373 protein-coding genes, 5 tRNA genes, 1 pseudogene and 1 riboswitch are annotated in these 430,877 nt (G+C 67.1%); of the genes and pseudogenes, 174 read left to right on the top strand and 205 right to left on the bottom strand.

Translation table 11 applies throughout. The annotated features are described in order from the left end of the window. Positions 1 to 404: 404 nt before the first annotated feature. The 4 genes from J7U46_RS14250 to J7U46_RS14235 are packed head-to-tail and all read right to left on the bottom strand — an operon-like array spanning position 405 to position 4,981. On the bottom strand, positions 405 to 2,237 hold the full coding sequence (locus J7U46_RS14250) for a GspE/PulE family protein (RefSeq protein WP_282826906.1): 1,833 nt from the start codon (positions 2,235 to 2,237) through the stop codon (positions 405 to 407). Between the two features lie 7 nt (positions 2,238 to 2,244). Then, positions 2,245 to 3,030, bottom strand: a complete 786-nt coding sequence (locus J7U46_RS14245) for a spermidine synthase (RefSeq protein WP_282826905.1) — start codon at positions 3,028 to 3,030, stop codon at positions 2,245 to 2,247. Then, the gene (locus J7U46_RS14240) at positions 3,027 to 4,469 is read right to left on the bottom strand and encodes an amidohydrolase family protein (protein ID WP_282826903.1); all 1,443 of its coding nucleotides are present in this window, start codon (positions 4,467 to 4,469) and stop codon (positions 3,027 to 3,029) included. Before J7U46_RS14240 ends, J7U46_RS14245 begins: the two co-directional genes overlap by 4 nt. Beyond that, a complete protein-coding gene (locus J7U46_RS14235) occupies positions 4,469 to 4,981 on the bottom strand; it encodes a DNA-deoxyinosine glycosylase (protein WP_282826921.1) in 513 nt (170 codons plus the stop codon). Before J7U46_RS14235 ends, J7U46_RS14240 begins: the two co-directional genes overlap by 1 nt. 70 nt (positions 4,982 to 5,051) lie before the next feature. On the opposite strand from J7U46_RS14235, the gene J7U46_RS14230 reads away from it, so the two are divergent. Then, positions 5,052 to 5,861, top strand: coding sequence for a mechanosensitive ion channel family protein (locus J7U46_RS14230; protein WP_282826920.1), 810 nt, complete (start codon positions 5,052 to 5,054; stop codon positions 5,859 to 5,861). A 14-nt stretch (positions 5,862 to 5,875) separates the two neighbouring features. On the opposite strand, the gene J7U46_RS14225 is transcribed toward J7U46_RS14230, so the two are convergent. The 6 genes from J7U46_RS14225 to polA form a co-directional block, all read right to left on the bottom strand. After that, entirely contained in the window at positions 5,876 to 6,685 is an 810-nt protein-coding gene (locus J7U46_RS14225) for a TatD family hydrolase (RefSeq protein WP_282826901.1), read from the bottom strand. Between the two features lie 20 nt (positions 6,686 to 6,705). Then, positions 6,706 to 7,572, bottom strand: coding sequence for a formyltetrahydrofolate deformylase (gene purU / locus J7U46_RS14220; RefSeq protein ID WP_282826899.1), 867 nt, complete (start codon positions 7,570 to 7,572; stop codon positions 6,706 to 6,708). An 18-nt stretch (positions 7,573 to 7,590) separates the two neighbouring features. Beyond that, positions 7,591 to 8,283 carry an ATP-binding cassette domain-containing protein gene (locus J7U46_RS14215; protein WP_282826897.1) on the bottom strand — a complete coding sequence of 231 codons (693 nt, stop codon included), beginning with the start codon at positions 8,281 to 8,283 and terminating at the stop codon, positions 7,591 to 7,593. Further along, positions 8,276 to 9,535 (bottom strand): lipoprotein-releasing ABC transporter permease subunit, encoded by a 1,260-nt coding sequence (locus J7U46_RS14210; protein WP_282826895.1) that lies wholly within the window; start codon positions 9,533 to 9,535, stop codon positions 8,276 to 8,278. Before J7U46_RS14210 ends, J7U46_RS14215 begins: the two co-directional genes overlap by 8 nt. A 40-nt stretch (positions 9,536 to 9,575) precedes the next feature. Then, positions 9,576 to 10,232 (bottom strand): FkbM family methyltransferase, encoded by a 657-nt coding sequence (locus tag J7U46_RS14205; protein ID WP_282826893.1) that lies wholly within the window; start codon positions 10,230 to 10,232, stop codon positions 9,576 to 9,578. Between the two features lie 114 nt (positions 10,233 to 10,346). Further along, entirely contained in the window at positions 10,347 to 13,112 is a 2,766-nt protein-coding gene (gene polA, locus J7U46_RS14200) for a DNA polymerase I (protein WP_282826890.1), read from the bottom strand. A gap of 54 nt (positions 13,113 to 13,166) precedes the next feature. On the opposite strand from polA, the gene J7U46_RS14195 reads away from it, so the two are divergent. From J7U46_RS14195 to J7U46_RS14175, 5 genes are all read left to right on the top strand, one after another. Then, positions 13,167 to 13,520: a DUF2782 domain-containing protein gene (locus tag J7U46_RS14195; protein WP_282826888.1), complete on the top strand. Its 354-nt coding sequence runs from the start codon at positions 13,167 to 13,169 to the stop codon at positions 13,518 to 13,520. A gap of 44 nt (positions 13,521 to 13,564) precedes the next feature. Then, positions 13,565 to 14,542 carry a homoserine kinase gene (locus J7U46_RS14190; protein ID WP_282826886.1) on the top strand — a complete coding sequence of 326 codons (978 nt, stop codon included), beginning with the start codon at positions 13,565 to 13,567 and terminating at the stop codon, positions 14,540 to 14,542. Then, on the top strand, positions 14,539 to 15,372 hold the full coding sequence (locus J7U46_RS14185; RefSeq protein ID WP_282826884.1) for a BPSS1780 family membrane protein: 834 nt from the start codon (positions 14,539 to 14,541) through the stop codon (positions 15,370 to 15,372). The genes J7U46_RS14190 and J7U46_RS14185 overlap by 4 nt, the downstream gene beginning before the upstream one ends. A 165-nt stretch (positions 15,373 to 15,537) precedes the next feature. Beyond that, a complete protein-coding gene (locus J7U46_RS14180; protein ID WP_282826881.1) occupies positions 15,538 to 17,493 on the top strand; it encodes an alkaline phosphatase PhoX in 1,956 nt (651 codons plus the stop codon). 20 nt (positions 17,494 to 17,513) lie between these two features. Further along, the gene (locus J7U46_RS14175; RefSeq protein WP_282826879.1) at positions 17,514 to 18,593 is read left to right on the top strand and encodes an alkaline phosphatase PhoX; all 1,080 of its coding nucleotides are present in this window, start codon (positions 17,514 to 17,516) and stop codon (positions 18,591 to 18,593) included. On the opposite strand, the gene J7U46_RS14170 is transcribed toward J7U46_RS14175, so the two are convergent. Both J7U46_RS14170 and J7U46_RS14165 read right to left on the bottom strand, forming a co-directional pair. Then, entirely contained in the window at positions 18,539 to 21,169 is a 2,631-nt protein-coding gene (locus J7U46_RS14170) for a M1 family metallopeptidase (RefSeq protein ID WP_282826877.1), read from the bottom strand. The two genes, J7U46_RS14175 and J7U46_RS14170, sit on opposite strands and share 55 nt — an antisense overlap. A 27-nt stretch (positions 21,170 to 21,196) precedes the next feature. Continuing rightward, positions 21,197 to 23,617 (bottom strand): UvrD-helicase domain-containing protein, encoded by a 2,421-nt coding sequence (locus tag J7U46_RS14165; RefSeq protein ID WP_282826875.1) that lies wholly within the window; start codon positions 23,615 to 23,617, stop codon positions 21,197 to 21,199. A 35-nt stretch (positions 23,618 to 23,652) separates the two neighbouring features. Between J7U46_RS14165 and J7U46_RS14160 the strand changes: the two genes are divergently transcribed. After that, entirely contained in the window at positions 23,653 to 24,048 is a 396-nt protein-coding gene (locus J7U46_RS14160) for a YchJ family metal-binding protein (RefSeq protein WP_282826873.1), read from the top strand. A 7-nt stretch (positions 24,049 to 24,055) separates the two neighbouring features. Here J7U46_RS14160 and J7U46_RS14155 read toward each other — a convergent pair whose 3' ends face one another. Then, the gene (locus J7U46_RS14155) at positions 24,056 to 24,178 is read right to left on the bottom strand and encodes a hypothetical protein (RefSeq protein ID WP_282826871.1); all 123 of its coding nucleotides are present in this window, start codon (positions 24,176 to 24,178) and stop codon (positions 24,056 to 24,058) included. Positions 24,179 to 24,292: 114 nt separating this feature from the next. Between J7U46_RS14155 and J7U46_RS14150 the strand changes: the two genes are divergently transcribed. Then, positions 24,293 to 24,997, top strand: coding sequence for a pseudouridine synthase (locus tag J7U46_RS14150; protein WP_282826870.1), 705 nt, complete (start codon positions 24,293 to 24,295; stop codon positions 24,995 to 24,997). Here the strand turns inward: J7U46_RS14150 and J7U46_RS14145 are convergent. The 4 genes from J7U46_RS14145 to J7U46_RS14130 form a co-directional block, all read right to left on the bottom strand. Beyond that, positions 24,994 to 26,451 carry a methyl-accepting chemotaxis protein gene (locus J7U46_RS14145; protein ID WP_282826869.1) on the bottom strand — a complete coding sequence of 486 codons (1,458 nt, stop codon included), beginning with the start codon at positions 26,449 to 26,451 and terminating at the stop codon, positions 24,994 to 24,996. The genes J7U46_RS14150 and J7U46_RS14145 overlap by 4 nt on opposite strands. An 85-nt stretch (positions 26,452 to 26,536) precedes the next feature. Beyond that, positions 26,537 to 28,480: a CocE/NonD family hydrolase gene (locus J7U46_RS14140; RefSeq protein WP_282826867.1), complete on the bottom strand. Its 1,944-nt coding sequence runs from the start codon at positions 28,478 to 28,480 to the stop codon at positions 26,537 to 26,539. A gap of 32 nt (positions 28,481 to 28,512) precedes the next feature. Next, the gene (locus J7U46_RS14135; protein WP_282826865.1) at positions 28,513 to 29,586 is read right to left on the bottom strand and encodes an exo-alpha-sialidase; all 1,074 of its coding nucleotides are present in this window, start codon (positions 29,584 to 29,586) and stop codon (positions 28,513 to 28,515) included. A 5-nt stretch (positions 29,587 to 29,591) separates the two neighbouring features. After that, complete coding sequence (locus J7U46_RS14130; RefSeq protein WP_282826863.1) at positions 29,592 to 29,861, bottom strand: MoaD/ThiS family protein; 270 nt, start codon at positions 29,859 to 29,861, stop codon at positions 29,592 to 29,594. A 91-nt stretch (positions 29,862 to 29,952) separates the two neighbouring features. Here J7U46_RS14130 and rarD point away from each other — a divergent pair, with 91 nt between their 5' ends. After that, a complete protein-coding gene (gene rarD / locus J7U46_RS14125) occupies positions 29,953 to 30,849 on the top strand; it encodes an EamA family transporter RarD (RefSeq protein ID WP_282826861.1) in 897 nt (298 codons plus the stop codon). Here rarD and ahpF read toward each other — a convergent pair whose 3' ends face one another. From ahpF to lysA, 3 genes are all read right to left on the bottom strand, one after another. After that, positions 30,850 to 32,403 (bottom strand): alkyl hydroperoxide reductase subunit F, encoded by a 1,554-nt coding sequence (gene ahpF, locus J7U46_RS14120; RefSeq protein WP_282826860.1) that lies wholly within the window; start codon positions 32,401 to 32,403, stop codon positions 30,850 to 30,852. 135 nt (positions 32,404 to 32,538) lie between these two features. After that, positions 32,539 to 33,102: an alkyl hydroperoxide reductase subunit C gene (ahpC, locus tag J7U46_RS14115; protein ID WP_282826858.1), complete on the bottom strand. Its 564-nt coding sequence runs from the start codon at positions 33,100 to 33,102 to the stop codon at positions 32,539 to 32,541. A gap of 111 nt (positions 33,103 to 33,213) precedes the next feature. Then, positions 33,214 to 34,449, bottom strand: a complete 1,236-nt coding sequence (lysA, locus tag J7U46_RS14110; RefSeq protein ID WP_282826857.1) for a diaminopimelate decarboxylase — start codon at positions 34,447 to 34,449, stop codon at positions 33,214 to 33,216. Positions 34,450 to 34,557: 108 nt separating this feature from the next. Between lysA and J7U46_RS14105 the strand changes: the two genes are divergently transcribed. Further along, on the top strand, positions 34,558 to 35,460 hold the full coding sequence (locus J7U46_RS14105; protein WP_282826855.1) for a LysR family transcriptional regulator: 903 nt from the start codon (positions 34,558 to 34,560) through the stop codon (positions 35,458 to 35,460). Positions 35,461 to 35,512: 52 nt separating this feature from the next. Here J7U46_RS14105 and folE2 read toward each other — a convergent pair whose 3' ends face one another. The 4 genes from folE2 to J7U46_RS14085 form a co-directional block, all read right to left on the bottom strand. Beyond that, entirely contained in the window at positions 35,513 to 36,313 is an 801-nt protein-coding gene (folE2, locus tag J7U46_RS14100; protein ID WP_282826853.1) for a GTP cyclohydrolase FolE2, read from the bottom strand. A 101-nt stretch (positions 36,314 to 36,414) separates the two neighbouring features. Next, a complete protein-coding gene (dxs, locus tag J7U46_RS14095) occupies positions 36,415 to 38,307 on the bottom strand; it encodes a 1-deoxy-D-xylulose-5-phosphate synthase (protein ID WP_282826851.1) in 1,893 nt (630 codons plus the stop codon). 36 nt (positions 38,308 to 38,343) lie between these two features. Next, the gene (locus J7U46_RS14090; protein WP_282826850.1) at positions 38,344 to 39,231 is read right to left on the bottom strand and encodes a polyprenyl synthetase family protein; all 888 of its coding nucleotides are present in this window, start codon (positions 39,229 to 39,231) and stop codon (positions 38,344 to 38,346) included. Between the two features lie 2 nt (positions 39,232 to 39,233). After that, positions 39,234 to 39,503 (bottom strand): exodeoxyribonuclease VII small subunit, encoded by a 270-nt coding sequence (locus J7U46_RS14085; protein WP_282826848.1) that lies wholly within the window; start codon positions 39,501 to 39,503, stop codon positions 39,234 to 39,236. A gap of 328 nt (positions 39,504 to 39,831) precedes the next feature. Here J7U46_RS14085 and J7U46_RS14080 point away from each other — a divergent pair, with 328 nt between their 5' ends. From J7U46_RS14080 to J7U46_RS14065, 4 genes are all read left to right on the top strand, one after another. Continuing rightward, complete coding sequence (locus J7U46_RS14080) at positions 39,832 to 40,944, top strand: aromatic ring-hydroxylating dioxygenase subunit alpha (protein WP_282826846.1); 1,113 nt, start codon at positions 39,832 to 39,834, stop codon at positions 40,942 to 40,944. Between the two features lie 90 nt (positions 40,945 to 41,034). Further along, positions 41,035 to 41,937 (top strand): DMT family transporter, encoded by a 903-nt coding sequence (locus J7U46_RS14075; protein WP_282826845.1) that lies wholly within the window; start codon positions 41,035 to 41,037, stop codon positions 41,935 to 41,937. Between the two features lie 5 nt (positions 41,938 to 41,942). Further along, positions 41,943 to 42,788, top strand: a complete 846-nt coding sequence (locus tag J7U46_RS14070; RefSeq protein ID WP_282826918.1) for a sulfurtransferase — start codon at positions 41,943 to 41,945, stop codon at positions 42,786 to 42,788. A 92-nt stretch (positions 42,789 to 42,880) separates the two neighbouring features. Then, positions 42,881 to 43,315, top strand: coding sequence for a universal stress protein (locus tag J7U46_RS14065; RefSeq protein ID WP_282826843.1), 435 nt, complete (start codon positions 42,881 to 42,883; stop codon positions 43,313 to 43,315). Positions 43,316 to 43,346: 31 nt separating this feature from the next. Here J7U46_RS14065 and J7U46_RS14060 read toward each other — a convergent pair whose 3' ends face one another. Both J7U46_RS14060 and J7U46_RS14055 read right to left on the bottom strand, forming a co-directional pair. Further along, positions 43,347 to 44,123: a ZIP family metal transporter gene (locus tag J7U46_RS14060; RefSeq protein ID WP_282826841.1), complete on the bottom strand. Its 777-nt coding sequence runs from the start codon at positions 44,121 to 44,123 to the stop codon at positions 43,347 to 43,349. Between the two features lie 102 nt (positions 44,124 to 44,225). Further along, the gene (locus tag J7U46_RS14055; protein ID WP_282826840.1) at positions 44,226 to 45,083 is read right to left on the bottom strand and encodes a dienelactone hydrolase family protein; all 858 of its coding nucleotides are present in this window, start codon (positions 45,081 to 45,083) and stop codon (positions 44,226 to 44,228) included. An 83-nt stretch (positions 45,084 to 45,166) separates the two neighbouring features. Between J7U46_RS14055 and J7U46_RS14050 the strand changes: the two genes are divergently transcribed. Continuing rightward, positions 45,167 to 46,702, top strand: a complete 1,536-nt coding sequence (locus J7U46_RS14050) for a Ppx/GppA phosphatase family protein (protein ID WP_282826838.1) — start codon at positions 45,167 to 45,169, stop codon at positions 46,700 to 46,702. On the opposite strand, the gene ppk1 is transcribed toward J7U46_RS14050, so the two are convergent. Beyond that, positions 46,689 to 48,770: a polyphosphate kinase 1 gene (ppk1, locus tag J7U46_RS14045; RefSeq protein WP_282826836.1), complete on the bottom strand. Its 2,082-nt coding sequence runs from the start codon at positions 48,768 to 48,770 to the stop codon at positions 46,689 to 46,691. The genes J7U46_RS14050 and ppk1 overlap by 14 nt on opposite strands. Positions 48,771 to 48,852: 82 nt before the next feature. On the opposite strand from ppk1, the gene J7U46_RS14040 reads away from it, so the two are divergent. From J7U46_RS14040 to J7U46_RS13990, 11 genes are all read left to right on the top strand, one after another. Further along, positions 48,853 to 49,773 carry a hypothetical protein gene (locus tag J7U46_RS14040; protein WP_282826834.1) on the top strand — a complete coding sequence of 307 codons (921 nt, stop codon included), beginning with the start codon at positions 48,853 to 48,855 and terminating at the stop codon, positions 49,771 to 49,773. Next, positions 49,770 to 51,500, top strand: coding sequence for a single-stranded-DNA-specific exonuclease RecJ (gene recJ, locus J7U46_RS14035; protein ID WP_282826832.1), 1,731 nt, complete (start codon positions 49,770 to 49,772; stop codon positions 51,498 to 51,500). The genes J7U46_RS14040 and recJ overlap by 4 nt, the downstream gene beginning before the upstream one ends. Positions 51,501 to 51,622: 122 nt before the next feature. Beyond that, complete coding sequence (locus J7U46_RS14030) at positions 51,623 to 53,455, top strand: bifunctional diguanylate cyclase/phosphodiesterase (RefSeq protein ID WP_282826830.1); 1,833 nt, start codon at positions 51,623 to 51,625, stop codon at positions 53,453 to 53,455. 10 nt (positions 53,456 to 53,465) lie between these two features. Continuing rightward, positions 53,466 to 55,349: a methyl-accepting chemotaxis protein gene (locus tag J7U46_RS14025; protein WP_282826828.1), complete on the top strand. Its 1,884-nt coding sequence runs from the start codon at positions 53,466 to 53,468 to the stop codon at positions 55,347 to 55,349. A 29-nt stretch (positions 55,350 to 55,378) separates the two neighbouring features. Next, on the top strand, positions 55,379 to 56,260 hold the full coding sequence (locus J7U46_RS14020; protein ID WP_282826826.1) for a 3',5'-nucleoside bisphosphate phosphatase: 882 nt from the start codon (positions 55,379 to 55,381) through the stop codon (positions 56,258 to 56,260). Next, on the top strand, positions 56,260 to 57,183 hold the full coding sequence (locus J7U46_RS14015) for a DMT family transporter (protein ID WP_282826824.1): 924 nt from the start codon (positions 56,260 to 56,262) through the stop codon (positions 57,181 to 57,183). Before J7U46_RS14020 ends, J7U46_RS14015 begins: the two co-directional genes overlap by 1 nt. Before the next feature lie 33 nt (positions 57,184 to 57,216). Then, on the top strand, positions 57,217 to 57,855 hold the full coding sequence (locus tag J7U46_RS14010; RefSeq protein WP_282826822.1) for an L-threonylcarbamoyladenylate synthase: 639 nt from the start codon (positions 57,217 to 57,219) through the stop codon (positions 57,853 to 57,855). Positions 57,856 to 58,041: 186 nt separating this feature from the next. Next, entirely contained in the window at positions 58,042 to 59,589 is a 1,548-nt protein-coding gene (locus J7U46_RS14005; protein WP_282826819.1) for a methyl-accepting chemotaxis protein, read from the top strand. A 68-nt stretch (positions 59,590 to 59,657) separates the two neighbouring features. Further along, positions 59,658 to 60,002 carry an energy transducer TonB gene (locus tag J7U46_RS14000; RefSeq protein ID WP_282826816.1) on the top strand — a complete coding sequence of 115 codons (345 nt, stop codon included), beginning with the start codon at positions 59,658 to 59,660 and terminating at the stop codon, positions 60,000 to 60,002. 134 nt (positions 60,003 to 60,136) lie between these two features. After that, a complete protein-coding gene (locus J7U46_RS13995) occupies positions 60,137 to 60,508 on the top strand; it encodes a BlaI/MecI/CopY family transcriptional regulator (protein ID WP_282826814.1) in 372 nt (123 codons plus the stop codon). Continuing rightward, the gene (locus J7U46_RS13990) at positions 60,505 to 61,791 is read left to right on the top strand and encodes a M56 family metallopeptidase (protein WP_282826812.1); all 1,287 of its coding nucleotides are present in this window, start codon (positions 60,505 to 60,507) and stop codon (positions 61,789 to 61,791) included. Before J7U46_RS13995 ends, J7U46_RS13990 begins: the two co-directional genes overlap by 4 nt. On the opposite strand, the gene J7U46_RS13985 is transcribed toward J7U46_RS13990, so the two are convergent. From J7U46_RS13985 to ybaK, 3 genes are read right to left on the bottom strand one after another with little or no spacing between them, the layout of a single operon-like run. After that, the gene (locus tag J7U46_RS13985; protein WP_282826810.1) at positions 61,788 to 62,138 is read right to left on the bottom strand and encodes a RidA family protein; all 351 of its coding nucleotides are present in this window, start codon (positions 62,136 to 62,138) and stop codon (positions 61,788 to 61,790) included. The genes J7U46_RS13990 and J7U46_RS13985 overlap by 4 nt on opposite strands. Then, complete coding sequence (plsY, locus tag J7U46_RS13980; protein ID WP_282826807.1) at positions 62,135 to 62,851, bottom strand: glycerol-3-phosphate 1-O-acyltransferase PlsY; 717 nt, start codon at positions 62,849 to 62,851, stop codon at positions 62,135 to 62,137. The genes J7U46_RS13985 and plsY overlap by 4 nt, the downstream gene beginning before the upstream one ends. A 6-nt stretch (positions 62,852 to 62,857) precedes the next feature. Next, positions 62,858 to 63,355, bottom strand: a complete 498-nt coding sequence (gene ybaK / locus J7U46_RS13975) for a Cys-tRNA(Pro) deacylase (RefSeq protein ID WP_282826804.1) — start codon at positions 63,353 to 63,355, stop codon at positions 62,858 to 62,860. A 76-nt stretch (positions 63,356 to 63,431) separates the two neighbouring features. Here ybaK and J7U46_RS13970 point away from each other — a divergent pair, with 76 nt between their 5' ends. Beyond that, complete coding sequence (locus tag J7U46_RS13970; protein ID WP_282826802.1) at positions 63,432 to 65,258, top strand: PAS domain-containing sensor histidine kinase; 1,827 nt, start codon at positions 63,432 to 63,434, stop codon at positions 65,256 to 65,258. Here the strand turns inward: J7U46_RS13970 and J7U46_RS13965 are convergent, their stop codons facing one another. Continuing rightward, positions 65,259 to 66,980, bottom strand: coding sequence for an AMP-binding protein (locus tag J7U46_RS13965; protein WP_282826801.1), 1,722 nt, complete (start codon positions 66,978 to 66,980; stop codon positions 65,259 to 65,261). A gap of 98 nt (positions 66,981 to 67,078) precedes the next feature. Here J7U46_RS13965 and arsC point away from each other — a divergent pair, with 98 nt between their 5' ends. Together arsC and J7U46_RS13955 are read left to right on the top strand one after the other, a co-directional pair. Next, positions 67,079 to 67,426, top strand: a complete 348-nt coding sequence (arsC, locus tag J7U46_RS13960) for an arsenate reductase (glutaredoxin) (RefSeq protein WP_282826799.1) — start codon at positions 67,079 to 67,081, stop codon at positions 67,424 to 67,426. Positions 67,427 to 67,451: 25 nt separating this feature from the next. Beyond that, the gene (locus tag J7U46_RS13955) at positions 67,452 to 69,488 is read left to right on the top strand and encodes a S9 family peptidase (RefSeq protein WP_282826797.1); all 2,037 of its coding nucleotides are present in this window, start codon (positions 67,452 to 67,454) and stop codon (positions 69,486 to 69,488) included. A gap of 4 nt (positions 69,489 to 69,492) precedes the next feature. On the opposite strand, the gene J7U46_RS13950 is transcribed toward J7U46_RS13955, so the two are convergent. After that, positions 69,493 to 69,975, bottom strand: a complete 483-nt coding sequence (locus tag J7U46_RS13950; protein ID WP_282826796.1) for a GNAT family N-acetyltransferase — start codon at positions 69,973 to 69,975, stop codon at positions 69,493 to 69,495. A gap of 57 nt (positions 69,976 to 70,032) precedes the next feature. On the opposite strand from J7U46_RS13950, the gene J7U46_RS13945 reads away from it, so the two are divergent. Next, on the top strand, positions 70,033 to 70,962 hold the full coding sequence (locus J7U46_RS13945) for an alpha/beta hydrolase (protein ID WP_282826794.1): 930 nt from the start codon (positions 70,033 to 70,035) through the stop codon (positions 70,960 to 70,962). On the opposite strand, the gene J7U46_RS13940 is transcribed toward J7U46_RS13945, so the two are convergent. Continuing rightward, entirely contained in the window at positions 70,948 to 71,214 is a 267-nt protein-coding gene (locus J7U46_RS13940; RefSeq protein WP_282826792.1) for a DUF4212 domain-containing protein, read from the bottom strand. The two genes, J7U46_RS13945 and J7U46_RS13940, sit on opposite strands and share 15 nt — an antisense overlap. Next, positions 71,205 to 71,459: a hypothetical protein gene (locus J7U46_RS13935; RefSeq protein WP_282826790.1), complete on the bottom strand. Its 255-nt coding sequence runs from the start codon at positions 71,457 to 71,459 to the stop codon at positions 71,205 to 71,207. The genes J7U46_RS13940 and J7U46_RS13935 overlap by 10 nt, the downstream gene beginning before the upstream one ends. Positions 71,460 to 71,584: 125 nt before the next feature. Here J7U46_RS13935 and prfB point away from each other — a divergent pair. From prfB to J7U46_RS13915, 4 genes are all read left to right on the top strand, one after another. Next, positions 71,585 to 72,689 (top strand): peptide chain release factor 2 gene (gene prfB, locus J7U46_RS13930; protein WP_282826788.1). Its coding sequence is split into 2 segments (ribosomal slippage): positions 71,585 to 71,665 and positions 71,667 to 72,689, totalling 1,104 coding nucleotides; the frame shifts between segments, so codons are not numbered across the junction. A gap of 63 nt (positions 72,690 to 72,752) precedes the next feature. Further along, positions 72,753 to 75,440 carry an aminopeptidase N gene (gene pepN / locus J7U46_RS13925; RefSeq protein WP_282826786.1) on the top strand — a complete coding sequence of 896 codons (2,688 nt, stop codon included), beginning with the start codon at positions 72,753 to 72,755 and terminating at the stop codon, positions 75,438 to 75,440. Continuing rightward, positions 75,437 to 76,447, top strand: a complete 1,011-nt coding sequence (locus J7U46_RS13920) for a class 1 fructose-bisphosphatase (protein WP_282826784.1) — start codon at positions 75,437 to 75,439, stop codon at positions 76,445 to 76,447. Before pepN ends, J7U46_RS13920 begins: the two co-directional genes overlap by 4 nt. A 51-nt stretch (positions 76,448 to 76,498) precedes the next feature. Beyond that, positions 76,499 to 76,574 (top strand) — tRNA-Thr (locus J7U46_RS13915). Positions 76,575 to 77,253: 679 nt separating this feature from the next. On the opposite strand, the gene J7U46_RS13910 is transcribed toward J7U46_RS13915, so the two are convergent. The 7 genes from J7U46_RS13910 to J7U46_RS13880 all read right to left on the bottom strand — a co-directional run bounded on the left by J7U46_RS13910 (position 77,254) and on the right by J7U46_RS13880 (position 83,292). Continuing rightward, positions 77,254 to 78,021 (bottom strand): hypothetical protein, encoded by a 768-nt coding sequence (locus J7U46_RS13910; RefSeq protein ID WP_282826782.1) that lies wholly within the window; start codon positions 78,019 to 78,021, stop codon positions 77,254 to 77,256. Next, positions 78,018 to 78,167 carry a hypothetical protein gene (locus tag J7U46_RS13905; protein ID WP_282826780.1) on the bottom strand — a complete coding sequence of 50 codons (150 nt, stop codon included), beginning with the start codon at positions 78,165 to 78,167 and terminating at the stop codon, positions 78,018 to 78,020. Before J7U46_RS13905 ends, J7U46_RS13910 begins: the two co-directional genes overlap by 4 nt. Beyond that, positions 78,164 to 78,508 carry a hypothetical protein gene (locus J7U46_RS13900; RefSeq protein ID WP_282826778.1) on the bottom strand — a complete coding sequence of 115 codons (345 nt, stop codon included), beginning with the start codon at positions 78,506 to 78,508 and terminating at the stop codon, positions 78,164 to 78,166. The genes J7U46_RS13905 and J7U46_RS13900 overlap by 4 nt, the downstream gene beginning before the upstream one ends. After that, positions 78,505 to 78,720, bottom strand: a complete 216-nt coding sequence (locus tag J7U46_RS13895) for a DNA-binding protein (protein ID WP_282826776.1) — start codon at positions 78,718 to 78,720, stop codon at positions 78,505 to 78,507. Before J7U46_RS13895 ends, J7U46_RS13900 begins: the two co-directional genes overlap by 4 nt. A 99-nt stretch (positions 78,721 to 78,819) precedes the next feature. Further along, positions 78,820 to 79,503, bottom strand: a complete 684-nt coding sequence (locus tag J7U46_RS13890) for a hypothetical protein (protein WP_282826774.1) — start codon at positions 79,501 to 79,503, stop codon at positions 78,820 to 78,822. 98 nt (positions 79,504 to 79,601) lie between these two features. Beyond that, complete coding sequence (locus J7U46_RS13885; protein WP_282826772.1) at positions 79,602 to 80,969, bottom strand: integrase family protein; 1,368 nt, start codon at positions 80,967 to 80,969, stop codon at positions 79,602 to 79,604. 352 nt (positions 80,970 to 81,321) lie between these two features. Then, complete coding sequence (locus J7U46_RS13880; RefSeq protein ID WP_282826770.1) at positions 81,322 to 83,292, bottom strand: TonB-dependent receptor; 1,971 nt, start codon at positions 83,290 to 83,292, stop codon at positions 81,322 to 81,324. 193 nt (positions 83,293 to 83,485) lie between these two features. Here J7U46_RS13880 and J7U46_RS13875 point away from each other — a divergent pair, with 193 nt between their 5' ends. The 3 genes from J7U46_RS13875 to J7U46_RS13865 are packed head-to-tail and all read left to right on the top strand — an operon-like array spanning position 83,486 to position 86,161. Next, positions 83,486 to 85,213, top strand: a complete 1,728-nt coding sequence (locus J7U46_RS13875) for a nitrite reductase (protein WP_282826767.1) — start codon at positions 83,486 to 83,488, stop codon at positions 85,211 to 85,213. Positions 85,214 to 85,229: 16 nt separating this feature from the next. Beyond that, positions 85,230 to 85,538: a c-type cytochrome gene (locus J7U46_RS13870; protein ID WP_282826765.1), complete on the top strand. Its 309-nt coding sequence runs from the start codon at positions 85,230 to 85,232 to the stop codon at positions 85,536 to 85,538. Next, positions 85,535 to 86,161, top strand: coding sequence for a hypothetical protein (locus tag J7U46_RS13865; RefSeq protein WP_282826763.1), 627 nt, complete (start codon positions 85,535 to 85,537; stop codon positions 86,159 to 86,161). The genes J7U46_RS13870 and J7U46_RS13865 overlap by 4 nt, the downstream gene beginning before the upstream one ends. A gap of 4 nt (positions 86,162 to 86,165) precedes the next feature. Here the strand turns inward: J7U46_RS13865 and J7U46_RS13860 are convergent, their stop codons facing one another. The 7 genes from J7U46_RS13860 to J7U46_RS13830 all read right to left on the bottom strand — a co-directional run bounded on the left by J7U46_RS13860 (position 86,166) and on the right by J7U46_RS13830 (position 93,224). Then, positions 86,166 to 86,876, bottom strand: coding sequence for a Crp/Fnr family transcriptional regulator (locus J7U46_RS13860; protein WP_282826761.1), 711 nt, complete (start codon positions 86,874 to 86,876; stop codon positions 86,166 to 86,168). Between the two features lie 129 nt (positions 86,877 to 87,005). Then, positions 87,006 to 87,710 (bottom strand): Crp/Fnr family transcriptional regulator, encoded by a 705-nt coding sequence (locus tag J7U46_RS13855; RefSeq protein WP_282826759.1) that lies wholly within the window; start codon positions 87,708 to 87,710, stop codon positions 87,006 to 87,008. Positions 87,711 to 87,788: 78 nt separating this feature from the next. After that, a complete protein-coding gene (locus J7U46_RS13850) occupies positions 87,789 to 89,606 on the bottom strand; it encodes a VWA domain-containing protein (protein WP_282826757.1) in 1,818 nt (605 codons plus the stop codon). Between the two features lie 3 nt (positions 89,607 to 89,609). Beyond that, entirely contained in the window at positions 89,610 to 90,551 is a 942-nt protein-coding gene (locus J7U46_RS13845) for a 4Fe-4S binding protein (protein ID WP_282826755.1), read from the bottom strand. A 1-nt stretch (position 90,552) separates the two neighbouring features. Beyond that, complete coding sequence (locus J7U46_RS13840) at positions 90,553 to 91,359, bottom strand: CbbQ/NirQ/NorQ/GpvN family protein (protein WP_282826753.1); 807 nt, start codon at positions 91,357 to 91,359, stop codon at positions 90,553 to 90,555. Positions 91,360 to 91,370: 11 nt separating this feature from the next. Beyond that, on the bottom strand, positions 91,371 to 92,792 hold the full coding sequence (locus J7U46_RS13835) for a cbb3-type cytochrome c oxidase subunit I (RefSeq protein ID WP_282826752.1): 1,422 nt from the start codon (positions 92,790 to 92,792) through the stop codon (positions 91,371 to 91,373). A gap of 6 nt (positions 92,793 to 92,798) precedes the next feature. Continuing rightward, complete coding sequence (locus tag J7U46_RS13830) at positions 92,799 to 93,224, bottom strand: cytochrome c (protein ID WP_282826750.1); 426 nt, start codon at positions 93,222 to 93,224, stop codon at positions 92,799 to 92,801. A gap of 256 nt (positions 93,225 to 93,480) precedes the next feature. Between J7U46_RS13830 and J7U46_RS13825 the strand changes: the two genes are divergently transcribed. Then, positions 93,481 to 94,665 carry a cyclopropane-fatty-acyl-phospholipid synthase family protein gene (locus J7U46_RS13825; RefSeq protein WP_282826748.1) on the top strand — a complete coding sequence of 395 codons (1,185 nt, stop codon included), beginning with the start codon at positions 93,481 to 93,483 and terminating at the stop codon, positions 94,663 to 94,665. Here J7U46_RS13825 and J7U46_RS13820 read toward each other — a convergent pair. Genes J7U46_RS13820 through J7U46_RS13810 form a run of 3 tightly spaced genes read right to left on the bottom strand, consistent with a single transcriptional unit; the run spans position 94,588 to position 97,637 of the window. Beyond that, positions 94,588 to 95,895, bottom strand: a complete 1,308-nt coding sequence (locus J7U46_RS13820) for a hypothetical protein (protein WP_282826746.1) — start codon at positions 95,893 to 95,895, stop codon at positions 94,588 to 94,590. The genes J7U46_RS13825 and J7U46_RS13820 overlap by 78 nt on opposite strands. Positions 95,896 to 95,901: 6 nt before the next feature. Further along, complete coding sequence (locus tag J7U46_RS13815) at positions 95,902 to 96,882, bottom strand: ATP-dependent Clp protease proteolytic subunit (protein ID WP_282826743.1); 981 nt, start codon at positions 96,880 to 96,882, stop codon at positions 95,902 to 95,904. A 5-nt stretch (positions 96,883 to 96,887) separates the two neighbouring features. Beyond that, entirely contained in the window at positions 96,888 to 97,637 is a 750-nt protein-coding gene (locus tag J7U46_RS13810) for a hypothetical protein (RefSeq protein WP_282826741.1), read from the bottom strand. A 202-nt stretch (positions 97,638 to 97,839) separates the two neighbouring features. On the opposite strand from J7U46_RS13810, the gene J7U46_RS13805 reads away from it, so the two are divergent. The 10 genes and pseudogenes from J7U46_RS13805 to J7U46_RS13760 all read left to right on the top strand — a co-directional run bounded on the left by J7U46_RS13805 (position 97,840) and on the right by J7U46_RS13760 (position 109,027). Next, positions 97,840 to 98,457: a helix-turn-helix transcriptional regulator gene (locus J7U46_RS13805; protein WP_282826739.1), complete on the top strand. Its 618-nt coding sequence runs from the start codon at positions 97,840 to 97,842 to the stop codon at positions 98,455 to 98,457. Between the two features lie 47 nt (positions 98,458 to 98,504). Next, positions 98,505 to 100,319 (top strand): DUF1720 domain-containing protein, encoded by a 1,815-nt coding sequence (locus tag J7U46_RS13800; protein WP_282826737.1) that lies wholly within the window; start codon positions 98,505 to 98,507, stop codon positions 100,317 to 100,319. A gap of 339 nt (positions 100,320 to 100,658) precedes the next feature. Next, positions 100,659 to 101,194, top strand: a pseudogene (locus J7U46_RS13795) (transposase); the annotation flags it as partial. Positions 101,195 to 101,350: 156 nt separating this feature from the next. Beyond that, positions 101,351 to 102,004 (top strand): RNA polymerase sigma factor, encoded by a 654-nt coding sequence (locus J7U46_RS13790; RefSeq protein WP_282826736.1) that lies wholly within the window; start codon positions 101,351 to 101,353, stop codon positions 102,002 to 102,004. Beyond that, positions 102,001 to 102,639 (top strand): hypothetical protein, encoded by a 639-nt coding sequence (locus tag J7U46_RS13785; RefSeq protein WP_282826735.1) that lies wholly within the window; start codon positions 102,001 to 102,003, stop codon positions 102,637 to 102,639. Before J7U46_RS13790 ends, J7U46_RS13785 begins: the two co-directional genes overlap by 4 nt. Next, the gene (locus J7U46_RS13780; protein WP_282826733.1) at positions 102,636 to 105,959 is read left to right on the top strand and encodes a CHAT domain-containing protein; all 3,324 of its coding nucleotides are present in this window, start codon (positions 102,636 to 102,638) and stop codon (positions 105,957 to 105,959) included. The genes J7U46_RS13785 and J7U46_RS13780 overlap by 4 nt, the downstream gene beginning before the upstream one ends. Before the next feature lie 189 nt (positions 105,960 to 106,148). Beyond that, positions 106,149 to 107,192, top strand: a complete 1,044-nt coding sequence (locus tag J7U46_RS13775; RefSeq protein WP_282826731.1) for a cyclopropane-fatty-acyl-phospholipid synthase family protein — start codon at positions 106,149 to 106,151, stop codon at positions 107,190 to 107,192. After that, positions 107,189 to 107,959, top strand: coding sequence for a DUF1295 domain-containing protein (locus J7U46_RS13770; RefSeq protein ID WP_282826730.1), 771 nt, complete (start codon positions 107,189 to 107,191; stop codon positions 107,957 to 107,959). Before J7U46_RS13775 ends, J7U46_RS13770 begins: the two co-directional genes overlap by 4 nt. After that, complete coding sequence (locus J7U46_RS13765) at positions 107,956 to 108,600, top strand: DUF6134 family protein (protein ID WP_282826728.1); 645 nt, start codon at positions 107,956 to 107,958, stop codon at positions 108,598 to 108,600. Before J7U46_RS13770 ends, J7U46_RS13765 begins: the two co-directional genes overlap by 4 nt. A 4-nt stretch (positions 108,601 to 108,604) precedes the next feature. Next, a complete protein-coding gene (locus J7U46_RS13760) occupies positions 108,605 to 109,027 on the top strand; it encodes a DUF2177 family protein (RefSeq protein WP_282826725.1) in 423 nt (140 codons plus the stop codon). On the opposite strand, the gene J7U46_RS13755 is transcribed toward J7U46_RS13760, so the two are convergent. Both J7U46_RS13755 and J7U46_RS13750 read right to left on the bottom strand, forming a co-directional pair. Continuing rightward, a complete protein-coding gene (locus J7U46_RS13755; protein WP_282826723.1) occupies positions 109,010 to 109,663 on the bottom strand; it encodes a ChrR family anti-sigma-E factor in 654 nt (217 codons plus the stop codon). The two genes, J7U46_RS13760 and J7U46_RS13755, sit on opposite strands and share 18 nt — an antisense overlap. After that, a complete protein-coding gene (locus J7U46_RS13750) occupies positions 109,660 to 110,295 on the bottom strand; it encodes a sigma-70 family RNA polymerase sigma factor (RefSeq protein WP_282826719.1) in 636 nt (211 codons plus the stop codon). Before J7U46_RS13750 ends, J7U46_RS13755 begins: the two co-directional genes overlap by 4 nt. A gap of 116 nt (positions 110,296 to 110,411) precedes the next feature. Between J7U46_RS13750 and J7U46_RS13745 the strand changes: the two genes are divergently transcribed. The 6 genes from J7U46_RS13745 to J7U46_RS13720 all read left to right on the top strand — a co-directional run bounded on the left by J7U46_RS13745 (position 110,412) and on the right by J7U46_RS13720 (position 116,796). Then, complete coding sequence (locus tag J7U46_RS13745; RefSeq protein ID WP_282826717.1) at positions 110,412 to 111,785, top strand: FAD-dependent oxidoreductase; 1,374 nt, start codon at positions 110,412 to 110,414, stop codon at positions 111,783 to 111,785. Next, complete coding sequence (locus J7U46_RS13740) at positions 111,782 to 112,573, top strand: DUF1365 family protein (protein ID WP_282826715.1); 792 nt, start codon at positions 111,782 to 111,784, stop codon at positions 112,571 to 112,573. The genes J7U46_RS13745 and J7U46_RS13740 overlap by 4 nt, the downstream gene beginning before the upstream one ends. Next, positions 112,570 to 113,835 carry a cyclopropane-fatty-acyl-phospholipid synthase family protein gene (locus J7U46_RS13735; RefSeq protein WP_282826713.1) on the top strand — a complete coding sequence of 422 codons (1,266 nt, stop codon included), beginning with the start codon at positions 112,570 to 112,572 and terminating at the stop codon, positions 113,833 to 113,835. Before J7U46_RS13740 ends, J7U46_RS13735 begins: the two co-directional genes overlap by 4 nt. 296 nt (positions 113,836 to 114,131) lie before the next feature. Next, the gene (locus J7U46_RS13730; protein ID WP_282826710.1) at positions 114,132 to 114,833 is read left to right on the top strand and encodes a choice-of-anchor J domain-containing protein; all 702 of its coding nucleotides are present in this window, start codon (positions 114,132 to 114,134) and stop codon (positions 114,831 to 114,833) included. Next, entirely contained in the window at positions 114,830 to 115,312 is a 483-nt protein-coding gene (locus tag J7U46_RS13725; RefSeq protein ID WP_282826708.1) for a hypothetical protein, read from the top strand. Before J7U46_RS13730 ends, J7U46_RS13725 begins: the two co-directional genes overlap by 4 nt. 14 nt (positions 115,313 to 115,326) lie before the next feature. Continuing rightward, positions 115,327 to 116,796: a PA domain-containing protein gene (locus J7U46_RS13720; protein WP_282826706.1), complete on the top strand. Its 1,470-nt coding sequence runs from the start codon at positions 115,327 to 115,329 to the stop codon at positions 116,794 to 116,796. A 72-nt stretch (positions 116,797 to 116,868) separates the two neighbouring features. On the opposite strand, the gene J7U46_RS13715 is transcribed toward J7U46_RS13720, so the two are convergent. From J7U46_RS13715 to kduD, 9 genes are all read right to left on the bottom strand, one after another. Further along, positions 116,869 to 117,618, bottom strand: coding sequence for a sulfite exporter TauE/SafE family protein (locus J7U46_RS13715; protein ID WP_282826704.1), 750 nt, complete (start codon positions 117,616 to 117,618; stop codon positions 116,869 to 116,871). After that, positions 117,605 to 118,417: a DNA-binding transcriptional regulator KdgR gene (kdgR, locus tag J7U46_RS13710; protein ID WP_282826702.1), complete on the bottom strand. Its 813-nt coding sequence runs from the start codon at positions 118,415 to 118,417 to the stop codon at positions 117,605 to 117,607. The genes J7U46_RS13715 and kdgR overlap by 14 nt, the downstream gene beginning before the upstream one ends. A gap of 77 nt (positions 118,418 to 118,494) precedes the next feature. Further along, the gene (locus J7U46_RS13705; RefSeq protein WP_282826700.1) at positions 118,495 to 120,816 is read right to left on the bottom strand and encodes a pectinesterase family protein; all 2,322 of its coding nucleotides are present in this window, start codon (positions 120,814 to 120,816) and stop codon (positions 118,495 to 118,497) included. Next, entirely contained in the window at positions 120,813 to 121,997 is a 1,185-nt protein-coding gene (locus tag J7U46_RS13700; protein WP_282826698.1) for an oligogalacturonate lyase family protein, read from the bottom strand. Before J7U46_RS13700 ends, J7U46_RS13705 begins: the two co-directional genes overlap by 4 nt. Before the next feature lie 11 nt (positions 121,998 to 122,008). After that, a complete protein-coding gene (locus tag J7U46_RS13695) occupies positions 122,009 to 123,307 on the bottom strand; it encodes an ABC transporter substrate-binding protein (RefSeq protein WP_282826696.1) in 1,299 nt (432 codons plus the stop codon). 3 nt (positions 123,308 to 123,310) lie between these two features. Beyond that, entirely contained in the window at positions 123,311 to 124,450 is a 1,140-nt protein-coding gene (ugpC, locus tag J7U46_RS13690; protein WP_282826694.1) for a sn-glycerol-3-phosphate ABC transporter ATP-binding protein UgpC, read from the bottom strand. Positions 124,451 to 124,471: 21 nt separating this feature from the next. After that, positions 124,472 to 125,329, bottom strand: coding sequence for a carbohydrate ABC transporter permease (locus tag J7U46_RS13685; protein ID WP_282826693.1), 858 nt, complete (start codon positions 125,327 to 125,329; stop codon positions 124,472 to 124,474). After that, positions 125,329 to 126,213 carry a sugar ABC transporter permease gene (locus J7U46_RS13680; RefSeq protein ID WP_282826691.1) on the bottom strand — a complete coding sequence of 295 codons (885 nt, stop codon included), beginning with the start codon at positions 126,211 to 126,213 and terminating at the stop codon, positions 125,329 to 125,331. Before J7U46_RS13680 ends, J7U46_RS13685 begins: the two co-directional genes overlap by 1 nt. A gap of 69 nt (positions 126,214 to 126,282) precedes the next feature. Further along, on the bottom strand, positions 126,283 to 127,044 hold the full coding sequence (kduD, locus tag J7U46_RS13675) for a 2-dehydro-3-deoxy-D-gluconate 5-dehydrogenase KduD (RefSeq protein ID WP_282826690.1): 762 nt from the start codon (positions 127,042 to 127,044) through the stop codon (positions 126,283 to 126,285). 229 nt (positions 127,045 to 127,273) lie between these two features. On the opposite strand from kduD, the gene J7U46_RS13670 reads away from it, so the two are divergent. The 5 genes from J7U46_RS13670 to J7U46_RS13650 all read left to right on the top strand — a co-directional run bounded on the left by J7U46_RS13670 (position 127,274) and on the right by J7U46_RS13650 (position 135,972). Continuing rightward, the gene (locus J7U46_RS13670) at positions 127,274 to 127,606 is read left to right on the top strand and encodes a cupin domain-containing protein (protein WP_282826688.1); all 333 of its coding nucleotides are present in this window, start codon (positions 127,274 to 127,276) and stop codon (positions 127,604 to 127,606) included. A 188-nt stretch (positions 127,607 to 127,794) separates the two neighbouring features. After that, positions 127,795 to 130,755: a TonB-dependent receptor gene (locus tag J7U46_RS13665; protein ID WP_282826686.1), complete on the top strand. Its 2,961-nt coding sequence runs from the start codon at positions 127,795 to 127,797 to the stop codon at positions 130,753 to 130,755. A 206-nt stretch (positions 130,756 to 130,961) separates the two neighbouring features. Beyond that, positions 130,962 to 133,850, top strand: coding sequence for a TonB-dependent receptor (locus J7U46_RS13660; RefSeq protein WP_282826685.1), 2,889 nt, complete (start codon positions 130,962 to 130,964; stop codon positions 133,848 to 133,850). Between the two features lie 14 nt (positions 133,851 to 133,864). Continuing rightward, positions 133,865 to 135,193 carry a hypothetical protein gene (locus tag J7U46_RS13655; RefSeq protein ID WP_282826683.1) on the top strand — a complete coding sequence of 443 codons (1,329 nt, stop codon included), beginning with the start codon at positions 133,865 to 133,867 and terminating at the stop codon, positions 135,191 to 135,193. Then, a complete protein-coding gene (locus tag J7U46_RS13650; RefSeq protein WP_282826682.1) occupies positions 135,190 to 135,972 on the top strand; it encodes a rhamnogalacturonan acetylesterase in 783 nt (260 codons plus the stop codon). The genes J7U46_RS13655 and J7U46_RS13650 overlap by 4 nt, the downstream gene beginning before the upstream one ends. Here the strand turns inward: J7U46_RS13650 and J7U46_RS13645 are convergent. From J7U46_RS13645 to J7U46_RS13605, 9 genes are all read right to left on the bottom strand, one after another. Next, on the bottom strand, positions 135,966 to 137,132 hold the full coding sequence (locus tag J7U46_RS13645; protein ID WP_282826679.1) for a dienelactone hydrolase family protein: 1,167 nt from the start codon (positions 137,130 to 137,132) through the stop codon (positions 135,966 to 135,968). The genes J7U46_RS13650 and J7U46_RS13645 overlap by 7 nt on opposite strands. A gap of 39 nt (positions 137,133 to 137,171) precedes the next feature. Continuing rightward, positions 137,172 to 137,879: a carbonic anhydrase gene (locus J7U46_RS13640; protein ID WP_282826677.1), complete on the bottom strand. Its 708-nt coding sequence runs from the start codon at positions 137,877 to 137,879 to the stop codon at positions 137,172 to 137,174. A gap of 9 nt (positions 137,880 to 137,888) precedes the next feature. Then, on the bottom strand, positions 137,889 to 138,755 hold the full coding sequence (locus J7U46_RS13635) for a peptidylprolyl isomerase (RefSeq protein ID WP_282826675.1): 867 nt from the start codon (positions 138,753 to 138,755) through the stop codon (positions 137,889 to 137,891). Positions 138,756 to 138,778: 23 nt separating this feature from the next. Then, complete coding sequence (gene narI, locus J7U46_RS13630; RefSeq protein WP_282826673.1) at positions 138,779 to 139,501, bottom strand: respiratory nitrate reductase subunit gamma; 723 nt, start codon at positions 139,499 to 139,501, stop codon at positions 138,779 to 138,781. Beyond that, a complete protein-coding gene (gene narJ / locus J7U46_RS13625) occupies positions 139,498 to 140,193 on the bottom strand; it encodes a nitrate reductase molybdenum cofactor assembly chaperone (protein ID WP_282826670.1) in 696 nt (231 codons plus the stop codon). Before narJ ends, narI begins: the two co-directional genes overlap by 4 nt. Before the next feature lie 13 nt (positions 140,194 to 140,206). Then, complete coding sequence (narH, locus tag J7U46_RS13620) at positions 140,207 to 141,730, bottom strand: nitrate reductase subunit beta (RefSeq protein ID WP_282826668.1); 1,524 nt, start codon at positions 141,728 to 141,730, stop codon at positions 140,207 to 140,209. Further along, complete coding sequence (locus J7U46_RS13615) at positions 141,727 to 145,524, bottom strand: nitrate reductase subunit alpha (protein ID WP_282826666.1); 3,798 nt, start codon at positions 145,522 to 145,524, stop codon at positions 141,727 to 141,729. Before J7U46_RS13615 ends, narH begins: the two co-directional genes overlap by 4 nt. 25 nt (positions 145,525 to 145,549) lie before the next feature. Next, complete coding sequence (locus J7U46_RS13610) at positions 145,550 to 147,211, bottom strand: MFS transporter (protein ID WP_282826664.1); 1,662 nt, start codon at positions 147,209 to 147,211, stop codon at positions 145,550 to 145,552. A 159-nt stretch (positions 147,212 to 147,370) separates the two neighbouring features. Next, positions 147,371 to 148,660: a nitrate/nitrite transporter gene (locus J7U46_RS13605; RefSeq protein ID WP_282826662.1), complete on the bottom strand. Its 1,290-nt coding sequence runs from the start codon at positions 148,658 to 148,660 to the stop codon at positions 147,371 to 147,373. A 239-nt stretch (positions 148,661 to 148,899) separates the two neighbouring features. Between J7U46_RS13605 and J7U46_RS13600 the strand changes: the two genes are divergently transcribed. Then, positions 148,900 to 149,676 carry a Crp/Fnr family transcriptional regulator gene (locus J7U46_RS13600; RefSeq protein WP_282826660.1) on the top strand — a complete coding sequence of 259 codons (777 nt, stop codon included), beginning with the start codon at positions 148,900 to 148,902 and terminating at the stop codon, positions 149,674 to 149,676. Between the two features lie 124 nt (positions 149,677 to 149,800). Then, on the top strand, positions 149,801 to 150,814 hold the full coding sequence (locus J7U46_RS13595) for a tRNA pseudouridine(13) synthase TruD (protein WP_282826659.1): 1,014 nt from the start codon (positions 149,801 to 149,803) through the stop codon (positions 150,812 to 150,814). Positions 150,815 to 151,025: 211 nt separating this feature from the next. Here the strand turns inward: J7U46_RS13595 and J7U46_RS13590 are convergent, their stop codons facing one another. Genes J7U46_RS13590 through J7U46_RS13575 form a run of 4 tightly spaced genes read right to left on the bottom strand, consistent with a single transcriptional unit; the run spans position 151,026 to position 155,226 of the window. Further along, on the bottom strand, positions 151,026 to 151,685 hold the full coding sequence (locus tag J7U46_RS13590) for an arginine N-succinyltransferase (protein WP_282826657.1): 660 nt from the start codon (positions 151,683 to 151,685) through the stop codon (positions 151,026 to 151,028). Further along, entirely contained in the window at positions 151,682 to 152,773 is a 1,092-nt protein-coding gene (locus J7U46_RS13585; RefSeq protein ID WP_282826655.1) for an arginine N-succinyltransferase, read from the bottom strand. The genes J7U46_RS13590 and J7U46_RS13585 overlap by 4 nt, the downstream gene beginning before the upstream one ends. Further along, entirely contained in the window at positions 152,766 to 153,779 is a 1,014-nt protein-coding gene (locus J7U46_RS13580; protein WP_282826653.1) for a GlxA family transcriptional regulator, read from the bottom strand. Before J7U46_RS13580 ends, J7U46_RS13585 begins: the two co-directional genes overlap by 8 nt. A 13-nt stretch (positions 153,780 to 153,792) precedes the next feature. After that, the gene (locus J7U46_RS13575) at positions 153,793 to 155,226 is read right to left on the bottom strand and encodes a cyanophycinase (protein WP_282826650.1); all 1,434 of its coding nucleotides are present in this window, start codon (positions 155,224 to 155,226) and stop codon (positions 153,793 to 153,795) included. Positions 155,227 to 155,583: 357 nt separating this feature from the next. On the opposite strand from J7U46_RS13575, the gene J7U46_RS13570 reads away from it, so the two are divergent. From J7U46_RS13570 to J7U46_RS13560, 3 genes are read left to right on the top strand one after another with little or no spacing between them, the layout of a single operon-like run. Continuing rightward, complete coding sequence (locus tag J7U46_RS13570; protein ID WP_282826648.1) at positions 155,584 to 158,352, top strand: TonB-dependent receptor; 2,769 nt, start codon at positions 155,584 to 155,586, stop codon at positions 158,350 to 158,352. Beyond that, a complete protein-coding gene (locus J7U46_RS13565) occupies positions 158,330 to 159,415 on the top strand; it encodes a serine hydrolase domain-containing protein (RefSeq protein ID WP_282826646.1) in 1,086 nt (361 codons plus the stop codon). The genes J7U46_RS13570 and J7U46_RS13565 overlap by 23 nt, the downstream gene beginning before the upstream one ends. Positions 159,416 to 159,457: 42 nt before the next feature. After that, complete coding sequence (locus J7U46_RS13560; RefSeq protein ID WP_282826644.1) at positions 159,458 to 161,515, top strand: prolyl oligopeptidase family serine peptidase; 2,058 nt, start codon at positions 159,458 to 159,460, stop codon at positions 161,513 to 161,515. A gap of 3 nt (positions 161,516 to 161,518) precedes the next feature. Here J7U46_RS13560 and J7U46_RS13555 read toward each other — a convergent pair whose 3' ends face one another. From J7U46_RS13555 to J7U46_RS13545, 3 genes are read right to left on the bottom strand one after another with little or no spacing between them, the layout of a single operon-like run. Beyond that, on the bottom strand, positions 161,519 to 161,983 hold the full coding sequence (locus J7U46_RS13555) for an Rrf2 family transcriptional regulator (protein WP_282826642.1): 465 nt from the start codon (positions 161,981 to 161,983) through the stop codon (positions 161,519 to 161,521). Positions 161,984 to 161,992: 9 nt separating this feature from the next. Continuing rightward, positions 161,993 to 163,186, bottom strand: coding sequence for an NnrS family protein (locus tag J7U46_RS13550; protein ID WP_282826640.1), 1,194 nt, complete (start codon positions 163,184 to 163,186; stop codon positions 161,993 to 161,995). A 17-nt stretch (positions 163,187 to 163,203) separates the two neighbouring features. Next, a complete protein-coding gene (locus J7U46_RS13545; RefSeq protein WP_282826638.1) occupies positions 163,204 to 163,494 on the bottom strand; it encodes a DUF2249 domain-containing protein in 291 nt (96 codons plus the stop codon). Positions 163,495 to 163,641: 147 nt separating this feature from the next. Between J7U46_RS13545 and J7U46_RS13540 the strand changes: the two genes are divergently transcribed. Continuing rightward, a complete protein-coding gene (locus J7U46_RS13540) occupies positions 163,642 to 164,520 on the top strand; it encodes an acyltransferase (RefSeq protein WP_282826636.1) in 879 nt (292 codons plus the stop codon). A gap of 16 nt (positions 164,521 to 164,536) precedes the next feature. After that, on the top strand, positions 164,537 to 165,649 hold the full coding sequence (locus J7U46_RS13535) for an HPP family protein (protein WP_282826634.1): 1,113 nt from the start codon (positions 164,537 to 164,539) through the stop codon (positions 165,647 to 165,649). Between the two features lie 8 nt (positions 165,650 to 165,657). On the opposite strand, the gene J7U46_RS13530 is transcribed toward J7U46_RS13535, so the two are convergent. Genes J7U46_RS13530 through J7U46_RS13520 form a run of 3 tightly spaced genes read right to left on the bottom strand, consistent with a single transcriptional unit; the run spans position 165,658 to position 169,236 of the window. After that, on the bottom strand, positions 165,658 to 166,335 hold the full coding sequence (locus J7U46_RS13530; protein WP_282826633.1) for a response regulator: 678 nt from the start codon (positions 166,333 to 166,335) through the stop codon (positions 165,658 to 165,660). After that, positions 166,335 to 168,275 carry a type IV pili methyl-accepting chemotaxis transducer N-terminal domain-containing protein gene (locus J7U46_RS13525; protein ID WP_282826632.1) on the bottom strand — a complete coding sequence of 647 codons (1,941 nt, stop codon included), beginning with the start codon at positions 168,273 to 168,275 and terminating at the stop codon, positions 166,335 to 166,337. Before J7U46_RS13525 ends, J7U46_RS13530 begins: the two co-directional genes overlap by 1 nt. A gap of 16 nt (positions 168,276 to 168,291) precedes the next feature. Continuing rightward, positions 168,292 to 169,236 (bottom strand): sugar kinase, encoded by a 945-nt coding sequence (locus J7U46_RS13520; RefSeq protein ID WP_282826631.1) that lies wholly within the window; start codon positions 169,234 to 169,236, stop codon positions 168,292 to 168,294. Positions 169,237 to 169,373: 137 nt separating this feature from the next. Here J7U46_RS13520 and J7U46_RS13515 point away from each other — a divergent pair, with 137 nt between their 5' ends. Genes J7U46_RS13515 through J7U46_RS13505 form a run of 3 tightly spaced genes read left to right on the top strand, consistent with a single transcriptional unit; the run spans position 169,374 to position 171,551 of the window. Next, the gene (locus tag J7U46_RS13515; protein WP_282826629.1) at positions 169,374 to 170,540 is read left to right on the top strand and encodes a GGDEF domain-containing protein; all 1,167 of its coding nucleotides are present in this window, start codon (positions 169,374 to 169,376) and stop codon (positions 170,538 to 170,540) included. Between the two features lie 10 nt (positions 170,541 to 170,550). Then, complete coding sequence (locus tag J7U46_RS13510; protein ID WP_282826626.1) at positions 170,551 to 171,213, top strand: trimeric intracellular cation channel family protein; 663 nt, start codon at positions 170,551 to 170,553, stop codon at positions 171,211 to 171,213. Further along, positions 171,210 to 171,551, top strand: a complete 342-nt coding sequence (locus tag J7U46_RS13505) for a VanZ family protein (RefSeq protein ID WP_282826624.1) — start codon at positions 171,210 to 171,212, stop codon at positions 171,549 to 171,551. The genes J7U46_RS13510 and J7U46_RS13505 overlap by 4 nt, the downstream gene beginning before the upstream one ends. Here J7U46_RS13505 and J7U46_RS13500 read toward each other — a convergent pair. The 3 genes from J7U46_RS13500 to J7U46_RS13490 are packed head-to-tail and all read right to left on the bottom strand — an operon-like array spanning position 171,538 to position 174,354. Continuing rightward, complete coding sequence (locus J7U46_RS13500; RefSeq protein WP_282826622.1) at positions 171,538 to 172,857, bottom strand: TRAP transporter large permease; 1,320 nt, start codon at positions 172,855 to 172,857, stop codon at positions 171,538 to 171,540. The two genes, J7U46_RS13505 and J7U46_RS13500, sit on opposite strands and share 14 nt — an antisense overlap. Beyond that, positions 172,854 to 173,318 carry a TRAP transporter small permease gene (locus tag J7U46_RS13495; protein WP_282826620.1) on the bottom strand — a complete coding sequence of 155 codons (465 nt, stop codon included), beginning with the start codon at positions 173,316 to 173,318 and terminating at the stop codon, positions 172,854 to 172,856. Before J7U46_RS13495 ends, J7U46_RS13500 begins: the two co-directional genes overlap by 4 nt. A 7-nt stretch (positions 173,319 to 173,325) precedes the next feature. Beyond that, a complete protein-coding gene (locus J7U46_RS13490) occupies positions 173,326 to 174,354 on the bottom strand; it encodes a TRAP transporter substrate-binding protein (RefSeq protein WP_282826617.1) in 1,029 nt (342 codons plus the stop codon). Between the two features lie 174 nt (positions 174,355 to 174,528). Between J7U46_RS13490 and J7U46_RS13485 the strand changes: the two genes are divergently transcribed. Beyond that, the gene (locus J7U46_RS13485; RefSeq protein WP_282826615.1) at positions 174,529 to 175,434 is read left to right on the top strand and encodes a hypothetical protein; all 906 of its coding nucleotides are present in this window, start codon (positions 174,529 to 174,531) and stop codon (positions 175,432 to 175,434) included. An 88-nt stretch (positions 175,435 to 175,522) separates the two neighbouring features. Continuing rightward, positions 175,523 to 176,401: a hypothetical protein gene (locus tag J7U46_RS13480; protein WP_282826613.1), complete on the top strand. Its 879-nt coding sequence runs from the start codon at positions 175,523 to 175,525 to the stop codon at positions 176,399 to 176,401. A 4-nt stretch (positions 176,402 to 176,405) separates the two neighbouring features. Here J7U46_RS13480 and fahA read toward each other — a convergent pair whose 3' ends face one another. Genes fahA through J7U46_RS13455 form a run of 5 tightly spaced genes read right to left on the bottom strand, consistent with a single transcriptional unit; the run spans position 176,406 to position 181,802 of the window. After that, complete coding sequence (gene fahA, locus J7U46_RS13475) at positions 176,406 to 177,722, bottom strand: fumarylacetoacetase (RefSeq protein ID WP_282826611.1); 1,317 nt, start codon at positions 177,720 to 177,722, stop codon at positions 176,406 to 176,408. Further along, positions 177,722 to 179,020 (bottom strand): homogentisate 1,2-dioxygenase, encoded by a 1,299-nt coding sequence (gene hmgA / locus J7U46_RS13470; protein ID WP_282826609.1) that lies wholly within the window; start codon positions 179,018 to 179,020, stop codon positions 177,722 to 177,724. Before hmgA ends, fahA begins: the two co-directional genes overlap by 1 nt. After that, a complete protein-coding gene (locus tag J7U46_RS13465; protein ID WP_282826607.1) occupies positions 179,017 to 179,223 on the bottom strand; it encodes a DUF2783 domain-containing protein in 207 nt (68 codons plus the stop codon). Before J7U46_RS13465 ends, hmgA begins: the two co-directional genes overlap by 4 nt. Beyond that, a complete protein-coding gene (locus J7U46_RS13460; RefSeq protein ID WP_282826605.1) occupies positions 179,220 to 180,821 on the bottom strand; it encodes an FAD-dependent oxidoreductase in 1,602 nt (533 codons plus the stop codon). The genes J7U46_RS13465 and J7U46_RS13460 overlap by 4 nt, the downstream gene beginning before the upstream one ends. An 18-nt stretch (positions 180,822 to 180,839) precedes the next feature. Then, positions 180,840 to 181,802, bottom strand: a complete 963-nt coding sequence (locus J7U46_RS13455) for an MBL fold metallo-hydrolase (RefSeq protein ID WP_282826603.1) — start codon at positions 181,800 to 181,802, stop codon at positions 180,840 to 180,842. Between the two features lie 128 nt (positions 181,803 to 181,930). Here J7U46_RS13455 and J7U46_RS13450 point away from each other — a divergent pair, with 128 nt between their 5' ends. Together J7U46_RS13450 and J7U46_RS13445 are read left to right on the top strand one after the other, a co-directional pair. Then, entirely contained in the window at positions 181,931 to 182,704 is a 774-nt protein-coding gene (locus tag J7U46_RS13450) for an IclR family transcriptional regulator (RefSeq protein ID WP_282826917.1), read from the top strand. Between the two features lie 58 nt (positions 182,705 to 182,762). After that, positions 182,763 to 183,362, top strand: coding sequence for a hypothetical protein (locus tag J7U46_RS13445; RefSeq protein ID WP_282826601.1), 600 nt, complete (start codon positions 182,763 to 182,765; stop codon positions 183,360 to 183,362). Between the two features lie 73 nt (positions 183,363 to 183,435). Here J7U46_RS13445 and J7U46_RS13440 read toward each other — a convergent pair whose 3' ends face one another. The 6 genes from J7U46_RS13440 to J7U46_RS13415 all read right to left on the bottom strand — a co-directional run bounded on the left by J7U46_RS13440 (position 183,436) and on the right by J7U46_RS13415 (position 190,706). After that, a complete protein-coding gene (locus tag J7U46_RS13440; protein WP_282826599.1) occupies positions 183,436 to 184,101 on the bottom strand; it encodes an N-acetyltransferase in 666 nt (221 codons plus the stop codon). A gap of 250 nt (positions 184,102 to 184,351) precedes the next feature. Beyond that, a complete protein-coding gene (locus J7U46_RS13435) occupies positions 184,352 to 185,905 on the bottom strand; it encodes an amidase (protein ID WP_282826597.1) in 1,554 nt (517 codons plus the stop codon). Between the two features lie 31 nt (positions 185,906 to 185,936). Then, positions 185,937 to 187,163, bottom strand: coding sequence for an alpha/beta fold hydrolase (locus tag J7U46_RS13430; protein WP_282826596.1), 1,227 nt, complete (start codon positions 187,161 to 187,163; stop codon positions 185,937 to 185,939). A gap of 6 nt (positions 187,164 to 187,169) precedes the next feature. Next, entirely contained in the window at positions 187,170 to 188,543 is a 1,374-nt protein-coding gene (locus J7U46_RS13425; protein WP_282826594.1) for a lyase family protein, read from the bottom strand. A gap of 109 nt (positions 188,544 to 188,652) precedes the next feature. After that, positions 188,653 to 189,405: a SapC family protein gene (locus tag J7U46_RS13420; RefSeq protein WP_282826592.1), complete on the bottom strand. Its 753-nt coding sequence runs from the start codon at positions 189,403 to 189,405 to the stop codon at positions 188,653 to 188,655. Beyond that, the gene (locus J7U46_RS13415; RefSeq protein ID WP_282826591.1) at positions 189,402 to 190,706 is read right to left on the bottom strand and encodes a hemolysin family protein; all 1,305 of its coding nucleotides are present in this window, start codon (positions 190,704 to 190,706) and stop codon (positions 189,402 to 189,404) included. The genes J7U46_RS13420 and J7U46_RS13415 overlap by 4 nt, the downstream gene beginning before the upstream one ends. 172 nt (positions 190,707 to 190,878) lie before the next feature. Between J7U46_RS13415 and J7U46_RS13410 the strand changes: the two genes are divergently transcribed. Together J7U46_RS13410 and J7U46_RS13405 are read left to right on the top strand one after the other, a co-directional pair. Then, a complete protein-coding gene (locus tag J7U46_RS13410) occupies positions 190,879 to 191,709 on the top strand; it encodes a symmetrical bis(5'-nucleosyl)-tetraphosphatase (RefSeq protein ID WP_282826589.1) in 831 nt (276 codons plus the stop codon). A 71-nt stretch (positions 191,710 to 191,780) separates the two neighbouring features. Further along, positions 191,781 to 191,870: transfer RNA gene (locus tag J7U46_RS13405), tRNA-Ser, on the top strand. 271 nt (positions 191,871 to 192,141) lie between these two features. Here J7U46_RS13405 and J7U46_RS13400 read toward each other — a convergent pair. Then, positions 192,142 to 192,558, bottom strand: coding sequence for a helix-turn-helix transcriptional regulator (locus tag J7U46_RS13400; RefSeq protein ID WP_282826587.1), 417 nt, complete (start codon positions 192,556 to 192,558; stop codon positions 192,142 to 192,144). Between the two features lie 17 nt (positions 192,559 to 192,575). Here J7U46_RS13400 and J7U46_RS13395 point away from each other — a divergent pair, with 17 nt between their 5' ends. Then, the gene (locus tag J7U46_RS13395; RefSeq protein WP_282826585.1) at positions 192,576 to 193,175 is read left to right on the top strand and encodes a hypothetical protein; all 600 of its coding nucleotides are present in this window, start codon (positions 192,576 to 192,578) and stop codon (positions 193,173 to 193,175) included. Positions 193,176 to 193,211: 36 nt separating this feature from the next. On the opposite strand, the gene J7U46_RS13390 is transcribed toward J7U46_RS13395, so the two are convergent. Together J7U46_RS13390 and J7U46_RS13385 are read right to left on the bottom strand one after the other, a co-directional pair. Continuing rightward, positions 193,212 to 193,685 carry a hypothetical protein gene (locus J7U46_RS13390; RefSeq protein ID WP_282826584.1) on the bottom strand — a complete coding sequence of 158 codons (474 nt, stop codon included), beginning with the start codon at positions 193,683 to 193,685 and terminating at the stop codon, positions 193,212 to 193,214. A gap of 238 nt (positions 193,686 to 193,923) precedes the next feature. Further along, positions 193,924 to 195,066, bottom strand: coding sequence for a hypothetical protein (locus J7U46_RS13385; protein WP_282826582.1), 1,143 nt, complete (start codon positions 195,064 to 195,066; stop codon positions 193,924 to 193,926). A 679-nt stretch (positions 195,067 to 195,745) separates the two neighbouring features. Here J7U46_RS13385 and J7U46_RS13380 point away from each other — a divergent pair. The 7 genes from J7U46_RS13380 to J7U46_RS13350 all read left to right on the top strand — a co-directional run bounded on the left by J7U46_RS13380 (position 195,746) and on the right by J7U46_RS13350 (position 202,140). Continuing rightward, positions 195,746 to 196,762 (top strand): hypothetical protein, encoded by a 1,017-nt coding sequence (locus J7U46_RS13380; protein ID WP_282826580.1) that lies wholly within the window; start codon positions 195,746 to 195,748, stop codon positions 196,760 to 196,762. Next, on the top strand, positions 196,759 to 197,829 hold the full coding sequence (locus J7U46_RS13375; RefSeq protein ID WP_282826578.1) for a hypothetical protein: 1,071 nt from the start codon (positions 196,759 to 196,761) through the stop codon (positions 197,827 to 197,829). Before J7U46_RS13380 ends, J7U46_RS13375 begins: the two co-directional genes overlap by 4 nt. Beyond that, positions 197,829 to 198,494, top strand: a complete 666-nt coding sequence (locus J7U46_RS13370; RefSeq protein WP_282826576.1) for a hypothetical protein — start codon at positions 197,829 to 197,831, stop codon at positions 198,492 to 198,494. The genes J7U46_RS13375 and J7U46_RS13370 overlap by 1 nt, the downstream gene beginning before the upstream one ends. 23 nt (positions 198,495 to 198,517) lie before the next feature. Beyond that, a complete protein-coding gene (locus tag J7U46_RS13365) occupies positions 198,518 to 199,216 on the top strand; it encodes a hypothetical protein (protein ID WP_282826574.1) in 699 nt (232 codons plus the stop codon). Positions 199,217 to 199,232: 16 nt separating this feature from the next. Then, positions 199,233 to 200,216, top strand: coding sequence for an HNH endonuclease signature motif containing protein (locus tag J7U46_RS13360; protein ID WP_282826573.1), 984 nt, complete (start codon positions 199,233 to 199,235; stop codon positions 200,214 to 200,216). Between the two features lie 29 nt (positions 200,217 to 200,245). Beyond that, positions 200,246 to 200,578 carry a hypothetical protein gene (locus tag J7U46_RS13355; protein ID WP_282826572.1) on the top strand — a complete coding sequence of 111 codons (333 nt, stop codon included), beginning with the start codon at positions 200,246 to 200,248 and terminating at the stop codon, positions 200,576 to 200,578. A 641-nt stretch (positions 200,579 to 201,219) separates the two neighbouring features. Continuing rightward, positions 201,220 to 202,140, top strand: a complete 921-nt coding sequence (locus tag J7U46_RS13350; RefSeq protein WP_282826570.1) for a hypothetical protein — start codon at positions 201,220 to 201,222, stop codon at positions 202,138 to 202,140. A 233-nt stretch (positions 202,141 to 202,373) separates the two neighbouring features. On the opposite strand, the gene J7U46_RS13345 is transcribed toward J7U46_RS13350, so the two are convergent. From J7U46_RS13345 to J7U46_RS13315, 7 genes are all read right to left on the bottom strand, one after another. Further along, positions 202,374 to 203,087 carry a hypothetical protein gene (locus tag J7U46_RS13345; RefSeq protein ID WP_282826569.1) on the bottom strand — a complete coding sequence of 238 codons (714 nt, stop codon included), beginning with the start codon at positions 203,085 to 203,087 and terminating at the stop codon, positions 202,374 to 202,376. A 144-nt stretch (positions 203,088 to 203,231) separates the two neighbouring features. Further along, on the bottom strand, positions 203,232 to 205,319 hold the full coding sequence (locus J7U46_RS13340) for an AAA family ATPase (RefSeq protein WP_282826567.1): 2,088 nt from the start codon (positions 205,317 to 205,319) through the stop codon (positions 203,232 to 203,234). Between the two features lie 355 nt (positions 205,320 to 205,674). Continuing rightward, on the bottom strand, positions 205,675 to 205,929 hold the full coding sequence (locus J7U46_RS13335) for a helix-turn-helix domain-containing protein (protein ID WP_282826565.1): 255 nt from the start codon (positions 205,927 to 205,929) through the stop codon (positions 205,675 to 205,677). Between the two features lie 250 nt (positions 205,930 to 206,179). After that, positions 206,180 to 207,424, bottom strand: coding sequence for a site-specific integrase (locus tag J7U46_RS13330; protein ID WP_282826563.1), 1,245 nt, complete (start codon positions 207,422 to 207,424; stop codon positions 206,180 to 206,182). A gap of 337 nt (positions 207,425 to 207,761) precedes the next feature. Further along, entirely contained in the window at positions 207,762 to 209,678 is a 1,917-nt protein-coding gene (locus tag J7U46_RS13325) for a hypothetical protein (RefSeq protein WP_282826562.1), read from the bottom strand. A 115-nt stretch (positions 209,679 to 209,793) separates the two neighbouring features. Further along, positions 209,794 to 210,990 (bottom strand): HD-GYP domain-containing protein, encoded by a 1,197-nt coding sequence (locus J7U46_RS13320; protein ID WP_282826560.1) that lies wholly within the window; start codon positions 210,988 to 210,990, stop codon positions 209,794 to 209,796. 162 nt (positions 210,991 to 211,152) lie between these two features. Then, complete coding sequence (locus J7U46_RS13315) at positions 211,153 to 211,809, bottom strand: c-type cytochrome (protein ID WP_282826558.1); 657 nt, start codon at positions 211,807 to 211,809, stop codon at positions 211,153 to 211,155. Positions 211,810 to 211,898: 89 nt separating this feature from the next. Here J7U46_RS13315 and J7U46_RS13310 point away from each other — a divergent pair, with 89 nt between their 5' ends. From J7U46_RS13310 to J7U46_RS13300, 3 genes are read left to right on the top strand one after another with little or no spacing between them, the layout of a single operon-like run. Next, positions 211,899 to 212,756, top strand: coding sequence for a MoxR family ATPase (locus tag J7U46_RS13310; protein WP_282826556.1), 858 nt, complete (start codon positions 211,899 to 211,901; stop codon positions 212,754 to 212,756). Beyond that, positions 212,756 to 213,355 carry a GNAT family protein gene (locus tag J7U46_RS13305; RefSeq protein ID WP_282826555.1) on the top strand — a complete coding sequence of 200 codons (600 nt, stop codon included), beginning with the start codon at positions 212,756 to 212,758 and terminating at the stop codon, positions 213,353 to 213,355. Before J7U46_RS13310 ends, J7U46_RS13305 begins: the two co-directional genes overlap by 1 nt. 2 nt (positions 213,356 to 213,357) lie before the next feature. After that, entirely contained in the window at positions 213,358 to 215,385 is a 2,028-nt protein-coding gene (locus J7U46_RS13300) for a S9 family peptidase (protein ID WP_282826553.1), read from the top strand. Between the two features lie 12 nt (positions 215,386 to 215,397). Here J7U46_RS13300 and J7U46_RS13295 read toward each other — a convergent pair whose 3' ends face one another. Next, the gene (locus J7U46_RS13295; RefSeq protein WP_282826551.1) at positions 215,398 to 217,818 is read right to left on the bottom strand and encodes an EAL domain-containing protein; all 2,421 of its coding nucleotides are present in this window, start codon (positions 217,816 to 217,818) and stop codon (positions 215,398 to 215,400) included. Between the two features lie 327 nt (positions 217,819 to 218,145). Between J7U46_RS13295 and J7U46_RS13290 the strand changes: the two genes are divergently transcribed. The 4 genes from J7U46_RS13290 to J7U46_RS13275 all read left to right on the top strand — a co-directional run bounded on the left by J7U46_RS13290 (position 218,146) and on the right by J7U46_RS13275 (position 226,022). Further along, the gene (locus J7U46_RS13290) at positions 218,146 to 219,330 is read left to right on the top strand and encodes a VWA domain-containing protein (RefSeq protein ID WP_282826549.1); all 1,185 of its coding nucleotides are present in this window, start codon (positions 218,146 to 218,148) and stop codon (positions 219,328 to 219,330) included. Beyond that, positions 219,327 to 221,147 (top strand): BamA/TamA family outer membrane protein, encoded by a 1,821-nt coding sequence (locus J7U46_RS13285; RefSeq protein WP_282826548.1) that lies wholly within the window; start codon positions 219,327 to 219,329, stop codon positions 221,145 to 221,147. Before J7U46_RS13290 ends, J7U46_RS13285 begins: the two co-directional genes overlap by 4 nt. Continuing rightward, complete coding sequence (locus J7U46_RS13280; RefSeq protein ID WP_282826547.1) at positions 221,147 to 225,136, top strand: translocation/assembly module TamB domain-containing protein; 3,990 nt, start codon at positions 221,147 to 221,149, stop codon at positions 225,134 to 225,136. The genes J7U46_RS13285 and J7U46_RS13280 overlap by 1 nt, the downstream gene beginning before the upstream one ends. Before the next feature lie 67 nt (positions 225,137 to 225,203). Further along, complete coding sequence (locus J7U46_RS13275) at positions 225,204 to 226,022, top strand: SOS response-associated peptidase family protein (RefSeq protein WP_282826546.1); 819 nt, start codon at positions 225,204 to 225,206, stop codon at positions 226,020 to 226,022. Between the two features lie 63 nt (positions 226,023 to 226,085). Here the strand turns inward: J7U46_RS13275 and J7U46_RS13270 are convergent. Beyond that, positions 226,086 to 226,160, bottom strand: a tRNA-Arg gene (locus tag J7U46_RS13270). Between the two features lie 364 nt (positions 226,161 to 226,524). Between J7U46_RS13270 and J7U46_RS13265 the strand changes: the two genes are divergently transcribed. Beyond that, positions 226,525 to 227,958, top strand: coding sequence for a S41 family peptidase (locus tag J7U46_RS13265; RefSeq protein WP_282826544.1), 1,434 nt, complete (start codon positions 226,525 to 226,527; stop codon positions 227,956 to 227,958). Positions 227,959 to 228,024: 66 nt separating this feature from the next. On the opposite strand, the gene J7U46_RS13260 is transcribed toward J7U46_RS13265, so the two are convergent. Continuing rightward, positions 228,025 to 229,215: an MFS transporter gene (locus J7U46_RS13260; RefSeq protein ID WP_282826542.1), complete on the bottom strand. Its 1,191-nt coding sequence runs from the start codon at positions 229,213 to 229,215 to the stop codon at positions 228,025 to 228,027. A gap of 102 nt (positions 229,216 to 229,317) precedes the next feature. On the opposite strand from J7U46_RS13260, the gene J7U46_RS13255 reads away from it, so the two are divergent. The 5 genes from J7U46_RS13255 to J7U46_RS13235 all read left to right on the top strand — a co-directional run bounded on the left by J7U46_RS13255 (position 229,318) and on the right by J7U46_RS13235 (position 234,177). Continuing rightward, positions 229,318 to 230,256 carry a LysR family transcriptional regulator gene (locus tag J7U46_RS13255; RefSeq protein ID WP_282826540.1) on the top strand — a complete coding sequence of 313 codons (939 nt, stop codon included), beginning with the start codon at positions 229,318 to 229,320 and terminating at the stop codon, positions 230,254 to 230,256. An 8-nt stretch (positions 230,257 to 230,264) separates the two neighbouring features. Next, positions 230,265 to 231,011, top strand: coding sequence for a HesA/MoeB/ThiF family protein (locus tag J7U46_RS13250; protein WP_282826538.1), 747 nt, complete (start codon positions 230,265 to 230,267; stop codon positions 231,009 to 231,011). Positions 231,012 to 231,121: 110 nt separating this feature from the next. After that, the gene (locus J7U46_RS13245; protein ID WP_282826536.1) at positions 231,122 to 232,009 is read left to right on the top strand and encodes a TIGR00730 family Rossman fold protein; all 888 of its coding nucleotides are present in this window, start codon (positions 231,122 to 231,124) and stop codon (positions 232,007 to 232,009) included. A gap of 10 nt (positions 232,010 to 232,019) precedes the next feature. Then, positions 232,020 to 232,940, top strand: a complete 921-nt coding sequence (gene rocF, locus J7U46_RS13240; protein ID WP_282826534.1) for an arginase — start codon at positions 232,020 to 232,022, stop codon at positions 232,938 to 232,940. A gap of 130 nt (positions 232,941 to 233,070) precedes the next feature. Beyond that, entirely contained in the window at positions 233,071 to 234,177 is a 1,107-nt protein-coding gene (locus J7U46_RS13235; protein ID WP_282826532.1) for an EAL domain-containing protein, read from the top strand. Positions 234,178 to 234,205: 28 nt separating this feature from the next. Here the strand turns inward: J7U46_RS13235 and J7U46_RS13230 are convergent, their stop codons facing one another. From J7U46_RS13230 to hutC, 7 genes are all read right to left on the bottom strand, one after another. Next, positions 234,206 to 235,045 (bottom strand): DUF429 domain-containing protein, encoded by an 840-nt coding sequence (locus J7U46_RS13230; protein ID WP_282826530.1) that lies wholly within the window; start codon positions 235,043 to 235,045, stop codon positions 234,206 to 234,208. 57 nt (positions 235,046 to 235,102) lie between these two features. Next, positions 235,103 to 236,659 carry a methyl-accepting chemotaxis protein gene (locus J7U46_RS13225; protein WP_282826528.1) on the bottom strand — a complete coding sequence of 519 codons (1,557 nt, stop codon included), beginning with the start codon at positions 236,657 to 236,659 and terminating at the stop codon, positions 235,103 to 235,105. 94 nt (positions 236,660 to 236,753) lie between these two features. Further along, the gene (locus J7U46_RS13220) at positions 236,754 to 238,142 is read right to left on the bottom strand and encodes a formimidoylglutamate deiminase (protein ID WP_282826526.1); all 1,389 of its coding nucleotides are present in this window, start codon (positions 238,140 to 238,142) and stop codon (positions 236,754 to 236,756) included. Positions 238,143 to 238,213: 71 nt separating this feature from the next. After that, positions 238,214 to 239,011 carry an N-formylglutamate deformylase gene (gene hutG, locus J7U46_RS13215; RefSeq protein ID WP_282826524.1) on the bottom strand — a complete coding sequence of 266 codons (798 nt, stop codon included), beginning with the start codon at positions 239,009 to 239,011 and terminating at the stop codon, positions 238,214 to 238,216. Continuing rightward, the gene (gene hutI / locus J7U46_RS13210; protein ID WP_282826522.1) at positions 239,008 to 240,216 is read right to left on the bottom strand and encodes an imidazolonepropionase; all 1,209 of its coding nucleotides are present in this window, start codon (positions 240,214 to 240,216) and stop codon (positions 239,008 to 239,010) included. Before hutI ends, hutG begins: the two co-directional genes overlap by 4 nt. After that, positions 240,213 to 240,761: a HutD family protein gene (locus tag J7U46_RS13205; protein ID WP_282826520.1), complete on the bottom strand. Its 549-nt coding sequence runs from the start codon at positions 240,759 to 240,761 to the stop codon at positions 240,213 to 240,215. Before J7U46_RS13205 ends, hutI begins: the two co-directional genes overlap by 4 nt. Next, positions 240,758 to 241,480, bottom strand: coding sequence for a histidine utilization repressor (gene hutC, locus J7U46_RS13200; protein ID WP_282826518.1), 723 nt, complete (start codon positions 241,478 to 241,480; stop codon positions 240,758 to 240,760). The genes J7U46_RS13205 and hutC overlap by 4 nt, the downstream gene beginning before the upstream one ends. 82 nt (positions 241,481 to 241,562) lie before the next feature. Between hutC and hutU the strand changes: the two genes are divergently transcribed. Then, the gene (gene hutU, locus J7U46_RS13195) at positions 241,563 to 243,254 is read left to right on the top strand and encodes a urocanate hydratase (RefSeq protein ID WP_282826516.1); all 1,692 of its coding nucleotides are present in this window, start codon (positions 241,563 to 241,565) and stop codon (positions 243,252 to 243,254) included. A 103-nt stretch (positions 243,255 to 243,357) separates the two neighbouring features. Continuing rightward, the gene (gene hutH / locus J7U46_RS13190; RefSeq protein WP_282826514.1) at positions 243,358 to 244,905 is read left to right on the top strand and encodes a histidine ammonia-lyase; all 1,548 of its coding nucleotides are present in this window, start codon (positions 243,358 to 243,360) and stop codon (positions 244,903 to 244,905) included. Between the two features lie 47 nt (positions 244,906 to 244,952). On the opposite strand, the gene J7U46_RS13185 is transcribed toward hutH, so the two are convergent. Further along, positions 244,953 to 246,869: a methyl-accepting chemotaxis protein gene (locus J7U46_RS13185; protein ID WP_282826512.1), complete on the bottom strand. Its 1,917-nt coding sequence runs from the start codon at positions 246,867 to 246,869 to the stop codon at positions 244,953 to 244,955. A gap of 153 nt (positions 246,870 to 247,022) precedes the next feature. Here J7U46_RS13185 and J7U46_RS13180 point away from each other — a divergent pair, with 153 nt between their 5' ends. From J7U46_RS13180 to J7U46_RS13170, 3 genes are read left to right on the top strand one after another with little or no spacing between them, the layout of a single operon-like run. After that, the gene (locus tag J7U46_RS13180; protein ID WP_282826510.1) at positions 247,023 to 247,757 is read left to right on the top strand and encodes a transporter substrate-binding domain-containing protein; all 735 of its coding nucleotides are present in this window, start codon (positions 247,023 to 247,025) and stop codon (positions 247,755 to 247,757) included. Further along, positions 247,754 to 248,845, top strand: a complete 1,092-nt coding sequence (locus J7U46_RS13175; protein WP_282826508.1) for an ABC transporter substrate-binding protein — start codon at positions 247,754 to 247,756, stop codon at positions 248,843 to 248,845. Before J7U46_RS13180 ends, J7U46_RS13175 begins: the two co-directional genes overlap by 4 nt. Before the next feature lie 56 nt (positions 248,846 to 248,901). Continuing rightward, positions 248,902 to 250,155 carry an alpha/beta hydrolase-fold protein gene (locus J7U46_RS13170; protein ID WP_282826506.1) on the top strand — a complete coding sequence of 418 codons (1,254 nt, stop codon included), beginning with the start codon at positions 248,902 to 248,904 and terminating at the stop codon, positions 250,153 to 250,155. Here the strand turns inward: J7U46_RS13170 and clsB are convergent. The 10 genes from clsB to J7U46_RS13120 form a co-directional block, all read right to left on the bottom strand. Continuing rightward, entirely contained in the window at positions 250,149 to 251,441 is a 1,293-nt protein-coding gene (clsB, locus tag J7U46_RS13165) for a cardiolipin synthase ClsB (protein WP_349239493.1), read from the bottom strand. The two genes, J7U46_RS13170 and clsB, sit on opposite strands and share 7 nt — an antisense overlap. After that, positions 251,438 to 252,253 (bottom strand): endonuclease/exonuclease/phosphatase family protein, encoded by an 816-nt coding sequence (locus J7U46_RS13160; protein WP_282826504.1) that lies wholly within the window; start codon positions 252,251 to 252,253, stop codon positions 251,438 to 251,440. Before J7U46_RS13160 ends, clsB begins: the two co-directional genes overlap by 4 nt. A 5-nt stretch (positions 252,254 to 252,258) precedes the next feature. Beyond that, positions 252,259 to 252,723, bottom strand: a complete 465-nt coding sequence (gene nudB, locus J7U46_RS13155; protein WP_282826502.1) for a dihydroneopterin triphosphate diphosphatase — start codon at positions 252,721 to 252,723, stop codon at positions 252,259 to 252,261. 37 nt (positions 252,724 to 252,760) lie between these two features. Then, positions 252,761 to 253,951 (bottom strand): hypothetical protein, encoded by a 1,191-nt coding sequence (locus tag J7U46_RS13150; protein WP_282826500.1) that lies wholly within the window; start codon positions 253,949 to 253,951, stop codon positions 252,761 to 252,763. Between the two features lie 125 nt (positions 253,952 to 254,076). Next, positions 254,077 to 255,870 carry an aspartate--tRNA ligase gene (aspS, locus tag J7U46_RS13145; RefSeq protein WP_282826499.1) on the bottom strand — a complete coding sequence of 598 codons (1,794 nt, stop codon included), beginning with the start codon at positions 255,868 to 255,870 and terminating at the stop codon, positions 254,077 to 254,079. Between the two features lie 131 nt (positions 255,871 to 256,001). Next, positions 256,002 to 256,673 (bottom strand): DUF502 domain-containing protein, encoded by a 672-nt coding sequence (locus J7U46_RS13140; protein WP_282826498.1) that lies wholly within the window; start codon positions 256,671 to 256,673, stop codon positions 256,002 to 256,004. Between the two features lie 31 nt (positions 256,674 to 256,704). Continuing rightward, positions 256,705 to 257,007: an FmdB family zinc ribbon protein gene (locus tag J7U46_RS13135; protein WP_282826497.1), complete on the bottom strand. Its 303-nt coding sequence runs from the start codon at positions 257,005 to 257,007 to the stop codon at positions 256,705 to 256,707. 71 nt (positions 257,008 to 257,078) lie between these two features. Next, on the bottom strand, positions 257,079 to 258,554 hold the full coding sequence (locus J7U46_RS13130) for a sodium:solute symporter family protein (protein WP_282826496.1): 1,476 nt from the start codon (positions 258,552 to 258,554) through the stop codon (positions 257,079 to 257,081). 127 nt (positions 258,555 to 258,681) lie between these two features. Then, a complete protein-coding gene (ubiB, locus tag J7U46_RS13125) occupies positions 258,682 to 260,229 on the bottom strand; it encodes a ubiquinone biosynthesis regulatory protein kinase UbiB (protein ID WP_282826495.1) in 1,548 nt (515 codons plus the stop codon). After that, the gene (locus J7U46_RS13120) at positions 260,226 to 260,756 is read right to left on the bottom strand and encodes a hypothetical protein (protein ID WP_282826494.1); all 531 of its coding nucleotides are present in this window, start codon (positions 260,754 to 260,756) and stop codon (positions 260,226 to 260,228) included. The genes ubiB and J7U46_RS13120 overlap by 4 nt, the downstream gene beginning before the upstream one ends. A 172-nt stretch (positions 260,757 to 260,928) precedes the next feature. Between J7U46_RS13120 and galE the strand changes: the two genes are divergently transcribed. The 6 genes from galE to rfbC are packed head-to-tail and all read left to right on the top strand — an operon-like array spanning position 260,929 to position 266,870. Then, complete coding sequence (galE, locus tag J7U46_RS13115) at positions 260,929 to 261,939, top strand: UDP-glucose 4-epimerase GalE (protein ID WP_282826492.1); 1,011 nt, start codon at positions 260,929 to 260,931, stop codon at positions 261,937 to 261,939. 56 nt (positions 261,940 to 261,995) lie between these two features. Continuing rightward, positions 261,996 to 263,435 (top strand): mannose-1-phosphate guanylyltransferase/mannose-6-phosphate isomerase, encoded by a 1,440-nt coding sequence (locus J7U46_RS13110; RefSeq protein ID WP_282826491.1) that lies wholly within the window; start codon positions 261,996 to 261,998, stop codon positions 263,433 to 263,435. A 12-nt stretch (positions 263,436 to 263,447) separates the two neighbouring features. Further along, positions 263,448 to 264,503 (top strand): dTDP-glucose 4,6-dehydratase, encoded by a 1,056-nt coding sequence (gene rfbB, locus J7U46_RS13105; protein WP_282826489.1) that lies wholly within the window; start codon positions 263,448 to 263,450, stop codon positions 264,501 to 264,503. 8 nt (positions 264,504 to 264,511) lie between these two features. Beyond that, positions 264,512 to 265,396, top strand: a complete 885-nt coding sequence (gene rfbD / locus J7U46_RS13100) for a dTDP-4-dehydrorhamnose reductase (protein ID WP_282826487.1) — start codon at positions 264,512 to 264,514, stop codon at positions 265,394 to 265,396. An 11-nt stretch (positions 265,397 to 265,407) separates the two neighbouring features. Continuing rightward, the gene (gene rfbA, locus J7U46_RS13095; protein WP_282826485.1) at positions 265,408 to 266,301 is read left to right on the top strand and encodes a glucose-1-phosphate thymidylyltransferase RfbA; all 894 of its coding nucleotides are present in this window, start codon (positions 265,408 to 265,410) and stop codon (positions 266,299 to 266,301) included. Between the two features lie 17 nt (positions 266,302 to 266,318). Further along, positions 266,319 to 266,870, top strand: coding sequence for a dTDP-4-dehydrorhamnose 3,5-epimerase (gene rfbC, locus J7U46_RS13090; protein WP_282826914.1), 552 nt, complete (start codon positions 266,319 to 266,321; stop codon positions 266,868 to 266,870). A gap of 84 nt (positions 266,871 to 266,954) precedes the next feature. Here rfbC and kdsA read toward each other — a convergent pair whose 3' ends face one another. From kdsA to J7U46_RS13065, 5 genes are all read right to left on the bottom strand, one after another. Continuing rightward, a complete protein-coding gene (kdsA, locus tag J7U46_RS13085; protein WP_282826484.1) occupies positions 266,955 to 267,794 on the bottom strand; it encodes a 3-deoxy-8-phosphooctulonate synthase in 840 nt (279 codons plus the stop codon). An 11-nt stretch (positions 267,795 to 267,805) separates the two neighbouring features. After that, on the bottom strand, positions 267,806 to 268,813 hold the full coding sequence (locus J7U46_RS13080; RefSeq protein ID WP_282826483.1) for an NAD-dependent epimerase: 1,008 nt from the start codon (positions 268,811 to 268,813) through the stop codon (positions 267,806 to 267,808). A 186-nt stretch (positions 268,814 to 268,999) separates the two neighbouring features. Continuing rightward, a complete protein-coding gene (locus J7U46_RS13075) occupies positions 269,000 to 269,929 on the bottom strand; it encodes an EpsD family peptidyl-prolyl cis-trans isomerase (RefSeq protein ID WP_282826482.1) in 930 nt (309 codons plus the stop codon). 117 nt (positions 269,930 to 270,046) lie between these two features. After that, the gene (gene ubiE, locus J7U46_RS13070) at positions 270,047 to 270,778 is read right to left on the bottom strand and encodes a bifunctional demethylmenaquinone methyltransferase/2-methoxy-6-polyprenyl-1,4-benzoquinol methylase UbiE (RefSeq protein ID WP_282826480.1); all 732 of its coding nucleotides are present in this window, start codon (positions 270,776 to 270,778) and stop codon (positions 270,047 to 270,049) included. 23 nt (positions 270,779 to 270,801) lie between these two features. Beyond that, a complete protein-coding gene (locus J7U46_RS13065; protein ID WP_282826478.1) occupies positions 270,802 to 271,230 on the bottom strand; it encodes a DUF971 domain-containing protein in 429 nt (142 codons plus the stop codon). A gap of 97 nt (positions 271,231 to 271,327) precedes the next feature. Here J7U46_RS13065 and J7U46_RS13060 point away from each other — a divergent pair, with 97 nt between their 5' ends. The 3 genes from J7U46_RS13060 to J7U46_RS13050 all read left to right on the top strand — a co-directional run bounded on the left by J7U46_RS13060 (position 271,328) and on the right by J7U46_RS13050 (position 274,857). Then, the gene (locus J7U46_RS13060) at positions 271,328 to 273,358 is read left to right on the top strand and encodes a M13 family metallopeptidase (protein ID WP_282826477.1); all 2,031 of its coding nucleotides are present in this window, start codon (positions 271,328 to 271,330) and stop codon (positions 273,356 to 273,358) included. A gap of 50 nt (positions 273,359 to 273,408) precedes the next feature. After that, entirely contained in the window at positions 273,409 to 274,191 is a 783-nt protein-coding gene (locus tag J7U46_RS13055) for a transporter substrate-binding domain-containing protein (protein WP_282826475.1), read from the top strand. A 231-nt stretch (positions 274,192 to 274,422) separates the two neighbouring features. Then, the gene (locus tag J7U46_RS13050) at positions 274,423 to 274,857 is read left to right on the top strand and encodes a hypothetical protein (protein ID WP_282826473.1); all 435 of its coding nucleotides are present in this window, start codon (positions 274,423 to 274,425) and stop codon (positions 274,855 to 274,857) included. Between the two features lie 13 nt (positions 274,858 to 274,870). Here J7U46_RS13050 and J7U46_RS13045 read toward each other — a convergent pair whose 3' ends face one another. The 14 genes from J7U46_RS13045 to J7U46_RS12980 all read right to left on the bottom strand — a co-directional run bounded on the left by J7U46_RS13045 (position 274,871) and on the right by J7U46_RS12980 (position 288,786). After that, complete coding sequence (locus tag J7U46_RS13045; protein ID WP_282826471.1) at positions 274,871 to 275,302, bottom strand: HIT family protein; 432 nt, start codon at positions 275,300 to 275,302, stop codon at positions 274,871 to 274,873. Beyond that, positions 275,299 to 276,552 carry a TIGR03862 family flavoprotein gene (locus J7U46_RS13040; protein ID WP_282826469.1) on the bottom strand — a complete coding sequence of 418 codons (1,254 nt, stop codon included), beginning with the start codon at positions 276,550 to 276,552 and terminating at the stop codon, positions 275,299 to 275,301. The genes J7U46_RS13045 and J7U46_RS13040 overlap by 4 nt, the downstream gene beginning before the upstream one ends. Before the next feature lie 62 nt (positions 276,553 to 276,614). Then, positions 276,615 to 278,273, bottom strand: coding sequence for a transporter substrate-binding domain-containing protein (locus J7U46_RS13035; protein WP_282826467.1), 1,659 nt, complete (start codon positions 278,271 to 278,273; stop codon positions 276,615 to 276,617). A 73-nt stretch (positions 278,274 to 278,346) separates the two neighbouring features. Further along, on the bottom strand, positions 278,347 to 279,246 hold the full coding sequence (locus tag J7U46_RS13030) for an SDR family oxidoreductase (protein WP_282826465.1): 900 nt from the start codon (positions 279,244 to 279,246) through the stop codon (positions 278,347 to 278,349). A gap of 3 nt (positions 279,247 to 279,249) precedes the next feature. Beyond that, complete coding sequence (locus J7U46_RS13025) at positions 279,250 to 280,176, bottom strand: glutathione S-transferase family protein (protein ID WP_282826463.1); 927 nt, start codon at positions 280,174 to 280,176, stop codon at positions 279,250 to 279,252. Beyond that, complete coding sequence (locus tag J7U46_RS13020; protein WP_282826461.1) at positions 280,176 to 280,607, bottom strand: GNAT family N-acetyltransferase; 432 nt, start codon at positions 280,605 to 280,607, stop codon at positions 280,176 to 280,178. Before J7U46_RS13020 ends, J7U46_RS13025 begins: the two co-directional genes overlap by 1 nt. Positions 280,608 to 280,612: 5 nt before the next feature. Next, entirely contained in the window at positions 280,613 to 281,635 is a 1,023-nt protein-coding gene (locus J7U46_RS13015; RefSeq protein WP_282826459.1) for an NADP-dependent oxidoreductase, read from the bottom strand. A 115-nt stretch (positions 281,636 to 281,750) separates the two neighbouring features. Next, positions 281,751 to 282,203, bottom strand: a complete 453-nt coding sequence (locus J7U46_RS13010) for a PaaI family thioesterase (RefSeq protein WP_282826457.1) — start codon at positions 282,201 to 282,203, stop codon at positions 281,751 to 281,753. A gap of 4 nt (positions 282,204 to 282,207) precedes the next feature. Next, positions 282,208 to 282,999, bottom strand: a complete 792-nt coding sequence (locus J7U46_RS13005) for an SDR family oxidoreductase (RefSeq protein WP_282826456.1) — start codon at positions 282,997 to 282,999, stop codon at positions 282,208 to 282,210. Positions 283,000 to 283,027: 28 nt separating this feature from the next. After that, positions 283,028 to 283,261, bottom strand: coding sequence for a hypothetical protein (locus tag J7U46_RS13000; protein ID WP_282826454.1), 234 nt, complete (start codon positions 283,259 to 283,261; stop codon positions 283,028 to 283,030). Continuing rightward, positions 283,248 to 285,050, bottom strand: coding sequence for an acyl-CoA dehydrogenase (locus J7U46_RS12995; protein ID WP_282826452.1), 1,803 nt, complete (start codon positions 285,048 to 285,050; stop codon positions 283,248 to 283,250). Before J7U46_RS12995 ends, J7U46_RS13000 begins: the two co-directional genes overlap by 14 nt. 20 nt (positions 285,051 to 285,070) lie before the next feature. After that, positions 285,071 to 285,493, bottom strand: a complete 423-nt coding sequence (locus tag J7U46_RS12990; protein WP_282826450.1) for a PaaI family thioesterase — start codon at positions 285,491 to 285,493, stop codon at positions 285,071 to 285,073. A gap of 2 nt (positions 285,494 to 285,495) precedes the next feature. Then, entirely contained in the window at positions 285,496 to 286,671 is a 1,176-nt protein-coding gene (locus J7U46_RS12985; protein WP_282826448.1) for an acetyl-CoA C-acyltransferase, read from the bottom strand. Positions 286,672 to 286,689: 18 nt separating this feature from the next. Further along, positions 286,690 to 288,786, bottom strand: a complete 2,097-nt coding sequence (locus tag J7U46_RS12980; RefSeq protein WP_282826446.1) for a 3-hydroxyacyl-CoA dehydrogenase NAD-binding domain-containing protein — start codon at positions 288,784 to 288,786, stop codon at positions 286,690 to 286,692. A 200-nt stretch (positions 288,787 to 288,986) separates the two neighbouring features. Between J7U46_RS12980 and J7U46_RS12975 the strand changes: the two genes are divergently transcribed. Genes J7U46_RS12975 through J7U46_RS12950 form a run of 6 tightly spaced genes read left to right on the top strand, consistent with a single transcriptional unit; the run spans position 288,987 to position 296,246 of the window. Continuing rightward, positions 288,987 to 290,657: an AMP-binding protein gene (locus J7U46_RS12975; protein ID WP_282826444.1), complete on the top strand. Its 1,671-nt coding sequence runs from the start codon at positions 288,987 to 288,989 to the stop codon at positions 290,655 to 290,657. A gap of 24 nt (positions 290,658 to 290,681) precedes the next feature. Then, on the top strand, positions 290,682 to 291,515 hold the full coding sequence (locus J7U46_RS12970) for a metal-dependent hydrolase (protein WP_282826442.1): 834 nt from the start codon (positions 290,682 to 290,684) through the stop codon (positions 291,513 to 291,515). Beyond that, positions 291,512 to 292,132, top strand: a complete 621-nt coding sequence (locus J7U46_RS12965; RefSeq protein WP_282826441.1) for a hypothetical protein — start codon at positions 291,512 to 291,514, stop codon at positions 292,130 to 292,132. Before J7U46_RS12970 ends, J7U46_RS12965 begins: the two co-directional genes overlap by 4 nt. Before the next feature lie 13 nt (positions 292,133 to 292,145). After that, entirely contained in the window at positions 292,146 to 293,807 is a 1,662-nt protein-coding gene (locus tag J7U46_RS12960; RefSeq protein ID WP_282826439.1) for a sulfatase-like hydrolase/transferase, read from the top strand. Positions 293,808 to 293,826: 19 nt separating this feature from the next. Beyond that, positions 293,827 to 294,858 carry an SUMF1/EgtB/PvdO family nonheme iron enzyme gene (locus J7U46_RS12955; RefSeq protein ID WP_282826437.1) on the top strand — a complete coding sequence of 344 codons (1,032 nt, stop codon included), beginning with the start codon at positions 293,827 to 293,829 and terminating at the stop codon, positions 294,856 to 294,858. Next, the gene (locus tag J7U46_RS12950; protein WP_282826435.1) at positions 294,855 to 296,246 is read left to right on the top strand and encodes a DUF1254 domain-containing protein; all 1,392 of its coding nucleotides are present in this window, start codon (positions 294,855 to 294,857) and stop codon (positions 296,244 to 296,246) included. Before J7U46_RS12955 ends, J7U46_RS12950 begins: the two co-directional genes overlap by 4 nt. A gap of 20 nt (positions 296,247 to 296,266) precedes the next feature. Here J7U46_RS12950 and J7U46_RS12945 read toward each other — a convergent pair whose 3' ends face one another. Beyond that, entirely contained in the window at positions 296,267 to 296,956 is a 690-nt protein-coding gene (locus J7U46_RS12945) for a TetR/AcrR family transcriptional regulator (protein WP_282826433.1), read from the bottom strand. A 163-nt stretch (positions 296,957 to 297,119) separates the two neighbouring features. Between J7U46_RS12945 and J7U46_RS12940 the strand changes: the two genes are divergently transcribed. The 8 genes from J7U46_RS12940 to J7U46_RS12905 all read left to right on the top strand — a co-directional run bounded on the left by J7U46_RS12940 (position 297,120) and on the right by J7U46_RS12905 (position 306,725). After that, on the top strand, positions 297,120 to 298,307 hold the full coding sequence (locus J7U46_RS12940) for a transporter (protein WP_282826431.1): 1,188 nt from the start codon (positions 297,120 to 297,122) through the stop codon (positions 298,305 to 298,307). A gap of 11 nt (positions 298,308 to 298,318) precedes the next feature. Continuing rightward, positions 298,319 to 299,608 (top strand): DsbA family protein, encoded by a 1,290-nt coding sequence (locus J7U46_RS12935; protein ID WP_282826430.1) that lies wholly within the window; start codon positions 298,319 to 298,321, stop codon positions 299,606 to 299,608. Beyond that, complete coding sequence (locus J7U46_RS12930) at positions 299,608 to 301,404, top strand: arylsulfatase (protein ID WP_282826427.1); 1,797 nt, start codon at positions 299,608 to 299,610, stop codon at positions 301,402 to 301,404. The genes J7U46_RS12935 and J7U46_RS12930 overlap by 1 nt, the downstream gene beginning before the upstream one ends. Next, positions 301,401 to 302,648, top strand: a complete 1,248-nt coding sequence (locus J7U46_RS12925; RefSeq protein ID WP_282826425.1) for a hypothetical protein — start codon at positions 301,401 to 301,403, stop codon at positions 302,646 to 302,648. Before J7U46_RS12930 ends, J7U46_RS12925 begins: the two co-directional genes overlap by 4 nt. Beyond that, on the top strand, positions 302,645 to 303,439 hold the full coding sequence (locus tag J7U46_RS12920) for an SDR family NAD(P)-dependent oxidoreductase (protein ID WP_282826424.1): 795 nt from the start codon (positions 302,645 to 302,647) through the stop codon (positions 303,437 to 303,439). Before J7U46_RS12925 ends, J7U46_RS12920 begins: the two co-directional genes overlap by 4 nt. Positions 303,440 to 303,463: 24 nt before the next feature. Further along, positions 303,464 to 304,540, top strand: coding sequence for an MBL fold metallo-hydrolase (locus tag J7U46_RS12915; RefSeq protein WP_282826422.1), 1,077 nt, complete (start codon positions 303,464 to 303,466; stop codon positions 304,538 to 304,540). A gap of 36 nt (positions 304,541 to 304,576) precedes the next feature. Next, positions 304,577 to 305,494: a haloalkane dehalogenase gene (locus J7U46_RS12910; protein ID WP_282826420.1), complete on the top strand. Its 918-nt coding sequence runs from the start codon at positions 304,577 to 304,579 to the stop codon at positions 305,492 to 305,494. A gap of 61 nt (positions 305,495 to 305,555) precedes the next feature. Continuing rightward, the gene (locus J7U46_RS12905; RefSeq protein WP_282826418.1) at positions 305,556 to 306,725 is read left to right on the top strand and encodes an alpha/beta hydrolase; all 1,170 of its coding nucleotides are present in this window, start codon (positions 305,556 to 305,558) and stop codon (positions 306,723 to 306,725) included. A 3-nt stretch (positions 306,726 to 306,728) separates the two neighbouring features. On the opposite strand, the gene J7U46_RS12900 is transcribed toward J7U46_RS12905, so the two are convergent. From J7U46_RS12900 to J7U46_RS12870, 7 genes are all read right to left on the bottom strand, one after another. Next, positions 306,729 to 307,112 (bottom strand): hypothetical protein, encoded by a 384-nt coding sequence (locus tag J7U46_RS12900; RefSeq protein ID WP_282826417.1) that lies wholly within the window; start codon positions 307,110 to 307,112, stop codon positions 306,729 to 306,731. Between the two features lie 165 nt (positions 307,113 to 307,277). Continuing rightward, positions 307,278 to 307,973 (bottom strand): ABC transporter ATP-binding protein, encoded by a 696-nt coding sequence (locus J7U46_RS12895; RefSeq protein WP_282826913.1) that lies wholly within the window; start codon positions 307,971 to 307,973, stop codon positions 307,278 to 307,280. Positions 307,974 to 307,990: 17 nt separating this feature from the next. Then, the gene (locus J7U46_RS12890) at positions 307,991 to 308,761 is read right to left on the bottom strand and encodes an ABC transporter ATP-binding protein (protein ID WP_282826415.1); all 771 of its coding nucleotides are present in this window, start codon (positions 308,759 to 308,761) and stop codon (positions 307,991 to 307,993) included. Further along, positions 308,758 to 310,065, bottom strand: coding sequence for a branched-chain amino acid ABC transporter permease (locus tag J7U46_RS12885; protein WP_282826414.1), 1,308 nt, complete (start codon positions 310,063 to 310,065; stop codon positions 308,758 to 308,760). Before J7U46_RS12885 ends, J7U46_RS12890 begins: the two co-directional genes overlap by 4 nt. A 2-nt stretch (positions 310,066 to 310,067) precedes the next feature. Next, positions 310,068 to 311,084, bottom strand: coding sequence for a branched-chain amino acid ABC transporter permease (locus J7U46_RS12880; protein ID WP_282826411.1), 1,017 nt, complete (start codon positions 311,082 to 311,084; stop codon positions 310,068 to 310,070). A gap of 83 nt (positions 311,085 to 311,167) precedes the next feature. Next, positions 311,168 to 312,409, bottom strand: a complete 1,242-nt coding sequence (locus tag J7U46_RS12875; RefSeq protein ID WP_282826409.1) for a branched-chain amino acid ABC transporter substrate-binding protein — start codon at positions 312,407 to 312,409, stop codon at positions 311,168 to 311,170. Positions 312,410 to 312,518: 109 nt separating this feature from the next. Then, positions 312,519 to 314,165 (bottom strand): 3-(methylthio)propionyl-CoA ligase, encoded by a 1,647-nt coding sequence (locus J7U46_RS12870; RefSeq protein ID WP_282826408.1) that lies wholly within the window; start codon positions 314,163 to 314,165, stop codon positions 312,519 to 312,521. Between the two features lie 122 nt (positions 314,166 to 314,287). Between J7U46_RS12870 and J7U46_RS12865 the strand changes: the two genes are divergently transcribed. The 5 genes from J7U46_RS12865 to J7U46_RS12845 all read left to right on the top strand — a co-directional run bounded on the left by J7U46_RS12865 (position 314,288) and on the right by J7U46_RS12845 (position 317,969). Continuing rightward, positions 314,288 to 315,763: a protein adenylyltransferase SelO gene (locus tag J7U46_RS12865; RefSeq protein ID WP_282826406.1), complete on the top strand. Its 1,476-nt coding sequence runs from the start codon at positions 314,288 to 314,290 to the stop codon at positions 315,761 to 315,763. Then, positions 315,760 to 316,188 (top strand): peptide-methionine (R)-S-oxide reductase MsrB, encoded by a 429-nt coding sequence (msrB, locus tag J7U46_RS12860; RefSeq protein WP_282826404.1) that lies wholly within the window; start codon positions 315,760 to 315,762, stop codon positions 316,186 to 316,188. Before J7U46_RS12865 ends, msrB begins: the two co-directional genes overlap by 4 nt. A 3-nt stretch (positions 316,189 to 316,191) precedes the next feature. Next, the gene (locus J7U46_RS12855) at positions 316,192 to 316,824 is read left to right on the top strand and encodes a septation protein A (RefSeq protein ID WP_282826403.1); all 633 of its coding nucleotides are present in this window, start codon (positions 316,192 to 316,194) and stop codon (positions 316,822 to 316,824) included. Continuing rightward, the gene (locus J7U46_RS12850; RefSeq protein WP_282826401.1) at positions 316,821 to 317,099 is read left to right on the top strand and encodes a BolA family protein; all 279 of its coding nucleotides are present in this window, start codon (positions 316,821 to 316,823) and stop codon (positions 317,097 to 317,099) included. The genes J7U46_RS12855 and J7U46_RS12850 overlap by 4 nt, the downstream gene beginning before the upstream one ends. A gap of 69 nt (positions 317,100 to 317,168) precedes the next feature. Beyond that, positions 317,169 to 317,969, top strand: coding sequence for a peptidylprolyl isomerase (locus tag J7U46_RS12845; RefSeq protein WP_282826400.1), 801 nt, complete (start codon positions 317,169 to 317,171; stop codon positions 317,967 to 317,969). A gap of 63 nt (positions 317,970 to 318,032) precedes the next feature. Here the strand turns inward: J7U46_RS12845 and J7U46_RS12840 are convergent, their stop codons facing one another. Further along, on the bottom strand, positions 318,033 to 318,734 hold the full coding sequence (locus J7U46_RS12840) for an ABC transporter ATP-binding protein (protein ID WP_282826398.1): 702 nt from the start codon (positions 318,732 to 318,734) through the stop codon (positions 318,033 to 318,035). A gap of 14 nt (positions 318,735 to 318,748) precedes the next feature. Here J7U46_RS12840 and J7U46_RS12835 point away from each other — a divergent pair, with 14 nt between their 5' ends. Next, on the top strand, positions 318,749 to 319,378 hold the full coding sequence (locus J7U46_RS12835) for an arylesterase (protein ID WP_282826911.1): 630 nt from the start codon (positions 318,749 to 318,751) through the stop codon (positions 319,376 to 319,378). A gap of 16 nt (positions 319,379 to 319,394) precedes the next feature. Here J7U46_RS12835 and J7U46_RS12830 read toward each other — a convergent pair whose 3' ends face one another. Both J7U46_RS12830 and def read right to left on the bottom strand, forming a co-directional pair. Next, positions 319,395 to 321,395, bottom strand: a complete 2,001-nt coding sequence (locus J7U46_RS12830) for a DUF6600 domain-containing protein (protein WP_282826397.1) — start codon at positions 321,393 to 321,395, stop codon at positions 319,395 to 319,397. Between the two features lie 75 nt (positions 321,396 to 321,470). After that, complete coding sequence (def, locus tag J7U46_RS12825; protein ID WP_282826396.1) at positions 321,471 to 322,010, bottom strand: peptide deformylase; 540 nt, start codon at positions 322,008 to 322,010, stop codon at positions 321,471 to 321,473. 28 nt (positions 322,011 to 322,038) lie between these two features. Here def and J7U46_RS12820 point away from each other — a divergent pair, with 28 nt between their 5' ends. Further along, on the top strand, positions 322,039 to 322,989 hold the full coding sequence (locus J7U46_RS12820; protein ID WP_282826395.1) for an MBL fold metallo-hydrolase: 951 nt from the start codon (positions 322,039 to 322,041) through the stop codon (positions 322,987 to 322,989). Between the two features lie 3 nt (positions 322,990 to 322,992). Here the strand turns inward: J7U46_RS12820 and ntrC are convergent, their stop codons facing one another. The 10 genes from ntrC to J7U46_RS12770 form a co-directional block, all read right to left on the bottom strand. Then, positions 322,993 to 324,453, bottom strand: coding sequence for a nitrogen regulation protein NR(I) (ntrC, locus tag J7U46_RS12815; protein ID WP_282826394.1), 1,461 nt, complete (start codon positions 324,451 to 324,453; stop codon positions 322,993 to 322,995). Positions 324,454 to 324,471: 18 nt separating this feature from the next. Beyond that, on the bottom strand, positions 324,472 to 325,575 hold the full coding sequence (gene glnL / locus J7U46_RS12810) for a nitrogen regulation protein NR(II) (protein WP_282826393.1): 1,104 nt from the start codon (positions 325,573 to 325,575) through the stop codon (positions 324,472 to 324,474). 46 nt (positions 325,576 to 325,621) lie between these two features. Beyond that, the gene (locus J7U46_RS12805; protein ID WP_282826392.1) at positions 325,622 to 326,131 is read right to left on the bottom strand and encodes a hypothetical protein; all 510 of its coding nucleotides are present in this window, start codon (positions 326,129 to 326,131) and stop codon (positions 325,622 to 325,624) included. 70 nt (positions 326,132 to 326,201) lie between these two features. Beyond that, on the bottom strand, positions 326,202 to 327,617 hold the full coding sequence (gene glnA, locus J7U46_RS12800; RefSeq protein WP_282826391.1) for a type I glutamate--ammonia ligase: 1,416 nt from the start codon (positions 327,615 to 327,617) through the stop codon (positions 326,202 to 326,204). Positions 327,618 to 327,831: 214 nt separating this feature from the next. Beyond that, the gene (locus J7U46_RS12795) at positions 327,832 to 328,626 is read right to left on the bottom strand and encodes a molybdopterin-binding protein (protein WP_282826390.1); all 795 of its coding nucleotides are present in this window, start codon (positions 328,624 to 328,626) and stop codon (positions 327,832 to 327,834) included. Next, on the bottom strand, positions 328,623 to 329,468 hold the full coding sequence (locus J7U46_RS12790) for an EI24 domain-containing protein (protein ID WP_282826909.1): 846 nt from the start codon (positions 329,466 to 329,468) through the stop codon (positions 328,623 to 328,625). The genes J7U46_RS12795 and J7U46_RS12790 overlap by 4 nt, the downstream gene beginning before the upstream one ends. 28 nt (positions 329,469 to 329,496) lie before the next feature. Continuing rightward, a complete protein-coding gene (locus J7U46_RS12785; RefSeq protein ID WP_282826389.1) occupies positions 329,497 to 330,462 on the bottom strand; it encodes a sterol desaturase family protein in 966 nt (321 codons plus the stop codon). After that, the gene (locus J7U46_RS12780) at positions 330,459 to 331,256 is read right to left on the bottom strand and encodes a polysaccharide deacetylase family protein (protein ID WP_282826388.1); all 798 of its coding nucleotides are present in this window, start codon (positions 331,254 to 331,256) and stop codon (positions 330,459 to 330,461) included. The genes J7U46_RS12785 and J7U46_RS12780 overlap by 4 nt, the downstream gene beginning before the upstream one ends. Continuing rightward, complete coding sequence (locus tag J7U46_RS12775) at positions 331,253 to 332,236, bottom strand: YncE family protein (protein ID WP_282826387.1); 984 nt, start codon at positions 332,234 to 332,236, stop codon at positions 331,253 to 331,255. Before J7U46_RS12775 ends, J7U46_RS12780 begins: the two co-directional genes overlap by 4 nt. Before the next feature lie 106 nt (positions 332,237 to 332,342). Further along, positions 332,343 to 333,155 carry a TIGR00266 family protein gene (locus J7U46_RS12770; RefSeq protein ID WP_282826386.1) on the bottom strand — a complete coding sequence of 271 codons (813 nt, stop codon included), beginning with the start codon at positions 333,153 to 333,155 and terminating at the stop codon, positions 332,343 to 332,345. Positions 333,156 to 333,231: 76 nt separating this feature from the next. On the opposite strand from J7U46_RS12770, the gene J7U46_RS12765 reads away from it, so the two are divergent. Next, complete coding sequence (locus J7U46_RS12765) at positions 333,232 to 334,023, top strand: IclR family transcriptional regulator C-terminal domain-containing protein (protein ID WP_282826384.1); 792 nt, start codon at positions 333,232 to 333,234, stop codon at positions 334,021 to 334,023. Between the two features lie 63 nt (positions 334,024 to 334,086). Here the strand turns inward: J7U46_RS12765 and J7U46_RS12760 are convergent, their stop codons facing one another. The 4 genes from J7U46_RS12760 to phaC form a co-directional block, all read right to left on the bottom strand. Next, positions 334,087 to 334,830 carry a hypothetical protein gene (locus J7U46_RS12760; RefSeq protein ID WP_282826382.1) on the bottom strand — a complete coding sequence of 248 codons (744 nt, stop codon included), beginning with the start codon at positions 334,828 to 334,830 and terminating at the stop codon, positions 334,087 to 334,089. Between the two features lie 92 nt (positions 334,831 to 334,922). After that, the gene (phbB, locus tag J7U46_RS12755) at positions 334,923 to 335,660 is read right to left on the bottom strand and encodes an acetoacetyl-CoA reductase (RefSeq protein WP_282826380.1); all 738 of its coding nucleotides are present in this window, start codon (positions 335,658 to 335,660) and stop codon (positions 334,923 to 334,925) included. 104 nt (positions 335,661 to 335,764) lie between these two features. Next, on the bottom strand, positions 335,765 to 336,946 hold the full coding sequence (locus tag J7U46_RS12750) for an acetyl-CoA C-acetyltransferase (protein WP_282826377.1): 1,182 nt from the start codon (positions 336,944 to 336,946) through the stop codon (positions 335,765 to 335,767). Positions 336,947 to 336,983: 37 nt separating this feature from the next. Next, a complete protein-coding gene (gene phaC / locus J7U46_RS12745) occupies positions 336,984 to 338,591 on the bottom strand; it encodes a class I poly(R)-hydroxyalkanoic acid synthase (RefSeq protein ID WP_282826907.1) in 1,608 nt (535 codons plus the stop codon). A 189-nt stretch (positions 338,592 to 338,780) separates the two neighbouring features. On the opposite strand from phaC, the gene J7U46_RS12740 reads away from it, so the two are divergent. After that, positions 338,781 to 339,041 (top strand): hypothetical protein, encoded by a 261-nt coding sequence (locus tag J7U46_RS12740; RefSeq protein WP_282826375.1) that lies wholly within the window; start codon positions 338,781 to 338,783, stop codon positions 339,039 to 339,041. Here J7U46_RS12740 and J7U46_RS12735 read toward each other — a convergent pair. Together J7U46_RS12735 and maiA are read right to left on the bottom strand one after the other, a co-directional pair. Beyond that, the gene (locus tag J7U46_RS12735; protein WP_282826373.1) at positions 338,973 to 339,743 is read right to left on the bottom strand and encodes a polyphenol oxidase family protein; all 771 of its coding nucleotides are present in this window, start codon (positions 339,741 to 339,743) and stop codon (positions 338,973 to 338,975) included. The two genes, J7U46_RS12740 and J7U46_RS12735, sit on opposite strands and share 69 nt — an antisense overlap. Further along, positions 339,744 to 340,382 carry a maleylacetoacetate isomerase gene (gene maiA, locus J7U46_RS12730; protein WP_282826371.1) on the bottom strand — a complete coding sequence of 213 codons (639 nt, stop codon included), beginning with the start codon at positions 340,380 to 340,382 and terminating at the stop codon, positions 339,744 to 339,746. 59 nt (positions 340,383 to 340,441) lie between these two features. Between maiA and J7U46_RS12725 the strand changes: the two genes are divergently transcribed. The 3 genes from J7U46_RS12725 to J7U46_RS12715 are packed head-to-tail and all read left to right on the top strand — an operon-like array spanning position 340,442 to position 344,177. Beyond that, on the top strand, positions 340,442 to 341,002 hold the full coding sequence (locus J7U46_RS12725; protein WP_282826370.1) for an NUDIX hydrolase: 561 nt from the start codon (positions 340,442 to 340,444) through the stop codon (positions 341,000 to 341,002). Positions 341,003 to 341,044: 42 nt separating this feature from the next. Beyond that, on the top strand, positions 341,045 to 342,112 hold the full coding sequence (locus J7U46_RS12720) for a proline iminopeptidase-family hydrolase (protein ID WP_282826368.1): 1,068 nt from the start codon (positions 341,045 to 341,047) through the stop codon (positions 342,110 to 342,112). Between the two features lie 19 nt (positions 342,113 to 342,131). Next, positions 342,132 to 344,177, top strand: coding sequence for an alpha/beta hydrolase domain-containing protein (locus J7U46_RS12715; protein WP_282826366.1), 2,046 nt, complete (start codon positions 342,132 to 342,134; stop codon positions 344,175 to 344,177). On the opposite strand, the gene J7U46_RS12710 is transcribed toward J7U46_RS12715, so the two are convergent. Both J7U46_RS12710 and J7U46_RS12705 read right to left on the bottom strand, forming a co-directional pair. Further along, positions 344,159 to 346,081 carry a LapD/MoxY N-terminal periplasmic domain-containing protein gene (locus tag J7U46_RS12710; protein ID WP_282826364.1) on the bottom strand — a complete coding sequence of 641 codons (1,923 nt, stop codon included), beginning with the start codon at positions 346,079 to 346,081 and terminating at the stop codon, positions 344,159 to 344,161. The two genes, J7U46_RS12715 and J7U46_RS12710, sit on opposite strands and share 19 nt — an antisense overlap. Positions 346,082 to 346,115: 34 nt before the next feature. Next, a complete protein-coding gene (locus tag J7U46_RS12705) occupies positions 346,116 to 346,781 on the bottom strand; it encodes a transglutaminase-like cysteine peptidase (RefSeq protein ID WP_282826362.1) in 666 nt (221 codons plus the stop codon). A 122-nt stretch (positions 346,782 to 346,903) separates the two neighbouring features. On the opposite strand from J7U46_RS12705, the gene J7U46_RS12700 reads away from it, so the two are divergent. Next, positions 346,904 to 347,767: an HDOD domain-containing protein gene (locus J7U46_RS12700; RefSeq protein ID WP_282826360.1), complete on the top strand. Its 864-nt coding sequence runs from the start codon at positions 346,904 to 346,906 to the stop codon at positions 347,765 to 347,767. Positions 347,768 to 347,782: 15 nt separating this feature from the next. On the opposite strand, the gene J7U46_RS12695 is transcribed toward J7U46_RS12700, so the two are convergent. After that, positions 347,783 to 348,943: a DUF3667 domain-containing protein gene (locus tag J7U46_RS12695; RefSeq protein WP_282826358.1), complete on the bottom strand. Its 1,161-nt coding sequence runs from the start codon at positions 348,941 to 348,943 to the stop codon at positions 347,783 to 347,785. A gap of 138 nt (positions 348,944 to 349,081) precedes the next feature. On the opposite strand from J7U46_RS12695, the gene J7U46_RS12690 reads away from it, so the two are divergent. Further along, the gene (locus J7U46_RS12690; protein WP_282826356.1) at positions 349,082 to 349,462 is read left to right on the top strand and encodes a hypothetical protein; all 381 of its coding nucleotides are present in this window, start codon (positions 349,082 to 349,084) and stop codon (positions 349,460 to 349,462) included. Positions 349,463 to 349,548: 86 nt separating this feature from the next. Then, positions 349,549 to 350,274 carry a hypothetical protein gene (locus tag J7U46_RS12685; RefSeq protein WP_282826354.1) on the top strand — a complete coding sequence of 242 codons (726 nt, stop codon included), beginning with the start codon at positions 349,549 to 349,551 and terminating at the stop codon, positions 350,272 to 350,274. 21 nt (positions 350,275 to 350,295) lie between these two features. Here the strand turns inward: J7U46_RS12685 and J7U46_RS12680 are convergent, their stop codons facing one another. Further along, entirely contained in the window at positions 350,296 to 351,174 is an 879-nt protein-coding gene (locus J7U46_RS12680; protein ID WP_282826352.1) for a hypothetical protein, read from the bottom strand. A 77-nt stretch (positions 351,175 to 351,251) separates the two neighbouring features. On the opposite strand from J7U46_RS12680, the gene J7U46_RS12675 reads away from it, so the two are divergent. Beyond that, the gene (locus J7U46_RS12675; RefSeq protein WP_282826350.1) at positions 351,252 to 351,836 is read left to right on the top strand and encodes a hypothetical protein; all 585 of its coding nucleotides are present in this window, start codon (positions 351,252 to 351,254) and stop codon (positions 351,834 to 351,836) included. A gap of 18 nt (positions 351,837 to 351,854) precedes the next feature. Here J7U46_RS12675 and J7U46_RS12670 read toward each other — a convergent pair whose 3' ends face one another. The 6 genes from J7U46_RS12670 to aceE all read right to left on the bottom strand — a co-directional run bounded on the left by J7U46_RS12670 (position 351,855) and on the right by aceE (position 362,606). Beyond that, complete coding sequence (locus J7U46_RS12670) at positions 351,855 to 353,720, bottom strand: hypothetical protein (RefSeq protein WP_282826348.1); 1,866 nt, start codon at positions 353,718 to 353,720, stop codon at positions 351,855 to 351,857. A gap of 53 nt (positions 353,721 to 353,773) precedes the next feature. Next, complete coding sequence (locus tag J7U46_RS12665) at positions 353,774 to 354,898, bottom strand: NAD-dependent epimerase/dehydratase family protein (protein WP_282826346.1); 1,125 nt, start codon at positions 354,896 to 354,898, stop codon at positions 353,774 to 353,776. After that, complete coding sequence (locus J7U46_RS12660; protein ID WP_282826344.1) at positions 354,895 to 356,217, bottom strand: MFS transporter; 1,323 nt, start codon at positions 356,215 to 356,217, stop codon at positions 354,895 to 354,897. The genes J7U46_RS12665 and J7U46_RS12660 overlap by 4 nt, the downstream gene beginning before the upstream one ends. Before the next feature lie 162 nt (positions 356,218 to 356,379). Beyond that, a complete protein-coding gene (gene lpdA / locus J7U46_RS12655; RefSeq protein WP_282826342.1) occupies positions 356,380 to 358,188 on the bottom strand; it encodes a dihydrolipoyl dehydrogenase in 1,809 nt (602 codons plus the stop codon). 13 nt (positions 358,189 to 358,201) lie between these two features. Next, a complete protein-coding gene (gene aceF / locus J7U46_RS12650) occupies positions 358,202 to 359,872 on the bottom strand; it encodes a dihydrolipoyllysine-residue acetyltransferase (protein ID WP_282826340.1) in 1,671 nt (556 codons plus the stop codon). 25 nt (positions 359,873 to 359,897) lie between these two features. Continuing rightward, on the bottom strand, positions 359,898 to 362,606 hold the full coding sequence (gene aceE, locus J7U46_RS12645) for a pyruvate dehydrogenase (acetyl-transferring), homodimeric type (RefSeq protein WP_282826338.1): 2,709 nt from the start codon (positions 362,604 to 362,606) through the stop codon (positions 359,898 to 359,900). A 170-nt stretch (positions 362,607 to 362,776) separates the two neighbouring features. On the opposite strand from aceE, the gene J7U46_RS12640 reads away from it, so the two are divergent. The 4 genes from J7U46_RS12640 (at position 362,777) to J7U46_RS12625 (ending at position 368,878) form a co-directional block, all read left to right on the top strand. After that, a complete protein-coding gene (locus J7U46_RS12640) occupies positions 362,777 to 365,314 on the top strand; it encodes a PAS domain S-box protein (protein WP_282826336.1) in 2,538 nt (845 codons plus the stop codon). Further along, positions 365,311 to 365,934, top strand: a complete 624-nt coding sequence (locus tag J7U46_RS12635; RefSeq protein ID WP_282826334.1) for a response regulator transcription factor — start codon at positions 365,311 to 365,313, stop codon at positions 365,932 to 365,934. The genes J7U46_RS12640 and J7U46_RS12635 overlap by 4 nt, the downstream gene beginning before the upstream one ends. A gap of 63 nt (positions 365,935 to 365,997) precedes the next feature. Further along, a complete protein-coding gene (folD, locus tag J7U46_RS12630) occupies positions 365,998 to 366,858 on the top strand; it encodes a bifunctional methylenetetrahydrofolate dehydrogenase/methenyltetrahydrofolate cyclohydrolase FolD (RefSeq protein WP_282826332.1) in 861 nt (286 codons plus the stop codon). A gap of 4 nt (positions 366,859 to 366,862) precedes the next feature. After that, positions 366,863 to 368,878 carry a M3 family metallopeptidase gene (locus J7U46_RS12625; RefSeq protein WP_282826330.1) on the top strand — a complete coding sequence of 672 codons (2,016 nt, stop codon included), beginning with the start codon at positions 366,863 to 366,865 and terminating at the stop codon, positions 368,876 to 368,878. A gap of 21 nt (positions 368,879 to 368,899) precedes the next feature. Here J7U46_RS12625 and J7U46_RS12620 read toward each other — a convergent pair whose 3' ends face one another. The 4 genes from J7U46_RS12620 to J7U46_RS12605 are packed head-to-tail and all read right to left on the bottom strand — an operon-like array spanning position 368,900 to position 375,879. Further along, positions 368,900 to 369,292, bottom strand: coding sequence for a GFA family protein (locus J7U46_RS12620; RefSeq protein ID WP_282826328.1), 393 nt, complete (start codon positions 369,290 to 369,292; stop codon positions 368,900 to 368,902). Between the two features lie 10 nt (positions 369,293 to 369,302). Continuing rightward, positions 369,303 to 372,212, bottom strand: coding sequence for an EAL domain-containing protein (locus J7U46_RS12615; RefSeq protein ID WP_282826326.1), 2,910 nt, complete (start codon positions 372,210 to 372,212; stop codon positions 369,303 to 369,305). A 13-nt stretch (positions 372,213 to 372,225) separates the two neighbouring features. Further along, positions 372,226 to 372,834: a FecR domain-containing protein gene (locus tag J7U46_RS12610; RefSeq protein WP_282826324.1), complete on the bottom strand. Its 609-nt coding sequence runs from the start codon at positions 372,832 to 372,834 to the stop codon at positions 372,226 to 372,228. Between the two features lie 33 nt (positions 372,835 to 372,867). Then, entirely contained in the window at positions 372,868 to 375,879 is a 3,012-nt protein-coding gene (locus J7U46_RS12605) for a CHAT domain-containing protein (RefSeq protein WP_282826322.1), read from the bottom strand. Between the two features lie 98 nt (positions 375,880 to 375,977). On the opposite strand from J7U46_RS12605, the gene J7U46_RS12600 reads away from it, so the two are divergent. Both J7U46_RS12600 and J7U46_RS12595 read left to right on the top strand, forming a co-directional pair. Then, entirely contained in the window at positions 375,978 to 377,669 is a 1,692-nt protein-coding gene (locus J7U46_RS12600) for an amidohydrolase (protein ID WP_282826320.1), read from the top strand. A gap of 74 nt (positions 377,670 to 377,743) precedes the next feature. Then, positions 377,744 to 378,196, top strand: coding sequence for a universal stress protein (locus J7U46_RS12595; RefSeq protein ID WP_282826318.1), 453 nt, complete (start codon positions 377,744 to 377,746; stop codon positions 378,194 to 378,196). Here the strand turns inward: J7U46_RS12595 and J7U46_RS12590 are convergent. After that, on the bottom strand, positions 378,151 to 379,650 hold the full coding sequence (locus J7U46_RS12590; RefSeq protein ID WP_282826317.1) for a sulfatase-like hydrolase/transferase: 1,500 nt from the start codon (positions 379,648 to 379,650) through the stop codon (positions 378,151 to 378,153). The two genes, J7U46_RS12595 and J7U46_RS12590, sit on opposite strands and share 46 nt — an antisense overlap. A 233-nt stretch (positions 379,651 to 379,883) precedes the next feature. On the opposite strand from J7U46_RS12590, the gene J7U46_RS12585 reads away from it, so the two are divergent. After that, entirely contained in the window at positions 379,884 to 380,423 is a 540-nt protein-coding gene (locus tag J7U46_RS12585; RefSeq protein WP_282826316.1) for a hypothetical protein, read from the top strand. Here J7U46_RS12585 and J7U46_RS12580 read toward each other — a convergent pair. The 5 genes from J7U46_RS12580 to rmuC all read right to left on the bottom strand — a co-directional run bounded on the left by J7U46_RS12580 (position 380,420) and on the right by rmuC (position 390,222). Beyond that, a complete protein-coding gene (locus J7U46_RS12580) occupies positions 380,420 to 382,477 on the bottom strand; it encodes a M66 family metalloprotease (RefSeq protein ID WP_282826314.1) in 2,058 nt (685 codons plus the stop codon). The genes J7U46_RS12585 and J7U46_RS12580 overlap by 4 nt on opposite strands. A 94-nt stretch (positions 382,478 to 382,571) precedes the next feature. Then, positions 382,572 to 384,686, bottom strand: coding sequence for a M66 family metalloprotease (locus tag J7U46_RS12575; protein WP_282826312.1), 2,115 nt, complete (start codon positions 384,684 to 384,686; stop codon positions 382,572 to 382,574). A 101-nt stretch (positions 384,687 to 384,787) separates the two neighbouring features. After that, positions 384,788 to 387,598, bottom strand: a complete 2,811-nt coding sequence (locus tag J7U46_RS12570; protein WP_282826311.1) for a pitrilysin family protein — start codon at positions 387,596 to 387,598, stop codon at positions 384,788 to 384,790. 58 nt (positions 387,599 to 387,656) lie between these two features. After that, positions 387,657 to 388,826 (bottom strand): MFS transporter, encoded by a 1,170-nt coding sequence (locus J7U46_RS12565; protein ID WP_282826309.1) that lies wholly within the window; start codon positions 388,824 to 388,826, stop codon positions 387,657 to 387,659. 7 nt (positions 388,827 to 388,833) lie between these two features. Further along, positions 388,834 to 390,222 carry a DNA recombination protein RmuC gene (rmuC, locus tag J7U46_RS12560; protein ID WP_282826308.1) on the bottom strand — a complete coding sequence of 463 codons (1,389 nt, stop codon included), beginning with the start codon at positions 390,220 to 390,222 and terminating at the stop codon, positions 388,834 to 388,836. A 100-nt stretch (positions 390,223 to 390,322) separates the two neighbouring features. Here rmuC and J7U46_RS12555 point away from each other — a divergent pair, with 100 nt between their 5' ends. The 5 genes from J7U46_RS12555 to pgaD all read left to right on the top strand — a co-directional run bounded on the left by J7U46_RS12555 (position 390,323) and on the right by pgaD (position 396,547). Beyond that, the gene (locus J7U46_RS12555) at positions 390,323 to 391,135 is read left to right on the top strand and encodes a hypothetical protein (RefSeq protein ID WP_282826306.1); all 813 of its coding nucleotides are present in this window, start codon (positions 390,323 to 390,325) and stop codon (positions 391,133 to 391,135) included. Positions 391,136 to 391,418: 283 nt separating this feature from the next. Then, positions 391,419 to 392,273: a PEP-CTERM sorting domain-containing protein gene (locus tag J7U46_RS12550; RefSeq protein ID WP_282826304.1), complete on the top strand. Its 855-nt coding sequence runs from the start codon at positions 391,419 to 391,421 to the stop codon at positions 392,271 to 392,273. Positions 392,274 to 392,286: 13 nt separating this feature from the next. Beyond that, positions 392,287 to 394,761, top strand: a complete 2,475-nt coding sequence (gene pgaA / locus J7U46_RS12545; RefSeq protein ID WP_282826300.1) for a poly-beta-1,6 N-acetyl-D-glucosamine export porin PgaA — start codon at positions 392,287 to 392,289, stop codon at positions 394,759 to 394,761. Then, the gene (gene pgaC / locus J7U46_RS12540; RefSeq protein ID WP_282826298.1) at positions 394,761 to 396,023 is read left to right on the top strand and encodes a poly-beta-1,6-N-acetyl-D-glucosamine synthase; all 1,263 of its coding nucleotides are present in this window, start codon (positions 394,761 to 394,763) and stop codon (positions 396,021 to 396,023) included. Before pgaA ends, pgaC begins: the two co-directional genes overlap by 1 nt. After that, entirely contained in the window at positions 396,020 to 396,547 is a 528-nt protein-coding gene (gene pgaD, locus J7U46_RS12535; RefSeq protein WP_282826296.1) for a poly-beta-1,6-N-acetyl-D-glucosamine biosynthesis protein PgaD, read from the top strand. Before pgaC ends, pgaD begins: the two co-directional genes overlap by 4 nt. A gap of 108 nt (positions 396,548 to 396,655) precedes the next feature. Here pgaD and J7U46_RS12530 read toward each other — a convergent pair whose 3' ends face one another. The 9 genes from J7U46_RS12530 to J7U46_RS12490 all read right to left on the bottom strand — a co-directional run bounded on the left by J7U46_RS12530 (position 396,656) and on the right by J7U46_RS12490 (position 405,780). Further along, positions 396,656 to 397,288 (bottom strand): hypothetical protein, encoded by a 633-nt coding sequence (locus tag J7U46_RS12530; RefSeq protein ID WP_282826294.1) that lies wholly within the window; start codon positions 397,286 to 397,288, stop codon positions 396,656 to 396,658. Further along, positions 397,285 to 398,052, bottom strand: a complete 768-nt coding sequence (locus J7U46_RS12525; RefSeq protein ID WP_282826292.1) for a response regulator — start codon at positions 398,050 to 398,052, stop codon at positions 397,285 to 397,287. Before J7U46_RS12525 ends, J7U46_RS12530 begins: the two co-directional genes overlap by 4 nt. After that, positions 398,049 to 399,356: a histidine kinase gene (locus J7U46_RS12520; RefSeq protein ID WP_282826291.1), complete on the bottom strand. Its 1,308-nt coding sequence runs from the start codon at positions 399,354 to 399,356 to the stop codon at positions 398,049 to 398,051. The genes J7U46_RS12525 and J7U46_RS12520 overlap by 4 nt, the downstream gene beginning before the upstream one ends. Positions 399,357 to 399,491: 135 nt before the next feature. Beyond that, positions 399,492 to 401,318: a diguanylate cyclase gene (locus tag J7U46_RS12515; protein ID WP_282826289.1), complete on the bottom strand. Its 1,827-nt coding sequence runs from the start codon at positions 401,316 to 401,318 to the stop codon at positions 399,492 to 399,494. A 3-nt stretch (positions 401,319 to 401,321) separates the two neighbouring features. Then, positions 401,322 to 402,305, bottom strand: a complete 984-nt coding sequence (locus J7U46_RS12510; RefSeq protein ID WP_282826287.1) for a D-glycerate dehydrogenase — start codon at positions 402,303 to 402,305, stop codon at positions 401,322 to 401,324. Beyond that, positions 402,302 to 403,651 (bottom strand): sodium:proton antiporter, encoded by a 1,350-nt coding sequence (locus tag J7U46_RS12505; RefSeq protein WP_282826285.1) that lies wholly within the window; start codon positions 403,649 to 403,651, stop codon positions 402,302 to 402,304. Before J7U46_RS12505 ends, J7U46_RS12510 begins: the two co-directional genes overlap by 4 nt. Before the next feature lie 4 nt (positions 403,652 to 403,655). Further along, positions 403,656 to 404,369 carry a nitroreductase gene (locus J7U46_RS12500; protein ID WP_282826284.1) on the bottom strand — a complete coding sequence of 238 codons (714 nt, stop codon included), beginning with the start codon at positions 404,367 to 404,369 and terminating at the stop codon, positions 403,656 to 403,658. Further along, positions 404,366 to 404,830: a thioesterase family protein gene (locus tag J7U46_RS12495; RefSeq protein ID WP_282826282.1), complete on the bottom strand. Its 465-nt coding sequence runs from the start codon at positions 404,828 to 404,830 to the stop codon at positions 404,366 to 404,368. Before J7U46_RS12495 ends, J7U46_RS12500 begins: the two co-directional genes overlap by 4 nt. Continuing rightward, entirely contained in the window at positions 404,827 to 405,780 is a 954-nt protein-coding gene (locus J7U46_RS12490; protein WP_282826280.1) for a histone deacetylase, read from the bottom strand. Before J7U46_RS12490 ends, J7U46_RS12495 begins: the two co-directional genes overlap by 4 nt. Before the next feature lie 244 nt (positions 405,781 to 406,024). On the opposite strand from J7U46_RS12490, the gene phaP reads away from it, so the two are divergent. Both phaP and J7U46_RS12480 read left to right on the top strand, forming a co-directional pair. Next, positions 406,025 to 406,582: a TIGR01841 family phasin gene (gene phaP, locus J7U46_RS12485; protein WP_282826278.1), complete on the top strand. Its 558-nt coding sequence runs from the start codon at positions 406,025 to 406,027 to the stop codon at positions 406,580 to 406,582. A 340-nt stretch (positions 406,583 to 406,922) separates the two neighbouring features. After that, positions 406,923 to 410,096: a TonB-dependent receptor gene (locus tag J7U46_RS12480; RefSeq protein ID WP_282826277.1), complete on the top strand. Its 3,174-nt coding sequence runs from the start codon at positions 406,923 to 406,925 to the stop codon at positions 410,094 to 410,096. A 96-nt stretch (positions 410,097 to 410,192) separates the two neighbouring features. Here the strand turns inward: J7U46_RS12480 and J7U46_RS12475 are convergent, their stop codons facing one another. Both J7U46_RS12475 and J7U46_RS12470 read right to left on the bottom strand, forming a co-directional pair. Then, entirely contained in the window at positions 410,193 to 410,819 is a 627-nt protein-coding gene (locus J7U46_RS12475; RefSeq protein ID WP_282826274.1) for an LON peptidase substrate-binding domain-containing protein, read from the bottom strand. Further along, a complete protein-coding gene (locus J7U46_RS12470) occupies positions 410,819 to 411,751 on the bottom strand; it encodes a patatin-like phospholipase family protein (protein WP_282826273.1) in 933 nt (310 codons plus the stop codon). The genes J7U46_RS12475 and J7U46_RS12470 overlap by 1 nt, the downstream gene beginning before the upstream one ends. A gap of 55 nt (positions 411,752 to 411,806) precedes the next feature. On the opposite strand from J7U46_RS12470, the gene J7U46_RS12465 reads away from it, so the two are divergent. Beyond that, complete coding sequence (locus tag J7U46_RS12465; RefSeq protein ID WP_282826271.1) at positions 411,807 to 412,136, top strand: AraC family ligand binding domain-containing protein; 330 nt, start codon at positions 411,807 to 411,809, stop codon at positions 412,134 to 412,136. Positions 412,137 to 412,219: 83 nt separating this feature from the next. Next, the gene (locus tag J7U46_RS12460) at positions 412,220 to 413,107 is read left to right on the top strand and encodes a DUF4399 domain-containing protein (RefSeq protein WP_282826270.1); all 888 of its coding nucleotides are present in this window, start codon (positions 412,220 to 412,222) and stop codon (positions 413,105 to 413,107) included. A gap of 16 nt (positions 413,108 to 413,123) precedes the next feature. Here the strand turns inward: J7U46_RS12460 and J7U46_RS12455 are convergent, their stop codons facing one another. Continuing rightward, the gene (locus J7U46_RS12455) at positions 413,124 to 413,270 is read right to left on the bottom strand and encodes a hypothetical protein (RefSeq protein ID WP_282826268.1); all 147 of its coding nucleotides are present in this window, start codon (positions 413,268 to 413,270) and stop codon (positions 413,124 to 413,126) included. An 87-nt stretch (positions 413,271 to 413,357) separates the two neighbouring features. Here J7U46_RS12455 and ybiB point away from each other — a divergent pair, with 87 nt between their 5' ends. The 13 genes from ybiB (at position 413,358) to J7U46_RS12390 (ending at position 425,424) form a co-directional block, all read left to right on the top strand. After that, entirely contained in the window at positions 413,358 to 414,278 is a 921-nt protein-coding gene (gene ybiB / locus J7U46_RS12450) for a DNA-binding protein YbiB (protein WP_282826266.1), read from the top strand. Between the two features lie 119 nt (positions 414,279 to 414,397). Beyond that, positions 414,398 to 415,165, top strand: coding sequence for a sulfite exporter TauE/SafE family protein (locus J7U46_RS12445; protein ID WP_282826264.1), 768 nt, complete (start codon positions 414,398 to 414,400; stop codon positions 415,163 to 415,165). Between the two features lie 8 nt (positions 415,166 to 415,173). Further along, entirely contained in the window at positions 415,174 to 416,874 is a 1,701-nt protein-coding gene (locus J7U46_RS12440; protein ID WP_282826262.1) for a nitrite/sulfite reductase, read from the top strand. A gap of 17 nt (positions 416,875 to 416,891) precedes the next feature. Beyond that, positions 416,892 to 417,380 (top strand): DUF934 domain-containing protein, encoded by a 489-nt coding sequence (locus tag J7U46_RS12435; protein ID WP_282826261.1) that lies wholly within the window; start codon positions 416,892 to 416,894, stop codon positions 417,378 to 417,380. Continuing rightward, positions 417,377 to 418,171: a phosphoadenylyl-sulfate reductase gene (locus tag J7U46_RS12430; RefSeq protein ID WP_282826260.1), complete on the top strand. Its 795-nt coding sequence runs from the start codon at positions 417,377 to 417,379 to the stop codon at positions 418,169 to 418,171. Before J7U46_RS12435 ends, J7U46_RS12430 begins: the two co-directional genes overlap by 4 nt. Next, positions 418,168 to 419,127 (top strand): sulfate adenylyltransferase subunit CysD, encoded by a 960-nt coding sequence (gene cysD / locus J7U46_RS12425; protein ID WP_282826258.1) that lies wholly within the window; start codon positions 418,168 to 418,170, stop codon positions 419,125 to 419,127. Before J7U46_RS12430 ends, cysD begins: the two co-directional genes overlap by 4 nt. Beyond that, positions 419,127 to 420,425 (top strand): GTP-binding protein, encoded by a 1,299-nt coding sequence (locus J7U46_RS12420; RefSeq protein ID WP_282826256.1) that lies wholly within the window; start codon positions 419,127 to 419,129, stop codon positions 420,423 to 420,425. The genes cysD and J7U46_RS12420 overlap by 1 nt, the downstream gene beginning before the upstream one ends. Positions 420,426 to 420,430: 5 nt before the next feature. Then, entirely contained in the window at positions 420,431 to 421,201 is a 771-nt protein-coding gene (gene cobA / locus J7U46_RS12415) for a uroporphyrinogen-III C-methyltransferase (protein ID WP_282826255.1), read from the top strand. Positions 421,202 to 421,266: 65 nt separating this feature from the next. Continuing rightward, a complete protein-coding gene (fdxA, locus tag J7U46_RS12410; protein ID WP_282826253.1) occupies positions 421,267 to 421,590 on the top strand; it encodes a ferredoxin FdxA in 324 nt (107 codons plus the stop codon). Between the two features lie 53 nt (positions 421,591 to 421,643). Then, a complete protein-coding gene (locus J7U46_RS12405; protein WP_282826251.1) occupies positions 421,644 to 422,756 on the top strand; it encodes an NAD(P)/FAD-dependent oxidoreductase in 1,113 nt (370 codons plus the stop codon). Positions 422,757 to 422,846: 90 nt separating this feature from the next. Continuing rightward, positions 422,847 to 422,945, top strand: a riboswitch (TPP riboswitch). 69 nt (positions 422,946 to 423,014) lie between these two features. Beyond that, complete coding sequence (locus tag J7U46_RS12400) at positions 423,015 to 425,141, top strand: TonB-dependent receptor (RefSeq protein ID WP_282826249.1); 2,127 nt, start codon at positions 423,015 to 423,017, stop codon at positions 425,139 to 425,141. A gap of 36 nt (positions 425,142 to 425,177) precedes the next feature. Continuing rightward, positions 425,178 to 425,253 (top strand) — tRNA-Asn (locus J7U46_RS12395). Positions 425,254 to 425,348: 95 nt separating this feature from the next. Continuing rightward, positions 425,349 to 425,424: transfer RNA gene (locus J7U46_RS12390), tRNA-Asn, on the top strand. A 156-nt stretch (positions 425,425 to 425,580) separates the two neighbouring features. Here the strand turns inward: J7U46_RS12390 and J7U46_RS12385 are convergent. Next, entirely contained in the window at positions 425,581 to 426,273 is a 693-nt protein-coding gene (locus tag J7U46_RS12385; RefSeq protein ID WP_282826247.1) for a serine protease, read from the bottom strand. A 220-nt stretch (positions 426,274 to 426,493) separates the two neighbouring features. Between J7U46_RS12385 and J7U46_RS12380 the strand changes: the two genes are divergently transcribed. The 5 genes from J7U46_RS12380 (at position 426,494) to J7U46_RS12360 (ending at position 430,856) form a co-directional block, all read left to right on the top strand. After that, positions 426,494 to 427,723: a hypothetical protein gene (locus J7U46_RS12380; RefSeq protein ID WP_282826245.1), complete on the top strand. Its 1,230-nt coding sequence runs from the start codon at positions 426,494 to 426,496 to the stop codon at positions 427,721 to 427,723. Between the two features lie 272 nt (positions 427,724 to 427,995). After that, positions 427,996 to 428,604 carry a hypothetical protein gene (locus J7U46_RS12375; RefSeq protein ID WP_282826243.1) on the top strand — a complete coding sequence of 203 codons (609 nt, stop codon included), beginning with the start codon at positions 427,996 to 427,998 and terminating at the stop codon, positions 428,602 to 428,604. Further along, positions 428,591 to 429,040 (top strand): hypothetical protein, encoded by a 450-nt coding sequence (locus J7U46_RS12370; RefSeq protein WP_282826241.1) that lies wholly within the window; start codon positions 428,591 to 428,593, stop codon positions 429,038 to 429,040. The genes J7U46_RS12375 and J7U46_RS12370 overlap by 14 nt, the downstream gene beginning before the upstream one ends. A gap of 132 nt (positions 429,041 to 429,172) precedes the next feature. Then, entirely contained in the window at positions 429,173 to 430,327 is a 1,155-nt protein-coding gene (locus tag J7U46_RS12365; RefSeq protein ID WP_282826237.1) for a DUF262 domain-containing protein, read from the top strand. Positions 430,328 to 430,331: 4 nt separating this feature from the next. Continuing rightward, positions 430,332 to 430,856 carry a hypothetical protein gene (locus tag J7U46_RS12360; protein WP_282826235.1) on the top strand — a complete coding sequence of 175 codons (525 nt, stop codon included), beginning with the start codon at positions 430,332 to 430,334 and terminating at the stop codon, positions 430,854 to 430,856. Positions 430,857 to 430,877: the final 21 nt, after the last annotated feature.

Below are 430,877 nucleotides of genomic sequence, written 5' to 3'. Positions count from 1 at the left end.
CTCCACCGCCCGAACTTGCGCTTCGTCTTGAAGCGCCGCTCTCAGCAGCGAAGCCCACGACTGTAGCACAAGATTTTTGGGTGCCAAAGAAGTTCTCAGTAAAAAGCTCTTCGGCCGAGCTGAACACGTGTCTGAGGGGTGCCTCTGCAGGCCCCCGTTGCCCCAAACGGATTTCGACCGTCGCTGGCCGACGGTCGGGAGCGCCCGGGCGCGACCACGCGCTTACAGACTTACAGACTTACAGACTTACAGACTTACAGACTTACAGACTTACAGACTTACAGACTTGCAGACTTGCAGCCCTACAACTACAGGCTCAAGGAGTGACGGATCCAAAATCTGTAGATCCACAGACGTGAAGATCCAAAAGCCTGCAGATTCATAGATCAACAGACTAGCGGCTCTCAGGCCTCCCACTGCGGCGTGCTTCTCAGCACCTCTTCCAGCGTGGTCTGTCCTTCCGCGATTTTCATGGCGCCGGCGAGGCGCAGCGGGCGCAGGCCTTCCTGCATGGCCTTGCGTCGCAGGGCACTGACGTCCGGGTTGGGGTGCAGCGTGGCCTTGACCGCTTCGCTGACCGTCAGCAGTTCATAGAGGCCGGCACGGCCGCGATAGCCGGTGTTGCGGCAGTCGAGGCAGCCCACCGGCTTGTAGGGCTTGACGCCACCATTCATGCGCCAATGCTTGAGCATCTCGTTCAGCGTGTCCCGCGTGACCGATGGATCTGGCTGCTTGCAACTCGGGCACAGCGTGCGGACCAGCCGCTGCGCCAGCACGCCAATGATGGTGGCGCTGATCAGATAGGGTGCCACGCCCAGGTCCGTCAGCCGTGTGATTGCGGCTGCGGCATCGTTGGTATGCAGGGTCGAGAAGACCAGATGCCCTGTCAGGGCCGCCTGGATGGCCATCTCCGCCGTGGCCAGGTCGCGGATTTCGCCGACCATGATGATGTCCGGATCCTGCCGCATCAGCGCGCGCAGCCCCTCGGCAAAGCCGAAGTCGAGTGCCGCCTGGGCCTGGGTCTGGTTGAAGGCCGGCTCGATCATCTCGATCGGGTCTTCGATGGTGCAGACATTGACCTCATCCGTCGCCAGGCGCTTCAGCGTCGAATAAAGCGTCGTGGTCTTGCCGCTGCCGGTAGGCCCGGTCACCAGGATGATGCCGTGGGCCTGGGTGACCAGCTTTTCCCAGCGCTCGGTGTCATGGCCTGAGAAACCCAGCATGCTCAGATCCTTGAGCGCCGTATCCGGATCGAAGATCCGCATCACCATTTTTTCGCCAAAGGCCGTGGGCAGCGTGGACAGGCGCATTTCGACCTCATCCCCGGCCGGGTTTCGCGTCTTGATGCGCCCGTCAAGCGGGCGCCGCCGCTCAACAACGTCCATGCGGCCCAGCAGCTTGATGCGCGAGGTCATCGCGCTCATCACAGCCGAGGGCAGTTGATAGACCGTGTGCAGCACGCCATCGATGCGGAAACGGATCACACCCATCTCGCGTCGCGGCTCCAGGTGGATGTCGCTGGCACGCTGATCAAAAGCGTATTGCCAGAGCCAGTCCACCACCTGCACGACGCCCTGGTCGTTCGCGTCCAGCGCCTTGTTGCTCTTGCCCAGTTCCACCAGCTGTTCGAAGCTGGCGACCTGGTTCGTCTCGCCGGCCTTGGCCGCAGCACGCACCGAGCGTGCCAGCGTGAAGAACTCGGTCGTGTAGCGCGCAATCTCCAGCGGATTGGCCACCACCAGCTTGATCTGCTTGCGGGTGTGCGATTCGATCTGCGCCATCCAGCTCGTGTCGAAAGGCTCGGCCGTTGCAACGGTCACATCGGTCAGACCCACTTGAACGGGCAGGCAGCGCCTGGCCTCGGCGTAGCTGACCGACATCACGTCAGCCACCCGGCCCACATCGACCTTCAGCGGATCGATGCGCAGGTAGGGCAGCTTGGCGCGCGCAGCCAGCCATTCAGTCAGCACCTCGACCTCCAGCGGCTTCCCAGGAGACTTGCGCACCAGGTTCGCATGGCCGAGCCGCACCAGCGGATGCAGGGAGCTGTCCCCGGCGGCAAAGCGCTGCTCGGTCTTCTGCGCCTGCTCAGCGTCGATGATCTCGTCCTCGACCAGCCAGCGCAGCAACTGGCGCCATTCGAGTCGGCCTTCGGGGCGCCCTTCTTGCCGGACATCCGGCTTGGCATCCGGGCGGGCTTCAGGCGCATGTGCGGCCGTCTTGGTCTTGGTGCTCATCGGCTAGTCAATCACGCAGCGGGTTGATGATGCTGAGGGGCAGCGGCCGCACGAGGCGCAACCACTTGCGCGCCGGCAGCTCGAACTGCGACTCGATATTAGCCGCACGCCGCTCCAATTCCTCCCGCTCCGGAACCCTCACCCCGCGAGCCGCCACCAGCACGGTATTGCCCTCCTTGGTCGGGGCCAGGCTCCAGACCTGGTCCGAGCCGAAGACCCGGGCAACCCGGCCGGCGCTCCGGGCAAAGCTGGCACTGCGGCCGAACAGGTTGACCGTCATCAGCCCGCCATCGGCCAGCACATTGCGGCAGCCGGTGTAGAAGTCCTCGTCGTCCAGCACCGGGCCTTCGGCTTCATGGTCGTAGAGGTCCACGTTCAGCACCTGGGCGCATTGGAGGTTCTCGTCCCGTTGCACCCAGTCGCCAGCATCCTCGTTCAGCACGGTCAGGCGCTTGTCGTCCTCGGGCAGGTGGAACCAGGCCCGGCAGGCCGCAATCACGCTGGGATTCAGCTCCACCGCCGTGGTCTGCATGCGCAGCACCTTGTGGCAGAAGCGAGTGATCGCCGCCGCCCCCAAGCCCAGTTGCACGGCATGGCCGCTGCGCACTTCGGCGCTATCGCGCCAGAGCATCCAGGCCATCATGCGCTGGATGTATTCCAGCTCCAGATGCTGGGGCTTGCGGATGCGCATCGCTCCCTGCACCCAGATCGAGTCGAGATGCAGAAAGCGCACACCATCAAATTCGCTGAGCGTCGCCGGCGCCCAGTCCTGCTGCTTTGTCTTTCGACTCATTGCTTGGCCACCCATTGCTGCACTTCGTTCAACATGCTGTCCAGCTGCGCCCGCTCGAGCAGGCGACCACGTGTCATCACGGCACGGATCTTCCGGGTAGCCGCGATGTCAGCCAGCGGGTCTGCATCCAGCACCACGATATCTGCGAGCTTGCCGGCCGCCAGTGCGCCGTAGTCGGCCTGCTTGTTGAGGAAGCGCGGGCCGCTGAGCACCGCCGTCCGCAAAGACTGCGCCGGTGTAAGTCCGTAACGCACATAGAGCCCCAGCTCGTCATGCAGGGCGATGCCGGGATAGTCGAACGAATTCAGGAAGCCAGCGTCGGTGCCGGCAATGATGGGCAGCCCCTCCTGCACCAGCATCGGCAGCAGGGCCGCCGCCTTCTCGAAATTCGCATGCCGATAGGCCACCGCCGCCGGCCCGTCCTGGGCCGCGCGCTGGACTCGCCAGTCATAGGTCTGGCGCAGCTTGGGGCCGATGTACTTCAGGTAGTCGTCCCGGCTGTGGTCTTCCTGGTCCAGGTAGGCGGTGATCCTGATCACTGACAAGGTCGGCACGACGGCCACTCCCTTGGCCGCCAGCGTTCGCACCGTGGCTCGCGCCCGGTCGGCGTCGTAGCTGGCCAGGCTGTGCTCGGCAGCGGCCCGGCCGGTGATCTGCCCGGCCGCCACCTGCACCGCCAGCTCGGCCTCGCGCGGCGAAGCACCGCGCAGCAAATAGGGCAGATGTTCGATCGTGCCCAGCCCGGCATCGGCCGCCTGCTCCAGCGTCACCGCCGCATGCAGATGCGCCGAGCTCGGCAGGCCGCGCGCCCTCGCCTGCTGCAAGGCTTCGAGATAGATAGGCGCAGTCATCGTGTTCTCGGTGATCTTCACGAAATCCACCTTGGCCGCCTGCAACCGGTCCAGCGCCGCGCCGACCTCGGCCGGCGTGCCCACCTCCAGCGTGCCTTTCCACAGCGGCTTGTAGCCCTCCAGCTTGGGGCCGGAGGCATAGAGCGTCGGGCCCAAAAGGCGGCGCGCGGCGATGTCGTCGCGCCACTGCAGCACGGTGTCACTCAGGTCGCCGGCGCAATCGCGCACCGTGGTGATGCCATGCGCCAGGTAGAGCGGCAGCAGGTGGCGGTTCTCCTCGATCAGCTCGGGCCCGCCGCCGAAGTGCACATGGCTGTCCCACAGCCCGGGGATCAGGTAGCGCCCTTTGAGGTGCAGCGTGCGCCGCGCCCGGTATTTGCCAAGCTGGCTGTCATCGACCACATCGACGATGCGCTCGCCCCGCACCAGCACGGCCTTGCCGCGCAGCAGACGGCCCTCGGCCACATCCACCACGGTCGCCGACCGCAGGACCAGATCGACCTCCACACGCGGCGCAGCAGCGCCAGCGCTCGCTGCCATCGCAGCCGCGAGCGCGGCCAGGACCCGCCCGAACCCATTCTTCTTCATCACAAGCCACCTTCTCCAGGCCTTCCCAGCGCCTGCCAGGAAGCAAGCTTGGCATCGTAGGCCATCGTGTAGGCCGGGCTGCTGGAAGGCAGGTTCACGATCCGCCAGGGCGCCTCACCCAAGGCCATCAATTGCCGCTGACCGATGCGCGCCGCCGTGCCGCCATTGAAGCCAATCGTCTGCAGCTGGGGCAGTTGCGAGAGCAGCCAGGCCAGATCGCTGGCGTGCGGGTCGCGGATGTTGCTGTCCAGGCTGCCCTCGCGCTCGGTTTCGCTGATCACGTCCCAGAGCGCAATGCCCTGCCGCCGCAGCGTGGCCAGGCGCTGCTCATAGGACAAGGTGACCAGGGGCAGGCCGAACACATCGCCCAGCAGGCGCCAGAACTGGTTGCGCGGATGGCCGTAGTACTGCTGAGCCTTCAGCGAGGCCAGGCCCGGAAAGCTGCCGAGCAAGAGCCAGCGCGCGCCCGCATCGAACTGCGGGGCCAGTCCTTGCCAACGTGGGAGCTGAATGGCGGCGGCGTCTTCGGCGATGATGGTTCTGTTTGATTTTTGATTCACGACCGCAGGGAGATTGATGATGATGAACACCGAAGCCATCTGGCAGTTCCTGAACACCCAGGGTGCCGCCTTCGGCCTCAAGGTCTTGACCGCCTTGGCCGCCTGGATTGTCGGCCGCTGGGTCATCAGCTTGACCGTGCGCCTGGTCGGCGCGGCGCTGGAACGCGGCCGCCGTGTCGATTCCACGCTGGCCACCTACCTGCGCTCCATTCTCACGGTGCTCTTGAACATCGTGCTGGTGATGGCGATCCTCGACATCTTCGGCATCCAGACCACCTCCTTCGCCGCCCTGCTCGCGGGTGCGGGCCTCGCCATCGGCACGGCCTGGGGCGGCCTGCTGACCCACTTCGCCGCGGGCGTCTTCATGCAGGTGCTGCGGCCGTTCAAGGTCGGGGACTTCGTGCAGGTGGGCGGTGTGGTCGGCACGGTCACCGAGATCGGCCTCTTCGGCACCACGGTCACCACGCCCGACAACGTGCAGACCATCGTCGGCAACAACAAGGTCTTCTCCGACACCATCCAGAACTTCTCGACCCTGCCGCACCGCCGCGTGGACTGCGTGGCCAAGGTCGCGAACAGCGTCGACCCGCTGGATGCCATCGCCCGCCTGCGCAGCGCCGTGGCAGCCATCGCGAATGTCAAGGCCACGCCGGCACCCGACATCGAGATCCTCAGCTTTACGCCCGAAGGCCCACTGCTGTGCGTGCGGCCCTATGCCCACACCGACCACTACTGGCAGGTCTATTTCGACACCCACAAGGCCGTGGTCGCCACCTTCGGCGCGGCCGGCTACCCGGTGCCGGAAACGCCGATCACGCCGCGCAATCGCTAAGACCAGGACTGAGGTTAGGGCTGAGGCAGCCGCGGCAGCGCCGCGCGCACATTGGCGCTCGTCACTGCCGCCGTCTGCGCCAGCGTCCAGCCCCGCAGCTCGGCCAGGCTCTGCGCAATGCGCGGCAGCTCGGCCGGCTCGTTGCGGGCCGTCTCGCCGGCGGCGCGCTGCTCGGCCGTCTTGTAGAGCCAGTGCGGCGGGATGTCGGGCGCATCGGTCTCCAGCACCAGCGCCTCTTCCGGCAACTCGGCCGCCAGCCGGCGGATCTGAAGCGAGCGGTCGAAGGTCAAGGTGCCGCCAAAACCCAGCTTGAAGCCAAGGTCGACAAAGGCCCTCGCCTGCTGATCGCTGCCATTGAACGCATGGGCAATGCCGCCCCGCACCGGGATGCGCCGCAGCCCGGCCAGCAGCTGATCGGCGCTGCGCCGCACATGCAGGATCACCGGCAGCTCGAAGCGGCGCGCCAGCTTCAGCTGCTCCAGATAGAAATGCTGCTGCAGCTCGGCATCAATACCCGGCACGAAGAAGTCCAGACCGATCTCGCCGACGGCGACCAGGCGCGGGTCGCCGTGGTGCTGCTCGAGTGTCTCGGCCAGCAGGCTCAGGTCTTGCTCGGCAGCGCGCATCACATACATGGGATGGATGCCCAGCGCATAGACGAAGTCCTGCTGCTGGGCCAGCACGCGCACCGCCTCGAAGTTCCCGGCCTCCACCGCCGGGATCACGATCTGCGTCACGCCCGCCGTGCGGGCCCGTGCGATCACGGCGGCACGGTCAGCGTCGAACTCGGCCGCATCGAGATGGCAGTGGCTGTCCGTCCACATGCCTTCACCCGCGCCTGGCTTCAGCGGAACACCACCGTGCGCCGGCCATTCATCAGCACGCGATGCTCCGCATGCCACTGGATGGCACGAGCCAGGGTCACGCACTCGGTGTCGCGGCCAATGGCCACCAGCTGATCGGGCGTCATGCTGTGGTCGATGCGGGCCACTTCCTGCTCGATGATCGGACCCTCGTCGAGGTCCGAGGTCACGTAGTGGGCGGTGGCGCCGATCAGCTTCACGCCACGTTCATGCGCCTGGTGGTACGGCCTGGCGCCCTTGAAGCTGGGCAGGAAGCTGTGGTGGATGTTGATGGCACGACCCGACAGGAACTCGCACATCTCGCCCGACAGGATCTGCATGTAGCGGGCCAGCACGACCAGGTCGATGCGGTTCTCCTCGATCACCTCGCGGATGCGGCGCTCCTGCGCAGCCTTCTGCTCGGGCGTGGCGCCGAGCAACGGGAAGTGATGGAAGGGAATGTTGTGCGAGGCCGCCAGTTGGTAGAACTCGCGGTGGTTCGACACAATGGCCGGGATCTCGATCGGCAGATGCCCGGTCTGCACCCGGAACAGCAGGTCGTTCAGGCAATGGCCCAGCTTGGAGACCAGCAGCAGCACGCGGGTCTTGGCCGCGCTGGCCACCAGGGTCCAGTCCATCTGCATCTGCGCGGCCAGCGGCGCGAAGGCCTGGCGCAGCGTCTCCAGCTCCAGCGGGGCGGCCGACTCGAACTCGATGCGCATGAAGAAGCGCTGGTGGTCGGCGTCGCCATGCTGGGCCGAGGTCAGGATGTTGCCGCCCTGGGCCAGCAGAAAGCCGGTGACCGCGTGGACGATGCCCGCGCGGTCCGGGCAGCTCAGCTTGAGGATGAATCGGGTACTGCTGCTCATGGTGGGTCCGAAGATTGGCTACTGCTGAACGCGCCCGCTGACCAGGCGCAGCTGCGCCTGGCATTGCGAAGCGAGGTGCTGATCATGCGTTACCAGCACGAAGGCTGTGCCCTGCTCACGCGCCGAGTCCAGCATCAGCTGGAACACGCCCTGGGCGGTCTCGCGGTCGAGGTTGCCGGTGGGCTCGTCGGCCAGCACACAGGCCGGCTTGGTCACGAGGGCGCGGGCAATCGCCACCCGCTGGCGCTCGCCGCCGGAGAGCTCGCCGGGCCTGTGCAGGGTACGGGCGCCCAGCCCCACGCGGGCCAGCATGGCAGCCGCCGCCTCGCGCGCCTCGGCCAGCGGTTGGCGGCGAATGCGCAGCGGCATGGCCACGTTGTCCAGCGCACTGAACTCCGGCAGCAGGTGATGGAACTGGTAGACGAAGCCCAGGTGCTGGTTGCGCCACTGGCCCAGCTCCGTCTCCTTCATCGGTGCCAGGTCTTGCCCCATCAGGTCGACGCGGCCGGCCGTCGGGCGGTCCAGGCCACCGAGCAGGTGCAGCAAGGTGGACTTGCCCGAGCCCGAGGCGCCGAGGATGGCCAGGGTCTGGCCCCGGCGCACGGCAATGTCCACGCCGCTGAGCACGGTCACGTCCAGCGTGCCGTCGTGGAAGCGGCGCTGCAGGCCGGTGCCCTGCAGGACGACGGTGTCGGCGATGGCTTCACTCATAGCGCAGGGCCTCGGCCGGTTGCACGCGGCTGGCGCGCCAGCTCGGATAAATCGTGGCCAGCAAGGCCAGCACCAGCGAGCCGACCGCGATGGGAATGATGTCGCCGCGCTGCGGATCGCTGGGCATGTAGCTGATGAAGTAAATGCTGCCCGGCAGGAAGCTGACGTTGAGCAGCCTTTCTATGGCCGGCACGATCACGTCGACGTTGTAGGCCACCAGCAGGCCCAGCAACACGCCGGCCAGCGTGCCGATGACCCCCGAGGCTGCGCCCTGCACCATGAAGATGCCCATGATGGAGCGCGGGCTGGCGCCCAGCGTGCGCAGGATGGCGATGTCGGCCTGCTTGTCGGTCACCGTCATCACCAGGGTCGAGACCAGATTGAAAGCGGCCACGGCCACGATCAGGGTAAGGATGATGCTCATCAGGCGCTTCTCGACCTGCACTGCATCGAACCAGGTGGCGTTGCTTCGGGTCCAATCGCGCACGATGACCTCAGGGCCGAGGCTCTGCATCAGCTCGCGAGCCACGCTGCGCGCCTCATGCACATCGCGCAGCTTCAGCTGTACGCCGGTGGCACCCTCGACGCGGAACAGCCGCGCCGCGTCGTCAATATGCGTCAGCACCAGGCCGTTGTCGTACTCGTAATGGCCGGAGCGGAAGGTGCCGACCAGGGTGAAGGTGCGAAAGCGCGGCATCACGCCGGCCGGCGTCACCTGGCCGCCGGGCGCCGCGATGGTGATCTTGTCCCCCTCGTAGACGCCCAGGCTGCGCGCCAGGTCGGCGCCGATGACGATGCCCCAGGCACCCGGCTGCAGTTTGGTCAGCACGCCGGTCTCGCGCAACTGGGCAGCCAGCGGCGTGACCGAAGGCTCATGCGCCGGATCGATGCCGCGCACCATCGCACCCTTCATCTCCTCGCCCCGCGCCACCAGGGCCTGACTGGCCACGAAGGGCGCCACGCCGACGACGGCCGGGTTCTCGCGCGCCTTGGCAGCCAGCGGCTGCCAATCGGCCATGCCGCCGCCGCGCGCGTCAACCAGCTCCACATGAGCGATCACCGACAGCATGCGGTCCCGCACATCGCGTTGGAAGCCGTTCATCACCGAGAGCACGATGATCAGGGCCGCCACGCCGAGGGCGATGCCCAGCACGGAGGCGGCTGAAATGAAGGAAATGAAGCGATTGCGGCGGCCGCCGCGACCGGCGCGGGTGTAGCGCCAGCCGATCTGCAACTCGTAGGGCCAATTCATGGGGCGCGATGCTAACCCAGGCCCCGGCCCGGGCCGGCTCTCACTCGCCTTCGGGCTTGACCCTGAATTCGAGATCGCGGTTGAACCAGCGGGTCGGGCTGCTGGGATCGTAGTTGCCCTGCTGCATGCCCACCAGGTCGTAGTTGTTGATCAAGGCATCGATGAACAGCGAACTCTTGTTGAGAGGCTGGCCTGTGCGCTGCTCGACGGCCACGTAGTCCGGCTCGCTCTCGAACTGCGCATGCTTGACCCGGCGCTCGTCGAACAACGGCTTGACCGTCTGCAGGATGGAGAAGTCGTAGCCCTCGGCATCCGAGATGTAGGTATCGATCTCGGTGATGCCATGCTGGCTCAGGAAATTTGCCAGATTGATGCCCTGCACCGTGATCACCTCCTTGGTGAACACCTGGTTCTTGGGCCCGTTGTTGCGGTAGCCGTCGGACACCTCGCACAGCGAGGACGACTGCATGTTGTCGTGGTCGCCCTCCATCTTGGAGACATAGAAGCTCACCGGCCCTTCATTGACGCACACCGCCGCATTGATGATGTGGACGCTGGGGAACGGCCGGTAGCGCTCCTGCAGGCGGCCGGCCAGCAGCGGGATGGGCTCGAAGCCGTAGCAGACGTCGAAGTCCTTGAAGATCTTGTCGAAGCTGCCGCCCTGATTGAGGCCTATATAGATCAACACCTTTGCCATCGCGTACCTTCCCGACAGAGTGATCACCACAAGGGCCTGACCTTAAGCCACCCACCGGGCCGCGATGGGCCGATATGGGCGGCCTTGGTTGCGCAAATCGTCAGCCAGGGCCGGTCAATGCGCCTCGTCCCAGTTCGAGCCCACGCCCACCTCGGCCAGCAGCGGCACCTTCAGGCTGGCCACGCCCGCCATCAGCTTGGGCACCTCGGTCTTGATCCAGTCCAGCTCGGCTTCGGGCACCTCGAACACCAATTCGTCATGCACCTGCATGATGATGCGGGTCGCCTTGCCTGCGTCGTCCAGTGCCTTCTGCACCGCCACCATGGCCAGCTTGATCAGGTCGGCCGCCGTGCCCTGCATGGGCGCATTGATGGCCTGCCGCTCGGCGCCGGCCTTGCGCGGGCCGTTGCCGCCCTTGATCTCTGGCAGCGTGATACGGCGGCCGAACAGCGTCTCCACATAGCCCAGTTCGGCGGCGCGGGTCTTGGTCTCGTCCATGTAGCGCTTCACCCCGGCAAAGCGGGCGAAGTAGCGGTCGATGTAGTCCTTGGCTGCCTTGGTCTCGATGCCGAGGCTGGAAGCAAGACCGAAGGCGCCCATGCCGTAGATCAGGCCGAAGTTGATGGTCTTGGCATAGCGGCGCTGCTCCGATGTGACCTCAGCCACCGGCGTGCCGAACACCTCGGAGGCCGTGGCCTTGTGCACGTCGATGCCTTCGCCGAAGGCTTTCAGCAGGCCCGGGTCTTCGCTGATGTGGGCCATCAGGCGCAGCTCGATTTGCGAATAGTCGGCGCTGACGATGTGGTGCCCGGCCGGCGCCACAAAGGCCTCGCGCACGCGGCGGCCCTCGGCCGTGCGGATGGGGATGTTCTGCAGATTGGGGTCGGTGCTGGCCAGGCGACCGGTCACGGCCACGGCCTGCGAGTAGTTGGTATGGACGCGGCCGGTCTCGGGGTTGACCTGCAGCGGCAGCTTGTCGGTGTAGGTGCTCTTCAGCTTGGCCAGGCCCCGGTACTCGAGGATCTTGGCTGGCAGCGGATAGTCCTCGGCCAGCTTGTCCAGCACTTCTTCGTCAGTGGACGGCGCGCCGGTCGCGGTCTTCTTGACCACCGGCAGGCCGAGCTTGTTGAAGAGGATCTCGCCGATCTGCTTGGGGCTGCCCATGTTGAAGGGCTGTCCAGCGATCTCGTAGGCCTCCTGCTCGATCTTCACCAGGCGCTGGGCCAGCTCATGGCTTTGCGCCTGCAGGCGGCTTGCGTCGATCAGCACACCGTTGCGCTCGATGCGCATCAGCAGCTTGGAGGCCGGCATCTCGATCTGCTCGTAGACGAACTTGAGGCCGGCATGGGTTTCGATCTCGGGATAGAGCTTGTCGTGAACGCCGAGACACATCTCGGAGTCTTCACAGCTGTACTCGCTGGCCTTGGCCACGTCGACCTGGGCAAACGGGATCTGGTGCACGCCCTTGCCGCAGAGGTCTTCGTAGCTGAGGCCGTGGCGGCCCAGGTGGCGGTCGGCCAGGGCCTCGAGGCCATGGGTCTTGTGGGCCTCCAGCACATAGCTCTCGAGCATGGTGTCGTGGCGGTAGCCCTGCACCGTGATGCCATGGTTGGCGAACACATGGGTGTCGTATTTGATGTTCTGGCCGAGCTTGGCCTTGCTCTCGTCTTCCAGCCAGGGCTTGAGCTTGGCCAGCACCTCGTCCAACGGCAGCTGGACTGGTGCGTCGGGGCCGGCGTGGCGCAAGGGGATGTAGGCGGCCTCGCCGACCTGGTCGCTGAAGCTGATGCCGACGATGCGGGCACGCATCGGATCGAGCGAGTCAGTCTCGGTGTCGAGGCCGGTCAGCGGCGCGGCATTGATGCGGGCGAGCCACTTGTCGAACATGGCCCAGTCCAGCACCGTGTCGTAGCGCTTGTTGACGTCTGCAGCCTGCGGCGCATCGGCAAACATGTCTGCCGTCTGCGGCGCAGCGGCCTTGGGCGCAGCAGCGGCGGGCGTCTCGCCCGTCAGCTCCTTCAGCCAGGTCTTGAAGCCATTGCGGCTGTAGAAGTCCTTGAGACCGGCCTCGTCCACCGGCTGCAGCGCCAGCTGCTCCAGCGCAGGCCAGCCCGGCACATGGGCGCTGAGATCGCAGTCGCAGACGATGGTCACCAGCTTGCGGCCCATGGGCAGCCAGTCCAGCGCCTTGCGCAGGTTCTCGCCGGCCACGCCCTTGATCTGGTCGGCATTGGCCACCACGCCGTCCAGCGAGCCGTGCTCGGCAATCCACTTGGCAGCGGTCTTGGGGCCGACCTTCTCGACGCCGGGCACGTTGTCCACGGTGTCGCCCATCAGGGTCAGGTAGTCGATGATGCGGTCCGGCGGCACGCCGAACTTCTCCAGCACGCCAGCCTCGTCCAGCCGCTCCGGAGGCCGGGCCATGGTGTTGATCAGGCTGACGTCGGGCGTCACCAGCTGGGCCATGTCCTTGTCGCCGGTGGCGACGACCACGCGGTGGCCGCTGGCCGCGCCCACGCGGGCCAGGGTGCCGATGGCGTCGTCGGCTTCGATGCCGGGCACGACCAGCACCGGCCAGCCCAGCAGCTTCACCACCTCGTGGATGGGCTCGATCTGCTCGCGCAGCGCATCGGGCATCGGTGCGCGCTGGGCCTTGTAGGCGGGGTACCACTCGTCGCGGAAGGTCGGGCCCTTGGCGTCGAAGACGCAGGCCGCGTGCTCGGCCCCGATGTCATCACGCAGCTTCTTCATCATCGCCACCATGCCGTGCACGGCGCCGGTGGCCTGGCCATCCGGCCCCCGCAGGTCGGGCAGGGCATGGAAGGCGCGGTAAAGGAAGCTGGAACCGTCGACCAGCAGCAGGATGGGTTTGTCGCTCATGGCCGCGATTGTCATGCACTGAAGTCGTGCCCGGGCCGCGCTTAGAATCAGTTCATGCCTCAGCACCACCACCGACTGCTCCGCTTGCTGTCCCTGCCCCTGCTGGCATTGGCAGCGCATGCCGCCCAGGCGGCTGACGCACCGAGCACGCCCGCTGCAGCGACGACGCAGCCAGCCCTGATCACGCCGCCCGAACCCAAGGTCGAGCGCATCGTGCTGGAGGACGACAGCACCCGCATCGAGGAGCTGAAGGTCCGCGGCCAGACCCAGACGGCCAAGGTCACGCCCAAGGACAGCAAGCTGCCGTCCTACGAAATCATTCTTCCCGACGGCAGCCGCGACATGTCCTCCGGCTCCACCACGCGCGGCGCCGCCGGCAAGCGCGTCTGGAAGTTGTTCAGCTTCTGAACCCTGGCGTGCGGCCCCGGGCCGCGAGCCCACCTCACGACCCCATGGCTGTTTTCACCGAAGTCACCCACGAGCAGGCGCAGGCCCTCGTGAGCCGCCTGAACCTGGGCCAGCTGCAGCAGTTGCGCGGCATCACGGCCGGCATCGAGAACAGCAATTTCTTCCTGACCACCGACCGCGGCGAGTACGTGCTGACGCTGTTCGAGCGCCTCGGCTTCGAGCAACTGCCCTTCTACCTGCGGCTGATGCAACACCTGGCGCGGCGCGGTATTCAAGTCCCTGATCCGCAGGCCGATGCCAGCGGCGAGATCCTGCATGCGCTCAACGGCAAGCCGGCCGCCGTGGTCAACCGCCTGCGTGGTGGCCATCAGCTGGCACCCGACGTCTTCCATTGCGAGCAGGTCGGCGCCGAACTGGCGCGCATGCACCTGGCCGCGCAGGACTTCGAGCTGCACCAGCCCAATCTGCGTGCCCTGCCCTGGTGGACCGAGACGGTGCCGGTGGTGCTGCCGCATCTGGACTCGGCGCAAGCGGCGCTGCTGTCCGAAGAACTCGCCTTCCAGCAGCAGCTGGCCGCCTCGGCCGGCTATGCCGAGCTGCCGCGCGGCCCCATCCACGCTGACCTGTTCCGCGACAACGTGATGTTCGAGGGCCTGCCCGGCCGCGAGAAGCTCAGCGGCTTCTTCGACTTCTATTTCGCCGGCGTCGACAGCTGGCTGTTCGACATCGCCGTCTGCCTGAACGACTGGTGCATCGACCTCGCCAGCGGCCGGCTCGACGAGCAACGCGCCCAGGCCTTCGTCGATGCCTACGAGGACGTGCGCCCCTTGAGCGGTACCGAGCACCGCCTGCTGCCGGCCCTGCTGCGCGCCGCTGCCCTGCGCTTCTGGATCTCGCGGCTGTGGGACTTCTATCTGCCCCGCGACGCCAGCCTGCTCAAGCCGCATGACCCGACGCATTTCGAGCGCGTGCTGCGCGAGCGCATCGCGGCGCCCTGGCATGCCGTGAAGGAAGCTGCATGAGCGCCAACATGATGCTGCACCTGCAGACGGTGCCGGCCCGCAACGGCCTCCTGTGGATACGTCACGCCTTCAAGGTCTGGCAGCGCAAGCCGCTGGCCTTGACCGGCCTGTATTCCTTCAGCTTTTTCATGGTGCTGCTGTGCTCGCAGCTGCCGCTGATCGGTGCGCCGCTGGCGGCGGCGGCCATGCCGCTGTTGTCTCTCGGCTTCATGCTGGCCACCCACCTGGTGCTGCAAAACCAGACGCCCACGGTGGCCGTGTTCGCCGCGCCGCTCAAGCTCACCCAGCAGCGGCGCCAGGCGCAGCTGGTCCTGTGCGCGGCCTATGCCGTTTGCCTGATGTTGATCTGGGGGCTGCTGACCTGGGCCTATGGCGACACCTTCCGCGCCACCAGCGAGGCGCTGAGCAAGGAGTTTGCACGCGAGACGCCGAACGCCGAGGTCATCAACAGCATCATGCTGGCGCCCGACAACCTGCGTGCCACCGGCTGGCAGCTGTTCAGCGTGGCCCTGCTGTCCGTGCCTTTCTGGCATGCGCCGGCGCTGGTGCACTGGGGAGGCCAGGGTGCCATGCAGGCGCTGTTCTCGAGCACGCTCGGCCTGTGGCGCAACCGCGGCGCCTTCCTGCTGAACGCGCTGGCCTGGCTCGGCCTGCTGCTGGCGCTGGGCATCGTGCTGTCGCTGCTCTCGCTGCTGCTGGGCCCGCTGATCCTGCTGGCCTTCGGCGCGCTGATGCTGATACTGCCGACGCTGTTCTATGCCTCGCTGTACTTCACCTTCATCGATTGCTTCATGTTCGGCGCGCCGCGCGACCTGCTGAGCAAGCCCTAGCGTCATCGCGTCCAAGCACAAAACGGCCCCGGCAATCCCGGGGCCGTTTTGCTTTGCACGCCACGTCTTCACGCTGTTGACACACCCGCTGCCTACATTGCGGCCGCAGCGCGACGGCTCCCTTGCCGCCGCTCCTGACAACGACAGCTGTGGAGTGAATCTCGAATGTCCCAAGCCCAACACCCGACCCGCCGCCAGGCCCTCAAGCTTTTCGGCACGCCCTTGATGCTGCCGATCAGCGGCCTGGGCGCCGGCCTCGGTCTGACCGCCTGCGGCGGCGGTGACGACGCCCCCGCCATCACCTTCACCTCGGCCAGCTTCGCCGCCATGGCCGCCCCGAGCCTCGCCGACCCGGCTGCCATGGCCAAGACGGCCGTGGCCTCCAGCCTGGACGTGGTGCTGAGCGACGGCAGCAAGCAGAGCTTCAAGCTGGCCTACCAGCCCTTCTTCATGACCGGCGACCTGGTGCCGGACGGCAAGGGCGGCACCATCCTGGCCGGCGGCTATGTGGACATCAACAACAAGCCCATCCTCGACACCACGGTGGCCGGCAAAGAGCGCCAGTTCTTCTCCGATTCGCCGGACGGCACTTCGCTGCTGTCGGTGGCCAACCCCACGGTCAGCGGCATCAAGGGCAAGGCCGTGTTCGCCGTCGTGCAGTTCGAATACACGACCTGGGCCCAGGACGGCAAGACCGACATGTACGGCAAGCTGCCCTCGCCCATCGCCGTGCTGACGCTGGACCAGGACCAGACGACCGGCAAGCTCTCGCTGGTCAAGTACCACAACGTCGACACCTCGGCCGCCCATGGCCTGTGGATCACCTGCGGCTCCAGCCTCTCGCCCTGGGGCACCCACCTCTCGAGCGAAGAGTACGAGCCGGACGCCTTCACCATCGCCAGCAACACGATGTTCAAGGCCTACAGCAAGAACACTTTCGGCGACGAGACCAAGGCCAACCCCTATCACTACGGCCACATGCCCGAGGTGACGGTCAACCCCGATGGCACGGGCACCTTGAAGAAGCACTACTGCCTGGGCCGCATCTCGCATGAGCTGATCCAGGTGATGCCGGACAATCGCACGGCGCTGATGGGCGACGACGCCACCAACGGCGGCCTGTTCATGTTCGTGGCCGACAAGGAGAAGGACCTGTCCTCGGGCAGCCTCTACATCGCCAAGTTCGGTGCCGGCTTCTCGATCGACCCGGCAGCCGCCGGCGCGCCGGTCACCTGGATCAAGATGGGCTCGGCCACCAGCGCCGAGATCGAGGCCCTGGCCAACACGCTGAAGCCGACCGACATCATGGACGTGCAGACCGTCGATCCCAAGGACGCGAGCTACACGAAGATCTACTTCGGCGGCAAGGTCCAGTGGATCAAGGTCAAGGCCGGCATGGAGAAGGCCGCGGCCTTCCTTGAGTCGCACCGCTACGCGGCCCTGGTCGGCGGCACCATGGCCTTCACCAAGATGGAAGGCACGACGGTCAACGCCAAGGACAAGATCGCCTACTCCGCCCTGCAGAACATGCAGAGCTCCATGGTGCGCGGCAATGCCGCCTGGAACGAGGCCTACGGCATCACGCTGGAGAAGGCGCTGAACGCCGGCGGCGTGCTGGCCCACACGCTGTCCAGCGGTCAGAAGGACACGGCAGGCGCCGCCATCAACAGCGAATGGGTGGTCACGCAGACCAAGACCCTGCTGGTCGGCGAGGACATCGCGGCTGACGCGCTCGGCAACCTGGCCAACCCCGACAAGATCGGCGCGCCCGACAACCTGAAGTTCTCGGAGAAGCTGCGCACCCTCTTCATCGGCGAGGACAGCAGCTACCACGTCAACAACTTCGTCTGGGCCTACAACGTCGACACCAAGGTGCTCTCACGCTTGGTCTCGATGCCCTCGGGTGCTGAAGCGACGGGCCTCGGCGTGGTCGACGACCTGAATGGCTGGACCTACATCACCAGCAACTTCCAGCATCCGGGCGACTGGAGCGCCAGCCTGCACAGCAAGGTGCAGGCCACGCTGGACCCGCTGGTGCGCGCCAACTACAAGGACCGCTTCGGTGCCGCCGTCGGCTACCTGACCAGCGAAGCCACCAGCGTGAAGCTGAACAAGCTCTGAGCGGGGACGGCCGCCGCACCATGAGCCTGCCCTGGTTGGGTTTGAGCAAGGACGGCGCCTTCCTCCCCGGAGCCGAGGCACGAGGTCTGCTCTGCACGGCGCAGGGCAGCCTCGTCGAGCGCAGGGCCGCCCCCCGGCCCTGCCCGCTCGAGGCCGAGCAGGAGATTTATGCGCTGGGCCTCGCGATCGCCGAGTTTCGGCGCGATGCCAGCGGCGCGCTGGATCCGGTGGCGGATTCGCGGCTCAGCCGCCGCCTCAGCGCTGCCACCGTGATCGACTTCAGCGGCCCGGCACGCGCCTCGGCCCTGCTGGCCACCAAGTTCTCGGGCCTGGGTTCGCGCACGCGCGGCACCTGGGTCGGCAGCGAACTGATCGTCACGCCCTGGGGCACCAGCCTGCACGGTGAGGGCGACTTCCTGCCCCTGCTCGCCCGCAACAGCGAGGGTCTGCTGCGCCACGGCAGCAAGGCCCTGGCCGGGCTGCAGCGCTACGGTCTGAATGCGGGCCAGCAGAGCGCCTGCCGGTGGGACGAGGCGGGCCCGCAGGACCTGTTCGCGCGCTGGAACGCGGCCGTCACCGGCCCCACGGCGGCGCACGACTACCGCAACATCGCCAACAGCTTCGGCTGGGTGGTCGAGGTCGACCCCTTCAACCCGGACTCGGTGCCGGCCAAGCGCACGGCCCTCGGCCGGCTCAAGCAGGCCGGACTCTGGATGGCACCGGCAGAGCCAGGCCAGCCCATCGTCCTCTTGATGCGAGACGCCGATGACGAGGAGACGCGCTACCGCTACGTCTCACGCGCGCTGTGGAACCCGCTTGACGCCGGCAAGGGCCTCGCGGCCGGCGCCAAGTACCTGGACGAGGGCCATCTGCAGCTGGCCCTTCGAGAAGGCGACGGCGACCTGCAATGGCACACGCTGCGCCACGGCCAGCGCGGGCTGGACATGGCCAACGCCGACTACGCCTTCACCAACCAGGCGGACGTGCTGATCAACGCCCGCCTGGCGGCCGACCAGTTGGTCCGCTTTGCCGCAAGCGGCAAGCCTCAGCGCGAGCCGCCCAGCAGGTCCGTCAGCGCATCGGTCTGGGCCTCGCGGTAGGCCGCGCACAGCTCGATGCGCGACACCGCCTTGGCCAGCACGGCCGGGCCGGCATCCAGCTGCGCGGCCGCCGGGCCGAACTGGCGCTGCAGGCGTTTCGCCTGCTCGGCGCTGCAACCACCACCCAACAGCTCGGGCAGATTGGCCTCGGCCACCTTGGTCATGCGCTTGCGCAAGGCCGTGTCATGCTCGGCGACGAAGTCCAGCGCGCTCTGCGCCAGCAGCGGATCGCGGACCTGGCGGCCGAGGATGGGCGCCATGGTTTCGCGGCTGTCCAGCTTGGCGTCGAGCAGGAGGCCGCGTGCCCGCGCTGCGAGGGCCGGCTCGCCGAAGGCGCCGAGCGCTCCGAGCAACTGGCCACGCAGGCGGCGGTCGGGCGTAGCGCGGGCCAGGCCCAGCATGGCATCGAACAGCGAGGCATCGCCGCCCAGCGCCGCCGAGCGCAGGATGGCAGCGCGCAGGCCCGGGTCCATCAGCTCGTCATGCGCCTGGCCATCTCGCTGGGCGGCGGCCAGCCAGGCCTGGGTGTAGAGCAAGGCCTGCTCGCGCAGCACCGGATCGCGGCCGCTGTCGGCCATGAAAGGCAGCAGGGCCTCGCGCAGGAGGCGGCGGTCTTCATCGTCCTTGGCGCCGACCTGCCAGCCCAGCTCGCGCGCCAGAGCGCCGAAATGGCGCTGCAGCAGGGCCGCATAGGCCTCGCGCTGCGCGACCGGGACCATGGGTTCCAGGCCGGCCAGGGTTTCCAGCGCGGCCTCGCGCAGCTCGCGGCGCGGGTCAGCGGCCAGTGCGGCCACCAGCGGCATCAGGCTGCCGAGCCTCTGCTCGCCGCTCTGCGTCAGCGCGCGCTGATCGTCCAGCAGCGACAGCAGTTCGCCCACGCTGTAGTGGCTGGGCTGAATCAGGGCCGCGTCCAGCTTCGAACGGTAGTAGCCGCTGCCGCCGGCATTGGGTTGAAGCCAGGCCGGGCAGCTGGCGTCGGGCAGGGTCAGCGTCTCGCTCTGCGCCTTCAAGAGATGCCGGCTCACGCCGGCCGGGCTGCGCAGCACCACCGGCACCAGCCAGCGGCTCTCGGGCAGTGCCGCCACGCCGAGCGGGCGGTAGCGAGATTGCGTGAGGCGCACGCGCGGTGCTGCGCCGGCCTCGCACTGCAGCTCGAAGCGCACGACCGGGATACCCGGCTGGTCGATGAAGCTGGAGAACGCGGCCTGCAGGTCCGGGTCGCCATCGGCCAAGGCCTCGACGAACTGGGTGCCGACGGCACTTCCGCCGGCATGGCGCTTGATATAGCGGCGCACCCCCGCCTGCATGCGGTCCTCACCCAGCCACGACTCGAACATCGAGAGCACGGCCTGGCCCTTGGAATAGGTGATTTCGTCGAAGGCCGTGCCCAGGTCTTCGTTGGTGTTCACTGGCTGGTGCACGCGGCGTGCCGTCGGCAGGCGGTCGCCGGCCATCGCCGCCTGGCGCGCGTTCAGGGCGTTGAGCTCCCAGCGCCATTCGGGATGCAGCTGGGCGGTGATCTTGTCGCCCATCCAGGAGGCAAAGCTCTCGTTCAGCCAGAGGTCGTCCCACCAGGCCATGGTCACGTGGTTGCCGAACCATTGGTGCGCAATCTCGTGGGCGGCTGTGGAGGTGTAGTCCCGCTGCAGGGCCAGCGTCTCGCGGCCGGCAGGCGCCAGGATGACCTTGGAGGCGTAGGTGATGAGGCCGGGGTTCTCCATCGCGCCGAAGTTCTCGGCCAGCGGGATCACCAGGCTGTCCAGCTTGCTGAACGGGTGCGGCATGCCGAACCAGCTCTCCAGCTTCTGCAGCACGGCGGGCGTCGCGGCAGCCGCATAGCTGGCCTCATCGGCACGGCCGCGCGGCGTCAGATAGCGCAGCGGCGTGTTGCCCGCCATGCCGCCGTCCTTGATGGCGAACGGCCCTACGGCAAAGGCCAGCAGATAGCTGGGCAGCGGCGGCGTGGTCTTGAACTCCAACCGCTTCCAGCCCTTGCCAGCGGCACTCTCGCGCTGCACCGGCTCGTTGGCCACGGCCACCTGCCTGGCGGGCACGGTGAGGCTCAGGGTCCAGGGCACCTTCCAGCCCGGCTCGTCGAACACCGGGAAGGCCATGCGCGCGCCCAGGTCCTCGAACTGCGTGACCGCATACCAGTCGCCGCCCTCGCGCTGGCGGAACAGGCCCAGCGTGTCCTGCTCGCTGATCACGCCCGTGAAGCGCAGGCGCAAGCTGCCGCGGCCGGCGGGCAGCGGCTTTGCGAAATTGAGGTGGACGCTGTCGGCATCGGCTGCCGTGGCCTTGCCCGTCAGCGCGGCGCGGCTGCCCTCGACCCGGTACTCGACCGCGCTGATGCGCAGGTCCTTGGCATGCAGACGCAATTGCTTGAGGCCGCCCTGCAGCTCCAGCGAGATCTCCACCGTGCCGCTGTGGCGCGGCTGTGCGGGGTCGACCTTCAGGTCCAGCTTGTAGGCCAGCGGCCGGGCCGCATCGCCGAGGCGCATCGGCAGCGCCGTCGTCGCCTGCGCCAGGCCCACCAGGGCGAGGCTCAGGGCCAGTGTTGTCAGAACTCTCCTCATCAATCCCTCGTCTCTCGCTCTTTGGAGTTATTCAATGGGCGTCAGCTTGGCGACCGACAGTGCCAGCCACTTCGTGCCATGCCGGCCGAAATTGACCTGGGCACGGGCATCGGCGCCGCTGCCTTCCAGCGTCAAGAGCACGCCTTCGCCGAACTTGTTGTGGAACACCGGCTTGCCCACGCGCAGGCCACCATGCTCCTCGTCCACCTTCTTGACCATGGCGGCCGGCACCGGCGCCGCCACATAGGCCGGCCGCTCGGCGTACTTGCCGGCGCCCACCATGGACTTGAGGCCGGAGCCGCGCTGCCAGGCGTCCTGGTAGTCGCGCGCAAAGCCGGAGCCGAAGCCCTGGTTGCGCGGCGTCAGCCACTTCAGGGCAGCCTCGGGCAGTTCGTCGAAGAAGCGGCTCTTGATGTTGTAGCGGGTCTGGCCGTGCAGCATGCGGGTCTGGCTGAAGCAGAGGTAGAGCCGCTGCCGGGCCCGCGTGATCGCCACGTACATCAGGCGGCGCTCTTCTTCGAGCCCGTCGCCGTCCGACAGCGAGTTCTCGTGCGGGAACAAGCCCTCTTCCAGGCCGGTGATGAAGACCGCATCGAACTCCAGGCCCTTGGCCGAGTGCACGGTCATCAGCTGCACGGCGTCCTGGCCGGCCTGCGCCTGGTTGTCGCCGGCCTCCAGCGAGGCGTGCGTGAGGAAGGCGGCCAGCGGCGACATGATCTCGCCGGTCTCGGCATCGGGCACGGCCGGCGCGGCATTGGCCACGGCCACCGGCAGGCCTTCGGTGATGGCGCCGGGGCCGAGCTCATCGACCGGCAAGGCCACGGCATCCTTGCCAAAGCCCTCTTGCGTGACAAAGGCCTCGGCCGCGTTGACCAGTTCGGCCAAGTTCTCCAGTCGCTCGGCGCCTTCCTTCTCCGTGCGATAGAAATCCGCGAGGCCCGAACTCTCGACCACCTGCTCGATGATCTCCCGCAGGTTGTGGCCCTGCGTCAGGTTGCGCATCGAGTCCACGAGGTTGACGAAGGCAGCCAGGTTGCCGCCGCCCTTGCCGGCCACGGCACCCACGCTCTGGTAGAGGCTGCGGCCACTGGCGCGCGCCGCGTCCTGCAGCAGCTCGATGGTGCGGGCGCCGATGCCGCGGGTCGGGAAGTTGACCACGCGCAGGAAGCTGGTGTCGTCGTTGGCGTTTTCAATCAGGCGCAGATAGGCCAGCGCATGCTTGACCTCGGCCCGCTCGAAGAAGCGCAGGCCGCCATAGACGCGGTAGGGAATGCCGGCATTGAAGAGGCCCGACTCGATCACCCGGGACTGGGCATTGCTGCGGTAAAGCACCGCGATCTCGCTGCGCGGCGTGCCTTGACGATGCAAGGCTTGCGCCTCCTCGATCAGCCACTGCGCCTCGGCGAAATCGCTGTTGGCCTCGTAGACACGCACCGGCTCGCCGGGCCCGGCCTCGGTGCGCAGGTTCTTGCCCAGGCGCCGGCTGTTGTGGCCGATCAGCGCGTTGGCGCTGTCGAGGATGTTGCCGAAGCTGCGGTAGTTCTGCTCCAGCTTGATGACCTGCTTGACGCGGTACTCGCGCTCGAAGTCCGACATATTGCCGACCCGCGCGCCCCGGAAGGCGTAGATGCTCTGGTCGTCGTCGCCCACAGCGAACACGGCCTGGCCCCGGCCGGCATTGCTGGGCGGCGCGAACATCTTGAGCCAGGCGTACTGCAGCTTGTTGGTGTCCTGGAACTCGTCGACCAAGAGGTGCTGGAAGCGGCGCTGGTAGTGCTCGCGCACCGCCTGGTTGTCGCGCATCAGCTCATAGGAGCGCAGCATCAGCTCGGCGAAGTCGACCACGCCTTCGCGCTGGCATTGGTCTTCATAAGCCTGGTAGATCTTGGCCAGGGTGCGGGTCTGTTCGTCGTGCTGTTCCACGTCGCCCGGCCGCAGGCCGTCTTCCTTGGCGCTGGCGATGAACCAGCCGACCTGCTTGGCCACGTAGCGCTCTTCATCGAGCTTCATCGCCTTGATGACGCGCTTGATGGCCGAGACGGTGTCGGTGGAGTCGAGGATCTGGAAGCCCTGCGGCAGGCCGGCCAGCTTCCAGTGCGCGCGCAGGAATCGGTTGCACAGGCCGTGGAAGGTGCCGATCCACATGCCCCGCACGTTCACCGGCAGCATGGTGGTGAGGCGGGTCACCATTTCCTTGGCGGCCTTGTTGGTGAAGGTCACGGCCATCAGGCCGCCCGGCGAAACCTGGCCGGTCTGCATCAACCAGGCGATGCGCGTGGTCAGCACCCGCGTCTTGCCCGAACCGGCACCGGCCAGTATCAGTGTGGCCTCGGCCGGCGCGGTGACGGCGGCGTATTGCTCGGGGTTCAGGTTCTTCAACAGTCCGCTGCTGGGAGGGGCGGCAAACAGGTCAGGCTCGGCGTGGTCGTCTTGGGAATGCGGACTCATCGACGGGATTGTAGGCAGTGGCATCATGCCGACCCGTGAAGTCACTCCCCTGCCCCTGCGGCCGCGCGCGCTCCTATGAGGACTGCTGCGGCACCCTGCATCGAAGCTTCGAGGAATCGGGCCGTCTCGCCGCGCCGGATGCCGAGGCGCTGATGCGCTCGCGCTACAGCGCCTTCGCGCTGGACAAGCTGGACTACCTGCTGGCCACCTGGCATGCGAGCCGCCGGCCGGCGGCCTTGGCGCCCAATGAGGCGGGGATGAAATGGCTGGGCCTGGAGGTGAAGCGTCACCTGCGACAGGACGAAAACCATGCGACGGTGGAGTTCGTCGCTCGCAGCAAGCAGGGCGGGCGCGCCCAGCGGCTGCATGAAACCAGCCGCTTCGTCCGCGAGGACGGCGCCTGGTTCTATGTGGATGGAGATATTGCTTGAACTAGGCTCAGCGGGCCAGGCGCTGGCGCGGCGGCCAGGCTTGCGGCTCGCGCAGGCCGAGCAGCTTGCGCGTCCAGGTCCAGGCCGAAGCGAGGGCCGAGCGGTGTCCGACGGTGTAGGTTTGAGGCATGGTTGTCTCCCGAGGTACCCAGATCATCTCTGCTGTGTGTGACAACATTTTTTCGGACGAGCCCCCTGTTTGCCGAGCCCCCTATCTGGGTGGAGCTGCAAGGAAATGCAACAAATGCTCAGAATCCTCCACCTTGATGATGTGCTGGTCGCGATCGACAAGCCGCCCGGCCTGCTGGTGCACCGAACCCAGCTCGATGCGCAGGAGGAATTGGCCGCCCTGCAGCTGCTGCGCGACCAGCTCGGCCGGCCCGTCTGGCCGGTGCACCGGCTCGACAAGGGCACCTCGGGCGTGCTGCTTTTCGCGCTGGATGCCGGGACTGCCTCGGCCATCGGCCAGGCCTTCGAGCGCGGCGAACCGACCAAGCGCTACCTCGCCCTGGTGCGCGGCTGGCCGGCCGAGGATGCGGGCCACATCGACCATCCGCTGGCCCGCGATCCTGAGAAGCCATCGGCGGGCCAGCCCCTGCTGGACGCCCTCACCCGCTGGCGCTGCCTGGCCCGGATGGAGTGGCCACTGCAGACCGACCCGCGCTTCGCCAGCAGCCGCTTCGCCCTGATGGAGCTGCGGCCCGAGAGCGGCCGCCGCCACCAGATCCGCCGCCACCTGAAGCACATCGCCCATCCCATCGTTGGCGATGCCACGCATGGCAAGGGGCCCTTGAACCGCGCCGTTGCCGCCCATCTGGGCCTGCAGCGGCTGTGGCTGCACGCCTTGGAACTGACGCTGATTCACCCGGCAACGGGCCGGCCGCTGACCCTGCATGCAGAGCCCGGCCCGGACTGGCAACCGCTGCTGGGCGACCTCGGCGTCGCCTAGGCCGCGCGGGTCTGGAAGACCGCTACTTCGTCAGAGAGGCGCTGGGCCTGCTCGCGCATGCTCTCGGCGGCGGCCGCCGATTGCTCGACCAGGGCGGCGTTCTGCTGCGTGACCTGGTCCAGTTGGGCGATCGCGCCATTGACCTGGGCGATGTCGTCGCTCTGCTGCGCTGCCGAGCCGGCGATGGCGCCGATCAGGCTGGCCACCTGCTGCACCGAGCTCTCGATCTCGCGCATGGCCGTGCCGGCGTTCTGCACCAGCTCGGCACCGGCCGCCACCTGCTCGGTGGACTGGGCAATCAGGCCCTTGATGTCCTTGGCCGCCTCGGCACTGCGCTGGGCCAGGCTGCGCACCTCGGAGGCCACGACGGCAAAGCCCTTGCCCTGCTCGCCGGCCCGTGCGGCCTCGACGGCGGCGTTCAGCGCGAGGATGTTGGTCTGAAAGGCAATGCTGTCGATCAGGCCGGTGATGTCGGCGATCTTGCGGGCGCTGGCGTCGATGGCCTGCATGGTGACGACCACCTGGTCCACCACCTGGGCGCCACGCGCGGCGGCGCCGGAAGCGGTGTCGGCCAGGGCATTGGCCTCGCGGGCCGAACCGGCGGTCTCGCGCACCGCGCCGGTCAGCGTGTCGACCGAGGAAGCGGTGGATTGCAGGCTGGAGGCGGTCTTCTCGGTGCGCTCCGACAGGTCCTGGTTGCCGGCCGCGATCTCGGCGCTGGCGCCGCCGATGTTCTGCGCCGCCTGCTGCACCTGGCGCACCACCGAATGGATGCGGTCGATGGCTGACTGCAGCAGGGCCACCGTGCCGTGCTGGCTGCGCAGGCCGCTGCTGTCCAGGTTGATGCGCTCATGCGCCGTCAGCCGCTTGACCAGGCTCTCCAGCTCGACCTGCTCGACCGCCCGGCGGTACATCAGCACGGCCATCAGCACCTCGAACCCGGCCTGCACCACCACATAGCCGGCATGAACCATCACCCGACTGAAGCCCGGCTCGGTCAGGCAGTAGACGCCGGCACCGCCCAGCTGCAGCCGGTCGAACAACACATGGTGGACGGCGATGGCCAGCGCGCCGGTGATGATGGGCGCCCAGTGGCGGTAGACCAGCAGGAAGGCCAGCGTGACGAAGACCCCGAAGTGGAATTCGATCATGCCCTGCGAGAGCTGGATCTGCAGGGCCACCATGCCCATGGACACCAGGGCCATGGTGTGGGCACTGAGGGCCGAGCCCCCCGCCATCAGGTAGGCCCCGCCGCCCACGGCGGCCAGCACCAGGCCCACCCCCAGGGCCAGACCGATGCTGTTCCAGTACCAGCCCAGCACCAGGGCCAGCAGCAGGTGCAGGCCCAGGGTCATCAGCATCAACCGGTCGGCCTCGCGCCAGGACTGCTGGCGGGCGCTGAGCTGCTCAGCCTCGGTCGCACGCGCCTGCGGCGCGAAATTCATGCTGCTCATTGGGTCTCCAACATCGCTTTAGTTGAAGACCCACTCTAGCAAGCGCCCGCCGCTCATGGGAAGCGGCGGGCTTGACAAGGCTCAGTCAGTCGATCACGCGCAGCACCAGACCCGAAGCCTGGGCGCCGCTGCGGAAGACCTTTTGCGTCGCGGCCTTGAAGTCCTCGGGCTTGGCGTCGCGGATGCGCACGAAGCTTTGCGGATTGCGGTCGATCAGCGGGAACCAGCTGCTCTGCACCTGGACCATGATGCGGTGGCCGCGGCGGAAGGTGTGGTTCACGTCCGGGAGGTCGAAGCTGATGGCCTCGACCTTGCCCGGCACCATGGCCTCGGGCTTCTCGAAGCTGTTGCGGAAGCGGCCGCGCAGCGGGTCGCCGCGCACCAGTTGCTGGAAGCCGCCGAAGTTGCTCTTGGGCGTTTCCGGATCGCTGGGCGCGCCGGTGCCACGGCCCATCGGCGCCTCACCGGCCTCGGGCGGATGCACGTCGATCAGCTTGACCACCCAGTCGGAGTCGGTGCCGCTGGTCGAGACGAAGAGCTTGGCGCCCACCGGGCCGGCCACCGTCACGTCTTCTTCCAACTCCTCGGTCTGATAGACCAGCACGTCGGGGCGGGTGGCGGCGAAGCGCTGGTCGCTGACCATGTATTCCTGCGGCATGGTCAAGGCCGTGTAGCCGACGAAGGGCACGGGCTTGTTGGGGTCGCTGATGTACTGGTCGAAGGCCGTGCTCGCAGCCGTGGGCGCCGTGAAGCTCAGCTTGCCTTCGGCCTGGAAGTACAGGGTCTTGGGCTTGGCCTGCTCGGGCGGCCAGGCGGCGTACTGGCGCCAGACATTGGTGCCGGTCTCGAACACATAGGCCTCGGGCAGCTTGGCATCGGCCGCGCCACGCAGATGCTGCTCGAAGAACGGGAACACGATGTTCTTCTGGAAGAACTCGGTGTTGTTCTGGGCGAAGTTGATCTGGCCCAGCGACTTGCCGACCGAACGCACCCAGCCGCCATGGACCCAGGGGCCCATCACCAACTGGTTGGTCGTGCCGGGGTTCTGCGCCTTGATGTGCTTGTAGACCGACAGCGGGCCGGCCAGGTCTTCGGCGTCGAACCAGCCGCCCACCGTCAGCACGGCGGCCTTGATGCCCTTCAGGTGCGGCGGGATGGCGCGGGCCTTCCAGTGCTCGTTGTAGGTGTCGTTGTTGACCAGCTCGTCGAAGTACGGATTGCGAGCGCCCTTCTTGCCATCGACCTCGAAGCTCTTCTGGATGTTGGCCAGGTTGCCGAGCTTCAGGAAGTAGTCGTAGCCGTCACGGCTGTTGTAGTCGAAGGGCACCGAGCCCTTGGGGCCGACGGTCGGGTTGTCCTGCAGCTTGTAGCCGGTGAAGAAGCTGTAGTTGTGCACCAGCATCAGGCCGCCGCCGTGGTAGCCGTCGTCGCGCATGAAGTAGTCGGCGATGGGCGCCTGCGGCGAGGCGGCCTTGATGGCCGGGTGCGAGTCGATGATGGAGGCCGCCGTGTAGAAGCCCGGGTAGGAGATGCCCCACAGGCCCAGCTTGCCGTTGTGGCCCTTCACGTGGTCCAGCAGCCACTGCACGCTGTCGTGCGTGTCGCTGCTTTCGTCCACATCGTTCTTGCTCTTCTTGTTGGCGATGTGCGGCGTCATCTCGACGAACTTGCCTTCGGACATGTAGCGTCCGCGCACGTCCTGGCAGACGAAGATGTAGCCGGCCTTCAGGAAGGCCTCGCTCGGCGCCAAGCGGCGCACACCGTCGCGGTCCACGCCATAGGGGCCGCAGCTGTAGGGCGTGCGCACCATCAGGAAGGGGTAGGTCTTGCTGGCGTCGCGTGCCGCATCCTTGGGCACGTAGACGACGGTGAACAGCTTCTTGCCGTCGCGCGCCGGGATCTTGTATTCGTACTTGGTGTAGTTCGCGGCCGTGTCGTAGGCCGGCGCCGATGCAGCGGGGGCGGCCGCTGGTTGGGCCTGCGCGGCAGCGCAGGTCAGCGCGGCGAGGGCTATGAGGGTGTGACGCATGCTTGCCTTCAGGTCAGGGGTTGGATGGATTGTTAGAAGCGGACGGCGTAGATCGGCGGCAGGTTCAGCGAGACGGCCTGCCAATGCTCACCACCATCCTCGCTGGCCCACAGGCCGCCGGTGGTGCTGCCCATCAGCAGACGCTGGCCCGTGCCATCGACCGCCAGGCCATGGCGGTACACGAGGTCGTAGCAATGTAATTGCGGCAGTCCCGCGCGCAGGGCCTCGAACGTCTTGCCGCCATCGCGGGTGCGCAGCACGCACAGCGCGGCATCGACCGGCAGGCGGCGCTCGTCCTTCACCGCCGGCACGAACCAGGCGGTCTGAGGATCAAACGGATGCGCGGCCACGGCAAAGCCGAAGCTCGAGGGTTCAGCCTTCAGCTCCTGCCAGCTGGCGCCGTTGTCGGCTGAGCGCCAGATGCCGCAGTGATGCTGGCACCACAGCACCTCGGGCGCGGCCGTGCAGCGCACGATGCGGTGCGGATCCTGGATGTTCGGGTCGTCCTGGCGTTCCGGCGGCATGAACAGCGCCTTCATGCCGGCCGAGCGCGTGGCCCAGGCCTGGCCGCCGTCGGTGCTGCGCCAGGCGCCGCCGCAGCTGATGCCGAGCAAGAGCTCGCTGCTGGCCGCCGGATGGGGGCAGATCGAATGGATGCCCGGCGCGTCGTAGCCGCCACCGAACCACTCGAGCCGCTCCTCGCGGTTCCACAAGGATTCGACCAGTTGCCAGCTCTCGCCCTCGTCGCGGCTCTGGAACAGGCCGCCGGGGATGGTGCCGGCCCACAGGCTGCCGTCGCCACCGCGCTCCAGCGACCAGATCTGCTGCAGCTTCCAGGCCGGGCCGGCCGCACCCTCGGGCTGCGTCGGGTAGGTGGGCACGGCCAGCTCGCGCCAGCTCTGGCCCCCATCGTCCGAGCCCTGCAGCTTCACACCGAAGTGGCCCAGGTTCAGCGCCGCCAGCATGCGCTGCCCCGGCGGGGCCGGCAGCAGCATGCTGACAGGCTCGGCGATGAAGCTGAGCTTGGCGATCTGCCAGCCCCGGCTGCCCTCGTGGCGCAGCTCGAACAGGCCCTTGCGGGTGGCCACCCAGGCGGAATCACTCATGGCATTCATCCTCCAGACAGGGCCTGCAGCACATGGACCACGCTGTGCGGCTGCAGGGCATCGCTCAAGGCCACGGCATCACGCTGGCGCCGGCCGTCGATGAAGATCACCACATTGGCGCGCAGGTGAGCCTGGTCGTCGAGCACGTAGCCGCGCAGGCGTGTGTGCGCTGCGAAGCAATCCTCCAGCGCGGCACGCAGCTGCAATGCGCCTGTCTCGAAATCAGGCGCATCCACAAAGCGGCGCAACTGCGGCGTGAAGACGATGCGGGGCATGGCTGCGCATTAGGCGCTTCTGGCGGCCGGCCTGCATCAGTGGAAGTCCCCCGGCCGGCAAGGTCTGGGCGGCGCCACCACAATGTCAGGCATGACGAATGAATCCTCCAAGGGCGTGCTGTACGCCGCCGCTGCCTATGCCGCCTGGGGCCTGTTCCCGCTGTTCTTCAAGCTGCTGAGCCAGGTCGGCGCGATGGAGGTGGTGGCGCACCGCACGGTCTGGTCCCTGCTGTTCGTCATGGCCCTGCTCTTGGTAAAGAAACATTTCCGCTGGATGCGCGCGTTGCTGGACCAACCCAAGGTGCTGGGCGCCTTCGCTCTTTCGGCCCTGCTGCTGGCGACCAACTGGCTGGTCTATGTCTGGGCCGTGCAGAACGACCATGTGCTGGACGCCAGCCTCGGCTACTTCATCAACCCGCTGGTCAATGTGGCGCTGGGCTTTCTGGTGCTGCACGAGCGGCCGCGCAAGCTGCAGTGGCTGGCCGTGGGCCTCGCGGCGGCCGGTGTGATCTGGCTGACCGTGCAGGGCGGCCGCCTGCCCTGGGTGGCGCTGAGCCTCGCGTTCAGCTTTGGCTTCTACGGCCTTTTGCGCAAGATCGCGCCGCTCGGTGCGCTGGAAGGCCTGACGGTCGAGACCCTGGTGCTGGCACCCATCGCCATCGCTGCCCTGGCCTGGTGGAGCTGGCAGGGGCACAGCGCCCTCGTCGCGGCAGACAGCTCGACGCTGCTGCTCCTGCTGCTCTCCGGCCCGCTGACGGCTGTCACCTTGCTGTTGTTTGCATCAGGCGCACGGCGCATCCCGATGACGACCCTGGGCCTGCTGCAGTACATCGCGCCCAGCACCCAATTCGTGCTCGGCGTGTGGCTGTACCGCGAGCCCTTCCAGCCGACCCGCCTGATCGGCTTTGCGCTGATCTGGCTGGCGCTGGCGGTCTACAGCCTGGAAAGCCTGTGGGCCAGCCGGCGGCCGGCCCTGCAGGCGGCCTGATCAGCTGCGCATCAGGTGGTCGAAGGCGCCGAGCGCCGCCTTCGCGCCATCGCCGGCCGCGATGATGATCTGCTTGAAGGGCACGGTGGTCGCATCACCAGCGGCAAACACGCCGGGCACCGAGGTCTGGCCCTTGGCGTCCACGATGATCTCGCCGTGCTTGGAAAGTTCGACCACGCCCTTCAGCCACTCGGTGTTGGGCACCAGGCCGATCTGCACGAACACGCCTTCCAGCTCGATGTGGTGGCTTTCGCCGCTCGCGCGGTCGGTGTAGGTCAGGCCGTTCAGCTTGTTGCCGTCGCCGGTCAGCTCGGTGGTCTGGGCCTGCGTGTGGATGGTGACGTTGGGCAGGCTCTTCAGCTTGTTGACCAGCACCGCATCAGCACGCAGGGCCTCACCGAATTCGATCAGGGTCACGTGGTTCACGATGCCGGCCAGGTCGATGGCCGCCTCGACGCCGGAGTTGCCGCCGCCGATCACCGCCACGCGCTTGCCCTTGAACAGCGGGCCATCGCAATGCGGGCAGTAGGCCACACCCTTGTTCTTGTATTCCTGCTCGCCGGGGACGTTGACGTTCCTCCAGCGCGCGCCGGTGGTGAGGATCACGGTCTTGCTCTTGAGCGATCCGCCATTGGCCAGTTGCACCTCGACCAGGCCGCCCGGCACCGAGGCCGGAATCAGCTTGTCGCCACGCTGCAGGTTCATCACGTCGACGCCGTAGGCCTTCACATGGGCTTCGAGGCTCATGGCGAACTTCGGGCCGTCGGTCTCCAGCACCGAGATGTAGTTCTCGATGGCCAGCGTGTCATTGACCTGGCCGCCGAAGCGCTCGGCCGCGATGCCGGTGCGGATGCCCTTGCGGGCGGCGTACACGGCTGCCGCCGCGCCAGCGGGGCCACCGCCGACCACCAGCACGTCGAAGGCTTCCTTGGCGGACAGCTTGGCGGCGTCCTTGTCGGCGGCACCGGTATCGAGCTTGGCAACGATCTCTTCCACCGTCATGCGGCCCGAGCCGAAGGGCTGACCGTTCAGGTAGACGCTGGGCACGGCCATGATCTCGCGCTCATTGACCTCGGCCTGGAACAGCGCGCCGTCGATCACCACCGTCTTGATCTTGGGGTTCAGCACCGACATCAGCGACAGCGCCTGCACCACATCCGGGCAGTTGTGGCAGCTCAAGGACATGTAGACCTCGAAGCTGAACTCGCCGTCGAGCGACTTGATCTGCTCGATCACCTCGGGCTCCACCTTGGGCGGGTGGCCGCCCGTCCACAGGAGGGCCAGTACCAGCGAGGTGAACTCATGGCCGAGGGGAATGGCGGCAAAGCGCAGGCTTTGCTCGGTGCCCGTGCGGCGCAGGCTGAAGGACGGCTTGCGCGCATCCTGGCCGGCGGTCGACAGCGTGATCTTGTCCGACATCGCGGCAATGTCCTGCAGCAGGGCCAGCAGTTCCTGCGAGCTCGCACCATCGTCCAGCGAGGCTTCGATCTCGAAAGGCAGGGTGACGCGCTCGAGGTAGGCCTTGAGCTGGGTCTTCAGGGTGTCGTCCAACATGGTGCTGCTCCTTGTTCAGGCGTGGCGAGATGAGCCACTCTGAAAGCGCCCCTGCTGGAGACGCTTTCAGAGTCGCTTGCGCAACTCTTGGGGGTTTGCTGCAAGCCCTCCCGGGCTCGCAGCAAAGGGGCTCATTTAGATCTTGCCGACCAGATCGAGGGACGGAGCGATGGTCTTGGCACCTTCGTTCCACTTGGCCGGGCAGACCTGGCCGGGGTTCTTGGCGGTGTACTGGGCAGCCTTCAGCTTGCGCAGGGTTTCCTTGACGTCGCGGGCGATCTCGTTCGAGTGGATCTCGGCCGTCTTGATCACGCCTTCCGGATTGATCACGAAGGTGCCGCGCAGGGCCAGGCCTTCTTCAGGGATGTGCACGCCGAAGGCGTTGGTCAGTTGGTGCGTCGGGTCGCCAACCAGGGGGAACTTGGCCTTGCTGACGGCCGGCGAGGTTTCGTGCCAGACCTTGTGCGCGAAATGCGTGTCGGTCGTGACGATGTAGACCTCGGTCTCGGCCTTCTGGAATTCGGCGTAGTGGTCGGCCGCGTCTTCGACTTCGGTCGGGCAGTTGAAGGTGAAGGCAGCCGGCATGAAGATCAGCACGGACCACTTGCCCTTCAGGCTTTGCTCGGTGACTTCGATGAACTTGCCGTTGTGGAAAGCTTCGGTCTTGAAGGGCTGGACTTGGGTGTTGATCAGGGACATCGGGGATTCCTCGTTGAGGGGGTTGACGGGATGGATCGAACTATATCGATACAAGCGTATCGTTAGTTTTGGTTAATCAAATCACCCCCATTGGGAATCCCTATCGAGGCCTCAGGCCTCCAGCGCCAGCAGCTCCTCGACGGTCTGGCGGCGACGGATCAGGCGCGGTTCGGCCGTGCCATCAACCAGCACCTCGGCGATCAGTGGCCGGCTGTTGTAGTTGCTGGACATGGAGGCGCCATAGGCCCCGGTGTCGTGGATCACCAGCAGGTCGCCGACCTCGGCCGCCATCAGCTCGCGCGGCACGACCACACCGCCGTCCTCCTGCGTGAACACGTCGCCCGATTCGCACAGCGGGCCGGCCACCACGGTGGGGCGGTTTGGGCGCTGGCTGCCGTCGCGCGGCAGCAGGGTCATGGCATGGAAGGCGCCGTACATGGCCGGGCGCATCAGCTCGTTGAAGCCGGCGTCGACCAGCACGAAGTGGTTGTTGCCGGCATTCTTGGTAGCGCGCACCTCGGTCAGCAGCAAGCCCGACTCGGCCACCAGGAAGCGGCCAGGTTCGATCTCCAGATGCAAGGCGTGGCCGACGATGGCTTCGGCCTCCTTGCGAGCGGCGTCCCAAAGACCGAAGTAGTGGGTGGTGTCGATGACCGCACCGCCCTCGCGGTAGGGAATCGACAGGCCGCCGCCGGCCGAGATGGCCTGCAGGTCGTGACCGGCCGCCTGAGCCTCGCGCACCAGGCCCACCATGGCGCCGCAGACCTGGCTCAGGTGGCCATAGTCCACGCCCGAGCCTATGTGCATGTGCAGGCCGACGAGCTGCAGCCCCTCTGCCTTGATGACGGCGAGCGCCTCGGCCAGCTCCGTGTGCCAGATGCCATGCTTGCTGTGCTCGCCGCCGGTGTTGGTCTTGTTGCTGTGGCCATGGCCGAAGCCGGGGTTGATGCGCAGCCAGACCTTGTGGCCCTTCGAGACAGCACCCAGCTGGCGCAGCATGTCGATCGAGCCGGCGTTGACTGGCACCTTGTGTTCGGCGACGGTGGCCAGCGTTTCGCGGTCCAGCAGATCAGCGGTGAAGACGATCTCGTCGCCACCGGTTTGATAGCCGGCGGCCAGCGCCCGCAGGATCTCGCCGCGCGAGACCGAATCGACCTTGACGCCCTGCTCCCGCATCAGCCTGAGGATGTGGATGTTGGAGCAGGCCTTCTGGGCGAAGCGCACGGTGTCGAAGGCCTTCAGCGCGGCGATGCGCTGGCGGATGACGGCGGCGTCGTAGACCCACAGCGGGCTGCCGAAGCGCTCGGCCAGGTTGTGCAGCAAGGGGGCGGAAATGGGCAGGGGCATGTCAGTCTCGGCGGGAATTCAGGCAATGCCGGCAGCATGCCCTGCCCATTCCATCCAATCAAATGCTTTCATGTCGATCATCAATCCATATCTGATATGGTCCGGGGCATGTCAGCGATCAGCCACCGCCATATCGAGGTCTTCCGCGCCGTGATGCTGGCCGGCGGCGTCAGCGAGGCGGCGCGGCAGTTGCACAGCTCGCAGCCCACCATCAGCCGGGAGCTGGCGCGGCTGGAATTCCTGCTCGGCTATGCCTTGTTCGAACGCCAGCGCGGCCGGCTCAAGGCTACGGCCCGGGCCCTGGCCTTGTTCGACGAGGTGCAGCGCTCCTTCGAAGGCCTGGAGCGCGTCACGCACCGAGCCCGCGCCCTGGCGCGGGACGAGCCCGGCGCCTTGCAATTGCTCAGCCTGCCCGCCCTCACCCATGCACTGCTGCCGGCCGCCTGCGCACGGCTTGGCGACCAGGGTGCCATCGACATCACACCGCAGGAGCCACCGCTGCTGGACGACTGGCTGAGCGCCCAGCGCTTCGACCTAGGCCTCACCGAGCAGGGCCAGGGTGCCGAGGGCGTGAGCTTCGAGCGCTTGCTGAGCCTGGACGAGGTCTGCGTGCTGCCGGCCGGCCATGCGCTGCTGGCCAAGCCGCTGCTGCACCCCGAAGACTTCGCCGGCCAGGCCTTTGTGAGCCTGGCCAGCAACGACCCCTACCGCCGCCTGATCGACGCCGTCTTCGAGGCCCATGGCGTGCAACGCCAGCTGCGGCTGCAGACGCACAGCGCGGTCGCGGTCTGCGCCATGGTCGAGCAGGGCCTCGGCCTCGCCATCGTCAATCCGCTGACGGCCCTGGCCTGCGCCGGGTCCCGCCTGCAATGGCGGCGCTTCAGCCTCTCGATTCCCTACGAGGTGTGGCTGGCCCGGCCCCTGCACCGGCCCAGCCATCCGCGCGTCGAGCTGCTCTGCAATGCCTTACGGATGGAGGCAGCAGCGCTGCAGCAGCGTTTGCAGCACTGAAAGCAGAAGAGGCCGCATCAAGCGGCCTCTTCTGCAGTCGTCTTCAGTGGCTTCAGGCGCGCTCGATGCGCGCGTAGGCCGAATGGTTGTGGATGGACTCGAAGTTCTCCACGTCGACCGTGTAGCGCCCGATACGCGCCTCGGCATTCAAGCGCAGCGCCACATCCCGCACCAGGTCCTCGACGAACTTGGGGTTCTCGTAGGCATGCTCGGTGATCCACTTCTCGTCGCTGCGCTTGAGCAACGGCCAGATTTCACTGGAGGCACTTTCTTCGGCGAAGCGCACCAGCTCCTGCCAGCTCAAGCTCGCGTCCTTGAGCTCGGCGCGTATGGTCACCAGCGAGCGCTGGTTGTGGGCGCCGTAGTCGGAGATTTCCTTGGAACAGGGGCAGAGGCTCTTCACCGCCACGCCCACCTCGGCCCACACCGTGGTGACGCCAGCGCGGGTTTCGGAGATCAGGGCGCCCTGGTAGTCCAGCATGCTTTCGATGCCGGACACCGGCGCGCGCTTGCGCAGGAAGAAGGTGAAGCGCACCTCGATGCGGCCCTCCACCGCCTCAAGCTTGCTCAGCATCTGCCCATGCAGCTCGCGCAGCGAGGCGCCATCCAGCGGTGCCTGCAGCGCATCGAGCCAGGCCACGAAGCGGGACATGTGCGTGCCCTTCTTCTCGGCCGGAAGCAGCACGTCCAGCGTCCAGTTGCCCACCGTGGGCTGGGCCTTGCCGGCCACCAGAACCTGCAGCGGATAGCGCACGTCCTTGACGCCCACGCGCTGGATCACCAGATGGCGCTCGTCGCGCTCGCTCTGGGTGTCGGGGATGTGGTGCAACAGGGCGCTGGTGACTTGGTTCATGCTGGAATCACGGACCGGCGCTCGTCCGGCGAGCGCCTAGGGTTAATACGGACCGCAAGCATGACAGCATGCCAGCAGCCTTGCCGGCGTAGGGCCAAGCCTCAGCCGTTGGCCGCCGCCCGCAGCGCCGGCCGGGCGCCGAAGCGCTCGACGATGGACTGCTCGATGCCGGCGGCATCCAGCCCGCACTGGGCCATCAGCTTGCCCGGGTCGCCATGCTCGACGAACACATCGGGCAGGCCCAGCTGCAGCACCGGCACGTTGATGCCGGCGGCTTGCAGGCTCTCCAGCACGGCACTGCCGGCGCCGCCCATGACGCAGCCTTCCTCGATGGTGACCAAGGCCTCGTGCGTGCGGGCCAGCTCGGCCACCAGTTCGTGGTCCAGCGGTTTCACGAAGCGCATGTTCGCCACCGAGGCATCGAGCTTCTCGCCCACAGCCAGGGCCGGATAGAGCACCGTGCCGAAGGCCAGGATCGCGATGCGCGATCCGCGACGGCGCACTTCGCCCTTGCCCCAGGGCAAGGCTTGCATGGCCGCTTGCGGCACAACGCCGGCGCCAGCGCCACGCGGGTAGCGCACCGTCACCGGGCCTTCATGCTGGAAGCCCGTGAACAAGGCCTGGCGGCATTCGTTCTCGTCGGCCGGCGTGAGCACGGCCATGTTCGGGATGCAACGCGTGTAGGCGATGTCGTAGTTGCCGGCGTGCGTGGCGCCATCAGCGCCCACGAGGCCGGCGCGATCCAGCGCGAACAGCACCGGCAGGTTCTGGATCGCCACGTCGTGGACCAGTTGGTCGTAGGCGCGCTGCAGGAAGGTCGAGTAGATCGCCACCACCGGCTTCAGGCCTTCGCAGGCCAGGCCGGCGGCATAGGTGACCGAATGCTGCTCGGCGATGCCCACGTCGAAATAGCGGCTGGGGAAGCGCTTGTGGAAGTCCACCATGCCCGAGCCTTCGCGCATGGCCGGGGTGATGCCGACGAGGCGCTTGTCCTGCTCGGCCATGTCGCAGAGCCAGTCGCCGAAGACCTGGGTGAAGGTCTGCTTGGGCGGCTGGGCTGGCTTGACGAATCCCACGGCCGGGTCGAACTTGCCCGAGGCGGCGTGGTACTTGACCGGGTCGGCTTCGGCGAGCTTGTAGCCGGCGCCCTTCTTGGTCACCACGTGCAGGAACTGCGGGCCCTTCTTGTCGCGCAGGTTCTCCAGCGTGGGAATGAGGGCGTCGAGGTCATGGCCGTCGATCGGGCCCACGTAGTTGAAGCCGAACTCCTCGAAGATCGTGCCGGGCACAACCATGCCCTTGGTGTGTTCCTCGAAGCGGCGGGCAAATTCGTACAGCGGCGTGTTCTTCAGCACCGTCTTGGCGCCTTCGCGTGCGGCGGCGTAGAACTTGCCACTCATCAGGCGGGCCAGGTACTTGTTCAGCGCCCCCACCGGCGGGCTGATCGACATGTCGTTGTCGTTCAGGATGACCAGCAGGTCGCCGAGCAGGCCGCCCTGCGGCACGCCGGCGTTGTTCAGCGCTTCAAAGGCCATGCCTGCCGTCATCGAGCCGTCGCCGATGATGGCCACGGCCTTGCGGTCCTCGCCCTTGAGCTTGGCCGCCATGGCCATGCCGTGGGCGGCCGAAATCGAAGTGGACGAGTGGCCGGTGCCGAAAGTGTCGTACTCGCTTTCGTCGCGCCGCGGGAAGCCGCTGATGCCCCCCAGCTGGCGCAGGCCCGTCATGCCCTCGCGGCGGCCGGTCAGCACCTTGTGCGGATAGGTCTGGTGGCCCACGTCCCACACCAGGCGATCATCCGGCGTGTTGAAGACATAGTGCAGCGCAATGGTCAGCTCGACCGTGCCCAGGTTCGAGCCCAGGTGCCCGCCGGTCTTGGACACCGACTCCAGCACGAAGCTGCGCAGTTCCTCAGCCAGCTGCGGCAAATCTGCGCGCGGCAGGCGTCGCAGGTCAGCCGGGCTGTTGACGGTCTTCAGCAGGGCGTAATTCATGGCGATCCTAGTTATGTCACGGCCAACCCCAAGGGGTCAGCTATCGCGCTCAACGACCTTGTCAGCGAGTTGCGCCAGCCGGCTCGTGTCGGCCAGGCCGCTGGCCGACAGGGCCGCTTGGGCCTGCTGGCGCAGCGCCTGCGCATAGCGGCGTGCCGGCTCCAGGCCCAGCACGCTCACATAGGTCGGCTTGTTCGCATCCTGATCCTTGCCTGCCGTCTTGCCCAGCACCTCGGAGGCCTGGGTGACGTCCAGAATATCGTCCACCACCTGGAAGGCGAGGCCGATGGCCGCGCCGTAGTCGGCCAAGGCATTCCAGCCTCGCTCGTCCACCTCGCCGCAAGCCGCACCCATCAGCACGCTGGCCTGCAAGAGTACGCCGGTCTTGCGCCTGTGCATATCGCAGAGCGCCGCTTCGTCAAGTTGCTGACCGACGCTGGCGAGGTCGATGGCTTGGCCGCCGGCCATGCCGGCATGGCCGGCCGAGCGGGCCAGCAAGGCGCACAGCCGCGCCTGCAGGGCCGGCTCCACGCCCTCTTCAGGCGTCAGCACCTCAAAGGCCAGGGCCTGCATCGCGTCGCCGGCCAGCATGGCCTGGGCTTCGCCGAAGGCCACATGCACCGTGGGCTTGCCGCGGCGCATCACGTCGTCATCCATGCAAGGCATGTCGTCGTGCACCAGCGAGTAGGCGTGGATCAGCTCCACCGAGCAGGCGGCACGCAGTGCAGCTTCATTGCAGCCGCCCGTGGCCTCGCAGGCCGCCAGCACCAGCAGCGGGCGCAAACGCTTGCCACCGCCCAGTACCGCATAGCGCATGGCTTCGCCCAGGCCGGCTGGCGAGTCCTCGGGCACCCAGCGCCCCAGCGCCGTCTCCACCCGGTCCAGGGCTCCCTCGGCCCAGGCATCAAATCTTGCGGCGTCCACTATCAAGAATCCTCCCAGAGCTTCAGCTCGCCTGCATCCAGCAGCTTGACCTGCTGCTCGACCGCCACCAGGCGCTCCCGGCAAAAGCCCAGCAACTCGGCGCCGCGCCTGTAGTTGTCCAGCAATTGATCCAGGGGCAGTTGCCCGCCTTCCATGGCCGCCACCAACTGCTCCAGCTCGGCCAGGGCCAGCTCGTAGCTGGCCGGGGCAGGCAGGGCTTGGCCGCGCACGGACGACGCGGATTTGGCGGAGGAATCGGCAGCTTTGCTCATTTCAATACGCGAAACGGCGCATTGTAGTCAGCGTCACACACCATTCCCTGGCCGCCCAATGGGGGATGGTTTCAGGAAGCAACAGTTGACATCGCCGCCCATGTCGGTGCAGCCGCGCCCCGCCCGGCGGCCCCTTGGGTACAATCCCGCCCTCGCGCAATCCCTGATGCTGGCCCACCGCAGTTCGGCCAAGCCAGGAAGCGTTCAGGCCCGGCATGTGTCGGGCTTTTTTGCCCTTCTTCTCTTCTTCACAAACCCGGTGCAGCGCGGCTTTCGCAGCGACCGTGCCGGGGGGTTGACATTGGTTTCTTGGAGACCCCTTTGGATCATGTCCGACCTGAGCACCCCTGTCTCGGCGCTTGAGCGCAGCAAAACCCAGCTGCCAGTCACCTCGTATTTCGATGAGGCCCTGTTCCGCAAGGAACAGGCTCTGCTGTTCCAACCTGGGCCACGCTACCTCGGGCACGCACTCGCCGTGCCCGAAGTTGGCGACTACTACGCCCTGCCTCAGGAGGGCGAGGGCCGCAGCCTGGTACGCACGCCGCAGGGTATCGAGCTGATCTCCAACGTCTGCCGCCACCGCCAGGCCGTGATGCTGAAGGGCCGGGGCAACACGCGCAGCAACATCGTCTGCCCGTTGCATCGCTGGACCTACGACCTGAAGGGCGAACTGGTCGGCGCGCCGCATTTCGAGCAAGACCCCTGCCTGAACCTGAACCGCTACAAGCTGCGCGAATGGAACGGCCTGCTGTTCGAGGACAACGGCCATGACGTGGCCGCCCACCTGGCCGGCATGGGACCGACCGCCGAACTCGACTTCACGGGCTATGTGCTGGACAAGGTCCAGGTGCACGAGTGCGACTACAACTGGAAGACCTTCATCGAGGTCTATCTGGAGGATTACCACGTCGGCCCCTTCCACCCCGGCCTCGGCAACTTCGTCACCTGCGAGGACCTCAGCTGGGAGTTCGGTCGCCACCACTCGGTACAGACCGTGGGCATCCACAAGGAACTGGAGCGGCCAGGCTCGGAGGTCTACAAGAAGTGGCACCAGCAGGTGCTGGCCTTCCGGGGCGGCGAGGCGCCCAAGCAGGGCGCGATCTGGCTGACCTACTACCCGCACATCATGGTGGAGTGGTATCCGCATGTGCTGGTGGTGTCCACGCTGTTCCCCAAGGGCCCGCAGAAGACCACCAACATCGTCGAGTTCTACTACCCCGAGGAAATCGCCGCCTTCGAGCGCGAGTTCGTCGAGGCCCACCAGGCGGCTTACATGGAAACCTGCGTGGAAGACGACGAGATCGCCCTGCGCATGGACGCCGGCCGCAAAGCCCTGATGGAGCGCGGCGACAACGAGGTCGGCCCCTACCAGAGCCCGATGGAAGACGGCATGCAGCACTTCCATGAGTGGTACCGCAATCTCATGCAGATCGCCCCTTGAACGGCAAGGCCGCCCGCGAGGCGGCCTTTTAGCGAAAGACCGCCGCGAGAGCGGCCTTTTCTTGCCTGCTCGCCGGGCAGAATGGCGGCCATGCCCGCCTCCGCCCTGATGATCGCCGCCACGTTTCTGTTCGCCACCATGGGCGTGTGCGTGAAGCTGGCGTCCAGCCAGTACGACGCCGGCGAGATCGTGATGTACCGCGGCCTGGTCGGCGTCGCGATGATCGGCCTGATGGCGCGTTTCCACGGCCTGTCCCTGCGAACCAGCGTGCCGGCCATGCATTTCTGGCGCAGCCTTTCGGGCGTCTGCGCACTGTCACTGTGGTTCTATTCGATCAGCCAGTTGCCGCTGGCAACGGCCATGACCTTGAACTACATGTCCTCGGTCTGGATGGCCCTGTTCCTGATCGGCGGTGCCGTGATGCTCGGGACGGCCAAGGTCGACTCCCGACTGGTCGCAGCGGTGCTGCTGGGCTTTGTCGGCGTGGCTCTGGTGCTGCGGCCGACCATCGATCAGCAGCAGGCCTGGCATGGCCTCGCGGGCCTGCTGTCGGGCATGCTGTCCGCCCTCGCCTACCTGCAGGTGACGGCGCTTGGGCGGGCCGGCGAGCCCGAGTACCGCATCGTCTTCTACTTCTCGCTGGGTGGAGCGGCCGCCGGAGCATTGACCACGGCCGTGCTGCACTTCAGCCGCCACACCGAATTCCACGGCCATGACACGCGCGGCATCGCCCTGCTGCTCGCCGTCGGCCTGCTCGCCACCATCGCCCAGCTGATGATGACCCGCGCTTATGGCCGGGGTCGCACCCTCGTGAATGCCAGCCTGCAGTACCTGGGCATCGTGTTCTCCAGCCTCTACGGTGCCTGGCTGTTCCAGGACAGGATGAGCTGGAGCGCCCTCGCCGGCATCGCCCTGATCATTGGCGCGGGCCTGGCCGCCACCTTGCTGCGCAGCCGCGTCGAACCCTCTCCCCATGCCGTGAGCGAATCCTGATGAGCATGACCTACCGCACCCTGATTTCCGCCACCGAGCTGCTAGCCCTGGAGAAGCAGCACCAGGCCCTGCTGCTGATCGACTGCAGCTTCGACCTGGCCGACACCACGGCCGGCGAACGCGCCTGGCGCGAGCAGCACCTGCCCGGCGCCCACTACCTGCACCTGGACCGCGACACCTGCGGCCCCATGACGGGCAGCAACGGCCGTCATCCGCTGCCCGAGCGCGATGCCTTTGCCGCCCGCATGCGCCTGCTTGGCCTGCGCCGCGAGACCCAGGTCGTCGCTTATGACCGCCAGGGCGGCCCCTACGCCGCCCACCTCTGGTGGATGCTGCGCTGGCTGGGCCACGAGGCCGTGGCCGTGCTTGATGGCGGCGTCGCCGCCTGGACGGCAGCCGGCGGCCCCTTGAGCAGCCACGAGCCGCCCACACCGCAGGCCGGCGACTTCATTCCGGGTGCCTCGCTCAGCCCGCTGATAGCCGCCGATGCGCTGCAGGCACGACTTGGCACCCTGCGCCTGATCGATGCTCGCGCGGCCGAGCGCTTCCGGGGCGAAGTGGAGCCCCTCGACAAGCAGGCCGGCCACATCCCCGGCGCCAGCAACCGCTTCTTCAAGGACAACCTGGGCGCTGATGGCCGCTTCAAGCCGGCCGCCGAACTGCGCGCCGCCTTCGCCGCCTTGCTGCCGCCGCACGCACCCGAGAACGTGGTCCACCAATGTGGCTCCGGCGTCACCGCCTGCCACAACCTGCTCGCCATGGAACATGCCGGCCTTGCCGGCTCTGCGCTGTATGCCGGCTCGTGGAGTGAGTGGTCTTCCGATCCGGCACGACCTATCGCGAAAGGTTAGCCAAGGGCTGGCAAGCCTGCTTGACATGGCGCAAGATGGACCCGGCGCGCGAGCGCCACACTGGGTCAAGCACACCAGCAAGGAGGTCCGCCATGTTCAAGCGCATCCTGGTTCCCACCGACGGGTCTGACATCACCAGCAAAGCCGTAGACACGGCCATCGCCATGGCCAAGACCCATGGCGCCATGCTGTACACGATCAGCGTCAAGGAGCCCTTCCCCTACAGCGCGGTGTCGGAGATGCAGCCCACGCCGCCGCAGGAATTTTTCGACGCGCAGGAGCGCATCGCCAGCGCGCGGGTGAAGGCGGTGATGGCCGCCGCCGAGGCGGCCAGCGTGCCCTGCGAGGGCCACACGGTCGAGGCCCTGCATCCTTGGGAAGCCATCATCGAGCATGCGGCCGACAGCAAGGTCGACCTGCTGGTGATGGCCTCGCACGGCCGGCGCGGTGTCCAGGCCCTGTTGCTCGGCAGCGAGACCCAGAAGGTGCTGACGCACTGCAAGACGCCGGTGCTGATCGTCCGCTAGCGCAGCGGCGCAGTGACGATTCAGCGGTGATTCAGTGGTGGCCGGAGAAGCTCACCACCACCGTCACCAAGGCCAGGCCGGCACCCAGCCAGCCCAGTTGGGCCAGCGTCTCGCGCCAGGGCAGGCGACGCTGCAGCTGCGGGATCAGGTCGGCCACGGCCACGTAGATGAAGCTGCTCGAGGCCGCCACCAGCAGGAAGGGGAAAAGCTCCTGCCAGGGCCCGACGACGAAGTAGCCGAGCAAGCCACCGGCCACGGCGGCAAGACCTGACACCGCGTTGTAGAGCAAGGCCTTGCTGCGCGAGAAGCCGGCGTTCAGGAGCACGATGTAGTCGCCCACCTCCTGCGGAATCTCGTGGGCAATGATGGCCACGGCCGTGGCCAGGCCCAGGTGGTGATCGGCCAGGAAGGCGGCCGCGATGATCACGCCGTCGCAGAAGTTGTGGATGCTGTCGCCCACCAGCACCGAGAACCCGCCGCGGCCGGCCTGCTCGGCATCGAAATGATGGTGGTGATGGTGGCCGTCGCCCTCGTGATGGTGGGTGTGGCGGTACAGCTCGGCCTTTTCCAGCAGGAAGAAGAACAGCAGGCCGCCGAGCAGCGTGATGAACAGCGCCTGCGGCCGTGCATCGCGCTCGAAGGCCTCGGGCAGCACCTGCAGGAGCGCCGTGCCGAGCAGCACGCCGGTGGACAGGCTGACCAGGTGCTTGACCACCCGGCCCAGCAGGCTCACGGTCAGGCTGGCCGCGATCAGGACCGACAGCAGGCCGCCGATCAGAGTCGCGAGCAGGATGTAGAGCAGGGTCATGGGCGATGAAGAATCAGGGCACGCCGGCGGGTATGCAGAAAATCAAAGCGCACCGGGAGGGGTGCGCTGGTTGAGCATTGTCTCAGAGCTGTCAAGGCCTCATCAGACGCCATGCGACTTGAACCAGGCCAGGCAGCGCGCCCAGCCATCACGCGCTTCCTTCTCTCGGTAGCTGGGCCGGTAGTCGGCATGGAAGGCATGGGGCGTGTCCGGGTAAAGCACGATCTCGCTGCCGCGTGCCGCCCCATTGCCGGCCTTCAGGGCCTCGCGCATGCGGGCCACGTCCTCGTTCGGAATGCCGGTGTCCGCGCCGCCGTAAAGGCCCAGCACCGGCACCTTCAGTTCGCCCGTGAGGTCCAGCGGATGGCGCGGATAGATGCTGTGGCGCTCGCCCTGCAGCTTGCCGTACCAGGCCACGGCCGCCTTCAGCTTGGCCTGATGCGCGGCATAGAGCCAGCTGATGCGACCGCCCCAGCAGAAGCCGGTGATGGCCAAACGGTCCAGGTCACCTCCGTTTGCACCGGCCCAGGCCAGGCAGGCATCGAGGTCGCCAAGCACCTGGGCGTCGGGCACCTTGGACACCACCTCGGCGATCAGCTTGGCGATCTCGCCGTAGTCGCCGGCATCGCCCTGCCGCACAAAGAGCTCGGGCGCGATGGCCAGATAGCCCTGCTTGGCAAAGCGCCGCGCCACATCGGCAATGTGCTCGTGCACGCCGAAGATCTCACTGACCACCAGCACCACCGGCAGCCTGCCCTGCGCCCTGGCCGGCGCCGCGCGGTAGGCCGGCATCTGGAAACTGCCGACCGGGATCATCACCTCGCCGACCAGCAGATCGCTGGCCTCGGTCTTGATGGTTTCGGCCGTCACCGGCAACACGGCGGCGGCGAAACCGCTGCCCACGGTGGCGCGGACAACGAAGTCGCGCCGGCTCGGGTTCTGCACATCGGATGCGGACACGTGAACTCCTGGCTACAAGGCCTGCGGATTCTAGGGACGCGGCCCGGATGCATCGTCATCGAATGCCGCGACAATCGCGCCCCATGAATCTTGCCGTCGCCCACCGCAACTCCCAGCGCACATCCCAGGTCCTGGCCGCCATCGACATGGGCTCCAACAGCTTCCGCCTGGAGATCGCCCGGCTGGAAGGCGGCCAGTACAAGCGCCAGCAATACCTGAAGGAAACCGTGCGCCTCGGCGGCGGCCTCGACGCCGAGGGCCAGTTGAGCGAAGAAGCGATGCAGCGCGGCCTGGCCTGCCTGGCTCGCTTCGCCGCCGCGCTGCAGGGCTTCGCGCCCGAATGCGTGCGTGCTGTGGCCACGCAGACGCTGCGCGAGGCGCGCAACCGCGACGCCTTCCTGGCACGTGCCGAGCAGGCGCTCGGGTTTCCCATCGAGGTGATCTCGGGCCGCGAGGAAGCGCGCCTGATCTTTGCCGGCGTGGCGCGCTTGCAGCCCTCTGAGGCAACGCGGCTGGTGATCGACATCGGCGGCCGCTCGACCGAGATGATCCTCGGCCGGGGCCGCAAGCCGCTGAAGGCCGAGAGCTTCCAGATCGGCAGCGTCAGCCTGTCGATGCGCTTCTTCCCCACCGGCGCCTTCACGGCCGAAGCCTTCCGCGCGGCGCAGATCGCCGCCGGTGCTGAGCTCGAAGAAGCCTTCAAGCAGTTCTCGCGGCAGCACAGCAAGCCGGCCTGGGCCGAGGCGCTGGGTTCCTCCGGCACGGTAGGCGCGGTGTCGCAGCTGCTGGCCGGCAGCGGCATCACCGATGGCACGGTCACGACCGAGGCGCTGCGCTGGTGCATAGAGCAATGCCTGGCCGCCGGCCACATGGACAAGCTGGCCCTGCCCGGCCTGAAGGAAGACCGCCGCGCCGTCGTGGCCGGTGGCCTGTGCATCCTCTACACCTTGCTCACGCAGTTCGGCATCGAGGCGCTGAAGCCGGCCAAGGGCGCGCTGCGGCAGGGCGTGGTCTTCGACCTGGCCGAGCGGCTCAACCCGGGTGCCCGCGCCACGCTGGACCTGCGCGAGCACTCGGTGCGCGCGCTGCAGCAGCGTTTCGGTGTGGACGGCAAGCAGGCCAAGCGCGTGCAGGCCCATGCGCTGGCCCTGTACGCTCAGTTGCAGCCCGAGGCCCAGCCCGAACTGCAGCGCGAGCTCGGGTGGGCGGCGGCCCTGCACGAGATCGGCATGATGGTCTCGCACCACGACCACCACCGCCACAGCGCCTACCTGCTCTCGCATGTGGATGCGGCCGGCTTCTCGCAGAACCAGCTGCACCGCCTCGGCGACTTGGCCCTCGGCCAACGCGGTGGCCTGCGCAAGCTGCAGGAGCAGTTGCAGGCCGACGAAAGCCTGCTGTGGCAGTTGCTCGCCCTGCGCCTGGCCGTGCTCCAGTGCCACGCACGCACACCAGTCGCGCTGGATGCCCTGAAGCTGCAGCGCCACGAGCGCCGCCTGCGCATCGAAGCCAAGCCCGGTTGGCTGGCCGCCAACCCGCGGGCCGACTACCTGCTGCGCGGCGAGGCCGAGGCCTGGTCGCGCAGCAAGCTGCTGGCGGTGGAGTTCAAGACGGAGTGAAGAGGCGCATGAGTGCTTGCTGAGCGCTGATGCCTGCGCCTCCGATTTTGGTCGAGTGCCCGTCCGGCCCCAACTGCCAGGCATCCAGACTGTCGTTCAGGTAGGGCACCAGGCCCTCATCGATGACACGCTGGCGCAGCCGGGCGTCCAGCACCGGCCAGGCCACCTCGATGCGGCGGAACATGTTGCGGCTCATCCAGTCGGCGCTGGAGAGGTACAGCGCTTCATCAACCTCGCTGACGCCCCAGCGGAAGTAGCAGATCCGCGAATGCTCCAGGAAGCGCCCCACCACCGAGCGCACCACGATGTTGTCGCTGATGCCGGGCAGGCCCGGCGGCAGCATGCAGGCACCGCGCACGATCAGGTCGATCTTGGCGCCCGCCTGGGCGGTCTTCAGCAGGGCTGCGATCAGCTCGGCATCGGTCAGCGCATTGATCTTCACCACCACCCGCGCCGGCTGGCCGGCGCGCGCTGCGGCCTCCACCTGGGCCAGGTGCTCCACCATGCGCTGGTGCATGTTGAACGGTGCTACCAACAGTTGGCGGGGCGTCTTGAACTTGCCCAGCGACGCCAGTTGACGGAACACCATATCGGCATCGGCCGTCAGGTCCGGGTCGGCAGTCAGCATGCCGATGTCGGTGTAGAGCCGCGCCGTCTTGGGGTTGTAGTTGCCGGTCGAAAGATGGGCGTAGCGCCGCAGATTGGTCTTGCCGCCAGGCCTGCCTTCGCGCCGCGTGATCAAAAGCAGCTTGGCATGGGTCTTGTAGCCGACGATGCCGTACACGACCTGGGCGCCCACCGCCTCCAGCCGCTCGGCCCAGTTGATGTTGGCCTCCTCGTCGAAGCGCGCCTTCAGCTCGACGACCACCATCACCTCCTTGCCGCGCCGCGCCGCCTCGATCAGGAGGTCCATCAGCTCTGACTTGCTGCCGGTGCGGTAGACCGTCTGCTTGATGGCCAGCACATCGGGGTCTTCGACCGCCTCGCGCAGCAGCTGAACCACCGGCTCGAAGCTCTCGAAGGGATGGTGCAAGAGCACGTCACTCTTGGCCAGGCGATGGAACATGGACTTGCCGCGCGGCAGCCGGCCCTGCGGCCAGACCGGCTCATGCGGCAGGAAGCGCAGGCCGTCGGCCTCGGTCTGGTCGATCAGCTCGTTGAGCCGCACCAGGTTGACCGGCCCGTTGACCCGGTACAAGGCCGCCGGCGGCAGGTCGAACTGCTCCAGCAAAAAGCGCGACAGCTCCTCCGGGCAGGTGTTGACCACCTCCAGCCGCACGGCACGGCCGAAGTGGCGTGTGGTCAGGCCCGAGCGCAGGGCATGGCGCAGGTTGGCCACTTCTTCCTCGTCCACCTCGAGGTCCGAGTCGCGCGTGACGCGGAACTGCGAGAAGGCCTCGACATGGCGGCCCGGGAACAGATCCTCCAGGTGGGCGCGGATCACGCTGGTCAGCAGCACGAAGGCCTGCTGGCCCTCGCTGATCACGGCCGGCAACTTGATGACGCGTGGCAGCACGCGCGGCACCTTGACGATGGCGATGCGGTTGTCGCGGCCGAAGGCATCCTTGCCCGACAAGCGCGCAATGAAGTGCAGCGACTTGTTGGCCACCTGCGGGAACGGGTGGGCCGGGTCCAGGCCCACCGGCACCAGCAGCGGCCGCACCTCGCGCTCGAAGAACTTGGCCACCCACTGACGCTGCGCCTCGTTGCGGTCTGCATGGTTGAGCACCACGATGCGCCGCTCGCGCAGATGGGGCATCACCTGCTCGTTGAAGATGCCGTACTGCTCGTCGATCAGCAAATGCGCCTCGCGGGCGACGCGCTCGATGTCGCGATTGCTGACCTGGGAATCGGGGTCGCGGGCCGCGTCCAGCATGTCTGCAAAGCGCACCTCGAAGAACTCGTCGAGGTTGCTGGAGACGATGCAGATGTAGCGCAGCCGCTCCAGGAGCGGCACGTCCTCGCGCTGCGCCTGGGCCAGCACGCGGCGGTTGAACTCGAGGATGGCCTGCTCGCGGTTGAGCAGCGGCGGCGTGGCAAGGACGGTGGGCAGGACGGGCGCGTTCATGCGGGCAAGCATATGAAGCAAATATGACAGGCGTATGAGGAGGCCGGCCGAGGGGCCGTGGGGCGGCCTCGATAATGCCGCCATGCACCTGATGATCCCCTATGCCAGCGCCGCCGGCGAGGCCGGCGAAGCCGCCCTGCAGACGCTGGCCCTGCCCCGGCTCTCCAGCCTGCTAAGCCTCTTGCAGCCCGATGGCCCAGCCCTCGGCGGCGACGAGCTGAGCCTGGCCACGCCCTTCGAGCTGGCCTTGCAGGCCGCCGGCCGGCCGGTCAATGCGGCGGCGGCCGCCCTGGCCGATGGCATCGAGGTCGGCGGCGACTGCTGGGCCCTACTGAGCCCCATGCACCTGTCGGTCAGCAGCGACCAGGTGCTGGCCCTGGATCCGCAGGCCCTGCAATTGAACGAGGCCGACTCGCGCCAGTTGCTCTCTGACCTGGCCGCCGAGTTGTTCCCTACCGCCGAGGGCTGGCGCCATGCCTTTGGCGCGCCGGAGCGCTGGTACATCGCCCACCCCGACCTGCAAGGCCTCGCGAGCGCCAGCCTGGAGCGCGTGATCAACCGCCCGGTCGACACCTGGATGCCCGAGGCCCGCAAGCTCCGCACGCTGCAGAACGAGTGCCAGATGCTGCTGCATCGTCACCCGCTGAACGGCCAGCGCGAGGCACGCGGCGAGTTGGTGGTGAACTCGGTCTGGATCAGCGGCTGCGGCCGCTTCGAGCCGGCGCATGAGGCCGCCGGGTTGCAGATCGAAAGTCGTTTGCGCGAGCCCTTGCTGGCCGGCGACTGGGCGGCCTGGTGCGATGCCTGGCGGGCCCTGGATGCCGGCCTGATCGCCGAGCTGCTGAGCCGCGCCAAGCAGGGCGAGCCCGACCTGCAGCTGACACTCTGCGGCGACCGCGAGGCGCGCCCCTACCGGCTGCAGCCGCGCTCGGCCTGGCAGCGGCTCTGGCAGTCGATCAGCGCGCCGCGCGTTGATGCCATGCAAATCCTCGGCGCTCTATGAGCCCGCAGATCATCACCCGCGAAGTGCCGCCCCGCGCCGCCTGGGCGCTGGAGCAGGCCGGCGTCTCGCCGCTGCTGGCTCGGCTGCTGGCCGCGCGTGGCGTCAAGAGCCCGGAAGAACTCGACGACGGCCTCGCCAGGCTGCTGCCACCCGAGGGCATGAAGGGCATGCAGGAAGCTGCGCGTCTGCTGGCCGACACCCTGGCAGCCGGCTCGCGCATCTGCATCGTGGCCGACTACGACTGCGACGGCGCCACCGCCTGCGCCGTGGCCCTGCGCGGCCTCGCGCTGCTGGGGGCAAGACCTGGCACGCTGGACTACGTGGTACCCGACCGCGCCATCCACGGCTATGGCCTCACACCCGCCATCGCCGAGCTAGCCCTGGCCAAGCGCCCGCAACTCTTGATGACCGTGGACAACGGCATCGCCAGCCTGGCCGGCGTGGCCCATGCCCGCGAGCTGGGCATGCAGGTGCTGGTGACCGACCACCACCTGCCGGCCCTGGTTGGCGAACAGATCGTCTTGCCCGCGGCAGATGGCCTGGTCAACCCCAACCAGCCGGGCTGCACCTTCGAGAGCAAGCACCTGGCCGGCGTTGGCGTGGTCTTCTACCTGTTGATGGCCTTGCGCGGTGAGCTGCGCAAGCGAGGTGCCTATGAATCGGCACCGCAGCCCAAGCTGGATGGCCTCTTGGACTTGGTGGCCCTGGGCACCGTGGCCGACGTGGTCAAGCTCGATGCCAACAACCGCCGCCTGGTGGCGCAGGGCCTGCGCCGCATGCGCGCCGGCCGCATGCAGCCGGGCCTCACGGCGCTGTTCACGGCCGCCGGGCGCGATGCCTCGCAAGCCAATGCCTTCGACCTCGGTTTTGCACTGGGCCCGCGCATCAATGCGGCCGGGCGCCTCTCCGACATGACGCTGGGCATCGAATGCTTGCTGACCGACGACGGCACGCGCGCCACCGAGCTGGCCAAGCAGCTCGATGCGATCAACCGCGAGCGCCGCGAGATCGAGGCCGGCATGCGCGAGCTGGCCGAGGAGAAGCTCGAGACGCTGATGCCGGCCGGAACGCCCCCTCCGGCCCTGTGCATCTACGAGCCAGAGTTCCACGAGGGCGTGGTCGGCATCGTCGCCTCGCGGCTGAAGGAGCGGGTGCACCGCCCGACCTTCGTGTTCGCGCTCGGCGCCGACGGCCAGCTGAAGGGCTCGGGCCGCTCCATTCCCGGCTTCCATCTGCGCGATGCACTGGACCTGGTCAGCAAGCGTGCGCCCGAGCTCCTGAAGAAGTTCGGCGGCCATGCGATGGCGGCCGGCTGCACCCTGATCGATCCGCAGGCCTTCCCGGCCTTCGATGCCGCGCTTCAGCAGGTGGCGCGCGAGTGGCTCGACGAGGCCGCCCTGACCCGCACCTTGCGCACCGACGGCGCCCTGCCCCCCGAGGCCTACACGGCGGCCACGGTGCGCGAGCTGGAGGCGCAGGTCTGGGGCCAGGCCTTCGAGGCGCCGCTGTTCTGCGATGCGGTCGAGATCGTGCAGCAGCGCATCGTTGGCGAAAAGCATCTGAAGCTCAGGCTGCGCCAGGGTCAGGTCTTGCGCGACGGCATCTGGTTCGGCCGCACCGAGGGCCTGCCCGAGCGTGTGCGATTGGCATACCGCTTGAGCCTGGACAGCTGGAACGGTCAGGAACGCGTGCAGATGATCGTGGAGGCGGCCGAACCCATTGTTTGAACTTCGGTCTGAGTTCAGTGTGAACGAATGCACGTGAGGGCCGCCATGCCTCCACGCTGTCAAATCTCTGCCATGGAGCTTCTCAAGAATCGGTCGCAATGCCCCTGCAACCGGTTCCCTCCATGCCCGACCAAGCCAACAAGCCCGTCTCTCCACGCCACGACCTGCTGGCGCTGCAGCTGTCCAACCTGATCAGCCAGCAGAGCTTTGACATCCATTTCCAGCCGCTGGTCGATGTGCACCGCGCCGGCATCCTCGGCTACGAGGCCCTCACCCGCGGCCCTGCCGACTCGCCGCTGCATTCGCCCCTGGTGCTGTTCGATGCCGCCGCCCGCCAGGGCCGGCTCGTCGAGCTGGAGCGCCTGGTGGTGCGCAAGGCGCTGCGGCGCTTTCGCGAGCTGGCACTGCCCGGCCAGATCTTCCTGAACCTGACGGCCGACACCTTGCTGGCCGCCGAGGGCCGCGTCGAGCAGATCGCGCAGGAATTCGCCGAGCTGGACATGCCGCCTTCGCGCATCGTCATCGAGCTGACCGAAACCCGCCCCATCCTCGAGCCCGAGCGCCTCAGCGCTTCGCTGGAAGGCTTGCGCGCACTCGGCTTCGTGGTGGCGCTGGACGATCTCGGAGAGGGCTTTGCCAGCCTCAAACGCTGGATGGACATCCGGCCCGACTTCGTCAAGATCGACCGCCATTTCATCGATGGCATCTCGCAGGAGCCGCTGAAGCAGCAGTTCGTGCGCTCCATCCTCGAGATGGCGGCTTCCAGCGGCTGCACCGTGATCGCCGAGGGCCTGGAGCAGAACGGCGACCTGAACGTGCTGCGCGAGCTGGGCGTGCCGGTTTGTCAGGGCTATCTGCTGGCGCGGCCGACCTCCACGCCACGTGCCACCTTGCGCGCCGAGATCACCACACTGCTGCGCGACGGCAGCGCCGCCCGCAGCCTGACCGGCCTGCCCGGCGCCATCACGCAGGCAGCCCAGCTCTCGCAGCGCGGCCACACGGTGTCGGCGCGCATCGACTGCCAGTCGGTCGTCGAGATGTTCACCAGCGACGAGCAGCTCTATGCCCTCCCCGTGCTGGATGCCGACAACCGGCCCATCGGCATCCTGCGCTCGCTGCAGGTGCTCAAGCGCAGCGCCGAGCGCTTCTTCATGGACATCCACCGCAAGCACAGCTGCAGCGTGCTGATGGACCCGCAGCCGCTGCTGTTCGACGTCTCGACCTCGCTGCGCGCGATGAGCGAGACCATCGCCAACCTCGATGACCGGCTGATGGTGGACGGCTTCATCGTCACCAAGAACGGCCAGTACTTCGGCAGCGGCCGCACCTCCGATCTCTTGAAGGCCGTCTCCGACCTGCAGGTGCACTCGGCGCGCTATGCCAACCCGCTGACCCTGCTGCCCGGCAATGTGCCCATCGACAACCAGCTCGACGGCCTGCTGGCCGAGGGCCGCCCCTTCGTGGTGGCCATGTGGGACATCGACAACTTCAAGCCCTTCAACGACAGCTACGGCTACCGCGCCGGCGACGAGATGATCAAGTTCACCGCCGCCGTGCTGACGCAGGCGGCCGATGCCGAGCTGGACTTCGTGGGCCACATCGGTGGCGACGACTTCCTGATGGTGCTGGGCTCGGCCAACTGGCAGGAGCGGCTGCAGCAGGTCTGCGAGGCCTTCGATGCCGGCGTGCGCCGCTTCTTCAGCGACGAGCACCAGCAACGCGGCGGCTACACGACGCTGAACCGCCAGAACCAGCCCAGCTTCAATCCGCTGCCCACGTTCAGTGCCGGCGTGGTGCTGGTGCGCGGTGGAGGCTGCTTCGAGAGCTCGCAGGCGCTCTCGGCGGCCCTGATCGAACCCAAGCGCGTGGCCAAGAGCCGCAGTGGCGGCAGCCGCTTCTTCATCGACCGGCGCGGCCCCGAGGCCGTGGACCAGCCGCTGCCCGCCGCCGCCTGAGGAGCCCGCCATGCAACGTCTCCTCTCGCCCGACCTGAAGACCCGTTTGCTGCTCGCCGCACTGATCGCCCTGGTGCTGGGCCTCGTGCCCACGGCCCTGCTGCTGCGCCAGGATGGCCTGCAGCTGCAGCGCCTGCAGGCCGAGCAGGCCGCCCTGCCAGCCAACCAGGCCTGGCAAGCGCTGCTGCGCCTGCAGCGGCAGCAGCGCGAGCTGGCCGCCGAAGCGCTGGGCACGCGGCCGGCCGCACGCGCCGAGTTGCCCGCCGTGCAGCAGGCCACGCAGCCCGCCCTCGCCCGCTTGCGCGAGGCCCTGCCCGAGGGCCGCCACCGCGAGGCCACGCAGCAACAGGCCGAGGCCTTGCAGCGCCTGCAGCGCGCACTGGCCGAGGGCCCGATGGACCTGCCCCATCTGCTGGCCGCCCAGCAAGACCTGGCCCTCAAGGCCTGGCGCGCCATCGACGATCTGAACGAGGAAGCCGGCCTGCCGCGCGACCCCGACCCGGCCAGCCAGCAGGCGCTGCTGGCCGGCTTGCAGGCGGCACCGCGCGTGGAGGAGGCGCTTTCGGAACTCGGCGCCATCGCCCGCGCCGCCGCCGTGGACGACCTGGCCCTGCTCACCGCCGCCATGACGCGCTACCGCGAGCATGCCGAGTCCATGCAGTCCGCACTGCAACGCGCCATCCGCAGCGGCGGCGCCTTGGCTGCAGCCCTTTCACCGGTGGCCGAGCAGGCGCGGCAACAGCGCGAGCAGCTGGAGCAGGTGGTGCAGGCCGCCGCGCTGGACCCCAGCTACCCGCTGGAGCAACTGGCCCAGGGCTTTGCCGCCGCCGCGCAGGTCCAGGCCCAGCTCTCCACCCAGGTGCTGAACACGCTGGACCAGGGCCTGCAGACCCGCGCCGCGCAGACCCAGCAGCGGCGCACCGCGCTGCTGCTCGCGCTGCCGCTGCTGCTCGCAGCCCTCGGCTGGCTGATGCTGCGCATGATGAGCCAGGTCCTGCGCCCCTTGCAGGCCATGGTGGCGGTGACCGAGCGCATCGCCGCCGGCGACCTGAGCCAGGCCGTGCCCGTGGGCCGGGCCGACGAGCTGGGCCGCGTGCTGCAGGCGCTCGCCCACATGCAAGAGGGCCTGCGCAAGCTGGTCGGGCAGATCAACGACGGCGCCGGCAGCATACGCAGCGCCGCCGACGAAATTGCGAGCGGCAATGCCGATCTGTCGCGCCGCACCGAGCAGGCCGCCGCTCAGCTGCAGCAGACCGCCGCCAGCGTGGCCCTGCTGGACCAGACCGTGGGCAGCAGCAGCACGGCCGCCCGCGAGGCCACGCAGCTGAGCGCCGAGGCGAGCACGATGGCGATGGACGGCGGCCAGGTGGTCGAGCAGGTGGTGGCCACCATGGGCCAGATCCAGCGCAGCTCGGGCCGCATCGCCGACATCACTGGCCTGATCGACGGCATCGCTTTTCAAACCAATCTGCTGGCGCTCAATGCCGCCGTGGAAGCCGCGCGTGCCGGCGAGCAGGGGCGCGGCTTTGCGGTTGTGGCCAACGAGGTGCGCCAGCTGTCGCAGCGCAGCGCCGAGGCCGCACGCGAGATCAAGGCCCTGCTGCGCCAATCGGTCGCCCAGGTCGAGGACGGCACCACCCTCGCCGCCGAGGCCGGCACGGCCATGCGTCAGATCGTGCAGCGCGTGGGCGAGGTCAGCGCCGTGGTGCAGCGCCTGGCCAGCCAGGCCGGCGACCAGGCGGCCCAGACCCGCGAACTGGGCCAGGCCATGCAGAGCATCGACGAGATGACCCAGCAGAACGCGGCACTGGTCGAGCAATCGGCAGCCTCGGCCGCCGCGCTACGAGGCCGCGCCACGGCCATGGACGACACGGTCCACAGCTTCAGCCTGTGAGGGTTTGAGCCGGCTCGTAAAATGCGCCGGTGAACCCAACCACCCTCCACGCGCTCAGCAACGCCGACCTGCACTGCCACTCCAAGGTGTCCGACGGCACGCTGGAGCCCGAGGAGCTGGCGGCCCGCGCCAAGGCGCAGGGCGTCGAGCTCTGGGCTCTGACCGACCACGACGAGGTCGGCGGCCAGCAGCGTGCGATGGAGGCCGCCCTGGCCCAGGGCCTGCCCTACCTGACCGGCACCGAGATCTCGGTGACCTTTGCGGGCAAGGTGGTCCACATCGTGGGCCTGGGCTTCGACCATACCGACCCGGCCTTGGTGGCCGGCCTGCGCGCTACTCGCGGCGGCCGTGAGCCGCGCGCCCGCGAGATGGGCGAGGGCCTGGCCCAGGTCGGTATCAAGGGCGCTTTCGAGGGCGCGCTGAAGTACGTGGGCAACCCTGAGCTGATCTCGCGCACCCACTTTGCCCGCTGGCTGGTTGATGCCGGCCATTGCAGCGACGTGCCCGAGGTGTTCCGCCGCTTCCTCACCGAGGGCAAGCCGGGCTTCGTGCCGCACCGCTGGGCCACGCTTCGTGATGCGCTGCGCTGGGTGCATGAGGCCGGTGGCCTGACCGTCATTGCCCATCCGGCCCGCTACGGTTTCACGCCGACCGAGGAATACGCGCTCTTCACCGAGTTCCAGGCCCATGGCGGCCGGGGCCTCGAGGTGGTGACCGGCAGCCACACGGCGGCCGAGGCCGTGAAGTACGGCGACATGGCCCTCGAGTTCGGCTTCCTGGCCTCGCGCGGCTCGGACTTCCACAGCCCCGATGAGAGCCATACCGATCTCGGCTCGCTGCCCAACCTGCCAGGCCAGCTGAGCCCGGTCTGGCTGGCGCTGCAGGACCGCATCCACTTCCCGCGCGGCTGATGGCGCCAGCGCAACGCCCGGCCCTGGGCATCGCCCTCGTGTTCCTGATGGCGGCCTGCTTCGCCAGCATGGACAGCCTGATCCGCCATCTCGGCTCGCTGGCCCTGCCGGTGCTGCTGATCCTCTGGGCGCGCTACAGCGTGCAGGCCGTGGCCATGGCGGTGTGGCTGGCCGCCAAGGGCAGCTTCCGAGCCGCCCATCCGCGCTTCCAACTGCTGCGTGGTCTGCTCTTGCTGGGCACCAGCGCGATGAGCTTTTTCGGCGTGCAGCTGATGCCGGTGGCCGAGTTCACCGCCATCACCATGTTGACGCCGGTGGTCGTCACCCTGCTGGCCGCGATGCTGCTGCATGAACCGGTGTCGCGGCTGCGCTGGGCCCTGGTGCTGGGCGGCTTCGGCGGCGCGCTGATCGTCATCCGGCCCGGCAGCGGCCTGTTCGGCTGGGCCGTGCTGTTCCCGCTGGCTGGCGCGCTCTGCTACGCGGCCTTCCAGGTGCTGACCAGCAAGCTGTCCTCGCTGGAACATCCGCTGACCACGCATTTCTATACCGGCCTGATCGGCATGGGGCTGCTGAGCCTCCTGCTGGCCCTCGGCCCCTGGCAGGTCTGGCCCGCGCTGGCCGCCGCACCGCCCCGGCAATGGGGCTTGCTGCTGGTTGTCGGCGTCCTTGGCACGACCGGCCATTTGCTGCTGATCCTGGCCCTCGGCCTGGCCTCCACGGCCACGCTGATGCCCTTCGTCTATGTGCAGATCGCCTTTGCCGCCGGCATCGGCTGGCTGGCCTTTGGCCATGTGCCGGATGCCTATGCCTGGCTGGGCATGGGCGTGCTCTCGGCCTGCGGCGCGGCTACCGCGTGGCTGAATGTGCGCGAGAAGCAACGCGCGTCACTCTCGGTGGTGACGGTGGACACCATCGCCGACTGAAACCGCCATGCGGCCGGCGCAGAATCGGCAGCCATGGCACAAAGCTTCGAAGTCCACCCGGACAACCCGCAGGCGCGCTTCCTCAAGCAGGCGGCGCAGATCCTCGACAAGGGCGGCATCGCCGCCATCCCGACCGACTCCAGCTACGCCCTCGTCTGCCACCTGGACGACAAGGCGGCGGCCGAGAGCCTGTGGCGGCTGCGCGGTTTCAGCGAGAAGACCAGCGACAAGCACCACCTCACGCTGCTGTGCCGCGACCTGAGCGAGCTGGCCAGCTATGCGCGGGTCGACAACAAGCAGTACCGGCTGCTGAAGGCCGCCACGCCGGGGCCCTTCACCTTCATCCTCGAGGCAACCAAGGAAGTGCCGCGCCGCCTGCACCACCCCTCGCGGCGCACCATAGGCCTGCGCGTGCCCGACCACCGCGTGACGCAGGAGCTGCTCGCCATCTTCGGCCAGCCGCTGCTGGCCACCACGCTGATACCGCCGGGCGAGAGCGAACCGCTCAACGACCCCGACGAGATCGCCGAGCGCTACGACCACCAGCTGCAGCTGATCATCCAGTCCGGCGCCTGCACGATGCAGCCCACGACGGTGATCGACATGAGCGGCGCCGAGCCCGTCGTCGTGCGGCTGGGGCGTGGCGATCCGGCTCAGCTCGGCCTGGCCTGAGACCGCACAAATTGCCCGCTGCCAGAGCGGATTTGCGGGTTCTTTTCCAGGCCCGGCCATGCTAGCGTAGGGCCGGATGTTCGCCGCCGTTCGCGACCTCGCGAAGGGAGCAGGTGTCGACCGGGCGAAGTTCCGGAGCTATCGAACAAGATGACGGGGCCCGACGGGCCCTGCAAAGGACCGACCATGGGACTGCTGACACAACTTCGAATCGGCCAGCGCCTCGGCCTGAGCTATGGCCTCCTGATCCTGCTGCTGGTGGTGATCGGCAGCTACGGCGGCTACAGCGCCAGCCGCCTGGCCAAGGACCTGGACCGCACGGCCAACCAGAGCCTGGTGAAGATCGCGGCGGCCAATGCGCTGTCCGACAACGTCAATGTGTTCGCCCGTGCCTCGCGCGACCTGCTGCTGCTGGACGAGGCACGCCAGATCAAGAAGCAGAAGGCGGCCATGGACGAGGCGCAGCAGGCCAGCATCGACCAGTTGGCCAAGCTCAAGACGGATGCCGAGGCCGGCAAGGAGACCGAACTGATCGCCCAGGCCAAGAGCACGCAGGACAAGTTCCTGGAAGCCATCGCCAAGTTCCGCAAGGTCCAGCAGGACGGCAGCCCCGACGAGGCCCGTGAAAGCCTGATCACCGTGGTACGCCCGGCCCAGCAGGACTACCAGGCGGCGCTGAAGGCCCTCGTAGATCTGCAGTTCGAAAGCGCGCATGACCTGGCCGTGGCCGGTGGCGAGCTGGCCCGCAATTCCACGGTCGTGACCATCGTGCTCGTCATCGCTGCGGCCCTGATCGGCATCGTCGGCGGCCTGGCCATCTCGCGTTCCATCGTGTTGCCGGCGCGCTCGGCCCAGGCGGCGGCCGAGGCCATCGCCCAGGGCGACCTGACCCGCGAGATCAGCAGCGCTGGCAAGGACGAGCTGGCCCAGATGCTGCAGGCCATGCGCGAGATGCAGGACGCCCTCGTGGGCGTGGTGCGCAGCGTGGGTTCAGCCGCCAGCGAGGTGGCCGACAGCTCCGGCGTGATCGCCAGCAGCAACAACGACCTGTCCGACCGCACGGCCCGCTCCGCCGCCAGCCTGCAGAACACTGCCGCCTCGGTCGAGCAGATCGCCGCCAATCTCAGCGGCGCCAGCGAACTCACGCGCAAGGCTGCCGCCATTGCCAGCACCGCGCGTCAGTCGGCCTCCACCGGTGGCCGCGTGGTCTCCGAGGTGGTGTCGACGATGGAAGACATCAGCGCCAGCTCCAAGAAGATCGGCGACATCATCGGCGTGATCGATGGCATCGCCTTCCAGACCAACATCCTCGCGCTGAATGCAGCCGTCGAGGCGGCCCGCGCCGGCGAGCATGGCAAGGGCTTTGCCGTGGTGGCCACCGAGGTGCGCGCCCTGGCATCACGCGCCGCCGCCGCCGCCAAGGAAATCAAGGTGCTGATCCAGGAAAGCACCGAGAAGGTCGACAGTGGCACCGGCCTCGTCAACAACGCCGGCAAGACCATCACCAGCGTGGTCGACGAGGTCAACCACATGGGCCAGCTGATCGAGGAGATCTCGCACTCGGCCCAGGAACAGGCCTCGGGCGTGGGCGTGGTCAACCAGGCCATGAACGAGCTCGACAAGAGCACGCAACAAAATGCCAGCCTGGTCAGCGAGCTGAACCGCTCGACCGAGGCCTTGACCAGCAGTTCTTCACGACTGCTGGAGGCTGTTGGCTTCTTCCGCGTCGCATGAGGCTGATTTCGGCCTCATGATGGCGCCCATTGTTTAAACATTGCTCAGGACCAGAAGGAGAACCGCACATGCAAGCCGTCGTCACCCAGCGCCCCACCCTGGCCAAGCGCTGCGCCATCGCGCTGATCGGCGCCCTGCTCGTCACCTCGGCCCTGGCCGCGCCCAAGGTCGTGAAGAAGGTGCCGCCGGAGTTCCCGCGCGAAGCTGCCCAGAAGGGCATCGCCAATGGCAGCGTCAAGGCCGAAGTCACCATCGGACCCGATGGCACGGTCACCGACGTCAAGGTCCTCGAAGCCGAACCCAAGCGTGTCTTCGACAAGGCCGTGATCGCCGCGCTGAAGGAATGGAAGTACGAAGGCACGGGCGAAAAGCAGACGGCCGAAGTGAAACTGGTGTTCCGGAACGAAGACTGATTCGCCCCCGAACCTAGGGAACAAGACCCCGCTTGCCGGGGTCTTTCTTTTTGTGGGTCCGGTTCGCACTACCGGTTGACAGAATCGATTACACACGTAAACTGATCGAATGTTTACGCCCGTAATCGATTCGCATGCCCACCCCAATCTCCGAGGCTGAGGCCCAGGTCATGGAAGTGCTGTGGGCCGCCGCCGGCCCGCTCTGCACCGAAGACGTCGCCGCCGCCCTGCAAGGCCGCCAGGACTGGCAGCTGGCAACGATCAAGACCCTCTTGAACCGCTTGCTGAACAAAGGCGCCGTGACCGCCGAGAAGGACGGCCGGCGCTACCTCTACACCCCGCTCTTGAAGCGCGAAGACTGGGTCGGCGAGCAGGCCACCGGCCTGCTGGACCGGCTGTTCGGCGGCAGCCTTGCGCCGCTGGTCGCGCAGTTCAGCAGCCAGCGCAAGCTGAAGCCCGAGGAACTCGCGGCGCTCAAGCAATTGCTGAAGGACCAGGAGCCATGATGGACACCACACCCATCCTGGCAGCGCTGGGCCGCCAGACCCTGGTCCTCAGCCTTGCCCTGCCCCTGCTGCTGGCCCTGCGCCAGCCCCTGTTGAGGCGCTTTGGCGCGACCGTGGCTTATGCGAGCTGGGGGCTGCTGCCGCTCCTGATGGGGGCCGCCTGGCTGCCAGCGAGCGCACCGGCCCAGGCGCTGAGAGCAAGCGTGGTGGCGCGGATCGAGCCGCTGCTGGGCGGCCCGGCGACGCCCCTGCCCGTGGTCTCGGATCCCTGGTGGCCGGCAGCGCTGGCAGCCCTCTGGTTGGTCGGCGCCCTGCTCTGCGCGGCCCGTCTCGTCTGGCTGCAGCGCCACTTCATGCAAGACCTGACACCAGCTGGCGAGCAATGGCAAGGCCCTGAGGGCAGCGGCCCGGCCCTGGTGGGCCTGGTGCGGCCGCGCCTGGCCTTGCCGGTGGATTTCAGCCAGCGTTTCAATGCCCAGCAGCAGCGCCTGGTGCTGGCCCATGAGGAGGTGCACCGCCTGCGGCGCGACAACCACTGGAACCTGCTGGCCGCCCTGCTGTGCCTGCTGCACTGGTTCAACCCGCTGGCCTGGCTGGCGCTGCGCCGCATGCGCGCCGACCAGGAACTGGCCTGCGATGCCCGCGTAATCGCCGAACACCCCGGCAGCGAGGCCGCCTATGGCCGCGCCCTGCTGCTGGCCCAAGGTTCTCAACTCGCCACCGGCCTGCCCTGGGCCAGCTGGCAATCCACCCACCCCCTGATCGAGAGGATAGAAATGCTCAAGCAACACAGCGGCCCGGCCGCACGCCGCAAGCTCGGATTGGCCTTGCTCGGCCTGCTGGCCGTGGCCAGCACGGGCACGGTCCATGCGCTGCGCGCTGACGGCGGGGCTGATGCCGCGCCACAAGCCGCCGGCATTGAACTGCGCATGGAGATCGCGATCACCGACAGCCAGGGCGGCAGCACGCGTACCCAGCGCAGCCAGCCGACGATCCGGGTCCACGCCGGACAACCTGCACAGGTGATCCTGAACGGCTCACCGAAGCAGCCGACGGCCGATCAGGTCGCTATCGAGGTGATCGCCGAAGAACTCGGCGACGACAAGATCAAGATCTCGGCCGAGATCAAGAAAGGCAATCCACTTGCCACCGTGTCCAAGCCCAAGATCATCACCAAGAACGGCACCAAGGCCCTGATCGAGATCGGCAACGAGGGCCCGACAGGCAAGGACATGCTGTCGATCGCCATCACGCCCACCGTGCTGGGCAAGACCAAGATTTAAACGGCGGCCTTCACCACGATCTCGACCTTCCATTCCGGCCGCGCCAGCTGGGCCACCACGGTGGCTCGCGGCGGCGCATTGCCGGCGGCCACCCAGGCGTCCCAGGCGGCATTCATGCCGGGGAACTCCTTCACGTCGGTGATGAAGATCTGGGCCATCAGGATCTTGCTCTTGTCGCTGCCGGCGCGGGCCAGCAGCTTGTCGATGGCGGCCAGCACCTGGGCCGTCTGGCCGGTGATGTCGGCCGTGGCGTCTTCGGGCACCTGGCCGGCCAGGTAGGCCACGCCGTTGTGCACGGCCATTTCCGACAGGCGTGCGCCGACGTCGAAGCGTTCAATGGAACTCATTTTTTCTTGCCCTTCTTGGCATGGTGATGCGAATGGCCGCGGGCCTCGTAGCCCTGGCCATGCGGATGTTTCTTGCTCGTGCCTTGCGGCGCGGCGGCGGTGGCCTTCTGGCCCAGCTTGCTCTCGGTGCCGTTCAGCAGCTTCTTGATGTTGGCCTCGTGGCGCCAGATCAGGAGCAGGGAGAGAACGAGCAGGGCCATCACGGTCGGCGAGGCACCCCAGATCAGCATTTGATAGAACGGCGCGAACACGGCGGCGACGATGGCCGCCAGCGAGGAGTAGCGCGAGAAGTAGGCAATGATCACCCAGGTGAGCAGCGTGGCCGCGCCCAGCAGCGGGTTGATCGCGAGGATCACACCAGCCGCCGTGGCCACGCCCTTGCCGCCCTGGAAGCGGAAAAACACCGGCCACAGGTGGCCGAGGAAGGCCGCCAGCCCAACCAGGGCCGCCGTGCCTTCACCGAGGCCGAGGGGCTCGCCCCACAGCAGCACGGCCAGCACCGGCAGGTAGCCCTTCAGCGCATCGAACAGCAGGGTGAGGATGGCAGCGGCCTTGTTGCCGGAGCGCAGCACATTGGTGGCGCCCGGGTTGCCCGAGCCATAGCTGCGCGGGTCCGACAGGCCCATGGCCTTGCTGATGATGACGGCGAAGGACAGCGAGCCGACGAAATAGGCGGCCAGGGCCGCCAGCAGCGGATAGAGGTTGTCTTGCATGGGGCGCTATTCTGCTGCACCGGCGCAATGCACCGGTTTGGCCGCCAGCAGATCGACCAGGATGGCCGGCGCCATGCCCACCAGGTAGCCGCGCCGGCCGCCGTTGATGCAGATCCTGGGCAGCTCGAGGATGCTGGCCTCCACATAGATCGGCATCACCTTGCGGATGCCGAACGGCGAGGTGCCGCCCACCTGGTAGCCGCTGTGGCGCTGCGCCACCTCGGGCTTGCAGGGCTCCACCTTCTTGCAGGGGATCTGGCGGGCCAGTTCCTTGAGGCTGACCTGGCGGTCGCCATGCATCAGCACGATCAGCGGCTGCGCCTTCTCGTCCTGCATCACCAGGGTCTTGACCACGGCGTGCTCGTCCACACCGAGCTGGCGCGAGCTTTCGGCCGTGCCGCCATGCTCCACGTAGTCGTAGACATGCTCCGTGAACTCGACTTTGTGCTGGCGCAGGAACTGGGTGGCGGGGGTTTCGCTGACGTGCTGGGACTTCTTGCTCATCGGACGCTGGCGCGAGGATCGGGAACGACCCGCAGTGTAGGCGCGCCTGCGTCCGTCCCATGCGACAGTTGGGTCCATGCCAAGCAGTACTGAACCGTCCAACCTGAGCTACGCCTACAACAGCCAGGAATTCCGCCGCTTCGTCGCCTGGATTCACGGTGCCGTGCTCGCCGTGGCGGGGCTCACGCTGCTGGGCGCCCTGCTGGGCGGCGTTCGCGAATGGCCACGCTATGTCCATATCGGCAGCATCCTGTTGCTGATCGGTGCGAGCCAGTGGCGGCTGCGCCAGCGTGGCCCCAAGGCCAGCACGGTACTGCTGGTGGTCGGCCTGTGGTTGCTGGCCAGCCTGAACATGTGGCAGTACGCGGGCATCTACAGCAGCAGCCTCATCGTCTATCCCTTCCTCATCGGCCTGGCCGGCTGGGTGCTGGGTTCGCGCTGGCTGGTCGCGGTGCTGCTGGCCAGCATCGCCAGCGTCGCCGTGATGGGCCTGGGCACGCTCAGCGGCTGGCATGTCCCTACCGACCGGGCATCGCCCCTGCTGGTCTGCATGCAGCTGGTGTCGGTGCTCTTGATCACCGGTGGCATGGTTTACGTCGTCAATCGAACCCTGCTCAGCAGCCGCAACCAGGCGGTGCGGCTCTCCACGGAGCTGGCACTGCGGCATGCCGAGCTGCTAGACCAGGAGCGCGAGCTGAGCAAGCTGGTCGATGCCGTGCCGGCCAGCGTGGCCTCGTTCGACAGCCAGTCGCGCGTGCGCCGCTGCAACCTGCGCTACGCCAAGCTATTCGGCCGACTGCCCGCACAGGTGCTGGGCTTGCATGTCGAGGACTTCGTGCCTGCCGAGGCGCTGGAGCAGATCCGGCCCCACTGGGAACAGGCCCTGCGCGGCCAGGCTGGCCACTACCGCCGCAGCAACCGCGACCCGGTCAGCGGCGCGGTCTCCTGGCTCGACGTGAGCCTGATTCCCGACGTGGAGGGCACGGACGTGCACGGCATCTTCGCCTTGCTGGTGGACGTCACTGCCCAGGTCGAGGCTGAGCGCGAGGTGCTCGCCCTGAACAAGAGGCTGGCAGAGCGCGTCGTGCGACGCAGTTCGGAGCTCGCCGAAGCCAATGAGCGGCTGGAACAGACGCAGCGTGAGTTGCAGGAGGCACAGTCGCGCGCCACGCTGTCGGTGCTGGTGGCCAAGATGTCCCACGAGCTTGCATCGCCAGTCGGCAACAGCCGACTGCTGGCCGACACCTTTCTCCATTGGATCCGTGACTTCGAGACCCAGTTGGAAGAGGGGCAGGTGCGCAAGTCCAGCCTGACGCGACTCCTCACCGATCTGCGCCAGGGGGCGGTGCAGTTGCAGCAGAACCTCGAAGGCGCGGATGCGCTGATGCGCGATTTCAAGCAGCTCTCGGCCGACCAGGCCAGCGGCCAGCGGCGGCGCTTTGAGCTCGACGAACTGGTGCGCGAGGTGCTTGCCTCGATGGGCCCGGTGTTGCGGCGCTCTGGCCATGAGGTGAAGCTGGAGCTGCCAGCGCAGCTCGACATGGACAGCCTGCCCGGCCCGCTCGGCCAGGTACTGATCAACCTGATCAACAACGCCTTGATCCACGGCCTCGAAGGCCGCAGCAACGGCGAGATCAGTATCACGGCCACGCCCAGCACCGATGGGCAAAGGGTCAGCCTCAGCGTGGCCGACAACGGTCGTGGCATCCCGGCCGAGGCCCTGCCCGAGCTGTTCAAGCCCTTCTACAGCACGCGCATCGGCCAAGGCGGCAGCGGGCTCGGGCTGCCCATCGTCGAGGACATCGTGTGCAAGCGTCTGGGTGGCAGCATCTCGGTCAGCAGCGAGCCCGGGCAAGGCAGCCGCTTCACGCTGGACCTGCCACTCCGGCTGGCCGCAGCCTGATCAGGCGGCGCGGGGGGTGCGAGCCCGAGCCTCTTCCTGCATGCGCAGCACGCGGCGCTGCACCTTGCCGGTGGTGGTCATCGGCAAGCTGGCGATGAACTCGATTTCCTTCGGGTACTCATAAGGAGCCAGGCGGCCCTTCACATGTGCCTGCAGCGCAGCCACCAGCTTGGCATTGCCGGCATGGCCGGGCGCCAGCACCACATAGGCCTTGACCAGGGCACCGCGCTCGGCGTCCGGCTTGGGCACAACGGCGGCATTGGCCACGGCCTCGTGCTTGACCAGGCAGTTCTCGATCTCGCTCGGGCCTATGCGGTAGCCGGCGGCCTTGAACATGTCGTCGCTGCGGCCCTGGTACCAGAGGTAGCCGTCGGCATCCATGCTCGCCATGTCGCCGGTGCGGCACCAGCTGTCTGCCGGGTCTCCGCTGTACTTGGCGGCCGTGGCCTCAGGCTTGTTCCAGTAGCCGAGGAAGAACACCGGGTCCGGGTCGCCATGCACATCGAGCCGGTGCACGGCCACATCACCAGGCACACCCGGGGGGCAGGTCTTGCCTGCTTCGTCGATCACCGCCACCCGGTGGCCCGGATAGGCCCGGCCCATGCTGCCGGCACGCGCAGGCCACAGGCGGCTGCAGTTGCCGACCACGTAGTTGATCTCGGTTTGGCCGAACATCTCGTTGACGGTGAGGCCGAGTTCCTGCTCGCACCAGTTGAACACCGCGTCGCCCACGGCCTCGCCGGCGCTCATGATGGCTTCCAGCTTCAGTGCATAGCTTTCGCGCGGATGCGGCACGGCCTTCATCATGGCCTTCAGCGCCGTGGGGAAGAGGAAGCTGTGCGTGACGCCGTAGTGCGCCATCAGCTCGAACGAGCGCTCCGCCGAGAAGCGGCCCTGGTAGGCCACGATGGGGCGGCCGAAGTACAGCGTGGGCAGCAGCGCGTCCATCAGCCCGCCAGTCCAGGCCCAGTCGGCGGGGCTCCAGAAAATCGCGTGCGAAGGCCTGCTCGGATCGAAGGGGTCAAAACCGAACCAGTTCTGGCTGGCAATGAAGCCGCTCAGATTGCCGATCAGGGCGCGCTGCGGAATCAGGGCACCCTTGGCCGGGCCGGTCGTGCCGCTGGTGTAGATCAGCACGGCCGGGTCGTCGGCCGACAACTCGACCGCCGCGAAGCGAGCGTCTTCGGCCTGCAGCGCCGCCATCCAGCCAATCTCGCCGGCCTGGTCACTGACGCAATCGCCAACGACGATCAGCTGGCGCAGCGCCGGGCATGCGGCACGCACCGAGCGCAGAGCCTCCAGCGCGGCGCATTCCACCAAGGCCACGACGGCGCCGCTGTCCTGCAGGCGGTACTCCAGCGCGTCGGGGCCGAACAGCATGGACAGCGGCATGGCCACCGCGCCGAGTTGGTTGATCGCGATATGGGCCACGGCCGTCTCGAAGCGCTGCGGCAGCACGATGGCCACGCGGTCGCCGCGCTGCACGCCCTGGCGCTGCAAGGCATTGGAGAGGCGATTGGCCGCGCGCTGCAGCTGGCCGTAGCTGTAATGGGCGCGGCAGCCGCTGTCGCTCTCGAACAGCACGGCCGGCGCATCTGGCGTCTCGTGGGCCCAGCGGGTGCAGCAGGCTTCGGCAATGCTGAAGCGCTCGGGCACGGCCCAACGGAACGCGCCATGGATGGCGGCGTAGGCATCCCCTTCGGCCGACCTGGCTTGACCCATCCCAACCCTCCTGCTGTTTGCGCAAGGATGCGAGGGGCAGAGCGTAGCGAGCCAAAGGTCATGGCGACCTATGGATTTCCCGCACATAAACTGCGCCGATGAGCCTTGCCCTTTTCCACAACCCCGCCTGCTCCAAATCCCGCGAGGCCCTGGCCCTGCTGCAAGCAAAAGACCTCACGCCCGAGGTGATCGACTACCTGCAGACGCCACCCAGCCTCGAGCAATTGCGCGAGTTGCAGCGGCGCCTGCGCCTGCCGGCGCGCGAGCTGCTGCGCAAGGGCGAAGAGGCCTATGCGCAGCTTGGGCTGGAGCAGCCGACGTTCAGCGAGGATGACTTGCTGGCGGCCATCGCCGCCCATCCGATACTGCTGCAGCGACCCATCGTCGTGAACGGCGAGCGCGCCCTGATCGCGCGGCCGCCCAGCCTGCTGCTGGAATTTCTCTGAAGCACTTTCTTGACCGAGGATGTCCATGAAGAACCAAGCGCTCCTGCTGGCCCTGTCTCTTGCCTTCGGGCCGGCACTGGCCGCCGAACCGGCTGCCCGCCACGTAGCCACGATCGATGAGCTGCTGCAGCTCAAGACCCTGGCCGGCGGCACGCAGATCTCGCCGGACGGCCGTTACGTGGCCTACCAGCTCAGCCGGGCCGACTTCAAGCAGGACGCCTTCATCACGACGATCTGGCTCGCTGACACCCAGACCGGCCGCCACATCGCGCTGACGCAAGCCGGCAAGTCGGCCAGCAATCCGCAGTGGTCGCCCGACGGCGCCTGGCTGGCCTTCACCAGCAGCCGCGTGGAAGACAAGGACCAGCTGTTCGCCATCCGCCCCGACGGCGGTGAGGCGGTGCAGCTGAGCAAGAGCGAGACCGGCGTGCGCGGCTATGCCTGGTCGCCCGACGGCCGGCAGATCGCCTTCACGGCCAACGAGGCCCAGAGCCAGGCCAGCAAGGACCGCAAGAGTCACTACGCCGACTACGAAGTGGTGCGCAAGGAAACCCAGTCGGCCCAGCTGTGGACCTTGAACGTGGCCGAGGCCCTGGCCACGCCACAGGCCGGCAAGCAGCGCACCAAGAACGCGAAGCTGCATGTGGAGGGCTTCAGCTGGTCGCCAGACGGCAACCAGATCGCCTTCAGCGGCAGCGCCTCGCCCGAGCCGCGCCACCTGGCCACCAGCGACATCTACAAGCTCACGCTGGCCGACGACAGCGTCAAGGCCCTGGTCGCGCAGAACGGGCCGGACTCGAGCCCGCAGTGGTCGCCAGATGGCAAGCAGATCGCGTTCGTGTCCAGCATGGGCCAGACGGCCTTCTTCGCCCGCAACCAGCGCGTGGCCGTGGTGTCGGCCGAAGGCGGCACGCCGCGCTCGGTCAGCGATGCCTTTGATGAGAACCCGTCGCTGATAGCCTGGAAGACTGACGGCATCTACTTCGCCGGCCTGCAGCGCACGGCCGGCCATTTGTTCCGGGCCGACCCGGCGAGCGGTCGCATCAGCCGCGTCTCGGCGCCCGACGATTTGATGGCGGGCGGCGTCTCGCTCAGCCGCGATGGCCGCAAGCTGGCCTTCACCGCCGCCACGCCGCGTGCGCTGGCCGAGGTCTTCGTGGCCGACAGCAGCGGCTTTGCGCCGAAGCAGCTGACCACGCTGACCGAGCAGACGCGCGACTTCGTCATGGCCAGCCGTGAAGTGATCCGCTGGAAGAGCAAGGACGGCGCCGAGATCGAGGGCGTGCTGATCAAGCCGGCCGACTTCGATGCCAAGAAGAAGTACCCGCTGCTCACCATCATCCACGGCGGCCCCACCGGCATCGACCGCCCGACGCTGCTGGACACCCGCTACTACCCGGCCGACATCTGGGCCGCGCGCGGCGCCCTGCTGCTCAAGGTCAACTACCGTGGCAGCGCCGGCTATGGCGAGAAGTTCCGCCGCCTGAACGAGCGCAACCTGGGCGTCGGCGATGCCTGGGACGTGGTCTCGGGCGTGGACCACCTGGTGGCGCAAGGCCTCGTCGACAAGGACCGCGTGGGCAGCATGGGCTGGAGCCAGGGCGGCTTCATCTCGGCCTTCCTCGGCACGGCGACGAACCGATTCGTCGCGGTCTCCATGGGCGCCGGCATCTCGGACTGGGCGACCTACTACTACAACACCGACATCCCGCAGTTCACGATCAACTACTTCGGCGCCAACCCGGTGGACGACCCCGAGATCTATCGCAAGACCTCACCGGCCGGCTACCTGAAGGAGGCGCGCACGCCGACGCTGATCCAGCATGGCGAACTCGACAAGCGCGTGCCCATCGCCAATGCCTACCAGCTGCGCCAGGCGCTGGAAGACCGCAGCGTGCCGGTGGAGATGATCGTCTACAAGGGCTTCGGCCACGGCATCACCAAGCCCAAGTCGGCGCGGGCGCAGATGCAGCACAACCTCGATTGGTTCAACCACTGGATCTTCAAGGACCCGCTGCCGGACTACGCGGCCCCTGAGGTGCCGAAGGCCAAAAAGGACTGAATCATCAGCGCCCGTACTGCGCCAGCGCATCGCCGGTGAGCCGGCAGATGCGCCAGTCGTCCATCATCACGGCGCCCATCTTCTTGTAGAACTCGATGGCGTTCACGTTCCAGTCCAGCACGCTCCACTCGAAGCGGCCATAGCCACGCTGCACCGCCAGCGCGGCCAGGCGGCTCAGCATCTCCTTGCCGAGACCAGTGCCGCGATGGGCGGGCTGCACGTACAGGTCTTCCAGGTAGAGGCCGGGCTTGGCGAGGAAGGTGGAGAAGTTGGTGAAGAAGAGCGCGAAGGCGATCAGCCCGCCCTGCTCACCTTCTGCCACCCAGCATTCGACGACCGGCTTGTCGCCGAACAGGTGCGGCATCAGGGTCTCGGGCGTGGCCTGGGCGAGATGGCCGAGCTGCTCGAAATCGGCCAGTTCCTTGATCAGGCCGACGATGGCGGGCACGTCGGCGGGAGTGGCGGTGCGGATCAGGTGTTTGCTCATGGCCCCATTGTCGCCAGAGCTACAGCATGGCTTTGAGCGCTGGCCTACATTGAGGCCATGAGCCCCACTCCCGCCTATGTCGAGCGCCGCACGGCGCGCAGCGAATTCATCAGCTTGCGTGGCCTGCGCCACCACATCCTGCGCTGGGGCGATGCCTCGCTGGTCACGCCGGAGAAGCCGCTGCTCGTGATGCTGCATGGCTGGATGGATGTTGGGGCCTCGTTCCAGTTCGTCGTCGATGCGCTCGATGCCCTGGAGGCGAAGGGGCAGCAGCGCGCCGTCGTGGCCATGGACTGGCGCGGCTTCGGCCTCTCCGACAACGGCGGCAGCGACGCCTACTGGTTCCCCGACTACCTGGGGGACCTCGACGCCCTGCTCGACACCATCAGCCCCGACGCTCCGGTCGATCTGCTGGGCCACAGCATGGGCGGCAACGTGGTGATGAGCTATGCCGGCGTGCGGCCGCAGCGCATCCGCCGGCTGATCAACCTCGAAGGTTTCGGCCTGCCCGAGACCCGGCCCGAGATGGCGCCGGGCCGCCTGGTCGCCTGGCTCGATGAGCTGAAGGAAGAACAGCGGCTCAAGCCTTATGCCAGCCTCGATGCCGTGGCCGAGCGATTGATCAAGACCAATCCACGCCTCAAGCCCGAGAAGGCCCGCTGGCTGGCCTCGCACTGGTCGCGCGAGGTCGGTGGCCAATGGCTGCTGCTCGGCGATCCGGCCCACAAGCGCACGAATCCCATCCTCTACCGCCGCGCCGAGATCGTCGCCACCTGGGCGCAGATCGAGGCACCCACCCTCTGGGTCGAGGGTGACAGCACCGACATCACCAAATGGTGGGGCGACCGCTACCCGCGCGAAGACTTCGAAGCGAGGCTGGCCGTGGTCAAGGACCTGAAACGGGCAACACTCACGGATGCCGGCCACATGCTGCACCACGACCAGCCCGAGGCGCTGGCCGCTCAGCTGGCCTCATTCCTCGGCTGAGGTCTCGGCTTCGGCCTGGTCGCGCCGGTTCATCCAGCGCGCATAGCTCCAGGCGATCACCAGGTAGGCGATCAGGGCGCCCTGCGAGGCCACCCAAAAGCTGAACGGCCAGCCGAAGAAGCTGAAGTTCAGATCGCGGGCAAAGAAGGGCACGACGAAGGTCACGACCATCCAGGCGGCCAGCAGCCACAGCGTGAGCCGGTGGTTGGCCTGGCCGTAGCGACGCTGGCGTTCTTGCGGATTCAACGGCATGCCGCGCCTCCAAGGCAGAGCTGGATCTTCCAGGCGGTGACGGCCAGCCAGAGTCCGGCGGCCAGCAGCAGCGCCCAGCGCCGGCCGGCGACGAGGTCGAAAGGCCTGGCCACCACGTCGAGCAGGCCATAGAAGAAATTGCCTTCACGCCGGGCTCCGATCAAGAGGCCCAGCAGCCCGCGACCGAGGCATGCCAGCAGCCCGATTTCGGCAATCAGCTTGAGGGCGAAGACGAGCAAAAGCATGGCCGCGACTTTAAAGCCAGGGCGGCGGCAAGCGCCCTGGCGCTTCCCCGGGGAGCCAGGCCGCTAAAATGCGCGGCTGATTGCGCTCTGTTCTGGGGCGCCCACCACAAAAAAGCACAGCCATCATGGACATCGAACGCATCAACGCGATCGGAACCACCCTCGCCGATCTGACAGCGCGTACCGACGCGCTAAGGGGGTATCTTTGACTACGACCGCAAAGTCCTGCGGCTGAACGAGGTCAACGCCGCCCTCGAAAACCCGAACGTCTGGAACGATCCCAAGCGCGCCCAGGAGCTGGGCAAGGAAAAGCGCACCTTGGAGACCGTGGTCCAGACCATCGACCACCTGAACAGCAACCTCGCCGACAACACCGAGCTCTTCGACATGAGCAAGGCCGACGAGGACTTCGACGGCCTGGCCGCCATCGAGAGCGATGCCGCGCAACTGCGCGCCAAGGTCGAGGAGCTGGAATTCCGCCGGATGTTCAACAACCCGGCCGACCCGCTGAACTGCTTCATCGACATCCAGGCCGGCGCCGGTGGCACCGAGGCCAATGACTGGGCCGGCATGTTGCTGCGCCAGTACCTCAAGTACTGCGAGCGCAAGGGCTTCAAGGCGACGCTCGAAGACCAGACCGACGGCGACGTGGCCGGCATCAAGAGCGCCACGATCAAGGTGGAAGGCGAGTACGCCTTCGGCCTGCTGCGCACCGAAACCGGCGTGCACCGCCTGGTGCGCAAATCGCCGTTCGACAGCTCGGGCGGCCGCCACACCAGCTTTGCCTCGCTGTTCGTCTACCCGGAAGTCGATGACTCGATCGAGATCGAGATCAACCCGGCCGACGTGCGCACCGACACCTTCCGCGCCTCTGGCGCTGGTGGCCAGCACATCAACAAGACCGACTCGGCGGTGCGCCTCACGCACATCCCGACCGGCATCGTCGTGCAATGCCAGGACGGCCGCAGCCAGCACAGCAACCGCGATGTGGCCTGGAAGCGCCTGCGCTCGCGCTTGTACGACCATGAGATGCGCAAGCGCATGGAAGAGCAGCAGAAGCTCGAGGACACCAAGACCGACGTGGGTTGGGGCCACCAGATCCGCAGCTATGTGCTCGACCAGAGCCGCATCAAGGACCTGCGCACCAACTACGAGACCTCGGCCACGCAGAAGGTGCTGGACGGCGATCTCGACCCCTTCATCACCGAGAGCCTGAAGCAAGGTGTCTGAACCCCAGCCCGGCGCGACGATCCGCCCGGGCTGTTTTTCTTGAATCCCTGAGGAGCCCCCCGCATGCGCGAAGGCAGCACCCTGATCCGCCGCCAGGACTACCTGGCCCCCGCGTTCTGGATCCGTGAGGTCGACATCAGCTTCGACCTGGACCCGGCCAAGACGCTCGTCATCAGCAAGATGAAGATAGAGCGCAACACGGCCGTGCCGCATGGCGCGCTGCGCCTGCATGGCGAAGAGCTGCAGCTGCTGCGCGTGCTGATCAATGGCGAGAGCGTGTCCTTCCGCCAGGAAGGCCATGAGCTGGTGATCGAGGCCGCGCCCGATGCCGACTTCACGCTCGAAGTGCGCAACACCTGCGCGCCCGAGAAGAACACCGCGCTGTCGGGCCTCTACACCTCGGGTGGCAGCTTCTTCACGCAGTGCGAGGCCGAGGGCTTCCGCCGCATCACCTACTTCCTGGACCGCCCCGATGTGATGGCGGTCTACACGGTGACGCTGCGTGCCGACAAGACCAAGTACCCGGTGCTGCTCTCCAACGGCAACCTGAAGGACAGCGGCGAGCTCGATGCGACCCGCCACTTCGCCGTCTGGCACGACCCCTTCCCGAAGCCGAGCTACCTGTTCGCCCTGGTGGCGGGCGACCTGGTGGCGCGCGAGCAGCGCATCACCACGCGCGCCGGCAAGGATCACCTGCTGCAAGTCTTCGTGCGCCGCGGCGACCTGGAGAAGACCGAGCATGCGATGAACTCGCTGATCGCCTCCATCGTCTGGGACGAGGCGCGCTTCAAGCTGCCGCTGGACCTGGAGCGCTTCATGATCGTCGGCGTGTCCGACTTCAACATGGGCGCGATGGAGAACAAGGGCCTCAACATCTTCAACACGAGTGCCCTGCTCGCCTCCCCGGCCACGGCAACCGATGCTGATTTCTCGCGCATCGAGTCCATCGTGGCGCACGAGTACTTCCACAACTGGACCGGCAACCGCGTGACCTGCCGCGACTGGTTCCAGCTCTCGCTGAAGGAAGGCCTCACCGTCTTCCGCGACCAGGAGTTCTCGATGGACATGGCGGCCGCGCCGAGCGCCCGCGCCGTCTGCCGCATCCAGGACGTGCGCCAACTGCGCGCCATGCAGTTCCCCGAGGACAGCGGCGCCATGGCCCACCCGGTGCGCCCGGACAGCTACGTCGAGATCAACAACTTCTACACCGCCACCGTCTACGACAAGGGCTCGGAAGTGGTGCGCATGTACCAGACCCTGGTCGGCCGTGCCGGCTTCGAGGCAGGCATGAAGCTCTACTTCGAGCGCCATGACGGCCAGGCCGTGACCTGCGACGACTTCGCGCAAGCCATCGCCGATGCCAACCCGGGCTCGGCCCTGAGCACCCGCCTGGAAGCCTTCAAGCGCTGGTACTCGCAGGCCGGCACGCCGCACCTGAAGGCACGCGGCGTGTACGACGCTGCCGCACAAACCTACACGCTCACGCTCTCGCAGACCAATCCGCCGAGCCCCGGCCAGGACTCGAAGCTGGCCCAGGTGATCCCGGTCGCCATGGGCCTGCTCTCGGATGAGGGTCAGGTCTTGCCGCTGCAACTGCAGGGCGAGGCCGAGGCCGTTGGCACCGAACGCGTGCTGGTGCTGGACCAATCGGCACAAAGCTTCGTCTTCATCAACGTGGCCACGGCGCCCGTGCCCTCGCTGCTGCGTGGCTTCTCCGCGCCGGTGCTGCTGGACGATGGCCTGACGGACGCCGAGCTGCTGGTACTCCTGAAGTCCGATCCGGACGCCTTCAATCGCTGGGAAGCCAGCCAGCGCCTCGCGCTGAACCGTATCCTGGCGGCCGTGCGCTCGGGCAAGCCGCTGGTGCTGGATGGCGCTTACATCGAAGCGATGCGCAGCCTGCTGCGCCATCCGACGCTCGACTCGGCCTTCAAGGAGCTGGCGCTGACGCTGCCGGGCGAGGCCTACATCGCCGAGCAGCTGGAAGTGATCGACCCGCAGGCCATCCACGCCGCCGTCGATGCCGCCCAGAACCAGCTGGCCCATGCGCTGCGCGAAGACTGGGTCGCGGCCTTCGAGGCCAACCAGATCAGCGCCGGCTACCAGCCCGATCCGGTGCAAAGCGGCAAGCGCTCGCTGGCCAACCTGGCCCTCGCCATGCTGGTGCTGGACGCCCAGCGCAGCGGCGACACCGTCTGGCCGGGCCGCGCCTACCAGCGCTTCAAGGACGCAGCCAACATGACGGACCGCCTGGGCGCTCTCTCCGCCCTCGTGAATGCCCATGCCGAACTGGCTGAGCCCGCGCTGGCCCGCTTCCATCAGCAGTTCAAGGACGAGGCCCTGGTGGTGGACAAGTGGTTCGCCCTGCAAGGCCGCGCCGCCGAGCGCGATGGCAAGACCTTTGCCCGCGTCCGCCAGTTGATGCAGCACCCGGACTTCACCTTGAAGAACCCGAACCGTGCGCGCAGCCTGATCTTCTCGCTGTGCCTGTTCAACCCGGCCGCCTTCCATCGCCTGGATGCTGCTGGCTATGTGTTCTGGGCCGAACAGGTGCTGGCACTCGATGCCATCAACCCGCAGATCGCCGGCCGCCTGGCCCGCGTGATGGACCGCTGGACCAAGCTGGCCGAGCCCTACCGCAGCGCCGCCCGCGAAGCCATCGCCCGCGTGGCCGCCAAGGCCGAGCTGTCCAGCGACGTGCGCGAGATCATCGAGCGCGCCCTCGCTTCTGAAGCCAAGGAACTCGCATGACCCGCCGTGTCAGCCTCACGCAGTACCTGATCGAGCAGCAGCGCCAGCATGGCCACATCCCGCAGGAGCTGCGGCTCCTGATCGAGATCGTGGCCCGCGCCTGCAAACGCATCTCCATCAGCGTCAACAAGGGTGCCCTTGGCGACGTGCTGGGCACGGCCCACAGCGAGAACGTGCAGGGCGAGATCCAGAAGAAGCTGGACATCATCGCCAACGAGGTGCTGATCGAAGCCAATGAATGGGGCGGCCACCTGGCGGCCATGGCCTCCGAGGAAATGGAAGGCATCTACGTGGTGCCCAACCGCTATCCGCAGGGCGAGTACCTCTTGCTGTTCGACCCGCTCGACGGCTCGTCCAACATCGACGTGAACGTCAGCATCGGCACCATCTTCTCGGTGCTGCGCAAGGTGACGAACCATCGCGGCGTCGGCGAGGAAGACTTCCTGCAGCCGGGCAAGCAGCAGGTGGCCGCCGGCTACTGCATCTACGGCCCGCAGACCACCCTGGTGCTGACGCTGGGCGACGGCGTGGCCATGTTCACGCTGGACCGTGAGCAGGGTTCCTTCGTGCTGACACAGGACGAGGTGAAGATCCCCGAGGACACCAAAGAGTTCGCGATCAATATGTCGAACATGCGCCACTGGGATGCCCCGGTGAAGCGCTACATCGACGAATGCCTGGCCGGCAGCACCGGACCGCGCGGCAAGGACTTCAACATGCGCTGGATCGCAGCCATGGTGGCCGACGTGCACCGCATCCTCACGCGCGGCGGCGTCTTCCTCTACCCCTGGGACCAGCGCGAGCCGAACAAGGCCGGCAAGCTGCGCCTGATGTACGAGGCCAACCCCATGGCCTTCCTCGTCGAACAGGCCGGCGGCGCTGCCACCAATGCCCGCGAGCGCATCCTCGACCTGCAACCCACCCTGCTTCACGAGCGCGTGGCCGTGGTGCTGGGTTCCAAGAACGAGGTCGAGCGCGTGACTCGCTACCACCTGGAAAACAGCTGAAAAAGTCTGCTATAGTCGCGGGCTCGCAAGCAAGCACCGCTTGATCGCGAAGCCGATGTAGCTCAGTTGGTAGAGCAGCGCATTCGTAATGCGAAGGTCGGGAGTTCGACTCTCTTCATCGGCACCAACAAAATCAAGGGGTTAGCACCGCAAGGGGCTGACCCCTTGTGCTTTTCCGAGCCTCATGTAGCCACCATGTAGCCAACTGCTACTGGTTTTCTGGCTGGCTTCTCAGTTTTGAGCCGAAGGCGCTCGTTGACCACGGCGACCACTCATCGGGCGATTCAGGCACGTCCCTAACTTCGCGCGTCCCCGGCACTGATTGCGCCATCGGGTCGCGTGCCTTGGCATCTGCTGCGGTCATCTTCCATCGGCTGCGAGCAACGCGCCCGGTAGTCTCACAGCGAAGAGTCCAGGTCCAGAGTTCGATTTGCTTCATGCAGCGATGATGCAGGCCGGCTAGCTCACCAGATGAGCCACGCGCGCGCACGACGCCGGCCAGGAACATTGCCCGTGAAAATTTGGGCTTAGCGTTGGACTGCACCTTGCCACTTGGTCATGGGGCAGAGGCAGGTGCAGATTCAGCCCCCCCGTGGGGGCATAGCCGCGACAGGAGCGTCTCGATTTGCTGATTGCCAGATGCGACGCGAGCAGCCCGTTTGAATTCGATTTCAAAGGGGGATTTGTTGTCCGCGTGGGAAGACCAGTGGTTAGCAAAAGGTCAACTTTTTCCACTTTGGGACGCCCCCTCCCCATCGCTCCAGCAGGTGCCCCAATGCCCCGCTGCAGCCGGTCCCTGCGAATGGTCAAGCAACCAAGGCGCTGAAGTTGGGCCCGCCCTTGGTCAGCCTCTGATACGGTCCGCAGGCTTCAAATGCCTCTAGGGGGTGGCATAGGTATAGAGGTGATACACGCGGTGTCCTATGGCTTGACCTTTCTCGTTTGCTGCTGAATCGGTCGCTATCCCGCGTGGCTATTGGGTTCTCGCAGGTTTCTGCCACTGTCACGCGGTGTCCTGGTCCTGAATCCCATGTGCCACCGGGTGTCCTGGTTTTTGGGCTGACTACGTCACGCGGTGTCCTGGTGCGCGTCACGCGGTGTCCTAGGCCTTTTTTTTCGTCGCCGCTCGCCTTCGCCTGTTGCTCTGCCTTTTCGATCAAAGCGCAGGCAGCTTCGACGCTCTGCACCTTGCGCCATTCATTGGTCGCTTGCCGTGCCTCCAGATGCTTGGCCGGAATGTCGTAGCACTCCCGGTCCGTTATCCGGTACAGAGTAGGCAGGCGCTGCCCGCCCTTCGTGCAGCCGCCCTTTCTGGTGATGGCCACCAGCCCGACGGCGCACACCGCTCTCAAGCTTCGGGCCAGCGTCAGGTGGTGCGAGATGCCGCACTTCTTGGCTCGGCTCAAGGGCAACGACAAGTCGCCGTTGTTGTAGCCCTTCAGTTCGCGCAGCAGCGCCATGTAGGCCATGCGGTCGTGAGGTGAAAGCGCACAGTAGGCCGGCGAGTCGAACACGTCTGCATAGATGCGCAGGCTGTGCCCGCGTGGGTCGCGCGGTGCCTTGGTCTTACTCATACCTGCCCCCTTTCCATCCAGGCCCGCAGGAACGTGTACACGCCCCACAGGTCGACTAGCGACATGGCGGCCAAATCTGGCCCGAGCCCATAGCCGAAGCGGACAGCCAGCGCCTGCAAGTCGTCAATCCAGGCGGGGCGGCTCATTGCAGCCCCCCTTGGCGCTTGCGCTTCCAGTCGTTCAGCTTTCGCCGGTCTGCGTTGGTCAGGGAATAGACGCCCGGCCAGCAGTCGAACAGGTCCCGGTCTTTCTTCTTGGTGCGAGTGCACGGGATTTCCAAGCCTCGTCGGCGCAGTTCTGCCACCAGCTCCGGGCCGTTGGCAGCGCCTGCAACTTGGTCAAGCTGCTCGCGCGGCGTCGGTCGAACAGTCAGAGCCTGGATGACGCGAAGGTGTCGCGGGTTGTCAGTGCCTGTGAAGTGACGCGGCTTAGAATCGGCGCTGTCCAGGGCGCTCGGCTTTCCTTTTGGGGGTCGGGCGTTTTTCATTTCGCCACCCCCAGCAGCTTTTTCAGCTCGGCAACCGGCCAGGCAAGGCGACCATTTATTCTCAGCGGCCGAATCGGGCCGGCGCCATCGTGCATCGCCCAGAGTCGCAGCGTCTGCTGCGCTCGATTTAGGTGAAATGCCGCCTCTGAGGTCGGCAATGCAGCGCGGGTTTCATATTCCAACGGTGCGGGTTGAACAATCTTTGCAGCCATGTCTGAATCACCTTGATTCGTTGAACATGGCCTCGCACGATTACTCCCCCTACACCGTACCCCGCAACCCTCCCCCACTACCCCAGTTGGGGGGAGTACTCAAAGCCCAGCACGTTCGCGGATAGCGCCACTTTGTCGCAGGCGCTCCCAAGCCTTATCAAAGACCTTCTCTGAACTGAACAGGCTGCAGACACCAATCGCAGCCCAGGCGCCAGCCTTTATCCAAGGTCTTCCAGCCACCCTCGGCGGCAAGCTCTCGGGTTGGTGCCCCATGTCTCGAATGACAGCTAGAACCTTTGCCTCTTGCGCTGGAAAACGCTGAAACGGCTGAAATTCGCTAGCGACAGCTGCTGCGGCCTGGTCGTCGTCACCAGCCTGCTCAACTCCTGCAGGCGACTCGGCCACCCGCTGGGGAGAACCTGACGACGCGACAATTTCAGCCACTCGCTCCACTTGCTCGCGCTTGAACCGCAGCTCTGACAGCGGCACACGGAAGGCGGGCTCAACTCTTATCGGGTTCCCATCGTGGGCGGCGAACATACTCACGAAGGCTTCAACCCTATCCGACTCTAAGCGGCGCAAGTCCCCCTGAAACATCATTCGGGTTTGATAGCCCTCGAATCGGTTGCCAAAGATTGCTGGGAATCCTGGTGTGTACTCAAGCCAGAAATGCGGCACCAAGTGACATTCCAGCAAGCGGGCCAGCACCCACGTTTGACCTGTCTTTGCGTGCAGCCAATTGCACGCCTCTTCAATGGTCGCGTCTTTAGGCAAGTAGTCCATTGCGCCCCTCTAGCGCCCTTCAACGGGAGCCCCAGCAGGCGGGTGAAGGTGTCCCGCTCTTGGGTTCGCGGGCCTAGCTGGGGCAAAACAGTCTAGCGTTAGGCAGCGGCCACCACGCGCAGGCCTGACGGGTGGACCTTGGCAGGGTCGAAGTCCACGCCAGCCAAGCCAAGAACGTGCGTCTCAATCTGCGCCAGGAATGGCCGCAGGGCGTCCACGCTGCGGGGCCGGTAGCCTTCTGCGGTCGCGCTCGGCTTGTGCCCCATCACTTGGGCAATCGCTCCGGCTGGCGCTCCAGCAGCCTCACCAAGCAGAGAAAAGGAGCGGCGCAGGCCGTGAATCGTCAGCCCGTCAATGGCCGCGCTCTGCAAGGCCTTGGCATGGCTTGCGCGCGGGTCAGCAATGCGCCCGGACTTGCTGGCGCTGGCGAACACAAAGGCGCTCGGGTTCCCGTCCGCGTCCTTGGCGCGGGGCAAGGTCGACAGCATCCAAGCCAAATAGGGTGTCAGCGGAATGGTGCGGCTTGCATCCACCTTGTCGGCAATCGTCAGCTTGCGCCACTGAAAGTCCACATCAGCCCAGCGCAGGCCCGCCATTTCCTCACGCCTTGCTCCCGTCAGCAGTAGAGCCCGCAGATAGGCAGATGCGGTCACGTTGGGCAACTGCTCCACGCCAGTCCACCAGCCAGCCACCTGCGCGGCCTCAAGCGCATCAGTTCGGCGCACAGTGCTGGGCATCGCTTCAACGATGGCCGCAGCCTTGCCGGCGTCCCGGTCAATCAGGCCCCGGTACTCAGGCCGGGCCGCACACCAGCGCAGGAAGCCCCGGAACATCATCAGCGCGCGGGCAGCTTGGTGCTTGCTGCGCCGGCTCTCTCTTTGAAACCAGTCTGTCAGGGTGTCCTCGTCTACGTCTGACAAGCGAAGGCCCATCAGCGGGAACAGATGGCCCGGCAGCGTCACGCCCTGCCCTCGCTTACGCTTCTCGCCACCGGCTGCGGTCATCTTCGCCATGTCGGCCAGATAGCGCGGCTTCCATGTCTCTTTGCGCTTGGGCCGGCCTTCAACGACGTAGCGACTCCAGGCCTGCGAGACAGTCACAGCATCGGCCAGGGCCTGGACTTGCTGGGCCGCCTTCAGCGCCTGCGCTTGGCGCTCCAGTTCGCGCGGGTCGTCTCCCTTGTCCAGCGTCACCCGCAGGCGGTTCGCCTCCTTGCGGGCGTCCTCGATGGTCCAGGCCCGCACGTCGCCAATGGTGCGCCGGATGGTCTGGCGGTTCAGCTTGGCCTCGAACACAAAGGACTTGGCCCCGGATTCAGTCACCCGCACCCGCAAGCCGGCAGAAACCGCGTCGCGCAGAAAGGCCTGCTGCTTGCCGGCTGGACACGTCAGCCGCTCAATTAGGCCCGCCGACAGGTCGTGAGTTTCGGCAAGGTCGGGGGCATCTGTTTTGCGTGGGCGGGCCATTGCTGAACCTTCGCAGTGCCCGCCGCATAGTCTCCATGTAGCCACCATGTAGCCAGATTCGCCCAATTTTGACGAATCCGGCTCAACACAGAGACTGGATGGATAGCCAGTTAAGCGCGCACAAGTTGTTGATTTGCAACGATTCTATCGACGCACATCAACACACGCAAATGTGCCTATTCGCGCATTCGTAATGCGAAGGTCGGGAGTTCGACTCTCTTCATCGGCACCAACAAAGGTTGAAAAACCAAGGCAAAGGGCCTGACGCAAGTCAGGCCCTTTTTCTTTGGCTCTCAGCCCCTCAGACTCTCAGCCTTCCCCCCTCAAAGCGCCGCCGGTCCGGCGGCGATGCTCACCACTGGCCGCGCAGGCTCAGGCGCCAGGTGCGCGGCGCTTCGGCCCAGGTGAACAGTGGGCTTTTCTCGGCCAGGCTGGTGTTGCCCACATTGCTGACGCCCAGACTCAACTCCAGTTGCCGGCTCAGCTTGCGAGACACCTGGGCGCTGATCTGGGTCAGGTCCGGCAGCGGCAGCGGCGCCTGGCCGACGACCGCGCTGGCGATGGTCTGGTCGATGGCCCGGTCGACGCGCAGGCCGGCGCGCCAGGGCCCGCTGGCCCAATCCAGCGCCGCGCCCACACTGTGGCGCGGCCGCTTCTCAAGGCGCAGGCCGTTGCCATCCCTGGCATCCAGGTACTGATAGCCGAGTTGCGCCGAGAAACCCCCGCCCAGCTCGCTGCGGCCGCTGAGCTCGGCGCCACGCAGGCGCGCACGGTCGATGTTCTCGAAGCGGTAGGTCTGCCGGCCCGCCACGACGCCGACAAGCTGCGGCACGATCAGGTCGCGGAGCCGGTTGTCGAACACCATCAGCTGCACCGACTGACCACCGCGCTCGAAGCCGAGGCCCAGCTCCTGCGCGTGGTTGGTTTCGGGCCGCAGGGCCGGCTGCGACACATAGGTGTAGGGGCCCTCATCCTCCTGGTAGCCCGGCGTGATCTGCTTGAGCGTCGGCGGCTTGAAGCCGGTCGAGTAGCCGCCCTTGAGCGTCCAGCCCTCGGCCGGATGCCAGACGGCATAGAGCCGCGGGCTCAGGTGGCCACCGAAGCGCTCATGGCGGTCGTGACGCAGGCCGGCGGTGACGGTCAGCGACCGCGCCAGCTCGATCTCGTCCTGCAGATGCAGCGAGCGGTGGCTGGCACTGCTCTGGCCACCGGGCAGGCCGACGTTGTCGAGCTGCTCGTCGCGCAGCTCCAGGCCGGCGCTCAGCAGTTGCGCGGCGTCCCAGCGTGTGGACACCTGCGCCTCCGCCACGCGGTCGACCAGGGTGTTGGGCCGCAGAGCCGTGACGCCGTTGCTGCGGCTGTTCTGCATCTCGAAGCGGCTCTGGTAGTAGCGCAGCAGGCTGCGCCATTCGCCCGCCCCACCCCAGTCGGCACTCCAGCCAAGGCTCGTGTGTTCGCGTCGGATGTCGGTATCTGACTCATAGACGCGCTTCTTGCCGCTCTTCTCGACGGCGAAGGCCTCGCGGTCCTCGCGGCCCACGCGGTGCTCGAGGTCGATCACCTGGTCACGCAGCGGCTCCCATTGCAAACGCAGGCTGGCCTCCTTCTTGTGCCGGCCCTCGATGTCGGAGACGCGGGCATCCAGCGGCGACACCACCGCATCTCGCCGGCTGTCGGAGGCGCTCAGCGTGCCGCGCAGCTGTTCGCTCAAGGGGCCAGACAGGCGCACCGCAGCGCGATGCCCGTCGCCGCCCCGCTCGCCTGCGGCCTGCGAGCCCTCCAACAGCGCCGTGCCCTCCCATTGGCGCGCCGGTGCCTTGCTGAAGAGCTGCACCACCCCACCCAGGGCCTCGGCGCCATAGAGCACCGAGAGCGGCCCGCGCAGCACCTCGATGCGGTCCACGTCGCCCATGTTCAGCCAGTCGATCTGGAAGTCGCTGTGGCCGATGACCCCATCGCTCGCGCCAATGCGCTTGCCATCCACCAGGATCAGCGTGTGCCGCGCATCCATGCCCCGCAGGCTGAGCGTCTTGCGGCCGCTGATGGTGCGGCCGAAGACGGACACGCCGGTCTCGCCGCGCACCGCTTCCAGCACGTTGTCGGCACCGCGAGCGGCGATCTGCTCGGCGTTGACCACGCTGATCGCCGCCGGCGCATCCACCAGCAGCATGGCGTGGCGGGTGGCCGAGACCACGACCAGCGGCAGTTGCTCAGGCGCCGGCGCCGGCACCGGTTCTGCCTCGGCCCAGGCACCGCCGCTAGCGGCCAGCGCCAGGCTCAGCAGGCTCGGTGGGAATCCGCGATGCATCTTGTTGTTCTTCACTTGCTTGCTCCATGGCTGTGTGATTGAGGTCAAGCATCCCGGAGTCGGGGCCGTGTCGCCTTGATCCAGTTCGTGTTCACCACACCACAGCCCTGCCAGTGCGCAAGTCCTTGAACCAGTTCAAGGACTTGACCCGGGGCAGGCGGGACCATGCAGCCAGCACCAAGAACAAACCACGAGCAAGGAGTTCGTCATGAAGAGCATCCCCACCACCCGCCGGCTGACCCGCCTGGCATTGCTGCTGGCCGCCCTGCCGCTGGCTGCGCTGGCCCAGGAGAAGAAGGACGTCAGCCCCGGCGACGTCAAGTACCACGCAGCGCCATCCGCCCTGACCGATGTGCCCATGGTGCAAAGCACCAACCCCAAGGCACCGCCGATGACGCAGGCCGAGTTCGATGCCGCCCGCAAGATCTATTTCGAACGCTGCGCCGGCTGCCATGGCGTGCTGCGCAAGGGCGCCACGGGCAAGCCGCTGACACCCGACATCACCGTCGGCAAGGGCACCGACTACCTGAAGGTCTTCATCGCCTACGGCTCGCCGGCCGGCATGCCCAACTGGCAGACCTCGGGCGAGATGAGCGAGCAGCAGGTCGACCTGATGGCACGCTACATCCAGCATGAGGCCCCCACGCCGCCCGAGTTCGGCATGGCCGACATGAAGGGCACCTGGAAGGTCATCGTGCCGCCCGAGAAGCGCCCGACCAAGAAGATGAACAGCTACAACATCGAGAACATCTTCTCGACCACGCTGCGCGACACCGGTGAAGTGGCCCTGATCGACGGCGACACCAAGCAGATCATCAACATCGTCAAGACCGGCTATGCGGTGCACATCTCGCGCACCTCGGCCTCGGGCCGTTACCTGTTCGTGATCGGCCGCGACGCCAAGGTCAACATGATCGACCTGTGGATGGAGAAGCCCGACAACGTGGCCGAGATCCGCGTCGGCCTGGAGGCCCGCTCGGTCGAGGCCAGCAAGTACAAGGGCTATGAAGACAAGCTGGTGATCGCCGGCTCCTACTGGCCGCCCCAGTACGTGATCATGAAGGGCGACACGCTGGAGCCGCTGAAGATCGTCTCCACCCGCGGCAACACCGTGGACAAGCAGGAGTACCACCCCGAGCCGCGCGTGGCTTCCATCGTGGCCAGCCATTTCCGGCCCGAGTTCATCGTCAACGTGAAGGAGACCGGCAAGACGCTGATGGTCGACTACACCGACCTGAATGCGCTCAAGACCACCGAGATCGGCACCGCCCGCTTCCTGCACGACGGCGGCTGGGACAGCAGCAAGCGCTACTTCATGGTGGCTGCCAACCAGAGCAACAAGATCGCCGTGGTGGACGCCAAGGAAGACAAGCTGGTGCAACTGGTTGAGGTCAGCAAGATCCCCCACCCGGGCCGCGGCGCCAACTTCATCCACCCGAAGTACGGCCCGGTCTGGAGCACCGGCCATCTGGGTGATGAAGCCATCTCCCTGGTCGCCACCGACCCGGTCAAGCACAAGCAGTACGCCTTCAAGGAAGTGGCGCAGATCAAGGGCCAGGGCGGCGGTGCGCTGTTCATCAAGACGCACCCGAAGTCCAAGCATCTCTACTCGGACACGCCGCTGAACCCCGATGCCGCCATCTCGCAGTCGGTGGCCGTGTTCGACATCAATGCGCTCGACAAGGGCTACAAGGTGCTGCCGATCGCCGAATGGGCGGGCCTGAAGGACGACGGCGCCAAGCGCGTGGTACAGCCCGAATACAACAAGGCGGGCGATGAAGTCTGGTTCTCGGTCTGGTCGGCCAAGGACAAGCAAAGCGCCATCGTGGTGGTGGACGACAAGACGCTCAAACTCAAGACCGTGATCAAGGACCCGCGTCTGATCACGCCAACGGGCAAGTTCAATGTCTACAACACCCAGCATGATGTGTATTGACCGGAAGGAGCCATCGATGAAAGCAATGCTGCTGCTGACGACCGCCCTTGGCCTGGCCCTGCCTGCTGCTGCGGCCACGCCCGAGGAGGCCCTGACCAAGGCCGGCTGCATGGCCTGCCATGCCAAGGACAAGAAGCTGGTCGGGCCGTCCTTCAAGGACATTGCCGCCAAGTACAAGGGCCAGGACGCGGTCGCCGCGCTGAGCCAGAAGGTGCGGGCCGGTGGCAAGGGCGTGTTCGGGCAGATTCCGATGCCGCCCAACGGCGCCGACAAGATCGCCGATGGCGACCTGAAAGACGCGCTCGTCTGGATACTCAAGCAGTGACGAGCCCTAGCCGGCGGCGGCTCTGCCAGCTGCTGGCCTGCGCTGCCCTGCCCTTGCAGGCGCAGCCTTCTCCCGGCCCGCCGAGCCTCGGCGTGGCCGGTTTTCTTTTTGCGGCCGGGCCCGGGCACCTGAGCCTCAGCGACAGCGAGGGCCGCCTGCTCAAGCGCTGGCCGGTGCTTGACGACCAGGGCCGCCCAGGCTCGGTGCGGGCCCTGCTGTCGCTGCCCTCTCGTCGCAGCGTCGCCGTGCTGCTGGAGGGCCTGGCCGAGCTCTGGGAAATCTCGCTGGACCCGGCTGCCGAGCCGCTGTACCGCGGCCTGGTGCATGACTACCGGATGGGCGAAGGCCTGGCCGAACCGGGCTACCTGGGCTTGCGCCGCACGCCGCTGGCAAGGCCGCTGAGCCAGCTGCGCCAGCTGGGCCGCGAGGACTGGCTGCTCGGCCAGCAAGGCCCCGACGCCGTGGTCGTGCACCTGAACGTGCGAAGGCCCATTGCCCTGCTGCGTGCGGTCGACATCTCGCAAGCACGGCTGATCGAGCGCGAGGGCCGCCTCGTGCTGGCACTCGACAGCGCCGAGCCGCCGCACCTCGTGGACATCCGCCGCTGGCAGCCCTTGCCTTGAAGGCTCAGGCCGCGGCCTGCGAGTAATGGGCCAGCTGGCGGGGGTCGAAGATGTGGATGTTGCGCTTGTCCACCGCGATCAGCCGCGCCTCCTCCAGCTCGCGCAACACCCGCGAGAAGTACTCGGGCGTCAGGGACAGGCGTGCCGCGATGGCCGCCTTGCTGACCGGCAGCGAAACGGTCAGCGGCTTGGCTGCTGTCGTGCAGGGCGCCGTGGCGCCCTGCCGGTCGAGCAGGTAGCTCACCACGCGGCGCAGGCCGCTGTCGAGGCAGTAGGACTCGACGTCCTGCTGCAGGCTCTGGATGCGCTGGGAAGCGCCGGCCAGCAGGCGCAGCGCGAAGGCCGGATGCTGCAGCACCAGCGCGGTGACTGCCGCCCGCGGCACGCGCACCAGCAGCGAAGGCACCAGCACCTGGGCATTCAGCCGATGGCAGCGCTCATTGAAGATCAGCATCTCGCCCAGCGTCTGCCCCGGACCGACCAGCTCCAGCACCTTCTCCGCGCCGCTGCGCGCCACCGAATAGACCTTCAGATGGCCGGTGACGACCACATGGAAGGCGTCGCAGGCATCGCCAGCCGAAAACAGCATGGCGCCGCGCTCCAGGCGCTCCAGGCTGCAACCTTCGCTCGCGATGCGATCGCGCTCGGCGTCCGGCAACTCGGTGAACAGCGGCAGCAGCGCCAGATAGCGAGGCAGGTCAAAGAAGGACTGCATTTGAAATTCTCCCTGGCGTGCATTGAGGCGCGATTCTTCTCACCGGGGAGGCCTCCGAGTTGAGCCTGATCAACTCCGGCAGCGACCTAGTTCTTTCGAACTAGGTGGTGCTAGGCAGGATGGCGTAGCTCAGGCCGGCGTCGACGGGTAGCGCTCCAGGCGCCGCACGTCGAGGATGCGGATGTCGCGCCGGTCCACCTCGATCAGGCCCGCCGCTTCGAGCTCATGCAGCACTCGCGAGAAGTACTCGGGCGTGAGGCTCAGGCGCGAGGCCACCGTGGCCTTGCTGACGGGCAGCGAGACGGTCAGCATGTCGCCGCTGACGCAGTCCTCCGCCTGCTGGTCGCGCAGCAGGTAGCCGATCACCCGCTGCATGCCGCTGTGCAGGGCATAGGCCTCGACGTCGTGCACCAGGCCATGCAGGCGGCGAGAGATGCCGGCCAGCATGCGCATGGCGAAACGCGGGTCCTGCTCGATCTCGGCCACCACGGCGGCCTTGCCCACACTCAGCACCAGGCTGTCGGTGAGCGCCTGCGCATTGATGATGTAGGGCTTGTCGGTGAACATCAGCGCCTCGGCGAAGCTGTGGCCGGGGCCGGCCAGCTCGATCACCTTCTCCTGTCCGGCCGGCGAGATCGCGAACAGCTTGATCTGGCCCAGCACCGTGACATGGAACTCCTCGCAAGGCTCGCCGACGCGGAACACCAGGTCGCCCCGGGCCAGCCGGCGCATGCTGCAGCCCTGTGCCAGTCGCCCCAGCTCGGCGGGGCTCAGGTCGCTGAACAGCGGCAGGACTGACAGGTAGCGCGGCACATCGAACGCTCGCATGTCCATGGGGGGCTCCTCGGCAAAGACGCCGCATTGTGGAGAGCCCGCCGCCCGGCGCGCTTGACCCGTGTCAATGGATCTGGATCAAGCCGCCCGCGTCAGCTGCGCATAGACCGCGGCCAGGCGCTGCGGCAGCTCGGTCGGGCGCTGCACCTGGCCGTAGCCCTGGCGCCCGAACAGGTGCGGCAGGTAGTCGTGTGCCTGCTCGTCGATGCTGAGGCAGAACGGCAGCAGGCCGGCCTCGCGCGCCTCCTGCACCGCCCGGCGGGTGTCCTCGATGCCCCAGCGGCCCTCGTACACATCGAGGTCGTTGGGCTTGCCGTCGGTCAGTATCAGCAGCAGGCGTTGCCGCTCGGGCCGCTCGGCGAGCCGCAGCGTGGCAGCGCGGATGGCCGCGCCCATGCGCGTGTAGTAGCCCGGCTTGACCGCACCGACACGCGCCTGGCTGCGCCCATCCCAGGGCTCGTCGAAGCCCTTGAGGTGCTGCAGGCGCACGTTCTTGCGCCGCACCGAGGAGAAGCCCAGCATCTCGAAGGCATCGCCACAGCCGTCCAGCGCCTCGCCGAACACATAGAGCGCCTCGCGGATCACGTCGATCACGCGGGCGTCGTTGTTGACATGCGCATCGGTGGAGAGCGAGAGATCGGCCAGCAGCAAGGTGGCCAGGCTGCGCTCGCCACGCTGGCGGCGCGCGAACACCGGCGGGTCGCCCGCGGTCTCGCTGTGGGCCGCCGTCGCATGGCGAACCCAGGCATCGAGGTCGATGCTCTCGCCGTCGGCACAGCCGCGCTGCCAGCGGGGCGCGGCGCGCAGCAGCTCGAGCTGGCGGCGCGTGCGCCGCGCGGTGGCACGCAGGGCCGCGCCTGGGCGATAGGCTGCGGTGCCAGGTCTTGCCACCAGGGTCTGCACCGCGCAATGGTCCGGCAGCAGGCAGCGGCGCTTCCAGTCCCATTCGGGCAGGCTGAAGGCGGCGCTGAGCGGCTGGTCGTCGACGCTGGCGCTGGGCAGGTCGAGGTCGAACTTGATGCGCGAGGCGCCAGCGCGGCCGTCGCGGCTGAGGGTCAGCGCCTCCATGTCGTCGGCCGCGGCCAGGGCATTGCCGTCGTCCTCGTCGTCCTCGCCCCGGTCCAGCGAGACATGCTCGCTCCAGCTCAGGATGGACTCGACCTTGCTGGCCAAGAGCAGCGGCGCGCGCTCTTGACCGCTCTTCTGCGCGTCTCGGGTGCGGCGCCGGGTGGCGCTTGCAGGCGCGCGGGCGCCGGCCGTGGCTCCCTCGCCGTCGGCACGTGACGCGCCGGGCACACGTGCCGGCAGCGCCTCCAGCCAGACCCACACCGGTGCCACCGCGTCGCAACGTGGCGTCGCACCCGCAGCCGCCTCGCCTTGCAGGGCCGCCTGCACCGCCGCTTCGTCCAGCGCTGCGACGCCATGCAGGCCCTGCGGCCGCAGGGCCAGTTGCGCCGCCAGCAGGCGTTGCCAGCGCGGCAGCAGGCCCGGGCATTGCGCCAGCAGGCGCTGCGTGGCCGCCTGGTTGTCAGCGAGCCAGCCCTCGGCCGGCTCGAACACGGCCGCCAGCGCGGCCAGCCACAGATAGAGGTCGCGGTTCAGCGCGCGCTCGTTGAACACGGCGATGCGCGGCGGCAGGGCCAGGGTGTCGGGGTCCAGCTGCGCCCGCTGCACGCGCTGACCCGCGCCGGCCAGGCGCTGCAGCCAGTCGCGTGGCCCTCCGCTGCGCGAGGCCGAGGCTGGCACCAGGCGCACGCCAGGCAGCCCGCCGGCCGCGCGGAACAGCAGGCCGGCGGCCCGTTCGACCTCAGCCAGCTCCACTGCCTCCTCCACATGGCTGCGGTCGGCCACGCGGGTGATGAATCGGTGCCAGCGCTCGCCCACCCACTCTTCCATGTGTCAGTCCTTGTGCGCCTTGTGGCGCAGCGTCTCGCGGACCGCGTCCAGGCCCACGGTCCATTGCAGATTGGGGGTATTGCCGGCGTGCGTGCTTTCGCATTCGGTCAGGCACTGGCCGCATTGCACGCAGGAAAACATCATCCGCTTGATGTTGCGCGGATGCAGGCGCATCGGGCAGGCCGTGTCGCAGGCGCTGCCGCCGGGCGCCTGCGCGGTGCTGCAGTCGCGGCACTCGCGCGCACGGTGCCGGTCGAAGGCCACGACCAGGGCCCGCGGGTTGGCCATCCAGGCCAGGCTCTGGAACAGGCCCACCGCGCAGCCGAAGCGGCAGAACAGGTGGCGGGCCAGCAGCAGTTCCAGCGTGAAGGCGCCACCGGCAATGAAGATGAATCGCGCCTCGCCCGCGCTCAGGCTGGCGCCGAGCAGGTGCGACCACACGCGCGCCGGCGGCAGCAGGTAGGTCAGCAGCGTGATGGACCAGAGGAAGCCGAAGAACAGGCAGCTCAGCAGGAACAGCGGCCACCAGCGGCGCTGCGCGGTCTGGCCGGCGCGCAGGCTGGTCTGGCGGTCCCACAGGCTGAAGCGGCCGCTGGCCCGGTGCAGCAGGCTGTTCAGGCCCTCGACCAGCGAGAAATGCGGGCACAGCCAGCCGCAATAGACGCGGCCATAGCGCCAGGCCACGGCCAGGAAGGCCGCTACGAACAGGAGCGCAGGCAGGATGCCGCGCAGGATCAGCGAGAGCGCCGCCTCCGTGGGGCTGACCTGGTGCTGCTGCAGCGCCGTGATGCCGAGGCTCCAGCGCATGCCCAGCATCCACAGCTGGGTTTCGCTCAGATCGAAGCGGAACAGGTTCAGCGCGGGCGCCAGCAGGAACAGCGCGAAGAAGCCGAGTTGAGTGGCGCGGCGCAGTTGCTGCCGGCGCGCCATCGGGAGCGGGCTCATCTCAGTTGCCGAGGACGGCCTCCAGCACCTCGTGCAGGGCCGCCACGGTCTCCGGGTCGTCGGTCAGCGCGTCGACGATGGCCGCCTGGGCGGCCCGCCGCAAAGGCATGCCGGCCACGGCCAGGCGTGCCGCCATCACCAGCAGCCGGGTGCTGGCGCTCTCTTCCAGATCCTGCTCGGTGAGCCGGCGCAGCGCCTCGGCCAGGCGCACCAGCCGCGCCGCAGTCTCGGCCGTGCAGCCGCTCTCGGCAGCGACGATGGCGCGCTCGACCTCGGGCGCCGGGTACGCGAGGCTCAGCGCCACGAACCGCTGACGCGTGCTCGGCTTCAGGCCCTTGAGCAGGTTCTGGTAGCCCGGGTTGTAGCTGATCACCAGCATGAAACCCGGTGCGGCCGGGATCAGCTCGCCGGTGCGCTCCAGCGGCAGCATGCGCCGGTCGTCGGCCAGCGGATGCAGCACCACGGTCGTGTCCTTGCGGGCCTCGACCACCTCGTCGAGGTAGCAGATCGCGCCCTCGCGCACCGCGCGGGTCAGCGGGCCGTCGCACCAGCGGGTGTCGCCGCCGGCGATCAGGTGGCGGCCGACCAGGTCGGCGGCGCTCAGGTCGTCATGGCAGCTGACCGTGATCAGCGGCCGGCCGAGGCGTGCCGCCATGTGCTCCACCAGCCGCGTCTTGCCGCAGCCAGTGGGGCCCTTGATCAGCAGCGGCAGCCGGGCCGCGTGGGCCTGGGCAAACAGCGCGCATTCGTCCGCCTGCTCGGCATAGAAGGGCGTGGCGGCCAGGCTGCGGGCGCTCTGCATTTCCATTGCTGCGCTCCTCAGGCTGCCTGCAGGCGGCCCGTCGGGGCTTCGCCTTCATCGGCGCCCGCGCCGATGAAGAAGCTCGCCAGGTAGGTCAGCAGGCCGGACAGGAACATCACGCCACCGCCTATACGCACCCAGTAGAAGAAGCGCAGCTGATCCTGGGTGGCCATGAAGCTCAGCGCGCCCTCGGTGGGCATGCGTTGCAGCCAGACCTGCAGGATGCCGGCGCCGGTCAGGGCCAGCACCATCACGCCCATGCCTATGGTCATGATCCAGAAGCTCCACATCTCGAAGCTCTGGGCCCGGCGCGAGTTGGCCTCGCGGCCGCGCAGGATGGGCATGGCATAGCTGATCATGGCGATCACCACGAGCACATAGGCACCGTAGAAGGCCAGGTGGCCGTGGGCTGCCGTGACCTGCGTGCCGTGCGTGTAGTAGTTGACCGGGCTCAGCGTGTGGATGAAGCCCCACAGGCCGGCACCGAGGAAGCCCATCACCGCGCAACCCACGGCCCACAGCACGGCCGCCTGGTTGGGATGCTCGCGCTTGCGCCGCTGCACCATGTTGAACGCGAACAGCGTCATCATGAAGAAGGGCACAGGTTCCAGCGCGCTGAACACGCTGCCCACCCACTGCCAGTAGCCCGGCAGGCCGATGAAGAAGAAGTGATGGCCGGTGCCCAGGATGCCGGTGACCAGGGCCATGGTGATGATCAGGTAGAGCCACTTGTCGATCACCTCGCGGTCCACGCCGGTGGTCTTGATCAGCACGAAGGCCAGCAGGCCGCCGAGGATCAGCTCCCAGGTGCCTTCCACCCAGAGGTGGACCACGAACCACCAGTACATCTTGTCGCGCACCAGATTGCTCGGGTTGACGAAGCTGAACAGGAACATCAGCGCCAGGCCCCACAGGCCCATCAACAGCACGAGGGTGATGGCGGTCTTGCGGCCCTTGAGCACCGTCATGCTGATGTTGAACAGGAAGGCCAGGGCCACGACCACGATGCCGAGCTTGGTGGGCAGCGGCTGCTCGAGGAACTCGCGGCCCATGGTGGCCAGCAGGTCATTGCCGGTGGCCGAGGCCAGCGTGGCGTACGGCACCAGCAGGTAGCCGAGGATGGTGGCGGCGCCGGCCGCCAGGAAGATCCAGAACAGCGCTACCGCGAGCTTCGGGCTCCACAGCTCGGTCTCGGCCTCCTCGGGCACCAGGTAGTAGGCCGAGCCCATGAAGCCCATCAGCAGCCAGACGATCAGCAGGTTCGTGTGAACCATGCGGGCGATGTTGAAGGGCACGAAGGGGAAGGCGAGATCGCCGATCAGGTACTGCAGGCCGAGCAGCACGCCGAACACGATCTGGCCCACGAAGAGCGCCAGCGCGCCGGTGAAGTACAGCCGTGCGACCGACTGCGACTTGAACTTGAGTGTTGCGGGTTTCATCTGGTTTCAGCCCTCGATGTTGGGAGGCCACTGCTCGGTGTCGACCCCATTGGTCCACTTGAGGAACTGGACCAGGTCGTCGAGCTGCTGCTCGTTGAGGTGGAACTGCGGCATCTGGCGCCGGCCCGGTGCACCGGTGGGCTGGGCCTGCATCCACGCCTTGATGAAGTCGGGACCACGGCGCTTGTAGACGTTGCCCAGTTCCGGCGCGAAGTAGGCGCCCTCCCCCAGCAGCGTGTGGCAGCCGATGCAGTTGCGGGTTTCCCAGATGTGCTTGCCGCGCACCACGGCCGGCGTGATCTCGGCCGCCTTGCTGCGCGCTGGAATCTTCTTCTCGGTATCCAGGATCAGCACGGCGAACAGCAGCACGAAGAACAGGGAGCCTCCGTAGAAGATGTTGCGTGCCATCTGGCTGGTGAAGCCACGGGCCATGACAGTCCTTTCGAACAGACTTGTTTCAGATGGCGAGAGCCTAGGGATTGGGCCCCGGGATTTCCTTGAACCTGGATAAGAAAGTCGCCGTTAGACCGGGTCAGCGGCCGTGCTGGCCGAGGTGCGGCCCCGGTCGGCCGGCAAAACACCCTGCCCCGGCGGCCCCCTGATCCAAGGCCGCGGCGCCTGCGTATCGGTCACGTCAAGCTAACGCCCGCGGCCCCTTCACTGGCCGGAGGCCTACCCGGAGATCTGCATGCAAAGCGCCATCACCCTGATCGATAAAGGCCGCCTGCCCGACGGCATCACGCGGCTGGGCATCCGGCAGTTGCTGCGCGAGCGGCTGGCAGAGGTGGCCAGCGGTGATGCGGTCGCCGTTGCGGAGCAGACCCAGGCCTTCCTGCAGCGCATGCGCGAGAGCCCGCTGGCCCTGCTGCCCGAGAAGGCCAACGAGCAGCACTACGAACTGCCGGCCGCCTTCTTTGCGGCGGTGCTGGGGCCGCATCGCAAGTACAGCAGCGGCTGGTGGCCTTCGGACGTGGACACGCTGGAAGCCTCCGAGGTCGCCGCCCTGGCCGAGACCTGCAAGCGGGCCGGCCTGCAGGATGGCCAGGAGGTGCTGGAGCTGGGCTGCGGCTGGGGTTCGCTGACCCTGTGGATGGCCGAGCGCTACCCGAACAGCCGCATCACCGCCCTGTCCAACTCCCACTCGCAGCGCGCCTTCATCGAAGAGCAGTTGCGGCAGCGAAAGCTGGCCAACGTCCGGGTGATCACGCAGGACTTCAATGCTTTCACCACCGAGGCGCAGTTCGACCGCATCGTCTCCATCGAGATGTTCGAGCATCTGCGCAACTGGCCGCGCGCCTTTGCGCAGATTGCGACCTGGCTGCGGCCCGAGGGGCGTTTCTTCATGCATGTGTTCGCCCATCGCGAGGCGCCCTACCCCTTCGTCGAGAAGGACGCCAGCGACTGGATGAGCCGCTACTTCTTCTCCGGCGGCATGATGCCCAGCGACGACCTGGCCCTGCAATGCCAGGACGACCTGCACCTCGTGCAGCGCTGGCGCTGGGATGGCACGCATTACCAGCGCACCGCCGAAGCCTGGCTCAAGCGCATGGACGCGCAGCGCAGCACGCTGATGCACGCTGACGCGGACAATGGTGCGCTTGAGGATGCTCGGTTCAAACTGCCAGCCCAGGACGCGAAAAATCAGGTCCGAGAGCAGGCTGAGGTCGTCCACGCGCTGCTTGAGCAGCAGGGCCAACGGCAGGGCCAGGAGCACCAGTTGCCAGGATGGGCGCCGCGCTGGGCGCAAAGAACGGGCGTTCTGATTCATGGGCTGGATTTCCATAGGATCGAGTCACTATCGGCAGGCGCTGCGCAGCAGGCTGAGCGGCTCATTGACAGGGGCGTTGCCAGGCGCCGCCGCGGGCTGCTCTAGCTTGCGTATCAGCGCCTGGGTTGCAGACCGCAACTCCTGCCGACGCCCGGCTTCCGCAAAGTTGGCGCGGCATTCGGCGCGCAGCAGCTCGTTGCGCTGCTTGAGCAGAGCAGGTTGCAACTGTTGCTCCTTCTGCCAGCTCTCCTGCGAAAGCCGCAGCTGGGCGCGCGTGTCCTGAGTGCAGGAGGCAAAAGCATCCAGCAGGGGCTCGTACAGGCGACGCAGCGTGCCGCTAGCCTTGGCCGCTTTGACCTCTTCGTCGGCCGTGCTGGTCAGGGCCAGCGCCGAAACGCTGGCTGGCAGCGGCAATGCCAGGCGATAGTCGGCCTGCGTGATGGCCGCATCGAACTTGCGCAACAGCACGGCCAGCTGCTGAGCCTGGCGCAAGCGTTGAGCAGCCAACTGTCCCGCCGCCGATGGGCCACTCTCGGCCTGGAAATCACGTTCCATCGCGGCCGCAAGCTCGATGGCGCTCGTCGGCAACTGCTCCTGGCTGAGAAGGCGAACGAGGCGGTAGCTGCAATCACGCTGAGCAGTCTCCATCTGCTTCGCAGGTTCGACCACACTGCGCGGCGGCCGGCCGTCCGCCGCAGGGACGTAGCTCAGCAGTTCGCATTGCTGGGCCTGGTTGACGCCTCGCTGCTGCATCCAGGCGGCGTGCTCGCCATCGGCGGTATCCAGGCGCCCCAGGATTTGCTGAGCACGTTCACGCTCGCGCTTGTCTGCGGCCTGTTGACTCGCTGCGCCGGCGCTGCGAGCCCAGGCAGCATGCTGAAAGGTGTCGGTGGCCCCTTCGCCACCGCCGGCACGCAGCGGCAGTGCCGCGCGCCCATCAACGCGCAGGCGAAGGCAGACCGGGCCACTGGGCACCCGCCTCAGCGTCGGCGCAAGTTCGATCTGCACCGCGTTCTGGCCGTTGCGAAGCTGTACCGCACCGACCGCGTCGCCGGTCACCGGACCGCTTGCGCTCGGGTACTCGGCAACGACGTCGAGCCGAGTGCCGGGACGCAGCGCGCGGTTGACGAGCGAATCGGGCGTCCATTCCAGCCACAGACCTGACGGACGGGCATCGAGACGCAGGCCAGGCAGCGGCTGCCCCCGGTCAGGCGTTTGACTGGCGCAGCCACCGAGCAGCGTCAGCAGTACCGCCAGCCTCAACACTTGGGCCGGCTTGCTCATCCGGGCCAGCATCGGCCGGTCAGCAAAGGCAGAACGGTTGCGAGTAGTCATGCGAACTCATTGAGGCGTGAAGTTGTGATAGCCGAGCTGCTCCAGCTGGTGCGGCTCGAGCGGGCAAAGATCCTGGATGCGGCAGTTCAAACCGGCGCGGAAGATCTTCAGGGCCTCCTCGGCGCCGACCCCAAGCGAGGCGCGCTCTCGCCACAGGCCGTCGTAAATCGCGCTCATGGCGCCCAGCTCGACCTGGGTAAAGATCTCCTGCAGCGCGACCAGGCCACGTGCCTGGATATCGGCCAGATCCTCGCTGAAGCGCCGCGCCGGGCTTGCACCGTCGTAAAGCGCAGGCAGCGCCCGCGCGGCAAGCTGACGATAGGCGGCCGCCTGCGGCAGCCCTTCGATCATGGTCTGGTAGTAGCTGATCAGCTCGGTCGAGGCATTCACCTCGGTGTTCCACTTGTACTGGGCCAGCTGCTTCAACTGCTCCGGCTCCTGTTTCAGGATCTCGACAGCCTCCCCCCATGTCATGAGCTTGCCCCCGACCGTGCCGAAACCCGTATTGGCGCTGATCCGCATCACGCCCGACTTGGCGTGCACGATGAAGATGGCCTGCTGATCGACGGTGCGGTTGTATCCACCCAGCATCAGGATCGTGCAGGCGCTGATACAGACAACGCCACGCTTTGCCGGTACCCGCACGTGGGCGCGCAGGCGGCGAAGGGTTTGGCCGATCTCGAGCGCTTCGGCAACGCTGCCGCCGGGCGAGTTGACCCAGACTTCGTCGTAAGCCCGCTCCTGGCGAAGGCCACGCTGCACCTGGCTGGCGCTGTCTGCGCCCACGCCGCCGTAAAGCCACAGCACCCGACGTCCCTGGACGCGTGCGAAGCAGTACTGCATCGGGGGATCCACGCCCCTCGACTCGGGCAACCTGTAGGGGGGAGGATCACTGGGGCAGTCCTCGGCGCGCGTCTGAGCCAGCCCTGACGCGCTCGCACCCATCAGGACCAGCAAGGCGCACAGCCGCAAAAGCAGGCCTGCCATGGGGATCAGCCCAGCTGAATCGTGGGCGTGTACTCTTTCTCTCCCGGCTTCTTGCACACCGGCACCTGGGCGGTTTCCTCGCCCTGGTTCGAGCGAATCACGTCGCGGCGAATGCCGCAGCTCCGGCCATTGGCACTCACCTGAACATCGGTCAACTCGGTCGATCCGCTGGCGTCAGGCGCGCTCCATTGGACCTTGTTGCTGGCACCTTGCTGGGCTTCATACCAAGCCTGGTTCTGGGCCTGGCGAGCCTTTTCCGACAGATTGGCCAGCACCTTGGAGGCCAGATTGACGCCGATGGTGCAGCCGAGCAATGCAAAGCCGACCACATAGCTGCGTTGCTTCAACTCCTTGTCCTTGGCCGACATCGGCTTGGTCTTGGCCTCCCATTCGACGAGCCGATTAGCAATCTTCGCGCCGCCAAAGGCGACCGCGCCGCACACCGCCACCTTGATGGCGGCATCCCCCCAACTGGAGCCTGTTGCGGGCGGTGCTTCGGCAGGCGCGCCACCGGCCGCCGGGGCAGGCGTCGCAGGCTGAACACGGGGCCGCGCCGGCGCCGTGCCGACCGAGGGGCCGCGCTGATCCTGAACCGCGGGCGCGGGCGGCGCCGACTCCGGCAAGACCTTCTGCATCTGGCCGCAGCCGGCAATCAGCTGCAATGACAGGCCACAGAGCAGCCAGCGGCTGCCCAGGCCGATGCCGTGCCGGGATGGCTTGCGCCCCGGGACGCGAGAGGTGAGATGCAGGGTCATGGTGCGGTTCCTGTGAGTTCAACACCCGCCACGTCCAGTGCCTGAACAGGTAGCGGCCTCAGGGAAGACGCTGCGAATCAGCAGCTGTCAGGCTCGCGACGGAAATTTCTTCGCCGAGGCAACCGGGGCCTGACAACGGGACATCCGCTGCGTCTGTCTTGCAACGCCTCCGGGTGAGGACCCATGACCATAAAGGACTGCGATGCCCGAACCGAGCGCGCCTGCCCGGCCACAGATCCTCCTGAACTCGCAGCGGCAGGTACGCGCCATGAACCGCGCGGCCCGCGCTTGGCTGAGCCTGCATGCCGACCTGCTGCGCCTGCGCGACGGGCGCCTGCGGCTGCTCGCCGATCCGCCAGCGCTGGAGCGGCGGTTGGAGGCCGCGGCAGCCGGCGAAACCACGGTGCTGTTTCTGCGCCAGCCAGCCGATCGCCACGCACCCAGCCTGCGCATCGAGCCGGTCCAACTCGATGGTGCCGCCGCCACACGACTGCTCCTCTGGGATCCTCTGGAGGCCTGGCCGGACGCCGGTCTGTTGCAGCAGCTCTTTGGCCTGACGCCAACCGAGGCCAAGGTCGCTGCGGCGCTCGCCATGGGCCACAGCAGCCGGGAGCTGGCTCTGGACATGGCGGTGCAGGTCAACACCGTCCAGGCCCATGTCAAGCATCTGCTAATCAAGAGTGGCGCCCGGCGGCAAGCGCAGCTGGTTTCGCTGATCCTGCGCAGCGCGGCCATGCGCATGAGCCCTGCTGAAGAGGCCTCAGGGCGGAGGTCGCCTTGTAGTTCGCTCGCCCGCACTCACGGGCCGGTGCAGGCCTGAACCCGAAAACCCCTCTTTACCCATCTGCCTTCACTGGAACTTCTGCCATGCATCGAAAACTTTGGAAATCAGGCTTGCTGCTCGGTTCGTTGAGTCTGCTGTCTGCCTGCTCAGCGCCCCAGATTCAGAGCGCGATTCAACAGGCGATTGGCGGCAATCAACCTGGCGCCACGGCCCCAACCCGCGTCGGACCAGGCATGCAACCCATGATCATGCCGCAACGCACTGGCGTACCACCCGGCCTGCAATCCGGTGGCCGCGGACCCGAGACAGCTGAGAACTTCGAGCACGGCCGCTACAGCGGTCCGCCGCGTTTTATTACTCCGTTTCACCACGTCCTGGGGAATTCTGATTTTGATAGCAAAAGCAGTCAGGTGGAGTGGGTGTTGTCAAAAGAGCCCCCTTACATTTCTTCTACCCATGTCAAAGGGGCAAACCCGCGCCCCTACCTTTTTCCTGTTATCCACTGCCGCTACGAAAACACGAAATTGAGCAAGAGTGAGGGGGGGCGATCTCAAACAATTCAATTTTGGAGCAAGTCCCTTCCCGAATTAAACGCCGATGAACTGAACAATCGCAATGGCCCAAAAAGTGTTGTCACTGCTGACATTGCCGTCGACTATTGCCCACCTACACTTATGGCGGCAATTGAAATGATTTGGGGCGTGGGCGCGCTTGCCGAAGAAACCAAGCGACGGGAGGATGTGCGCATACAAAGAGAAAAGAGTGACGCTGAGTGGGAGGCCAAAAAGAAAGCAGATCGACTTGCCGCCAAGGAAAAATGGAAGGCTGACGCGATGACTATGCCAGCAACGAGCCTCGCTGAGGATCAACTTCTGGTTAGAGAGATAGAGAGCGCTATACGGCAATTAGAGCCTGATGCTGGGGACTTGTTTGTCAGAGATTTCAACAAGATGCTCAGCGGAAGCCTTGGGGGCAAAATTGAACGTCTTGCGCGGATAGCTTACTTGAAATCGAAAAATCTCAATACCAAGGGATTTAATCGAAAAGACTTTGACGCCTGGGATAATAATCTTGGGGGCCGAGCTTTACTGTCGATCCATCGCCTGGAGAAAATTGCCTACTATCGCGAACATCGACGAGTGAAATTAGACGAAGTGAAGACTCGAGATGCTGGCGCCTATGAGCGAGTAACTTGGGAGTGGAGGAATCTAGACTTCGCTCGGTTCAACACAACTAGGTCTGTCTTGGAGGAGGTTTTCTGGAAAAACCTAGAAGGTCAACCACTTTTGAACGCCGCATTTTTAAAGAAAGTTGCAGACGATCTGGCTAAATTGCGTCCAACTGGGGATCCTGGGCGACCTTACTATCGTTATGTCCCTCCTGAGAAGAAGCCGAGTTGGTCTATGACACCCGAAGAACAAGAAGAGCAAGACAAAGGAAAGTTCATGGAGAGCATGGTCGGGTTAGCCGCCGGCACCATGGATTTGATGCGACTCATCGACAAAATTGACGCCGATGTTCGTAATGCAAGGAAGAACTTCTGGGCTTGTTATGCGGAGAATTGCAAAGACGCCGGCATGGCCTTCTATGCCTTCTCCAAAGCTTTGACGGCCAAAGAAGCATGGCTCATCTATCAACCAGTGACCAATCACCGCATCGTGCAAAAGGGCATGACGTTTCTTGGCACAAAAAACATAGATGGCGGTATTTTTAGCGGGTGCGAGAGCGAGCGTTATGCCGTGGAGGCTGACTTGGCCCCTGCATATCAGATGAGCAATAACTTGAATTCAATGGAGGCGGCAAAGATTATGAAAGCGTCGATGCAGTCAAAGGCTTATGCTCAATTCCAGGCATGCAGAGATCGCATTGAATATTTGTACCGACCACGCCTTCCTTGAGTATCAAGACCCGGCAGATTCTTCACCCGTATGAAAAATCCAAAATCGGGGTCAATTCTTAAATGTTCAGCTGGTGAATCGGACTGAGCGGCCGAGAAGGCTTGTGCGGGCAGGTCTTCTTTGCCAAACAGACAATCAAGTCGCAACGGCGTTAACTTGAAGAAGAGTCTGCGCGAGGCGGCGGCAATATTCAGGACTTCAAACGCCTGAATGCAATTTACTGACGCAATTCACTGGGGGAGCCCACTTGCTCGAGTTTGTCGAGCGCCAGGGAAGCTCTGCATAGACCCCACACGAGCCTGCTGCCGAGCAAGCTGAACAGCTGAGGCGAATCCGGCCATCGTGCAGACGAGTTTGAGATTCGAGCCATCGAGCGAGCACGCGCGGCGGCGCGCGTTCCTCGAAGAGAAGGGCCGCCTGGTGCCATGGTCGGTGCGGGTCGCGTTGATCAGCGCCTCCAAGCCCGAGGGTCGGCGTGGCCTATCGCCGTTTGCGGTGGAAGTGAAGCCGCGAATTCACTTCATACGGCAATGGTTTCACAGGAGCGGCCCAACAATGGAAGAGTCGCTGCGCGACATCGCACCGTTCCGAGGCTTCTCGGGCCTGGGTGACTGGGATGAGCAAATGCCGGACGGGACGACCGCCCTGCGCTTTCGACGCGTGCTGGAGAAGCACAAGCGGGGCTCAAGATGCTTGAGATGATCAACGATCTGCTGCGCTCCCAGGGCCAGATGCAGCGAGCGGGCACGGTGGTATACGCCACGCTGACCGCCGCACCAAAATCGACCAAGAACGCTGACGGCGAGCGCCCGCCGGAAACGAAACAGCGCAAGAAGGTCCGCCAGTGGTATTTCGGCATGACGGCTCAAATGGGCGGGATGGCGGGCGTGAGTACGCCCGCAAAGCCGTGCGATTGGCGCACTCAATCGACGCGGTACTAACCCTGACGGTCCATGCAAATTTCAGCATTTCACGCGGCAGCCGGCCACAGCCCTATAGGATGGCGGCCGTTCCTGCAACGACCTGCCACCATGCTTCTGTCAGCACAGTCTTTTCAGCAAGCCTGCCGCGAAGGCGGCCGGCAGATTGAGCGCTGGCTGCGGGTGGTCGACCGCGAGCATGGCGCTCGTTTCTATCGAGAAGCGGCAGCGGCGCTGCGCTGCTGGCAAGCCGCCGAGGATGTAGTGCAGGAAGCCATGATCAAGGTCTGGCAGCGCTGTGCCAGCTTCCACGGCCCCGGAGAGCCGGTGGCCTGGATTCATCAGATCGTCCGTCACACCCTGCTTGATGCGCTGCGCCAGCGCAAGTCGCAGGCGCCGCGTGAAGAGGCATTGACCGACGACACCGGTGGGTTGACCGCTCAGGTGCAGCAGGTGCTCCTTGAACTTTCGAGCAACAGCGTCGCCACGCCCGAAATGCAGCTGAGCGAACGTCAGATCGAAGCCGTTTTCCAGCGATGTTTTGAGCTCTTTGCCGAGGCCCATCCGGAACATGCCATGGTGCTGCGCTGGGTGGTCGAGGAGGGCCTGGACAACGCCGAGATCGCCGCGCTGCTCGAACGCAGCCCGGGCGCCACCCGCGAGTTCATCTCGCAGTGCCGCAAGAAGTCGCGTCCGTTCTTGCAGCCCTGGTACCAGTTGCAGCATCAACGGACCCCTTTGGCCAGCGTGGAGACCGCCGCGTGAGGAACGAGGCCGACGACGACCAGGACTGGCTGGACCTGATGGCCGGCCGCCCCGCGCCCGGGGCCGACGACATCACCCGCACGCAAGCCGAGGCGCTTCGCGCGGCTGTGCTGACACAGCGGTTGAGCGCACCGGCTGGTGCGCCGGCCGCCGCCGATCAGCGCGCCGAACGCCTGCTGCAGCGCGCCCGCGCCGCCGGGGTGCTGGAAGACCGCCTCGCCGACGTCGCACGACCGGCACGGGCCGCCAATCGATGGCCTTATGCCATGGCCGCCAGCGTGGCCGTCATCGGCCTGTTGCTGGTCATGCAGCAACAGGGGCCGGGAGACGGCAGCCCCGCCGGCATGCGGGACCCCGCGCCTGAACATGAACAGATGCGCGGCGCCGTGCTGCAGCAGCGGCTCTCCAGCCAGCCGCTGCTGGACCGTCAAGCCCTGTTGGACCGCCTGCGTGCCGCCGGCTTCGAGGCCCAGCCCTATGAGCGCCTGGGGCGGCTTGGCATTGACGTCGAACTGCCGGTGCCGTTGCCGGCAGCGCGCGCAGCGGCCTTGAAGCAGCTTGGCCTGCAGCCGGTGACAGGTCCGAGCCTGCAGATTGAAATCCTGTCTACCGCCCCCCAGCCTGCCCACCCATGAGCCCGACCCGCCCCAGCAAGCCATACCGCGCTCCCACAATCACCACGGCCCGCTTGCTGCTCTCGGGCGCAATGCTGGCCGTTGCAGCGCACTCGGCGGCAGCGGCCGGTACGGCAGCCTTGCTGGAACAGGCTTGTGCTGGCGTGCCACAGGCGCCAGCGGCAAAGCTGGATCTCGAGCAGTTGGGTCAACGCATTGCCGACGGGCAGACCCAGCGCGGCGCGGCCGGACTGGACGATGCCTGCCTGGGCTGGCGGCAGCTGCAACAGCAGACCCCAGCCGCCGCGCCACTGCTGCTGACCGACTGGGAAGCCAAGGTGGCTGCATCCCTGGTCTGGCTGGGCCGCTCGGCTGAAGCCGAGCCCCTGCTCGAGCAGGCCTACCAGCGGTACCAAGCCGCCGGCCCCGGCCAGGCGGGGAAAAGCAGCATGGTTGCCGGCATGCTGGCCGTCATCTGGATCCAGCGCTCCCAGGTCGAGACAGCCGCCCAATGGTCACAGCGGGCGGTCGACGCCGCCGCCCAGCCTGACGCGGGCCTGTCGCGCCAAGAGATCCTTCATCTCCGCCTCAACCATGGCGGCCTGTTGTCACGGCTGCGCCGCTTCGAGGAAGCCCAGACCCTGCTCAACGGCTTGCTCGAGGAGTGCCTGGCCCAGCCCGACAGCCTGGCTGCAGAGGCCGCTGCCGCGCTGAATGCCCTGGCCAACATTGCCCGCCGCCAGTCCCAGTTGGAAACAGCCCTGTCCTACACCGAGCGTGAGATCGATCTGCGCCAGCGACAGGTGCAGCAAGACCCAATCAACCTGGCAAACGCCCGGCACAACCGTGGCCTGCTGCTGATGAATTTGGCCCGCTTTGACGAGGCGGAACAGGGCTTGCTGCAAGCCCTGCAGCAAGCAAACGAGGCGCAGAAGAGCGGCGCGGTCGACCTGTTCGGGCACCAAGCCTCGGTGCGCGAAACCCTGTCCGGCTTGTTGCTGGCCCGCGGCCGGGCCGGTGAAGCTCTGAAGGTGGCGCAGGACGCGGTGGCTGCGCTGGCCGGCCGGGCTGAGGCCAGCACGGCCCGCGGCGCCCGGCCGTTGCGCCGCCAGGCCGAGGCTCAGCTGGCCCTCGGCCAGATCGGGCCGGGCGTGGCCAGCTTCCGCAAGGCGCTGGCACTGCTGGCCACCAGCAAGGGGGCCCCCGAGGCCGATACCGCGCAAGCAGTTCGGCTGGGCTACACCCTGGCCATGATCGAGCTGGGTGACCTTGAGGAAGCCGCCGCCACGCTGCAGGTGGTGGCCTCGGACAAACGTCCGCGCAGCGCGGATGAGCAAGCACGCTTCCTGACACTGCAAGCCAGCCTCTCACAGCGTCGCGGCGACAACCCCGCAGCCGCCAAGGCCTGGCTGGCCGCCGACCAGGCCCTCGCGCCCTCGCTGCCAGCAGAACATCCCGACCGCCGCCTTCTCCAGGTGCAAGCCTGCGAGCTGCAGGCGGCGGAGTGCCCTGCTACCAATGGGGGCAATGGGGGCAATTTCACGCTCTTGCCGCACCACGAGGCGCTGATGCAGCTGGCGCTGGCGCGCCGCGCCCGCCATGCCGGCCAGGCAAGCGCCGCCGAGAGCGCGGCGCAGAGTGCCGTGGCTGCGGCTTTCGCGTCCGGACAGCCACGTCTGCAATGGCAGGCCCTGGCCCTGTGGGCCGACGTCCGCGCTGACGCCGGGGAACTGGGCCGTGCGATCTTCCTGGGCAAGCTGGCCCTGGACCGGCTGCAGCAGCAGCGCGAACAGGTGCAAGCCCTGGGCAGCCTGGCCGACGCCCGCTATCTGGCAGACAAGGCACCGCTTTACCGCCGTGTGGCCGACTGGCTGCTGCAGGCCCAGCGCATGCCTGAGGCGCTGGAGGTGATGCGCCTGCTCAAGCGCCAGGAACAGGCCGATTTCAATGAGCGCGGCCTGGACGGAACGGCGGGCGACGGCTTGCTCAGTCTGACGGCCTCGGAACGCGCCGCCAGGCAGCGCATTGACACCGTGCTGGGGTTGAACGCTGCCAAGGCGGCCGAACTGCGCCAGCTCAGCGAGCGGGCCGCTGCCCAGCGCATCACCGCCGAGGAACGTGCCCGACTCCAGCAGTTGCAGCAAGGCACCGGCAACGTCGCGCTGCTGAACGAGCTGCTCGCCGGCCTGCAAGCGCAGAGCCCGGCAGTCCCGCGCGTCCGGGCTGACCAGGCCAGCCGCGCATTGACCGCACCCGCAGGCCAGCTCCACGTCCACACCTTGGTCGGCGAAGACCGACTCAGCCTGCTGCTGGTCGGGCGCGGCGGCAGCGAGATCGTGCAGTTGGACATCACGGCGCTGGAACTGGCCCGCCAGGTGGCTGAACTGCGCGACCAACTGCTCTCACGGAGCGCACCCCCGACGCCGGCGGCGAACGGCACCCAGGCTCACGCCCTGTACCAACGCCTCGGCCGGCTGGTCGACCGTGCAGCTCGCAAGCACCAGGCCGGCCAGATCGTCATCTGGCTGGACGGACCGCTGCGCTATCTGCAGCCCGGCCTGCTGCAAGACGGCTCGCAGTACCTGGCCAGTCGCTACCGTTGGCTGGTGGCTGGTGGGCTGGCGCCTGCGACCGCCCATCAAAAAGCCCAGGGGCAGCGAACGGCTGGCCTGCCGCAAATCACCGCCTTTGGCGTCACCCAATCCTTGCAAGGCCTGCCGGCCCTGCCCGCTGTGGCGGAGGAACTGTGTGACATCGTCGATGGCCCGGTGCTGGGCCTAGACGCCCAGGCGCAACCCAGCCGATGCGCTGAGCATTCGCGGGGTCAGGGTCCCATGCCCGGCGAAGCGCGCCTGAACGCGATGTTCACCGAACCCGCGCTGAGCCGCGCGACTGCAGGCCTGCGGTCGGGCGATCTGCTGCACATTGGCACCCACTTCGTGCTGAGGCCTGGCAGCGTGGCCAAATCCTGGCTGCTCCTGGGCGACGGCCAGCGCCTGGCGCTGGAGCGCCTGCGCAGCATCGAGCTCGGACGACCGAGCCTCGTGACCCTGTCGGCCTGTGAAACCGGCGTCCTGGACGCAGCCCTTGGCGATGGCCGCGAGGTCGATGGCTTGGCGGCCACCCTCCTCGACCGCGGCGCCAGCCAAGTCCTGGCCAGCCTCTGGCGGGTGGATGACCGGGCAACCGCACGCTTCATGCAGCGCTTCTATGCTGCCTATGCGCTTCAGCGCGGCGATGCCAGCGCCGCCTTGCAAACGGCACAGAAGAAGGCCATGGCGGAAGGCACGCCGCCACGCGACTGGGCCGCATTTGTTCTGCTGGCACGACTCGGCAGCTAGCGCCCTAGGCCCTGCACCACGGGCTGTGGCAGCGGCTGCACCGATGCAGCCGGGGACGATCAGGCACGGTGGCGCCACGGCAGGCCGACAAGAACAGGCCTGCTGCCTGATCCAATCAGGCAGGCCCTGCGTATCAGAGTGATGCCGACCCGCAGGCATTCACCTGCCGACTGCTCACAGGAGACCCGCATGCAGAGCGCCATCACCCTGATCGAAAAAGGCCGCTTGCCCGACGGCATCACGCGGCTGGGCATCCGGCAGCTGCTGAAAGAGCGGCTGGCCGAAGTGTCGAGCGGCGATGCAGTGGCGGTGGCGGAGCACACCCAGGCCTTTCTGCAGCGCATGCGCGAGAGCCCGCTGGCCCTGCTGCCCGAGAAGGCCAATGAACAGCATTACGAGCTGCCCGCCGCGTTCTTCGCGGCGGTGCTGGGGCCACATCGCAAGTACAGCAGCGGCTGGTGGCCCTCGGGCGTGGACACGCTGGAGGCCTCCGAGGTTGCCGCCCTGGCAGAGACCTGCAAGCGAGCCGGCCTGATCGACGGCCAGGACGTGCTGGAGCTGGGCTGCGGATGGGGTTCGCTGACGCTGTGGATGGCCGAGCGCTACCCGAACAGCCGCATCACCGCCCTGTCCAACTCCCACTCGCAGCGCGCCTTCATCGAGGCACAGCTGCGCGAGCGCAAGCTCAACAACGTCCGCGTGATCACACAGGACTTCAATGCCTTCGCGACCGCGGCCCAGTTCGATCGCATCGTCTCCATCGAGATGTTCGAGCACCTGCGCAACTGGCCCCGCGCCTTTGCCCAGATCGCGACCTGGCTTCGGCCCGAGGGTCGCTTCTTCATGCATGTGTTCGCCCACCGCGAGGCACCCTACCCCTTCGTCGAGAAGGATGCCAGCGACTGGATGAGCCGCTACTTCTTCTCTGGCGGCATGATGCCCAGCGATGACCTGGCCCTGCAATGCCAGGACGACCTGCACCTCGTGCAGCGCTGGCGCTGGGATGGCACGCACTACCAGCGCACCGCCGAAGCCTGGCTCAAGCGCATGGACGCGCAGCGCAGCACGCTGATGCCGCTGTTCGACGAGGTCTACGGCGCCGAGGCCAAGCTGTGGTGGAACCGCTGGCGCCTCTTCTTCCTGGCCGTGGCCGAGCTCTTCGGCTACCGCCAGGGCCAGCAATGGTGGGTCAGTCACTACCTGTTCGAGAAGAACAAGCCCAGCGCGCAATGACCCCCGCACAAGCCCTGCAAGTCTTCGTGCCCGGCTTCGTGCTGGCCTTGCTCGCCTGGGGCGCCAGCGTCAGGCAGCGGGACGCGAGCCTCGTGGACCGTTTCTGGTCCTGGCTGGTGATGGCGCCGGTGATCGCACTGGCGTCTGTTGGGCCCGCGCTCGATGCACGCGGCTTGATCATCCTGGCCCTCGGCCTGCTATGGGCCGCGCGACTGAGCCTTTTCATCAGCTGGCGCAACTGGGGCCATGGCGAGGACCGGCGCTATACAGCGATACGCCAGCGCAACGACCCCGGCTTCGCGCTGAAGAGCCTGTACCTGGTGTTCGGCCTGCAGGCGGTGCTGGGCTGCATCGTGGCCCTGCCCTTGCTGGCCGGCCTGCGCGATGCGCGACCGCTCTCCTGGCTCGATGGTCTCGGTGCAGCGCTTGCCTTGGCGGGCATCGCCTGCGAGGCGCTGGCCGATGCGCAGTTGGCGCGCTTTCGCGCCGATGCGAGCCAGCGAGGCCGGGTGATGGACCAGGGCCTGTGGCGCTACTCGCGCCATCCCAACTACTTTGGTGAAGCCTGTGTCTGGTGGGGGCTGTGGCTGATGGCACCGGCATGGTGGACCCTGGCCTCACCGCTGCTGATGAGCTTTCTGCTCCTGCGCGTCTCCGGCGTGGCCCTGCTGGAGCAGGACATCGCCGAGCGCCGGCCCGAGTACGCACGCTACCTGGCCACGACCAATGCCTTTTTCCCGGGCCCGCCGAGAAAGTTGCCGCGATGAAGCAAACGAAACATGCGCTGATCCTGCTGGCTGCCCTGCTCGCCACCGCTGCACAGGCTCAGGAGCAGGTCTGGGATTTCGAAGTGCGGCTCGACGGCAAGCCCATAGGCAGCCACCGCTTCACGCTGAAGCAGCAGGGTGAGGAGCAGGTGCTCAGCACCCGCGCCGACTTCGAGGTCCGTTTCCTCGGCCTCGTCGTCTACCGCTACCAGCACGAGGCCACCGAACGCTGGCGCGGCGACTGCCTGAGCCGCATGGACGCGAGCACCCAGGACGACGGCAAGCCGAGCCGCGTGCAGGCCCGCAGCGAGGCCGAGGGCCTGCGTGTCGAGGTCCAGGGCAAGCCGCCAGCGCCCGCCATCAGCGGCTGCGTGATGAGCTTCGCTTACTGGAACCCGGCCCTGCGCGCAATCGCTCCGACCCGCCTGCTCAACTCGCAGAACGGCCGCCTCGAAACCGTGCAGTTGGCACGTCTGGCCGATGCACCGGTCGAGGTGCGCGGCAAGGAGCAGGCGGCCCAGCGCTGGCGCCTGAGCGGCGTGGACTCGCCGATCGAACTGTCCTACTCACCCACCGGCGACTGGCTGGCCCTGGACTCCCAGGTGCGCGGCGGTCGCATGCTTCAATACCGATTGCGCTGACACCATGACCACCCAACCCCGCCAATTGCTGACCGCCTACGCCACCTGCGCCGGCGGTTTTTTGCTGCTCGACGCCTGCTGGCTGACGCTGATGGGTGATCGCCTCTACCGGCCCGCGCTAGGTAGCCTGATGCGCACCGATATCGACTGGCTCGCCGCCGCCTTGTTCTACGTGATCTACCTGGCCGGCATCGTCGGCTTTGCCGTCGCGCCCGCACTCACAACGAAGAGCGGGCGCACGGCACTGCTGCGCGGCGCAGCCTTCGGCTTCATCTGCTATGCCACCTACGACCTGACCAACCAGGCCACGCTCGTCGGTTGGCCCTGGCACATCACGCTGGCCGATCTGGCCTGGGGCAGCAGCGCCACGGCACTCGCAGCGCTGCTGGGCTGGCGCGTGGCGCGCGCCTCAAATGCCAATCAGTGAGCCGAAGGTCCGAGCCACCCGGCTCTCGAACACCAGGCGGCCGCTGACCGCCGCCAGACACACGCATTCCCCGCCCGGCTCCACCGCTGGCTGATGGAGGATGCTGCCGTCGGTGGCATCGAAGTCACCGGCAGAGAACAGCGCGCGGCCGTCGTGGAAGCTGCCATGCAGCACCTGGGTCAGCTCGCTGTCGCTGTGCGTGTGACGGCCCAGCAGCTTGCCGGCGCCGATGCGAAGCAGGATCACGTTGGCCTGCTGATCCCAAGGCAAGGTGACACGGCTGAAGCGCATGCCAGGCGCCATCCAGCGCCAGGGACCGATCGCACAACCCTCCATCGCGCGCGGCCAGGCCCGCCCTTCCGGCGGGGCCGCGCGGCGCAGCGGCGTGGGCCGGTGCGGCGGCGGTGTCTCGGGGGCATCGATGGCGGCCAGCGCGCGGCTCAGCGCGTCGTCGGCCATGGCCGTCGGCTCCAGCTGTTCCAGCAGGGCACCGCCCAGCACCTCGAAACCGCGCAGCCGCTCGCGGCATTGCTCGCAGCCTTCGGCGTGGGTGGCCAGCACCAGGGCCGAGCCGCCGTCCAGGCGGCCGGCCGCCTGGGCCATCAACAGGGAATCATCGGGATGGTGGCGGATCATGGCACTTCGGTGCCGTCAATCAGACGGCGCAATCGGTTCAAGGCAAGGCGGATGCGGGACTTCACCGTGCCCAGCGGCAGGCCGAGCAGTTCGGCGATGCGGGCATGGGGCTCTTCGTCGAAATAGGACAGCTGGATGACCTGGGCCTGCTCGGCCGTGAGTCTTGCCAGGGCGGCACGCACTTCGCGCTCGCGGCGCTGCACATGCAGGGCCTCCTCGGGCGGCGCGGCCGGGTCGGGCTGCTCGGCCAGGGCCTGCTCGTCCAGCGCTTCCAGCGGCTGGCCCTGGCGCCGCAGCAGGTCGACGCGCAGGTTGCGGGCAATCGTGAAGATCCAGGTCGAGGCGCCGGCCTGGGCCGGATCGAACTGCGCGGCCTTGCGCCAGACCTTGACCATGGTTTCCTGGGCCAGTTCCTCGGCCTGGGTTTCGCTGCTGCCGGCGCGCATCAGCCAGGACTTCAGGCGCGGCGCGAAATGGCCGAACAGCTGGGCAAAGGCAGGCTTTTCGCCCTGGGCCACGGCCAGCAGCAGCGCATCAAAGGACGGCGCTGCAGCGTCGCCGGCATCGCTCACCACGGAGAGGTGGCGGGGCCGGCCGGCTGGCGGTGGTGGAGACTCTCGCACGGCATTCATGCCCTTGGTACGTTTCGACGCGACGATTAGATCACCGGCAATCCAAATGCTCACCGCCTGCGTACAAGCTCCAAGCCTTCAGGCGCGACACTCCCCCCGACAAGAAAGACACAGCCATGCGCGAGACTCCGGCCAGTTCCTCTTCCGCAGCAGCGGGCGCCCCCGGCGCTGGCCGTCTGGACGTGGCCGTCATCGGCAGCGGCATCTCCGGCCTGGCGGCTGCCTGGCTGCTCGCGAGCCGCCACCGCGTGACGCTCTATGAGGCCGACGCACGGGCCGGCGGCCACAGCAACACCGTCGAGGTGCCCGGCCCGGGCGGCGCGCCGCTGGCCGTGGACACCGGCTTCATCGTCTACAACGAGGCGGCCTATCCCAATCTCACCGCCCTGTTCAAGCACCTGGGCGTGGCGACGCAGGCAACCGACATGTCCTTCGCCGTCAGCCTCGACCAGGGCGAGCTGGAGTATTCGGGCACCGGCCTCAAGGGCCTGTTCGCCCAGCCCAGCAACCTGTTCAGCCCGCGCTTCTGGACCATGCTGCGCGAGCTGGTGCGCTTCTACCGCGAAGCGCCGGGCGATGCCGCCGAGTTCGGCCTGCTGCCGCTGGACAACTACCTGGACCTGCGCGGCTACAGCCGGGCGCTGCGCGACGACCATCTCTACCCGATGGCGGCCGCCATCTGGTCGGCCTCGCCGGACTGCATAGGCCGCTATCCGGTCGAGGCCTTCGTGCGCTTCTGCGAGAACCATCAGCTGCTCACCCTGGGCGCGCGCGAACCCTGGCGCACCGTGGTCGGCGGCAGCCGCCACTACGTGAGCCGCATGATCGAAGCCATCGGCCCCGGCGTGCACCTGGGCTGCGCGGCCACCTCGGTCGCGCGCGATGCCGACGGGGCCTGGGTCAGCAGCGAAGGGGCGGAGCAGCCTCGGCGTTTCGACCAGGTGGTGCTAGCCACCCACGCCGACCAGGCGCTGCGCCTGCTCAAGCAGCCTTCGTTCGAGGAGCAACGCCTGCTCGGCGCCTTCCACTACAGCCGCAACCTCGCCGTGCTGCACAGCGACGCCAGCCTGATGCCGCGCCGCCGCCGCGTGTGGTCGGCCTGGAACTACGCGGCCAGCCGCGCACGGCCCGACCAGCTCAGCGTCACCTACTGGATGAATGCGCTGCAGCACCTGCCGATGAGCCATCCGCTGTTCCTGACACTGAACCCGACGCGCGAGCCCGCGCCTGCCAGCCTGCTGCGCACCGAGGTCTACGAGCATCCGCAGTTCGACGCCGCCGCGCTGCGCGCCCAGCATGAGCTCTGGAGCCTGCAGGGCCAGCAGCAGACCTGGTTCTGCGGCGCCTACTTCGGCTCGGGCTTTCACGAGGACGGCCTGCAGTCGGGCCTGGCCGTGGCCGAGCAGCTCGGCGGCGTGCGCCGGCCCTGGCAGGTCGCCAACGAGTCGGGCCGCATCCCCCTGCCCGCCAAGGCCCGGGTGGCTGCGTGAGCGATCACAGCGCCATCTACACGGGCCGCGTCAGCCACCAGCGGCTGCGGCCGCTGCGCCACCGGCTCGCCTACCGCGTGTTCTCGATGCTGCTGGACCTGGACGAGCTGCCCGCCCTGCAGCAGCGCCTGCGCTGGTTCTCGCTCGATCGCTTCAATCTGTTCAGCTTCCACGCCACCGATCACGGCGATGGCAGCGAACGGCCTTTGCGCCAGCAGATCGACGAACAGCTGGCCGGCGCGGGCCTGGCCACCGGCGGTCGCATCGCCATCTTGTGCACACCGCGCATGCTGGGCCACCAGTTCAATCCGCTGTCGGTCTACTACTGCCACGCACCCGACGGCCCGCTGCAGGCCCTGGTCTACGAGGTGCACAACACCTTCGGCGAGCGCCACAGCTACCTGATCCCGCTGCTCGAGCCGCTGCAGCCCGGCCAGACCGTCGTCCAGCATTGCGACAAGGCCTTCCATGTCTCGCCCTTTCTCGGCATGGACATGCAGTACGAGTTCCGCACCCGGCCGCCGCACGAAGGCCAGCTCAGCCTGGCCATCAACACCCGCGACAGCGCCGGCCCGATGCTGGTGGCGCACTACGCAGCCGAGGCCCGGCCGCTGACCGACCGGGCCCTGCTGGGCCTGTGCCTCAGCCATCCGCTGATCGGCCTCAAGGTCGTGGCCGCCATCCACTGGGAGGCGCTGCGGCTGTGGATCAAGAAAGCACCGCTGTACCGGCACCGCCCTGCCGTCGGCCCGAACTACACCTTGGTGGAAAGCAAAGAGCAGCCATGAGCAATACCTCGATCCAATCGATCAACGAAATCGCGCCGGAACAGCGCCAGGCGCGGGCGCCCTGGCTGGGCCGGCCGCTGCAGGCCTGGGCCAAGCGCCTGCTCGGCCGACTGCTTGAGCGCCTGGCCTGCGGCTCTCTCACGGTTGTGCTGCCCGACGGGAGCCGGCTTGAAGGTCACGGCCCGCACCCCGGCCCTTCGGCCCAGTTGCAACTGGCCCGCTGGCGGCCGCTGGTGCGCCTGTTCACGCAGGGCGACCTGGGCCTGGCCCGCAGCTACCGCGATGGCGACTGGAGCAGCCCCGACCTGACGGCCCTGCTGGAACTGGGCATTGCCAACGACTCGAGCTGGGGCGACTCGCTGGCCGCCAACTCACTGGTGCGCCGGGGCCTGCGCCTGCTGCACGCGCGGAACGCCAACACGCGCAAGGGCAGCCGCCGCAACATCGCCGCCCACTACGACCTCGGCAACGCTTTCTATGCGCAGTGGCTCGATGCCTCGATGCTGTACTCCAGCGCGCTCTACACACCGCAGGCCGAGACGCTGGAAGCGGCCCAGGCCGCCAAGCTGGACCGGATCTGCGAGCTGCTGGACCTGAAGTCGCTGCCGCCCGGCGCACGCGTGCTGGAGATCGGCTGTGGCTGGGGCGCGCTGGCCGTGGCGATGGCGCAGCGCAGCGATGTGCATGTGACTGCGCTGACCTTGTCGAAGGAGCAACTGGCCTTTGCGCAGCAGCGCGTCAACGAGGCCGGCCTCGCGGACCGCATCGAGCTGCGCCTGCAGGACTATCGCGACGTGCAGGGCCAGTTCGATCGCATCGTCTCCATCGAGATGATCGAGGCCGTGGGCGAGGCCTACTGGCCGGTCTACTTCGACACCCTGAACACCCGCCTCAAGCCCGGCGGCCATGCGGTGCTGCAAGCCATCACCATCGACAACGAGGTGTTCAAGCAGTACCGCCTGACCCCCGATTTCATCCAGGCCTTCATCTTCCCGGGCGGCATGCTGCCGAGCGTCGAGGCCCTGCACCAGCAGGCGGACCGGGTCGGCATGCGGCTCGCGAGCCGCGAGGCCTTCGGCGCGAGCTATGCACGCACGCTGGCCGACTGGCGCGAGCGCTTCTTCGCGCAGTGGGGCGAGATCGAGCCGCTGGGCTTCGACGAAGCCTTCAAGCGCCTGTGGCACTACTACCTCTGCTACTGCGAGGCAGGCTTCAATGCGGGGCGCGTGGACGTGCACCTGCTGGACCTGCGCAAGGCCTGACGCCCGCGCGCGTAGCGGCAATCCTCGGCCGCTGCAAATCGGTGCATGCACCAAGGCCGGGCCATCCGCACCGTCGGTTTTGCGGCTTGAACTATTTCTCATGCCACGGCGTCATGGCGGTGACACACTGCGCGGCGGCGAAGCCATGGTGCTGCGCGCTTGTTGAACGGCATCCTCGATCCGGATTTCAATGCAGGCGCCGGTCAGCGCTCATAACTTCGTAGCCAGCTGCCCACCGATCAACTGATCGCGTGAGGACGGCGGCGACGTTCGTTGGAATCATCGAGGAGATCAGCATGTTCAAACGCGTGGCCATCGCCGCAGCGCTCTGCGCAGCCGCGACCACATCGTCGGCAGGACCCGTCCTGCTGCAGCAGGGCTTTGACAATGTCGCGGCCCTGGCCGGCCAGGGCTGGAGCTTGGTCAACAAGAGCGTCGCCACCACGGCCGACAGCACGTTCTGGCAGCAGGGCAATGGCGGCCTGTTCGCCGCTCAAGGCGGCAGCGCCGGCAGCTATGCCATGGCCAACTACACCAGCAGCCTCAACGGCCTGCTGCAGACCTCCGGCGCCATCGAGAACTGGCTGATCACGCCACTGCTCGCGGCGGCGGGCGGCTACACGGTGCAGTTCTATGCTCGGACCGAAGACGCTGCCGGCTGGGCCGACGGACTGGAAGTGCGCAGCGGCCTCGTGGGCAGCGACGGCCAGCTCCACTTCGACACCCTGGTCGGCAGCCTGAACCCGCTGCTGGAGCCCGATGGCGTTCCCGGCGACTGGACGCTCTTCAGCTTCACGGCCAACTTCGCGGCGCCCTTCAGCGGCCAGCTGGCCTTCGTCTACAAGGCCGACGGCAGCAGCGCCAACCTGATCGCCATCGACGAGCTGAACGTCAGCGCCGTCCCCGAGCCGGCTTCGCTGGCCCTCGCCTCTCTCGGCCTGTGTGGCATGGCCGCCGCACGCCGCCGCCGTCCTCAAGCCACCGGAGTTGCCCCATGAAGCTGCGCCTCACCGTTTTCGCCCTGTGCCTGCTGGCCCTGTCCATTGGCGCCTTCGCACAGCCGGCCCCGAGCAAGGCCCCGAGCAAGGCCACTGGCAAGGCCACGGCCCAACCGGCCCAACCGGCCACCAAGCCGGCCCCGCCGGTGGCCAGCCGCATCTTTCTTGACCCGGTGACCGGCGAGGCCCGCGAGCCCACGCCCGAGGAAATTCGCGCGCTGCAGGGCGAAGCCAAATCGTCGTCGGCCCAGGCAGCCAAGCGCCGCGCCAGCGCCGCCGCGCCCGCTGCCCGCGAGATGGTGAATGCCGACGGCGCCGTGGGCGTCGATGCCACCGACGAGCAGGCCAGCTTCTCCGTCGCCCATGTGCATGCCGACGGCAGCGTCAGCCACAGCTGCGTGGACGGCGCCCACAGCGCCATGCTGGCGGTGAAGAAGGGCCAACCGCAGCGCCCCGCCACCGCCCCCAGCAAGCAATGAGTGAGAACCCATCCATGAGCATTCATTTCACGCACCGCCTCGCCCGCCAGCTGGCCCTCGCCGGCCTGCTGGGCACGCTCGGCCTCACGGCCCAGGCCGCCGCCGACATCCGCATCTACAGCCGCGACCCGGCTGGCGTCGGCTTCAACGACACCACACCGGTGGCCCCCATTGGCGGCAACCCCGGCACCACCTTGGGCGCCCAGCGCTGGAACGTCTACGCCTACGTCGCCAATATCTGGGCCCAGCAGCTGGACAGCGCCGTGCCCATCAGCGTCAACGCCGGCTGGGAAGCCCTGACCTGCACGGCCAGCTCGGCCACGCTGGGCAGCGCCAGCGCCTCGGGCTACTGGCGCAATTTCGCCGGTGCGCCGCAGCGCAACACCTGGTACCCGCGCGCCCTCGCCAACAAGCTGGCCGGCGTCAACCTGGTGGAGAAGAACGGCAGCGACCCGGCCCTGCCGGCCAACATGGACATCAAGACCCAGTTCAACGTGAACCTGGGCAAGAGCGACTGCCTGCCGAGCAAGCCCTTCTACCTGGGCCTCGACAACAACGCGCCGACCAATGCCACCAATCTGATGAGCGTGCTGCTGCACGAGCTGGGCCACGGCCTCGGCTTCGCGGCCGGCACCAGCCCGCAGACTGGCAAGCGCATCACCTCGTCCGGCGTGGGCTACCCGGCCGTGTGGGAGCAGTTCATGCTCGACAACACCACGGGCAAGACCTGGCTCAACATGACGGATGCCGAGCGCGTCGCCTCGTCGGTCAGCACCAACCTGGCCTGGACCGGCGCCAATGTCGCGGCCGCCACGCCGCTGGTGCTGAATGCCGCGCCCTTTGCCACCGGCGTGATGCCGGCCAGCGTGGCCGGTCTCTACAAGATTGGCACGGCCAACTTCGGCCAGCCGCTCAGCACCAATGGCTTGACGGGCGAAGTCATGCCCCTCGTGGACCAGGCCGACGGCAACACCGGCCTGGCCTGCAGCGCCCTGACGACCGCCCAGGCGAGCGGCATTCGCGGCAAGCTGGCCCTGATCGACCGCGGCTCCTGCAGCTACGCGATCAAGGTCAAGAACGTTCAGGACGCGGGCGCCATCGGCGTGATGATTGCCGACAACGCCGACGCCACCACGCCGCCCAACATGACGGGCGTGGACGCCACGATCAACATCCCGGTGGTGAGCCTGCTGAAGGCCGATGGCGCCAAACTGAAGACCGCGCTGAAGTCGCGCAGCCGCACCCGCTCGGGCATGTTCTTCACGCTGGCGCTCGACAGCACCATCCGCGTGGGCACCGACCTCGCGGGCCGGCCCCTGCTGTACGCGCCCCTGGTCTACAACTCGGGCTCCTCGGTCTCGCACTGGGACACCTCGGCCACGCCGAACCTGCTGATGGAGCCCTTCAACACGCCCGGCCTCAGCACCGTGCTGACCGCGCCCAAGGACCTGACCTTCCCGCTGCTGAAGGACATTGGCTGGTAATTCAGCGCACGCCCGACCTCATCGCTGGATTCCCGATTGGGGGCGCCTCACTGCACCGGGGCGCCCCTTTTTTTATGAGCGGGCGAAGAACAGGGCCGTCATCGCGAGTCCCGTGGCGATGACGAGCCTGCGAACCCAGACGGCCGGCAGGCGCCGTGCGAGCCTTGCGCCGGCAAAGCCGCCCAAGGTGGCGGCCGCCATCATCAGGAGGCCTGGCGCCCAGGCGATCACGCCCGCCACGACGAAGGCGGCGACGGACAGCCAGGAGAGCACCAGCGAATTGAGGTTCTTCAGTGCGTTGACGCGCTGCAGGTCGGCCTCGCCGCACAGCACATAGAGCGCCATCAAGAGGATGCCGAGGCCGCCGTTGAAGTAGCCGCCATAAACGGCCACCAGCAGCAGGCCCGGTGTGCGCCAGCGTGCCAGGTCTTGCCCTTGCGCAAGCCGTTTCAGGAGCCAGGGTCCGAGCGCGAACATCGCGGTGGCGAACAGCAGCAGCCAGGGCACCAGGCCGGCGAACAAGCGGCCCGGCGTGACCAGCAGCAGCAAGGCACCGGCCACGCCGCCGGCGGAGGCGATCAGGCCCTCGCGCCAGAGTTGCCGGCGCGGCATGGTGCCGAGCTCGGCGCGAAAGCCGAGCGTGCTGCCCAGGTAGCCGGGGCTGACCGCCAGTGCGCTGGTGGCATTGGCCGCGATGGGCGGCACGCCACAAAATACCAGAGCCGGGAAGGTCAAAAAACTGCCGCCGCCGGCGATCGCATTCAGCACGCCCGCAGCAAAGGCCGCGCCGGCGAGCAGGGCCGCTTGATCAGGCGGCAACATCCAGCGGGAAGCGGGTGCAGCCGAGGCGGGCCGAGATGTCGCGGCTCGCGTCCTGCAGCATCTTGACGATCTCGGGCTCGCGCGCCTCGTCGTAGCGGAAGGTCGGGAAGGAGACGCTCATGCCGGCGATGGGCTGGCCGAGGCGGTCGAAGATGGGCACGCCCAGGCAGCGGATGTGGTCGTCGAACTCCTCGCGGTCTTCGCCGAAGCCTTGGGTCTTGACCCGTTGCAGCTCGGCCAGGAAGGCGGCCGGCTCGACGATGGTCTTGTCGCGGAAGCGCTTGAACTCCGCCCCCTTCAGCACGCGGTCGCGGCGCTCCGGATGCTCCCAGGCCATCAGCACCTTGCCGATGGCCGTGCAGTGGATGGGCGCCCGGCGGCCAACGCGCGAGTACATGCCCAGCATGTGGCGTGAATCGACCTTGTGCACATAGATGATCTCGGAGTCGATCAGCGTGCCCAGGTGGACCGTCTCGCCGGTGGCGTCGGCCAGCATCTGCATGTGGTGCTTGGCCAGGTCGATCAGCTCCGGGTACTGAAGCGCCTTGGCGCCGAGCTCAAAGGCCCGCATGGTCAGGCCATAGCGCTCGCTGCCGGGTTCCTGGCGCACATAGCCCAGGGTCATCATGGTCTGCAGGAAGCGGTAGACCGTGGCCTTGGGCATGGCCAGGCGCACCGAGAGTTCGGAGATGCCGGTGTCGCGCTGCTCGGACAGCGCCTGCAGGATCGCGAACACCTTCAAGACCGCCGCAACCGACTCGGGTTGCTGCTTGCTGACGTCAATCGAATCGTCGTCCATGCCGGGCTTCTCTTGTTCTGAAGTTTCTGGGCGGGTGTTTCAGGAAAACCGGATCGGTTTCTGGAAATGCGGATTGTCTACCAACGGCCGGCCCCTGCGCCGGACCGTACCCGAGCCGCCACCTGATCGGCCGGATCCAGGGCTCCGTGAAGCTTGGGTTGCCAGCCCACATCGGCGCTGATCGCCTCCGTGCGGCCGGCGTTGAGGGCGCCGAACAGGTCGACCGGCTCGCCGTTCAAGAGCGAGCCCCGGTCGAAGAAACGCTGACCCTTGAGCGCCCGCACGATCTGGGCGGGCTTGATCGAGGGCGGCAGCTCCCAGGCGTTGTTCTCGCTGTAGAGGCGCGACTCGTAACCCACGCCCAGCGAATAGGCATAGCGGTAGGCCACGTCGTCGCGGCCGACGAAGAGGTTGTTGTAGACGTGGACCTGGCCGTAGCGCACCCGCGGCGTGCGCTCCATCGTCTGCTCCCACAGGTTGTGATGGAAGGTGACGCGCAGCTTGCCCTCGTCGAGCTTCTGGCTGTCGCTGCTGCCGACCAGGTTGGTCTTGTCATGCTGGCGGAACACGTTCCAGGACACGGTGATCAGGTCGGACTGCTGGGTGATGTCGAGCAGGCCGTCGTGATGCTGCATGGGCCGGCCGAAGGCCACGCGCTCGGCGTGGTCGGGACGCGGGCCGTCGTCGAACGTGCAGTGGTCGACCCAGATGCGGGCCGAGCGGCGGATGGTCAAGGTGTCGTAGTCCGAGTTCCATTCGCCGTTGGCGTTGTCCTTCGGGTCCCAGGCCGGGAACAGGTCGTAGGCATCAGCCAGGTGCAGGTGACGAATGATCACGTTCTCCACGCCGTCCAGCATCAGGCCGCCGTTGAAGAAGCCGGCATCCGGTGCAATGCCAATCAGCGTGGTGTTGGACGGGATGCGCAGCATCACCCGCTCGGCCTGGCGCTTGCTGGAGCGCTTGCGCGCTTCTTCCTGCGGGCCTTCCAGCGGCTTCTTGCCCCAGGTCTTGGGGTCATAGGCGCGCAGATAGGCCTCGAAGTCGAATTCGGGATCGCGGTAGTCCTCATAGCTGAGCGGGCGGCCGCGGTCGTCGCTGCTGAGGTCGATGCGGGCCTTGAGCTTGATGATCTTGGGCTTGCTGCCGAGGCTCAGGGCTGCGGTCAGCTCGGCGCGGTTGCCCACCTCGAACACATGCTCGGCGATGGCCGCCGAGCCACCGCTGGTGCCGAGCCCGGCCGCGCCCCAGCCATCGTTCTCGGCCAGGCGTTCGCGGGCCGGATCGGGCTGCGGCCGGTTGTTGAACTCGTAGAGGCGATTGGCCTGCTCACCGCTGGCCGAGAACGGCCGGCGCGAGGTCGAGGCCGCCCAGGCATTCAGGTGAGGCCCGAGCTCGCTGTCGCGTATCAGCGCCTGGCCATTGGGAGACACGCCGGCCTGCCAGCTGCCCTTCGGAACACCGGCATCCCAGGAGCGGCCGAGGGCCGTGGAGCCGGCCGCGAGGCCCGCATCGCCGAGCAGGCGGCTGTTGATGACCAGGAAGCCGCGCGACTGCGCCGGCGCCGTGCTGGGCGCCAGCACGATGCCGCCCTCGCCCGGCGCGCGGCGGCCAGCGCGGCTCTGGATCAGGCTCTGCTCGATCACCAAGGTGGCATTGCCGAAGATGAAGTCCACGTCGCCGGCGATCAGGCTGCGCCCCACGTGGACGCGCGAAGGCCCTGGCGACCTAGCCCGCACATAGAAGGTGTCCTGGTGGCCCAGCAGGCGCACCGACTCCAGCTGGATGCGGTCGCCCTCGGTCATCAGGGCCACGGCCTGGGCCCCGCCCGATTCGGCCACGGCGGGCGGATAGCCCTGGCCGGCCCGCACCGCGTCCATCGCATCATTGGCCACGGTCAGGTGGGCCAGCTGGGCGGCATCGCTGAACAGGCCGAACGTGGCGCTGCCCGCGGTGCCATAGGTCGTGGCCGCCAGGTTGGGCATGCAGGGATTGGCCGCGCTTCCCGCAGCCTTGGGCTCCCCGGCGAAATGGCCGGCCACGATGACGACCGCAGCCGGGTCCTCCGGCCGACCGTAGACGGTGAACGGCGCCTTGTCGCGCACGCAGAGCATCTCGCGGTAGGTGCCCGGCTTCAATTGAATGTAATAACGTCTTTCAGACGCACCTTTTGCAGGCAGCGCATCCAAGGCTGCCTGCAAGCTCTTGTGGGTACCCGAGCCGTCCAGCGCGACGACGAAATCGGGCTTCCAGGCCCGCGCATCCCCGAGCGGCGGCGGCTGCCAGTCGCCGAGGTAGTCGGCCACCTGGTGGCGCACTGCCGTCGCCGCATCCAGCTGCGGACGCTCCTGCGCCAGGGCGAGGCTGCTTGCCAGCATCAGCGCAAGAAGGCCGAACCTCATGGCTGGACTGCCAGGTCCGCCAGGTAGAGCGCGGGCTCGCCTTCTTCCTTGTCGCAGCTGAACAGCACCTGCTTGCCGTCTGGCGTGAAGCTGGGGTGCGGATGCGTGACCTGGCGGCTTTGCTTGTAGACGTCCCAGCCGCTGTCGTGGCGGGCAATGGGCCGGGTCGTGCCGGCCTTCAGATCGAACAGGTGCAGATAGGGGTCGCCGGTCAGCATCTCGTTGCTGGCACTGCTGTCGTTGCTCGCCTTGCCGCAGCCGTCGCCGACGATCAGGCTGCCGTCGTAGTTGCTCATCAGGTGCGAGCACTGCGGCATCGCCGTCAGCACCTTGTTCTCGAGCGTGACCGGGTCCAGGCTGCAGATCCAGCGCTCGGGCGAGCTGTGGTTGTAGCTGACGTAGATCATCGCGCTGCCATCCGGCACCCAGAACTCGTGCGTGCAGCTCTCGCCCTCGCTGTGTTCCTTGCCGCAGCGGCGGTTCGTGCCGTCTTCGCTGATGAACCACATGCGGGCGTCGATCAGGTCGTGCGGGCCCTCGTGGCAATAGGCCACGGTGTTGTCGTCGAACGGGCGGTACTGCGGATGGCCGAGCCAGCCGCGCTGCTCCAGGATCACCGTCTGCTTGCCCGTGGCCAGGTCCACGCTGAACAAACGGCAGCGCGGCTTCTTGTGGAACATCTCGTTGAACTTCTGCCAGGTGTTCAAGGGGAACCAGTCGTCCGCATGGATCTCGATGCCGACGATCTTGGTGCAGGCGCTGTTGCTCACCCAGGTGCCGTAGCCCACCCAGCCTTGGGGCACGGTGTAGGCCACCTCCTCCGTGAGGTCGGCCAGGTTCAGGCGTATCAACTGGCGCTCGGCGCGCACGAAGTACAGGTGCTTGTCGTCGGGCGAGAGAAAACCGCCGAAGGTGTTCTCGCCGGCCTGGTCGGTCAGCTGGGTGGCGATCTGGGTTTCCAGGTCCAGCAGGTGGTAGTTCCAGTTCGGGCTCGCGGGGTTGCCAATGTTTGGGCCGAACTCTCCGCCGAAGATCAGCTTCTTGCCATCGTTGGTGAAGCACTTCTGATAGAAGTAGTTGCGATGGCAGGTCACGTCCAGCGGCGTCAGGCGCGTGACGCGGGCGCCGGTGTCGGGGTCGATGCTGGTTTCGAACTTCAGCTGGCGTTGGGTGGCTTTCATCGCAATCTCTCTCACTTGATTCGCTTCAACAAGGCATTGCCTTCTTCGACCAGACGGCGCGCGGCCTCCTCGTCGGTGGTCTTGCCGTAGGCGACGGTCTCGAAGACCTCGCGCATGAACTTGTGCAGCCGCGCATGTTCGAAGAGCTTGGCCGGCACCGGCACCTGGCCGGCGTCGCGCAGCTGCTTGATCTGCTGGTGGGCCTGCAGTTCCAGTGCGGGCAGCTTCTTGGCCTCTGCCAGCGTCTCGAACTGCTGGCGGGCCGCCGGCACGCCGCGGGTCTTGCCGAGCAGCTGGATGGCCTCGGGGTCGGTCAGCAGGAAGTTGATGAAGCGCGCCGCGATCTCGGGGTGCTTGCAGTGGCGGCCCATGGTCAGCATCACGGTCGGGCGGCCGAACATGCCGCTGCACTGCGCCCCCGGCTGCACGAGGAAATCGCCCAGCACCAACTTCTGCTCCTTGTTCAGGGTGGCATTGCGCAGTGGGATGGTCGAGTCCCAGGTGAAGTTGCCGGCCCAGTTGCCCACCACCCAGTCCTGCTGCTGCTCGGTGGGCTTGTCGGCACCGCCCAGCGAGGCGCGCAGCGGCAACGGCGTGGCCACATGCTCGGCAATCAGGCGGCGGTAGAAGCGCACCCATTCGAGCGCGGCCTCACGGCTCATCGCAACGCGAGGCTCCTTGGGATCGACGTAGGGTGTTCCGAACTTCTGCTGCACCCAGGTCTGCGACATCAGGATCATGTCGTAGAGCTCGCCGTCCAGCGGATAGGCCTGGTCGCCGAGCTTTTCCTTGAAGACACGGCCGGCGGTGAAGAGATCGTCCCAGGTCTTGGGCAGCGGGAGGCCCGCGCGCTGGAACGCCGCCTGGTTCCACAGGAACACGCGGGCCGTGAAGGCCGAGGGCAAGGCATTGAGCTTGCCATCGACGCGGCCCTGGTCCAGGTCTTCGGCGCTGAACTGGTCCAGCGCGATGTGGCGGCCGTACTGCTGCAGGTCGGCAAAGCCGCTGCCGCGCTTGGAGAACATCGCGAGCCAGGCCCAGTTGATCTGCATGATGTCCGGCTCGGAGCCGCCGGCGATCTGGGTCGTCAGGCGCTCCAGGTAGCCGTTGAAGCCCATGTACTCTGCCTTGATCTTGAGGCCGGGGTTCTGGCGCTCGAAGGCGGCAATCGCCTTCAGCGTTGCCTCGTGCCGCCCTGCCCCGCCCCACCAGGCAAAGCGCAACACCGTCTCGGCAGCGTCTCGGTCAGACCGCGTGCAGGCCGCCAGCGGCAGGCTGGCCAGCGCGGCGGTGAAGGATCTTCTCTGCATCGCTCAGGCCCGCGGCAGCAAGGTGGCGCCGCCCTCGTCGGCCGCGAACAGATGGCAGCGCTCCATCTGCAGATGCAGGGTGAGCAGCGAACCGCGCTCGCGGCGGTCGATGTCAGCGATCTGGTCGGCCGGCACACGCGTGCTCATGGCCACGTCGCCGAGGTCGAAGTGCACGTAGACCTCGGAGCCCATGTGCTCGCAGAAACGCAGCCGGCCTTCGACGGCCAGCGTGTCGCCTTGCGGGCGCGGCTGCACGCCGATGTGCTCGGGCCGCAGGCCGAACTTCACGGCGCCCTGCCGGCCATTCAGGCGCTGTGCCTTGGCAGCCGGCAGCGGCAGCAGTTGGCCGCCGATGCGCACGGCCACGCGGCCATCGGCCTGGGCCACCAGCTCGGCCTCGTTGATGTTCATTTCCGGCGAGCCGATGAAACCGCCGACAAAGGCATTGGCCGGGTGCTCGTACAGCGCCGTCGGCGTGTCGACCTGCTGGATGCGGCCATCCTTCAGCACGCAGATGCGCTCGCCCATGGTCATCGCTTCGACCTGGTCGTGCGTCACGTAGATGCTGGTGGCCGCCTGGCCCGATTCGCGCAGCGTGCGGTGCAACTCGGTCAGGCGCACGCGCATCGAGGCGCGCAGCTTGGCATCCAGGTTGGACAGCGGCTCGTCGAACAAAAAGACCTCGGGCTTCTTGACGATGGCGCGCCCCACGGCCACGCGCTGGGCCTGGCCGCCGCTGAGCTGCTTGGGATAGCGGTCCAGCAGGTGCTCCATCTCCAGCAGCTTGGCGGCATGCCGCACGCGCGCATCGACCTCGGCCTTCGGGGTGTTCGCGAGCTTCAGGCCGAAGGCCAGGTTGTCGTAGACCTTCATGTGCGGATACAGCGCATAGTTCTGGAACACCATGGCGATGCCGCGCTGCTTGGGCGCCAGCTCGTTCACGCGCTTGCTGCCGATGAACAGGTCGCCGCCGGAGATGCTCTCCAGGCCCGCGATCATGCGCAGCAGCGTGCTCTTGGCGCAGCCCGAGGGGCCGACAAAGACCATGAACTCGCCGTCCTTGATTTCCAGGTCCACGCCATGCACGGCCTTGAAGCCGTTGGGGTAGACCTTCTCGATTTTCTTCAGGCTCAGATGGGCCACGTTCTGTCTCCGAATCTTTTCTCAACCCTTGACGCCACTGGAGGTGGCGCCTTCGATGAAGTGGCGCTGGGCGGCGAAGAACACCGCAACGGACGGAATCAGGGCCACGACCGAGATCGCGATCACGTTGGCCCAGTCGACTTCTTCGGTGGCGCCGATGCTCATCTTCAGGGCCAGCGAGACCGGGTATTTCTCGACCGAGGCCAGGTAGATCAAGGGGCCCATGAAGTCGTTCATCGTCCAGATGAACTGGAAGACGATCACCGAAATGATGGCCGGCTTCAGCATGGGCACGATGATGTGCCAGAGCAGCTGCAGCGCATTGCAGCCGTCGATCTGCGCCGCCTCTTCCATGTCGCGCGGAATGCCTCGCAGGAACTGCACCAGCATGAAGACGAAGAAGGTGTCGGTGGCGAAGGCCGAAGGCACGATCAAGGGCAGGTAACTGTCCAGCCAGCCCAGCTCACGGAACATCAGGTACTGCGGCAGGCGCAGCACGATCAGCGGCAGCATCATGGTGCCGACCATGATGGAGAACAGCAGCTTCTTGCCGTAGAACTCGAAGCGCGCAAAGGCGTAGGCCACCAGCACGCAGGAGATCAGGGTCACGATGATGCGCGGGATCGTGATCAGGAAGCTGTTCAGGAAGTAGGTGGCGAAGGTGTATTCGGTGCTGGTCTTCCAGCCCTTGGCGTAGGACGAGAAATCAAACTTGCTCGGCCAGAAACCGACCTCGGTGAAGATCTCGGTGTTGCTCTTGAACGAGGCGCCGATCAGCCAGATCAAGGGGTACAGCATCACCAGCGCAACAACACCCAGCGCGATGTAGCGCAGCCATTTGTTGCCCTGGTCGCGGCCAAGCGTGAGGGGCTCGCTCATCACTTGCCTCCCTTCTCACCAGAGTAGAAGACCCAGTACTTGCTGCTCCAGAACGAGATACCAGCAAGACCTGCCACCAGGGCGAACAGCACCCAGGAGAGGGCCGCGCCGTAGCCGAGGTTGAAGAAGCGGAAGCTCTGGTCGTAGATGTAGAGCGCCAGCACATAGGTGGAGCTGAGCGGCCCGCCTTCGGTGATCAGGTAAGGCCCGTTGAACTCCTGGAAGGCCTGGACCATCTGCATGATCATGTTGAAGAAGATCACCGGCGTGATCAGCGGCACCGTGATCTTGAAGAACTGCTGGCGCTTGCTCGCGCCATCGCATTCCGCCGCTTCATAGAGCGAGACCGGCACGTTCTGCAGCGCCGCCAGGAAGATCACCATGGCCGAGCCGAACTGCCAGGTGAACAGCAGCACGATGGTCCACATCGAGAAGTGCTCGTCGGCCAGCCAGGGGATCGGGTCCAGACCCAGCTGGGTGAGGATCAGGTTCACGAGGCCGTTCTTCGAGAAGATGAAGCGCCACAGCACGGCCACGGCGATCGAGCCGCCGAGGATGGACGGCAGGTAGAAGGCCGAGCGGAAGAAGTTGATGCCGCGCAGCTTGAAGTTCAGCACATGGGCGATGAACAGCGCGAAGCCGACCCGGAAGGGCACGGCCAGCACGGCAAAGGTCAGCGTGACCCCCAGCGACTTGCGAAAGAGCGGGTCGCTGGCGACCAGTTCCTTGTAGTTCTCGAGGCCGATGAACTGCGGTGCATCGATCAGGTCGTACTGCGTGAAGCTCAGCGCGAGGCTGGCCACGAAGGGGAAGAGCTTGAACAGCAGCACGCCCAGCACGAATGGCAGGACGAACAGGAAGCCCAGCTTTTTGTTCTCATACATGCACCGTGTCTCCGGCGGTGTGAGAGCGCCCGGGCTCTGGCGACCCGGGTCGTTCAATCAAGGGGAAATTCAGCGGGCCAACCAGCCGCCGTCGACGGCGACGGTGTAGCCGTTCACATAGTCAGACGCCTTCGAGGCCAGGAACACCACCGGCCCGGCCAGATCATCCGGCGTGCCCCAGCGGCCGGCGGGGATGCGCTCGAGGATGGAGGCGTTGCGGCCCTCGTCCGCGCGCAGGGCGGCCGTATTGTTGGTGGCCATGTAGCCGGGGGCGATGGCGTTCACATTGATGCCGTGCGAGGCCCACTCGTTCGCCATCAAGCGCGTGATGCCCATCACGCCGCTCTTGCTGGCGGTGTACGAGGGCACGCGCACGCCGCCTTGATAAGAGAGCATCGAGGCCACGTTGATGATCTTGCCGCCGGTGCCCTGCGCCATGAAGACGCGCGCCACGGCCTGCGAGAAGAAGAACACCGTCTTCAGGTTCAGGTCGATCACGTCGTCCCAATCCTTTTCGGTGAACTTGATCGCATCCTCGCGGCGGATGATGCCAGCGTTGTTGACGAGGATGTCGACCCGGCCACCGAACGCCTTGGCCTGCTCCACGAGGCCTTCGAGGCAGCTGATGTCCGACAGGTTGGCGCGCAGGTCCAGGAAGCGGCGGCCCAGGGCCTCGACCTGCTGGCGGGTCTCGTCCGGCTCGGAAACATTGACGCCCACGATGTCGGCGCCCGCCTGCGCCAGCGCGCGGGCCATGCCCTGGCCGAGGCCGGTGTTGCAGCCGGTGACGATGGCCACGCGGCCGCTCAATTGGAAGTTCTCAAGAATCATGGTGTGCTGGCCTCGGTGTGCGCTTTGTGCCCAACGGCAGAATGTTTAATGGAAAGCCGTTTCAAAACGGCGATGCCGCGAGCCTAACGCAGCCCCGGAGTATCTCGGAATTATGGTTTCTATTTAGTGGACCGCTGTTTCAATTTCTTGAGACGGCGCTATAGTAGCCACGAATCGATGTTCCACCAAGCCCCTGCTGCCCGCCTCCCAGCGGGTGGGGAGAGTCTGAATGAGCCTGTACTACGACAACCAAGCCACGCCCTGGACCGAGCTCGGCGACGGCATCCGCCGCAAGATCGTCGGCCACACCTCGCAACTGATGTCGGTGCTGGTGCATTTCGACAAGGGCGCCATCGGCACGCCGCATGCGCACGACGTTCATGACCAGATCGCCTTCGTGATCTCGGGTTCGTTCGAGGCCGAGGTCGGCGGCGTGAAGAAGATCCTGCGAGTAGGCGATGCCTTCGTCGCCGCCCACCACACGCAGCACGGCGTGGTCGCCCTTGAGGCGGACAGCGTGCTGCTCGACCAGTTCTCCCCGCCCCGGGAGGACTACCTCTGAGTTGAGAAAAGGCGCTGGCCGGCACTGCAGCCGTCCGGTGCATGAACACCCGCGGCGCCCTGCGTGCGCCTCCAGCCCCGCAGCCACCCACCCAGGCGACAGAGACCCGGGACCGTGGACCAGGAAGCCGCCTCGCGCCGCGCCCGTAGAGGCCGGCGCCCGTATGACGACATAACAGGAGACAAGCAATGCAGAAATTCAACCGCCACACGCCGCAGCTCACCAAGCTGGCTGCCTGCCTGCTCGGCTCGAGCTCGCTGCTGGCAGCCGCCCAGACCACGCCACCCGCACCAGCCGCCGCCGCATCCGCTCCCGTGGCCAAGCAGGCCCAGCTGGAGGCCGTGGTCGTGACCGGCCTGCGTGGCGCCCTCGAAAGCGCGCTGCGCAAGAAGCGCGATGAGACCGGCATCGTCGACGTCATCAAGTCCGAAGACATCGGCAAGTTCCCCGACACCAACCTGGCCGAGTCGCTGCAGCGCATGCCCGGCGTGGTGATCGACCGTGACGCCGGCGAAGGCCGTCAGATCACGGTGCGCGGCCTGGGCGGTGACTTCACCCGCACCCGCATCAACGGCATCGAAGGCCAGACCTCCACCGGCGGCACCGACAGCTCCGGCGGCAGCAACAAGACCCGGACGATGGACTTCAACGTCTTCGCCTCCGAACTGTTCAACTCGGTGACGCTGCGCAAGAGCTCGGCCGCCGAAGTGGACGAAGGCTCGCTCGGCGCCGTCGTCGACCTGCAAACCACCCGCCCCTTCGACCTGAAGGGCTTCACCGCCGCAGGTTCGCTGAAGGGCAGCTACAACGACCTGTCCGGCAAGACCACGCCGCGCGTGGCCTTCCTGGTGGCTGACACCTTCGCCGACCGCAAGATCGGCCTGCTGCTGTCGGGTGCCTACTCCAAGCGCAGCCTGCTCGAAGAAGGCTTCAGCACCGTGCGCTGGGACAACGGCATCTCCTCCGGTGGCTGGTGCCCGCCTCAGGGCGCGACCATCGCCACCGGCACCACGCTGCCGGCCGGCTCCACGGCCACCACCTGCGGCCCGGCCGCTCAAGGCGTGGCCCGCCTGCCCAACACGCCCGAGAACCAGGCCGCCTACCAGCTGGCCAGCAATGCCGCGAACTTCCATCCGCGCCTGCCGCGCTATGGCCGCCTGACCCATGAGCAGGACCGCCTGGGCCTGACCGGCTCGTTCCAGATCCGCCCGTCCGAGAACACCCTCGTGACACTGGACATGCTGTATTCCAAGCTCAAGGCCACACGCCAGGAGGACTTCCTGGAAGCGATCTCTTTCAGCCGCACGCTGGGCCAGGGCGGCAAGCCGCAGACCAGCGTGGTCGAGGCCCAATACGGCCCGAACGGCAACCTGCTGTACGGCAAGTACAACGGCGTCGACATCCGCGCCGAGTCGCGCTTCGACCGCCTTTCCACCGTCTACACCCAGCCGACCCTCACGCTGGAACACGACATCAGCGACAGCCTGAAGTTCACCGGCATCGCCGGCCGCGCGGACTCCAAGTTCAAGAACCCGATCCAGACGACCACCACGCTGGACGTGGCCAACGTGAACGGCTACACGATCGACTTCCGCAACAGCGACCGCCTGCCGTCGATCACCTACCCGTTCGATCCGGCCACCACCGGCGGCAGCTCCTTCGGCATCATCGGCGTGCCCACCGGCGGCGCCACCGCGCTGACCAACGGCACGGCCAGCGAGATTCGCATCCGTCCGCAGGGCACGAACAACCGCAACGACGTGATGAACCTGAACCTGGCATGGGAAGCCGTGCCGGACAAGCTGACCATCAAGGGCGGCACCAGTTTCAAGAAGTACACCTTCGAGTCCTACGAGTCGCGCCGCGCGGTCGAGACCATGTACGCCCCTGCCTCCATCGCCGGCCTGACGACGATGGTGACCGGCTTCGGCAAGGGTCAGGACTTGCCTGCGGGCACGATCACGTCCTGGGCCATCCCGGACCTGAACGCCATCGCCTCGCAGTACGACATCTATTGCAACTGCCTGAAGAGCGGCGCTGCTGGCGGCCCGGGCGACTTCACCCTCACCTCCATCACCAACGGCAATGCCCGCGGCAACAACCGCGCGGTGACCGAGTACGACCGTGGCGCCTACCTGCAGGCCGACTTCAGGACCCGCCTCGGTGATGTGCCAGTTCGCGGCAACATCGGCACCCGTCTCGTGCGCACGCAAGTGATCGCCACCGGCTACCTGGCCACCGGCGGCGGCACGGCCGTGACCGTCAGCAACAAGTACGAGGACATGCTGCCCTCGCTGAACCTGACCGCCGAACTCAACCGCGAGATGAATGTGCGCTTCGGCGCGGCCAAGGTGATGTCGCGTCCGCCCCTGCAGCTCATGAACCCCGGTGGCACCATCAACACCACCGGCACGCTCAGCATCTCCACGGGCAACCCCAATCTCGACCCCTTCCGCGCCAACACCGTGGACGCCGGCTTCGAGTGGTACTTCGCCAAGAATGCGCTGCTGGGCCTTGGCGCCTTCTACAAGGACATCGGCTCCTACATCCAGTCCGCTGTGCAGACCGTCAAGTTCAAGGACACCGGCCTGCCGATGAGCCTGCTGCCCAGCAACTTCACGGGTGACGAGCAGTTCGCACTGACCTCCAGCTTCAACACGCCAGGTGGCAAGCTGAAGGGCATCGAGCTGAACTACCAGCAGCCCTTCACCTTCCTGCCGGCCTGGGGCAAGAACTTCGGCACGGTGCTGAACTACACCTACGTGACCTCGAAGATCACCTACTACACCTCGGCCACCAGCACGGTGCCCATCGTGGACGACCTGGTGAACATGTCGCCGCGTGCCTGGAACGCCTCGCTCTACTACGACGACGGCACCTTCAGCGCCCGCATCTCGACGTCCAGCCGCTCCGGCTACCTGACCCGCGTGCCGGGCCAGAACAACAACGACGTCGAAGGCAAGAACGGCACGCGCAACGTGGACCTCTCGGTCTCATACAAGGTCAACAAGAACCTGGACCTGTCGTTCGAAGGCGTGAACCTGACCAACCAGCCCAACGACCAGTTCATCAGCCGGGCCCGCGACAGCGTGGTGGTCAACAACGTGACCGGCCGCGAGTACATGGTCGGCGTTCGCTACAAGTTCTGATCGCACCACGGCCGACCCAGTCCTGCGCGCCGGGTCGGCCGCTTCCCTCTCGCCTCTTCTGCTGGCCGACACCATGCCGTGTCGTGCGCCGGGCAGACATGCCTGAACCCGGGCATTTCCTCCCGTGTGCCGCAACAGCGGCCGCCCCGACATCAACAGCCCGGCCGGACTTTCGTCCGCACGGCCGGGACAGCAGGAGACAAGCAATGCACAAGAGCCGTCGCATCCATTCGGTGCCCAATGCCGTGGCCCTGGCCGTGGCCAGCCTGGCCGTTCCCGCGTCGTTCGCGCAGACCGCCACCAACACGATGGAGCGCATCCAGATCACCGGCTCCTCGATCAAGCAGCTGGCCGGCGAGGCCGCGCTGCCCGTGTCGACGGTCAAGGCTGCCGAGCTCGAGGCCCGCGGCCACACCGAGCTGAAGGACCTGCTGCTGGAGCTGCCGCAGTCGCTCTCGCTGGGCACCAATGCCGGCGCCGCCGGGCCCATGCTCAACCTGCGCGGCCTCGGCCCCATGCGCACCCTCACGCTGCTGAATGGCCGACGCATGGCCAATGAGCCGCTGCAGGACCAGTACGTCAGCGTCAACGTGATCCCGCGCATGGCGCTGGACCGCGCCGAGACGCTGCGCGATGGCGCCTCCGCCATCTACGGCTCCGACGCCATCGGCGGCGTGCAGAACTTCATCACCAAGGACAGCTTCAAGGGCGTGAAGGTCAAGGCCGAATACAACATGCCCGAGCATTCGGGCGGTGGCGAAACCAAGGCCGTCGGCCTGATCGCCGGCATCGGCGACCTCGCCGAGCAGGGCTGGAATGCCTATATCTCGCTGGACCGCCAGAAGAAGTCGGCGCTCTTCAAGGGCGACCGGCCCGAACTGTTCGACAACGCCGTGCTGAATGGCCTGGGCCTTGGCCTCACGCCCGACAACAAGAACCCGAGCCCGAGCGCCAACTTCGGCTTCGCGACCGGCTCCAACTCCAACTACAACCCGGCCTACGCCACCGGCTGCCTGGCGCCCTACTCGCTGCCCACGCTGGGCGCGGGCAGCGTGGCCACGCCGGCCACCTACTCGGCCGGCTGCTACCGCAACCCGCTGTTCTTCGACGCGGTGACCGACGGCAGCGAGATCACCAATGTCTATGGCAAGGCCAGCCTCAACCTGCCGGGCGGCCACAGGCTGGGCCTGGAGCTGCTGCACTCGCAGTTCCTGGTCAAGAAGTACCGCGGCATGCAGACACCGGGCAGCACCGCGCCGGCCACCACCTACAACATGCCGGCCACCAGCAAGTACTACCCGGGCAAGGGCATCACGCCGGCGATCCAGGTGATAGGCAGCAACACCGGCGCCAACTCGCCGACCGCCTTCATCGACGCAACCAAGACCCCCGGCACGGTCAGCACGCTCAACATGAACAACCGCACGATCTACTTCGTGTGGGGCCCAGCCGAACTCGGCTCCGCCTATCGCAATGACGAGCAGTTCAACGACCGCCTGGTGCTCAGCGCCGAGGGCACGGTGGGCAAGTGGGACTACCGCCTCGGCCTGAACTACGGCGCCTCCGAACGCGACACCCGCGCCGGCGGCGGCTACATCCTCTACTCCAAGGCGCAGGAAGGCTTCACCAAGGGCATCCTCAATCCCTTCGGCCTGCAGGACGCCGAAGGCCTGGCCTACCTGAAGAGCATCGAGGCCAGCGACTACAGCTACCGCAACAACAAGGCCTTCAACCAGAGCATCGACCTCAACCTGACACGCGAGCTGATGAACCTGCCGGGAGGCCCGCTGATGCTGGCGCTCTCGGGCGAGCTGCGCCGCGACCTGGCCAAGGTGGCCGCCGCACCGCTGGACTACGTGGCCACCGTGAACGGCGCCCTGGCCATCGACAGCTTCGGCAACATCACCAAGCATGACCTGGTTGGCGAGACGCCCAGCGGCGTGGCCCGCAAGTTGAAGCGCGACATCCACTCGGCCGTGGCCGAGGTCGACGCGCCCATCACCAAGCAGCTGACCCTCAATGCCGCTGTGCGCGCCGACCACTACAGCGACTTGAAGACCACCACGGTCAACCCCAAGCTGTCGGCCCGCTACCAGCCCATGACCGAGCTGGTGCTGCGCGCCTCGGCGAACACCGGCTTCCGCGCGCCGTCCATCATGGACATCCAGAACCCAACACCGGAAGTGCGCACCCAGCTGATGGACGACCCCGTGCTGTGCCCGAGCGCCCAGCCGACGGTGACCAACACCGGCAACCCGGTCACCGGCTACACCCGCGACCAGGTCTGCAATGTGCTGACCAACTACTGGACCAAGTCGCCCGACAACAGCCACCTGAAGCCCGAGAAGTCCAAGGGCTGGACCCTGGGCGCCGCCATCGAGCCGATCAAGGGCCTGCTGCTGACGGCCGACTACTGGGGCAGCAGCCTGCGGGACGTGCTGGGCGCCGTGACCATCGCCGAGGTGCAGCAGGCCCCGGCCAAGTACAGCACCAACATCGCCCGCAAGTCCGACGGCACCATCGACTACATCGTGGCCAGCCAGGCCAACCGGGGCGACATCAGCATCCGCGGCCTGGACCTCTCGGCCGCCTACCGCTTCCCGGCCACCGACTGGGGCACGTTCAACGTGCAGCTGGACGGCACCTACTACGAGAAGTACGACTTCACCGCCGAGAAGGGTGGCGAGCTGCTGCATGACGTGGGCGTCATCACCAATGACGGCCGCTACGGCGGCGCCGGCGTCAATGCCGGCCTCGCGGGCGCGCCCCAGCTGAACTTCCGCTGGAAGCACACGGCCTCCATTGGCTGGCGCCTTGGCCCCTGGTCGGCCCAGCTCTCGCAGCGCCTCAACAGCGGCCTGACCGACCTGACCCCGCGCGCCGGCTCCACCTACACGCGAGTCAAGGGCTACACGCAGTACAACATCAGCGCCGCCTACACCGGCTTCAAGAACACCAAGCTGAGCTTGGCGGTCAACAACATCGCCAATGTCGACCCGATGCTGACGGCCAACACCATCTACACCGGCTACATCACCAGCGCGGCCGACATCCTGGGCCGGGCCTTCAAGTTCACGGCGGAGTACAGCTTCTGATGCGAGGCCAGGCCTTGCTGAAGCGCCGCGCTTTGCTGCTCGCCACGGCCGCCCTGCCCCTGCTGCCCGCAGCAGCGGCAGCGACGGCAGACGCGGGCCTCAATGCCTACAGCCTGGCCACGCGCGGCTGGGCAGAAGCGACGGGCGGGCGTGGCGGGCGCATCCTCCGCGTGACCAGCCTGGCCGAGTCGGGCCCAGGCACGCTGCGCGAGGCGGTCGAGGCCGAGGGCCCGCGCATCGTGGTGTTCGAGGTGGGCGGCGTGATCGACTTCGGCGGCAAGCCGCTGAAGATCACGCAGCCTCATCTGACGATTGCCGGCCAGACGGCGCCGCATCCCGGCATCTCGGTCATCAAGGCCGAGACCATGATCACGACCTACAACGTGATCATCCAGCACCTGATGTTCCGGCCCGGCGAGTTCGGCCGGCCCAAGAAGGGCGGCGGCGATCAGGACGGCATCTCCACGCTGGCTGGCGCGCATGACGTGATCGTCGACCACTGCAGCTTCTCCTGGGCCACCGACGAGAACCTCTCGGCCTCGGGCCCGCGCTTTGGAGGAGCTACGCCGGCCGACTGGCGGCTCGGCACCTCGCACCGCATCACCTACAGCCACAACCTGATCTACGAGGGCCTCAGCCACTCGGTGCATGAGAAGGGCGAGCATTCCAAGGGCTCGCTGATCCATGACAACACCAGCCAGGTCCTGCTGCTCGGCAACCTCTACGCCTCGAACCGCCAGCGCAATGCGCTGTTCAAGGGCGGCGCCCAGGGCGCGATGGTCAACAACCTGATCTTCAATCCCGGCGACCGCGCCGTGCACTACAACCTGATCGCCAAGGAATGGGAGGGCCAGCCGCACCAGACCGGGCGATTGAGCCTTGTCGGCAATGTGCTGCGCCACGGCCCCGACACCACGCCGGGCCTGCCGCTGTTCCTCTTGCTGCAGCAAGGCGATGTGGAGCTGCACCTGGCCGACAACCTGGCCAGCGACCGCAGCGGCAAGGCGATGCCCATGACCGCCAACGCGCCCGGCGCCACCGGCCGCATCCTGGCTATGGAGCGCGCCGAGCTGCCCGCCGGACTGCCCGTGCTGCCAGCCACCCAACTGGCCGAGCGCCTGCCCGCCCTGGTCGGCGCCCGGCCCTGGGACCGCGACGCCATCGACGCCCGCTTGCTCGCCGACATGGCGCGCGGCCAGGGCCGCATCATCGACGCCGAGACCGAGAATCCGCTCGGCTACCCGCGCTACGCGGCCACCCGCCGCGCCTTCCGCGAGCAAGACTGGAACCTCGACGACATGAGCCCCAAGGCGGGCTGGCACTCACTGGCCATCAAGCAATGAAATCCTTCAAGCCTGCCCTGCTCGCGCTGCTGACGGCGCTTAGTCTCCACACAGGCGATGCGAAAGCCCAGACCCTGGGCCTGCGCGTGATCCTGGTCGGCGACTCGACGATGGCGCCACGCAGCGGCTACGGCAATGCCTTGTGCGAACGCCTGCCCCTGCTCGCCTGCATCAACCTCGCACGCGGCGGCCGCAGCACCAAGAGCTACCGCGCCGAAGGCCTGTGGACCAGCGTGACCACGCTTTTGAAGGAAGGCGGGCAAAAGGACCTGGTGCTGATCCAGTTCGGCCACAACGACCAGCCCGGCAAGCCGGGCCGCTCCACCGACCTGGCCACCGAGTTCCCGGTCAACCTCGCCGCCTATGTGGACGAGGTACGGGCCGCCGGCGGCACGCCCCTGCTGCTGACGCCCTTGACCCGCCGCTCCTTCAAGGCCGGCCAGTTGCAGAACGATCTCCTGCCCTGGGCCGATGCGATCCGCAAAGTGGCGGCCGACAAGGGCGTGCAGGTGCTGGACCTGAATGCACTAAGCGCGGCAGCCGTGCAGGCGATGGGGGAAGACCAGGCCGACACGCTGGCGTTGGCGCCCAAGCCGGCAGCGGCCCCTGCCACGCCCATCGACCCCAACCAGGTCGAGCCGCAGGGCCAGCCCAAGAGCCTGTTCGACCGAACGCATGTGGGGCCCAAGGGCGCGGCGCTGTTTGCCGAAATAGTGCTGAAGGAGTTGCTGAGGCTGAGGCCGGAGTTGCAGCCGGCGGCTGTCTCTCGCGCTCAGTAAATCTTGATCTGCCTGCGTTCGAGCCAACTGAACGCCGCATCCTGCTGCTGGGCCGTGAACTGGTGGCCACCCGGCCAAAGGCGGGTCTCCAGCCTGTATCCGGCGCCATTCGCAGTCCAGACTGCACGCAGCTTCTCGAAGGCCTCAGCCACCGAGGCCGGCGGGAACAGCGCGTCCTGCTCGCCGGCGTAGAACAGGGCCGACTTCGGCGCGGCCAGCGCGGCCACATCTGGATAGTCCAGGTAGCGAGCCAGGCCGGGATGGAGCATCGCAAAGGCCGACTGGCCCTTAAGCTGGTTGTTTCCCGGCACCATCAGGCCCTGCAGCGTCGCCATCCAGTTGACCGCAATGCAGAAGCGCACGTCGTCCGACAAGGCCGCCAGCTGCCAGGCGCGTTGCGCGCCCATGGAGAAGCCGATGGCTGCCACGCTCGAGCGGTCGACCTCGGGCCGCGTGGCGAGGAAGCGCGCCAGCCGCACATCCTCGGTGGCGATCAGCGCCGCCCAGGAGATGCCGAAGTTCATCAGGTTGGCGGCCAGGGCCTGCTGGCTGTCGCGCTGGAAGCCCGGTGCGCTGCGGTCGCCCCAGCCCAGCGCATCGGCGACCAGCACCACATGGCCGCGCCGCGCCAGTTCGTCGCCGGGGAAACGGCCCGAGAAGTAGCGTGCGGCCCAGGCTTCAGCCGACTGCTCGCGGGCCGCATCGCCCCAGGGACGCACCAGCTTTTCCTTGCCGATGTCGAAGCGGGCGCCATGGTCGTGCAGCATCAGCGCGGCCGGGAACGGACCCGCGCCCTTGGGCACCAGCATCAAGGCCGTGACCCGCCCGTACCTCGAGAGGCTGAGTTCGATGCGGCGCGCCACGTAGCTGCCACGGTCGATCTCATCGAGCACGCGCGGCTCGAACGGCGTCGCATCCTCGGTGGGCAGCAGCATCAGCTCGCGGGCCTTGGCCAGGCCTGCCGCACGCCAGGCTTGGGGCCGCGATTTGTCGGCGTCGGTCCAGCCCAGCTTGAAGTTCAGCTCGCCGCGCAGTTGCTCGTGGAAAGCCGGCAGGCTGCCATCCGGGCCGACGAGTCCGGTGCTGCCTGGCGGCTCGGCCGAAGCACCGGCCGCGATCAAACCGAGGAACAAGAAGGCGGCACGAAATGACTTCAGCATGGCGGCCGATTATCCCGGCGTCAGGCTGCAGTGCCGCACTCAGCGCTGCGGCCGCCAGGCCTCGTCGATCTCATTGAAGATGGACTGGCCGGGGTCCACCGGGTCCAGGCTGTAGGGCCCGTCGCCGCTGTGCTCGGCGCGGCTGGCCGGCACGAAGCAGCCCTGCTTCACATCGAAGACATTGACCTCGCCGTCCTCGATCACGTAGTGCCAGCCATGCAGGCTGAGCCCGCCCTGCTCCACGCGCGAGCGCACCATCGGATAGTCCATCAGCCGCTCCAGCTGCAGCACGACCGAGCGCTCCTCGGTGCGGCGCAGGGCCTCGGGGCTGGGCTGGACAGGCAACGTGGCCTCACGGCCCAGCTCCAGCCAGGCCTTCAGGTTGGTGGCCTCCGGAGGGGGCTCGCCATAGAGCGCGCGGATGCCGCCGCAATGGCTGTGGCCGCAGACGATGATGTGCTTCACGTCCAGCGACAGCACCGCGAACTCGATGGCGGCCGCCGTGCCGTGATGGCCGGCCGAGCCGTCGTACGGCGGCACGAAGGCGGCGACGTTGCGGACCAGGAAGAGCTCACCGGGCCCGGCTCCCGTCAGCAGATAGGGCACCAGGCGCGAATCCGAACAGCCGATGAACAGCGTGGTCGGATGCTGGCCCTGCTCGACCAGGTCCTTGAAGCGGCTGCGGTACTGCGGAAAGAAGTCGGTGTTGAACTTCCGCAGCCGCTCGAGCAACTCATCGCCAGGCATGGCCACCTGCTACTGCAGCAGCGGCGAGTCTGCGCCTTCCAGTTCCACACCCTGCAGCGCGGCCGATCCGGCCAGCAGGTTCAGGTACTGGCGCAAGGCGGTCACATAGGCCTGCTGGCGCAAGGTCTGGGCGATGGCGCCCTCCACGGCTTCGTAGGCTTGCTGCTGCCCGGCCTCGCGCGCTTCGACGCGGATGATGTGGAAGCCGAAGCGGGTGGTGATCAGGCGCGGCAGCACGCCCACGTGGGCCGATCCCTCGTCCTGCGCGAACAGCGCGGCTGCGAACTCGGGCGCGCAGTCGCCGCGTGTGAGCACGCCCAGCTCGCCGCCCTGCTCGCCGCTCGGGCAGTTGCTGGACTCGCGCGCGGCTTCGGCAAAGGCGGCCTCGTCGGCGCAGCGCAGGCCGATCAGCAGGCCTTCGGCCCGGCGGCGCAGCGCATCGATGTCCACGCCCGGCGTCACCGCGAACAGGATGTGGCGGGCCTGCACCGTCTCGCCGACGCTGTAGCGCGAGCGATGGGCCTCGTAGTAGCGGCGGCAGGCTGCTGCATCGGGTTCAGGCAGTCGCAGCTCGCGTTCCAGCAGTTGCTCGATGGCAGCTGAAGCCGCCTCGCTCAGCACGCCGTCCGTCGAGGCGGTGTCGTCCAAGCCGAGCAGGCCGGCTTGCTGGGCCGCCTGGCGCAGCAGCTCGGAGTAGGCGCGCTGGCGCAGTGCCTCCGGGTCCGGCGATTCGCCGGCGCCGTGCAGCGGCACGCCATTGACACGCGCCACCGGGGCGATCTTGTCGCTCTTGTAGACGTCTTCTGCTTCGACCTGCTGCGTCTTGGCGCCACCACCACCGCAGCTGCAACTGCCGGTTCCACCACATCCACTCATGTCGTTCTCCTTGATGTTGGGGTTCAGCGGCGCTGCGGGGTCGTGTGACCAGGCGGCAGTGAGATGCGACGACTGCGCACCAGCTGATACGGACGCACCAGGTAGGCCAGGGTGCCGAAGCCGCTCCACACATGGACGAGGCGGGTGAAGGGGAACACCAGGAACACGCTCATGCCGAGGAACATGTGGAGCTTGAACACCCACGATGCCGAGGCCAGCAACTCCACCGCGCCCGGGCGGAAGGTGACGATGCGCTGGGCCCATTCCGCCAGCAGCATCATCATGCCGCCGTCCAGGTGCTGGGCCGACAGCGGGATGGTCGCCAGGCCCAGCAGCAGCTGCACCCACAGCAGCACCAGCAGCAGGATGTCGCTCGCCTTGCTGTTGCGGCGGATGCGCTCATCGCTCAGGCGGCGGTGCAGCAGGAGGCTCACGCCCACGAAACCGAGCAGGCCCGCGATGCCGCCGCTGACCATGGCCATCAGCTGCTTGTCGCCGGCGCTGATGAAGTGCTCGTACAGGAAGTGCGGCGTCAGCATGCCGACCGTGTGGCCAAAGAACAGGAACAGCACGCCGATGTGGAACAGGTTGCTGCCCCAGCGCAGGCTGCCCTTTCGCAGCAGCTGCGAGGAGTCGCTTTTCCAGCTGTACTGGTCACGGTCGAAGCGCAGGAGGCTGCCGACCAGGAAGACCGCCAGGCACACATAGGGATAGATGCCGAACAAGGCAAAGTTGATCGAGCTCATGGACGTACTCCTTGGGAGGCCGTGTGGGTCTTCTTGACGATGTGGATGGGCTGGGGCGTGCCGGGCCGGCTCTGGCCCTTGGACGAGCAGCCGTCAAAGGCCGGCGGCTCTTCCCAGGCCTCGTCCAGCGGCTCATCGACGGTGATCTGCACCGCCTGCGGCCGCTCGCCGGCCAGCTCCAGCACCGCGCCGATGGCGGCGGCATAGGGGTTGTTGTCGCGCTTGATCAGGGCCGTGTGGATGGCGTTCAGGATGTGGGCCATCTCGGCCAGGAAGGCGCGGGCCGTGGCGGGTTCCTGGGTCGACGCGAACTCGAGCACCACCGGCAGGAAGTCCGGCAATTCGCTCGCGTCAAAGAACATGCCACCGGCCTCGTAGGTCTTGGCCAGGTCCACCAAAGCCGGGCCGCGCTCGCGCGAGTCGCCGTGCACATGCTCGAACAGATGCAGGCTGGTGGCGCGACCGCGGTCGAAGGTCTCCACGTAGAGCGCCTGCACCGCATAGCACTCGCCGCGCGCCAGGCGCAGCACCAGGCCTTCGAGCTCGGCCAGGCGCTCGCTTGAGAGCGCGCCCTCCTCGCGCAGCACGGCCAGCAACTGCGGCAGCAGGTTCAGCAGTTCGTCAGACGGATAGTCCAGCAGGCGCGCCAGCGCGCGGCAGCTGAGGGAGATTGCAGAAGTCTTCTTGCTCATGGCTCTGGCCTCCTCACACCGTCGTCTTGATCGGGATCGTGCGGCGCTTCTCGCCACCGAATAGGCTGACATTGGTCTCGCCTTCCGAGCAGCCATTGCCGAAGCTGAAGCCGCAGCCGCCGCGCAGGTCGTAGGCGTTCTCGGCGTACTCGCGGTGCGTGGTCGGGATGACGAAGCGGTCCTCGTAGTTGGCAATGGCCATGGTTTGGTACATGTCCTCGACCTCGCTCTTGATCAGGCCGACCTGGTCCAGCACCGCGCGGTTCTCCACGCCGTCCACATGCTTGCCGCGCTGGTAGGCGCGCATGGCCAGCATGCGTTCCAGCGCCCGCTCGACCGGCATCACGTCGCCGGCGGTCAAGAGGTTGGCCAGGTACTGGACCGGGATGCGCAGCTGCTTGAGGTCGGGGATCTCGCCATTGGCGCCGATGTGGCCGGCGTGAGCGGCGGCGCTGATCGGCGAGAGCGGCGGCACATACCAGACCATGGGCAGGGTGCGGTACTCGGGGTGCAGCGGCAGGGCCACCTTCCAGTCCACGGCCATCTTGTAGACGGGGCTCTTGCGGGCCGACTCCAGCCAGGCTTCGGGGATGCCGTCGCGCCGCGCCTGCTCGATCACGGCGGGGTCGTTCGGGTCCAGGAAAATGTCGAGCTGGGCCTGGTAGAGGTCCTTGTCTTCCTTGACGCTCGCAGCTTCTTCGATGCGGTCGGCGTCATAGAGCAGCACGCCCAGGTAACGGATGCGGCCCACGCAGGTTTCGGAGCAGACCGTGGGCTGGCCCGCCTCGATGCGCGGGTAGCAGAAGATGCACTTCTCGGCCTTGCCGCTCTGCCAGTTGTAGTAGATCTTCTTGTAGGGGCAGCCCGACACGCACATGCGCCAGCCGCGGCACTTGTCCTGGTCGATCAGCACGATGCCGTCTTCCTCGCGCTTGTAGATCGAGCCCGAGGGGCAGGACGCGACGCAGGCCGGGTTCAGGCAGTGCTCGCACAGCCTCGGCAGGTACATCATGAAGGTGTTCTCGAACTGGCCGTAGATGTCCTTCTGCACATCCTCGAAGTTCTTGTCCTTCGAGCGCTTCGTGAACTCTCCGCCCAGGATCTCCTCCCAGTTCGGGCCCCATTCGATCTTCTGCATGCGCTGGCCGGTGATCAGGCTGCGCGGCCTTGCAGTCGGTGCGGCCTTGGACTTGGGCGCCGACTGCAGGTGGTCGTAGTCGAAGGTGAAGGGTTCGTAGTAGTCGTCGATCTCGGGCAGGTTGGGGTTGGCGAAGATGCGCATCAGCAGCTTCCACTTGCCGCCCTGACGCGGCTCGATCTCGCCGCTGGCCTTTCTCACCCAGCCGCCATGCCACTTGTCCTGGTTCTCCCATTCCTTGGGATAGCCGATGCCGGGCTTGGTCTCCACGTTGTTGAACCAGGCGTATTCCATGCCCGGCCGGTTGGTCCAGACGTTTTTGCAGGTGACCGAACAGGTGTGGCAGCCGATGCACTTGTCCAGGTTCAGCACCATGCCGATTTGTGCTCTGACTTTCATGCGTGTGCTCCTTCAGCGGCCGTACCTTCTTCATCCAGCCAGTCGATCTTGGCCATCTTGCGCACCAGCACGAACTCGTCGCGGTTGGTGCCAATCGTTCCGTAGTAGTTGAAGCCGTAGCTCAGCTGGGCGTAGCCGCCGATCATGTGGGTCGGCTTGGTGACGATGCGGGTCACCGAGTTGTGGATGCCGCCGCGCGTGCCGGTGATCTCCGACCCCGGCGTGTTGATGATCTTTTCCTGCGAGTGGTACATCAGGGTCATGCCCGGTTTCACCCGCTGCGAGACCACCGCCCGCGCCGCGATCGCGCCGTTGGCGTTGTAGAGCTCGATCCAGTCGTTGTCGACGATGCCGGCCGCTGCGGCATCCTGCTCCGACAGCCACACGACCGACCCGCCACGGTTCAGCGTCAGCATCATCAGGTTGTCGCTGTAGGTCGAGTGGATGCCCCACTTCTGGTGCGGCGTGATGAAGTTCAGCGCCACCGCCTTGTGGCCGTTGGGCTTGAGGTGCTCGACCTCAGCCAGCGTCTTCAGGTCCACCGGCGGCCGGTAGCTGGTGAAGCCTTCGCCGAAGGCCTGCATCCAGGGGTGATCCTGGTAGAACTGCTGGCGGCCCGTGAGGGTGCGCCATGGGATCAGTTCATGGACGTTGGTGTAGCCGGCGTTGTAGGAGACCTTCTCGCTCTCGAGGCCCGACCAGGTCGGCGAGCTGATGATCTTGCGTGGCTGCGCCTGGATGTCGCGGAAGCGGATCTTCTCGTCCTCGCGATGCAGGGCCAGATGGGCATGCTCGCGGCCGGTCTGCTTGCTGAGCGCCTCCCAGGCCTTGACGGCCACATGGCCGTTGGTCTCGGGCGCCAGCTGCAACACGACCTCGGTGGCATCGATGTCGGTCTCGATCTTCGGCATGCCCTGCGTCACGCCCTCTTCCCGGACGCGGCCGTTCAGGTCGCCCAGCTGCTCCACCTCGGTCTTGGTGTCCCAGCCTATGCCCTTGCCGCCATTGCCCACCTTGTTCATCAAGGGGCCGAGGGCGGTGAAGCGCTTGTAGAGGTTCGGGTAGTCGCGCTCCACCACGGCCATCTGCGGCGCGGTCTTGCCCGGTATCAGCTCGCACTCGCCCTTCTTCCACTCCTTCACGTCGAAGGGCTGGGCCAGCTCGGCCGGGCTGTCGTGCATCAGCGGGCTCAGCACCAGCTCCTTCTCCACGCCCAGGTGGCCGACGCAGAGCTCGCTGAAGGTCTTGGCGAAGCCCTTGTAGATCTCCCAGTCGCTGCGGGCCTGCCAGGCCGGGTCCACCGCCGTCGAGAGCGGATGGATGAAGGGATGCATGTCGCTGGTGTTGAGGTCGTTCTTCTCGTACCAGGTGGCCGTGGGCAGCACGATGTCCGAGTACAGGCAGGTCGTGCTCATGCGGAAGTCCAGCGTGACCAGCAGGTCCAGCTTGCCCTCCGGGGCCTTGCCGTGCCATTCGACTTCCTGCGGCTTGGCGTCGTTGGGACCCAGGTCCTTGCCCTGCACGCCATTGGTCGTGCCCAGCAGGTGCTTGAGGAAGTACTCGTGGCCCTTGCCGGAGGAGCCGAGGATGTTGGAGCGCCACACGAACATGTTGCGCGGCCAGTTGGCGGGATGGTCAGGGTCCTCGCAGCTCATGCGCAGCGAGCCGTCCTTCAGGCCCTGCACGGCGAAGTCCTTGGCATCGATGCCGGCGGCCTGGGCCTGCTTGACGAGGGTGATGGGGTTGGTCTGCAGCTGCGGGGCGCTGGGCAGCCAGCCCATGCGCTCGGCGCGCACGTTGTAGTCGATCAGGCTGCCGCCGAACTTCTGCTTGTCGGCCAGCGGCGAGAGCACCTCGCTCACGTCCAGCTTCTCGTAGCGCCACTGGTCGGTGTGGGCATAGAAGAAGCTCGTCGAGTTCATCTGGCGCGGCGGGCGGATCCAGTCCAGCGCAAAGGCCAGTGCGGTCCAGCCGGTCTGCGGGCGCAGCTTTTCCTGGCCCACGTAATGCGCCCAGCCGCCGCCGCTCTGGCCTATGCAGCCGCACATCATCAGCAAGTTGATGATGCCCCGGTAGTTCATGTCGCAGTGGTACCAGTGGTTCATCGCCGCGCCGATGATCACCATGGACTTGCCACGGGTCTTGTCGGCGTTGTCGGCGAACTGGCGGGCCACCGTGGTGATCTGCTCGCGCTTGACGCCCGTGATGCTCTCGGCCCAGGCGGGCGTGTAGGGCTTGTTGTCGTCATAGCTCTCGGGCGTGTCGTCGCCGAAGCCGCGGTTGATGCCGTACTGCGCCACCTGCAGGTCGAACACGGTGGCCACCAGCACCTCTTCGGCGTCCTCATGCTTGCCGAGCTTCAGGCGCACGGCCGGCACGCGGCGCTGGATCACGTCCTGCTGCTTGTTGGCCGTGAAGTGCGGGGTCTCGACGCCGCCGAAGTACGGGAAGCCGACCTCGACCAACTCGTGGGCCTGCTCGCCGTCTTCAATCACGCTGAGCTTCAGCTTCACATCGCTGTCGCTGCGGGCTTCCTTGTTCTCGAGGTTCCACTTGCCTTCATCGGCACGGCCGTTCGGGCCCCAGCGGAAGCCGATGGAACCATTGGGCAGCACGACCTTGCCCTGCTCGTCAAAGGCCAGCGTCTTCCACTCGGGGTTGTTCTCCTGCCCGAGCTTCCCGCCGAAGTCGCTGGCGCGCAGGTAGTGGTCGGGCACCAGCAGCTCGCGGCCGTCGGCTGTCGTCTGCTTCTTCAGGCGGACCAGCATCGGCAGGTCGGTGTAGCGGCGGGCGTAGTCGTCGAAGTAGGCCGAGCGCCCCTTGCCGCCGTCCTTGAAGAAGAATTCCTTCAAGACCACATGGCCCATGGCCATCGCGATGGCCGCATCCGTGCCCTGCTTGGGGTGCAGCCAGAGGTCGGCCAGCTTGGAGATCTCGGCGTAGTCCGGCGTGATCGCCACCGTCTTGGCGCCCTTGTAGCGCACCTCGGTGAAGAAGTGGGCGTCCGGCGTGCGCGTCTGCGGCACGTTGGAACCCCAGGCGATGATGAAGGTGGAGTTGTACCAATCGGCGCTCTCGGGCACGTCGGTCTGCTCGCCCCAGATCTGGGGGCTGGCCGGCGGCAGGTCGCAGTACCAGTCGTAGAAGCTCATGCAGACGCCGCCCAGCAGGCTCAGGTAGCGGCTGCCGGCGGCGTAGGAAATCATCGACATGGCCGGGATGGGCGAGAAGCCGATCACGCGGTCCGGGCCGTGCTTCTTGACCGTGTAGATATTGGCCGAGGCGATGATCTCGTTGACCTCGTCCCAGGTCGAACGCACGAAGCCGCCCAGGCCGCGGTCCTTCTGCCACTCGCGCCGCGCCTCGGTGTTCTCGACGATGTTGGCCCAGGCGTCGACCGGCGTCTTGGCCACCGCACGGGCAGCCCGCCAGGACTTGAGCAGCGAGCCGCGCACCATCGGGTACTTCACGCGGTTGGCGCTGTAGAGGTACCAGCTGTACGAAGCGCCGCGGGCGCAGCCGCGCGGCTCGTGGTTGGGCAGGTCGGGCCGGGTGCGCGGGTAGTCGGTCTGCTGGGTTTCCCAGGTGACGATGCCGCCCTTGACGTAGATCTTCCACGAGCAGGAGCCCGTGCAGTTCGTGCCATGGGTGGAGCGCACGATCTTGTCGTGCGACCAGCGGTCGCGGTAGGCGTCTTCCCAGGTCCGGTCCTCGCCGGTGGTGCGGCCATGGCCGTCGGCGAAGTCTTGCTTGGGTTGAGCGAAGTAGCTCAGGCGGTCGAGAAAGTGACTCATATCGGGTCCTCAGGAAACGTCTGGTTCAGGGGTTCTTGATCTCTGCGCCACGGCGCAGGTAGAACCACCAGTTCAGGACGAGGCAGACGGCGTAGAACACCGCGAAGCCATAGAAAGCGAGTTGCGGTGTGCCGGCCTTGACCTGCTGGCCGATCAGCACCGGCGCGATGAAGGCGCCATAGGCCGCCACGGCCGAGGTCCAGCCCAGCACCGGGCCGGCCTGCTGCCGGTCGAAGATCACGCCCACGCTGCGGAAGGTCGAGCCATTGCCCACGCCGCTGGCGGCGAACAGCAGCACCATCAGGCCCATGAAGCTGCCGAAGTACTGCTCCGGCGTGGCCGAGCCATAGGCCTGCATCAGCACGTTGCCGACGGCGGCCGAGGCCACCACCATCACGGCCGAGATCACCTGGGTGACGATGGAGCCGCCGACCTTGTCCGAAATCCAGCCGCCGATCGGGCGCACCGCAGCGCCGACGAAGGGGCCGATCCAGGCCCAGGTCAGGGCCGAGGGGGCATTGGGATTCTTCAGCGTGTGCTGCAGCACGCCGCTGGCGTCCGGGATGTGCTGGAAGCCGAAGATCACCGTGATCGCCAGCGGCAGGGCCATCGAGAAGCCGATGAAGCTGCCGAAGGTCACCACGTAGAGCGCGGTCATGCTCCAGGTGTGCTTGTTGGAGAAGATCGCGAACTGCTTGCTGACGTTCTCGCGCATGGCGCCGAAGGCCGCCAGCTTCATCATGCCGAGCGCGGCAATGATGTCGAGCGGGATGGCCACCCACATGTTCAGGAGGCCGAGTCCGGTGGGCGCCGGCAGGTAGAGATACAGCATCCCGATGGAGGGGATGAAGGCCAGCGAATAGAGGTAGGTGATCTTGCCGAAGGCCACCAGCGGCGAGCCAGCGGCCGGCGTCACCGACTTCAGGTTGTTCATGCCCAGCCAGCACAGCAGGGACAGCGGCACCAGGGACAGCACCCAGGCGAAGCCGGCGTTCTGGATCCAGGTCGGTGTGCCGGCCTTGATCTTGCCGAAGATCCAGCCACTGTCCTTCACCAGCAGCATGGGCTCACCGCCGAAACCCAGCCAGCCGAAGACGCTGACCGTCATCACCAGCGGGATGACGATCTGCATCGTCGTGACGCCGAAGTTGCCGAGGCCTGCATTCAGGCCGAGGGCCGTGCCCTGCAGGCGCTTCGGGAAGAAGGTTGAGATGTTGGACATCGACGAGGCGAAGTTGCCGCCGCCCACGCCGCTCCACAGCGCCATCAGCTGGAAGGCCCAGAGCGGCCAGTCCTTGTGCTGCAGCGCGACGCCGGTGCCTATGGCCGGGGCCAGCAGCATGGCGGTGGTGAGAAAAATGGTGTTGCGGCCGCCGGCCATGCGGATCAGGAACGAAGCCGGGATGCGCATCGTGGCGCCCGAGATGCCGGCGATGGCCGTTAGCGTGAACAGCTCGGCCTGCGTGAACGGGAAGCCGAGGTTCAGCATCTGCACCGTGATGATTCCCCACATGCCCCAGACGGCGAAGCCGCAGAGCAAGGCCGGGATCGAGATCCAGAGGTTGCGGTAGGCGATGCGCTTGCCCGTGGTGTTCCAGTAGTTGTCGTCTTCCGGACGCCAGTCCTGGATGTCGGCGCCGCTGTCGGTAGCAACCGGCGCGGCGACTCTTGTCGTTGTCGGGTTCATGATGTGCTCCTTGAAGTTCGGGGCCGAGCGCAGGGCCGCTCCCAAGCCGGCCCACCGGCGGCGGTTGGCGGCTCGATGCCGCGAACCGCCTCGTCCCCTTGGGGGACCGACCGGCAGCGCCCGCGTGCAGCGGGGCGATGTTGGGCGAGGGGTCTCATCTCAGCGGGCGAAGCTGCGCGACATCGGCGATTCGGGGGCGTTCTTGCCCATGACCTCGGTCTTGCGCACCTCGGTCCAGTACATCCAGATCAGCGAGACCCAGACCACGCCGTACATCAGCATGAAGGCGCTGGAGCGCACGCCGGTGAGGTCCATCAGCGCGCCGAAGAGGATGGGCAGGACAAAGCCGCCCATGCCGCCGGCCAGGCCCACGATGCCGCTGATGGCGCCGATGTTCTGGCCGTAGTCGTCGCTGATGTACTTGAAGACGCTGGCCTTGCCGAAGGCCCAGGCCACACCCAGCACCGCGAGCAGGCCGGTGAAGCCATAGACGTTCAGGCCGATGTGGAAGGTGCGCGGGCCGTTGACCGTGGTGACGGTGAAGTCGGTCTGCGGATAGGACAGCAGGAACAGGCAGATCCAGCTCACCCACATCACCCACCAGGTGACGCTGTGGGCGCCGTACTTGTCGGACAGCCAGCCGCCGATGGCGCGCAGCACGCCGCCCGGCAGCGAGAAGCAGGCGGCCAGCAAGGCGGCCACGCGGATGTCGAGACCGAACTCGCCCACGTAGTACTGCACCATCCACAGCGACAGCGCCACATAGCCGCCGAACACGATGGAGTAGTACTGGCAGTACTTCAGCACCTTGGGGTCCTTGAGCGCCTTCAGCTGCTGGCCGAAGCTGGCCTTGCTGGTGACCACATGGCTCTCGTCATGCGCGCTGAACAGCCAGAACAGGATGGCCGTGCCGAGCAGGATGGCCGCATAGACCTGGGGCACCATCACCCAGCCGAAGGCCACGACGAGGGCCGGTGCCACGAACTTGTTGACCGCCGCACCCGAGTTGCCGGCGCCGAACACGCCCATCGCAAAGCCCTGCCGGCTCTTGGGGAACCAGCGCGCCACATAGGGCGTGCCGACCGAGAACGAGCCGCCCGCCAGGCCGACGAAGAGGCCGATGGTGAGGAACTGCCAGTAGGCCGTGGCATAGCTCATCAGCCAGATCGGGATCACGCAGCACAGCATCAGCGTGAAGAACACGATGCGGCCGCCGAAGCGGTCGGTCCAGATGCCGAGCGGCACGCGTATCAGCGAGCCGGTCAGCACCGGCATGGCGGTCAGCAGGCCGAACTCGGTGGCGTTCAGGCCCAGCTGTTTTTTGATCGGGATGCCGATGACGCCGAACATCATCCAGACCATGAAGCAGACGGTGAAGGCCAGCGTGCTGACGATCAGCACCGACAGTGCGCGGCCGGAACCTGGGGGCGAAGACTTGGCGGAGGACATGGGGAAGCGCTCCTTGGGGAGTGACTCTTGACTGGAGCCCACTGTAGGAATCGCGGCCGCCCGCAGGCATCCATCGGTCGAGGCGGTCGCCCTGCGCAAAAGAACTAGGCCGCCACGCGCCACCATCCGCCGAAAGAACTACTGAGGGGGTCGGCGGCGCCTTTCTTGCACCAGATCAAAACCATGCAGATCGTTCGGGTGGTCGACTGGGAAGCAAACCCATGCCGGAGGAGACCGGAATGATCGACCTGAGCCACACCGCCGCCACGCCGCGCCGCCCGATCGGCCTGCCCAAGACCGGGCCGGAGGAGACGCCGCCGCTCCGCGCCGCCCTGCGGGCGGCCCTGGGCCACGAGCCCATCAGCCCCTCCGCCTTGCGTGCGCTGGAGGGCCTCGGCCGCACACGCCGCCTGCGAGCCGGCGAAACCCTGCTGCGCGCCGGCGAAGGGCCGGTGCATGGCCTGTGGCTGCTGCTGGGCGGCCAGGCCTGTGCCGGCAAGCGCGATGCACGCGGGCGCTGGTGGCAGTCGCGCGAGCTGGTGGCCGGCGACTGGGTCGACCTGGCGAGCGCCTGGCGCGAACCCGCCATCGCCCTGGAAACCGTGATCGCCCAGACCCCGGCCCAGGTGCACGAATTCCCCGCCGACACCGTGCTCGCGCTGTGCGACGGCGAACCCGGGCTGATGCGCGCCCTCGTCCGCTCGCTGGCCGACCAGCTGGCCGGCGCCACACTCGACAAGCAGGCCCTGCTGACGCGCGACGTCAGCGCCCGCCTGGCGGCCTGGTTGCTGGAGCAGCATGAAGCCGCCGGCGGCCACGGCAGCGAACTGATCCTGCGCCAGCAAAAGCAGCTGGTCGCCTCCCAGCTCGGCATCACGCCGGAGACGCTGTCGCGCACGCTCAAGAGCCTGCAGGAGCAAGGCCTGGTGCAGGTGGATCGCTACCTGGTGCAGATCGGTGACATGGCGGGCCTGAAGGGGCTGGCGGCGCGGGTGCCGCCGCTGTATTCGCGGTGAAGGGCCGGGCGGCGACCACCGCTCCCCCTCGCAGAGCGCTTACGATGCCAGCCTCTTCCAGGTGGGCGGTCCCCGGTCGGCCCGCCGGCCGCCCCCTCCGCCGCCGCTCCCCGCCAGATCTCCCATGCCAGACGCTCACTACACCACCTTGCCACACTGGCCCAAGGCCTATCCGGCCAGCGGCGCCAGCGCCACGCTGAAGCTCCTCAACGAAGACTTCATCGTGACCGAGCTGCCGCTGCAGCTGCCCTCCGGCGCCGGCGAACACCTCTGGCTGGACATCGAGAAGAACGGCGCCAACACCGCTTTCGTCGCCCAGCAATTGGCCGAAGCCGCCGGCGTGAAGGAGTGGGACGTGGGCTATGCCGGCCTCAAGGACCGCTACGCCATCACCCGCCAGTGGTTCAGCATCTACCTGCCCAAGGGTGAAACACCCGACCTGACCGAGCTCCAGCACGCTGAATTCAAGGTACTGAGCCAGAGCCGCCACGTGAAGAAACTGCGCCCCGGCGACCTGCAGGGCAACCGCTTCCGCATCGTGCTGCGCGACGTGACCGGCGACCGCGATGCCATCGAAGCCAATCTGAAGGCCGTTGCCACGCAGGGCGCGCCCAATTACTTCGGCGCCCAGCGTTTCGGCCACGACGGCGGCAACGTCGAGCAAGGCCGCGCCATGCTGGCCCGCGAGATCCGTGTGCGCAACCCGAAGAAGAAAGGCATCTACCTCTCGGCGGTGCGCTCCTTTGTCTTCAACGAAGTGCTGGCACTGCGCATCCAGCAAGGGCTCTGGGGCCAGACCTTGCCCGGCGACGTGATGGACGAAGCCGGCCGCCCCACCGGCCCGCTCTGGGGGCGCGGGCGCGTGAGCACGACCGATCAGGCCCAGGCCCTGGAGAACGGCGTGGCCGAGCGTCACGCCATCCTGTGCGATGGCATGGAACACGCCGGCCTGGATCAGGACCGGCGCCCCCTGGTGGCGAGCCCGGTGGACATGTCGTGGGAATGGCTGCAGGCCGATCAGCTGGTGATCACGCTCTCGCTGCCGGCTGGGACCTACGCCACGTCGGTGCTGAGCGAGATTCTGAGCACGACGGAGCCGGAGAGGCATGTGGAGGGCGAGGCTGGAGCGGTTGAGTGACGGTGGTGGCCAGCCTTGCGTTTGAGTTCTTCAAGAACCTCGCTCTGCGCGACTTGATCAAAGTCCTTTAAGTGAGCGGCTGGCGGCGGTTCGGTCCGCGGCCCGGTCGATGCGATCTCCCTCTCTAGTTGAGGCGAATGACTGCTTGCGACCGCCAGCGGGGGCAGCGAGGGGCCGCTTCCGCTGCAAAGCAGCCTCCAGAGGCAAGCCCTCAGACAGCCCCTCCCCGCCCCGCCCTCACATACACCGCCCCCCCATCCACCACATCCACCTGCCCGCTCTCCGCAAACCCCAGCGCCACCAGCGCCTCGACCAGCACGCGGGCATCAGGATCCACGGCGCCAATGGCCGCCTGCGCCGCCTCCGGCAAGAAGCAGGCATACACCGGCTGCCTCGGCAGCAGTGAGGCGACGGAGCTGCGCCAGCTGGGGTCATCGGCTCGCACCTCGCCCGCATAGAAGTGCCGGCCCAGCCCCTGCCAGAAGGGGCTCTGACCCTGGGCATCTCGCAGGCCGGGCAGTCCGACGATGAGCGGTTGGCCGGCAGGGGCGGCGCGTTGCAGGGCCTCTTGCAGCAAGTGCTTCAGCAGCTCGAATTGCGTGGCCTCGTCCAGCGTGCGCTGCCACTCGATGTGGGCCAGTTCGCTGGCGCCGGTGAGGTCGTTGCCGAGCTGCAAGGTGCGGCGGCGCTGGAACAGCTGCAGCGGGCGCGCGGCATGGACCACGCAGCCGATGTGGTACCAGGCGCGGGGCTCTTGCAGGCCGATGTCGTGGCGCAGTTGCAGAGAGGCGAGCACCTGCTCGCCCTGCACAAAGGCGAGCTCGCCGCCGTCTGCGCTGGCGCGCAATTGCCAGGCTTTCGTGATGCTCATGGCAGCTCCTTGTCCAGGGCCGCCACGAACAGGCGGCCCTCGGGCTGCACGCGCAGCGCCTCGCGGGTGGCGGCGTCGAGTGGCAGGAGTTGCTGGCCGTCGGCGCCGGTGGGGGTGGTGCTGCCCACGCCGACCAGGGTGGCGCGGAAGTCCGCGCGGCGGCCGTTGCTGACCAATTGCTGGCGCGGCCCGGCTTCGAGCGGGCCGTCCACGCAGCGGCGGCTGCGCATGCGCCGCACGGTCTTCAGCGATTGCAGGCGCTCTTCCACGGTGGGGCCGCCGTCGTAGATGTTGACGTAGGTGTCGGTGTCGAAGCCCTCGTCCATCAGGATGGAAAACGGCAGCTCGCCCACCGGATGCAGCTGGCCCAGCGCCCATTGGGCGGGCTCGTCCAGCAAGGGCACATAGAGCGGCGATTGCGGCAGCAGCTCGGCGATGGAGCCACGGCCCTGTCCCCGGTTGAGGGCCTCGGCGCTGGGGTAGTCCATGTCGAAGAAGCGCCGGCCCACGCCGTCCCAGAAGGGGCAGCCGCCGCCGTTGTCGTCGGCCGGGCCGGGGTTCTCGGCGGCCACGCGGTCGGAGAAGCGTTCGGCCTGCTGGGCCATGAACATCAGCCGGCCGCGCGAGAGCAGCTGTGGCGCCAGGCTGTCGGCATAGGCGGGCGCGATGTGGAAGCCGGTGAGCAGGCTCACGCCGGTGAGGTCGTGGCAGAGGTGCAGGGTGTGGATGCGGTTGCGCGTGCCCAGTTCTTCGCTGACCTGCACGATGAACTCGCTGCGGTAGCTGTAGAAGCGGTCCTGGAAGCCGGGGCTGGCCTCGATGCCGCTGGTGCCGATGATGCGGCCGCCCTGCTCCAGGTCTTCGAGCACGAAGAGGTAGATCTCCTCGCCGGTGGCCTCGTCTTCACTCTCGAAGGCCTGGGCCGAGCGCTCGAGCTTGTCGAGCAGCACAGCGCTGTCGGTAGGCAGCGAGGAGATGCCGATGGCGCGCTCATGGGCCAGCCGCTCCAGCGCGGCCAGGTCGGCCGGCAGGGCCGGCCGCAGCAGGAAGCGGGCGCCCGCCTGCCGTGGTGCTTCGTGTTCAGTCATGGGTGCCCTCCTTGTCGGGGCTGGTGGCGCGCCATTGGGCGCCGTGGCGGCTGCGCTCGTCGCGCGGGGTGCAGCCGTAGCAGGCCTTGTAGGCGTTGGAGAAATGCGAGGCCGAGGCGAAGCCGCAAGACAGGCCGATCTGCAGCACCGACTGGCTGGTCTGGCGCAGCATGCGCCGCGCGCGCTCCAGGCGCAGGCTCAGGTACCAGCGCGCCGGCACGGCGTCGAGGTGCTGCTTGAACAGCCGCTCCAGCTGCCGGCGCGACACGCCCACGAGACCCGAGATCTCCTCGGTGCTGAGCGGCTCGCCGAGGTTGGCCTCCATCAGCGCCAGGGCCTCGGCCAGCTTGGCCGAAGTGCCGGCGCTGCCCGCGAGGCCCAGCCGCCCTGCCAGCGGCTGGCGCTGGTGCTCCTCACGGCTGCGCAGGCGCTCGAGGCCCAGGCTGGCCGCCAGCTCCTGGGCCAGGCGCTCGCCGTGGCGTTGCCCCAGCCAGTGGATCAGCAGATCCTGACTTGCCGAATGCGCGGCACAGCTGAGGCGGTCGCGGTCGATCTCGAACAGGTGCTGGCTGAACAGCACCTCGGGATGGCGCTCGGCCAGCAAGGGGATGTGCGGCCAGTTCAGCGTGGCGCGGTAGCCGTTCAGGAGGCCGGCCTCGGCCAGCCAGGCCGCGCCGCTGCCTATGCCGCCCAGCACCAGGCCCTGGCGACCACAGCCGCGCAGCCAGTGCAGCAGCGCAGCCTGTGAAGCCTCGGGCGCGGGCGGCAGGCCTTCGGCCACGATGAAGAGCGCATCCAGGCGCTGCTCGCCCTGCTCGCCGGCCAGCTGGCAGTTGAAGCTCAGGCCACAGGCCGAGGTCACGCTGCGCTCGAGGCCCAGCAGCAGGCTTTCGTAGCGCTCGCCTTCGAGCAGGCCGTTCACCGCTGACAGCGCCTCGGTGGCGCCCGCCAGCGACCCGAGGCCGAAGCCGGGCAACAGCAGGAAGGCGCAGCGCCGTTGCAGCATCAGCGCAAGGGCCTCACTTGCTGGCGCCGCCGGCGTCACGCTCGACGACGGCAGGCTGGGTCTCGCGGCGCTTGTCGCCCGCCCAGGGCTGGTACAGCGGCTGCGGCAGGCGCACCGGCGTGATGTCCAGGTAGAGGTTGACCACCGTGTAGTCCTCAGGGCCCAGCTCATCGGTGCTCCAGCCCACCGAACCGGGGCCCTTGTACAGACGGAACACGAAGCCCAGATCGGCCAGCGACTCACCCGGCTTGGGCGCAGCCTCGAAGGCGAGGCCGCGGATCTCGGGCAGCACGCTGTCGATCAGGTAGTGCATGCCGTTGGAGATGGCGGAGTCGCCGAGCATGTCGGAATAGAACAGCGGGTCGGTGTAGTAGGGTTTGTAGCCGGGGCCGGCCGGATCGAGCTTCTGGCCGCGCAGCTTGACGGCGGCAGGCGTGGTGACGCGGGTCTTGAGGTTGTAGCGGTCGCCATGGTCCAGATAGGTGAGCCGTGCACCAGTGAGGTTCAGCGCGCCCAGGGTCAGGTCGGTCTTGATCTCGCTCAGGTCGATCAGCAAGGCGCCCTTGCCGCCAATCACCTCGACCTCATCGCCCTTGATGACGGCGGCCGAGTTCTCTTCGACACCGAGACCCAGCTTGTAGCCCTTGGCCAGCATCAGCGGGATCATGCGGCCGAAGCGGCCTCGCTTGAGGAAGTGCTGGTCGATGAAGAGGTCGGGGCCGACGAAGCCCAGGCCCCGGTCGATCTGCTTGCCCTCGGTCCAGCGGCCTTTCATGATGCTGATGACGCTGGGCGCGTCGCGGAACATCACCGTGCTCATGATGGCCGCGCCGGCCGAGGTGCCGGCCACCACGCCGCCCTTGCGGTAGACGTCCCAGATCGCTTCGAGCATGGGCGTGACCTGGCCGCCCGGGTAGAGCACATCGACGATGCGCTCCTGCGAGCCGCCGGTGAAGAACACGCCCTTGGCATTTCGCACCTTGGCGATCAGGGCCGGGTCGCGCACCACCTTGTTCAGGTCCACCCAGGAGAACTTGGGCGCCACCGGCAGGGCCTCGGCCACGGCGCCGCGCCGCTGCAGCAGCTCGACCACCTGCTTGGCACTTTGCTCAGGGTCTTCAGACGCGGTGCCGAGCACGACAAAGCGCGAGCCCTTGCCGCCGGCCAGCGCGACCAGGCGGTTCCAGACCTCGTCGTTGTCGGACTTCAGCGCACCACCGATGGGCACGGCATGGCCGCGAATCAGGTTGGCATCGGCCGGCGACACCAATTGCACCGGCGCAGGCGCTGCCGCTGCCGGGGCCTGCTGCTTGGGTGCCGAAGCCGGCGCGGCAGGCTTGGCCGGCGTGGCGGCGTGGGCCGTAGCGAGAACCAGAGAAGTGCCGGCCAGCAGCAACAGGTGGCGTACGGCGGAGAGGGCCGGATGGGCGCTTGAGCTGAAAGTCATGTCGGGATCTTGCCTCGAAGTGGGTGGGTGCTTGCGGCCATCATCTCAGCGGCCCGGCCCGGCCTCCATCCCCCCGATGGTGGCGCAGGCGTTTCGCAAAAGTCCATGTCGCTTCGCTGCAAGCGATCAGGGTCGCCGCCCCTCGCACCGTTTGGCACTGTTTTTGGCAACCACACCACAGCTTGCGCGCATGCGACAGCGACTTGCCAGCACGCGACCTCACGCGTGCGCACCCGCTGACGAGCTCCTGGAACGCCTCCATAGACTGGGCACGGAACCTGCCTGTAAGCTGGATCAACACCTGACCCCGCTCTTCGTTCTTTACGTTCCGTTTCGTTCTCAACTCTGGAGTCCCCCATGCCGTTGAAATCGCGTCTGCCGCTGCGCGCTACCGCCGAGGCCAGCCTGGTCCTGCTGGCTTCGCTGCTCAGCCTGCCCGCCTGGTCCCAGACCACCGCCACGCCGGCACCGGCGGCCGATGCCAAGCTCGGCCGGGTCGAGGTCACCGGCTCCTCGATCAAGCGGCTGGAGAACGAAGGCGCCCTGCCCGTGCTCCTGATCACCCGCGAGGACATCGCCAAGGCCGGCGTCACCACGGCCGCCGAGATCATGGCCACTATCACGGCCGGCGCCAACAACCTGACCGACGGCGTGAGCATTGGCACCGGCGGTTTCAAGGACCAGATGGGCTTCAACTCGGCCAATCTGCGCGGCATCGGCGCTTCCTCCACCCTGGTGCTCTTGAACGGCCGCCGCCTGGCCAATTTCGCTTCGCCGGGCGATGACGCCGGCGTGGACCTGAACAACATCCCGGCCGCCGCGATCCAGCGCGTCGAGGTGCTGCTGGATGGCGCCTCCGCCATCTACGGCACGGACGCCATTGGCGGCGTCGTCAACTTCATCACCCGCAAGGACTACCAGGGCGTGCAGCTCGACGCCTCCTGGGGCAAGACGCAGGAAGGTGGTGCCGGCAAGCGCACGGCCTCGATCGCCGGCGGCTTCGGCGACCTGGCGCGCGATGGCTTCAACGTCATGGGTGTGCTCGATGTGCAAAAGACCGACCGCCTGAGCACCGCCCAGCGCCAGTTCATCTCCGACCTCAAGATCCCCGAACGCCTGCCGCATCTGCTGTCCTCGGCTGGCTTCCCCGGCAACATCCGCTTGACAAGCAGCCAGCGCAACTACCTGCAGGCGCAGAACTTCAAGATCAACGGCCACCCGATCACCAGCCGCCAGATCAACCTCAGCGTGCCGAACTGCCAGCCGCCGCACACGCTCTACCTGCCCGACGGCATCGGCGGCACCGACGCCTGCACCTACGACTTCATGCGCGACCTGGAGCTCTATCCCAAGTCGGACAAGCAGAGCTTCCTGGGCCGCGCCGTGGTCGACCTGGGCAGCGGCCACCAGCTGTTTGCCGAGGCTTCGCTGGCCAGCGCCAAGACCTGGTACGTGGGTACCAGCAACCGCGTCGATGCCGACGTGCCGATCTCCACCATCCCGCCCCTGGCCGCCACCGGCCTCGGCGGCGGCACGGTGGTGGTGCGCACCCGCCTGCTGGAAGCCGGCAACCGCACCAGCGAGCTGACCAGCACCGGCAACCGCTTCGTGCTGGGTGCCAATGGCAATGTCGGCGGCTGGGACTACGACACCGCGATCAACATCGCCAGCAACCGCGTCTCCGACCGCGACGTGCACGGCTACCTGCTCTACGACAAGCTGCTCGATGGCTTCCTGACCGGCAAGCTCAACCCCTTCGCCGCCTCCACTGCCGCCGGCAAGGCCTACCTGGACAGCATCCAGGTCAACGACGAGGCACGCCGCGCGCGCGGCACGATGACCTCGCTCGATTTCAAGGCCTCCAAGGCCGTCGCCCAATTGCCGGGCGGCGACCTCTCCGTGGCCTGGGGCGCCGAGACGCGCCGCGAGCAGACCAAGTCCCACGCCTCGGACCTGCTGCTGTCCGACAACATCACCGGCGACTGGACGCCCGGCGATGCCCAGAACACCGACTACAAGCGCAGCATGTGGGCGGTCTACGGCGAGATGGTGGCGCCCGTCACCAAGCAGCTGGAGCTGCAGGCCGCGCTGCGCCACGACCACTACCAGAACATCGGCGGCACCACCAATCCGAAGCTCGGCCTGCGCTACCAGCCGATGAAGTCGCTGCTGCTGCGCGGCTCGGTCAGCACCGGCTTCCGCGCGCCTTCGCTGAACGACCTCTACCGCTCGGTGCGCGTGGGCTCCAGCGCCATCCTGCCCGACCCGATCTACTGCGCCGAGAACGACTGGGACCTCGGCATCTGCGCGCTCGACTGGACCACCCGCACCTACAGCAACCCGAAGCTCAAGCCCGAGCGCTCGCGCCAGTTCTCGACCGGCATCGTGTTCGAGCCCGCGAAGGGCACGACGCTGACCGCCGACTACTTCTACCTGACCAAGCGCGACCTGATCTCCACGCTGGGCGAGGACGTGATCCTCAACAACCTCGGCAAGTACGAGTCGCTCACTCACCGCTACAGCGAAGACGAAAAGCTGCCCGGCTGCGACTATGACCCGGACGACAACTCGATCTGCTACATCGAGCTGCACAAGGAGAACCGCGGCCGCCTGAAGACCTCGGGCCTCGACCTGATGGCCGACGTCCGCGACGTGAAGACCGGTCTCGGCACCTTCGGCTTCCGCCTCACTGGCACGCTGACGCTGATGTCCAAGGAGCAGACCGGCTACGGCGACCCCTACATCAGCAACCTCGGCAAGTTCGTCACGCGCGGCGTGGTGCAGCGCTGGCGCCACCGCGTCACGGTGGACTGGGCGCAGGGGCCGTGGAGCCTGGCGCTGTCCAACCAATACCTGTCGGGCTACGAAGACCAGAACTCGGCCATCGACACCAACACCGGCCTGGTGGTCGGTGCCAACAAGGTCAAGGCCTACTCGCTGTGGGACCTGACCGGCGCCTGGCAAGCCAGCGAATCGCTGACCTTCCGCGCCGGCGTGAAGAACCTGGCGAACACCTCACCGCCGTTCTCCAACCAAGCCTATTTCTTCATCTCGGGCTATGACCCCAGCTACACCGATCCGCGCGGCCGTAGCTACTACGTCAGTGCGCAGTACCGGTTCCGCTGAGCCCGGGCTGCTGGCCCGTCGGGCCTTGCTGCTGGCCGGCCTGGGCGCTGCCCTGCCGGCCGGCGCCGCCGTGGCCTCGCTGGAACATAGCGCGCGGCTCTGGGCCTTCGAGCAGTCGATGCCTGCCCTGCTGGCGCAGTACAAGGTGCCAGGTCTTGCCCTGAGGCTGTGGCAGCAGGGCCAGCCGGTCTGGACCTGCTGCGTGGGCCAGGGCGGCGGCAGCGAGCGCCGAGCGATTGCACCGGACACCATCTTCGAGCTGGCCTCGATGAGCAAACCGGTGCTGGCCTGGCTGGCAATGCAGCTGGTGCAGGCCGGTCGCCTGCAGCTGGACGCGCCCATCGTCGAGACCATCCCGCAGCCGTTTGAACGGCCGCAGCCGGGGCAGGAGCGCATCACCGCGCGCATGCTGCTGTCGCACCAGAGCGGCCTGCCGAACTGGCGCAGCGGTGGTGACGACGCGCCACTGCTGCTGCAGGGCGCGCCGGGCCAAGGCTTCATCTATTCGGGCGAGGGCTACCAGCTGCTGCAGTTGCTGGTCGAGCGCATCACCGGCCTGCCCTTGCAAGCCCTGGCCGAGCGCGAGCTGTTCGGGCCGCTCGGCATGAACAGCAGCAGCTTCGTCTGGCGCCCGTCGCTCGACGCTCGCCGCGCCTGGGGCCATGACGAAGCCGGCGCGCCGCTGTCACGCCAGGACTACAGCAAAGCCAATGCAGCCTACACGCTCTACAGCAGCCTCGACGACTACGGCCGCTTCCTCGCTGCGATGCTGAAGCCGGCGATGAGCGGCGCCATGCTGCAGCCGCAGGTTCGCGCCGCTGACCGCGAGCCCCTGCCCCGCCCCGAGCCGGCACGCGGCCGCGCCATCCACTGGGGCCTGGGCTGGGTGCTGGACGACACGGCTGCCGGCCGCATCGCCTATCACAGCGGCAGCAACAGCACAGGCTTTCGCAGCTACTGCCAGTTCTCGGTGGAACGCGGCAGCGCCTGGCTGTTGCTCAGCAATGGCTTGGGCGCTGGCAAGCTGTGGCGGCACCTGGCAGCGACGCTGGGCGATCTCTGACGCGGTTATCCTGCGCCCCGCAATCATTTCCGGGACGGACCGATGACCCCTAGCTTGCAAAGAATTCGCTGGCGATTGCTGGCCCCCCTGGCCCTGTTCGCTGGCCTGGCACCCCTGCCAGCGCTGGCACAGGACAAGCCGCTGACACCGGTGCCGGCGGCCGCCTTCTTTCGCGAGGCCGACCTGATCGAGGCCGTGCTCTCGCCATCGGGCAAGCGCCTGGCGGTGACCTCGGCGGCCGGCGGTGCACGCATCGGCCTGTTCGTCTTCGACCTGGTCGGCGGCGCCAAGCCGGTGCGCGTGGCCCAGTTCGGCAACGTGGACATCCGCAACGTCGCCTGGGTCAGCGAAGAGCGCCTGGTGTTCAGCGCCACCGACTACACCCTCGGCCGCAGCGCCGGCACCGACGACGAAGGCCCCGGCCTTTACTCGGTCGACCCGCAAGGCCAGTCCCAGCTCGAGCTGATCGAACGCAAGTCCACCATCGTCAGCGATGGCTCGCGCCGCGGCCTCGACCTGAACCACGTCCTGCTCAAGATTCCGGTGCCCCAGCCCGGCCAGGCCAACGAGGAAGTGCTGGTTGCCAAGATGATCACCGGCGCCCGAGGCGAGGCCTCGCGCATGAGCTCGCTGTGGCTGAACGTACTCACCGGCAAGACGCGCAGCACCGGCTTTGCCGAACCTGCCGGGACCATCCAGCTGATGGCCGACAGCCGCGGCCAGGCCCGCATCGCGATCACGCGGGACGGCGTGAAGCAAACCCTGCAATGGCGCGGACCGCAGGACACGACCTGGCAGGTCCTGGCCGAAGGCGATGTGATGGGCATGCCCTTTGCCCCGAGTGCGATCGACGACGCCGGCAAGCTCTACGTCAGCACGCGCGAAGCCGGCGGCGGTCACCTGGTGCTGAGCGCCTTCGACTTCGAGCAGAAGAAGCCGCAGTCCGAACCCCTGGTGCGCGTGCGCGGCTTCGACTTCAACGGCCAGCTGATCACCTCGCGCGGCAACGGCAGCGCGCTCGGCGTGCGGCTCAACAGCGACGCCGAAACCACCATCTGGTTCGATCCCGGCATGAAAGCCATCCAGGCCGAGGTCGACAAGCGCCTGCCCAACCGCATCAACCGCATCGACTGCCGCCTCTGCGGCACACCCGATGCCGTCGTGCTGGTGCGCACCTATTCGGACCGCGACCCTGGCCAGATCTGGATCCACCGCCCGCAGCCGGCCGAGGGCCAGGCCGCCTGGCAGCCGGTCGGTGCGGTGCTGAACGGCATCGACCCGGCCCGCATGGCGGGCGTCGACTTCCAGCGCATCAAGGCCCGCGATGGCCGCGACCTGCCCGTCTGGCTGACGCTGCCGCGCGGCATCGCGCCTGGCAAGCCCGCGCCGGCCGTGGTGCTGGTGCACGGCGGCCCCTGGGTGCGCGGCGGCAGCTGGCGCTGGAACGCCATGCCGCAGTTCCTGGCCTCGCGCGGCTACCTGGTCATCGAGCCCGAGTTCCGCGGCAGCGATGGTTTCGGTTCCGCGCATTTCCGCGCCGGCTGGAAGCAATGGGGCCAGGCCATGCAGGACGACGTGGCCGATGCCCTGCTGTGGGCCCGCACGCAGAAGCTCGCCGATGACCGGGCCTGCATCGCCGGCGCGAGCTACGGCGGCTACAGCACGCTGATGGGCCTGGTCCGCCACCCCGAGCTTTACCGCTGCGGCGTGGCCTGGGCGGCCGTGACCGACCTGGACCTGCTGCTCAAGGGGTCCTGGTTCGTCAAGGACGACGCCAGCGAGCTGAGCCGCCAGTACGGCATGCCCGAGATGATCGGCGACCCGGAGAAGGACGCCGCCATGCTGGCCGCCAATTCACCGGTGCTGCTGGCCGACAAGATCAAGGCGCCGCTGCTGCTGGCCTTCGGCGAGGCCGACGTGCGCGTGCCGCTGGCCCATGGCGAGCGCATGCGCCAGGCCCTGATCAAGGCCGGCAACGAGCCGCAATGGGTGGCCTACCCAGGCGAAGGCCATGGCTGGGGCCTGCTGAAGAACAAAATCGATTTCGCGCAGCGGCTCGAGAGCTTCCTGGCCAAGCACCTGGGTCCGGCGGCACCTTGACGCTCAGCCGCGCGCCTCGCGAACCAGCGGCGCGCGCGCCAGCAACTGCCAGCCGGCATCGGCCTGCGGCGGCCGGCTCAGCAGGTCGGCCAGCGTGTGGGCATCCAGCCGCGCCAGGAAGTCCTGCAGCGCCTGGTCGAGGATGCTGCTGAGCTTGCAGAAGCCTGTCAGCTTGCACTGGTTGGCTTCGCCCAGGCATTCGACCAGGTTGAAGTCCGGCTCGACCGCCCTCACCAGGTCGCCAAGGCCGATCTCACCGGGCTCGCGCGCCAGGCGCATGCCGCCGCCCTTGCCGCGCACCGTGGTAATCCAGCCGCCGAGGCCCAACTGGTGGGTGATCTTGGTCAGGTGGGCTTCGGAGATGTCGTAGGCGGCCGCGATCTCGGCCGTGGTGCAAAGTCGCTCGCGGTTCATGCCGAGGTAGATCAGCAGTCGCAGCGAGTAATCGCTCATCGTGGTCAGGCGCATGGCGGCATCCTAGCCGGGCAGGCCATCGGCGCGCGGGCGCATCAGCATGGGCCCGTAGCGCCACAGGTAGAGGCCGAAGGCGAACACCCACAGCAGGGTCGAGATCTGCACGCTCACCAGCAGCGCCGCCGGCCACAGCAGCGGCACGAAGACTCGCACGACGGCCGCCAGCCCGAGGGCAAGATAGGCCAGCAGCTCCACCGGCCCGGCCTGCAAGGGGCGGCCGGTGTGGCCGAGGGCGGTGCGCGTGATCATGCCCATGGTGATCATGCCGATCAGGCCCAGCGTCAGTGCATGGGTGGCCGGCCCGCTTGCCCACCAGCCGAGCTGCGCACCGAAGCGCAAGGCCAGGTGGACGGGCAGCCAGGCATAGGCCAGCTGCAGCACCCAGACCAGGGGCTTGGCCAGCACGCGCCAGGGCTGCCACAGCAGCAGGCGCAGCGCATGGACGACGGCAGCCAGGGCCAGCAAGGCCAGCAGCGGCAGGCCGGTGATGCCGAGGCCGTCAAAGGCCAGCAGCGCCAGCACCGTACCCAGCGAAGCGCGCTCGACGGCGGCCTTGCGCTGCGCGTTCAGGCCCGGGACGCCGTTGTTGGAGAACATGGGCAGGATGCGGCCTGCCATCACCGCGATCATGAAGAGCACGATGTCCAGCGCGACCGGCAGGCCGAGTCCCGTGGGCAGTTGCAGCAGCCCCATCAGGTTCAGATGCAGCACGCCGGCGGCCGCGCCCATCGCCACCAGCAGGCCCACGAAGAAGTAGTTGCGGCGGTTGCTGCCTCGCTTGAGCGCCCGCCACAAACCCCACGCGCCCCCCCAGGGCACGGCCAAGTTGACGAGCAGGGCGGCCCAGGTCCAGGGGGTCAGCACGAGCACCCGGGCCAGCAGCCACAGCGCCGCCAGCAGCATCAGGGGCCGGCCGGTGGGCGTGGCCTGGCCCGACCAGTTGCGCCCGGCGGTGAACAGGAAACCGATCACCACGGCCAGCGTGTAGCCGAACAGCATCTCATGCGCATGCCAGGCCGAGCCGCGCAGCAGCGGCGCCTGGATCAGGCCGGAGAACTGCAGCGCCCACAGCGGCACGCTGAACAGCGCAAAGCCCGCCGCCAGCAGATAGAAGGGCCGGAAGCCCAGTTCCCACAGGGCCCAGTGCTGCTGCACGCGGGGCCGGGGTTCCTGCAACTGCAGATAGACGCTGCTCATGCCGTCTCCCGGGAGCTTCAGCCGCCGCAGCAGCCGCAGCAGCTGTTGGCCTCGCCGGTGCGGGCAATGCGCACGCGCCAGAGCTGCGGGCCGCGCTCCAGGTACTCCCACCCGAACTGCTGCGGCCAGCGCGCCTCGAACTGCTGGCGCAGCGGCAGCGGGTCGTGGTCGTTGGTCAGCTCCAGCGCATCGCCGGCCGCCAGGCGGGTGAAGCTGTCGAAGATCAGCGCATGGCGCTCGTAGGGCGGGATCCGCCGCAGATCCAGCGGCAGATGAACGGGTGCGGCGGTGTCGGGACTGCAGCTCATGGGGCTTCCTTTTAAAGTTCCATACAAGATGCAGCTATTCTGAGCCGACCGACCTTTTAAATCAATATTTACAATGCAGCTTTTGATCTGGCGCAAGTTGCCTGGCCGCTTGCCCGGGAGGTGGCAGCAGGCCGGCTACAGTTCCGCATGCTCCTGAGAAAACTCCTGCCTGCGCCGTTGCTGGGCGCCCTCACCGGAACCCTGCTCGCCCTGAACACGGTGCTGACCTTCAGCCTGATGATTCCGTTCGCCCTGATCAAGCTGGTGGTCCCGGGCTCAAGGGCCTTCTGCGACAGCGCCTTGAACGGCCTCGCCTCCAGCTGGGTGGGACGCAACAACGCCTGGATAGCGGCCGTCTGCGCCACAGAATGGGATGTGCAGGGCGTCGAGGGCCTGCATGCGCGCGGCTGGTACCTGGTCTCGCCCAACCACCGCAGCTGGGTCGACATCCTGGTGCTGCAGCGGGTCTTCCACGGCAAGATTCCCTTCCTCAAGTTCTTTCTCAAGCAGGAGCTGATCTGGGTGCCGGTGATCGGCCTCGCCTGGTGGGCGCTGGACTTTCCCTTCATGAAGCGCGGCCGCAGCGCCGGCGCGCAGGCCAGCGACCTGGACACCACGCGCAAGGCCTGCGAGAAGTTCAAGACCATCCCGACCACGGTGATCAACTTCGTCGAGGGCACGCGCTTCACCGAGGCCAAGCGGGCTCAGCAGAAGAGCCCCTACCAACACTTGCTGCGGCCCAAGGTCGGCGCTCTGGGCATTGCCCTGGCAACGATGGGGGAGCAGTTCGAGGCCCTGCTTGACGTGACCCTGGCCTACCCCGACGGCACGCCCACCTTCTGGCAACTGCTCAGCGGCCATTGCGGCCGCGTGGTGGTGCGGGTACAGCAGCGCGAGATCCCGGCCGACCTGGTGGGCGGCAACCCGATGGCGGACAAGGCCTTGCGCGGCCGCATCTCCGGCTGGATCGAGGCTCAATGGGTCGAGAAGGACGCGCTGATCGAGCAGTTGCACCAGCGGCGCTGAACGCCAGCCTCCGCGCATGCCACGGCCCGCCTTCCGCTCCTGGCTTGCCGCGTTCCGGCCGGCGCCGCTCGCCATCGACTGGCGCGAGCGCGGCCGCGTGGTGCTGGGTGCCACGCTGGGCATCGCCCTCACGGCCTGGATCAGCCATCTGCTGTGCGGCTCGATCCAACCTTGGCTGGTGGCGCCCATGGGTGCCAGCGCGGTGCTGGTCTTCGGCGTGCCGAACAGCCCGCTGGCCCAGCCCTGGGCGGTGCTCGGCGGCAACACGGTGTCGGCCCTGGTCGGCGTGGCCTGCATGCAGCTCACGCTGCCGACCGAATGGGCGGCGGCCCTGGCCGTGGGCGGGGCCATCGCGGCCATGCTGGCCCTGCGCTGCCTGCATCCGCCCGGTGGCGCTTCGGCCTTGCTGATGGTGCTGGCCGGCGTCCATGACCCGGTCTTCGCGCTGCAGCCCGTGCTGCTCAATTCACTGCTGCTGGTGCTGGCCGGCATGGCCTACAACCACGCCACGCGGCGCCCCTACCCCCATCTGCCGGCCCCGGCGGCGCCCGAGGCCGAGCTGGACCTGGACGCCGTGCTGGCCCGCTACAACCAGGTGCTGGACATCGGGCGGGACGAGCTGCGCGCGCTGATCGAGGACACGCAGCTGCAGGGCTACCAGCGCCGCCTGGCCAACCTGCGCTGCGGCGACATCATGTCGCGCGCCCTGATCACGGTCAGCCACCGCACGCCGCTGCAGGAGGCCTGGGCGCTGTTCCGCGCCCACCGCATCAAGGCCCTGCCGGTGATCGATGCGAACGGCGAGATCGTCGGCATCGTCACTCCGGCCGACTTCATGCGGGCGGCCGAGGCCGACGCCGATGGCACGTTCGAACAGCGCCTGCGCCGGCTGCGCGACTGGGCGCTGCGGCCCGGCAACACGCCGGACGAGGTGGTGGGCCACATCATGACGCGCCAGGTGCGCGTGGCCCAGGTCGACCGCCACCTCGCCGAGCTGATCCCCATGTTCGGCAGCACCGGCCACCACCACATTCCCATCGTCGCGACGGGCAAGAAGCTGGTGGGCATGATCACCCAGTCGGACGTGGTGGCGGCCCTCAGCCGCAGCAGCGGCGAAGCGCCGCGCTGAACGGCCGGCTAAGGCGCAGCCGCACCCAGGCCGCGCTCGCTGCCCCAGACGGCGGCCTGCACCCGTGAGCTCAGCTCCAGCTTGCGCAGGATGTGCTGCACGTGGATCTTGACCGTGCTTTCGGCAATGCCGAGCGTGCGGGCGATTTCCTTGTTGCTGGCGCCCAGGGTCAGCTCGCGCAGGATCTCCAGCTCGCGCGGCGACAGCGGTGGCAAGTCGGGCTCTGCCGCCGGCGCCGAAGATGCGGCAGTGGCCGCAGCACCTCCGCGCAACGCATTGAGCAGCTTGTGGCTCATCTCCGGGCTGACCACCGATTCGCCGCGCATCGTGCGCTGCAGCGCGGCCACCAGGTCCTCGCCGTCCATGGTCTTGAGCAGATAGCCCTGGGCCCCGTTGCGCAGCGCGGCGGCGAGGTCCTGCTCGTCTTCGCTGACGGTCAGCATCAGCACGCGCAGGGCCGGCAACTGCTCGCGCAGCGCCGGCAGCAAAGCCACGCCGCTGACGCCGGGCATGTGGTTGTCGAGCAGCATCACGTCGGGCTGCAGCTCCTGCGCGCGGCGCAAGGCATCGGCCGCATCCGCGGCCTCACCCACCACACGGATGCCGGGGTCCTGGCTCAGCAGTGCGATCAGGCCGCGGCGGAACAGCGTGTGGTCGTCAACGACCATGACCGAAATTGCTTGCATCAGACCGGGGCTCCTTCGGTACGCGAAGCTGGGGAATTCTCAGGGATGAACGCGCGCATCTGCTCGGGCAGCACCAGGCGCACCCGGGTACCGCCCTCGGGCGGCGTCTCTATGCTCAGGCGGGCGCCAATGCGGGCCGCCCGCTCGCGCATGATCTGCAGGCCCACATGGGTGCTGGCCGCTTCGGCGTCGGGCATCGCGAAACCACGGCCGTTGTCCTGCAGCTCGAAGCTCCAGCGCGGCAGCTGCTCCACGCGCAGGCTCACATGGTCGGCCTCCGCATGCTTGCGCACATTGGAGAGCGCTTCCTGGATGATGTGCAGCACCTGCACCTGCTGGTCGGGCGGCAGCGGCAGGCCGTCGCCGCCGAGGCTCAGGTGGGTGGACAGGCCGCTCTGGCGCTCGAACTTGGCCAGCGTGGTGCGCAGCGCATGCTCGATGTCCTCGTGGCCGGGCCGCGTGCGGAAATGCACCAACAGCTCGCGCACGTTGGCATAGCACTCGCGCACGCCGGTGTCGATCTCGTCGATCACGCGGTCCACCTCTTCACCGCGTTGCCGGGCCATGGCGCCGCGCAGCAGCTGGACCTGGATCTTCAGGAAGGCCAGCACCTGGGCGATGGAATCGTGCAGTTCCTGGGCCAGCAGGTTGCGCTCCTCGGAGACCGCCATCTCACGGTCGCGCGCGGCCAGCCGGGCGTTGTCCACCTGGGTGGCGAACTGGCCGACCAGGGCATCGAGCAGCTGGCGCTCTTCGTCGCCCAGCCGATGCTCGCCGTAATGGAACAGCTCGACCTCACCGATCTGGCGCGTGCCAGCCCGCATCGGGATGGCGATCACCGTCTGGTAGCCCGCCGCCTCGCAGTGCCCCAACTTGGGCTGGCCCACCGAATGGATGGGAATCACGCGCGGCCCATCCGCTGGCGCCCCGGCCACACCGCAGGCGCATTCGCCGTGGCGCAGGCAGCGTTCGGCATCGATCATGGCCTGCGGCAGGCAGCTCTGGCCGAGCAGCAGCCAGCGCTCACCGTCCTGCGCTGCCAGCCGCACCGCGCTGGCATCGGCACGCGCAATGCGGGCCAGCTGGACCGCAAAGCTCTGGGCCAGCGATTCCAGGCTGGCCTCGCCCTCGCGGCTGCCCATCTGGGCCACGTCGTAGAGGGCTTGCAGCCTTTCGTTCTGGCGCGCCAGGTGGGCGGTCTTGTCCTTGACCTTGCCTTCGAGGCCTTCGTAGGCCTGCTGCAAAGCCTGCGCCATCTGGTTGAAGCCGGAGGCCAGGCGGCTGAACTCATCCACCGAGGCCGCCTCGTCGACGCGCGCGCCGAGCTGGCCGGCCGCCATGCGCTGCAGGCCGTCACGCAGGCGCTGCAGCGGCTGGATGATCCAGACGTAGGTGCCGGAAACAAAGACCACCGAGGCCGCCACCACCAGCACCACGAGGCCGAAGCACAGGCCGCCGAGGATGGCAGTGCGCGCAGCGATCGTGTGCTCGACGGCACCGACCAGGGCGTCGATGCGGGCCACGAAAGCATCGGTCTGATCGCGCAGTTGAGGAGCCGGCGTAGCGCTCAGCAGCGAGCCGCGCAGCGCCGGCCAGGCTTGCTCCACCTCAATGAGCCGGCTGGCGCAATCCTCGGTGTCGGGCAGGAACAGCGGCCGCTGCGGATCGCCCTGGCGCAGGCGCTCCAGCATCACGCCGAAGTCCCGCAGGTCCCGCGATAGCGAGGCCTGGTCACCGGCCCCATGGGCCAGGGTCATGCGGTAGCTGAGCATGCGCATGCGGCCCGCTTCGTTGATCGCACCGGCGCCGCCCTCCAGCTGCCAGGACACCCACAGGGTGAAGGCGATGGAAGCCAGGGCCACGACCAGGAAGCTGGTCTGTATCAGGGCCAGCTTGCCGACCAGGCTGCGCGTGCGGTGGAACATGATGGCCCGCACCATAGCGGGCCATCCTGCTTCAGGCCTTGACGGCCATCAAGTCCGCCATGTTCGCGCGGGGAATCAGGGCGCCCCGATGCTGGATCACCCGCGCCGCCAGCCGGTTGGCGAACAGCGCGGAATCGAGCGCCGTGGCGCCCGCGAGGCGGCGCGACAAATAGCCGGCCGCGAAGGAATCGCCGGCGGCCGTGGTGTCCACGACCCGGGCCACCTTCTCGGTGGCCGCCTCCTGCCACACGCCGCCCGCCGCCCGCACCAGGGTCGGGGCAGCGCCGCGCTTGATCAGGAGCTCCGGCACCGGCAGGGCCTGGGCGGCTGCGACGCCGGCCTCCAGCGTGGGCAGGCCCAGCAACGCCTGGTGGTCGTCGGCCGTGATCAAGGCCAGGTTGGCCAGCTCGAAGGCTTGCATGAAGGCGCGCCGCGCGTCCTGCACGTCGGGCCACAGGCGCGGCCGGTAGTTGTTGTCGAACACCACCAGGGCGCCGCGCTCCCGCAGGCGCCGCATCAGGCCGAACAGGCGCTCGCGCCCGGCCGGCGGCAGGATGGCCAGGCTGATACCGCTCAGGTAGAAGGCGTCCCACTCGTCGGCCCGCGCCTCCAGCGGCGTGCTGGTGGCCTCGAAGTAGGCCTTGGCCGCACTGGTGTCGCGCCAGTAGCTGAAGCTGCGCTCGCCCTGCGGGTCGACCTCGATCAGGTAAAGCCCCGGCATGCGGCCGGCGATGCGGCGCACCAGGCTCACGTCGATGCCCTCCTCGACCCAGCGCTGCATCAGGCCGGTGCTCAGGCTGTCTTCGCCCAGGCCGGTGGCATAGAGCACCTGCAGGCCGGCGGCTGCGCCGCAGCGCGAGAGGTAGACCGCCGTGTTCAAGGTGTCGCCTCCAAAACCCTGCTGCATCACTCCAAAGGCCTGACCCTGCAACTCCAGCATGCATTCGCCGACCAGGGCGATTTTCTTGACCGTCATGACGCCATTCTCAAATTCGAAACGATGTTCCAAATATGCCACAGACCCGGGATAGCACCACCCGGGACCACCCTGAGCCGGCCATCGTTGTCCGGCCCGGGACGCCCAAGGCGGCCGCCAGCGTAGAGAATCGGACCATGCCGCTCTCGCTCCATATCGACACCCTGTTGCTGGTCTATCTGATGGTGGCGGTGCTGATGCTGGGGGTGCTGGTGGGCGGCGCCTGGCAGGCGCGCGGCCAGCATGGCCTGTGGTTCTGGGCCGGCGCCTTTGCGGCGGTGGCCCTGGCGCAATCGGTACGCGAACTGGCCGTGGTCGGGCATGGGCCGCTGCCGCTGTACACGCTGGGCCACATAGGCGGCGTGCTGTCGGCCGGCCTCGTGCTGCTGGGCGTGCGATCCTTCCTTGGGCTGCGCCTGCACTGGCCGGCCGTCTGCGTCGCGATGGCCGCCATGGCAGCCCTCTCGCTGACCGTGGTGAGCCTCGGCCAGCCGCTGGGCGTATCACTGAGCCTTTCGCTGCTGGGCGCCGGCGTGTTGCGCGCACTGGCACTGTGGCCGCTGCTGCGCGCGCTGAAGGCCGAGCCCAGCTTTCCGCTCTCGCTGATGGCCTCGGACCAGGCGCTGTCGGTGCTGGTGCATTTCGCCCGCGCCTGGATGGTGATGCCGAACCCGGGCGCTACGGCGGCCCAGACCGAGCAGGCCAATGCGCTGTGGCTGCTCGCCTTCATCGCCCTCTTGCTGACCCAGGGCTTTGCCCTGCTGCTCCTGATCAACGAGCGGCTGCAGCAAAAGATCCTGGCCCTGGTCGAGATTGACCCGCTGACCGGCCTGCTGAACCGCCGCGGCCTGGACCAGCGTCTGGTCGGCCTGCACCAGCGCGCCGCCACGGCACAGCGGCCGCTGCAGCTGGCCGCCGCCATGCTGGACCTGGACCATTTCAAGCAGATCAACGACCGACACGGCCATGCCGTGGGCGACCAGGTGCTGGTCGAGCTGGGCCGGCGGCTGCGCCAGCAGGTCCGGCCCAACGACCTGGCGGTGCGCCTCGGTGGCGAGGAGTTCGCCGTGCTGTGGTTCGACGTGGGGCCCGACTCGGCCATGGGCATGGCCGAGCGGCTGCGCCAGTCCATCGAGCAGCAGCCCTTTGCCACCGATGCCGGGCCGCTGAACGTCGACGCCAGCGTGGGCGTGGCCAGCCAGGCCGCGGCGGGCGAGCCGCTGGAGACCTTGCTGAGGCGCGCCGATGCCGCGCTGTACGAGGCCAAGCGGGCAGGCCGCCATCGGGTGGTGAGCGCCACCTAAGATCCGGCCCATGAGCGGACTCAAGACCACCCTTTTCACGCTGTCCAACGCCCAGGTCGCCATCGAGGCGGTGGCCACCATCGCCTTCGCGCTCTCGGGCCTGCTGGAAGCGGCGCGCAAGCGGCTGGATGCCGTGGGCGTCTGCGTGGTGGCAGGTCTTGCCGCCTTTGGCGGCGGCACGCTGCGCGATGTGCTGCTGGACCGCCGGCCCTTCTTCTGGGTTGAGCATGCGCTGTGGCTGTGGGCCCTGCTGGCCCTGTGCGTGGGCGCCATGCTGTTCATGCGGGCCCGGCATTTCGCCGTCACCGAGCGTGCGATGCAATGGCCCGATGCGCTGGGCCTCGGCCTCTTCACCGCGGGCGGCACGCAGATCGCGCTGGACATGCAGCAGCCCGCCATCGTGGCCGTGCTGATGGGAACGGTCACAGCCGTGTTCGGTGGCGTGCTGCGCGACATCGTCTGCAACGAAATCCCGGCGGCCTTCCGCGACCACCGGCCCTATGCGATCTGTTCGTTCGCCGGCGCCTGGGTCACGGTGGCGGCGCAGCAGCTGGAGCTGAGCCACTGGCTTGGCCTGGTGCTCGCCGCCGGCACGGCCACGCTCCTGCGCGCCGCCGCGCTGTGGACCGGCTTCACGCTGCCGAGCTGGCAGCCCGGAGGTGCGGAGCGATGAAGCACCATCACTGGCGTCTGCTCTTCGTCGTCCTGCTCGTCATCGTCGCCTGGCTGGCCCTCACGCCACAGCCGCCACGCGAGCTCACGACCGGCTGGGACAAGAGCAACCACTTCCTCGCCTTCTCCACCCTGATGATCTGCGGCCGCCTCGGCTGGTCCAGGCACTGGCTGTGGCTGTTCGCCGGGCTGCTGGCCTATGGCGGCGCCATCGAGCTCGCACAAAGCCAGGTACCGGGCCGCGATGGCGAGTGGGCCGACCTGCTGGCCGATGCCATCGGCCTCGCCATTGGCCAATTGCTGTCAATGCTGGCGCTGCGCCTCTTCAAAGCAGCCTGAGCACGCCCACGCTCAGCACCGGGAAGCACAGCAAGGCCAGGATGCGCAGGAAGTCCGAGACCAGGAAGGGCATCACGCCCTTGTAGGTCTCGTTCATGGGCACGTCCTTGGCCATGCCGTTCACCACGTAGACGTTGAGCCCCACCGGCGGCGCCAGCATGCCCACGCCCACCGTCATCAGCACGAGAATGCCGAACCAGATCGCCTTCGCCTCAGGCGCCAGGCCCCAGAGGTCCAGGCTCATCACGGTCGGGAAGATCACCGGGATGGTCAAGAGCAGCATCGAGAGCTCGTCCATCACGCAGCCGAGCAGCACGTAGAACGCAAGGATCAGGGCCACGATCAGGAGTGGCGCCACCTGCAGCTGGCCCACCCAGGCGGCCAGCTGCGTGGGCATCTGTGTGAGCGCCAGGGCCGAGTTCATCATGTCGGCGCCGAGGAAGATCATGAAGACCATGGCCGCGGTCTCGGCCGTGCCGAGAAAGCTGCGCTTGATGCCGGCCATGCCCAGCTCGCCGCCGAGCAGGCCGGTGGCGAAGGTGCCGATGGCGCCGACCGCGGCGCCTTCGGTCGGCGAGAACAGGCCACCATAGATGCCGCCGAACACCAGCACAAAGATCGCCACCAGCGGCCATACGCCCTGCAAGGCGCGCCAGCGCTTCGGCCAGGCCACGCGCTCGCTGGGCTGGGCCAGCTCGGGCCGCAGCCGGCAGTAGAGCGCGATCACGACCAGGTAGCCGGCCGTGGCGATCAGGCCCGGGATGAAGGCCGCCGCGAACAGCTTGGCGATGTTCTGCTCGGTCAGGATGGCGTAGACAACCAGGGGCACGGACGGCGGGATCAGGATGCCCAGCGTGCCGCCGGTGGCCAGCACCGCCGTGGACAAACGCCCGTGATAGCCGCCACGCTTCATCTCGCCATAGGCCACTTGCGTGATGGTGGCGCAGGTGGCCACCGAGGAGCCGCAGACCGCGCCGAAGGCCGCCGAGGCGAGGATGGCCGCCATCGCGAGGCCACCACGCCGGTGACCCACGAAGGCCGCCGCTGCCTTGAACAATGCGCGGCTCAGGCCGCCCTGCGTGGCGAACTGGCCCATCAAGAGGAACAGCGGGATCACCGACAGGTCGTAGACCGAGAGCCGTGCCACGGCCGAGCCCTTCAGCAGGTTCAGCATCGCCATGTCATTGGTCATCAACCAATAGCCGGCCGCGCCCGGGATGAACATGGCGGCCGCGATGGGCACGCGCAGCACCATCAAGAGCAGCATGGCGGCGAAGATCCACAGGCCGATGCTGGTGCCGGTCATGCTTCAGGTTCCCAACCGCAGGCCTGCGCCAGCGCCACCACCGCACTCAATGCCAGCCCAGGTGCGAGCGTGGCATAGCTGAGCCACTGCGGCAGGCCGAGGATCATCGTGGTCTCGCCGGCCTCGCGCACCGCCAGCGCACCGACGCCGGCACGCCAGGCCAGCAGGCCCACCATCAGCGCCAGCAGCAGGGCACCGAAGGCATCGAGCCCGCGGTTCAAACGGGCCGGTGCCTTCTGGGTGAAGAAGTCGACGATGATGTTGGCGCGCTGCAGCTGGCACCAGGGCAGGCACAGGGCGATGCACAGCGCGATGCCGAACTGGCTCAGCTCCACGTCACCGGGGATGGGCCGCCCGGCCTGGCGGCCAACGATGCTCACCACGGTCAGCAGTGCCACGGCACAGGCCGCGCCGCAGCCGGCCAGCGCGCTCCAGAGCGCCAGGCGCCTGAGCCAACTCACCTCCCACTCACTTCTTGTATTTGGCCAGCAAGGCCTGCGCGTCCTGCAGCATCTGTTTGCCGGGCAGGCCGCGCTTGTCCATGTCCGCCACCCAGTCGTCATAGAGCGGATGGCTGGCCTTGATCCAGAGGTCCACCTCGGCGGCCGGCACCATGTAGAACACATTGCCCCGGTCCACCGCCGGCTTGCGGCCCACGGCCTGGCTTTCGTCCCAGACCTTGCCGGCCTGCTGCGACAGGCCGGCGCCGGAGTTGCGGTCGAGCACTGCCTTCAGCTCGGGACTCAGGCTGTCGTACTTCGCCTGGTTCATGGCGAGGATGAAGACCGCGCTGTACAGCGCCGGGCGGCTGTGGTCGGTCTCGGTGTGGTACTTGACCATCTCATGCAGCTTGACCGAGGGGATCACCTCCCAGGGCAGGGCAAAGCCATCGATCGTGCCCTTGCTCACCGCATCGGCCACGGCCGGCAGCGGCATGCCCACCGGCGTGGCGCCCAGCGAGGCCAGCAGCTTGTTGGTCTGGCGGGTCGGGGCGCGCAGCTTCAGGCCCTTCAGGTCGGCCATGCTCTTGATCTGCTTGTCGCGGGTGTGCAGGTAGCCCTCGTCGTGGGTGCTGAACATCAGCGGCTTGATGCCGGGGAACTCCTTGCTGGCGTACTTGCCATAGAAGTCCCAGGCGGCGCGGGCGGCGGCCTCGGCCGAGTTGGTCATGAAGGGCAGCTCGAACACCTCCATGATGGGGAAGCGGCCGGCCGTGTAGCCGGGCAGCGTGAAGACGATGTCGACCACGCCGTCCTTGGCCTGGTCGATCAGTTGGGCCGGCGAGCCGCCGAGCTGCATGGCCGGGAAGATCTGGCACTTGAGCTTGTTGGCGGAATCGGCCGCGATCTTGTCGCACCAGGGCTGCAGGATCTTGGTCGGCGGCATCGCGCCGGGGGGCCAGAAGTGATGGACCTTGAGCGTCACCTCCTGGGCCAGGCCCAGCGGCGCGGCCAGGGCCAGCAGCAGGCCGGCCAGCGATTTCCGGTACAGATTCATCGCATGTCTCCATCTTGTCGGTCAGACCATGCCGCATGGTAGGCGTGCCCCCGGGGGGTGGCACTGGCGTTTGCCCTTGCGGCCTGCGCCCATGTCGTCCGTCACCGACATGGGCCGCTGCTATCCTGCCGGCCGCAGGTTCGCCCACCCCGCGCGGACTGTGGAGTCAGACCCATGAAGATGCCGCCCTTGCTCGCCGCCCTTGCCCTGCTGATCTGCCTACCCGCCCAGATTCAGGTCCAGGCCCAGGTCCGGGCTCAGGTGCAGCCGCACGCCAAGCCGGCCGTCATCGCCCTGGTGGCCGCCGTGGGCAACAAGCTCAGCTATGTGCGCCAGCGCGCCAGCACCGGCAGCCACATCGAGCCCTTCAGCCGCAGCAGCGTGAGCCTCAATACCCAGGCGCTGAACATCGCCGTGCTGCGCGGCCTGGACAAGGCGCTGGAGCTGGACGAGCCCGGCTCGCAGCGCGTCTTCCTGAGCTGGACCGCGCCGGCCGAGGTCGACACGGCCATAGAGAAAAGCTACGGCGCCAAGCGAGACGAAATCCTGCTGGAGGCCTTGCGCGAGCACCTGCGCCAGATGCCGCAGCGCGAGAGCTGGGACCGCATCGAGGCGGTGCTGCCGCGCTATGCCCACCTGAGCCGCGCCGGCATGGCCGGCAAGCTGGGCGGCATGGGCATCTATGTACAGCCGCTGCAGGCCGGTTCGGTCGAGTTCGACGAGAACGGCGAGGTCAGCAGCAGCACGACCAATGACGGCCAGCACAAGACCGTCAACCCACGGACCGGCGAGACGGCCAAGGAATCGACCTTCGTGGCGCCCTACTTCTACTTCGACCGCGTGACGCTGGACGCGAAGACCCTGGCCGTGCTGTCGCGCAAGCCGCAGTACGACAACATCAAGTACAGCGACCCCGACTCCACCGCCCTCGACGTGAGCCAGCAGGTGCCGATCAAGGGCATGCTGGAGCGCTTGCTGACACTGGCCGAGCGCTCGGCCTACCAGTCGGTGCGCGGCAAGAGCGAGGTGGAGGTGGGGCCGGCGCGCGCCATCACGCCGTCAGCTTCGGCGCCACGCTGAGAAATAAATGGACAATGCCCGCCGACGGCGCGGAACTAATTCGCCGTCAAAACACAAAACAACAGCTCAACAGCAAGGAGGATCCTCAATGAACAAACGTCTCTGTCTGATTGCCGTCACCGCTGCCAGCCTGCTGGCCCCGGCCTGGGCCCAGCGCGTGCAAGCCGAGGCGCCCACCACGGTCGCCCTGATGGCCGCCGTCGGCGATCAATTCACCTTTGTGCGCCAGAAGCAGAGCACCGGCAGCAACCTGGAGCCCTTCTCGCGCCAGACCATGCAATTGCAGACGCAGCAGCTCAACTACGCCGTGCTGCGCGGCCTGGATCGGGCCATCGAGCTGGAAGAGCCACAGGCCCGCCGCGTTCTCTTGAGCTGGACCGCGCCGGCCAACGTCAAGGCCGCCATGGAAAAGGCCTATGTCAATGACCGCAACGAGGTGCTGCTGGACGCCTTGCGCAAGCACCTGGCGAGCATGCCCGAGCGCAAGCAGTGGGACCGCATCGAGGCCATCGTGCCGCACTTCTCCTTCCGGGGTGTCAAGGGCATGGGCACCAAGCTCAGCGGCATCGGCGTCTATGTGCAGCCGCTGCAATCCATGTCGGTCGACATCAACGGCGAGGGCGACGTCGAGTCCAGCGAACGCAACGGCAGCTACTTCACCGTCGACCCGAACACCGGCGAGAAGTCGAACTACTCGACCTACGTGGCACCCTACTTCTACTTCGACCGCGTGACACTGGACGCCCAAACGCTGAAGGTGCTGTCGCGCAAGCCGCAGATGGACAGCATCAAGTACCACGACCCGATGTCGACCGCCGTGGACGTGGCCCGCCAGCTGTCGAGCGCCCAGATGATCGACAAGCTGCTGGACCTGGCCGAGAAGTCCGCCTACCGTTCGGTGCGCGGCTCGGTGGAGGTCAGCGCGCCCAAGGCGATCGACACCCCGCCGGCCAAGCCGCAGCCCTGAGGCCTCAGGCCAGCGCCGGCAGCAAGCGGCCGGCGCAATCACCAAAGCCTATGCGCCGTGCGCCTGCGCGCTCCGCATGGGCGCGCAGGATGACGGTGTCGCCGTCCTGGATGAAGGTGCGGCTCTCGCCGTTCGGCAGATTGAAGGCCTGCTTGCCGCCCTGGGTCAGTTCCAGCAGCGAGCCGGCCTCCTCGGGCAGCGGGCCACTCTGCGTGCCCGTGCCCAGCAGGTCACCCGGATTCAGATTGCAGCCATTGCTGGCGTGGTGCGTGAGCATCTGCGCCAGCGTCCAGTAGGCATGGCGGAAGTTGGAGCGCACCAGGCGCACCGGGGCCAGGTCTTGCTCGCGCATGGCGGCGGTCTGCAGCCAGACCTCCAGCTCGATGTCGAGGCTGCCCTGCTGGCGGTTCGCTTCGCTGTCCAGATAGGGCAGCGGCGCAGGGTCGCCGGCCGGCCGCTCGAAGCCGCAGCGGAACGGCGCCAGCGCCTCCATGGTGACGATCCAGGGCGAGATCGTGCTGCCGAAATTCTTCGCGAGGAAAGGCCCGAGCGGCTGATATTCCCAGGGCTGGATGTCTCGCGCCGACCAGTCATTCAGGAGGCACAGGCCGAACAGATGGTCCTCGGCGTCCTGCATGGCGATGGGCTCGCCGAGTGCATTGCCGGGGCCGACAAAGAGGCCCAGTTCCAGTTCGTAGTCGATGCGCTGGCTGGCGCCGAACACCGGCGTTTCAGCCGAGGGCGGCTTGAGCTGGCCGCGCGGGCGGCGCAGCGGCGTGCCGCTCGACACGATGGACGAGCTGCGGCCGTGATAGCCGATGGGCACCCACTTGTAGTTGGGCAGCAGCGGGTTGTCCGGGCGGAACAGCTTGCCCACCGTCACCGCATGGTGGATGCCGGTGTAGAAGTCCGTGTAGTCGTTGATGCGGCAAGGCAGCTGCATCTCGGCGTCGGCTTGCTGCAGGAGCGCGCCGCGCAGCGCGGCCTCCTGCTTGGAGCCGGCCAGCAGCGCCTCGAACAAGGCATGGCGCAGGGCCAGGCGGGCGACAGGCGGCTGGGCCATGAAGGCATTCAAGTCGCCTTGCGCCAGCGGCTGCAAGAGCACCTGCACGGCCGTGCTCCAGCGGCCACGCTCGGCCGCCAGCTTCAGGTCGAGGATCTGGTCGCCGATGGCAACGCCGATGCGCACGTCTTCATCGGAACCGGCGCGGCGGAAGGCACCGAACGGCAGGTTCTGGATGGGGAAGTCGCCAGTTGCCTCGTTGGCGCTGCTGACCCAGCTCTGAGCGGCCGGGTCATGGGTGTGGTCGGTCGTGCTCATCAGGCTTGCTGGTCGGGAGAGAAGTGGTCGGCGAGGCCCTGCCAGCAGTTGGCGTAGCTGGCTTCCAGCGTGCCGCCTTGCAGGGCATGGGCGGTGGGCAGCAGGCGCCAGCGGGTCTCGAACATGAAGGCCAGCGTGTGGTCCAGCTTGTGCGGCGCCAGGTCCGAGTTCGAGGCCTTGTCAAAGGCCTCGGTGTCGGGGCCATGCGGCACGAAGGCGTTGTGCAGGCTGGCGCCGCCGGGCTTGAAGCCCTCGGGCTTGGCGTCGTACTGGCCCAGCACGAGGCCCATGAACTCGCTCATCACATTGCGGTGGTACCAGGGCGGACGGAAGCTGTTCTCGGCCACCATCCAGCGCGGCGGGAAGATCACGAAGTCCACATTGGCCCAGCCCGGCGTGTCGGAGGGCGAGGTCAGCACGGTGAAGATGCTGGGGTCCGGATGGTCGAAGCTGATCGAGCCAATCGTCATGAAGTGTGCCGTGTCGTACTTCAGCGGCGTCAGGTTGCCATGCCAGGCCACGACGTTGAAAGGCGTGTGGGCCTGGGTGGCGCGCCAGAGCTGGCCGCCGTATTTCTTGACGATCTCGTAGGCACCGGGCTCGTCCTCGTACCAAGCCACCGGAGCCTTGAAGTCGCGCGCGTTCGCAAGGCCGTTCGAGCCGATGGGGCCCAGCTCCGGCAGGCGGAAGGCGGCACCGTAGTTCTCGCAGACATAGCCGCGCGACGGGCCATCCACCGCCACCTTGAACGCGAGGCCGCGCGGAATCAGCGCGATCTCGCCGGGCCTGACCTGCAGGCGGCCAAGTTCGGTGGTGATCAGGAGCTCGCCCTGCTGCGGAACGATCAGCATCTCGCCGTCGGCGTTGACGAAGGCGCGGCGCTCCATCGAGCGGCCGGCCAGGTAGAGGTGGGCGGCCATGCCGTTCTGGGCGTCGGGGTCGCCGTTCAGGCACAGGGTGCGCAGGCCGTCGATGAAGTCACCGGCCTTTTCCGGCATCTCGGGCGGCGCCCAGCGCAGCGGGTCCGGCGGCGCGACCTCGCCTTCTGCGGCACCGGTCTTCAGGAGCTCATGGGCCAGCGGCGCGTAGCCGCCCACCACCACCGAGGGCTGGCGGCGGTACATCCAGGTGCGGCGGTTGTCCACGCGCGGCGCCGTGAAGGCGGCACCCGAGAGCAGCTCGGCATAAAGGCCGTGGGCCACGCGCTGCGGGCTGTTCTGGCCCTGCGGCAGGCTGCCGGGATGGGCTTCGGTGGCGAACTGGTTGCCGAAGCCGATTTGGTAGTCGAGTGTGGTCATGGCTCAGATGAAAGGGTGTTGCTGCGGGCGAGTTCCAGGGCTTCCGTCAGCACGGCACGATCACCGACGTGGTTGGCAAGGATCAGCACCAGCTTGGCCAGCAGCAGGTCGGCCTGCTCGTCGCTGAGGTCACGCTGAGCGTTGATCAATTCCTCGTAGAAGCCGTCGGGCTCGGGGATGTTGGGACTGCGGTTCAGGGTCATGCTGGAGGCCCTCCAAGGGCGCGCTGCAGCGCGGCCTGTACGGCCGCCGCATCGAAGCGGCGCCAGCGTGCGGCCACATGCTGGTCCGGGCGTATCAGGTAGACGGTGCCAGGTCTTGCGTCGTAGCGCTGGGCCAGCAGGCCGCGCTCGTCGATCAGGTCACGGCCGACTTCGAGCACGCACAGGCCCGGCACCGCGGGCGCGTTGGTGCCGAAGCTCAAGAGCGTGAAGCCATCCCCCAGCAACGGCAGCAGCCAGGCGGGCTGGCCATCAACCAACACAGGCGCGTCGACGCAGGCTGTGCCCGGTTTCATGCGGCCTTCGAAGGCCTCTGCATCCGGCGTGTTCAGGGGTGACTGCAGATAGGGCGTGGGTGTCGAGAGCCGGCCGCTGTTGACCAGCGGCCGCGCAAAGGCCTCGGTGCGAGCCAGCTCCAGCACCGCATTGCGCAGGCGCAGCGACGCGCGGCTCTTGGGCGTGATGAAGTCGGTGGAGCGCGTGGAGTTCAGGAGGTTGTCGTCGGCCGCCACCGAGCGCTCGGCGTGGTAGCTGTCGAGCAGGGACTCTGCCGTCTGGCCAGCGACCACGGCCGCCAGTTTCCAGGCCAGGTTGTCGGCATCCTGCACGCCGGTGTTGGCGCCGCGCGCGCCAAAGGGCGAGACCTGGTGGGCCGAGTCGCCGGCGAACAGCACGCGGCCGTGGCGCAGTCGGTCCATGCGTCGGCAAGCGAACTGGTAGACCGAGACCCATTCCAGCTCGAAGCGCGCCTCGGGGCCCAGCATGGCCTGGATGCGCGGGATCACGCGCTCGGGCTTCTTCTCTTCGACCGGGTCCGCGTCCCAGCCAAGCTGGAAGTCGATGCGCCAGACCTTGTCGGCCTGCTTGTGCAGGAGCACGGACTGGCCGCGATGGAACGGAGGGTCGAACCAGAACCAGCGCTCGGTGGGAAACTCCGCCTGCATGACGACATCGGCAATCAGGAAACGATCCTGGAAGGCCTGGCCTCTGAACTCCAGGCCCAGCATCTTGCGCGTGTCGCTGTTGGCCCCATCGCAGGCCACGACCCAGTCGGCCTGCATCGTGAATTCACCATCGGGCGTCTGCACCCGCAGCGTCGCGAACTCGGTGCCCTGCTCCAGCGCCAGCAACTGGTGCTTCCAGCGCAGCTCGATCAGCGGCTGCTGCATGCAGGCGGCGACCAGGTGCTCCTCGATGTAGTACTGCTGCAGGTTGATCATGGCCGGCAGCTCGTGGTCGGCCTCAGGCAGCAGGTCGAACTGGTAGGCCAGCGCGTCGCCGAAGAAGACCTTGCCGACCTGCCAGCGCACGCCCTGCTCCAGCAATCGTGGCGCCACGCCCAGGCGGTGCCAGACCTCCAGCGTGCGCTTGGCATAGCAGACGGCGCGCGAGCCGATCGACACGCTGTTGTTGTCGTCCAGCAGCACGACATGCAGGCCCCGCGAGGCGCAGTCGAGCGCCAGCGTCAGGCCCACCGGGCCGGCACCGATGATGACCACCGGATGGCGGCGCAGCTCACCCGCTGCCTGCTCCTCGCTCTGGCGGTAGTCGAACTCGCGGTAGCTGTAGGTCGTCAGCATGGGCAAGCAAGCAGCAGCTCAGGCGCCTTCGAGGGCCTGCCACATGGCGATGTCGCGCTCGGCGGTCCAGATGCGCGGGTCCACGTGGCCGGTGGCCTCGTCGTAGGCACGGGTCACGTCGAAGGGCATGCAGTGCGCAAAGATCACCCACTGGCCGTACTTGGGCGCGAGGCGGTCAAAGGTTTCGCGATAGACCGCCTTCAGCTCGCGGCCGGCCGAGGCGCCGGCCTTCACGCTCTCATAGAGCTCGCTCACAAAAGCGCGCGTGCCGGCCAGGCCGGCCGCCACTTGCTCGGCGTTCTGCAGCGCGGGGCCGCGGCCGGGCACCAGCTTCTCGGGCTTCAGGGCGGCGAGGTTGTCCAGCGTCTGCGGCCAGTCCTGGAAGTAGGCATCGCCGGCATAGGGCGTGGCATCGAACTCGACCAGGTCGCCGGAGAACAGCACGCGGTCCTGCGGCAGCCAGACCACCGTGTCGCCCTTGGTGTGCCCTCGGCCCAGCTGCAGGATCTGCACCTCGAGCTTGCCGAGCCACAGCGTCATCTTTCCCGTGAAGCTGATGGTGGGCCAGGTCAGGCCCGGCGGCACCGATTCGACATTGCGGAACAGGCGCGGGAAGCGGCCGATCTCGCTGGCCTTGTCCTGCTCGCCGCGCTCCTTGATCAGGTCCAGCGTGTCTTCGCTGGCAATGATGTGCTCGGGCTTGTAGGCCGAGGCCCCCAGCACGCGCACCGCGTGGTAGTGGCTCAAGAGCACGTACTTGATCGGCTTGTCGGTCACCTCGCGGATGCGGCGGATCACGTCCTCTGCCATCACCGGCGTGGCCTGCGTGTCGATCACCATCACCGCGTCGTCGCCGACGACGATGCCGGTGTTGGGGTCGCCCTCGGCCGTGTAGGCCCAGGCATGGTCGGAGAGCTGGTCGAAGCTGACCTTTTTCTCGTCCAGGTCGGCGTGGGAGGCGAAGGTCTTTTGCGAGCTCATGGCGGATGTCCGGCGGACCTGTGGGTTGGGAAGCGGATTTAACCAAAAGCAAATTGATTCGTCTATAACAAATTTTTCTTGCGAGAATTCTTGGCCGCCGGATAGGTCTGATAGCCTCGCGCCCCATGATGGAAGACAGCAGCAGCGAACGCGCACCGCGCGGCATCCAGAGCATCGAGGTCGGCGGGCAATTGCTGATCGCCCTGGCCAACCAGGGCCGCCCGATGGCACTGAAGGACCTGGCCCGCGAGGCTGGCATGGCGCCGGCCAAGGCCCATCCCTACCTGGTCAGCTTCATCAAGCTCGGTCTCGTCGAGCAGGAAGGCGGCCGCTATGGACTCGGCCCGCTGGCTCTGCAGCTGGGCCTGATCTCGCTGCAGCAGTACGACCCGGTGCGCCTGGCCACGCCGCGCATCGAGGAACTGGCGCTCGCGCTGGGCCACACGGTGGCCATCGCGGTCTGGGGCAATCGCGGGCCCACGATCGTGCGCGTGGCCGAGGCGCCAAGCCCGGTCCACATCAGCATGCGCCATGGCACGGTGATGAGCCTCACCGGCACCGCCTCGGGCCGCTTGTTCGCCGCCCACCTGCCGCGCGAGCGCGTACTGGCGGCACTGGCCATGGAAGCCGGCGCTGAGGGCAAGCCGACAGCCAAGCTGGACAAGGCCTTCGAGACCCTGCTGGCCGACGTGCGCGAGCAGGGCATGGCCAGCTCCCGCGATGGCGTGGTGCCCGGTGTCAGCGCGCTCGCCGCACCGGTGTTCGACGACCAGGGCCGTATCGTGCTGAGCCTGACCGCCATCGGCCCCAGCGCCGCCGTGGACCTGGACGCTCAAGGCCCAGTGGCCCAGCGCCTGCAGGAAGCGGGCCGGGATATCTCCCGTCAGCTGGGCTGGCGCTGATCTACACTGCGCCGCCTAACTTTCATCTACCCTGCCTTGGCAGAACTGCTGCGCCGGGATGCGATTCGACAACGACAAGCGCCAGACCCGAACCGCCCCGCTGCGCTGGAGCCTGGTGCTGGCCCTGCATGCCGGGTTGATCTGGCTGGGCGCCGGACTCCTGAAGCCAGCCGCCGCACCCACGCCCCCGCAGCGACTGACCAGCGTTCGCCTGATCAACAGCCCGGCGCTCAAGCCGGCGGCGCAGGCACAAACCCGAACTGCCCCGCGCGCCGCAACACGCTCCGTCCTGCCGCCCACCGCATCCCTCCCACCCGCCGGGCAGCAGGCGCCCGCACCAGCCACCACCGTGGCCGAGGCCACGCCCGAGCCAACAGCCATGGCCACCGCCGCCTCGGGCGCCGCCGGCGCCCTGGCTCTGGATGCCGGCACGATCTCGCGCGCCATCCGCAGCGCCCAGGCGGGCTCCGTGGGCACACAAGCTCGCAGCCTGGGTCGCGAAGACCAACTGCGCTCGCCAACGCCGGATCAGATGGTCGAGGCGATCAAGAAGACCAAGCGGCGTGACTGCCGCACGGCCTATGCTGCCGCCGGCTTGCTGGCCATCATTCCGCTGGCGGTCAGCGCCGTGACCGACACCGGCTGCACCTGGAACTGAAAGAAAGCAAAACGGGCCCCGCAGGACCCGTTCGATGCACCGGCCAGCACTGGCTGGCGCCGGCTTGATCAACTCACACCAGCTGCAGCCCCTGCTCGGTCGGCAGCATGTAGGCATAGAGCGAGCGAGCCGGCTCGCCGCGTGCAGCGCTGCCGCCGATGCGGTCGATCTCGGCGCGGGCATGCTCCAGTTCCAGGATCATCAGCACGGCCGGCGCGCGCACGCGCTCGTTGAAGCGGGTCTCGGCCGCCACCTTGAAACCGAGCATGCGGCGGTAGAAAGCCACATGGCGCGGATTGACCTCGATCACCAGCAGCTCGGCGTTGCGGCGGCGATGGGCGTAGACATAGGCAGTCTGGAACAGCCGGGCCAGCGCATCCTTGGGCGGCTGCTCCAGCTCTTCCATGGCCAGGCGGGTGAATTCACAGATGCGGCGGCCGCTGCAGCGCAGCTCGTCCAGTTCGGGCCCGAACACCTCGTCGGCGCCAAGTCCATTGGGTCCGTCAAAGCGCACGCTCAGCGTGCCCGACATGGTGTCGGCCAGACCCAGGCTGAACGTGGTCAGCTCGTCGGGCCTCGGCGCCATGCCCTTGGTCAGGTAGCCACGCTGCGCGTAGCGGCGCTGCAGCAGCTCGATGCTGCGCAGGCATTCGTCAGCGTTGTTGACCAAGTTGCTGTTGAGGGGCGCGACCTGCAAGGTGAGCGAGGGATCGATCTGGATATCGGTGATGGAATTCATTGGCGGGCACCCCAACTCGGTTGGCTGCGGGCCAGTCTAAGGGAGGCAGATGACAGTCCGGCAATGAACCCGGGCTTGCATTCCGTTACATCCCTTACTGGCCTTTCGTGGCAGCGGACTCCCTGCATTGCAATTACTTCGGCGCGAGCCATGGAAGCTGTAACAAGCGATGGCGATATGGGCCTCGCCGCGCAAACATTGACTTGCATATTGGCGCCGGTTTGCATCATCCGGACAACAGAGCAAGCCCTCATAGCGGCACCGTCCGTTTGGCGAAAGCCGGTGCGCGGCGATGTTTCGTGGCCTGCTCGAAGGCCAGGCCCAGCGACAGCAGCTTCCATTCACTCCAGGCCGGCCCGACGAAGGACAGGCCCAGCGGCAGGCCCCGCACGAAGCCGGCCGGCACGGTCAGGTGCGGATAGCCGGCCACGGCGGCCGGCGTGGAGAAGCTGGCGCCATAGTGGTCGCTCGCCACCGGGTCGATCAGCCAGGCCAGGCCGCCGGTCGGCGCAATCAGGGCATCCAGGCGCTGGGCCTTCAAGGCCTTGTCCAGGCCCTCCTCGCGCGCACCCTTGGCGCAGGCGGCCAGCGCCTCGCGGTAGGCCGGCGTGGACAGGTCTCCGAGGGCCTGTGCCTTCTCGAACAGCTCCTGGCCGAACCAGGGCATTTCCTGCGAGCGGTGCGCGGCATTGAAGGCGATCACGTCGGCCAGGCTCTGGACCCGGTGGCCTGGCGCGAAAGTCTTGAGCCATTGGCCCAGGTCTTCCTTCAGCTCGTAGAGCAGCACCAGGGTTTCGGCGTCGCCATAGGCGGTGGCAGCCGGCAGGTCGGCGTTGTCGACGATTTCAGCGCCCAGCTCGCGCAGCTTGGCGATGGCCAGCTCGATGGCCGCATCGGCCTCGTCGAAACCGGTGAAGTAGTTGCGCGCCACGCCGAGGCGGGCGCCCTTGATCAGGCCGGCGTCGAGCTGGCCGGCCGCATCGGGTGCGGCCTGGGTCACGGCATCGGCGGCATCCGGGCCGCACATCGCGGCATACAACAGGGCCGCGTCGGCCACGGTGCGAGTCATGGGCCCGGCCGTGTCCTGGCTGTGAGCGATGGGGATGACGCCATCGCGGCTGATACGGCCCAGCGTGGGCTTGAGGCCCACCAGGCCGCAGATGGAGGCCGGTGAGACGATGGAACCGTCGGTCTCGGTGCCCACGCCCAGCGTCGCCAGGTCGGCGGCGATGGCCGCACCAGTGCCCGAGCTGGAGCCGCTGCAGCTGCGGTCCAGCGCATAGGGGTTGCGGGTCAGGCCGCCGCGCCCGCTCCAGCCGCTGACCGAGCGGGTCGAACGCATATTGGCCCATTCGCTCAGGTTGGTCTTGCCGAGGATCACGGCACCGGCGGCGCGCAGGCGCTGCACCAGATGGGCGTCGCGGGCCACACGCAGATCGGCAAGGGCCAGCGAGCCGGCCGTGGTGTGCATCCGATCGCCGGTGGCGATGTTGTCCTTCAAGAGCACCGGGATGCCATGCAGCGGGCCGCGCAGCTTGCCGGCACGGCGCTCGGCATCCAGCGCAAGGGCGATGGCGCGGGCTTCCGGGTTCAGCTCGATGACGCTGTTGAGCCGGGGGCCGGCCTTGTCGAGGGCAGCAATGCGGGACAGGTAGTCCTGCACCAGACGCTCGGCCGTCAGGCGGCCGGCGGCCATGGCCTGGGCTTGCGCGGCGGCAGTTCCCTCGGTCCGTGGGGCCGCGTGGCTGAGCGAAGGCAGGGCCAGGGCGGCGGCGGAACTGAGGAGCAGATGGCGGCGTTGCATACAGGGTGCCAGCATAGCCGGCCACTGCACGCTATCTGCCCAGGCCGGCAATAAATTCGCCGAGCAGGCCAAGGAAGCCCTCAGGGTCTTCCATGACACCCAAATGAGCGACAGCGGGCAGCACGGCCAGGCGGGATCGGGCAATCCGGCCGGCCATCGCCTCGGCCATGGCCGGCGTGGCGCCGGGGTCGCGGCCACCGGCGATCACCAGCGTCGGGCAGCGCAGAGCCGCCAGGCGGCCCAGGTAGTCCACTGCGCGCACAGCCTCGGCCGTGGCCACATAGGACGCCGCATCCTGGGCCAGCAAGGTCTCGCGCAGGCGCCCGCGCAAATCCGGATGAGACGCGTCATCACCAAGGTAGCGCTGCAACACCTGCTCGACCACTGCCACCATGCCGCCCGCCTGCACGGCGGCGATGCGCTGGCCCCAGGCGGCTTGCGCCTCGGCCGGGTAATGCGCCGTCGTGTGGGCAAGCACCAGGCCCTGGACCAGGTCGGGGCGTGCCAGCGCGAGGCCCTGGCCCACCATGCCACCGAGGCTCAAGCCAACGAAGACCACCGGCCCGCGCCCCCATTCCTCGATCAGCCGCACCGCATCCGCCACCAGTTGATCGAGCGAACAGGGGCCAGCCGGGCGCGCCGAGCGGCCATGGCCGCGCTGGTCGTAGCGCAGGGTCGGATGGCCTTGCGCCGCGAAATGCGCCGCCGCCTGATCCCACAGGTGCAGATCCAGGCCCAGCGCATGGCTGAAGACCAGTGGCGGCCGCTCGCCCTCCCCTTGCAGCACCAGGCTCAGTTGCGGGCTGCTGAAGGTCTGCTGGCGGCTGGCGCGGCGCTCAGGCGTGAGCGGCTCGGGCAGCGGCGCCAGGCCTTCGCTGATGAGGATCTGCTGGGTGATCTTGAAGGCCGTGTTGGCCGCCGGCACGCCGCAGTAGATGGCGCCCTGCAGCAGGGCTTCCTTGATCGCCGAGATGGCCACGCCACCGCGCACCGCCGCGCGGCAATGCAGCTCGAACTCCTCCCAGCGCGCCAGACCCATGGTCATGCCCAACACGAGCAGGCGGCGGGTCTCGTGCGGCAGGCCGGGACGGGTCCAGACGTCCTGCCAGGCATAGCGGGTGATGAAGTCCTGGAACTCGGCGGTGAAGCTGGTGGCACCGGCCGTGGCACGGTCCACCCAGTCGTCGCCCAGCGTGGCGCGGCGCATGGCCAGGCCGCGTTCGAAGTCGTCGCGCCGGTCCTGGCTGCTGCTGCTCATCGCTGGCTACTCCTTGTCTTGCAGGGCTTTCAGATCCGCGCGGGCCTGGGCCAGCAGCGGCAGCACACGCGCCTCGGCCGCACGGGCCGTGGCATGCACGTCGAACAAGGCCTCCATCACGCCCGGCGCAATGCGCGAAGCCAGGTCAGGCTGGCGGTTCATGAACTGCTGGGCCAGCAGGCGCAGCGGCCCCTGGCCGGCGCGCACACCGGCCAGCAACTCGGCCATGGCCTGCTCGGCCACCGGCTGCCCGAGGGCCTGCGTCAGCAGGTACTGCAGGCCCTCGGTGAAGACCAGGTCCTGCTGGCGGTCGATGTTCTCCAGCATGCGGGCCGGGTTCAGCTGCAGCCCGGCGATGGCCTCGGCCATCGCCTGCACGCTGCCATGGCAGGTCAGCAGCAGCCCCGACCATTCGGCCTGCTCGGCCTGCCAACTGCCGAGCGCCCGCTCCTGCTCCTGCACCATGCAGCTGAGCAGTGCGGCCACCCGCTGTGGCGCGCGCCGCGCCGCAGCCAGGCCCACCATAGCGCCAATCGGGTTGCGCTTGTGCGGCATGGCACTCGAACCACCGCTGCGGCCGCCCTGGCCCTCCCCCAGCTCCCCGAGCTCGGCCTGCGACAGCAGGGACAGGTCGGCCGCCAGCTTGCCGAGGCTGCCGCACAGCACGCCCAGCTCGCTGCCCAGGCGCACCCAACGGTCGCGCTGCACATGCCAGGCTCCGGGGCTCAGCGGCAGGCGCAGCTGCACCGCCACCTGGTGGCAGACGGCGTCGGCATGCACGCCCAGCGTGGCCAAGGTGCCACCTGCGCCTCCGAGTTGCAGGCGCAGCGCCGCATCGGCCTGGCGCCGCAGCTCCTGGGCCGAACGCAACAGCGGCTGCAGCCACTGAACGATCTTGCAGCGCCAGGACATCACCAGGGCCGGCTGCATCATGGTGCGGGCCAGCATGGGCTGGCCGGGGTGCTGGTCGGCCAGGTCCAGCAGGCCCTGGCACAGCGCTCGCAGATCGGTTTCGATCAAGGCCAGCGCCCGGCGCGTCTGCAGCACGAGGGCGGTATCGATCACGTCCTGGCTGGTGGCGCCGCGATGCACATAGCCGGCGGCCACCGGGTCGAAGAGCGCCACGTTCTCGCGCAAGCGCTTGAGCAGCGGGATGGCGAGACTGCCGGCCCGGCTGCTGGCGGCCACCAGGGCCGGCACGTCGTAGAGCTCCGCCCGGCACAGGCTGGCGATGGACTGGGCACTGGATTCCGGCATCAGGCCCAGCTCGGCCTGGCCCCGCACCAGCGCCGCCTCGAAATCGAACATCGCCTGTATCAGCGCCTGGTCGTCCAGCAGCGCGGCCATGGCCGGGGAAGAGAGAAAGCTTTCGAAGAGCATGGGGCCATGCTAGCGAGCGAGGCTTGCGCCGACCCTTCAAGCAAACCCGCTAGCAGCAAAAAAACAAAGGCCGCCCGAAGGCGGCCTTGGCTTGCGATGGCGCCGGCGCTCAGGCTTGGGCGGCCACGCCTTCCATGGCGGCGAGGCGGGGCATGTTGCTCATCGAGACGCGGTGCAGCTCGATCAGCGAGATCAGGCTGGTGCGATGCAGCTTGATGATGTCGGCATCTTCCAGCTTGGCCAGCTTCTCTTCGTCGATGGCCATGAAGCCTTCGACGTCCAGCTTCTCACCGTTCGGCAGCGTGGCTTCGAAGCGCATGTCCTGCAGCAGGTCCAGATTGACCAGCTCGTCGCAGGCCAGGCGGGTGCGCTCGGTTTCGCGCTCGAAGTTCTCGACAAAGTCCTTGGCGTTGACAAGGAACTCGGTCGGCTGGCCGTCGTCACCGAACAGGGCCGTGCCCTCGGTCTCGGAGAAGCCTTCCCAGTCGGCGTCGAAGCACATGGCCATCTGGTCGCTGCCCGGTTCCAGGCGGACCATGGTGAACGGATAGCGGCGCAGGTAGGCCGGCGCGTAGTTGGCCGTCCACTGGCCTTCCTTGATGAAACGGTTGCTGCCCGGCTTCAGGCCCAGCACGGCCAGCGGCGCCACGGCCTGCTTGCTGCCGTCGGTCGGCACTTCACCAACGCGCACGAACACGATCGGGAATTCCTTGCAGGCCTCGCCGAACTCGGCGGCGGCCACGAACAGGGAGTTCATGCTCTCGACACGCTTGACCGTGTTGGCATCGACCTTCAGGCGCAGCTTCTTGTGGACTTCACGGTCCAGCGGCACCAGGTTGCCGTACATGGGGGGGTTGCTCATTCTCTATCTCCATCATCGTTCGCCAGTCGGCTGACCAGCACTTTGTCCACACGCTTGCCATCGAGGTCCACGACCTCGAATCTCCACGCGTTCCACTCCACCACATCGGCCGTGCGCGGCAGACGCCCCAGCAGCAGCATGATCATGCCGGCCAGGGTGTTGTAGCGACCACGGTCTTCTTCGGGCAGTTCCTTCAGGGCCAGGCGGTCCTTCAGCTCGGGCACGGGGATCAGGCCGTCAATCAGCCAGCTCCCGTCCGCGCGTTGCACCGCCCAGGCCTCGCCATCGCTGGGCGCATTGAATTCGCCAGCAATCGCTTCAAGCACGTCGCGCACCGAGATCACGCCCTGCACCTCGCCGTACTCGTCGACGACAAAGACCAGGGGCGCGTCCGACGCGCGGAAATGTTCCAGGAGCTCCATGCCGGAGAGCGTCTCCGGCACGAAGACTGGCGCCACCAGGCCTTCGGCCAGCGCCAGCGGCTCGCCACTCAGGGAGCGCTGCAAGAGCCCCTGGGCCGAGGTCACGCCCAGCACATCGGTCAGGCCGCCGCGGCACACCGGGTAGCGGCTGTAGCCATGCTCGCGCAGCACGGCCAGCACTTCCTCGGTGTTGGCATCCACGTCCAGCCAGGCGATCTCGGCGCGGGGAATCATCATCGAGCCGATCTGGCGCTCGTCGAGGCGGAACACATTGCGCACCATCTGGTGCTCGTGCTCCTCGATCACGCCGGCGTCCAGGCCCTCTTCCAGGCTGGCGGCGATTTCTTCTTCGGTCACGCTGCGCAGGGCCTTGCCGCGCAGGCCCATCAGGCCGAGGGTGGCCTCGGTAAAGAAGCTCAGCATCTTCACCAGCGGGCGCGCGGCCACCGACAGGCCGTTCATCGCCGGCGCCACCAGTCGGGCCACGGTCTCGGGATAGATCTGGCCCAGGCGCTTGGGCACCAGCTCGCCGAAGATGATGGTCAGCACGGTGATGATCACCACCACCAGGGCCGTCGCCACCAACTCGGTGGCCTGGGCATGCAGGCCGAAGGTGCTGGTGAGCCACTGCGACAGCGGCTTGGAGAACGCGGCATCGCCGACGATGCCGTTCAGCACGCCGATGGAAGTGATGCCGATCTGCACCGTGGAGAGGAACTTGGTCGGGTTCTCGTGCAGGTCCATGGCGGCCTGCGCACCGGACTCACCGCTCTCCACCATCACCTGCAGCCGCGCCTTGCGGCTGGCCGTGAGGGCCATCTCCGACATCGCAAACAAGCCGTTGAGCAGGATCAGAAAGAGAACGAGCGCGGTATCCATCGATGGCGCCTGGGGTTGTCCCGGATCAGGCGCTGGTGTTTTTGAGAGCCGGCAAGGGTAGCAGATGGCTGTGGCGAATCCGACAGCACAATCCCGGGGCGCCGCACGGCCGTCCGAAGGCGTTCACTCCCGCCTGGCGGGACCGCGCGCAGCGCGAAGGGTGCAAACATTTATGAATTACCTGATCGGCGACTTGCAGGGCTGCTGCGACGCTTTAGAGCGGCTGCTCCAGAAAATCGACTTCTCCCCGTCCCGCGACCGGCTCTACCTGCTCGGCGACCTGGTCAACCGCGGCCCGGCCTCGCTGGCCACGCTGCGTCGGCTCCAGGGCCTCGGCGACGCCGCCACCTGCCTGCTCGGCAACCACGACCTGCACCTGCTCGCCGCCGCGCAGGGCGTGCGCAAGCCGCATCGCAAGGACACCTTGTACGAGATCCTCGACGCGCCCGACCGCGAGGCCCTGCTCGCCTGGCTGCGCCAGCAGCGCATGGCCGTGCTGGCCCATGGCTGGCTGATGGTGCATGCCGGCGTCGTGCCCCAATGGGACGCGGCGCAAACGCTGGCGCTGGCCGGTGAGGTCGAGACCTTGCTGCGCGGACCGGAGCTGCCCGGCTTTCTGCAGCAGATGTATGGCAATGAGCCCGATCAGTGGGATGAAGGCCTGACTGACATCCCGCGCCTGCGCTTCGTCGTCAACGTGCTGACGCGGCTGCGCTTCTGCACCGCCGCAGGCCGCATGGATTTCGAGGCCAAGGACGGCGCCGACAGCGCGCCGGCCGGCTACCTGCCCTGGTTCGAGGTGCCGGGGCGCCGCACGGCTGGCCAGGCAGTGGCCTTTGGCCATTGGTCGACGCTCGGCCTGATGCAGCGGCACGATCTGCTGGCGCTGGACACCGGTTGCGTCTGGGGTGGCGCGCTGACGGCTGCCCGTTTGAATGCAGACGGCTCAATGCCGGAGATCATTCAGGTCGCCTGCGATCAAGCCCAGGCGCCGGGCGGCTAGAATCCCCGCTCTCTTGGAAGTGTGGCCGAGCGGTTTAAGGCACTGGTCTTGAAATTTGTCGTAAGTTCATTGGAAGCATGGCCGAGCGGTTTAAGGCACTGGTCTTGAAAACCAGCGACGGGGTGACCCGTCCGTGAGTTCGAATCTCACTGCTTCCGCCAATGAAAACAAGCACTTGCGCGCGACCGATCGACCCGCCCAGTAACGACATACAGCGAGCACGAGCCCCGTCCACCGGGGCTTTTGCTTTCCTGGGGATGGGCGACGGCGCAAGCACTCCGTAAGCACTGCGAACACGGAGCGCCTACGAACACTGAACCACCTCAGAACGGGAGGCAGGCGGAAATTGGCGCTACAGGCCGAACGCAACTTGCGCCCGTACCCCAGCAGTGGCATGGCTGTGATCGCGGCACGTAGCGCCTTTGGTGCTGCTTAGCGCCGCACTGCTTTGCGGCCGGCACCCGCGCCGGCAACGTCCGCCAGGAAGTCGCGCAGGAAGTCTGCTGCATCCAGGCTCAACGCATTGCAGACTTCTGCGAACTCCAACACGTCGAGCCGCCGCTCACCCGTTTCGTACTTGCTCACGAACGATTGCGGCTTACTGAGCTTCAGTGCCAGATCAACTTGCGTGATTCCCCTGCTCTCGCGAGCACTGCGGAGTCGGTCCCGCAGCGCTTGATTTCGGGGCGAGTGCAGGCTGGTCAACGAGATCGCGCATGGAGTTCTGTTGAGCCACTGTGAATCCCGATTTGGAATAACCCATTTCGGGATATGATGATTTTCGAGAGGGCGATGAACAACTGCGCCTTCACGGCTTGTGCCGAGAGCTCCGTCAGCAGTCCGGCCCACCAACCACAGACCGATGCATGGCTGATTCGTTCGAGTCGATCTTTAGGCGCGAAGGCGCCGAAGCCGCCCGAGCGAAGTTCCTGTCCCGGCTGTTTGGCGTCTTCGCCGAAGAAGTCGTTCGGCTTTGGGCCACCGATGATCGGTCGCCATATCGAAGCCTGGGGCGCCCTACCCTTACGCCCGTGGGTAGCAGCAAGGGGTACACCCTCGACTTCACGCTTCAGGATCGGTTGACCCAGAAGATCTACGTCGCCGAAATGAAGTGCGAGATCGAGTACCAGAACTTCCGGTACTTCGTCCTCGAAGGCGCGTGGCAGCTCAACCACCACAGCAAACCGGCCTTCAAGGCATTCTTGGATGCAGCCACTGGAACGTCAGAGCAACGTGTTGCCGTCAACGGCAAGCAAGTGAAGGCTGACGGCGCGATCCTGATATGGGGCGCTATTACCGAGGCCGGGCGAAGCGCCGTACTCACCGAGCTTGGATTGCATGACGTTCTGTCCGTGGCCAACATCTGCCGCGACCTTGCCACCTGGCAACACGACGAGTACGCAGCCCTCATTGCCAAGCGCCGCACTTGGACCACAGACCTCTTCGACGGACTATTGGCGGTGTGAAAGACAGCGGTTCCGGGCTGCGCGCAGCCCTTATGGTCAATCCCGACCGTTTTCGGGGATGTAGAAGACGACCGCTGGCTGAGCGATCTCGCCCGTAGGGTCTGTGGCCGAAACTTTCGTCGGCCGATCCAGCCCCAAGAGTTTGGCCCGCCTCTCCATGACACGAAGCGCCGTGTTGATCGCGGCCAACTTCGGCGCCTTGTCTTCAAGAGGGACCGTCATCACATCGCCGGCCCCCGGGTCGCGAACCAACTGGCCTGACTCGTCCTCGACCGCAGCGCGCACCACAATGCCACCGTGGAGGACGGGATGGAACGCGTTGACCACACCCATAGCCGCCGCCAACAACGCGTCGCACCGCGCCAGTTCAAGCGCCAGCAGTTCTTCCCCAGGCTCTTTGACCATTGATCGAAGGGCACGGCTGATGACGCCATGCACGGATTCCGGCTGAACCGCCATCCGCTCGCCGATCTCTTCGAGCGTCAGCCCTTCAAGGCGAAGCCGCAGCATTTCTGCACGCCGCTGTGTAGCAACAATTGAGGTCGCCGAAGTTTTTGCCTGAGGCCCTGGCCGTGTCATGTATTGCCCTTCCACAGACCAGTGGCGGCATGCCTCACAGTTGGCATGACAGCGCACCATGCTGCTGGCGCAATTTTGGGCTAGCCCCGCCGTGGACCGACGCCATCAACCTGCCGGCTTCTGCCGTCAGGTCCTCGCACACAGGGCTGTTAGCTGCGCCGCACGGCGCTTAGAAATCGCGACGAGTTCCGTCTTCGTAGAGGATGCTCTTAACCGTGAAAACGACACGCATGTTCTGCTGCTCGGTGCTATCCAGCCAACGCGATCCGTCGTTGAACTGGTTGTACTTGACGCCAGTCCCACGTTCCTGAATCACACCGCCAGGAGCAATCGGGTTGTCGAACGACCATCCGATTGACATCTTCGTCTCACCGAACAGGTCGGTGACTTTGAGCGTCCCCTTGATCGCGCGCGCCGGTCGATCAAGCCCAACGGCCGTGGCGTTCATGTTGAGCACGATCATCTCGTCGTACTTCTGCTTCACCCGCTCTTTGGAGACCAGTTCAACAGTGACAATGCCGTCGCCGGGGCCGGTCACGGGGGCAACCTTCTTGCGCTCCACCACTGCACTGCCACCATCTGCGCTGGAGTTCTTCCTTTGTGCCAGGTCTTGCTCGGTCGGGAGCGTCGTGCGCGAAAGGCCGTACTTCGCCATCAACTGGCGCTGTTCCAGCATGGCGAGTGTCTGCGCCTGCGTTGCAATCGTCGATTCGATTTGGGCCTTGATAAGGCCGCCCGAGTAGCGCTCGGACTTGGCCTTGTTGTCCGCAATGCGCTCCTTGGTCGCCGCAATATCGCGCTCCATGGACTCCACCAGCGAGGCATCAGGCGTTGACCCGGCAACTTCTATCGGGACGAACTTCGCGCCGGTCTCGATTGCCTTGATTCGGTGCTCAAGCAGGCTGATCGTATTCCGCACGACCTCCATGCGTAGCGCGATCTGAGCCTTGACCAATCCACCCGCCAGCTTCTCGTCTTCGGCCTTGGCTTCGGCGAGTTGCTGGTTGAATCTTTCAATCTCGCGCTTCATCTCGATGATCTGCGCCCGCTGCTCGGCAGACGGCCCACGCCAAATGGGCGCCGATTCCGCGGGTGCGGCCTTGGCTCCCGGTGAGCTGCCGGTAGCCGGGGCCTTCTGTGCCAATGCTGGAGCCGCAGCAAGTGCCAACGCGAGTGCAGAAGCTGCCGCAACTGCGCCGGCCTGAGCGAAGTTCAGTTTGTTGCCATTCGTTCGCAAGATTTCTCCCCTAATTTGAAATAGTGCCGTTGGATCATGCCGCACCTGTGCGGCCCACCGATATAGCGATTGCATGGTCAAGCTCGCGTGGCTGAATGGAGCCCCTCGCCTGCACGTTGACCTGGCGGAATTTTCGCCATGCGTAGTATTCGGCCGACACGTTGTTCTTGTTCCATCCGTGGTCGGCCGCAGCAACCCTTGCCTCCTTGGGTGTCACCGTCGGATTAGCGTCCAGCCAATCCCATACTGCTCGGCAGACACCTCCGGGTGCGGGTCGCCTGACGCCATTGCGCACCTCCAACTGCGCTCGGGCAGTCGATTGGCGTTCCATTTCGGCGCTTGGAGTCGCTGGCATCGGCACAGTGGGCGGCGCGGCGCCTTGAACACACTCACAGCCAGCCTTACCGTCCAAGAAGCCGAAGCGCACATCGTCGCCGTCCTTGTGAACCGTGATGACCACGTGCTCTGCAGGGATCCCGGCTTGAACACCAGCGCGCCGTGCGTTCGTCCGTTTCGTATAGGTCCTAGTTTCCATGTTGCCCTTATCAGCTGATGGAGGGCAAACGGTAGGGCTGCGAACGAAGGCGGCGCAAGCGATAGACCGACGCCTCGCCGGTCAATGGAAAGCATGACGGCGTAGAGCCGGCAATAGGCCCGTCAGCCCCGAATCGGGCGGGGTTGTTGCTAGGACACCAGAGCGAAGTTCCAGCCACAATTGCAGGACAACTGGGCAACTAGAGCTCATCGGGGAGTTATGTCAGAAACAAAAAATATCGCAGCAATTGCTGGGAAAATCCAAAACGACATTTTCAAAGTATTCCACTGGGAACTTCACGCCCAAGAAGACACCAACTTCGACTGCGTGTGCGAAGACCACGTTAGCGACAAAGGGGCAAAGAAAATATCACACCCAGGCGATGTGGTATATCACTACTTTGACCCATATGCAAATCGACGCATATTCCTGCATACCGATCTAAAAGCGTATGCCAAGAAGTCCATCCAGCAAACAAAAATTCGAGAAGCGCTCAAGTCGTTAGCAATGACGATTGAATGTGCGGCAATCACAAACTCTTGGCGCACAAAATTTCAAGCTACTGAAGAAGGGCCCTATGAGGTCCGCGGCCTCTTATTTGTCGCCAATCACGACAACAAGACGCCAGCCCGTTTTCGAGAGCTGCTCAATGGCATTGCCCTCAAGAACATCCCAGTTGCCAGAGGTCAAATACTGCACATACTAGGACCAGACAATATTGCCGACCTTTACTCAATTGCAACAGACATAAAACTGAGCATTGCAGACAAAAAGATCGGTGCGTCATACCGTTTCTTCTATCCAGACCTAACACTCTGGAAGCGGCATACGGCGGAGGATGAACGAGTTGGCGCGACCATTGAAATGCTTCTATCGCCATACTTCGTCCTAAAGCACTCGCAAGTCACTGACGAGAATGGAACCACCACTCAGCGCCGCGGCAGCATTGTCTATTATTCTCGACCAGGAAGCACCGTTGAAGAGTTTGTATATCTCTTAGACAGCCTCTCGAGATATCAGCTGGTAAATTCCCAAGAAGATTTGCGGGTTCGAGTCTACTGCAGAAATGGCTCAGAAGACATCAAGAACAATTTTGACAAAGCGAAAAAACGGTACTGTCAGATGTGGGGCTTCGAAGGCGGTCGAGAGCAGGAAGTGACATCCATCACCATCGATTCCATTCAACAAATAGCCCCCAATTACAAGGCCAACGAGCTGGGATGGAGTGAGCGATGAAAAAGAGGTTTGGACCTTCGCTGTATTTCGCCACAGACAAAGTAATCTTCGACGCAATGAACCATTCGAAGGTCACCGTCGATCAAGTTCGAGAACTATTGTTTGAGCGAAACATCATTGTCTCGTCAAAAACCAGCAAAGACGAATTAACGCAATACTTCTCTCGCCTTACGGCAGACTATTTTGACCACAAACGCATTGGTGACAAACTCGGAAAAATTTCCAAACGCGAGCGAGTAACCTACACAGAAATCACCAACGGCATAAGCAAAGACGAGATTATTAACGGCCTAAAAGCGGTGAAGGAGAAGCTTGAAGAACAGGGCAGCAGTGTTGACATCGACGTAAAAGGCAACAACATCATTGCCACCATTGCTTATGACCACATTGATTACACAGAGGTCGAATTCAGGCAGGTGCAGCCACGCGATGCCGTGATTGAATTCCTACCCGACGGCTCGGGTGGGTACATCATCCGGAACACCCAAAACAAATTCGTGGACATTGCTGTTGATCAGACGTTCGCTGCAATTAACAGCGAGCGCGAGGAAAAGATTGGCAGCCATCGCATTACATTGACCGGCCACACCGACCCTGAGCGGCGAATAAAATTCTTCAATTCACTAATAAATGGAATTGAAGATCATCAGCTGATTACCGTCACGGAGGCATATTGCTACAAGCCACAGGCGGGCGCCATTTCGGAAGATGACGAAGAGAAGGATTTGGAAGAGCAATCTTTCGTCGAGCGCATTTCACTTAAGGGCAAGGGCGTCACGAAGTCATTTGTCATTAGCGATCTTTACGACAAAGGCTACTACATAGTGAAGGTGGTTTGGCATGCAAAACCAACATCAAGCATGGATGCTGACCACTACGAATTGGAAGCACAGTTTAGTGAGCCACGAGACTGCACTGATTTTTCATATCAAGTGCGATGTGTCGTCGTTTGCGAAGAGGGAAAGCCTACCAACAAGAAGCGAACACCAAAATCTGACGAGCAGGATGCCATCTTTCGACTGATTGAAGCCGCTGCCAAGAAGGCCTTAACGGCACTGGAGGCCTAATGCTCAAGGTTCGCTATGTTCGGCTGAAGCTCGATCCAGTCGTTCTGAAGTCTCTATCTCAACGAGCTTATTCGCTGGGAAGCAGCCAACTACAAGTAGTTCAGGTGGACTCATCGGGCTTTGTGCTCCGTTACACCACCATTCGTCATCTAAGCGCCATCGAAATTCTTGGCGATGGCACAGAGCGCACGACCTCTATTCCGACGATGGAGCGTCATTCTCTACGCATATTCACGGCCGGGAGTCATGCTTTTATGGCACTCCTTGACCCGCCACGTGGCTCCAGGATACAAACTGACGTACTTTCCGCCCTGATTCCTGATCAGAACTATTTTCTTGAACCGCTTGAAATATCAAAGCCACTAATATCACGACACATCAAAGAGTTCGACTCTGCACGATTGGTTTCAGCAAAGGTTAGAGATTTAAGAATCACAGAGAATGCCGTTGGCCGACTAGAGGTCACCTCGAAAGAAGGGCTCGAGGATGACCTTGCACCGATGTTGCAAGGAAAATTTTATCGCATTGACTCCATGACTTACGAAGTAACTCATGACTTCAAGCGAGGTCTCGTGACTTATATCAGCAACGGAACCGTGCGAGTTACAAGCCCTCTGGTCGAGGTGGCTTTTCCGAAATTCGAGCATGTCTTAGGAAATATTTAGGTATTACCCTGCCAGACAAAATCATGGATAAAAAAATTCAACGCGCACTGGGTAGAAATGCCAAGCGCCTCTCGACCAATATTGATCTTTCGAAGGCAACGCATGAGAATTTCGGCCAAGTCGTTGTAGACTCCATCCAGAACTACCTTAATTGGGCGCTCGCGCTTGACGATGGATCAACTCTCGTCAATTCCATCTACTCAGCAAATTTGCGCGAATCTGCAGCATTCTCGGCAAGGTCAGCGCGAATTACATACCTTCTCGGCAAAGTCAGCCTCCTTGATGCAGCGGGACGAAAGGGCCTTGTCCGGGCTCAAATCATTGAATACGGAGCGATTGCTGAGGCAATATTGCTCGATTTAATTCAATGCATCGGAATGCAGAACAAGCCCATCGGACTGCGGCCGGCCGTTGACAAGGTTGGTCAACCGATGCCTTGGACGGACGACGGACTTTTCACGCTCCGCGCCGCAAACACCACTTCACTTCGTTACCAATACGACCTGAATTGGCTAATTTCTCAGGCTAGGCGGGTCGGTGCTATTGATGTCAATCTCAAGCGTCGGCTCGACTGGCTTCGAAAGAGTCGCAACCTTGTGCACCCTGTTATTCCCACATCTCAGCGCTACACCGATGACCTTGACAGCGGCCGACAAGCCCGCAATGCGGTCGTCGATGTCCGCGATGCCAGCATCGCCTTCAAGGCGGCTGTAGGCCTGTAAGGCAGGCTGAGAGAAGATGGCTGCGCCTGGAGCCCGCCCATTTCGAGGGGAGGACAGCTACATTGCCGAGCGAATCACGCGCGGCATGGTTCAACCGTTTTTGGAGCAAAAGGGATACACGAGCGTCGAGGATGTGCGTCTTCGCTACGGGAATAACGAGTCGCAGTTCGTCTCAGCGATCGACCAGACAGGGCTGCCTGTCAAGATGCACGTGCAGAGTTGCTGGCGGCGCGATAGAGGTATGGCGCGCGGCCGGCTGTACTCGGCGGCCCAACTGATGGCAGCGATCAAAGACGGTGACTGGGAGGGCTCCATTCGAGACAAGCTCGCACGGAGCGAAAGCCACGGCGCGACACACTCGCTTTTCGTTCAACGAGAAGGAGCACAGTTTGTGTACGCAGCTCAAGTTCCGCTGGGCGCCGTGCTACCAATCTGGCGCTTGCAGCGCCGCGTCAGTGATCGGCTAATCAAGAGTGGGGTACTGGGCCGACAAACGAAGAACCACGCGGCGAATGGCAACAGCCCAACGATTTGGCTTCAGGATGATCGCACTCCTGCAGCGCACGAAGTTGCCGACGTACTCTGGAACCACGCCGGTGTTGTCGATCTTGTTGGGCTGCCAGACCGCGTGGCGCTCCCCGAGGCTGTCGATGACACGTTCGATGACTGCATAGTCGATCGTGAGCAAATAGGCTCTGACGGGGCACCAAGGATTCCTGTCGTGCGGTCGATGGTGAAGCGTGATCGCCGCGTCCGCGCCGAGGTGTTGAAGCGGGCCGAGGGGGCGTGCGAACGGTCAGGCTGCGACGCGCGCCGCGACTGGACTGGATTCCTAGACGTTCATCACATCCTCGGTGCAGAAAAGAGCGACAGAGTCTGGAACTGCGTCGCTCTCTGCCCGAACTGCCACAGAGAGGCGCACTACGCGCCTGATCACGATGAGATCAATGCCGAACTATTGGAGTTCGCGAGCGCGTTCAGGCAGGTTGCTTCGTCGTAGGTACTCGATCGAGCGTACGATCTCCGTCCATGAGGGCGTTCAACGACGGGAAGCCGTACCACGGCACTGATGCGGTCACCGATGGAAAGCTCACGGGAGCTACCGATGGGACTGATTACTTCTACTTCTTTTGTCCGAAGTGCCCGAACAAGCGCCTGCTGCGGCCGCTCGAATACACAGTGCGTGCTCGGGAAGAAAGTCATCCATACGCTGACCACGTGGACGTTGTGGCACCGGAAGGCTTCACGCTAGCTTTCAGACTACTTTGTGACCATTGCTTGTTCACCGATTTCGTCAAGGTCTCGAATATGGGTTGGCAAGGCGGCACACACGACGAAGCGATGTCGCGGACTTCGCAATGATGGCTGGCGTGCCGCCGCCACCGACTCAAGTCATGGGCCATTCGCACAGGGCTACCGAAACCAGCCAAGGCTTCGCGACATTTGGCGCATCGAAACTTAGCCGAGCAGCGACCGCCAAACTCGGAATTTGGCGGTCCTTCTCATATAGCCCTTGCAATAGCTGGGCCTGCGCCCAATGCCCTAAACGTTGTAAGCCTGCAGTACGCACCATCGCCTCGAACGGGAGCCCTGCGGCGGTTCCGGCCGTCGGCCCGTGGGCGGCGAACTCACGCTGACCGGAACCAAGCGGATACCTGCGGAGCACTCCTGGGACAGTTAACTGATGCTGTTGGACAGCTTGGCTTACCGCTTCAAGCCACGCCTCTGGCAAGACGAGGCAAACCGGTCTGCGACGCTGGATGAGTAGCTTCGGTACCAGTCACGATCCCCGGGTGGGGCTTCCTCCACAAGATGGCCGCGCAAGCTCGCCTTCTGCGTCTTGGGGCAGGGCGATTGCCCAGCGCGCTGGCCTGTTCGCCAGCGCATACCCTAGTCCCATTCAGCCGTGACGCGGGCAGCGCCATCGCCCTGAAGGAAGCTCATCTGCTCGGGCACACTCCCCACTAACTCAGAGGGGACTTGTGAAGCAACTTACTCTTGTCGTGGCCGTCGTGCTCACCGCAGCCATTGGATACCACTCAGCTGGCCAATGCGCTGACCAACCCGCAAAGTCGGAGCGGCCCAAGGCCGCCAAGTCGGCAAAGACTGCGCCGCAGCTGCCGAGCGCGGTCCAGACGCTTATCAAGGTCGCCACGCAGCTGGAGCGTATCGCGCAGGATCCTGGCATCCCAATCGACCAGGTGGCCCGGCGTCAGGTCGACTACCTGAATGCTGTTCTCGGCCCGGAGCGCCGACTGGAGTTCGAATTCACACCCCGGCCAATGGGCGATACCCAACTCGCCCCCTTGGATGGCACGACGTTGTGGCAGCCGCTCATGAACAACTGCCTCTCCTACTCCCCGAGCCTCGGCGCCGGCAGCGTGCGACCCTGCCTGGAAAGCAAGTACGCATCGAATTTCAGGGCCTCGTTCGGGCAACGCCCAGAAACTATGATGCTGGACCGGCGAGCAGAGTTCGATCTCGGCGCGCGCTGGGCGCGAACGGCTCCCGTTGTGACCGTGAGCAAGATCACCGAACGATGGGTTGGCCAGAATGCCTACGGCGCCTCCACTCGCGGAATCACCGCGGAGACCGATGAGTACGGCGTGATCGTCGCCGATCCCAAGCAAGCCGAGCACTTCGACATCGACGGCCATAGCTTCCAGGAGCGCTTCCCGTTCAACGTCGGTGGCATGGTGCCATTTGGCGCCGACGCCATCGCTCGGCTGAAGTGGCGCCTGGCCGTGAAGGTCGGCAAGTTCGGCCCGCTCAGCAGCACCTTGATCCAGCGAAACGACTTCAGCGGGGCGACCTTGGACGAGCCTGTGAAGCACACCTTTCGCGGGCGCTATCTCACCGTCGCAATTGAAAAGCTTGAGGTGGTCGATCCTCTAACCTCAACGGTCATCCTTAGCTACCCCTGAAGAGCCAACTGAATCGCGACCGATCGGTCAGACGCCAGCATAGTGCCAAGGCAACAAAGCCAAGTAGCCATACAGGAGGCCTGTCGCATGCGCAGCGCCCTCCGATAGCTACATCTGTGGGCACATGCCGTCTGCATAAAGTCAACTGACAAGGGCACCAGCCATCCTGATCGGCCAGCTCACGGTTGCCACCCTGGTGGCATTACCGGCCTTGGGTCGGCAGAACGGCACTGTCACGGTGCCAGCAAGGCTCGTAGCACATGCAGCCGGTCCAGATAATCCACGGCTGCCCTGCGGGAGTCCCAGGGTGGGCATCCGTCATCGAACAGATAGCCTTCCTGGGCCCAAGGGCGCGTTAAGCGTAGCCGCTGCCGCCTTGTCAGGCTGGCTTGAAGGTTCGGGAAGTCTTCATATTTCACCCAGTCGGAGGGGACCATCCCTACAGGTTTGTAGTGCCGGTTCAGCAGAATCCGCACGTCGGTTTCATCATGGTCTCGCACCTCAGAAACGCAGTAGGGCAACCACCAACGCATTTCCCAGTACACCTGCGCCGACCGATAGACCTTGAAGCGCGGGGCGGAAAGCAGGCACATCATGAAGGCGATGGAGAAGTCAACAGCATCGCGTGGAGAGGCGAATTCGCCAGAGATGTCGAAGACGTTCTTTTTGGCAGCGCCGTCTGCTTGGGCGCCGCGTCCCGCGACCTCTCGCATTGCAATGCGCATTTGCTCTGGGGTTCTTGTGAACGGCACTGCAGGTCGCGCAAACGCGCCCCGGGAGTCGATGAACTCTGAGACGTGTCTCATAAGCGACGCCCAATTGACGTGACCTTGTTGGGCAGCAATGCGGTCAAACGCATCCGCGAGCGGAATGCCAGCACTGCGATGCAGGCTCGTGGCCTCGCGCTGAAGCTGTTCGACTTGAGCAGTTGTAGACAGGGTGGACATGAGATTCCTTCGAAAGATGCTGCATATGGCCAAAATAAAATGGCACTACAGCATTTAGTTAGCTTGCTATGGGTTAGTGGGGCAACTGGGGCGAGTGGGGTGCCTGGCGTGCACCAAGCACCCCACAAGGGGGAGTTACCCCACTTACCTTGGCGCGGCTAACTGGCGCGGTCTGCACATCCACGTTCCGCCGATATTGCGGATCTCCAAGTGCTCGCCGCTGTGGTCCTTCCACCAACTCTTCGATGCAACACGCTCTGCGAGAGCCTTGGCTTTGACATCCTCGACCCGAAGGGCCTGGTCCGGTGGGATGCCAGCAAACAGGGCTTGCAGCCAGAACGTAAAAGCTGGACCGTATTGGCTTGGCGGCCCGGGCTTCTTTCCAGCGTCAGAGAGAGACTCAGGCGTGACCTCTGTGTCGAGGGACTCCCACTCCGGACGGGTTGCCTCAATGGCCTTGCCTGATCGCTCATCCGTTCCCACCGTCACCTTAACTGTAGAGAACGCCCAGGCGCCCCCCGGGTGGTCCGGAAGATTGACTTTGACTTGGACGAGAAGCTTGGCAAACGGCCCATCGTCCTTGCGATCAACAACGGAACACAAGCTCCGACACATTTGGACAATTGCTGCAGATCCCAGAACCCGGTGCAGCATCGCCCTGGTCGTGTCTTTCATGAAGTGCGTTACGCAAACCACGGCGAGGCCATGCTTCCTCGCAAGGTCCATCCACGGCTCAAGGATTGCCCGGAGCTGCCCAGCATCGTTCAGGTCGACCTTTCGCATTGCCCGGCCGGGTAGGTAGCTGGTCACAGGATCAATCACCAACATCGAGAACGGCGCTCCCGCAGCGAAGGCAAGCGCAAGCTCTGCTTCCACGAGCGCAATGTGATCTTGCAGCGAGAACCCGTGCCGCCGGCCCATTTCGGACACACCTTGAATTTCCACAACCCGATCACAGTCCGCCCCACAGGCTCGCAGGCGAGGAACGGTCATCTCCTCTGCACCATCCTCGCTTGCTAGCCACAGAACCCTGCCGGGATCTCTGAAAGCATGACTGGGCTCGCCCGGCCACGGGGCACCCGTCGTGACTCTGGCCGCGATATCTGCCAATAGAGTTGACTTGCCAGCGCCAGACTCACCTGCCCAGACTGTCAAGTATCCTTTTGGAATCCAGCCCTTCCATAACCAGTCAACTGCACGCATCTTCACAGCGCTTAGCCTTCGGGTAAGCAGTGCGTTTTCCCCTGGCTTTTGCAACGCTATTCCGGTCAAGCTAGACACGCTGGTCGCGGTCGCCTGACTGCTTAGCAGGCCTTCCGCAACGGAAGCGCCGTGGAACTCCCTTGCCTTCTCGCCCTGCAAACGCCCACGGATGATGGACAGCGTGCGGTTGAGGTAGACGTCATTCTTAGTCGCCTTATCCCGCTTACCCAGTGCTGACATGCGGAACAGGCGCCGGCATTGCTCGTTGTTCTCGCTGTAGAACGTGTAGAACGACATCAGAGCCATATCTGCCTCCGACTGTGATGGATAGCCCAGCTCCTGCCACTCGCCTCGGAATAGCGAGAAGAACTTTTCCGCATTCGCCTGACAGCCGAGCCGCTCCACAAGCTCCTCGTCGCTGTACTGCTCCGGCACATCCTCCTCCAACTTCGCCTTGTGGTCAGCCTGCGCACCGCGCACCTCGGACACCAGTAGATCCACAATCACCTGACGATCTTCGATCGGTCGGTTGACGAAGACACTACCCGTGCAGACGATGAACCGCGCCTGAGAGTAGATCTCGACGGGCCGGCGCTTGATGCCCTCGCCAATCTTGGCGCGGATCCAGATGTGGAGCCCCTGACCGGACTGCGAGTGTTCGGTGTAGCTGCACATCTGCTCGACGATGCGCCGGCACACGTCTATCTCCTGCTGCGTGCTGTGCTTAGCAGGGTCGGGCTCGTTGACGGCGTTTTTTACGTCAAGGTCAATGCAGCAGAACGGGTCGTCAGGCGCAATGACATAACCGATGCCAAGCCCGTAGCGGGCGGCCGCCGCGCAAACGGTGGCAAAGTCCAACCAAGTGCCAGTGCCAGTGCTGCTACCGGGACGCAGGTTGCCTGCGCTGTCCAGCGAAGTAGGAACCTTCAGCGCCCCCTTGGCATCCGCTGCGGCAAGTAGCCATTGGCGGCGCTTCTGCATTTCCTCTGGGATGTTGGCCCAGAGTTCCAGCTTTGTTTTCGGGATCACGACTACTTCCTCGTTGGTGTTGCAGGGGCTGGCTCGCTTAGCACTCGGCAGAGCCGTTCGCGCGCAGCGGCAACCTCTGCCTGAAATGCGCGACGTGCGGCTGCAATGCGTTGCTTGCGAGCCTGGCAGGCAGACAAATACGCCGCCCACTCTTCCCTGAAGTCCCGGAGGCGGCCAAGCGACGCGGCGCAATCGGGTGCCGAAACGCAGCCGCCCCGATCTAAGGGGTTTAAGGCCTGAAAAGCCGATGGCGATTCGCGATGCTCGGCGACGGCACTATCAGGACTACGGACTGCGAGCCCCTCAGACCCCGATGAAGAAGCCCAGCAGCTCCCATCAATGTGGTTGCCGCCGCTCATTGGGCCGCCTCAGTCTGCGGAGCTGCCGCTCGCCCACAAAGCGCGTATTCACTGGTGTTGCGGTGTCGACAGGCCGCTAGCCATTCGATGACTTCAGTCTCGACATAGCGCACTGCACGCCCGGCCAACTTGCGATAGGCAGGTCCCTTGCCAGAAACACGCCAGATCTCAAGAGTGTTGGGGCGAAGCCCCATGAGTGCTGCGGCTTGCGGCGTAGTAAGGAGTCGAACCGGACTTAGGTCGGAATTCATGGCAATCCCTCTGGAATTGCCTCGTCTTGAGAGCGATCTGACTGAGATACAACAAGACAAGGCTTGCAGTCAGGTCACACTGCCCACCGACGTACCGGGCGGGCCGAATCTTGCTGATTCGGCCAAGAAGCGTTGCACCTCTTAGTGTTTGATAGCTGGTTTGATTTGCACAGCGTGGCCGCACTGTACTTGCCTTGACCACCTGTGGCAACCGGCGTCAATACATCAAGGTCTAGCTCGCTGCCGGTACTTATGTCGCAGCTGCTGCAGCACCAGCCATCATGTCGGCAATCCGCTGCACGTCCGGCCGCAGATACTGCAGATGTGACGTCTCCAAGTAGTGCCGCTCGGTCACTGACTTCGGTACATGGTTCGTCAGCAGTTCAACCTTAAACAAATCGATGCCGCACTGCGCAATGCCCACCGTGGTGAACGTGCGTCTGAGGTCGTGAGGCGTCAATCGGCATCCCGCAACCGCGGACACATGCTTCATCGTGTCGCGTGGGTCCTTCAGGTGTCCAGACTTGCCCCAAGAGCCGAACACGAATGGGCTACCTTCCACCCGCTGCCGGGTCTTCAACAGTTCGACCGCCTGCGTGGACAGCGGCAACCAGACCGGGTTCCGATTCTTAGGATCCGGGATGTGCCACCAGCCCTCTTCCAAGTTCACGCGATTCCAAGTCAGCGCCGACGCCTCGCCGATGCGAGCACCAGTCAGCAAGAGGAAGAGCACGAGGTCAATGCTGGCCGCTGTATCGCGGTTGTAGGCGTAGGCGCGCGCATCCCGCAGATAAGACCAAACGGCGCCCATCTTGGCGTCCGGGACGCGAGACTTTCTTGGCTGGATCGGCACCCACTTCTTGTGCAATACATCAACCGGGTTGTCGGCTAGCATGGCAGAGCCATCGGGCTTTCGGTACTCACGGATTGCGTAGTTGATCAACGCGCGAAGCACAGCGAAACCCTGATTGGCCTGCGCCGGTGCCGGCCCCCTCCCCCGCAGCCCATGGTTCTTGATTTCGTTGAATCGCTTGGTGACCGCGTCGCGCGAGATCGCAGAAACGGGCTTTTGCAGCCACGCGGCGAAGGTGGTGGTCACATGACGATCTATCTCGCCCTTGCTGCTCTCCTTCAGAGGCCGGTCGCGCATGTACGCATCTGCCACCTCGCGCAGCGTCACCGTCCGGGCTGCACGCTCCTTGGCAAGAACCCGAGGATCGATGCCAAGCCGAAAGCCACGAAGCACCTCCTTCGCGCTCTCTCGGGCCTGGTCTACCGTCTCGACGCCATAGCGGCCAACCGTGACTCGAAGCTCCTTGCCGTTCACCCTGCCTTGCACGATGAATGAGCGCTTGCCATCGCGCGAGACGCGAACGCCGAAGCCGCGCGTCTCACCGTCCCACAGAAACGCCTGCGTTAGCGCCTTGCCCGTGGAAGACATGCCACCTTCGGGGAACCTGAATTCGTCCACCGCTCTCTTCGTCAACTTCTGCATCTGCGCCCTCTTGAAAAAAAGCCCGCTGTAAGCAGGCTGGGCAAATGCTGGACGAGTTCAATAAAGCCCGCAACTTCATGAGACTGGGCTGCTTGCGCGCCACACCAAGCTATGGCAAGCAGGAAAAAGCTGTGTGAGGTTCGGGACGGACAAACTTGAAAACCAGCGACGGGGTGACCCGTCCGTGAGTTCGAATCTCACCACTTCCGCCAGTTCGTTCGGTCAAGGCCGCTTCAGCGGACTTGGACGTGCCGGGAGGCACGGCAATCTCACCGTTTCCGCCAGCAGTACTCCGCCATCAAAGCCCCGCCAGCCGGGGCTTTTGCATTTCCGGCCCTCAGAACTTCGCCAGATAGCGCGTCACAAAGCGCCGCCCCTGAGCGTCCTGGGCGGTCAGCCAATACTCCATCCGCGTCGCCGTCAGCAACGGTGGCACGGGCAGCGTGATCGGATCCTTGAAGACCAGCGGCAGCGTGTACTCGACGATGCGCGTGGTCGCACCCGAGGCCGAGAACACGCCGCGCAGGCTGATCAGGCGCAGGTCCGGGTTGGCCGTCAGCCAGTTGCTCCAGTCGACCTTGAGCCCGCTCAGCGCGGCCGAGGCCAGCAAGGGGCTGCTGGTGCCGATGCCGTTCAGCGTCGGGAAGCGCGCGCTGGCCGGCGCCTCCAGCGGCACCTCGGCACGCAGGTAGACGGCCTTGGTTTCCGGCGTCGTGCCTATGGTCATCGAGAACTGGTACTTGGCGCCGCGCAGCGCATCCATCGAACCAATCCAGCCCAGCGACGAGGCCAGCAGCGCATGGTCAGCGATGCCGCCGGTGGCCGTAGCGCTGGTCGCTCCCGGCGTGCTGCTCACGCACAGATAGGGCCGGCTGCAATAGGCCAGCGGAATGCTGTAGCCGCCCGGCGTCTGCACCGTGGCCGAGGTCTGCAGCTGGGCCGGCGGCGAGGCAAGGTCTTGGCCTTGCACCAGCACCTGCACGCCGGCTGAAGGATTGGGCGTGACGCTGGTGCTGGCCGTGCCATCGGCCTCCAGCGCCAGCCAGTACAGCGGATAGAGCGCCAGCTCGCGCTTGCGGCCATTGCCGACCAGGCTCCACTTGGTCATGCCGGTGGCGGCCGTGGCCTTGTAGCTGACCGCATCGGCGAAGAACTCGACCAGGGTGCCGGTGCTGTCGCTGACCGGCGCGGCCACCAGCACCTTCTTGCAGTCGCCGCTGGCCAGTTGATCGTCGGCACAGCCGGTGATCAGGAAGCGGCCCAACTGGCGGTTGGCACTGGCGTAGCCGGCCAGCTTGGCCGCCAGGTCGGCGGCCAAGCGGCTGTCATGGCTCACGTAAAGCGAGAGCAGCGGATCGGCCGCCATCGTGGCCGCTGTGCCGCCCTGGGCGATCAGCTTGTTCAAGGCGGCACCCAGATCGTCCAGCGAGCCGATGTTGCCGAGCGTGGTGGCGGCACTGGTCGTGGCCTTCAGCGTCGAGACGATGGCCGTGGCCGGCGTGCCGGTGGTGGTCTTGGCCAGCTCGGTCTTGGCCGTGGGCAGGTCGACCTGCACCTCGATGGTGTTGGTCGGCAGCAGCTTGTTGCTGATTAGGAGCTGGTCCACGCCCTTGCTGTTGCGCGAGTAGCCGAGCTTGAGGCTTTCGATCAAGAGGTCGTGCGCGCCCTTGTTGGCGGCGAACGCGCTGTCGGTCAGCAGGCTCAGCGTCGTCGGGTCGGTGACCTTCAGGTCGGTCAGCTGGCTCTTGATCAGGGTCTTCAGAAAGGTCTGCGCGCCGGCCGCCAGGCTCAGGTTGGCCAGGCTGGCAGCGGTGGGCGTGGCGAACTGGCCGCGCGGCTCGGCGCCGAGCGAGAGGCCCACGATGGCATCGCTGAGCGGCGTGATGTGGGCCACCATGCTGGTGGCCGCCGTGCCGACGGTGGAATGCAGCAGCTGCAGATTGCCGGCCGCATCCAGGCCGCGCGCCTGGATCAGCAGCGGCGCCGTCGGCAGCTTGCTCAGGGTGATGCTGTAGCTGCCCTCGGAGGGATGCGTGGTGGCCGTGCCGACGGCCGCGCCGGAGGCATCGATCACCGAGACCTGGGCATTGCCCAGCGGTGCACCGACGGCGGCAATGCCACTCAAGGTGATAGGCGTGGTGGGCGTCGTGCCGCCGCCACCGCTGTCGCTGCTGCTGCCCCCGCCTCCACCGCAGGCCGACACGGCCAGCAACAAGGCCAGAGGAACGAGGCGGACGAGGGCGAGCGGCTTCATGGGGCAGAGGGCGGATTCAGTCCCCTGCAGTATTGGCGGGCGGGCGGGCAGGCAAAGCCCGGTTGTAAGGGTCAAAGCCGGCCCTGCTCGGGCCTTCAGCGTGGTACGGCGCAGTTCAAGCGCGGGTCCAGAAGTCGTCCAGATTCTTGAAGCCCCAGTCGGCCGCCGACTCGCGGCCGACGATGCGGTCATTGCTGCTGGCCAGGTCCAGCAACTCGACCGGGATGGGCATCTGCGACTTGGTCGAGAAGAAGAGCTTGACCGTGGGCGCCACCAGGTTGGTCGGATGCTGGTCCACCACCACGGCCAGCCGGCCCGAGTGCAGCTTGACCAGGGAACCCACCGGGTAGATGCCCACGCACTTGACGAAGGCCTGGAACACGCGTGGATCGAAATGCCCCTGCCACTGCGCCATGCGCTGCAGCGAGCCGGCCGCGTCCCAGGCGTTCTTATAGGGCCGGTTGGAGGTGATGGCGTCGTAGACGTCGCAGACCGCGCCCATGCGCGACAGCAGGCTGATCTGCTCACCGGCCTGCCTGTGCGGGTAGCCGCTGCCGTCCATCTTCTCGTGGTGATGCAGGCAGACTTCCAGCGCCGCCTCGGGCACGGCATTGCCCTCCTTCAGCGCCTCATAGCCGCGCATCGGGTGCGAACGCATCACGGCGAACTCGGCGTCGGTCAGCTGGCCCGGCTTGTTCAGCACCTCGGTGGGCATCATCATCTTGCCCACATCGTGCAGCAGGCCGGCGAGGCCGGCCTCGCGGGTCTGGGCCTCGTCCAGGCCCAGCTGGCGCGACAGCGACACCATCAGCGCACAGACCGCCACCGAATGCAAATAGGTGTAGTCGTCCTTGGTCTTGAGCCGCGCGAGGCTGATCAGAGCCGAAGGATTGCGGGCCACCGAATTGGCCACCTCTTCCACGAGGGGCAGGCATTGCTCGGCGTCGACCGCCTTGCCGAGGCGCGCCTCGCCGAACAGCGACATCACCTGCTGGCGCGAGCGATTGACCAGGGCGGCCGCGCGCTCCACCTCGGCACCGGCCGGCAAGCGGCCCGGCTTGATCACCGTCGGCGCCGCCATCACGGCCGGCTGGGCGACCGGCGGCGGCACGGCGGGCGCACTCGCCACGTCCAGGCCCTTGCCGTCATCGATCCATACCTCCACCACCTGGCTGCGCTGCAGCGCCACCAGGTCGGCCGGGTCGTCGAGCAGGAACTTGGTCTTCCAGAACGGGTGGGACAGCCAGGGCCCATCGAGAGCCTGGATGAACATGCCGAGCTTGACCTGCTGGGTCGGAATCTTCTTGATCATTGCGCGGGCAACAGGCCCCAAAAGTCCCAACGTAGAACGCGTGAGTATTACCTGCGACTGATGCTTGGGGCGCAGCGACGGGCGCAAAAAAAGCCGCCTGAAAAGGCGGCTTTGTCTCGCTGTTCGCCCGCGAGTGGCGTTTCAGCGCGGTTTCTTCAGGTTTCAGCGCATCTTGGACTGCGGCACCGTGCGCAGCTCGCTGGGCAGGGTGGACAGGTACTTGGCGATGCTCTTCAGCTCGGCATGGCTGAACTGCTTGACCTGGCCGGCCATGATGGCGTTGCCACGGCCGACCTGCGGATTGCCTTCGGTCTGGTAGGACTTCAGGGCCACGTAGAGGTAGTCGGCATGCTGGCCAGCCAGCTTGGGCTCGGCGCCCGTGACGGGCTTGCTGAAATTGGCGCCGTGGCAGGAGATGCAGGCGCCCTTCTCCAGCAGTTTGGCCACGTCGGCCGGGGCCGCAGGTGCGGCATCGGGCGCGGCCGGAGCCTTGGCCTGCTGTTCGTAGTAAGCGGAGACGTCGGCGATATCGGCCTCGGTCAGGGTCTGCGCGATGCTGCGCATCGTCGGGTGCTTGCGCTCGCCCTTGGCGTAGGCGTTCAGTGCGGCGGCGATGAACTGGCGGTTCTGGCCCGCGATCATCGGCACCTTGTGGATCTCGGGGAAGCTGGCCTGGTAGCCAGGAATGCCGTGGCAGCCGATGCACATGGCGATCTTCTTCTCGCCGATGGCCACGTCACCCTTGGCAACATCCTGGGCCTGGGCGGCGGAGCCGATCAAGGCCAGGGCGGTGAGCGAAATCTGCAGCAGTTTTTTCATGGTCCCGAGGGTCTCGTACTTACGTCCGGCCGGCATTATAGGGTGACCCGTATACTCGTTCGCAGCCCCCGTTGCCCTTGATCTACACCATGAAATTTGCAGGTTCCGACCAGTACATCGCCACCGCCGACCTGATGCTGGCGGTCAACGCGGCCATCACCCTGCAAAGGCCGCTGCTGGTCAAGGGCGAACCGGGCACCGGCAAGACCATGCTGGCCGAGGAAGTGGCCGCCTCCCTGGGCCTGCCGCTCCTGCAGTGGCACATCAAGTCGACCACCAAGGCCCAGCAAGGCCTCTATGAATACGACGCCGTCAGCCGACTGCGCGACAGCCAGTTGGCCGGCATCGAGGGCTCGGAGCGGGTGCGCGACATCCACAACTACATCGTCAAGGGCACGCTGTGGCAGGCCTTCGAGTCGGAGACGCCGGTCGCCCTCCTGATCGACGAGATCGACAAGGCCGACATCGAGTTCCCCAACGACCTGCTGCGCGAACTCGACCGCATGGAGTTCTACGTCTACGAGACGCGCCAGATGGTCAAGGCCAAGCACCGGCCGCTGGTCTTCATCACCTCGAACAATGAGAAGGAGCTGCCCGACGCCTTCCTGCGCCGCTGCTTCTTCCACTACATCAAGTTCCCCGATGCGGCCACGATGCAGAGCATCGTCGACGTGCACTTCCCCGGCATCAAGGGCGAGCTGCTGGCTGCCGCGCTGAAGAGCTTCTACGAAGTGCGCAACCTGCCGGGCCTGAAGAAGAAGCCCTCCACCTCGGAGTTGCTGGACTGGCTCAAGCTCCTGCTGGCCGAGGACATCCCGGTCGAGCAGCTGAAGGGCGAAGGCGATGCCAAGGTCGCCATCCCGCCGCTGGTGGGCGCGCTCCTGAAGAACGAGCAAGACCTGACGCTGTTCGAGAAGCTGGTCTTCATGCAGAGGAACAACCGCTGATGGCGGGCGAGATCCTGAAGCCGGTGACACTCACCGGCCGCCATGCCAGCCTCATCCCGCTGGCCGCCGAGCAACTGGCCGGCCTGCAAGCAGCCTCCGCCGACGGCGAGCTGCACCAGCTCTGGTACACAAGCGTGGCCACGCCCGAGCGCATGGAAGCCGAGATCGCGCGGCGCCTCGCCCTGCACGCGGCCGGTTCCATGCTGCCCTTCACCGTGCTCGATGCCGAGGGCCGCATTGCCGGCATGACCTCGTTCATGAACATCGACAGCGTGCACCGCCGCGTCGAGATCGGCTCCACCTGGTATGCCCGGCGCGTGCAGCGCAGCGGCCTCAACACCGAGTGCAAGCTGATGCTGCTCACGCATGCCTTCGAGCAGCTTGCCTGCATCGCCGTCGAGTTCCGCACCCATCGCCTGAACACCCAGAGCCGCCGCGCCATCGAGCGCCTCGGCGCCCAGCTGGACGGCATCCTGCGCAATCACATGCGCACGGCCGACGGCAATCTGCGCGACACCTGCGTCTACAGCATCACCGCCGCAGAGTGGCCGACGATCAAGACGCACCTGCAGTGGCAGCTGCAGAAACCACGAGACTGAAAATGACCGCCAAGAAGGCCCGCTTCGACGTCAACGATCTGTGGGCGCTCGAACGCCTCGGCGCGCCCAGCCTCTCGCCCGACGGCGCCCAGGCCGTGGCCAGCCTCACGCGCTACGACATGGAGAAGAACCAGGGCCAGTCCGGCCTGGTCCTGCTCTCCACGCTGGGCGGCGCGATGCGCCCGCTCACCCATTGCGGCGAGAAGGACGGCGCGCCGCTCTGGAGCCCGCAAGGCGACCTGATTGCCTTCATCGCCAGGCGCGAGCAGCAGGGCCAGAAGGATGAGCAGCCACAGCTCTATGTGATTCCGCCGGACGGTGGCGAGGCCCGGCGCGTCAGCGAGATGCCCACCGGTGTCAAGGCCTTCAAGTGGTTCCCGGATGGCAAGCGCATCGCCTTCATCTCCTGGGTCTGGCCCGGCCTCAAGGGTGCAGCCGCCCAGGCCAAGGCCATGCAGGCGCACAAGGAGCGCAAGGCCAGCGGCTATGTCACCTCGGAGGCCCAGTACCGCTTCTGGGACCACCAGCTGCCGATGGGCCGGGTCGCCCGCCTGCATGTGCTCGACATCGCCACCGGCAAGACCCGCGACCTGTTCGAGGGCACGGATTACGAGCTGCCCCGTGCCGAGCCCGAGGCCCACCGCTTCGACATCTCGCCGGACGGCAAGCGCATCGTCTTCGCTTTCGACCCGGCCGCCGAGAAGCGCATCGACAACTGCCTGGCCCTGGCCGAGGTGGAGGTGCGCAGCAACGGTGCCATCCGCGTGATCCTGCAGGAGGATGGCTGGGACTTCACGGCCCCCGCCTACAGCCATGCCGGCCAGCACCTGGCCTTCCTGGCCAGCCACCAGGGCCGCAAGCACACGGCGCCACGGCAGCTGGCCGTTCTCGACACGCAAGGCCATTGGGCCGTGCTGTCGGAAGACTGGGACCGTGAGCCCGAGGCGCCACTGCTGTGGGACGAGGACGACCTCGGCCTGCTGTGCTGTGCCGAGGAGCAGGGTCGGCGCCACCTCTGGCGCTTCGACGTGAAGAGCTGTGCCGCCTTCGTTCTGTTCCGGGGCGGCCATGCGGCCAGCTTCGGCCTGGAGGCCGGCACCCTCGTCGTCAACCACGATGGGGTTCAGCATCCCTCGCGCATCTCGGTACTCGAAGTCGAGGGTGACGAAGAAGGCCATGGGGCGCAGTGGCGCCGAATCGAGAACGTCAACGACCAGCAACTCGCCGGCCACGCCTTCGGCCGCGAGGAAGAGGTCTGGTTCAAAGGCGCCAATGGCGAGCAGGTGCAGATGTGGCTGATCCATCCGCCCGGCTTCAACCCGCGCCGCAAATACCCGCTGCTGCATGTGATCCACGGAGGCCCGCACACGGCCTTTGGCGACAGCTGGCACTGGCGCTGGAACCACCAGGCCTTTGCCGCGCAAGGCTATGTGGTGGCCTGCGTGAATTACCACGGCTCATCGAGCTTCGGCGAGCGTTTCCTCGACTCGATCACCCACCGCTGGGGCGAGCTGGAGCTGCAGGACATCGAGGCCGCCACCGACCTGCTGCTGAAGAAACCCTGGGCTGACAAGCGCCGCGTCTTCGCCACCGGCGGCAGCTATGGCGGCTACATGGTGGCCTGGATGAACGGCCATGTGAAACCGGGCCGCTACCAGGCCTATGTCTGCCATGCCGGCTGCTACGACTGGCAGGCCATGTTCGCCGACGACGCCTACACCTACCATGCGCGCGAGCTGGGCGCCAACTACTGGGACGACCCGGCCAGGATCGCCGCGCAAAGCCCGCATGCCTTTGCCCAGCACATGAAGACCCCCACCCTGGTCGTCCACGGCGCACTGGACTACCGAGTGCCCGATGCCCAGGGCCTGGCCTACTACAACACCTTGAAGGCGCGCGGCGTCGACGCCCGGCTCTTGTGGTTCCCGGATGAGAACCACTGGATCCTCAAGCCCCGCAACAGCCAACTCTGGTACGGCGAGTTCTTCGCCTGGCTGGAGCGCCACGACCCGGGCGCGCGGCGCAGCTAGCCGCCGTAGGCCTCAGGCCGGGTTGAGGGGCGCCCGCGCCGCTTCGTCCGGCAGGCCACCCCAGCTCAGCAGGGCCGCCCAATGCTCTGGCGCCTCGGGCCGCCCGAACAGATAGCCCTGCAGGCCATGCACGCCCAGGGCCTGCAGGAACAGCATCTGCTCGCCAGTCTCTATGCCCTCGGCCACCACGCGCAGCCGCAGGCTGTGGGCCAGTGAAACGACCGAGCGCACCACGCGCTCGCGCCGCAGATCGCCGGGCAGCTGATGCAGGAAGGAGCGGTCGATCTTCAGCACGTCGATGGGCAGGTCGACCAGCTTGGCCAGCGAGGAATAGCCGGTGCCGAAGTCGTCGATGGCGATGGTGAAACCGGCCTCATGCAGGCGCTGCAGTTGCAGCAGGGCCTGGGCGGGCTGACGGGTCAGCGCCGACTCGGTCACCTCCAGCTCCAGCTGCGAGGCCGTCACGCCGTGGCGCTGTAGCGCGGCGCTCAGCCTGTCGAAGAGGTCGCAGCGTTCCAGGTCATGCGCCGACAGGTTGACCGCCACATGGGTCAGCGCCCTGGCCTGGCCCTCGGAGCGCCAACGAGCCAGTTGAGCGCAGGCGGCCTCGACCACCCAATCGGTGATGCGCCCCACCAGGCCGCAGGCTTCGGCCACCGGAATGAACTCGACCGGCGACACCGCCCCCAGGGCCGGGCTGGTCCAGCGCAGCAGGGCCTCGAAGCCGAGCAGGCTGCCGTCCGGCCGCACTTGCGGCTGGTACAGCAGGTGGAGTTGCCCCTCATTGAGCGCCTGGGGCAGCTCCGCCTCGATGGCCATGCCGCGCTCCACGGCCCGCGCCGTCGTGGCATCAAACACGCCGAAGCCATGGAACTCCTGGCGCCAGCGCGGGTCCTGGCCCATGTCCAGCGCCAGCTCGGAGCAGCGCAGCAGCTCGGCCCCGTCGATGGCCCCGGCCTGGCGAGTCAGCAGGTCGCGCACCGCCACCATGCCGAAGACCAGGTCCAGCATCACCGGCTGCTTGGCCGCCATGGCCTGCGTAGGCAGGGTCGCGCACAGCTGCCGCATCTGCGCGAGCACCTCGCCGGCCTCCTCACGCACCGGCACTTGCAGGGCGATCACCGAGCCGCGCACCCGGGCCACCTCCACACCGGCGGGCAGGCTGGCCAGCAAGTCGCGCACGAAGGACTTCAGCAAGGCATCGCAGGCATTGACGCCGTAGCGGGCGTTGAGCTGGCGCAGGTTGTTGATGCGCAGCGTCAGCAGAGCGACGGCGGGCCGAGACGCTCCCAGCAGGCACAGGGCATCGAGCTGCTGGATGCAACGGCTGCGGTTGGGCAGGCCCGTCAGCGCGTCATGCCAGGTGGCGCGCGCCTCGCGCAGCACCGAGGCGGCGAGGTTCTCCTGCAGGCGGCGCAGCTCGGTCACATCGTCAAAGCCGTAGGCCTGCAGGCGCTGGCCGATGCTGTGCACCGAACGCAGCTCGACCTCTCGCCGCCCGCCGCCGGCATCCAGCCACCAGCGCAGGCCCGTCTCGGCACGCCAGCTGCGCGGGCCGCCCTCCGGCGCGCTCAGCAACTCGGACAGCGCGAGGCCTTGCAGCGCCTGCTCGTCGCTGAGCCCGCACAGCAGCAGGAAGGGCCGGTTGGCACGCAGCACCTCGTCAGCAGGCCCGCACACCAGGGTCGGCGCGCTGCCGGCCTGGAAGACCTGCTCGCTCAGCTGTCGCGAACTCCGCAGCCGCTCCTGGATCCTGCCCATGCCATCGACCAGGCGGAACACCGCCAGCGGCATGCACAGGTTGAAGAACATGAACAGCGCCGCATGCACGTAGAACAGGGAGTTGGGCAGGCGCACGTCCTGCTGCGGCAGCTGGGGCGCCTCGTAGCCGCTCACCGCAAGCAAGAAGAACAGGGTGTTGAACGCCATCAGGCCGAGGGCCAGGCGCCAGTTGATCAGCAAGCCGGCCACCAGCGGGGCGGTGTAGCTGAGCACGTAGCCCAGCCGCGACAGCTCGGGCTGCTGACCGGTTGAGATGGTGATGGCCAGCGAGGCGGCATACACGGCACAAAGCAAGAGCAGACCGCCGGCCCGACCTGGGCGCCGGGCCTGCCTGATGGCAGCGGCCAGCAGGGTGAGCACCACACCCACGATCACAACGGCCCAGGGCTTGCCCCGAATCAGGGCCATCACCGCCGTGTGCAGGCCCACGCCACAGCCCAGCACCAGACTGGCCAGCAACGTCACTCGCAATGCACTGAGCTGAATGTCGGCCAACGTCGCCGCCGTGCTGCCGGGCCGACCGTCCGGCCGCTCCCAGGTGCGGCTGGCCCGCCAGCGCAGACCCGACGCCGCGACCGCCCCGCGGGCCTTGCTCTCCTCCGGTTCGGCCAGCACCCAGGAACGCAAGCGGGACAGCGGCGAAGTCAGCATCGAGGGCGGCTTTGGGGAAGGAAGAGAGTGAGGAGCGGCGCTTGAATCGAAAGACAAACTCTGCAGCTCTTGCGCTGTTGAGCGGCGGGAATATATCAGCGCAATATGAGCCCCATCCCCCCTGAGCTGGGTGGTGTGCGGAGAGCGCCGCCGGCTCAGTCATCGGCTTGCGAATTTGGATTCGCAAGTGGGATGGCCTCATGGGGCCAGGTCTTGCCTTGATGCAGGCGCCGACCGGCGGCGCCAGTCTCGCCTGGGCCCGGGCCGGCTTCTGCATAATCGGGCGAACCCTCCTCGACGCTCCCGGCTGCCTGCCTGACCTGCTTCATGCTGATCCCCTTCTTCTTCACGTTGCGCGCCGCCAAGCTGCCGGTCTCGGTCAAGGAATACCTGACCCTGATCGAAGCGCTGAAGAAGGGCGTGATCGGCGGCGACGAGGGCACGCCTTCGGTCGACGATTTCTACTTCCTGGCCCGCACCTGCCTGGTCAAGGACGAGGCCCACTTCGACCGCTTCGACCGCGCCTTCGCCGCCTATTTCAAGGGCGTGGAGCTGCTGACCGACTTCACGAAGGAGCTGCCCGCCGACTGGCTGAAGCAGCACCTGGAACTGAACCTCACGCCCGAGCAGAAGGCGGCCATCGAGAAGATGGGCTGGGACGAGCTGATGAAGACGCTGCAGGAGCGGCTGGAGGAGCAGAAGGAACGCCACGAAGGCGGCAACCGCTGGATAGGCACGGGCGGCACCAGCCCGTTTGGCAACAGCGGCTACAACCCGCAGGGCATCCGGATTGGCGGCAAGGGCGGCAACAAGAGCGCCGTGAAGGTCTGGGACCAGCGCAGCTACAAGGACTACGACGACCAGCTCGAGCTCGGCATCCGCAACATCAAGGTCGCCCTGCGCCGCCTGCGCCGCTTCGCGCGCGAGGGCTCGGAGCTGGAGCTCGACCTGGACGACACCATCCACAAGACCGCCGCCAATGCCGGCATGCTGGACATCCGCATGATCCCGGAGCGCCACAACAAGGTGAAGGTGCTGCTCTTGATGGACGTGGGCGGCACCATGGACGAGCACATCCACCGCGTCGAGGAGCTGTTCTCGGCCGTCAAGAGCGAGTTCAAGCACCTCGAGTTCTATTACTTCCACAACTGCGTCTACGACTTCGTCTGGAAGAACAACCGCCGCCGCTTCGCCGAGAAGTTCCCGACCTGGGACATCATTCGCAAGTACAACCGTGACTACAAGCTGATCTTCGTTGGCGATGCCACGATGAGCCCCTACGAGATCCTGCAGGCGGGAGGCAGCGTGGAATACAACAACGAGGAAGCGGGCGCCGAATGGCTGCAGCGCCTTACCCATGCCTTCCCCAAGTACGCCTGGATCAACCCGGAGCCGCAGGGTGTCTGGCAGTACCGCCAGAGCATCGCCCTGATCCAGCAGCTGATGCAGCAGCGCATGTTCCCGCTCACGCTGACCGGCCTGGAAGGGGCCATGCGCCTGCTGTCCAAATGAGTTTGCTGCGTCTCCCTGCTGCCGCCTTGCTGCTGCTCAGCCTTGGTGGCTGCGCCCTCTTCCAGGGGCTCGAAGACAAGCCCGAGAAGCCAGCCCCCACCACGCCGGAGCAGCGCCTGGTGCAAAGTTACGAGCTGCAGATCGAAGCGCCGTCCGCCAATCTGCGCGAGCTGCTGGAGGAACACCTGGACCTGGCCCGTTTCCAGCGCACGCCCGAGGCCGAGCGACCCAGCAGCGTCGAGCTGGACCGGCTGCGCCTGCTGGCGCCGGCCCAGGCCAAGTCGCTGCTGGAAACGGCCGGCTACTTCGATGCCCAGGTCGAGGCCCTGCTCGAGGCCAGAGACAGCAGCAAGCCGCTGATACGCATCAAGGTCACCGCTGGCACGCCCAGCCGCGTGCGCCGCGTGACCTGGTCCTTCGAGGGCGAGATCGCCGCTGCTGCAGGCGCTCCCTTGCGCGAGGCCTTGCAGTCGAACTGGCCGCTCGAGGCCGAGTACCGTTTCACGCAAACGCGCTGGTCCACCGCCAAGAGCGAAGCCCTGGTGCGCGCCCGCGCCCAGGGCTATCCGCTGGCACGCTGGGCCGCGACCCATGCGCAGGTCCACACGGCCGAGCAAGCGGTAGACCTGGAGCTGACGCTGGACAGCGGTCCCCTCTTCCACCTCGGCGAACTGCGCATCGAGGGCCTCGAGTTCTACCCGGCCGAGGCCGTGACGCGCCTGGCCGGCTTCAAGCCCGGGCAGGCCTACACCGAGAAGGCGCTGCTGGAGTTCCAGGAGCGCTTGCAGAAAACCCAGCTGTTCGATGCGGTGGCGGTCGACATCCAGCGCGATGCCGAGCTGGCCGCCGCCGCACCGGTGCTGATCAAGCTGCGCGAGTCGCCACGCCAGCAGGCCACGACCGGCATCGGCTACCACGCCAACACCGGCCAGCGCGTCACGCTGGAGCACCTGCACCGCCAACCGTTCGGCCTGGCCCTGCGTGCGCGCACCAAGCTCGACCTGGGCCGTGACCTGCGCGCCGCCGACCTGGAGCTGTCTTCCTATCCGCAGCCCGACATGCAGCGCAACCTGGCCGCACTGCGCAGCGCGCAAGACCGCTCGGGCGACAAGATCGTCACCAGCCTCAGCCTGCGCCTGGGCCGGCTGCGCGAGACCACCGAGGACGAGCGCCTGATCTTCGTGGACGCCACCCGCGCCCGCGAGACCTCGACCGCGGGCGAAATCCAGAGCGGCGCGCTTTCGCTGAACGGCAACTGGACGCGCCGCCGCGTCGACTCCATCCTGCTGCCCACCGAGGGCTACACCGCCAAGCTGGAACTCGGCGCCGGCCGCGCCGACAGCAGCGACGCGCAGAGCGGTCTGTTCGGCCGCTCGCGGCTCTTGCTGAACTGGTACAAGCCGCTGAACGGCTGGTATGCCAATGTGCGCACCGAGCTCGGCCAGGTCTATGCCGCCAACGCGGTGGGCCTGCCCGAGACCCTGCTGTTCCGGGCCGGTGGCGATGAATCGGTGCGCGGCTATGCGTACCACGACCTCGGCCCGGTGAAGAGCGGCGTCGCCGTTGGCGGCCGCGCGCTCTGGACCGGCAGCCTCGAGCTGGCACGGCCGATCAGCGAGAACCTGCAAAGCCTCTGGGGCGCGGCCTTCATCGATGCCGGCCAGGCGGCCGACAGCTTCGGCGCTCTGAAGCCTGTCGTCGGATGGGGCGCCGGTGTGCGCTGGCGCAGCCCGGTCGGGCCGCTGCGGCTGGACATCGCCCGCGGTCAGGCCACGGGGCGCTGGCGCATGCATTTCAGCGTAGGAATTGCGCTGTGATGCGCCGCACACGCTGGCTGATCGGCACGGCGCTCGCCGTGCCGGTGCTCACGCTCACCACCGTACTCGGTGCCTATGGCCTGGCCAGCACCGAGTCGGGCAGCGCCTGGCTGCTGGCGCGGCTGCCGGGCGTGCAGGTGCAGGCACCGCAGGGTTCGCTGCTGGGCAGTTTCTCGGCCCGCCAGGTCCATGTGGCCCTGCCCGGTGGCGACAGCCTGGACCTGCGGGGCCTGCGCTGGCAAGACCTGACCCTCGGCGTCTGGGCCCGCCGCCTGACGATCGCCAGCCTGGAGGCCGAGCGCCTCGCCTACCAGAGCGCGCCCAAGGTCACGAGCACGCCCTTGCAGGCCCCGGCCGATCTGCGCCTGCCGCTGGAACTGGCCGTTGCCCGCGTGAGCATCGGCGAGTTGGTGGTGCCAGGCCTTGAGCAGCAGCCGCTGCGCGAGATCAGCGGCGCCCTGAGCCTCGGCACCCAGCACCGCCTGCAACTGAAAAGGCTGCATTGGGATCGCCTGACACTCGCCGGAGAGCTCCAGCTCGGTGCCGATTCGCCGCTGCCGCTGCAAGGCCAGGTGCAACTCAAGGACGACGGCACGGCCGGCCGGCCCTGGGAGGCCCAGGCCACGCTGAGCGGCCAGCTCAGCAGCATCGCCACGGCGCTCAGCCTGCAGGCCGAGGGGCAATCGTTGCGCGCTCAGGCCCAGGTCCTGCCCTTTGCTGCCTGGCCGCTCGCCGCCCTGCAGGCCCAGGTCGAGCGCCTGGACCTGGCCGCGCTCTACAGCCAGGCGCCGCGCACGGCGCTCACGGGCCAAGCCGAGCTGAAGGCGAGTGGCTGGCAGCAACCGGCGCAGTTGCTGGCCCACCTCAGCAATGGCCTGGCCGGCCGCTGGGACCAGGGCCGGCTGCCGCTGCGCACCGTGCAGCTCAGCCTGCAGGCTCCGCCCCAGCATCCCGACCAGTTGCAATTGCAATCGCTGGAACTCGAACTCGGCGACGGGCGCGCCGCCGCCGGGCGCGTCAGCGCGCAGGGCCGCCATGCCGGCGATGGCAGCTGGCAGATCGACAGCCGCATCCGCGAACTGCGCAGCGCCGAACTTGACGGCCGGCTCGCGGCGCTGCGCTGGAGCGGCAGCCTCCAGGCCAGCGGCCAGGGCCTAGCAGGCGCGATGAAACTGCAGGCCCAGCTGGAGGCCCAGTTCGAGAAGGCGGCCAACAAGCCGCCGCTGCAACTGCGCCTGGCCGCCGAGGGCAACCGCCAGCAAGTGCATCTGAGCGAGCTGCTGCTGCAGGCCGGCGGCTCCCAGCTTCAGGCCCAGGGTGACGTGCAGTTGTCGGCCGCGTGGAAGCTCAAGGGCAGCGCGCGGCTGCAATCCTTCGACCCGCGCCTGCTCTGGGCCGGCACGGCCGGCTCGGCCTGGCAGCGCGGCGAGCATGGGCTCAGCGCCGAGGCGCAGATCGATCTTCAGGCAGCGCCTGCCGGCCAGCGCTGGCCCCTCGGCACGGCTCGCCTGGAGCTGCAGCCAAGTCGCCTGCAAGGCCAGGCGCTGCAAGGCCAGGCCGACTACCAGGCCAGCGCCGGCAGCGCGCCGCGTCTGGTGGCCCAAATCAGCAGCGGCGAGAACCGCGTGCAGGCCGAGGCCCAGCCAGGCAACGCCCAGGTCGAGCTGCAAGCGCCGCGCCTCGCCGCGTTCGCGCCGTTGCTGGCCCTGTGGCAGCCGGAAGCCCGCCTTGCGGGATCGCTGCTGGGCAAGCTCAAGCTACTGCTCGATGCCGAGCTGCGTCCCTCGGCGGTGAGCGGCGAGCTGCAGGGCCGCGACCTGCTGTGGGCCGAAAACAAGAGCACCGCCAGCGAATGGCGCATCACCCAGCTGAACCTGCAAGGCGAGGCCGGCAGCACGCTGGACGCGCCACTTCGCCTGCAACTGCAGGCCCAAGGCATGGGCCAGGGCGCCGGCCATCAGGTGGGCCGCGCCCTGCTGGATCTGCAAGGCAGCTGGGCCCGACATCAGGCCCGGCTGGAGCTCGATGCCCAGCTGGCGCTGACGCCGGCCCTGCAATCCATGCTGGGCGAGAGCGGCAAGCTAGCATCAAAAGTACGCGCCTCATTGCAAGCCGGCTTCGATGCCCTGCCCCAGCTGAACAGCGAGCGGGGGCTGCGCTGGCAGGGTTCGATCAGCGAGCTGCTGCTGCGCCCTGCCCGGCCCGAGCAGCCGGCCTGGGTATCCAGCCAGGGCGCGCTCGGCTTCGAGCTCGGTTTCGAGCGCGGCCTGGCCGCCGGCCCCAGCAGCCTGCGCTTGCAGCCGGGCCGCATCGAGGTCGGTGGCGCGGCACTGGCCTGGCGCCGGGGTGAGTGGCAACCGGCCGGTGCGCTGCAGGCCGACATCCAGCTCGAGCCGCTGGCCGTGGCACCGCTGCTGCGCCGCTGGCAGCCGGACTTCGGCTGGGGCGGTGACCTGGTGATAGTCGGCCAGATCAAGCTCAGAAGCAGCCCCAAGGTCGAGATCGATATCGAGCTCTTGCGCGAGCGCGGCGACCTGAGCGTGACCGACGAGCGCGGCCCACAGCAACTCGGGCTCGATGCCCTGCGCCTCGCGCTTCAGGCGCGCGATGGCCGCTGGCAGTTCCACCAGGCCTTGGGCGGCAGCAGCCTCGGCCTGCTCGGCGCCACCGTGACGCTGCAAGCCGATCCACAGGCGCTGTGGCCCGGGCCGAAGTCCAGCCTGGAAGGCATGCTGCAGGCCAATGTCGCCAACGTGGGCCTGTGGGGTCGCTGGGTGCCGCCGGGCTGGCGCGTTGGCGGTGCGCTCACGGCCGGACTCGCGCTGGCCGGCACGCTGGAAGCGCCGCAGCTGCTGGGCCAGGCCGAGGGGCAGAAGCTCTCGCTGCGCAACCCGCTGCTGGGCGTGGACGTGCGCGATGCCGACTTCCTTTTGAAACTGGTGGGCGAGCGCGCCGAGCTCGTGCGCTTCCTCGCCCATGGCCCCGAAGGCCAAATCACGGCCAGCGGCCAGGCGGTGCTCGGCGAGAAGCCGCAGGCGCAGCTGCAGATCAAGGCCGAGGGGCTGACACTCTTGAACCGCGTCGACCGCCGCGCCCAGATCAGCGGCGAGGCCAAGCTGGCGTTGGCCGAGCAATCGCTGGAGCTGGACGGCCGCATCAAGGTCGACAGCGCGCTCTTCGATTTCTCGCGCGGTGATGCGCCCAGCCTGGATGACGACGTGCAGGTCATACGCCCGCAGGCCGCCAGCGCACCGGCTGCAGCGCAGGCGCCGGCCAAGCCGCGCAAGGTCCGCATCGACCTCGCAATGGACGCCGGCGACAAGCTGCAGCTGCGCGGCCGAGGCTTCGAGAGTCGCCTCGCCGGCGAGCTCAAGCTGGTTCAGCGCGATGCCAGTACGCGGCTGACCGGCAGCCTGCGCACCGTGGGCGGCACCTACGCGGCCTATGGCCAGAAGCTGGAGATCGAGAAGGGTGAGCTGATCTTCACCGGCCCCTACGACAACCCGCGCCTCGACGTGCTGGCGTTGCGGCCCAACACCGATGTCTCGGTCGGCGTCGCCCTCACCGGCACGGCGCTGGCACCGCGCATCAAGCTCTACGCCGACCCGGACATGAGCGACACCGACAAGCTCTCGTGGCTGCTGCTCGGTCGCGCACCCGAGGGCCTCGGCCGGGCCGACACCGCCGTACTGCAGCGTGCCGCCCTGGCCCTCTTGAGCGGCGAAGGCGAAAGCCCCTCGGGCCGCTTGATGAAGAACCTCGGCCTCGACGAGCTCTCGCTGTCGCAGAACGACGAAGACGCGCGCGGCACCGTGGTGCGCCTCGGCAAGCAGCTCTCGCGCCGCTGGTACGTGGGCTATGAGCGCGGCCTGAATGCCACGACGGGCAGCTGGCAGCTGGTCTACCGCATCGCCCAGCGCTTCACGCTGCGGGCCCAGAGTGGGGACGACAACGCGGTCGATCTGATCTGGTTGTGGCGCTGGCGCTGATGGCGGCAGCGCGCCGCATGCCGACTGCCCTCGCATGCAGGCACCGGCGGTGTGTAAAGTCGCAAGCATGTGCTCGAACTACCGGCCGGTGACTCTGCAGGATCGACTGCTTGCACATTTCGGAGTCGTCCGACCCGACGAGGAAGAGCCGCCGGAGTTCACGGCCCCGGGATACCAGGCCCCATTCATCGTGCGGGCCAGTCACCGCGACACTCTGGCCAAGCGATGCCTGATTGGCCTGTTCGGCCTGCTTCCTGAGTGGGCAGAGAACCTGGCCTTTGGTCGCAAAACCTACAACTGCCGGTCGGAGACCAAGACCAGCAAGCCGGCCTTCAGGGAGGCCTGGCAATCTGAACATCGTTGCGTCATTCCGGCAGAGGTGCTGTACGAGCCTTGCTACGAGTCGGGCGATCCCGCCCGATGGGCGATCCAGCGAGCTGATGGCGGCCCCCTCGGGGTGGCAGGCCTGTGGGGCCTCTGGCACGACCCTGCCGGCCGTGAAGTCCTGAGCTTCACCATGCTCACCGTGAACGCAGACGGGCATCCGATTTACCTGCGCATGCACGCTCCTACCGATGAGAAACGCATGCCCGTGATCCTGCGAGAGCAGGACTACGACGACTGGCTGCATTGCTCCAACGAGGAGGCCGCGAAGTACATCGCGCAGTATCCGGCCGAACTGCTGCTGGCCTATCCGGACCCTGTGCCCTGGAAGGTGTTGCCGGACCCCAAGCATTGGACCTCCTCGCCGGACATGTTTGCCGACGAATGGCGCCAGGCTTCGGTCGACGCCAAGGCGCGCGCCTTGAAGGCACGCCGGTCCCGACCCAAACCCAAACACGAAGGTCCAGCGGAAGAAGGGCCGGCGACGGGCGATCTCTTCTAGGGCAAGGGGCATGACGCGCGCCAAGAGTGCCCTGTGGCATGAGCTGCAGGCAGTGACTTGGCATGGTCCCTCCGACAGGAATCGAACCTGTATTTGCCGCTTAGGAGGCGGCCGTTCTATCCATTGAACTACGGAGAGAGGGAGCGGATTGTAGGGCTAGCCTCGCGGGCCACCGGCGAGCGGCGGCCGCGGTCATCCCGGCCCCGCCAAGACCGGCCGATCAGCCCGGATTTGCAGCCCAGCAGCGTTTCTTTACATCGCGCCGCAATGGCCGCCGCAGGGGCTGCAGATCCGGGTCCGGTGCGCCGAAAGTCACCCCATCGTCAGCCGCTTTTTGTGTCTGCTTTGTCACTGCCATGCCCGAAATGAGGGGTTGCCCGGCCTCTTACCAGCATCGCCAAAGAAGGCAAGAGCCTATACTTGGGACGAGCCTGGTGGCGGCCCTCAAACGCCCCGCCAGGCCGCATCAATACTGGATTCTTCGATAGGAATTGCTCGCATCATGGGTGCCAAACTGAAAGTCGCAGGCTGGGTCGCTTTGGGCGCCATGGCTGGGGCGCTGACCACGATGCAGCTGCAAGCAAATGCGCGCAGCGGTTCGGGTCTGTCGCCGCTGCCGCTCGAAGAGTTGCAACAACTCGCCGCCGTGTTCGGCATGGTCAAGTCCGACTATGTCGAACCGGTCGACGAAAAGAAGCTGATCAACGATGCCATCGCCGGCATGGTGGCGGGCCTGGATCCGCACTCGCAGTTCTTCGACAAGAAGAACTTCAAGGAATTCCGCGAAGGCACGACCGGCAAGTTCATCGGCGTCGGCATCGAGATCGGCATGGAAGACGGGCTCGTGAAGATCGTCTCCCCGATCGAGGGCTCGCCCGCCTTCCGTGGCGGCTTGAAGAGCGGTGACCTGATCAGCAAGATCGACGACACGCCAGTCAAGGGCCTGACCCTCGACCAGGCCGTCAAGAAGATGCGCGGCGAGCCGGCCACCAAGGTCACGCTCACCATCTACCGCAAGGCCGAAAGCCGCAGCTTCCCCATCACCATCGTGCGCGAAGAGATTCGCATGCAGAGTGTGCGCGCCAAGGTGGTCGAGCCCGGCTATGCCTGGCTGCGTGTGAGCCAGTTCCAGGACCGCACGATCGAAGACTTCGCCAAGAAGCTCGAAGAGATCTACAAGCAGGAACCCAATCTGAAGGGCCTGGTGCTGGACCTGCGCAACGACCCGGGCGGCCTGCTCGAAGGCGCCGTGGCACTGTCGGCCGCCTTCCTGCCCAAGGACGTGGACGTGGTTTCGACCAATGGCCAGATCGCCGAATCCAAGTCCACCTTCAAGTCGAGTCCCGAGTACTACGTGCGCCGTGGCGCCAACGACCCGCTGCGCAAGCTGCCGGCCGCGCTGAAGAGCGTGCCCCTGGTGGTGTTGGTCAATGAAGGCTCGGCCTCGGCCAGCGAGATCGTTGCCGGTGCCCTGCAAGACCACCACCGCGCCATCATCATGGGTGCCCAGACCTTCGGCAAGGGCTCGGTGCAGACCGTGCGCCAGCTGAGCCCGGACACCGCGCTCAAGATCACCACGGCCCGCTACTACACACCGAGCGGCCGCTCGATCCAGGCCAAGGGCATCGTGCCCGATGTGATGCTGGACGAGACCGCCGAGGGCAATGTGTTCGCCGCCCTGCGCATGCGCGAGGCCGATCTCGAGAAGCACCTGGCCAATGGCCCCGAGGCCAAGGATGAAGCCCGCGAGAAAGCCCGCGAGGAAGCGCGCGCCAAGCTCGAAGCTGAAGCCAAGAAGAATGAGCTCAAGCCCCTGCCCGAGTTCGGCAGCGGCGAGGACTTCCCGCTGGTCCAGGCCCTGAACCGCCTGAAGGGCCAGCCGGTGCTGGTGTCCAAGACGGCCACCGAGCGCAAGGCCGAAGCCAAGACCGAATAAAGTCCGGCAAGAGGCAAAGCAAGGGCCCGCAGCAGCGGGCCTTTCTCATTCCAGAGCGGCAAGCGATCAGCGACGCAGCCGCACGACCAGGGCCAGGGCAGCCGCTCCGGCCGCCAAGGTGCAGACGCCGCGCCAGCCATACTCGCCCATCGCCAGTCCGCCCAGCCAGGAGCCGCTGCTCATGCCCATGAACATCGCGCCGATCAGCACCGCGTTCAGCCGGCTGCGCGCCGGCGGCTCGATGCCGTAGACGATGCTCTGGTGCGAGACCAGGCTGGCCTGGAAGCCGAGGTCGAACACCAGGGCTGCCAGCGCCACCAGCCACAGGCTTTGCGGGCCCAGGGCCATCGCTGCAAAGGAAGCCAGCACCAGGCTGGCGCCCAGCAGGATCACGCGGCCAGGCCCACGCCGGTCGGCCATGGCCCCAGCGAGTGGTGCAGCCAGCGCGCCGGCCGCACCGGCCAGGCCGAAGGCACCGGCCACCGTGCTGCCGAGATTCAGCGGCGGGCTGTGCAGCATCAGGGCCAGCGTGGACCAGAAAGCGCTGAAGGCCACGGCCAGCAGCCCCTGGGCCAGCGCCGCGCGGCGCAGCTCGCGGTGCCGCTTCAGGAGGCTCCAGAGACTGGCCAGCAGTTCGCCATAGCCGAGCTGCGTGGTCGGCGCGAAATGCGGCAGGCCGCGCCGCAGCAGCCAGGCCAGCAGTGCGATGCTCAGCGCCGCCACGGCAAACACGGCGCGCCAACCCAGCTGCTGGGCCAGTGCACCGCTGACCACACGCGACAGCAGGATGCCGAGCAGCAAGCCCGTCATCACCGAGCCCACCGTCTTGCCGCGCTCCGCTTCCGGCGCCAGCGTGGCGGCGGCTGGCACCAGGTCCTGGGCCAGCGTGGCCGAGAGACCGATCAGGGCGCTGGCCAGCCAGAGCACCCAGAGCTGCGGCGCCAGCGCCGCCAGCGCGAGCGACAGCAGCAGGGCCAGGGCCTTGATGAGGATGATGCGGCGGCGGTCGAAGCGATCACCGAGCGGTGCCAGCAGCAGGATGCCGGCGGCATAGCCGAGCTGGGTCAGCGTGGGCACGAGGCCGATCTCGGCGCTGCTGGCCCCGAACTGCTCGGCCAGGCTGCCGAGCATGGGCTGGGCGTAGTAGAGCCCGGCCACCGAGAAGCCGGCACCGGCCGCCAGCAGCAGGACCAGGCGGCGCGACAGGCCCGGGGCGGCCGGGGCCTGGGGCAGCGAGGAAGTGAAGGTCTGTTCCATGAGGGGGGCAATCGGTGGCAAGGGCAGCAAGGCTGGCAGTTTCTCGAATTCGGGTTTCGCATAGAAGTACAGTGGCAAGCATTTCTTGAATACGCTTTCCGCATGACAAGAACCCCCGGCAATGACCGGCTCGATCTGCTGCAGACCTTTGTCCGCATCGTCGAAGCCGGCAGTCTTTCGGCTGCGGCCACCCAGCTGAACACCACGCAGCCCACCGTCAGCCGGCGCCTGAAGGCGCTGGAGCACAGCCTCGGCCTGCGGCTGCTGCAGCGCTCCACCCATGCGCTGCGGCTGACCGAGGGTGGTGCCCAGTGCTATGAGCAGGCCCGCACGCTGCTGGCCGATTGGGATGCCATGCAGGCCACATTGCGCGGCGCCCAGGAAGAGCCCGAAGGCCTGCTGCGCGTGCTGGTGCCGCATGCGCTGGGGCAGTTGCAGCTGATGCAGCCACTGATCGAGCTGCTGCGCCGCTCGCCCCGGCTCAGCGTCGAATGGCTGCTGGACGACCAGCCGCCCAAGTTCCGCGCCCAGGACCTGGACTGTGCGATTCGCGTGGGCAGCCTCGTCGATTCCTCGGTGGTGGCGCTGAAGCTGGCCGAGATTCCGCGCATCGTGGTCGCCGCGCCCAGCCTGCTCGAAGGCCGGCCGCTGCCGCAGGTGCCGGCCGACCTGAACAGCTACGACTGGCTGGCCCTCGGCACCTTCTATCGCAACGAGCTGACACTGCTGGGCCCGGGTGGCCAGCAGGCCAGGCTCACGCTGCGGCCTCGCCTGATCACCGACAGCCTGTTCGCACTGCGCAATGCCGTGCAGGCCGGCCTCGGCGTGGCGGCCATGTCGGCCTGGCTCACGCAGGCGGACCTGGCCAGCGGCGAGCTGGTGCAGTTGCTGCCGCAATGGCGGGCCCCGGCCCTGCCGGTGCACCTGATCTACCCCTACCAGCGCCACCAGCCTGCCAAGCTGCGCCACTTTGTGACAGCGATGCGCGACAGCCTGGCCAGCCTCGCCGACCCGGTCCTGGGGCTTAAGCTCGCACCATGAGTGACACCATGAACGACGAACAGCTGCTGCGCTACTCGCGCCACATCCTGCTGGACGAGATCGGCATCGAAGGCCAGCAGCGCCTGCTCGATGGCCATGCCCTGGTGATTGGCGCCGGCGGCCTGGGCTCCCCGGTGGCGCTCTACCTCGGCACGGCCGGCGTGGGGCGCATCACCCTCGTGGACCACGACACCGTGGACCTGACCAATCTGCAGCGCCAGATCGCGCACCGGCAGGACCGCATCGGCCAGCCCAAGGTCGAGTCGGCCGCGCAGAGCATCCGCGAGATCAATCCGGGCGCCGAGGTTCGCACCGTGCAGCAACGCGCCGACGCGGCCCTGCTCGACGAGCTGGTCCGCGAGGCCGACGTGGTCTTCGATTGCAGCGACAACTTCTCCACCCGCCATGCGGTCAACGCCGCCTGCGTCAGGCATCGCAAGCCGCTGGTGGCCGCCGCCGCCACCGGCTTCGACGGCCAGATCAGCGTCTACGACCGCCGCCAGCAGGACTGTCCCTGCTACGCCTGCCTGTTCCCGCCCGACAGCCGCTTCGAGGAGCAGCGCTGCGCCACCATGGGTGTGTTCGCGCCGCTGGTGGGCGTCATCGGCAGCCTGCAGGCGGCCGAGGGGCTCAAGCTGCTGGCTGGCCTAGAAGGCGGTCTGCGCGGCCGCCTGCTGATGCTGGACGCACGAACGATGGAATGGAACGAGATCGGCGTGCGGCGCGATGGGGAATGCCCCGTTTGCGCCGAATGAATGCGATGTTCAAGCGCTAAATACGGAAGAATATTCAGCCGGCCCTGACTTAAGCTGCCGCCCGGCGCGCGAGCGCCCTCCCTGACCGCCTGCCTCCCGCGGGAACCATCATGAAAAAGCGCAACCCGCTCAACGCCCGCAACTTTCCCAGTGCCAAGGAAGAGGCCCGCAAGCAGGCCGTCGTGCCCCCCGCCTACGACAGCGACCTGGCCGCCTACCGCCTGGCCTTTGTCGACGACGACTTCCTGCTGCGCGAGGAGTTGCGCCCGGTGCGCATGCAGCTGGAGCTGCTGAAGCCCGAGCTGATGCAGCAGGAGCAGGGCATCAAGTCGACCCTGGTGATCTTCGGCAGCGCGCGCATCCCTTCGCGCGAGGCGGCCGAGGCCGGCCTGGCCCGGGCCGAGGAGGCTGGAGACGCCGCCGCACTGGCGCGTGCCCGCACCCAGCTGGCCATGAGCCGCTACTACGAGGAGGCGCGCCGCTTCTCTGCCATCGTCACGCGTGCCTCGCTGCAGCGCGAGGACCCGATCTACGTGGTCACCGGCGGCGGCCCCGGCATCATGGAAGCCGGCAACCGCGGCGCCTACGAGGTGGGCGGCCGCAGCATAGGCCTCAACATCGTGCTGCCGCATGAGCAGGCTCCCAATCCCTACATCACGCCGGAGCTGTGCTTCCGCTTCCACTACTTCGCGCTGCGCAAGATGCATTTCCTGATGCGCTCGGTGGCGCTGGTGGCCTTCCCCGGCGGCTTCGGTACGCTGGACGAGCTGTTCGAGGCCCTGACCCTGATCCAGACGGGCAAGTGCCGCTCGCGGCCCATCCTGATGTTCGGCCGCGAGTTCTGGACCCGGCTGATCAACTTCGACGTGCTGGTCGAGACCGGCATGATCAGCCCCGGCGACGAACAGCTGTTCCACTTTGTCGAGACGGCCGAGGAGGCCTGGGCCCTGCTCGAGAACGAATACGACATGAACCCTGCCGCACCCGATGCGGTCTGAAAGACCCGCTATGACCACCCTGAGAAACGTATCCCTGATCGGCGCGCCCACCGACATCGGCGCGGGCGCCCGTGGCGCCAGCATGGGCCCCGAGGCCCTGCGCGTGGCTGGCCTCGGCGCCACGCTGGAGGGCCATGGCGTCGACGTCGTCGATCGCGGCAACCTGAGCGGCCCGTCCAACCCCTGGCTGCCGCCGGTGGACGGCTACCGCCACCTGAACGAGGTCGTGGCCTGGAACCAGGCCGTGCACGAGGCCGTCCATGCCGAGCTGAAGCTGGGCCGCATGCCCATCCTGCTCGGCGGCGACCATTGCCTCGGCATAGGCTCGATCAGCGCCGTGGCCCGCCACTGCCGCGAAACCGGCAAGAAGCTGCGCATCCTCTGGCTCGATGCCCATGCCGACTTCAACACCAGCCAGCTCACGCCCAGCGGCAATATCCACGGCATGCCGGTGGCCTGCCTGGCCGGCCACGGGCCGAAGGAGCTGATCGAGATTGGCGGCCATGTTCCGGCCATCAGCCCCAAGTGGGTGCGCCAGATCGGCATCCGCAGCGTCGATGCCGGCGAAAAGCGCTTCGTCCACGAGCAGGAGCTCGAAGTCTTCGACATGCGCTACATCGACGAGATGGGCATGCGTCACACGATGGAGCTGGCCCTGGCCACGCTGGACGCCAACACCCACCTGCATGTGAGCTTCGACGTCGACTTCCTCGACCCCGACATCGCCCCCGGCGTTGGCACCACCGTACCCGGCGGCCCGACCTACCGCGAGGCCCAGCTCTGCATGGAGATGATTGCCGACACCGGCCGCATGGCCTCGCTGGACGTGATGGAGCTGAACCCGGCGCTGGACGTGCGCAACAAGACGGCCGAGCTGGCGGTGGACCTGATCGAGTCCTTGTTTGGCAAATCAACCTTGATGCGGAAGTAAGTTTGCCCTGCCTGCGGCAGACGGAAAGTCGACCCTCATGCGCAAGTAAGGCGCCGAAACCGCAGGCTATCCCGGTGGCAGCCTGCAATGCCGCCCAGTACCATTGCCCTGACCTTGCCCTAGGGACGTCATGCACAAACAATGGTTCTTCGAGGCCATCTCGGCCGATGGCTCCCGGCTCACCTATGTGGTGAACACGCTGCCGTTTCGCATCGGGCGCGAATCGGACAACGACCTGGTGGTCAACTCCACCAGCCTGAGCCGCCGCCATGCCGAGCTGGCGGCCGATGTGTCGGGGCGGCTGCGCCTGACCGACCTGGACAGCACCAACGGCAGCTTCGTCAACCGCGAGCGCATCAGCGGCTCGGCCCTGCTGTCCGAGAACGACATCGTCCACTTCGGCCATGCCGAGTTCCGCCTCAAATCCATCCTGCTCACCGGCCCGGCAGCGGCCCTGGCGGCTGACGACGGCCGCACGGTGCTCGTACAGCCCGGCGCCACGCTGAGCGAGTACTTCTCGCCCAAGGAGGCGCAGTTCCGCGCGCTGCTGGAGGGCACGGGGCTGTCGGGCGCGGCCCAGCCCATCGTGCGGGCCCAGGGTGGCCAACTGTTCGCCTACGAACTGCTCGGCCGCAGCCAGCATCCCGAGCTGCCGGCCTCGCCCATGCATCTGTTCAGCCTGGCGGCCCAGCTCAACCTGGAGGCCGAACTGAGCGAGGCCTTCCGCAGCCACGGCATCCGCATGCTGGCGCCCAAGCTGGGAGCCTCGGCGCTTTTCGTCAACACGCATCCGCTCGAGACCTTCGAGCCGGGCTTCCGCACGGCGCTGGAGCAGACGCTGAAGCAATGGCCTGAGCTGCAGCTGATCGTCGAGATCCACGAAACCGCCGTGATGGAAACCGAGCGCATGCGCGAACTCGGCGCCTGGCTCAAGGACATCGGCGCCCGCTTCGCCTACGACGACTTCGGCGCCGGCCAGGCCCGGCTGAACGAGATCGGCGAGGTGCCGGCCGACTTCGTCAAGTTCGACATGGCCCTGATACGCGGCATCCACCAAGCCAGCGAACGCAAGCTGCGCGTGGTGCGCGACCTGGTCAAGCTGGTCACCGACCTCGGCTCGGTCACGCTGGCCGAGGGTGTTGAGGAAGAGGCGGAAGCCCAGGTCTGCCGCGAACTCGGCTTCCAGCTGATCCAGGGCTACCTGACCGGCAAGCCGCGGCCTTTCGAGCTGGTCTGAGCCATGGGCCCTGGTCACCCGGCGGCACTCAGGCGCTGGTGATCCAGCCCTCCAGCGCATCCATGTCCTCGGGCATGCCGTAACGCGCCTGCTGCGAAGCCCAGGCCGCCTGCATCAGGCACAGCACGGCATCGAGCTTGTCGCCCGAGCCATCGGCCGCCAGCTCATCGCGCTGCGCATGGCTGAGCTTGAGGCGCAGGCCGAGGCGGCTGCGGCCCTGCTCCAGGGCCTCGATCACATCCTTGCGGGCGATCAGGCGTTCAGGCGTCTGCATCGCCTTGGTGTCGCTCTTGTAGCTGCGCCGGCCTATCAGCTCGCGAGCCGTGAGGCCCGGATAGCCCTCCAGCGCCAGCCTTGCCGGGTCACCCTCATGCAGGCCAGGCAAGCTTGCGCCGGCGGCCAAAAGCAGCGGCAAGCCGGCGTGCAACATGTAGGCCACCGGCGGGTTGACCCATTTCATGCTGGGCGAGGAACCGGCCGGGCCGTCGCAGACACGGTGCGCGAACTTGCTGCCGGCTGGTCGGGCCGCACAGAAGGCGGCAAACAGCTCGCGGATCTCGGCGCGGCTCAAGGATGCGTAGTGCTCGATCAACGGCCGCCATTGCAAAGGCCAGCCCAGCGTCTCCACCAGCTCGCGCGGCAGGCTGAAAGGCAGGTCGAACACGCCGAGCCAGGGCTGCGGCTGCTTGAGCCAATCACCGAAAGCTTCGAGGGTTTCAAAGGACTGCAAGCCCTCCAGGCGCAGGACCCAAGCATGGCGCTCGCCCCGGGCCATCCAGATGGGCTTGCGCCGGCTTGGCGCGCTGGTGAAGTCGACGCCGAGCAGCAGCGCAGGTACGGCCGCCGGGGCGGATGAAGAAGAAAGCATGGCCGGCACTGTAGCCGCGCCGGCTGTTCCCTATCGCTCTACCCTGGCCTTGCGCGTTCAGGCCAGCTTGAACACCGACACCGAGCGCGCCAGCTCCTCGGCCTGCTGCTGCAGGCTCTGTGCTGCGGCGGCTGACTCCTCCACCAGGGCCGCGTTCTGCTGCGTCATCTGGTCGAGGTTGGCGATGGCCTGGCCGATCTGGTTGATGCCCGAACTCTGCTCGGCCGTGGCATTGCTGATCTCGGCAACGATGCCACCCACGCGCTCGATCGAGGACACGATCTCCTGCATGGTCTGGCCGGCGCGCTGCACCAGCACGGCGCCACTCTCCACGCTCTCGGTGCTGGCCGTGATCAAGGCCTTGATCTCCTTGGCCGCCTCGGCACTGCGCTGGGCCAGCGTGCGCACTTCGCCGGCCACGACCGCGAAGCCGCGGCCCTGCTCGCCCGCGCGCGCGGCCTCAACCGCCGCGTTCAGCGCGAGGATGTTGGTCTGGAAGGCGATGCCGTCGATCACCGAGATGATGTCGCTGATCTTGTTGCTGGAGGCACTGATCTTGCCCATCGTGCCCACCACCTCGCCCACCACCGTGCCGCCCCGATGGGCCACCTGCGCGGCCTGTTTGGCCAGTTCGTTGGCCTGGCGGGCCGAGTCGGCGTTGTGGGTGACGCTGGCCGTGAGCTGCTCCATGGCCGAGGCGGTTTCCTCCAGGTTGGAGGCGGCCTGCTCGGTACGCTGGCTCAGGTCATTGCTGCCCACGGCCACCTCGCGCGAGGCGGTGGCGATGCTGTCCGTCGCGTTGCGCACGCCGCTGACCACGCCCTTCAGCGAGGCCTGCATCGCCTGCACGCCGCGCATCACGGCCGAGGTTTCGTCGAGCCCTTGTGCACGCACCTCATGGCTGAGGTCATGCTGGGCAATGCGCTCGGCGCTGCCCACGGCATCAGCCAGCGGCTGCAGGATGGAACGGATGTTGAAGAAGGTGTAGGTGCCTACGCAGAGCACGCCGGCCGCGATCACGGCCAGCAGCGCGCGGCGCACCGAGCGCTCATGCTCGCCGAGCTTGGCGGACTCTTGCTCGCCGTGCTGGTCGATCAGCTGCGTCATCTCGCCAAGCGCCTTCTCCAAGGCACGCACCGGCCCCTTGATGGGTTCAAGTGCCTTGTTGGCCGCCGCGGTATCGGCGAACTCGCCCTTCTCGACCCGGTCCGCCACGGCCAGCAGCCCGGTGCGGTAGTCCTCCAGTTGCTTGAGCATCACCGGAGGCATCTTCTGCACCGCCGGAGCCACATCGAGCTTGTTGATGTTGGACAAGCCCTCGGTGGTCTTTCGATAAGCCTCCAGCCACTCTTTGCGGTACTTCTCGACCGCCTTGGGGTCCTGGGCGTTGATCAAGAGGTCTTTCTCGTACCGCCGCAGATTGCCGACCTCGGCGCGAACGCCGGCCATCTCGGTCAGCGACTGCACGTCGTTGTTGTTGTAGTGGACGAATTTCTCGCGGGCCTGGCTGAGGCTGTAGAGCCCCTGGAAGCCGATGACCACCATCGTGAGTATGGCCAGGGCGGCCAGCGCGAACAGGCGCGCACGGATCGTGAAATTGCTCAGTGACAACATGGCAACGCTCCCAACGAAAGGCTGAGGATCCACTGCCTGGAAGACTACCAGCGCGCGGGGCGGCGCAGCAAGGGCTATTCGCCCCGGTCACCCCCTAGTCGTCCGTCCCGGACCACAGCGAGCCCATCACGGACTCAAAGCCTTCGCCGATCTGCGGCGCCGCCTCGTGCTGCCCCTGCTGGAGTCGGCATTGCCCGGCCACGAAAACCTGGCGCAAGACCTGACCCTGGCTGCCAAAGACCAGGCCGTCGAGCCGGGCGGCGGCGGGAACGCCGAGCAGTCCCGAGGCCCCGCGCTCCAGCACCAGGAAGTCGGCCCGGGCGCCAAGCTGCAGCCCCCAGGACGCGAGGCCGGCCGGCGCGGCGCTGCCAGCCCGCATGGCCTCGAACAGGCGCTCGCCGGTCGAAGGCCGGCTGCCCGGCGCGGCCGCGACATTGCGGCGCTGCAAGCCGAGGCGCTGGCCATACTCCAGCCAGCGCAGCTCTTCCACCCAGTCGCGGCCGACATGGCTGTCCGAGCCCAGCGAGAGCGGCACGCCGGCGGCCAGCCAGCCTGGCAGGTCGCAGAGGCCGTCGCCGAGGTTGCCCTCGGTGCTGGGGCAGATCACCACGCCGGCACCGCTGGCGGCAATCTGCGCGATCTCGTCCGGCGTGCTGTGCGTGGCATGCACGAGCTGCCAGCGGGCGTCGGGCCGGATCTCGTTGGCCAGCCACTGCATCGGCCGCTGGCCGGTGGCGGCCAGGCAGTCGCGCACCTCCTGCTGCTGCTCGCTGATGTGAATGTGGATGGGCAGCTCTGCATCGCCGACCAGGGCCTGCAGGCGGCGGATGTCGTCGGCATGCGCCGCGCGCAGCGAATGCAGGGCCACGCCGGCGTTCAACAACGGGCGGCCGGCGGCATTGATGCGACGGCTGGCGTGCCAGACCCAGTCGGCATCGGTGGCGAAGCGGCGCTGATCGGGCCGGAGCTGCGGCTGCTGGAAGCCCGCATGGGCATACAGCACCGGCAGCATCGTGAGGCCGATGCCGACCGCTTGCGCCGCATCCGCCAGGGCCCAGCTCATGGCCAGCTCGTCGCCATAGGCCGAGCCATCTTCACGGTGCTGCAGGTAGTGGAACTCGCAGACCTGGGTGTAGCCGCCGCGCAGCAGTTCCAGGTAGAGCTGCGAGGCAATCGCCTGAAGCTGCTCCGGCGTGATGCGCAGGGCCACGCCATACATGCGGTCGCGCCAGGACCAGAAGTCGTCGGACTCGCTGTCGCGCCGCTCGGCGAGGCCAGCAAAGGCGCGCTGGAAGGCATGGCTGTGCGCGTCGACCAGGCTGGGCATCACCGGGCCTTCGAGCTGCTCGGCGCCTGCCGGTACCGGGACGCCGGCCGTGATTCGCTGCCAATGGCCGTTGCTGCCCACCTCCAGCAGCACCTCGCGCTGCCAGCGGCCGTCGACCCAGGCCTCGCTCGCCCAGAAACTCTTCACATTGCTCACTGGTGCACCCTTCGCGCTGCTCGCTGTCCCGCCAAGCGGGAGCTGAGCCCCTTCGGGCGGCCGTGCGGGGCTCATGGCTTCCACGCCAGCAGCGTCTCGAACATCTGCTTCAGCAAGGGCTGCACCTTGGCCGCCAGGTCGGGCCGGTACTCGAACGGCGCCGGCTCGTTCATGTAGCAACACTGGCACATCTCCAGCTGCACCGCATGCTGGCCTTGCGCGGGTTGGCCGTAATGCCGGGTGATGAAGCCGCCCTTGAAGCGGCCATTGACCACCTGCGTGTAGTCCGACTGCCCGGCCAGCAGTTGGCCGAGCGCTGCCGTGATGGAGGGGGCGCAGGACTTGCCTTCGACCGTGCCCAGGTTCAGGTCGGGCAGGCGCCCTTCGAACAGCCAGGGCAGCTCGGAGCGGATGCTGTGCGCATCGAACAGCACCACATGGCCGTGCAGGTTCTTGAGCCGCTGCAGCTCGGCATTGAGTGCGCGGTGGTAGGGCAGCCAGTAGTTCTGGCGGCGGCGCAGCTTCTCGGCCTCATCAGGCGCCTGGCCTTCCAGGTAGAGCGGCTCGCCGGTGAAGAAGCGGGTCGGGCACAGCTCGGTGTTGGAGGCGCCGGGGTACATCGGCGTGTCTTCCGGTGGGCGGTTCAGGTCGATCAGGTAGCGCGAGTAATGCGGCTGGATGAGGCTGGCGCCCAGCTCCTCGGCCAGGTCGCCGTAGAGCTGGCCGAGGTGCCAGTCGGTGTCCTCGCTCTGCAGCGCGCGTGGCTGGTAGCGGTGCTGCTGATCCTCGGGGATGGCTGTGCCGATGTGCGGCATGCTGATCAACAACGGGGTGCGGCCCTGCCGCAGCGTGAAGACGGGTTGGCTCATGGTCGGGACTCGATGCCGCCGCGCACGCGCAAAAGCAGCGGATTGCGGCCGAAGAAGTAGGACAGTTCATTGGGATGGGCGACATCCCAGACGCAGAAATCGGCGCGCTGACCAAGCGCCAGCTGGCCACGATCCACCAGGCCCAGGGCCCGAGCCGCGTTGACGGTCACGCCACGCAGTGCCTCTTCCGGCGTGAGGCGGAACAGCGTGCAGGCCATGTTCAGCATCAGCAGCAGCGACAGCGTGGGCGAGGTGCCAGGGTTGTGGTCGGTGCTCACCGCCATGGGCACGCCGGCCTCGCGCAGCGCCTGGATGGGCGGCAAATGCGTGTCGCGCAGGAAGTAGTAGGCGCCGGGCAGCAGCACGGCCACCGCGCCGCTCCGCGCCATCGCCTGCACGCCGGCCGGGCTCAGGTGCTCCAGGTGGTCGCAAGAGAGGGCCCGGAACTCGCAGGCCAGCTGGGTGCCACCCTGGTCGCTCAATTGCTCGGCGTGCAGCTTGACCGGCAAGCCCAAGCCTCGCGCGGCTTCGAACACGCGGCGGGTCTCGGCCGGCGTGAAGCCTATGCCCTCGCAGAAGGCATCAACCGCATCGACGAGGCCCTGCGCCTGCAGCAGCGGCATCCAGCCGCAGACCGCGTCTACATAGTCGCCCTGGCGGCCCTGGAACTCCGGCGGCACCGCATGGGCGCCCAGGTAGCTGGTGCGCACCTCGACATCCGCCTCGCGGCCGAGGCGCCGCGCCACGCGCAGCGACTTGGCCTCGGCCTCCAGCGAGAGGCCGTAGCCGGACTTGATCTCGACCGTGGTCAGGCCTTCGGCCTTGAGGCTCTGCAGTCGCGCCGACGCGAGCTGGAACAGCACGTCTTCATCGGTCTCGCGCGTGGCCGCCACCGAGGAGCGGATGCCGCCACCGGCGCGCGCGATCTCCTCGTAGCTGGCGCCCTGCAGGCGCAACTCGAACTCGCGCGCCCGCTGGCCGCCGTAGACCAGGTGGGTGTGGCAATCGATCAAGCCCGGTGTGACGACGGCGCCGGCCAGATCATGTTCTTCATCGACCTGCAGCCCAGGCGGCAGCTCGCTCTCGGGCCCGACCCAGGCGATCTGCTCGCCCTCGGCCAGCAAGGCGCCCTGCTCCACCCAGCCCCAGGGCTGGCGGCCGGCCAGCGTGGCGAGGCGAGCGTTTCTCCACAAGACGCGCTTCATGCCGATTCGCTCCAGACCATCCACCAGGCATCACCGCCCGCGCCCTTGAAGCTGAGCGGCTGCGCAGCCGGCGTTTCGCACCAGGCCAGGCTCAGTGGCGCCAGGGGGGTCTCGCGGCCGCCATGGTTGAGCACGCCGCCACCCACACTGAACAAGGCCACCAGTTGGCCTTCAGCGACCCAGGCCTGCTCGGCGCGAAACACCCGCAGCTGGCCGCGTGCCCGCTGGTGCATCACATTGAAATCACGCGTCGGGCCCTTGATCAGCTCGCAGTCCGGTGCCAGCGCACCATCGAAGCTCAAGAGGTCGTCGCCGACGCAGAGCTCGTAGTCCCACAGCCGCACGCCATGGCCCGAGAGCACGCCGAACCAGCGCTGCACGCCCTCGAAGGCCGAGAACGGGCCGTCGGCCTCGATGTCGGCCACGCTGATGCGCAGGGCCCAGTCGTTGCTGTGCGGCCAGGCCAGCAGCTCGCGCGTCCAGCCGCCGTTGTTCTTCCAGCGCTGCGGCGTCACCGCCTCTGCAGACATCACACTCCAGCTCATGCTTGGAAACTCCCCTCAAGCAAGTAACGAGACCCCGGATGGGTCAGCCGCACCGTGGTGACGGTCAGCCCCCGGCTGAAGGTCCTGCGCTTCACGACCAGACAAGGATCGCGCCGGGCAATGCCCAGCAGCTTCGCCTCGAGCTCATCCGGCAGCGTGGCCTCGATGGTGTAGCGCGCTTCCGAGAGCGGCGCAACCTCGAGCAGGTGCTGGGTGGGCGTGGTCTGGGTGAAGTCCAGGCCCAGGTAATCGGGCGCGCAGGCCGGGTTGACGAGCCGGTCTTCGCACTGGATGGCCACGCCGTTCTCCAGGTGGACGATGACACTGTGGAACAGCGTGGCGCCGCTGCGCAGGCCGAACCCGGCGGCCTGCTCGCTGCTTGCGCGGATCTTCTCCAGCAGATGGACGCGAGCCTCATGACGATGGCCGCGCTCGGCGATCTCCTCGTGCACGTCGCGCACCGTCAGCGTGGACGAGATCTTGTGCAGCTGGGCCACGAAGGTGCCCACGCCTTGCACGCGTTCAATCATTCCTTCCTGCAGCAGCTCACGGAAGGCCCGGTTCACCGTCATGCGGCTGACCTCGAACTGGGCCACGAGCTCAGCCTCGGAGGGCAGCAGGTCGCCAGCCACCCAGCGGCCGGCCGCGATGCCTTCGCGCAAATGATTCTTGACCTTCAGGTACTGCGGTTCGGGACCACCCGGAGCTTTGCGTGCCATGGGCCGCATCGTACTTGACTGTACTTGTATAGACAACTAGAGTTCGCCCATTTCGAACCCGGCCATCTCCCGAGGAGCTCCCATGTCCCATACCCCTGCCCAGCCGCGCGTTGTGCGCGCCCCCACCGGCACCACGCTTGCCTGCAAGAGCTGGCTGACCGAAGCCGCCTACCGCATGATCCAGAACAACCTGGACCCGGTCGTGGCCGAGAACCCGGACGCCCTGGTGGTCTACGGCGGCATCGGCAAGGCGGCGCGCAACTGGGACTGCTTCGAGCAGATCCTGCGCTCGCTGAAAGAGCTGAACGATGACGAGACGCTGCTGATCCAGTCGGGCAAGCCGGTCGGCGTGTTCCGCACCCATGCCGATGCGCCGCGCGTTCTGCTGGCCAACTCCAACCTGGTGCCGGCCTGGGGCACCTGGGAGCATTTCAACGAACTGGATCGCAAGGGCCTGATGATGTACGGCCAGATGACGGCCGGCAGCTGGATCTACATCGGCACACAGGGCATCGTGCAGGGCACCTACGAAACCTTCGCCGAAGCCGGCCGCCAGCACTATGGCGGCTCGATGGTCGGCAAGTGGATCCTGACCGCCGGCCTCGGCGGCATGGGCGGCGCCCAGCCACTGGCCGCGACGTTCTCGGGCGCCTGCTCGCTGAACATCGAATGCCAGCAGTCGCGCATCGACTTCCGTTTGAAGACCCGCTATGTGGACGAGCAGGCCGCGGACCTGGACGACGCGCTGGCCCGCATCGCCAAGTACACGGCCGAAGGCAAGGCCATCTCCATCGCCCTCTTGGGAAATGCCGCTGAAATCCTGCCGGAGCTGGTGAAGCGCGTGAAGGCCGGATCGGCCATCAAACCCGACCTGGTGACCGACCAGACCTCGGCCCACGACCTGATCAACGGCTACCTGCCGGCCGGCTGGACCGTGGAGCAATGGAAGGCTGCAGCGGCCGATTCAAGCCAGCATGCCGACCTCAAGGCGGCCGCCGCACGCGGCTGTGCGGTGCACGTGCAGGCCATGCTGGACTTCCAGGCCATGGGCATCCCGACGGTGGATTACGGCAACAACATCCGCCAGGTCGCGCTGGACCAGGGCGTGAAGAACGCCTTCGACTTCCCCGGCTTCGTGCCCGCTTATGTGCGTCCGCAGTTCTGCGAGGGCCGCGGCCCCTTCCGCTGGGTGGCGCTCTCGGGCGACCCGGAAGACATCCGCAAGACCGACGCCAAGATCAAGGAGCTGTTCCCCGAGGAAGCGCGCGTGCACCGCTGGCTGGACATGGCCGGCGAGCGCATCGCCTTCCAGGGCCTGCCGGCGCGCATCTGCTGGCTGGGCCTCGGCCAGCGCCACATCGCCGGCCTCGCCTTCAACGAGATGGTGAAGAACGGCGAGCTGAAGGCGCCCATCGTGATCGGCCGCGACCACCTGGACAGCGGCTCGGTGGCGAGCCCAAACCGTGAAACTGAATCGATGAAGGACGGCTCGGATGCCGTCTCCGACTGGCCGCTGCTGAATGCGCTCTTGAACACCGCCGGCGGCGCGACCTGGGTCTCGCTGCACCATGGCGGCGGCGTGGGCATGGGCTACTCCCAGCACAGCGGCGTGGTCATCGTCTGCGACGGCACCGATGCCGCCGCCAAGCGCATCGAGCGCGTGCTCTGGAACGACCCCGCCACCGGCGTGATGCGCCATGCCGATGCCGGCTACGAAATCGCAGAACAGTGTGCGAAGGACAAGGGCCTGAACCTGCCCATGGTCACCAAGTAACAGCCCCCCCCGCTGCGCTTCGCGCTCCCCCTCAAGGGGGCAAGTCCGCAGGCCCGGCAAAGCCGGATCCTCGGACTCTGCTTGGAAATACAAAGAAACTTCGATGAACCAAATCACTATCTCGCCCGGCCAACTCACCCTCGACCAGCTGCGCAGCATCCGCCACGGCGGCGTGAAGCTCGCCCTGCATGAGAGCGCGGCCGCCCTCATCCGCCGCAGCGCCGCTGTGGTGCAGGCCGCTGCCGCCGGCGATGCGGCCGTGTACGGCGTCAACACCGGCTTCGGCAAGCTGGCCAGCACCCGCATCAGCAAGGACGACCTGGCCGCCCTGCAGCGCAACCTGATCCGCTCGCACTGCGTGGGCGTCGGCGCGCCGCTGGCGCCTGAAGTCGTGCGCCTGATGATGGCCACCAAGGCCGCCTCGCTGGCGCGCGGCCATTCCGGCGTGCGCGAAGAGGTGGTGCAGGCCATCCTCGATGTGTTCAACGCCGGCCTGATTCCCTACGTGCCCGCACAAGGCTCGGTGGGCGCCTCGGGCGACCTGGCGCCGCTCTCGCACATGAGCCTCGCGCTGATGGGCGAAGGCGAGATGCTGGTGGACGGCCAGCGCAAGCCGGCGCTCGCGGAGATGGAGAAGGCCGGCCTCAAGCCCTTGCAGCTGCAAGCCAAGGAGGGCCTCGCCCTGATCAACGGCACGCAGACCTCCACGGCCCTGGCGCTTGAAGGCCTGATCCGCTTCGAGGTGGTCTACGCCACGGCCATCGTCTCGGGCGCCCTGACGCTGGACGCCGCGCGCGGCAGCGATGGTCCCTTCGATCCGGGCATTCACGCGGTACGCGGCCAGCCCGGCCAGATCGAGGCCGCCGCGGCCTATCGCCAGCTGCTGACCGGCAGCGCGATCCGCCAATCCCACAAGGAAGGCGACGACCGCGTGCAAGACCCCTATTGCCTGCGCTGCCAGCCCCAGGTGATGGGCGCTTGCCTGGACCAGGCCCGCTATGTGCGCGAGGTGCTCTTGCGCGAAGCCAATGCGGTGACGGACAACCCGCTGGTCTTTGCCAACGACGACGGCACGAGCTACATGGTCAGCGGCGGCAATTTCCACGCGGAGCCGGTGGCCCTGGCGGCCGATGCGCTGGCCTGTGCCATCGCCGAGGTCGGCGCCATCGCCGAGCGTCGCATCGCCATGCTGATCGACACCGGCGTCTCGCGCCTGCCGCCCTTCCTCACGGCCAATGCCGGCCTGAACTCGGGCTTCATGATTGCCCACGTCACGGCCGCGGCCCTGGCCAGCGAGAACAAGTCACTCGCGCATCCGGCCAGCGTTGACAGCCTGCCGACCAGCGCCAACCAGGAAGACCACGTGAGCATGGCCACCTTCGCGGCCCGCCGCCTGGGCGCGATGCTGGACAACACCGGCCACATCATCGCCATCGAGCTGCTGGCAGCGGCGCAGGGCTTCGAGTTCCTGCGCCCGCTGCAGAGCTCAGGCCCGCTGGAGCATGTCTACGCGCTGCTGCGCGAGACCTGCCCCCCCATGCCGGACGACCATTACCTGGCGCCCGACATCGAGCATGCCTTCGCCCTGGTGGGCAGCGGCCGCCTGGCCCAGCTGCTGCAGGATGAAGGCGGGATGCGCGTCTTCGCCTAACCCGCACCAGAAGCGGGCTCGGCGCAACAAAAACGCACCAGTAACGCTCAGCCTCGCTCCAACTTGAAGCCCGCCACGACCTGACGCAGTGCTTGCGCCTGCTGGTCCAGGCTGGCGGTGGCGGCCTGGGTCTCTTCGACCAGGGCGGCGTTCTGCTGGGTCATCTCGTCGAGCTGGCCCACGGCGCTGTTGATCTGCTCCATGCCCCGGTGCTGCTCGCCACTCGCGCGGTTGATCTCCTGGATCAGCTCGCCGAGGCGCTGCACCTGCTGCACCAGCTCACCCATGCCGGCACCGGCCCGGCCCACCAGCTCGCTGCCCTCAGCCACGCTGTCGCCGTTGTCGCGTATCAGGGCGGAGATCTCCTTGGCCGCGATGGCGCTGCGCTGCGCCAGCGAGCGCACCTCGCCGGCCACCACCGCAAAGCCCCGGCCCTGCTCGCCGGCACGGGCCGCTTCCACCGCTGCGTTCAGAGCCAGGATGTTGGTCTGGAAGGCGATGCCGTCGATCACGCCGATGATGTCGGCGATCTTCAGCGAGCGCTGGCTGATGCCGGCCATGGTGACCACCACCTGGCCCACGACCTGGCCGCCGGCCGCCGCCGCTTCGCTGGCGGCGCGGGCCAGGGCATTGGCCTGGTCGGCATGCTGGGCATTGGCGGCGATGGCGGCCGCCATCTGTTCCATCGAGGCGGCCGTTTCTTCCAGATTGGCAGCCTGCTGCTCGATGCGCGCCGACAGGTCGGCATTGCCCTGGGCAATCTCGCTGGAGGCGTTGGCCACCGCTTCGCTGCTGTGCTGCACCTCGCGCACCTGACCGGCCAGCTGGCTCATCGCGCTGCCGAGGGCGCCGGCCATGCGGCCGATCTCGTCGCGCGACTGCACCTGCACGCCCCGCCCCAACTCGCCGCGCGCCAAGGCCTCGGCCGCCCGCAGGGCCACGCCCACGCTCTCGCCCAGGCTGCGGCTGATCAGAAGCATCAGCCACAGGCCCAGGGCCACTGCGCCGAGCAGCAGGGTGGCCAGCGCGCCAATCTGTCGACGCTCGCTGGTCACGCGCTGCTGCAGCCGCGCATCGACCTCGCCCAGGGCCTCGAAGACCAGCTGGAACTGGGCATCGATGGCGGTCGTGGTCTGTTTGTAGAAGGCGGCCGCCGCCAGCGTGGGCGTCTCAGCCGCAATCAGCTGCTCCTTCACCAGGGCGATGGCCGCCGCGGCCTGGGCGAGCGCCTCGCTGCCCGCGAGCGGGCGCAGCGCCGGATCGATGGCTGCCGCTCGCTGCAGCTGGCGGCTCGCCTGCCCGCTGGCGGCCTGGGCCTGCTCGGCCGCGCCGGCAAGCATGGCACGGTCCTCGGGCTTCAGGCTGCCCTGCTTGAGCAGCAAGGTGCCGCGGCCGCGCAGGCGGCCCAGCATCTCGGCCAGTCGCGGCAGCGGCACGGCGGCGGCCGCCACCACGTGATAGCCCGCCGCCTCGGCATCGCGCTGCAGGCCGCTGCCGTCGATCAGAAGCTCCTGCAATTGCAGCAGATCCTCGACCAGGGCCGTGTGGCGGGCAAAGCTCTGCGGCGGCTGCAGGGCCGCACCGGCCACGTCACGCTGCAGAGCGCTCCACTGCTCGCGCAGCCGAGCGATCACAGCGAGGGCCTCGGCCTGCCCGGCCGCGCTGGCCTGCAGCTTGGCCCAGGCCTGCTCCACCCGGTCGGCCACGCTGGCGCGCTCCGCAGCGGCCGCGGCATCGCCGCCCAGTTGCAGATTGGCCTGCGCGCGGTGCCGCTGCACCTGCTGCAGGAGATGCAGCAGTTCGGTCATTGGCGGCAGCGCAGCGGCCTGGACCTCGGCTCGGTGCAGGCTGCTCCAGCTGGCCCGCAGCAGCACCACGGCCGGCGGCAGGGCCATCAAGAGGGCCAGCAGGCCGATCAAGGCCAGTTTTTGCCAGATTTGCAGGTGTGCAATCCATTTCTTCATCGTGCTCTCCCTGGCCTGTGCGGCCTTGTGCATGACGGGGCAAGTGGCAGCAGGCAACTCGCATGCCAGCCTTGTCAAAGGCCGCTGCGGTCGCAGGTCCGGCAGGGCGCACAATGGGCCCCGATTTCCGTCCGCCGTAGTCCCTTTCTGCCGATGCCCGCCCGCGCCCTCGCCGCCTTGCTGTTTCTGTGCTGTGTCAGCGCTCTTGCCCAACCCGGCCCCGTGCTGCGCGTGCACTACAGCGTGCTGCCGCCGCGCAGCTACACCGAGCCGGGCAACAAGCCGGCGGGCCAGCTGGTCAAGCGTGTGCAGCAGCTCGCCAGCGCGGCCGGTGTGGCCATCGAGCTGCAGGAAGCGCCGCTGAAGCGCAGCCTGCATGAGATCGAACTGAACCAGCAGCCGCTGTGCGTGCTCGGCGTGTTCAAGACGCCGGAACGCGAAGCCTTCGCGCGTTTCTCGGAGCCACTCAGCATCGATGCCGCTCCCGCCATGCTCGCCGTGCCGGCCGTGGCCGCGAAGCTGCGCGCCCACGCCAGCCTGCAATCGCTGCTGCTCGACACCTCGCTGCAGCTGCTGGTGGTGGGCGGCGTGTCCTACGGCACGCGGCTGGATGGCCAGATCGCCGCCATGCCCCGCCCGCCCATGCGGGTGACGGCCAGCCAGCTGCAGCTGTTCCGCATGCTGATGCTGGGCCGCGCCGACTACATGATCGCCTCGCGCGAGGAGCTGGCCCATGTGGTTGACCAGGGCTCGCTGCCTCGTGGAGCCCTCGAGCTGGTGAACTTCGAAGGCATGCCCGCCGGCCGCAGCCGCCACCTGGCCTGCAGCCGCCAGGTCGCACCCGCCCTGTTGCAAAAGCTGGATGCCGCACTGCGAACCCTTCCATGATCCCAAGAACCTGGCTGTTGGCCGGGCTGCTGCTCTTGCAGACAGGCCTGGCCCTGGCATCGACCACCGTCGCCTTCATCAACCCGGGCAAGGCCGACGAGCCCTACTGGCTGGGCGCCAGCCAGGCCATGCAGGCAGCAGCGCGCAGCCTCGATCTGCAACTGGAGGTGCTGTATGCCGAGCGCGACCCGGCGCGCGCCCTGCAGCTCGGCCGCGAGATTGCGGCACGCGCGCAGCGGCCCGACTATGTGGTCCTGGTCAACGAGAAAGGCACCCTGGTCGAGAATGCCCGCGTGCTCGGCGCCGTGGGCATCAAGACCTTTGCGGCCTTCAGCGGCCTGCTCCCGCAGGAGCGCGAGCGCTGGGCGCCGCGCAAGGGCCTGCCGCTGCTGCTGGGCAGCCTGGAGCCTCATGCCCAGGATGCCGGCTACCTCACGGCCCGGGCCCTGATCCAGCAGGCGCTGGCCACGCGTCAGGGCAAGGGCAGGCTGCAGATGCTGGCCATAGGCGGCGACCGTTCGACGCCCGTCTCCATCCAGCGCAACGAAGGCCTGCGCCGAGCGCTGGCCGAGCAGCCCGAGGTGGAGCTGGTGCAGCAGGCCTTTGCCGACTGGCGCCGGGACCTGGCCGCTGAAACCATGGCCGGCATGCTGACCCGCCATCCGCAGGCCCGGCTGCTCTGGACCGGCAGCGACCTGATGGCCCTCGGCGCGATGGAGGCCATTGAGGCTGCCGGCCAGAGCCCGGCGCGCGACTGGCACATCGCCAGCATCAACACATCGAAGGCGGCGATGCAGGCGGTGCTAGACGGCCGCCTCAAGGCCCTGGCCGGCGGCCATTTCCTGGCCGGCGCCTGGGCGCTGGTGATGCTCTACGACTACGAGCATGGCCGCGACTTTGCCGACGAGGGCCTGATGCTGGAGCGGCCCATGTTCATGCTGTTCGACAAAGCGGCGGCGCAGCGCATGCTCGCGCGCTTTGGCGGCGAAATGCCGGCGCTGGACTTCAGGCCCTACAGCAAGGCCCTCAACCCGAGGCTCAAGCAGTACCGCTTCGACACCGAGACCTTGCTGAAGGCGCGTCCCTAGCGCACTGTTGGCCGGCCGCTTGCCCGCCACAGGGTGGCGGTGGCACAGTCCACGCGATGAAGACATCGCTGCGCCACCTCTTCTGCCTCGCCCTCCTGCTGCTGAGCCTGCCCGGCCTGGCCGAGGTGATCCACCGCGTCGACTTCGAGATCGACCTGCGCGCTGAAGCGGCGGCCGGCCGCTTTGACGCGACGCGCGACCAGGTCGGCGTGCGCGGCAGCGTGGCGCCGCTGTCCTGGGGCCGCACCCTGCCCGCCAGCGTGGCCACGCCGGGCGTCTACCGCGTCAGCGTCGCTTTCGAGCGCGTGCCCTTCGGCGGCCAGCCGCTGCAATACAAGTTCAAGATCGACCGCCCCGGCGCCGGCCCCGACGAGGGCTGGGAGCAGGGCCGCAACCACGCGCTGACGTTCCCCAGCGAGCAGCAATCGGTGATGCGCGCCTTCAATACGCCGGCCGCCCCGCTGCTGCCCCAGCGCACCGGCAGCATCGAGCGCCTGCCCTCGCTGGAGTCGCAGCACGTGAGCCCGCGCGGCCTGCAGGTCTGGCTGCCGCCCGGCTACGAGAAAGAGCCGCAGCGCCGCTACCCGGTGCTCTATCTGCATGACGGCCAGAACGTCTTCGATGCCGAGGCCGCCGGTGCCGAATGGCAGGTCGACGAGACCGCCCAGCGCCTGGTGCTGGAGGGCGCGGTCGAACCGGTGATCATCGTCGCCATCTCCAGCGGCCGTGACCGCTTCCTGGACTACACGCCCACCGAAATGCTGATCCCGGCCGCGCGCAGCGGCCATCTGCGCGACGAGAGCCAGGGCGGCGGCGGCCCGCGCTATGCCCGCTACCTGGTCGAGGAGCTGAAGCCCTGGATAGACCAGCGCTACCGCACGCGCACCGACGCCGCCAGCACGGCCGTGGGTGGATCTTCGCTGGGCGGGCTGATCTCGATGTGGCTGGCCCTGCACCATGCCGACACCTTCGGCGCCAGCCTGGTCGTTTCGCCCTCGGTCTGGTGGGACGACCTGTTCCTGCTGCGCGACGTCAAGACCACGGCCTTCGTAGGCGCGGAGCGACCCCGCGTGTGGCTGGACATGGGCGGCCAGGAAGGCCCCGGCGCCCTGCCCGTGGCCCGCCAACTGCGCGATGCCCTGCTGGCGCGCGGCTGGCAGGCCGACAAGACCCTCGGCTATCTGGAGCAGCCCGAGGCCGGGCATGACGAAGCCGCCTGGGCTTCGCGGGTGGAGGCGATGCTGCGATTCCTGTACGGCCGGTCGGCGTCACAGCCAACTCGGCAACCGGCTCAACGGCCCGCTCAATAGCGCCCGGTCGCCCCCGCCACCCGCAGGTAGACATAGGCCAGCCAGGCCACCAGGGCCCGGCGCAGCATGCCTCGCAGGCCGGCCTCATCGTCGGCACCGGCACGCTGCGAGACCGCCAGGGCCGCCTCGAATTCATCGGCCAGCGCATGGGCAAAGCCGGCATCGCGCACGATGGCATTGGCCTCGAGGTTCAAGAGCAGCGAGAGCGGATCGATGTTGGAGCTGCCCACCGTGGCCCAGGCCTCGTCGACCACGCAGACCTTGGCATGCAGATAGGCCGGCAGGTACTCGTAGACCTGCACGCCATGCCCGAGCAGTTCGGCATAGAGCGCATGCGCGGCCATGGCGGCGATGCGGTAGTCCACCTTGCCCTGCAGCAGCAGGCGCACGCGCACGCCGCGCCGCGCGGCATCGCGCAGCGCACGGCGGAAGGCGTGGCCGGGATAGAAGTACGGGGTGATCAGGTCGACGCGCTCACGCGCCGCGCGGATGGCATCGATGTAGGCCCGCTCGATCATGCGGCGCTGGCGCAGGTTGTCGCGCAGCACGAAGGCGGCACAGACCGGGGCCAGGTCTTGCCACTGCTGGTCGCGGCGTTTGCCGCGCGGCAAGCGCAGGCGGCGCAAGAGGCCACGCAGGCGCGACACCGGCTCGGGGCTGCGCACCAGGGCCAGCAGCTCTTCGCCGAAGTCGCGCCCCAGCCAGGCGCGCGTCCAGACGGCGCGCGCCGATTGCTCCACCGGCGCCACCACCGGGCCGCGCAGGGCCACAGCGAAATCGAGGCGCGGCGTGTCGGTTGCGCCGTGGTTGAGGTCGACCCGGTCGTCGATGATGTTGATGCCGCCGACGAAGGCCTCCTGGCCATCAACCACGCAGAGCTTCTGGTGCAGGCGGCGCAGCTGACCGGGCTGCAGCCAGCGCCACCAGCGATCGATGGGGCGGAACACCGCGAGCGCCACCTCGGTGCCGGCGAACTGCTCGCGCAGCCAATCGAGGCTGGCCTTGGAACCGAAGCCGTCCACCACCACCCTCACCCGCACGCCGCGCGCCGCCGCCGCACGCAACTGCTCGGCCAGCAGAGCGCCGGCCGCATCGTGATGAAAGATGTAGGTGGCCAGCCAGACCTCGTGACGCGCCGCCGCGATGGCCTCGGCCTGGGCCGGGAACAGCTGGTCGCCGCCACGCAGCAGGCGGACCTCATTGCCGCCCAGGAACTCGGGCAGGCTGCCGGCATGCCGGTGTATCAGCGGCTCGGGGTCGGGCGTGCGGCCCAGCCAGTCCGTCACGGCTCGCCAAGCTCCAGTTCCGCCACCAGCGGCAGGTGGTCGGACATGCGCACCCAGGCGCCGCCGCGCGGCACCTGCATGCCCACGCAGTGCATGCCGCGCATGTAGATGCGGTCCAGCGAGAACACCGGCACCAGCGAGGGGAAGGTCGCGGGCGGGCGCCGACCATTGGGCGGCTGGGCGCGGTGCAGGCCGGCGCGATGCATGGGCGCATCGAGCTTCTCGCCCCAGTCGTTGAAGTCACCGGCCACCAGCAGCGGCGCATGGGGAGGCACGGCAGCGGCGATGTACTCGGCCAGGCGCTCGACCTGGCGCATGCGGCTGCTGTGGATCAGGCCCAGGTGGGCCACGATGGCATGGATCTCGAAGCCGTTCCAGATCAAGGGCACATGCAGCAGGCCGCGTTGCTCGAAGCGATGGTCCGACACGTCGTGATGCCCGACCTCACCAATCGGCCAGCGCGACAGCAGGGCATTGCCATGCTCGCCATGCTTGGTGACGGCATTGGTGCGGTAGGCCACCTCGTAGCCCTCGGGCGCCAGGAACTCGGCCTGCCCCTGCTCGGGCCAGCCGAACCAGGTGCGCTGGAACTGCTTGGCCTCGGCATGGTGGAAGTGGCGCACCTCCTGCAGGAACACGAGGTCGGCGTCCAGCGCCTCGACGCCGAGGCCCAGGTTGTGGATCTCCAGCCGCTTGGCCCGGCCGAAGCCGCGCACGCCCTTGTGGATGTTGTAGGTGGCCACGCGCAGGTGCGGGCTCAGGATGCTGGTCGGCGCGGCCAGCTGCGAGGGGCGGAAATGCGGCCGCACCATGGTGCTCAGCCTCCTGGGGCCGTGAAGCGCGGCAGCTGCAGGATGGCCTCGGCGTTCGAGGGCGAGAAGCACAGGTCGGCCGCCTCGCGCCAGGGCAGCCAGCGGTACTGCAGGTGCTCGCGCGGTGCCAGTTTCACGGCTTGCACCTCGGGCACGGTGAGGCCGAACACATGCTCGGTGTTGTGGGTCACGCCCGGCGCATAGCGGTGGCGCCAGACCGGGTAGATCTCATAGACATTGGAGAGCTGCCAGTCGCGCAGCTCGCCGTGCTCGATGCCGGTCTCCTCGAAGACCTCGCGGCGGGCCGTGCTCGGGAGCGGCTCGTCCGGCGCATCGAGCGAGCCGGTCACGCATTGCCAGTAGCCGGGGCGGTCGGCACGCTCCAGCATCAGCACCTGAAGGTCCGGTGTGTGTATCACCACCAGCACCGACTCGGGGATCTTGTAGGGGGTCAGCTCGGCCACGCTCATGGGCAAAGCATAGCGGCAAGCGCGGACAGAAGGACGGCTAAGACGCCATCTGGTGCAGGCCCTGCTGCAGCAGATGCTGGACCCGCGTGGCGGTGCGCAGGAGCTCGGCCTGCGTGGCCGGGTTGACCTCGCCCGCCGGCAGGCCGCGCACATGCTGCGCAAGGCCCGAAAGCTCCCCGAGTGCGCGGCGCAGCAGGCCGGCCAGCTCGCTGCCCGGCGCGGCCGCCTCGGGCAGCTCGCCGTCGAAGCGGATCAAAGCCTCCAGCATCGCCGGCAGCTCCGGATGGCCCAGCACGGCCTCCAGCTGCTGGCGCTGCTGGGCGTGGTACCAGCTGGGGCCGAACTCACCCTGGGCCTGCATCAGCTCGGCCAGACGGCCATGGGCGCCGGCCTGCAGCGAGCGGGACTGCAGGGCCTCGGCCAGGCTCAGCGCCGCGCCGGCGGCGGCCAGGGCCGCGTCGCCCTCCTGCAACTCGGCCTGCAGCAGCAGGGCATGGGCCTGCAACCAGCGGTAGCCGCAGCGCTGGGCCAGGGCTTGCGCCTGGCGCGCGAGCTGCAGGGCCTCGGCGGTATCGCCACTGTCGCGGGCGCAGCGGCCCCGGTGCAGCGTGGCCTCGGCCTCGTAGTCGCGGTGGCCCACGGCGCGGGCCGCTGCCAGCGCCTCATCCAGCGCCGGCAGCGCGGCCTGCGGGCCCTGCGTGGCACGCAGCGATACCGCGCGGTTCAGCGCGAACTTGGCATGCAGATAGGGGTCGGCAGCAAAGCGGCGGTAATGGGCTTCGGCCTGGTCCAGCACGCGCCCGCCACGTGCCCAATCGCCCTGGGCATAGCAGAGATGGGTCAGGCCGATGCGGGCCAGGCAGGCGGCACGGCTGTCGTCGGCCGCCCAGTCCAGCGTCTGGGCCCAGGCCTGGCAGGCCTGCACATAGTCGCCACGCTGGTAATGCAGGCGGCCCAGGGCCTCGCTGAGCTCGGCCGCCTCGGCCAGCGCGCGCTGGCTCTTGGCATCGCTGAGGGCTTGCTGCAGCTCACCCTGCAGCTCGGCGGCGCGACCCCAGCGCTCCAGCACGAAGAAGGCGCCCTGGACGGCGGCCCGGCCGACGAGCGGGTCGGCCGCATGGATCAGGCCGCGCAGGCGCGGCAGCGCCCAACCCGGGCGACGCATCAGCACGCGCTCCCAGCGGACCTGGTCCGCCTGGTTGCGCTTCGTGGTCTTGCTGCTGCTCATCGTGCCCTCGGTCCTGCTGAATGGGATGAATGGCCGCAAGCATAGCGAAGGGCTGGCACTCGCCATGAACGGTCCATGAAAAAGGGCGCCACGAGGGCGCCCTTCTGACGGGTTCGCTGCCTGGCTTACTGCGCAGCAGCCGCCGAGTTGCGCAGGCGGATGTGCAGCTCGCGCAGCTGCTTCTCGTCCACGTTGCTCGGGGCGCCGGTCAGCAGGCACTGGGCACGCTGGGTCTTGGGGAAGGCGATCACGTCGCGGATGGACTCGGCCTTGGTCATCATCGTGACGATGCGGTCCAGGCCGAAGGCGAGGCCGCCGTGCGGAGGCGCGCCGTACTGCAGCGCGTCCAGCAGGAAGCCGAACTTGATGCGCTGCTCTTCGGGGCTGATGTTGAGCGCCTCGAAGACCTTGGCCTGCACGTCGGCGCGGTGGATACGCACCGAGCCGCCGCCCAGTTCCCAGCCGTTCAGCACCATGTCGTAGGCCTTGGCAATGCACTTGCCCGGGTCGCTGGTCATCAGGTCTTCGTGGCCGTCCTTCGGTGCCGTGAACGGGTGGTGAACGGCCGCCCAGCGGTTGTTCTCCTCGTCATGCTCGAACATCGGGAAGTCCACCACCCACAGCGGTGCCCAGACGTCGTTGAACAGGCCATTGGCCTTGCCGAACTCGCTGTGGCCCACCTTCAGGCGCAGGCCGCCGATGGCGTCGTTGACGACCTTGGCCTTGTCGGCGCCGAAGAACAGCAGGTCGCCGTCTTGAGCGCCAGTGCGCTTCAGGATTTCGTTCAGTGCGGCGTCATGGATGTTCTTGACGATGGGCGACTGCAGACCCTCGCGGCCCTTGGCCAGCTCATTGACCTTGATCCAGGCCAGGCCCTTGGCGCCGTAGATCTTGACGAACTCGGTGTAGGCATCGATCTCGCCACGGCTCATGCCGGCGCCACCAGGCACGCGCAGCGCGACCACGCGGCCGCCAGGCGTGGTGGCCGGCGTCGAGAAGACCTTGAAGTCCACGTCGGCCATCACGTCGGTCAGCTCGGTGAACTCGAGCTTGACGCGCAGGTCCGGCTTGTCGGAGCCGAAGCGGTGCATGGCTTCCGAGTACTTCATCACCGGGTACTCGCCCAGGTCCACGTTCAGCGCCTTCTGGAAGACGTGGCGGATCATGCCTTCGAACATCGAGCGGATTTCCTCTTCGGTCAGGAAGGAGGTCTCGATATCGATCTGGGTGAACTCGGGCTGGCGGTCAGCGCGCAGGTCTTCGTCGCGGAAGCACTTGGTGATCTGGTAGTAGCGATCGAAGCCGGCCACCATCAGCAGCTGCTTGAACAGCTGGGGCGACTGCGGCAGCGCGAAGAACATGCCGTCGTGAACGCGCGACGGCACCAGGTAGTCGCGCGCGCCTTCCGGCGTGCTCTTGGTCAGCATCGGGGTTTCGATGTCGACGAAGCCCTGCTCGTCCAGGAACTTGCGCACTTCCATGGCCACGCGGTAGCGCAGCATCATGTTGTTCTGCATGTAGGGGCGGCGCAGGTCCAGCACGCGGTGCGTGAGGCGCGTCGTCTCCGACAGGTTCTCGTCGTCCAGCTGGAACGGGGGCGTGACGGACGGGTTCAGCACTTCCAGCTCGTGGCAGAGCACTTCGACCTTGCCGCTGACCAGGTTGGCGTTCTCGGTGCCGCTCGGGCGGGCGCGCACCTTGCCGACAATCTTCAGGCAGAACTCGTTGCGCACGTCGGAGGCGATCTGGAACATGTCGGCACGGTCCGGGTCGCAGACGATCTGCACGATGCCTTCGCGGTCGCGCAGGTCGATGAAGATCACGCCGCCATGGTCGCGGCGGCGATGGGCCCAGCCCATCAGGGTCACGGTTTGGTCGAGCAGCTTCTCGCTGACTTGGCCGGCATAGCAGGTGCGCATGATTGGTTCACTCCAGATTGGCTAGGGACCGCGCGTTCGTGGCGGGGTCCGGAAATTCGTGTGGGATCGTGTTTGAGAGGCGCTGGCAGGCTGCTTCTAAAGCCTTCAGGGTTGAGTGCGGGCCGGGGCGCTCAACCCTTGGGATTGGGCTCGCAATTGGGCAATGGCGGCACAGGCGGCTCCACAGTCTCGCTGGCTGGCGCCACCACGCCCATCGAGATGATGTGCTTGAGCGCCTCGTCCACGGTCATCGCCAGAGGCCGAGTCGCGCTCTTGCGCATCATCAGGAAGAAGCCCGAGGTGGGGTTGGGCGTGGTCGGCACGTAGACACTGACATGCTCGTCCTCGAAATGCTCGGCCGCCGCCTTGGAGGGCGCGCCGGTGACGAAGCCGATGGTCCAGGAATCCTGGTGCGGATAAGGCACCAGCACGGCCTCACGGAAGGCATTGCCGCTGCTCGAGAACAGGGTGTCGGACACCTGTTTCACCGAGCTGTAGATGGACTTGACGATGGGAATGTTGGACAGCAGGCGGTCCCACTGGCCGAGCAGCCACTGGCCAAAGATGTTGGCCACCAGCACGCCGGTCAGCGTCATCAGGAGCACCAGGATCAGCGGGCCGACACCGGGGATGGTGCCAAGCTGGTCCACATGCGGCGCGAAACCCGCCGGCAGCACGGCCTTGGAGGCCTTGAGCATCCAGGCGAACACGCCATTGACGATGCTCAGCGCCCAGAGCAGCACCCAGACGGTGATCGCCAGGGGCAGCCAGGCCAGCAGGCCGGTGATCAGGTATTTGCGCACGGGGGTCCCGGGTTGGCCTGGTGGCTGTTGGCTAGTGGCAGGCGCAGGAGCCGCCGCAGGGGGTGGACGGCGCGGCAGGTGCCGGCGCCGCAGCTTCGCTGGAAGCAGCGGCAGCAGCCGGGGCGGCGGCAGTGGTAGCAGCAGCGGCAGCGCCGCCCTTGAAGTCGGTGGCGTACCAGCCCGAGCCCTTGAGCTGGAAGCCAGCGGCGGTCACCTGCTTGCTGAAGCTCTCGGCTCCGCAAGCCGGGCAGGTACTCAGCGGCGCGTCGGACAGCTTCTGCAGCACGTCCTTGGCGTGGCCGCAGGCGCTGCAGCGGTATGCGTAGATGGGCATGGTCTTGCTCTCAAGGCCTGATGGGAAACCCGAAATTATAGGGGCGCGGCCCGCAGCCGCCCCCGCTGGGCTTACTTGGTGGGCTCGTCGGGAAGGCCAGCGACGTGCGCCTTGTGCTCATGGCGGTTCTTCAGCCACTGCGGCATCAGCGAACCCAGCACCAGGGCCACGACAGCCGCCAGCAGGCCGGCCAACTGGCCCGGAAAGGCCGCGCCCCAGGTTTCGGCATTGACCATGAAGAGGCCCCAGACGCCGATGCCAGCGCCAAGCGAGAAGATCGCGCCCTGCGTCGTCGCCCGCTTCCAGTACAGGCCGAACACCAGGGGCACGAAGGCGCCGACCAGGGTGATCTGGTAGGCCGAGGACACCAGGTCGTAGATCGAGGTGCCGCGCATCTTGATCGCATAACCCAGCACCAGGCAGGCAAAGATCACGATGGTCACGCGCATGGCGAGCAACTGCTGCCTGTCCTTCATGCCCGGGCGCAGGTTCTTCAGGATGTTCTCGACAAAGCTGGTCGAGGGCGCCAAGAGCGTGGCCGAGGAGGTGCTCTTGATGGCCGACAGCAGCGCGCCGAAGAACAGGATCTGCATCACCAGCGGCATCTTCGTGAGCACGAAGGTGGGCAGCAGCTTCTGGTAGTCGTCCTTGGCGATGTCCAGCGCCTGCTGGCCCATCACGACCACGGCGCTGGCCACGATGAACATCGGCACGGCGGCAAACAGGATGTAGCTGAGGCCGCCGATCATCGCGCCGTTGCGGGCGGTCTTCTCGTCCTTGGCCGACATCACGCGCTGGAACACGTCCTGCTGCGGGATGGAGCCCAGCATCATGGTCACGGCCGCACCAATGAACATGGCCATGTCGGTGAACTTGGGTTCGGGCAGGAACCTGAACAGGTCCTTGCTCTGGACCATGGCCATCACGTTGCCGGCGCCACCCGCCAGGTCGGCCGAGAAGATGGCGATGACCGAGAGGCCGATCACCAGCACGATCATCTGGATGAAGTCGGTCCAGGCCACGGCCAGAAAGCCACCGACGACCACGTAGATCAGCACGGCCAGCGTGCCGATGACCATGCCCATTTCCTCGGACATGGCGCCTTGGGTCAGCACCGAGAACACGAGACCGAGGGCCGTGATCTGCGCTGCCACCCAGCCCAGGTAGCTGAGGATGATGGCCGCCGAGCAGAACACCTCGATGCCCTTGCCATAGCGCTGGCGGTAGAAGTCGCCGATGGTCAGCAGGTTCTGGCGGTACAGCTTGGTGGCGAAGAAGGCGCCGACCAGGATCAGGCAGGTGCCGGCGCCCAGCGGGTCTTCGACGATGGCGTTGAGCCCGCCCTGCACGAACTTGGCCGGGATGCCCATCACCGTCTCGGCGCCGAACCAGGTGGCGAAGGTGGTGGTGATCACCATGGCCAGCGGCAGGCTGCGGCCGGCGATGGCGAAGTCGCTGGTGTTCTTGATGCGGGTCCCCGCCCAGACCCCGAGGGCCAGGGTGCCCAGCAGATAGAGCACGACGAAGCTGATCAGCGTGATGTTCATGTCTGAAGGCCTAGAGAAGCCGGGCCGGCGGCGGACTGCGGGAAAGGCGCGCATTATCCTTGAGCGCCGCCGCCCTGCCCCCGGGGAATCCCGGCGCCCGCGCTGCGGCGGAGCCACCCATCCAGCCTCAGAGGCTGGCGTAGAAGCGCATCGCCACCAGGCCCAGCACGAAGCCGAGGCCGCCGTAGATCACGGCCTGCAGCAGGCGGTTGGTACGGCGCTGCTCGTGCAGCAAGGCCTGCACGAGGGCGCTGTCCTGCGGTTGGCTCTGGCGCTTGAGCACCTCGTGCAGCAGGCGCGGCAGCTCGGGCAGCAGCTGGGCGTAGCGCGGTGCTTCCTTCTTCACCTGGTTGAGCAGGGCGCGGGCGCCGATCTGCTCGTCCATCCAGCGCTCCAGGAAGGGCTTGGCCGTGGCCCAGAGGTCCAGCTCGGGGTCGAGCTGGCGGCCGAGGCCCTCGACGTTCAAGAGCGTCTTTTGCAGGAGTACCAGCTGCGGCTGGATCTCGACATTGAAGCGGCGCGAGGCCTGGAACAGGCGCATCAGGACCTGACCCAGCGAGATGTCCTTCAGCGGCCGGTCAAAGTGCGGCTCGCAGACGGCGCGCACCGCGCTCTCCAGCTCGTCGACCCGGGTTTCGGCCGGCACCCAGCCCGACTCGATGTGCAGCTGGGCCACGCGCTTGTAGTCGCGCTGGAAGAAGGCGACGAAGTTCTGCGCCAGGTAGTCCTTGTCGGTCTCGTTCAGCGTGCCGATGATGCCGAAATCAAGCGCGATGTAGCGGCCGAAGGTGCTCGGCGCCAGGCTGACCTGGATGTTGCCGGGGTGCATGTCGGCATGGAAGAAGCCGTCGCGGAACACCTGGGTGAAGAAGATGGTGACGCCGTCGCGGGCCAGCTTGGGGATGTCGACACCGGCCTCGACGAGGCGCTGCAGCTGCGAGATCGGCACGCCGCTCATCCGCTCCATCACGATCACGTCCTGGGTGCAGAGCTCCCAGATCATCTCGGGCACCATCACGAGATTGAGGCCGTCCATGTTGCGGCGCAGCTGCGCGGCATTGGCGGCCTCGCGCACCAGGTCCAGCTCGTCGTGCAGGTAAGTGTCGAACTCGGCCACCACCTCGCGGGGTTTGAGGCGCCGGCCGTCGGCCGAGAGGCGCTCGACCCAGCTGGCCAGGGTGCGCAAGAGGGCGATGTCGTCGTCGATGACGTCCAGCATGCCGGGCCGCAGCACCTTGACCGCCACCTCGCGGCCGCCCTTCAGCGTGGCGAAGTGCACCTGGGCAATGGAGGCGCTGGCCACCGGCTCGGCGTCGAAGGTCTCGAACAGCTGCTCGATGCTGCGGCCGAAGGCCTGCTCGATCAGCTGGCGCGAATGGGCCGCGTCGAACGGCGGCACATCGTCCTGAAGCTTGGCCAGCTCGATGGCGATGTCGGGCGGCAGCAGGTCGCGCCGCGTCGACAGCACCTGACCGAACTTGACGAAGATGGGGCCCAGCCGCTCCAGCGCCAGGCGCAGGCGCACGCCACGCGGCTCGCGCCAGCGCCGCCCCAGCGACAACACCGTGCGCAGCCAGCGGAAGCGCCGGCCACTGAAGGCGGCCAGCGCCATGTCATCCAGGCCGAAGCGCCGGATGGTCCAGACGATGACCAGCAGCCGGGCGAGATACCTCATGAGCTCTTGCGGGCGCCGAAGCCGGCAGCGCCTTTGGCAACGCCGGCGAGCTGGCTCAGGGCCGCCGTCGCCGCCTCACCGAAGCGGGCCAGTTGCTGGGCCGCCATCGGACCGACCAGGCCGGCCAGGTCGTCGGCGATGTCCCAGCGCAGGTTTTCGATCAGCCAGTTCACCTCGCCGGCCAGGGCCGCATCGCCCTGCACCGTGACGCGCGGCTTGACGCCGCTGAGCGCCCCGAGGGCCAGGGCGGCGGGGTTGCTGGCATCGAGCTGCACACGCAGGGCGGCATCGGCGGGCGGCGCCTCCAGGCGCTCGAACAGGCCGGCCGGCGTCACCTGCAAAGCCAGGTCAGGGGCTGCCGGCAACAGGGCCGGCCAGCCCGCCAGGCTCAGCACCAGGCTGCGGCCCGCTTGCGGCTTCAGCCGTTCGGTGGCCACGCCTTCACGCGACAGCACATGGTTGATGAGCAGGACCAGCCGCTCCTGCACGGCAGGGGCGAGGAGTTGGGACCATTGATCAAGAATCATCGGCGGATTGTAGGCAGCGGGCCTCATGTCCCGCGTCGAGGCTTCGGTGGCCACGCTTTAGTGGCGCATTCCTGGCCATTTGCCACGCTCGCCTCCAGGTCCGCCGGGACGATTGAGAGAGAATCCGCGCGCACGCCGCCCCGCCTCGGGCCGGCCCCACCCTCGAGACTCCATGAGCAAGATCCTGCTGACCGGCGCGACCGGCTACATCGGCTCCCACACCTGGCTGGCCCTGCTGGCCGCCGGCTTCGACGTGGTGGGCGTGGACGACTTCTCCAACAGCTCGCCGGCCGTGCTGCCCCGCCTGGCCCAGCTGGCCGGCAAGCCACCGGTGTTCGAATGCGCCGACGTGGGCGACCCCGAAGCGCTGGAGGCGGTGTTCGCCAAGCACCAGTTCGACGCCGTCGTGCACTTCGCGGCCTTCAAGGCGGTGGGTGAATCGACCGAGAAGCCGCTGGACTACTACCGCAACAACATAGGCGGCCTCTTGACCGTCTGCGCCACCATGGCGGCGCACGGCTGCCGGCGCATCGTCTTCAGCTCCAGCGCCACCGTTTACGGAACGCCTGAAAGCCTGCCGCTGCGCGAGGATGCGCCGGTCTCGGCCGTCAATCCTTATGGCCAAACCAAGCTGATCGGCGAGACCATCCTGCGCGACATCGGCGCGGCCGATCCGCGCTGGCAGACCGCCGCGCTGCGCTACTTCAACCCGGTGGGCGCCCACGAAAGCGGCCAGATCGGCGAAGACCCGCGCGGCATCCCGAACAACCTGATGCCCTATGTGGCGCAAGTGGCCGTGGGCCGGCGCGACGTGCTGAAGGTGTTCGGCAACGACTACGACACCCCAGACGGCACCGGCGTGCGCGACTACATCCACGTGGTCGACCTGGCCGAGGGTCATGTGGCAGCGCTGCGCTTCCTCTTGAGCCAGAACGAGTCCATCACCGTCAACCTCGGCACCGGCCAGGGCTACAGCGTGCTCGATGTGGTGCGCGCCTACGAGGCCGCAAGCGGCAAGCCCGTGCCCTACGAATTCGCGCCGCGCCGCACGGGCGACGTGGCGGCCTGCTGGGCTGACCCGGCCTTGGCTGCCGAAAAGCTGGGCTGGCGCGCCACGCGCAGCCTGGGTGTCATGTGCGAAGACAGCTGGCGCTGGCAAAGCCTCAACCCGCAGGGCTTTTGAGGGCTTGCTTTTCAGGCGATCACGACCGCCGCGACCGACAAAGAATTGGGAGATCCATGAGCGCTGTTCAAGTTCAACCCGTCATCATGGCCGGCGGCAGTGGCACCCGGCTTTGGCCGCTGTCGCGCGCCGGCTATCCCAAGCAGTTCCTGGTGCTGGCGGGCAATGAGAGCCTGTTCCAGCAGGCCGCGCGCCGCCTGGCCGACCTGGCCAGCAGCGACATTGCCGCCGCCGCGCCGCTGATCGTCGGCAATGAGGAACATCGCTTCCTGCTGCTCGACCAGCTGCGCGAGACACGCATCGAGCCCGGCGCGGCCCTGCTCGAACCCTGCGGCCGCAACACCGCACCGGCCGTGACGCTGGCCGCACTGGCCGCGCTGGAAGGCGGCAACGATCCGGTGCTGGTGGTGACGCCCGCCGACCAGACCGTCACCGACCCGGCCGCCTTCAAGACCGCCATGCAGCAGGCTGTGCGCCAGGCGGCCGACGGCGCCATCGTCATCCTCGGCATCACGCCGGAGCGGCCCGAGACCGGCTATGGCTACATCCGCGCCAGCGCCGATGCTGCCGGCCTGGCTGTCGCCGCCTTCGTTGAAAAGCCTGACCTCGCCACCGCCGAGGGCTACCTGGCCAGCGGCGACTACTTCTGGAACGCCGGCATGTTCGTGCTGCGCGCCAGCACCTGGATCGCGGCGCTCGCCCAGTTCCGCCCCGACATCCTGGAAGCCACGCGCGCCGCCTGGGCCGCCCGCACGACGGACGCCAAGTTCATCCGCCCCGGCAAGCAAGAGTTCGCCGCCGTGCCCGCCGAGTCCATCGACTATGCGGTGATGGAGCGCTGCCCCGGCAGCCCCTTCCCCTTGCGCATGGTGCCGCTGGCCGCCGGCTGGAACGACCTGGGCGCCTGGGAGGCCGTCTGGCTGGTGGCCGACAAGGACACCGACGGCAACGCGGCCTATGGCGACGCCATCATCAAAGCCAGCAAGAACACGCTGGTGCATGCCACCAGCCGCCTGGTCAGCGTGGTCGGCCTGGAAGACGTGGTCGTGGTCGAAACGCCCGACGCCGTGCTCGTGACCGACCGCGCGCGCAGCCAGGAGGTCAAGACCATCGTCAACCAGCTGCATGCCAGCCAGCGCGGCGAGTTGGACCTGCCGCGCAAGGTGCACCGCCCCTGGGGCTGGTATGACAGCATCGACCAGGGCGAGCGCTTCCAGGTCAAGCGCATCATGGTCAAGCCGGGCGCGTCCTTGAGCCTGCAGATGCACCACCACCGGGCCGAGCACTGGATCGTCGTCTCGGGCACGGCCGAGGTCACCAACGGCGAGCAGATCATTCTGCTGAGCGAGAACCAGAGCACCTACATCCCCTTGGGCGAGAAGCACCGCCTGCGCAACCCCGGCAAGGTGCCGCTGGAGATCATCGAAGTCCAGTCGGGCTCCTACCTCGGCGAAGACGACATCGTCCGCTTCGATGACACCTACGGAAGAAGTTAGGCAATACGCATCATGAGCATCCTCGTCACCGGCGGCGCCGGCTTCATCGGCAGCAACTTCGTTCTCGACTGGCTCCAGCAGAGCGACGAGACGGTCATCAATCTCGATGTGCTGAGCTATGCCGGCAATCTTGAGAACCTGAAGACGCTGGAGGGCGACGCCCGCCATGTCTTCGTCCAGGGTGATATCTGCGACCGCGCCCTGGTCGACAAGCTGCTCGCCGAGCACCAGCCGCGCGCCATCGTCCACTTCGCGGCCGAGAGCCATGTGGACCGTTCCATCCACGGCCCAGGCGCCTTCGTGCGCACCAACATCGAAGGCACGTTCACGCTGCTGGAAGCAGCGCGCACCTACTGGAGCGGCCTGCAGGGCGATGCAACGGCAGCGTTCCGCTTCCACCATGTGTCGACCGACGAGGTCTACGGCTCGCTGAAGAAGGACGACCCGCCGTTCAGCGAGACCAACCCCTACGAGCCCAACAGCCCCTACTCGGCCAGCAAGGCTGCCAGCGACCACCTGGTGCGCGCCTGGCACCACACCTATGGCCTGCCGGTGCTGACCACCAACTGCTCGAACAACTACGGGCCCTATCACTTCCCCGAGAAGCTGATCCCGCTGATGATCGTCAACGCCCTCGCGGGCAAGCCGCTGCCGGTCTATGGCGATGGACAGCAGATCCGCGACTGGCTCTACGTGACCGACCACGCCAGCGCGATCCGCGCCGTGCTGCAGGGCGGCCGCGTCGGCGAGGTCTACAACGTGGGCGGCTGGAACGAGATGGCCAACATCGACATCGTCAAGACGGTCTGCGCCCTGCTCGACGAGTTGCGACCCTCCGCCGATGGCCCCTACGAGCGCCTGATCACCTACGTGACCGACCGCCCCGGCCACGACCGCCGCTATGCCATCGACGCCCGCAAGATCGAGCGCGAGCTCGGCTGGCGCCCGGCCGAAACGTTTGAGACAGGCATCCGCAAGACGGTGCAGTGGTACCTCGACCACCCGGACTGGGTGGCCCGCGTGCAGAGCGGCGCCTACCGCGACTGGCTGAGCCAGCACTACGGTTGATCTGACTCATGAAGATATTGCTGCTCGGCAAGAACGGCCAACTCGGTTGGGAACTGCAACGCGCGCTGGCACCGCTGGGTGAGCTGGTGGCCTTGGACCGCCACGACCCGGGCGGCGACCTGGCCGACACGGAATCGCTGTTCGCGCGCGTGACCCGCGAAGCACCGCAGGTCATCGTCAATGCGGCGGCCTACACGGCGGTGGACAAGGCCGAGTCCGAGCCCCGCCTTGCGCAGCAGATCAATGCAGCGGCCGTTGCCGCGCTCGCCTCCATCGCCAAGGACCTGGGCGCCCTGCTGGTCCACTACAGCAGCGACTATGTGTTCGATGGCAGCGGTGACCAGCCGCGCGACGAGAACGCCCCCCTCGCACCGCTGAGCGTCTACGGCGCCGGCAAGGCGGCCGCCGAGGTGGTGATACGCGACATCGGCTGCCAGCACCTGATCCTGCGCACCAGCTGGGTCTATGCAGCCCGTGGCGGCAACTTCGCCAAGACCATGCTGCGCCTGGCGGCCGAGCGCGATCAGCTCAAGGTGATTGCCGACCAGATTGGCGCCCCGACCGGTGCCGACTTGCTGGCCGACCTGAGCGCCCACATGATCCGCGCCACGCTGGCCGATCCTTCGCTCTCGGGCCTCTACAACACCGTGGCCGCTGGCGAGACCAGCTGGCATGCCTATGCCTGCCACGTGATCGAATGGGCCCGTGCCAAGGGCCATGCCATCAAGGTGGCGCCCGACCAGATCCTGGCCATCCCCACCAGCGACTACCCCACGCCGGCGCGCCGGCCGCTCAATTCGCGCCTCTCCACCGCCAAGCTGCAGGCCGCCTTCGGCCTCAGGCTGCCGCCCTGGCAACAGGGCGTGGAACGCATGCTGAACGAAATTCTCTGAGGGCTGTCTCCATGAGCACCAAGCAACGCAAGGGCATCATCCTCGCCGGCGGTTCCGGCACGCGCCTGCATCCGGCCACGCTGGCCATGAGCAAGCAGCTGCTGCCGGTCTACGACAAGCCCATGGTCTACTACCCGCTCAGCACCCTGATGCTGGCGGGCATCCGCGACATCCTCTTGATCAGCACGCCGCAGGACACGCCGCGTTTCGAAGCCCTGCTGGGCGACGGCTCGCGCTGGGGCCTGAACATCAGCTACTGCGTGCAGCCCAGTCCCGATGGCCTGGCCCAGGCCTTCATCCTCGGCAAGCAGTTCATTGATGGCAGCCCTTCAGCCCTGGTGCTGGGCGACAACATCTTCTATGGCCACGACTTCCAGGGCCTGCTCTCGCACGCGGCTGATACCGACACGGGCGCCACCGTGTTCGCCTATCACGTGACCGACCCGGAGCGCTATGGCGTGGTCGAGTTCGATGCCAACCAGCAGGCCCTGTCGATTGAAGAAAAGCCCAAGGCGCCGAAGAGCAACTACGCCGTGACCGGCCTCTACTTCTACGACGAGCAGGTCTGCGATATCGCCGCCGCCATCAAGCCCAGCCCGCGCGGCGAGCTCGAGATCACCGACGTCAATGCGCAGTACCTGCGCCAGCAGCAGCTGCAGGTCGAGATCATGGGTCGCGGCTATGCCTGGCTGGATACGGGCACGCACGACAGCCTGCTCGAAGCCGGCCAGTTCATCGCCACGCTGGAAAAGCGCCAGGGCCTGAAGGTCGCCTGCCCCGAGGAAGTGGCCTTCCGCTCCGGCTGGATCGATGCGGCCCAGCTCGAGGCACTGGCCCGCCCGCTGGCCAAGAACGGCTACGGCCAATACCTGCTGCGCCTGCTGAATGAGAAGCGCGCTTTCTGAATGAGCACTCGATGAGCCTGAAGATCACCCCCACCCGCCTGCCCGAAGTCCTGATCGTCGAACCGCGCGTCTTCGGCGATGCCCGCGGCTTCTTCACCGAGAGCTGGAACGAAGCGGTCTTCAACGCCGCCACCGGCAACACGCTGCGCTTCGTGCAGGACAACCATTCGCGCTCGGCACGTGGCGTGCTGCGCGGCCTGCATTTCCAGCTGCCGCCGCATGCGCAGGGCAAGCTGGTCCGCGTGGTCTCGGGCGCGGTGTTCGACGTGGCCGTGGACATGCGCCGCAGCAGCCCGAACTTTGGCCGCTGGGAGGGCGTGGAGCTGAGCGCCGAGAACCAGCGTCAGCTGTGGATTCCGCCGGGCTTCGCGCACGGCTTCCTGGTGCTCTCGGAGTCGGCCGACTTCCTCTACAAGACCACCGACGTCTACGCGCCGCAGAGCGAAGGCGCAGTGCGCTGGGACGACCCGGCCATCGGCATCCAATGGCCCGACACCGGCGTGGCGCCGCTGCTGGCCGACAAGGACAAGGTGGCGCCGCTGCTCAGCGACGCCAAGACCTTCGACTGAAAAACCCAAGGAAACGCAGCACCGCCCCAAGTTTCCTTGGCTCCCCTCGGGGGCGGGCCGGGCACAGCCCGGACGTTGAGGCCCTTATTGGGTGTCCAGGGCCGGCAGGCTCTTGACCAGGTCGTCCACCGCCTTGACCTGCTGCAGGAAGGCTTCCAGCTGCGACAGGCGCAGGGCGCTCGGGCCGTCGCACTTGGCCACAGCCGGGTCGGGATGCGACTCCAGGAACAGGCCGGCCAGGCCGAGTGCCATGCCGGAGCGGGCCAGCTCGGTGACCTGGCCACGGCGGCCGCCTGAAGCGGCGGCGCCGGACTCGCGCTGCTGCAGCGCATGGGTCACGTCGAAGATCACCGGCTTGTTGCCGCTGACCTGCTTCATCACGCCAAAGCCCAGCATGTCGACGACGAGGTTGTCGTAGCCGAACTGCGCGCCGCGGTCGCAGAGCATCAGGTTGGGATTGCCGCATTCCTCGAACTTCTCGACGATGTTCTTCATCTGCGGCGGGCTGACGAACTGCGGCTTCTTGATGTTGATGACTCGGCCGGTCTTGGCCAGGGCCACGACCAGGTCGGTCTGGCGCGCCAGGAAGGCCGGCAACTGCAGCACGTCACAAACGGCGCTCACCTCGGCCGCCTGCCAGGGCTCGTGTACATCGGTCAGCACGGCCACGCCGTGGGCCTTCTTGACCGCCTCGAAGATCTTCAGGCCAGCTTCGAGGCCCGGGCCCCGGTACGAGTGGATGGAGGAGCGGTTGGCCTTGTCGAACGAGGCCTTGAACACATAGGGAATGCCCAGCTTCTGCGTGACGCGGACGTACTCGCCGCAGACGTCCACCGCGAACTGCTCGGACTCCAGCACATTGACGCCGCCGAACAGCACGAAGGGTGCTGCGTTGTCGACGCTGATGTTGTTGATCTTGACCATGGGATTCTTCTTCAGACTTTGAAGTAGTCGCGGTACCAGGCGACGAAGCGCTTGACGCCTTCAGGCACCGGCATGGCCGGCTTGAAGCCGGTCCACTCGCCCAGCTCGGCCACGTCGGCATGGGTGGCCGGCACATCGCCGTCCTGCAGCGGCATGAAGTTCTTGACCGCTTCCTGGCCCACGGCCTGCTCGATGGCCTGGATGAACTCCATCAAGGTGATCGGGTCGTGGTTGCCGATGTTGAAGACGCGGTAGGGCACGTTGGAGCGCGCCGGATCAGCCTTGGCCGGGTCGTACCCGGGGTCGGCGCTCGCCACGCGGTCCAGCACCCGGATCACGCCCTCGGCGATGTCGTCCACATAGGTGAAGTCGCGCACCATCTGGCCGTGGTTGAACACGTTGATCGGCTTGCCCTCGATGATGGCCTTGGTGAACAGGAACAAGGCCATGTCCGGCCGGCCCCAGGGACCGTAGACGGTGAAGAAGCGCAGGCCCGTGGTCGGCAGGCCGTAGAGATGGCTGTAGGTGTGGGCCATCAGCTCGTTGGCCTTCTTGGTGGCCGCGTACAGGCTGACCGGATGGTCGACGCTGTGATGCTCGGAGAACGGCATCAAGGTGTTGCCACCATAGACGCTGGAGCTGGAGGCATAGACCAGGTGGCCGACCTGGTTGTGGCGGCAGCCTTCCAGCACGTTCATGAAGCCCTGGATGTTGGACTCGATGTAGGCATGCGGATTCTGGATCGAGTAGCGCACGCCGGCCTGGGCGGCCAGGTGGATCACGCGATCAAATTTCTCGGCCGCGAACAGTGCCTCCATGCCGGGGCGGTCAGCGATGTCGAGCTTGACGAACTTGAAGCCCGGATGCGGCGTGAGGCGCGCCAGCCGGTCGTGCTTCAGCTGCGGATCGTAGTAATCGTTCAGGTTGTCCAGGCCGACCACCTGGTCGCCGCGCGCCAGCAGGATCTGGCTGACATGCATGCCGATGAAGCCGGCGGCGCCGGTGACGAGTACTTTCAAGATTTCTCCAAGTCGCTGGGGCGGAGCGGCGGGAAGCGGCTCCGGCACGGGGGCGAGCCGCATTTTCCCTTAGAAAGATGGCAGGCAGGGATGGCCCGCCCGGCCCGGCGGCCACCGGAACGCGGGACTGACAACTTTGCCCGCTTCCGGCCCCTGCCGCTGACCCGCCAGCTCAGCCGGCCGACCTTACTTCCCGCTCTCGCTGGCAGACGGGGCCAGCAGCGGCGCGGCCTCCACCGGCGCACTGGCGGCGCCCGGCAGCTTCTCGGCGAACTTGCCCACGTACTCGATCTTGGCAGCCTCGCGCAGCGCCTTCATTTCCTTCGCCGCCAGTTCGGCCTTGCGTTGGTTGCCGAGAATCAACTCGATCAGCGGTCGGGCACGCGCTTCGTCGAGCGGCTGACTGCGCGAAGCCTGCAGGTACAGCACCTGAAGGCCGCTAGCCACGGGCATCACCAGCGATTGGCCATCCTTCAGGCGGGACAGCGTGTCCAGCATGCCGGGAGGCACCTGCTCGGCGGGCCGTACGGCCTGGTTGATGTTGAAGCGAATCTGCTGGCTGCGCAGGTGCTCCAGGAACTCGCTGAGCGTCTTGGCGGCCGCAAGGCGGGCGCGCAGAGCCTCGACCACCGGTGGCGCCGCCTCGATGACCAGCTCCTGCATCGTGTAGATCTTGCGCTCGGCGAACAGGGCCGGCTTGTCGGCGTAGAACTTGGCGATCTCGGCGTCGGTCGGCTTGGCGATGTTCTGGCTGACGTGGTCGGCATAGGCGCGCGTGATCACGTCGCGCCGGGCCGCCTCGATTTGCTGAAGCACCTTGGGATCGGTATCGATCTTCAACTCGGCGGCCTTCTGCACGATCAGTTCCTGCTCGATCAGCCGCTCCAGGATCTGGCGACTGACGGCTTCGCCGACTTCGGGCTTGACGCGCTGCACCGCGAGCACGGCATTGATCTGCTGGATGGTCACCTCGCCCTTGTTGACCTTGGCAGCCGGCTGCGAGGCAGTTTCGGATTTGCCTCCGCCACAGGCCGCCAGCACGACGCTCAGGCCGGCAGCTGCGGCCAGCGCCAGGACACGGTGGCTGCCAGCAGCCGGAGAAATTTGCTTTTGCATGTGTGGAAGCTCCATCGGATACGGTGCCCGCGCGCGGGGCGACCGAGTGTAGCTTTCACGGGCGACGGCTCAGCCCCCGCAAATCCGCCCCGCTTCGTCCGCAGGCTCAAGCAGTGCTCAGCACTTGATCCCGGCATGCAGCGCCACGATGCCAGCGCTGAGGTTGTGCACGTCCACATGGCCGAAGCCGGCCGTCTTCATCAGGGCCTTGAGCGCCTGCTGGTCGGGGTGCATGCGGATCGACTCGGCCAGGTAGCGGTAGCTCTCGGCATCGCCGGCAATCATCTGGCCCAGCTTCGGGAGGATGTTGAAGGAGTACCAGTCATAGGGCTTGGCCAGGGGCTTCGCGACCTTGGAGAACTCCAGCACCAGCAGGCGGCCGCCGGGCTTGAGCACCCGGCACATCTCGGCCAGGGCCTGGTCCTTGTGGGTCATGTTGCGCAGGCCGAAGGCCACACTCACGAGGTCGAAGCTCTCGTTCTTGTAGGGCAGCTTCTCGGCGTCGCAGAGGTTGGTGGGCAGGACCAGGCCTTCGTCCAGCAAGCGGTTGCGGCCCTGGCGCAGCATGGCCTCGTTGATGTCGGTGTGCACCACCATGCCGGTCTCGCCGACCTCGCGGGCAAAGGCGCGCGACAAGTCGCCGGTGCCGCCGGCAATGTCCAGCACGCGCTGGCCCGGCTTCAGGTTGGCCACGGCCACCGTGTACTTCTTCCAGGCGCGGTGCATGCCCATGGACATCAGGTCGTTCATCACGTCGTAGCGCGAAGCGACCGAGTCGAAGACACCACGCACGCGGCTGGCCTTCTCGGTTTCGTCGACGGTCTGGAAGCCGAAGTGGGTGCTGCTCATGTCCGGATGCTTCTCTTCAAAATTCAATGCGAATGGCTGCCGCAGGACGAGCCAGCTGAGCCGGACTTGTCGGGCATGGGCGTGTCGCGCGTGACGCCGGCTGCCGCGAGGCGGGCCTCGTAGTCCTGCCAGAGCTTCCCCTCGTTGGCGCCCAGCTGGTAGAGGTAGTCCCAGGAGAACAGGCCGCTCTCGTGGCCATCGGAGAACAGCGGCTGGATCGCGTAATGGCCGACCGCATTGATCGCCACGATGCCGATCTCGCGCTTGCCATACTGCAGCGTCTCCTGGCCCGGGCCGTGGCCCTGGACCTCGGCCGAGGGGCTGTAGACCCGCATCAGCTCGAAGGGGATACGGAAACGCGCGCCATCCGAGAACGCCACCTCCAGCACACGGGACTGCTGGTGGGCGGTGATTTCAGTGGGCGTGGGGGTGTTCTTGTCGAGGCCGGCCATGGGCGCTCAGTGTAGCGGCCGCCACAGGCCCAGCGTCGGCGCGAGCCCACTTGGGCTAGGCTCTTCGCCTTGTCGTACACACTTTGAGAGCAGCACCATGCGCCGTATCAATGCCCTAGCCCTTGCCGCCGCCCTCGCCTGTAGCAGCGCCGCCCAGGCCCTGGACCTGAAGGGCCTGTCCACCGAGGTCCAGCCCTGCCAGGACTTCTATGAACACGTCAACGGCCCCTGGCTCGCCCAGGCCGTGGTGCCGGCCAGCCAGTCACGCATCGGCAGCTTTGAGCAGTTGCGCCTGGCCAACGAGGCCGTGCTGCAGAACGCGCTGAACGAGCTGGTGGCCAGGCCGGCGCTGCAGACCACGCCCGGCCTGAAGCTCGCTGCCGCCTACTACGCCAGCGGCATGGACCTGGCGGCCATCGAGGCCAAGGGCCTCGCGGCGGTCAAGCCACTGCTGCAGCGCATCGATGGCCTGCAGCAGCGCGAGCAACTGCAGGCCCTGCTGGTCGAGCTGAGCCGCAGCCAGATCGTCGCGCCGCTCGCCCTCTCGGTGCGGGCCGATTCCAAGGATGTGCGCCGCAACGCGCTCTACCTCGGCAATGGCGGCCTCGGCCTGCCTGACCGTGAGGACTACTTCAAGACCGACGCCACCTCGGCCAAGCTGCAGGCCGCCTACAAGACCTACGCCCGCCGCCTGCTGGAGGCCGCCGGCACGCCAGTCACTGACGAGGCCATCGCTTCGTTGATCACCTTCGAAACCCGGCTCGCCGAGGCCACCAAGCCGCGCGACCAACTGCGCGACCCGAACGCCCAGTACAACCCCTTCTCGCCGGCCGAACTGGCCCAGGCCGCACCCGGACTCGACTGGGCGGCTTATCTGAAGGAAGCCACCACCACGGCGCAGCGCAAGGGCGGCGTGGATCGCGTGATCGTCGGCCAGCCAGCCTTCATGAAGCGCGTGGCCGAGCTGGCTGCCAGCACGCCTTTGGACACCTGGCGCCTCTACCTGAAGCTGCGCCTGCTCGACGCCACAGCCGACCGCCTGCCCAAGGCCTTCGCCTCGGCCCACTTCGACTACCGCGACGCCACCATCCGCGGCCTGCAGGCCGCGCCGCCGCGCGCCGAAGCGGTGATCCTGGCCATCGCCGGCCGCACCGGCAACCTGCCACTCGGCCTCAGCATGGGCGAGGTCTTTGTCAGCAAGGCCTTCTCGCCCGAGGCACAAAAGCGTTCCTCGCAGCTGGTGGCCGACGTGAAGGAGGCGATGCGCATGCACATCCGCGCCCTGGCCTGGATGAGCGAGCCAACCAAGCAGAAGGCCCTGCAGAAGCTCGACGCGATGACGCCCAAGATCGGCGCGCCCGAAAAGTGGCCCGACTACAGCGGCCTGCAGCTCGCCAATGACGACTACGCCGGCAACCTGCTGCGCACCTCGGCCTGGAACAGCAACCGCCAGATGAACGAGCTGGACAAGCCGGTGGACCGCGGCCGCTGGGGCATGTCGCCCCACGTGGTCAATGCCTCGGCCGGCGGCTTCAACGAGATCACCTTCCCGGCCGGCATCCTGCAGCCGCCCTTCTTCGATGCCAAGGCCGACGATGCCGTCAACTACGGCGCCATCGGCATGGTCATCGGCCATGAAATCACCCACCACTTCGACGACCGCGGCCGCCTGTTCGACAGCGTGGGCAACCTGAGCGATTGGTGGACGCAAGCCGATGCCGAGGCCTACAAGGAGCGCGCGGACCGCGTGGTCAAGCTCTACGGCGGCTACGAGCCCGTGCCTGGCGAGAAGATCAACGGCAGGCTCACCCTGGGCGAGAACATCTCCGACGTGGCCGGCATGCCCATCGCCTTCGACGCGCTGCAGATGGCCCTGAAGCGACCCGGCGCCAAGCTGGAGAAGATCGAGGGCTACACGCCCGAGCAGCGCTTCTTCCTGTCCAACGCCTTCCTGTGGCGCTCCAAGTACCGCACCGAGGCCCTGGTCAACCAGCTGCGCACCGACCCGCACTCGCCCGGCAAGTACCGGGTGATCGCGCCCATGAGCAATATGCCGGCCTTTGCCCAGGCCTTCGGCTGCAAGCCGGGCTCGGCCATGGTGGCGAGCGATCCCATCACCGTCTGGTGACAGCGAGCGGGGCAGGCGCCAGCTGGCTCACAATCGCGCCGATGCAAGGGATGCGACGACTCCTTCTGGGTGGCCTGCTGTGGACGCTGGTCGGCAGCGCCCTGGCCGCCAAGCCCTGCGTGCTGACGCAGCGCTGGAACGAGGATCCGCCCTACAGCATGCGCGACAGCAGCGGCGAGATTGTGGGCATCAACATCGACCTGGTGCGCGCTGCCCTGGCGCGCATGGGCTGTCAGCCCCGCCTGCTGGAGATGCCCTTCGCCCGGGCGCTGAGCGAGCTGGAGGCCGGCCGGCTCGACATCCTGCCCGGCGCGCTGCGGCGGCCCGAGCGCGAGGCCTATGCCCATTTCGCGATCGACCGCTGGCATTCGCGCAATATGCTGTTCGCCCATGTGGAGGCCAAGCCGCTCTGGCCGCAGCACAAGCTCGCCGAGATCCTGGTCAGCGGTTTCCGTCTGGGCGTGCAGCTGGGCGTGAGCTACGGGCCCGAGTACGCCGAGCTCAGCCGCGACCAGCACTTCATGCGCTTGCTGGAGAAGAGCGGTTCGCGCCGCAACCTCTGGCAGATGCTCAAGCTGCGCCGCATCGACGGCCTGATCGCCGACGAGCTCACTGCCCGCCACGAGATCCAGGCGCTGGGCCTCGGGGAGGTGGTGCGCATGACCGAGGTCATGGTGTCGGACGAATCCTCGGGCTTTGCCTTCAGCAAGAAGACCGTGGATGCAGGCTTCGTAGCACGCTTCAACCAGGCCACCGAGGCCATGCAAAAGGATGGCAGCTACCAGGCCATCGTGCAGAAATACCTGGACACCGCGCCGCTCCCGAAACCCTGAACAAGAACGTGACTTGCGGCATCCGTGCCACAAGGAATGTTCGATGAAATCAGGGTTTGCGACGAATGCAATTCATCGCGCAATGAGGCAGATCGTCGCGCGAGTTCTGGCGTTGGTCGCCTGCCTGTTGGGCCGGATCGTGCTCGCACCTAACCTGCAGGCAGACCGGATCGCAAAGGACTCAACAAGAGCAGCGAGACGGCAACCTCAAGCACGAACATGGAGCCCGTCATGCAAACCAAGTCCCTCATCAAGTCCCTGCTGGTCGCCCTTCCCCTGAGCATCGTCAGCACCCTGACGCTGGCCGCACCGCAGGATGAACTGAAGCGCGTCGAAGTGAGCGGCCGTCAGGAAGGCGGTGTGCGCACCGACGTCAAGACCAGCTGCCCCGGCATCGCCGCCGTGCTGCAGAAGAAGCTCTCGCCCGTCTGGGAGATGACGCAAGAGACCGGCCTGATCCGCGTTGATTTCACGCTGGATGCGCAAGGCGTTCATGGCATCCAGTCCAAGGGCGCCAACACCTACCGCGACAGCATCCGCCGCGCCATGCGCGACCTCGAATGCACCGGCGCTGGCACGCAACCCCAGCACTACGCCTTCAACATCCACGTGGTCTCGCCGGACAAGCTGCACCCGGGCAACCAGGTCGCTCTGCTGATCGACTGAAGCTCAGCCGAGCTCAACTCAAGGCCAGCGCCACGCGGCGGTCGAGGTCGGCCAGGGGCAAGGCCAGCATGGCCTCGGCCCGGCCCTCGACCTCGCGCCGCGCAGCGCCCCACACTGGATTGGGGAAGTGACTGTCCCAGTCGAACCGGGCGATCACATGCCAGTGCAGATGGGGCACGACATTGCCTAGCGTGGCCAGGTTGATCTTGGTCGGCCGCAAGGCCTCGCGCAGCACTTGCTCGATGCGCACCACGGCTTCCATGCAGAGGCTGCGGTCGGCGGCGGACAAGTCACTGAACTCGGCCACATGCGCCTGCCAGATCAGCCGGTAGAAGGCCGGGAAGTTTGCGTCATCCGTGGACCGGATGACGCGCCATTTCGGCGTTTGCAAAACCAGGAGTCCGCCGGCATCGCGGCACAGAGGGCAATCGCTCGATGTGTTCATGCCAGTGATTTTGCTGCAGCCTCGCCGGCCACCCAGCCGCTGGCCATGCTGGCGGTGAGCAGATAGCCACCGGTGGGCGCTTCCCAGTCCAGCATCTCGCCCGCGCAGAACACGCCTGGCAAGGACTTCAGCTGCAGGCCTTCGTCCAATGACTCCAACCGGACACCACCGGCCGTGCTGATGGCCTCGGCCACCGGCCGTGCCTGCGTGAGCGTGAGCGGCGCCGCCTTCAGCGTGCGGGCCAGCGTGGCGGGGTCGTGGTATTCGTCCTTGGTGAGCAGCTCGTGCAGCAGGCCGGCCTTCAGGCCTTCGACCTTCAGCCGGCTCTTCAGGTGGGTGGACATCGAGCGCGAGCCCCGGCCGCGCGCACATTCGGCCGCCACGAACTCGGCGTCGCGGCCGGGCAGCAGATCAAGCGTGATCTGTGCCTCGCCGAACTCCGCGATCTCCTCGCGCAGCAGGGCCGAGGCCGCATAGACCAGCGAGCCTTCGATGCCGCTGGCCGTGATCACGAACTCGCCCTGGCGCTGGAAGCTGCGGCCGTTGCGGCCCGTGAAGTTCAGGGCCACTGGCTTGACCGGTTGGCCGGCAAAGCGCTCGGCAAACAGCGGCGTCCAGGGCCGGCCGAGGTCGAAGCCGCAGTTGGCGGCGCGCAGCGGCGCAATCTCCACGCCGCGCGCTTGCAGGAGCGGCACCCAGGCGGCATCGGAACCCAGCTGCGGCCAGGAGGCACCGCCCAACGCCAGCACCACGGCATCGGCGCGCTGCAGCTCCTCGCTGCCGTCCTCGCGCTCGAAGCGCAGGGCCTGGCCGTCTTCGGTCCATCCCAGCCAGCGCCGCCGCATCTGGAAGCGCACGCCGCTGGCGCGCAGCCGCTGCAACCAGGCGCGCAGCAGCGGCGCCGCCTTCATCTCGATGGGGAAGACGCGGCCTGAGCTGCCGACGAAGGTGTCCACGCCGAGGTCGGCCGCCCAGGAGCGCAGGGCCGGGCCGTCGAAGCGGTCCAGCCAGCGCCCGACCTCGTGGCTGCGCTCGGCGAAGCGGCTGCGAAACGGCGCGACCTCTTCCGAGTGGGTGAGATTGAGCCCGCCCTTGCCGGCCAGCAGGAATTTGCGACCGACCGAGGGCTTGGCGTCGAACAGCGCCACCGCTACGCCGGCCGCACGCAGCCGCTCGGCCGCCATCAGTCCGGCAGGGCCGCCACCAATCACGATGGCGCGGCGGGAGGAAGGGATAGCGGAGGACAGCATGGCGGGAAAAGGAAGCGCGAGAGACGGGCCGCGATTGTCTCAGCCCGCGCCGCTGCCGCTCATCAGGCCGCGCGCAGCACCAGGGTGAAGCGGCTGCCCTGCCCCGCCTCGCTGGCCACGCTAATGCGGCCGCCCATGCGCTCCATCAATTGCTTGCAGATCACGAGGCCGATGCCCGTGCCTTCCTGCTCGCTGCGGCCCAGGCGGTTGAAGGGCTGGAACAGCTGGGCCTTCTGTTCGCTGCTCAGGCCGAGGCCGCCATCGGCCACCTCGATGCTGAAGGCCTGGGCCGCTTCGCCCCAGGCGCGCACCCGCACCCAGCCGCCGCTGCGGTTGTACTTGATGGCGTTGGACAGCAGGTTGTGCAGCACCTGCTCCAGCCGGATCGGGTCGGCCTGCACCTCGGGCAATGCCTCCACCTCGTCCAGCTCCAGCGAGATGCCAGCAGCAGTGGCCGCCGGCCGGGCCAGTTCCACGCAACGCCGCAGCAGCGGGCCGGCCTCGGTGGGCACCGGCTTGACCGACAGCGAGCCGCCCTCGATGCGCGAGAAGCTCATCATGTCGTCGATCAGCACCAGCAGGTGCTCGGCCGCGCGTTCGATGTGCTGCACGCGATGCGCCTGGGCCTCGTCCAGCGGACGCTCGGCGTCATTGGCCAGCAGCTGTGAGAAGCCCAGCACGGCGTTCAGTGGCGTGCGCAGCTCATGGCTGGCCTGCGACATGAATTCGCTCTTGGCCTTGTTGGCCAGCTCGGCCATGGCGCGGGCATGGTCGGCGTCCTGCAGGCGGCGGCGCTCGGCCAGTTCCAGGCGCAGCTGCTCCGTGCGCGCCGCCACCTGGCGCTGCAGGGAGCGGTTCCACAAGAGCATCAGACCCAGACCCAGCAACACCACCAGCAGGGCTGCAGCCGCAGCCCACAAGAGGGCACGCTGCCAGCGCTCGCTCTCGCGCTCCGGACCTATCCAGCGGTCGGCCAGGGCCTGGCGCTCGTCGGCCGAGATGCGGGCCAGCGCCTTGTCCAGCACCCGGCCCAGCAGCGGCCAGTCGCGCCGGTAGCCGATGGCCAGGTCGTAGGAGAAGCCAACGTCGCCCAGCACGCGCAGATTGCCTATGCCCTCGGTGCGCATCAGAAAGGTGGCGCCGGCCAGGTCGGCCACGGCCGCGCCGATCTCGCCGCCGGCCAGGCGGCGCAGCAGGCTCTTGTCGTCGGGCTCGATCTGCAGCGGGTTGTCCGGAAAACGCTCGTGCATGAACTCGGCCACCGCATAGCCCCGGCTGACCGCCACTGTCTCGCCCGGCTGCAATTCCTGCGACGCAGCGCCGCTGCGCCGCAGCAGCACGGCCGGCACGGTGACGAAGGGGCGGGTGAAGCCGAACAAACGGGTGCGCTCGGGTGTGGCGCGCAAGGCCATGATCAGGTCCAGATCGCCACGGCCGAGCGCCGCCAGGTTGTCGGCAAAGGGCTGGGGGGCCTGGAACTCGAGACGCAGGCCTGTCAATGCCTGCAGACGCTCGATGTAATCGGCCGAGAGGCCGCGTTGGCGCCCCTCGGCATCGATGAAGGTGAAGGGACCATAGGCCGCCGAGCCCGCCACACGCAGCCGGGGATGGGCGGCCACCCAGGCCCGCTCCTCCGGCGTCAGCAGGTCGGAGGCCGACGCCAGCGGCGCGAACATGGTCGCGGCCAGCAACAGGATCAACCGGGCGAAGAATGGGCGCACGCCGCCATTGTGAGCCGGCTGCCGGCGCTGCGGGGGCGCTGTCCGCGCACCGCCGCGATGTCGAGCTTGCCGGTCAGGCCCCGCGCAAGGCCTTCTTCAGCTGCGCGCCGATCTCGGGCTTGTCGTGGAAGGGGTCGGTCGGGTTGCGCAGCTGCATCACGTCTTCGAGCCGCGTCTGCACGCCGGCCAGGGCCTTCGGGTGGCTGAAGACGTAGAAGCGCTCCTCGTCCATGGCCTCGAACACGAGGGCTGCCACATCGGCCGCCGTGACCTTGCCGGAGCTGACCGCCTTGTCGGTCATGGCCTGGCTGATCAGCTGGCTCTTGCTCGGCCGGCTACCTGCCAGTTCCGCTGGGCGGTTGCGGTGGCTTTGCGAGATGCCGGTCGGCACGAAGAAGGGGCACAGCACGGAGCAGCGCACCTGGTCGCTGACCAGGGCCAGGTCTTGATACATGGTCTCGCTCAGCGAAACGACGGCATGCTTGCTGACGTTGTAGACGCCCATGTTCGGCGGGTTCAGCATGCCGGCCATCGAGGCGGTGTTGACCACATGGCCCTCGAAGGCCGGGTCGGCTGCGGCGGCTTCCAGCATCATCGGCGTGAACAGGCGCACGCCATGGACCACGCCCATCAGGTTGACGCCCAGCACCCATTCCCAGTCCGCCAGGGTGTTCTCCCAGATCAGGCCGCCCGAGCCGACGCCGGCGTTGTTGAACACGAAGTTCGGTGCGCCGAAGCGCTCCTTCACGGCGGCGGCCAGCATCTCCATCTGCTCGGCCTTGGCCACGTCAACGCGGCGTGCCAGCACCGGCACCCGGCCTTCGAACTCGGCGGCCGCCTTGTCGAGGGCGTCGGCCTGTACGTCGCAGAGCACCAGGCTCATGCCGCGCTCGGCGGCGATGCGGGCCACCTCGAGGCCGAAGCCCGAACCGGCGCCGGTGATCACGGCGGTCTTGCCTGCGTAATGCTTCATCTTTCAGCTCTCCGTCTTGCGCAGGGCATAGCCGATGCGCGGGAAATGGACATGGACCGTGCCGGCGCGCTCGTCGAGGCGGCGCAGCGTGATCGATTCGTGGCTCAGGCCAACCAGCTCGCCGCTGACGACATCGCTGGCGTAGTCCATGGCCGAGACCTGCACCGTTGCGCCCGCCTCGAAACCGAGGCCCGGCTGCACGGCACAGGCCGCCGGCGTGCTGCGGCTCGCGATGGCAATCGCCTCCTCGCTGGAGAGCTTGCTGCTATGGCCATGGCCGAAGGCGGCCGCGCGCTCATACCAGGCCGCCAGCAGCATGAACGGCGCGAGGATGCCCGCCACCGGCGGGGCCCGGCGGATGTACCAGATGCTCTGGGCGACCGAGAAGTCCGCGAGGCTGGCCTCGGTGCCGCACAGGAAGCGGCGTCCATCGGACAGCATCTGCTCCAGCCAGCCGAGGTAGCTCTGCAGCGCAGCAGCGGCATCGCGGGTGCTGGGCCGTTTCATGCCGGTCGTCATCGCGGCGCGGTCGGCGGCAAAAGCCTGCATGAACTCGGGCGGCGCACCGGCAAAGATCGCAGCCGCGCCGGCCGGCTGCATGGTGTACGGGATCGCCACCCAGAACAGGTCGCTGTCGGCCCATTGGGCCAGCAGGTCGGTCTGGCCTGCCGCACCGGCAGGCCACAGGCTGGGCGCAGGCGCCTGCTGCTCGATCACGCGGCACATCAGAGCCGTGTCGCAATAGATGTCGGCGCCGACCTGCAGAAACGGCGTGCGGCGGTAGCCACCGGTCAGCGCCACCACGTCGGGCTTGGGCATCATCACCGGCACATTGACGCTCTGCCAGGTCAGGCCCTTGTGGCCCAGGATCAGCCGCATCTTCTCGGAGAAGGGGGAACCGGCGTAGTGGTGCAGGATCAGCTCGTTCATCACGCAGCTCTCTTCATGTCGATGTGGGGAATGCCGTCTTCTTCGTAGAGCGCGGAGACCGGCTCGAAACCAAAGCTGGCGTAGAAGCGCTGCAGGTAAGCCTGCGCGGCGAGCTCGATGGCCTGGCCCGGCCAGAGGCGCTCGCATTCGGCGATGGCCTGCTGCATCAGTGCCCTGCCCTGGCCAGCACCACGGGCGCCAGGCGCCGTGACGACCCGACCAATGCGCGGCCCCTCAAGCAACCGCGCATAGGCCTGCAAGCTGCCGGCCTCGTCCCGGCCCAGCAGATGCCAGGCCTCGAGGTCGGCACCGTCGGGGTCCAGGTAGACGCACTGCTGCTCGACGACGAAGACCTCCGAGCGCAGCTTCAGCACCGCATAGAGCGAGCGCGCATCCAGCGCCTCGAGGCGCGAACAGCTCCAGTGCAGCATGGGCCTCAGACCAGCTTGACCAGCTGCTTGCCGAAGTTCTTGCCCTTGAGCAGACCGAGGAAAGCCTCGGGCGCGGCAGCAATGCCCTGCGCCACGCTCTCACGGTACTTGAGCTTGCCGGTGGCCACGAGGGTGCCCAGCTCCTTCAAGGCCTCGGGCCAGACCTCCATGTGCTCGGAGACGATGAAGCCCTCGACCTTCATGCGGTTGGTGAGGATCATCTGCGGGTAGCTCATGGGGATGGGCTCGCCGTTGTAGCCGGAGATCATGCCGCACATGGCGACGCGGCTGAAGGCATTGGCGCGCAGCAGCACGGCGTCGAGGATCATGCCGCCGACGTTCTCGAAATGGCCATCGATGCCGTTCGGGCAGGCCGCCTTCAGTGCGCCGGACAGCGACTTCAGGTCCTTGTGCTCCTTGTAGTCGATGCAGGCATCGAAGCCCAGCTCCTCGACCACGTAACGACATTTGTCCGCACCGCCGGCAATGCCCACGGCGCGCGCACCGCGCGTCTTGGCCAACTGACCCACGGCGCCACCCACCGCACCCGATGCCGCGCTGACGACCACGGTCTCGCCGGCCTTCGGGTTGATGATCTTCACGAGGCCGTACCAGGCCGTGACGCCGGGCATGCCCACGGCGCCCAGATAGGCCGACAGCGGGATGTGGGTCGTGTCCACCTTCTGCAGCACGCCGCGCTGGTTGGCATCGACCAGCTGGTACTCCTGCCAGCCGCCCATGCCGACGACCTTGTCGCCGGCCTTGAAATGCGCGTTCTTCGAGTCGACCACCTCGCCGACGGTGCCGCCGATCATCACCCCGTTCAGCGGCTGCGGCGCGGCATAGCTCTTGCCGTCGTTCATGCGGCCGCGCATGTAGGGGTCGAGGCTCAGGTAGTGGTTGCGCACCAGCACCTGGCCCTCGGCCAGCGCCGGCACCTCGGTTTGCACCAGTCGGAAGTTGTCGACCGACGGCTCGCCCTGGGGACGCGAGGCGAGAAGGATTTGCTGATTGATGAGGGTGGTCATGGAGGGTCTCCTGCGGGGAATGCCGGTGATTGAATCACGGCCTCCCCCACCCTCGCGTCCCAAGGGTGACAGAAAAGAACGATCGTGCTTTTCTGTCCCTCCGGCAGGGCAGTCCTCAGGTCCGCTGGAGGTCCTTGAGGCTGCGCCCCCGCCCCGGCAGCGCCCGCAAATACTTGAAGGTGCCGGTGGCATGGGCGCAGAGTTTTCCGTCCTCGCCGATCACCGAGCCTTCGCAAAAGGCCATGGTGGTGGAGCGGTGCAAGAGCTTGCCGACGGCGCGCAGTTCGCCTTCGCCAGGGCGCATGAAGGAGGTCTTCATCTCGACCGTCACCACGCCGGGGCCGAAGTCCGGCTGGTCGCGGTGGATGCTGCGCGCCGCGTGGGCCATGGCCACGTCGAGCAAGGTCATCAAGACACCGCCGTGGGCCACCTCCCAGGAGTTCAGATGCCCCTCCTTCAGGTCCACGCGCAGCTCGGCCTGGCCGTCGCCGATGCTGTGCAGCTCGAAGCCGAGTTGCTCGACGAAGGGAATGTGGACTGGAAACTTCAAGGGCGCCTTGTCCTTCATGCGCTCAGCCTCCGACCAGGGCGCTCACGCCACCATCCACCGCCAGGATCTGGCCGGTGATGTGCTTGCCGGCGCGGCTGGCGAACAAGACGGCCGCGCCCTTCAGGTCCTCGTCGTCGCCGAGGCGGCGCAGCGGGGCAGCGGCGGCCAGTTTTTCGGCACCGACCGTGGCCAGCAGACCCTTGGTCATCTTGCTCGGGAAGAAGCCCGGCGCCAGCGCGTTCACGGTGATGCCGTACTCGCCCCACTCGCCCGCCAGCGCGCGGGTGAAATTCACCACCGCGCCCTTGCTGGTGTTGTAGGCGATGGTCTTCATCATCGAGGGATTGCCGCCGAGGCCGGCGATCGAAGCCACGTTGATGATGCGGCCGGACCGGCGGGGAATCATGCTGGCCTGGGCCGCTGCCTGGGCGAACACGAAGAGGCTGCGGATGTTGAGGTCCATCACCTTGTCCCAGGCCTCGAGGGGGTGGGACTCGGCGGGCGCACCCCAGGTGGCGCCGGCGTTGTTGACGAGGATGTCAATCTGGCCAAGCCGCTCCATGGTCTGAGCCACCACACCGCGCGCCTGCGCTTCATCGGCTGCATCCGCTGCAATCCAGCGCGCGTCAATGCCACGGTCCTGCAGATGGGCCACGGCCTCTTCAAGATCAGCCGCCTTGCGCGAGCTGAGCATGATCTTGGCGCCGGCCTCGCCGAGGCTCTCGGCGATCTGCAGGCCGAGGCCGCGCGAGCCGCCGGTCACCAGGGCCACCTGGCCGCTCAGGTCGAACAGGGATTGGACGCGTTCAGTCATGCGAGTCTTTCAAACGTTGGGCGCGGCGCTACTTCAGGCGTGAGCGCAGCCAGATCAGGAACACACCGGCACCCGCCGCGATGCCACCCTTGGCGAGCAACACCGAACCCAGGGTGACGGATTCGCCGCCACGCACCAGGAACAGGCCCAGCACCACGGCCAGCAGGCCGCCGTAAATCAGAATCCAGACCAGACGCTCAATCCACGCCAGCGTCTGGGGCGAAACGGTCTTCTTGTTGTCCGTCGTTTCAGAAGCAGCCATCCTCGATCTCCCGGCACAGGCCCTCGCGCCGCTCGACCGGTTCCAGCCAGGCGGCAAGCTTGGGCAGCTCATAAGCAAAGAAGTACTTCGCGGCGGCCCTCTTGCCGCGCGCGAACGCATTCTCGCCTGTGGCGCAGAGACTCAGGTCCAGCCAGACCCAGGCCAGCACCAGATGGCCGAAAGCCTGCAGGTACAGCGTGGCATTGGCCAGGGCTTCCTCGGGGTTGCCGGTGGCCCAGGCCGCCTTGGTGGCCCGGCCCACCCGCGCCATGGCAGCCGCCAGCTGGTTGGCCTGTTCGGCCAGCGCGGGCTGCTGCAGGGCCAGTTGCACCGTGGCGTTGATGCGGCCGGCCAGCGCCATCAGCGCGCTGCCGCCATTCATCACCACCTTGCGGCCCAGCAGGTCCAGGCCCTGGATGCCGTGCGTGCCTTCGTGGATCATGTTGAGCCGGTTGTCGCGCCAGTGCTGCTCGACCGGGAAATCGCGCGTGTAGCCATAGCCGCCCAGCACCTGGATGGCCAGCGAATTGGCCTCCAGGCACCACTCGCTCGGCCAGCTCTTGGCGATGGGGGTCAGCACTTCCAGCAGCAGCTTGGCCTCGGCCGCACTGGCTGCGTCGCCCGTGTGTTCCTCATCGACCAGGCGGGCGCAGAACAGCGAGAGGGCCAGGCCGCCTTCGACATAGCTCTTCTGCGCCAGCAGCATGCGGCGCACGTCGGCGTGCTCGATGATGGGCCGCTGCGGCTGCGACGAGTCCTTGCCGGAGGGGCCGATCGGCCGGCCCTGCGGGCGCTGGCGCGCGTACTCCAGGCTCGCCTCATAGCCTGCGTAGCCCAGCATCACGGCGCCGAGGCCAACGCCGATGCGCGCCTCGTTCATCATGTGGAACATGCACTTGAGTCCGTCACCCGGCTGGCCCACGAGATAGCCCACCGCGCCGGCCTTGCCGCCCGGCTTGAAGCGGCCCTCGCCGAAGTTCAGGAGGCAGTTGGTCGTGCCGCGATAGCCGAGCTTGTGGTTGAGGCCCGCCAGCGAGACGTCATTGCGCTCGCCGGTCAGTTGTGCATCCCCGTTCACCAGATGCTTGGGCACGATGAAGAGCGAGATGCCCTTGGTGCCCGGCAAGGTCTTGCCATCAGGCCCGGGGATCTTGGCCAGCACCAGATGGATGATGTTCTCCGACAGCTCATGCTCGCCGCCCGAGATCCACATCTTGTTGCCCTTGAGGCGGTAGCGCGGCCCCAGCTCATCCTCGCCATCAGGTTCGGCCCGGGTCGCGATATCGGACAGCGAGGAGCCCGCCTGCGGCTCCGACAGGCACATGGTGCCGAACCAGCGGCCAGAGAACTCGTTGGCGGCAAAGACCTCGCGCTGCTTGTCCGTGCCATGCGCCATCAAGAGGTTGGCATTGCCCTTGGTCAGCATCGGATAGCCCGACAGCGCCACGCTGGCCTTGCTGAAGAAAGTCTTGGCCGCCATCTCGATCACGCAGGGCAGTTGCATGCCGCCGAGGTCGTAGTCCTGCGCGGCGGCCAGGAGGCCGCTCTCGACAAAGGCGTCCATCGCCGCCTTCGTGGCAGCGGGCAAATGCACCTTGGCGCCATCAAAGTGAGGCTCTTCTGTATCGACGAGGCGATTGAAGGGCGCGAATTTCTCGCGGGCGATGCGCTCGCTGGTGTCCAGCACCGCACCGAAGGTCTCCAGCGAGTGGTCGGCAAAGCGCTCGCGCTGGTTCAGGGTCTCGACCTTGAGCCAGTCGTTGAGCAGAAAATCGAGGGTCTGGCGCATGGCGCCTCCTTGTGTGCTTCTCAGTCGGCCAGCTTGACGATGGTGCCCTGGGCCAATGCGCAGAGCTTTTCCTCGCCGTTGGCCACGGCAAAGACCTCACAGCGGCACACGGCCTGCGTCTTGCTCACGGCGTCGGCGGTGGCGCGCGCAATGAGTCGCTCGCCCACGCCAGGCCGCACATAGTTGATCTTGAACTCCGAGGTCACCACGGGCACCTGCATCGCGGTGCCGCCGGCAAAGGTCAGGGCGTTGTCGGCCAGGTAGCTGACCACGCCGCCATGGGCGAAGCCATGCTGCTGCTTGAGCTGCTCGGTGATCGGCAACTCCAGCTGCACCTGGCCGGGAGACAAGGCCGTCAGTTCGGCGCCAATCAGCACGCTGAACGGCTGCTTGGACAGGATGTCCTGGCCCATGGCCAGGAACTGCGCCGGGCTGACGCTCATCGTCACAGGACTTCGAAGACGCCAGCGGCGCCCATGCCGCCGCCGATGCACATCGTGACGCAGACCAGCTTGGCACCGCGGCGCTTGCCTTCGATCAGCGCATGGCCGGTCAGGCGCTGGCCCGACACGCCATAAGGGTGGCCCACGGCAATCGCGCCGCCGTTGACGTTCAGGCGGTCCATCGGGATGCCCAGCGTGTCGGCGCAATAGAGCACCTGCACGGCAAAGGCTTCGTTCAGCTCCCACAGGTCGATGTCCGACACCTTGAGGCCCAGCTTCTTCAGCACCTTGGGCACGGCGAACACCGGGCCGATGCCCATTTCATCGGGCTCGCAGCCGGCCACGGCAAAGCCGAGGAAGCGGCCCAGCGGCTTCAGGCTGTGCTGCTGCGCATAGTCTTCGCTGACCACCACGCAGGCACCAGCGCCATCGCTGAACTGGCTGGCATTGCCGGCCGAGATCAGGCCGCCGGGCAAGGCGCTGCGCAGGTCCTTGATGCCTTCGTAGGTCGTGCCTTCGCGCAGGCCTTCGTCGGCCGACACGGTCACTTCCTTGGTCGTCATGCCACGGACTTTGTCCACGACGCCCATGGTCACGGTGATCGGTGCGATCTCGTCGTTGAACTTGCCGGCGGCTTGCGCAGCGCAGGCCTTCTGCTGGCTGCCGGCGCCGTAGTGGTCCATGCGCTCGCGCGAGATGTTGTAGCGCTTGGCCACCTGTTCGGCGGTCTGCAGCATGCTCCAGTAGATCTCGGGCTTGATCTTCAGCAGGGCCGGGTCCGCGTACATGTGGCGGTTGGCCTCGTTCTGCACGCAGGAGATGCTCTCCACGCCACCGGCCACATACACGTCGCCCTCACCGGCGATGACGCGCTGCGCGGCCATGGCGATGGTTTGCAGGCCCGAGGAACAGAAGCGGTTGATGGTGACGCCGCTGACGGTGATCGGCAGGCCGGCGCGCAGCACGATCTGGCGGGCGATGTTGCCGCCGGTCGCGCCTTCGGGCGTGGCACAGCCCATCAGCACGTCTTCGATGTGGTTGGCATCAATGCCGGCGCGCTGCACGGCGGCCTGCACCGCATGGCCGCCCAGCGTGGCGCCATGCGTCATGTTGAAGGAACCCTTCCAGCTCTTGGTCAGCGGGGTGCGGGCGGTGGAAACAATCAGTGCCTTGCTCATGGTGAAGTTCTCCTGGCCTTATTCAGTGAAGCTCTTGCCTTGCTCGACGAGGCGAGCCAAGAGCGGCGCGGGTTGCCAGAAGTTGGCGTCGTCATGCGGGTTGCGGGCGAAGCGCTTCATCGTCTGCACCACGTTGTAGAGGCCCACGGTGTCGGCATAGCACATCGGGCCGCCGCGCCACAGCGGGAAGCCGTAGCCGGTGAGGTAGACCATGTCCACGTCCGAGGCGCGCTGGGCGATGCCCTCTTCCAGCAGATGCGCGGCTTCATTCACCAGCGCGAAGACCAGGCGATGGACGATCTCTTCGTCAGAAATCTGGCGCGGCGTGATGCCGAGCGCCGCGCGGTGCATCTCCAGCATTTCCTCGACGGCCTTGGACGGGATGGCGTCGCGCTTGCCGGCCTGGTAGTCGTACCAGCCGGCTTGGGTCTTCTGGCCGTAGCGGCCCATTTCGCAGAGCAGGTCGGCGCTCTTGGAGTAGCGCAGGTTCGGCTTCTCCTGGTAGCGGCGCTTGCGGATGGCCCAGCCGATGTCGTTGCCGGCCAGGTCGCCCATGCGGAAGGGGCCCATGGCGAAGCCGAAGCGCTCGGCCGCCTTGTCCACCTGTTGCGGCGAGCAGCCCTCGTCGAGCAGGAAGCCGGCCTGGCGGCTGTACTGCTCGATCATGCGGTTGCCGATGAAGCCGTCGCAGACGCCCGACACCACCGCCGTCTTGCGGATCTTCTTGGCGAGCTGCATCACGGTGGCCAGCACGTCCTTGGCGGTCTTCTCGCCGCGCACCACTTCCAGCAGCTTCATCACATTGGCCGGGCTGAAGAAGTGCATGCCCACCACGTCCTGCGGACGCTCGGTGAAGCTGGCGATCTTGTTGACGTCCAGCGTCGAGGTGTTGGAAGCGAGGATGGCACCGGGCTTCATCACCTCGTCGAGCTGCTTGAACACGGACTCCTTGACGCCCAGTTCCTCGAAAACCGCCTCGATCACCAGGTCGGCGTCGCCGATGGCGTCGTAGCTCAAGGTGGTGGCGAGCAGCGCCATGCGTTCGGCGTACTTCTCTTCCTTCAGCTTGCCCTTCTTAACCTGGGCTTCGTAGTTCTTCTTGATCGTGGCCACGCCGCGGTCCAGCGCTTCCTGCTTCATCTCCAGCATGGTCACAGGGATGCCGGCGTTCAGGAAATTCATCGTGATGCCGCCGCCCATGGTGCCGGCGCCGATGACCGCCACCTTGGCAATCTTGCGCACCGGCGTGTCGTCCGGCACATCGCCAATCTTGCTGGCGGCGCGCTCGGCGAAGAAGGCATGGCGCAGCGCTTTGGATTCCGGCGTCATCATCAGCGCGACGAAGCCTTCGCGCTCGGCCTTGATGCCGTCGTCGAACTTCATGTTGACAGAAGCCGCCACCGCTTCCAGGCAGCGCAGCGGCGCCGGGAAATTCTTGCTCATGCCGCCCACCATGTTGCGGGCGAACTGGAAGAAGGCCTCGCCATTGGCCACCCGGGCCTTCAGGTCGCGCACCTTGGGCAGCGGGCGCACATCGGCCATCTCCTTGGCGAAGACCATGGCGCCGTCGATCAGGTCGCCTTCGATGATGCGGTTGAACAGGATCTGGCCCGGCACCATGGCCAGCAGCTCGCTGTTGACCGGCTCGCCGCTGACGATCATGTTCAGCGCCGGCTCCACACCCAGCGCGCGCGGCAGCCGCTGCGTGCCGCCGGCACCGGGCAGGAGGCCCAGCTTCACTTCGGGCAAAGCGATCTTGGCGCCAGGAGCCGCAACGCGGTAATGGCAACCCAGCGCCAGCTCAAGGCCGCCGCCCATGCAGACCGTGTGGATGGCCGCGACGATGGGCTTGCTGCAGTTCTCGGCCACGCTGATCAGGCTGTGCAGGTGGGGTTCAGCCAGCGCCTTGGGCGTGCCGAACTCCTTGATGTCGGCGCCGCCCGAGAAGGCCTTGCCGGCGCCGGTGATGATGATGGCCTTGACCTCGCCATCCTCCTCCGCACGCTGGATCGCCTCGGCCGCGGCCTTGCGGGTGGCATAACCCAGGCCGTTGACCGGCGGGTTGCTCAAGGTGATCACGGCAACAGTGCCGCGGACTTCATATGTGGCAGTCATGCTTACCCCTTCAGGCACGGAATAGAACGATCGTTCGATTCTAGGCAGGGATCGCGACCGCCCGTTGTCCCTGCTGCGACACAGGGCCGGGGCGCTGCTCGCCCGGCTCTGCGGGCAACTACCACTGCCGGGGCGGTTGCACCGAGTCCGTTGCGGACCATACACTACTGTACTGAGACAACGCATTGCCCGACAACGACATGCAAAAGATCTGGTTGGCAAGCTACCCGCCGGGGGTCCCGGCCGAGATCGACGTGGCCGGCCTCGGCTCCCTGGTCGACCTGTTCGAGGACGGCGTCGCCCGGCATGGGCCGAAGACCGCCTTCGTCAGCGGCGCCACCGGCGTGGGCCTGAGCTACACGCAGCTCGACACGCTGAGCCGCCAGGTCGCGGCCTACTTCCAGTCGGTGCTGAAGCTGCCGCGCGGCAGCCGCGTGGCGCTGATGATGCCCAACCTGCTGCAGTACCCGGTCTGCCTGTTCGGCCTGCTGCGGGCCGGCTATGTGGTGGTCAACGTCAACCCGATGTACACGGCGCGCGAGCTTGAGCATCAGCTGAAGGATGCGGGCGCCGAGGCCATGATCGTGGTGGACCTGTTCGCCCACACGCTGGCCCGCGTGATCGCCAACACCGGCGTGCGCCATGTGGTCGTGACCGGCGTGGCCGACCTGATGCCGCCGATCAAGCGCCAGCTCGGCAACTTCCTCGCCCGCCATGTCAAGCGCGTGGTGCCGCCCTACCAGCTCGAAGGCAAGGTCGATTTCGGTGCCATGCTGCGGGCGGGCGCGGCCGCGCAGTTCCAGCGTGTCGCCGTGGCGCCGCAGGACCTCGCCTTTCTTCAGTACACCGGCGGCACGACCGGCGGCGCCAAGGGCGCGATGCTGAGCCATGGCAATGTGATGGCCAACGTCGCCCAAGGCCGCGCCTGGATCGATCCCTTCCTGGAACTGGACGAACCGCTGGTCAGCATCACGGCCATTCCGCTGTACCACGTGTTCGCGCTCGGCACCTGCCTCGGCTTCTTCGGGCTCGGCGGCACGAACGTGCTGGTGGCGGACCCGCGCAACCTGGCGGCCTTCGTCAAGATCCTCTCGCGCTACCGCTTCAACTCGATGCCGGCGGTGAACACGCTGTTCAACGGCCTGATCAACGAGCCCGGCTTCGCGGCGCTCGATTTCAGCGGCCTGCGCTTCGCCCTCGGTGGCGGTGCAGCCGTGCAGCGGCCGGTGGCCGAGCGTTGGCAGCAGCTCACAGGCGCGCCGCTGCTGGAGGGCTATGGCCTCACCGAGTGCTCGCCCACGGTGACCTGCACGCCGCTGGACCAGACCGCCTTCAGCGGCAGCATCGGCCTGCCCATGCCCTCGACCGAGGTGTCGATACGCGACGATGAGGGCAAGGAGCTGCCAACGGGCCAGGCCGGCGAGCTGTGCGTGCGCGGCCCGCAGGTCATGCAGGGCTACTGGCGCCGGCCGGATGAGACCGCCCGCGTGATGACGGCCGACGGCTTCCTGCGCACCGGCGATGTGGCCGTGATGGACGAGCGCGGCTTCCTGCGCATCGTCGACCGGCTGAAGGACATGATCCTGGTCTCCGGCTTCAACGTGTACCCGAACGAGATCGAGGAAGTCGTGATGATGCATCCCGACGTCCTCGAGGTGGCCGCCGTTGGCAAGCCGAGCGACACGACCGGCGAGGCCGTCCGGCTCTTCGTGGTGAAGAAGACGCCCACGCTGGACGAAGCCGCCCTGCGCGCGCACTGCCGCGAGCACCTCACGGCCTACAAGCGGCCGCAGCAGATCGACTTCATCGACAGCCTGCCCAAGAGCAACGTGGGCAAGATCCTGCGCCGCGAGCTGCGCGAGCGCGCCTGAAACCAAATTTCCTGAGAGCACGCCATGTCCGACCTTGTCGTCCGCCGATTGCTGATCGATCTCAGCACCCCATTTGCCGTGCGCTGGAATGGCGGCGACGCCTTCCGCTCGGCCTTCTTCAGCGCGCTGTCGATGAGCTTCCCGGTGGGCGAGCAGTACTTCATCGACTCCGTGCGCACCGGTCTGAAATCCTTGCCTGAAGAGAAGCGCGCACCCTTTGCTGCAGAGGTACAGGGCTTCATCGGCCAGGAGGCCACGCACCGGCGCATCCACGGCCTGTTCAACGAACACCTGATCGCGCAGGGCCTGAGCAACGAGATCGAGCGGCGCGGCCTGCGGCGGCTGAAGGCCAACGCCCACCGCGATCTACGCATCCACCTCGCAGCCACCGCCGCCACCGAGCACTTCACCGCCCTGTTCGCCGACTGGATGCTGCGCCACCCCGAGGCGCTGGAAGGTTCGGAGCCGCGCCTGCAGACGCTGTGGCTCTGGCACAGCGCCGAGGAGTCAGAGCACCGCTGCACGGCCTTCGACATGTACCAGGCCTGCGGTGGCAACCACCTCTGGCGGCTGCGCGTGTTCCGCTACATCACGATCACCTTCCTGTCCGACGTGACCCGCCAGACCGTGCGCAACCTCTGGCAAGACCGCGCCCTCTTCAAGATGAGCACCTGGCGCAGCGCCTGGCAGCTGCTGTTCAGCAAGGACGGCATGCTTCGGGGCAACTACTCGCAGTGGTGCGACTACAACCGCGAGGACTTCCATCCGAGCCAGCACGACGCCAGCCGCTCGCAGCAATGGCTGCTCGACAACGCCGCGCAGTTCAGCGTGGTCGGCGCCGCGAGCCCGGCGACATGAGCGCGGCGCAAGGCCTGCTCCTCGCGCTGGCCGCGCTGTACGCCGCCTTCCTGTGGTGGTACGGCGGACGCGGCCGGCCGCTGAGCGCCGAGGAGATCGAGTCCTATCTGCAGCGGCTCGGCGCGCGGGCCAAAGGGCCGCAGGCCGAAGCGCTGCTGGACGACGTGCGCCGCCTGGTGGCCAACGACGACGGCCGCGAATTCGTGATGCAGAACCTCGTGCGGCACCGAGCCGAAGCGCTCTACCCGCCCGGCTACGAACACTACGGCAAGAGCGCCAAGGCGGCCGACCAGCGCTATGGCCGCGCCCTGCTGCCGCACCTGCTGCGCTACGGCAACCTGCTGGTGTTCGTGGCACGCCGCAGCGGCCAGTTCATCACCGAGCCGGGCGTGGCGCCCTGGGACTACGTGGCCATGGTGCGCTACCGCAGCCGGCGCGACTTCCTGCGTTTCGCCCTGGCCATCGAGCAGCAGGACATCACCATGCACAAATGGGCGGCCATCGAAAGCACGCAGGTGTTCCCGGTGCGGCCGATGATCAGCCTGCTGACCGTGCGACTGCTGGTTGGCGGTCTGCTCGCCGTGGCGGCCGTGCCGCTGTACCTGTGGCTGTCCTGAGGAGCGCAAGCGCATGAGCAAGAGATGGCGCAAGGGCCTGCTGATCACGGCGGCCTTGCTGGTGCTGCTCGGCGGCCTGGCCTATGCCAACCGGCTGCTGATCCTGCAGTATTCGCTCGGCTGGTACACCGACCTGTTCTTTCCGCGCGGACCGCATCGCCCGGCACCTTGGGAGGCCGGCCCCGCGCAGGCTGCGGGCAAGCGGCCACCGAACATCGTCGTCATCCTCGCGGACGACCTGGGTATCAACGACGTCACCATGGGCGAAGGCGGCCTCGCTGCGCTGGGCGTGCCGACGCCGGCCATCGATTCCATCGCGCGCGACGGCGCCCGCTTCGACCGCGGCTATGCGGGCAGCGCCGTCTGCACGGTCTCGCGCGCCGCGCTGCTGACCGGCCGCTACCCCTGGCGCTTCGGCGTCGAGTTCACGCCCACGCCGGGCGCCATGGCCCGCGTGGCCGGCGAGCTCTATGCCGACCCCGACCGGCTCTACCCGGTGCAGATCGACAGGCAGGCTGCCGCCAGCGCCAAGGACTTCAACGACCTCGGCATGCCGCCCTCCGAGATGACGCTGGCCAAGCTGCTGAAGCCCGCTGGCTACCACACGGTGCACATCGGCAAATGGCACCTGGGCAGCACGCCCGAGATGCGGCCCAACAACCAGGGCTTCGACGAAACCCTGTTCATGGAAAGCGGCCTTTACCTGCCGGAGAAGGACCCGCGCGCCGTCAACGCCAAGCAGGACTTCGACCCGATCGACCGCTTCCTGTGGCCCAACATGCGCTTCGGCGTGAGCTTCAACGGCGGCACCTGGTTCGAGCCCGATCGCTACCTGACCGACTACTTCACCGACGAGGCGGTGCGCGTCATCGAGAAGAACAAGAACCGCCCCTTCCTGCTCTACCTCGCCCACTGGGGTGTGCACACGCCGCTGCAGGCCAGCAAGGAGGACTACGACGCCCTGCCCCAGATCAAGGACCACCGCCAGCGCGTCTATGCCGCCATGGTGCGCTCGCTGGACCGGAGCGTGGGCCGTGTCCTGCAGGCGCTGAAGGACCAGGGCCTCGACGACAACACCCTGGTGATCTTCACCAGCGACAACGGAGCACCCGGCTACATCGGTCTGCCCGAGGTGAACCAGCCCTACCGGGGCTGGAAGCTGACCTTCTTCGAGGGCGGCCTGCGCGTGCCCTATGCCGCCAAATGGCCGGGCCACATCGCGCCGGGCCAGCACTATCCGGCGCCGATCAGCAATATCGACGTGCTGCCCACGGCCGTGGCCGCAGCTGGCGCCAAGCTGCCGACGGATCGCGTGATCGACGGCGTGAACCTGCTGCCCTTCCTCAACGGCACGCCAGCCACGCAGCCGGAGCGGCCGCTGTTCTGGCGCGATGGCCGCTACCGCGCGGTGCAGTCACAGGGCTGGAAGCTGATCGTCTCCGAGCTGCCGCGCAAGGAGTGGCTGTTCAACCTCAACGAGGACCCGACCGAGCGCCGCAACCTCATTGCCACGCGCGCAGACAAGCTCGATGCGCTGCGCAAGCTGCTCGAGTCTCACCATGCCGGCATGCCCGCGCCGCTCTGGCCCTCCTTCATCGCCCTGCCGGTGATGGTCGACAAGACGCTGGACAAGAAGCAGCAGCCCGGCGACGAGTACACCTACTGGTTCAACTGACTCCACTGATACCGCGACGATGCGCCTGCCCACCCTGCCCCGCACGGCTCTCGTATTGCTGCTCGCCGGCCTCGTCGGCGCTGCGCTGTGGGCCGCCCAGGCGAGCCGCGCGCCTGCGGTCACCGAGCGCCTGCGCTGCGAGCTGCCCGCGCCGCCCAAGGGCAGCACCCATCCAGACATGGCCTGGGTGCCGGCCGGGCGCTATGTGCAAGGCGACGACATCTACCGCGAGGAGCAGCCCCAGCGCCCGGTGGAGGTGGCCGGCTTCTGGATGGACCGCACCGAGGTCACGAACGCGCAGTTCGCCGCCTTCGTGCAGGCCACCGGCCATATGACGACGGCGGAGCGGACCGTCGATGCCGCTGCCCACCCCGAGCTGCCGCCCGAGCTGCGCCAGCCCGGGGCCGTGGTCTTCGTCGCGCCCGACAAGGTCGACGGCACGACCGATGTGCGCCAGTGGTGGCGCTTCATCCCCGGCGCCAACTGGCGCCATCCTGGCGGGCCGTCCACCTCCATCGAGGGGCGCGAGGCCTTCCCCGTGGTGGCCATCACGCTTGCGGATGCTGAAGCCTATGCGCGCTGGAAAGGCCGCAGCCTGCCCACCGAGGCCGAATGGGAATGGGCGGCGCGGGCCGCGAGCCCGAGCCGCCCGCCGCCGCAGCAGGAGCATGCCCAGCCCGAACAGGCCAACACCTGGCAAGGTCCGTTCCCGGTCAAGAACTCCGGCGCCGATGGGTTCCTCGGCCTGGCCCCGGTCGGCTGCTACGCGCCCAATGCGCTGGGCCTCTTCGACCTGATCGGCAATGTCTGGGAGCTGACGGTCGACCTCTACCGCCCGGGCCATTTCGAGGCCAGCAGCCCACCACCGGACCAGTTGCCGGCCGCACTGCAGCGCGGCCAGACGGCCGTGCGCGTGATCAAGGGCGGCTCCTTCCTCTGTGCGCCCGACTACTGCATGCGCTACCGGGCCGGCGCCCGCCAGCCGCAGGAAGAAGACCTGGCCACCAGCCACCTGGGCTTTCGCACCGTGCTGCGCACAGCCCCGCCGTGACGCACGTCCTTTCATCCGTGAGGCGCTTCTCGCCCACCTTGCGCCTGCTGGGCGGCCTGCTGATCCTGCTCGCCTTGCTGGCCGCGCTGCTGATCTCGCAGGCCGGCCGCATCCGCGCCGGCGCCGAGGCCTACCTGTACGGCTATCCGCTGGTCATCATGGAGCTCTCGCGCCAGGGCTCGGCCGCAGTCATCGGCCCCGAGAACACGCTGCGCCGGGTGCGCCGCTTCCCCGCCGCCGACTTCAAGGCCGTGGTGCGCCCGAACGTGGACACGCTCTACACCTCGGCCTTCATCAATGCCGACCAGGGGCCCTGGGTGTTCGAGATGGCCGCGAATGCGGAGCGCTATGCGCTGATGCCCTTCATGGATGCCTGGACCCATGTGTTCGCGTCGCCGGGCACGCGCACCACCGGCACGGGGCCGGCCCGCTACCTGCTCGTGGGCCCGGGCTGGCAAGGCACGACACCGCCGGGCCTGACCCTGCTGCGCGCGCCCACGCAGATGGTCTGGCTGATCGGCCGCACGCAGACCAATGGCGTGGCCGACTACCCGACGGCCCACCGGCTGCAGGACGGCCTGAGCCTGCGCTCGCTGGCCGACTGGCAGGCCGGCCGTCCCGCGCCCGAGCCGGCCTGGCAAGCCGCCGCCACACCACCGGCCGCGCCGATTGCCCAGATGCAGGCCATGGATGTCTCGACCTTCTTCGGCCACCTCGCCCGGCTGATGCAGGCGAACCCGCCGCATGCACAAGACCGGGCGATGCTGGACCAGCTGGCGCGCCTGGGCCTGGGACCCGGCAAGCCGCCGCAATGGGGATGGCTGGAACGCCAGTCGGTCGCGCTCGGCCGCTGGGTGGCCGACTGGCGCATCGGCCAGGCGCTGCGAGACACGGCCGGCGCGCGACAAGGCTGGCAGACGCCGCCCGCCCATCTCGGCGACTACGGCAGCGACTACGCCACGCGCGCCGCCGTCGCCATGGTGGGGCTGGGCGCCAACCTGCCGGCCGATTCGATCTACCCCAGCACGCGCCTCGACGCACAGGGCCAGCCACTGCACGGCGACCACCGCTACCGCCTTCACTTCGCGGTCGGGCAATTGCCGCCGGTGCGGGCCTTCTGGTCGATCACGGCCTACGGCATGGACGACTTCTTCCTGCCGGTGGCAAGTGGCCGCTACGCCATCGGCGACCGCGACCCGCTGCACTACAACGCCGACGGCTCGCTCGACCTGTGGTTGCAGGCCGAGGCCCCCGAGGAAGCACGGCGCAGCAACTGGCTGCCGGTGCTGCGCGGCCAGCCGTTCCAGTTGACCGCCCGACTCTACTGGCCCGAACCGGCCGCCCTCGGCGGCGCCTGGTCCATGCCCGGGCTCGAGCGGCAGCCCTGAGTCAGCAAACCCCGGCGGGCTCAGGCGACCGGCGCCTGCTTGCGGATCAGGTAGTCGGCAATCAGGTTGCGGATGAAGGCGGCGATGCTGGCATTGCTGGAGGGCCGGGCCAGGGCCTGCACGCCGCCGGTGACGGCCAGGTAGAACAGCACCGAGAGCTCGGTGGCCGTCTTCTCGTCGCCCGTGAGACGCTGGAACTTCTCGATGAACACGGCCATGCGCGCCTCGTCCACCGCCACGAGCAGCTTGGCCACGGCGGGGTCCCGCCGACCGAGGCCGCGCAGCGCGAGCTCGAAGCGCATGTTCTTGAGGTCCACACCGCCGCGTGACAGCGCTTCGTCCAGCACATGCACCAGGTCGGCGACCGGGTCATCGCTGGCATGCGCCTGCAGGCGCCGGTCATCGGCGATTTCGCGCTCGCACCACTGCTTGCACAACGAGGTGACCAGGTCGGCATGGTCGGTGAAGTGCCAGTAGAAGCTGCCGCGCGTGACGCCGAGCTTGTCGGCGATCAGCAGCACGCGCACCTGATCGAAGCCGCCCTCCACGACGGCCTCGTAAGCGGCATTGAGCCAGTCCTCGCGCCCCAGGCGTGCCGACTCGGTCTTGCTCGGGCTGGGGCTCTTGCCTGGCGCCTTGTTGGGCGCCTTGTTGGGCGTCTTCTTGGGCGCCTCGTTGGGCGTCTTCTTCGGTGGTGTGCTGGTGTCCATGGCGGCAGGCATTGTGTCGCAGCAGGCCCCGGTGCCCGCGTTTTCCCTGTGAAGACGCGGCGGGGTTGATCCGCTACATTCGTCTCGTCAAGACACAAGTGTATGGAGAATCAGAGCTGTTGAACAGCCATCTTCCAGCCAGACAAACCCAGGAGACATGGCCATGACCCGACGCACACTTCAACTCCCGCTCTCGCCGCTGCGCGGCCTCGCCACCACGGCGCTGGCGCTCTCTGCCACCGGCCTCGCCACCCAAGCGCTGGCCAGCGAGGGCTACAAGCTGCGGCAGTCGCCCGTGGGCGTGTTCGGCGGCGAGATGGCTGCCCCGGCCGACAACCCCGGCTTCTTCGGCACCGTCGCGCTGAGCGTGGCCGACATCTACAAGGTGGTCGATGGCCAGGGCAATCGCATCGGCGTGCCGGCGCGCACCGTGCCGCTGCCGCTCAGCGGCCCGACCAAAGGCGCGGTCGGCGACGGTGTCTACTCGCTGTCGGTGCCCACAGGCACCATCGATTTCAGCCAACGCCAGAACCAGGTCAACCTGCTCGGCGGCTACCTGACCGAGAGCACCTACGGCGGCGGCCACATCGCCTTTGCCGTCAACCTGCCCCTGATCAACCAGGAGCGGACCTTTATCGCCGCCCAGCCGCTGGGCACGGTGACCCCCACGCCCTCGGCCGCCCTGCCGGCCGCGCTGCGTGGCGCCATCGGCCAGGTGGCCGATGCGGTCAACGCTCAGGTGCAAGCCGGCGTGGCGGCGCAATCGGCGGCCCAGTCCACCAAGGTCACCGGCTTCGGCGACGCGGAGCTCTCGGCCGTCTGGGTGCACCACAAGGACCACCTGAAGATCGCGGCAGGCGCCTCGCTGTTCCTGCCGACGGGAACCTACGACGCCTCGCGTGGCCCCAACCCGGGCTTCGGCAACTTCTACACCCTGCGCCCCGGCGTGGCCGTCAGCTACTCGTTCAACCCGGACAAGCCGGGTGAATCCTGGACCTCGGGCGTGACGCTCGCAGGCCGGGTCTCGGTCGGCCTGAACAGCAAGAACAAGGACACGCAGTACCTCAGCGGCAACTACGTCTACATGGAGTTCGGCGCGATCAAGGTGATGGGCGATTGGGCCCTCGGTGCCAATGTGCTGGGCATCCAGCAGTTCAGCGACGACGGCGGCACCGGCGCCGCCGCGCTGACCGATGGCAACCGCTATCGCAACTTCGGCTGGGGCCCCTTCCTGTCCTACAAGCTGCCGGGCAAGGACGCCGGCTTCAACCTGCACTACAGCCAGAACTTCGGCAGCCGCAACGCCCTGGTGACGCGCACCACCCAGCTCCGCTTCATCAAGGCCTGGTGAGGCGCTCGGGCATGGCGTCGCTCCTCCAGCGTCTGCTGATGCCCGCCATCAGCCAGCGCCTGCTCTCGCCGGAGCGGCTGGCCGCCCGCCGGGCCGCCTTCGAGCGGCGGCGCCAGGCGCGCGGTGCGCCCCACCAGGTGCACTACTTCCACCAGGTCGACGACCCCTACAGCGCGCTGGCGGCCCAGCAACTGCCGGCCCTCATGGCGCGCTACCGGGTCGACTGGGTGCCGCACCTGGTGCCACCACCGGCGGCGAGTGCCGCCCCCGAGCGCGAGCGCCTGGTGGCCTACAGCCGGCGCGATGCGGCCCTGCTCGCGGCCCACGTGGGATTGCACTTCAAGGACCCCGGCGCCCAGCCCAACGCCGCCATCCTGGCGCGCGTGCTGGGCCAGCTGGCGGCCGACCTCGCGCACGGCGACTTCATGACGCGCGCCGGCGAGCGCAGCGAAGCCTTGTGGCGCGGCCTCAGCCTCGCCGGCGAGGAGGCCGGGCCGATAGACGTGGCCCAGGCCCTGGCCGAAGGCGGCCATGCCCGGCAGCAGCTGGGGCACTACCTCGGCGCCACCTTCTTCTACGGCGGCGAGTGGTACTGGGGGCTGGACCGCCTGCACCACCTGGAACAGCGCCTGCAGGCGCTCGGTGCGCAGGCGCCGGGGGTGTCGGGCTGCCTGCATCCGCCCGCGCCGGACCTCGCCCCCCCCTGCCTGCTCGACTCGCCCGCGCCCATCGACTTCTTCTTCTCGCTGCGCAGCCCCTACTCGGCCATCGTGGCGCCCCGCGTGTTCGAACTGGGCCGGCTCACGGGCGCGCCGGTGCGACTGCGTTTCGTGCTGCCCATGGTCATGCGCGGCCTGCCGGTGCCGCGCGAGAAGCGCCGCTACATTGCTGCCGATGCCGCCCGCGAGGCACGCCTGCGCGGCACGCCCTTCGGCCGCATCAACGACCCGGTGGGTCGCCCGACCGAGCGTGGCCTCGCCCTGATCCCGCTCGCCGAAAGCCTGGGCCTGGGTCAGTCCTATGTGAGCAGCTTCATGCAGGGCGTCTGGGCCGAGGGGCTGGACGCCGGCAGCGAGCGGGGCCTGCGCCGTATCGCGGAGCGCGCCGGCCTCGATTGGGCGCAGGCGAAGCTCGCCCTGCAGGACGAGCAATGGCGCCAGACCGCCGAGGCCAACCGCAAAGCCCTGTTCGGACTGGGCCTGTGGGGCGTGCCCTCGTTCCGCGTGGGGGCCTGCGCCGTCTGGGGTCAGGACCGCCTCTGGGCCGTGACCGAGACCCTGTTGTCGAAAGCAAACTCCTGATGCCGAACCTGCTAACCCGACTGACGCCCTCGCTGACGCTCTCGCTGGTGCTCGCCCTGGCCGGCGCCACCCTGGCTGCGCCCGCGCCCGACGCACCTCGTCGGCCCAATATCGTGGTGTTCCTGGCTGACGACTGGGGCTTCAGCGACGTGGGCGCCTTCGGCGGCGAGATCGCCACGCCCAACCTCGATGCGCTGGCCAGGCGCGGCATGCGCTTCTCCAACTTCCATGTGAGCGCCTCCTGTTCGCCCACGCGCTCGATGCTGCTGACCGGCGTGGACAACCACCGCAACGGCGTCGGCAACATGCGCGAGGCGATCCCGCTGGAACACCTCGGCCAGCCCGGCTACCTGAGCGTGCTCAAGCGCGAGGTGGTGACCGTGGCCTCGCTGCTGCGCGACAGCGGCTACCGCACCTATGTGGCCGGCAAATGGCATGTGGGCAAGGAGCCCTACAACCTGCCCGACCAGCGCGGCTTCGACCGCTCGCTGATCCAGGGCGACAGCGGCTCCGACAACTGGGAAACCGGCAAGCGCTACCTGGACCTGAACGACCAGGTCTACTGGTACGAGGACGGCAAGCCGGCCAAGATGCCGAGCGACTATTACTCGTCGGAGTATTTCGTCGATCGTGCGATCGACTACATCCGCAGCGACAAGCGCCAGCAGCAGCCCTTCTTCGCCTACGTGGCCTTCCAGGCCAACCACATCCCGCTGCAGGCGCCCAAGGCCTTCGTCGACAAGTACAAGGGCCGCTACGACGCCGGCTGGGATGCGGTGCGCCAGGCCCGGCGCGACCGCGCCGCCGCGCTCGGCCTGGTGCCACCCGATACCGCCATGGTGCGCATGAGCACCACGGCCGACTGGGCCAAGAGCACACCACAGCAGCAGGCCTATGACGCCCGCCGCATGGAGGTCTATGCCGCGATGGCCGAGGCCATGGATCACCATGTGGGCCGGCTCATCGACTACCTGAAGCAGACCGGCCAGTACGACAACACGGTCTTCCTGTTCATGTCCGACAACGGGTCAGAAGCCTCCGACCCCTACGAGATTCCGCTCGGCCGGCTGTGGCTGGACTGGCAGTACAAGCGCGACATCGACAGCCTCGGTGCCAAGGGCGCCTACACGGTGATCGGCCCGAGCTGGGGCAGCGCAGCCGCCTCACCGTTGGCCACCTACAAGTTCTACAGCGGCGAAGGCGGCATCCGCGTGCCGCTGATCGTGGCCGGCGTGCCGGGCATGCCGGCCGACAAGATCCAGGGCAGCTTCACCCACATCAACGACATCGTGCCCACGCTGCTGGAGCTGGCCGGCACGCAGCATCCGGGCACGCTGTATCGGGGCCAGCCGGTCGAGCCCATCTACGGCCGCAGCCTGCTGCCCGCCCTGCGTGGCGAAGCCGACCGCGTGCATCCGGTCGACGAGCCGGTGGGCTACGAGCTGTCCGGCAACGAGGCCTTGTTCAAGGGCGACCTCAAGCTGATACGCAACATCCCGCCGGTGGGCGACGGGCAATGGCATCTCTACGACATCCGGCGCGACCCCGGTGAAACCAACGACCTGAAGGCGCGCCTGCCCGAAGTCTTTCGCCAGATGCTGGCCGACTACGAGGCCTATGCCAAGGCCAACGGCGTGCTGCCCATGCCGCCCGGCTACGAACCGCGCCAGCAGGTGATGACCAATGCCATCCACCTGGTCTACATCCCGCGCTACCGCGCGCCGGTGATCACCGTGCTGCTGCTGATGGGTGCCGGCCTGGGCTACTGGATCTGGCGCCGGCGCCGCGCCCGATGAGCGCTGCCGGCTACTTCGACAGCCCCTGGCCCGGCGAGGATGGCGGGCCGGCACGCCTGCAATCGCCGCATGGCACACCGGGCCTCGCGCTGCAGCCCGGCGAGCGCCTCGCGCAGACCAGCCGCCGCACCCAGCTCAGCACCATGACCGTGCTGGGCGCGCCGGGCGAGGTCTTCTTGCTGACGCATTCGGCGCTGCGCGCCCACCTCGGCCTGCCGACCACGGCCTGCGTGGAGCGCATCGACCCGCTGAGCCTGCGCACGCTGCGCCGCTCGCCCCGCCTGCGCGGCGGGCCCATGTGGCCGGGCGGTCTGGCCGTGCACCGCAACGGCTCGCTCTACGTGGTCTACGGCCGCCATGCGCACCGGCTGGACCGCGACTGCCAGCTGATGGCCAGTTGCCAGCTGCCGGTGGCCGAGCCCTACAACTCCTTCGTGATCCTGGACAACGGCCTGATCGTCACCAAGAACCTGTCCGAGCGCACGCCGGCGCGCCTGAGCGTGCTGGACGAGCAACTGGCCAGCGCCGCGCCCGACGTGGACCTGCCCGAGCCCTCGGTTGCCAGGCTCAGTGCCGTGGGCAACACCGTCTACGTGGTGTGCCTGCGCCATCTCTACCGCTACCACTGGGATGAAGCGTCCCAACAACTGCGACTGGACACGGGCTGGCAGCCCGATTACCTGGCTGACAGCCCCAACAGCCATGGCTGGGACCTGGTGATCCACGGCGATCAGGCCTGGCTGATGGACAACGGCCGCCACCGCTACCTGGTGCGCATGACCGGTGCCGCGCGCAGCGCCGGCGCCAACCGCCTGATCCGCGTGTCGCTGCGCGACGGCGCGCTGCAGGCCCTGGAGGTGAGCGGCCTGCCACGCGGCGCCATCACCAACCCGCCGCTGCTGGACCCGCGCCGGCGCATCGTCGTCGCCTACGACTCGGCCAATGCGGTGCTGCGCGCCTGGCGCTACGGCGAGGGCCTGGCCGACCTGGCCCCGCTGTGGCAGCACCAACCCTTCGGCGCGGCCAGCCACATGATCCTGTACCCGGATACCGGCGAGCTGGTGGTCAACGACCACCGGGGCCTGCGCGAGTCGGTCGTGGTGCTCGCCATCGAGACGGGCGCCGAGCTCGGCCGGGTGCGCACCGCCGGCCACATGCAGGGCGTGGTGTTCCCGAGCAGCGGCTTCGGCCGCGATTTCTACTGGTCCTCGATGGACCGCCTCACCCGGGTGCATGTGCAATGAAAGCAAAGACCATCCTGATCACCGGCGCGGGCAGCGGCATCGGCCGCGACGCGGCGTTCGCGCTCGCGGCACGCGGCCACCGCGTGATCGCCACCACCGCCGACGAGGCACAGGCCGAGGCCATGCGCGTCGAGAGCGAGCGCAGGGGCCAGCGCCTGCAGGTGCGCAAGCTCGACATCACCGACCCGGCCGACCGCGAGAGCTTGCGCGACGAGCCGCTGGACGTGCTGATCAACAACGCTGGCGTGGGCGAATCCGGCTCGCTCGCGGAGGTCGACGTGGAGCGCATACGCCAGACCTTCGAGGTCAATCTGTTCTCGACACTGGCCCTCAGCCAGGTCGCGCTGGCCGGCATGATCGCCCGACGCTCGGGCACGGTGCTGTTCGTCAGCTCCATCGCTGGCCGCGTGCCCATGCCCTTTCTGATGCCTTACTCGATGAGCAAGTTTGCGCTGTCGGCCGGCGCCGCCGGCTTGCGAGCCGAACTGGACCGGCTCCGCTGCGGCGTGCAGGTGGCGCTGATCGAGCCCGGCGCGATCCACACCGGCTTCAACCAGCGCATGACCGAGCGCAAGTACGCCTGGATGCAGCAGAGCTCCTACTTCGCCGGCCAGGTCGAGCGACTGCGGTCCGAGGAGACGCGCGTGTTCCGCCTGCTCGAGGCGCGCAGCACCGATGGCATCGTGGCCAAGATCGTCCGCGCGGCGGAAGCCGGTCGCCCGCGCCTGCGCTACGTCTCGCCCTGGTGGCAGGGAATGGGCGTGCAACTGGCGCGCATCTTCGGCGTTTGATCCGCCTTGAAACGGGAGCCTCCGATGAAGCTGAAGCAACTTGCCCTGGGCATGGGCCTGCTGGCGGCACTGGGCCTGGCCCTGGCCTATGTCTACCGGGCGCCGCTGAGCCTGGCCATCGCCAGCCGCGTGGCCACGGCCCACCTGGCCGCCGACCCGCTGCGCGAGCTGCCCGACGGCCTGCATGTGGGCCTGTGCGGCGCCGGCTCACCCTTCTCCGACGACAAGCGCGGCGGCCCCTGCACCCTGGTCATCGCCGGGCAACATGCCTTCGTCTTCGATGCCGGCAACGCCACCGTGCGCAACCTCGGGCGCTTCGGCCTGGCCCACGGCCGCATCGAGGCCGTCTTCCTCACGCATTTCCATTCGGACCACCTCGACGGCCTGGGCGAGTTGCTGCTGCAGCGCTGGGTCTCGACCGGCAATGCCAAGCCGGCGCCAGTCTACGGCCCCGAGGGCGTGCAGGACGTGGTGGACGGCCTGCGCCAGGTCTACCGCGCCGACAGCGGCTACCGCATCGCCCACCACGGCGAGGCCACGCTGCCGCCCGGCGGCTTTGGCGGCGAGGCCCGAGCCTTCAACGTGCCAGAGGGTGAACGGCTGGTGCTGCTGAAGGAAGGCGATCTGGAGATTGCCGCGTTCGCCGTGGACCATGCGCCGGTGCATCCGGCCGTGGGCTACCGCATCCGCTACAAGGACCGCAGCGTGGTGATCAGCGGCGACACCAAGAAGTCGGCGGCGGTCGCCCGTGAAGCCACCGGCGTGGACCTGCTGGTGCACGAGGCCCTGGCCGCGCCCATGGTCGGCCTGATCGGCGAGGCGGCCGCCCAGGCCGGCCGGCCCAACGTGAAGAAGCTGATGGCCGACATCGTGGACTACCACACCTCGCCTGAGCAAGCCGCCGAAGTGGCGCGCGATGCCCAGGTGCGCTTCCTGCTGCTCAACCACATCGCGCCGCCCCTGCCCTTGCCGGGCATGGAGGCCGCCTTCCTTGGCCGCGCCGGCGAGATCTACACCGGCCCGCTGCGTGTGGGCATCGACGGCGACTTGATCAGCCTGCCGGCCGGCAGCCAGGAAGTCCGGCACCAGCGCCGCTTCTGAAACAGCGAACAGAAGAACAGCGAGAAAGAGATCCCCATGACGCGTCCGTTGCAGGTGCTGCGCACCCCCGAGGCTCGCTTTGCCCAGCTGCCCGACTTTCCCTACGAGCCTCACTACCTCGAGATCGAGGGCCTGCGCTATGCCTACATCGACGAAGGCCCGCGCGACGGCGCGCCGGTCTTGCTGATGCATGGCGAGCCGACCTGGTCCTACCTGTACCGCAAGATGATCCCGGGCCTGGTGGCGGCCGGCCATCGCGTGATCGTGCCGGACCTGATCGGCTTCGGCCGCTCCGACAAGCCGACCGAACGCGGTGTCTATTCCTATGCCCAGCATGTGCGCTGGATGTGCGACTGGCTGGTGGCGATGGACCTGCGCGGACTGACCCTGTTCTGCCAGGACTGGGGATCGCTGATCGGCCTGCGCATGCTCACGGCCCACCCGGACCGCTTCGCCCGCGCCGTGCTGGCCAATGGCGGCCTGCCCACCGGCACGGTGCCGGTGCCGCGCGCCTTCCGCCTCTGGCGCGCGTTCGCACGCTGGAGCCCCTGGTTCCCGATCGGGCGCATCGTCGACAGCGGCTGCGTGGCCAAGCTCAGCCCGGCCGAGATCGCGGCCTATGACGCGCCCTTCCCTGGCCGGCGCTACCGCCTCGCGGCACGCCTGTTTCCGACCTTCGTGCCCACCACGCCGGACGACCCCGAGCGCGGCGCCAACGAACAGGCCTGGGAGGTGCTGAAGCGCTGGGACAAGCCCTTCCTGACCCTCTTCAGCAGCCGCGACCCGATCACGCGGGGCGGCGAGAAGCTGTTCCAGCGCCTGGTGCCCGGTGCCCAGGGGCAGCCGCATGCCATCACGCGCGGCGCGGGGCATTTTCTGCAGGAGGACAAGGGCCCCGAACTGGCCCAGGCCATCGCGGATTTCATCCGCCAGGCTCCGGCGGTGGACGGCTGAACCTCGGCTGAGGTCTACTGCAGGCCAAGGTCGGCGCAGGTTCCGGCACGGGAGCACGGCCATGAGCAGCAAGACCAAGCAGCAGACCAAGCCTTCAGTGCTGCGACACCTGCGCGCCAGCGACCTGCGGGGCGCTGCCCAACTGGCCACCGCCGCCACGGCGGGCGTCACACGGATGGTTGAGGGCGTGCACCAGGCGGTGTTGCAGACCCTCGGTGCCCGGCCGGGTGCGGAGCCCGGCCAGACCAGCGGGCTCACCGGCCTCGTCTATCGCGGCGTGCAGGGCGCCAACCGCCTCGTGGGCCGAGGGCTGGAACGCAGCCTGGCCGCGCTGGAGCCGCTGTTCGTGCGCCTGGACGGCGAGCCGCCCGGCACGCCCGAACGAGAGGCGGTGCTGGCCGCGCTCAATGGCGTGATCGGCGACCGGCTCGCGGCCGCCGACAGCCCACTCGCGACGACGATGAGCCTGCGCCAAGGCGTGCAGCCACTCGCCGCGCTGCCTGGCGCCGGCAATGGCCGCTACCTGCTGCTGATCCACGGCCTGTGCATGAACGACCTGCAATGGCAGCACGAGGGGCACGACCATGGACGTGCATTGGGCGAGTCGCTCGGCCTCACGCCGCTCTATCTGCGCTACAACACCGGCCGGCCGATTGCCGACAACGGCCATGCGCTGGCCCTGCTGCTGGAGCAGCACCTGGCTTCGGCGCCAGACGCGCGCCTGGACGTGCTGGCCCACAGCATGGGCGGCCTGGTGATACGGCGCGCCCTGCAAAGCGCCAAGGCGCAGGGCCTGCAATGGCCGAAGCGATTGGGCCGCCTCATCTTCCTCGGCACGCCGCACCTGGGTGCGCCGCTGGAACGTGCCGGCCATGGCGTGGACCTGCTGCTCGGCAGCACGCGTTACACGGCACCGCTGGCGCGTTTGGGCCGTTTGCGCAGCGCCGGCATCACCGACCTGCGGCATGGCATCGGGCTCGAACTGCCGCTGCCCGAGCAGGTGGCCTGCTTCAGCTATGCCGCAACGCTGGCCGCGCGGCGTGGCGCGCTGGCGGATCGCCTGCTGGGCGATGGCCTGGTACCGCTGCGCAGCGCGCTGGGCCAGGCAGACGAAGGGCAGCAAGGGCTCGCATTCATGCCGGACCGGCAGGTGATCGGCTACCGCATGGGGCATCTGGAGCTCCTGAGCCGCTCCGAGGTAACCATGCAATTGCAGGCCTGGCTGGCCTGAGGGTCAGGTCTTCTTGGGCTTGAGCACCAGGGTGTCGGCGAAACCATCGGCACTGGCCGGCGGCGGCGGTGCGACAGGCGCCAGCGGCAGGAAGGGATCGAGCACCTCCGGCACCGCAGCTGGCGGGGCCTCGGCCGCGCGCACGGCGGGGCGAAGCACGGTCTTGGCGGCATGCTTGAGATCGCCAAGTTCCTTTTGCAGGGCCTCGACCTGCTTGCGAGCCTGGGTGACCTGCTGGCCGGCGAACTGGCGCGCTTTCTCGACCTTGTCGACGCGCTCGGCGGCCGCCTTCAGCTGCCGACTGAACCACCAGAACGAGGCACCACCGGCCAACACCAAACCGATCAAGAACCCAGCCGCTGCGATCAACCACTGATTGGCGTCCATCTACAACCCTTCGCCCTGCTGTTGTTTGGACCAAATGTAGCGCCGCGCGACCGGCCTGGGCAGGGGCAAACAGCGCCGCATCCCCTGTTCCTGCGCCGGGTGTCCGACCAATGAGGGACATGGACGAGCGCCACCACAAACGCCTGGCGGCGTTTGTGCGCAGGCTCACACCTCCAGCCACTCCTTGCGGATGTAGGCATTTGCGCGCAGATCGCCCGGCGTGCCCTCGAAGACGATGCGGCCATGGCCCATCACGTAGCAGCGCTCGGAGATCTCGAGCGCGATGGCCAGCTTCTGCTCGACCAGCAGCACGGCAATGCCGCGGCGCTTAAGCTCCTTCAGGTACTCGGCCACCAGCTCGACGATCTTGGGCGCCAGGCCCTCGGTGGGCTCGTCGATCATGATGAGGTCCGGGTCGCCCATCAGCGTGCGGCACAGCGTCAGCATCTGCTGCTCGCCGCCCGAGAGCACGCCGGCCTCAGTGTGCTGACGCTCCTTCAGGCGCGGGAACATCTGGTACATGTCGTCAAAGCCCCAGCGCGGGTTCTTCGCGCCGCTCTTCTGCCCGAGCATCAGGTTCTGGTGCACGGTGAGCTTCGGAAAGATGTCGCGGTTCTCGGGCACGTAGCCGATGCCGGCATGAGCCACGCGGTAGCCCTTCTCGCCGAGCAGCTCGCGCTCGCCGAACTTGATCGAGCCATGACCATCGACCTGGCCCATCACGGTCTTGACCGTGGTGGAGCGGCCCGAGCCATTGCGCCCGAGCAGGGCCACGATCTCGCCGGGGCGGATCTCCATGCTGACGCCATGCAGCACATGGCTCTTGCCGTAGAAGGCGTGGACGTTGTCCAGCTTGAGGATGCGGTTCGAATCGGCCATCAATGTGCCTCCGCCAGCACGGAGCCGAGGTAGGCCTCCTGCACGCGGGCATTGGCCCGCACCGCATCGGGCGTGTCGAAGGCGATCACCTCGCCATAGACCAGCACCGCGATCTTGTCCGCGAGGCCGAACACCACGCCCATGTCGTGCTCCACCGTCAGGAGGGTCTTGCCCTCGGTGACTTCTCGAATCAACTGGATGAAGCGCTTGGTCTCGCTCTTGCTCATGCCCGCCGTGGGCTCGTCCAAGAGGATCACGCTGCTACCGCCAGCGATGGTGATGCCGATCTCCAGCGCCCGCGCCTCGGCGTAGGTCAGGTTCATCGCGAGCACGTCGCGGCGCTTGTCGAGCTTGATCATCTCGAGCACCTGCTCCGCGCGATCGTTCGCATCGTCCAGGTCGGCGAGGAATTTCCAGAAGGCGTAGCGGTAGCCCATGCTCCAGAGCACGGCGCAGCGGATGTTCTCGAACACCGAGAGCCGCGTGAACAGGTTGGACACCTGGAAGCTGCGCGACAGGCCGCGGCGGTTGATCTCGTAGGGTTTCATGCCGTCGATGCGCGCACCGTGCAGCTTGATCTGGCCACTCGAGAGGCCAAAGCGGCCGCTGATCAGGTTAAACAGCGTGCTCTTGCCGGCACCGTTGGGGCCGATGATGGCCACCCGCTCGCCGGGCTTCACCTGCAACTGGGCGCCCCGGATGATCTCGGTCTTGCCGAAGCTCTTGCGAACATCGAGCAGCTCGAGCGCGAATTCACTACCGCCGCTCATAGCGACTCCCTCCGCTTGATCTCTTTCTCGATCTCTTCCTGGGTCTCGTCCCATTCGCGCTTGTACTGACGTCGGGCCAGCTCGAACAACAGGGCGCCGATCACGAGCACGAAGGCTGAACCGAACCAGGCATCGACGCGCGAGCTGTCCAGCATCGCGCCCATGAACTTCAGTTCCGGCCCCATGGCCTCGTTGAGCTGCCGGTGGTAGAGCATCTCGACCATCGCGCCGCCACCGACCAGCATGGTCAGGGCCGTGCCAGCGAGGGCCAGGTACGAAGTCCACAGCTTGCTGAGCTTGCCGAAAGCCGCCACGCGCAGGTTCATCATCACGAGGCTGGCCACGCCACCCGGCGCATACATCACCATGAAGAGGAAGACGAGGCCGAGGTAGAGCAGCCAGGCCTTGGTCAGCTCGGACAGGAACACCAGGGCCACGACCATCAGCACGGCGCCGATGATGGGCCCGAAGAAGAAGGTGGCACCACCGAGGAAGGTGAACAGCAGGTAGGCGCCGGAGCGTGCCGCGCCCACCACCTCGGCCGTGACGATCTCGGTGTTGATCGCGCCCAGGCCGCCCGCCACGCCGGCGAAGAAGCCCGAGATCATGAAGATCATGTAGCGCACCCACTGCGTGTCGTAGCCGACGAACTCGACACGCTCGGGGTTGTCGCGCACCGCATTCAGCATGCGGCCGAGCGGCGTGCGAGTCAGCGCGAACATGAGGCCGGTGCAGATGAAGCAGTAGACCGCCACCAGGTAATACACCTGGATCTGCGGACCGAACGTGATGCCCATCACCGGCGCGCCGATCACACGGTTGCTGGAGACGCCGCCCTCGCCGCCGAAGAACTCCGGCAGCATCAGGAACATCGAACCGATCAGCTCGCCGAGGCCGAGGGTGATCATCGCGAAGGGCGTACCGGCCTTCTTGGTCGACACATAGCCGAGCAGGCTGGCCAGCAGCAGGCCAGAGACGCCGCCCACCAGCGGCACCAGGCTGACCGGAATCGGCAGGCTGCCCTTGGTGATCACGTTCAGCGTATGGATCGCCAGGAAGGCGCCAAAGCCGCTGTAGATCGCATGGCCGAAGCTGAGCATGCCGCCCTGCCCCAGGAGCATGTTGTAGGCCAGGCAGGCAATGATGCCGATGCCGATCTGGGTCAGCATGGTCTGCGCAAGGCCGCTGGTCCAGACGAGCGGCGCCACCGCGAGGATCAGGGCGAAGAAGCCCCAAACGATCCAGCGGCCGACGTTGTAGGGCTTGAAGTGGAAGTTGGCGTTGGCCGCGAGGACTTTATTCATGGTCAGTCCTCACGGGTTCCGAGCAGGCCCTTGGGCCGGAATATCAGGATCAGCACCATCAGCAGATAGGGCAAGGTAGGCGTGAGGTCAGCCACGCGCTGGCGCAGGATGGGGTACAGGAGGCTGTCGGGGCCAAACTTCAGGCCGATGGCCGCGAGGGCCGAGCCGAGCGAAGCGTCGATGGTCAGCGGCAGCGTCTGCAGCAGGCCGATCACCAGCGAGCCGACGAAGGCCCCAGCCAGCGAGCCAATGCCGCCCACCACGATGACCACGAAGATGATGGGCCCGACCACCAGGGCCATCGAAGGCTCGGTGACGAAGGTGAAGCCGCCGATCACGCCCGCGAGGCCGGCCAGCGCGCAGCCGCCGCCGAACACCATCATCAAGACGCGCGGCACGTTGTGGCCCAGGGCCTCGGCCATCTCCGGGTGCGTCAGCGCCGCCTGGATGACGAGGCCAATGCGGGTGCGCGTCAACAGCAGCCACAGCGAGACCAGCATCAGGAGGGCCACGCCCATCATGAAGAGCCGGGTCAGCGGGAAGTTGGAACAGGAAGCCTGAGCGCAGACATCGGCCGGCGCCGCGCCCCAGACGATGGAGAAGCCCGCGCCCGCCTGCTGCACGAAGGTAAAGGCCGAGCCCTGCAGCGAGGGCGGTGGCGTGAACGGCACGGCTGTGCGGCCGAAGATCAGCTGCACCAGTTCCAGGATCACGTAGCTGACGCCGAAGGTGATCAGGAGCTCGGGCACATGACCGAACTTGTGCACCCGGCGCAGGGCCATGCGCTCGAAACCCGCGCCCAGCAATCCCACCACCAGCGGCGACAGGATCAACGAAGGCCAGAAGCCCAGCACGCCCACCAGCGCATAGGCCGCGTAGGCCCCGAGCATGTAGAAGCTGGCATGGGCGAAATTGAGCACGCCCATCATGCTGAAGATCAGCGTGAGGCCGGAGCTCAGCATGAACAGCAGCAGTCCGGAGGACAGGCCGTTCAGCAGGTTGATGAGGATTTGGTCCACGGGATCTCGCGGTAGCAGGGGCGGATCAAGTGCGGAGCATTCGTCCCGAATGCCCCGCACCTCAAGGTCGGCTCAAAGCCGATTCAAGGCCTCTTCATTTGGCAAGAGGTCGGCGTGCTCGAGACGTAAGACTCGTAGGTCTTCAGCGGTGCCAGCGTGTAGCCGGTGTCTTCCGGGCTGTACGGGTACTGCTTGCTGGCCTTCTCCCAGCGCGTCATGTAGAGCGGCTGCTGCAGCTGGTGGTCGGTCTTGCGCATCGTCACTTCGCCGTTGAAGCTCTTCAGCGTCAGACCTTCCAGCGCTGCCGCCACCTTGACCGGGTCGGTCGACTTGGCGTTGGCCATGGCCTGGCCAAGGTAGTTCAGGATGTGGACCAGGCTGTTGGTGTACAGGTCGTCCTTGAACTTGGCCTTGTACTCGTCGCCCCACTGCTGGGTCTGGCCGCCCATGTTGTAGTGGCTGTAAGCCACCTGGTAGATGCGGCCGGCGCCGGCAGATCCGATGGCGGTGGGCGTACCCGTGGTGCTGGTGTAGTAGGTGAAGAACTTGCCGTTGTAGCCGGCCTCGTTGGCGGCCTTGATCAACAGGCCCAGGTCCGAGCCCCAGTTACCGGTGATCACGGTGTCGGCGCCGCTGGCCTTGATCTTGGCCACATAGGGCGCGAAGTCGCGCACCTGGGCGATGGGATGCAGGTCCTCGCCGACGATCTGCACGTCCGGGCGCTTGCGGGCCAGCAGCTCTTTCGCGTACTTGGCCACCTGATGGCCGTGCGCGTAGTTCTGGTTCAAGAGGAAGACCTTCTTCACGTCCGGCATGTCTTTCATGTAGGTCGTGATCGCTTCCATCTTCATCGAGGTGTCGGCGTCGAAGCGGAAGTGCCAGTAATTGCACTTGCTGTTGGTCAGGTCGGGGTCCACCGCCGAGTGGTTCAGATAGACGACTTCCTTGCCCGGGTTGCGCTCGTTGTGCTTGATCACGGCATCCAGCAGCGCAGCGGCCACGCCGGAGCTGTCGCCCTGCGTAACATAGCGGATGCCCTGGTCGGTGGCGGCCTTGAATGCGGTCAGCGTCTCGGCCGGGCTCAGCTTGTTGTCAAAGGTCACCAGCTCGAACTTGACGCCGGCCGGGTTGCTCTTGTTGTACTTCTCCAGCAGAAACTGAAGGGTCTTGACCTGGTTCTGCCCGACGGGGCCGAGCAGGCCGGAGAGTGGATCGATGAAGGCGATCTTGACCGTTTCGCCCTTCTGCGCCAGGGCCGTGCCGGCCATCAGGCTGAGGGTCACCGCCGCGGCGGTCATCGTCAGGGTGCGCTTGCTGCTGTACATCGTTGTCTCCTTTTGGTTTGCAAGGCGTGTAAAAGCTAGTAAGACTTGCGCGGCTCACAGTAGCGGCTTGGGCGCCACCGTGGCCTGGGGACTTCCCCGAACTGCGAACTCAGGTCCCAGGCAGGCGGTGCTCCTTGAACTGCTCGCGCAGCTTGAGCTTCTGGATCTTGCCGGTGGCCGTGTGCGGGATCTCGCTCACGAAGACCACGTCGTCTGGGATCTGCCACTTGGCGATGCGACCGTCGTAAAAGGCCAGCATCTCTTCGCGCGTCAGCTGTGCGTCAGGCTTCTTGACGACGACCAGCAAGGGCCGCTCATCCCACTTGGGATGGCGCGAGGCAATCGCCGCCGCCTCATGCACGGCGGGGTGGGCCATGGCGATGTTCTCGAGGTCGATGGAGCTGATCCATTCGCCGCCGGACTTGATCACGTCCTTGCTGCGGTCGGTGATCTGCATGAAGCCGTCGGCGTCGATGGTGGCCACGTCGCCGGTCGGGAACCACTCGCCCTGACCCTTCACATCGACCAGCGGCGAAGCCTTGGCGCCGAAGTACTGGTTGATCACCCAGTGGCCGCGCACGACGAGGTTGCCTGAGGCCTCGCCGTCCCAGGGGAGCGGCGCGCCGTCGTCATCGATGATGGCCATGTCGATGCCGTAGATCACCTTGCCCTGCTTCTCCAGCACCTTGCGCTGCTGCTCGGGCGGGAGCGAGAGCTGCTTGCTTGTGAGCTTGGAGAGCGTGCCCAGCGGCGAGAGCTCAGTCATGCCCCAGGCGTGGATGACTTCGACGCCGTAGTCGTCCATCAACGTGGCCAGCATGGCAGGCGGGCAGGCCGAGCCGCCGATCACGGTGCGCTTGAAAGTCGAGAACTTCAGCTGGTTGGTCTTCACGTAGGTCAGCAGGCCGAGCCAGACCGTGGGCACGCCGGCACTGAAGGTGACACCCTCGTTCTCGAACAACTCGTAGAGCGACTTGCCATCCAGGTGCGGCCCCGGGAACACCAGCTTGGCACCGACGATGGCCGAGCTGTACGGCAGGCCCCAGGCATTGACGTGGAACATCGGCACCACCGGCAGGATCACGTCCTTGGCCGAGCAGTCCATCGCATCCGGCATGGCCGACGCGAACGCGTGCAGCAGCGTCGAGCGGTGGCTGTAGACGGCGCCCTTGGGGTTGCCGGTCGTGCCCGAGGTGTAGCAGATGCTGGAGGCGGTGTTCTCGTCGAACAGCGGCCAGACGTAGTCGCCCTTCTCGGCCTCGACCAGCTCCTCATAGCAGAGCAGGTTCGGGATCGTGGTGCTGGCCGGCATGTGCGAGCGGCCGCACATCAGGATGTAGTGCCTGATCGTCGGCAGCTGGGGCGCGAGCTTCTCGATCAGCGGCAGGAAGTTCAGATCGAAGCAGAGCACCGAGTCCGCGGCGTCATTCGCGATCCAGGCAATCTGCTCGGGGAACAGGCGCGGATTGATCGTGTGGCAGACCAGGGCCGAGCCCGAGCTGCCGTAATAGATCTCGAGATGGCGGTAGCCGTTCCAGGCCAGCGTGGCGATACGGTCGCCAGGTGCGCAGCCAAGACGGGCGAAGGCCTGGGCCAGCTTGCGCGAGCGCAGCTCCACATCCTTCCAGGTGTAGCGGTGCAGGTCGCCTTCGACCCGCTTGCTGACGATCTCGGTGTCGCCGGCATGGCGCGCCGCATGCTGGATCAACGAAGAAATCAGCAAGGGCATCGACATCATCTGGCCCATCAGCGCCATGGCAGTCTCCTGGTCATTCTTGTGGAGGGTCACCAGCGCCGCTGCCACCGCAGGACGGCCGGTTTCGAAGCATGGTAACCCTGCGAAACAGGGGCCAAAGTCACCCTCGTTACACTGAGGCCATGCACGTTTTCCCTGGGCTGGCGCTGTCCCGAAGCGCCCTCGGCTACAGCCGTTTGGGGCCCGATTTCCTCACCGAACTCGCGCCCGAACCTGCCCCCGAGCCGCATTGGGTGGCCCACAGCGAGGCCTGCGCAGCCCTGCTGGGCTTGGGTGCCAGCTGGCAAACGCCCGAAGCCCTCGCCCTGCTCAGCGGCAACGGCCCGGAGCCGGGCTGGGCCAGCGTCTACAGCGGGCACCAGTTTGGTGTCTGGGCGGGACAGCTGGGCGATGGCCGCGCGCTGCACATCGGCGAGATCGAGCAGGGCGGCCAGCGCTACGAGCTGCAGCTCAAGGGCGCGGGCCGCACGCCCTACTCCCGCATGGGCGACGGCCGCGCCGTGCTGCGCAGTTCGATCCGCGAGTTCCTCTGTTCCGAGGCCATGGCGGCGCTCGGCATTCCAACGACGCGTGCGCTGTGCATCACCGGCTCTTCCCTGCGCGTGCGGCGCGAGGAGATCGAGACCGGCGCCATCGTGACCCGCGTGGCGCCGAGCTTCCTGCGCTTCGGCCACTTCGAGCATTTCGCCCATCACGGCCTCCTGCCGCAGTTGCAACAGCTGTTCGAGCATGTGCTGGACCAGCACGCGCCCGAATGCCGCGACGCCGCCGTGCCTGCGGCCGCCCTGCTCGAGAAAGTCAGCCGCCAGACCGCCGGCCTGATGGCCGACTGGCAGGCCGTGGGCTTCATGCATGGCGTGATGAACACGGACAACATGTCCCTGCTCGGCCTGACGCTGGACTACGGCCCCTTCGGTTTCATGGACGGCTTCGATCCTGGCCACGTCTGCAACCACAGCGACCACCAGGGGCGCTATGCCTACGCCCGCCAGCCCAATGTGGCTTTCTGGAGTCTGCATGCGCTGGCCCAGGCGCTGTTGCCCCTGGTGCCGGGCGAACCGGAGCGGGCCTCGGAGCCGCTGCTGGCCGCGCTGGAAAGCTATCGGGAGAGCTTCCCGACCGAGATGCTGGGCCGCTTGCGCGCCAAGCTGGGCCTCGTCGCCCCCCTGCCGCAGGACAAGGAACTGGCCGACGACTGGCTCAAGCTGCTGGCGGCCCACCACACCGACTACACGATCGCCTGGCGCCGTCTCGGCGGCTTCGACAGCGGCGCCGAGGCAAGCAACGCCGAGCTGCGCGATCTCTTTGTGGACCGCGAGGCCTTCGACGCCTGGGCACAGCGCTACCGCGAACGCCTGCTGGCCGAAGCCAGCATCGACGCCGAGCGCCGCCAGCGGATGAACGCCACCAACCCTGCGGTCGTGCTGCGCAACCACCTGGCCGAAGGCGCGATCCGCCGGGCCCGTGCCGGGGACTTCAGCGAAGTCGAGCGCCTCCTGAAAGTTCTGCAGCAGCCGTACGACGAACCGGTGCTGGCCTCTGACGCCAGCCTCCCGCCCGACTGGGCTGCCCACCTCGAGGTGTCCTGTTCATCATGAGCTCATCCGACAAGACCTATCCCGTCCAGAAGACCGATGCCGAGTGGCGCGAGCAACTCGACCCCATGCAATACCAGGTGGCCCGCCAGGCGGCCACCGAGCGCGCCTTCACCGGCAAGTACTGGGACCACTGGCAGGCCGGCCATTACAACTGCGTGGGCTGCGGCACGCCGCTGTTCGAGGCCGACACCAAGTTCGATGCCGGCTGTGGCTGGCCCAGCTACTGGGCGCCGGTCAATGCCGAAGTGGTCGAGCGCGTGGTCGACAAGAGCCACGGCATGGTGCGGGTCGAGGTCCGCTGCAATGCCTGCGGCTCGCACCTGGGCCATGTGTTCCCGGACGGCCCGGAGCCGACCGGCGAGCGCTTCTGCATCAATTCGGCCGCGATAGACTTCGCGCCCGATTCCGCTGCTTCCAAGCCCTGATTGATGAAGTTCCTGCTCGACTTTCTGCCGCTGGCCCTGTTCTTCGGCACCTTCAAGCTGGCCGAGGGGCACAAGGCCGCCGCCGCGCTGTTCGCCACCGAGCACTTCGGCTTCATGGTCTCGGGCGGCCAGGTCGGCCCCGAAGAGGCGCCGGTGCTGCTCGCCACCCTGGTGGTGATCGCCGCCACGCTGCTGCAGGCCTTGATCACCAAGCTGCGCGGCAAGAAGATCGACCTGATGCTGTGGATCAGCCTCAGCCTCGTCGTCGTGCTGGGCGGCCTGACCGTCTGGTTCCACAACGAGACCTTCATCAAGTGGAAGCCCACCGGCGTGTACTGGGCCATGGCCCTGACCTTCTGGGGCAGCCAGGCCCTGTTCGGCAAGAGCCTGATCAAGGCCACGCTGGGGGCCGAGATGCCGCTGCCGGAAGCCGTGTGGCGCCGACTCAATTGGGCCTGGGTCGGGTTCTTCTTCTTGATGGGCCTGCTCAACATCTGGGTGGCCTACAACTTCTCCACCTCCACCTGGGCCAGCTTCAAGGCCTTCGGCACGGTGGGCCTGATGTTCGTCTTCGTGCTGGCCCAGGGCTTCTACATGAGCCGCCACCTGCCCGAAGAGGAGGCAGAGAAATCATGAGCACCACCCCCAAGGCCAGCCTGGCCGAGATCGAACGCCGCCTGCGAGCAGCCCTCGATCCGCTTGAACTTCAGCTGCAGGACGACAGCGCCCAGCATGCCGGCCACGCCGGAGCCCGCGAGGGTGGTCATTACAGCGTCAGCATCGTCAGCCGCAGCTTTACGGGCCTTAACAAGGTGGCTCGGCATCGGCTCGTATATCATTCCCTCGGTGAATTGATGCAGCAGGGCATCCATGCGCTCGCCGTCCAGGCACGCGCCCCGGGAGAACCCTGAGGCCTCAAGAAAACCCAAGCGCGCGCCGTCCTGGCGCCATTTTTTTAGCCTAGCTCCACACCCAATCCCATGAAGAAGTTTGTGCTTGCCGCCGCAGCTGCGGCCCTGACCGCTGCGCTCGTGCCCGTGACGGCCAGCGCGCAAAACATCGCCACCGTCAATGGCAAGGCCGTGCCCAAGGCGCGCGCCGAAACGCTGATCAAGCAGGTCACTGCCAACGGACAGCCCGTGACGCCGGAACTGGAAGCCCAGGTCAAGGACGAAGTGGTGCTGCGCGAGATCTTCATCCAGGAAGCCGAGAAGCGCGCCATCCCCGCCACGGCCAGCTACAAGGAGAAGATGGAGCAGGCCCGTCAGATGATCCTGATCGGCGCCCTGTTCGAGGACTTCAAGAAGAAGAACCCCGTGACCGATGCCGAGGCGTCTGAGGAGTACGCCAAGTACAAGTCCATGAACGCGGGTCTTGAGTACCGCGCCCGTCACATCCTGGTCGAGAAGGAAGAAGACGCCAAGGCCCTGATCGCCCAGATCAAGGCCGGCGCCAAGTTCGAAGAGCTGGCCACCAAGAACTCCAAGGATCCGGGCTCGGCCGCCAATGGCGGTGACCTCGACTTCGCCAACCCGAACGGCTACGTGCCCGAGTTCGGCCAGGCCATCAAGCTGCTGAAGAAGGGCGAGATGACCGAGACCCCGGTCAAGACCCAGTTCGGCTACCACATCATCCGCCTGGACGACACGCGCGAAGCCACCTTCCCGGCCTTCGACGACGTCAAGGCCCAGATCAAGCAGAACATCGAGAAGCAGAAGGTCGGCGCTTTCCAGCAAGAGCTGAAGACCAAGGCCAAGACCGACTACAAGTTCGCCAAGTAAGCCCTAGGCTCAGGCCAACCAAAAACCCGCCTCGGCGGGTTTTTCGCTTTCTGCACCCGAAGTTCAGGCTGGGGCGTCAGCCAACGGGGATTGCGCCAGGCGTCCCGCTTCGATGCGCAATTGCCGCTCGCAGCGCTCGGCGATCTGGCGGTCGTGGGTGACCAGCACAAGGGTTGTACCGGCCTCGCGGTTGAGCTCGAACATCAGCTCCATCACGGCGGCGCCGGTGGCGTAGTCCAGGCTGCCGGTGGGCTCGTCGGCCAGCAGGAGCGCCGGGCGCTGCACGAAGGCGCGGGCCAGGGCCACGCGCTGCTGCTCACCACCCGAGAGCACGCGCGGGTAGTGGCCCAGGCGCTGGCCGAGGCCCACGCGCTCCAGCATCGCCGTGGCCTGGGCGCGCGCATCGCGGATGCCGCGCAGTTCCAGCGGCAGCATCACGTTCTCCAGCGCGTTCAGGTTGGCCAGCAGTTGGAAGCTCTGGAACACGAAGCCCAGCTCCTTGGCGCGCAGCGCAGCGCGCTGGTCTTCGTCGAGCTGGAACATGTCCTGGCCGCGCAGCCGCACGGTGCCGCTCGTGGGTTTGTCCAGGCCTGCCAGGATGGCGAGCAAGGTGCTCTTGCCCGAGCCCGAGGCGCCGACGATGGCGACCGATTCGCGCGCCTGCAGGCGGAAGCTGATGTCATGCAGAATCGTCAGCTCGCCGGTGGCGTCGACCACCGATTTGCGGACATGGTCGACTTCGATGATGAAAGATTCAGAAGACATGGGTGGTGGGGATGATCAAGCGGCGTGACTGGTTGCTGCACTGTAGCCTGTGGGCGGCAGCACCGCTGGTCGTCAGGGCGGCGCCCGGGCCGCAGCGCATCGTGGTGCTGGGCGACAGCCTCTCGGCCGAGTACGGCCTCGCGCGCGGCAGCGGCTGGGTGGCCCTGCTTGAGCTGCGCCTGGCGCAGCAGAAGATCGCCGCGCAGGTGGTCAATGCCAGCATCAGCGGCGACACCACCTCGGGCGGCCGCTCGCGGCTGCCGGCGCTGCTGAAGCAGCATCAGCCCAGCGTGGTGGTGATCGAGCTTGGCGGCAACGACGCGTTGCGCGGCCTGCCGCTTTCCATGAGCCAGGACAACCTGCGCGCCATGGTCCGCGCCGCCAAGGCGGCCAGCGCCAAGGTGCTGCTGGTCGGCATGCAGATGCCGCCCAACTATGGCGCAGCCTATGGGCGCGAATTCGCAGGCCTGTTCGAGCAAGTCGCCCGCGAGGAAAAGACGGCCCTCGTGCCCTTCCTCTTGAAGGGCGTGGCCGACCGGGCCGATGCCGAGGCCTGGTTCCAGAGCGACCGCATCCATCCGCTGGCCAAGGCCCATCCGCAGATGCTGGACAACGTCTGGCCGGCGCTCAGGCCCCTGCTCTGAGCGCCGACCGCCCGCTTCAGCGCTCGGACTTCTCGTCCTTGCGGCCGGGCCTGCCCTTGCTCTCGTCTTCGCGGCCCCGGCGCTGCGGGCCGGCATCGGCCGGTTGCGCAGGACGCGGCTGGGGCACCTGGACTTGCGGCATGACCGGCGCCGGTGTCGGCGGGCGCGGGCCGGCATCGGTCTGCGGACGCGGCGACCAGGCCGGCGGCATGGGCCGGTCTTCGCGGCGGTCTTCCCGGCGGTCTTCACGGCGGTCTTCACGGCGCCAGCCAGGCATCTGCTGTGACAGCTGAGGTTGCTGCGGCTGCTGAACCTGCGGCACCTGGGGCTGTTGGACCTGCGGGACCTGAGGCACGACCGTAGGCTGGGGCGGCGTCACGGTGGGCGCTTCACGACGATCATCGCGGCGGTCGTCCCGGCGCCAGCCCCGGCGGTCTTCACCGCCCTGGTTCTGGTCCTGCGGACGGTAGTTGCCCCAGCGGTCGTCCCGGCCGTTCGGCTGGCCAGGCTGAGAGGGCTGCGTCCCCTGCGGCGGCTGCACCGTCGGCACGCCGGTCGACTGCGGCACCGTCACCGCCTGGGCCGGATTGCCTGGGCGGGCCGGCGTGATGCGCCAGCCTTCGCGCTCGAATGAATTGCCATTGCCGTTGTTGCCATTCCCGCGATCACGCTCGCGTTCACGATCTCGCGGCTGGCTCACCCAGGCCGGCGGATCGGCACGCGAGCCACGACCCGGCGCTCCGTCGCCCCGGGTGGGCGCCTGCACCACCGGCTGGACCGGGCCCATGTCGGACTTGTAGGGCTGGGGCCGGCCGCGCCACTGCTGCTCGTTCGGCAGCACGCTGACGGCACCGACCACGTCGCGGTTGCGATAGCGGGGCGAACCGCCACCCACATGCACGTCCACGTCGACGTTGACGCGGTTCACGTAGTGCGGGCTGTGCTGGTAGGCCGGCACATAGGCTTCGCGCGGTGCCAGCGGGAACCAGCCATAGCGCGGCGGCGGGCTGCGGCGGCCGCCGCCGATCTGCACGCCCACCGAGACATTGCCGTTGCCCACCCAGGCCACCAGGGCCGGCGCGAACACCGGGCGCTGCACGAAGCGGCCCGGTGCCCAGCACCAGCGACCGCGCACCTGCACCCAGCGGCCGTAATGGAAGGGAGCGAAGCCCCAGCGGGCGTCGTCCACCCAGGTCCAGCCCCAGGGGTTGACCCAGGCCCAGCGGCCATAGCGATAAGGCGCCCAGTCGACGGCCACAGCCAGCGGGAACCAGATCGCGCCGTATTCGTCGTGCTGTTCCCAGCGGCCATGGCGGTCCAGGTCTTCGGCGCCGGTCATCTCGGAGGAGACATAGCGGTTGACCGGGCCATCGCCCTCGGACTCGCTCTGGGCCACGGCCCAGTCGCCGAAGAAATCGCGTTCGATGCGCTGGCGCTCGATGCGCGGGCCATTGCCCCACCAGAACTCGGCCTGTTCGCCACCGCTGAGCCAGGTCGACGGGCCGTCGCCGCGCGGTTCGAAGCGGAGCTGGCCCAGCCAGGCGTAGGCCCGACTGCCGCGGTCCAGTTGGTCGACGCGGTACAGGCCTTCGCGCTCGAAACCGAAGCGGCCTTCGCGGGTCAGGACACGGGTCTCGACCACGTTCTCGCGGGACCGCAAGCGCAGGGCCAGTTGGCCGCGAGCCAGCAGCAGTTCCACGGCCTCGTCGTCCAGGCGGCTGAATTCAAGGTCGGCACGCTCGTCCAGCCAGATGCTGGTGGAGCCGATGCGGAGCGTGAGGCGGGCACCGTTGTCGGTGCGCAAACGGTCGCCGGCGGTGATGGGCTGGTTGCGCTCAACCTTCTGCCATTCCTTGTCTTCTGCATCGAAGAGCCAGGCCTCGCCGCTGATCTCGGCCACGCGGCCGACGCGCCCCGGCGGATCGGCCCAGGCGGGCTTGAGGCCCAAGAGCAGGCTGGCCAGGGCCAGCAGCAGGATTCGGATCAGGCGGGTGGTGCTGTTCTTGTTGGCGTCCATGGGCGCTCCTCGGTCGGTCAGGCCTCAACGCGGCGGGCCCGCGGGGCGCTGACCTCGTTACAAGCCATTACGCCGTCAATCTTCGTCGGCGTTCGGATCCAGCTCGGGGAACAGCACGCTGGTGTAACCGAAGCGGCTGAAGTCCCGCACCCGCATCGGGTAGAGCAGGCCCTGCAGATGATCGCACTCATGCTGGACCACCCGGGCATGAAAGCCCTCTGCCTCGCGCAGGATGGGCTGGCCGTCGAGGTCGAAGCCCTCGTAGCGGATGCGCGAGTAGCGCGGCACCACGCCGCGCAGGCCCGGCACCGAGAGGCAGCCTTCCCAGCCCTCCTCCTCGTCGCTCGAGAGCGGCGTGATGCGCGGGTTGAGCAGGATGGTCAGCGGCACGGCCGGTGCCTCCGGATAGCGCTCGCTGCGCTGGAATCCGAAGATCACCAGTTGCAGGTCCACGCCGATCTGCGGCGCCGCCAGGCCCACGCCCTTGGCCTCGGCCATGGTGTCGAACATGTCGGCCACCAGCTCGCGCAAGGCGGGCGTGCCAAACTCGGTGACATCGCGGGCAACGCGCAGCAAGCGCGGATCGCCCATCTTCAAGATTTCTCTGACGGCCATGGCGCCGGATTCTAAGGACCCACCCACCATGCAGCCCGACTTCGTCCAGGACCTGGGCCACGGCATCTATGCCATCGACACCGCGTTCCAGCGCGACCACTTCGACGCCGCCTATCTCATCGTCGAGAACGGCCGAGCCGCCTTCGTCGACACCGGCACCAACCATGCAGTGCCGCGTCTGCTCGCCGCGCTCGAAAGCCTGGGTCTTGGCGTCGAGGCAGTCGACTGGGTCATCCCCACCCATGTGCACCTGGACCATGCGGGCGGCGTGGGCCTCCTGATGGAATCCCTGCCCCAGGCCCGGCTGTTGGTGCACCCGCGCGGTGCACGCCACCTGATCGACCCCAAGGCGCTCTACCTCGGTGCACTGGCCGTCTATGGCGAGGCCGAGATGCAGCGCAGCTATGGCCAGTTGCGGCCGGTGCCGGCCGAGCGGGTGAGCGAGAGCTCGGACGGCCAAGTCATCTCACTGGCCGGCCGCGAACTGCTGCTGATCGACACCCCCGGCCATGCACGTCATCACCATTGCATCTGGGACGCCCGGAGCCGAGGCTGGTTCACCGGCGACACCTTCGGCCTGTCCTACCGCGAGTTCGACACCGCCGCCGGCCCCTGGGTGCTGCCCACCAGCACGCCGGTGCAGTTCGAACCCGAGGCCCTGAAGGCCTCGATCGCGCGGATGATGGGCTACGGCCCGCAGCAGATGTTCCTGACCCACTACAGCCGGGTCGGCGACGTGGAGCGGCTGGCCGCTTCGCTGGCAGCGCAGATCGACGTGATGGTGGCCCTGGCCCTGCCTTTGAAAGCAGACCTGCAGCGGCACGAGAAGCTGAAGGACGGCCTGTCGGCCCACTACCTGGGCGAGCTCCGCCGCCATGGCTGCACGCTCGCGCCCGAGCGCCAGCTGGAACTGCTGGGCATGGACATTGAACTCAATGCCCAGGGCCTGGCCGTCTGGCTGGACAAGCTGCCAGCTTAGCCGTCAGACATCGAGACCCAGTTCCTGGATCTTGCGGGTGATGGTGTTGCGGCCGATGCCCAGCTTCTGCGCCGCCTCGATGCGGCGGCCGCGCGTGATGTCCAGCGCGGTCATGATCAGGCTGGCCTCGAAGCGGCGGGTCAACTGATCCCACACGTCGGGCTCGCCGGCCAGCAGCAGGCGGCGCGCCTCGCGAGCCATCTCGGTGATCCAGACGTCGGGGCCGCTGCCGACACCGGCGGCTGGCACAGGGCTGCTTGGCGCTGGCAGCGGTGCGCCTTCGGCGGCAGGCACGGCGGGTGCCGGCATCACCACGCCCAGCAGCTCATGCGGCAGGTCCTTGGCCTCGACCACCTGGGTCGGCGCCATCACGCTGAGCCAGTGGCAGATGTTCTCCAGCTGGCGCACATTGCCCGGGAAGTCGAAGTTCTCGAGGCGCGACAGCGCCGCATCCGACAGTCGCTTGGGCTCCACGCCCAGTTCGGTGGCGCTGCGCTGCAGGAAGTAGCGAGCCAGCACCGGAATGTCTTCGCGGCGCTCCCGCAATGCCGGCAGGCGCAGGCGGATGACATTGAGGCGATGGAACAGGTCTTCGCGAAACGCGCCCTGACGCACCCGCTCTTCCAGGTTCTGGTGCGTGGCAGCGATGACGCGCACATTGCTGCGCAGCGGGCTGTGGCCGCCGACGCGGTAGAACTGGCCGTCCGACAAGACGCGTAACAAACGAGTTTGCAGATCCAGCGGCATGTCGCCGATTTCGTCGAGGAAGAGCGTGCCGCCGTCGGCCTGCTCGAAGCGGCCGCGCCGTGTGGCCTGTGCGCCGGTGAAGGCGCCGCGCTCGTGGCCGAAGAGCTCGCTCTCGAGCAAATCCTTGGGGATGGCCGCCGTGTTAATCGCCACGAACGGCCCCTCGGCACGCGGGCTGTGCTTGTGCAGCGCACGCGCCACCAGTTCCTTGCCAGAGCCGGACTCGCCGGTGATCAGCACGGTCACATGGCTTTGGGACAGCCGGCCGATGGCGCGGAACACGTCCTGCATGGCAGGCGCCTGGCCCAGCATCTCGGGCAGTTGCGCGGCCTGCTCCTCGGCCACGGCCTCGCGCAGGCTTTCTTCCTGGGCGCGGCGGATCAGCTCCACGGCGCGCGGCAGGTCGAAGGGCTTGGGCAGGTACTCGAAAGCACCGCCCTGGAAGGCGGCGACCGCGCTGTCCAGGTCCGAGTAGGCGGTCATGATGATGACCGGCAGCGTCGGATGCTGCTCGCGCACCTTGGCGAGCAGGTCCAGGCCCGAACCGCCCGGCATGCGGATGTCCGACACCAGCACCTGCGGGCTGTCGGTCTCCAGCGCCGTCAGCAGGTCGCGCGTGTTGCTGAAGCTGCGCACCGGCATGCCCTCGCGGCTCAGCGCCTTCTCCAGCACGAAGCGGATCGAGTGGTCGTCGTCAACAACCCAGATAGATTTCATTCAGCGCCTCTTCCGCCGTCAGGGCAGTGGCAAGGTAATTCGGAAGTCGGTCCGGCCCGGTTCGCTCTCGCAGTCGATCATGCCCTGGTGCTGTTGAGCGATCGTCTGCGCCAGCGTGAGGCCAAGGCCCGAGCCGCCATCCCGCCCCGACACCAGGGGAAAGAAGATGCGATCTCGGATCTCGGCCGGCACACCGGGGCCGTTGTCTTCCACATGCAATTCCAATGCCAAGCGCCAGCGCTGCTTGCCGATGGTGACCTGGCGTGCGACCCGCGTACGCAGGACGATGCAGGCGTCGCCTGCCGCGATGCGCGGCTGCAGCGCGAGGGCCGCGTTCTGGACGATGTTGAGCACGGCCTGTATGAGCTGCTCGCGGTCGCCACGGAAGTCGGGCAGCGAGGTGTCGTAATCGCGGATGATGGCCAGGCCGCGCGGGAACTCGGCCAGCACCAGCGCCCTCACCCGCTCGCAGACCTCGTGGATGTTGACGTCCACGACCACCTGGGCACGGCGGTGCGGCGCGAGCAGCCGGTCCACCAGCGACTGCAGCCGGTCGGCCTCGTGCACGATGACTTGCGTGTACTCCGCCAGTTCGTCCCACAGCTCGGTGCCCTGCAGTTCCATGGCCAGCAGTTGCGCGGCGCCCCGGATGCCGCCCAGCGGGTTCTTGATCTCGTGGGCCAGGTTGCGCACCAGCTCCTTGGTGGCCTGCACTTGGTCCAGCGTGCGTTCCTCGCGGTCCTGGCGGGTCTGCTGCTCGTTCTCGATCAGCTCCACCAGCACCAGGGCCTGGCCCTCGATCTGGCTGACGATGACCTGCACCGGCAGCGGCTCCTCGTTGCGCTGCTGGTGCTGTGGATTGCGGCGCAGGAGCGCGTCGAAGCGGCTGCTGGAATAGGCATTGCGGGCCACGCCGGCCACGGCCTCGCGCAGGTGCGTGGCATCGACCAGCCAGTCGTGGAGATTGCCGTGCACGACGGCGCGGCGCGACAGCCGCATCACGTTCTCGAACGCGGCGTTGGCGAACAGGCATTCGCCGTCCGGCTGGATGACAGCCACCATGGTGGCCAGCAGGTCAAAGCCGGCAAATTGCGACTCCAGACCGCGCGGGTTCGTGCTCATCGGGCTGCTCCTTCACCGGCACCGTGAGGCGGGCGCAGCCGGTGGATCAGGGCAGCTTGCTGATCTCGCGCTTGAGCGCCTCGATGTCGGCTTCCTGGCGCGTGATGTTGGCCTTCAGTTCGGCCACGCGGTCCAGGTACTTCTGGTAGTTGCGTTCCTCGCCACGCCGCTCCGGCGTGCCGTTGTTGTACTCGGCCTTGAGCGTGTTCAGCTTGGACTCGGCGTCGCGGAGCTCGGCCTGGAGCACGGCTCGCCGTTCGTTGTCGCGACCGCGCTGCTGCTGCGATTCGACCTTCACCTCGTTGGGCCGCGCATTGCTGCTCGCTGCACCACTGGCTGGCGGCGCCGGCCGGCGCACCGGCTGCAGCACCGTGACCGGCGCGCCCTCGATGGTCCGGCAGCCCTTTTCCTGCGCCTCCTTGGCACTCAGCGCGTCGGTGTACAGCACCGGCGGACCGGGGCAGCGGTAGACGACTGTCTGGGCGCCGGCAGCCCCAAGCTGGGCCAGCAGCAAAGCCGGCAGCAGGTGCCGGGCAGCTCGCAGATGAATGCTCATGAAGGCGATTGTGGCGCATGAATGTAAAAGGGACGGCCAAGACCGTCCCTTTGTTCGTTTCAGCCCGTAATCAGAGGCTGTAGTACATGTCGTATTCGACCGGGTGCGTGGCCATGCGGAAGCGGGTCACTTCCTGCATCTTCAGGTCGATGTAGGCATCGATGAAGCTGTCGGTGAACACGCCACCCTTGGTCAGGAAGGCACGGTCCTTGTCCAGGTACTCGAGGGCCTGGTCCAGGCTGTGGCAGACGGTCGGGATCTTTGCGTCTTCTTCCGGCGGCAGGTGGTACAGATCCTTGGTGGCGGCTTCGCCCGGATGGATCTTGTTCTCAACGCCGTCCAGGCCCGCCATCAGCAGCGCGGCGAAGCACAGATAGGGGTTGGCCGAAGGATCGGGGAAGCGCGCCTCGACGCGGCGGCCCTTGGGGTTGGCCACGTAGGGGATGCGGATCGAGGCCGAGCGGTTCTTGGCCGAGTAGGCCAGCTTCACCGGGGCTTCGAAGCCAGGCACCAGGCGCTTGTACGAGTTCGTACCCGGGTTGGTGATGGCGTTCAGCGCGCGAGCGTGCTTGATGATGCCGCCGATGTAGTACAGGGCGAAGTCAGACAGGCCTGCGTAGCCGTCGCCAGCGAACAGGTTCTTGCCGTCCTTCCAGACCGACTGGTGCACGTGCATGCCGGAACCGTTGTCGCCAACGATGGGCTTGGGCATGAAGGTGGCCGTCTTGCCGTAGGCATGGGCCACGTTCTGCACCACGTACTTCTGCAGCTGGGTCCAGTCGGCGCGCTGCACCAGCGAGCTGAACTTGGTGCCGATTTCCATCTGGCCGGCATTGGCCACTTCATGGTGATGGACCTCGACCGGGATGCCCAGCTGTTCGAGGATCAGGCACATTTCCGAGCGCATGTCCTGGCCGGCATCGACCGGGGGCACCGGGAAGTAGCCACCCTTGACGGTGGGACGGTAGCCGCTGTTGCCGTGCTCGTAGTCCTTGCCGGTGTTCCAGGCGGCTTCTTCGGATTCGATCTTGAAGAAGCAGCCGGACATGTCATTGCCCCAGCGGATCGAGTCGAAGATGAAGAATTCGGGTTCCGGACCGAAGTAGGCGGTGTCACCGAGGCCCGAGGACTTCAGGTAGGCCTCAGCGCGCTTGGCCAGCGAACGCGGATCGCGCTCATAGGCCTTGCCGTCGGTCGGGTCGATCACGTCGCAGGACAGGATCAGGGTCGGCTCTTCGAAGAAGGGGTCGATGTTGGCCGTGTTCGGGTCCGGCATCAGCAGCATGTCGGAGGCTTCGATGCCCTTCCAGCCGGCGATCGAGGAGCCGTCGAAGGCATGGCCCGACGTGAACTTGTCTTCGTCGAAATGGGAAACCGGCACGGACACGTGCTGTTCCTTGCCACGGGTATCGGTGAAGCGGAAGTCAACGAACTTGATTTCGTTTTCCTTCACCAGCTTCATCACGTCGGCGACGGTCTTGGCCATCAATAGCTCCTGCTGCAGTGGGTTCAGTGTGGAATTCGGCGAAGCGCGGGGTGCGCGCTACGGGGTATTACTAAGCAGTTTGTGTGCCAACACGATGACAAGCCCGCCGTTGGCCGCCTGCCTCTGGTGCACAGGCACTGCGAGGCCGCATTATGCGCCGCCGCCTGGGTGCGGCCCAGGGTTTGCGCACACCAACGGTGCACGCTCGCCGGGCTCAGCGCACCAATTCGGCGCTCACGATTGCACCAAAATGGTTCAAACCCTCTTTGAGAGTGGCATAGGCCTCGTCGAGGTTCGCGCCCTCGCCCTTGACGCCCAGTTCGATGTGCCGGCCCCACTGCGGATGGTCGACGCTCGGAAGGCTGAAGACCTTGATGCCTGGGAAATGAGCCTCGATGGCCTCCATCAGCGGCGTGAGGGCCGCCTCCATGGCACCCTGGACGATCAGCGAGCGCTCGCGCGTGGCGCTCTGCCCATGCAGATGAGCATAGGGCCCGTCCAGCAAGGACTCGATCATCGGATGCGCCATCACCGGAAAGCCGGGCACGCAGTGCAGATGGCCGAGCGAGAAGCCGGGGATCTTGTTGAACGGGTTCTCGATGATGGCGGCGCCTTCCGGGAACTCGCCCATCTGGAAGCGGCGCAGCGTGTCGGGATGCTCGGGGTCCGGCGTCTCGCCCTTCTCGGCCGCCATCTCCAGCGTGCGCTGCCAGATCCGCTCCTTGGCCAGCGGATGCAGGGCCAGCGGCAGACCGAGGGCGATGGCTGCGGCCTGGCGCGTGTGGTCGTCCGGTGTGGCGCCTATGCCGCCGCAACTGAACACCAGGTCGCCGCTGGCCCAGGCCTCGCGCAGCGCCAGGGCGATCTGCTGGCGTTCATCGCCCAGGTAGCGGGCCCAAGAAAGGCTCATGCCACGGGCCGAGAGCAATTCGATGACCTTGGCGAGATGCTTGTCCTGGCGCTTGCCGGACAGGATCTCGTCGCCAATGATGATCAGGCCAATTTTCATGCGAGGGGCACCAGGGGTTGCAGTTCAACCGGTGCAGGCGGCGGCGCCGAGGCCGCGCGCATCTGCTGCAGCGCCGCCAGCGCGTAATGTGCGAACCAGGCCGTGGAGAAGGCGAACACCAGCATGTAGAGCCAGATGGTCACGAGGATCAGGAACGGCGCCAGCACCACGGCCATCACCCCCAGGGCCCAGATGAAGGCCGGCGCCGCCCCGAGGTAGCCGGTGATCACGCCAATCGCCAGCAGTGGCATCTTGTGCGTGCGCAGCAACTCGCGGCGCTCCTCCTGCGAGGCATGGGCGGCCAGCACGTCGAAGCTGAAGATCTTGTAGCTGAGCCAGCCCCAGATCAGCGGCGGCAGTATCAGCACCAGCGGTGGGATCAACCAGAACGGCATGCTGACGATCAGGGCCAGCAAGGCCAGCAGCGTGGCACCGAGCGAGATGAAAACGCCTTGCACCAGGCTGCCACCCTGCTTCTGCTCCAGCTGCGGGAAGCGCCGCTGCGCGACCAGGCCGACGATGGCCTGCGTCATGCACAGGGCCACCAGCAAGAGGCTCAAGAGCACGATGACCGGCAGCACCATGGCCAGCACCAGCAGCGGCGCCAGCGCGCTGCGGAAGCCGCCGGCGCCCATGGCATCCAGCCATTGCAGGAGGCTCTCGACCAGCTTCCACTGCTCCAGCGTGGCGCGCACGCCCGCCACCGAGGCCTCCCAGCCGAAGTACATGAAGAGGCCGCTCAAGACCGCCACCAGCAAGAGCGGCAGCAACGACAGGCCTATCACCTTGGGATGCAGGCAATAGGCAGCCGCGCGCCAGAACGAGTCGCCCAGTCGGCCCATGTGTTCCACAGCGGATCCCCTCCCCTTGTCAGCCCCGCCCGGCGAGGCGCTTGAGGCCCAGCCATTGCTGCGACCAGAAGCCGCGCCCGTAATCGCGGCCGCCCTCCTCGGGCAATTGGTCGCGCACGCCGGTCGCATCGTATTGCAGCTTGAAGTCGGCCGTGCCGAAGACGATGTCCCAGACCGGGAACAGCACGGCGAAGTTGTGGCCGCCCAGCGTGCCCTTGCCATCAGACTCATGGCCGATGCCGATCGAATGGTGGCGACGGTGGAAGCGCGGGCTCACCAGGACGCGCTCCAGCAGGGGCCCGAACCAGAGGCGGGCATTCGCATGCTGCAGGCTTTCCATCAGCTGCGACAGCGCCACCAGGGCCACGAACTGCCCCGGCCCGACGCCGATCAGGCGCGCCACGAGCACAAAGGCGGCGTCGATCAACACCGCGTCCAGCAAGTGGTTGCGGTTGTCGCTCCACAGCGTCATCTGGCGCTGGCTGTGGTGCAGCGAATGCAGGGACCACCACCAGTTGAAGCCATGCTGAGCGCGGTGCAGCCAGTACATCAGCAGGTCGAACGCCACCACGTAGAGCACGAAGCTGACCAGCGGCTGGTCCGTGACGCCGGGCCAGAGGCTGTCGAGCTGCCAGGTCGGCACGCCAGCCAGTCGCATCTCGCCGGACACCGCATCGAAGAGCGGTTCCAGGCTGAAGAACATCACCAGACGGAACAGGCCCAGGCGGTGGATCAGCGTGTAGATCACGTCGACGCGAATGGCGGCCCGGTCGGTGACGGGCTCCACCGGCCTCCAGCGCTCCAGCGCACGCAGCACGGTCAGCATCAGCGCGATCTGCAAGAGGCCGACCAGCAGCCAGCCGGTCGCGTCATAGGCGTCCTCCAGCCGGTTGCCAAGGCCGATGCCGAACACCAGCGGCTGCACCAGGCCCTCGAACAGCCATTGCTGGGCCTGGCTGAAGGCCTCGCTGAAGCGTTCCATCATGGCTGCGGCTCCAATGCCAGCGGCCGGCTCATCATTGCCGCGAAATTCGGATGCTCGCGAAGCGGCGCAAAGCACATGCCCTTGTCGATCAGACCCTTCATCAGCGGCTCCAGCACGGTGGGTGCCCAGGCGTCCTGGCGCTGCCAGATGCCCAGATGGGCCATCAGGATATCGCCCGGCCGGATGTCGCGAAGCGCGCGTTCCAGCAACAGCGCATTCGGATAGCGGTCGCTCGGCAGCTCATCACCGAGGAAGCCGGCCGGGCTCCACAGCACCGCCGTGAAGCCGCAAGCCTGAGCCGCTGCCAGCAGGGCCGGCGAGCTCTTGCCGGCCGGCGGCCGGAAGATGGCGGACATGGGCTTGCCCGTCATCGCCTGGAAGCGCTGGGCAGGCTTGCGCAGGCCCTCGCAGTATTGGGCCGCCGTCAGCTCGCGGATGCGCGGCTTCTCGATGCCTGCAGCCGTACGCACCCTGAAGCGGCCATCGGGCAAGTCGGCCAGCCAGGTGTCGTGCTCCCAGGTGTGGGAGCCGAAGTCATGGCCCTCGGCCGCACGAGCACGCCACCACGGCGCCCACTCCTCATCCAGCGTCTTGCCGCCGGTCTGCGTCGGTTCGCTCGCCAGGAAGAACGTGGCCTTGGCGTCGTAGCGCTTGAGCAGGTCGGCCACCAGGGGCGCGACACCCATGTGGCCGGTGTCGAAAGTCAGGTAGACCGGCTTGCTGCAAGCCGGTGCGGCCTGCGCCACGCCCTGAGCGAGCAGCAGGGCCACAACGAAGAAGCGGCGGAGCTTCACTGACGAGACACGTGGTCCAGCGTCCAGACGCCGTGCGGCGACTTGCCCACGCCCACCTGCTTCAGCACCTTGTGCGAGGGCATGTCGATCATGGTCAGCTTGCGTGCCCAGCGCGAGGTGACGAGCAGGGTCTTGCCGTCCGGCATGATCTCCATGTCGTCCGGGCCACCGGGGCCGGGCAAGGTATCGACCACCGTGAAGCTCTGCAGGTCGATCTTGCTGATGTTGTTGGCCGCGCGGTTGCTGACCAGCACATGGCGCTTGTCGCCAAAGGCCCGGAAGCTGTGGGCGCCATTGCCGGTAGGGATGCGCTTGACCAGCTTGGGCGCCGCGCCCGTGACGTCGTAGACCTCGACCAGCTTGTCGCCGGTCAGGGCCACCAGCAGGTGCTTGTCGTCGGGCGTCAGGTAGATGTCGGCCGGCATCTTGCCGACCGGGATCTTCCAGCGGGCGCTTAGGGTGTTCAGGTCGATGGCGGTCAGCTCGTCGCTGTCCTGCAGGCTCACATAGACCACCGTGCTCTTGGTGTCGATGTAGAGATGGCTGGGCGTCTTGGGCGCCGGGATGCGCTTGACCAGGAACAAAGGCTGCGCCGCGTTCTCCGGCTGCCAGCGGTACAGCGCGATGTGGTCCAGCCGGTTGCCGGCGGTGACGAACCACTTCATGTCCGGCGAGAAGCGCAGGTGGTAGGGGTCGGTGATGCCGCGCAGCACGCGCTGCACCTCGGCGGTCTTGGGGTCGATGAAGGTCAGCGAATCGCCGAGCGCATTGGCCACCACCATGGACTTGTCGTCCGGCGTGAGGTACAGGTGATGCGGCTCCTTGCCCGTGGGAATGCGCTTGATCTGCTTGAAGCTGACCGGGTCGATCACGCTGATGTCGGCATCCAGCGAATTCAGGACGAAGATCGGATGGGGCGCGGCGTGGGCGGCGCTGGCGCTGATGGCGAGGGCAACAGCAGCGCAGAAACGGGAGAACATCGGCAAGTCCTTGAGGCGAGGAGCTGAAACGGCGGGAAGCCGCCGCAGGCCGCAAGTGTAGAGGGCCGCCTCGCGGCGGCCCTTGATGCGTCTCACCAAAAATCGATCACTCGTCGTCGCCACCAATGATGCCGCCGAGCAGGCCGCCGGCGCCGAAGCCGCCGAGCAGCGAGCCCTCCTCCTTGCTGCCACCGCGCTGCGGAGCAGCCGCGAAGATGCGCGAAGCCAGGCGCGAGAACGGCAGGCTCTGCAGCCAGATCTCCCCCGGGCCGGTCATCTTGGCCAGGAACAGGCCTTCGCCGCCGAACAGCGCGGTCTTGATCTTGCCCACGTACTGGATCTCGAAGTTCACGCCCGGCGTGTAGGCCACCACGCAGCCGGTGTCGACCATCACCGTCTGGCCCGGCTGCAGCGTGCGGCGCACTACCGTGCCGCCGGCATGGACGAAGGCCAGGCCATCGCCCTCCAGCTTCTGCATGATGAAGCCCTCGCCGCCAAAGAAACCCACGCCCAGCTTCTGCTGCAGCGCGATGCCGAGGCTCACGCCGCGCGCGGCGCACAGGAAGGCATCCTTCTGGCAGATCAGCGTGCCGCCGAGCTGGCGCAGGTCCATCGGCAGGATCTTGCCGGGATAGGGTGCGGCGAAGGCCACGCGCTGCTTGCCCACGCCGTTGTTGGTGTAGATCGTGGTGAACAGCGATTCACCGGTGATCAGGCGCTTGCCGGCGCCGAGCAGCTTGCCGAAGAAGCCGCCCTGGTTGGCCGAGCCGTCGCCGAAGATGGTGTCCATGGCGATGCCGGCGTCCATGAACATCATGCTGCCCGCCTCGCCAATGGCCGCCTCGCCGGGGTCCAATTCGACCTCGACGAACTGCATCTCCGCGCCCTTGATTTCGTAGTCCACCACATCCATTGCCATGGCTCTCTCCTGTTGGCATTTTTGATGGCCGGCATCCTACCCAAATCTGCCACCGGCGCTCCCTATACTCGGCGCCATGAGTGCCCAAGAGCTGCCCGACCTGAAGCCCGGCGACGGCTATGTGCAGTCCTTCGCCCGCGGCCTGGCGGTGATACGCGCCTTCAGCGCGGCGGCCCCGCGCCAGACGCTGACCGAGGTGGCCAAGCACTGCGGCCTGAGCCGCGCCGGCGCCCGCCGCATCCTCCTGACGCTGGAGGCCCTCGGCTACGTGAAGCTGGATGGCCGCCTGTTCGCCCTCACGCCCAAGACCCTGGACCTGGGCTTCGCCTACCTGAGCTCGCAGCCGCTGTGGCACCTGGCCGAGCCGGCCATGCAGGCGCTGACGGCTGAGCTGCAGGAATCCTGCTCGGCCGCCGTGCTCGATGGCGACGACATCGTGTACGTGCTGCGTGTGCCGGCCCGCAAGATCATGAGCATCAACCTCGGGCTTGGCAGCCGCCTGCCGGCCTGGTGCACCTCGATGGGCCGCGTGCTGCTCGGTGCCCTGCCCGAGCATGAGCTGGAAATGCGCCTGGCCAAGCTGCAGATCACCCGCAACACGGCGCACACAGTGGCTGATGTCGGCCAGCTGCGCGAGCGCATCCATCAGGCCCGCAAGCAGGGCTGGACCCTGATCAACCAAGAGCTGGAAGACGGCCTGATCTCACTGGCCGCGCCCATCACCGACCGCAGTGGCCAGGTCATTGCCGCCTTGAACATCGGCGCTCAGGTCAACCGCATGCCACCGGAGGCGCTGCTGGAGCGCGGCCTGCCCAGGCTGCTGGCCGCGGCGCAGAGCATATCTGGCCTGCTGGCCTTGAAATCCTGAATCCAAGACCGACGGGGAAGACTCGCGCTTGCCCCGGACTCCACGGCGCCGGCCGGCGCGTTCTCAGTTGGCCCGCGCCGCGAGCGAATGCGCGGCAGCCAGGCCGCCCCTGGCCTTGATCGTCAGCTCGCTCGGGTTGGCCCGCCAGCTGGCCGCCAGGGCTTCGGCCCGCTTCATTTGCTCCGGCGACAAGGACTGCTTCAGCTCATCGAGCGAAGCCTTCGCGCGAGCATTGAGCTCACCTTCGCTCGCGAGTTTGGCCAGCTTGAAATAGGCGTAGCCCAGCGCCGGGTCTGCCTCGGGCCAGAGGCCTTTCACATGCCCGACCGACAGGTTGAAGAGCGCTTGCGGATAGCCTTGATCGGCAGCGCGCTGCATCCAGCGCTGGCCTTCGGCAGGCATTGAGCGCTGCAGGTAGATCGCCGCCACATCGGATTGCGCCAAGGCATAGCCCGCCTCGGCCGCACGCAGCTTTTGCGCCAGCGCCTGTTCAGCATCCGGCGGCACCGCCCCCGGGAACTGACCCGCCAGGTAGCAGCCCACCTTGTAGGCAGCCAAGGCGTCGCCAGCGGCAGCGGCGGCCGCAAAGCTGCGATAGGCCCGCTGCGGGTCCTTGGGCACGCCAATGCCGTTGTTGTAGAGCATGCCCAGGTGGTAATTCGCCTCGGCATCGCCTCGCCCGGCAAGCTGCTGCAAGCGAGACACCAATTGCTCCTCGCTGAGCGGCGCGGCCATGGCGGCGGTGCTAGCCGCGTTGGCAAGACAGGCCAGCATCGTTGCGGCCAGCAGGTATTTCTTCATCTTCATTGCGCCTCCCACGCAAAAAGGCCGGGCCGCGCTTGCAAGCGCAGTCCACGGCCCGAAGGTTCAGCCGGCCTGGGGCTCGCCGGCCGCCACTGTCACCCCATGTGCAAGCCGCCGTTGCAGCTGAAGTCGGCGCCGGTGGTGAAGCCCGATTCCTCGCCCGCCAGCCAGGCCACGACCGAGGCGATTTCCTCGGGTGTGCCGAGGCGCTTGATCGGGATGGAGGCGACGATCTTCTCCAGCACGTCGGGCCGCACGGCCTTGACCATGTCGGTGCCGATGTAGCCCGGGCTCACGGTGTTGACCGTCACGCCCTTGCTGGCCACTTCCTGGGCCAGGGCCATGGTGAAGCCATGCATGCCGGCCTTGGCGGCCGAGTAGTTGGTCTGGCCGAACTGGCCCTTCTCGCCGTTGACGGAAGAGATGTTGATGATGCGGCCCCAGCCCTTGTCCAGCATGTCTTCGATGACCTGCTTGGTCACGTTGAACATGGAGTTCAGGTTGGTGTCCATCACCGCATCCCAGTCGGCGCGGCTCATCTTGCGGAACATGCCGTCGCGGGTGATGCCGGCGTTGTTGACCAGCACGTCGATGGGACCATGCTCGGCCTTGACCTTGGCAAAGGCCGCCACCGTCGAGTCCCAATCGGCCACATTGCCGACCGAGGCGTAGAAGGTGTAGCCAAGGGCCGCCTGCTCGGTCAGCCACTTGTCGTAGTCGCGGCTGGGGCCGCAGCCGGCAATGACCTTGAACCCGTCCCTGTGCAGGCGCTGGCACATCGAGGTGCCGATACCGCCCATGCCGCCGGTCACATATGCAATCTTCTTGCTCATCTCTTGTCTCCTAATCGCCCGACGGGCTGCTTCATTGTTCTTGCAGGCTCCCGCAAGCCGCCATGGCGGTCAAGCGGGTCGGCCCCTAGTCGCTTTGATATCGCTCAGCGTTCGACGGTCAGCGCCACGCCCATGCCACCGCCGATGCACAGCGAGGCGATGCCCTTCTTGGCGTCGCGGCGCTGCATCTCGTGCAGCAGCGTGACGAGGATGCGGCAGCCCGAGGCGCCGATCGGATGGCCCAGCGCAATGGCGCCGCCATTCACGTTCACCTTGCTCAGGTCCCAGCCCATCTGTTGGTGCACGGCGCAGGCCTGGGCCGCAAAGGCTTCGTTGATCTCCAGCAGGTCCAGGTCCTGCGGCTTCCAGCCCGCGCGCTCCAGCGCCTTGCGGGCGGCCGGCACCGGGCCCATGCCCATGGTGGCCGGGTCGAGGCCGGCCGAGGCGTAGCTGGCGATGCGGGCCAGCGGCTTGAGGCCGAGGGCAGCGGCCTTGGCCGCACTCATCAACACCACCCCGGCGGCACCGTCGTTCAGGCCCGAGGCATTGCCGGCGGTCACGCTGCCGGCCTTGTCGAAGGCGGGGCGCAGGCCGGCCAGCACCTCGGCCGTGCTCTTGCGGTTGATGAATTCGTCCCTGTCGAAGGAGATGGGGTCGCCCTTCTTCTGCGGGATCACCACCGGCACGATCTCGTCCTTGAAGCGGCCGGCTTCCTGGGCCGCCGCCGCCTTCAGCTGCGAGCCGAGTGCCAGCTCGTCCTGCGCGGCACGGCTGATGCCGTACTCCTTGGCCACGTTCTCGGCCGTGATGCCCATGTGGTACTGGTTGTAGACGTCCCAGAGGCCGTCCACGATCATGGTGTCCTGCAGCTTCCAGTCGCCCATGCGCTGGCCGTCGCGCGAGCCAGGCAGCACATGCGGCGCGAGGCTCATGCTCTCCTGGCCGCCGGCGATGATGATCTCGCTGTCGCCATCGCGGATCGCCTGGGCCGCAAGCATCACGGCCTTGAGGCCGGAGCCACAGACCTTGTTGATGGTCATGGCCGGCACGGTGTTCGGCAGGCCGGCCTTGATGACGGTCTGGCGGGCCGGGTTCTGGCCCGAGCCGGCGGTCAGCACCTGGCCGAGGATGACCTCGCCGATCTGGCCGCCCTCGAGGCGGGCGCGGCGCAGCAGTTCCTGGACGACGGTGGCGCCCAACTCCGGCGCGGCGGTCTTGGCCAGCGTGCCGCCGAACTTGCCGATGGCCGTGCGGGCCGCGGCGACGATGACGATGTCGGTACTCATGGGTGTCTCCTGATCAATCGATCTTCAAAAAATCAACTCAAGCCTTCTCTTTGACATAGCGACCGGGCGCCGGCTCGATGGCCTTGTACTTGCGGCTGCCTGCGGTCTTGGGCGCGGCCTTCATGGGGCCAGCGTGGCTGGCCAGCCAGGTCGACCAGTCGGTCCACCAGCTGCCGGGATGCTCGGTGGCGGCATCCAGCCAATCCTGTGCTTTCTTGGGGAAGCTGTTGGGCTTGCCGACCCAGTGGCTGCGCTTGCCCTTGGCCGGCGGGTTGATCACGCCGGCAATGTGGCCCGAGGCCCCGAGCATGAAACGCTTCTTGCCCTTGAACACCTGGGTCGACCGGTAGGCCGCATCCCAGGGCACGATGTGGTCTTCGCGCGAGCCATAGATGTAGACCGGTGCCTCGATCTTGCCGAGGTCCAGCGGCTCGCCGCAGACCGTCAGCTTGCCGGGCAGCTTCAGCTCGTTCTGCAGATAGGTGTGGCGCAGGTACCAGCAATAGAAGGGGCCCGGCAGATTGGTCGAATCGCCGTTCCAGTACAACAGATCGAACGGCGGCGGCGCCTCGCCCTTCAGATAGTTGCCGACCACGTAGTTCCAGACCAGGTCGTTGGGCCTGAGGAAGCTGAAGGTGGTGGCCAGTTCCTTGCCGGCCAGGAGACCCGGGCCCTGCGGTGCGTGGGCGCCGAGGGTGTTCTCGCGCATCTCGACCGACAGCTCGTCGATGAAGATGTCGAGGATGCCGTTGCTCTCGAAGTCGATCAGCGTGGTGAGCAAGGTGAGGCTGGCCGCCGGCTGCTCGCCACGGGCAGCCAGCACCGCCAGGGCCGTAGCCAGGATGGTGCCGCCGACACAGAAGCCCAGCGTATTGATCTGCTCGCTGCCGCCAATCTCCTGCACCACGCGGATCGCCTGGATTGCGGCCTTCTCGATGTAGTCATCCCAGGTCCAGGCCTTGCAGCTGTCGTCCGGGTTGCGCCAGCTGACCACGAAGACCCGGTGGCCCTGGCTCACCGCATAGCGGATCAGCGAGTTCTCGGGTTGCAGGTCGAGGATGTAGTACTTGTTGATGCAGGGCGGCACCAGCAGAAAGGGCCAGGCATGCACTTGTGCCGTCAGCGGCTTGTATTCGATCAGCTGGAACAGCTCGTTCTCGTAGACCACGCTGCCTTCGGTCGTGGCCACGTTGCGGCCGACCTCGAAGGCGCTCTCGTCCGTCTGCGAGACATGGCCGCGCTGGATGTCAGCGAACAGCTGCTGCACGCCCTTGGCGATGCTCTCGCCCTTGGTCTTCAAGGCCAGGGCCTGCGCTTCGGGATTCAGGGCGAGGTAGTTGCTCGGCGCCGAGGCATCGACCCATTGCTGGACCGAGAAGCGGATCCGGGCCTTGGTCTTCTCATCGCCTTCCACCTTCTCGGCCAGTTCCATCAAGGTACGGGCATTGAGCAGGTAGAGCTGGGCGGTGAAGGCACCGGCCGGGTTGCTGGCCCAGGCGGCATCGGCGAAGCGGCGGTCGGGCAGCGGCTTGGCCTCGGCCAGGGTGAGGCTGCGGTTCCAAAGCTCGGTGGCCTGCTGCAGATAGCCTTGCTGCAGTTGCTGCAGGGCGTCGACGGGAATCTGCAGGCCGGCCAGCGACTTCATCGCTTCGCCAAGCCCGGCCATGGCGGCCATCGGGTCCGGCATCGCGTCGGCGTCAACACCGGCGCTCCTGCTGCTGTTCTTCTTGCTGCTCATAGGTCTCCTGGTCGTGCACCATGGTCAGGCAAGAAGCTTGCCACAGTCACCTTGGCGACGTTGTACCCTTGCTCGCTTACCTTCGAATGACAGCCTATGTACATTGTTGCCATCGCCTGGGCGTTTGTCGTGCTGCTGATGGCCCTGACCGAAGCCACCAGCAGCCAGGGCACCGTGCTCGGCGCCTTCTTCACCTTGCTGCTCTACGGCGTGCTGCCGCTGTCCATCGTGCTCTACCTGATGGGCACACCGGCCCGTCGCAAGGCGCGGAAGCGTGCCGAACAGCAATCACAGCAGGCGGATGGCAGCGACCATGCGGCCGGCGAGCGGCTCGTGCCGGAACGAGAAGAACCTTGAGGGCTCGCTCAGCGTGCACCAGTGGCCGCCCGTGATCTCGGTCAAGCCGACCCGCTGCAAGCGATCACGCGCCAGCGCTGGCAGGTTGGCCAGCCAGCGCGGCTCGCCCTTGGTATTGGCGCGGTAGACAAAGAAGCGCGGGTCGGGCGATCCGCTGGAGGCACCGCAAGCCTGCAAGACATCGGCCCCCACCTCGAATTGCTGCGGCCCGATGCAAGGCCCCATCCAGGCGCGGACTTCGCTCGGCTCGCAGCCGGCCGCCTGGCACAGCTCACGCACCGAGTTCTCCAGCACGCCACCGGCGAGCCCACGCCAGCCGGCATGGGCACCGCCCACCGCCCCAGGCGCCGCGAACAGCACCGGCAGGCAATCGGCCACCTGGATGGCGCAGCCTATCCCCGCGCTGGTGCTGATGCTGGCATCGAACTTGGGGCGCTCCCCTTCCAGGTGCATGGCTTCGAGATGCAGCACATCGGCGCCATGGACCTGGTGCAGGAACACGGCAGGCGCGCCCAGCACCTCATCGACCTTGGCACGGTTGGCATTCACCGCCGCCGGATCGTCCTGCACCGCACGGCCCACGTTCATGCTGCTGTGAGCGCCGGTGCTGACGCCGCCGGCCCTTGTGGTCATGAAGGCCTTGATGCGCGGCCAGGCCGCGGGCAGCTCCCAATCGGGCTGCAACCAATCCGGATGAATCATTTACTCAGCATCCGGGCAAGCCGAAGGCTGGGTCTTGCTGAAGGCATCGAGCGCCATGCAGGCCTCGAACACCTTCATCACCGTGGGCACATGCTCGAGCCGGCATTCAAAGCGCTGGGCATTGAAGATCTGCGGCACCAGCACGCAGTCGGCGAGGCCAGGCGCATCGCCATGGCAGAAGCGGCCGGTCACAGCGTCGCGCACCAGGCGCTGCTCCACCACTTCGAGGCCGGTCTCGACCCAGTGCTTGTACCAGCGCGTCTTGGCGTCCTCCGGCAGGCCCAGGTCCTTGGTCAGGTAGCGCAGCACGCGCAGGTTGTTGAGCGGGTGGATCTCGCAGGCGATGTCTTGCGCCAGTGCCCGCACCCGCGCGCGACCCAGTGCATCGGGCGGCAACAGCGGCGGCTCGGGATGGGTTTCGTCGAGGTACTCGATGATGGCCATCGACTGCGTGACGACCGCATCGCCATCGCGCAGCAGCGGCACCAGGCGCGAACTGGCCACCGCGCCGTAGCTCTCTGCGAGGTGTTCGTTCTTGGCCAGGTGCACGGCCCTGTAGTCGTAGTCCAGGCCCTTCAGTGCGAGGGCAATGCGCACCCGGTAGGAGGCCGAAGAGCGGAAGTAGTTGAAGAGTTCCATGGTGTTTCAGGGGCAGGGGCCGAGCGGCCATCATGCCACCGGCTGGCTACACTGAGCCCATGTTCCAAGCGCGCCGTTTCAAGCACTGCCCCACCTGCGGCCACGCCGTCGAATACCGCGTGCCGGCCGATGACAACCGCGAACGCGCGATGTGCGCCTCCTGCGGCGGCATCCACTACGAGAACCCGATCAATGTGGTGGGCACCCTGCCCGTCTGGGGCGATGGGGCCGATGGACAGGTGCTGCTGTGCAAGCGCGCCATCGAGCCGCGCTACGGCCTCTGGACCCTGCCGGCCGGCTTCCTAGAGATTGGCGAAACCGCGGCCCAAGGCGCGCAGCGCGAGACCGACGAAGAAGCCGGCGCCCAGATCGAGCTGCACGACCTGTATTGCCTCCTGAACGTGGTCAAAGTCGGCCAGATCCATTTGTTCTACCGCGCCACCCTGCTCTCGCCCGAATTCAACCCCGGCCCCGAGACGCTGGAAGCCCGGCTCTTCCATGAGCACGAGGTGCCCTGGGACGAGATCGCCTTCCGCACCGTGCGCGAGACGCTGAAGCGTTTCTTCGAGGACCGGCGCCTCGGTCGCGCCTACGCGTTACACACGGCAGACATCGCCTGAATCCCGCAGCACAATGCGCCCACCTTGAAAACTGAGGGCGCCATGAAACGCACTGCCTGCCTGCTTGCTGCTGTTGTCTCTGCTGTCATCTTCGGTCTTTCCGCCTGCTCCCCGCCGGCACCACCGCCGCCCCCGGCTCCGCCGGCCGTACCCGCACCCAACGCCTACTTCGATTCCACCGGCCGCGACGACGTACTGACGGGGGGCGTCAAACAGGTCACGATCAAGACGCCCAAGGGCGACTTCAAGGTCTGGACCAAGCGGGTCGGCAACAACCCGAAGATCAAGGTGCTGCTGCTGCACGGCGGCCCCGGTGCCACGCATGAGTACTTCGAGGCCTTCGACAGCTACCTGCCCAAGGAAGGCATCGAGTACTACTACTACGACCAGCTCGGTTCGGCCTTCAGCGACCAGCCCAAGGACAGCTCCTTGTGGGACCTGCCGCGCTTCGTCGAGGAGGTGGAGCAGGTGCGCCAGGCGCTGAAGCTGGACCAGAGCAACTTCTTCCTCCTGGGGCATTCCTGGGGCGGCATTCTGGCCATGGAGTACGCGCTCAAGTATCCGCAGCATCTCAAGGGCCTGGTCATCTCCAACATGATGGCCAGCATCCCGGCCTATGTGAGCTATGCCGAGAAGGTGCTGATGCCGGCCATGGATCAGAAGGTGCTCGCCGAGATCCTGGCCATCGAGAAGCGCAAGGACTACGACAACCCGCGCTACATGGAGCTGCTGGTGCCGCACTACTACGCGCACCACATCCTGCGCATGCCGCCGGACCAATGGCCAGAGCCGGTGAACCGCTCGTTCGCCAAGCTCAACAAGGACGTCTACATCCCCATGCAGGGACCCAGCGAGATGAGCTCCAGCGGCAAGCTGGAGAAATGGGACCGCGTGGCCGATCTCGGCAACATCAAGGTGCCGGCCCTCACCATCGGCGGCCAGCACGACACCATGGACCCCAAGCACATGGAGATGATGGCCACCAAGCTCGGCAAGGGCCGCTACCTGCATTGCGCCCAGGGCTCGCACATGTCCATGTACGACGACCAGGCCACCTACTTCAAGGGCCTGATCCAGTTCCTGCGGGATGTGGATGAGGGCCGCTTCTAGGCGGAACCGGGAGGCCGCCATGAACCGAAGCACCCGTACCTCGGCCCTGCTGGCCGGCATCCTGCTGACGAGCCTGGCACGAGCCGGCGTGGACCGGGTCGAGGTGCTGGAGCGCCGGCCCTTCGCCGAGGGGCAGGCCTTCGGGGCTGCTGGCACCTACGAGAAGATCCGCGGCCTCGCGCACTTCTCGCTCGACCCCAAGGCGGCGGCCAACGCCGCCATCGTCGACCTCGCCAAGGCACCGCGTGATGCGCGCGGGCGCGTGCTCTTCACCAGCGAGTTCGTGCTGCTGCGTCCGGTGAGCGCGGCGCCTGGCACCCTGCTGTACGACGTCAACAACCGGGGCGGCATTGCCATCCTCGGCCAGCTCAACGGCAAGAGCCCGGCGAACAACGATCCCACGACGGCCGCCGACACGGGCGATGGCTTCTTGATGCGCCAGGGCTTCAGCCTGTTGTTCTCGGCCTGGACCTGGGACGTCGCTCCCCAGGCGCAGGGCATGCGTCCGCTGGTCTTCAAGCCGCCGGTGGCGCAGGGCGTGCGCGGCCGGGTTGCCAATGAAATCATCGTGGATGCGCCAACCGAGATCACGAGCTACGCCGGTATGCGCGGCCTGACCTACGAGCCGGTGCGCGCCGACGACCCGCGCGCCGTGCTGACCGAGCGCGAGCGGCCCGAAGCGCCGCGCCGCCTGATTGCCCGCTCGCGCTGGCAGTTCCAGCCGGCGGCCGAGGCCGGCGGTCCGGGCCGCATCCGGCTGCAGGGCGGATTCCAGCCGGGCCGCCTCTACGAGCTGAGCTACGAGGCGCGCGATCCTTATGTCGCCGGCGCCGGCCTCGCCGGCATCCGCGACCTGCTGTCCTGGTTCCGCACGCATGAGTTCGAGGGCACGGCCGCGCCTCGGCAAGTGATGATCTTCGGCATCAGCCAGTCGGCCCGCGTGATCGGTCGCATGCTGCACGACGGCCTGAACGTCGACGAGCAAGGCCGCCTCGCCTTCGACGCCGCCTTCCTCCAGGTGCCCGGCGCCGGCGGGTCGGCCGGCTTCAACAGCCGCTTCGCGCAGCCGACCCGCCACCCTTCGATGCTGCAGGAGCAGGACTACCCGGCCGACGACTTCCCGTTCAGCGCCGCCACCACGCGCGACCCGGTCAGCGGCCGCAGGGCCTCGACACTGGACCGCGCCCGCGACGCCGCCGGCCGCCTGCCCAAGCTGATGCTCTTGAACACGTCGACCGAGTACTGGAACCGCGGCGCCTCGCTGGTCGGCACCACGCCGGACGGCAAGCAGGACCTGGACCCGCCGGACAACGTTCGCCTCTATGGCCTGATGGGCGCCCAGCACTACGTGGGCCGCTCACGCACGCGAACACCGTTCACGCACTGCGTTTCAACGACCGACCACTACCTGCCCATGCGCGCCCTGCTCGTGGCGTTGCGGCGCTGGAGCGACGAGGGCACGCCGCCACCGGCCAATGCTGTGCCCCGTCTCGATCAGGCCAGCTTGGGCACGGTGGCTGCCTACCGCGCGGCCTTCCCGGCCGGCCTTGTGCTGCAGCCGCCCGAGAGCAATCTGCGCGAGCCTCGGCTGGACCACGGCCCACGCTTCGAACGCCAGGGCATTGCCGACCGCGTGCCGCCACGGCGCGGCGCGGCCTTCGAAACCCGCGTGCCCCTGCCCGATGCCGATGGCAACGACATGGGCGGCGTGCGCCTGCTCGAGCTGACAGTACCGCTCGGCACCCACACCGGCTGGAATCAGCGCTCGCCCGAGACCGGCTTCGGCTGGGCCACCTCGCGCTTCGACGGCAGCTTCCTGCCCTTTGCCCGCAATGAGGAGGAACGGGCCGCAGCCAAGGACCCGCGGCCCAGCCTGGCGGCCCGCTATGCCGGGCGCGAGGATTTCGAGCGCCAGTTGCGCAACGCTGCCACGCGCCAGATCGCGGCCGGCTTCCTGCTCGAAAAAGACCTGGAGCGCGCCGTGGGCCGCAACCTCGGCCTCTACGACCGCCTGCAGGGCCTCACGCCGGGCGACGCCAGCTGCCGCTATCTGTTCGCCGACTGACCGGTGGCCCAGGGGCCAGTGACGCCGTCGAGCTCGCAGTCCCACAGAGCCTGCACGTCCATGGCCTGCTGCAGGCCTTCGCCATAGATCTTCAGCGCCAGGCTGCGCAGCATGATGCACAGGCCGCGCACAAAGGCGGCGCGGGCCGCGTCGTCTGACACGCCGGAAAGCACCGAGATGTCGAGCTTCACGTAGTCCAGCCCGGCCTGGTAGAGCCGTTCGACCTGCATCAGACCGGCGCCGCAATGCTCCAGCCCCAGCTTGACGCCCAGCGGCCGCAACTGGCGGCCCAGCTCCTGCAAGAGTTCGAAATGCTGGAGGGCCGCGCCCTCGCCCAGCTCCAGGCCCAGCTTGCGCGCCGCCGCCGGCGCCAGCAGCACCTGCTCGCGCAGGCGCGCCACGAAACTGCCTTCCAGCAGCGAGGCCGGCGCCAGGTTGACGCAGCGCTGCTCGCCATCGCGGGCGATCGCCTCCAGCGCCAGGCTCACAGCCAGCAAATCGACCTCGGCCGTCAGGCGGCTGCGCGTGGCCAGAGGCAGCCAGCGCGCGGCCGGCAGGAACTCGGCACCGGCCTCCAGCTGCAATTGCAGCGGGCATTCCAGGTGCACCAGCGCGCCGGAACGGTCCAGCACCGGAAATTCGTTCAACCGCGCACGGCGCTCGCGCAGCGCCTCGTTGATCTTTTGGCGCCAGGCGCGCTCGCCCTGCAGCAAGGCCTCGGGCAGATGCTCGGTCGAGGATTCGACCGCAAAGCCGCCGCGCGCCTCGGCGCGGGCCAGGGCCGCATCGGCCGCAGCGAACCAACTGCTCGAACCGCGCGAGCGCGGCAGCTCGGCAGCGCCCAGCGCCACCTGCAGGCCCTGGCCGAAAGCCGGCAGGCTGGCACGCAGGGCGTCGAGCAAGGCGTTCGCACTGTCCTGTGCCACGCCGGCAGCAGGCAGCCACAGCGCGAAGTCGGAGCCATTGAGGCGGCCGACCAGGCAGCCGGCCACGCGCTCGGGATAGGCCCTCAGCGCATGGGCGATGGCGAGCAGGGCCTGGTCCACGGCCGCATGGCCAAGCCGCTCGTTCAGCCCCGCCAGGTCACGCAGGCGCAGGAGGATCAGGCCGGCCGCGACCGGGCCTTCGTCGCGCGACAGCGCCGACTCCAGCTCGGCCATGAAATGGTTGCGGTGCGAGAGGCCGGTGAGGCTGTCGCAATGGGCCTGCTGGCGCAGCACCTGCAGTTGCTCGGCCTGGCCATCGAACAGGCCCTTCATGCGAAGCACCATGGCATTCATCGCCTGGGTCAGGCGCTTGAGCTCGGGCACGCTCGGTTCGGCCACGGTAGCGAACTGGCCGTCCACCACCGACTGGGCCTGGGCCACCGCCAGGTCCAGCGGACGGCGGATGCGGCGCAGCACCGCGAGGGCCAGGGCCACAGCCACCGCGCCAAGAGCGGCGAGCAGGAGCGCCGTGCGCAGGCTGCTGCGCCAGAGCTCGTCATGCACATAGGAGGAATGGCTCTGCACCTCGATCGTGCCGATGGCGTTCCAGCCATTACTGACCTGGGCGATGCCGGGCGTGGCCGTGATAGGCGCCAGGGCGACGAACCAGGCCGGCGCCTGCACGGGCTTCGCTGCCGCGCTGCGCTCCAGCGCCACCGTGCCATCGGGCTTGCGCAGCACGAGGCGCTGGTAATGGCCGGTGTCGAACTGGGCCGAGATCGCCAGCTCCATCAGCGCCGCATCGCCCTGCTGCTGCGACAGCGCCAGCGCCAGCGACTGGGCGTTGTCGCTGTTCTTCAGCTGCAGCTGGGTCTGCAAGAGTTCGCGCAGCGAGGCGGTGGACAGAGCCACACTGCCGAGCAAGGCGAGCAGCAGCACGGTCACCAGCAGCATCCACATCTGGCGTATCAGCGACATCTTGTTCCCGTCGTGTTGATGTTGTTGCTCATCATCAGAAACCCTCGGCCCGCACCTTGGCCAGCAGATCGCGCCACAGCGACAGCCGTGCCAGCGGATCGCCGGCGCTGCTCTGCCCCACGCCCTTCCACAGGCCCTCGGCATTGAAGCTGAACACCGGCGCGAGGTCGGGCCGCTGCGAAGCCGGTTTCACCTCGCCCTGCAGATTGTCCAGAATCAGGGGCACGCTCTCGGGCTTGGCATAGTAGGCCAAGACCATGTGAGCCTCGGGCTTGCCGTCCAGCATCGCCCGCACATAGACCATGCGCAGCCGCGACTCGGCCACACCGGCCGAGACGAGGCTGAAGTACTTGGCGATGGCGTAGTCCTCGCAATCGCCGGCGCCCTTGGACAGCGCTTCGAGCGGGCTGGCCCAGTAGTCGGGCACGCCCCAGACCTCGGGGTCACCGCGGAAGGCGATGCGCTGGTTGATGTAGCGGTTGACCAGGGTCAAGCGACGCTCGTCATCGAGCCGCTTGGCCTGCTCAATCATCTGCAAGAGCCGCTGCGCCTCGCGGGGCGCGCGCGGGCCCAGCTTGGCCGCCGCATCCATCAGCCGGGCCGGCTCGAGCGCCCAGGCCGGCGCGCCCGCCAGCATCAGCAGGCAGACGAGGGCGACGGACCAGGCGGCTCGCAGACGAATCCCCGGCAAAGCGAGCAAGAATCCTCCAAGTTTTCAGGTCGAACCACCGGGCCTTGCGGGCCGACTGGCGATAATTCGGCCACTCTACAGGCAAGACCCGCCGCCATCGCCGAGGGGCACCACCCGGCCCAAGATCCCGCATGAAAACCCAGTCCATCCGAGAAGAAATCGACACTGCGCGCGAGCGCGGTTCACTGCGGCAGATCGTGATCCCGCCTTGCCCCGAACTGCTGGTGCGCCTGCAAAAGGCCATGGCCGAGGCCGAGCCCGATCTCAACGAGGTGGCTCGCATCGCCAGCGCCGATGTGGCCATGTCGGTCACGCTGCTGCGCACCGCCAACAGCCCGCTGCACCTTGCCGACGGCCAGCCCTGCTCCACCGTGGGCCAGGCGATGAACCGCCTGGGCCTGCGCGAGACAGCCGCCATCTTGACCAGCTTCCTGGTCAAGAACGCCATCCCCGTGAACAACCCGCAGCTCGGCCGCTTCTGGGAGCGCTCGACCAAGCGCGCGGTGGCCATGGACTTCATCGCGCGCCAGTTGCCGGGGCTCTCGCCCGAGCTGGCCTACACCTATGGCCTGTTCTGCCACGTGGGCATGCCGGTGCTGCTGCAAAGTGTGCGCGGCTATGGCTCCACGATGATCGAGGCCGGCGCCCGCATCGACCGGCCCTACATCGCCACCGAGAACGCCAACCACAAGACCGACCATGCCGTGGTCGGCGCCCTGGTGGTGCGGGCCTGGAACATGGCGCCCGAGCTGATGGCGGCGATCCGCCTGCATCACGATTTCATCTCGCTGGGCGACGGCAGCATTGATGCAGAACTGCACACCCTGGTGGCTGCCGGCCTGGTGGCCGAGCAGCTGATGCGCCAGCACGAAGGCCTGGACGCTGACGCCGACTGGAAGCTGCACAGCCAGCGGGCGCTGGGCTGGTTGCAGGTCGGCCCCGAGGAGCTGGAGCAGTGGGACGAGCAGCTGCGCCCGCTGCTCGACTACTGCTGAGTCCCTGCTCCCCTCTTACATGCTCAGGTACACGACCAGCAGGCCGTAGAGGATCAACGAGCACAGCGCCACGAACAGCAGGGCGATCGTGCGCCAGAACGCACCCAGCTTGCTGAGGCCGTAGGTGCCGCGCAACTGCGCGAACATGTGAAGCGGTGGCGCCAACATCGCCAGGAAGCCCACCAGCACGCCCAGCTCCAGCTTGCCCAGCAAAGCCAGCAGCGTCATCAGCCCCGACATGAAGCACAGCGAATAGAGCGAGAACACGGCGTGGTCGAACATCGTGAAGCGCCGGCTGAACGGGAACAGCAACCAGATGAAGGGCAGCGAGATCGGCATCAGGAGGATGGCGAACTTGGCAGCCGCGCCCTTCATCTTGTAGAGCGTCAGCTCCTTGTTCTCCAGCGCATGCTTGATCTTCTTCTCTATCGTGGATTCCGCCAGCAGCGGCACGTTGTCCTTCAGGTTCTGATGGATCTGCGCCTCGGTGGAACTGGCGGAGGCACTGGCTGAGGAACCGGGCGAAATGCTCACCGAGCCCGACAGCGGGCTGCTGGCCGAGCCGGCCATGGCGATCACCTCGGACGACTTGCGCAGGCCCTCCAGCCGCAACTCCTGCTCCGCCAGTTCCTGCTCCACATCGGCGCGCTCAGTCGAACTGGGGTCGAGCTTGGCACGGCGCTCCACCAGCTTGGCCACCTTGGCGCTGCTGGCCTCTATCTTCTCGGCCATCTTCTTCTGGGCCTTCGAGCTGGCCGCGCCAGCCCCCTTCTCGGCCTCACCGCTGCCCGTGCCATCGCTGCTGGTCAGCGAGAAGACCATGAACATCACGAAGATCATGAACAGGAACAGCGGCAGCGGCGCGACATGGCGGGCCCGCTGGCCATCGATGTAGGCGCGGGTCAGGCGGCCCGGGTTGAACGCGAGGGCCGGCAGCGTGCGCCAGGCCTTGGTGTCGAAGTGGAAGATGCCATGCAGGAACTCCTCGAACATGTGCAAGAGCGAACGATGCACATGGCCGACCTGGCCGCATTGGTGGCAGAAGCGCCCGGTCAGCGCCGTGCCGCAGTTCGCACAGGCGGCGTGTTGGGCGGCCTCGGCCTTGGAGCCCGCGCCCCCCATTTCATCGGCAATCACGGCCTCGGCGAGCACCTCGCCGGCTACTTCGATACCCATTGTCCTGAACTCCCTGTCCGCAACGGCCGGCAGTATCGTTCATCGCACAAGCAAAGGAGAACTCCTCTTTTGCCCCAGTGGCGGTCGTGCTTATCATCGCCCGCTCACTCGCCGCCCTAGCCCCTTCGTCACCCATTGATGATGCTGAAGCGCCTCGCCATCGCCTGTGCCGGACTGCTGCTTGCCGTGGGCGGCAGCGTGGCCGCCGGGTGGCTGCCGCTGCAGGCCAGGCATTGGCTGCTGCCGCTCCTGATCAGCGGCGCCGGTTTCGGCCTGCTGTGGTTCGTGCTGCAGCTGCGCCGGGCGCCGACGCCCGCCCCGCAGCAGGAGAGGCCACCGCTGTGGGTCACGACCCGCACCGGCGCCACCGCCGATTCCATCGCCAGGCTGGAGGCACTGACGCGAGACAACCAGCAGCTGCAGCAGCAACTGCTGGCCCACAGCGAGCAGCTCAAGCAGATGACCGAGGGCGTCAAGCAGCGCCGCGAGGCCCAGCAGCCGCACAAGACCGCCGTCTGAACGGCCCCAGGTCAACGGCTGCAAGCCGCACGGCGTTGGGCGCCGACGGTCACCGCAGAGTGGCCGCCATCCCCGAGGGCTACCCCATGACTTCTTGCTACCGCGCCACAGCCGACCGCCGCTTCGCCACCCGACTGTCTCCGCTGCTGACGGTCTTGCTGCTGTCCGCCTGCGCCATCCCCAGCGCCCGCATGCCGGCCCCCGCCGAGCTCGCCAACGGCGCCGAGGTGCTGGAGGTCGGCCACCGCAGCCGTGCCAGCGGCGCGCTGGTCGATGAGTCCTTCGAGGTCGGGCCCTACCAGGTGCATCACGTCAAGCGCGGCCTCAGCAGCGCACAGGGCTTCGGAATTGGCGCTCTCAGTACCGAGAGCAGCAAGCAACATTTCCGCTTCGAATTCAAGGGCCGGCAGGACTGGCGGGGCCGCTGCGAGCTGAAGGCGCGCGACACCGCCCTGCAGATCGGCAAGGTCGGCCAGCTGGAAGACAGCCGGGCCAGCCTGCAATGCAGCTGCGCGAGCAGCGATGGCAACGAGATGCAGCTCAAGCTGGAAGACAGCTGGCGCCCGCTGCGCGGCAGCATGACGCTGGGTTCGGTGAGCTACCGCATGCAGCAGGTGGCCTTCGGCCAGGGCGATGGCGGCCTGCGCTCGCCGGCCATGGGCTACCGCGTCGAAGGCGCTGACGGCCGGGCCGTCGCGGCGGTGGAGGTGCTCTACCCCGGCCGCATCTGGCAACAGCGCGATCTGCCAGCCGATCAGCGCGAACCGCAGGCCTGCCTGCTCAGCGGCCTGATGCTGTACGGCGCGCAGTAAGGCTTGGCCACCGCAAGCCGCTCAGGGCTGCAGCTTCAGCATCTGCTCCCACATCGGTTTGTAGACCGGGTTGGCAATGCCTTCGCCATGCGCTTGGCCGCCCGGTCGCACCGGCTGCGAGAGCGCGTGGATCTGCGCCACGGGCACGCCCTGGCGGCGATAGATGCGCTCCATGGTGGCGGCCTGCGGCTCGTCCACGTGGAAGGTGCCATGCCAGCGCTCGGCGGGCGTCTGGCTCGCACGCGAGTACCAGCCTGCGATATCACCACCGGCGCCATGGTCCCACCCGCCCGAGAACATCAGCACGCCGGCCACGCGACGCGTCTGCGCAATGAAGCCAGCCATGCCACCGCCCTGCGATTGGCCGGCCAGCACGATGCGCTCCCAGCGTGGCTCATCGCCGTCCAGGTACTGCGCCCACTGGCCAGCGGCATCGCTGCGAGCCAGGTGCTGCAGCAGCCGCGTGAGGCGCGGCACGATGGCCTCCTCGGGCTTGTCGGCGATGAAGCGAGTCTGCGGCTCACCCCAGACGCGCTGCTGGCGCACCCGGCCGGCGCAGCTGGGCTCGGCCCGCAAGACGGGGCCCACACAGACCTGCGAGACCGACTGCGAGTTCAGGTAGGTCAGCGAGATCAGGCGGTAGCCCTGCTGCTGCACGGTCTCGAAGAAGGGGCGCTGTCCGGGCGAGGCCCGGCCATTGGTGCCTGGCAGCCAGACCAGCAAGGGCGCCTGCGGCTTCTCGGTCGCCAGGTCGTAGACCACCAGGTGGGGCAACTCGTCGGCGGCCAGGCGCTCGTCCGTCTGGTGCGGTGTGATCAGGAGGCGCTGCTCGGCGGCCAGGGCCGGCAGCGAGGCGAGCAACAGGCTTGCTGTGCAGACGGGGAGAAGCAGGTTCTTCATTGAGGACAACTCCGGTTCAGGCAGAGGATTGAACGAACGGGCAGGCGAACGGCGCCCTGCATAGACAATGCGCCGCCATGGACAGCCACCGACTGCGCCTCACGAAGCTGCCACGCCGCTGGCGCTGGGCCCTGCTGGGCCTGGCAGCGCTCGCGCTCATGCCGCTCGCCTGGCGACTGTTCGGGCCGCGCGGCGTGGTTGTCGAGGTGGTGGGCAAGACCTGGCAACTCGAGATCGAGGTCGAGAAGCGGGTGATGGAAAGCGGCTCGGCCTGGTGCGACGAGCTGCCCCCCGACGCCCAGGTGCTGGGCCGCCGCGTGATGGACAAGGCCGTCGGCGAACGGCCGGCCGGCGCCGAGCATTGCCGCTACACCTCGCCGCAATGGCGCCGGCGCTGGGGCATACGCAACGAAGGCCAGGCGCCCACGCCGCCGAGTTGGCCGGCACCGAAGCTGGCCGAAGCCGGGCCCGATGGCCTGGGTGCCGAGCGCCTCGGCCAGCGCCAACAGCGCTACCTGCTGCAGCTGCACGACTCGACCGGGCGCGACTGGACTTGCGAGCTGCCGCTGGCGCAATGGCAGCGCGTGCCATCCGGTACGAGCCTGCGCCTGCAGGTCGACCGCTGGAGCGTGGCCAACTGCGCCACCCTGCCCGCCTTCTAGCACCTGCATCGGCGTGCTCTATTGCTGGGCCAGCCAGCGCTTGAAGTCGGCCACGAACTCGGCCTCGGTCATGCCGAAACACTGCTCGAAGGCGAGCCGGCCGCTCTGGCCCTTCTTGCCAGCCAGGCGGTAGTACTCCACCCAGGCCGGCAGAAAGCGCTCGCCGTTGATGGCCTGCAGGTACATGCTCATCAGCCCGGCCATCTGGTAGTTGCCGCGCTTCTCTTTCATCATGCGGGTCCAGCCGGAGGGCTCCACGTCGATCATCTCGGCAGGCTGCAGGTTGGTCTTGTTGCCGGTGCGCCACCAGGCCAGGTTGCGCTCACGCCAGTTGCGCAAGGCTTCCGCTTCGGCGTCGTTGATGCGCACCTGCGGCGCGAGCAGGTAGGCGATCAGGTCGGCCGTGCCCTCGCGCAGCCAGGCCGGCGGGCTGAAACCCGCGTGGCGGTTGTCCAGCTGCTTCTGCAGCTCGTGCGTCAGCTCATGCAGCGTGGTCTTCACGGCCAGGTCATAGGCCGCAGCCCGGTTCTGCCGGGGCGTGAACTTGAGGGCGATCTGCCCCCGGCTGTTCGACAGGCCACCGCTGACCTCGCCTTGCAGCTCGGCCCGTTCGGCGGGCATGCGCATGTCATCGCGCAGGATGGCTTCGTAATCGCTGACGCCGCCGCCCACATAGATGCGTGCATCACGCACCAGGCTGACCTTGAGCACGTCGTTGACCAGCCGATCGAACTGCGCGCTGGCCTGTCGCACCAGGCCCAGCCAGTCGCGCTCCACCTGCTGGGCGAATTCGTCGTAGACATAGCCGCCCATCTGCACCGAGACATGGGCCCGCTCGGGGCGCGCCACCACCTCGTCGTCCAGCGCGAGCAGCCGGCAGTTGCTGCCGCCTTGCGCTTTGCAGGCGTCCATCGCCTTGTCGACCGGTCGCTGGGTCTGCGCGCCCAGCCCCCAGCTGCCATCGCTGCTGATGGCCAGGGCGCGCGGCTTGGCGGCCTTGGTGAAGGCGGCCCAGGCTTGCTGGCGTTCGGGCGTGTCCTGGCTGGTGTCGATCTGCGCCACCGTCAAGGGCCTGTCTGGGTTGGCCCCCTGCTGGCCGGCTGGCGCACCGGCCATCAGGCCCGACAGCTCGGCGGGCTTGAGGCCGAACTGCTGCTCAAAACTTGCATTGGCATCAAAGCCCTCGCGCGCCGCTGCCTGGAGGTAGGCCTTCATGCGCGGATGGAATTCCTCGCCCAGCCGTCGCCGCAGCGCCTCGACGGCCGCCAGGCTCAGCCGCTGCTGCTGGCGCTGCAGCTGCAGTTGCTGCACGACTTCGGCAGCGCGCCGGGCATCCACGCCTTCGGGCCGATTGATCGGCGGTTCTGCAGCGTAGGCCGGCAGCTCCGGCAGCTTGAGATCGGCCATGATCTGGCGCGCCACGCTTTCGGTGAGCCCCCAACTCAGCCAGCCGGGGAGCGAGGCCGCGCGGCCTGCGGTCAGCCCGTCCACCACGCTTTGCATGCCCTGGCGCAGCGGCAGCAGCAGCGCGCGCTCGCGCAACTCGGCCTCGGCCATGCCCGCCTCCACCCGGGTGGGCGTGGCGGCCTCTGCGCCCGCAGGGAGCGGGGCCCGCGGCGTCGCCTGCAGCAGCAGGTTCAGCCGGCCGTCCAGCTTCACCCCATACTGCTGCAGGGCCAGTGACTCCAGCGCGCTCAGTGCGTCGCGGCTGCGGGGCAGCATCTGGGCTGCCACCTGCTGCGACCAGCGGTCGTCGCCGCCAGCGAACTGGACCTTGACATCGGCATGCGCCGAGAAGGCCGCCAGCACGAGAAGCGCTGGCAACAAGGGAACGATGGAAGAAGCGCCGAAGCGCCGCAGGGTGTGGTTCTTGGGTTCGCTCATGGGCGCGCAGTCTCACAGTTCAATGTGAGCGCATTGTTGCTGAGCGGCGGCGCTCAACCCGGCTTGGCGGCCTTCCAGCGCTTCAGGATCTCCGCTTCGTTCTCGGGCGTGAAAGCCATCTTCACGCGGCCCTTCTCTTCCTTCAGCTGACCCTGGTACCAGGCCAGGGTGTCGGCCACCGTCTGCTCGATGGGGCGGAAGCGCATGCCAGCGGCCACCGCGCGCTTGTTCTGCCAGGTGTGGAAGCCCTGGGTGTCGCCGTGATACGGCGCCCAGATCGGGAATTCGAGGTCCTGCTGCTTGGCCATGAACTCGCCCGGTATCCAGGTCAGCGTGCTCTGCGACTTGGTGGCCTTCTGGCAGGCGGCAATCGCGCGGCCCCAGGTCATGGCCTTCTCGGGGCCGACGGCATTGAAGCGGCCCGTGGTCCGTGTCTCGACCATCAGCACCAGCCATTCGGCCAGGTCGCGCACGTCGATCAGCTGGAAGGGATCGGTGGGCGCTCCGGGCACGGCGATCTCGCCGCCCTTGTCGAAGCGCACCGGCCAGTAGGTGAAGCGGCCGGTCGGATCGTCGGGGCCCACGATGTAGCCAGGGCGGACGATGGTGGTGCGGCCCGGCAGTGCCTTCTCGGCCGCCGCCTCGCAGGCCGCCTTCAGGCCGCCGTAGTTCTCGAAGTTCTTGCCCATCTCCTCGACCTTGGGGTCGGCGAGCACGGCGAGCGGCGCATCTTCATCGCCATTGATCGGATTCGGCTCCTTGTAGCAACTGATGCTGGAGATGTAGAGGTAGTGCTTGACGCGCGGCGCCAGCAGCTCGGCCGAGGCGCCGACCATGCGGGGGTAGTAGCCGGAGTCGTCGATCACCGCGTCCCATTCGCCGGTGGCGAGCGACTTGATGCCCTCGCCCTTCAGCGGGTCACGGTCGCCCTGGCGCTTCTCGATGTCGGGGAACAGGCCGGGCCGGGTCTTGCCGCGGTTGAACAAGGTCAGCGTGTGCCCGCGCGCCCGTGCCACCTCCACGATGGCCGGGCCGAGGAAGCCGGTGCCGCCGAGTATCAGGATGCGCTTGGGCGCGGGCGCCACGGCCATCACCGGGCCCAGCAGGCTGGCGCTGCAAAGTAGCGCGCCGGCTTGCAGGACCTCGCGGCGCGAGAAGCTTGTCTGCTTGATGCTCATGTCTGCTCCTTGATGAACTCAACCCGACCCGCAGATGCGGAAGAAGAAACCGTGGTCTCCGGACGGCGGCGAACCATGCGTCCCAGCCGCGCCGCCACCGCCACCCAGGCGCCGCTGCAGGCCAGGGCTGCCAGCGAGACCGGCACCGCCAGCGCGCTGAAGAAGGCCGGCGCCCAGACGCCGAGGAAGTCGCCGCCGCGGAACACGAAGGTGTCGATGAAGGCCTTGGATTTGTACTTCTCTTCCGGCCCGAGCGGTATGTAGAGGATCTCCCTCGCCGGTCGGTCCACCGCGTAGTGCAGGCCCCGGCGCAGCACCTGCACAAAGGCCAGCATCGCGAACGAGGGCCACAGCGCCAGCGCTCCGAGGCCGAGCGTCGTCAGCACAGGCAACACCAGCAGCACGCCGGCCACGCCGATGCTGCGCAGCAGCCGGCTGGTCAGCAGCAGCTGGGTGCTGAGCGTCAGCACGTTCACCCACAGGTCCAGCCGCGCAAAGGCCGCCGTGCGCTCGGCCGCGCTGGCGAAACTCCTGGCCACGATGTCGCCCTGGAACAAGTAGAGGAAGGTCGAGGTGATGGTGAACAGCAGCATGTACAGGCAGATCGCCTGCAGGTAGCGCGAGGCCACGATGGCCTTGAAGCCCGCCCGGAAGTCCGGCCCCGGCTCGCGCGAGCCCTGGTCCTGGGCGGACAACTGGAACAGGCCGCCCAGCCGCCTCATGCAGAACACGGCCAGTTGCAGACCCAGTGCCGCCACCAGCATCAGCCCGGCCGCCTCGAACTTCAGGCCAAGGCTGCCGCTGCTCAAGCCCTCGGTGACCGCCGCACCGACCACGGCGCCGAAGGTACCGCCCATGGAAATCATGCCGAACAGGCGCTTGCCCTGGTCCTCGCTGAACACGTCAGCCATCAGGCTCCAGAACACCGAGACCACGAAGAGATTGAAGATGCTCAGCCAGACATAGAACACATAGCCGAGCAGGCTGCCGCCATGCTCGGGCAGCAGGTGAAACAGCACGGCGAAGAGCAGCAGATTGGCGGCAAAGAAATGCGCCACCAGCGGAATGAAGCGGCGCCGCTGCAGGCGCGAGACCAGGGCTGCGTAGAGCGGATTGGCCACCAGCATCACCAGCATCGTGCCCGTCATCAGCCAGGGCAGCTTGTCGGCGCCCCGCGCGATGCCCATGGCCTCGCGCACCGGCCGCAGCAGGTACAGCGCCATCAGCAGGAAGAAGAAATAGGCGGCCGCCCACCCCAGCGCGCGGCCCTCACCGGGGCGCAGCAAGATCAGCCTCTGAAGCCGGGTCGTCGTCGTCATGCCTGCCGTCATCCCAACCGCCTTGTTTGCAGCGATTGGAGCCTGGTGGCGAGAGGCTGCGGTTAGTCACGGCGGGTAAACCCGTTGCCAGGGTCAGAAAGGCAAAAGCCCCGGCACCTCACAGTGCCGGGGCTTTTCACTGCAGATATCGAGCGAACTACTTCACTTCCGCTGCGGCGGCACGTCCGTGCAGCTGCCGTGCGCGATCTCCGCGGCCATGCCGATGGATTCACCCAGGGTCGGATGCGGATGGATGGTCTTGCCGATGTCCACCGCGTCTGCGCCCATCTCGATGGCCAGGGCGATCTCGCCGATCATGTCGCCGGCGTGGGTGCCGACGATGCCGCCGCCAAGGATCTTGCCGTGGCCATGGGCCTCGGGGCTGTCATCGAACAGGAGCTTGGTATAGCCCTCGTCACGCCCGTTGGCGATGGCGCGGCCCGAGGCGGTCCAGGGGAACAGGCCCTTCTTGACCTTGATGCCTTGGGCCTTGGCCTGGTCTTCGGTGAGGCCGACCCAGGCCACTTCGGGGTCCGTGTAGGCCACCGACGGAATGACCCGCGCGTCGAACTGCGAGCGCGCCAGCTTCTCATCGCCGAGCAGCTCGCCGGCAATCACTTCCGCCGCCACGTGCCCCTCATGCACCGCCTTGTGCGCCAGCATGGGCTGGCCCACCACGTCGCCGATGGCGAAGATGTTGGGCACGTTGGTGCGCATCTGCACATCGACGTTGATGAAGCCACGGTCGGTCACCGCCACGCCGGCCTTGTCGGCCGCGATCTTCTTGCCATTGGGCGTGCGGCCCACGGCTTGCAGCACCAGGTCGTAGACGCCTTCGCTCTTCACGCCTTCCAGGGATTCGAACTGCACCTTGATGCCTTCGGGCGTGGCTTCGGCACCCACCGTCTTGGTCTTCAACATGATGTTGTCGAAGCGGTGGGCGTTCATCTTCTGCCAGACCTTCACCAGGTCACGGTCCGCGCCCTGCATCAGGCCGTCGAGCATCTCGACCACGTCGAGACGCGCGCCGAGCGTGGAGTACACCGTGCCCATTTCGAGGCCGATGATGCCGCCGCCGATGATCAGCATCTTCTTGGGCGTGCCAGCCAGAGCCAGCGCGCCGGTCGAGTCGACGATGCGATCGTCGTTCGGCAGGAAGGGCAGGCGCACCGCCGCCGAGCCGGCCGCGATGATGGCCTTCTTGAAGCGCACGGTCTTGCTGGTGCCGGTCTTCTCTTGCGCCGTGCCGGTGGTTTCTTCCACCTGCAAATGCTGCGGGTCGAGGAAAGTGCCGTAGCCACGCACGACGGTGACCTTGCGCATCTTGGCCATGGCGTTCAGGCCACCGGTCAGCTTGCCGATGACCTTTTCCTTGTGGCCGCGCAGCTTGTCGACGTTGACCGTCGGGGCGCCGAAGTCCACGCCCAGGTCGGCCATGTGCGAGACCTCGTCCATCACGGCTGCCACATGCAGCAGGGCCTTGGACGGGATGCAACCCACGTTCAGGCAGACACCGCCCAGCGTGGCGTAGCGCTCGACCAGCACGACCTTGAGGCCAAGGTCGGCCGCGCGGAACGCAGCGGAGTAACCGCCGGGGCCGCCGCCGAGCACGACGACGTCGCACTCCAGATCGGCACCGCCGCTGTGCGTGGAAGCCGTTGGTGCCACCACGGGAGCCGCCGCAGGTGCGGCGGCCGGTGCCGCGACCGGTGCCGGCGCAGCCGCCGCTGCATCCGCGCTTTCCAGCATCAGCAGCACGGAGCCTTCGCTGACCTTGTCGCCGAGCTTGACCTTCAGCTCCTTGACCACGCCGGCCGCAGAACTCGGGATCTCCATCGAGGCCTTGTCGCTCTCGACGGTCACGAGACTCTGCTCGGCCTTCACCGTATCGCCTGGCTTCACCAGCAGCTCGATCACGGCCACATCGGTCACGTCGCCGATGTCGGGAACCTTCACTTCGATCAGTGCCATTGCATGCTCCCGATCAAAGCGCGATGCGGCGGAAGTCCGCCAGCAGCGATGCGAAGTAGACATTGAAGCGAGCGGCAGCAGCGCCGTCGATCACGCGGTGGTCCCAGCTCAGGCTCAAGGGCAGGATCAGGCGCGGCACAAAGGCCTTGCCGTCCCACACCGGCTCCATCGAGCTCTTGCAGACGCCCATGATGGCCACTTCCGGCGCATTGATGATGGGCGTGAAGTACTTGCCGCCGATGCCGCCCAGCGACGAGATCGAGAAGCAGCCGCCGCTCATGTCGGCCGGGCCCAGCTTGCCGTCGCGCGCCTTCTTGGCGAGGTCGCTCATTTCCTGGCTGATCTGGAAGATGCCCTTCTGGTCGGCGTTCTTGATCACCGGCACGACGAGGCCGTTGGGCGTGTCCGCCGCGAAGCCGATGTTGTAGTAGCTCTTCAGCACCAGCTTCTGGGCATCGCCCTCGCCTTCGAGGCTCGAGTTGAACTCGGGGAACTTCTTCAGCGCAGCCACGGCCGCCTTGATCATGAAGGCCAACATCGTGACCTTGATGCCGGCCTTCTCGTTTTCCTTGTTCAGGGCCACGCGGAAGGCTTCGAGCTCGGTGATGTCCGCGTCGTCGTGGTTGGTGACGTGGGGGATGACCACCCAGTTGCGATGCAGGTTCGCGCCACTGATCTTCTTGATGCGCGAGAGTTCCTTGCGCTCGATGGCGCCGAACTTCTCGAAGTCCACCTTGGGCCAGGGCAGCAGGCCGGAGATGCCACCGCCGGCGGCTGCGGCCGGAGAGGCAGCCTTCTGGGCGACCGTCTGCACGGCGCCGGCCATCACGGCCTTGACGAAGCCCTGGATGTCGGCCTCGACGATGCGGCCCTTGGGACCCGAGCCCTTGACCTCGACCAGCGGCACACCCAGCTCGCGAGCCAGCTTGCGGATGCTGGGCGAGGCGTGGGGCAGCGCGCCCTTGGCGGCGGTCGGATCATGCGCAGGCACGGCAGCAGCCGGTGCGGCGACGGGCGCAGCGACCGGTGCAGCAACAACGGCCGCACTCGGTGCCGCAACAGCAGCAGCCGCTTGTGCGGGCACCGGAGCAGCCGCGGCGCCCTGTACTTCCAGCACGGCCAGCACCGAGCCCTTGGCAACCTTGTCGCCGAGCTTGACCTTGAGTTCCTTGATCACACCGGCATGCGAGCTGGGGATCTCCATCGAGGCCTTGTCGCTCTCGACGGTGATGAGGCTCTGCTCGACCTTCACGGTGTCGCCAGCCTTGACCATCACTTCGATGACCGCGACTTCATCGAAGTCACCGATGTCGGGCACCACCACCTCGACCAGCGAGGGGCCGGCGCTCGCCACAGGCGCGGCAGGCGGCGGAGGCGGCGTGGGGCCATCCGGCGGCGGGGCCACCGGGCCGGCCACAGGCTGCGGCGCAGCAGCCGTGGCCACACCTTCGGCTTCCAGCACCAGCAGCAGGCTGCCTTCGCTGACCTTGTCGCCGAGCGCAACCTTGATTTCCTTGACCACGCCAGCGGCGCTGCTCGGAATTTCCATCGAGGCCTTGTCGCTCTCCACCGTCACCAGGCTCTGCTCGAGCTTGACCGTGTCGCCGACCTTGACCATCAACTCGATCACCGCGACGTCGCTGACGTCGCCGATGTCGGGAACCTTGACTTCAACCAATGCCATGTTCTTGTCTCCGTGGGCCGCGCGATCAGGCGTACAGGGGGTTGATCTTGTTGGCGTTGATGCCGTACTTGACGATGGCTTCCGCGACCTTGGCGGCCGGCAGCTTGCCTTCGTCGGCCAGCGACTTCAGCGCCGCCACGACGATGTAGTGGCGGTTGATCTCGAAGTGCTCGCGCAGCTTGGAGCGGAAGTCCGAGCGGCCGTAGCCGTCGGTGCCCAGCACCTTGTACGAACGGCCGGCCGGGATGAAGGCGCGGATCTGCTCGGCGTAGTTCTTCATGTAGTCGGTCGAGGCGATCACCGGGCCGCTGGTCTTGCTGAGCTGCTGCGTCACGAAGGGCACGCAGGCCAGTTCGGTCGGGTGCAGGAGGTTCCAGCGCTCGGCGTTCTGGCCATCGCGGGCCAGCTCGTTGAAGCTCGGGCAGCTCCACACGTTCGCGCCGATGCCCCAATCCTGTTCCAGCAGCAGCTTGGCGGCCTGGCTCTCGCGCAGGATGGTGCCGGAGCCCAGCAGGTTGACCTGCACTTGCGCCGGTGCCGCTTCCTCGAGCAGATACATGCCCTTGAGGATCTGCTCTTCCGTGCCCTGCTTCAGGCCCGGCATTGCATAGTTCTCGTTCAGGAGCGTCAGGTAGAAGTAGACGTTCTCCTGGTTCTCGACCATGCGCTTCAAGCCGCTGTGCATGATGACGGCGACTTCGTGCGCAAAGCTCGGGTCGTAGGAGATGCAGTTGGGGATGGTGCCGGCCAGGATGTGGCTGTGGCCGTCTTCATGCTGCAGGCCTTCGCCGTTCAGCGTGGTGCGGCCCGAGGTGCCGCCGAGCAGGAAGCCGCGCGCCTGCATGTCGCCCGCCGCCCAGGCCAGGTCGCCGATGCGTTGGAAGCCGAACATCGAGTAGTAGACATAGAACGGGATCATCACGCGGTTGTTCGTCGAGTACGACGTGGCCGCAGCGATCCAGCTGGCCATGCCGCCCGCTTCGTTGATGCCTTCCTGCAGGATCTGGCCGGCCTTGTCCTCGCGGTAGTACATCACCTGGTCCTTGTCGACCGGGGTGTAGAGCTGACCCTTGGGGTTGTAGATGCCGATCTGGCGGAACAGGCCTTCCATGCCGAAGGTGCGGGCCTCGTCCACGAGGATGGGCACGACGCGCGGGCCGAGGTCCTTGTCGCGCAGCAGTTGCGTCAGGAAGCGGACATAGGCCTGCGTGGTCGAGATCTCGCGGCCTTCGGCGGTGGGCTCGAGCACGGCCTTGAAGGTGTCCAGCGGCGGCACGGTGAAGCTCTCGTCGGCCTTGACGCGGCGCTGCGGCAGGTAGCCGCCGAGGGCCTTGCGGCGCTCGTGCAGGTAGCGCATTTCCGGCGTGTCGTCGGCCGGCTTGTAGTACGGCAGCTTGGGCAGCTCGCTGTCCGGGATGGGGATGCCGAAACGGTCGCGGATGTACTTGATGTCCTCGTCGGTCAGCTTCTTGGTCTGGTGGACGGTGTTCTTGCCTTCACCGGCCTTGCCCATGCCATAGCCCTTGACGGTCTTGACGAGCAACAGCGTCGGTTGGCCCGAGGTGTTGTTGTGGGCCGCGTGGAAGGCCGCGAACACCTTCTCCGGCTGGTGGCCGCCACGGCGCAGTTCGAAGATCTCTTCGTCGCTCATGTGCTCCACGAGCTTGGCGGTCTCGGGATACTTGCCGAAGAAATGCTTGCGGACGTAGGCGCCGTCGTTGGCCTTCATGGCCTGGTAGTCGCCGTCCACGGTTTCCATCATCAGCTGCTTGAGCTTGCCGCTCTTGTCGCGCGCCAGCAGCTCGTCCCAGCCCTTGCCCCAGATCAGCTTGATGACCTTCCAGCCGCTGCCGCGGAACTCGCCTTCCAGCTCCTGGATGATCTTGCCGTTGCCGCGCACCGGGCCATCGAGGCGCTGCAGGTTGCAGTTGACGATGAAGACCAGGTTGTCCAGGCCTTCGCGTGCCGCGAGGCCGATGGCACCCAGCGATTCCGGTTCGTCCATCTCGCCGTCGCCCATGAAGGCCCAGACCTTGCGGTTCGAGGTGTCGGCAATGCCACGGGCATGCAGGTACTTGAGGAAGCGGGCCTGGTAGATCGCCATCAAGGGGCCGAGGCCCATCGAGACGGTCGGGAACTGCCAGAACTCGGGCATCAGCTTGGGATGCGGGTAGCTGGACAGGCCCTTGCCGTCGACTTCCTGGCGGAAGCTGTCCAGGTGCTCCTCGGTCAGCCGGCCTTCGAGGAAGGCGCGGGCATAGATGCCGGGCGAGCTGTGGCCCTGGATGTAGAGCAGGTCGCCGCCATGGCCTTCGCTCTCCGCATGCCAGAAGTGGTTGAAGCCGGCGCCGAGCATCGAGGCCAGCGACGCGAAGGAGCCGATGTGGCCGCCCAGGTCGCCGCCGTCAGCCGGGTTCAGGCGGTTGGCGCGAACGACCATGGCCATGGCGTTCCAGCGCATGTAGGCGCGCAGGCGCTTCTCGATCTCGATGTTGCCGGGGCAACGCACCTCCTGGTCGGCCGGGATGGTGTTCACATAGGGCGTGGTGGCCGAGAAGGGCACGTCGATGCCCGCCTGGCGGGCATGATCGATCAGCTGGTTGAGCAGGAAATGGGCGCGCTCGCCACCTTCCTCGCCAATGACGGCGGACAGGGCATCCAGCCATTCACGGGTCTCGAGGGCGTCGGTGTCATTGGCGGCTGCGCCTGGCAGGGACTGGGGCTGCGCGGACATGCTGTCTCCTTGTCTTGTGTGCGTCTTTAGAGCGAGGACTCGAAAAGCTCGGGCGCGAGTTTCCCACAAGTCGTTTTCATTTCCAAATCGCGCAATAACGTTTCATATTGCGATATTTCCATGGTTTGCCCGCCCGGGAGGCCTGCAGATCGCACCCCGATAATTCGGCCATGCCCCTTGACCTCAAGAGCGTGACCTCACGCTTGCTGACCCCCACCCAACGCCGGCTGGCCGGCTGGTGGCGCCGCCAATCCCCGTCGCGCCAGGACCGTTTTGCCACCCTGGGCCCGCTGATCTCGGTGCTCCTGTTCCTGGCCGCCATCATTGCGGCCTTCTGGTACCTGCGGAACGAAGAAATCGAGCGCGAGACCGAGGCCGTCAAGCGCGACACCGAGATCGCCCAGCAGCAGCTGCGCCTGCGGCTCTCCGAGAACCAGCAGCAGCTGACCCAGATCGCCCGGGACATCGTCAACCGCGGCATCGACACCGCCGAGTTCCGCTCGCAGGCCAGCAGCTTTGCCCGCGACCGCTACGAGCTGACCCAGATCACCTGGCTCAACACTAGGCGCGAGCGGCGCGCCAGCGTCAGCGGCGCCGGTTTCCAGACCGACAGCCAGTCCGGCGACGGCGGCCCCGATCCCTCGCTGCCGGCCGTGGGCCCGAACGGCCAGCCCAATGCGGCCGAGCTGGCGTTCCAGGTGGCCAAGGAGAAGCGCAGCCCGCATTACTCCATGCCCTTCAGCGACGCCAACAGCACGGCCGTCTTCCAGCTCCATGTGCCGGTGCTGGACCGCAACAACTTCCATGGCGTGCTGGTGGCCGAGTACTCGATCGAGTCCCTGCTGCGCCACTACGTGCCCAGCGAGGTCAACAACCGCCATGCGGTGGCCGTGATCGACTCGCTGGACCAGGTGCTGTTCAGCACCGTCACCCAGATGCCGGGCCAGCGCTTCCAGCGCGCCCCCATCTTCCACGAGGTGCCGCTGCCCTCGAACAACGGCCTGACCCTGCGCGGCCAGGGCTACCGCACCTCCATCGGCCTGATCTCCAACACCTTGTTCTGGATGGTGGTGGCGCTGTCGGTGCTGACGGTCTGGATGCTGCTCGGCACCTGGAAGCACATGCGGCGGCGCATGCACATCCAGAGCGCGCTGATCAACGAGACCAACTTCCGCCGGGCCATGGAGAACTCCATGCTCACCGGCATGCGCGCCATGGACATGGATTCGCGCATCTCATACGTAAACCCGGCCTTCTGCGCAATGACCGGCTTCTCCGAGGCCGAGCTGATCGGGCGCAAGCCGCCCTTCCCCTACTGGCCGCCGGACCGCTACGAAGAGAACGCGCGGCTCCTGCAGCAGGAGATCCAGGGCCGCAGCCCGGCCGGCGGCGCCGAAGTGAAGGTGATGCGCAAGGACGGCACCATCTTCGACGCCCGCATGTATGTGAGCCCCCTGATCGACCCCAAGGGCAAGCAGACCGGCTGGATGACCTCGATGACCAACATCACCGAGGCCAAGCGCGTGCGCGACCAGCTCAGCGCCTCGCACGAACGCTTCACCACGGTGCTGGAGGGGCTGGATGCGGCGGTGTCGGTGCTCTCGGTGCAGCAGAGCGAGTTGCTGTTCGCCAACCGCAGCTACCGGCTCTGGTTCGGCGCCGACCCCAGCGGCCATGCCCTGCTCGCCGGCAGCCAGGTGGCCGCCGACCCGGACGAGGCCGTGGATGATTACGGCGGGCTGCCGGCCGAACACCTGACCGAGATCGGTTCCGACCCCCGCGAGGTCTTCGTCGAATCGCTGCAGATGTGGTTCGACGTCCGCGCCCGCTACCTGCAATGGACCGACGGCCGCCTCGCCCAGATGCTGATCGCCACCGACATCACGGCCCGCCGCCATGCCGAGGAACAGCAGGCCCTGGCCGCCGCCAAGTCCCAGGTCACCAGCCGCTTGATGACCATGGGCGAGATGGCCTCCAGCGTGGCGCACGAGCTGAACCAGCCGCTGACGGCCATCACCAACTACTGCAATGGCATGGTCTCGCGGGTGCGCGACGACAACATCCGCAAAGAGGATTTGCTGACGGCGCTGGAGAAGACCGCCAAGCAGGCCCAGCGCGCCGGCCAGATCATTCACCGCATCCGCAACTTCGTGAAACGCAGCGAGCCGCAACGCCAGCTCTCCAGCGCCACCGAAATCGTCGAGGACGCGGTGGAACTCGCCGGCATCGAGCTGCGCCGACGCAATGTCGCGATCCATTCGTATGTCGCACAGCGCTTGCCGCAGCTGCTGGTCGACCCCATCCTGATCGAACAGGTCTTGATGAACCTGCTGAAAAACGCGGCTGAAGCCATCGACAACGCCGGCCTGCCGACGTCCCGGCGCCACATCGAGCTGCGTGTGGTGCCCAAACACACCCCGGAATTAGGGGGGCACGTCGAGTTCTCGGTGACCGACATGGGGCCGGGTCTGCCGGACGAAGTCATAGAGCGGATGTACGAGGCTTTCTTCTCCACCAAGTCCGATGGCATGGGGATTGGCTTAGGGTTATGCCGGTCTATCGTCGAGTCCCACCAGGGCCGGATCCGTGCTGAGAACCTCTACAATGGCGCGGCTATTGTGGGGTGCCGGTTCGCCTTCACCATCCCGGTAGACATCCCCCGCCCCGAGCCCTCGGGCACTGCGTTGAACACTGCTGCTACACCATGAGCTTGATTCCGAAGAAGGGCAACGTCTACGTTGTCGACGATGACGAGGCCGTGCGCGATTCGCTGCAATGGCTGCTGGAGGGCAAGGACTACCGGGTCAAGTGCTTTGACTCGGCCGAATCCTTTCTGAGCCGCTACGACCCCCGCGAGGTCGCCTGCCTGATCGCCGACATCCGCATGGATGGCATGAGCGGCCTGGAACTGCAGGACCGCCTGCTCGAGCGCCGCAGCCCGCTGCCGGTGGTCTTCATCACCGGCCACGGCGACGTGCCGATGGCGGTGCAGACCATGAAGAAGGGAGCGATGGACTTCATCGAGAAACCTTTCAAGGAAGACGAGCTGCTGGCCCTCGTGGAGCGCATGCTCGACCAGGCCCGCGACGCCTTCTCCAGCCACCAGGAAGCCGCCAGCCGCGACGCCCTGCTCTCGCGCCTCACCACGCGTGAAGCCCAGGTGCTGGAGCGCATCGTCGCCGGCCGCCTGAACAAGCAGATCGCCGACGACCTCGGCATCTCGATCAAGACGGTGGAGGCGCACCGCGCCAACATCATGGAAAAGCTCAACGCCAACACCGTGGCCGATCTGCTCAAGATCGCGCTCGGCGCGCCGGCCAAGGCTTGATTCCACGTTTACCCTCAAAGGCCGCTGTCTGACAGCGGCCTTTTGCATTCCAAGGAGTTCCTCATGACCGCCCAGCTGATCGACGGCAACGCCCTCTCCAAACAAGTCCGCGCCGAAGTCGCCCTGCGCGCCGCCGCTCTCACCGCCAAGGGCGTCAAGCCCGGCCTCGCTGTCGTCCTGGTCGGCGACAACCCCGCCAGCCAGGTCTATGTGCGCAACAAGGTCAAGGCCTGCGAAGACGCCGGCCTGCACTCGGTGCTGGAGAAGTACGAAGCCACGATGAGCGAGGCCGAGCTGCTGGCCCGCGTCGATGCGCTCAACAACGACCCCAGCATCCACGGCATCCTCGTTCAGCTGCCGCTGCCCAAACACATCGACGACCACAAGGTCATCGAGGCGATCTCGCCGGCCAAGGATGTGGATGGCTTCGCTGTCGAAAGCGCTGGCGCACTGATGGTGGGCGAACCCGGCTTCAAGGCCTGCACGCCCTATGGCTGCATGAAGATGCTGGAGAGCATCGGCATGAAGGACCTGAAGGGCAAGCATGCCGTCGTGATCGGCCGCTCCAACATCGTCGGCAAGCCCATGGCCATGATGCTGCTGCAGGCCAATGCCACGGTCACCGTCTGCCACAGTGGCACGGCCGACCTCGGCGCGATAACGCGCCAGGCCGATGTGGTCGTGGCCGCCGTGGGCAAGCGCAATGTGCTGACCGCCGATATGGTCAAGCCCGGCGCCGTGGTCATCGACGTGGGCATGAACCGCAACGACGAAGGCAAGCTCTGCGGCGACGTCGATTTCGATGGTGTGAAGGAAGTGGCCGGCTGGATCACCCCGGTGCCGGGTGGGGTCGGGCCCATGACCATCACCATGCTCTTGGTCAACACGCTAGAGTCAGCTGAACGAGTTGCCGCTGCCGCCTGAATCGATGACCAATCCCCTGCTTTCCACCGACGCCCTGCCCCATTTCGCGCAGATCAAGCCCGAACACATCCAGCCGGCCATTGCCAAGCTGCTGGAAGATGCCAAGGCCGCGCTGATCGTCGCCACTGATGAAGAAACACCGGCCGACTTCGACACGCTGGCCCGCGTCTTGAGCGTGGCCACCGAGCGCCTGTCAACGTCCTGGGGCGCGGTCAGCCACCTCAATGCCGTCGCAAACACGCCAGAGCTGCGCGAGGCCTACAACGGCATGCTGCCGGCCGTCACCGAGTTCTACACCGAGCTGGGCGCCGACGAGAAGCTGTACGCCAAGTACAAGGCCATCAATGCCCAGGCCGCGAGCCTGAGCGCGCCGCGCCAGCAGGCCTTGAAGCTGTGGATACGCGACTTCGTGCTGTCCGGTGCCGAGCTGCAGGGCGCAGATCGCGAGCGCTTCGCCGCCATCCAGGAGCGCAGCGCCGAACTGGGCCAGAAATTCTCCGAGCATGTGCTCGACGCGACCGACGCCTACGCCTACTACGCAACGGCCGACGAATTGAAGGGCGTGCCGGCCGACGTGGTCAGCGCAGCCCGTGCGGCCGCCGAAGCTGAAGGCAAGCAAGGGCACAAGATCACGCTGCACTTCCCCAGCTACATGCCGGTGATGCAGTACGCCGACGACCGCGCACTGCGCGAGCGCATCTACCGCGCCTACTCGACCCGCGCCAGCGAACTCGGCGCCAATCCGGCGCTCGACAACGGCCCCTTGATGCAGGAAATGCTGATGCTGCGCCAGGAAGAGGCGCAGCTGCTCGGCTACCCGAACTTCGCCGCCGTCTCGCTCGTGCCCAAGATGGCCGAGTCGCCCGCCCAGGTGCTGGACTTCCTGCGCGACCTGGCGCGCCGCGCCCGGCCCTATGCCGAGAAGGACCTGGCCGAACTGCGCGAGTTCGCCGCCAAGGAGCTGGGCCTCGCCGACCCGCAGGTCTGGGACAACGCCTATGTCTCCGAGAAGCTGAAGGAGGCCCGCTATGCCTTCAGCGACCAGGAAGTGCGCCAGTACCTGACCGTGCCCAAGGTGCTGGCCGGCCTGTTCGACATCATCGAGCGCCTGTTCGACGTCAAGATCGTCGAAGCAGAGGCCGAGGTCTGGCACGAATCGGTCAAGTTCTTCCGTCTCGAAGGTGGCGGCGCGCTCGTCGGCCAGTTCTACCTCGATCTGTACGCGCGCACCGGCAAGCGCCCTGGCGCCTGGATGGACGAAGTGCGCAGCCGCTGGGCCCGGCCCGACGGCTCGCAGCAGACGCCGGTCGCTCAGCTCGTGTGCAACTTCTCATCACCGGTGGACGGAAAGCCAGCGCTGCTGACGCACGACGACGTCACCACCCTCTTCCACGAGTTCGGCCATGGCCTGCATCACCTGCTGACGCAAGTCGATGAACTGGGCGTCTCCGGCATCTCCGGCGTCGAGTGGGATGCCGTGGAGCTGCCCAGCCAGTTCATGGAGAACTTCTGCTGGGAATGGGAGGTGCTGCAGCAGCTCTCCAGCCACGTCGATACCGGGGAGCCGCTGCCCCGCGCGCTGTTCGACAAGATGACGGCGGCCAAGAACTTCCAGAGCGGCCTGCAGACGCTGCGCCAGATCGAGTTCTCGCTGTTCGACATGCGCCTGCATGCGGAACCCGGCTCGGAAGCTGCCGTGCAATCGCTGCTCAACGAAGTCCGCGCCGAAGTCAGCGTCATCGTGCCGCCGGAGTTCAATCGCTTCCAGCACAGCTTCTCGCACATCTTCGCGGGCGGTTATTCGGCCGGCTACTACAGCTACAAATGGGCCGAGGTGCTGAGCGCCGATGCCTGGAGCGCCTTCGAAGATGAAGGCGTGTTCAACCCGGCCACCGGCAAGCGCTACCTGCAGAGCATCCTCGAGATGGGCGGCTCGCGCGAGGCGCTGGAGAACTTCAAGGCCTTCCGCGGCCGCGAGCCCAGCATCGACGCGCTGCTGCGCCATCAAGGCATGGCCTGAGCGAACGCCGCGCCTGAGCTGTCACCAGCGTTCCGCCTCCGGCGGCGGCACGACCCAGCTGTGTTTGCGGTTCTCGTAGACCGAGACGCCCGGCGCCGGGAATCCGGGGTCGGCAAAGGCGCCGACAGGAATGGCCAGGAACTCCGGCATCGCGTCCATTTCGTAATAGACGGTGGCTCCGCAGGTCGGGCAGAAGTGGAAGCGCGCCGTCGTGCCGCCATCGCCGGTCAGCGCGAACACGGCCGAGCTCCCGGCCACGCGTACCTTCTCGCGAGGAAAACGCGCCTGTTCGGCGAACGGCCCGCCGGTGCGGCGCTGGCAGTTCAGACAGTGGCAGATGGAGATGCGGACGGGGTCACCGTCGACCTCGGCCGTGAGCTGGCCGCAGCTGCAGGATGCGAGACGTTGGGTCATGGGCGGGAATCTAGCTTGATTCGGCAGGCTTGCTGATCCAGCGCTCGGCCTCGCTCTCGGGCAAGGCCTTGGCAAACAGCCAGCCTTGGCCCACTTGCACGCCGAGCTCGGCCAGTTGCGCCGCTTGCGCCTCGTCTTCCACGCCTTCGGCCAGCGTCTGCTTGCCCAGCGCGTTGGCCAGGCCGACGATGGTGCGAACGATCTCCACCGCCTCGCGGCCGGCTTCCAGCCGCATCACGAAGCTGCGGTCGATCTTCAAGGTGTCGAACGGGAAGCGGTGCAAATAGGCCAGCGATGAATAGCCGGTGCCGAAGTCGTCGATCGAGAGCTTGAAGCCGAGGCTGGCCAGCTCACGCAAGACCTCGGCGCTGCGCGTGGGGTTGGCCATGGCCATGCTCTCGGTCACTTCAAGCTTGAGCTGGCGGGGCGGCACGTCGCCCAGTGCTTTCAGCGCCGCATGGGCATCGGCGAGCAGTTCCTGGTCGCGCTCCAGCTGAACGCCGGAGACGTTGACCGCAATCTCGCCCGTGAAACCGAGCGGCTGCCAGCGCCGCAGCTGGGCGGCCGCTTCCATCAGCGTCCAGCGGCCGATCTCGGCGATCTGGCCGCTGGCCTCGGCCACCGGAATGAAGTCGCCCGGCATCACCAGGCCGCGCTGCGGATGGTGCCAGCGGATCAGCGCCTCGAAACCCAGCAGCTGCCGGTCCGACAAGCGGATGAAGGGTTGGTAGAACAGCCTGAACTGGCCGCGCTCAGCCAGGGCCACATCGATCTGCTCGCGCATCCAGCGTCGCGAGCGTTCCACCAGTTGCTCGGCCGGGTCGTAGCAATGGCGGCTGCCGGGGCCCTGCATCTTGGCGCGGGCCAGGGCGCCCTCGGCCGCAGCGATGAGCTCGTCGGCCGTGGCCGGGCCTTCGGCGGCCTGGGCCCAGCCTACGCAGGCGGTCAGCTTCTGCTGGCCGCCTTCCGGCAAGGCATAGAGCTGCTCGAAGCGGTCCAGCACCCAGGCGACCAGGCCGCCGTTGTCCCCATGGCGGGCGCGAAAGACGATGCCGAATTCATCGGGCCCCAGGCGCCCGGTCATCAAGACCTGTCCCTCGCGCTGGCGCAGGCGCTGAGCGGTCTCGACCAGCACCGCATCGCCGGCCGCCAGGCCTTGTGCCTCGTTGAATGCACGGAATTCATCGAGGCCGAGCAGCACCAGGCCGGCATCGCCCTCGGCCATTGCTGCCTCCAGCTGCACGCGGAACAGCGCGCGGTTGGGCAGACCGGTCAGACGGTCATGCAGGGCATCGTGGCTGATCTGCTGCTGCAGCCGGTGCAGCTCCGACACATCGGTCAGCGAGCCCGCCATGCGCACCGCCCGGCCCTGCTCGCGCGTGGCCATGCCACGGGCGAGCAGCCAGCGATGCTGGCCGCCCTGCTCGAACTCCAGCAGGTGGTGCAGCTGGCGGCTGCGGCCCTGCAGGTGCTCGTCCAACTCGCGCTCGAAGGCGGCGCCGGCGGCCGGCGTGAGTGGCCGGGTCCAGGCCTTGATGTCGGCGGCCTCGGCCGCATCCAGGCCCATCAGGGCGAGCCAGCGCGGCGAGTAGTGCACGGTGCCGGCCTCGAGGTCCCAGTCCCAAAGGCCGTCGTTCGCACCCTCGGCGGCGAGTGCATAGCGCTGCTCGCTCTCACGCAGGGCCAGCAGCGCGGCCTGACGGCGCTGGTGCTCGTCGGCCGCGCGAAGCGCCAGCGCGCCCAGCACGGCGAGGCCGGCGGCCAGCACCGGGAAGGCGGGCGCGATGAATTCATGCTGCAGCTCGAAGCGGCGCTGCAGCAGCAGGAGCAGGACCACCGCTACCAGGAGCAGCGCCGGCAAGGCCACGCGCATCCGCCAGCGCGACAGCAGGCCGATGACCAGCAGTGGCAGCACCAGCATCAGCGCGATCTCGGCCGGCGCTGCCCAATCGGGCCGGCGCAACACCCGCTCACCAATCAGGTTATCAATGGCCGTGGCCAGGCGCTCGACGCCGGGGAGACCGGAATCGAAGGGCGTAGGAAAGGCATCGCCGCTGCCCAGGGCCGTCGTGCCGATCAGCACGATGCGGTCCTTCAAGCGCGCATCCGGCACGCCGCCCTTCAGCAGCTGGGCGAACGAGAGGCGCTCGAACGTGCCGCCTGGGCCGTAGTAGTTCAGCCATTGGCGCGACAGCGCGTCCAGCGGCACCCGCAGCGTGCCGGCCGCCGCCTCCTGGCCCGGCCGCAGCCAGGCCTGCTGCCAGTCCGCGCCACGCAGCTGAGCCGCCACGCGCAGCGCCAGCGTGGGATAGACCTCGCCGCCGAGGCTCAGCGCCGGCAGGTCGTAGCGCAACGCGCCGTCGCTGCTGCGCTGCGCGCCCACATTGCCGAGGCCCAGCGCGGCATCGGCAAACTGCGGCAGTGGCGCCAGCAGGCGGCGGGCCCGCAGCGGCGTGGCGGCCTTGGCCATGTCGCCCTCGATCTTGGGCCAGGCGCTGTCCAGCACGGCGCGAGAGTTGCTGCCGTCGGGGCCCGGCTCCTCGCCGATTGCATAAGGCAGCAGCACACGGCCCGAGCGCTTGATCGAGGCGGCCAGGGCCGCATCGACCGCCGGCTCGCCGGCATCGAGCAGCAGCATGTCCAGCGCCACCAGGCGCGCACCCGCCTTGCTCAGGCGGTCCAATGCCATGCCCAGCGCACGACGGTCGGGCATGCCACCGCGCATGGCGCTGGCCTCGTCTATCGTGACGATGAGGATGGGCAGACGCGGCTGCATGGGCCCGCGCCACTGCATCTGCGCATCAAGACTCAGGCTGTCAACACGCTCCAGCAGGCTGATGTGGGCACGCTGCCACCAGCCCAGCAAGGCCAGGGCCGAGGCGATCAGGGCGACGAGCCAGTAGCCCAGGCGCGTGCTCATTTCGTGAGCCGATTCAGACGCCGGCCAGGCGGCTTTGCAGGTCCAGCACCCTCTGGTCCGACCAGCGCTTGGAAGCCTCGCAGCCGGAGGCCGAGCATTGCGTGCCGTCGGCCTGGGTATCGAGCATCACCGGCGGCTTGGGCAGGATGCCGCGCGTGCGGCTGCTGGCCTGCACCGCCACCTGGCCCGTCTGCACATGGACGGCCGTGGCCTGGTCGCCAGCGACCTCGACGACAAACTCGGTGCCCCGCACCGCCGTCACGGCCGTGGGCGTGCGCACCTCCCAGCCACCGCCTGGCGCCACCTTCTGGCCTATCAGGCCGAGCTCCAGCCACAGCGTGGCATTGCGGGGCTTGCCATCGGCGGCCGGCTCGAACTGCTGGATGCGCACCCGGCTCGCGTCGCTGATCACCACCGAGGAGCCATCGACGAAGCGGAGCCGCACGCGGCCCTTGGCACCGGTGCGCAGCTCGGCACCGACCTCCAGCTTGGCGCCCACGGCCAGCGGCTTGCCATCGAGCTGGGCCTCGCCCAGCACCGCCATCACCTCGGCGACGGGCGCGGCCTGTGCCGCTGCCGCAATCATCCACAAGCCCAAGAGAGTCCCCAACGCGCGCTTCATGGCATGCCTTTCGACTGTGCGACTGATGCTAGCTCAGCGGCGCGGATCGCCGAAGAGGGCATAGCCGGCCCAGTAGTACGGGTGTTGCCAGCGGCCCTCGCCGAGCTGGCCGTCCAGCATCGCGAGCTGGGCGCGGCGCAGGCTGGCGGCGCGCGAGCCAGGCGCGCTGCCAGCGGCCGCCTTGAAGGTGGCCGTGCTGAGCGCCGCCGCCGATGCCGACTCCACCGCCCAATGCGTGGCCAGCACCGAGCGCGCGCCGGCGAAGAAGAAGCCCCGCACCAGGCCCGACATCGCCGCCCCGCCCTGCTCGCCGGCCGCCGTGTTGCAGGCCGACAGCAGCACCCACTGGGCGTTCAGCCGCAGACCCAAGACATCGTCCAGCTCCAGCAGCGGCGATTCGCGCTCATCGGCATCGGCCGCCATGGCGAGGGCCGGCTTGGAGATGCCCGGCAGCTCGCCCGGCATCAGGCCATGGGTGGCGAAGGCGACGACGCGCCGATCCGCCAGCGGCGCCGCCAGCACGGCACGGCGTGTGGCGGCGGCCCCCAGGCGCAGATCTGCCTGCGGATCGGCGCCCAGCACCTGGGCCAGCGCCAGCAGCTCGGTGCGCGTCTCGGGCAAGGGCGGCACCTCGGCATAGCGGAAGCCCCATTCGGCATCGACGCGGCCCACGGCGCGCAGGCCGCGGCCCGCCGCTGCGCTCTTCGCAGCGCTCTTCACGGCCGGCCCGCCAAACAGCGGGTCGCCAAAGCCGATCAAGGCCCTGGGCGCGGGGGCCGGGCTCGCACCGCGCCGCAGGGCCTGCAAGGCCGAGGCCGCTGGCAGCTGGGTGATGGCCAACCGCCGCAGCAGCCAGGCCGGCTGGGCGCCGCCGGGCTCGATGACCAGGGTGGCCAAGGGCAGGCTGGCAAGCGCGCCCTCGCTCGCCACCAGCAAGGAGTCCAGGCCACGCCATTGAGGCTCCAGCGGCGCCAGCAGTTCGCGGTAGAGCTGCTGCAGCGCTGCGGTCTGCAGCGGCTTGCCCATGGCCTCGGGCGCCAACGCAGCGCGGGCCTCGGCCACCTTGGCGGCCAGGGCCTCGGCGCCGAGTGCACTGGCGTGCAGGCCGAGGCGGCCGTCCGGCGTCACCAGCCACACCAGCGTGGCGCGCTCGGTCGCGTGGACCAGCAGCAGGCCTTCGCCCGCCTCTAGCAGGGCACGCAAAGCCTTGGCCGAGGGCGTGGGCGGCATCACCAGGTCGGCATAGGCCGGGTACTGGCGGGCGATCTCGGCACGGCGTTGCTCGAGCCGCTCGCGCGCGGCCGTGCCCTCGGCCTGCTGGGCCTTGATCTGCTCGCGCAAGGCACTCAGCTCGGTGGCGCGCGCCTTGCGCTCGGCCGGCGGCAAGGCCTTGAAGGCCTCGCTGGCCATCTCCTTGTGCAATCGATCTTCCTGGGCCAGGCTGGCCGGCAGCTTGGCGAACTGGGCGGCCGCCGCCTGGCGCTGGGCCTGCTCCTGCTCCAGCAGCGAGCGCAGCGCGGGCGTGGCGGCCAGCAGCCGGGCCGTGCTGTCGGCCAGGGCGCGCTGGGTGTTGCCGAGCATGCCCCGGTCGGCCAGTTGCAGGGCCCGCTCGCTCAAGGCCGGCGGCACGGCCTCGCCCTTCAGCGCACGCTGGGCCACATGGTCGATGAATTCACCGAAGGCCAGGCCCAGCACGAAGCCGCGAAAGCCGCGCAGGTCCAGGTCCAGCCAGCCGCCGGGGTTGTCCAGCGTGGCGGCGAACAGTTGCTCGTAGTCTTCCAGCGCCGCCGCCATGTCGCCGCGCAGCAGGCGCACCATGGCGCGCACGCCGGCGCTTTCCTGCGTCTGCGGATGCTTGGCGCCGTAGAGGCGGTTGCGATAGTTGTACTGGCGGTTGGCGATGTCGAGCGCCTCGTCCAGCCTGCCGCTCTTGGCCGCCAGCAGGGCGAGCAGGCGGTTGTCCTGCGCGCGGTTGCGGGCCAGCGTGTCTTCGGGCTCGATGCTGGCGAGGAACGCTCGGTAGGCCGCGTCGGCCTCGCTCCAGCGCTTCAGGCCCATCAGCGCACGCACCAGCTCCTGCTGCGCCAGCCAGGCCGTGTGGCTGGCCGGCTTGACCCCCTGGCGCTCCAGCATCGCTGCCGATTCGCGCGCCGCCGCCAGTGCCGGCGCGTACTGCTGCACCGCATTCAGCGCCGTGGCGAGGCGGTACTTCCAGCGCGCGCCCAGGCTGTCGCTCAATTGGGCGCTGCGCCACAGCGCCAGGTTGGCCTGGCCGAGTTCGATGGCCTCGGCCGCCCGCCCCTGCCGCACCAGGGCATAGACCAGCATGCCCTGGGCGCTGTCCAGCCAGCCTATGGCCTCGAGCAGCTCCGGGTCGCGCGGCGGCAGCTTGCGCTTGCGCAGCTCGGCCTCGAAGCGGCGCGCCACGCCCACGGCCTCGCGCAAGGTGGCCAGCGAGGCGAGCGTGTCGCCCTCCAGGCGTTCGACCTCGGAGCGCACATGCAGCCAGTCTTGGCGCAGATGCGCTGGCGCGTCGGGCTGGCCGAGCAGCGGCCGCGTCAGGGCATCGGCGCGCGACCACATGCGGCTCGTGATCACCCGGTCCGTGCCCTGGGCGGCGTAATAGGTCTGGCGCAGCGCCACCGTGGCACGCGTGGCGGCGCTCAGGCGCTTGTCTTCCAGCCAGGGCTCGCAGGCGGCCAAGGCGGCACCCGAGCTGCCCCAGGTGAACTCGGCATTCAGGTAGACGCGGATCCAGGCCTCGCCACCGGGCCGTCCGCGCCCGGCTTCGGCCAGTTGACGAGCCAGCTCCAGGTGGCGGCCCCGCTCGTTGAGCTGCTGCGCCGCGCGCAGCTGGCGCTGCAGCAGGGCATAGCGTGCATCGGCCTCGGCCGGCAGCGGCTCGGCCAGCAACTGGCGGGCTTGCTGCGGGCTCAGCGCCTGGCCGGCGAGCTCCAGCTCCTCGATGCCGGCGAGCGGATCCTCCTGCGCCCGGGCGCTGAAAACGCTCAAGGCCAACAAGCTACAGACAAGCCAAGAACGCATGGACGGATCTCCTGCAGGACGAAGCCATCGTAGAAGCGGCGCTGCTACTCGGGAAGGGCCCGACGCCCAGATGGGGGACGCCGGCCGATACTGCAGCGATGCAAAAAGCCACCCTGCTCGCCCTCTCCCTGCTGTTCGGCGCGGCCCACGCAGCCGAGCCGCTCTTGATTCACAACGCCCACGGCCTGACGCTGGACGAGAAAGGCCGCGTGCAGCGCTTCGACGCTCTCTCGATCGATGCCGACGGCCGTGTGCTGGCCACCGGCAAGCTGGCCGAGCTTCAAGCCAAAGCGGCGGGGGCACGCCGCGTCGACGCCAAGGGTCAGGTCTTGATGCCGGGCCTGATCGACGCCCATGGCCATGTGCTGGACCTGGGGCTTTCGAGGCTCACGCTGTCGCTGCGCGACACCGCCGACCTGCCGGCGGCGCTGGCCGCCATCAAGGCCCATGCTGCTGCACGGCCCGATGCGGCCTGGCTGCTGGGCGGCGGCTGGAACCAGGCGAACTGGAAGCTGGGCCGCTTCCCCACCGCCGCCGAGCTGGACAGCGCCGAGAGCCAGCGCCCCGTCTGGCTGGAGCGCGTGGACGGCCATGCCGGCTGGGCCAACAGCCGGGCCTTGCAGATCGCCGGCATCACCCGCGACACGCCCGACCCGCAGGGCGGCAAGATCGAGCGCGATGAGCGCGGCGAGCCGACCGGCGTGCTGGTCGATGGCGCCATGGGCCTGATGAATCGCCATGTGCCGGCGCCCTCCAAGGCCGAGATGAGCGCGGCGCTGGAGGTGGCGCAGAAGGAGCTGCTGGGCCTCGGGCTCACGGCGGTGCAGGATGCCGGCGTCTCGAACGAGGCCGACCAGCTGATGCGCGAGTTCGCGGCGGCGGGCCGGCTCAAGATCCGCATCGACGGCATGGCGCGCGGCAGCGACGGCGCCCTGATCGAGCGCCTGCGCCGGGAAGGGCCGCTGGCACCGAGTGGCGAAGGCCTGTACAGCCTGCGCATGGTCAAGCTGTTTGCCGACGGCGCGCTGGGCAGCCGGGGCGCGGCCCTGCTGGCGCCCTACAGCGACGCGCCGCAGACGCAAGGCCTGCTGTTCAACAAGGACGAGCAGTTGCTCGCGCAGATGCGCGCGGCCGTGAAGGCCGGCTTCCAGGTCAATGTGCATGCCATCGGCGACGCGGCCAACCGCCAGGCCCTGGTCGGCTTCGAGACGTTGCAGCGCGAGTTCGGCACCAAGAGCACGGCGCTGCGCCACCGCATCGAGCATGCGCAAGTGATCGCCCTCGCCGACATCCCGCGCTTCGTCAAGGCGCAGGTCATCGCCTCGGTGCAGCCGGTGCATGCCACCTCGGACATGAACATGGCCGAAGACCGTGTAGGCGCCCAGCGCATCCAGGGCGCCTATGCCTGGCAGCGCCTGCTGAAGTCGGGCGCGCGCCTGGCCTGCGGCTCAGATTTCCCGGTCGAGGAGCCCACGCCCTGGGCCGGCCTCTATGCCGCCGTCACCCGACAAGACGCCGAGGGCAAGCCGCCCGGGGGCTGGTACGGCCAGCAGGCGCTCAACAGCCTGCAGGCGCTGGACTGCTTCACCCGCGCCGCCGCCTACGCCACGCGCCGCGAAGGCGAGCTCGGCACGCTCACGCCGGGCGCGCGGGCCGACTTCATCCTCGTCGACCACGACCCGCTCGGCTCCTCGCCGGCCGCGCTCTTGAAGACCCGGGTGCTGCAGACCTGGGTCGGCGGCCGCTTGGTTTACGAGGCCGCTTCCGGCACTACGGCCACTTCACGCTGATTGTTTCTTGATCATGCTCAAGCGCCGGCGGCGGCGCCGGCGCGAGCATGGAGGCATTGCATCGGGAGACCTCCATGTACAGCAAGATCCTGGTTCCGGTTGACGGCAGCCCCACCTCCGAGCTGGGCCTGGCCGAGGCCATCCGCCTGGCCAAGCTCTGCAACGCCCGCCTGCATCTGCTGCATGTGGTGGACATGCTGTCCTTCAATGCCTACCCGAACGCCGGTGTCGGCCTCACGCCCGAGGTCTTCGACCTGCTGCACCAGGGCGGCCAGCAAATCCTCGTGAAGGCCCGCGCGCGGGTCGAGGCGGCGGGGCTGCCGGTCGAGACCCAGCTGGCCGAGGGCTTTGCCCAGCGCGTGGCCGATGTGGTGGTCGATGCGGCAACGAAGTGCGGCGCACAGCTGATCGTGCTCGGCACCCATGGCCGGCGCGGCGTGGGCCGGGCCCTGCTCGGCAGCGATGCCGAGATGATCGTGCGTCAGGCGCCGGTGCCGGTGCTCTTGCTGCGTTCGCCGGCGGCCTGAGGCCGGTCCACCCACAGGCGGTGGAACAGCGGCGAGGGACAGGCCAGCTGCGCATTGCTGCGCTCATAGCCCTGCTGCTCCAGGAGCGTCGGCGGCTGCTCGGCCGCCAGCAGTGACACGCCGAGCCCCAGGCGGTGGGCCTGCGGCTGCCAGCTGAGGCCCAGGGCCTCGGCCAGCGTGGGCAGCACGTCCAGGTGACTGAAGCTGCGCTGGCGCACGGCGGCCGGCAGCGGCTCGGGCCGGCCCTGGCCGTCGAATCGTGCCAGCGCATGAAACAGGCTGCGCTTGCGCCATTGCTCATCGGTGCCATCGAACAGCAGTGGCGTCGGTCCGATGTGGTCGCCCATGATCCAGACCAGCTTGCGCCGGCCATCGGCTTGCGAAGCAAAGCGGCGGGCCAGTTGCGCCACCACATGGTCGGTGCAGGCGAGCGCGCGGGCCATCTGCTCGTCGGTCGAGAGCTCGCCGTCCTCCGACTGACCGCAGCCCGGGTCGGCCGTCCCCGAGGGCCCGTGGGTGTTGACGGTCAGCAGCAGCGAGGCGCGCGCCTTGTTGCCATCGCGCGGGCGCTGCATGTCGGCCCAGGCCTGCGCAGTCAGGCCCGCATCCAGCAAGCCCCAGCCCTCGCCGGGCACGCTCACGCCCCGGTCCTGCCACTGCTCGCGGCCAAAGCGTCGCGCCACCTGGTGCTTGGCCATGAACAAGCCCTTGCCGGCGAACTTCAGCGAGGCACCGCCGTAGAAGCTCAGCTCCCAGCCCTGACGGGCCAGCACATCGGTCAGGCAGGCGCCGCCGTCGAAGAAGCGGGTCGAGTACTCCAGCGCATTGCGGCTCATCAGGCCGGCCGGCTGCAGCGGCACGCCGCACAAGGCGCTGAACAGGCCGCCCACGGTCCAGCTCGAACCGCCCAGCGTGCGCATCTCGCCGAAGCGCCGGCCGTGGGCGCGCCAGTCGGCCAGCTCGCTCAGGGCCGGGCCGTGGGGCAGCGTGGGCTCGGCATAGCGCTCGTCCAGCGATTCGATGAAAACGATCAGGAGGTCGGGCGGACTCTCGGCCTGCTCGAAGCGCTGGGCCAACGGGTCTACGTAGCGCTGAGCGATGGCATCGGTCTGCCCGCCGTCGCAAGCGTCGTCCACCGTGGCGCCGACAGAGAAGGCAGCCCCGCCCAGCAACATCAGCCACAGGCTCCGCTGCAGGCGCAGCGACATGCGCCGCAGCGCCCAGGTGGCGAGCGCCGTCAGCAGCAGCGTGCCGGCCAGGTAGCGCAAGGCGCGGATGATCATGCGGGGGTCGGCATAGTCCAGGCCGCCGTACTGCAGATGGAAAAGCAGCTGGTCCGGCGTCACCGGCCCCAGGTACTTGCGCATGAAGGCCGTGCAGCTGACCAGGAAGATCAGCAGGAACAGGAGAAACGGCGTCAGCCAGCGGCGCAGCGCGACGGGAACAGGGGGCACGGGTGGGGTACTGCTTCTGGAGAAGCACCCAGTGTCGGCAGCCGCTGTTGCCTGGCGATGTGTCAAGTTTGCCTGGCCGTCGCCTTGCGTGAAGCTGCGTGCCGCTTTGTTACGGCGGCTTTACCCGCAGCACACTTGACGCTTCACACTTCTTGACCATCCACCTACAGGCAAGAGGCAAAGCGGCGGCACACTGGCCCCATCCTCCGCTCATCCCTGCCCGCCCCGCGACCATGAAACCCACCCGATTGCTGCTGCTGACCGCCCTGCTTGTGCCGGCCCTCGCCCTGGCCCAGTTCCAACCCGGCGGCGGCGGGGGCGGTGGCCACGGCGGCCGCGGCGCCAGCGGTCGCGACGGGGGCGAGCGCCGCGCACCGCCTGACAGGCAGTCCGGCCGCCCCGAGTCGCCACGCCCACCCGAGCCGCTCAAGCTCTGGCACGAAAAGCTGAGCCAGCTCGAAGCCACGCTGGGCTTGCAGCCGGCCCAGGTCGAAGCCTGGGCGGCGCTGATGCGCGACCTGCGCGATCTCGGCGACCTGAACGAGCGCCGCCGCGACCGTGCCCTGGGCTTCATCCGCCCGCCGATCTCGGCCACGGTCGACATCGACCGCGACCTGCGCCTCGAACAGGAAGCCCTGGCCGACCAGGCCGCCGCCTATGCCGACGTGCGGCGCTTCCACCAGAAGCTCAAGGAGCTGCTGAGCGAATCGCAGTACCGCAGCGTGCTGGAGGCCTACAAGGCCAGCCAGTCGTTCCAGCTGGCGCCGCCCTAAGGAGCCTGAGGCGGCGGCGCAGCCTGCGGCCGGCCCGCTCCATCCAGCCACAGCAGCTGGCTGTTGAGGCCATCTGAGAAGCTCAGCTCGAAGGCCTGGGCCTCGCCCGAGATCTCGATACGGGCCTGCCCGCCGCTCAGGCCCTGGGCCAGCACACGGCGTTTGCCGTCCTTGCCCAGTTGCGTGGCGCTGAGCAGGGGCCAGCGCTGGCCATCCCATTGCAGGCTCAGCCGCCCCTCCGCTAGCTGCGCCTGCAGCTGCGGCCAGGCCGCTGCCGCCTGCTGGGCCCGCCGCCGGCCGGCGGCTGAAGCGTCGCCCTGCGCATGCAAGACCTGACCCTCGCGAGCGATGCTCAGCGCCGCAATCGCGCCCGGATGCGCAATGCTGAAATGGAAATGCCGGATCTGCGGCGCATGCTCCAGCGGTGGCGCGTCAAAGCGCCACCGGCGCTGCTCGCCGCTGGCCAAGGTGAGGCTCAACACATATGGCCCGCTCGCCGGCTCATCGGCTTGGCCGCTGTAGGTCCAGGGTGCCGCAAGGCGCAGGCCCTGAGGGCCGATCTCGCCGGTGATCAGCAACAGCGCGCCGGCCTGCGAGGCCGGTGCCGCCATGGCCACCTGCGCCACGGTCCGCGCGGCCAGGTTGGAGGGCATGCTGCTCGGCTGGGCCGTGTGCAGGCGCTGCTGGGCCCGGTAGTAGCTGTAGTCGGAGAACCAGGTGCCGCTGCAATAGCTCATCAGGTCGTGATTGCTGCTGTTGCCGGGGTCGATGAAGAGCTTGTTGACGCTGTCATAGCCCCAGACCATGCGGCTGCCCGCGCCCATCTGGGCATTCGCATAGGGATAGAGCGGATCGGGCCCCGGCGGGTCGCCGCAAGGCGCGTGGCGCAGGTTGAAGTTGTGGCCCAGTTCGTGCTGCAGGCTGTCCAGCGTGGCGGCAAGGTCGCCGGGCTTGTCGTAGCCGACGGCCGCGCCGCCCGGCACATAGCCCAGGCCGACGACACTGCCGGGCACGTCCTGACGCACGAAGCCAAAGTAGTAGCTGGTCTTGGGCGCGCCTTCCAGCGTGCGCAAGGTGTTCACCTCGGTCAGCAGCTTGGACATCGCGTCGGCCCAGTCCGCGCGCGCGGCCGGCTGGGTCGGCACTGCCGTGGAGCGCAGGGTCGGGCGGGTCTCCTGCACCAGGCCCTGCAGCGGCGAGCGGGCACGGATGTAGTCGGGCATGCCCGTCGGGATCTGGGCCACGCTGGCGCCCACCTGCAAGGGAATGGCCACCAGGGTGATCACCGGGCTGGGCGCGACCGGCGGCGCGAGGCGCTGCACCGGCGTCTGGCCCGGCAGGCTCACCACCAGGCGCAGGCCCGGCTTGACGAACTCGGCCGGCACGGTGGCGCTGTAGCTGTCCTGCAGGCTGACGGTGGCGGCCGTGGTCGAGGGGATGGGCAGGCTGGGCGGCGTGAGCGCGATCTCGCGCAGCAAAACCCCGGCGGCGTCCTCGATGCGGAGCAGGCTGGCCGGCTTGCAAGTCATGGGCGTGGGCGCACGGGCGTTGACCTTGACCAGGAGCTCGCGCTCCTGCACCAGCTCCAGCATGGCGTCGCTGCTGCTCATCAGCATGCCCTGGGCCAATTCGATCGAGGCGATGCTGAGCTTGGCCTCGTCGGCCGTGTTGACGCTGAGCGTGGCCGTGGCCGAGCGGGTCTGGCCGGCGCTGTTGGAAACCATGACGCTGAAGCGGGCCTGGTCGTCGGCCGAGCTGGTGCTGGCGATCTGCAGCGTGGCCTGCTGGGCGCCGGGAATGTCGACCTCGTTGCGCTGCCACTGGTAGCTGAAAGGGCCCGTCCCTTCGGCAGAGACGGTGAAGCGCACCGTTTCGCAGCGCTGTGCCGACACCGAGGCCGGCTGCACGACGATGCTGGGCGTGCTCGCCGTGGGGACGGTGCCGCCGCCACTCGGGGGGCTGCTGCTGCCACCACCACCACCGCCACAAGCGGCCAGCAGGCCAGCGAGCGCCAGGGTGGCGCCGGTCAGGGCAAGGCGGTCAAGGAACTTCACAATGGCGAGGCAGGGCAAGGCGATGCCCCGATCTTGCTCCCATCGCCCGGCGCCGGGGTAACAGGCGGTAAGCCCCTGACCCCGAGGGGATGGCCTACAGGGCCTGCCGCAGGCTGCTGCGCTGCACGGCCGGCGAGGCGCTCTGCGCGCGACCCGCCGCATCCAGCCACAACAGCTGGCTGTTGAGCCCGTCCGACAGGCCGAGCTCATAGCCCAGCGCCTCGCCGGTGACTGGGAGCTGGGCCTTGCCTCCGCTGAGGCTGGGGGCCAGCACGCGGCGCCGGCCGTCGCTGCCGAGTTGGGTGAGGCTCAGTTGCGGCCAGCGCTGGGCATCCCATTGCAGGCTCAGTTGGCCTTGGGCCACCGTCATCTGCACGGAGGTGGCAGCGGCGGCCTGCTGGACGCGGCGCTTGGCAGCGGCCTCTCCGGCCTCTCCGGCCGCTGCGGCCTCTCCGGGCGCTCCCTGCGCATGCAAGACCTGACCCGCGCGGCTGATGCTCAGCGCTGCGATGGCCCCCGGATGCGGAATGCTGAAGTGGAAGTGCCGGATCTGTGGCGCGTGATCCAGCGAGGGGGCTTCAAAGCGCCACTGGCGTTGCTCGCCGCTGGCCAGGTTCAGCGTCAGCAGATAGGGCCCGGCCTCGGGCAGCTGGGCCTGGCCGCTGAAGGCACGCGGCATGGCAAGGCTGAGGCCACGCGGGCCGATCTCGCCGGTGATCAGCAGCAGCGGCTCGGCTGCTGCCGCCGTCGTTGCACCGGCAGCGGCTGTGATCTGCACCATGCTGCCTGGCGCCTGGATGCTCGGCAACGCGCTGCGCAGGCGCTTCTGCACGCTGACGTAGTTGTAGTCGGAGAACCAGTCGCCGCTGCAATAGCTCATCAGGTCGTGGTTGTTCGCGTCGCCCGGGTTGACGAAGGTCTTGGTCTGGCTGTTGTAGCCCCAGACCATGCGATTGCCGGCGCCCATCAGCGCATTGGCATAGGGGTAAAGCGTGTCGGGGTTGGACGGGTCGCCACAGGGCGCATGCTGCAGGTTGAAGTTGTGGCCCAGCTCATGCTGCAGCGTCTCGCGTGCGTACTCGGGCCGCTCCGGCCGGTCGTAGCCCACGGCGGCACCGCCCGGCCGGTAGCCGAGGCCCACGTTCGTGCCGAGCACCTGCTGGCGCACGAAGCCGTAGTAGTAGGTGCGCGTCGGCCGGCCTTCCAGCGTGCGCAGGCTGTTGACCTCGGTCAGCAGCTTGGACAGCGCATCGGGCCAGTCGGCGCCGGCCGTGGGCTGGGCGGTCACACTGGTCGATCGCAGCGGCTGGCGGGTGTCGAGGATCAGGCCTTGCACGGGAGAACGCGCACGGATGTAGTCGGGAATGCCTTCGGGCACCTGGGCCAGGCCCTCACCCACCTGCAGCGGGATCGCCACCAGGGTGATGGCCGGGCTCGGTGAGACCGGCGGCGCGATGCGCTGGGCGCCGCTCTTGCCTGGCAGCAGCACCACCAGGCGCAGGCCCGGCTTGACCAGCTCGGCCGGCACGCTGGCGCTGTAGCTGTCCAGCAGGCTGGCGGCCGTCGGTGCCGAGGCCGGCGTGGTGGCGGGGATAGGAAGGAGCGGCGCAGCCAGCGCCACCTCGCGCTGCAGCTTGCCGGCCGCATCCTCGATGCGCAGCAGCCCGGCGGGCTTGCAGTGCATGGGCGCCGGCGCCCGCGCATTGACCTTGACCAGCAGCTCGCGGTCCTGCACCAGCTCCAGCGCGGCGTCCTTGCTGTCCATCAGCATCACCTGGGCCAACTCGATGTTGGCAATGCTCAGCTGCGACTCGTCCACCGCGCCGACGCTGAGCGTGGCGGCCTCAGACTTGGCCTGGCCGGCACTGTTGCTGACCGTGACGCTGTAGCGCGCGCCGTCGTCGGCCGCCGCCGCATTGAGCTGCAACGTGGCCTGGGTGGCACCGGCCAGGTCCACGCCATTGCGCTGCCATTGGTAGCTGAGCGAGCCGCCGCTGGCGCCGACCGAGAAACTGACTGTCTCGCAACGCTGCACGCTGGCCGAACTCGGCTGCGTCAGGATGCTGGGCGCCACCACCGCCGCCGGCGGGCTGCTGCCGCCACCGCTGCTGCTGCCCCCACCGCCACCACCGCAGGCGGTCAGCAGGCTGCTCAACAACAGGGTCAAAGTGAAAGCGCTCGGCGCGCGGGCGCGGGGCGATGCGGTCATGGGCTCGTTCCTCCTGATTGCACCGGTCTGTGTCCGGCTGGCCTGCCGCATGGCGACGGCGGCCGGGGCACTATAGCGGCGCCCCGGCCCGTCTCAGACGCTCACTTGCCGAAGTCGCCCACCGTGCTGATCACGAAAGCCTCGGGCTTGATGAACTTCTTCCAGGCCGCGTTCGCGTCGGCCACCGTCACCGCCTGCAGGCGGGCTTCCAGCGCGCCGTCGTGGCTCAACCAGTCCTTGCCGATCTCGGCAAACCAGTTCAGCGAGGCCGCCAGGCCGCCGTCGTTGGCGCGGCCCTGGCGCCAGGCTTCCAGCAGGTCTTTCCTGGCGCGTGCCAGCTCGGTCTCGGTGATGCCGTCCTTGGCAAGACGGGCCAGCTCTTCCTGGATCACGGCCAGCATGCGCTCGCGGTTCTGTGGCGCGAACGTGCCGCCAATGCGCAGCGCCGCATCGCGGCTGAAGTGGTCCGCCTGCAGCCCGGCACCCACGCCGTAGCTGAGGCCCTCCTGCTGGCGCACGCGCACGCTCAAGCGGCTTTCCAGGCCGCCGCCGCCCAGCACCTGCACGGCGAGCAGCATGGGCAGGTAGTCGGCATCCTGCGTCGACAGTTCGAAGCGCTGGCTCAGTTGCAGCATGGCGCTGGTCTTGTCCTTGGCCTGCACGTCGAAGCGCGCCGGCGGTATCACCACCGGCTTGGCCACGAAGCGCACGAAGCGCGGCGCCTCGGGCTTCTTCCAACCACCGAAGGCCTGCTCGATGGCGGCATCCAGGCCCTCGGGCAAGGCACCGACCACGGACACCCGGGCCTCGTTGGCCGACCAGTAGTCGCGGTAGAACTTGCGCGCATCGGCCAGCGTGGTGCGTTTGGCCTCGTCGATGTTCTCGTCCAGGCTGGCCAGGTAGTCGGGATCACCGAGCTTGCTGCCGCGCGCCTTGTTGACATGCTCGCGCACCGCCTCGGCACGCAGCGTCTCCAGCTCCTGGCGCGAAGCCTCGAGCCCGGCCAGGCCCTGCTGCTTGATGCGCTCGAAGGCATCCGGCGGCAGCAGCGGCTGCTGCAGCACGTTGGCTGCGATCTTCAGCACCGCGAGCAAGGTGTCGCGCTCGGCACTGATGGCCACGGTCGCGCCCTGGTTGCCGCCCCGGATCGAGAGGTTGGCCTTGAGCCTCACCAGCTCGTCACGCAGCTTCTGCTTGTCCCATTGGCTGCTGCCTTCGTTCATCAGATCGTCGATCAGATCGGTGCCGAGCGCCGCCGTGGTAGCACGCGGCTCGCCCCAGCGCAGGCTCATCAGGAGGTTGACCGTATTGCCGCGCGTCTGCTTGTTCAGCGTGGACAGCTCGATGCCGGAAGGCAGCTTGCGTCGCTGCGTGCGCGCCTGCAGGTTCTGCACCGTGGGGTCGAAGCGCTCGCCTTCCTCCACCTTGGGTGGGCCTTGCAGTTGCGCGAGGCGTTGATCCAGCGCCGGCGCTGCCGGGATGGCCACGCGCTCCACCTCGGTGGCCGGCAGATAGCGGCCCAGCGTGCGATTGGCCGGGCGGAAATAGGCCTTGCGCACCCGCTCCACGTCGGCGAGCGTGACCTTCTGCAGGTCTTCCATGATCTGGAACATCAGCCGCCAGTCGCCGGCACCGAGCAATGACGATATCTGCTGGATCAGGGCCTCGGGCCGCTTCATCTGGTCGCGGTAGCTGAGCACGGCGATGTCGCGCACGCGCTGCAGCTCAGCCTCGTCGAAGGGCTTGCCGCTGCGTCCCTCCACCAGGTCCAGCAGCTTCTTCTCGACGGCGGCCATGTCGCCGTCCGCCGGCAGCACGGCCAGGGCCTGCGTGCCACCGGGCGCAAAGCCGCCGAGGCCGCCCATGCCGGCCGCCACGGCCAGCTTGCTCTCGACCAGTTCCTTGTAGAGATGGCCGCTGGGCTGCATTGACATCAAGAGGCCCAACACCAGCAACGGCGCCGTATCGGCGTGGGCCACAGCGGGCACGTGGTAGTAGGCCAGCAGCACCGGCTGGCCGCCCACGCGGCGCACCACCACGCTGCGCTCACCGTCCTGCGGCGGCTCGACGGTGTAGGGCTGCGGAATGGGTTCGGCCGGCTTGGCGAGCGGGCCGAAGGACTTGGCGATCAGGGCCAGCGTCTTCTCCACATCGAAACGCCCGGCCACGAGCACCGTGGCGTTGTCGGGCCGGTAGTAGCGCTTGTAGAAGGCCTGCAGCTTCTCGATGGGCACGTTCTCGATATCGCTCTTGGGGCCGATCGTCGAATGGCCGTAGGCATGCCAGTCATTGGCCACGGCCTGCACGCGCTGCACCAGCACCTGCATCGGGTTGTTCTCGCCGCGCTCGAACTCGTTGCGCACCACGCTCATCTCCGAGTCGAGGTCGGACTTGGCGATGAAGCTGTTGACCATGCGGTCGGCTTCCAGCGCGATGGCAAAGGCCAGCGTGTCCTCGTTGGCGTTGAACGAGGCGAAGTAGTTGGTGCGGTCGACAGTCGTGCTGCCGTTGGTGCGCATCGCGCGCTTGGCAAATTCCTCGTCGATCTTCTTGTAGGTGGGCGTGCCCTTGAACACCAGGTGCTCGAGCAAGTGGGCCATGCCGTACTCGCCCTGCGATTCATGGCGGCTGCCGACGCGGTAGGTGATGTTCACCGTGGTCGTGCTCTGCGCCTCGTCGGGGAACAGGAGGATCTGCAGGCCATTGGCCAAGCAGTACTCGCGGATGCCGCCGAGCTCGCGGACGAAGCTGGCGGCCGTGTTCGACACGGCGGGTTTGCAGTCCTTGGCAGCCGGCTTGACGGCCGCCACGGGTGGCTTGGCCGGCAGCGGTTTGTCGGCATAGGCCGTGCCGCAGGCCAGTGCGGCGGCCAGCAGGCTCAGCTGAAAGATCTGTCGCTTCGTTCTTGTCATGGCGGCTCCTCGGCCTGGAATTCGAAGGCCGCCATTGTGCGCTGTGCGCTCGGGGCTTTCAGGGGCTCTTGAGCGAGCGCGCCGGCCATTGCGCGGCCAGCAAGAGGCTGGCCATCAACCACATCGGTGCGGCCGCGCCGGTCACGCTGGCCAGCAGGCCAAAGCCCAGGGGCATGGCCACCGTGGCACTGTTGACGGTCAGCATGCGCAGGCCGAGGGCCTGGCCATGGCGGTCCGGCGGCGTGACCTGATGAAGCATCGACAACACCATGGGCTGGACCGAGCCCAGCGCGATACCGAGCACGGCCGAACCGAACATCAGGCCCGGCGTGCCGGGCAGCCAGGCATAGACGGCCAGCATGCCCATGGCGAGCAACATGGCGCCGCGCAGCGCCTTCAGCTCATTGAGGTGCGAAGCCCAGCGCACGATGGCCAGGCGCACCACGGTGGCGGCCACCGCAAAACTGCCGAGCACGAGGCCGATGCTGGAGGCCGACAGCTCGCGCGCATGGCCCACCACGGGCACGACGAAGCTGTGCGAATCCCAGCTCGCCGACAGCACGATGTTCACCAGCAAGAGGCGGCGCAGCGCCGGCTGGCGCAGCAGGTCGAAGGCCGGCCGGGCCTTCACGCCGGTGGCGGCCGGCGCGGGCGGATGGCGCGGCACGCGCAGCGCCAGCGCCCAGGCCAGCATCGGCAGCACGACGGCCAGCGCAAAGGCGGCACGGAAGCTCACGTGATCGATCAGGAGACCGGTGATCACCGGCGCCACGGCGTTCGACACCGCCGGCCCCAGCGCCACCCAGCTGAACACCTTCTTCAGCTGACTCGGGTCATCGGCCATCAGGCCGGCCTCGCGCTGGATGGCCACGGCCGCCACCGCGATCGCGCCACCACTGGCCAGACAGGACAGGCCCATGGCCCAGACCGTCTGCAGGCTCACCGCGATCAGCGCGCCGGCCAGGGCCAGCAGCACACCGAGGCCGACCGGGCGGTGGAAGCCATGTTTGTCGGCCAGGCGGCCGGCCCACAGCGACAAGAGGATGGGCGCCACCGCGAACAGGCTGAGCAAAAGGCCCACCGTCCACTCGCCGTAGCCCTGCTTCAGCACCCAGAGGCTGGAGGCCACGCGCGTGACCGCCATGCAGGCATGGACCGCGATCAGCGTCGCGATGACAGCAGGGAAAGACTTGCGCAGATCCTTGGGCGCCGGGGCTGAGTCGCTCATCCCCGTCTCAGGCCTCGTCGGACTCGTCGGCGATCTGCCCCAGGTTCAGCAGCTTCTGCGTGGCCTCGTCGGGCAGGGCCTCGACGGTCTTGAGCTTGCGGTTCATCTGGCGGGTGCGGGTCTCCGCGAGCTCGATGGTGCTGCTGGCTTCGTCGAGCTTCTTCTTGGTCTTGGCCAGCACCTCGCCGAACTTGCCGAACTCGGTCTTGACCGCGCCCAGCACCTCCCAGACCTCGGCCGAGCGCTTCTCGAGGGCCAGCGTGCGGAAGCCCATCTGCAGGCTGGTCAAGGTGGCCAGCAGCGTGGTGGGCCCGACCAGCATCACCTTGTGCTCGCGCTGCAGCCCCTCGACCAGGCCGGGCCGGCGCAGCGCCTCGGCATAGAGGCCTTCGGTGGGCAGGAAGAGGATGCCGAAATCGGTGGTGTGCGGCGGCGCCACGTACTTGACGCGGATGCTCCGCGCCTCGAGCTTGAGCCGCGTCTCTATGGCCTTGGCCGCCGCCTCAGCGCCGACAGCATCGGCCTGCTCCTGCGCTTCCAGCAGGCGTTCGTAGTCCTCGCGCGGGAACTTGGCGTCGATGGGCAGCCACAGCGGCTGGCCATCGTCGCGCTGGCCCGGCAGCTTGATCGCAAACTCCACACGCTCGCTGCTACCCGGCACCGTGGCCACATTGGCCGCGTACTGCTCGGGCGTGAACACCTGCTCCAGGAGGCCGGCCAGCTGCACCTCGCCAAAGATGCCACGCGTCTTCACATTGGTCAGCACGCGGTTCAGGGAACCCACGTCGCGCGCCAGGTTCTGCATCTCGCCGAGGCCCTTGTGCACCTGCTCCAGGCGATCGGCCACCTGCTTGAAGCTCTCGCCCAGGCGCTTTTCCAGCGTGGCGTGCAGCTTCTCGTCCACGGTGGCGCGCATCTGCTCGAGCTTCTTCTCGTTGTCCTGCTGGATGGCGCCGAGGCGCTGCTCGACCGACACCCGCACCTCGTTCAGGCGCTGCTCGTTGCTGGCCGACATGGCCTTGAGCTGCTCGCGCATGGCGTCGGAGAGCCGCTGCATCGCCTCGGTCACGGACTGCGCGCTGCGCTGTGCGGCCGCGTCCTGCGCCTCGCGGGCCGCGAGGGCCTGGGCAGCGAGGCTGTGGTTCGTGCCCTGCAGGCCTTGGGTCAGCACCTGCTGGAACTGCGCGAGGCCCTGCACCAGCTCCTGGCGCGTCGAGCTGGCGCTACGGCCCAGTTCGTCACGCAACTCGCGCTCCAGCCGTTCGCTGCTCTGCTGCAGGGCCTGGCTCAGAACGGGTGAGCCCTGCTCCTGAGCTTTCAGCCGGTTCCAGATCAGGACCAGCAGGACAAGCACCAGGGCCAGGCCGGCCAGCAAAACAATGTCGATCAAGCTCATGCCCCGATTCTCTCAGCGTAGCAGGGTAAAGCCCGGGACTGGCCACCCGCCAGGTCAAGAAAATCAAGCGGGCAGGAGATCAACCGAGGGAGAGAACAAGATGCAAAGAAGGAATCTGCTGGCCAGCTCGCTCGCCGCGCTGGCCTTGGGGTGGGTCACGCAGGTGCGCGCCGCCGAGCCGCCGCGCGAGACCTACGCCGTGGTCTCTTTGATTGGCGAGGAACTGAACCTGATCGCCCACCAGCCGGCCCAGGCGCCCCGGCTCGACATGAACCGGCGCAGCAGCCTCACCCTGGCCGACGCCGGCTTCGATGCCGCCGCGTTGGGCTCGCTGGAGCAACTGCTGAAGGAGGCGGAGGGTCAACCCCGCGTGCTGCTCTACCGCCTCAAGTCACCCCGCCTCAGCGCCAAGCCCTCGCTGCTGTACAACGACGGCCGTGCCGCGCTGCCGCCGGTCTATGTGGACGCGATGAAGCAGGACGGCGTCACCCGTGTGCTGCTCTTGACCCGCTACCGCCGCCCGGCCCTGTTTCCCGCCATGGACGGCGCCAATGCCATCTCGCTCGGCGGCGGCTACATCGAGGGCCTGGGCTTCTACGCCGACGGCAGCACGATGATGCAGAACCGCGAGACCAAGCATGTCAGCACCGGCGTCCTGGCGCCCTTCGTCTCGCTGCACCTCGCCATGATCGACCTGGCCAGCGGCAGCATCCTAGCCAGCCGCACGGCCTTCGAGGCCACGACGCTGTCGGCCGCCGGGCCGCAGGCCGAGGGATCGGAGAACGCCTGGACCGCGTTGCCCGAGGCCGAACGGGCGCCTTTCCTGAACCGCATGATCCGCCGCGCCATGGAGCGCAACCTGCCGCTGCTGCTGAAGGGCGTCAGCGACGGCATGGCGGTGCCGCAGTCCTGAGACGGCCCCTCCCTGGCCCTGGTCGGGCAGGCGGCCCTGGGGGGCGGAGGGCTGGTGGTGGGCGGCCTGCGCGGCTGCGGCAATGCGGTCTGGAGGCCCCGATCCCCCTCAAGTCGGGGTGCCAGCGAGGCCCCTGGAGTGTGACAAAGTACCCGGCCAATTTAGGGTCTCCCCCTATGATTCCGTTCACGAACAGAACACGCATCGAGGGGCTCTTTTCATGTCAGGTTCCAGATCTTTCACCCGCCAACCCGCCGTTTTTGTGGCCGCCCTGGCCACCAGCTTGCTCACTTCCGTAGCGCATGCCGGCCTGATTCCGCTGGTCGCGGCACCGGCCGCCATCGGCACAGGCCTGGCGGGCAGCTGGTTCAAGGTGGATGACAGCGCCCATTTCAGCAACTTCGTCTACAACGGCGAGGTCATCAAGGACACGGCCTGGGGCACGGGCATCTGGTCGGTCAGCGACATCGCGCAGTTCCAGGCGGCCCCGAGCGGCCCGCTGGTCAAGCAGACGGCACAGACGGTTTCTGCGGTCAGTTTCGCCAACGACGTCTACAACGGCCTGGCCACCGGCGGTGCCTATGGGTCCTGGAACCTCGACTATGTGCGCCCGGTCGCACCGGTCGTGGGGCCGAGCACCAGCGATTGCCCGACGGCGCCGGAAGCCCCGTCCTGCGACCAATGGAACTACGCTGCCGTCTTCAGCGGCTACCTCTACATCGGCAAGTCCGGCTTCTACGACCTCGGCATCTTTGCCGACGACGGCTTCTCGTTCACGCTGCGCGGCGGCGACCAGAGCCTGTCCATGCTGAAGGATTCGCTGGCCGGCGGCTCGGGACGCAGCTCGCATTCGCTGGCCGACACCCTGGGCGCCAGCGGTGGCGTCGAGCTGCAGGTCGGCTACTACGGCATTGACCTCAGCTACTACAACCGTCTGCAGGCGGGCGTGATCGACTTCGGCATCAAGCCCTGGGACGGTTTCTGGGAAACGGTCGACAAGGACCAGCTGTTCACCACGGTGCCCGGCACGGTGCCCGAGCCAAGCTCGACCGTGCTGCTGGCCCTGGGCCTGGCCGGCCTGTGGGGCTCGCGGAGCCTGACTCGCCGGCGCAAGGCGCTCGCCGCGACGGCGCGCTGAGCAGCCCCGCCACATGAGGTCCCCGGGGAGCGGCCGCCGCGCGGCCCGCCGCGCTGCAGCCGTGCTTGCAGCGCTTTCCTTCATGGCGCCGGCCGCCCACGCCGCCGACCGCTACGCCACCGCCATCGCCGATGCGCGGGCGGGCCGGTTCGAGCGCGCCCTGCCGGTGCTGGAGCGTCTGGCGAAGGAGCAGCCGCAACGCCAGGACTACCGCCACGACCTGATTGCAGTGCTGAGCTGGGCCGACCGCCATGCCGAGGCGCTGGCCGCCAGCCGCCAGCTTCGGCTTGACAAGGACACGCCCGACTACGTGCTGGCCGCCATCGGCCATGCGGCCCTGCATGGCCAGCAGGCCAAGCGCGCCGTGCAGGCCTATGGCCTGCTTGCCTCGCGCAAGCCAGCCGATGCGGATGCCACCCTCGGCCACGCGCTGGCCCTGCTGGATGATCACCAGCTGAGCCGGGCCGATGGCCAGTTGCAGCGCGTGCTGCGACTGGCGGCCCGCAAGCCCACCCTGCTGCGCGCCGCATTCGATGCCTTGACTGCGCGCGCCGACCTTGAGCGTGCGCGGTCCTTCGAGCTGCGCCTGGCCGCGCTCGGCCAGGCTCCCGCGCGCACGCTGGCGGCCGCGCCTCAGGAACAGCAACAGCAACAGCAAGCGGCCCCGGCCGCGGCCCCCGCGCCTGCCGAGATGCCCGCCGCCGCGCCCGAGCTGCCGGCCGCGCCCGCCCTGCCCGATTTCGAAGCCCTGCTGCAAGCCCATGCAGCACGGGTGCGTGCCGCCGGCGCCCTGCTGGAGCGCGACTTCACACCCGCCCGCTACCGCTTGATCGACGCGGCCATTCAAGAGAATGCGCAGCTGACCGAGCAGGTACGCAGCGCCGGGCGTGCCGACCTGGTCAAGCGGCTGCGCCAGGACCTGGTCCAGGCCCTGCGGGATCGTGGCGCCATGACCGCTGCGGTCGCCGAGTTCCAGGCCCTGGACGCCGGTAGCGAGCCGGTGGCGCCCTATGCCCTGCGGGCCGCGGCCGATGCCCTGCTGACGCTGCGCCAGCCGGAGGAGGCCCGCGCCGTCTTCCAGCGCGCGCTGGCTGCGGAACCCACCGACGCCAGCGCACGCAGCGGCCTGCTCTACGCGCATCTGGAAGCCGAGGATTTCAAGGCGGTCGACCAGGCCCTTGCCTCCTGGCTGACCCAGCAACCGGACTCGCTCGCGGCCCGGCAGGCGCAGGCCAGCATGCTTCGCTTTGCCAACCGGGTCGAGGAGGCCCAGGCCGCGATGGAGGCGCTGCTGCACGAGCACGCCGACAACACCGGCCTCTGGCTGGAACAGGGCGAACTGCTGGCGCAACGCGGCCTGCCCCGCGCCGCGCAGGCCCGCTTCGAAGCGGTACTGGCGGCCGAGCCCGGCCACCTGCGGGCTCGCATCGCGCTGGCCAATGCGCAATGGGCCCAGGGCGACATCCTGGCCGCCGGCCGCACCATAGACGCACTGCGCCGCGAAGCGCCTGAGCATCCCGCCGTGCAGCGCCTGCTGGGCGAGTGGGAACGGCGCGCGCGGTCGGCGCTGTCCAGCGGCCTGGTGCGCGGCTTCGGCCAGGGCCTGGTCGCTGGCAACAACGATCTTCAGTGGGAAACCAGCCTGCAGAGCGGGCAAACGGCCGAGGGCTGGCGCGCGTTCGCCGGCCATCACCTGGCCAGCGCCCGCTTCGGCGGCACCGAGGCCCGGCACGAGCGCCTCGGCGCAGGCCTCGAATGGACACGCCGCGACCTGCAACTGAGCGCCGAGCTGGGCCAGGACCTGGGCAATGCGCGCAGCACGGTCTGGGCCGTGGCGGCAGGCCTGCAGCAGGGTGACCACTGGTCCTGGCGGCTGCGCCACGAAAGCCAGACCAATGACTTCCCGCTGAAGGCCCGCCAGCCCGGAGCCGAAAGCGATGCGCCCACCTACCTGCATGCCAGCCGCACCGTGTTGGGCGGCGCCTACCGCTGGAACGAGTCGCGCCGCGTCGCCGCCGATCTGTCCAGCTACGACTTCAATGACGGCAACCGCCGCCGCGCCCTCGCTGTCAGCTGGCTGGAGCGCCTGCAAAGCCACAGCGCCGGCACGCTGGATCTGAGCCTGGCGGGCTACGGCAGCAGCAACAGCCTGCCGGACCGTGTCTATTTCAGCCCCCGGCGCGACCTCGCGGTCTCGGCCACGCTGGCGGCCGACTGGCTGACCTGGCGACGCTACGAGCGCAGCTTCAACCAGCGCCTGGCCCTGACGGCGGGCAACTACCGTCAGACCAGCGACGTCCGCCTGGGCTCGGCCTATGTCCAGCAAAGCTATGGCTGGCGGCCGTTCCAGGAGCTGCGCTATGAGCACGAGTGGCAATGGAGCGCCAGCGGTGCGCTTCGCTACGGCCTTGGCTGGCGGCGCTTCGCCTATGACGGCGTCTACGAGAGCAAGACCCAGTTCAGCCTCAACGCCCTGGTGAGGTTCTGATGGAACAACTGCTTGCCAGTGGCGTGCTGAACCTGCTGTTCGGCTTCTGCTTCTACTACCCGCTGTTCATGTCCTACCTGTGGATGTGCGGCGGGCTGTACTACTACTTCCATTACGAGCGCGGCGACCCGGATTTCGATCATCCCGCGCCGCTGCCCGCCTACCCCGGCGTCAGCGTGCTGGTGCCCTGCCACAACGAGGCGGCCTGTATCCACGAGACGGTGGCAGCCCTGCAAGCCATCGACTATCCCGAGTTCGAGATCCTGCTGATCAACGACGGCAGCACCGACGAGACACCGCAGATCCTGGACGCGATGGCGGCCCGGGACGCACGCATCCGCGTCATCCACCTGGCCCGCAACCAGGGCAAGGCCGTGGGCCTCAACACCGCCGCAGCGGTGGCTCGGCACGACTACTTCCTCTGCATCGACGGTGACTCCATCGTCGACCCGCATTGCCTGCGCTGGATGATGCGCCACCTGCTGGCCAGCCCCCGCGTCGGCGCGGTCACCGGCAATCCGCGCATCCGCACGCGCTCCACGCTGCTGGGCCGCATCCAGGTCGGGGAGTTCTCGTCCATCATCGGCCTGATCAAGCGGGCTCAGCGCACCTACGGCAAGGTGTTCACGGTCTCCGGCGTGATGGTGTGCCTGCGCCGCGCGGCCCTGCACCATGCCGGCTACTGGAACCCCGATGCGCTGACCGAGGACATCGACATCAGCTGGCGCCTGCAGATGCGCCACTGGGACGTGCGCTTCGAGCCCAATGCCCTGTGCTGGATCCTGATGCCCGAAACCTTCGGCGGCCTGTGGCGCCAGCGCCTGCGCTGGGCCATGGGCGGCACGCAGGTGCTGTTCAGCCAGCACGGCGTGTTCGGCCAGTGGCGGCATCGCCGCATGATCCCGGTCTACCTCGAGTACTTCACCAGCGTGCTGTGGGCCTACACCATGGCCGGCGTGATCCTCCTGTGGACGCTTGGCCTGTTCATGACCCTGCCCGAGCCGCTGCAGGTCCAGACCCTGCTGCCGGGCTGGGAGGGCCTGGTGATAGGCACGACCTGCCTGACGCAGTTCGGCGTCAGCATGTTCCTGGACTCGCGCTACGAGCGGGGCCTCGGGCGCTACTACTACTGGATGATCTGGTACCCGCTCGCGTTCTGGCTGCTGAGCGTGTTCACCACCATCGTGGCCCTGCCCAAGGTGCTGCTGCGCGGCAGCCGCCGCGCGCGCTGGAAGAGCCCGGACCGGGGGCTGCAGCCATGATGCAGAAGACGCCTCAGCTGATCATCGATCGGCCGGACTTGCAAACCTGGCGCCAGCGCGCCGTCTTCGGCGCACTGACGGCCGCCTTCTGGGTCGGCTGGTTCGTCCTGTGGTTGCCGGCCATCACCATGGCAGGCTGGCTGTTCTTCGGCCTGCGCTTCAAGTTCCACATGATCGACCTGGATGGCTTCAGCGGCTTCCTGGGATTGCTCGGCATCTATGCGCTGGTGATCGTCGGCATGGGCGGCTCACTGCTGCTCTGGGCCAAGTACAACCACCTGCGTTTCCGAGGTGTGGAGCGCAGGCGCGACTTCCCGGTGCCCACGCTGGCCGACATCGCCACGGCCAAGGGCCTGAGTGAAGCGGCCATCCTGGACGCGCGACGCTGCCAGATCATGACCGTCCACCATGACGATCACGGCGGCATTCTGCGGGTCGAGAACCGATACCCCCCGGCCCAGGCCATGGCGTTGCCGGTCAAGGCTGTCGACTCGTCGTCTTCGCTGCTGGCGACCTCGCTCTGAGGCTGCGCCCGATGAAGCGGCGCATTGACTCGGCCGGCTGGGTCAGGGCCGGCATGCCGCCGGGCGCTTGAGCGCGCCAGCCACGACCTGCCTCAGTCCACGGGCCCCTTATTGCTTGGCCGGAACGAACATCTCGCCGACTCGTTCCTTCTTGCCATCCGCTGTGTTGAAGACGGTGAAATTGATGCCGCCCGATGGCAGGCGGCCCCCCCATTTGCAGGTAATCGTGTGCACCCAGGGTAGCTTGGAAACATGCACGGGATCGTAGGCGCAGCGGTCGATGGCCTGGCCCTTGGCGTCCGTCCATTCGATGGAAAGCTGATGCTTGCCGACGCGGCGATAGGCCACGTAGGCCAGCACGACAGCTTCCTCCGACGGATCGTTGACGTTGTAGACGGTCCAGATGCTCTTCGGGTTGGCGAACCCATTCACATCGACCGTCCCCGAAGTGTTCATGATGCCGACCAGGCCCGCAGATTCGGCCGACCAGGCCGCTTGAGTGCAAAGGGCGACCAGCGCGGTCAGCGCAAACTTCTTCATTTTTGATTTCCTCTCTTGAATGGTGATGGGCGGACGTGCCACCTTGGCTTTGTACTGAGGGGCGATGCCTGCCGCGACGCCGGAAATTTCCGCCGGCGCGGCGGCGTGCACCTGTTCTCGTCTGGAAGGATCCGGCGTGCGCTTGCAGAACGCGCCGAACGCACGCGTTGCACCTGTGCGACGCAGCTCCCCGCTGTTCACATCGCCTTGAACAGGTGGTGATGCTGGGTCGAGACCTTGAGCCGCTCCTCGCGCCCCTTGATCTCCAGCTCCAGCGCCTCGCCGCGCCGGTGCACGCCGCGCACATGGCGGCGGTTCACCACCACGCTGCGGTGGGTCTGCAAGAACAGCTGCGGATCGAGCCGCTCGAGCAACTCCTTCAGCGAGAGCCGGATCAGGCCGTCACAGTCCTCGGCAACCACGCGGGTGTACTTGCTGTCGGACTCGAAGAACTGCACGTCGTCCACGTGGACAAGCCGCACCTGGCTGCCCACGGCCACCTGCAGCCAGTCGCCCGCAGCGGGGCGCGGCGCAGGCTGCTGCTGCAAATTCTTCAAGGCCTGGGCCAGCTGCTGCGGCGCGGCCTGCTCGGCCAGGGCCTGGCGCAGCCGTGCCACCGTCTTGGCCAGGCGCGGCAGCTCGACCGGCTTGAGCACATAGTCCAGCGCTTGCGCCTCGAAAGCCTCGATCGCATGGGCATCGAAGGCGGTGACGAAGACCAGCCGCGTGAGCGCGCCCTGCAGCGATTGCGCCACCTGCAGGCCGGTCAGGCCCGGCATGCGGATGTCGAGAAAGGCCAGCTGCGGCTGCAGGCGCTGGATGGCTTGCAGGGCAGAGAGGCCGTCCTCGCATTCCTGCACGATCTGCAGCTCGGGCCAGAGCTGCTGCAGGCGCTCGCGCAGCGCGGCGCGCATGAAGGGTTCGTCGTCGGCCAGGATGGCGGTGAGGGCGAGGCTGGTGTTCACAGGTCACGGTCCGGGTTGATGGGCAGGGTCACGCTGGCCAGCACGCCGCCCTGCGGCAGGCCGGCGATGCTGAGGCGGGCACGCTCGCCGTAGATGCCTTGCAGGCGCTCACGAATGTTCTGCAGGCCGGTGCCGCCCCCTTGCGTGGCCGCGCCACCGAGGCCAACGCCATCGTCCTGCACGCAGACCCGCAGCTCCGCGTCGCCGCGCTGTGCATAGACGCGGATGCGCACCGGCCCGGTCTTGGGCTCGATGCCATGCTTGATCGCGTTCTCCACCAGGGTCTGCAGCACCAGCGGCGGGAACTCCACGCCCTCCAGGGCGGTTGCCAGGTCCAGGTCCACGCTGAGGCGGCCCCCCATGCGCAGCCGCGCAATCTGCAGGTAGGCATCGGTCAGCTCGAACTCGCGACCCAGCGTGGACGAGAACTGCCGCATCGAAGGCATCGCGAGACGCAGGTAGCGGATCAGCTGTGTCAGCAGGAAGTCGGCCGCCCCCGGCTCGCCCTTCAGCAGGTACTGCACGGTGGCCAGCGTGTTGTAGAGGAAATGCGGCTCGATCTGGGCCTGCAGCACGGCCAGCTGCGCCTCGGCCAGGCGGCGGCCGGTGTCGGCCTCGTCGGCACGCTGGTTGGCCTGAGCGAGGCGGCGCTGCCAGCGCAGAGCACTGTGGTGCAGCGCAATCATCAGGAACAGATAGCCGAAGGTCATCGCCGGTCCGGCCCACCAGTTGGCCGGGAAGATCAGTGTCGGGTGCCAGTAGGTCAGCGCGTCCATCAGCAGGACGTGGGCCAGCAGGGCCACGGCGACTGCGGGCAGCCACAGGGCCAGCGCCTTGCGCATGGGCGGCGAATCGCCCCAGCGCCGTGCAACGAACAGGTTGGCGAACTCGAGCGGCAGTCCGGCTACCGCGAACTGAAGCGCCCCCAGCAACATGCTTCCAAGCACGGGGTCATCCACCCTGCCCGGAAAGACAATGCCGACAGCGAGCAAGACGACATAGGTCGCGACATTGGCCAGCAGTGTCTTGCGGTTGCTGTAGTAGGAGAACAAGCCCACGGTGCGGTAATCCGGCCCATAGCCCATCAAGCCGGAGCCGGTCATGTTCAAGCCTTCCAGCGTGCTGTAGCCAATCGTGCCCAGCACTGCCCACAAGGTGGCCAGGCCCAGCACCAGCACGCTCCAGCCGGCATTGAACTTGACCAGCGCCAGCCCGAGCCCGGTCAGCAAGGCCACCGGAATCCACAGCCAGCGGATCTTGCTGCGCTGCTGCTGCAAGGCCTCGGCGGCCCAATTCACACTCATCTCGACTTGCATTCATTTCCCCTGCGAGGATTCTGATCAGCCCCATGCGATCAGCCAGGCTCAAGAATGCCGAGCGCGTGAACAACTTGCCGCAGCGCCGCGATCAGCGCCGGCCTTGCAGCGACGAGCGTGGCGCTATGGCGATGAATGCGGCAGCGTCCCGAGCAGCACCAGGTCGCGCCCCTGGGCCTTGGCCTGGTAAAGCGCCTGGTCGGCGGCAGCCAGCAGGGTGGCCGCCAGCGACTCGGCCTGCGGCACGCAGGCCGCCACGCCAATGCTGAGCGTCAGCAAGCCGCTGGGCGAATCGGCATGCGGGATCGCCAGCTCGCGCACGGCGGCACTGACCCGGCTGGCCATCTGCAAGGCGGCCGCCGCATCGCTGGCCGGCGCGATGAAGACGAACTCCTCGCCGCCATAACGGGCCACCAGGTCGCCCTCGCGGTGCAGGGTGGCGGCCAGCGCCCGGGCCACGCGGCGCAGGCAGTCGTCGCCGGCCTGGTGGCCGTAGCGGTCGTTGAACTTCTTGAAGAAGTCCACGTCGATCAGGGCCAGGGCCAGCGGCTGATGCAGGCGCAGCGCACGGGTCCATTCGCTGGCCAGGCGGGCATCGAACTGGCGGCGGTTGGCGATGCCGGTCAGGCCGTCGGTCGTGCTCATGGCCTCGAGGCGGCGGTTCAGGTCCTCGAGCTCGGCCGTGCGCGCCGCCACGCGGCTCTCCAGCATTTGCTCGGAGGCGCGCAGGCTCTCGACCAGGGCGCTCTGCGCGCGGGCCTTGTCGCGACGCATGGCGTTGTAGCGGTCGGCCAGCGCGAAAGACAGCAGCAGCATCTCGATGGCCGACCCGAACTGCGTGCCCTCGCTGGTGAGCACATTGGTGGGCAACAGGCCGAGGTTGCGCAAGTGAGTCAGCACCACCGCCAGCAGGATGACCGCGAAGGCGGCGACGAAGTAGTAGGCGCTGCGGTGGCGCTGGAGCGCGCCCATGACCCCGACCAGCAGAAGCAGCAGGGCCGTCAGCGCGTTCAGCACCACGAACAGCGGCACGAAACGCTGGAAGAAGAACAGCAGCAGCGGAATGCAGGCCAGGTTCACGGCCACGCCGACGAGCAAGGCCTTGTCCAGGCGCGGCAGCAGTTGCCGGGTGTCCAGTACACGACGCGTGAACAGCAGCAGCGCCACGCCGGCCAGCGAGGAAGGGATGTTGACGCCACGTGCCGTCCAGGCCGGCAGATCGCCCCAGAGGTACTCGACGCCGATGCCGGTGAAGGCGGCCAGCGCTGCGGCCACGCTGGTGGCGAAGACGACGTAGAGCAGGTAGCTCCAGTCACGCAGCGCCAGGAAGAGCATCAGGTTGTAGAGCGTGATCGCCAGCACCAGGCCGAAGTACAGGCCCTGCGCCACGTAGCCGGCGCGCTCGTGGTTCGCATGAGCCTCGGGCGTCCACAGCCGCGCCGGCACATTGAGCGAGTTGGGCGTCTCGGCGCGCAGATAAATCGTCTGCTCGCTGCGCGGCGGCAGCGTCAGCGGGATCACGTAGAAGCGGCTGGGATGGAGGCGCGCCGCGAAGGGCCGGGCAAAGCCGGTCTCCATCGTGCGGTACTGCCCGGCCTCGTCCGGCACATGGGCATCAAGCTTGGCGAGCAGCGGATAGCTGATCTCCAGCAGGCGCACGAGCGGCGCATCGCCGGGGTTGGCCAGTCGCAGTCGCAGCCAGACCGCCGAACGCGTGTAGGAGAAGCCCAGTGCCTCGCCGCTGGCGCTGCTCGCCTGGAAGCGCGCCGCGCCAGCGGGCGAGCGCACGTCGGCCAGCGTGAGCTGGGCGCTGGCATCATCCACCACCTCGAAATGCCGGGTCAGCGACAGCCCCTCGGGCGGCAGCTGCGAGGCATCTAGCGTCGGAGCGGCGAGGCAGTGGCCGGCCAGCCAGAGCCCGGCGACCAAGAGGAAACGGAACCAGTTCATGACTCAGCGCGCGGCCAGCACCTCGGGGTTGAGCGGTGTCGGCGGCACGCCGCCCGTCAGCGCAGCGATCAGGTTGTCGGCCGCCAGGTCGGCCATGGCGAGGCGCGTCTTCACGGTGGCGCTGGCAATGTGCGGGGTCAGCACCACATTGGGCAGGCTCAGCAGGTCCGGATGCACGCGGGGCTCGCCTTCAAACACATCGAGGCCTGCGGCAGCGATGCGGCGCTCGCGCAAGGCCTCGGCGAGGGCGGCGTCGTCGACGATGCCGCCGCGCGCCACGTTCGTCAGCGTGGCTTCGGGCTTCATCAGCGCCAGCTCGGCCGCGCCGATGCTGTGGTGCGACTCGGCCGAATACGGCAGCACGATCACCAGGTGATCGGCCTGCTTGAGCAACTCATCCTTCGAGACATAGCGGGCACCGACCTCAGCCTCCAGCTCGGGCGCGAGGCGCGAGCGGTTGTGATAGATCACCGGCATGCCAAAGCCCAGGTGGCCGCGCCGCGCAATCGCCCGGCCGATGCGGCCCATGCCGAGGATGGCGAGCGTGGCGCCATGGATGTCGGAGCCGATGAACATGTCGACCGACCACTTCGTCCATTCGCCCCGGCGCAGGAAATGCTCGCTCTCGGCCATGCGACGGGCCGTGGCCATCATCAGGGCGAAGCCGAAGTCGGCCGTGGTCTCGGTCAGCACATCGGGCGTGTTGGTAGCGAGCACGCCGCGCGCGGTGCAGGCCGCAAGGTCGATGTTGTTGTAGCCCACGGCCATGTTGCAGACGGCCCTGAGTTCGGGGCAGGCGGCCAGCACCTCGGCGTCGATGCGCTCGCTGCCGGTGATGAAGGCGCCAGCCTTGCCTTGCAGCTTGGCGATCAGCTCGACCTTGCTGAAGACACGGTCCTCGGCATTGCCTTCGACCTCGAAATGCGCGGCCAGGCGCGTGGTGACCGAGTCGAAGACGCGGCGGGCAACCAGCACATGCTTTCTCATAGGAACCAGATCCCCGTGATCAAGACAAACAGCGGCAACAGCACCGCGCAAGACCAGGCCATGTAGCCGAAGAAGCTGGGCATGGCGATGCCTCGCTCCTCGACAATCGCCTTGACCATGAAGTTGGGCGCGTTGCCGATGTAGCTCATCGCGCCCATGAAGACCGAGCCGGCCGACACCGCCGCCAGCGTGGCCGCCAGCGGGCCCATCAGCTGCTGCGGATCGCCGCCGGCGAGGTTGAAGAACACGAGGTAGGTGGGTGCGTTGTCCAGGAAGCTGGAGAGCGAACCGCTGAACCAGAAATAGGCCCAGGGCAGCGGCTGGCCGTCGGCGCCGGTGACCGCGCGAGTCACGGCCGCGAAGGCGCCCTGCTCACCCGCCTTCAGCATGGCCAGCACCGGGATCATGGTCAGGAAGATGCCGGCGAACAGCTTGGCCACCTCCTGCATCGCACCCCAGCTGAACTGGTTGCGCTCGCGCACGGCCCGCGGGGTCAGCCAGATCGACAGGCCGGTGACCACGAGCAGCAGGCCGTCGCGCAGCAGCGAGGGCAAGCCCAGATGAACGCCGGCCACCGTGAACTCGACACCCGGCTTCGAGGCGCCGCTGATCAAGACCATGCCCACGATGGCCGCCAGCAGCAGGAAGTTGATGCTGCCCTCGAGGCCGAAGCGCTCGGCGTTGTCCGGGGTCGGGTCTTGCGGCGTGCAGCCTTCACGGGCATAGCAGCGGCGATCAATCACCCAGAAGATGGCGAGCAGGGCCAGCACGAGGAACAGGGTCTGCGGATAGAGGTGCTTGAGCGTCCAGAAGAAGTCCACGCCTTGCAGGAAGCCGAGGAACAGCGGCGGGTCGCCGAGCGGCGTCAGCGCGCCGCCGGCATTGCTGACGATGAAGATGAAGAACACGAACACGTGAGCGCTGTGCAGGCGGTTGTCGTTGGCGCGTATCAGCGGGCGCACCATCAGCATGGAGGCGCCGGTCGTGCCCATCACACTGGCGAGCAGCGCGCCTATGGCCATCAGGCCCACGTTCAGGCCCGGGCTGCCATGCAGGTTGCCGCGCACATGGATACCGCCGGCCGTGGTGAACAAGGCCAGCAGCAGGATGATGAAGGGCAGGTACTCGGCCAGCAGCGTGTGCAGCACCAGGTGGCTGGCGAGGCCTGCGCCTTGCATCAGCGCAAAGGGCAGCAAGAAGGCGAGCGCCCAGGCGGCGGCGATCTTGCCGTAGTGTGGATGCCAGAGGCGCGGCGCCAGCAGGGGCAGCAGCGCAATCGACAGCAGCATGCCGGCAAACGGCAGGCCCCACAGCGCACCGAGGGCGCCCCCGTCCAGCTCGGCCATGAACTCAGTCCTCAAGGAAGCGCGTGAACTCGGCCACCGGCGCTCGCTCGGTGACGAGGCCGTTCTCGACCGCCGCCGGATCGGCATGGCCCAGCGACATGCCGCAGACGAGCTGTTGCTCGGGCTTGAGCTGCAACGCTTCGGCGATCAGGCGATGGAACTGCGTGAAGGCTGCCTGCGGGCAGGTGTGCAGGCCGCGCGCGCGCGCCGCGATCATCACGTTCTGGATGAACATGCCGTAGTCCAGCCAACTGCCCTGCTGCATCACCCGGTCGATGGTGAACATCAGGCCCACCGGCGCATCGAAGAACTGGTAGTTGCGGCCGTGCTGGTCGTGCATGCGGGCCTTGTCGGTCTTGGCGATGTTCAGCAGGCCATACAGGTCCCAGCCGATCTTGCGGCGGCGGTCGACGTAGGGCGAGACCCATTCGCGCGGGTAGTAGGCGTACTCCTCGGTGTGGGCCGCGAGCTCGGTCGGGTCGTCGTAGACGGCCATGATGCGGCTGGAGAGCCGCTGCTTGGCCGCGCCCGTCAGCACGTGGACCTGCCAGGGCTGGGTGTTGGTGCCAGAGGGTGCGCGCGAGGCGACACGCAGGATGTCTTCAACCACCTCGCGGGGCACGGGCGTGGGCAGGAAGGCGCGCATCGAGTGGCGGCTCTCGATCGCGGCATCGACGATGGCGGTCTGCTCGGGCGTGGGAAGGTCGAAGCGGCTCATGGTGCGGTCAGTCCTTGCAAGGCTTGTAGATAGGCAGCGGGCAGCGCGGCCACCGGCCGGCGGCTTTCGCGGTCCACATAGACATGGATGAAGTGGCCGCGCGCGGCGCAGGTCTCGGCGCCTTCGGCGAACAGGCCGATTTCGTAACGCACGCTGGAGCGGCCTTGCTGGCTCACGCGGATGCCGGCGTCGACGGCCTGCGGGAAGGCCAGCGAATCGAAGAAATTGCAATGCGTCTCGACCACCAGGCCAATCACGGCGCCGCCGTGGATGTCCAGCGCGCCCTGCGCGATCAGGTACTGGTTCACGGCCGTGTCGAACAGGCTGTAGTACACGACGTTGTTCAGGTGGCCGTAGATGTCGTTGTCCATCCAACGGGTGCCGAGGCGCACGAACTGCGCGTAGGCGCTGCGCGGCTCGGGCTGGGGTCTGAGATTGGGACTGCTGCTCATGGGGCTCATTCTTTCATTGCCGGGGTTCGCCACAGCGACCAGCTGCGGGCCGCCTCGCTCAGGGTATTCACTTGAACCGCCACCGTGGTGGCCAGGTCGCGCCCGTAGCCACCGGCCATGGACAGCGCCACCGGGATGCGCCTCGCGCGCAAGGCCTGCAGCACGCGATGGTCGCGCTCCAGCAGGCCGGCGGTGCTCAGCTTGAGCCGGCCGAGGCGGTCGCCCTCGTGCGGGTCGGCCCCGGCCAGGTAGAAGGCGAGGCCGGGCGGCCTCGCGTCGAGGCGCTGCCAGATCTTGTCCAGCGCCTCATCGAGCGCCGCCAAGTAGGGTTCATCACCGCAGCCATCGGGCAGGTCCACGTCGAGGCTGCTCGCCTCTTTGCGGAAGGGGAAGTTCTTCGCACCATGCATGGAGAAAGTGAAGACGCTGTCGTCCTCGCGGAAGATGGACGCCGTGCCATTGCCCTGGTGCACGTCCAGGTCGATCACCAGCACCCGCAGACCCGCCCGGCCGTGGCCATGGCGGCGATGCCATTCGGCCTGCATCAAGCGGGCAGCCACCGCCACATCGTTGAAGACGCAGTAGCCCGAGCCCTTGTCTGCATAGGCATGGTGGGTACCGCCCGCCAGGTTGGCGGCCACGCCCTCCTCCAGCGCCGCGCGCGCCGCGGCAATGCTGGCGCCCACCGAGCGGCGCGAGCGCTCGGCCATCGAGGGCGACCAGGGGAAGCCGATCTCGCGCTGCTCGCTGGCGCTCAGATGGCCTTGCAGCACGGCTTCGACGTAGGACGGCGTGTGGGCCAGCAGGAGCTCGCCCTCGGTCGCCGCCTCGGCCGGCAGCAGCCGGATCAGGCCCGGCGCCGCCTCGATGGCCTCTCGCAGCAGCCGGTACTTGCTCTGCGGGAAGCGATGGCCCGGCGGCAGTGCCAGGCTGTGGGCGTCGGAGTGGAAGGCGAGCATCGTGGCCCCGACGATAGCGGCAGGCGGCCCGGCCCGCCGTCATGCGCGCGTCACCGGCGCAGGGCACGCTGGCCCTGGGTGCTTCGGCCGGGTCGAAAGTCAAGTTACAAAATTTTTGGTGCAGTGCAGCAAAAAGTTCTTGCAATCGCCCCGACCCGCCCCGATACTTCGATCCATGCTGCAGTGCAACAAAAGAACTGCAAGCCCGAGTCCCCAAGCATTCAACCTCTCAGGAGAAACCACCATGCTGACCCCGGAACAAGTTTTTGCTGCACACAAGGCCAACGTCGAAACCCTGTTCGGCCTGACCAACAAGGCCTTCGAAGGCGTTGAGAAGCTGGTCGAGCTGAACCTGCAAGTCGCCAAGACCGCGCTGAGCGAAGTCGCCGAAACGACCACGGCCGCCCTGTCGGTCAAGGACGCTCAAGAGCTGTTGACGCTGCAACAGTCGCTGCTGCAGCCGAGCGCCGACAAGGCCGCCGCCTACAGCCGTCACCTGTATGACATCGCCGCTGCCACCAATGCCGAAGTGGCCAAGCTGGCCGAAGGCCAGTTCGGCGACGTGCAGAAGAAGTTCAACGCCATCGTCGACAACGCCGTCAAGAACGCCCCGGCCGGCAGCGAAAGCGCCGCCGCCCTGGTGAAGTCGGCCGTCGCTGCCGCCAACAACGCACTGGAAACCGCCCAGAAGGCTGCCAAGCAGGCCGCCGAAGTGGCCGAAGCCAACTTCCAGGCCGTGACCAGCCAGGCCGTCAAGGCCACGCAAACGGCCACGCGCTCGAGCAAGCGCGCCGCTGCCTGATCCAGGCCGCCACGCGACAGACATAGAGGTCCTTGGCCCGCCGCTCCTGCAGCGGGCATCCAAGTTGTCTCCTCGGTGCCCAAAAGAAGCTCTGCTTCGGAAAAGTACCGTTTCAAGCCCAGTGCCCAGCACTGGGCTTTTTTATTGTCCAAACCAGTTTGTGCGAATTTCGCCCTAGCACAGTGAAAGGTGGGGTGGGAGGTGTATTTCGCCATACACACCCCTTCGGTGGGCCCGAGGGACAACCCGATCCTGATGTCTCGCAGCCGGAATCGAAACTAACTTCGTGAGCGAACAGCTTGCGAAAAAGTATTCCAGCAATCCTTACGAGGGGATCTCCATGTTCAAACCCATGAATGGCCGCCTGCGGCTTCAACGCAGCGCCATTGCCTTGGCCACTGCCTGCCTGGCGGCCGTCGCGGCAGGCAATGTCTACGCCCAGTCGAATGCGACGGGCAGCATCTTCGGCACGGTCCAGGTCTCGGCCGGCACGACGGTCCTGATCGAAAATCCGGCCACCGGCTTCCGCCGCGTCACAACGCCGGACTCGAGCGGCCGCATCCAGGCCACGTCGCTGCCCATCGGCACCTACAAAGTCACGCTGATGCGGGACGGCAAAGCCGTGACCGTCCGCGAGAACGTCCAGGTCCTGCTCGGCCAGAACGCCGAGGTGAGCTTCGGTCAGCAACTCGAGACCGTCACGGTCACCGGTACCCGCAAGGTGCTGGACGTGTCGAACGCCGACAGCGGCGCGAGCTTCACGGCCAAGCAGCTGGAAGCCCTGCCCGGCGGCCGCAATGTGGCGTCCATCATCGCCCTGGCACCCAATACCACCCACGCTGACCCGCGCTACCCCGGTGGCGCCTCCATCGGCGGCGGTGCAGCGTCCGAGAACTCGTACTACATCAACGGCTTCCCGGTCACCAACCCGCTGAACCAGCTGGGCTCTTCCGAACTGCCCTTTGGCGCCATCGAACAGGCACAGATCCTGAACGGCGGCTTCGGTGCCGAATTCGGCCGCTCCATCGGCGGCGTGATCAACCTCGTCACCAAGAGCGGCACCAACAACTGGGAAGCGGGCGGCCAGGCCAGCATCTCCCCCAATTCGCTGCGCGCCAAGCCCGAGAACCGCTACTACAGCAAGGTCGGCACTCCCACCGACGGCAAGTTGCGACTGCGCCGCGAGGACGACACGCTGACCGAGAGCACCGTGGGCGGCTATGTGGGCGGCCCGCTGATCAAGGACAGGCTGTTCATGTTCCTGTCGGCCGAGAAGCGCACCTCGCGGGCCAATGGCGTTGACGTGGTCAACGGCAATACCGCCGCACCGGACGCCTCCGCCACCAGCGGCTGGAACCAGGACAAGGCGGTCACCACGCGCCTGATGGGCAAGTTCGACCTGAACCTGGCGGAAGGCCACCGCGTCGACCTGACCTTGATCGGCGATACGCCCAAGCTGACCCGTACCGTGTCGGGCTTCAACCCGGAAACCGGCGTCCGCAACGGCAAGGTCGACCACATCGAGCGCTGGAAGAACGACGAAGACGGCCTCACCAGTTCGGGCGCCAATGTCCGCATCCTTCGCTATGTGGGCGAGATCACGGACAACCTGACCGTCACCGCCCTGGCCGGCCAGCTGAAGACCCAGCGCACCTCCTCGGTCGAGGGTGCCAATGTCTCGGTGCCTGCCGTCGGTTTCGAGAACGGTCCCAGCTCGCGCGCCCCGGGCGTCACCTACCCGCAGCTCAACACCTTCACGGGCCAGCTCTACATCCCGGGCAACGAAGACAAGGTGAAGGGCCTGCGCCTGGACGTCGAATACAAGCTCGGCGCGCACACCATCAAGGTGGGCATGGACGACAACAAGATGTCCACCCTCAATGGCGGCAAGCAGGCGCCCCCGGGCGGCCGGAGCATCACCTATGCCGACCCGCTGAGCGCCCTTGATACGGCTCGCAAGGACTTCACGCTGTCACTGTCGGGCGGCACCAAGCTCTGGATCGGCAACCCCGCCAACGGCGCCCTCGCGGCCAAGGGCTATTACGGCTTCGAGAGCGTGAACTCCACGGTCAGCAACGCCTACTCCAACCAGACGGCCCAGTACATCGAGGACCGCTGGCAGGCCAGCAAGACCCTGCTGCTGACCGCCGGCCTGCGCCGCGAAACCTACGAGAACCAGAACTTCGAGAAGGTCTCGTTCCTGAAGATCAGCAACCAGCTGAATCCGCGCTTCTCGGCCGTCTGGGACGTCTCGGGCGATGCCACCACCAAGGTATTCGGCAGTGCCGGCCGCTACTCGATCCAGATCCCCACGCTGATCGCACTGCGCGGCGCCAACGGCTCCACCAACACGACCCAGGTGTTCACCTACACCGGCGTCGACGCCAACGGCATGCCAACCGGCCGCATCAACCAGGCCTCACCCTACTCGTCCAACAGCGAGTACGGCCAGACCAAGGATCCGCACAGCGTGGCTGCCGCCAACATCAAGCCGGCCTACCAGGACGAAATGATCCTGGGCATCGAGCGAGCCCTGCTCAAGGATCTGAGTGGCGGCGTGAAGTTCACCCGTCGCGAGATGAAGAGCACCATCGACGACACCTGCGACTGGCGCCCGTTCGGCAAGTACGTCAAGGATCATCCGACGCTGGATGCCAAGCCCTGGCGCGATTTCATCGCCCAGGCAGAGGCGAACGACCCGGATGCCCATGCGCCCTGGAGCTGCGCCTCGTTCAACCCGGGCCGTGCCAACACTTTCGACATGAACTTCAATGGCGATGGCAAGACCTACACGCGGGTGACCTTCAGTGCCGACGAAATGGGCTACGGCACGATCAAGCCCAAGCGCACCTACACGGCGCTGGACTTCTTCCTGGAGCATCCGTTCCGCGACAACTGGTACGGCAAGCTGACCTACACCTACGCCAAGAGCAAGGGCTACACGGAAGGCCAGACGCTGTCGGACCGTGCGCAGCGTGACGTGTCGGCCACCATGACCTGGGACCACCCGGAAATCATGGAAGGCGGCTACGGCTACCTGCCGAACGACCGCCGCCACCAGGTCAAGGCCTACGGCTACTACCAGGTCATCCCCGAGTTGCAGCTCGCAGGCACCTACACCTACGAGTCGGGTCGGCCGCGCAGTTGCCTCGGCACCTACCAGGGCAAGCATGCTGGCAACCCGGCGGGCTGGAATCCGTCCTGGTTCGACGCCGGCAACAACTACGGTTCGAACTACCACTATTGCTTCGGCAAGATCTCCGAGCGTGGCACCGTGGGACGCCTGGCCTCGAACTCGCGCCTCAATCTCAGCGTCACGTACAAGCCCGGCTTCGTCCCCGGTCTTGCCCTGTCGGCCGAGATGCTGAACGTGTTCGACAACCAGGCCGTGCTGGCGGTGGAGGAGCGTGGCGAGACCAACGGCGGCACGCCGCGCAATATCTACCAGATGCCGGTTGGCAATGCTGCGCCGCGCAGCACCCGCTTCACGGCGACCTACAACCACGCGTTCTGACGTGACCCAGAAGGGCGCCAGCCTTCATGCTGGCGCCTGAAAGGACCCGGGCCTGCAAGGCGACTTGCAGGCCCTTTTGCCTTCAGGGCAGCCCGGTCAGCGCCCCACTTGCTCCAGCAGATCGGCCACCAGCTCCAATCGCAGCAGCGGGTTGTCCAGTGCGAGCAGGCGCTGTTTCTGGCTTTGCTGCAAAGGCAGCAGCTCGCACCAGCGGTTGGCGAGCCAGCCGCAATCGTTCCAGTGGTAGGGCGGCTGCAGCGGCAGGTCCTCGGCGGCCACGGCCTGTTCGAACTGGCTCAGCAACAGTTGCAGCTGACGGCTGACCTGTTGCAGGTCTTCGGGCACCGGCACGGCAGCATCGTCGGGCAAGAGCTGACCCTCGCCCACCCACAGGCCATGGGGCAGGCACCCACTCTTGTCCAATGCAAAGCGCTGGCCGCCGGTGCAGCGGATCTGCAAGAGACCGGGCTGCGGCCGCTCGCAATGGTCGATATGGGCCAGCGTGCCCAGCATCTCGAAGGCCTCCTGCACGAAGCCCTCACCCTCGCCGCGCTGGCGCACTTCGCCGCCGGCGGTCAGGGCCACCACGCCAAAGGGCTCGCCACTCTTCAGGCAGCGCTGGATCAGGTCCAGGTAGCGCGGCTCGAAGATGCGCAGGTTCAGGTGCCCACCCGGGAACAGCACCGAGCTGAGCGGGAAGAGCTCGATGCGCTGGTGGGCCATCAGCGGGTCTTCGCGGCGATGCGCTGGCGAATCGTGGCCAGCATGGCTTGTGCGGCCTCGCGGCCGGCCTGGATGGAACGCTTGCGGGCGCTGAAATCGGCGCTGCCCACGCCATTGAGGCCGGGGCGGACGACCACGTCGGCATCGCGCAGCTCGTAGTTGTTGACGCTGCGGCTCATGATCGAGAAGGTCTGCAAGAGCATGTGCAGCGCATCGCCAGCGGGCTTCTCGTCAGGCGGAGAGCTGATGTCCACCGCGATCACCAGCTCGGCACCCATCTGCCGCGCGAAGCGCACTGGCACGGGGGCGACCAGGCCGCCGTCCACGTACTCGCGGTTGCCGATCTTGACCGGCTGGAACACCGCCGGCACCGAGCTCGAGGCGCGCACCGCCGTGCCGGTGTCGCCGGTGCGGAACAGGATGGGCGAACCGTCCGACAGCTCGGTGGCGAGGATGCCCAGCGGCAGCGGCATCTGCTCGATCAGCTTGTTGCCGGTCTTCTCGCGCACATAGCGGGCCAGCGCCTCGCCGCGTATCAGGCCGCGGGTCGGGAAAGCCCAATCGGTGATCGCGCCTTCGTCCATGGTTTCGGCCAACTGGGCCATCTCGTTGCCGCTCTTGCCCGAGGCATAGAGCGCGGCCACCAGGCTGCCGGCCGAGGTGCCGGCCACCAGGTCGACCTTGATGCCCTGCTCTTCCAGCACCTGGATCACGCCGATATGGGCAAAGCCGCGCGCGGCACCGCCGCCGAGGGCAAGGCCGATGCGCGGCGGCTTCGGCGGCGGCTTGGGCGTCACCGGCTCGGCGGGCGCCGGCACCGTGGGCGTGGCGACCGGCGGAGGCGGCAGGCTGGAACAGGCGGCCAGGGCCAGCGTGGCAAGCAGCAGCAGGCTGCGTCGCGCGATGGGCGCGCGGGTGGGGGCATCGAACATGGCCCGCATTCTATGGAGGAGGATCACAATCAGCGGCAGGCTTCAGGAGACCTCCATGGCACTCACCCACGCCAATCCCGGCCAGCTGATCGACCTCATCCCGCTGGCCGATGGCAAGACCGACAGTCCCAGCACCAGCCTGATCAAGACCGAGCAGCTGCAGCTCCTGCACATGGTGATGCATGCCGGCCAGAGCCTGCCCGAGCACCAGGTGGCGGGCGAGCTGATCGTGCAATGCCTGGCCGGCCGCGTGCGGCTGCGCACACCCGGCCAGCAGCTGCCGCTGAGCGCCGGCCAACTGGTGCTGCTGCGCGGTGGCGAGAAGCATGCGGTGGAGGCCGAACTCGACAGCTGCCTGCTGCTGACGCTGTCGCTGCGTCACTGAGGCGCGTCCCTCATACGGGCGAGGGCGAGTCCTGGGCGGCGATGCAAGAATCAGCTCGCCACTGCCTGGCGGGGAGTCATCGCATGCTGTCCAAGATCACGGTCCTGCTGACCTTCACGGGCCTTGCCGCCCACAGCCTGGCCGAGCCCCTGCCCAGCGCGCCGCTGGAGCGCCGCTGCTGGCTCTCGCACACGCAGCAGCGCACGGCAGTCGACCTGCGCGACCCGACCACGGTCAGCTTCGTCAACCTCGCCAACGGCTACGCGGTGCGCTCACCGTTCTGGGTCGAGTTCGGCGTGCGCGGCATGGGCGTCGTGCCGGCCGGCAACAAGAACGAGAAGGCCGGCCATCACCACCTGCTGATCGACACACCGCTGCCGATCAACCACCAGGCGCAGATCCCCTTCTCCGACACGCACAAGCATTTCGGCAAGGGCCAGACCGGCACCCAGCTCGACCTGCCCGACGGCAAGCACACGCTGCGCCTGCTGTTCGCCGACCATGAACACCGGCCCTACTTCGTCTACAGCCGCGAGATCACGGTGCACGTGATAGGCCGTCGCAGCTCGGCGCCGCCCCGTGTCGAAGCCGGCAACTTCGAGGAGAGCTGTGCGCTCTGGTACCAGGACACGATCTCCGCCCCGCGTGCGGGCGGCAAGGAGGTCTATGTGAAAAACCTGCGCGATGAGGAGCCCGTCAACAGCCCCTTTGCGCTGAGCTTCGGGACGGTGGGCTACGGCATTGCGCCGTTGGCGCAGAAGGTCAAGGACACCGGCCACTTCGCCTTCACCATCAGCAGCAAGGGCGGCGGCCCCGTGCAGCGCCAGGTCTTGTCAGATGGCCGCACCGAGGCCCTGATCGACCTGCCGCGCGGCGATTACGAGATCGACCTGCGGCTGCAGGACGCGGACGGCAACCCGCTGCTGCGGGCCGCGCCGTTGCGCTTCACGGTGCAGCGCCAGGATCGCTGAGCGCTGGCGGGGGCGCTTACTTGTCCTTCTTCTTGCCGCGCTCGATGATGGCCGTGACCACGGTGGGCATCACCGGGCTGCCGGTCGGCGTCTTGCTCGGCGAGCTGTCCTTCTTGGGCTTCTTGGTTTCCTTGTTGCTTCGCTGCTGACCCTTGTTGGCCATGACGCTCCTCCAATGCTGAAGTGCCGATTGCACCGGCAGCAAGTCTAGGGCGAATTTCAGCCGGTTTCGGCGGCCTACACTGACCCGATGCTGTACCCCGCACTGATCAAGGAAATTGGCCGAGGCGCGCGCGGCGCCCGCGACATGACGGCCGAGCAGGCCGAGGCGCTGTTCGGCGCGATCCTGGATGGCCAGGTGCCCGACATGGAACTCGGCGGCATCCTCCTCTCCCTGCGCATCAAGGGCGAGAGTGCCGAGGAGCTGCTGGCCTTCGAGCGCGCGATGCAGGCGCGCACAAGCCACGTACAGGTGCCCGAAGGCCCGCGCTGTGTGCTGCTGCCCAGCTTCAACGGCGCCCGCAAGCAGGCCAATCTGATGCCGCTCGTGGCGCTGCTGCTGGCCCGCGAGGGCGTGCCGGTGCTGATCCATGGCCGGCATGATTTCGACAGCCGGCAGAGCCCGTTCGAGCTGCTGGCAGCGCTGGGCTTGCCGCTGTCAGCCAACGTGAGCGAGGCCTCGGCGCAGCTCGCCAGCAAGCGCATCGCCAGCCTGCCGCTGGCGTCCCTGAACCCGGGTCTCGACAAACTGATGGCCCTGCGCCCGCGCCTCGGCGTGCGCAACAGCGGCCACAGCGTGGCCAAGCTGCTGGACGCCGCACCAGGCCGCAGCGTGCGGGTCGTGGCCGTGACCCATCCCGAATACCTGGACAGCCTGGGCCAGGCATTGCCGCTCCTGACCGCCAGCGGCGGCCGCGCCCTGCTGATGCGCGCCAGCGAAGGCGAGGCCTACGCCCACCTGCGCCGCCGCGCCCACCTGGTCGGTTTTGCCGATGGCGTTCGCCAGGACCTGCACCCGGCTGACACGAGCGACATCGATTGGCCGCTCTCGCCCGAATGCGAAGCGAGCACCAACGCCCGGCTGATCCAGGCCCTGCTGGCCGGCGAGGAGCCGGTGCCGCCCCGCATCACCGAACAAGTCGCGGCGCTGATCCAACTGGCCCGCCCTTGATCTTTATTCTTGATTTGAATATAGCCACAACGATTTTTTAGTTTGCTTATATATAAAGCGTCGATAAAGTCCGCCGCCTAGGGTTGCCACGGGGGTAGCCCAGCCCAGCGGGAGCGGCTTTGGACTGGATTGCGGTTGTCAGCGGATTTGGCGTCGGCGCCATCGTCGGTATCACCGGCGTGGGTGGCGGCTCGCTGATGACGCCCCTGCTGCTGTCGGTGTTCCGGCTGAGCCCGGCGATGGCCATCGGCACGGACCTGTGGTTCGCTGCGCTGACCAAGGTCTCCGGCTCGGTGGCCCATGCCCGCCACGGCCATGTGCGCTGGGACATCACTGGCCGCCTCTTGGCCGGCTCCATCCCCGCCTCGCTCGCCACCGTGGCCCTGATGCATCTCACCGGCATCACCAAGGGCTGGGCCGCAGCCCTCAGCTTCTCGCTCGGCATTGCCCTCCTGCTGACGGCCGTGGTCGTGGCCTTCAAGAAGAGCTGGCAGACCCTCGGCCTGAAGCTCGAACACTTCATCCCTGACACCCGCAAGCCGGCGCTCACCATCGCCGCCGGCGCCATCCTCGGCGTGCTGGTGTCGCTCTCCTCCATCGGCGCTGGCGCGATTGGCGCGACGCTGATCCTGCTGATCTATCCCCGCCTCGAGGCCCGCTACATCGTCGGCAGCGACATCGCCCATGCGGTGCCGCTGACCCTGGTGGCCGGCATTGGCCATGCCACGCTGGGCCATGTGGACTGGGCCCTCTTGGTGCCGCTGGTCATCGGCTCAGTGCCCGGCATCTGGCTCGGTGCCCAGCTCACCCGCCGCCTGCCCGATGGCGCCGTCCGTGCCCTGCTCTGCGCCTCGCTCCTCCTGGCCGGCTGGAAAGTCATTCACTGAATACGAATATGTACGCCTACACCGACTTCGACCGCCAGTTCGTCCGCGCCCGCGCCGCGCAGTTCCGCGATCAGCTGGAACGCAACATCGCAGGCAGCTTGAGTGACGACGAGTTCCGCCCGCTGCGCCTGCAGAACGGCTGGTATGTGCAGCGCCATGCGCCGATGCTGCGCGTGGCCGTGCCCTACGGCGTGCTCTCGAGCAAGCAGCTTCGCCAGCTGGCCCGCATTGCCCGCGTGCATGACCGCGGCTACGGCCACTTCACCACGCGCCAGAACCTGCAATACAACTGGATCCCGCTGACGCAATCGGCCGACGTGATGGACCTGCTGGCCGACGTGGACATGCACGGCATCCAGACCAGCGGCAACTGCATCCGCAACATCACCAGCGACGGCCTGGCCGGCGTGGCCGCCGACGAGATCGTCGACCCGCGCCCCTACGCCGAGGTGCTGCGCCAGTGGAGCACGCTGCACCCCGAGTTCGCCTTCCTGCCGCGCAAGTTCAAGATCGCCATCTCGGGCGCTGTTGAAGACCGCGCCGCCATCGCCTGGCACGACATCGGCCTGCAGCTGAAGAAGAACGAGGCCGGCGAAGTCGGCTTCCAGGTGCTGGTCGGCGGCGGCATGGGCCGCACGCCCATCGTGGCGCAGGAGATCCACGCCTTCCTGCCCTGGCAGCAGATCCTCGTCTACATCGAGGCCATCGTGCGCGTCTACAACCGCTACGGCCGCCGCGACAACGCCTACAAGGCCCGCATCAAGATCCTCGTGAAGGCCGAAGGCCAGAAGTTCTTCGACGCGGTGAACGAAGAGTTCCGCCTGATCCTCGCCGACGACGCGGGTGGCCATGAGCACCTGATTCCGCAGGCCGAGCTGGACCGCGTGGCGGCGAGCTTCGTCGTGCCCGCTGGCGTGCAAGCCGTGCCGGCGCTCGACATCTTCGAAGGCGCTACTCCCGCCTACAAGCGCTGGCTGGAGCGCAATGTGCACGGCCATCGCCTCAGCGGCTATCGCGGCGTGACGCTGTCGCTGAAGCGCGTGGGCCTGCCGCCTGGCGACGCGACCGACGCGCAGATGGAAGCCGCTGCCGGCCTGGCCGACCAGTTCAGCCAGGGCGAGCTGCGCGTGACGCACGACCAGAACCTGCTGCTGCCCTGGGTGCGAGAAGCCGACCTGCCGGCGGTGTTCGAAGCGGCCAAGGCCAACGGCTTCGCCACGCCCAACATCGGCCTCTTGACCGACATGATCGCCTGCCCCGGCGGCGACTTCTGCGCGCTGGCCAACGCCCGCTCCATCCCCATCGCCAGCGAGATCACCGAGCGCTTCCAGGACCTGGACGAGCTCTACGACATCGGCGACATCGACCTGCACATCAGCGGCTGCATCAACAGCTGCGGCCACCACCACAGCGGCCACATCGGCATCCTCGGCGTCGACAAGGACGGCAAGGAGTGGTACCAGGTCTCGCTGGGAGGCTCGGACGGTTCCACGCTCTCGGGCAAGTCGCAAGCCGGCAAGGTCATCGGCCCCTCGTTCGCAGCCGACGAGGTCAGCGAGGTGATCGAGTCCATCGTCGAAACCTACCGCCTGGAACGCGAAGCCGGCGAGCGCTTCATCGACACCGTGCGCCGCGTCGGCATCGAGCCCTTCAAGGGCCCGGCCAATGCCCGCCGCACGTCCACCGCCCCCGCCCACGCGACTGCCTGATTGATTGCCTGAAGATCATGAAATTCATCGACACCCATCAAGACAGCTGGCAGCGCGTGCAGGGCGAAGACGGCCCGAGCCCGCATCCGCCGACCACCTCGCACCGCTTGCTGACGCTGGAGCAATGGCATGCCGTGCGCGAGCACTGGCCCGCTGGCCTGGCAACCGCCATCGAGCTGGCGAATGATTTCGATATCGAAGGCCTGGTGGCCGACCTGCCGCGCCTCTCGCTGATCGTTCTGCAGTTCCCGAAGTGGGTGGATGGCCGCGCCTATTCGCAAGCCCGTCTGCTGCGTTCGCGCTACCGCTTTGCCGGTGAGATCCGCGCCACCGGCGAGGTGCTGGTCGACATGCTGCCGCTCTTGCAGCGCTGCGGCTTCGACGCCGTGCAGCTGCGCGCCGACCAGAGCCTGGACGCCGCCCGCCGCGCGCTCGCCTTCTTCCCTGCTCACTACCAGGGTGATGTCCTGCAACCGCAGCCGGTGTTTGCCAAGGTGGCGGCATGAGTGAGACAAGCAGCCTGTCATTCCTGCCCGGCGCAAGCAGCGGCAGCTCGGCTGCGGCCCTCTATGCCCGCGAGACCGCCGGCTTCGAGGCGCGCCTGGCCAAGAGCGTCGAGCTGCTGCGCAATGCGGCGGCCGCTTACGGCCCGGCCCTGATCCAGTCCACCAGCCTCGGCGCGGAAGACATGGTCATCACCGACCTGATCGCCCGTCACGGCCTGGCGATCGACGTCGCCACGCTGGACACCGGCAAGCTGCACGCCGAAACGCTGGCCCTGATTCCGCAGATCGAATCCCGCGTGGGCCTGAAGGTCGCCGTGTTCAAGCCGGCCGAGGAACAAGTGATCCATTTCGTCCGTACCAACGGCGAGCGCGCCATGTACGAGAGCCTGGCCCTTCGCAAGGCCTGCTGCGGCCTGCGCAAGCTGGAGCCGCTGTCGCGCATGCTGGCCGGCCGCACGGCCTGGATCACCGGCCTGCGCCGCGAGCAATCCAGCAACCGCGCCGAGGTGCCCTTCAGCGAGCCCGACGGCCAGGGCCGCATCAAGCTCAATGTGCTGGCCGAGTGGAGCTGGGCCGACGTCTGGCACTACATCGAGAAGAACGACGTGCCCTACAACGCGCTGCATGACAAGTTCATGCCCAGCATAGGCTGCGAGCCCTGCACGCGGGCCATTGCTGTGGGTGAGGACTTCCGCGCCGGACGCTGGTGGTGGGAGGATGAGAACGCCAAGGAATGCGGCCTGCACAAGGCCCGTTCGAATGAAGATTTGAAGACCGGAGTTTCGGCATGAATGCCTCTGTGAGCCTGGACAAGTTGTTGCCGGCGGTCGATCACCGCCACCTGGATCATCTCGAGGAAGAAGCCATCTTCATCCTGCGCGAGGTGGCAGCCTCGTTCGAGCGGCCCGCGCTGCTGTTTTCGGGCGGCAAGGATTCCTGCGTGGTCTTGCGCCTGGCCGAGAAGGCCTTCAAGCAACGCGTGTCAGGCAACGAGTTCAAGGGCAAGCTGCCCTTCCCGCTGCTGCACGTGGACACGGGCCACAACTTCCCCGAGGTGATTGAGTTCCGCGACCGCCGTGTCGAGGAAATGGGCGAGCGCCTGGTCGTCGGTCACCTGGAAGATTCCATCGCCCGTGGCACGGTCCGTTTGGCCCACCCGCTGGAATCCCGCAACGGCCACCAGACCGTGGTCCTGCTGGAAGCCATCGAAGAGCACCGCTTCGACGTGCTGATCGGCGGCGCCCGCCGCGATGAAGAAAAAGCCCGCGCCAAGGAACGCATCTTCAGCCACCGCGACTCCTTCGGCCAATGGCAGCCCAAGGAACAGCGCCCGGAGCTGTGGAACCTGTTCAACACCCGCATCCGCCCGGGCGAGCACTTCCGCGCCTTCCCGATCTCGAACTGGACGGAGCTGGACGTGTGGCTGTACCTGGCTCGCGAGAACATCCCGCTGCCTAGCCTGTACTACGCCCATGAGCGCTCGGTGATCCGCCGCAAGGGCCTGCTGGTGCCGTTGACCGAGGTGACACCGCCCGAAGCCGGCGAGACCGTCGAGACCGCCACCGTGCGCTTCCGCACCGTGGGCGACATGACCTGCACCTGCCCGGTGGAGAGTGACGCCGCCACGGCCTCGGACATCGTGGCCGAGACATTGACCGTCACCGTGAGCGAGCGTGGCGCCACGCGCATGGACGACCGCACCAGCGAGGCCTCGATGGAGCGCCGCAAGAAAGAGGGCTACTTCTGATGTCTGCCGTTCTGAACAATCTCATCCACGAACAAGACGTGGACACCCAGCACCGCGCGCTGCGCTTCCTGACTGCCGGCAGCGTGGACGATGGCAAGAGCACGCTCATCGGTCGCCTGCTGTTCGACAGCCGCGCGATCCTGGCCGACCAACTGGACACCTTGGAGAAGCGCGCCGCCGGTGCGCCTATCGATCTGTCCTTGCTGACCGACGGCCTGGAGGCCGAGCGCGAGCAAGGCATCACCATCGACGTGGCCTACCGCTACTTCGCCACCAAGACGCGCAAGTTCATCATTGCCGATGCACCGGGCCATGAGCAGTACACGCGCAACATGGTCACGGCAGCAGCAGGGTCGGATGCGGCGGTCGTGCTGGTGGACATCACCAAGCTGAAGCTGGAAGAAGAAGAGATCACGCTGCTGCCGCAGACGCGCCGGCACAGCCTGCTGGCCCACCTGCTGCGGGTGCCGAGCATCGTGTTCGCGATCAACAAGATCGATGCGCTGGAGAACCCGGCCCAGGGCTATGCCAAGGTGAGCACGGCGCTGCGCAAGTTTGCGGAAGAAGCCGGCATCGCGGTGACGGCCATCGTGCCGGTCTCGGCCCTGCGCGGCGACAACGTGACCCAGCCGCTGGATGCTGCCTGGTACAACGGCCCATCGCTCTTACAAGTCCTCGAGTCCCTGCCGACGGTGCAGGAGAAGGTCGAAGGACGCCTGGCCATCCCGGTGCAGTACGTGGCGACCAATGGCGACGGCACGGGCCATCAGCCACGCACGCTGTGGGGCCGCATTGCCCATGGGCAGGTCAAGGCCGGCGACGAGATCCAGGTGCTGCCCAGTGGACAGAAGGCCATCGTGGCCGAGGTGCGCAAGGCGGGCGAGACGGTGCCCTACAGCGTGGCCGGCGAATCCGCAGGTCTTCTGCTGGACCGCCAGCTGGACGTGAGCCGGGGCGACTGGATCGTGACGCCGGGGAGTAGCGAGCCCAGGCAGGCGTTTGAAGCGACGCTGGCCTGGCTCGATACCGAGCCGGCGCAAGTGGGCCGCAAGTACTGGGTGCGCCATGGCAACCGCTGGGTGCAGGCGCGGATCACGGCCATCGAGCACAAGCTGGACATCCACACGCTGGCAGAGACTGAGGCGAGCGAAATTGCAGTGAACGAGATCGGCCACGTTCGCATCGAGGTGCAGCAGGCATTGCCGGTGGAGCCCTACAGCGAGAACCGCGTGGGTGGCGCGCTGATCGTCGTGGACCCGACGTCCAACCGCACCTCGGGTGCGCTGCTGGTGAGGTGAGCCCCATGAGCGGAAAAGTCATCTTCGTCAGCGCCGGCCCTGGTGCCGCCGACCTGATCACGCTGCGCGGCGCCCGCGCGCTGCAGCAAGCCGAAGTGGTGCTGTTCGACGCCCTCACCGACCCGGCCCTGCGCGAGTTCGCGCCGAAGGCCGAGTGGCTGGACGTGGGCAAGCGCGGCTTCTGCGACTCCACCGCCCAGACGGCGATCAATGCCTTGCTGGTCAAGCAGGCCCGGCTTCATGCGGTGGTCGTGCGTCTCAAGGGCGGCGACGCCAGCATCTTCGGCCGCCTGGAGGAAGAACTGATCGCCCTGGCCGAGGCGGGCATCGAGAGCGAGGTCGTGCCCGGCGTGACCGCCGCCATCGCCGCCGCCGCTCACGCTCAGCGCCCCTTGACCCGCCGCGGCAAGGGCCGCAGCGTCAGCCTGACCACGGCCATGACCAAGGACGGCGACCTGCAGGCCCTGAAGAGCGCCGACACCGAGGTGTTCTACATGGCCGGCCGCCAGCTCGGTGCGCTCGCCCGCAAGCTGCAGCAGGCCGGCTGGCCGGCCGACACGCCGGCCCTGGTGGTCTCGCGGGCTGGCTGTGCCGATGCGCTTTCCAGCGATCATCTGGTGGCCGACCTGGCCGCCGCCGCCCTCTTGCACAAGGGGCGGCCGACGGTCGTGACCGTGGGCGCCGGTGCCCGCCAACTGGTCCCCGTGCGCAAAAAAGCCATCAAGTCCACGGGACTAGATCAGCATCAAGCCCGGGTACTTACCCTGAACGACTAAAATCCGCGCTTTGCCCCGGTTGCGTCCTGCGCCGAGGCTGGGCCCACAAAAACCGAGCTGCCTCCATGACCCACGTCGTTACCGAAGCCTGCATCCGCTGCAAGTACACCGATTGCGTTGATGTCTGCCCCGTTGACTGCTTCCGTGAGGGCCCGAATTTCCTCACCATCGATCCGGATGAATGCATCGACTGCGCGGTCTGCATTCCCGAGTGCCCGGTCAATGCCATCGTCCCGGAAGAGGACGTGCCCGGCAACCAGCAGCACATGATCAAGCTCAATGCCGATCTGGCCAAGAAGTGGCCCAGCATCACCAAGCGCAAGCCTGCGCTGCCCGATGCCGACGACTGGAAGGACAAGACGGGCAAGCTGCCCGAATTGATCCGCTGAACGAATCAATCCAAGACTGACCGAAATCGCGGCCACGAGCTGCGCGCCCTGACATGGAACCTCAAGTGAACGCAGAGATCACCAAGACCGCCGTCGCCCATGGCGGACCCATCGAGACCGATGCCGTCATCGTCGGTGCCGGCCCGGTGGGCCTGTTCCAGGTGTTCGAGCTGGGCCTCCTGGAGGTCAAGGCTCACATCATCGACTCGCTGGCCTACCCCGGCGGCCAGTGCATCGAGCTCTACCCCGACAAGCCGATCTACGACATCCCGGCAGTGCCCATCTGCACCGGCAAGGAACTGACCGACAACCTGCTCAAGCAGATCGAGCCCTTTGGCGCGACCTTCCACCTGGGCCAGGAAGTGACCACGGTCCAGAAGCAGGAAGACGGCCGCTTCTACGTCGAGACCAGCAAGGGCACGAGCTTCCTGACCAAGACCATCTTCATCGCCGGCGGCGTGGGCTCGTTCCAGCCGCGCACGCTGAAGGTCGACGGCATCGAGAAGTACACCGACACCCAGCTGCACTACCGCGTGCGCAACCCGGCACAGTTCGCGGGCAAGAACCTGCTGATCGTTGGTGGTGGCGACTCGGCCCTGGACTGGGCCCTGAACTTCTGCGCCGGCAATGACGACGGCAGCGCCAACAAGGCCGAGAGCGTCATCCTCCTGCACCGCCGCGACGGCTTCCGCGCCGCGCCCGCCTCGGTGGCGAAGATGAAGGAACTCTGCGACGCCTACGAGATGCAGTTCCTGGTCGGCCAGGTGACCGACATCGACGAAGCCGATGGCCAGCTCAAGGGCGTGAAGGTCACCGGCGGCGACGGCGTCACGCGCGTCGTGCCCTGCGATGAAGTGCTGGTGTTCTTCGGCCTTAGCCCGAAGCTCGGCCCCATCGCCGAGTGGGGCCTGGCCCTGGAGCGCAAGCAGATCGTCGTCGACACCGAGAAGTTCGAAACCTCGGTGCCCGGCATCTTCGCCGTGGGCGACGTGAACACCTACCCGGGCAAGAAGAAGCTGATCCTGTCGGGCTTCCACGAGTGCGCCCTTGCCGCCTTCGGCGCCGCGCCCTACATCTTCCCGGAGAAGCGCATCCACCTGCAGTACACGACCACCAGCCCGAAGCTGCACAAGGTGCTGGGCGTCGATTCGCCTGTCTTCGACTGAGCGCTCGCTGCATCACAGAAGGCCCGCCACGTGCGGGCCTTTTTTATGACGGCACTACAATGTTGCTCGCCTCGCTCCCCCGTGGAATGAGGCCTTCGCTAGGGGTGTTGAGCCGCAAGGCTCGACTGAGACAGTCCCTTTGAACCTGATTGAGGTAATCCTCGCGCAGGGAAGCAGCCGAAAACGAACAGGCCATCGACGTCTCCGGACCTGTATCGCATCACGCGTTTGCCGACCTGCCATCGCTCGAGCATTTCGATGGCACACCCACTTTCCTTGAACCGCATTGCCGCTGCCCTGGCCCTGCTCAGCACAGCCGCGTCTGCCCAGCAACTCCCCACCGTCTCCATCACCGGCCGCTCTGAAGCTCCCGTGCAGGTCGGCGGCTTCGGCGACACGCCGGTGGCCAAGCTGCCCTTGCAGGCCACGCTGCTCGGCAGCGAACAGCTGCTGAACAGCGGCATCAACACGCTGGCCGGCATCACGGCACTCGATGCCAGCATTGGCGACGCCTACAACTCGCTGGGCTATGTCTCCTACCTGAAAGTCCGCGGCTTCGACCTGGACAACCGCTTCAACTACCGCCGCGACGGCCTGCCCATCGATGCCGAGACAGCATTGGCTTTGGGCAACAAGGCGAGCATCGAAGTGCTCAAGGGCAGCAGCGGCATCCAGGCTGGCACCAGCGCGCCGGGCGGCATCGTCAACATGCTGGTCAAACGACCGACGCTGGAACTGCACAGCACCACACTGAGCGTCAGCGAGCGCGGCACGGTCGAGGCCGCCGCCGACCTGAGCCACCGCTTCGGCAGCAGCAAGGAGTTCGGTCTGCGCCTGAACGCGAGCACCGCCATGGTGAAACCCGAACTGCGTGACGTGAAGGGTCAGCGCCATCTGTTTGCCCTGGCCGGCGATTGGCGCCTTTCGCCCGATACGCTGCTGGAAGCCGAGTTCGAGCTGAACAAGCAGACCCAGCTGAGCCAGCCCGGCTTCAGCCTGCTCGGCACCAAGCTGCCGGACGCCAAGAGCATCGACCCGCGCACCAACCTGAACAACCAGAGCTGGAGCCAGCCGGTGGTGTTCGACAACAGCCAGGCTTCGCTGCGCTGGCAACAGCGACTGAGCGGCGACTGGAAGGCGCAGGCCCATTGGGGAGCGCAGCGCCTGAAGACCGACGACCGCCTGGCCTATGCCTTTGGTTGCAGCGCGGCGGATGGCACTTACTGGGCCTCCAGCTACTGCCCGAACGGCGACTTCGATCAATACGACTTCCGCAGCGAGAACGAGCGCCGCAACAGCGATGCCACCGACTTCTCGCTGAGCGGCTCCATCGAGGCGGGCGGTCTGCGCCACAAGCTCACGACCGGCGTGCTGTTCACGCGTTTCTGGAGCCGCTTCCAGGGCCAGGCCTACAACTGGGCGGGCACCGGCAACATCTCCGGCCTGCCGCGCACCACGGCCGATGGCACGTTGAATGACGCCAACACCAATCGCGATGAACGCAGCCGCGAGTTCTACCTTCGTGACGCCATTGATCTGAGCCCGCAACTGAGCGCCTGGCTCGGCCTGCGCCACAGCCGCATCGAGCGCAGCAGCTACCGCGTCAACACCAGCGACACCCGCGCCACCAGCTATGAGCAGAGCTTCACCACGCCCTGGCTCGGCCTGAGCTATGCGTTCGACTCGCGGCTGATGGCCTACGCCAGCTGGGGCCAGGGCATCGAGAGCGAGGTGGCGCCCAATCGCGCCCGCTACAGCAACCGGGGTCAGGCCTTGCCTGCCTTGAAGAGCGAGCAGCTCGAGATCGGCCTGAAGTCGGGCAGCAAGACGGTGGACTGGTCCATCGCTGCCTTCGACATCCAACGCCCGGCCTGGCGCGACATCGGCAAATGCGACTCGGCCGCGAACAGCTGCGTGCGCCGCGCCGATGGTGATGCCCGCCATCGCGGCATCGAGGCTCAGACCGATTTCAAGTGGAATGGCGGCGGCCTGCTGGCAAGCCTGATGAAGCTGCATGCCCGCAACGAAGGCAGCGCGAGCAGCGGGCTCAACGGCCTGCGCCCGACCAACGTGCCCGAGACCACGATCAAGCTGCAGGCCCGCCAGCAGCTGATGACCGGCCTGCAGGCCCAGCTCGGCCTGCTGCGCGAGGGCTCGCGCGAAGTGCTGCCCGACAACAGCCTGCAGATCCCCGCCTGGACCCGCCTCGATGCCGCGCTTCGCTACGAGCACCAAGTGGGCCGCCAGCTGTGGATCTGGCGAGTGGGTGTGGACAACCTCGCCGACAAGCGTGCCTGGAAGGAATCGCCCTACCAGTACGAACACGTCTACCTCTATCCGCTCGCTCCTCGCACCTGGAGAGCCAGCCTGGAGCTGAGCTTGTAAAGCTCCAAAAATCTGGTCTATAATGCAAGGCTCTGTTCCTCGATAGCTCAGTCGGTAGAGCGCCGGACTGTTAATCCGTAGGTCCCTGGTTCGAGCCCAGGTCGAGGAGCCACAGAATTTGCACGGTAACGTGCAGCAAAGATGAAGCCGCTGCTTCGCATGTTGCAGCGGCTTTAATTTGCAAGAAGACAAGAAGTACCGATCAATTCCTCGATAGCTCAGTCGGTAGAGCGCCGGACTGTTAATCCGTAGGTCCCTGGTTCGAGCCCAGGTCGAGGAGCCAGATAGAGAAGCCCCGCAGGTGAAAGCTTGTGGGGCTTTTTCTTTGTACCGAACGATTGATGTTCGAAGGTGTCAGCGACAAGTGTCGAAGCCTGCCCCCGCTTGCGATAGTGCATCTATCGCTCCGCCGCGTTGACGGCGCCATCCCAAGGCACCTCTAGGATCTAAATCCGTTTGGATTTTCGCGTATGCCGTCCAGCGCCTGCCCTATACCACTGACATCGATCAGGCCTGTGTTTGCCTCGTAGACGTAGCCAGTCTCCACATCCGTGTCTGCAGCGTAGATTGGTTCGCGCACGGTGTTGTTGCCGGAAATAACGCCTGCCACTTGCCAACCACGATCCGCGTTCCTGAAAACGACCGGTCCGCCAGAGAACCCTGGATTGTTAATGCCGTCAAGAACGATGTTGGGCTGATCCGGCATGAAGTCCAGCATCGAGACAATCGCTCGCTTCACGTATGGAAGTGGGTAGCCATTGTTGAGCTGCCCGGCATCTGGCCTCATGCCATACGGAAAACCCAGAAAGTGGACTTCTTGACCCAAAGCGAGACCGGCACTGCCAAGAACCACATTTCTATAATTTGTTAGCAGTTGCGGCAGAGCCAGAACGGCGATGTCGCAATCGTCGCCGCCAGCCCAAGTCAGCTGACAGGCTACCGGCTTCCATTGGCGATCATGCATGATTTCGATCTGGCTTAGTCGGGTCAGGTCTTGCGCCTGATCTCCATCGAGCACATGCCGCGCGGTGATCAAGTACTGCAGCCCGTCGAGCATGCCCGTAAAAGCTGTACCAAAGCCGACCGCAGTGCGGATCGCGAATACCTGTTGAATGACTTCCCCGGTCACCATAGAGCACCCTCTTCCAAACCTTGTCTGCCTCGCCGTGCTGGCCCGAGCCAACATCTTTCCACGGACGACTTCTCTAGCCCGGTCTATCGAGGGACCTGCGCGGCAATACTCCCGTGCGGACGGCCCAGCCGGCAGCAGAAGCCAAAGGCAACCCGAGTCAGCTTGATACTAGCAGTTGAACTCACGCGGTAGAGTTGACCAACTACTACGCAGAAAGCCTATGAAGATCAAGTGGGACGAAGGCTTTGACCTGAGCGTCTTTGAGACCATGTTGACAAAGGGCGTTGAGGCTTCTGGCAGGGGCGTACACCATGGCCCCGGGAGTCTGGAAGACTGTGTAGCAGTTGCCAGGACCATGCTGCGCTTCGACCCTGATTTGGCGTGGGAAACCAAGACGTCGATCATTTCTAAGGCAGTTAATGCCCAGCGGGGTAACCCCGATCACGCCACTCAAAGCGTGCTCAGGGCAGTTCAAAGGGACGTCCGTCTACACCTAGCCAAGCCCGAGACGCCGTTCATTCTTGTCACTACGATCGGTATAGCCAGCGGAGGGCAGATACCAAAGGTAAGCATCCACGGCTGCACGATATCTTTCCCTTCAAAGCTCCCGTCGCGGTTCCTAGATCAACGAACAGAGGCCTTTGCCCGTGGGAAATCCTGCGTCGGCGTCCCCAAGGATGACCTAAAGCAATGGGTCCGTATCCGTGTCGACGCCCGCTCAAGCTTTGAAGCTGGCACTAAAGCACTTGATGCTCTCGATCTTCTGCGTGGCGAGCTCAATCTGTTTGCAAACACCGGCTGGCGAAAGACTTACGGTGGGCCACAGACCCCAGTCAACCAGGTACGACTTGGACCGCTTCATACGCTTCATCGCCCGAATGGGGACAACACAGACATCGACCTGTATTGGTACGACCCGCAATACACCCAGGGACATTCATTCCTCAATCTAAGAACAGCTGGCAGCAAGGTCCTGTCCAATGTCGCGATCTTCAGGCGAAAGATGGTTCGGCTGCCGTATCGTGCAACGATTGAGGACGCACTCATCCGCTACGCTAGATGCCTAGACACAAATGATTTGGACGCTTCAGTTGTCAAGCTTTGGGGTGTCCTTGAGTTGTTGACCGGCACCGGTCGCGATAGCTACGAAAAGACCATACGGCGCGCATCCTTCATCTTTAGCGACGGCCAACGCCATCGCCTAGTGCTAGAGCATCTGCGCCGATACAGGAACCGATCTGTTCACGCCGGCAAAGTTGGCGAGGACATGGAGATAGAAGTGTTTCAGCTCAAGAAGTACGTCGAGCATTTGCTCCGATTTCATGTGCTCAACAACTTTGCTTTCCAGTCCTTCAACGAAGCATGCGCATTCTTGGACCACAGCCATAACGCGGCTCAGCTGAAGAAGCAGATAGCAACACTACGAGCTGCGCTGAAGTTTCTTGGATAGCCGCACATCAATGTGTCAGCCCTTGCGGTTGCTGGCGCCCGTCTCGCCCGCTTTCTCCATCGGAGTACCACGCGACGATGCGTCATCTCAATGGACACTAGACCGGCGGATGTAGGATCAATAAGATCCAACGGGCTCGAAAGTGCGAACAAGTTCCACATACGGCCCTGATTAAGAAGATATCCAGCAGGCCTCTGCATTAGCAGTACGCCGGTTGTGCGGCAACACCTATCGATACGGCTGAGAAATAACTAGTAGAAACCAGAGTACTGATGTTTGCATCCATACGCGTCAACAACCTAAAGACGAGCTTGGCTAAGCCGGCGCTGCAGGAAATGGCGAGTCAGGCATTTCCTGCGCCAGCAGCAGGCAATAGAGCTGCCCACAGTAAGCTTCAATCATTAACAGATCGCTTCCGCGTGATGGCCGTCTATGATTGCGCCCCATGTCGAGATGCCCAGGCACTCTTCTTATGGTCGAACGAATCAAATTTCGAAATCATCGTTGAGTCCGAACCAGGTGGCGACCTCAGAATTGCTCTTGGGAATGTTGTATCGCAATTGCAAAACACCATGAAAGGCAAGGGGATGAAGGGGGAATGGTCAATCTCTCTGAAGTCCCTGTCAGATGACCAGACATACATTACTGGTCGCCCCTACCGGGGATGGGTGGACGTCTTCACTGCTATCTGGCCTGAGTTTCTAGCATTCATCGTTGGGGTGCTTCTCATATTTGCGTCCAAGCAATGGTTCCCTGGCTACTTGGAAGAAGCGAAAGCAGTCTCCTTAGCTTATCTTCTCCTGCTGCTAGCCAAAACTGCCATTGAGCTGACGAAGCGACCGACCGATTCAATCATCTGGAATGCACATGAAGCTACGTGACATTCTTCATTCGCAACGGCCTCTTACAGAGGCTGAGTTAAGTTCAATTCTTTTCCAAGAACTCCGGAAAATATTTCCAGCATCGTCTTCCGACGTATTGGACGACACACCAAATCGAAAGTATCGATGGGACATAGTTTCGACCTCAAGGTCTGGTCTTTCCATTTACTTTGAGGTGAAGCGAGCGCGTAATTTCTTGGGATTTTCAGATCTGTATGGAATACTACGGCGCTTTGAGGAAGCCACTGCCACTCGCGAAGACGCACCCATACTTGCCATTCTTACCGATGCAGACGTTCCGCAATCCGTTGTTGACGGCTTCCGAGATCTGCGCGTACCTATTATCAATATTCAGCAGGGAGGGGTAGGATTGAAGCCCATAATTGCAAAGGCATTTGCCGAATGCTCAATTAGGGTGCCGGAGCTAACAAAATAGCCATCGCGGGGGCTTCAATTCACATCTGAAACCACATCCCCTCCTGCCTCACACGGTAATTCGCCTGCCAGCAGCCACGCAACACAAAATATGTTATTTGTGTAGCCTTTACTATGACCAGGCACGAACGCCGTGCAGCCAACCCAACGCGCCGACCCAGGGCGCGAACTCGGAAAAAAAATGGCCAAAAAGACTCCAAGCACCGCGCTAGCAGACATTCTTTTTCCTGAAGCTCTAGATCAGCAAGAGTTTGCTGATGGGATATTAAGCATTCCACCCGAGCAGCGAAAACTGCATACTGAAACATACGACTTCACTGTTGCAACAATGGTGGAGAAAATCAAAGATGGATCCGTGTTTGTTCCTAGCTTCCAGCGCAGATATGTATGGACTGACCCACAGGCATCTCGCTTGATCGAGTCCTTAATTATTCAATGCCCCGTCCCCGTAATTTACCTAAATCAAGAACCCGACGAAAGGCTATCTGTTATTGATGGCAATCAGCGCCTTACTTCAATCTCGAGATATTTGAATAACGAATTCCCGCTAAAGGGACTAACCGCTTATCCAGAACTCGACGGAAATAGGTTTCACCAACTCGACTCACGGATGCAACGGCACATAATTAACAGGACACTCCGCTGCATCGTGATCCTTAAGGACACACATCCGCAAGTTAAGTTCGATGTGTTCGAGAGACTGAACACCGGCGCCGTGAAGCTGACGCCTCAGGAATTGAGGCATGGCTTGTACTATGGGGACCTAATAAACCTGGCTACAACTGTAGTTAAGGCAACCGGCTTCTCAACAGCGCTTGAAATTAAGTTAGACAAGCGCATGAAAGCCGAAGAGCTGGTTCTACGCTTCTGGGCCCTGTCCGAAAAATTCTCCGAATACAAAAAACCTTTGGCTGGGTTCATCAACTCTTTTGCCGACTCCAATAGATCTATCGACCAAGCGGAACTTGATCGTCTGCAAGCCTCTTTCGAAGAAACTCTTGCACTAGTAAAGGAGAAATTCGGCGAGAAAGCTTTCAAGATATTCGACGCCGCCGGCAACATCGAAAGCAGTTTTAATTCGGCGCTGTACGATGCAGAGATGATTGCCATGCGTCAATTGAGCGCCGAAGGGAAGGTTACAAAGAAGTCAGAGAAAGCTGTTTGTGATGCGCTAGTTAACGCCTTTATGTCTGACGAGACGTTTCGCAAGTCAATAAGCATTGCGACGAGCGACGAATCGCAGCTGCGGGTGCGCGTGTCGGCGCTAAAGAAGATCTTGGCGAAATAGGTCGATGGCTTACAGCATTAGTCAACCCCGGAAAGATTTAATAGCCGCGGTCGACGAAATAACTCAACGAGCCTATTCAGCTGCACAGGTCGGCGTGCCGAGTGACGTTAGGGAATATGCGTTCGCAGCCTCCATATTTCTCTCGCACGCCGAACTTGAAAACTACTTCGTCGATATGATTGATCGAGTTGCTCGCTTATATAGCAACCACTCCCCATCTGCACTGCCGATTCCCACAAGACTGCGAGCGCATCTCTTTGTGCTTAAGTCTAGCCTGCAAGCCGCATTTGGTGCAAAAATTTCCGGCGGTGACGAGCAATCTCTCCTTGCTGCCGTTGAGCGGTCTTTCATCGGCTCGGCTGGCTCAATGATTAATCCTGCCATTGCGTTGGTTCCTTTTACCGGCGCAGAGATCCTTGGCGACTACAGCTATCCATCCATCAAGAATATAGAGAGAGCAATGCGGCGGCTAGGGAAGGTCTGCAAAACCCCGCCCACCACGGTCGGTGGAATTCACAGTGAGACGTGATTTGCGAATCACTGGGTGATT

Source organism: Pelomonas sp. V22 (assembly GCF_030014915.1).
In the GTDB taxonomy this organism is placed as follows: Bacteria; Pseudomonadota; Gammaproteobacteria; order Burkholderiales; family Burkholderiaceae_C; genus JAUASW01.
Note: the sequence above shows the minus strand (reverse complement) of the source record. Positions and strands in the feature narration are given on the sequence as shown.

What these genes read in the sequence shown, in the direction of transcription:
- msrB (WP_282826404.1), top strand. Translation starts at nt 315,760, where the DNA reads ATGAGCTCATCCGACAAGACCTATCCCGTCCAGAAGACCGATGCCGAG.
- J7U46_RS12760 (WP_282826382.1), bottom strand. Translation starts at nt 334,830, where the DNA reads ATGAAGATGAAGAAATACCTGCTGGCCGCAACGATGCTGGCCTGTCTT.
- J7U46_RS13355 (WP_282826572.1), top strand. Translation starts at nt 200,246, where the DNA reads ATGAGGGCGTTCAACGACGGGAAGCCGTACCACGGCACTGATGCGGTC.
- J7U46_RS12475 (WP_282826274.1), bottom strand. Translation starts at nt 410,819, where the DNA reads ATGGCCCACCAGCGCATCGAGCTCTTCCCGCTCAGCTCGGTGCTGTTC.
- J7U46_RS13250 (WP_282826538.1), top strand. Translation starts at nt 230,265, where the DNA reads ATGAACGACGAACAGCTGCTGCGCTACTCGCGCCACATCCTGCTGGAC.
- maiA (WP_282826371.1), bottom strand. Translation starts at nt 340,382, where the DNA reads ATGGAACTCTTCAACTACTTCCGCTCTTCGGCCTCCTACCGGGTGCGC.
- J7U46_RS12600 (WP_282826320.1), top strand. Translation starts at nt 375,978, where the DNA reads ATGCAAAAAGCCACCCTGCTCGCCCTCTCCCTGCTGTTCGGCGCGGCC.
- J7U46_RS14145 (WP_282826869.1), bottom strand. Translation starts at nt 26,451, where the DNA reads ATGAGCAGCATGAATTTCGCGCCGCAGGCGCGTGCGACCGAGGCTGAG.
- J7U46_RS13605 (WP_282826662.1), bottom strand. Translation starts at nt 148,660, where the DNA reads ATGTCCTCCGCCAAGTCTTCGCCCCCAGGTTCCGGCCGCGCACTGTCG.
- J7U46_RS12690 (WP_282826356.1), top strand. Translation starts at nt 349,082, where the DNA reads ATGATGCTGAAGCGCCTCGCCATCGCCTGTGCCGGACTGCTGCTTGCC.
- J7U46_RS14010 (WP_282826822.1), top strand. Translation starts at nt 57,217, where the DNA reads ATGGCACAAAGCTTCGAAGTCCACCCGGACAACCCGCAGGCGCGCTTC.
- J7U46_RS14190 (WP_282826886.1), top strand. Translation starts at nt 13,565, where the DNA reads ATGGCTGTTTTCACCGAAGTCACCCACGAGCAGGCGCAGGCCCTCGTG.
- J7U46_RS13985 (WP_282826810.1), bottom strand. Translation starts at nt 62,138, where the DNA reads ATGAGTTCCATTGAACGCTTCGACGTCGGCGCACGCCTGTCGGAAATG.
- J7U46_RS12920 (WP_282826424.1), top strand. Translation starts at nt 302,645, where the DNA reads ATGAAAGCAAAGACCATCCTGATCACCGGCGCGGGCAGCGGCATCGGC.
- J7U46_RS13010 (WP_282826457.1), bottom strand. Translation starts at nt 282,203, where the DNA reads ATGAAGGACAAGGCGCCCTTGAAGTTTCCAGTCCACATTCCCTTCGTC.
- J7U46_RS14230 (WP_282826920.1), top strand. Translation starts at nt 5,052, where the DNA reads ATGAACACCGAAGCCATCTGGCAGTTCCTGAACACCCAGGGTGCCGCC.
- J7U46_RS13535 (WP_282826634.1), top strand. Translation starts at nt 164,537, where the DNA reads ATGCCACGGCCCGCCTTCCGCTCCTGGCTTGCCGCGTTCCGGCCGGCG.
- J7U46_RS13460 (WP_282826605.1), bottom strand. Translation starts at nt 180,821, where the DNA reads ATGCTGACGACCTACAGCTACCGCGAGTTCGACTACCGCCAGAGCGAG.
- glnL (WP_282826393.1), bottom strand. Translation starts at nt 325,575, where the DNA reads ATGAGCACGAACCCGCGCGGTCTGGAGTCGCAATTTGCCGGCTTTGAC.
- J7U46_RS12635 (WP_282826334.1), top strand. Translation starts at nt 365,311, where the DNA reads ATGAGCTTGATTCCGAAGAAGGGCAACGTCTACGTTGTCGACGATGAC.
- J7U46_RS13420 (WP_282826592.1), bottom strand. Translation starts at nt 189,405, where the DNA reads ATGAGCAACCCCCCCATGTACGGCAACCTGGTGCCGCTGGACCGTGAA.
- J7U46_RS13700 (WP_282826698.1), bottom strand. Translation starts at nt 121,997, where the DNA reads ATGAAAGCCACCCAACGCCAGCTGAAGTTCGAAACCAGCATCGACCCC.
- rfbD (WP_282826487.1), top strand. Translation starts at nt 264,512, where the DNA reads ATGAAGATATTGCTGCTCGGCAAGAACGGCCAACTCGGTTGGGAACTG.
- J7U46_RS13480 (WP_282826613.1), top strand. Translation starts at nt 175,523, where the DNA reads ATGAACAAACGTCTCTGTCTGATTGCCGTCACCGCTGCCAGCCTGCTG.
- J7U46_RS14105 (WP_282826855.1), top strand. Translation starts at nt 34,558, where the DNA reads ATGTCAGCGATCAGCCACCGCCATATCGAGGTCTTCCGCGCCGTGATG.
- J7U46_RS13845 (WP_282826755.1), bottom strand. Translation starts at nt 90,551, where the DNA reads ATGAGCCCGCTCCCGATGGCGCGCCGGCAGCAACTGCGCCGCGCCACT.
- J7U46_RS14005 (WP_282826819.1), top strand. Translation starts at nt 58,042, where the DNA reads ATGGGACTGCTGACACAACTTCGAATCGGCCAGCGCCTCGGCCTGAGC.
- hmgA (WP_282826609.1), bottom strand. Translation starts at nt 179,020, where the DNA reads ATGACCACACTCGACTACCAAATCGGCTTCGGCAACCAGTTCGCCACC.
- J7U46_RS14180 (WP_282826881.1), top strand. Translation starts at nt 15,538, where the DNA reads ATGTCCCAAGCCCAACACCCGACCCGCCGCCAGGCCCTCAAGCTTTTC.
- J7U46_RS14135 (WP_282826865.1), bottom strand. Translation starts at nt 29,586, where the DNA reads ATGAGTGATTCCGCCTGGGTGGCCACCCGCAAGGGCCTGTTCGAGCTG.
- J7U46_RS12640 (WP_282826336.1), top strand. Translation starts at nt 362,777, where the DNA reads ATGCCCCTTGACCTCAAGAGCGTGACCTCACGCTTGCTGACCCCCACC.
- J7U46_RS14250 (WP_282826906.1), bottom strand. Translation starts at nt 2,237, where the DNA reads ATGAGCACCAAGACCAAGACGGCCGCACATGCGCCTGAAGCCCGCCCG.
- J7U46_RS13970 (WP_282826802.1), top strand. Translation starts at nt 63,432, where the DNA reads ATGCCAAGCAGTACTGAACCGTCCAACCTGAGCTACGCCTACAACAGC.
- plsY (WP_282826807.1), bottom strand. Translation starts at nt 62,851, where the DNA reads ATGCAAGACAACCTCTATCCGCTGCTGGCGGCCCTGGCCGCCTATTTC.
- J7U46_RS12795 (WP_282826390.1), bottom strand. Translation starts at nt 328,626, where the DNA reads ATGAAAATTGGCCTGATCATCATTGGCGACGAGATCCTGTCCGGCAAG.
- J7U46_RS12570 (WP_282826311.1), bottom strand. Translation starts at nt 387,598, where the DNA reads ATGACAAGAACGAAGCGACAGATCTTTCAGCTGAGCCTGCTGGCCGCC.
- J7U46_RS13530 (WP_282826633.1), bottom strand. Translation starts at nt 166,335, where the DNA reads ATGCAAGCAATTTCGGTCATGGTCGTTGACGACCACACGCTGTTCCGC.
- J7U46_RS13635 (WP_282826675.1), bottom strand. Translation starts at nt 138,755, where the DNA reads ATGAGTGGATGTGGTGGAACCGGCAGTTGCAGCTGCGGTGGTGGTGGC.
- J7U46_RS14240 (WP_282826903.1), bottom strand. Translation starts at nt 4,469, where the DNA reads ATGAAGAAGAATGGGTTCGGGCGGGTCCTGGCCGCGCTCGCGGCTGCG.
- ybiB (WP_282826266.1), top strand. Translation starts at nt 413,358, where the DNA reads ATGCTGTACCCCGCACTGATCAAGGAAATTGGCCGAGGCGCGCGCGGC.
- galE (WP_282826492.1), top strand. Translation starts at nt 260,929, where the DNA reads ATGAGCAAGATCCTGCTGACCGGCGCGACCGGCTACATCGGCTCCCAC.
- J7U46_RS12740 (WP_282826375.1), top strand. Translation starts at nt 338,781, where the DNA reads ATGTACATTGTTGCCATCGCCTGGGCGTTTGTCGTGCTGCTGATGGCC.
- J7U46_RS12725 (WP_282826370.1), top strand. Translation starts at nt 340,442, where the DNA reads ATGTTCCAAGCGCGCCGTTTCAAGCACTGCCCCACCTGCGGCCACGCC.
- J7U46_RS13545 (WP_282826638.1), bottom strand. Translation starts at nt 163,494, where the DNA reads ATGAGCTGCAGTCCCGACACCGCCGCACCCGTTCATCTGCCGCTGGAT.
- aceE (WP_282826338.1), bottom strand. Translation starts at nt 362,606, where the DNA reads ATGTCCGCGCAGCCCCAGTCCCTGCCAGGCGCAGCCGCCAATGACACC.
- J7U46_RS12380 (WP_282826245.1), top strand. Translation starts at nt 426,494, where the DNA reads ATGAAGATCAAGTGGGACGAAGGCTTTGACCTGAGCGTCTTTGAGACC.
- rocF (WP_282826534.1), top strand. Translation starts at nt 232,020, where the DNA reads ATGACCACCCTGAGAAACGTATCCCTGATCGGCGCGCCCACCGACATC.
- J7U46_RS13720 (WP_282826706.1), top strand. Translation starts at nt 115,327, where the DNA reads ATGAGCATTCATTTCACGCACCGCCTCGCCCGCCAGCTGGCCCTCGCC.
- J7U46_RS12875 (WP_282826409.1), bottom strand. Translation starts at nt 312,409, where the DNA reads ATGTACAGCAGCAAGCGCACCCTGACGATGACCGCCGCGGCGGTGACC.
- J7U46_RS13510 (WP_282826626.1), top strand. Translation starts at nt 170,551, where the DNA reads ATGAGCGGACTCAAGACCACCCTTTTCACGCTGTCCAACGCCCAGGTC.
- lpdA (WP_282826342.1), bottom strand. Translation starts at nt 358,188, where the DNA reads ATGGCACTGATCGAAGTGAAGGTTCCCGACATCGGCGACGTGACCGAT.
- J7U46_RS13515 (WP_282826629.1), top strand. Translation starts at nt 169,374, where the DNA reads ATGCCGCTCTCGCTCCATATCGACACCCTGTTGCTGGTCTATCTGATG.
- J7U46_RS12965 (WP_282826441.1), top strand. Translation starts at nt 291,512, where the DNA reads ATGAGCGCGGCGCAAGGCCTGCTCCTCGCGCTGGCCGCGCTGTACGCC.
- J7U46_RS13415 (WP_282826591.1), bottom strand. Translation starts at nt 190,706, where the DNA reads ATGGATACCGCGCTCGTTCTCTTTCTGATCCTGCTCAACGGCTTGTTT.
- J7U46_RS12575 (WP_282826312.1), bottom strand. Translation starts at nt 384,686, where the DNA reads ATGACCGCATCGCCCCGCGCCCGCGCGCCGAGCGCTTTCACTTTGACC.
- lysA (WP_282826857.1), bottom strand. Translation starts at nt 34,449, where the DNA reads ATGCCCCTGCCCATTTCCGCCCCCTTGCTGCACAACCTGGCCGAGCGC.
- J7U46_RS13760 (WP_282826725.1), top strand. Translation starts at nt 108,605, where the DNA reads ATGACCACCCAACCCCGCCAATTGCTGACCGCCTACGCCACCTGCGCC.
- nudB (WP_282826502.1), bottom strand. Translation starts at nt 252,723, where the DNA reads ATGAGCGTGGCCGAGCTGACCCCCTACAAGATCCCCGAGTCGGTGCTG.
- J7U46_RS13680 (WP_282826691.1), bottom strand. Translation starts at nt 126,213, where the DNA reads ATGTATGAGAACAAAAAGCTGGGCTTCCTGTTCGTCCTGCCATTCGTG.
- J7U46_RS12990 (WP_282826450.1), bottom strand. Translation starts at nt 285,493, where the DNA reads ATGAGCGTCAGCCCGGCGCAGTTCCTGGCCATGGGCCAGGACATCCTG.
- fdxA (WP_282826253.1), top strand. Translation starts at nt 421,267, where the DNA reads ATGACCCACGTCGTTACCGAAGCCTGCATCCGCTGCAAGTACACCGAT.
- J7U46_RS12360 (WP_282826235.1), top strand. Translation starts at nt 430,332, where the DNA reads ATGGCTTACAGCATTAGTCAACCCCGGAAAGATTTAATAGCCGCGGTC.
- J7U46_RS12975 (WP_282826444.1), top strand. Translation starts at nt 288,987, where the DNA reads ATGCAAAAGATCTGGTTGGCAAGCTACCCGCCGGGGGTCCCGGCCGAG.
- J7U46_RS13810 (WP_282826741.1), bottom strand. Translation starts at nt 97,637, where the DNA reads ATGACCCTGCATCTCACCTCTCGCGTCCCGGGGCGCAAGCCATCCCGG.
- purU (WP_282826899.1), bottom strand. Translation starts at nt 7,572, where the DNA reads ATGAGCAGCAGTACCCGATTCATCCTCAAGCTGAGCTGCCCGGACCGC.
- J7U46_RS12970 (WP_282826442.1), top strand. Translation starts at nt 290,682, where the DNA reads ATGTCCGACCTTGTCGTCCGCCGATTGCTGATCGATCTCAGCACCCCA.
- J7U46_RS12605 (WP_282826322.1), bottom strand. Translation starts at nt 375,879, where the DNA reads ATGCGTTCTTGGCTTGTCTGTAGCTTGTTGGCCTTGAGCGTTTTCAGC.
- J7U46_RS12435 (WP_282826261.1), top strand. Translation starts at nt 416,892, where the DNA reads ATGAAATTCATCGACACCCATCAAGACAGCTGGCAGCGCGTGCAGGGC.
- J7U46_RS13600 (WP_282826660.1), top strand. Translation starts at nt 148,900, where the DNA reads ATGATCGACCTGAGCCACACCGCCGCCACGCCGCGCCGCCCGATCGGC.
- J7U46_RS12735 (WP_282826373.1), bottom strand. Translation starts at nt 339,743, where the DNA reads ATGATTCATCCGGATTGGTTGCAGCCCGATTGGGAGCTGCCCGCGGCC.
- J7U46_RS14065 (WP_282826843.1), top strand. Translation starts at nt 42,881, where the DNA reads ATGTTCAAGCGCATCCTGGTTCCCACCGACGGGTCTGACATCACCAGC.
- J7U46_RS13450 (WP_282826917.1), top strand. Translation starts at nt 181,931, where the DNA reads ATGGAAGACAGCAGCAGCGAACGCGCACCGCGCGGCATCCAGAGCATC.
- J7U46_RS13900 (WP_282826778.1), bottom strand. Translation starts at nt 78,508, where the DNA reads ATGAAAAACGCCCGACCCCCAAAAGGAAAGCCGAGCGCCCTGGACAGC.
- J7U46_RS13825 (WP_282826748.1), top strand. Translation starts at nt 93,481, where the DNA reads ATGCAAAGCGCCATCACCCTGATCGATAAAGGCCGCCTGCCCGACGGC.
- pgaA (WP_282826300.1), top strand. Translation starts at nt 392,287, where the DNA reads ATGAGGTCCCCGGGGAGCGGCCGCCGCGCGGCCCGCCGCGCTGCAGCC.
- J7U46_RS13945 (WP_282826794.1), top strand. Translation starts at nt 70,033, where the DNA reads ATGAGCCCCACTCCCGCCTATGTCGAGCGCCGCACGGCGCGCAGCGAA.
- J7U46_RS13640 (WP_282826677.1), bottom strand. Translation starts at nt 137,879, where the DNA reads ATGCCTGGCGATGAGTTGCTCGAGCGGCTGCGGAAGTTCAACACCGAC.
- narI (WP_282826673.1), bottom strand. Translation starts at nt 139,501, where the DNA reads ATGAGCTCGATCAACTTTGCCTTGTTCGGCATCTATCCCTATGTGTGC.
- J7U46_RS13990 (WP_282826812.1), top strand. Translation starts at nt 60,505, where the DNA reads ATGATGGACACCACACCCATCCTGGCAGCGCTGGGCCGCCAGACCCTG.
- J7U46_RS13580 (WP_282826653.1), bottom strand. Translation starts at nt 153,779, where the DNA reads ATGCTGCAACGGCGCTGCGCCTTCCTGCTGTTGCCCGGCTTCGGCCTC.
- J7U46_RS13665 (WP_282826686.1), top strand. Translation starts at nt 127,795, where the DNA reads ATGCAGAAATTCAACCGCCACACGCCGCAGCTCACCAAGCTGGCTGCC.
- J7U46_RS12855 (WP_282826403.1), top strand. Translation starts at nt 316,192, where the DNA reads ATGAAGTTCCTGCTCGACTTTCTGCCGCTGGCCCTGTTCTTCGGCACC.
- J7U46_RS13735 (WP_282826713.1), top strand. Translation starts at nt 112,570, where the DNA reads ATGAGCAATACCTCGATCCAATCGATCAACGAAATCGCGCCGGAACAG.
- J7U46_RS13000 (WP_282826454.1), bottom strand. Translation starts at nt 283,261, where the DNA reads ATGGCTGCTTCTGAAACGACGGACAACAAGAAGACCGTTTCGCCCCAG.
- J7U46_RS13040 (WP_282826469.1), bottom strand. Translation starts at nt 276,552, where the DNA reads ATGCTGTCCTCCGCTATCCCTTCCTCCCGCCGCGCCATCGTGATTGGT.
- J7U46_RS13365 (WP_282826574.1), top strand. Translation starts at nt 198,518, where the DNA reads ATGGATAAAAAAATTCAACGCGCACTGGGTAGAAATGCCAAGCGCCTC.
- J7U46_RS13275 (WP_282826546.1), top strand. Translation starts at nt 225,204, where the DNA reads ATGTGCTCGAACTACCGGCCGGTGACTCTGCAGGATCGACTGCTTGCA.
- J7U46_RS13435 (WP_282826597.1), bottom strand. Translation starts at nt 185,905, where the DNA reads ATGCAACGCCGCCATCTGCTCCTCAGTTCCGCCGCCGCCCTGGCCCTG.
- folE2 (WP_282826853.1), bottom strand. Translation starts at nt 36,313, where the DNA reads ATGAACCAAGTCACCAGCGCCCTGTTGCACCACATCCCCGACACCCAG.
- J7U46_RS12685 (WP_282826354.1), top strand. Translation starts at nt 349,549, where the DNA reads ATGACTTCTTGCTACCGCGCCACAGCCGACCGCCGCTTCGCCACCCGA.
- J7U46_RS13360 (WP_282826573.1), top strand. Translation starts at nt 199,233, where the DNA reads ATGGCTGCGCCTGGAGCCCGCCCATTTCGAGGGGAGGACAGCTACATT.
- J7U46_RS13045 (WP_282826471.1), bottom strand. Translation starts at nt 275,302, where the DNA reads ATGAACACATCGAGCGATTGCCCTCTGTGCCGCGATGCCGGCGGACTC.
- J7U46_RS13465 (WP_282826607.1), bottom strand. Translation starts at nt 179,223, where the DNA reads ATGACCCTGAACCGCAGTCCCAACATCCCCGAGCCCGACGGCTTCTAC.
- J7U46_RS14210 (WP_282826895.1), bottom strand. Translation starts at nt 9,535, where the DNA reads ATGAATTGGCCCTACGAGTTGCAGATCGGCTGGCGCTACACCCGCGCC.
- J7U46_RS13955 (WP_282826797.1), top strand. Translation starts at nt 67,452, where the DNA reads ATGAAGAACCAAGCGCTCCTGCTGGCCCTGTCTCTTGCCTTCGGGCCG.
- J7U46_RS14130 (WP_282826863.1), bottom strand. Translation starts at nt 29,861, where the DNA reads ATGCCCCGCATCGTCTTCACGCCGCAGTTGCGCCGCTTTGTGGATGCG.
- pgaD (WP_282826296.1), top strand. Translation starts at nt 396,020, where the DNA reads ATGATGCAGAAGACGCCTCAGCTGATCATCGATCGGCCGGACTTGCAA.
- J7U46_RS12615 (WP_282826326.1), bottom strand. Translation starts at nt 372,212, where the DNA reads ATGAGCACGCGCCTGGGCTACTGGCTCGTCGCCCTGATCGCCTCGGCC.
- J7U46_RS13505 (WP_282826624.1), top strand. Translation starts at nt 171,210, where the DNA reads ATGAAGCACCATCACTGGCGTCTGCTCTTCGTCGTCCTGCTCGTCATC.
- J7U46_RS13555 (WP_282826642.1), bottom strand. Translation starts at nt 161,983, where the DNA reads ATGCGCCTGACCACGATGAGCGATTACTCGCTGCGACTGCTGATCTAC.
- J7U46_RS12680 (WP_282826352.1), bottom strand. Translation starts at nt 351,174, where the DNA reads ATGAAGAACCTGCTTCTCCCCGTCTGCACAGCAAGCCTGTTGCTCGCC.
- J7U46_RS13910 (WP_282826782.1), bottom strand. Translation starts at nt 78,021, where the DNA reads ATGAGTAAGACCAAGGCACCGCGCGACCCACGCGGGCACAGCCTGCGC.
- folD (WP_282826332.1), top strand. Translation starts at nt 365,998, where the DNA reads ATGACCGCCCAGCTGATCGACGGCAACGCCCTCTCCAAACAAGTCCGC.
- J7U46_RS13020 (WP_282826461.1), bottom strand. Translation starts at nt 280,607, where the DNA reads ATGCTGCACTGGAGCTGTTCGCGCCTCGAGGCGCTGGATGCGCGCTCG.
- J7U46_RS12900 (WP_282826417.1), bottom strand. Translation starts at nt 307,112, where the DNA reads ATGGACGCCAATCAGTGGTTGATCGCAGCGGCTGGGTTCTTGATCGGT.
- J7U46_RS13265 (WP_282826544.1), top strand. Translation starts at nt 226,525, where the DNA reads ATGGGTGCCAAACTGAAAGTCGCAGGCTGGGTCGCTTTGGGCGCCATG.
- J7U46_RS13800 (WP_282826737.1), top strand. Translation starts at nt 98,505, where the DNA reads ATGCATCGAAAACTTTGGAAATCAGGCTTGCTGCTCGGTTCGTTGAGT.
- J7U46_RS12470 (WP_282826273.1), bottom strand. Translation starts at nt 411,751, where the DNA reads ATGTTCGATGCCCCCACCCGCGCGCCCATCGCGCGACGCAGCCTGCTG.
- fahA (WP_282826611.1), bottom strand. Translation starts at nt 177,722, where the DNA reads ATGAGCACGACCGACCACACCCATGACCCGGCCGCTCAGAGCTGGGTC.
- J7U46_RS13425 (WP_282826594.1), bottom strand. Translation starts at nt 188,543, where the DNA reads ATGCTCTTCGAAAGCTTTCTCTCTTCCCCGGCCATGGCCGCGCTGCTG.
- ubiB (WP_282826495.1), bottom strand. Translation starts at nt 260,229, where the DNA reads ATGAGGTATCTCGCCCGGCTGCTGGTCATCGTCTGGACCATCCGGCGC.
- J7U46_RS13670 (WP_282826688.1), top strand. Translation starts at nt 127,274, where the DNA reads ATGAGCCTGTACTACGACAACCAAGCCACGCCCTGGACCGAGCTCGGC.
- J7U46_RS12400 (WP_282826249.1), top strand. Translation starts at nt 423,015, where the DNA reads ATGGCACACCCACTTTCCTTGAACCGCATTGCCGCTGCCCTGGCCCTG.
- J7U46_RS13180 (WP_282826510.1), top strand. Translation starts at nt 247,023, where the DNA reads ATGCCCGCCCGCGCCCTCGCCGCCTTGCTGTTTCTGTGCTGTGTCAGC.
- J7U46_RS14015 (WP_282826824.1), top strand. Translation starts at nt 56,260, where the DNA reads ATGGCGCCAGCGCAACGCCCGGCCCTGGGCATCGCCCTCGTGTTCCTG.
- J7U46_RS13815 (WP_282826743.1), bottom strand. Translation starts at nt 96,882, where the DNA reads ATGGCAGGCCTGCTTTTGCGGCTGTGCGCCTTGCTGGTCCTGATGGGT.
- J7U46_RS13750 (WP_282826719.1), bottom strand. Translation starts at nt 110,295, where the DNA reads ATGAATGCCGTGCGAGAGTCTCCACCACCGCCAGCCGGCCGGCCCCGC.
- J7U46_RS12700 (WP_282826360.1), top strand. Translation starts at nt 346,904, where the DNA reads ATGAAAACCCAGTCCATCCGAGAAGAAATCGACACTGCGCGCGAGCGC.
- J7U46_RS12905 (WP_282826418.1), top strand. Translation starts at nt 305,556, where the DNA reads ATGAGCAGCAAGACCAAGCAGCAGACCAAGCCTTCAGTGCTGCGACAC.
- J7U46_RS13660 (WP_282826685.1), top strand. Translation starts at nt 130,962, where the DNA reads ATGCACAAGAGCCGTCGCATCCATTCGGTGCCCAATGCCGTGGCCCTG.
- J7U46_RS13150 (WP_282826500.1), bottom strand. Translation starts at nt 253,951, where the DNA reads ATGAGCAGCAGCAAGACCACGAAGCGCAACCAGGCGGACCAGGTCCGC.
- J7U46_RS13830 (WP_282826750.1), bottom strand. Translation starts at nt 93,224, where the DNA reads ATGGCCCGTGGCTTCACCAGCCAGATGGCACGCAACATCTTCTACGGA.
- J7U46_RS12465 (WP_282826271.1), top strand. Translation starts at nt 411,807, where the DNA reads ATGGCACTCACCCACGCCAATCCCGGCCAGCTGATCGACCTCATCCCG.
- J7U46_RS13755 (WP_282826723.1), bottom strand. Translation starts at nt 109,663, where the DNA reads ATGATCCGCCACCATCCCGATGATTCCCTGTTGATGGCCCAGGCGGCC.
- J7U46_RS13560 (WP_282826644.1), top strand. Translation starts at nt 159,458, where the DNA reads ATGACCCCTAGCTTGCAAAGAATTCGCTGGCGATTGCTGGCCCCCCTG.
- rfbA (WP_282826485.1), top strand. Translation starts at nt 265,408, where the DNA reads ATGAGCACCAAGCAACGCAAGGGCATCATCCTCGCCGGCGGTTCCGGC.
- J7U46_RS14165 (WP_282826875.1), bottom strand. Translation starts at nt 23,617, where the DNA reads ATGAGTCCGCATTCCCAAGACGACCACGCCGAGCCTGACCTGTTTGCC.
- J7U46_RS13320 (WP_282826560.1), bottom strand. Translation starts at nt 210,990, where the DNA reads ATGATCAAGAAGATTCCGACCCAGCAGGTCAAGCTCGGCATGTTCATC.
- J7U46_RS13390 (WP_282826584.1), bottom strand. Translation starts at nt 193,685, where the DNA reads ATGCTGCGGCTTCGCCTTGAAGGGCTGACGCTCGAAGAGATCGGCGAG.
- phbB (WP_282826380.1), bottom strand. Translation starts at nt 335,660, where the DNA reads ATGAGCAAGAAGATTGCATATGTGACCGGCGGCATGGGCGGTATCGGC.
- J7U46_RS14205 (WP_282826893.1), bottom strand. Translation starts at nt 10,232, where the DNA reads ATGGCAAAGGTGTTGATCTATATAGGCCTCAATCAGGGCGGCAGCTTC.
- J7U46_RS13790 (WP_282826736.1), top strand. Translation starts at nt 101,351, where the DNA reads ATGCTTCTGTCAGCACAGTCTTTTCAGCAAGCCTGCCGCGAAGGCGGC.
- J7U46_RS13060 (WP_282826477.1), top strand. Translation starts at nt 271,328, where the DNA reads ATGCGCCGTATCAATGCCCTAGCCCTTGCCGCCGCCCTCGCCTGTAGC.
- J7U46_RS12405 (WP_282826251.1), top strand. Translation starts at nt 421,644, where the DNA reads ATGGAACCTCAAGTGAACGCAGAGATCACCAAGACCGCCGTCGCCCAT.
- J7U46_RS12840 (WP_282826398.1), bottom strand. Translation starts at nt 318,734, where the DNA reads ATGTCTTCTGAATCTTTCATCATCGAAGTCGACCATGTCCGCAAATCG.
- J7U46_RS12775 (WP_282826387.1), bottom strand. Translation starts at nt 332,236, where the DNA reads ATGTTCTCCCGTTTCTGCGCTGCTGTTGCCCTCGCCATCAGCGCCAGC.
- J7U46_RS12500 (WP_282826284.1), bottom strand. Translation starts at nt 404,369, where the DNA reads ATGAGCCGCTTCGACCTTCCCACGCCCGAGCAGACCGCCATCGTCGAT.
- rmuC (WP_282826308.1), bottom strand. Translation starts at nt 390,222, where the DNA reads ATGAGCTTGATCGACATTGTTTTGCTGGCCGGCCTGGCCCTGGTGCTT.
- J7U46_RS13490 (WP_282826617.1), bottom strand. Translation starts at nt 174,354, where the DNA reads ATGAATCTGTACCGGAAATCGCTGGCCGGCCTGCTGCTGGCCCTGGCC.
- ntrC (WP_282826394.1), bottom strand. Translation starts at nt 324,453, where the DNA reads ATGAAATCTATCTGGGTTGTTGACGACGACCACTCGATCCGCTTCGTG.
- J7U46_RS12850 (WP_282826401.1), top strand. Translation starts at nt 316,821, where the DNA reads ATGAGCACCACCCCCAAGGCCAGCCTGGCCGAGATCGAACGCCGCCTG.
- J7U46_RS13245 (WP_282826536.1), top strand. Translation starts at nt 231,122, where the DNA reads ATGAAAAAGCGCAACCCGCTCAACGCCCGCAACTTTCCCAGTGCCAAG.
- J7U46_RS12480 (WP_282826277.1), top strand. Translation starts at nt 406,923, where the DNA reads ATGTTCAAACCCATGAATGGCCGCCTGCGGCTTCAACGCAGCGCCATT.
- J7U46_RS14080 (WP_282826846.1), top strand. Translation starts at nt 39,832, where the DNA reads ATGTCCGACCTGAGCACCCCTGTCTCGGCGCTTGAGCGCAGCAAAACC.
- phaC (WP_282826907.1), bottom strand. Translation starts at nt 338,591, where the DNA reads ATGAAGTCGCTGGCCGGCCTGCAGATTCCCGTCGACGCCCTGCAGCAA.
- J7U46_RS13540 (WP_282826636.1), top strand. Translation starts at nt 163,642, where the DNA reads ATGCTCCTGAGAAAACTCCTGCCTGCGCCGTTGCTGGGCGCCCTCACC.
- J7U46_RS12720 (WP_282826368.1), top strand. Translation starts at nt 341,045, where the DNA reads ATGAAACGCACTGCCTGCCTGCTTGCTGCTGTTGTCTCTGCTGTCATC.
- J7U46_RS13485 (WP_282826615.1), top strand. Translation starts at nt 174,529, where the DNA reads ATGAAGATGCCGCCCTTGCTCGCCGCCCTTGCCCTGCTGATCTGCCTA.
- J7U46_RS13685 (WP_282826693.1), bottom strand. Translation starts at nt 125,329, where the DNA reads ATGAGCGAGCCCCTCACGCTTGGCCGCGACCAGGGCAACAAATGGCTG.
- J7U46_RS13835 (WP_282826752.1), bottom strand. Translation starts at nt 92,792, where the DNA reads ATGAAACCCGCAACACTCAAGTTCAAGTCGCAGTCGGTCGCACGGCTG.
- J7U46_RS12715 (WP_282826366.1), top strand. Translation starts at nt 342,132, where the DNA reads ATGAACCGAAGCACCCGTACCTCGGCCCTGCTGGCCGGCATCCTGCTG.
- J7U46_RS13345 (WP_282826569.1), bottom strand. Translation starts at nt 203,087, where the DNA reads ATGTCCACCCTGTCTACAACTGCTCAAGTCGAACAGCTTCAGCGCGAG.
- J7U46_RS13255 (WP_282826540.1), top strand. Translation starts at nt 229,318, where the DNA reads ATGACAAGAACCCCCGGCAATGACCGGCTCGATCTGCTGCAGACCTTT.
- J7U46_RS12845 (WP_282826400.1), top strand. Translation starts at nt 317,169, where the DNA reads ATGAAGAAGTTTGTGCTTGCCGCCGCAGCTGCGGCCCTGACCGCTGCG.
- J7U46_RS14075 (WP_282826845.1), top strand. Translation starts at nt 41,035, where the DNA reads ATGCCCGCCTCCGCCCTGATGATCGCCGCCACGTTTCTGTTCGCCACC.
- J7U46_RS12620 (WP_282826328.1), bottom strand. Translation starts at nt 369,292, where the DNA reads ATGACCCAACGTCTCGCATCCTGCAGCTGCGGCCAGCTCACGGCCGAG.
- J7U46_RS13935 (WP_282826790.1), bottom strand. Translation starts at nt 71,459, where the DNA reads ATGCTTTTGCTCGTCTTCGCCCTCAAGCTGATTGCCGAAATCGGGCTG.
- kduD (WP_282826690.1), bottom strand. Translation starts at nt 127,044, where the DNA reads ATGATTCTTGAGAACTTCCAATTGAGCGGCCGCGTGGCCATCGTCACC.
- J7U46_RS13745 (WP_282826717.1), top strand. Translation starts at nt 110,412, where the DNA reads ATGCGCGAGACTCCGGCCAGTTCCTCTTCCGCAGCAGCGGGCGCCCCC.
- J7U46_RS13875 (WP_282826767.1), top strand. Translation starts at nt 83,486, where the DNA reads ATGAAGAGCATCCCCACCACCCGCCGGCTGACCCGCCTGGCATTGCTG.
- J7U46_RS13500 (WP_282826622.1), bottom strand. Translation starts at nt 172,857, where the DNA reads ATGACCGGCACCAGCATCGGCCTGTGGATCTTCGCCGCCATGCTGCTC.
- J7U46_RS13025 (WP_282826463.1), bottom strand. Translation starts at nt 280,176, where the DNA reads ATGAACGAGCTGATCCTGCACCACTACGCCGGTTCCCCCTTCTCCGAG.
- J7U46_RS14070 (WP_282826918.1), top strand. Translation starts at nt 41,943, where the DNA reads ATGACCTACCGCACCCTGATTTCCGCCACCGAGCTGCTAGCCCTGGAG.
- J7U46_RS13370 (WP_282826576.1), top strand. Translation starts at nt 197,829, where the DNA reads ATGCTCAAGGTTCGCTATGTTCGGCTGAAGCTCGATCCAGTCGTTCTG.
- J7U46_RS13280 (WP_282826547.1), top strand. Translation starts at nt 221,147, where the DNA reads ATGCGCCGCACACGCTGGCTGATCGGCACGGCGCTCGCCGTGCCGGTG.
- J7U46_RS13395 (WP_282826585.1), top strand. Translation starts at nt 192,576, where the DNA reads ATGGCTGATTCGTTCGAGTCGATCTTTAGGCGCGAAGGCGCCGAAGCC.
- J7U46_RS13780 (WP_282826733.1), top strand. Translation starts at nt 102,636, where the DNA reads ATGAGCCCGACCCGCCCCAGCAAGCCATACCGCGCTCCCACAATCACC.
- dxs (WP_282826851.1), bottom strand. Translation starts at nt 38,307, where the DNA reads ATGAATTACGCCCTGCTGAAGACCGTCAACAGCCCGGCTGACCTGCGA.
- J7U46_RS14000 (WP_282826816.1), top strand. Translation starts at nt 59,658, where the DNA reads ATGCAAGCCGTCGTCACCCAGCGCCCCACCCTGGCCAAGCGCTGCGCC.
- J7U46_RS12495 (WP_282826282.1), bottom strand. Translation starts at nt 404,830, where the DNA reads ATGAGCCCCATGAGCAGCAGTCCCAATCTCAGACCCCAGCCCGAGCCG.
- J7U46_RS13905 (WP_282826780.1), bottom strand. Translation starts at nt 78,167, where the DNA reads ATGAGCCGCCCCGCCTGGATTGACGACTTGCAGGCGCTGGCTGTCCGC.
- J7U46_RS13965 (WP_282826801.1), bottom strand. Translation starts at nt 66,980, where the DNA reads ATGGGTCAAGCCAGGTCGGCCGAAGGGGATGCCTACGCCGCCATCCAT.
- J7U46_RS13030 (WP_282826465.1), bottom strand. Translation starts at nt 279,246, where the DNA reads ATGAAGCATTACGCAGGCAAGACCGCCGTGATCACCGGCGCCGGTTCG.
- hutH (WP_282826514.1), top strand. Translation starts at nt 243,358, where the DNA reads ATGAACCAAATCACTATCTCGCCCGGCCAACTCACCCTCGACCAGCTG.
- cobA (WP_282826255.1), top strand. Translation starts at nt 420,431, where the DNA reads ATGAGCGGAAAAGTCATCTTCGTCAGCGCCGGCCCTGGTGCCGCCGAC.
- aceF (WP_282826340.1), bottom strand. Translation starts at nt 359,872, where the DNA reads ATGGCATTGGTTGAAGTCAAGGTTCCCGACATCGGCGACGTCAGCGAC.
- J7U46_RS12995 (WP_282826452.1), bottom strand. Translation starts at nt 285,050, where the DNA reads ATGCGCCAGACCCTCGATTTTCTGCTCAACGACTGGCTCAAGGTCGAG.
- J7U46_RS12790 (WP_282826909.1), bottom strand. Translation starts at nt 329,468, where the DNA reads ATGGGCCGACTGGGCGACTCGTTCTGGCGCGCGGCTGCCTATTGCCTG.
- J7U46_RS12610 (WP_282826324.1), bottom strand. Translation starts at nt 372,834, where the DNA reads ATGAAGCGCGCGTTGGGGACTCTCTTGGGCTTGTGGATGATTGCGGCA.
- pepN (WP_282826786.1), top strand. Translation starts at nt 72,753, where the DNA reads ATGCGCGAAGGCAGCACCCTGATCCGCCGCCAGGACTACCTGGCCCCC.
- J7U46_RS13430 (WP_282826596.1), bottom strand. Translation starts at nt 187,163, where the DNA reads ATGAGCAGCAGCAGCCAGGACCGGCGCGACGACTTCGAACGCGGCCTG.
- J7U46_RS13890 (WP_282826774.1), bottom strand. Translation starts at nt 79,503, where the DNA reads ATGGACTACTTGCCTAAAGACGCGACCATTGAAGAGGCGTGCAATTGG.
- ybaK (WP_282826804.1), bottom strand. Translation starts at nt 63,355, where the DNA reads ATGAGCAAGAAGTCCCAGCACGTCAGCGAAACCCCCGCCACCCAGTTC.
- J7U46_RS12385 (WP_282826247.1), bottom strand. Translation starts at nt 426,273, where the DNA reads ATGGTGACCGGGGAAGTCATTCAACAGGTATTCGCGATCCGCACTGCG.
- J7U46_RS12595 (WP_282826318.1), top strand. Translation starts at nt 377,744, where the DNA reads ATGTACAGCAAGATCCTGGTTCCGGTTGACGGCAGCCCCACCTCCGAG.
- J7U46_RS13715 (WP_282826704.1), bottom strand. Translation starts at nt 117,618, where the DNA reads ATGTTGCCGCCTGATCAAGCGGCCCTGCTCGCCGGCGCGGCCTTTGCT.
- J7U46_RS13570 (WP_282826648.1), top strand. Translation starts at nt 155,584, where the DNA reads ATGCCGTTGAAATCGCGTCTGCCGCTGCGCGCTACCGCCGAGGCCAGC.
- glnA (WP_282826391.1), bottom strand. Translation starts at nt 327,617, where the DNA reads ATGGCCAAGACCGTCGCCGACGTGATGAAGCTGGTGAAGGAAAACGAA.
- J7U46_RS13380 (WP_282826580.1), top strand. Translation starts at nt 195,746, where the DNA reads ATGTCAGAAACAAAAAATATCGCAGCAATTGCTGGGAAAATCCAAAAC.
- J7U46_RS13120 (WP_282826494.1), bottom strand. Translation starts at nt 260,756, where the DNA reads ATGATTCTTGATCAATGGTCCCAACTCCTCGCCCCTGCCGTGCAGGAG.
- J7U46_RS13330 (WP_282826563.1), bottom strand. Translation starts at nt 207,424, where the DNA reads ATGCAGAAGTTGACGAAGAGAGCGGTGGACGAATTCAGGTTCCCCGAA.
- J7U46_RS12830 (WP_282826397.1), bottom strand. Translation starts at nt 321,395, where the DNA reads ATGGACGCCAACAAGAACAGCACCACCCGCCTGATCCGAATCCTGCTG.
- J7U46_RS14215 (WP_282826897.1), bottom strand. Translation starts at nt 8,283, where the DNA reads ATGAGTGAAGCCATCGCCGACACCGTCGTCCTGCAGGGCACCGGCCTG.
- J7U46_RS13410 (WP_282826589.1), top strand. Translation starts at nt 190,879, where the DNA reads ATGAATTACCTGATCGGCGACTTGCAGGGCTGCTGCGACGCTTTAGAG.
- J7U46_RS13950 (WP_282826796.1), bottom strand. Translation starts at nt 69,975, where the DNA reads ATGAGCAAACACCTGATCCGCACCGCCACTCCCGCCGACGTGCCCGCC.
- J7U46_RS13770 (WP_282826730.1), top strand. Translation starts at nt 107,189, where the DNA reads ATGACCCCCGCACAAGCCCTGCAAGTCTTCGTGCCCGGCTTCGTGCTG.
- J7U46_RS12660 (WP_282826344.1), bottom strand. Translation starts at nt 356,217, where the DNA reads ATGACGACGACGACCCGGCTTCAGAGGCTGATCTTGCTGCGCCCCGGT.
- J7U46_RS12375 (WP_282826243.1), top strand. Translation starts at nt 427,996, where the DNA reads ATGTTTGCATCCATACGCGTCAACAACCTAAAGACGAGCTTGGCTAAG.
- ubiE (WP_282826480.1), bottom strand. Translation starts at nt 270,778, where the DNA reads ATGAGCAGCACCCACTTCGGCTTCCAGACCGTCGACGAAACCGAGAAG.
- J7U46_RS14150 (WP_282826870.1), top strand. Translation starts at nt 24,293, where the DNA reads ATGCTCAGAATCCTCCACCTTGATGATGTGCTGGTCGCGATCGACAAG.
- J7U46_RS14060 (WP_282826841.1), bottom strand. Translation starts at nt 44,123, where the DNA reads ATGACCCTGCTCTACATCCTGCTCGCGACTCTGATCGGCGGCCTGCTG.
- cysD (WP_282826258.1), top strand. Translation starts at nt 418,168, where the DNA reads ATGAATGCCTCTGTGAGCCTGGACAAGTTGTTGCCGGCGGTCGATCAC.
- J7U46_RS13615 (WP_282826666.1), bottom strand. Translation starts at nt 145,524, where the DNA reads ATGAGTCACTTTCTCGACCGCCTGAGCTACTTCGCTCAACCCAAGCAA.
- def (WP_282826396.1), bottom strand. Translation starts at nt 322,010, where the DNA reads ATGGCCGTCAGAGAAATCTTGAAGATGGGCGATCCGCGCTTGCTGCGC.
- J7U46_RS13650 (WP_282826682.1), top strand. Translation starts at nt 135,190, where the DNA reads ATGAAATCCTTCAAGCCTGCCCTGCTCGCGCTGCTGACGGCGCTTAGT.
- J7U46_RS13065 (WP_282826478.1), bottom strand. Translation starts at nt 271,230, where the DNA reads ATGGCCGGCCTCGACAAGAACACCCCCACGCCCACTGAAATCACCGCC.
- J7U46_RS13300 (WP_282826553.1), top strand. Translation starts at nt 213,358, where the DNA reads ATGACCGCCAAGAAGGCCCGCTTCGACGTCAACGATCTGTGGGCGCTC.
- arsC (WP_282826799.1), top strand. Translation starts at nt 67,079, where the DNA reads ATGAGCCTTGCCCTTTTCCACAACCCCGCCTGCTCCAAATCCCGCGAG.
- J7U46_RS14025 (WP_282826828.1), top strand. Translation starts at nt 53,466, where the DNA reads ATGCAACGTCTCCTCTCGCCCGACCTGAAGACCCGTTTGCTGCTCGCC.
- hutG (WP_282826524.1), bottom strand. Translation starts at nt 239,011, where the DNA reads ATGAGCCAACCCGTCTTCACGCTGCGGCAGGGCCGCACCCCGTTGTTG.
- J7U46_RS12750 (WP_282826377.1), bottom strand. Translation starts at nt 336,946, where the DNA reads ATGAGTACCGACATCGTCATCGTCGCCGCGGCCCGCACGGCCATCGGC.
- J7U46_RS14085 (WP_282826848.1), bottom strand. Translation starts at nt 39,503, where the DNA reads ATGAGCAAAGCTGCCGATTCCTCCGCCAAATCCGCGTCGTCCGTGCGC.
- J7U46_RS12925 (WP_282826425.1), top strand. Translation starts at nt 301,401, where the DNA reads ATGAGCGCTGCCGGCTACTTCGACAGCCCCTGGCCCGGCGAGGATGGC.
- J7U46_RS12890 (WP_282826415.1), bottom strand. Translation starts at nt 308,761, where the DNA reads ATGAGCGGCGGTAGTGAATTCGCGCTCGAGCTGCTCGATGTTCGCAAG.
- J7U46_RS12960 (WP_282826439.1), top strand. Translation starts at nt 292,146, where the DNA reads ATGAGCAAGAGATGGCGCAAGGGCCTGCTGATCACGGCGGCCTTGCTG.
- J7U46_RS12910 (WP_282826420.1), top strand. Translation starts at nt 304,577, where the DNA reads ATGACGCGTCCGTTGCAGGTGCTGCGCACCCCCGAGGCTCGCTTTGCC.
- J7U46_RS12980 (WP_282826446.1), bottom strand. Translation starts at nt 288,786, where the DNA reads ATGACTGCCACATATGAAGTCCGCGGCACTGTTGCCGTGATCACCTTG.
- J7U46_RS14175 (WP_282826879.1), top strand. Translation starts at nt 17,514, where the DNA reads ATGAGCCTGCCCTGGTTGGGTTTGAGCAAGGACGGCGCCTTCCTCCCC.
- J7U46_RS14170 (WP_282826877.1), bottom strand. Translation starts at nt 21,169, where the DNA reads ATGAGGAGAGTTCTGACAACACTGGCCCTGAGCCTCGCCCTGGTGGGC.
- J7U46_RS12455 (WP_282826268.1), bottom strand. Translation starts at nt 413,270, where the DNA reads ATGGCCAACAAGGGTCAGCAGCGAAGCAACAAGGAAACCAAGAAGCCC.
- J7U46_RS14030 (WP_282826830.1), top strand. Translation starts at nt 51,623, where the DNA reads ATGCCCGACCAAGCCAACAAGCCCGTCTCTCCACGCCACGACCTGCTG.
- J7U46_RS12985 (WP_282826448.1), bottom strand. Translation starts at nt 286,671, where the DNA reads ATGAGCAAGGCACTGATTGTTTCCACCGCCCGCACCCCGCTGACCAAG.
- J7U46_RS13175 (WP_282826508.1), top strand. Translation starts at nt 247,754, where the DNA reads ATGATCCCAAGAACCTGGCTGTTGGCCGGGCTGCTGCTCTTGCAGACA.
- rfbB (WP_282826489.1), top strand. Translation starts at nt 263,448, where the DNA reads ATGAGCATCCTCGTCACCGGCGGCGCCGGCTTCATCGGCAGCAACTTC.
- J7U46_RS14140 (WP_282826867.1), bottom strand. Translation starts at nt 28,480, where the DNA reads ATGCGTCACACCCTCATAGCCCTCGCCGCGCTGACCTGCGCTGCCGCG.
- J7U46_RS12805 (WP_282826392.1), bottom strand. Translation starts at nt 326,131, where the DNA reads ATGAGCATTCATCTGCGAGCTGCCCGGCACCTGCTGCCGGCTTTGCTG.
- J7U46_RS12675 (WP_282826350.1), top strand. Translation starts at nt 351,252, where the DNA reads ATGGACAGCCACCGACTGCGCCTCACGAAGCTGCCACGCCGCTGGCGC.
- narH (WP_282826668.1), bottom strand. Translation starts at nt 141,730, where the DNA reads ATGAAAGTCAGAGCACAAATCGGCATGGTGCTGAACCTGGACAAGTGC.
- J7U46_RS13050 (WP_282826473.1), top strand. Translation starts at nt 274,423, where the DNA reads ATGCAAACCAAGTCCCTCATCAAGTCCCTGCTGGTCGCCCTTCCCCTG.
- narJ (WP_282826670.1), bottom strand. Translation starts at nt 140,193, where the DNA reads ATGAGCAAGAAGACTTCTGCAATCTCCCTCAGCTGCCGCGCGCTGGCG.
- phaP (WP_282826278.1), top strand. Translation starts at nt 406,025, where the DNA reads ATGCTGACCCCGGAACAAGTTTTTGCTGCACACAAGGCCAACGTCGAA.
- J7U46_RS13290 (WP_282826549.1), top strand. Translation starts at nt 218,146, where the DNA reads ATGCTGATCCCCTTCTTCTTCACGTTGCGCGCCGCCAAGCTGCCGGTC.
- J7U46_RS12370 (WP_282826241.1), top strand. Translation starts at nt 428,591, where the DNA reads ATGAAGCTACGTGACATTCTTCATTCGCAACGGCCTCTTACAGAGGCT.
- J7U46_RS14245 (WP_282826905.1), bottom strand. Translation starts at nt 3,030, where the DNA reads ATGAGTCGAAAGACAAAGCAGCAGGACTGGGCGCCGGCGACGCTCAGC.
- J7U46_RS13110 (WP_282826491.1), top strand. Translation starts at nt 261,996, where the DNA reads ATGAGCGCTGTTCAAGTTCAACCCGTCATCATGGCCGGCGGCAGTGGC.
- J7U46_RS13940 (WP_282826792.1), bottom strand. Translation starts at nt 71,214, where the DNA reads ATGCCGTTGAATCCGCAAGAACGCCAGCGTCGCTACGGCCAGGCCAAC.
- ahpF (WP_282826860.1), bottom strand. Translation starts at nt 32,403, where the DNA reads ATGTTGGACGACACCCTGAAGACCCAGCTCAAGGCCTACCTCGAGCGC.
- J7U46_RS12865 (WP_282826406.1), top strand. Translation starts at nt 314,288, where the DNA reads ATGCACGTTTTCCCTGGGCTGGCGCTGTCCCGAAGCGCCCTCGGCTAC.
- J7U46_RS13850 (WP_282826757.1), bottom strand. Translation starts at nt 89,606, where the DNA reads ATGGAAGAGTGGGTGGGCGAGCGCTGGCACCGATTCATCACCCGCGTG.
- J7U46_RS13775 (WP_282826731.1), top strand. Translation starts at nt 106,149, where the DNA reads ATGCAGAGCGCCATCACCCTGATCGAAAAAGGCCGCTTGCCCGACGGC.
- J7U46_RS13725 (WP_282826708.1), top strand. Translation starts at nt 114,830, where the DNA reads ATGAAGCTGCGCCTCACCGTTTTCGCCCTGTGCCTGCTGGCCCTGTCC.
- J7U46_RS13840 (WP_282826753.1), bottom strand. Translation starts at nt 91,359, where the DNA reads ATGGAAATGCAGAGCGCCCGCAGCCTGGCCGCCACGCCCTTCTATGCC.
- J7U46_RS13885 (WP_282826772.1), bottom strand. Translation starts at nt 80,969, where the DNA reads ATGGCCCGCCCACGCAAAACAGATGCCCCCGACCTTGCCGAAACTCAC.
- J7U46_RS13855 (WP_282826759.1), bottom strand. Translation starts at nt 87,710, where the DNA reads ATGGACATGCGAGCGTTCGATGTGCCGCGCTACCTGTCAGTCCTGCCG.
- J7U46_RS13335 (WP_282826565.1), bottom strand. Translation starts at nt 205,929, where the DNA reads ATGAATTCCGACCTAAGTCCGGTTCGACTCCTTACTACGCCGCAAGCC.
- J7U46_RS13235 (WP_282826532.1), top strand. Translation starts at nt 233,071, where the DNA reads ATGCACAAACAATGGTTCTTCGAGGCCATCTCGGCCGATGGCTCCCGG.
- J7U46_RS13075 (WP_282826482.1), bottom strand. Translation starts at nt 269,929, where the DNA reads ATGCAAAAGCAAATTTCTCCGGCTGCTGGCAGCCACCGTGTCCTGGCG.
- J7U46_RS13315 (WP_282826558.1), bottom strand. Translation starts at nt 211,809, where the DNA reads ATGAAAAAACTGCTGCAGATTTCGCTCACCGCCCTGGCCTTGATCGGC.
- J7U46_RS13860 (WP_282826761.1), bottom strand. Translation starts at nt 86,876, where the DNA reads ATGCAGTCCTTCTTTGACCTGCCTCGCTATCTGGCGCTGCTGCCGCTG.
- J7U46_RS13170 (WP_282826506.1), top strand. Translation starts at nt 248,902, where the DNA reads ATGAAGACATCGCTGCGCCACCTCTTCTGCCTCGCCCTCCTGCTGCTG.
- J7U46_RS12765 (WP_282826384.1), top strand. Translation starts at nt 333,232, where the DNA reads ATGAGTGCCCAAGAGCTGCCCGACCTGAAGCCCGGCGACGGCTATGTG.
- J7U46_RS13185 (WP_282826512.1), bottom strand. Translation starts at nt 246,869, where the DNA reads ATGAAGAAATGGATTGCACACCTGCAAATCTGGCAAAAACTGGCCTTG.
- J7U46_RS13705 (WP_282826700.1), bottom strand. Translation starts at nt 120,816, where the DNA reads ATGAGGTTCGGCCTTCTTGCGCTGATGCTGGCAAGCAGCCTCGCCCTG.
- J7U46_RS13550 (WP_282826640.1), bottom strand. Translation starts at nt 163,186, where the DNA reads ATGAGCAGCGTCTATCTGCAGTTGCAGGAACCCCGGCCCCGCGTGCAG.
- J7U46_RS13870 (WP_282826765.1), top strand. Translation starts at nt 85,230, where the DNA reads ATGAAAGCAATGCTGCTGCTGACGACCGCCCTTGGCCTGGCCCTGCCT.
- J7U46_RS13135 (WP_282826497.1), bottom strand. Translation starts at nt 257,007, where the DNA reads ATGCCCATCTACGCATACCGCTGCAGCGCCTGCGGCCACGCCAAGGAC.
- J7U46_RS12770 (WP_282826386.1), bottom strand. Translation starts at nt 333,155, where the DNA reads ATGGCAATGGATGTGGTGGACTACGAAATCAAGGGCGCGGAGATGCAG.
- J7U46_RS12460 (WP_282826270.1), top strand. Translation starts at nt 412,220, where the DNA reads ATGCTGTCCAAGATCACGGTCCTGCTGACCTTCACGGGCCTTGCCGCC.
- J7U46_RS13730 (WP_282826710.1), top strand. Translation starts at nt 114,132, where the DNA reads ATGTTCAAACGCGTGGCCATCGCCGCAGCGCTCTGCGCAGCCGCGACC.
- J7U46_RS14050 (WP_282826838.1), top strand. Translation starts at nt 45,167, where the DNA reads ATGAATCTTGCCGTCGCCCACCGCAACTCCCAGCGCACATCCCAGGTC.
- hutI (WP_282826522.1), bottom strand. Translation starts at nt 240,216, where the DNA reads ATGAAGCGCGTCTTGTGGAGAAACGCTCGCCTCGCCACGCTGGCCGGC.
- J7U46_RS13820 (WP_282826746.1), bottom strand. Translation starts at nt 95,895, where the DNA reads ATGACTACTCGCAACCGTTCTGCCTTTGCTGACCGGCCGATGCTGGCC.
- J7U46_RS13225 (WP_282826528.1), bottom strand. Translation starts at nt 236,659, where the DNA reads ATGTTGTCACTGAGCAATTTCACGATCCGTGCGCGCCTGTTCGCGCTG.
- J7U46_RS12935 (WP_282826430.1), top strand. Translation starts at nt 298,319, where the DNA reads ATGGCGTCGCTCCTCCAGCGTCTGCTGATGCCCGCCATCAGCCAGCGC.
- hutC (WP_282826518.1), bottom strand. Translation starts at nt 241,480, where the DNA reads ATGGCACGCAAAGCTCCGGGTGGTCCCGAACCGCAGTACCTGAAGGTC.
- J7U46_RS12565 (WP_282826309.1), bottom strand. Translation starts at nt 388,826, where the DNA reads ATGAGCGACTCAGCCCCGGCGCCCAAGGATCTGCGCAAGTCTTTCCCT.
- J7U46_RS12440 (WP_282826262.1), top strand. Translation starts at nt 415,174, where the DNA reads ATGTACGCCTACACCGACTTCGACCGCCAGTTCGTCCGCGCCCGCGCC.
- J7U46_RS13445 (WP_282826601.1), top strand. Translation starts at nt 182,763, where the DNA reads ATGCGATTCGACAACGACAAGCGCCAGACCCGAACCGCCCCGCTGCGC.
- J7U46_RS13520 (WP_282826631.1), bottom strand. Translation starts at nt 169,236, where the DNA reads ATGACGGTCAAGAAAATCGCCCTGGTCGGCGAATGCATGCTGGAGTTG.
- J7U46_RS12670 (WP_282826348.1), bottom strand. Translation starts at nt 353,720, where the DNA reads ATGAGCGAACCCAAGAACCACACCCTGCGGCGCTTCGGCGCTTCTTCC.
- polA (WP_282826890.1), bottom strand. Translation starts at nt 13,112, where the DNA reads ATGAGCGACAAACCCATCCTGCTGCTGGTCGACGGTTCCAGCTTCCTT.
- rarD (WP_282826861.1), top strand. Translation starts at nt 29,953, where the DNA reads ATGACGAATGAATCCTCCAAGGGCGTGCTGTACGCCGCCGCTGCCTAT.
- J7U46_RS13645 (WP_282826679.1), bottom strand. Translation starts at nt 137,132, where the DNA reads ATGCTGAAGTCATTTCGTGCCGCCTTCTTGTTCCTCGGTTTGATCGCG.
- J7U46_RS13920 (WP_282826784.1), top strand. Translation starts at nt 75,437, where the DNA reads ATGACCCGCCGTGTCAGCCTCACGCAGTACCTGATCGAGCAGCAGCGC.
- J7U46_RS12940 (WP_282826431.1), top strand. Translation starts at nt 297,120, where the DNA reads ATGACCCGACGCACACTTCAACTCCCGCTCTCGCCGCTGCGCGGCCTC.
- J7U46_RS14185 (WP_282826884.1), top strand. Translation starts at nt 14,539, where the DNA reads ATGAGCGCCAACATGATGCTGCACCTGCAGACGGTGCCGGCCCGCAAC.
- J7U46_RS12505 (WP_282826285.1), bottom strand. Translation starts at nt 403,651, where the DNA reads ATGGCCGAGCTGGACGGGGGCGCCCTCGGTGCGCTGTGGGGCCTGCCG.
- J7U46_RS13325 (WP_282826562.1), bottom strand. Translation starts at nt 209,678, where the DNA reads ATGAAGCCGCTCGCCCTCGTCCGCCTCGTTCCTCTGGCCTTGTTGCTG.
- J7U46_RS13160 (WP_282826504.1), bottom strand. Translation starts at nt 252,253, where the DNA reads ATGGTGCGGCCGCATTTCCGCCCCTCGCAGCTGGCCGCGCCGACCAGC.
- J7U46_RS13285 (WP_282826548.1), top strand. Translation starts at nt 219,327, where the DNA reads ATGAGTTTGCTGCGTCTCCCTGCTGCCGCCTTGCTGCTGCTCAGCCTT.
- J7U46_RS13995 (WP_282826814.1), top strand. Translation starts at nt 60,137, where the DNA reads ATGCCCACCCCAATCTCCGAGGCTGAGGCCCAGGTCATGGAAGTGCTG.
- J7U46_RS12625 (WP_282826330.1), top strand. Translation starts at nt 366,863, where the DNA reads ATGACCAATCCCCTGCTTTCCACCGACGCCCTGCCCCATTTCGCGCAG.
- J7U46_RS13375 (WP_282826578.1), top strand. Translation starts at nt 196,759, where the DNA reads ATGAAAAAGAGGTTTGGACCTTCGCTGTATTTCGCCACAGACAAAGTA.
- J7U46_RS12430 (WP_282826260.1), top strand. Translation starts at nt 417,377, where the DNA reads ATGAGTGAGACAAGCAGCCTGTCATTCCTGCCCGGCGCAAGCAGCGGC.
- J7U46_RS12490 (WP_282826280.1), bottom strand. Translation starts at nt 405,780, where the DNA reads ATGCTCGCCTTCCACTCCGACGCCCACAGCCTGGCACTGCCGCCGGGC.
- J7U46_RS13525 (WP_282826632.1), bottom strand. Translation starts at nt 168,275, where the DNA reads ATGGTGCGGGCCATCATGTTCCACCGCACGCGCAGCCTGGTCGGCAAG.
- kdsA (WP_282826484.1), bottom strand. Translation starts at nt 267,794, where the DNA reads ATGGTCAAGATCAACAACATCAGCGTCGACAACGCAGCACCCTTCGTG.
- J7U46_RS12420 (WP_282826256.1), top strand. Translation starts at nt 419,127, where the DNA reads ATGTCTGCCGTTCTGAACAATCTCATCCACGAACAAGACGTGGACACC.
- J7U46_RS12915 (WP_282826422.1), top strand. Translation starts at nt 303,464, where the DNA reads ATGAAGCTGAAGCAACTTGCCCTGGGCATGGGCCTGCTGGCGGCACTG.
- ahpC (WP_282826858.1), bottom strand. Translation starts at nt 33,102, where the DNA reads ATGTCCCTGATCAACACCCAAGTCCAGCCCTTCAAGACCGAAGCTTTC.
- J7U46_RS13455 (WP_282826603.1), bottom strand. Translation starts at nt 181,802, where the DNA reads ATGAGCTCGCAAAAGACCTTCGCCTCCCACGCCGACCTGGACGAGAAA.
- J7U46_RS12665 (WP_282826346.1), bottom strand. Translation starts at nt 354,898, where the DNA reads ATGAGCATCAAGCAGACAAGCTTCTCGCGCCGCGAGGTCCTGCAAGCC.
- J7U46_RS13610 (WP_282826664.1), bottom strand. Translation starts at nt 147,211, where the DNA reads ATGAACCCGACAACGACAAGAGTCGCCGCGCCGGTTGCTACCGACAGC.
- J7U46_RS13230 (WP_282826530.1), bottom strand. Translation starts at nt 235,045, where the DNA reads ATGCTTTCTTCTTCATCCGCCCCGGCGGCCGTACCTGCGCTGCTGCTC.
- J7U46_RS13585 (WP_282826655.1), bottom strand. Translation starts at nt 152,773, where the DNA reads ATGACTGAACACGAAGCACCACGGCAGGCGGGCGCCCGCTTCCTGCTG.
- J7U46_RS12710 (WP_282826364.1), bottom strand. Translation starts at nt 346,081, where the DNA reads ATGTCGCTGATACGCCAGATGTGGATGCTGCTGGTGACCGTGCTGCTG.
- J7U46_RS13595 (WP_282826659.1), top strand. Translation starts at nt 149,801, where the DNA reads ATGCCAGACGCTCACTACACCACCTTGCCACACTGGCCCAAGGCCTAT.
- J7U46_RS13055 (WP_282826475.1), top strand. Translation starts at nt 273,409, where the DNA reads ATGCGACGACTCCTTCTGGGTGGCCTGCTGTGGACGCTGGTCGGCAGC.
- J7U46_RS14195 (WP_282826888.1), top strand. Translation starts at nt 13,167, where the DNA reads ATGCCTCAGCACCACCACCGACTGCTCCGCTTGCTGTCCCTGCCCCTG.
- J7U46_RS13005 (WP_282826456.1), bottom strand. Translation starts at nt 282,999, where the DNA reads ATGACTGAACGCGTCCAATCCCTGTTCGACCTGAGCGGCCAGGTGGCC.
- J7U46_RS13305 (WP_282826555.1), top strand. Translation starts at nt 212,756, where the DNA reads ATGGCGGGCGAGATCCTGAAGCCGGTGACACTCACCGGCCGCCATGCC.
- J7U46_RS12930 (WP_282826427.1), top strand. Translation starts at nt 299,608, where the DNA reads ATGCCGAACCTGCTAACCCGACTGACGCCCTCGCTGACGCTCTCGCTG.
- pgaC (WP_282826298.1), top strand. Translation starts at nt 394,761, where the DNA reads ATGGAACAACTGCTTGCCAGTGGCGTGCTGAACCTGCTGTTCGGCTTC.
- J7U46_RS12520 (WP_282826291.1), bottom strand. Translation starts at nt 399,356, where the DNA reads ATGAGTGTGAATTGGGCCGCCGAGGCCTTGCAGCAGCAGCGCAGCAAG.
- J7U46_RS13130 (WP_282826496.1), bottom strand. Translation starts at nt 258,554, where the DNA reads ATGAACATCACGCTGATCAGCTTCGTCGTGCTCTATCTGCTGGGCACC.
- J7U46_RS14040 (WP_282826834.1), top strand. Translation starts at nt 48,853, where the DNA reads ATGCACCTGATGATCCCCTATGCCAGCGCCGCCGGCGAGGCCGGCGAA.
- J7U46_RS13310 (WP_282826556.1), top strand. Translation starts at nt 211,899, where the DNA reads ATGAAATTTGCAGGTTCCGACCAGTACATCGCCACCGCCGACCTGATG.
- J7U46_RS12585 (WP_282826316.1), top strand. Translation starts at nt 379,884, where the DNA reads ATGAAACCCACCCGATTGCTGCTGCTGACCGCCCTGCTTGTGCCGGCC.
- J7U46_RS14225 (WP_282826901.1), bottom strand. Translation starts at nt 6,685, where the DNA reads ATGTGGACGGACAGCCACTGCCATCTCGATGCGGCCGAGTTCGACGCT.
- recJ (WP_282826832.1), top strand. Translation starts at nt 49,770, where the DNA reads ATGAGCCCGCAGATCATCACCCGCGAAGTGCCGCCCCGCGCCGCCTGG.
- J7U46_RS12515 (WP_282826289.1), bottom strand. Translation starts at nt 401,318, where the DNA reads ATGAACTGGTTCCGTTTCCTCTTGGTCGCCGGGCTCTGGCTGGCCGGC.
- J7U46_RS12555 (WP_282826306.1), top strand. Translation starts at nt 390,323, where the DNA reads ATGCAAAGAAGGAATCTGCTGGCCAGCTCGCTCGCCGCGCTGGCCTTG.
- J7U46_RS13590 (WP_282826657.1), bottom strand. Translation starts at nt 151,685, where the DNA reads ATGAGCATCACGAAAGCCTGGCAATTGCGCGCCAGCGCAGACGGCGGC.
- J7U46_RS12885 (WP_282826414.1), bottom strand. Translation starts at nt 310,065, where the DNA reads ATGAATAAAGTCCTCGCGGCCAACGCCAACTTCCACTTCAAGCCCTAC.
- J7U46_RS13015 (WP_282826459.1), bottom strand. Translation starts at nt 281,635, where the DNA reads ATGACCACCCTCATCAATCAGCAAATCCTTCTCGCCTCGCGTCCCCAG.
- J7U46_RS13440 (WP_282826599.1), bottom strand. Translation starts at nt 184,101, where the DNA reads ATGAATTCCATCACCGATATCCAGATCGATCCCTCGCTCACCTTGCAG.
- J7U46_RS14155 (WP_282826871.1), bottom strand. Translation starts at nt 24,178, where the DNA reads ATGCCTCAAACCTACACCGTCGGACACCGCTCGGCCCTCGCTTCGGCC.
- aspS (WP_282826499.1), bottom strand. Translation starts at nt 255,870, where the DNA reads ATGCGCACCTGCTATGCCGGCCAAGTCAGCGAGAAGCTGCTCGACCAA.
- ppk1 (WP_282826836.1), bottom strand. Translation starts at nt 48,770, where the DNA reads ATGAACGCGCCCGTCCTGCCCACCGTCCTTGCCACGCCGCCGCTGCTC.
- J7U46_RS13575 (WP_282826650.1), bottom strand. Translation starts at nt 155,226, where the DNA reads ATGACTTTCAGCTCAAGCGCCCATCCGGCCCTCTCCGCCGTACGCCAC.
- J7U46_RS13765 (WP_282826728.1), top strand. Translation starts at nt 107,956, where the DNA reads ATGAAGCAAACGAAACATGCGCTGATCCTGCTGGCTGCCCTGCTCGCC.
- J7U46_RS13205 (WP_282826520.1), bottom strand. Translation starts at nt 240,761, where the DNA reads ATGAGCTGGAGTGTGATGTCTGCAGAGGCGGTGACGCCGCAGCGCTGG.
- J7U46_RS13385 (WP_282826582.1), bottom strand. Translation starts at nt 195,066, where the DNA reads ATGCAATCGCTATATCGGTGGGCCGCACAGGTGCGGCATGATCCAACG.
- J7U46_RS13895 (WP_282826776.1), bottom strand. Translation starts at nt 78,720, where the DNA reads ATGGCTGCAAAGATTGTTCAACCCGCACCGTTGGAATATGAAACCCGC.
- J7U46_RS12955 (WP_282826437.1), top strand. Translation starts at nt 293,827, where the DNA reads ATGCGCCTGCCCACCCTGCCCCGCACGGCTCTCGTATTGCTGCTCGCC.
- J7U46_RS13260 (WP_282826542.1), bottom strand. Translation starts at nt 229,215, where the DNA reads ATGGAACAGACCTTCACTTCCTCGCTGCCCCAGGCCCCGGCCGCCCCG.
- J7U46_RS12695 (WP_282826358.1), bottom strand. Translation starts at nt 348,943, where the DNA reads ATGGGTATCGAAGTAGCCGGCGAGGTGCTCGCCGAGGCCGTGATTGCC.
- J7U46_RS12820 (WP_282826395.1), top strand. Translation starts at nt 322,039, where the DNA reads ATGCAGCCCGACTTCGTCCAGGACCTGGGCCACGGCATCTATGCCATC.
- J7U46_RS12510 (WP_282826287.1), bottom strand. Translation starts at nt 402,305, where the DNA reads ATGAGAAAGCATGTGCTGGTTGCCCGCCGCGTCTTCGACTCGGTCACC.
- J7U46_RS12785 (WP_282826389.1), bottom strand. Translation starts at nt 330,462, where the DNA reads ATGATGGAACGCTTCAGCGAGGCCTTCAGCCAGGCCCAGCAATGGCTG.
- J7U46_RS13805 (WP_282826739.1), top strand. Translation starts at nt 97,840, where the DNA reads ATGCCCGAACCGAGCGCGCCTGCCCGGCCACAGATCCTCCTGAACTCG.
- J7U46_RS12870 (WP_282826408.1), bottom strand. Translation starts at nt 314,165, where the DNA reads ATGGCGCTGATGGGCCAGATGATGTCGATGCCCTTGCTGATTTCTTCG.
- J7U46_RS13295 (WP_282826551.1), bottom strand. Translation starts at nt 217,818, where the DNA reads ATGCTGACTTCGCCGCTGTCCCGCTTGCGTTCCTGGGTGCTGGCCGAA.
- J7U46_RS12945 (WP_282826433.1), bottom strand. Translation starts at nt 296,956, where the DNA reads ATGGACACCAGCACACCACCGAAGAAGACGCCCAACGAGGCGCCCAAG.
- J7U46_RS13695 (WP_282826696.1), bottom strand. Translation starts at nt 123,307, where the DNA reads ATGCAGAGAAGATCCTTCACCGCCGCGCTGGCCAGCCTGCCGCTGGCG.
- hutU (WP_282826516.1), top strand. Translation starts at nt 241,563, where the DNA reads ATGTCCCATACCCCTGCCCAGCCGCGCGTTGTGCGCGCCCCCACCGGC.
- kdgR (WP_282826702.1), bottom strand. Translation starts at nt 118,417, where the DNA reads ATGGACGACGATTCGATTGACGTCAGCAAGCAGCAACCCGAGTCGGTT.